Annotated in this window: 337 protein-coding genes, 10 tRNA genes, 12 pseudogenes and 1 riboswitch; of the genes and pseudogenes, 151 read left to right on the top strand and 208 right to left on the bottom strand. The window is 59.7% G+C overall.

Annotation, left to right across the window (positions count from 1 at the left end):
- A partial coding sequence (locus M2397_RS17015) for a helix-turn-helix domain-containing protein (RefSeq protein WP_259244120.1) occupies positions 1-410 on the bottom strand: 410 nt, incomplete at its 3' end.
- A gap of 568 nt (positions 411-978) precedes the next feature.
- Between M2397_RS17015 and M2397_RS17020 the strand changes: the two genes are divergently transcribed.
- Together M2397_RS17020 and M2397_RS17025 are read left to right on the top strand one after the other, a co-directional pair.
- The gene (locus M2397_RS17020; RefSeq protein WP_259244121.1) at positions 979-1830 is read left to right on the top strand and encodes a GNAT family N-acetyltransferase; all 852 of its coding nucleotides are present in this window, start codon (positions 979-981) and stop codon (positions 1828-1830) included.
- A 22-nt stretch (positions 1831-1852) separates the two neighbouring features.
- Positions 1853-2566: a cupin domain-containing protein gene (locus M2397_RS17025; RefSeq protein ID WP_259244122.1), complete on the top strand. Its 714-nt coding sequence runs from the start codon at positions 1853-1855 to the stop codon at positions 2564-2566.
- A 1-nt stretch (position 2567) separates the two neighbouring features.
- On the opposite strand, the gene M2397_RS17030 is transcribed toward M2397_RS17025, so the two are convergent.
- Positions 2568-3452 (bottom strand): LysR family transcriptional regulator, encoded by an 885-nt coding sequence (locus tag M2397_RS17030; protein WP_167656334.1) that lies wholly within the window; start codon positions 3450-3452, stop codon positions 2568-2570.
- A gap of 95 nt (positions 3453-3547) precedes the next feature.
- Between M2397_RS17030 and M2397_RS17035 the strand changes: the two genes are divergently transcribed.
- The 4 genes from M2397_RS17035 to M2397_RS17050 all read left to right on the top strand — a co-directional run bounded on the left by M2397_RS17035 (position 3548) and on the right by M2397_RS17050 (position 7857).
- On the top strand, positions 3548-4684 hold the full coding sequence (locus tag M2397_RS17035) for a DSD1 family PLP-dependent enzyme (protein ID WP_184743017.1): 1137 nt from the start codon (positions 3548-3550) through the stop codon (positions 4682-4684).
- On the top strand, positions 4674-5081 hold the full coding sequence (locus M2397_RS17040; protein ID WP_184743020.1) for a RidA family protein: 408 nt from the start codon (positions 4674-4676) through the stop codon (positions 5079-5081). The genes M2397_RS17035 and M2397_RS17040 overlap by 11 nt, the downstream gene beginning before the upstream one ends.
- Positions 5078-6250 (top strand): FAD-binding oxidoreductase, encoded by a 1173-nt coding sequence (locus M2397_RS17045; protein WP_259244123.1) that lies wholly within the window; start codon positions 5078-5080, stop codon positions 6248-6250. The genes M2397_RS17040 and M2397_RS17045 overlap by 4 nt, the downstream gene beginning before the upstream one ends.
- A 143-nt stretch (positions 6251-6393) precedes the next feature.
- The gene (locus tag M2397_RS17050) at positions 6394-7857 is read left to right on the top strand and encodes an aldehyde dehydrogenase family protein (protein WP_259244124.1); all 1464 of its coding nucleotides are present in this window, start codon (positions 6394-6396) and stop codon (positions 7855-7857) included.
- Between the two features lie 288 nt (positions 7858-8145).
- On the opposite strand, the gene gspD is transcribed toward M2397_RS17050, so the two are convergent.
- From gspD to M2397_RS17110, 12 genes are all read right to left on the bottom strand, one after another.
- Positions 8146-10368 (bottom strand): type II secretion system secretin GspD, encoded by a 2223-nt coding sequence (gene gspD, locus M2397_RS17055; protein WP_259244125.1) that lies wholly within the window; start codon positions 10366-10368, stop codon positions 8146-8148.
- On the bottom strand, positions 10365-10889 hold the full coding sequence (locus M2397_RS17060) for a general secretion pathway protein GspN (protein WP_259244126.1): 525 nt from the start codon (positions 10887-10889) through the stop codon (positions 10365-10367). Before M2397_RS17060 ends, gspD begins: the two co-directional genes overlap by 4 nt.
- Positions 10886-11497: a type II secretion system protein GspM gene (gene gspM, locus M2397_RS17065; RefSeq protein ID WP_024076406.1), complete on the bottom strand. Its 612-nt coding sequence runs from the start codon at positions 11495-11497 to the stop codon at positions 10886-10888. The genes M2397_RS17060 and gspM overlap by 4 nt, the downstream gene beginning before the upstream one ends.
- Positions 11472-12515: a type II secretion system protein GspL gene (locus tag M2397_RS17070; RefSeq protein ID WP_259244127.1), complete on the bottom strand. Its 1044-nt coding sequence runs from the start codon at positions 12513-12515 to the stop codon at positions 11472-11474. The genes gspM and M2397_RS17070 overlap by 26 nt, the downstream gene beginning before the upstream one ends.
- On the bottom strand, positions 12512-13237 hold the full coding sequence (locus M2397_RS17075) for a general secretion pathway protein GspK (RefSeq protein ID WP_167656341.1): 726 nt from the start codon (positions 13235-13237) through the stop codon (positions 12512-12514). Before M2397_RS17075 ends, M2397_RS17070 begins: the two co-directional genes overlap by 4 nt.
- Positions 13234-13863, bottom strand: coding sequence for a prepilin-type N-terminal cleavage/methylation domain-containing protein (locus M2397_RS17080; RefSeq protein WP_259244128.1), 630 nt, complete (start codon positions 13861-13863; stop codon positions 13234-13236). The genes M2397_RS17075 and M2397_RS17080 overlap by 4 nt, the downstream gene beginning before the upstream one ends.
- Positions 13860-14228 carry a type II secretion system protein gene (locus tag M2397_RS17085; protein WP_131698251.1) on the bottom strand — a complete coding sequence of 123 codons (369 nt, stop codon included), beginning with the start codon at positions 14226-14228 and terminating at the stop codon, positions 13860-13862. Before M2397_RS17085 ends, M2397_RS17080 begins: the two co-directional genes overlap by 4 nt.
- Complete coding sequence (locus M2397_RS17090) at positions 14225-14656, bottom strand: type II secretion system protein (protein ID WP_259244129.1); 432 nt, start codon at positions 14654-14656, stop codon at positions 14225-14227. Before M2397_RS17090 ends, M2397_RS17085 begins: the two co-directional genes overlap by 4 nt.
- 9 nt (positions 14657-14665) lie before the next feature.
- Positions 14666-15097 carry a type II secretion system major pseudopilin GspG gene (gene gspG, locus M2397_RS17095; RefSeq protein WP_405046446.1) on the bottom strand — a complete coding sequence of 144 codons (432 nt, stop codon included), beginning with the start codon at positions 15095-15097 and terminating at the stop codon, positions 14666-14668.
- Positions 15098-15111: 14 nt separating this feature from the next.
- Positions 15112-16314, bottom strand: coding sequence for a type II secretion system inner membrane protein GspF (gene gspF, locus M2397_RS17100; protein WP_145336251.1), 1203 nt, complete (start codon positions 16312-16314; stop codon positions 15112-15114).
- Positions 16311-18041 carry a type II secretion system ATPase GspE gene (gene gspE / locus M2397_RS17105; RefSeq protein WP_184743040.1) on the bottom strand — a complete coding sequence of 577 codons (1731 nt, stop codon included), beginning with the start codon at positions 18039-18041 and terminating at the stop codon, positions 16311-16313. The genes gspF and gspE overlap by 4 nt, the downstream gene beginning before the upstream one ends.
- 93 nt (positions 18042-18134) lie before the next feature.
- Positions 18135-18359 (bottom strand): hypothetical protein, encoded by a 225-nt coding sequence (locus M2397_RS17110; protein ID WP_027607412.1) that lies wholly within the window; start codon positions 18357-18359, stop codon positions 18135-18137.
- Between the two features lie 507 nt (positions 18360-18866).
- Between M2397_RS17110 and M2397_RS17115 the strand changes: the two genes are divergently transcribed.
- A complete protein-coding gene (locus M2397_RS17115; RefSeq protein ID WP_259244130.1) occupies positions 18867-21617 on the top strand; it encodes a glycoside hydrolase family 3 protein in 2751 nt (916 codons plus the stop codon).
- A 49-nt stretch (positions 21618-21666) separates the two neighbouring features.
- On the opposite strand, the gene M2397_RS17120 is transcribed toward M2397_RS17115, so the two are convergent.
- From M2397_RS17120 to M2397_RS17185, 14 genes are all read right to left on the bottom strand, one after another.
- On the bottom strand, positions 21667-22281 hold the full coding sequence (locus M2397_RS17120) for a TetR/AcrR family transcriptional regulator (protein WP_131698256.1): 615 nt from the start codon (positions 22279-22281) through the stop codon (positions 21667-21669).
- A gap of 62 nt (positions 22282-22343) precedes the next feature.
- Positions 22344-23135, bottom strand: coding sequence for a Fe(3+) dicitrate ABC transporter ATP-binding protein FecE (gene fecE, locus M2397_RS17125; RefSeq protein WP_131698257.1), 792 nt, complete (start codon positions 23133-23135; stop codon positions 22344-22346).
- A gap of 4 nt (positions 23136-23139) precedes the next feature.
- On the bottom strand, positions 23140-24108 hold the full coding sequence (locus M2397_RS17130; RefSeq protein ID WP_145336257.1) for an iron chelate uptake ABC transporter family permease subunit: 969 nt from the start codon (positions 24106-24108) through the stop codon (positions 23140-23142).
- On the bottom strand, positions 24105-25094 hold the full coding sequence (gene fecC / locus M2397_RS17135) for an iron-dicitrate ABC transporter permease FecC (RefSeq protein WP_259244131.1): 990 nt from the start codon (positions 25092-25094) through the stop codon (positions 24105-24107). Before fecC ends, M2397_RS17130 begins: the two co-directional genes overlap by 4 nt.
- A gap of 2 nt (positions 25095-25096) precedes the next feature.
- Entirely contained in the window at positions 25097-26017 is a 921-nt protein-coding gene (locus M2397_RS17140) for a Fe(3+) dicitrate ABC transporter substrate-binding protein (protein ID WP_259244132.1), read from the bottom strand.
- Between the two features lie 140 nt (positions 26018-26157).
- Positions 26158-28563 (bottom strand): TonB-dependent receptor, encoded by a 2406-nt coding sequence (locus tag M2397_RS17145; protein WP_259244133.1) that lies wholly within the window; start codon positions 28561-28563, stop codon positions 26158-26160.
- Between the two features lie 122 nt (positions 28564-28685).
- Positions 28686-30296 (bottom strand): gamma-glutamyltransferase family protein, encoded by a 1611-nt coding sequence (locus tag M2397_RS17150; protein WP_131698262.1) that lies wholly within the window; start codon positions 30294-30296, stop codon positions 28686-28688.
- Positions 30297-30318: 22 nt separating this feature from the next.
- Positions 30319-31098 (bottom strand): amino acid ABC transporter ATP-binding protein, encoded by a 780-nt coding sequence (locus tag M2397_RS17155; RefSeq protein WP_092485926.1) that lies wholly within the window; start codon positions 31096-31098, stop codon positions 30319-30321.
- A gap of 2 nt (positions 31099-31100) precedes the next feature.
- Entirely contained in the window at positions 31101-31877 is a 777-nt protein-coding gene (locus M2397_RS17160) for an amino acid ABC transporter permease (protein WP_259244134.1), read from the bottom strand.
- Positions 31878-31889: 12 nt separating this feature from the next.
- Positions 31890-32696, bottom strand: a complete 807-nt coding sequence (locus tag M2397_RS17165) for an ABC transporter substrate-binding protein (RefSeq protein WP_167656348.1) — start codon at positions 32694-32696, stop codon at positions 31890-31892.
- 65 nt (positions 32697-32761) lie between these two features.
- Entirely contained in the window at positions 32762-33430 is a 669-nt protein-coding gene (locus M2397_RS17170) for a GntR family transcriptional regulator (protein ID WP_184743058.1), read from the bottom strand.
- 254 nt (positions 33431-33684) lie between these two features.
- Positions 33685-34122 (bottom strand): hypothetical protein, encoded by a 438-nt coding sequence (locus M2397_RS17175; protein WP_131698265.1) that lies wholly within the window; start codon positions 34120-34122, stop codon positions 33685-33687.
- A 57-nt stretch (positions 34123-34179) separates the two neighbouring features.
- Positions 34180-35463, bottom strand: coding sequence for an ATP-binding protein (locus tag M2397_RS17180; RefSeq protein WP_145336260.1), 1284 nt, complete (start codon positions 35461-35463; stop codon positions 34180-34182).
- Positions 35460-36143, bottom strand: coding sequence for a response regulator transcription factor (locus M2397_RS17185; protein WP_259244135.1), 684 nt, complete (start codon positions 36141-36143; stop codon positions 35460-35462). Before M2397_RS17185 ends, M2397_RS17180 begins: the two co-directional genes overlap by 4 nt.
- 196 nt (positions 36144-36339) lie before the next feature.
- Here M2397_RS17185 and bamA point away from each other — a divergent pair, with 196 nt between their 5' ends.
- Together bamA and M2397_RS17195 are read left to right on the top strand one after the other, a co-directional pair.
- Complete coding sequence (bamA, locus tag M2397_RS17190) at positions 36340-38706, top strand: outer membrane protein assembly factor BamA (RefSeq protein WP_259244136.1); 2367 nt, start codon at positions 36340-36342, stop codon at positions 38704-38706.
- A gap of 165 nt (positions 38707-38871) precedes the next feature.
- The gene (locus M2397_RS17195; protein ID WP_259244137.1) at positions 38872-39729 is read left to right on the top strand and encodes a lipopolysaccharide biosynthesis protein; all 858 of its coding nucleotides are present in this window, start codon (positions 38872-38874) and stop codon (positions 39727-39729) included.
- Between the two features lie 385 nt (positions 39730-40114).
- Here the strand turns inward: M2397_RS17195 and M2397_RS17200 are convergent.
- Positions 40115-40225, bottom strand: a pseudogene (locus M2397_RS17200) (hypothetical protein); the annotation flags it as partial.
- Between the two features lie 894 nt (positions 40226-41119).
- Here M2397_RS17200 and M2397_RS17205 point away from each other — a divergent pair.
- From M2397_RS17205 to tnpB, 6 genes are all read left to right on the top strand, one after another.
- Positions 41120-42676 carry a methyl-accepting chemotaxis protein gene (locus M2397_RS17205; protein ID WP_131698271.1) on the top strand — a complete coding sequence of 519 codons (1557 nt, stop codon included), beginning with the start codon at positions 41120-41122 and terminating at the stop codon, positions 42674-42676.
- A 420-nt stretch (positions 42677-43096) separates the two neighbouring features.
- Positions 43097-44551, top strand: coding sequence for a site-specific integrase (locus M2397_RS17210; protein WP_259244138.1), 1455 nt, complete (start codon positions 43097-43099; stop codon positions 44549-44551).
- Positions 44552-44916: 365 nt separating this feature from the next.
- Positions 44917-46227 carry a hypothetical protein gene (locus M2397_RS17215; protein WP_259244139.1) on the top strand — a complete coding sequence of 437 codons (1311 nt, stop codon included), beginning with the start codon at positions 44917-44919 and terminating at the stop codon, positions 46225-46227.
- A 4-nt stretch (positions 46228-46231) separates the two neighbouring features.
- A complete protein-coding gene (locus M2397_RS17220; RefSeq protein ID WP_259244140.1) occupies positions 46232-47488 on the top strand; it encodes an AAA family ATPase in 1257 nt (418 codons plus the stop codon).
- A 220-nt stretch (positions 47489-47708) separates the two neighbouring features.
- The gene (gene tnpA, locus M2397_RS17225; RefSeq protein ID WP_084317901.1) at positions 47709-48026 is read left to right on the top strand and encodes an IS66-like element accessory protein TnpA; all 318 of its coding nucleotides are present in this window, start codon (positions 47709-47711) and stop codon (positions 48024-48026) included.
- 77 nt (positions 48027-48103) lie between these two features.
- A complete protein-coding gene (gene tnpB, locus M2397_RS30550) occupies positions 48104-48325 on the top strand; it encodes an IS66 family insertion sequence element accessory protein TnpB (RefSeq protein WP_139273005.1) in 222 nt (73 codons plus the stop codon).
- A 43-nt stretch (positions 48326-48368) separates the two neighbouring features.
- On the opposite strand, the gene M2397_RS17230 is transcribed toward tnpB, so the two are convergent.
- The 6 genes from M2397_RS17230 to M2397_RS17255 form a co-directional block, all read right to left on the bottom strand.
- On the bottom strand, positions 48369-48932 hold the full coding sequence (locus M2397_RS17230) for a condensin complex protein MksE (RefSeq protein ID WP_024678242.1): 564 nt from the start codon (positions 48930-48932) through the stop codon (positions 48369-48371).
- Positions 48916-50322, bottom strand: a complete 1407-nt coding sequence (locus M2397_RS17235; protein WP_120733607.1) for a hypothetical protein — start codon at positions 50320-50322, stop codon at positions 48916-48918. Before M2397_RS17235 ends, M2397_RS17230 begins: the two co-directional genes overlap by 17 nt.
- Positions 50319-53267: a hypothetical protein gene (locus tag M2397_RS17240; RefSeq protein WP_162947743.1), complete on the bottom strand. Its 2949-nt coding sequence runs from the start codon at positions 53265-53267 to the stop codon at positions 50319-50321. The genes M2397_RS17235 and M2397_RS17240 overlap by 4 nt, the downstream gene beginning before the upstream one ends.
- 2 nt (positions 53268-53269) lie before the next feature.
- Positions 53270-54121 carry a hypothetical protein gene (locus M2397_RS17245; RefSeq protein WP_120733609.1) on the bottom strand — a complete coding sequence of 284 codons (852 nt, stop codon included), beginning with the start codon at positions 54119-54121 and terminating at the stop codon, positions 53270-53272.
- Between the two features lie 567 nt (positions 54122-54688).
- Positions 54689-55405 (bottom strand): toll/interleukin-1 receptor domain-containing protein, encoded by a 717-nt coding sequence (locus M2397_RS17250; protein ID WP_084317905.1) that lies wholly within the window; start codon positions 55403-55405, stop codon positions 54689-54691.
- A 75-nt stretch (positions 55406-55480) separates the two neighbouring features.
- Positions 55481-55627, bottom strand: coding sequence for a hypothetical protein (locus M2397_RS17255; protein WP_162947744.1), 147 nt, complete (start codon positions 55625-55627; stop codon positions 55481-55483).
- A 374-nt stretch (positions 55628-56001) separates the two neighbouring features.
- Here M2397_RS17255 and M2397_RS17260 point away from each other — a divergent pair, with 374 nt between their 5' ends.
- Positions 56002-56913: a YafY family protein gene (locus tag M2397_RS17260; protein WP_120733610.1), complete on the top strand. Its 912-nt coding sequence runs from the start codon at positions 56002-56004 to the stop codon at positions 56911-56913.
- Between the two features lie 120 nt (positions 56914-57033).
- Here M2397_RS17260 and M2397_RS17265 read toward each other — a convergent pair whose 3' ends face one another.
- Positions 57034-57282: a hypothetical protein gene (locus tag M2397_RS17265; protein ID WP_259244141.1), complete on the bottom strand. Its 249-nt coding sequence runs from the start codon at positions 57280-57282 to the stop codon at positions 57034-57036.
- Positions 57283-57675: 393 nt separating this feature from the next.
- Between M2397_RS17265 and M2397_RS17270 the strand changes: the two genes are divergently transcribed.
- Together M2397_RS17270 and M2397_RS17275 are read left to right on the top strand one after the other, a co-directional pair.
- Positions 57676-57909 (top strand): hypothetical protein, encoded by a 234-nt coding sequence (locus tag M2397_RS17270; RefSeq protein WP_120733612.1) that lies wholly within the window; start codon positions 57676-57678, stop codon positions 57907-57909.
- Positions 57910-57941: 32 nt separating this feature from the next.
- The gene (locus M2397_RS17275) at positions 57942-62144 is read left to right on the top strand and encodes a radical SAM protein (protein WP_120733613.1); all 4203 of its coding nucleotides are present in this window, start codon (positions 57942-57944) and stop codon (positions 62142-62144) included.
- 349 nt (positions 62145-62493) lie between these two features.
- Here the strand turns inward: M2397_RS17275 and M2397_RS17280 are convergent, their stop codons facing one another.
- The 3 genes from M2397_RS17280 to M2397_RS17290 form a co-directional block, all read right to left on the bottom strand.
- Positions 62494-62937 carry a hypothetical protein gene (locus M2397_RS17280; RefSeq protein WP_310521934.1) on the bottom strand — a complete coding sequence of 148 codons (444 nt, stop codon included), beginning with the start codon at positions 62935-62937 and terminating at the stop codon, positions 62494-62496.
- Positions 62918-63559 carry a DUF6036 family nucleotidyltransferase gene (locus M2397_RS17285; RefSeq protein WP_240435931.1) on the bottom strand — a complete coding sequence of 214 codons (642 nt, stop codon included), beginning with the start codon at positions 63557-63559 and terminating at the stop codon, positions 62918-62920. The genes M2397_RS17280 and M2397_RS17285 overlap by 20 nt, the downstream gene beginning before the upstream one ends.
- Positions 63560-63987: 428 nt before the next feature.
- Positions 63988-65040, bottom strand: coding sequence for a hypothetical protein (locus M2397_RS17290; protein WP_259244142.1), 1053 nt, complete (start codon positions 65038-65040; stop codon positions 63988-63990).
- Positions 65041-65234: 194 nt separating this feature from the next.
- Here M2397_RS17290 and M2397_RS17295 point away from each other — a divergent pair.
- A pseudogene (locus tag M2397_RS17295) lies at positions 65235-65435 on the top strand (hypothetical protein); the annotation flags it as partial.
- 25 nt (positions 65436-65460) lie between these two features.
- On the opposite strand, the gene M2397_RS17300 reads toward M2397_RS17295, so the two are convergent.
- A complete protein-coding gene (locus tag M2397_RS17300) occupies positions 65461-68853 on the bottom strand; it encodes a TM0106 family RecB-like putative nuclease (RefSeq protein ID WP_259244143.1) in 3393 nt (1130 codons plus the stop codon).
- 214 nt (positions 68854-69067) lie between these two features.
- Here M2397_RS17300 and M2397_RS17305 point away from each other — a divergent pair, with 214 nt between their 5' ends.
- Entirely contained in the window at positions 69068-69973 is a 906-nt protein-coding gene (locus M2397_RS17305; protein ID WP_198818271.1) for a hypothetical protein, read from the top strand.
- 256 nt (positions 69974-70229) lie between these two features.
- Here the strand turns inward: M2397_RS17305 and M2397_RS17310 are convergent.
- From M2397_RS17310 to thrS, 9 genes are all read right to left on the bottom strand, one after another.
- Positions 70230-70306: transfer RNA gene (locus M2397_RS17310), tRNA-Pro, on the bottom strand.
- A 90-nt stretch (positions 70307-70396) separates the two neighbouring features.
- Positions 70397-70753 (bottom strand): MerR family transcriptional regulator, encoded by a 357-nt coding sequence (locus M2397_RS17315; protein ID WP_003174972.1) that lies wholly within the window; start codon positions 70751-70753, stop codon positions 70397-70399.
- Complete coding sequence (ihfA, locus tag M2397_RS17320) at positions 70734-71036, bottom strand: integration host factor subunit alpha (protein ID WP_002553164.1); 303 nt, start codon at positions 71034-71036, stop codon at positions 70734-70736. The genes M2397_RS17315 and ihfA overlap by 20 nt, the downstream gene beginning before the upstream one ends.
- A 3-nt stretch (positions 71037-71039) precedes the next feature.
- Positions 71040-73418: a phenylalanine--tRNA ligase subunit beta gene (pheT, locus tag M2397_RS17325; RefSeq protein ID WP_131700546.1), complete on the bottom strand. Its 2379-nt coding sequence runs from the start codon at positions 73416-73418 to the stop codon at positions 71040-71042.
- A 26-nt stretch (positions 73419-73444) separates the two neighbouring features.
- A complete protein-coding gene (gene pheS, locus M2397_RS17330; RefSeq protein ID WP_131700545.1) occupies positions 73445-74461 on the bottom strand; it encodes a phenylalanine--tRNA ligase subunit alpha in 1017 nt (338 codons plus the stop codon).
- A gap of 109 nt (positions 74462-74570) precedes the next feature.
- Positions 74571-74927 carry a 50S ribosomal protein L20 gene (rplT, locus tag M2397_RS17335; protein ID WP_003174975.1) on the bottom strand — a complete coding sequence of 119 codons (357 nt, stop codon included), beginning with the start codon at positions 74925-74927 and terminating at the stop codon, positions 74571-74573.
- Between the two features lie 29 nt (positions 74928-74956).
- Positions 74957-75151, bottom strand: coding sequence for a 50S ribosomal protein L35 (gene rpmI / locus M2397_RS17340; protein ID WP_002553160.1), 195 nt, complete (start codon positions 75149-75151; stop codon positions 74957-74959).
- Between the two features lie 60 nt (positions 75152-75211).
- Positions 75212-75763, bottom strand: coding sequence for a translation initiation factor IF-3 (gene infC / locus M2397_RS17345; RefSeq protein WP_015884933.1), 552 nt, complete (start codon positions 75761-75763; stop codon positions 75212-75214).
- Complete coding sequence (gene thrS / locus M2397_RS17350) at positions 75763-77685, bottom strand: threonine--tRNA ligase (RefSeq protein WP_048719014.1); 1923 nt, start codon at positions 77683-77685, stop codon at positions 75763-75765. The genes infC and thrS overlap by 1 nt, the downstream gene beginning before the upstream one ends.
- Before the next feature lie 368 nt (positions 77686-78053).
- Between thrS and M2397_RS17355 the strand changes: the two genes are divergently transcribed.
- Together M2397_RS17355 and M2397_RS17360 are read left to right on the top strand one after the other, a co-directional pair.
- Complete coding sequence (locus M2397_RS17355; RefSeq protein ID WP_131700544.1) at positions 78054-78368, top strand: hypothetical protein; 315 nt, start codon at positions 78054-78056, stop codon at positions 78366-78368.
- A 289-nt stretch (positions 78369-78657) separates the two neighbouring features.
- Positions 78658-78870: a cold-shock protein gene (locus tag M2397_RS17360; RefSeq protein WP_003234260.1), complete on the top strand. Its 213-nt coding sequence runs from the start codon at positions 78658-78660 to the stop codon at positions 78868-78870.
- 73 nt (positions 78871-78943) lie between these two features.
- Here M2397_RS17360 and M2397_RS17365 read toward each other — a convergent pair whose 3' ends face one another.
- Positions 78944-79264: an I78 family peptidase inhibitor gene (locus M2397_RS17365; protein WP_131700543.1), complete on the bottom strand. Its 321-nt coding sequence runs from the start codon at positions 79262-79264 to the stop codon at positions 78944-78946.
- A gap of 142 nt (positions 79265-79406) precedes the next feature.
- On the bottom strand, positions 79407-79712 hold the full coding sequence (locus tag M2397_RS17370; protein WP_131700542.1) for a hypothetical protein: 306 nt from the start codon (positions 79710-79712) through the stop codon (positions 79407-79409).
- 154 nt (positions 79713-79866) lie between these two features.
- On the opposite strand from M2397_RS17370, the gene M2397_RS17375 reads away from it, so the two are divergent.
- Entirely contained in the window at positions 79867-80079 is a 213-nt protein-coding gene (locus M2397_RS17375) for a hypothetical protein (RefSeq protein WP_053128891.1), read from the top strand.
- Between the two features lie 26 nt (positions 80080-80105).
- Here M2397_RS17375 and M2397_RS17380 read toward each other — a convergent pair whose 3' ends face one another.
- From M2397_RS17380 to M2397_RS17410, 7 genes are read right to left on the bottom strand one after another with little or no spacing between them, the layout of a single operon-like run.
- On the bottom strand, positions 80106-81134 hold the full coding sequence (locus M2397_RS17380) for a nucleoside hydrolase (RefSeq protein ID WP_259244144.1): 1029 nt from the start codon (positions 81132-81134) through the stop codon (positions 80106-80108).
- A gap of 26 nt (positions 81135-81160) precedes the next feature.
- Positions 81161-81565: a D-ribose pyranase gene (gene rbsD / locus M2397_RS17385; protein WP_131700540.1), complete on the bottom strand. Its 405-nt coding sequence runs from the start codon at positions 81563-81565 to the stop codon at positions 81161-81163.
- Positions 81562-82479: a ribokinase gene (gene rbsK, locus M2397_RS17390; protein ID WP_131700539.1), complete on the bottom strand. Its 918-nt coding sequence runs from the start codon at positions 82477-82479 to the stop codon at positions 81562-81564. The genes rbsD and rbsK overlap by 4 nt, the downstream gene beginning before the upstream one ends.
- A gap of 23 nt (positions 82480-82502) precedes the next feature.
- Entirely contained in the window at positions 82503-83525 is a 1023-nt protein-coding gene (locus M2397_RS17395) for a LacI family DNA-binding transcriptional regulator (protein ID WP_131700538.1), read from the bottom strand.
- A gap of 3 nt (positions 83526-83528) precedes the next feature.
- The gene (locus M2397_RS17400) at positions 83529-84506 is read right to left on the bottom strand and encodes an ABC transporter permease (protein WP_131700537.1); all 978 of its coding nucleotides are present in this window, start codon (positions 84504-84506) and stop codon (positions 83529-83531) included.
- Positions 84503-86056, bottom strand: coding sequence for a sugar ABC transporter ATP-binding protein (locus M2397_RS17405; protein ID WP_131700536.1), 1554 nt, complete (start codon positions 86054-86056; stop codon positions 84503-84505). The genes M2397_RS17400 and M2397_RS17405 overlap by 4 nt, the downstream gene beginning before the upstream one ends.
- Positions 86057-86113: 57 nt before the next feature.
- Positions 86114-87073, bottom strand: a complete 960-nt coding sequence (locus M2397_RS17410; protein WP_131700535.1) for a sugar ABC transporter substrate-binding protein — start codon at positions 87071-87073, stop codon at positions 86114-86116.
- 553 nt (positions 87074-87626) lie between these two features.
- Here M2397_RS17410 and M2397_RS17415 point away from each other — a divergent pair.
- The 3 genes from M2397_RS17415 to M2397_RS17425 all read left to right on the top strand — a co-directional run bounded on the left by M2397_RS17415 (position 87627) and on the right by M2397_RS17425 (position 89852).
- The gene (locus M2397_RS17415; RefSeq protein WP_131700534.1) at positions 87627-88715 is read left to right on the top strand and encodes an asparaginase; all 1089 of its coding nucleotides are present in this window, start codon (positions 87627-87629) and stop codon (positions 88713-88715) included.
- A 191-nt stretch (positions 88716-88906) separates the two neighbouring features.
- Positions 88907-89158: a DUF1654 domain-containing protein gene (locus M2397_RS17420; protein WP_178116737.1), complete on the top strand. Its 252-nt coding sequence runs from the start codon at positions 88907-88909 to the stop codon at positions 89156-89158.
- A gap of 4 nt (positions 89159-89162) precedes the next feature.
- Positions 89163-89852 carry an endonuclease gene (locus tag M2397_RS17425; protein WP_131700532.1) on the top strand — a complete coding sequence of 230 codons (690 nt, stop codon included), beginning with the start codon at positions 89163-89165 and terminating at the stop codon, positions 89850-89852.
- A 30-nt stretch (positions 89853-89882) separates the two neighbouring features.
- Here M2397_RS17425 and M2397_RS17430 read toward each other — a convergent pair whose 3' ends face one another.
- Positions 89883-90248 (bottom strand): SPOR domain-containing protein, encoded by a 366-nt coding sequence (locus M2397_RS17430; RefSeq protein ID WP_167656391.1) that lies wholly within the window; start codon positions 90246-90248, stop codon positions 89883-89885.
- 263 nt (positions 90249-90511) lie between these two features.
- Between M2397_RS17430 and csrA (M2397_RS17435) the strand changes: the two genes are divergently transcribed.
- From csrA (M2397_RS17435) to M2397_RS17445, 3 genes are all read left to right on the top strand, one after another.
- The gene (gene csrA / locus M2397_RS17435) at positions 90512-90706 is read left to right on the top strand and encodes a carbon storage regulator CsrA (protein ID WP_003192511.1); all 195 of its coding nucleotides are present in this window, start codon (positions 90512-90514) and stop codon (positions 90704-90706) included.
- Positions 90707-90918: 212 nt separating this feature from the next.
- Positions 90919-91164 (top strand): hypothetical protein, encoded by a 246-nt coding sequence (locus tag M2397_RS17440; protein WP_259244145.1) that lies wholly within the window; start codon positions 90919-90921, stop codon positions 91162-91164.
- A gap of 99 nt (positions 91165-91263) precedes the next feature.
- Complete coding sequence (locus tag M2397_RS17445; protein WP_131700529.1) at positions 91264-91560, top strand: hypothetical protein; 297 nt, start codon at positions 91264-91266, stop codon at positions 91558-91560.
- Between the two features lie 19 nt (positions 91561-91579).
- Here the strand turns inward: M2397_RS17445 and M2397_RS17450 are convergent, their stop codons facing one another.
- The 5 genes from M2397_RS17450 to M2397_RS17470 all read right to left on the bottom strand — a co-directional run bounded on the left by M2397_RS17450 (position 91580) and on the right by M2397_RS17470 (position 95177).
- A complete protein-coding gene (locus M2397_RS17450; protein WP_131700528.1) occupies positions 91580-92257 on the bottom strand; it encodes an HAD-IA family hydrolase in 678 nt (225 codons plus the stop codon).
- 133 nt (positions 92258-92390) lie between these two features.
- Positions 92391-92837 carry an anti-virulence regulator CigR family protein gene (locus tag M2397_RS17455; protein ID WP_145336287.1) on the bottom strand — a complete coding sequence of 149 codons (447 nt, stop codon included), beginning with the start codon at positions 92835-92837 and terminating at the stop codon, positions 92391-92393.
- Between the two features lie 63 nt (positions 92838-92900).
- Complete coding sequence (gene pcp, locus M2397_RS17460; protein WP_259244146.1) at positions 92901-93506, bottom strand: pyroglutamyl-peptidase I; 606 nt, start codon at positions 93504-93506, stop codon at positions 92901-92903.
- A 7-nt stretch (positions 93507-93513) separates the two neighbouring features.
- On the bottom strand, positions 93514-94464 hold the full coding sequence (locus tag M2397_RS17465; protein WP_065927250.1) for a DUF979 domain-containing protein: 951 nt from the start codon (positions 94462-94464) through the stop codon (positions 93514-93516).
- Positions 94461-95177, bottom strand: coding sequence for a DUF969 domain-containing protein (locus M2397_RS17470; RefSeq protein ID WP_131700525.1), 717 nt, complete (start codon positions 95175-95177; stop codon positions 94461-94463). Before M2397_RS17470 ends, M2397_RS17465 begins: the two co-directional genes overlap by 4 nt.
- Positions 95178-95525: 348 nt before the next feature.
- On the opposite strand from M2397_RS17470, the gene M2397_RS17475 reads away from it, so the two are divergent.
- Positions 95526-96956: a DHA2 family efflux MFS transporter permease subunit gene (locus M2397_RS17475; protein ID WP_259244147.1), complete on the top strand. Its 1431-nt coding sequence runs from the start codon at positions 95526-95528 to the stop codon at positions 96954-96956.
- A gap of 30 nt (positions 96957-96986) precedes the next feature.
- On the opposite strand, the gene M2397_RS17480 is transcribed toward M2397_RS17475, so the two are convergent.
- On the bottom strand, positions 96987-97421 hold the full coding sequence (locus tag M2397_RS17480) for a hypothetical protein (protein ID WP_131700523.1): 435 nt from the start codon (positions 97419-97421) through the stop codon (positions 96987-96989).
- A gap of 163 nt (positions 97422-97584) precedes the next feature.
- A tRNA-Val gene (locus tag M2397_RS17485) sits at positions 97585-97661 on the bottom strand.
- 184 nt (positions 97662-97845) lie between these two features.
- Between M2397_RS17485 and M2397_RS17490 the strand changes: the two genes are divergently transcribed.
- Positions 97846-99129 carry an FAD-binding oxidoreductase gene (locus M2397_RS17490; RefSeq protein WP_184743081.1) on the top strand — a complete coding sequence of 428 codons (1284 nt, stop codon included), beginning with the start codon at positions 97846-97848 and terminating at the stop codon, positions 99127-99129.
- 157 nt (positions 99130-99286) lie between these two features.
- Here M2397_RS17490 and M2397_RS17495 read toward each other — a convergent pair.
- The 19 genes from M2397_RS17495 to leuC all read right to left on the bottom strand — a co-directional run bounded on the left by M2397_RS17495 (position 99287) and on the right by leuC (position 118136).
- A tRNA-Asp gene (locus M2397_RS17495) sits at positions 99287-99363 on the bottom strand.
- 105 nt (positions 99364-99468) lie between these two features.
- Positions 99469-99545: transfer RNA gene (locus tag M2397_RS17500), tRNA-Asp, on the bottom strand.
- Between the two features lie 55 nt (positions 99546-99600).
- Positions 99601-99676: transfer RNA gene (locus M2397_RS17505), tRNA-Val, on the bottom strand.
- A gap of 107 nt (positions 99677-99783) precedes the next feature.
- Entirely contained in the window at positions 99784-100548 is a 765-nt protein-coding gene (locus tag M2397_RS17510; RefSeq protein WP_259244148.1) for an SDR family oxidoreductase, read from the bottom strand.
- Positions 100549-100559: 11 nt separating this feature from the next.
- Complete coding sequence (locus M2397_RS17515) at positions 100560-101771, bottom strand: O-succinylhomoserine sulfhydrylase (RefSeq protein WP_131700520.1); 1212 nt, start codon at positions 101769-101771, stop codon at positions 100560-100562.
- A gap of 65 nt (positions 101772-101836) precedes the next feature.
- Positions 101837-103342 (bottom strand): amidophosphoribosyltransferase, encoded by a 1506-nt coding sequence (gene purF, locus M2397_RS17520; RefSeq protein WP_027604079.1) that lies wholly within the window; start codon positions 103340-103342, stop codon positions 101837-101839.
- A 41-nt stretch (positions 103343-103383) separates the two neighbouring features.
- Positions 103384-103941 carry a CvpA family protein gene (locus tag M2397_RS17525; RefSeq protein WP_003192538.1) on the bottom strand — a complete coding sequence of 186 codons (558 nt, stop codon included), beginning with the start codon at positions 103939-103941 and terminating at the stop codon, positions 103384-103386.
- Positions 103942-104102: 161 nt separating this feature from the next.
- Complete coding sequence (locus M2397_RS17530; RefSeq protein WP_131700519.1) at positions 104103-104756, bottom strand: SPOR domain-containing protein; 654 nt, start codon at positions 104754-104756, stop codon at positions 104103-104105.
- Entirely contained in the window at positions 104740-106047 is a 1308-nt protein-coding gene (gene folC / locus M2397_RS17535) for a bifunctional tetrahydrofolate synthase/dihydrofolate synthase (protein ID WP_259244149.1), read from the bottom strand. The genes M2397_RS17530 and folC overlap by 17 nt, the downstream gene beginning before the upstream one ends.
- Complete coding sequence (accD, locus tag M2397_RS17540) at positions 106044-106964, bottom strand: acetyl-CoA carboxylase, carboxyltransferase subunit beta (protein WP_027604076.1); 921 nt, start codon at positions 106962-106964, stop codon at positions 106044-106046. Before accD ends, folC begins: the two co-directional genes overlap by 4 nt.
- A 243-nt stretch (positions 106965-107207) precedes the next feature.
- Positions 107208-107840 carry a phosphoribosylanthranilate isomerase gene (locus tag M2397_RS17545; RefSeq protein ID WP_184743086.1) on the bottom strand — a complete coding sequence of 211 codons (633 nt, stop codon included), beginning with the start codon at positions 107838-107840 and terminating at the stop codon, positions 107208-107210.
- A gap of 64 nt (positions 107841-107904) precedes the next feature.
- Positions 107905-108729: a tRNA pseudouridine(38-40) synthase TruA gene (truA, locus tag M2397_RS17550; RefSeq protein WP_131700548.1), complete on the bottom strand. Its 825-nt coding sequence runs from the start codon at positions 108727-108729 to the stop codon at positions 107905-107907.
- Positions 108730-108870: 141 nt separating this feature from the next.
- On the bottom strand, positions 108871-111432 hold the full coding sequence (locus M2397_RS17555) for a FimV/HubP family polar landmark protein (protein ID WP_259244150.1): 2562 nt from the start codon (positions 111430-111432) through the stop codon (positions 108871-108873).
- A gap of 163 nt (positions 111433-111595) precedes the next feature.
- Complete coding sequence (locus tag M2397_RS17560) at positions 111596-112606, bottom strand: aspartate-semialdehyde dehydrogenase (RefSeq protein ID WP_259244151.1); 1011 nt, start codon at positions 112604-112606, stop codon at positions 111596-111598.
- 250 nt (positions 112607-112856) lie between these two features.
- Complete coding sequence (gene asd / locus M2397_RS17565; protein WP_027604071.1) at positions 112857-113969, bottom strand: aspartate-semialdehyde dehydrogenase; 1113 nt, start codon at positions 113967-113969, stop codon at positions 112857-112859.
- A 64-nt stretch (positions 113970-114033) separates the two neighbouring features.
- Entirely contained in the window at positions 114034-115116 is a 1083-nt protein-coding gene (leuB, locus tag M2397_RS17570) for a 3-isopropylmalate dehydrogenase (RefSeq protein ID WP_017530190.1), read from the bottom strand.
- A 53-nt stretch (positions 115117-115169) separates the two neighbouring features.
- Complete coding sequence (locus M2397_RS17575; RefSeq protein ID WP_259244152.1) at positions 115170-115934, bottom strand: class I SAM-dependent methyltransferase; 765 nt, start codon at positions 115932-115934, stop codon at positions 115170-115172.
- Between the two features lie 128 nt (positions 115935-116062).
- The gene (leuD, locus tag M2397_RS17580) at positions 116063-116707 is read right to left on the bottom strand and encodes a 3-isopropylmalate dehydratase small subunit (RefSeq protein ID WP_090406674.1); all 645 of its coding nucleotides are present in this window, start codon (positions 116705-116707) and stop codon (positions 116063-116065) included.
- Between the two features lie 10 nt (positions 116708-116717).
- Complete coding sequence (gene leuC, locus M2397_RS17585; protein WP_090406677.1) at positions 116718-118136, bottom strand: 3-isopropylmalate dehydratase large subunit; 1419 nt, start codon at positions 118134-118136, stop codon at positions 116718-116720.
- Between the two features lie 140 nt (positions 118137-118276).
- Here leuC and M2397_RS17590 point away from each other — a divergent pair, with 140 nt between their 5' ends.
- Together M2397_RS17590 and M2397_RS17595 are read left to right on the top strand one after the other, a co-directional pair.
- Complete coding sequence (locus M2397_RS17590) at positions 118277-119167, top strand: LysR family transcriptional regulator (protein WP_145336306.1); 891 nt, start codon at positions 118277-118279, stop codon at positions 119165-119167.
- A 66-nt stretch (positions 119168-119233) separates the two neighbouring features.
- Complete coding sequence (locus tag M2397_RS17595) at positions 119234-122512, top strand: EAL domain-containing protein (protein ID WP_259244153.1); 3279 nt, start codon at positions 119234-119236, stop codon at positions 122510-122512.
- Positions 122513-122515: 3 nt separating this feature from the next.
- Here the strand turns inward: M2397_RS17595 and M2397_RS17600 are convergent, their stop codons facing one another.
- The 13 genes from M2397_RS17600 to uvrB all read right to left on the bottom strand — a co-directional run bounded on the left by M2397_RS17600 (position 122516) and on the right by uvrB (position 134188).
- The gene (locus M2397_RS17600; RefSeq protein WP_259244154.1) at positions 122516-123772 is read right to left on the bottom strand and encodes a hypothetical protein; all 1257 of its coding nucleotides are present in this window, start codon (positions 123770-123772) and stop codon (positions 122516-122518) included.
- A gap of 87 nt (positions 123773-123859) precedes the next feature.
- Entirely contained in the window at positions 123860-124840 is a 981-nt protein-coding gene (locus M2397_RS17605; RefSeq protein WP_310521935.1) for a hypothetical protein, read from the bottom strand.
- Between the two features lie 90 nt (positions 124841-124930).
- The gene (locus M2397_RS17610; RefSeq protein ID WP_259244155.1) at positions 124931-126292 is read right to left on the bottom strand and encodes a hypothetical protein; all 1362 of its coding nucleotides are present in this window, start codon (positions 126290-126292) and stop codon (positions 124931-124933) included.
- Between the two features lie 481 nt (positions 126293-126773).
- Positions 126774-127733 (bottom strand): tRNA-dihydrouridine synthase, encoded by a 960-nt coding sequence (locus M2397_RS17615; protein WP_131699739.1) that lies wholly within the window; start codon positions 127731-127733, stop codon positions 126774-126776.
- 55 nt (positions 127734-127788) lie between these two features.
- A complete protein-coding gene (locus M2397_RS17620) occupies positions 127789-128223 on the bottom strand; it encodes a thioesterase family protein (protein ID WP_042571801.1) in 435 nt (144 codons plus the stop codon).
- A gap of 40 nt (positions 128224-128263) precedes the next feature.
- Entirely contained in the window at positions 128264-129097 is an 834-nt protein-coding gene (locus tag M2397_RS17625) for an alpha/beta hydrolase (protein ID WP_131699740.1), read from the bottom strand.
- 14 nt (positions 129098-129111) lie between these two features.
- The gene (locus M2397_RS17630) at positions 129112-129651 is read right to left on the bottom strand and encodes a TetR/AcrR family transcriptional regulator (protein ID WP_184743106.1); all 540 of its coding nucleotides are present in this window, start codon (positions 129649-129651) and stop codon (positions 129112-129114) included.
- Between the two features lie 181 nt (positions 129652-129832).
- A tRNA-Glu gene (locus M2397_RS17635) sits at positions 129833-129908 on the bottom strand.
- 80 nt (positions 129909-129988) lie between these two features.
- Positions 129989-130064, bottom strand: a tRNA-Ala gene (locus tag M2397_RS17640).
- A gap of 50 nt (positions 130065-130114) precedes the next feature.
- Positions 130115-130190: transfer RNA gene (locus M2397_RS17645), tRNA-Glu, on the bottom strand.
- A gap of 78 nt (positions 130191-130268) precedes the next feature.
- A tRNA-Ala gene (locus M2397_RS17650) sits at positions 130269-130344 on the bottom strand.
- 147 nt (positions 130345-130491) lie between these two features.
- On the bottom strand, positions 130492-131973 hold the full coding sequence (gene gltX, locus M2397_RS17655) for a glutamate--tRNA ligase (RefSeq protein ID WP_046068947.1): 1482 nt from the start codon (positions 131971-131973) through the stop codon (positions 130492-130494).
- Between the two features lie 199 nt (positions 131974-132172).
- Positions 132173-134188, bottom strand: a complete 2016-nt coding sequence (gene uvrB, locus M2397_RS17660; protein ID WP_131699742.1) for an excinuclease ABC subunit UvrB — start codon at positions 134186-134188, stop codon at positions 132173-132175.
- 342 nt (positions 134189-134530) lie between these two features.
- Between uvrB and M2397_RS17665 the strand changes: the two genes are divergently transcribed.
- A complete protein-coding gene (locus tag M2397_RS17665; protein WP_167656367.1) occupies positions 134531-135727 on the top strand; it encodes an amino acid aminotransferase in 1197 nt (398 codons plus the stop codon).
- Between the two features lie 111 nt (positions 135728-135838).
- Positions 135839-136048, top strand: a complete 210-nt coding sequence (locus tag M2397_RS17670; RefSeq protein ID WP_074847327.1) for a hypothetical protein — start codon at positions 135839-135841, stop codon at positions 136046-136048.
- A 6-nt stretch (positions 136049-136054) separates the two neighbouring features.
- Here M2397_RS17670 and M2397_RS17675 read toward each other — a convergent pair whose 3' ends face one another.
- Positions 136055-136942 carry a putrescine utilization regulator PtrR gene (locus M2397_RS17675; RefSeq protein WP_259244157.1) on the bottom strand — a complete coding sequence of 296 codons (888 nt, stop codon included), beginning with the start codon at positions 136940-136942 and terminating at the stop codon, positions 136055-136057.
- Between the two features lie 103 nt (positions 136943-137045).
- Here M2397_RS17675 and M2397_RS17680 point away from each other — a divergent pair, with 103 nt between their 5' ends.
- The 3 genes from M2397_RS17680 to M2397_RS17690 all read left to right on the top strand — a co-directional run bounded on the left by M2397_RS17680 (position 137046) and on the right by M2397_RS17690 (position 140333).
- Complete coding sequence (locus M2397_RS17680; RefSeq protein ID WP_259244158.1) at positions 137046-138437, top strand: aldehyde dehydrogenase family protein; 1392 nt, start codon at positions 137046-137048, stop codon at positions 138435-138437.
- Positions 138438-138510: 73 nt separating this feature from the next.
- On the top strand, positions 138511-139953 hold the full coding sequence (locus M2397_RS17685; protein WP_184743115.1) for an ATPase domain-containing protein: 1443 nt from the start codon (positions 138511-138513) through the stop codon (positions 139951-139953).
- Positions 139954-139976: 23 nt separating this feature from the next.
- On the top strand, positions 139977-140333 hold the full coding sequence (locus M2397_RS17690; protein ID WP_184743118.1) for a response regulator: 357 nt from the start codon (positions 139977-139979) through the stop codon (positions 140331-140333).
- A gap of 2 nt (positions 140334-140335) precedes the next feature.
- Here M2397_RS17690 and M2397_RS17695 read toward each other — a convergent pair whose 3' ends face one another.
- Positions 140336-140641 carry a protealysin inhibitor emfourin gene (locus M2397_RS17695; protein ID WP_131699748.1) on the bottom strand — a complete coding sequence of 102 codons (306 nt, stop codon included), beginning with the start codon at positions 140639-140641 and terminating at the stop codon, positions 140336-140338.
- Between the two features lie 14 nt (positions 140642-140655).
- The gene (locus M2397_RS17700) at positions 140656-141717 is read right to left on the bottom strand and encodes a M4 family metallopeptidase (protein WP_131699749.1); all 1062 of its coding nucleotides are present in this window, start codon (positions 141715-141717) and stop codon (positions 140656-140658) included.
- Positions 141718-141856: 139 nt separating this feature from the next.
- Here M2397_RS17700 and M2397_RS17705 point away from each other — a divergent pair, with 139 nt between their 5' ends.
- From M2397_RS17705 to M2397_RS17720, 4 genes are all read left to right on the top strand, one after another.
- On the top strand, positions 141857-142786 hold the full coding sequence (locus M2397_RS17705) for a DNA/RNA non-specific endonuclease (RefSeq protein WP_184743121.1): 930 nt from the start codon (positions 141857-141859) through the stop codon (positions 142784-142786).
- A gap of 36 nt (positions 142787-142822) precedes the next feature.
- Positions 142823-143017, top strand: a riboswitch (cobalamin riboswitch).
- A gap of 113 nt (positions 143018-143130) precedes the next feature.
- Positions 143131-144141 (top strand): ABC transporter substrate-binding protein, encoded by a 1011-nt coding sequence (locus M2397_RS17710; RefSeq protein ID WP_259244159.1) that lies wholly within the window; start codon positions 143131-143133, stop codon positions 144139-144141.
- The gene (locus tag M2397_RS17715) at positions 144138-145142 is read left to right on the top strand and encodes an iron ABC transporter permease (RefSeq protein WP_259244161.1); all 1005 of its coding nucleotides are present in this window, start codon (positions 144138-144140) and stop codon (positions 145140-145142) included. Before M2397_RS17710 ends, M2397_RS17715 begins: the two co-directional genes overlap by 4 nt.
- The gene (locus M2397_RS17720) at positions 145139-145903 is read left to right on the top strand and encodes an ABC transporter ATP-binding protein (protein ID WP_259244162.1); all 765 of its coding nucleotides are present in this window, start codon (positions 145139-145141) and stop codon (positions 145901-145903) included. Before M2397_RS17715 ends, M2397_RS17720 begins: the two co-directional genes overlap by 4 nt.
- Positions 145904-146239: 336 nt before the next feature.
- Here the strand turns inward: M2397_RS17720 and M2397_RS17725 are convergent, their stop codons facing one another.
- From M2397_RS17725 to M2397_RS17750, 6 genes are all read right to left on the bottom strand, one after another.
- Positions 146240-146446: a hypothetical protein gene (locus tag M2397_RS17725; RefSeq protein WP_237683162.1), complete on the bottom strand. Its 207-nt coding sequence runs from the start codon at positions 146444-146446 to the stop codon at positions 146240-146242.
- Between the two features lie 75 nt (positions 146447-146521).
- Positions 146522-146974, bottom strand: coding sequence for a GNAT family N-acetyltransferase (locus M2397_RS17730; protein ID WP_131699754.1), 453 nt, complete (start codon positions 146972-146974; stop codon positions 146522-146524).
- A complete protein-coding gene (locus tag M2397_RS17735; RefSeq protein WP_167656374.1) occupies positions 146971-147135 on the bottom strand; it encodes a hypothetical protein in 165 nt (54 codons plus the stop codon). Before M2397_RS17735 ends, M2397_RS17730 begins: the two co-directional genes overlap by 4 nt.
- 91 nt (positions 147136-147226) lie before the next feature.
- Positions 147227-148150 (bottom strand): alpha/beta hydrolase, encoded by a 924-nt coding sequence (locus M2397_RS17740; RefSeq protein WP_259244163.1) that lies wholly within the window; start codon positions 148148-148150, stop codon positions 147227-147229.
- A complete protein-coding gene (locus M2397_RS17745; protein WP_131699756.1) occupies positions 148150-148590 on the bottom strand; it encodes a tryptophan-rich sensory protein TspO in 441 nt (146 codons plus the stop codon). Before M2397_RS17745 ends, M2397_RS17740 begins: the two co-directional genes overlap by 1 nt.
- A 134-nt stretch (positions 148591-148724) precedes the next feature.
- Positions 148725-149294, bottom strand: a complete 570-nt coding sequence (locus M2397_RS17750; protein WP_259244164.1) for a nucleotidyltransferase family protein — start codon at positions 149292-149294, stop codon at positions 148725-148727.
- Between the two features lie 135 nt (positions 149295-149429).
- Here M2397_RS17750 and chrA point away from each other — a divergent pair, with 135 nt between their 5' ends.
- Together chrA and M2397_RS17760 are read left to right on the top strand one after the other, a co-directional pair.
- Entirely contained in the window at positions 149430-150638 is a 1209-nt protein-coding gene (gene chrA / locus M2397_RS17755; RefSeq protein WP_259244165.1) for a chromate efflux transporter, read from the top strand.
- 317 nt (positions 150639-150955) lie between these two features.
- Positions 150956-151186 (top strand): DUF6124 family protein, encoded by a 231-nt coding sequence (locus M2397_RS17760; protein WP_131699759.1) that lies wholly within the window; start codon positions 150956-150958, stop codon positions 151184-151186.
- A gap of 3 nt (positions 151187-151189) precedes the next feature.
- Here the strand turns inward: M2397_RS17760 and M2397_RS17765 are convergent, their stop codons facing one another.
- A complete protein-coding gene (locus M2397_RS17765; RefSeq protein WP_131699760.1) occupies positions 151190-151423 on the bottom strand; it encodes a hypothetical protein in 234 nt (77 codons plus the stop codon).
- A 187-nt stretch (positions 151424-151610) separates the two neighbouring features.
- A complete protein-coding gene (locus M2397_RS17770) occupies positions 151611-152003 on the bottom strand; it encodes a VOC family protein (protein WP_131699761.1) in 393 nt (130 codons plus the stop codon).
- A 388-nt stretch (positions 152004-152391) separates the two neighbouring features.
- Here M2397_RS17770 and M2397_RS17775 point away from each other — a divergent pair, with 388 nt between their 5' ends.
- Together M2397_RS17775 and M2397_RS17780 are read left to right on the top strand one after the other, a co-directional pair.
- Positions 152392-152661 carry a hypothetical protein gene (locus M2397_RS17775; protein ID WP_167656377.1) on the top strand — a complete coding sequence of 90 codons (270 nt, stop codon included), beginning with the start codon at positions 152392-152394 and terminating at the stop codon, positions 152659-152661.
- A gap of 269 nt (positions 152662-152930) precedes the next feature.
- Entirely contained in the window at positions 152931-154013 is a 1083-nt protein-coding gene (locus M2397_RS17780; protein ID WP_034069245.1) for a type I restriction endonuclease, read from the top strand.
- Between the two features lie 210 nt (positions 154014-154223).
- On the opposite strand, the gene M2397_RS17785 is transcribed toward M2397_RS17780, so the two are convergent.
- Complete coding sequence (locus M2397_RS17785) at positions 154224-154844, bottom strand: hypothetical protein (RefSeq protein WP_167656378.1); 621 nt, start codon at positions 154842-154844, stop codon at positions 154224-154226.
- 398 nt (positions 154845-155242) lie between these two features.
- Here M2397_RS17785 and M2397_RS17790 point away from each other — a divergent pair, with 398 nt between their 5' ends.
- Both M2397_RS17790 and M2397_RS17795 read left to right on the top strand, forming a co-directional pair.
- Positions 155243-155437, top strand: coding sequence for a hypothetical protein (locus tag M2397_RS17790; protein WP_237683163.1), 195 nt, complete (start codon positions 155243-155245; stop codon positions 155435-155437).
- The gene (locus M2397_RS17795) at positions 155434-155760 is read left to right on the top strand and encodes a low molecular weight protein tyrosine phosphatase family protein (protein WP_167656379.1); all 327 of its coding nucleotides are present in this window, start codon (positions 155434-155436) and stop codon (positions 155758-155760) included. The genes M2397_RS17790 and M2397_RS17795 overlap by 4 nt, the downstream gene beginning before the upstream one ends.
- A gap of 584 nt (positions 155761-156344) precedes the next feature.
- On the opposite strand, the gene M2397_RS17800 is transcribed toward M2397_RS17795, so the two are convergent.
- Positions 156345-156602, bottom strand: coding sequence for a bacteriocin immunity protein (locus tag M2397_RS17800; protein ID WP_167656380.1), 258 nt, complete (start codon positions 156600-156602; stop codon positions 156345-156347).
- 2 nt (positions 156603-156604) lie between these two features.
- Positions 156605-158497 (bottom strand): S-type pyocin domain-containing protein, encoded by a 1893-nt coding sequence (locus M2397_RS17805; RefSeq protein ID WP_237683164.1) that lies wholly within the window; start codon positions 158495-158497, stop codon positions 156605-156607.
- 445 nt (positions 158498-158942) lie between these two features.
- Between M2397_RS17805 and M2397_RS17810 the strand changes: the two genes are divergently transcribed.
- On the top strand, positions 158943-160112 hold the full coding sequence (locus M2397_RS17810) for a tetratricopeptide repeat protein (protein WP_237683165.1): 1170 nt from the start codon (positions 158943-158945) through the stop codon (positions 160110-160112).
- Between the two features lie 213 nt (positions 160113-160325).
- Here the strand turns inward: M2397_RS17810 and M2397_RS17815 are convergent, their stop codons facing one another.
- Positions 160326-160808 carry a GNAT family N-acetyltransferase gene (locus M2397_RS17815; RefSeq protein ID WP_167656381.1) on the bottom strand — a complete coding sequence of 161 codons (483 nt, stop codon included), beginning with the start codon at positions 160806-160808 and terminating at the stop codon, positions 160326-160328.
- Between the two features lie 178 nt (positions 160809-160986).
- On the opposite strand from M2397_RS17815, the gene M2397_RS17820 reads away from it, so the two are divergent.
- The 4 genes from M2397_RS17820 to M2397_RS17835 all read left to right on the top strand — a co-directional run bounded on the left by M2397_RS17820 (position 160987) and on the right by M2397_RS17835 (position 162632).
- A complete protein-coding gene (locus M2397_RS17820; RefSeq protein WP_167656382.1) occupies positions 160987-161286 on the top strand; it encodes a hypothetical protein in 300 nt (99 codons plus the stop codon).
- Between the two features lie 47 nt (positions 161287-161333).
- Positions 161334-161699, top strand: a complete 366-nt coding sequence (locus M2397_RS17825) for a hypothetical protein (protein WP_259244167.1) — start codon at positions 161334-161336, stop codon at positions 161697-161699.
- Between the two features lie 79 nt (positions 161700-161778).
- Complete coding sequence (locus M2397_RS17830) at positions 161779-162210, top strand: YeeE/YedE family protein (RefSeq protein ID WP_259244168.1); 432 nt, start codon at positions 161779-161781, stop codon at positions 162208-162210.
- A 2-nt stretch (positions 162211-162212) separates the two neighbouring features.
- Positions 162213-162632, top strand: coding sequence for a DUF6691 family protein (locus tag M2397_RS17835; protein WP_131699773.1), 420 nt, complete (start codon positions 162213-162215; stop codon positions 162630-162632).
- A 38-nt stretch (positions 162633-162670) separates the two neighbouring features.
- On the opposite strand, the gene M2397_RS17840 is transcribed toward M2397_RS17835, so the two are convergent.
- Entirely contained in the window at positions 162671-163393 is a 723-nt protein-coding gene (locus tag M2397_RS17840) for a hypothetical protein (RefSeq protein WP_131699774.1), read from the bottom strand.
- Between the two features lie 142 nt (positions 163394-163535).
- Here M2397_RS17840 and M2397_RS17845 point away from each other — a divergent pair, with 142 nt between their 5' ends.
- The 3 genes from M2397_RS17845 (at position 163536) to M2397_RS17855 (ending at position 166001) form a co-directional block, all read left to right on the top strand.
- Complete coding sequence (locus tag M2397_RS17845) at positions 163536-163916, top strand: cupin domain-containing protein (protein WP_259244169.1); 381 nt, start codon at positions 163536-163538, stop codon at positions 163914-163916.
- Positions 163917-164018: 102 nt separating this feature from the next.
- On the top strand, positions 164019-165275 hold the full coding sequence (locus M2397_RS17850; RefSeq protein ID WP_259244170.1) for a hypothetical protein: 1257 nt from the start codon (positions 164019-164021) through the stop codon (positions 165273-165275).
- A gap of 99 nt (positions 165276-165374) precedes the next feature.
- Positions 165375-166001: a glutathione S-transferase family protein gene (locus M2397_RS17855; protein ID WP_131699777.1), complete on the top strand. Its 627-nt coding sequence runs from the start codon at positions 165375-165377 to the stop codon at positions 165999-166001.
- 71 nt (positions 166002-166072) lie between these two features.
- On the opposite strand, the gene M2397_RS17860 is transcribed toward M2397_RS17855, so the two are convergent.
- On the bottom strand, positions 166073-167815 hold the full coding sequence (locus tag M2397_RS17860; protein WP_259244171.1) for an OPT family oligopeptide transporter: 1743 nt from the start codon (positions 167813-167815) through the stop codon (positions 166073-166075).
- Between the two features lie 244 nt (positions 167816-168059).
- On the opposite strand from M2397_RS17860, the pseudogene M2397_RS17865 reads away from it, so the two are divergent.
- Positions 168060-168224: pseudogene (locus tag M2397_RS17865) on the top strand (beta-propeller fold lactonase family protein); the annotation flags it as partial.
- Between the two features lie 51 nt (positions 168225-168275).
- Here M2397_RS17865 and M2397_RS17870 read toward each other — a convergent pair.
- The 3 genes from M2397_RS17870 to M2397_RS17880 all read right to left on the bottom strand — a co-directional run bounded on the left by M2397_RS17870 (position 168276) and on the right by M2397_RS17880 (position 172077).
- The gene (locus tag M2397_RS17870) at positions 168276-170333 is read right to left on the bottom strand and encodes a methyl-accepting chemotaxis protein (protein ID WP_145336351.1); all 2058 of its coding nucleotides are present in this window, start codon (positions 170331-170333) and stop codon (positions 168276-168278) included.
- Between the two features lie 321 nt (positions 170334-170654).
- Positions 170655-171353 carry a tRNA (adenine(22)-N(1))-methyltransferase TrmK gene (locus M2397_RS17875; RefSeq protein WP_167656388.1) on the bottom strand — a complete coding sequence of 233 codons (699 nt, stop codon included), beginning with the start codon at positions 171351-171353 and terminating at the stop codon, positions 170655-170657.
- A 13-nt stretch (positions 171354-171366) separates the two neighbouring features.
- Positions 171367-172077, bottom strand: coding sequence for a FadR/GntR family transcriptional regulator (locus tag M2397_RS17880; protein WP_131699781.1), 711 nt, complete (start codon positions 172075-172077; stop codon positions 171367-171369).
- A 427-nt stretch (positions 172078-172504) separates the two neighbouring features.
- Between M2397_RS17880 and M2397_RS17885 the strand changes: the two genes are divergently transcribed.
- Together M2397_RS17885 and gudD are read left to right on the top strand one after the other, a co-directional pair.
- Complete coding sequence (locus M2397_RS17885) at positions 172505-173866, top strand: MFS transporter (RefSeq protein ID WP_167656389.1); 1362 nt, start codon at positions 172505-172507, stop codon at positions 173864-173866.
- Positions 173867-173885: 19 nt separating this feature from the next.
- Positions 173886-175211 carry a glucarate dehydratase gene (gene gudD / locus M2397_RS17890; RefSeq protein ID WP_131699784.1) on the top strand — a complete coding sequence of 442 codons (1326 nt, stop codon included), beginning with the start codon at positions 173886-173888 and terminating at the stop codon, positions 175209-175211.
- Positions 175212-175398: 187 nt separating this feature from the next.
- Here gudD and M2397_RS17895 read toward each other — a convergent pair whose 3' ends face one another.
- Positions 175399-175758 (bottom strand): addiction module antidote protein, encoded by a 360-nt coding sequence (locus M2397_RS17895; protein WP_259244172.1) that lies wholly within the window; start codon positions 175756-175758, stop codon positions 175399-175401.
- Between the two features lie 289 nt (positions 175759-176047).
- Here M2397_RS17895 and M2397_RS17900 point away from each other — a divergent pair, with 289 nt between their 5' ends.
- A complete protein-coding gene (locus M2397_RS17900) occupies positions 176048-176554 on the top strand; it encodes a hypothetical protein (protein ID WP_184743182.1) in 507 nt (168 codons plus the stop codon).
- Between the two features lie 288 nt (positions 176555-176842).
- On the opposite strand, the gene msrA is transcribed toward M2397_RS17900, so the two are convergent.
- Positions 176843-177349 carry a peptide-methionine (S)-S-oxide reductase MsrA gene (gene msrA / locus M2397_RS17905; RefSeq protein ID WP_131699787.1) on the bottom strand — a complete coding sequence of 169 codons (507 nt, stop codon included), beginning with the start codon at positions 177347-177349 and terminating at the stop codon, positions 176843-176845.
- A 94-nt stretch (positions 177350-177443) separates the two neighbouring features.
- A complete protein-coding gene (locus M2397_RS17910; RefSeq protein WP_131699788.1) occupies positions 177444-178025 on the bottom strand; it encodes an ABATE domain-containing protein in 582 nt (193 codons plus the stop codon).
- Positions 178026-178121: 96 nt separating this feature from the next.
- Here M2397_RS17910 and M2397_RS17915 point away from each other — a divergent pair, with 96 nt between their 5' ends.
- The 3 genes from M2397_RS17915 to M2397_RS17925 all read left to right on the top strand — a co-directional run bounded on the left by M2397_RS17915 (position 178122) and on the right by M2397_RS17925 (position 180306).
- Entirely contained in the window at positions 178122-179057 is a 936-nt protein-coding gene (locus M2397_RS17915; protein ID WP_259244173.1) for an alpha/beta fold hydrolase, read from the top strand.
- Positions 179058-179499: 442 nt separating this feature from the next.
- Positions 179500-179838 carry a DUF6124 family protein gene (locus M2397_RS17920; RefSeq protein WP_259244174.1) on the top strand — a complete coding sequence of 113 codons (339 nt, stop codon included), beginning with the start codon at positions 179500-179502 and terminating at the stop codon, positions 179836-179838.
- A gap of 129 nt (positions 179839-179967) precedes the next feature.
- Positions 179968-180306, top strand: a complete 339-nt coding sequence (locus tag M2397_RS17925) for a hypothetical protein (RefSeq protein ID WP_145336367.1) — start codon at positions 179968-179970, stop codon at positions 180304-180306.
- 92 nt (positions 180307-180398) lie between these two features.
- Here the strand turns inward: M2397_RS17925 and M2397_RS17930 are convergent, their stop codons facing one another.
- On the bottom strand, positions 180399-180959 hold the full coding sequence (locus tag M2397_RS17930) for a hypothetical protein (RefSeq protein WP_145336369.1): 561 nt from the start codon (positions 180957-180959) through the stop codon (positions 180399-180401).
- Between the two features lie 383 nt (positions 180960-181342).
- Between M2397_RS17930 and M2397_RS17935 the strand changes: the two genes are divergently transcribed.
- Positions 181343-182389: a hypothetical protein gene (locus M2397_RS17935; RefSeq protein ID WP_145336371.1), complete on the top strand. Its 1047-nt coding sequence runs from the start codon at positions 181343-181345 to the stop codon at positions 182387-182389.
- A gap of 119 nt (positions 182390-182508) precedes the next feature.
- Here M2397_RS17935 and M2397_RS17940 read toward each other — a convergent pair whose 3' ends face one another.
- Complete coding sequence (locus M2397_RS17940; protein ID WP_145336373.1) at positions 182509-182922, bottom strand: hypothetical protein; 414 nt, start codon at positions 182920-182922, stop codon at positions 182509-182511.
- Between the two features lie 211 nt (positions 182923-183133).
- Entirely contained in the window at positions 183134-183667 is a 534-nt protein-coding gene (locus tag M2397_RS17945) for an AAA family ATPase (protein WP_145336375.1), read from the bottom strand.
- A 301-nt stretch (positions 183668-183968) separates the two neighbouring features.
- Between M2397_RS17945 and M2397_RS17950 the strand changes: the two genes are divergently transcribed.
- Positions 183969-185624: a methyl-accepting chemotaxis protein gene (locus tag M2397_RS17950; RefSeq protein ID WP_259244175.1), complete on the top strand. Its 1656-nt coding sequence runs from the start codon at positions 183969-183971 to the stop codon at positions 185622-185624.
- 70 nt (positions 185625-185694) lie between these two features.
- Here the strand turns inward: M2397_RS17950 and M2397_RS17955 are convergent.
- From M2397_RS17955 to M2397_RS17965, 3 genes and pseudogenes are all read right to left on the bottom strand, one after another.
- A pseudogene (locus M2397_RS17955) lies at positions 185695-185853 on the bottom strand (IS4 family transposase); the annotation flags it as partial.
- Positions 185854-185905: 52 nt separating this feature from the next.
- A complete protein-coding gene (locus tag M2397_RS17960) occupies positions 185906-186682 on the bottom strand; it encodes an SDR family oxidoreductase (protein ID WP_259244176.1) in 777 nt (258 codons plus the stop codon).
- Complete coding sequence (locus tag M2397_RS17965; protein WP_131699794.1) at positions 186676-187008, bottom strand: nuclear transport factor 2 family protein; 333 nt, start codon at positions 187006-187008, stop codon at positions 186676-186678. Before M2397_RS17965 ends, M2397_RS17960 begins: the two co-directional genes overlap by 7 nt.
- A gap of 107 nt (positions 187009-187115) precedes the next feature.
- Here M2397_RS17965 and M2397_RS17970 point away from each other — a divergent pair, with 107 nt between their 5' ends.
- The gene (locus M2397_RS17970) at positions 187116-188033 is read left to right on the top strand and encodes a LysR substrate-binding domain-containing protein (RefSeq protein ID WP_131699795.1); all 918 of its coding nucleotides are present in this window, start codon (positions 187116-187118) and stop codon (positions 188031-188033) included.
- 23 nt (positions 188034-188056) lie between these two features.
- Here M2397_RS17970 and M2397_RS17975 read toward each other — a convergent pair whose 3' ends face one another.
- Positions 188057-189496 carry an HD domain-containing phosphohydrolase gene (locus M2397_RS17975; RefSeq protein WP_167656994.1) on the bottom strand — a complete coding sequence of 480 codons (1440 nt, stop codon included), beginning with the start codon at positions 189494-189496 and terminating at the stop codon, positions 188057-188059.
- 88 nt (positions 189497-189584) lie between these two features.
- Here M2397_RS17975 and M2397_RS17980 point away from each other — a divergent pair, with 88 nt between their 5' ends.
- Both M2397_RS17980 and M2397_RS17985 read left to right on the top strand, forming a co-directional pair.
- Positions 189585-190358: an alpha/beta hydrolase gene (locus tag M2397_RS17980; RefSeq protein ID WP_259244177.1), complete on the top strand. Its 774-nt coding sequence runs from the start codon at positions 189585-189587 to the stop codon at positions 190356-190358.
- A 64-nt stretch (positions 190359-190422) separates the two neighbouring features.
- Positions 190423-192003, top strand: a complete 1581-nt coding sequence (locus M2397_RS17985; RefSeq protein WP_259244178.1) for a GMC family oxidoreductase — start codon at positions 190423-190425, stop codon at positions 192001-192003.
- A 90-nt stretch (positions 192004-192093) separates the two neighbouring features.
- Here M2397_RS17985 and M2397_RS17990 read toward each other — a convergent pair.
- Positions 192094-192342 (bottom strand): annotated as a pseudogene (locus M2397_RS17990) (pectate lyase); the annotation flags it as partial.
- 138 nt (positions 192343-192480) lie between these two features.
- On the opposite strand from M2397_RS17990, the gene M2397_RS17995 reads away from it, so the two are divergent.
- The 4 genes from M2397_RS17995 (at position 192481) to M2397_RS18010 (ending at position 196864) form a co-directional block, all read left to right on the top strand.
- Positions 192481-193743: a serine hydrolase gene (locus M2397_RS17995; RefSeq protein WP_167656991.1), complete on the top strand. Its 1263-nt coding sequence runs from the start codon at positions 192481-192483 to the stop codon at positions 193741-193743.
- Positions 193744-193860: 117 nt separating this feature from the next.
- Positions 193861-195198 carry an alginate export family protein gene (locus M2397_RS18000; protein WP_259244179.1) on the top strand — a complete coding sequence of 446 codons (1338 nt, stop codon included), beginning with the start codon at positions 193861-193863 and terminating at the stop codon, positions 195196-195198.
- Between the two features lie 40 nt (positions 195199-195238).
- Positions 195239-196342 (top strand): polyamine ABC transporter substrate-binding protein, encoded by a 1104-nt coding sequence (locus M2397_RS18005; RefSeq protein ID WP_259244180.1) that lies wholly within the window; start codon positions 195239-195241, stop codon positions 196340-196342.
- A gap of 42 nt (positions 196343-196384) precedes the next feature.
- Positions 196385-196864 (top strand): DUF3237 domain-containing protein, encoded by a 480-nt coding sequence (locus tag M2397_RS18010; protein WP_131699801.1) that lies wholly within the window; start codon positions 196385-196387, stop codon positions 196862-196864.
- Between the two features lie 19 nt (positions 196865-196883).
- Here the strand turns inward: M2397_RS18010 and M2397_RS18015 are convergent, their stop codons facing one another.
- Positions 196884-197495 carry a TetR/AcrR family transcriptional regulator gene (locus M2397_RS18015; RefSeq protein WP_131699802.1) on the bottom strand — a complete coding sequence of 204 codons (612 nt, stop codon included), beginning with the start codon at positions 197493-197495 and terminating at the stop codon, positions 196884-196886.
- A 172-nt stretch (positions 197496-197667) separates the two neighbouring features.
- Positions 197668-197838: pseudogene (locus M2397_RS18020) on the bottom strand (serine hydrolase); the annotation flags it as partial.
- A gap of 282 nt (positions 197839-198120) precedes the next feature.
- Here M2397_RS18020 and M2397_RS18025 point away from each other — a divergent pair.
- Positions 198121-198834, top strand: a complete 714-nt coding sequence (locus M2397_RS18025; protein ID WP_259244181.1) for a bifunctional 2-polyprenyl-6-hydroxyphenol methylase/3-demethylubiquinol 3-O-methyltransferase UbiG — start codon at positions 198121-198123, stop codon at positions 198832-198834.
- A 401-nt stretch (positions 198835-199235) separates the two neighbouring features.
- Here M2397_RS18025 and M2397_RS18030 read toward each other — a convergent pair whose 3' ends face one another.
- Positions 199236-200168: a LysR family transcriptional regulator gene (locus tag M2397_RS18030; protein WP_131699807.1), complete on the bottom strand. Its 933-nt coding sequence runs from the start codon at positions 200166-200168 to the stop codon at positions 199236-199238.
- 109 nt (positions 200169-200277) lie between these two features.
- On the opposite strand from M2397_RS18030, the gene M2397_RS18035 reads away from it, so the two are divergent.
- The 4 genes from M2397_RS18035 to M2397_RS18050 all read left to right on the top strand — a co-directional run bounded on the left by M2397_RS18035 (position 200278) and on the right by M2397_RS18050 (position 203159).
- Positions 200278-201363, top strand: coding sequence for a TauD/TfdA family dioxygenase (locus tag M2397_RS18035; protein ID WP_259244182.1), 1086 nt, complete (start codon positions 200278-200280; stop codon positions 201361-201363).
- 4 nt (positions 201364-201367) lie between these two features.
- Entirely contained in the window at positions 201368-202126 is a 759-nt protein-coding gene (locus M2397_RS18040; RefSeq protein WP_027603982.1) for a TSUP family transporter, read from the top strand.
- Between the two features lie 16 nt (positions 202127-202142).
- Entirely contained in the window at positions 202143-202622 is a 480-nt protein-coding gene (locus M2397_RS18045) for a YbaK/prolyl-tRNA synthetase associated domain-containing protein (protein WP_131699809.1), read from the top strand.
- A gap of 285 nt (positions 202623-202907) precedes the next feature.
- A complete protein-coding gene (locus tag M2397_RS18050) occupies positions 202908-203159 on the top strand; it encodes a DUF2790 domain-containing protein (protein ID WP_167657003.1) in 252 nt (83 codons plus the stop codon).
- A gap of 74 nt (positions 203160-203233) precedes the next feature.
- On the opposite strand, the gene M2397_RS18055 is transcribed toward M2397_RS18050, so the two are convergent.
- Positions 203234-204160 (bottom strand): LysR family transcriptional regulator, encoded by a 927-nt coding sequence (locus M2397_RS18055; protein ID WP_259244183.1) that lies wholly within the window; start codon positions 204158-204160, stop codon positions 203234-203236.
- A 220-nt stretch (positions 204161-204380) separates the two neighbouring features.
- Here M2397_RS18055 and M2397_RS18060 point away from each other — a divergent pair, with 220 nt between their 5' ends.
- The 3 genes from M2397_RS18060 to M2397_RS18070 are packed head-to-tail and all read left to right on the top strand — an operon-like array spanning position 204381 to position 206967.
- Positions 204381-205817, top strand: a complete 1437-nt coding sequence (locus M2397_RS18060) for an NAD-dependent succinate-semialdehyde dehydrogenase (RefSeq protein ID WP_259244184.1) — start codon at positions 204381-204383, stop codon at positions 205815-205817.
- A 10-nt stretch (positions 205818-205827) separates the two neighbouring features.
- Entirely contained in the window at positions 205828-205965 is a 138-nt protein-coding gene (locus tag M2397_RS18065) for a hypothetical protein (RefSeq protein ID WP_237683209.1), read from the top strand.
- On the top strand, positions 205966-206967 hold the full coding sequence (locus M2397_RS18070) for an NAD(P)H-quinone oxidoreductase (RefSeq protein ID WP_259244185.1): 1002 nt from the start codon (positions 205966-205968) through the stop codon (positions 206965-206967).
- Between the two features lie 227 nt (positions 206968-207194).
- Here the strand turns inward: M2397_RS18070 and M2397_RS18075 are convergent, their stop codons facing one another.
- The 5 genes from M2397_RS18075 to M2397_RS18095 form a co-directional block, all read right to left on the bottom strand.
- Positions 207195-208523: an OprD family porin gene (locus M2397_RS18075; protein WP_131699814.1), complete on the bottom strand. Its 1329-nt coding sequence runs from the start codon at positions 208521-208523 to the stop codon at positions 207195-207197.
- A gap of 689 nt (positions 208524-209212) precedes the next feature.
- The gene (gene glyA / locus M2397_RS18080; RefSeq protein ID WP_259244186.1) at positions 209213-210478 is read right to left on the bottom strand and encodes a serine hydroxymethyltransferase; all 1266 of its coding nucleotides are present in this window, start codon (positions 210476-210478) and stop codon (positions 209213-209215) included.
- Positions 210479-210634: 156 nt separating this feature from the next.
- A complete protein-coding gene (locus M2397_RS18085) occupies positions 210635-210943 on the bottom strand; it encodes an aminotransferase class III-fold pyridoxal phosphate-dependent enzyme (RefSeq protein ID WP_237683208.1) in 309 nt (102 codons plus the stop codon).
- Positions 210944-210972: 29 nt separating this feature from the next.
- The gene (locus M2397_RS18090) at positions 210973-211362 is read right to left on the bottom strand and encodes a hypothetical protein (protein WP_167656983.1); all 390 of its coding nucleotides are present in this window, start codon (positions 211360-211362) and stop codon (positions 210973-210975) included.
- Positions 211362-212594, bottom strand: a complete 1233-nt coding sequence (locus tag M2397_RS18095) for a benzoate/H(+) symporter BenE family transporter (protein ID WP_259244187.1) — start codon at positions 212592-212594, stop codon at positions 211362-211364. The genes M2397_RS18090 and M2397_RS18095 overlap by 1 nt, the downstream gene beginning before the upstream one ends.
- Positions 212595-213036: 442 nt before the next feature.
- Here M2397_RS18095 and M2397_RS18100 point away from each other — a divergent pair, with 442 nt between their 5' ends.
- Positions 213037-214533 (top strand): PLP-dependent aminotransferase family protein, encoded by a 1497-nt coding sequence (locus M2397_RS18100; protein ID WP_131699818.1) that lies wholly within the window; start codon positions 213037-213039, stop codon positions 214531-214533.
- Positions 214534-214543: 10 nt separating this feature from the next.
- Here the strand turns inward: M2397_RS18100 and M2397_RS18105 are convergent, their stop codons facing one another.
- From M2397_RS18105 to M2397_RS18120, 4 genes and pseudogenes are all read right to left on the bottom strand, one after another.
- Positions 214544-214945: a hypothetical protein gene (locus tag M2397_RS18105; RefSeq protein WP_405046449.1), complete on the bottom strand. Its 402-nt coding sequence runs from the start codon at positions 214943-214945 to the stop codon at positions 214544-214546.
- A gap of 37 nt (positions 214946-214982) precedes the next feature.
- Positions 214983-215225, bottom strand: coding sequence for a hypothetical protein (locus M2397_RS18110; RefSeq protein ID WP_145336399.1), 243 nt, complete (start codon positions 215223-215225; stop codon positions 214983-214985).
- A gap of 12 nt (positions 215226-215237) precedes the next feature.
- Positions 215238-215717, bottom strand: coding sequence for a hypothetical protein (locus M2397_RS18115; RefSeq protein WP_131699819.1), 480 nt, complete (start codon positions 215715-215717; stop codon positions 215238-215240).
- Between the two features lie 103 nt (positions 215718-215820).
- Positions 215821-216017 (bottom strand): annotated as a pseudogene (locus M2397_RS18120) (GNAT family N-acetyltransferase); the annotation flags it as partial.
- Positions 216018-216383: 366 nt separating this feature from the next.
- Between M2397_RS18120 and M2397_RS18125 the strand changes: the two are divergent.
- The 6 genes from M2397_RS18125 to M2397_RS18155 all read left to right on the top strand — a co-directional run bounded on the left by M2397_RS18125 (position 216384) and on the right by M2397_RS18155 (position 223841).
- Positions 216384-217133, top strand: a complete 750-nt coding sequence (locus M2397_RS18125) for an ABC transporter substrate-binding protein (RefSeq protein ID WP_145336401.1) — start codon at positions 216384-216386, stop codon at positions 217131-217133.
- 551 nt (positions 217134-217684) lie between these two features.
- The gene (locus M2397_RS30310) at positions 217685-219706 is read left to right on the top strand and encodes a methyl-accepting chemotaxis protein (RefSeq protein ID WP_145336405.1); all 2022 of its coding nucleotides are present in this window, start codon (positions 217685-217687) and stop codon (positions 219704-219706) included.
- A 93-nt stretch (positions 219707-219799) separates the two neighbouring features.
- Complete coding sequence (locus tag M2397_RS18140) at positions 219800-220840, top strand: alpha/beta fold hydrolase (protein ID WP_259244188.1); 1041 nt, start codon at positions 219800-219802, stop codon at positions 220838-220840.
- Positions 220841-220888: 48 nt separating this feature from the next.
- Complete coding sequence (locus M2397_RS18145) at positions 220889-221002, top strand: DUF2569 family protein (RefSeq protein WP_184743239.1); 114 nt, start codon at positions 220889-220891, stop codon at positions 221000-221002.
- A 212-nt stretch (positions 221003-221214) separates the two neighbouring features.
- Complete coding sequence (locus M2397_RS18150; RefSeq protein ID WP_259244191.1) at positions 221215-222441, top strand: MFS transporter; 1227 nt, start codon at positions 221215-221217, stop codon at positions 222439-222441.
- 11 nt (positions 222442-222452) lie between these two features.
- Complete coding sequence (locus M2397_RS18155) at positions 222453-223841, top strand: PLP-dependent aminotransferase family protein (protein ID WP_259244192.1); 1389 nt, start codon at positions 222453-222455, stop codon at positions 223839-223841.
- On the opposite strand, the gene panB is transcribed toward M2397_RS18155, so the two are convergent.
- Positions 223829-224644: a 3-methyl-2-oxobutanoate hydroxymethyltransferase gene (gene panB / locus M2397_RS18160; protein WP_259244193.1), complete on the bottom strand. Its 816-nt coding sequence runs from the start codon at positions 224642-224644 to the stop codon at positions 223829-223831. The two genes, M2397_RS18155 and panB, sit on opposite strands and share 13 nt — an antisense overlap.
- 164 nt (positions 224645-224808) lie before the next feature.
- Here panB and M2397_RS18165 point away from each other — a divergent pair, with 164 nt between their 5' ends.
- Positions 224809-224970 carry a DUF2986 domain-containing protein gene (locus M2397_RS18165; protein ID WP_082340928.1) on the top strand — a complete coding sequence of 54 codons (162 nt, stop codon included), beginning with the start codon at positions 224809-224811 and terminating at the stop codon, positions 224968-224970.
- Position 224971: 1 nt separating this feature from the next.
- Here the strand turns inward: M2397_RS18165 and M2397_RS18170 are convergent, their stop codons facing one another.
- Positions 224972-226183 carry a YeeE/YedE family protein gene (locus M2397_RS18170; RefSeq protein ID WP_145336413.1) on the bottom strand — a complete coding sequence of 404 codons (1212 nt, stop codon included), beginning with the start codon at positions 226181-226183 and terminating at the stop codon, positions 224972-224974.
- 304 nt (positions 226184-226487) lie between these two features.
- Here M2397_RS18170 and M2397_RS18175 point away from each other — a divergent pair, with 304 nt between their 5' ends.
- The gene (locus M2397_RS18175) at positions 226488-226667 is read left to right on the top strand and encodes a DUF1289 domain-containing protein (RefSeq protein WP_131699836.1); all 180 of its coding nucleotides are present in this window, start codon (positions 226488-226490) and stop codon (positions 226665-226667) included.
- A gap of 9 nt (positions 226668-226676) precedes the next feature.
- Here M2397_RS18175 and M2397_RS18180 read toward each other — a convergent pair whose 3' ends face one another.
- Entirely contained in the window at positions 226677-227474 is a 798-nt protein-coding gene (locus M2397_RS18180; RefSeq protein ID WP_131699837.1) for a DNA/RNA non-specific endonuclease, read from the bottom strand.
- A 156-nt stretch (positions 227475-227630) separates the two neighbouring features.
- Between M2397_RS18180 and M2397_RS18185 the strand changes: the two genes are divergently transcribed.
- Entirely contained in the window at positions 227631-228692 is a 1062-nt protein-coding gene (locus tag M2397_RS18185) for an SDR family oxidoreductase (RefSeq protein WP_259244194.1), read from the top strand.
- Here M2397_RS18185 and M2397_RS18190 read toward each other — a convergent pair.
- From M2397_RS18190 to M2397_RS18205, 4 genes are all read right to left on the bottom strand, one after another.
- Positions 228689-229708, bottom strand: coding sequence for a sensor histidine kinase KdpD (locus tag M2397_RS18190; protein ID WP_145336418.1), 1020 nt, complete (start codon positions 229706-229708; stop codon positions 228689-228691). The two genes, M2397_RS18185 and M2397_RS18190, sit on opposite strands and share 4 nt — an antisense overlap.
- Before the next feature lie 8 nt (positions 229709-229716).
- Complete coding sequence (locus M2397_RS18195; protein ID WP_259244195.1) at positions 229717-231192, bottom strand: ATPase domain-containing protein; 1476 nt, start codon at positions 231190-231192, stop codon at positions 229717-229719.
- On the bottom strand, positions 231189-231623 hold the full coding sequence (locus M2397_RS18200; protein ID WP_131699841.1) for a hypothetical protein: 435 nt from the start codon (positions 231621-231623) through the stop codon (positions 231189-231191). Before M2397_RS18200 ends, M2397_RS18195 begins: the two co-directional genes overlap by 4 nt.
- Positions 231624-231684: 61 nt before the next feature.
- Complete coding sequence (locus M2397_RS18205) at positions 231685-232896, bottom strand: MFS transporter (protein WP_145336422.1); 1212 nt, start codon at positions 232894-232896, stop codon at positions 231685-231687.
- 122 nt (positions 232897-233018) lie between these two features.
- On the opposite strand from M2397_RS18205, the gene M2397_RS18210 reads away from it, so the two are divergent.
- Positions 233019-233693 carry a TetR/AcrR family transcriptional regulator gene (locus M2397_RS18210; protein WP_131699843.1) on the top strand — a complete coding sequence of 225 codons (675 nt, stop codon included), beginning with the start codon at positions 233019-233021 and terminating at the stop codon, positions 233691-233693.
- Here M2397_RS18210 and M2397_RS18215 read toward each other — a convergent pair.
- Both M2397_RS18215 and M2397_RS18220 read right to left on the bottom strand, forming a co-directional pair.
- On the bottom strand, positions 233690-234745 hold the full coding sequence (locus tag M2397_RS18215; protein ID WP_259244197.1) for a D-isomer specific 2-hydroxyacid dehydrogenase family protein: 1056 nt from the start codon (positions 234743-234745) through the stop codon (positions 233690-233692). The two genes, M2397_RS18210 and M2397_RS18215, sit on opposite strands and share 4 nt — an antisense overlap.
- 64 nt (positions 234746-234809) lie before the next feature.
- Positions 234810-235706 (bottom strand): LysR family transcriptional regulator, encoded by an 897-nt coding sequence (locus tag M2397_RS18220; protein WP_184743259.1) that lies wholly within the window; start codon positions 235704-235706, stop codon positions 234810-234812.
- Between the two features lie 122 nt (positions 235707-235828).
- On the opposite strand from M2397_RS18220, the gene M2397_RS18225 reads away from it, so the two are divergent.
- From M2397_RS18225 to M2397_RS18235, 3 genes are all read left to right on the top strand, one after another.
- On the top strand, positions 235829-236491 hold the full coding sequence (locus tag M2397_RS18225) for an RraA family protein (protein ID WP_131699846.1): 663 nt from the start codon (positions 235829-235831) through the stop codon (positions 236489-236491).
- 11 nt (positions 236492-236502) lie between these two features.
- Positions 236503-237711: a pyridoxal phosphate-dependent aminotransferase gene (locus tag M2397_RS18230; protein ID WP_184743262.1), complete on the top strand. Its 1209-nt coding sequence runs from the start codon at positions 236503-236505 to the stop codon at positions 237709-237711.
- Between the two features lie 95 nt (positions 237712-237806).
- The gene (locus M2397_RS18235) at positions 237807-239084 is read left to right on the top strand and encodes a cation:dicarboxylate symporter family transporter (RefSeq protein ID WP_145336430.1); all 1278 of its coding nucleotides are present in this window, start codon (positions 237807-237809) and stop codon (positions 239082-239084) included.
- Between the two features lie 53 nt (positions 239085-239137).
- Here the strand turns inward: M2397_RS18235 and M2397_RS18240 are convergent, their stop codons facing one another.
- Complete coding sequence (locus M2397_RS18240) at positions 239138-239596, bottom strand: Hsp20 family protein (protein ID WP_053130927.1); 459 nt, start codon at positions 239594-239596, stop codon at positions 239138-239140.
- Between the two features lie 671 nt (positions 239597-240267).
- Between M2397_RS18240 and M2397_RS18245 the strand changes: the two genes are divergently transcribed.
- Positions 240268-240456 carry a hypothetical protein gene (locus M2397_RS18245; protein WP_131699849.1) on the top strand — a complete coding sequence of 63 codons (189 nt, stop codon included), beginning with the start codon at positions 240268-240270 and terminating at the stop codon, positions 240454-240456.
- 80 nt (positions 240457-240536) lie between these two features.
- Positions 240537-241211, top strand: coding sequence for an HAD family hydrolase (locus M2397_RS18250; RefSeq protein WP_259244199.1), 675 nt, complete (start codon positions 240537-240539; stop codon positions 241209-241211).
- Positions 241212-241434: 223 nt separating this feature from the next.
- On the opposite strand, the gene M2397_RS18255 is transcribed toward M2397_RS18250, so the two are convergent.
- Positions 241435-242700, bottom strand: coding sequence for an APC family permease (locus M2397_RS18255; protein WP_131699859.1), 1266 nt, complete (start codon positions 242698-242700; stop codon positions 241435-241437).
- Between the two features lie 704 nt (positions 242701-243404).
- Between M2397_RS18255 and M2397_RS18260 the strand changes: the two genes are divergently transcribed.
- The 4 genes from M2397_RS18260 to M2397_RS18275 all read left to right on the top strand — a co-directional run bounded on the left by M2397_RS18260 (position 243405) and on the right by M2397_RS18275 (position 247999).
- Positions 243405-244133, top strand: a complete 729-nt coding sequence (locus tag M2397_RS18260; RefSeq protein WP_371920974.1) for an OBAP family protein — start codon at positions 243405-243407, stop codon at positions 244131-244133.
- A gap of 461 nt (positions 244134-244594) precedes the next feature.
- Entirely contained in the window at positions 244595-245416 is an 822-nt protein-coding gene (locus M2397_RS18265) for an isocitrate lyase/phosphoenolpyruvate mutase family protein (RefSeq protein ID WP_259244200.1), read from the top strand.
- Positions 245417-245514: 98 nt separating this feature from the next.
- Positions 245515-246606, top strand: a complete 1092-nt coding sequence (locus M2397_RS18270; RefSeq protein ID WP_131699853.1) for a bifunctional transcriptional activator/DNA repair enzyme AdaA — start codon at positions 245515-245517, stop codon at positions 246604-246606.
- Between the two features lie 253 nt (positions 246607-246859).
- A complete protein-coding gene (locus M2397_RS18275) occupies positions 246860-247999 on the top strand; it encodes a hypothetical protein (protein WP_259244201.1) in 1140 nt (379 codons plus the stop codon).
- A 300-nt stretch (positions 248000-248299) separates the two neighbouring features.
- Here M2397_RS18275 and M2397_RS18280 read toward each other — a convergent pair whose 3' ends face one another.
- A complete protein-coding gene (locus M2397_RS18280; RefSeq protein WP_259244202.1) occupies positions 248300-249082 on the bottom strand; it encodes a DUF4253 domain-containing protein in 783 nt (260 codons plus the stop codon).
- Positions 249083-249257: 175 nt separating this feature from the next.
- Here M2397_RS18280 and M2397_RS18285 point away from each other — a divergent pair, with 175 nt between their 5' ends.
- Together M2397_RS18285 and M2397_RS18290 are read left to right on the top strand one after the other, a co-directional pair.
- Positions 249258-249575, top strand: a complete 318-nt coding sequence (locus tag M2397_RS18285; protein WP_259244203.1) for a hypothetical protein — start codon at positions 249258-249260, stop codon at positions 249573-249575.
- Between the two features lie 101 nt (positions 249576-249676).
- The gene (locus tag M2397_RS18290) at positions 249677-250303 is read left to right on the top strand and encodes a DUF1349 domain-containing protein (protein ID WP_167656446.1); all 627 of its coding nucleotides are present in this window, start codon (positions 249677-249679) and stop codon (positions 250301-250303) included.
- Between the two features lie 546 nt (positions 250304-250849).
- Here M2397_RS18290 and M2397_RS18295 read toward each other — a convergent pair.
- The 13 genes and pseudogenes from M2397_RS18295 to M2397_RS18360 form a co-directional block, all read right to left on the bottom strand.
- Positions 250850-251305, bottom strand: coding sequence for a hypothetical protein (locus M2397_RS18295; protein ID WP_131699855.1), 456 nt, complete (start codon positions 251303-251305; stop codon positions 250850-250852).
- Between the two features lie 112 nt (positions 251306-251417).
- Positions 251418-251600 (bottom strand): annotated as a pseudogene (locus tag M2397_RS18300) (DnaB-like helicase N-terminal domain-containing protein); the annotation flags it as partial.
- Positions 251545-251682: pseudogene (locus M2397_RS18305) on the bottom strand (ParA family protein); the annotation flags it as partial. The pseudogenes M2397_RS18300 and M2397_RS18305, both read right to left, overlap by 56 nt.
- Positions 251683-252348: 666 nt before the next feature.
- Positions 252349-252474, bottom strand: a complete 126-nt coding sequence (locus tag M2397_RS18310) for a hypothetical protein (RefSeq protein WP_259244204.1) — start codon at positions 252472-252474, stop codon at positions 252349-252351.
- A 130-nt stretch (positions 252475-252604) separates the two neighbouring features.
- Positions 252605-252769, bottom strand: a pseudogene (locus M2397_RS30555) (IS4 family transposase); the annotation flags it as partial.
- A gap of 439 nt (positions 252770-253208) precedes the next feature.
- Positions 253209-253625 (bottom strand): hypothetical protein, encoded by a 417-nt coding sequence (locus M2397_RS18320; RefSeq protein WP_184743281.1) that lies wholly within the window; start codon positions 253623-253625, stop codon positions 253209-253211.
- Positions 253626-253631: 6 nt separating this feature from the next.
- Complete coding sequence (locus M2397_RS18325; RefSeq protein ID WP_259244205.1) at positions 253632-253856, bottom strand: hypothetical protein; 225 nt, start codon at positions 253854-253856, stop codon at positions 253632-253634.
- A 97-nt stretch (positions 253857-253953) separates the two neighbouring features.
- Positions 253954-254192, bottom strand: a pseudogene (locus tag M2397_RS18330) (MBL fold metallo-hydrolase); the annotation flags it as partial.
- 136 nt (positions 254193-254328) lie between these two features.
- On the bottom strand, positions 254329-254517 hold the full coding sequence (locus tag M2397_RS18335; RefSeq protein ID WP_145336439.1) for a DUF2892 domain-containing protein: 189 nt from the start codon (positions 254515-254517) through the stop codon (positions 254329-254331).
- 99 nt (positions 254518-254616) lie between these two features.
- A complete protein-coding gene (locus M2397_RS18345; protein WP_178116744.1) occupies positions 254617-254772 on the bottom strand; it encodes a hypothetical protein in 156 nt (51 codons plus the stop codon).
- Between the two features lie 187 nt (positions 254773-254959).
- On the bottom strand, positions 254960-255763 hold the full coding sequence (locus M2397_RS18350) for a sulfite exporter TauE/SafE family protein (RefSeq protein ID WP_145336441.1): 804 nt from the start codon (positions 255761-255763) through the stop codon (positions 254960-254962).
- Positions 255764-255791: 28 nt separating this feature from the next.
- Positions 255792-257462: a bifunctional protein tyrosine phosphatase family protein/NAD(P)/FAD-dependent oxidoreductase gene (locus tag M2397_RS18355; protein ID WP_184743286.1), complete on the bottom strand. Its 1671-nt coding sequence runs from the start codon at positions 257460-257462 to the stop codon at positions 255792-255794.
- Positions 257463-257514: 52 nt separating this feature from the next.
- A complete protein-coding gene (locus M2397_RS18360; RefSeq protein ID WP_167656414.1) occupies positions 257515-258393 on the bottom strand; it encodes an MBL fold metallo-hydrolase in 879 nt (292 codons plus the stop codon).
- 235 nt (positions 258394-258628) lie between these two features.
- Here M2397_RS18360 and M2397_RS18365 point away from each other — a divergent pair, with 235 nt between their 5' ends.
- From M2397_RS18365 to M2397_RS18400, 9 genes are all read left to right on the top strand, one after another.
- Positions 258629-259954: a sigma-54-dependent Fis family transcriptional regulator gene (locus M2397_RS18365; protein WP_145336447.1), complete on the top strand. Its 1326-nt coding sequence runs from the start codon at positions 258629-258631 to the stop codon at positions 259952-259954.
- 171 nt (positions 259955-260125) lie between these two features.
- Positions 260126-260302, top strand: coding sequence for a cytochrome oxidase putative small subunit CydP (gene cydP / locus M2397_RS18370; RefSeq protein WP_167656415.1), 177 nt, complete (start codon positions 260126-260128; stop codon positions 260300-260302).
- Positions 260299-261870 (top strand): cytochrome ubiquinol oxidase subunit I, encoded by a 1572-nt coding sequence (locus tag M2397_RS18375; RefSeq protein ID WP_145336449.1) that lies wholly within the window; start codon positions 260299-260301, stop codon positions 261868-261870. Before cydP ends, M2397_RS18375 begins: the two co-directional genes overlap by 4 nt.
- Positions 261863-262999, top strand: coding sequence for a cytochrome d ubiquinol oxidase subunit II (cydB, locus tag M2397_RS18380; protein ID WP_145336451.1), 1137 nt, complete (start codon positions 261863-261865; stop codon positions 262997-262999). The genes M2397_RS18375 and cydB overlap by 8 nt, the downstream gene beginning before the upstream one ends.
- Before the next feature lie 22 nt (positions 263000-263021).
- Positions 263022-263144, top strand: coding sequence for a cytochrome bd-I oxidase subunit CydX (gene cydX, locus M2397_RS18385; protein WP_081044185.1), 123 nt, complete (start codon positions 263022-263024; stop codon positions 263142-263144).
- Positions 263141-263428: a cyd operon YbgE family protein gene (locus M2397_RS18390; protein ID WP_167656416.1), complete on the top strand. Its 288-nt coding sequence runs from the start codon at positions 263141-263143 to the stop codon at positions 263426-263428. Before cydX ends, M2397_RS18390 begins: the two co-directional genes overlap by 4 nt.
- A gap of 11 nt (positions 263429-263439) precedes the next feature.
- Positions 263440-263880, top strand: coding sequence for a group II truncated hemoglobin (locus M2397_RS18395; RefSeq protein ID WP_259244207.1), 441 nt, complete (start codon positions 263440-263442; stop codon positions 263878-263880).
- Positions 263881-263922: 42 nt separating this feature from the next.
- The gene (locus M2397_RS30560; RefSeq protein ID WP_405046451.1) at positions 263923-264072 is read left to right on the top strand and encodes a hypothetical protein; all 150 of its coding nucleotides are present in this window, start codon (positions 263923-263925) and stop codon (positions 264070-264072) included.
- Between the two features lie 137 nt (positions 264073-264209).
- Positions 264210-264590 carry a rhodanese-like domain-containing protein gene (locus tag M2397_RS18400; protein ID WP_259244234.1) on the top strand — a complete coding sequence of 127 codons (381 nt, stop codon included), beginning with the start codon at positions 264210-264212 and terminating at the stop codon, positions 264588-264590.
- A 243-nt stretch (positions 264591-264833) separates the two neighbouring features.
- Here the strand turns inward: M2397_RS18400 and M2397_RS18405 are convergent.
- The 3 genes and pseudogenes from M2397_RS18405 to M2397_RS18415 form a co-directional block, all read right to left on the bottom strand.
- Positions 264834-265004: pseudogene (locus tag M2397_RS18405) on the bottom strand (ParA family protein); the annotation flags it as partial.
- 123 nt (positions 265005-265127) lie between these two features.
- Positions 265128-265203, bottom strand: a tRNA-Asn gene (locus M2397_RS18410).
- 33 nt (positions 265204-265236) lie between these two features.
- The gene (locus tag M2397_RS18415) at positions 265237-266160 is read right to left on the bottom strand and encodes a LysR family transcriptional regulator (protein WP_131699856.1); all 924 of its coding nucleotides are present in this window, start codon (positions 266158-266160) and stop codon (positions 265237-265239) included.
- Positions 266161-266260: 100 nt separating this feature from the next.
- On the opposite strand from M2397_RS18415, the gene lldD reads away from it, so the two are divergent.
- Together lldD and M2397_RS18425 are read left to right on the top strand one after the other, a co-directional pair.
- Positions 266261-267403 (top strand): FMN-dependent L-lactate dehydrogenase LldD, encoded by a 1143-nt coding sequence (lldD, locus tag M2397_RS18420; protein ID WP_131699857.1) that lies wholly within the window; start codon positions 266261-266263, stop codon positions 267401-267403.
- 281 nt (positions 267404-267684) lie between these two features.
- Positions 267685-268611, top strand: coding sequence for a GGDEF domain-containing protein (locus M2397_RS18425; protein WP_131700404.1), 927 nt, complete (start codon positions 267685-267687; stop codon positions 268609-268611).
- A gap of 21 nt (positions 268612-268632) precedes the next feature.
- On the opposite strand, the gene M2397_RS18430 is transcribed toward M2397_RS18425, so the two are convergent.
- From M2397_RS18430 to M2397_RS18460, 7 genes are all read right to left on the bottom strand, one after another.
- On the bottom strand, positions 268633-269403 hold the full coding sequence (locus tag M2397_RS18430; protein WP_205885841.1) for a TenA family transcriptional regulator: 771 nt from the start codon (positions 269401-269403) through the stop codon (positions 268633-268635).
- 79 nt (positions 269404-269482) lie between these two features.
- Positions 269483-271942 carry an EAL domain-containing protein gene (locus tag M2397_RS18435; RefSeq protein WP_131700402.1) on the bottom strand — a complete coding sequence of 820 codons (2460 nt, stop codon included), beginning with the start codon at positions 271940-271942 and terminating at the stop codon, positions 269483-269485.
- 71 nt (positions 271943-272013) lie between these two features.
- Positions 272014-273816 carry an ABC transporter ATP-binding protein gene (locus M2397_RS18440; RefSeq protein ID WP_131700401.1) on the bottom strand — a complete coding sequence of 601 codons (1803 nt, stop codon included), beginning with the start codon at positions 273814-273816 and terminating at the stop codon, positions 272014-272016.
- Positions 273809-274411 (bottom strand): DsbA family protein, encoded by a 603-nt coding sequence (locus M2397_RS18445; RefSeq protein WP_178116745.1) that lies wholly within the window; start codon positions 274409-274411, stop codon positions 273809-273811. The genes M2397_RS18440 and M2397_RS18445 overlap by 8 nt, the downstream gene beginning before the upstream one ends.
- 36 nt (positions 274412-274447) lie before the next feature.
- Positions 274448-275389: a rhodanese-related sulfurtransferase gene (locus M2397_RS18450; protein ID WP_131700399.1), complete on the bottom strand. Its 942-nt coding sequence runs from the start codon at positions 275387-275389 to the stop codon at positions 274448-274450.
- Between the two features lie 118 nt (positions 275390-275507).
- On the bottom strand, positions 275508-275804 hold the full coding sequence (locus M2397_RS18455) for a BolA family transcriptional regulator (protein WP_131700398.1): 297 nt from the start codon (positions 275802-275804) through the stop codon (positions 275508-275510).
- A gap of 6 nt (positions 275805-275810) precedes the next feature.
- Positions 275811-276329, bottom strand: coding sequence for a DUF2059 domain-containing protein (locus M2397_RS18460; protein WP_003236690.1), 519 nt, complete (start codon positions 276327-276329; stop codon positions 275811-275813).
- A 191-nt stretch (positions 276330-276520) separates the two neighbouring features.
- On the opposite strand from M2397_RS18460, the gene M2397_RS18465 reads away from it, so the two are divergent.
- The gene (locus M2397_RS18465) at positions 276521-277903 is read left to right on the top strand and encodes a class II fumarate hydratase (protein WP_131700397.1); all 1383 of its coding nucleotides are present in this window, start codon (positions 276521-276523) and stop codon (positions 277901-277903) included.
- On the opposite strand, the gene M2397_RS18470 is transcribed toward M2397_RS18465, so the two are convergent.
- The 3 genes from M2397_RS18470 to pap form a co-directional block, all read right to left on the bottom strand.
- The gene (locus tag M2397_RS18470; protein WP_131700396.1) at positions 277900-278856 is read right to left on the bottom strand and encodes a DMT family transporter; all 957 of its coding nucleotides are present in this window, start codon (positions 278854-278856) and stop codon (positions 277900-277902) included. The genes M2397_RS18465 and M2397_RS18470 overlap by 4 nt on opposite strands.
- Positions 278857-278971: 115 nt before the next feature.
- Positions 278972-280156: a thiolase family protein gene (locus M2397_RS18475; RefSeq protein ID WP_259244209.1), complete on the bottom strand. Its 1185-nt coding sequence runs from the start codon at positions 280154-280156 to the stop codon at positions 278972-278974.
- A 282-nt stretch (positions 280157-280438) separates the two neighbouring features.
- Positions 280439-281953, bottom strand: a complete 1515-nt coding sequence (gene pap / locus M2397_RS18480) for a polyphosphate:AMP phosphotransferase (protein ID WP_131700394.1) — start codon at positions 281951-281953, stop codon at positions 280439-280441.
- Between the two features lie 141 nt (positions 281954-282094).
- Here pap and mnmC point away from each other — a divergent pair, with 141 nt between their 5' ends.
- Entirely contained in the window at positions 282095-284089 is a 1995-nt protein-coding gene (gene mnmC, locus M2397_RS18485) for a bifunctional tRNA (5-methylaminomethyl-2-thiouridine)(34)-methyltransferase MnmD/FAD-dependent 5-carboxymethylaminomethyl-2-thiouridine(34) oxidoreductase MnmC (RefSeq protein ID WP_259244210.1), read from the top strand.
- A gap of 8 nt (positions 284090-284097) precedes the next feature.
- Here mnmC and M2397_RS18490 read toward each other — a convergent pair whose 3' ends face one another.
- Positions 284098-288918 (bottom strand): NEL-type E3 ubiquitin ligase domain-containing protein, encoded by a 4821-nt coding sequence (locus M2397_RS18490; protein ID WP_259244211.1) that lies wholly within the window; start codon positions 288916-288918, stop codon positions 284098-284100.
- 309 nt (positions 288919-289227) lie between these two features.
- On the opposite strand from M2397_RS18490, the gene M2397_RS18495 reads away from it, so the two are divergent.
- From M2397_RS18495 to M2397_RS18510, 4 genes are all read left to right on the top strand, one after another.
- Positions 289228-291000: an N-acetylglutaminylglutamine amidotransferase gene (locus tag M2397_RS18495; RefSeq protein WP_131700391.1), complete on the top strand. Its 1773-nt coding sequence runs from the start codon at positions 289228-289230 to the stop codon at positions 290998-291000.
- A gap of 3 nt (positions 291001-291003) precedes the next feature.
- Positions 291004-292752 (top strand): N-acetylglutaminylglutamine synthetase, encoded by a 1749-nt coding sequence (gene ngg / locus M2397_RS18500; RefSeq protein ID WP_131700390.1) that lies wholly within the window; start codon positions 291004-291006, stop codon positions 292750-292752.
- Between the two features lie 186 nt (positions 292753-292938).
- A complete protein-coding gene (locus tag M2397_RS18505; RefSeq protein ID WP_131700389.1) occupies positions 292939-294123 on the top strand; it encodes an osmoprotectant NAGGN system M42 family peptidase in 1185 nt (394 codons plus the stop codon).
- A gap of 59 nt (positions 294124-294182) precedes the next feature.
- Positions 294183-294410, top strand: coding sequence for a YheU family protein (locus M2397_RS18510; protein WP_003236706.1), 228 nt, complete (start codon positions 294183-294185; stop codon positions 294408-294410).
- Position 294411: 1 nt separating this feature from the next.
- Here the strand turns inward: M2397_RS18510 and csrA (M2397_RS18515) are convergent, their stop codons facing one another.
- Together csrA (M2397_RS18515) and M2397_RS18520 are read right to left on the bottom strand one after the other, a co-directional pair.
- Positions 294412-294609 carry a carbon storage regulator CsrA gene (csrA, locus tag M2397_RS18515; protein WP_131700388.1) on the bottom strand — a complete coding sequence of 66 codons (198 nt, stop codon included), beginning with the start codon at positions 294607-294609 and terminating at the stop codon, positions 294412-294414.
- 127 nt (positions 294610-294736) lie between these two features.
- Positions 294737-295552: an SDR family oxidoreductase gene (locus M2397_RS18520; protein WP_090406965.1), complete on the bottom strand. Its 816-nt coding sequence runs from the start codon at positions 295550-295552 to the stop codon at positions 294737-294739.
- Positions 295553-295881: 329 nt separating this feature from the next.
- Between M2397_RS18520 and M2397_RS18525 the strand changes: the two genes are divergently transcribed.
- Positions 295882-296034 (top strand): DUF3309 family protein, encoded by a 153-nt coding sequence (locus M2397_RS18525; protein ID WP_015885095.1) that lies wholly within the window; start codon positions 295882-295884, stop codon positions 296032-296034.
- A 53-nt stretch (positions 296035-296087) separates the two neighbouring features.
- Here M2397_RS18525 and M2397_RS18530 read toward each other — a convergent pair whose 3' ends face one another.
- The 5 genes from M2397_RS18530 to M2397_RS18550 all read right to left on the bottom strand — a co-directional run bounded on the left by M2397_RS18530 (position 296088) and on the right by M2397_RS18550 (position 301758).
- Positions 296088-298175 (bottom strand): LTA synthase family protein, encoded by a 2088-nt coding sequence (locus tag M2397_RS18530; protein WP_131700386.1) that lies wholly within the window; start codon positions 298173-298175, stop codon positions 296088-296090.
- Positions 298176-298487: 312 nt separating this feature from the next.
- Entirely contained in the window at positions 298488-298679 is a 192-nt protein-coding gene (locus tag M2397_RS18535; protein WP_003172956.1) for a PLDc N-terminal domain-containing protein, read from the bottom strand.
- A gap of 67 nt (positions 298680-298746) precedes the next feature.
- Positions 298747-299277, bottom strand: a complete 531-nt coding sequence (locus M2397_RS18540) for a hypothetical protein (RefSeq protein WP_131700385.1) — start codon at positions 299275-299277, stop codon at positions 298747-298749.
- Between the two features lie 41 nt (positions 299278-299318).
- Positions 299319-299834: an ankyrin repeat domain-containing protein gene (locus tag M2397_RS18545; protein ID WP_131700384.1), complete on the bottom strand. Its 516-nt coding sequence runs from the start codon at positions 299832-299834 to the stop codon at positions 299319-299321.
- Positions 299835-299931: 97 nt separating this feature from the next.
- A complete protein-coding gene (locus M2397_RS18550; RefSeq protein WP_259244212.1) occupies positions 299932-301758 on the bottom strand; it encodes a long-chain-acyl-CoA synthetase in 1827 nt (608 codons plus the stop codon).
- Positions 301759-302152: 394 nt separating this feature from the next.
- Between M2397_RS18550 and M2397_RS18555 the strand changes: the two genes are divergently transcribed.
- Positions 302153-302431 carry a DUF3509 domain-containing protein gene (locus M2397_RS18555; RefSeq protein WP_131700382.1) on the top strand — a complete coding sequence of 93 codons (279 nt, stop codon included), beginning with the start codon at positions 302153-302155 and terminating at the stop codon, positions 302429-302431.
- 160 nt (positions 302432-302591) lie between these two features.
- Here M2397_RS18555 and M2397_RS18560 read toward each other — a convergent pair whose 3' ends face one another.
- Positions 302592-303500: a LysR family transcriptional regulator gene (locus tag M2397_RS18560; RefSeq protein ID WP_259244213.1), complete on the bottom strand. Its 909-nt coding sequence runs from the start codon at positions 303498-303500 to the stop codon at positions 302592-302594.
- 127 nt (positions 303501-303627) lie between these two features.
- Here M2397_RS18560 and M2397_RS18565 point away from each other — a divergent pair, with 127 nt between their 5' ends.
- On the top strand, positions 303628-304380 hold the full coding sequence (locus M2397_RS18565) for an SDR family oxidoreductase (RefSeq protein ID WP_259244214.1): 753 nt from the start codon (positions 303628-303630) through the stop codon (positions 304378-304380).
- A 178-nt stretch (positions 304381-304558) separates the two neighbouring features.
- Entirely contained in the window at positions 304559-305230 is a 672-nt protein-coding gene (locus tag M2397_RS18570; protein WP_167656427.1) for a glutathione S-transferase family protein, read from the top strand.
- Between the two features lie 328 nt (positions 305231-305558).
- On the opposite strand, the gene M2397_RS18575 is transcribed toward M2397_RS18570, so the two are convergent.
- The 4 genes from M2397_RS18575 to aroC form a co-directional block, all read right to left on the bottom strand.
- Positions 305559-305828 (bottom strand): response regulator transcription factor, encoded by a 270-nt coding sequence (locus tag M2397_RS18575; protein WP_131700378.1) that lies wholly within the window; start codon positions 305826-305828, stop codon positions 305559-305561.
- Between the two features lie 210 nt (positions 305829-306038).
- On the bottom strand, positions 306039-306569 hold the full coding sequence (locus M2397_RS18580) for an acireductone dioxygenase (RefSeq protein WP_259244215.1): 531 nt from the start codon (positions 306567-306569) through the stop codon (positions 306039-306041).
- Positions 306566-307726 (bottom strand): MFS transporter, encoded by a 1161-nt coding sequence (locus M2397_RS18585; RefSeq protein ID WP_259244216.1) that lies wholly within the window; start codon positions 307724-307726, stop codon positions 306566-306568. The genes M2397_RS18580 and M2397_RS18585 overlap by 4 nt, the downstream gene beginning before the upstream one ends.
- Positions 307727-307736: 10 nt before the next feature.
- A complete protein-coding gene (gene aroC / locus M2397_RS18590; protein ID WP_027603936.1) occupies positions 307737-308828 on the bottom strand; it encodes a chorismate synthase in 1092 nt (363 codons plus the stop codon).
- Between the two features lie 143 nt (positions 308829-308971).
- Here aroC and M2397_RS18595 point away from each other — a divergent pair, with 143 nt between their 5' ends.
- On the top strand, positions 308972-309934 hold the full coding sequence (locus M2397_RS18595) for an alpha/beta hydrolase (protein WP_131700375.1): 963 nt from the start codon (positions 308972-308974) through the stop codon (positions 309932-309934).
- 99 nt (positions 309935-310033) lie between these two features.
- Positions 310034-310843 carry a hypothetical protein gene (locus M2397_RS18600; protein ID WP_065940505.1) on the top strand — a complete coding sequence of 270 codons (810 nt, stop codon included), beginning with the start codon at positions 310034-310036 and terminating at the stop codon, positions 310841-310843.
- Between the two features lie 67 nt (positions 310844-310910).
- Here M2397_RS18600 and prmB read toward each other — a convergent pair whose 3' ends face one another.
- Positions 310911-311819, bottom strand: a complete 909-nt coding sequence (gene prmB / locus M2397_RS18605) for a 50S ribosomal protein L3 N(5)-glutamine methyltransferase (protein ID WP_145336485.1) — start codon at positions 311817-311819, stop codon at positions 310911-310913.
- Positions 311820-312058: 239 nt separating this feature from the next.
- Here prmB and M2397_RS18610 point away from each other — a divergent pair, with 239 nt between their 5' ends.
- From M2397_RS18610 to M2397_RS18630, 5 genes are all read left to right on the top strand, one after another.
- Complete coding sequence (locus M2397_RS18610) at positions 312059-312649, top strand: cysteine hydrolase family protein (protein WP_065926616.1); 591 nt, start codon at positions 312059-312061, stop codon at positions 312647-312649.
- A gap of 141 nt (positions 312650-312790) precedes the next feature.
- The gene (locus M2397_RS18615) at positions 312791-313111 is read left to right on the top strand and encodes a hypothetical protein (protein ID WP_131700373.1); all 321 of its coding nucleotides are present in this window, start codon (positions 312791-312793) and stop codon (positions 313109-313111) included.
- A gap of 75 nt (positions 313112-313186) precedes the next feature.
- A complete protein-coding gene (locus tag M2397_RS18620) occupies positions 313187-313744 on the top strand; it encodes a Smr/MutS family protein (protein ID WP_105162625.1) in 558 nt (185 codons plus the stop codon).
- 78 nt (positions 313745-313822) lie between these two features.
- Entirely contained in the window at positions 313823-314368 is a 546-nt protein-coding gene (folE, locus tag M2397_RS18625) for a GTP cyclohydrolase I FolE (protein ID WP_003442011.1), read from the top strand.
- Between the two features lie 101 nt (positions 314369-314469).
- Positions 314470-314841 (top strand): glutathione S-transferase N-terminal domain-containing protein, encoded by a 372-nt coding sequence (locus M2397_RS18630; RefSeq protein WP_065926614.1) that lies wholly within the window; start codon positions 314470-314472, stop codon positions 314839-314841.
- 48 nt (positions 314842-314889) lie between these two features.
- Here M2397_RS18630 and M2397_RS18635 read toward each other — a convergent pair whose 3' ends face one another.
- The 3 genes from M2397_RS18635 to M2397_RS18645 are packed head-to-tail and all read right to left on the bottom strand — an operon-like array spanning position 314890 to position 317832.
- On the bottom strand, positions 314890-315216 hold the full coding sequence (locus tag M2397_RS18635; protein ID WP_131700372.1) for a hypothetical protein: 327 nt from the start codon (positions 315214-315216) through the stop codon (positions 314890-314892).
- On the bottom strand, positions 315213-316538 hold the full coding sequence (locus tag M2397_RS18640) for an acyclic terpene utilization AtuA family protein (RefSeq protein WP_259244220.1): 1326 nt from the start codon (positions 316536-316538) through the stop codon (positions 315213-315215). The genes M2397_RS18635 and M2397_RS18640 overlap by 4 nt, the downstream gene beginning before the upstream one ends.
- A gap of 1 nt (position 316539) precedes the next feature.
- Positions 316540-317832 carry a CitMHS family transporter gene (locus tag M2397_RS18645; protein WP_065948608.1) on the bottom strand — a complete coding sequence of 431 codons (1293 nt, stop codon included), beginning with the start codon at positions 317830-317832 and terminating at the stop codon, positions 316540-316542.
- 130 nt (positions 317833-317962) lie between these two features.
- Here M2397_RS18645 and M2397_RS18650 point away from each other — a divergent pair, with 130 nt between their 5' ends.
- Positions 317963-318859, top strand: coding sequence for a LysR family transcriptional regulator (locus M2397_RS18650; protein WP_259244221.1), 897 nt, complete (start codon positions 317963-317965; stop codon positions 318857-318859).
- 60 nt (positions 318860-318919) lie between these two features.
- Here the strand turns inward: M2397_RS18650 and M2397_RS18655 are convergent, their stop codons facing one another.
- Both M2397_RS18655 and M2397_RS18660 read right to left on the bottom strand, forming a co-directional pair.
- Positions 318920-319522 (bottom strand): glutathione S-transferase family protein, encoded by a 603-nt coding sequence (locus M2397_RS18655; protein ID WP_131700368.1) that lies wholly within the window; start codon positions 319520-319522, stop codon positions 318920-318922.
- Positions 319523-319532: 10 nt separating this feature from the next.
- Positions 319533-320699 carry a PLP-dependent aminotransferase family protein gene (locus tag M2397_RS18660; protein ID WP_131700367.1) on the bottom strand — a complete coding sequence of 389 codons (1167 nt, stop codon included), beginning with the start codon at positions 320697-320699 and terminating at the stop codon, positions 319533-319535.
- An 81-nt stretch (positions 320700-320780) separates the two neighbouring features.
- Here M2397_RS18660 and M2397_RS18665 point away from each other — a divergent pair, with 81 nt between their 5' ends.
- The 3 genes from M2397_RS18665 (at position 320781) to M2397_RS18675 (ending at position 323408) form a co-directional block, all read left to right on the top strand.
- Complete coding sequence (locus M2397_RS18665) at positions 320781-321215, top strand: MarR family winged helix-turn-helix transcriptional regulator (protein ID WP_145336495.1); 435 nt, start codon at positions 320781-320783, stop codon at positions 321213-321215.
- A gap of 190 nt (positions 321216-321405) precedes the next feature.
- Entirely contained in the window at positions 321406-322752 is a 1347-nt protein-coding gene (locus tag M2397_RS18670) for an NCS2 family permease (protein WP_259244222.1), read from the top strand.
- Between the two features lie 14 nt (positions 322753-322766).
- Entirely contained in the window at positions 322767-323408 is a 642-nt protein-coding gene (locus tag M2397_RS18675) for a LysE family translocator (RefSeq protein WP_259244223.1), read from the top strand.
- Here M2397_RS18675 and M2397_RS18680 read toward each other — a convergent pair.
- Both M2397_RS18680 and uraH read right to left on the bottom strand, forming a co-directional pair.
- The gene (locus M2397_RS18680) at positions 323389-328605 is read right to left on the bottom strand and encodes a dermonecrotic toxin domain-containing protein (RefSeq protein ID WP_310521936.1); all 5217 of its coding nucleotides are present in this window, start codon (positions 328603-328605) and stop codon (positions 323389-323391) included. The two genes, M2397_RS18675 and M2397_RS18680, sit on opposite strands and share 20 nt — an antisense overlap.
- A 156-nt stretch (positions 328606-328761) precedes the next feature.
- Positions 328762-329115, bottom strand: a complete 354-nt coding sequence (uraH, locus tag M2397_RS18685) for a hydroxyisourate hydrolase (RefSeq protein WP_131700362.1) — start codon at positions 329113-329115, stop codon at positions 328762-328764.
- Positions 329116-329495: 380 nt separating this feature from the next.
- On the opposite strand from uraH, the gene puuE reads away from it, so the two are divergent.
- From puuE to M2397_RS18720, 7 genes are all read left to right on the top strand, one after another.
- Positions 329496-330422 carry an allantoinase PuuE gene (gene puuE / locus M2397_RS18690; RefSeq protein ID WP_259244224.1) on the top strand — a complete coding sequence of 309 codons (927 nt, stop codon included), beginning with the start codon at positions 329496-329498 and terminating at the stop codon, positions 330420-330422.
- A complete protein-coding gene (gene uraD, locus M2397_RS18695; RefSeq protein WP_145336499.1) occupies positions 330419-330934 on the top strand; it encodes a 2-oxo-4-hydroxy-4-carboxy-5-ureidoimidazoline decarboxylase in 516 nt (171 codons plus the stop codon). The genes puuE and uraD overlap by 4 nt, the downstream gene beginning before the upstream one ends.
- 41 nt (positions 330935-330975) lie before the next feature.
- Positions 330976-331971, top strand: coding sequence for an allantoicase (alc, locus tag M2397_RS18700; RefSeq protein ID WP_092486418.1), 996 nt, complete (start codon positions 330976-330978; stop codon positions 331969-331971).
- An 85-nt stretch (positions 331972-332056) separates the two neighbouring features.
- Positions 332057-332560 (top strand): ureidoglycolate lyase, encoded by a 504-nt coding sequence (locus M2397_RS18705; RefSeq protein WP_027603915.1) that lies wholly within the window; start codon positions 332057-332059, stop codon positions 332558-332560.
- 51 nt (positions 332561-332611) lie between these two features.
- Positions 332612-333901: a urate hydroxylase PuuD gene (locus tag M2397_RS18710; RefSeq protein WP_053129242.1), complete on the top strand. Its 1290-nt coding sequence runs from the start codon at positions 332612-332614 to the stop codon at positions 333899-333901.
- Positions 333902-334075: 174 nt separating this feature from the next.
- Positions 334076-335425, top strand: a complete 1350-nt coding sequence (locus tag M2397_RS18715) for a nucleobase:cation symporter-2 family protein (RefSeq protein WP_259244226.1) — start codon at positions 334076-334078, stop codon at positions 335423-335425.
- A 231-nt stretch (positions 335426-335656) separates the two neighbouring features.
- A complete protein-coding gene (locus M2397_RS18720) occupies positions 335657-336442 on the top strand; it encodes an outer membrane protein OmpK (protein WP_090407057.1) in 786 nt (261 codons plus the stop codon).
- Positions 336443-336550: 108 nt separating this feature from the next.
- On the opposite strand, the gene M2397_RS18725 is transcribed toward M2397_RS18720, so the two are convergent.
- Together M2397_RS18725 and M2397_RS18730 are read right to left on the bottom strand one after the other, a co-directional pair.
- Positions 336551-337699, bottom strand: coding sequence for a patatin-like phospholipase family protein (locus M2397_RS18725; RefSeq protein ID WP_259244227.1), 1149 nt, complete (start codon positions 337697-337699; stop codon positions 336551-336553).
- Positions 337700-337729: 30 nt separating this feature from the next.
- Entirely contained in the window at positions 337730-338665 is a 936-nt protein-coding gene (locus M2397_RS18730) for a lipid A biosynthesis lauroyl acyltransferase (RefSeq protein WP_131700356.1), read from the bottom strand.
- Between the two features lie 119 nt (positions 338666-338784).
- On the opposite strand from M2397_RS18730, the gene minC reads away from it, so the two are divergent.
- The 7 genes from minC (at position 338785) to M2397_RS18765 (ending at position 345423) form a co-directional block, all read left to right on the top strand.
- Positions 338785-339522 (top strand): septum site-determining protein MinC, encoded by a 738-nt coding sequence (gene minC / locus M2397_RS18735; RefSeq protein WP_131700405.1) that lies wholly within the window; start codon positions 338785-338787, stop codon positions 339520-339522.
- A gap of 201 nt (positions 339523-339723) precedes the next feature.
- Positions 339724-340536 carry a septum site-determining protein MinD gene (minD, locus tag M2397_RS18740; RefSeq protein ID WP_092486440.1) on the top strand — a complete coding sequence of 271 codons (813 nt, stop codon included), beginning with the start codon at positions 339724-339726 and terminating at the stop codon, positions 340534-340536.
- A gap of 3 nt (positions 340537-340539) precedes the next feature.
- Positions 340540-340794, top strand: a complete 255-nt coding sequence (gene minE, locus M2397_RS18745; protein ID WP_003175252.1) for a cell division topological specificity factor MinE — start codon at positions 340540-340542, stop codon at positions 340792-340794.
- A gap of 96 nt (positions 340795-340890) precedes the next feature.
- A complete protein-coding gene (locus M2397_RS18750) occupies positions 340891-341526 on the top strand; it encodes an RluA family pseudouridine synthase (RefSeq protein WP_027603908.1) in 636 nt (211 codons plus the stop codon).
- An 86-nt stretch (positions 341527-341612) separates the two neighbouring features.
- On the top strand, positions 341613-342902 hold the full coding sequence (locus tag M2397_RS18755) for a M18 family aminopeptidase (protein WP_131700355.1): 1290 nt from the start codon (positions 341613-341615) through the stop codon (positions 342900-342902).
- A gap of 135 nt (positions 342903-343037) precedes the next feature.
- A complete protein-coding gene (locus M2397_RS18760; RefSeq protein ID WP_162492707.1) occupies positions 343038-343205 on the top strand; it encodes a hypothetical protein in 168 nt (55 codons plus the stop codon).
- A 52-nt stretch (positions 343206-343257) separates the two neighbouring features.
- Positions 343258-345423 carry a mechanosensitive ion channel family protein gene (locus M2397_RS18765; protein WP_145336509.1) on the top strand — a complete coding sequence of 722 codons (2166 nt, stop codon included), beginning with the start codon at positions 343258-343260 and terminating at the stop codon, positions 345421-345423.
- Between the two features lie 93 nt (positions 345424-345516).
- Here M2397_RS18765 and M2397_RS18770 read toward each other — a convergent pair whose 3' ends face one another.
- The 5 genes from M2397_RS18770 to M2397_RS18790 all read right to left on the bottom strand — a co-directional run bounded on the left by M2397_RS18770 (position 345517) and on the right by M2397_RS18790 (position 350255).
- Entirely contained in the window at positions 345517-345738 is a 222-nt protein-coding gene (locus M2397_RS18770) for an MbtH family protein (RefSeq protein WP_017527671.1), read from the bottom strand.
- Positions 345739-345820: 82 nt separating this feature from the next.
- Positions 345821-347215: an aspartate aminotransferase family protein gene (locus tag M2397_RS18775; RefSeq protein ID WP_259244228.1), complete on the bottom strand. Its 1395-nt coding sequence runs from the start codon at positions 347213-347215 to the stop codon at positions 345821-345823.
- Positions 347216-347364: 149 nt separating this feature from the next.
- Positions 347365-348132: an N-acetylmuramoyl-L-alanine amidase gene (locus M2397_RS18780; protein ID WP_259244229.1), complete on the bottom strand. Its 768-nt coding sequence runs from the start codon at positions 348130-348132 to the stop codon at positions 347365-347367.
- 123 nt (positions 348133-348255) lie between these two features.
- Positions 348256-349578, bottom strand: a complete 1323-nt coding sequence (locus M2397_RS18785; protein WP_259244230.1) for an ATP-binding protein — start codon at positions 349576-349578, stop codon at positions 348256-348258.
- Entirely contained in the window at positions 349575-350255 is a 681-nt protein-coding gene (locus tag M2397_RS18790) for a response regulator (RefSeq protein WP_065927228.1), read from the bottom strand. The genes M2397_RS18785 and M2397_RS18790 overlap by 4 nt, the downstream gene beginning before the upstream one ends.
- Before the next feature lie 176 nt (positions 350256-350431).
- Between M2397_RS18790 and dsbD the strand changes: the two genes are divergently transcribed.
- From dsbD to dsbG, 3 genes are read left to right on the top strand one after another with little or no spacing between them, the layout of a single operon-like run.
- Positions 350432-352159, top strand: a complete 1728-nt coding sequence (dsbD, locus tag M2397_RS18795; protein WP_259244231.1) for a protein-disulfide reductase DsbD — start codon at positions 350432-350434, stop codon at positions 352157-352159.
- The gene (locus M2397_RS18800; RefSeq protein WP_167656444.1) at positions 352159-353010 is read left to right on the top strand and encodes a TlpA disulfide reductase family protein; all 852 of its coding nucleotides are present in this window, start codon (positions 352159-352161) and stop codon (positions 353008-353010) included. Before dsbD ends, M2397_RS18800 begins: the two co-directional genes overlap by 1 nt.
- Positions 352986-353747, top strand: coding sequence for a thiol:disulfide interchange protein DsbG (dsbG, locus tag M2397_RS18805; RefSeq protein ID WP_145336520.1), 762 nt, complete (start codon positions 352986-352988; stop codon positions 353745-353747). Before M2397_RS18800 ends, dsbG begins: the two co-directional genes overlap by 25 nt.
- Positions 353748-354005: the final 258 nt, after the last annotated feature.

The following is a 354005-nucleotide window of genomic DNA, read 5'->3' on the forward strand; positions in this document are numbered from 1 at the left end:
GGCTTGGGATAGACCGCGACACGCTGACGCGACGATCGAGGCGTGATCAAGTCAGCGGCCTTAAGGATGTTGTAAATCGTCGTTTTCGACGGTGGATCCTGCCCCGGAAAACGTTTCATCAGATCGTTCTGGATCTTTTTAGGACCTGGAGTCGTTTCGCCAATCGAACGAAGTTCAATAATTGCCTGCCTCACAACAAGCGGCACCACATAAGTTTGGTTGTGCCGTCGGCGACTACGTTCGTCGAGCCCACTGGGTCCCTCCAGTTCATAGCGCTCGACCCATTTGTAGCCAGTCTTTCGGCTGATCTGGTAGTCCTGGCACAGCCGGCTAAAGCTGTGCTTTTCAGATAGATACTCAGCGATGAACATCACTTTGAGGTCCATAGGTTTCAGCTCTCTCCAGGGCATGGTCAGATCCTCGCGAAATCGACCCTGCCAGTTAAAAACTGTTACCTATGTGTGTGAACTGATTTGTAACCCATGTGGGTGAGTCATACCGGCGAAGGCCTTTTGCTTACTTTTGGGCCTTTCCAAAAGTGAGCCGCCGTAAGGGCGGAACCATAAGTGGCCGTTACCGCAGGAACGGATATGTACTCACCCCCCCAAAAAAAGCGGTCGGCCCGAAGGCCGCCACGGAAGCAAGCTCCCTCGCCACAGACCGCTGAAAAAAATGTGTAGATACTTATGCCCCGATGGCAGTGGGTCAGCTACAGATGTATCCACTGACACGGCCTCATCGGGAGCAAGCCCCCTCCCACATTTGTACCGTGTACACCCGCCCTACTCCAGTTGGCTCCAACGCCAACCTCATGGCATTTGCTGCTGCCCCCCAACCCCAATTAAGTAGTAACTGTGGTGTCGCCCCACACACTACGAGGAATCTACCGAATATTCCCGCCCCCCTTGCCAGCCCCCGACCCAGGTGGGATACAAGCACCCTGACGCGACAAAAAACAACGTTCTACGGAGGCTCGCCATGTCCGCCCTGCCACACCCCGCTTACATCTACCGCCCCATGACCGTGGCCGACCTGCCGGCCGCCCACGCCTTGTCGGTGCAACTCAAATGGCCCCACCGCCTGGAAGACTGGGCCATGTTGCAACGGGTCAGCGACGGCTTCGTGGTCATGGATGGCGAGCGGCTGATCGGCAGCGCGTTCAGCTGCCCCCAAGGCGACTACGCCACCATCGGCCTGGTGATCGTCAGCAATGACTACCAGGGCCAGGGCATAGGCCGGCGCTTGATGGAAAAGGCCCTCGCCGCTTGCGGCACGCGCACGCCGGTCCTCAATGCCACCCTCGCCGGCGCGCCGCTGTACGCCAGCCAAGGGTTCGTCGAATTCGGGCGGGTGCAGCAACATCAGGGCCAGGCGTTGGTGCCTGCCCTGCCGGCGCTGGCCGCTGGCGAAACCTGCCGTGCGCTTAACGCCGATGATCACACCAGCCTGCTCGCGCTGGCCAAAGCCGCCAGCGGCCTGGACCGCCGTGAGGTCCTGTGTGACCTGCAGGTGGAGCACGCCGTGGGGATCGAGCGCGACGGCGGGCTACGCGGCTTCGCCCTGCTGCGGCCGTTTGGTCGTGGGCGCTGCATCGGCCCGGTGGTGGCGGAAAATATCGAGCAGGCCAAGCACCTGATCGCCACCTTGCTGGCCCAGGTGCCGGACACCTTTGTGCGCATCGATATTCCCGTCGCCTGCGGCCTCAGCGACTGGCTCGAACAGGCCGGCCTGAAGAACATCGACACCGTCGCGCAGATGGCCTTGGGCACTCCGCCCCAGGCCAGCCAAGGCGTCCACCCCTTTGCCCTGATCACCCAGGCGATCGGCTGACTTTCCTCCCGGAGCACTCCCCATGTCATCTCCCCGTATCCTGCTGTTGGCACGTGCCGACGGCAGCCGCGTTGCCACGTCTTTCAACACCGGCGCACTCAGCGCGCTGGACCCGTTCGGCGACAGCCGCCAACTCGCCTGGATGGGCGACGATGGGGTGTCCGCAGGGCTTGTACCGTTCAGCGGCGAAACCGTGATCGAAGACTTCCCCCACAGCGAAACGCTGGTGGTGCATGCAGGCCATGTAGTGCTCAGCAGCGCAGAACAGACACTGGAACTGGGTGTCGGCAGCAGCGCCGTGATCGGCCGTGGCACACGCCTCACGGTACAGGCGAGCGCAGGCAGCGCATGGGCGTTCTGCGCGGTCGACCAGGCCGATTCCCCCCTCTGCCCCGGCCTGACCCTGCTCGCCCCGCACACCCTGCTCAACCCCTCCGCCGCGCCGGAACCCCAGATACTGATCGGCCCCACCCCGCAGTGCCGCGCATTCAACCTGTTCGACGATGCCGTGACCGAGCTGCGCGTCGGCATCTGGGACTCGACGCCCTACGCCCGCCACGGCCGCCCGCACAAACTGCATGAGTTGATGCACCTGCTCGAAGGCAGCGTCACCCTGCAGGACAACGAGGGTGGCGAAGTCACGGTAAAAACCGGGGACACGGTGTTCGTGGCCAAGGGCGCGCCATGCGCCTGGACCAGCACGGTGTACGTGCGCAAGGTCTACGCGGTGAAATAACTCAGGCCTTCAACGCCTCTTCCAGAAACGTCACCAACGCCTGTACACGCGGGCTGCGCAGTTTGCGCGACGGCACCAGCAGGAGGATCGGCGCGCTGTCGAAGCTCCAGTCCGCCAGCACGCGCACCAGGCTGCCGCTGGCTACGGCGTCACTCACATCCCACTGCGAACGCAGCACCAACCCCAAGCCTTGCTCGGCCCAACGCCGGGCAACGCTGCCATCGTTGCTCAACAACGCAGGCTCCACGCGCAGCGTCTTGCGGCCCTGGCCTTTGCGCAGGTGCCACAGGGTGACGTCTTCATCATTTTCGCGAATGCAAATGCAGCGATGAGACGCCAGCTCGTCCGGCGAAGTCGGCACGCCGTGCGCGTGCAGATAGGCCGGGCTGGCGCACAACCAGCGCTCGTTTGGCGTCAGTGGCCGCGCGGTCCACAGGCTGTCATTGAGCTGGCCGATGTGAATCACCGCATCGCTGTCATGGCGATCGGGCCAGGGCGTCTCGCGTAAATCCAGGTGCAGGCGCAGCTGCGGGTGCAGTTTGGCAAACCGCGCCAACAACGGTGCGATGCGCTGGCGACCATAGCCAAACGGCGCCGCCAACCTCAAGGTGCCCACCAGGGTTTCGTCCTGTTGCCGGAACGACTCCGGCAGCGCTTCCAACTGTTCCAGCAACAGCGCGCTTTCCCGCGAGAACCGCTCGCCATCCGCCGTCAGGCTAAGGCGCCGGGCGTCGCGATTGGCCAGGGTCAGCCCCAGCAGCGTCTCCAACTTGCGCAGGCGCATGGACAGCGCCGGCGGCGAGACATTCAGTGTTCGGGCGGCGGCGCTCAGCGATTCGGAGCGGGCCAGGGTGACGGCCAGTCGCAGGTCTTCGATGGAAATCATTCAATTTTACTTAATGATTGATGAACGTTGATTGAACCACACGTTAACAACGGCTGAGTAGAGTGCAGCCTGTACCCAGCCACGCGAGCTCCGCCATGTCCACGCCGATTGCTTCCCTCGACACGCCCGCCGCGCTCGTCGACATCCCACAGATGCAGCGCAATATCCAGCGTATGCAACAACGCATGAGCAGCCTGGGCGTGCGTTTGCGCCCGCATATCAAAACCAGCAAGTGCCTGCCGGTGATCCACGCCCAGATCGCCGCAGGGGCCAGCGGCGTGACGGTTTCCACCCTCAAGGAAGCCGAGCATTGTTTCGCTGCCGGTATCCGCGATGTGTTCTACGCCGTGGCCATCGCCCCGGGCAAACTGCCCCAGGCCCTGGCCCTGCGGCGCAAAGGCTGCAACCTGAGCCTGCTCACCGACAGCGTCCAAGGCGCCGAGGCCATGGTCGCTTTCGCAAAGCAGCATGACGAACGCTTCGACGTGTGGATCGAAATCGATTGCGACGGCCATCGCTCCGGCCTGGCCGCACAGGACCCTGTACTGATCGACGTCGCACGCCTCCTCAACGAGGGCGGCCTGCACCTGTGTGGCGTGATGACCCACGCCGGCTCGAGCTACGAGCTGGACAGCCTTGAACCCCTGCAAGCGCTGGCCGAACAGGAGCGTGCGCTCTGCGTCAGTGCCGCAGACACCCTCCGCGCAGCCGGGCTGGCGTGCCCCGAGGTCAGTATCGGCTCCACCCCCACGGCCCTCTCGGCGCTGAACCTGGACGGCGTCACCGAAGTACGCGCAGGTGTGTATGTGTTCTTCGACCTGGTCATGCGCAACATCGGCGTGTGCCAGGCCGATGAGTTGGCGCTGAGCGTACTGACCACCGTGATCGGTCATCAGCCGGACAAAGGCTGGATCATCATCGACGCCGGTTGGATGGCCATGAGTCGTGACCGTGGCACCCAGCGCCAGCGTCAGGACTTCGGTTATGGCCAAGTGTGCAGCGAAGCGGGCGACTGGATCGACGGCGCGCTGGTCACCGCTGCCAACCAGGAACATGGCATCGTCAGCCTGGGCGCTGCCCACAGTGACGCGCTTGTCACGCGCTTCCCCATCGGCAGTCGGCTGCGCATCCTGCCCAACCATGCCTGTGCCACCGGCGCGCAGTTCCCGGATTATCACGCAGTGGATGCCGATGGCAGCGTGCACACCTGGAGTCGCCTGCATGGCTGGTAATCGCATCCACTCGATTCATAGCCCCCACACGGCACCGCCGGGCGGGCACTATTCCCAGGCGGTGGCGCACGGCGGCGTGCTGTATGTGTCGGGGCAACTGCCGGTACGCGCCAATGGCGAGCACAGCGCCGGGCAACCGTTCGCAGTGCAAGCGTCGATTGCCCTGGATAACCTGGTGGCGATCCTGGGTGAAGCGGGCCTGAGCCCCCGTGACCTGCTCAAAGTGACGGTGTACGTCGTCGGCATAGAACACTGGCCCGCCTTTGATCAGATTTACGCGCGCTACCTCGGTGAACATAAACCGGCCCGCGCGGTGGTGCCCGTGCCGGTGTTGCACCATGGCTACCTGATCGAAATCGACGCCGTGGCCCGTACCGCACAGGAGCAGCCCACATGACCTCGCAAAAAAGCGACGTGCTGATCATCGGCGGCGGCATCATGGGCGCATCGTCGGCGTTTTTCCTGCGCCGCCGCGGCTGTTCGGTCACGCTGCTGGAACGCGACCAGATCGGTCAGTACGCCAGCGGTGTGAACTTCGGCAATGTGCGCCGCCAGGGCCGCTACCTGGGGCAACTGGAGCTGGCCAATCGTTCGTGGGCGCTGTGGAAACGCCTGCCGGAGTTGATCGACGACGACCTGGAATTTATCCCCAGCGGTCACATGCGCGTGTGCTATCGCGAAGATGAAATCGCTGAACTGGAGGCCTACGCCGCCGCGCCGGAAGCTGCGCAACTGGACCTGAAAATCTATCGCGGTGCCGAGTTGCGCCAGCGTTTCGGTTTCCTCGGCCCCGAGGTGAAAGGCGGCTCCTACGCGCCCCACGACGGCCACGCCAACCCTCGCCTGGCCGCACCGGCCTTTGCCCGCGCAGCCCGGCGCCTCGGTGCGCGAATCGAAGAAAGCACCGAAGTCGCCGATGTGGAGAAGGTCAATGGCCTGTTCCACGTCACCACCCGCGATGGGCAGTTGTTCGTCGCCGAGCAGCTGTTGATTACCGCCGGCGCCTGGGCCGCGCGCTTGTCCGAGCGCTTCGGCGAACCGGTACCACTGGAGCCCAACGGCCCACAGATGTCGGTCACGGAACCGGTGCCCTACGCCCTGCCCACCGTGATCGGCGTGTTCACCAAGATCAAGGAAGAGGTGATTTACTTCCGCCAGATCCCGCGCGGCAACATCATCATCGGTGGCGGCGCCCGCTGCACGCCGGACATGCTCAACCGACGCGCGTTTTTCAAGCCCGAGAGCCTGCTCAACCAGATGCGCCAGATGAAACGGCTATTACCGGGCGCCGAGAAACTGAACATCATCCGCGTGTGGAGCGGCATCGAAAGCTACACATCCGACTCCCTGCCGGTGATGGGCCCGAGCGGCAGCGTGGACGGACTGTTTTATGCCTTCGGTTTCTGCGGCCACGGCTTCCAGCTCGGCCCTGGCGTGGGGGATGTGATGGCCGAACTGATCAGCACCGGCAGCACCAGCACCTTGATCAGCCCGTTCGATATCCGACGGTTTACCCAACCTTCGACGGTGCCGGCAAATGCCCCCACCACAGGAAAACTGATATGAGCCACGCCTGCCCGCCAGATTCAGCAGATTATCCCTTGCAGCGCTGAATAACGGCATCTTTGCGCGGGAGGCTTTTGCTAGCGTATCCAGACACCGGGCCGTGCCGTTCGCAGCGCCTATTACCGCTCCAGGGAGCCAGTTGGATGACCACCCACTCTTCAAATAGCTACAGCGTTGATCCGCAAACGGCTCACCAGTTTTACATCAACGGCGGTTGGACGTCCCCGGCGATCCCGGCAACGCTGCCGGTGGTCAACCCGGCCACTGAAGCCGTGGTTGCCCAGGTGGCGCGCGGGACTGCCGAGGATGTCGACCGGGCCGTCGCGGCAGCACGCGGGGCGTTTGCCGGTTGGTCTGCGACCCCGGCTGAAGCGCGAGCGCAGGTGCTGGGGAAAATCCACGAACTGATCCTTGAACGCAAGGAGCAACTGGCGCAGGCGCTGTCCCTGGAAATGGGCGCGGCCATCGGCTTCGCTCGCGCGATGCAGGTACCGCTCGCGGCCGAACACGTTCGGGTCGCGCGTGACCTGCTGTCCAGCTATCGCTTCCAGACCGTGGAAGGCGGTACCGCAATCGAGCGCGAGCCCATCGGCGTGTGCGGACTGATCACGCCGTGGAACTGGCCGCTGTATCAAATCACCGCGAAAGTCGCCCCGGCCATCGCTGCCGGCTGCACCGTGGTGTTGAAACCGAGCGAACTGTCGCCATTGAGCGCCCTGCTGTTTGCCCAACTGGTGCATGACGCCGGCCTGCCGCCTGGGGTGTTCAACCTGGTGAACGGCAGCGGTGCCGAAGTCGGCGCGGCCATGGCGGCCCATGCGGATATCGACATGATTTCCATCACCGGCTCCAACCGCGCAGGCGCGTTGGTTGCCCAGGCAGCCGCGCCGACGGTCAAGCGGGTCACCCAGGAACTGGGGGGCAAGTCGCCGAATGTGCTGCTGCCCGACGCGGACTTCGCCAAGGCTGTGCCGCTGGGCGTGATGTCGGCGTTTCGCAACGTCGGCCAGTCGTGCAGCGCGCCGACCCGTATGATCGTGCCAAGAAGCCGCCTGGCTGAAGTCGAAGCCCTGGCGGCGGCCACCGCGAATGCACTGATCGTCGGCGACCCGCAGTCGGAAGAAACGCAGTTGGGCCCCATTGCCAACGAAGCCCAGTTCCATCGCGTCCAGGCCATGATCCAGGCCGGCCTCGACGAGGGCGCCAAACTGCTGTGCGGCGGGCTGGGACGGGCGGCGGGTGTTGACAAGGGTTTCTATACACGACCGACGGTTTTCTCCGAAGTGGACAACGCCATGCGCATTGCCCAGGAGGAAATATTTGGGCCGGTGCTGTGCATCATTGCCTATGAGACGGTGGATGAAGCCGTCGCCATCGCCAACGATACGGTCTACGGACTGGGCGCCCACGTTCAGGGGCAGGACCTTGATCTTGCGCGGGCGGTGGCCTCGCGTATACGGGCGGGCCAGGTGCACCTGAACCATCCGGCGTGGAATCCGATGGCGCCGTTTGGGGGCTACAAGCGCTCAGGGAATGGCCGGGAGTATGGGGTGCAGGGGTTCGAGGAGTATCTGGAAACCAAGGCGATTATTGGGTTTGGTGAATGAGTGATGGGCCTGTGGCGAGCGGGCTTGTCGAATCGTCACACCGCCCGCGCGGGGCTGCGTAGCAGCCCCAAAACCAGGCACAGAGGAGTGCCTGATACACCGCATTCGTCTTCATCAGGGGCGCCCCGTTAAACCACGCTGGCCGGAATTCGATAGTGATTTTGGGGGGTAAACCGGCAGGGATGCCGGTTTAGCCGCCGTTACCGAAGCAACGGATATGTACTCGATCTGATCCAACATCCTGGTTAGCTGTCAGGCCGCCATCGGGGGCAAGCCCCCGCCCACATTTCAGTTAGCCGGCTTCAACAACTGCATCTGCTGGCGATAGTCATCCGTCACCTGCCGCGCCTGGCTGCTGCTGGTAATCACCCTCGGGGTAATCAGCACAATCAATTCCGTGCGGTCCTTGGACTTGCTGGTATTGCCAAACAACCAGCGCAACCCCGGAATTTTCCCAAGGTAAGGCACCGCACTGACACTCTCCGCGTTGTCCTGCTTGATCAACCCGCCCAGTAACACCGTCTGCCCACTCTGCACCGCGACCTGGGTGGATACCGAGCGCGTGGAGATACGCGGGTTGGCCTGGGTGTCGTTGCTGGACGCCTGCTGGTCCTGGGCATCGCTGACCTGCTGCTGAATGTCCATGTACACCAAGCCACCCGGATTGATGCGTGGCACGACGTCGAGGATCACCCCGGTCTGCACGTATTCAACACTGCTCAAGGTGGTGTCGGAGGTGCCCGTGTTAACCGTGGTCTGGCTGATCGGGATGTTGTCGCCCACCTGGATCTGCGCCGGTTGGTTGTTCATCACCACCAGCGACGGCGCCGACAGCACCTGGGTGCGGCCGTTGGTTTCGAGAGCGTGCAAGGCCACTTGCAGGTTGGAGCTGACGAAGGAGTAGAACAACGAATCCGTCGCGCCCAACCCTGCCCCGCCGCCGCCCAACGCGCCTTGGCTGCCGGCGGTGTTGCCCACGGTGGTGCTGGTGGAATTGCCCGCCAGGCGGCCCAGGTACCACTGCACGCCAAGGTCCAATTCGCCGGTGAGCTTGACCTCGAGGATGCGCGTTTCGATCTGCACTTGCAGCGGTGGGTTGTCGAGGCGTTTGATCGCCGATTCGATCTCTTTCCACTGCACCGGGCGGGTGCGGACCAGCAGTTGGTTACTGCTTTTTTGCGCGGTGATGCGGGTGCCGGCGTCGAGGCTTTTGGCCGGGGCGTCTTCGCTCGCACCCTGCTCAGCGGTGTCCTGCTCGGCGTCGGGCTCCTGCTCCTCGTCCTCAGCAGCGGGTGGGTTGCCATTGAGGTTGTTGCTCAGGCCACCCGGCGTGCTGCCGGAGGTGCTGTTGGTGCCCGGCGAGGACAGGGTCGCGGTGCGCAAACCGGGGGCGACCTTGGCCGGGGTGTCGTCCTTGATCGCGCCCGTGCCGTAGATCTGGCGCAGGTACTTGGCGAGGTCGGTGGCCTTCATGTTGCGCACGTCGTAGACGTACATCTGCGGCTCGTTGCCGCCGCCTTCGTCGATGGTGTGGATCCAGTCGCCGACTTCGCTGAGGTACTGCGGCTGCGACGAGATCGCCACCACCGAGTTGGTCCGCTCGATGGGCAAGAAACGCACCATGCCCGCCAGGGGCATGCCGCTGTCGGGGCCGAACATTTTTTGCAGTTCGGGCATCAGCTCGGCCACCGACGCGCGCTGCAGGCCGAACACGCCCACCGACATGCCCTTGAGCCAGTCCACGTCGAAGGTGTCGATGGTGTCCTGGTAATTGGCCAGTTCTTCGGGGGTGCCGGCCAGGCTCAGCACATTGCGCGCCGGGTCCACCAGCAGGAAGGCATTCTCGCGGGCGAACGGCTTGAGCAGTTTCTGCATCTCGGTGGCCGAGATATAACGCAACGGAAACAGGCGTGCCGACAAACCGCTGGACGGCTGCGACACGCGCATCTCCGGCACCAGCTTGCCCGCCACGGCCTGATTGGCCGGCAGGATCACATACCGGTTGCCCTGTTTGATCATCGCGTTACCGGTCCACGACAACAGGGTCTCCAGAATCGACAAGGCCTGTTGCTTGTTCACCGGCTTGGACGTGGAAAAGCTGACATTGCCCTTCACGCCCTGGGCGATGCTGTAGTTCTCGTGCAGCAGGTCGCCCATGACGCTGTTGATCACTGCTTCGATCGGTTGGTCGGCGAAGTTGAACACGATGTCGCCGCTGCCCTCCTCCTTGGCGGCCGAGACCGCTGCCGGTTGGCGCACGAACTGCTGATTGCCGCGTATCAACTGGCGCTGGGGCGGGGTCTTCGCCTGGGGTTGGCTGCTGTCGACCGGTGCCTGTTCGCTGGCCGGGTCCACGGGTGGGCGTTGCGAACCGGTGCCCTGCATCGCCTCATGCAGCAGGGCCTCGTCCGGGTCGAGATGCTCGGGAAATGTGCCGCAGCCACCGAGGGAAACGGCGGTGGCCAGGCACAACACGGTGGTGCGCAAGGCGCCAGGGAAGGTATCGATCAAGGGGTGGACTCGTGAGGAAGGGTAATCGGGGGTGTGGTGGACGGCGGCGGCAAACGCAGGGCCCGCAGGCTCAGGGTTTGCGTGCGGCCGTCGAGTACAAAGCGGGCATCGCGGGGCGTCAGGTGTTCCAGGCGCCAGCCGTTGGGCAGGGTCTGGCCCTGGTGGACTTTGAGCGGTGGGCCATCGGCACGCTTGAGCAGCGCCAAACGCAGGTCGCCGTCGAGGACGATCCCGGTCAGCACCAGGCTCGACAGGCTGGAGACGGCGGCTTGGCCCACCGCACGGTCGGGGCTGCGGTCGGGGCTGAACAGCGGCGCTTGCCAGGTGCCGGCCAGGCTTTCGAGGGTCGCGCTCGGCGCCACCAGCACCTTGGCGGCGGTGTTGGCGCGCGCATCGGGGTCCGGCGCCGGCAACCACTGCGGCGCATCGCCGATGCTGCTGAGGATGCCGACCATCAGCAGGCCCAACAGCCCGGCCACACCGAGCAACAGCCATTCCAGGGGACGCAATGCATTGATCATCGTTGCACCTGCCGGGCGGCCGCCGGTTGCAGGTAACCGCGCACCAACAAGTGCACCACCAGTTGCCCGGCGCCGCCGCTGGCGGGGGCGTTCGGTGGGCGGCGGATGCTCATCTCATCGACGAACAGAAACGGCCGCTGGTACTCCAGCTCATGCAGGATCGCGGTCAAGGGTTCGATGGCGCAATTGAGGGTCAGGCTGACCTTGACCTGGCGATAGGGCTCGGCGTCGTCCTGCTCAGGGGTGATGGGCATGCGCTGGGTCAGGCTGCAACCGCCACCGAGGCCCGCGCGGCTGTTGATCAGGTCGGCGATGCGTTGCATCAGGTCCGCCGCCACCGCACTCGGGTCGTCGCCGGGCAACAGGCTGGTGCTGCTGGCCGGATCCTGCCGCGCCTGTTCCAACTGCTGGCGCAGGCTGTCGCCCTGGCGCAACACACCGGCGTAGCGTTGCTGCTGTTCACGCAGCTGCTCGGCTTGCTCGCCCATGCTGCGCAAGGGGCCGGCGAACCAGCTGTCGATCAACAGCCAGTAACCGGCGCCGAGCACCAGGGCCAGGGCGATCAGGGCCGCGCCACGGCGTTCACGGGGTGTCAGTGGTCGGCGCATCAGCGGCCTCCTGGTGCAGGTGGGCGCGCAAGGAAAATTGATCCTTGCCGGTTTGCGCATCGGGTTGGATCACCCCTTCGAACTGGGCGTTTTCCAGGCTGTGGCAGCCCTTGATCCGGGTGATCAAGGCGCTGGCCTTGGCGCTCTGCCCAGAGAAGGACACGTCGGCGCCGTCATTGACTTCCAACTGGTCGAGCCAGGTGTCCGAGGGCAGGCACGCGGTCAGCTCGTTGAGCAGCGCCGCCAACGGCGGTTGGGCAGCCTTGCGGCGAATCAGGTACTGGGCGGCGCCACGGGTATTGAGCAGTTGCTGGCGCAGGGCCTGGATCTCGGCGACCTGGGCTTTCTGCTCGCGCACGCTGTGTTGCATGGCATCGAGTACGCGCTGGCGGTCGTTGAGCCACAGCAGCATCGCCGCAATCAGCAAGGCGCCGCACAACCACGGCAGGCTGCGTTGCAGGCCCTTGCCCTGGGGACGCTGGCGGGGACGCAACGGCGCCGGCAGCAAGTCGATGCCCATGGGTTTGCCTGCGCTATCGGCGACATCCACGGCATGGGGCTGCAAGCCGAGGGCCGCGCAGTCATTGAGGATCTGGTCGAGGCGCTCACGCAGGATCGCCACCAGCGTGACGTACAGGTGCGTGGGGGTGCGGCGCTCCTGGCGCGCGACAAAGTACAGCTGGGCGGCGTCGAACGGCGTGAAGCGGTCCAGTTCATAGCCGACCACCGTCGACAGGTTGCGCGCCGCCGCCGGGGGCAATTGCAGGGTTTGCACCAGCACTGTTTCAGGCGGCAGCACCAGCACCTGACGCGCTTCGCCAGGCAGCTTTTCGACCGGCGCGGTCAGCGGCCAGGCGTAGACATGCTCGGGAATATCGGCAAACGACAACCACGCCGGCAGGCAGCCACGCAGCTCCTTGAGCCACAGGCGCCAGCCCAGTTGCAGCAGGCTGCCGCGCCAGCGCTTGATGATGGGCTGCGCCAGCGCCTGAAACCGTGCGGTTAACTGTTCGTTCATTCTTGCCAACGTAGGACTCGATAAGGTTGTGCGCTGCCTTGCGCGGGGCTCAATAACACGGTGGCTTGCACCTGGGCGTGGTAACCGCCGGGGCGTTGGGCACGGCTGCTGACCACCAGCACGTCGCCGGGATCGGCACCCACCGCGCTCTGGTGCGGCAGGTTCAGTGCGCGGCGCATCAAGGCACTGGCGAATGCCGGATCGGGCCGGTCCAGGCCGCTCCACAGGCTGATCTCGGGCACCAGCTCGCTGTACAGCGCCTGGGTCATGCCCGGCAGTTGGCGCACCTCTTCCACCACCCGAAACGGCGCCAGGCCCTGGTTACGCCGCACCTCCAGGGCTCTGGCGAGTTGGTTGGCCTGGGCCTGGGTCGCACCGCAGGCCAGGGCCAGGCGGGCAAAATCACCCACCTCGGCGCTGTTCAAATACAACTTGCCGCGCTCGCTGTGCAGGCTGACGTGCAGCTGCGCATCGTCGAACACCAGCGGAATTTCACGCCCATCGGCAATCCACTGCTTGCGCTGCAACGGGTCCGCCACGGCCTGCATCACCAACGCCACCCCGGCCTCGGCCGCCAGCACCGCCTGGGTATGCTGGCGGTGCCAGGCGGCCTGGCGGGTTTCCAGTTGCACCCAGCCGGCCAAGCCGCCGAGCAACAGGCTGAGCAAGGCCAGCACCCACAGCACCAGCAGCAGAGCCACGCCGCGTTGATGCCGGATCATTCGGGCGCCCCGCCGGACAGGTTCAGGCGCAAGGCAACCACCTGGGTTACCCACGGCACCGGGCCATTCACCCGTGCGTCAATCCGCACCGTGTAAGGCAGGCGCTTGGTCCACGGCCACGTACTGATCCAGCCGGTGGCCTGGCCCTTGGGCGACACGCCGCGATAGCTGAATTGCAGGTCCTCGACATCCTTCAACAACACCTGCGGCTCACTGCGCGCCGCCGGAACACTCACCTGTGCCTCAGGCTCAAACCGCGCGAACGCCACCTGCAAGTCGCGCTGCGATTCGGGCCCCACCAACTGCAAGGTGAAGCGCTGGATACCGCCGCCGAGCACACCCGGCAAGGTCGCGACAAACTGCATACGCTGCGGCCCACCGGCAAAAAAGCCATCGGTCTGGCTGTCGTCCTCGGTCACATCCAGCGGTAACGCCTCGCTGATGGCCGTGCGCAAAAACTGCTGCGCGGCACGCATTTCGTCCAGGCTGACCGTGTAGCGCTGGGCCTTGAGCACGGCGCGATTGGCCCCCAGCAAGGCGCCGCCGACCAGGGTCAGCAACACCCCGAGCAGGCTCAGTACGATCATGATCTCAAGCAAGGTAAAGCCCTGCTGACGCGCCTTCACAAGCCGGCCCCGACGCCGGCAGCGCGCAGTTTCAAGGTGCTGAAACTGGCCTGGCGCGGGCCTTCGCTGACGGTCAGGTCCAGGCGAAACAGATGCGCCTGGCCGACGCGGCTGGGCTGCTGGGCGATGCGCAGTTGCCAGGCGATACCGTCCAACTCGCCCTGGCGTGTGCCGCTGGCCAACGGGCCCATGCCTTCCTGATCCATCACACTCAAGGCGGCATGGGTCAGGCGGTCGCTGTGGGACACCTGCAACAACGAGCGTGCGCTCTGGCCGAAGGCGACCAGCAGCACCGTGCTACAGATCGCCATCAGCGTCAGCGCGGCGAGCATTTCCAGCAGGGTAAAACCCGCCTGGCGCTTCATGGCAAGGCCTTGGACTGCACGCTGCCGGTCAGCCAGCCAATGTCGATACGCCAACGCCGACTGCCGTTGGCCAGTAACACGTGGCCGCCGGTGGAGCTGCCATCGGGGTAGAAATCCACCGCAGCGCCGGCTTGCTCGGCGGTGTGCAGGGTCACTTGCAGCCCGGCCGGCCAATACTTTTTCGGACGGCCCGGCGCCTGCACGCTGAGGTTGCGCAAATCGAACACGGTGCTTTCGGTGGTGCCGTTGACAATCGCCCGCGCCCGCGTGCTGCGCAATGCCTCGACCACCTGCCCGACGGCCTGGCGCTCTTTGGCGGCGCGCAGGCCTTGTTGCAGGCCAAACCCTACCAACCCGGCCGCGACGCTGATCAAGACGATCACCACCAGCATTTCCATCAAGGTAAAGCCGCGTTGGGCGTTGGCCATGGTCGTGGGTTATTCCCAGTTGCCCAGGTCGGCGCTGTAGCCTTCGCCGCCGGGCTGGCCGTCCTGGCCGTAGAAAATCAGGTCGAACGCACCGTGCTCACCGGGGAAGCGATAACCGAAGGCATGGCCGAACGGGTCCTTGAGGTCCGACGGTTTGGCATACGGCCCGGCCCAACCGGCGCTGTTGCCCGGCTTGTCGACCAGTTGCTGCAGGGTCTTGGGCGGCGAGCCGACGTCCAGGCCGTAGCTTTCAATCTTCATGCTCAGGCTGGCCAGCTGGGCCTTGCCCGCGCCGTATTTGCCCTTGTCCACATTGCCGCCGACCTGGCGTACCACGATGGTCGCGACGATGCCCAGCAGCACGATCACGGCGAGCATTTCCAGCAAGGTAAAACCGCCCTGGCGGCGGGCGGGCTTGAATCGGGTATGGCGCATCAGCATGTTTCCTTAAGGGTTCATATATTGCTGGTCAGGCTCATCAGCGGCAGCATGATCGCCAGCATGATCACCGCCACCAGCACCGCCATGACCACGGTCAGGGACGGCACCAGCGCGGCGAGCAGGCGGTCGATGCCGCGTTTGGCTTCGACGTCGAACACCTCGGCGACCTTGAGCAGCATGCTGTCGAGTTCGCCGGCCTGTTCGCCGACTTCAATCATTTGCAACGCCAGATCAGGCAGCAGCGGCTCGCTGCCGAAGGCGCTGGCCAGGGTGCCGCCGCCCTTGACCGACTCGGCGGCCTGGGCGACCTGGGCTTGCAGGGCGCGGTTGGTGCAGACCTGGCGGGCAATCACCAGCGCTTGCAGCAGCGCCACACCGTTGCTCAGCAGCGTGCCGAGGGTGCGGGCCAAACGGGCGGCTTCGACCCGTTGCAGCAACGGGCCGATGATGCGGATGCCCAGCACGCGGCGGTCATAGCGTTCGCGGCGCTGGGGATCGCGCAACCGCGCGGCCAGGGTCCATGCGCCGACAATCAACCCGGCCAGCACCGCCAGGCCGTAGGCCCCGAGGAATTGGCCGAGGCCCAGGATCACCTCGGTGATCAGCGGAATCGGCACGCCCAGGTCCTTGAAGATCGGCACGAACTGCGGCACCACGTAGGCCAGCAGCAAGGCCAGCGAACCGAGCACGCCGACCACCAGGAACGCCGGGTAGATCAGCGCGTTGATCACTTCGCCCCTGAGCAACTGGCTGCGCTCCAGGTAGTCGCTGAGCTGGCGCAGGGTGTCTTCGAGGGCGCCGCCCGCCTCGCCGGCGCGGACCATGCTCAAGTACAGCGGCGAGAACTGGCCGCCCTCCGCCTCCAGCGCCTTGGATAACGGCTGGCCGGCCTTGACCTGTTCGCGTATGCGCTCGATCAACGCACGGGTCTGCGGCTGGCCGGGCTGCTTGAGCAGGATGCCCAAGGAACGCTCCAGCGGCTGGCCAGCCCCCAATAGCGTGGCCAACTGTTGAGTGAAGCTGACCAGCGCCGCGCCGTTCAACTGGCCCCGGCCAAAGGCCTTGCGCAGGCCCTGGGCACCCGCCACTTCGATCTGCAACAGCAACAAGCCGCGCTTGTGCAGCGCGGCGACGGCGGCGTCCTGGTCCTTGGCTTCGAGGGTGCCGTTTTGCGCCTGGCCCTGGCTGTCGAGGGCGCGGTATTTGAACAGGCTCATGCGCCCTCTCCCCGGGTGACGCGCAGCACTTCTTCAAGTGACGTGACACCGGCCACGGCCTGGCGCAGGCCTTCTTCATGCAAAGTGCGCAGGCCGCCACGGCGGGCGGCCTGTTCGAGGGTGGCGGCGTCGGCCTGGCGCATCAACAGGCTGCGTAGTTCGTCGTTCATCACCAGCAGTTCGGTGATCGCACTGCGGCCGTGGTAGCCACCGCCCGGCGCATCGGCGCGGGGGCGATAAAGCATGATCGGGCGCTGCTCGGTAAACCGGTCGAGGCCGTGTTCGGCAATCAACTCCGCAGGGGCTTCGAAGGCTTCGCGGGTGGCCGGGTCCAGACGCCGCACCAGGCGCTGGGCGAGGATACCGTTGACGGTCGAGGCAATCAGGTAGCTTTCGACGCCCATGTCCAGCAAGCGCGTGATACTCGCCGCCGCGCTGTTGGTGTGCAGGGTGGAGAGCACCAGGTGGCCGGTGAGGGACGACTGGATCGCGATGCGGCAGGTTTCCAGGTCGCGGATTTCACCGATCATGATCACGTCCGGGTCCTGGCGCACGATGGAGCGCAGCGCGCCGGCGAAGTCCAGGCCGATGGCCGGTTTGACCTGGATCTGGTTGATGCCCTCAAGCTGGTATTCCACCGGGTCTTCGACGGTGATGATCTTGCGCTCGGCGGTATTGAGCCGCGACAGCGCGGTGTACAGGGTGGTGGTCTTGCCCGAGCCGGTGGGCCCGGTCACCAGCAGGATGCCGTGGGGCCGTTCGAGCACTTCGAGGAAGGTTTCCAGGCGCTGGCCATCAAAGCCCAGGCTCTGGAAATCGAACTGCACGGTCTGGCGGTCGAGCAAACGCATGACCACCGATTCGCCAAAACTGGTGGGCACGGTAGACACCCGCAAGTCCAGCTCCTTGCCCTGGATGCGCAGCATAATGCGCCCGTCCTGGGGCAGGCGCCGCTCGGCGATGTCCAGGCGCGCCATGATCTTCACCCGCGAAATCACTGCCGCCGAAGAACTGGACGGTGGGGCTTCGGCTTCGTGCAGCACGCCGTCGATGCGGTAGCGCACCTTGAGCTGGTTTTCGAAGGGTTCGATATGAATGTCCGAGGCGCGATTCTCGACTGCTCGCTGCAGGATCAGGTTGACCAGGCGAATCACCGGCGCTTCGGAGGCCATGTCCTTGAGGTGTTCGATGTCTTCGAGGGCGCCGCCCTGTTCGTCGAGGTTTTCGATCAGGGTGCCCATGGCCGAACGGCCCTGGCCGTAGTAACGCTCGATCAGGGTTTCGACTTCGTTGCGCGGCCCTACCGCCAGCCACACCGGCACGCCGCAGGCATAGGCCATGGCCTGGAACGGGTAGACCAGCGACGGGTTGGCCGCCAGCACCCGCAGGCCGCCCTGGCTCCAGCCCACGGGCACCACTTGATAGTGGCGCATGAAACGCTCGGTCAATACCGGCAATGGGTCCAGCAGCGGCGGCGCAGCATCGGCCAACAGCAGCGGTGCGCCGAGCAGGTCGGCCCAGGCACGGGCCAGTTCCACTTCGGAAACCAGCCCCAGGCGCGTGAGCAGACCCAGTAATTCGGTGTCACCGCCCTCCTGGGACAGGCGCCGGGCACGCTCCAGGTCAACGGTTTTCAACCCAGCGTGTTGCATCAGCCACGCGCAGACCTGTTCGGTGTGCGGGATGTGCAGTTGGCAGGCATCGATGGGCGTTGAAGGGCTGGGCATGGGTAAAAATCTGAGGGGCGATGCTCTAAAGGGCTATGGGAAACTCTTGTGGGAGGGGGCAAGCCCCGTCCCACAGGGGAGCGCATTTCCCCGTTAGTTCGAGGTCTTCGGCGCGGCCTGGCTGCTGCTCAGCGGCCGCCCACCCTTGGTGGTTTCAGCCTTCTGCTTTTTAACCGCCTTGGCATCGTGAGCCTGGGTCAACACCGTGGAATCGGCAGCCCCGGATTTCGCATCGGCGTCGGTGGACTCCGCCGCCATCGCCGCGCCACTTAGCGCAACACCCAGAACAACACCGGCACCCAACAGGGAAATCTTCATCAACTTTCTCCAGATCAAAAACAGCAGATAGCCCAAGTGGCGCCTTGAACTCGATCAAGACCCTACACCAAAGCGTTGTGTATGACAGCTTGTGTAAACATGGCACTTTAGAACTATCGAGCAATGCCACTAGTTGGCCATGACTCGACAAATTTCCTTAAACCAATCGACTGGTAGGTTTAGTCTTAGTTCCTGAACGTAAGAAATTATTTCTTATTTCACGCAAAAATTAGCTTTTGTTTGACTTCCAAGCGCAAGAATTGCCTTAATTATGCGGTTTTCGCGGTTCAAAATGCCATATCGTGATATCGCTTAGACACTACCCACAACAATAACTAATACAATTTTTACACTAATAGAACTGCGAAATTCGCCAAATAGTTGCAATTAGCCATCGGTTAAAAATTGCGATCACGGGCAACTATTGCCCAGAAAAAAGTGACGAGGTGCGGTGCAACTCGCACTTCTCGGCGCGCCATGTTTACTGAACTGTTGTCGGAGAGACCCATGAATAAACGCAAAATGATCGGTGCACAGTCGGCATTCGCCCTGCTGGCACTGGCCGTGTCCCAGGTGCATGCGGCCACCAGTCCTGCCCTGGATGAAGGTCGGGTAAGCCGCGCGGAAAAAGCTGCGGACAAGACCCTGGCGAAGATGACCATGGAAGAAAAACTCGCCTACATCGGCGGCACCGGGGGCTGGGACGTCAAGCCACTGACCCAGTACGGAATCCCGCAGATTCACGGCGCCGATGGCGGTGTGGGCGTGCGCTACACCAGTGAAGGCAACGCGCAGGGCGTGGTTTACCCGTCGGGGCCGAACCTGGCCGCCAGCTGGAACCCGCGTCGCGCCATCGACCTGGGCCGTGCCCTGGGCTACGACACCGCCAGCGGTGGTTATCAGTTCGTCACCGGGCCAGGGGTGAACCTGTACCGCATGCCATACAGCGGCCGGGCGTTCGAGTACCTGTCCGGTGAAGACCCGTTCCTCGGCGCCAGCCTGGGGCCGGCGGTGATCAACGGCATTCAGTCCCGTGGCGTGTGGGCCAACGCCAAGCATTTCGCCGCCAACGACCAGGAAAGCAACCGCTTCCACCTCGATGAAATCATCAGCGAGCGCGTGCTGCGCGAGATGACCCTGCCGCCGTTCGAGTCCGCCTCGAAGAACAGCAAGGTCGCGATGATGATGTGTGCGTTCCAGAAGGTGAACGGCGAGTTCGCGTGCCAGAACAAGCACCTGATGCGTGACATCCTCAAGACCGAATGGGGCTACCCAGGCTTCGTGCAGAGCGACTACAACGCGGTGGTCGACGGCTTGCCGGCGGCACAGGCGGGTACCGACCTGGACATGATGGGCTACCAGATGAACAGCACCATCCTCAAGCCGTACCTGGACAGCGGCGAGCTGAGCAGCGCGACCATCGATGACAAGGTGCGCCGCATCCTCAAGCAGATCTACCTGTACAAGTTCGACAGCAAGGCGCCGCTGACCAGCCACAACATGAACAGCGCCACCAGCAACCGCGTGGCTCTGAACGCCGCGCGCGAAGGCATCGTGCTGCTGAAAAACCAGAACAGCCTGCTGCCGCTGGACGCCAAGAAGGTCAAGCGCATCGCCGTGGTCGGCACCCTGGCCAAGTACGCGCCGCCTACCGGTTTTGGCAGCGCCAACGTCATGGCCGCCAACTACATCAGTGAGCTGAGCGGCTTGCAGCAACTGGCGCCGGGCGCCAAGGTCGATTTCATCGACGGGCTGTCCCTGGACCCGGCCACCTCGACCTGGACCCATGCCGACAGCAATGGCAACAGCGTCAAAGGCTTGAAGACCGAGTTCTTCAGCAACACCAACTGGTCCGGCGACCCGGCCGCCAGCCGCACCGACACCCATGTCGACCTGGACTGGTCCACCGACAGCCTGCCGGTGAACGGCGATACCGCCGCCACTTCGATCCGCTACAGCGGCCAGATCACCCCGACGGTCAGCGGCGAGCAGGTGTTCAAGGTGCGTGCCGACGGCGCCGTGCGCCTCTACGTCAACGGCAAGAAAGTCCTCGACAACGGCGACGGTAAGCCGCTGCCGAACAACAGCATTCCGCCGACCATCCCGGTGTTTGCCAAGGTCAACCTGGAAGCCGGCAAACCGGTCGACATCAAGCTGGAATATTCACGCCGCAACGGCTACCTCTCGACCATGGGCGGCCTGGTCGGCGTGCAGATGAGCTGGGCCTCGCTGGTGGCACCGCAGGACCTGGCCAAGTACGACGCGGTACTGGTCGCGGCCGGTAACAGCAATGAATACGAAGGTGAAGGCTTCGACCACAGCTTCGACCTGCCCGAGTACCAGAACCTGCTGATCCAGAGCATCGCCAAGGTCAACCCGAATACCGTGGTTACCCTGCACGGCGGCACCGGCCTGAAGATGAGCGACTGGATCGACCAGGTACCGGCCGCGCTGCATGCGTTCTACCCTGGGCAGAACGGCGGCCAGGCCTTGGCGGAGATCCTGCTGGGCAAGGTCAACCCGTCGGCCAAGCTGCCGATCAGCATCGAGCGCAACATCGAAGACAACCCGATCTACGCGACCTTCCCCAAGTTTGACAACCAGGAAACCCTGGCCGAGATGAGCTACAAGGACGACCTGTTCCTGGGCTATCGCGGTTATGAGAAAAAGGGCATCAAGCCGCTCTACCCGTTCGGCTACGGCTTGTCGTACACCACCTTCGGCTACAGCAACATCAGCGTGACCCCTGGGGTGGCGGTGGCCGGTGCGCCGATCAAGGTGTCGTTCGACCTGGCCAACACCGGCAAGGTCGCGGGCGCCGAAGTGGCCGAGTTGTACGTGGGCCAGAACAACCCGAAAGTCGAACGTGCGATCAAGGAACTCAAGGGCTACAAGAAGGTGTTCCTCAAGCCGGGCGAGAGCAAGCGCGTGACCATCGAGCTCAACGATCGCTCGCTGGCCTACTACGACGTGGCGAGCAAGCAATGGGTCGTGGATGCCGACAGTTTCAACCTGTCGGTGGGCGCGTCGTCCCAGGATATTCGCCTGAACGCCAAGCTGGTCAACCCGTTCCGCCAGGAACTGTCGACCACCACGAGCAACCCGCTGCCGCGCTCGGCGCTCAACTCGACGCTGCGTGAATCGACGGTGAAGACCGGCGGTGTGCTGCATCAAAATGAAGGGGATAGCGGCACCAGCGACGGTGATGGCTATGACATGAGCGATGACAGCAGCCAGGGCAGTGCCACCGGCAACTGATCCTTGTGGGAGGGGGTTTGCTCCCTCCCACATGTTGACTGTGTTCGACTCAGGTTCTGATGGCTGCCTCGACCCGTGCGATGTAGCTGTCAAACCGCGCCACCAGGTCCACCTGCTCCGGAAAGCGCAGCCACTGGATCTGCAGGCCGTCCATCATGGCCAGGATTTCTTCCACCAGCCCGGCGATGTCCACATCACTGCGCACCTCCCCCGCTGCGACCAGGTCGGCAAACTGCCCCTGCAAGCGCCGCTGGATCCCCGCATAACGCTCCTGGAACCACGCCCACGCCGGTTGGGTGTCGAGCAGACTTTCGGCATTCAAAATGGTAAACGCGCGCACCACCCCCGGTGCGGTGGCGTTCGAACGGTTGATCGCACGCAGGCTGCCGAGCAACCCGGTCAGGGACTTTTCGGCGCGCACTTCATCGGCGATTCGTTGATTGACCTCATCGCGACGTTGCAGCACGCCCATCAATAATGAAATTTTGCTGGGAAAGTGATGCAGCACACCGGCCACGGAAATACCGACGATGGCCGCCACCTTTGCCACTGAAGCGCCGCTGTAGCCCTCCAGGGAAAATACCTGCAAGGCCGCGTCCAGCAGCTCTTCGCGGCGTTTTTCACCTTTGGGGGCGCGGCGGGTCTTGGGGGTGGGCTCGGTCATGGGGACATCCTTGTGGGCAGGCTTGCACCGTATCCAAATTGCCCCTGGGCCGCAAATAAAGCTCAGGCTTGAGGTCGGGTACTTTTCTCGACCAGGCACATGGGGGTGCCGGCCACCGGCTCCCGCATGATCTGCACCTGCACCTCAAACACCTGGCGCATCAACTCCGCACTGATCACCTCCCCCGCCGCGCCATCGGCCACCAGCTTGCCAGCGTGCATCACCGCCAGGTGGTCGGCGTAGCGGCAGGCCTGGTTGATGTCGTGGAGCACGGTGATCACGGTCTTGCCTTCGGCGGCCAGTTCGCCCATCAGGTCGAGCAGTTCGACCTGGTGGCTGATGTCGAGGTAGGTGGTGGGTTCGTCGAGCAATACCACAGGTGCGTTTTGCGCCAGGACCATCGCCAGCCAGGCGCGTTGGCGTTGGCCGCCGGACAGGTCCGCCAGGGCGCGGTCGGCCAGGTTGTCGAGTTCAAGGCGTTGCATGGCTTGGGTCACATGGGCCTGGTCATTGCCGCTCAGGCGTCCCCACAGCGAGTTGTGCGGGCTGCGGCCATAGGCGACCAACTGGCGCACGCTGACGCCTTCGGGCACCGGCAGCACTTGGGGCAGGAATGCAATGTGTCGGGCCAGTTGGCGGGCGGACAGGCTGGCGTAGGGCTGGCCGTCCAGGCTCAGCTCGCCTTGCGTGGGCTTGAGGATGCGCGCAAACGCCTTGAGCAAGGTGGACTTGCCGCAGCCATTGGGGCCGATCAACGCGGTGACCTTGCCCGCCGGTGGCGTGAACGACAACCCCTGCACGATGGGGGTGGCGCCGTAGCCGATATCCAGCGCGCGTGCTTGAAGAATACTCATGTGATCAGCCCTTGAACCGTGCCAGTAACCAAAGAAAATAAGGTGCGCCAATCACCGCTGTAAGCACCCCGGCGGGGATTTCGCTGGGCGCGATCAGCGTGCGCCCGAGGGTGTCGGCCAGCACCAGCAACAGCGCGCCGATCAGCATCGCCGCCGGCAGCAGGTACTGGTGATGCCCACCGACCAGGCGCCGTGCCATATGCGGTGCGACTAAACCGATAAAGCCGATCGGCCCGATCACGCCCACGCCCAGGCTGGTGAGCAGCACCGCGCAGGCCATCGCCAGCCAGCGCGTGCGGTTCAGTGCGGTGCCCAGGCTGTGGGCCGCCTCATCACCGAGGGCGATCAGGTTCAACGGCTTGGCCAGGCACAGCCCCAGCGGGATCAACACCAGGAACGGCAGCACCAGCGCCACATGGTGCCAGTTGCGGCTCCACAGGCTGCCGGTGAGCGCGAGCAAGGCGGTGTTGATGTCCAGCGGGTGGGACAGGATCAGAAACTCGGTAACGCTGGACAAGGTCACCGCAATCGCGACCCCGGACAACGCAAAACGCACGCCGGAAAAACTCACGCCGGTGTTGTACAGCGCCAACAGCAACGCACCACCCGCGCCGCCCAGGCAGGCCACCAGGGGCAGCCAGGCAATCGGCAAATGCGGCCAGCTGATGATTGCCACCGTCAGCGCGAGCCCCGCACCTTGGGTGACACCGAGGATCTCCGGCGAGGCCAGCGGGTTGCGAATCACGCCCTGCACAATCGCCCCGGCCAGGCCGAATGCGCAGCCGGCGAGGATCGCGATCAGGCTGCGTGGCAGGCGGTGGTTCCAGACTTCAAAGTCGAGGGCGTCATGGGCCAGCAGGCGCTCCAGCACCGTTTCGGGCGTGAGCCACAAGGTGCCGGCACTGAGGCTGACGAACGTCGCCAGCAGCAACAAACCGAGCAGCAACCAGAGGCGCAATCGTGGCTGGGTCATAGGGCACGCCTGGCGAGAAAGAGGAAGAACGGGGCACCAATCAGTGCCGTGACCACCCCGGCCGGGGTTTCCACCGGGAACGCCACGGCGCGGCTGAGCAGGTCGGCGCCCAGCACGATCACTGCGCCCAAGGCGGCACTGAGTGGGATCAGCCAGCGGTAGTCATTACCGAGAAACTGGCGAAGGATATTCGGCGCGATCAACCCGACAAAACCGATCGGCCCGACCGCGCAGACACTCGCCCCCACCAACAACAGGCTGGCGACGAACACCTGCAAGCGCAGGCTGGCGATGCCCACGCCCAACGAGCGCGCGGCGTCTTCGCCGAGGTTGATCAGGTTCAGGCGTGGCGCGCACCACAACGCCCACACGCCGCCGATCAAGGTGCACGGCCAGAGCAATTGCACCTGCGCCGCACCGACGTTGGCCAGGGAACCGGCCAGCCAATTGAGCACGCTTTGCGCCTGGGCTTCGACCAGGATCACCGTGAGCCGGGTCAAGGCAGCACACAACGCGGCGACGGCCACCCCGGCCAACACCAGCCGACCTTGGGCCGTGGTCGGCGACCAGGCACCGCCGAGGCTGAACACCGTGACCCAGGCCAGCGCGCCGCCCAGGCAGGTCATCAGCAAGGCACCGCCGGCAAACGGCGGCGCGACCAACCCCGTGGAAAACAACGCAAGCCCCAACGCCGCGCCCGCCGTCACGCCGAACAGCGACGGCGATGCCAGACGGTTGCGGGTGATGCCCTGCATCAGCGCCCCGGCCAAGCCCAGGCAGGCGCCCACCAATGCCGCGCACACCGCACGCGGCACGCGCAACTGGGCGACGATATAGGCCATATTGCCGCCCACGCTGCCCTGATGCATCAGGCCATTCCAGGCGTCGGCCGCCGTGAGGGTGAACGGCGACCAGCTGTACAACGACAGCCAGAACAACACGGCGCCCAGCACTACGATGCCGACTGCGGCCAAACCACGGCCCATGCTTATTGGCTCAGTACGGCTTTGCCGCCCTTGAGGATCGCCAAGGCGTCCTCGGCGATCTGCTCCGAGGCCAACACGCCACGGTTGCGCGCCCAGCTGTCACCGTCCACTTCGGCCACCTGCTGGTGACGCACCGCGCCCAGCACTTGCCACAGCGGCTGCTTGCTCCAGCTGTCGACGATACTCGGGCGGCGATAATGGCCGACCAGCAGCCAACCCGGATCGAGGGCGAGCAGTTGTTCAAGGCTGACGAATTCGGTCGGGGCGGCATTGGCGCGCACCGATGGCACTTTCAGGCCGATGGCTTGCAGCACGCTGCCGGCGTAGGAGTCGGGGCCGTGCACGGAAAAGCTGTCTTCACGGGCGACACCGAACAACACGCTGGCACCGGCGGGGATCTGCTGGGCGACTTTCTTCAGGTTTTCACGGTTCTGCGCGATGCGGGCTTCCATCTGCGGGCTTTTGCCCAAGGCCTTGCCGATCAGCTCGGCGGACTTGAGGCTGCCCTCGTAGTCCTCACCACGCGAGGGCAACAACAGGGTCGGCGCGATGCTTGCCAAGTCGCTGTACAGCGCCTGGTGGCGGTTGAGGTCGGCCACGATCAGGTCCGGCTTGAGCCGCGCGATTTCTTCGATGCTCGGCTGCGAACGCAGGCCCACGGATTTCCATTGGCCGATGCCCTGGCGCACACGCGGCAGCACGCGGGTGGCGTCGCCATCATCGGCGGCGCCGACGGGGGTCACGTCAACGGCAGCGAGGCTGTCGAGAAAAGAGAACTCCAGTACCACCACACGCTTGGGCGCATCGGGTAGATGCACCGCGTGCTGGCCGTCATTGAGGTCGATGGGGGCAGCGCTTAGCAGGCTGGAAGAGAACGCCAGCAGGCAGGCAGCAAGGGTGGGGATGGAGCGCAGCAATCGCATGGAGGTACCTCGGCGTTAAAACACCCCAACTGGACGGGCTGGGGAAAACGGCGGCTACTATTCCATATCGGGGCGGCGTGATCAAAAAACATTCTCATTTGTGGGAGGGGGCTTGCCCCCTCCCACATTTTTAACCGCGTCTAGAAGTCGACGGTGGCAGACAGCAGGTAGGTACGTGGGGTCGACAAGGTCAGCCCCGGCTCGCTGTCATCCGACGCGCCGGCCGAACTCCAGTAGCGCTTGTCGGCGACGTTCTCCACGTTCGCCCGCAGGGTGATGTGCTTGTCATCGACCTTGAAGGCGTAGCGGGCGCCCACGTCGATGCGGTTCCAGGCGTCGATTTCCTTGACGTTGGACTGGTCCAGGTATTGGGAACTGGAGTGGATGCCTCGACTGGTCAGGGTCAGGCCTTCGAGGGTCGGTACATCCCACTCGGCCCCGAGATTGACGTTGTACTTGGGCGTGGCCGGCGCGCGGTTGCCGTCCCAGGCGCCATTGGTGGTGTCCTTCAATTTGCTGTCGATGTACATCACACCGCCGAGCAAGCGCACGCCCTTGAGGGGCTCGCCGAACACGCTCAGCTCCGCACCGGTGTTCTCGCGCTTGCCATTGGGGCCGAACAGCCGCGACGTGGCGTTGGTCTCGTAGGCCGGTTGCTTGATGCGGAACACGGCGGCGGTGACGGCGAAGGCACCGGCATCGTACTTGGCGCCCACTTCCACCTGGCGGCTGATAAACGGCGGGAAGATCTGGTCTTCGTTGCGCGACGTGGACGGTGCGATCTTGCCCTGGCTCAACCCTTCCATGTAGTTGGCGTACAGCGACAGTTTGTCGGTGGCCTTGAACAGCAGGCCACCCGAAGGCGAGATCTTTTCTTCGTCGTAGTTGGTCTTGCCTTTGATGCCGTCGCTCCAATCGTCCACGATCACTCGCTGCCAGCGCGCACCGAGGGTGAGCAACAGGCGGTCATCGAAGAAGCCCAGGGTGTCGGACAAGGCCACGCCGCTGAATGTGTTCTCGGTGTACACCTTCGCATCCTGGCGTGTGGCCACAGACGGCGTCGGGGTTTGCACGGGGTTATAGAGATTGCTCGATGCGTTGGCATAACGCGCACCGCCGTTGGTGAAGTCCATATAGAAGTAGCTGGCGGCCAGGTTGACCTCATGGCTCACCGGCCCGGTGTGGAACCAGTTACGCACGCCGGCCGTGGCGGTGCGGACGTTTTCATCGCGGGTGAAATCCCGTGGCGATACGGTGAACGCGCCCGCTGCGTTGCTGACCGACACCGCATGACGCAGGAACTCGTGGTTACTTTTACGCGCGCCGACACCGCCGTAGAGCATCACCGAATCGCTGAGGTCATATTCGGCGTTCACCGTACCGAAGGTGTCCTTGGTGCGGGCCTTGCTCCAGGACTGCGCGTAGTTGCGGCGTACATCGTTGGCGCTGGGCACCGGCGCGGCAGCGGCGACTTGCACACGTTCCTGCGGCGCATCGGTGTCGCGCTCGGTGCGGCCGATATCGGTGGAAAGGCGCAGGCGCTCGCCACGAAAATCCAGGCCCAGCACGGCCATCTCACGGTCGACGCTCTGGTGGTCCCATTCGGTATCGCCGGACTGCTTCACGCCGTTGAAGCGCAGGCCGAATTTGTTGTCCTCACCAAAGCGCCGCCCCACATCCACGGCGCCACCGGCCTGGCTGTCGGAGGCCCAGGTGCCGGTGAATGAGGTGATGTCCTTGTCGGTGGCACGCTTGGGCACCACGTTGATCCCGCCGCCCACGCTGCCGCGCGGCGAGATGCCGTTGATCAACTGGGTGGGGCCTTTGAAGATGTCGACGCGGTCGGCCATTTCCATGTCGATGGTGTAGGTCGGCAGCACGCCGTACAGGCCGTTGTAAGACACATCACTGTTGAACAGGCTGAAACCGCGAATGGTGAACTGTTCATAACGCCCGCCGGCCGGGTTGGTGGCGCGTACCGACGGGTCGCTGGCGATCAGGTCGCCGAGGGTGCGCGCCTGCTGGTTTTTCACCGCGTCCTGGGTGTAGGTGGTCATGCTGAACGGCGTTTCCATGAAGTCACGGGTGCCCAGCAGGCCTTGCGAACCACGTCGCGCCACCTGGCCACCGGCGTAGGTGTCGCCGTCGTACAGGCCAGTGGTGCCGAGGATGGACGTGGGCGCCAGCTCCAGGCTGCCGCCCTCCGGCACCGGCACCAGCATGTAAGCCTGCTCCCCCATGGGCTGCAACTGCAGGCCGGAGCCTTGCAACAGGCGGGCAAAGCCCTCTTCCACGCCGTATTCGCCGGATAAACCACTGCTGCTGCGCCCGCTGACCAGCGCCGGGTCCACCGACAGGTTGACCCCCGACAGCCCGGCAAAACGGGTCAACGCCGCACTCAGGCTGCCGGCAGGTACTTGGTAGCTGCGGCGCGCGGCGCTGTCTTCGGCATAGCTGACGGGGACGAACAACGGGCTGGCGCTGAGGCTCAGCATCAGGCTCAGTTTGAGCAACGGGCGCAAGCGCAAGGGTTGGACTGCGGGCATTGGAAGAAGCTCTCGATTTTGTTCACTTGCCTGTAATGACAGGCGAGGTGAAAAAAGGGGACAGGCTTCAACCAACTTTTTTCAAAATGGCAGGGCAATGGCGGCGCCATGCCCTGCTTTGGCTACCATACCGCGATATGGGAATCCGCACGCGGTTCGGTGCCGCCGCACAGCACGCCGCTGACCGGGTCGCGCAGGATGATCTGCCCACGGCCGTAGTCAGTGAGGTCGCTGGCGATCTGCACCTGGTGACCACGCCGGGCCAGGGCATTGGCCAGGTCGCGGGAGGCGCCCTGCTCGATGCCGACCTTCATGTCGCCCAGCCATTGCCAGCGCGGCGCATCCAGTGCGGCCTGGGGGTTGAGGCCGAAGTCCACCAGGTTCATCACCATCTGTACGTGGCCCTGGGGCTGCATATAGCCGCCCATCACGCCGAACGGGCCAAGGGCCTGGCCGTCCTTGGTGAGGAAACCGGGGATTATGGTGTGGAAGGTCTTCTTGCCTGCTGCCAGGCAGTTGGCGTGGGTCGGGTCGAGGCTGAATTCCTGTCCACGGTTCTGCAGCGCAATGCCGCTGTCGGGCAACACCACGCCGGAGCCGAAGCCGTGATAGTTGCTCTGGATGAACGAGACCATATTGCCTTCGGCGTCCGCCGTGGCCAGGTATACCGTGCCGCTGGCGTGCGGGTCACCGGGCTTGGGCGCCTGGGCCTGCTCGCCGATCTGGCTGCGACGGCGGGCGCTGTAGTCGTCGCTGAGCAGGTCGGCCACTGCCATGCGCATATGCAGCGGGTCGGTGATGTAGTGCAGGCCGTCGCTGTAGGCGAGCTTCATGGCCTCGAGCTGGCGGTGCCAGGTCTGTTGGCTGTCGCGGTGATCGAAGGTGAAGCCTTCCAGGATGTTCAGCGCCATCAGCGCCACCAGGCCCTGGCCGCTCGGAGGGATTTCCCAGACGTCGACACCGCGATAATTGATGTGGATCGGGTCCACCCACTGTGCGCGGTAGTCCTTGAGATCACTGGCGCGCAGGTATCCGCCGGTGGCCCGTGAGTGGGCGTCCAGGCGTGCGGCCAGGTCACCGCGATACAGGCTTTCGCAACGGCTGGCGGCCAGTTCTTCCAGGGTGCGCGCCTGGGCCGGGTTGCGGAAAATCTCGCCCGCTTGGGGTGCGCGCCCATCGATGAGGAACGTGTCGAACCAGGCTTGCAGCACTTCATCGCGGTGCGGGCTGAATTCGTTCAAGGATATCTGCCATTGGTGGGCAACCACCGGTGACAGCGGGAAACCCTCGCGGGCCAGGCGGATGGCGGGTTGCAGCAACTCGTCAAACGCCAGCTTGCCGAAGCGTTGCGACAGCTCCGCCCAGGCCGATGGGCAGCCGGGCACGGTCACCGGGGTCCAGCCGTACAGCGGCATCCGGTCGTGCCCGGCAGCCTTGACCGCCTCGACACTCAAGGCGCCCGGCGCATGGCCGTTGCCGTTCAGGCCATGCAACTGGCCCTTGCACCACACCAGGGCAAACGCATCGCCGCCCAGGCCGCAGCCGGTGGGCTCCACCACCGTGAGCGCGGCCGCCGTGGCGATGGCCGCGTCGATGGCGTTGCCGCCCTTTTGCATGATCTCGATACCGGCCTGGGCGGCCAGGGGCTGGGACGCCGCGACCATGCCACGGCGGGCAAATACGCTCTGGCGCTGCGACGGATAGGGGTACTCGTGAGCAGAAAATTTCAACATGGCAAAGGCTCTTCAAAAAAAGTCATAACACACGGCTGAGAAACGCCCGGGTACGGGGATGACTGGGGTGGCTGAAGATCTGTTCCGGCGGCCCTTGTTCGATGAGTTCGCCCTGGTCGAGTACCACCACGCGGTCCGCCACTTCCCGGGCAAAGCCCATTTCATGGGTGACCACCACCATGGTCATGCCCTCCTCGGCCAGCTCTTTCATCACCTGCAGCACCTCACCGACGGTTTCCGGGTCGAGGGCGCTGGTGGGTTCGTCGAACAGCATGGCCTGAGGTTTCATGGCCAGGGCGCGGGCGATGGCGACCCGTTGCTGCTGGCCGCCGGAGAGCATCGACGGGTAATGGCTGGCCTTGTCCGCCAGGCCGACCCGCGCCAACAGGCCACGGGCCTGTTCCAGTGCTTCGGCACGTGGCGTGCCGAGGACCTGGATCGGTGCTTCGATGATGTTTTCCAGCGCCGTCATGTGCGGGAACAGGTTGAAACGCTGGAACACCATGCCGATGTCGCGGCGCTGGCGGGCGATGTTGCGCTCCGAGTCGCGTACCAGGCTGCCGTCGCTGCGCTCGCGGTAGCCCATGGCGCGGCCGTTGACGCGGATGCGGCCGCCCTGGATGTCTTCCAGCAAATTGATGCAGCGGATGAAGGTGGTCTTGCCCGAGCCCGAGGCGCCGATCAGCACCACCACTTCTCCGCGTCGTACTTGCAACGAGATGCCCTTGAGAATCTGCAGCGCGCCGAACGACTTGTGGATGTCCAGCGCTTCGATGATCAGTTCGTCACTTTGGTGCGCCATGGTTATCGTCCCCTCAGCAGTTTCAGGGTGCTGCGCCCGAACATGCGACTGGCTGCCGGTGGTGGCGCGGAAGGCCGGTCTGACTGGCTGAAGCGGGCTTCGAGCCAGCGCTGGAAAAAGCCCCAGAGGGTGGTCAGCGTCAGGAAGTACAAGGCAACCACCAGGTACAGCTCGAACACCCGGAAGGTGGCCGAGGTGATCATCTGGGTGCTGAGCAGCAGTTCCTGCACACCGATCACGCTGACCAGGGTGGTGTTCTTGAGCATCACGTTGAACTCATTACCCAGCGGCGGCACGATCACCCGGAACGCCTGGGGCAGCACGATGCGTCGCATCAACTTGGCGAAGCCCATGCCCAGGGAGCGCCCGGCTTCATATTGGCCCTTGTCCACCGCACCGATACCGGCACGGATGATCTCGGCCATGTAGGCACCTTCGTTGAGGCCCAGGGCAATGATCGCCGCCTGGATATTGCCGGGGACGATCAAACCGAACAGCTCGATATCCTCAAAGCGGAAAATCCCGCCCGCCGCCAGTGCCGTGTACAGAAACACGATCTGCACCAGCAGCGGCGTACCGCGCATCAGCCACACATAAAAACGCACCGGCAGATGCAACAGCGGGTTCTTCGACAAGCGCAACAACGCCGCCGCCAGCCCCAGCGCGCAGCCCAACAGCATCGCCAGTACGCTGATCACGCACGTCAGCCACAGCCCCGTGAGGTAAACCCCACTAGGCTGCAGCAGGTACTGCCAGAACACATCCCAATTGAAATTCATTGTTGTAGAACCTCAGTCGAGTGTGTCGCTGCTGACATGCCATTTGTTCAGCAACTGCACATAGCTGCCATCACTGCGCATGTCGCTGATCACCTGCTGCACGGCGGCGGTCAGTTGCGGGTCGTCCTTGCGTATGCCCAGGCCGGTGAGGATGCGGCTGAACGCCGGCACGCCCTCCTGGAACAGGTCCGGGGCCATTGCTGCGTAGTAACCGGCGGTTTCCACGGTGGTGCCGTAGGCGTCGACCTGGCTGATACGCAGGGCCTGGAAGGCATCGGTGTCGGTGTTGTAGACCACCAGTTTCATCGGGGGCTTGCCGGCCTTGGCCAGGCTTTCATTGTGGGTATCGAGCAGGGTCTTGATGGTGGAGCCGTTGAGCACCGCAACCTTGTGCGCGGACAGGTCATCCAGCGCCTTGATGCCCTTGGGGTTGCCCTTGGGCACCACCACCGACTGGCTGGAATACATGTAGTTGACGATGTCGATCACCTGGCGCCGCTCGGGTTTGTCGAACAGCTGGTCGACGATCATGTCGCACTGCTGGGCGAGCAACGCCGGCACCAGCCCAGAGAACGGAATCACCCGCCATTGCACCTGCTTGTCGCCCAGGCGCCTGGCGATTTCCAGGCCCAGGTCGACGGTGAGCCCTCGGGGTTTCTGGGCTTCGTCGAAGGACACCAGGGGCGGGGAATCCATCCCCGAGCAATAGACAAGTTTGTCGACTTTTTGCAGACGATCCGGCACTTGAGGCGCAGCAAAGGCCCCTTGTGCGCAGAGACCGAAGGAGACAGCCACCAGCAAGGCGCGGCATTTATGCATGACCAGACACTCCAGTTCGTTGAATAACGGGGCAGGGCTCAACGTCAAAACACAGCGGGTGTTTCTTATTGTTCGGTTTGCAGGAACTGGATCAGTGCCGGCACGGTGCCTTCGATGTGTTCGCGTACCACTGCTTCGGCACGGGCGGCGTCACCGGCACGAATCGCGTCGAGGATCACCGCGTGTTCCTGGCGGGCGCTGAGGGGTTTTTCACCGTGCTGCAGCCACAGGCGCATGGGTGCCTCGACCAGGGAGTACAACGCCGAAATCTGTTTCATCAGGCGCGGGCGGCCGCTAAGGCTGCATAGGTATTCATGGAACGCGCGATGGCGGCTGACCCAGGCGGCGCTCTCATCGCGGTAGTCGTCCATCGCGTCGAGCATGCGCTCCAGGGCCGCGAGTTGACGCTCACCGATACGGCCGACGGCCACGCGCACCGCCAGGCCTTCGAGGGCGCTGCGCATCTCGAACACTTCGTGCAGCTCATCGATATCCAAACCGCTGACGATCGCGCCACGGTTGGGTCGCAGGGTCACCAGGCCCTGGGCGTCCAGGCGGCGGAAAGCTTCACGCACCGGCATGCGGCTCATGCCGATCTCGCTGGCGATGTCTTCGGCGATCAGCCGGTCACCCTTGCGGTAGCGACCGCTGCAAATGGCATCAAGCAGAAAGTTGTAGGCCTCCTCCTCGGCAGTGAGGGGCTGGCGGTCAACGTAAGCGGAAGCGAATTGCATCGGCAGCACCTTTTGAATTTTTGTATCCAATTATCCACGAATACAAAAAGCAGGATGCGTGCCAACGGCTTCGGAGAGGAGCCAAGTGATTGATTCAGATCGGATAGAAGGGAAAAAGCTGGCGCTGGCGTTGAAAAGTCGCGTGGGAATTTGCTACCCAATGACGCAGAAGACGCCCCATTGGTGGGCGGAAGTACCCAGCGGGACGTGGGCGAGATGCTTTTGCTTGAGGCGAATGCAGCCCACCGTTGGCGTTATGGCTCGGCCGAATAGATGACGGTTTGCGCGCTGTTTTCGGCAACCGCTCGGCGGGTGAAATAGGTGTCGCCTTCGTCGGTGAGGATCTCGTAGTCGGCCTTACGGGCCGGGCTGGCGTGTTTGATGATTTTCAGCACGCGCTGGAACTTCACGCTTTGCGTGCCGTTCTGGTTAGGCCCGGTGAGCACATTGACGCTTTGAAACCAGCCGGCGTGCTGCTTGTTACTCACCAACGTGTGGGTCATCGCCTCGAAACGTTCCAACCGCGTGAAGCCCCACAGGGTCTGTTCCTCGACCGTGGCGCCCGGCGTAGCGGCGCCGGTAAACACAAACAGATTGATCGCCGGGCTGTCTTCGCAAAAGAAGTCGTAAGGGACCAGGCCGTCGACCATTTTCCTGCCGGGCACAAAGCCCTTTTTATGCACCTGAAACATCGCCACCTCCACTCAATCAAGGGTGACAAGTCTAATGAGGCGCGACGTACAGGGCGGTCAAGCCAATGTAATGTCGTGTAAAGATCGCGCACTGTGCAGGGTGATCTCCACCGTCAGCCCACCGCCCGGCTCGTTGCGCGCGAGGATGTTGCCACCGTGCATTTGCACGGCCCTCGCAGCAATGGCCAGCCCCAGGCCAAACCCCACGCTGGCGTCGCCCACTCCACGCTCGAACGGCTGGAAAATGCTGCGCAGCCGGTCATTGTGGACGCCCGGTCCTTGGTCGGTGATCTGCACCGTGAGGCGGTTCGCGTCAGGGTTGACCTGCGCCGACACGCCCACGGTGGTGTCCGGCCGGGTGTAGCGCACGGCATTGCGGATCACGTTCTCGAAGCAGCGGTACAACAACTCACCGCTGACGCAGGCGATAAACGGCGGGCACGCCTGCAGGTGCACGCGACAGCCTTTGATGCCCGCTTCGAACTGGGCATCGTCGACGATCATCGCCAGCAATTCGACGATATCCACGGGCTCGCGCTCAATACTTTCCGGGCGGCCCTGCAGGCGCGCCAGGGTCAGCAACGCTTCGATCAGGGTGTCCATGCGCTCGGATTCACGCTCGATGCGTTCGAGCATTTCCAGGCGAGCGGCGTCCTGGCGCAACAGGCCGATGGCCGCCTGCATGCGCGTCAGCGGGGAACGCAGTTCATGGGAGATGTCGTGCAGCAGCTGTTGCTGGGCCTCCACCAGCACCTTCAACTGGTTGGCCATGCGGTCGCAGTCTTCCGCCAGGTCGACGATTTCGTCGCGACGCTTGCCCATGGCGGGCTTGACCCGGGTTTCGAAGCGTCCCTGGGCCGCATCGCCCATGGCGCGCTTCAGGTAAGCCAGGGGCCAGGCCAGGTAATAGGCCATGTAGCCGCTGAACAGCGCACTCATCAACGTGCCGATGATCAGCGGGATCTGGTGCCAGGGCCGGTCGGGCGGGTTACCGGGTGCGTGGGTCGACCTGATCGAAAGCGCCAGGCCTTCCTTGCTGACGACCGCTCGCTCATAGACCGGCTGCGCCACGGGCCCACCTATCAGCAATTGACCGGCACTGTTGTAGACGCCGATGGCCTCATCCGCCGGGCGCTCCCACACCGCCAGGAGCTGGCCGCCCGCCTCGACACCGAATTGTTGCAGCAGCTTGTCTTCGGCCGCCAACATGGCTTCAACATGCGGGTCATTCGGCTGGAAACGGCCCAGTTCAAGCACGCCGACGCCCACCAGGAAGGTCAAGGTGGTCGCCAGCCAGAAGGCCAGGAACAGTTTCCAGAACAGCAGGCTGGGCCGGGTCATTCGGCAATCAACAAGTAGCCGAGGCCACGTACGCTCTGGATCCAGGCCTTGGTGTCCGGGCGCGGCCCGAGTTTTTGCCGGATGCTGCTGATATGCACGTCAATGCGCCGGTCGTAGCGGGTCAGCGGGCAACCGAGGGCATTGAGTGAGAGTTCCTTTTTACTCACCACCTGGCCGGCGCTGCGGGCCAGCTCTTCCAGCAGGCTGAACTCGGTGCTGGTCACGCCCAGCTCGAGGCCGTTCCACAGCGCTTGGCGCTTGCCGGGCCACAACACCAGCGCGCCGGTCGTGATCACTTCGGTGGTCGGCTGGCCCATCGGCTGCACCCTGCGCATGATGGCGCGCAGGCGCGCGACCAGTTCACCGGGGGAGCTGGGCTTGGGCACATAATCATCGGCGCCGAGTTCCAGGCCGGTGATGCGGTCGATGTTGTCGCCACGGGCGGTGAGCAGCACTACCGGCACCTGGCTGACGACGCGGATGCGCCGGAGCACCTCGATGCCCGAGCGCTGGGGCAGCATGACATCCAGCACCACAATGTTGTAGCGCCCCGACAGCGCCTCCACCTCGCCCTCCTCCCCCGTGTGCACAGCCGTGGCCTCAAAGCCTTCGCGCGCGAGGTATTGGCTCAGCATGTCAGTCAATTCCTGGTCGTCGTCGACCAACAGTACGCGGATCATCTCGGGCTCGTCAGTGGGGGGGTGCGCATTATCGGCCCGGCATCGGTATCCCAGGCCAAACTTTACCTAACTTGACATTCGGTTAACCGCACCAAACGCCCCTCGCTCGTATGCTGGATGTTCACCAGTCTGGCCGCGCGGCGAGTTGTCCATGCGTGCCGGCGCTGCTTGTCGATGTGTTCTGGAAAAGATCTTGATGAATTTTTCGCGCCTGCTCTGCTCGGTTGCGCTGCTGCTCAATGCCTCACTGGCACTCGCCCAAGGCTTCAAAATCTCGGATATTCGAATCAACGGCCTGCAACGGGTCTCTGCGGGCAGCGTGTTCGGGGCGTTACCCCTGAACGTCGGCGACGAAGCGGATGACCGGCGCCTGGTGGACTCGACCCGCGCGCTGTTCAAGACCGGTTACTTCCAGGACATCCAACTGAGCCGCGAAGGCGATGTGTTGATCATCAATGTAGTCGAGCGTCCTTCGATTGCCAGTATCGAGTTCGAGGGCAACAAGGCGATTGCCACCGATGACCTGATGAAAGGCATGAAGCAATCGGGCCTTGCCGAGGGCGAAATTTTCCAGCGCGCCACCCTGGAAGGGATACGCAACGAGTTGCAGCGCCAGTACGTTGCCCAGGGCCGATACTCGGCGTCGGTCGACGCGCAGGTGGTGGCTCAGCCGCGTAACCGTGTGGGCTTGAAAATCAAGATCGATGAAGGTGAAGTGGCGTCGATCCAGCACATCAACGTGGTGGGCAACACGGTGTTCCCCGACGATGCCCTGATCGACCAGTTCACCCTCAAGACCAGCAACTGGCTGTCGTTTTTCAAGAACGACGACAAATACGCACGGGAGAAGCTGTCGGGGGACCTTGAACGCTTGCGTTCCTATTACCTGGACCGTGGCTATATCAACATGGATATCACCTCGACCCAGGTCTCGATGACGCCGGACAAAAAGCACGTCTACATCACCGTGAACATCCAGGAAGGCCAGAAATACACGGTGCGCGAGGTGAAGCTCAGTGGTGAGCTGAAAGTCCCGCAGGACCAGGTCCAGTCCTTGCTGCTGGTGCAGAAGGGCCAGGTGTTCTCACGCAAACTGATGACCACCACCTCGGAGCTGATTACCCGCCGCCTGGGCAATGAAGGCTACACGTTCGCCAACGTCAACGGCGTGCCGCAGGCCCACGATGAAGACCACACGGTTGACGTCACGTTCTCCGTCGACCCCGGCAAGCGGGCCTACGTCAATCGCATCAATTTCCGCGGCAATACCAAGACCGACGACAAGGTGCTGCGGCGGGAAATGCGCCAGATGGAAGGTGGCTGGGCGTCGACCTATCTGATCGACCAGTCCAAGGTGCGCCTGGAGCGCCTGGGGTTCTTCAAGGATGTGAACGTCGAGACACCTGCGGTGGCGGGCATCGACGACCAGCTGGATGTGAACTACGCCGTGGAAGAACAGGCGTCCGGTTCGATTACCGCCAGTGTCGGCTTTGCCCAGAGTTCGGGGCTGATCCTCGGCGGCTCGATCACCCAGAACAACTTCCTCGGCACCGGCAACTACGCCAGCCTGGGACTGACCCGCTCGTCCTACCAGAGCAAGTACAACATCGGTTTCACCGATCCCTACTTCACCACCGACGGGGTGAGCCTGGGTTACAACGCGTTCTACAGCAAGACCGACTACAACAAGTACTACGATGACGGGGTGTCCTATTACGCCATCAATAGTTTTGGCCTGGGCGCCACCCTCGGTTACCCGATCAATGAAACCTCGCGCTTAAACTTTGGCCTGACCGTACAACACGACAGCATCGAACCTGGCACCTACAGCGCCGACGAGATCTACGACTTTATCGAGCGCGAAGGCAAGGAGTTCACCAACTTCAAGGCCAACCTTGGCTGGTCGGAGTCGACCTTGAACAAAGGCGTGCTAGCGACTCGCGGGCATTCGCAAAACCTCAACCTGATGGTGACGGTGCCCGGCAGCGACCTGAGTTTCTACAAAATCGACTACACGGGGCAGACGTTCCTGCCTGTCAGCAACAACACATCACTGCGCTTTCACACCAAGCTCGGCTACGGCAGCGGCTATGGCTCCACAGACGGGCTGCCCTTCTATGAAACCTACACCGCCGGCGGCGAAGGCACGGTGCGCGGCTTTGAAAGCGGCACTCTCGGCCCGCGCAACACCCCGGCTACCGGTGCCTACGCCAGTGCCGGGCAGGCGTACTACTCGGATCGGGACACCGAGTCGCTGGGCGGCAATATCCTGATTACCGGCGGCGCGGAATACCTGTTCCCGGTGCCCTTCATCAAAGACAACAAATCCGTGCGCACCTCATTGTTCTGGGACGTGGGGACGGTGTATTCGGACAAGTGCTACCTCAGCACGACACAGGGCTGCGGCAGCGTGGACCTGGGCCAGATGGCCAGTTCGGTGGGGGTTGGAGTGACCTGGTACAGCCCGCTGGGACCTCTGAGTGTGAACTTGGCGTATCCGATTCGCACGCCGGAGAACGCGGACAAGCAGGTGTTTCAGTTCTCCATGGGGCAGACGTTTTAAAGGGGGTGGCGTGTTGATGCGTTTCCCCCTTCTGGGAAAGGCCCTACACAGATACCGGACGTCTGGTGAAGCCGCGGTTATGTATTCTTTTTTATAAAGGAACTCTGCTGTCGAGCCCTGGTCGGCTGATGTATGTATTTTCCTTTCACTACGCGGATAGATCGGATGAAACAGACGCCCTTCGTCGAGGCCAAGCCTGTTGCCGACAAAAAGCTGGCTGTGTTTGCACCCGTGTCAGCGCCGTGGCGTTCAAGCGTACCCTCACTGACCCTGCACGATTTTGCTGCCTGTCGGAATGCCGAGTCAGGTGCGGTTTTTATTATTGCTTCCGGCCCGTCAGCCAAATCATTTCCCCTCGAAAAATTTGCACACGTCCCCATGATTACCATGAATGGGGCGATTTCGATGTTTATGAATACCGGCATCAAACCGAGTTTTTACGCCTGCACGGACAGAAGCTTTTCCACACAACAGCCGGATTTATTCAACTACGCCATGGCGGTCAGCCAAAGGGTCGCGCTATGGGAAGACCATGCGCGATCATCCCGCGTTCCTCCAACCGGGGAGTTCTACCCGTTATCCAAGGCTACAAAACCGTCGTGGCTCGATGTGGCGCTCGGGAGACAAAAAGAGTTGGTAACCGATCACTCCTTGATCACCTTTCGGAAACGGCCGATCGGGTTCAGCAAGGACATGAGCCAGGGCTTTTTTGATGCTCGAACCGTGGCCTACCTGGCGATACAGCTGGCATTTCACGTCGGGTTCTCCAAGGTTTTTCTGGTTGGAGTCGACCTGAACGAAAACTCGGGAAGGTTTTACGAAACGAAAGACTCCATAAACTCTCCCTGCGGGCTCGACCAGCACTATGACACCCGCATACTTCCGTCGTTTGAGTTGATGTCCAAGAAAGTCATGGGGGATGACTTCATGGTTTACAACTTATCCGATATTTCGAAAATTCCGGACGGCGTCATTGCGCGTGTAACCGTTGCGCAAGTGGAAGCGATGCTCCAAAAGCCATGAAGCAAGGGAGGTTGATGATTAGGAGCTGCCTTGAGTGTCGCCGGAATCGAACTCGACATTGCCACAGTCAATTATCCACGGTTGACGCGAGCCCTTAGCGACTGGCGCCCTTTCACATACCTTTCACAGTCGAGCGTCTAGGGTTAACCCAGCTCCTGGTGAACATCCCTTTAAGCCCGCACTCCCCATCGCGGGCTTTTCTTTGCCTGGGATTTAATCGTGTAAAACCAGGTCAATGCCGGGCCTCCAAATGACGTTTGTATGACGGCGACGCCCTTGATGACGTACTGACGTTTCATCGGTCAAACAGGCTCCTTTCAAAGCGCCTCGGCCCAGCCGCGCAGCACGAACTTCTGGATCTTGCCCGTCGAGGTTTCCGGCAACGGGTGGCTTCGGGATTCTTCAGGTAGCCCTTCATTACTGTGTTGCCGCGCATGAGGATTTCACCAACGCTGACCCCGTCGCAAGGCACCGGTTCCGGGGTCTGCTGATCGGCGGCAGCCTGTGGTTTGATACTGCACTGGAAAAATGCCGCTGCCGTTGATCTAACTTATAGCTAAGACCGTACTAACGCAGCGGCACGTTATTGAATGCAGATTTAATTAAGACTCAACTTATCGGCTGAACCGAATCATCTATTTAATCCGTGAAATACACTACAACTCGTGAGCGACATTATAAGCAGGGTGAATACCCGCACAAAAAAGCTATGAACCTTACTGTTTCACCGCGTTAGCCATTAGTCGAATACTGCCTCCCGCGAGCAGGGCCTTATAGTGCGCAGCCTAATCCCCCCCTATTGAAATAGTTTTGAGTATTTTTAATGTCCCTCAAGCCCCCCACACCGAATGCACTTGCGATTAATGAGGAGCTATTGCATTTAATACAAGCAACCGCTAACGCCCAAACGGCCTGGATGACAACCGTCAACCATTTGGAAGCAGCCTGTGATGACGTCTGGCTCGCGCGCATGTGGGAAGTCGAGAACCTGGAAAACCAATACAGGGCCTGCCAGGACCATTTGTTTTCCTACCTAAAAAAAACCATAAACCTTTAAATACCTGGTGACGGCCTCCTGTCTTTCGATAGTTAGCCGCAAACATTCTGGCCAGCCAGAACTCGGTCCTTCTGGATATTCGACTAAAGCACAAGACAACATTGTGGGTCTCAGAGAACCAACTTAGTTTACTAACCACCATCCCCGCCAACGCCTGAAAAACATAAGGCTGTATCCTTTCAGTAACACTACAGCCCATGAACACCACCTGGCTATATTTTTTCACACAAGGTCCAAGTTGAGGTGTGGAACATGCTGAAAATTAAAGCACTGGAGGTCTTGGTCGACACTCAGGGGATCAATAATCAACCTGCGTTATTTTCGGGAGTCTGTATGTTTGGCTGGATCAGCAATATCCGAGTCAGTGCTAAATTAAGTTGGGGGTTCGGCCTGGTGCTGGGGCTTGCGCTCTTGCTGGCCGCGACCGGCTGGTACGCCGTTGTGACACTGACCGAGCGCGGGCTTAAGGTTGAAAAAATTGCGCAGATCAGCAACTACACCAAAGACTTGCGAATCATCCGTTTGCGCATCGGTACCAACGCTCCAGCGGATGCCTATCAACCCTTGCAACAAACCCTGGATCAACTTGCAGCCCATCTGCACAGTATCCGGGAACTGTTTATCGAGCCGATGGATGAAGACCTGATCCAGCAGCAGGAAGATGCGGTCAACGAGTACGGAAAACGCCTGCACGACCTGTCCACGCCTGACATTGACCAGGCGGCGCTATTTAAACGGATGGGGCAGTTGGGTGACCTGTTACTCGACACCACGCAAACCCTCATTCAATCGCAAAATACCAAACGCGATGCCGATGCCGCCTCTGCCAAGACGCTGCTGGGACTCGTCGCGGCCCTGGCACTGTTGCTGGGTACACTCGCCGCCTGGGTCATCACCCGCCAAATCGTGAACCCACTGCAACACACGCTCCAGGCAGTGAACCGCATTGCCCAGGGTGATTTGACCGAACCTGTAAAGGTCGACCGGCGTGACGAGTTGGGCCAACTGCAATCAGGCCTTGCGCAGATGATGCACAACCTTCATGAGCTGATTGACGGTATTCGCTCCGGTGTTATCCAGGTGGCCAGCGCGGCCGAGCAGTTGTCGGCAGTCACCGAGCACACGAATTCCGGCATCAGCAATCAAAAAGCCGAAACGGATCATGTGGCCACCGCGATGAACGAGATGACCACCACTGTTCACAACGTCGCACGCAATGCTGAAGAAGCCTCTGCGGCCGCGTCCAGCGCGGATCAACAAGCCTGCGAGGGGGAGCAAATCGTGGGTGAGGCGATTGCGCAGATCCAACGCCTGGCGGCAGAACTCAACCAGTCGGCCGAAGCGGTGCGCCATCTCCAGGAACAAAGCGACAAGATCGGCGGCGTACTGGATGTAATCAAAGCCGTCGCCCAGCAAACCAACCTGCTGGCGCTGAACGCGGCCATCGAAGCGGCCCGCGCCGGAGAGGCTGGCCGTGGCTTCGCAGTGGTGGCAGACGAAGTCCGCAGCCTCGCACTGCGTACCCAGCGCTCCACTGAAGAAATTGAAAGCCTGGTCGCCGGGGTACAGAGCGGCACCCACGCCGTCGCCTCAGGCATGGAAAGCAGCCGGGTACTGAGCGAAAGCAGCGTGGAATGCACCCATCGGGCGGTCAATGCGCTGGAGAACATCACGGGCAAGGTCTCAATCATTCAGTCAATGAATCAGCAGATTGCCACGGCAGCGGAACAGCAAAGCGCCGTCACCGAGGAGATCAATCGCAGCGTGATCAACGTTCGCAACATCTCCGACCAGACGGCCAACACCTGCGAAGAAACCGCAGCGTCGAGTAACGAGCTGGCGCGGTTGGGGCATGAATTGGAGCGGTTGGTGGAGCGGTTTAAGGTTTAAGGGGCGCAAGGGCGGCTGCCGGTTTACGGTAGCCGTTCGCCCATTAGCTTCAAGAATAGTCTCCAACGGGCAACCCCATGAATCCTTCTAACTGGTTAGCTCAGTCGGAACCTGCTAACAATTGCACTAAGATCTGTAGCTTTCGCGGGTTTTGCGCAGGCACAAAAAAGCCGATCTATCTGATCGGCTTAAGAGTCTGATTTACTCAGGAATAATGGTCGGGACGGAGTGATTCGAACACTCGACCCCTAGCACCCCATCTCCTTTTTCGTACTTCTTGAAAGCTTCCAAAATTTTACTCTGGATTTTTCTAAGCTAGTATTTACTTGAGCTCCAGCGGTGTTCTGCTCTAGGAGAGTCCAGTAACGTCCATCAAGAGCCGACGTTTTTGTGGGGGTAAAAGTAGGGGGAGTCCGTTTCATGGCCAAAATCACCATCAAAGAACTCGAGTCGCTGACCGCCAACGATGCAGGCCGAATCCTCCGGGAAGATGGCAATCTCGCGGGTCGAATTTCCCTGCGTAAGGACGGCGTGTCGGTCAGCTTTTTCTATCGCTATCGGTGGGGCGACCAGAACAAAGAATACGCCTGCGGGTCCTGGCCACGCAAATCCCTGACGGACATTCGCAAGGCCCGCAACCAGGCACGGGCACTCATTGATGAGCAAATCAATCCCAACGAGCACAAGAAAACTGCCAAGGCACAGGCATACGCCGCGGCTAACGTAGAGGACGAACAAGTAAAAACGACGAAGGTGCAAACGCTGACCGTCCAGGATCTGGCCAAGGCCTGGCTGTTGGATGGCGTCGCGCGTAAAGATGGCAACGCCGAGTTGCAACGACGCTTTAACAAGGACCTTTTGCCAGCACTCGGCAAGACCGCAGTGAGCAGCGTCTCCGAACACGATGTTCGGGCGCTGATCCGCACCGTGGTCAACCGCGGCGCTCACCGGCAAGCCATCAGTTTCTTCGCCGACCTTTCCCAGATGTTTAGCTGGGCTAGAAAGCGCCAACCTTGGCGGGTCTTATTGATCGAGGGTGATCCAACTGAGCTGGTCGACATCTCCCCTCTGATCCCAGCTCACTACGAGGCAGAAAGAAGCCGCATCCTTTCCCCGGCGGAGCTGTTGGAACTGCACAATCGTTTCCAGCAAATGACCGCCGATTACGACGCCCTCCCCGCGGGACAAAAATACGACGGCATTCGGCCGCTAAAGAAGGAAACGCAGCTCGCGCTCTGGATCAGCCTGGGCACCTTGTGCCGGATTGGCGAGTTGCTGCAGGCCGAATGGAAAAATGTCGATCTGGACCAGCAGACCTGGTTCCTCCCCAGTGAAAACGTCAAGGGCACCCGGGGCAAGAAGCAGGACCACCATGTCTTCCTCTCCCCCTTTGCCCTGCATTTCTTTCAGGAACTCAAAACCCTGACGGGAGATTCACAGTGGTGTTTTCCCAACAAGCAGGATGAAGGGCATGTGGACGTGAAAGTGGTGAGCAAGCAAGTCGGTGACCGCCAGGCTCGCTTCAAAAACCGCAAGGCCCTCTCTAGACGGCGTCATGACAATACCCTGGTCCTGGCCGACGGCCAGAACGGCGACTGGACGCCGCACGACCTGCGCCGTACGGGCGCAACCATGATGCAGGCTTTGGGGGTCAGCCTGGACGTCATCGATCGCTGCCAAAACCATGTGCTGGCCGGTTCTAGGGTGAGACGCCACTACCTGCATCACGACTATGCCGAAGAGAAGAAACGTGCCTGGAATCTGCTGGGCGATCGACTCAGTGCTGTGTTGTCCTCCGCCTACGAGCACCCTCCGGCCGAGTCGATGATTTCTTTCCCAGCCTATACCGAGAATGGATTGCTACCGACTTCATAAGTCGGCATCTTCAGTACTGAGTAATCATAGTTTCGTATGACATCGCCGAGCGCGCTATTTGGCTCGATTTCTGCCCATCATGACCGGCAAAAGTCGGCCAGCAGTTGCCAGTCGCACGGCTAAAAAAGTAGCGGCGATTCAGCCGCTGGCAACGAGCCAAAAGCAGGCACTCAACGCGTCTACTAAACCGGGGACGATTCACCTTGCGTGGTTAAACGAACTCCCACTTGTGCGGCAGCAACAGTGTAAGCCAGCCGCACATCATGGACGCAGCGCGAAGACTGCAATTTTAAAAGCGCGCGCTAAATTGCTAAGCTAATGGCACTCTGCTAGCGTCTCCTGACTTATAATCAGAAGGGAATCGTATGGACGCGCAGGGACAGGTACGCATCTGGCTACTTGAGCAGCCGGACTGGCTTCAGGAGGCTGCTGATCGGCTGCTTAAAAACGGTGATCTCACCCAGGATGACATTTCCCAGATTACCGCACTGTTAAAAACGCCGTCAGGGCAGGCCGTCTCGAAACATCGAACATTCGATGAGCTAACACACGCTCCAGCTGGCTCTGTGCTCCGATTGCGAAGTATTGCAGACGTCACAGGAATTGAGAGCCTTGGTCCCAGGGCGCCTTTAGACTTTGGTACCGGCAATTTAACGGTTATCTACGGGCATAATGGCTCCGGCAAGTCCTGTTACACGAGGATTCTGAAAAAAGCGACAGGCAAAGCTCGCGCCAGTGATCTCAAACCAAACGTTTTCCAAGCGGCTCCAGCTTCCAGCAAATGCACCCTCAGCTTTGAACTGGATCAGTCATCGGAAAGCGTTGAATGGCATATCACCCACCCCGCGATTGAACAATTGCGGGAGATAGACATCTTCGATAGTGAAGAGGCGCTCCATTACCTGAAAAGCGAAAGCGCGGCCACGTACAGCCCGCCCATCATGGGTTTGTTCGAGAAGCTGGCCAATGCGACTGATTCGGTTAGGGACACCTTGCAGGCTGAACAAGATCAGCTTGTGAGCCAGCTCCCGGCTATCCCCGCTACCCTCAAAGACACGAGCGCCGGCAAGAGCTATCAAGGCCTTAGCGCGCTGGCACCATCAGCTGTCGATAATCTTTTACGCTGGACTCCAGAGAACGCAGGTAGTTTAGAAGCGCTCAATGAACGACTGAAGACCAGTGATCCCTCATCGCTTGCGAAACAGAAACGCGACACCTGCGTCCAAGTAACCAATATCGTCAAAGGCATCAAGATAGCCGTGGCGGCGTTCGGCGCTGAGCAGATCCAAACTATCCGCACTCAGCGATCAAACGCCCGTGACAAACGACGTATTGCGATCGAAGGCGCGCAGGCCAAATCAGCGATTTTAGAAGGCGTCGGTACGCCGACATGGAAAGCAATGTGGGAGGCGGCTCGCGCATATTCCCAAACGCCGTATCCGGACCAGCATTATCCAGTTACCGTGGACGGGCGCTGCGTGCTCTGCCATCAAGAACTATCGGCTGAAGCCCAAGATCGACTCAACGATTTCGAGCTGTTTGTACAAAGCCGCCTGGAAACAGATGCAAAGTCTGCCGAGCAAACTTACAGCGAAACTCTCCGTATGCTTCCTAACAGCCCGACGGAGGCCGAGGTACAGACGCAGTGCACTGCGGCAGCTTTGAACCACGCCTGAGTGGATGGCAGCAGTGTGGGGCTTTTGGAGAGGTGTCGGAGAATCGAGGAAAGCCCTGCTGGATCACGAGCAGTCAGGCTTGGCGGGTACGGTCCCCGATGTAGCCGCGAATCTCCTTGTACTTGAACAATTCGCGCAGCAGCTGACTTTGGAAGCAGACCAATTCGATCAAGATGCGCTTCAGTTCGACAGGCCGAAAGCTGTCGCTGATAAAACCTCATTGGAGGCTGGCCAATGGGTTTCGCAGCAAAGTGAAGCAGTCAGGAAGGAACAACAGAGGCTCAAGGACCACAAGCTGCTCGACAAACTGAAGACTAGTGCAAGCTCTCGTCGTATCTCTAACAAGGCAACCGAAATCTCCGAAAGCGTGGTTACCGAGTTATACGTCAAGCGCTTCAATGATGAGCTGCGTGCTCTAGGTGCCACCCGAATTCAGGTTGAGTTGATAAAGACCAGAACCACTCGGGGTAGAGTGCTTCATCAGCTCAAACTCAAAGCTCTCAAAAATGGTGATTACTCGCCTGACAAAGTGTTGAGCGAAGGTGAGCGTAGGATCATATCCCTTGCAGCTTTCCTTGCGGACGTTACCGACAAACCAGGTGTCGCCCCTTTCATTTTCGATGACCCAATCTCGTCGCTAGATCATGATTTCGAATGGAAAGTCGCATGCCGCTTAGCTGAATTGGCTAAAGAACGGCAGGTCCTTATTTTTACGCACAGGCTTTCGCTTTACGGAGCGATGGATGACGTTGCCAAGAAAGTTGGTGATTCTTGGAAGAAGGATAACTTCCAGCAAATGTGCATCGAGTCCTTTGGTGGAGCATCAGGACACCCTGCTGATCAAGCAGTGTGGAATAGCTCGACGAAGACCGCAAACAACATCCTGCTGACTCGCGTCAGGGACGCCAAGAAAGCGGGCGAAGATTCAGGTGCAACTGCTTACTATGCCTTAGCTCAAGGTATCTGTAGCGATTTCAGGAAATTAATCGAAAGGTCGGTTGAAGATGACCTTCTGTTTAAAATCGTCGTACGCCATAGGCGCGGCATTTCCACAGATGGTCGTCTGCCTGCCCTTCTCGGGATCACCCGTGAGGATCTTCAAAAAATTGACGAGTTGATGACCAAATACAGCTGCTTTGAGCACAGCCAGTCTGATGAGATGCCGGTACAAGCTCCAGAAGAGCCCGAACTGAAAGCCGACATTGAATCGCTCAAGCAGTGGCGAGATGACTTGGAAGGCCGAAGGAAAAAGGCAGCTTAAACTCAGAAACCACGCAGAACAATCATCTGATTGCGCCGCTTGGCGAGCGGCGCAATCAAGACGATTAACGGATTAACCGTTCGCTGACGACGACTTGGGGTAACCATCCGGGCATCCCACCTTGCGCTGAGGTGTAAGCGAACGGTGAACACGCCTACCGATCTCCCAAATTAAGGGCGATGGTGTCCGCTTATTTTTAAGCGGACGCGATAGCCCTTAAATGCGCCAACGAAGCTCTTACTCCAAGTCGTTCAAAGCCCAGGTTGTCCAGGAATGCCTGCAGCCCGGCGCCTCCATTTCCAGCGTGGCCATCAGTCACGGCATCAATGCCAACGTGATCCGTAACTGGCTACCACTTTTCCGAGATCAACTACCCGCAACCCTGTCGGCGTTTGTTCCGGTAAAGGTCGCCCCGAAAAGGCAGGCCGAGTCATCGGTGATCATCGAGCTGCCATTTGGCGAGCACACCATCACGGTGAAATGGCCGTCTTCCGATCCCGAAGGATGTGTCAGTTTTGTCCGTGGACTTGCTTCGTGATCCGCATCGACGCAATTTGGCTGGCCACCGAACCGATGGATATTCGCTCCGGCACCGAGTAAGCGCTCGCCCGGGTCGTGGCTGTCTTCGGTGCGGCGCAGCCGCACTGTGCTTATCTCTTTGCCAACCGCCGAGGCAATCGCATGAAGGTGTTGGTGCACGACGGACTAGGCGTTTGGTTGGCGGCACGGTGTCTGCATCAGAGGAGGTTTTCCTGGCCGAGTAATCGGCATGGCGACCTAATGGAGCTGAATTCTGAGCAGCTCCAGGCATTGGTGGTATCTATGTCGAGGATGTGATGGAGGGTAAAGAAACCATCTACCAATTGATAAAGCCGGAAACTCAAGCCACCATAACTGCACCTGGTTCAGCATTACTGTACTTAAATACGTCGTCAAAGAACGCTAATCCAGCATGAGTCAATACCAGATTGCCTTTTGCATTCCTGTAGGCGATCCCACGCTGCTCGAGATTTTTCCTAACTGCAGATGCAAGAGCCTCCCCTTTCATGTTGCTGGCAGACATGACATCTTGTTTGTCTTCTCCCTTCCCGATCTCCTCCATGATCCCATCAGACACACCAGCTTCCCCGTCGCGCAGAATATCAAGCTGGTAGCCCTGTTCATGCAGTCCGCGAGCAAGGATCAACAGCAGAACCTGTATTTTCCTGACCACCTCGCTGTACTCCTCATCGCGCTCGACTGAACGGATGTAGATAAAGCCATTCCGCATCACCAACTCAAACCCGATGTTCAAGTACAAGGGCTTGTAGCTCTGATCGTAGTTATTGAGCATCTCTTCGAAGAGCGGGTTGGGTTTTATTTCACCATTCTCGTAGGTGTCTTTGTTGATCACCTTCCCCGACATCAACTCTTTGTAGATGGCTTGGCTAAGCTGTTGTCTCACTGCCCTGCTCCTCGATCCTCAATTTGTAATAGGTCAACTTCTGCCTGTCATCCTCAATCACCCCTAACTGGAATCGAGGGGTTAGCACAATGTCCTCTCGGTGCTTTAGCCAAGACACGCCTTCCACTAGGTCAGCAATTTCGTAGTCGCTGATCTGCTGGGCCAGATGTGCGTGAAGCGACGCATGGGCGTCAGGCCCAACCTGAACATGCCACTCATCTATCAGCCTTCCAATTAGTTTTCTGCGCACGTCTAAAGCACGCCTGGCTTTGAGCACGTCCTCTCCAACTGGCTCAACAGACGTTGTTGTTACTTGGGTATTTTTAAGTGAATCCAGGCTACTCCGCAGATGCTCCTGAATGTGAAGCCAATGGTCTACGTTGTGCCATTCAATCTTGCTATCGGCTCTCTGCCTCTTCATGCCTTTGAAGGTAGAGAAACGCTCCAGTACCTCATGATCTTTAGGGATGAGGTTGCCCCTTAGTTTCCCGTCATGGAGCTCCCGACAGGCAGCCAGTAGATCGTTGAAAACACTCTCAACCTGGTCGTACTCACGACGCTGACGTTCATTCTGATGCACGTAGCGCTGCAGAGACTTGCTGATGACCTCCACGTCGTAGCGATAGGAGCGAATGGATGCCACTGCATAGAGAACCTGCTGACCCAATTTTGGCAACTTGGCATCGCGGAACATCTCGGATATCCGCAGCAAGGCAGTGAGTGCCGGCAGGCCTTTCTTCAGAGGTTCCCTCTCGTTGAGGAACTGCAATGTGGGGAGAACATGCCTACCGTAGATTCGGGTGATCGCCTGCAAAGCACCGCGAGCCTGCTTCACCTCGTCGAGGTTCTCAAGGCTCATCACTTCGACGATCTCCGCCAGGCGAAGAGTCTGCCCCTGAAGACTGTCCACGTTCTCCTTGATCTTCCCTTGAGCGTAGCGGATGCGTTCCCGGAGTAGCTTAAGCTCATCCTCGAACGTGTCGCTCCCCTGCTCAATCACTGTCAAATCGCGAAGCTTTTCAAGACTATCATTGAAGCTGTCGCACAGCGCCTCAAGATCGGCGCTACTCAGCTGTCGAAGACGCGATCTATCAAAGTGGCGAAATAACTCGATCAAAAACGGGGCGAAGGCAATGACTCCTCGCTTGGTGTCATGGTGCAATATCAGGCTTGCTCGGACGAGGTTACGCACGTCGAAGGCCGCTTCAATTTTTTGCCGATCGGACTTACTGTCTCCCAGCGAATCAAGCAGCTTCATCACTTTGGACTCGTACAGACGAGTTGACACTTCTTCGCCAGCCGAGCCTTCATCCATGATGTCGATAAGATCAAGAAAAATGTGCTTATGCTCGATCATGAGCATGACCGTTTTGTCTGCTGCAACGATCATCCGGCAGTGATCTCCGCAACAGCATCGGCGGGATCTTTCTTTGTTCTCAGCGACTCGCTTTCACCTGTGTAGATCACTCGACGTAAGTGGCTGTATGCCCTGTCGGTGGCGAGAAAATGCGAAAGGTCGATGTAGTTTTCGATTACTTTCGCGATAGTAGACGTCGGCTCCGGCGTTGCCCCGAACAGCACGAACCCTTCTGACTCAGCGATGCCACGCGCAGCCTTCAGATTCAAGTGGCTCAGATTCGACAGCTCATCCATTACCAATGGCAAACAGATCTGTGTATTCGCAACCAGCAGCCTACGCAGAAGAATCGATAGCAGGCGGCAGTTAATCATTGCCGTAGTACCGTTGGATTGATCCTCTTCGGTGTACTTGTCATGCCCACGCTTGCGGTACCGATATCCAACCCGATCAATCAGTAGGCTCATATCCAGGGTGGTCCCCCGACGGCCACCGTTAACAAAGAACTCGGTACAGAAAGCTCGTAATCGTTCATACAAGCGCTTCTCGTGGAGCCCGGTTGTCATGAGGTTTATGGAGTCAATATCGACCAACAGCTCTTCGAAATGGGGATTCAATACGCAGTAAATCTCGATCGCCTCGAGGTCAGACACACTGAACTCCGAAAGCTGGTCATCTACCTCTTTCTCGAACTCCTTGATCATCCTTCTGGCGTGTTTGATTTCGTCGATTTGAATAGAGGTATTCGAGTTATGCGCGGTGACCTTGGCCTGGTAGGTCTGCTGCTCACCTTCCAAGGTGCCAAACACCGCCGCGAAAGCTCTCCGACAGCTACGCATCCGACTCAAGTCATGGAAAGCATGGTAGCCAAAGTCTCTGCCCTCTTCGCCCAGCAAGTTACGTTTCAGCAGTTCATCCAAGGCCACTTGCAGAGCTTCTCTGCTCTTGGCTACCTCAGAAGCGAACTGGGAAATCTCCTTGATCTGGCTAGGGTGAAAGAAAGTATCGCGAGCTTTCAGCTTCATTTCGCGGATCGAAAGGAATCCTAAAGTGATCTCAGCTACGTTCCGGATCTGCTCAAGGTAATTGCGCAGATCTTCGTTTTCCTTCCTGACCCTGGCGAGCACTTCTTTTGCGCGCTCAACCTGTACCGCTAGGTCCTCCAGCTCGCCGGCGGCATCCGCCACACTCTCATGTAGCTTGGCCAACTCTACCGTCTGTTCCCCCACCTCAAGTTCCAATGCTTTCTGCTGCTCGCGCATGTAGCCATGCCGACTGAGTAGTTGAACCTCTTCATCAATTTCAATCCGCTCGCGGGTCAGCTTCTTAGCTTTCTCCTTGGCCTGCTCAGCAGTCAACTTACTGTCATCGTTTAGGCGCTGAATGAGGTCATCACAGTCCTTGATATCGTCATCCAGTTTGATCAGGTCTTGCTCGTGCTGCTTCCTTGCTCTGGTCGGGTCGAAAGACATGAAACCAAATGAGGTCTCCTGGCTCAGGAAGCTGATGAAAGAACCTCGCTCCTGGAATAGGCAGCCAAACTCTTTGATGGCTTGCTTCTGGTCAGAGTTGAGTCGAGGAGTCAACTTGGTGAACAGCGTAGAGTTCAAGCTACTCAGAACCGACGCACTGTGACGATCGATCTGCTCGAGAACAGTTTCCACATGTTCATCAAGAATTTTTCGGAGTTGGTCGCGCTGATGGAAAAGACTGTTCTTATTCCTGATCGCCTGGGCTAGTTGTTCAGCGCTCTGAACCTTGTTTGTCAGGGTCTCGATCTCTGCGGTCAACTCTGCGGAGAGATCGGATAAAAGCTCGCGGACCTCATGCTCTGTTGTGCCAGGGTAACGCCGAAGAATCTCGCTGACCTTGAATAGCTGCTTTTGGACACCGTCCAGATCCTTATGCCGGAGACTCAGTGCTCCAGCCAGCTTCAGATACTCAGCCTTGACCAGACCGTGGTGCTGTCTCTTAGCTGAGTGAGCCACATCAAGAGCCTGATATCTCTCGGATGCTGCCTTAACATCATCAAGAATGCTGGACTGCCTTTCAGCCAAGGCATGCTCAACATCGACGATACTCTGAACGATCAGTTCGGATTTCGTCTCAAACAGTTGGAACTGGTTATCAAAGCTCTCCCAAGACCTCCGCGCGCTTTCTATGTCCGCCAGGCGATCGCCTTCTTTTTTCAGGTTCTCATAGTCATCGAGGATCTCGCTCAGGCTGACACTCAGCTCTGCATTCTTACGGTCCTTATCCCCCTCGATGATCGTAGCGATAGTATCCGGCAGAGTGCGGTTGTCCTTCGCCCCAATGTCGAAGGCCAGGTGGATTAGCATCTTCCACGCTTCGATCTCGCGTGCTGTACCGCCATTCCTAAGAGGCAGCAAGCAGAATCGGCCCTCCTCACGATTAAGAGCCTGTTGACCGAAGAGCCGCTGGCGAATGACAGCACCGTCGTTCATTGCCTCCCCGCCCCGAGCTCGGAGATCCGAAAGCACACCAGAAAGTGAGATGCCTTCTATCGGAGCCCCCATGCCTCCATTGATGGGCGACTCAAGGTCCCAAAACATGTGCTGGATATCGGCATACATGCAAGGTACTGCCATACGGCCGTATGAGAATGGTCGATTCCCTCGGTGCAGGACCAAACAGAACGGGCCGTGCATGTTCTCTGCTTCGAGGATGATGAAGGAGTGGTTTTCGGGGAAATAGTAGCTGTAGCTAGCATCAGTCGAGTAGTACGTCCCGGCCGGCCCCTTGAAGGCGAATTTCTTAGCGCAGCTCTTGAAGTTCTCGTGTGGCAGCAAAAAAAGCTTCAATGCATTCAACATCGAGGTCTTTCCGAGGTTGTTCTGGCCACACAAAGCGGTGTGCTTGTCCACGCGGATTACGGTGTAGGCATAGGCAGCACTGTTAACAAAAATCAGCCTGTGGAATTTGTATACATCCTGGAACGCAGAGGAATCGCTCAACATCATCAGTCCCTTGTCGTTGTCGACATCAAATAGGTTTCCTGCTCTAGCGCTTTTTGGCTGTCTCGCATAAGTCCGATCAGCTCATTGGTTTCCTTGGATAGACCAACGAACTCAAGGAGATCTTGTCTCGTTTGCTGATTTAGTGAGTATTTGGAAGCGCTTAACCGGTGTGCGATATCATCAGGGTACACAAACACGACCCGGTGCCCGTCTGGCAGCCCTTTGAGAAGGGTTCGATACATTGTCAGTCCACCTAAGTCGACATCAAAAAGGCAGTACAGCCTCTGGTATTGGCTGAGAAATGGCATATTCAGTCTGTTGGTGATCTGATTACCGGCGCTGAAAATGACATCGAAACTTTCACTTTGCTCAGCTACGCCACAGTCGGCCAGGATGTCGACGGTCTGTTTGAGAGCTAGGAAATTCTCGAGATTTTCCACCAGCAACGCCGCTGGCCGGAGAGTGTTAGGTGCTTCCCATCCATGCTTGCTCAGAAGAACTACGCTTGGATGAGGATGGACCATGCTTCGTGTTATCAAAAGCGAGCCGCTTACTGCTGCTGCGTGGCTACTTCCGTCCAAAGCAGCACCAATACGACCCGCAACTTCTGATGGAGCGTGTTCACGAATCAGCTCCGCAAAGCGATCCTCACGCAAGATAGCCACCTGATAGCTGCTCTTTCCAATTTTCGACGTTGAAAACGTATCGAACAGATAGCCAGCACCTTTGCCATGCTTCTTCAATTCCTTAGCAAAAGCCTCAAAGTTGATCGGCTGACCAGAGCTGATTGAGTTCAGATAGGTGTAGATCCTCGACATTGCATCCCTTGCGCTCTGCGAAACAAGTGAAACCATAAGGTTTCTTGGCTGAAGCATATACCGCTCGTCGCGGCTACCGAGCTAAACGGCCCACCCGATTGAGCTGCCGCATACATGATGCGCCAGTCACCGAGCAGCTCTATTTCTCTGAAAGCATTCCAACGCATCCTTTGGGTTATTCGCAGAACACACCTGATGCAATGTCCGTTGGACTTCATACTCAGCGTATTCCTTTACCATCAACCCACTCCTCCTTAGAAATTCCATTCGGACCATCACCATAAAGGCATATTGAAATCACTCCCCCTCCATGGAGAATCGCCTGCACTACTTTTCCACCATGGATAGCCGTCTCGTGTAACGCCTTCGCGGGTAAAAGTATCCAAACAATACCGTTGGGTGACTGCCTAAAAATTGCTGCTGCAACTCGACCGTTGACGGCATCCTCAGACTGCCTTCAGCTTTTGACAACAGGCAGCAATAGGCCCAAATCGGTCTCTTAGTCGGAGCTAACAGCCCTGCCGAAGGCAGGTCTGTTAAACCGTAGAGGATAAAATGTACGAGCATCCGCATCTGAATGCCGAAACTGTGTGAGCAAAAGAGCTAGAGCGCTACCAGCTCGGCGATTTTTGCCGCAACCACCGCCATTGAATCTTCTGCAGTGTCCAAGCCGCTTCGGGAGGCGAGCAAGGGACTTACATTGCGGAGAGCTTCATACGTCGTGTTGTGCACAATGGGAACGAGCTGGTTACCCGCCAGGAGTGCCGAAAGTTCTTTGTCAGCAACACTCTCTTTGGGAAGGCGCGTCAGCAACGCGGGAGTGACCAGCACAAGCCCAATTCGCGAATTCGCTAAGCCCTTGTCGATTGTGCGCATCATTGGAACACCGAGACCTAGGTCCCTCTCGCTAAACCAAACTTTGACACCAGCCGCCACGAGCAACTCGTGCAGCTCTTTGGCAGGTCCGTGCCGATCGTCCCATGCGTGGCACAGGAAGACGTCACGAAGGTCAGGTTGCTCCGCTGCTCGCGTCTCAACGGTTTCGCGAATTGGAGTGAGGGACTGCACCTGGGCCGGTGAGTACGATACGGATGAACCTGGTCTCGACCAGCGCGGCTTTGAACTGCTGCTGGACCCGCCACCACCACCGCCGCCACTGTTAGCATGGCTACCTCCATTGCCGACCGAGGAGGAGTAGGACGAGCCATAACCGTCATAGCGAGAACTACTGCGGGAACTGGTGCGATAGCGGCATGCAGGACAGGCAGCGGCAGCGGCCGCTGAGTTATGTCCACGTACTGGTGCTGTACATCTAGACATGTCGTAATCCTTTTATATGGGGAGCGACTAGCCCCAGGGCACAAAACGTGCCCTGAGCTCTGTTAAGCGACTAAATCAACTGCTCGTTTTTGGTCGAATGACAATGCGGAACGGTTGGCCGTTAGCACGTCGAATCACCTTCCCCGATTTGGTGGTGATCGTCATGCGATAAATGACCTCGCCTTCCGCCTCGGGCTTTTCGAACATCTCAAGCTGGGACATAAAATGTCTCCTATGAGGTGGCTCGAACACAGAACTCGCTCCCTTGCGGAGGGAGCCCATAGGGGCTACCATCCACAAGCTTTTTCCACAAAGCGCGAGAGACATCTGGAACCAATTCAGACGTCTTTTCCCAAAGGCCGGTCAAGTTCGTACCTTGACCGGCCTTTCTGTTTCTGGCGCTCTGACATCCCATCCAAGCCTCCTTTTTGAATCGCCTAAGGTGCTATGGATAGATATGTATCACAACCATAAACAAACCATATCATCATCATTTTGATGACGTCAAGCACTCGTGTGTTATCATTGTTGCTAGATGCGCCCGATCAGATATTGGATATCCAGCAGGACAGGTAAGAAGGCAAGACGGAGAGCAAATGATTGATTTGAGCGAATACAGCCAAGCGCAACGGGAGCGCCTGGTGTACATAGATTTTCGCCTGTACTTCACGGGGGCCGTTTCACGAACTGATCTCATGGATCGTTTCGGGGTGGGCGCGGCCGCTGCCACCCGCGACTTCGCGCAGTATCGGGAGATTGCTCCTGAGAACACTGAGCTGGACACTGTGACCAAGCATTATGCGATACGCGAGACGTTCTCGCCTCTAATCGTGCACTCGCCTGAGCGCGTGCTCACGGCGCTTTCCCAAGGGTACGGATACGGTCTAGATGGAGAGAAGCCACTCATTCTGAACGAATCCATTTCGCTGCTCAGCAAGCCAAAGGTAGAGGTTTTGGCGCCGATCTCGCGCGCGATCAGCCTCCACCAGGTGGTAAAAATCAGCTATACCTCGGGGTCGGGCGAGTCTGAGCGGGAAATCGTGCCGTTCGCGGTCAGCTGCGATGGCTTGCGCTGGCACGTCCGAGCGTACGATCGGAAACGCCAGAAATTTGTGGACTTCGTTTTGGCTCGAATCGGTACGGCTCAGACTCAGTGGGGGGGTAAACCCAAGAACGACGAAAACCAAAAGCACGATGATCAGTGGAATAGAATGCTGGATCTCCCGCTCGTGCCGCACCCTGATAAGAATTATGCGCAGATTGTGATGCTCGACTACGAGATGCCTGGCGGTGTGCTCAGACTTCGAGTGCGCGCAGCGATGGCTGGGTACGTCCTACAGCAATACCACGTGGACTGCTCACCCGACCACAGCATTGAAGACAATGCATACCGCCTATGGCTCAGTGATCCCTTGGCTCTCTATGGGGTAGAAAGCTCAATGTTCGCGCCGGGATACAGAAGCCCAAATGGAGACTTGGGCGGGAGCGATAAAGTTGGAGCCAGTTGAACGAGCTGCGCTTTGAATGCTTGAGCTAGAACACATTTGACCTAGATCTCAGTAACAGAGGGGTTCTTGGGGCTCATTGTGCTGGGGCGACCATAGATTTTATGGCTCCCCCTCAAGGCATCAGCTAAACCGACTCAGCAGCTCATACCCCACGTAGGCCATCATCGATCCGAAAAACACGGCCAAAGTGATCGTCAGCTGACGTAGCTTGGCTTGGCTCTGATCAAGGCGGGCGGTCAGGGCGCCAGTATGCTGATTCAACGCCCCGATGATTCTGGCCTGCCCGTCGGACAGTGTGTCAACCAGCACCTTACTGGCCTGCAGTTTTTGGTCTGACTGCGCTTGTGACTGTAGTGAGGCGTCTTTCATGCTATTGAACAGGACTTGATGCACAGCAAGAGTGGCCTTGTGTTGGTGCTCCAAGCGTTGGCTAATCTCTGCTACAGCTGCTTTCAAACCAGAGGCTATTCACGCAGACACCGAATTGCCCCACGTGCCGACGCAAGACTGCCCCACCTCCAAATTGGTACAAATCCAGCGTAGGCGAAGGTTCGAGAGGAGTCAGATTGGATCAGTGGCATTTCGGCAACTGGATCAAATCGGCGTCGCACGAACATGTAGTGCTCTAGAAAGTCGCCGTTCCGTCGTATCACTAGTCGTTTCATCAAGCGAAGTGTGCCTCGCCAGCACGCGAGCCTTCGGGCATGATCAGTTCGGAACTGCAATCGTGTTGTTCGAGCGTTGACGCCAGGATGAATACGCATGGAATGCTTCCACATCGACGAAAGTGGCTACACCGGATTCAACTTACTCAATCCTGAGCAACGCGTTCAGGGAGCGACTGCCGTAGCCATCACAGGTGATGAGGTGCCACGACTTAAAGAACATCCGTTCCGGACAATGATTCCGGAATCAGGCCTTGCGCCGATGAATAACCTAATTGAATCAACAGCAGCCCTACTCTATGGTCCCTTACGCGCTAAGCGCCGCGGTTAACCGCCAATACATCACAAATTCTAGGAGCCAAAATGGCGTACGTGGTGGCTATGCTTGCAACCCGCTGGGGAAGCGAGCTGGGTGGATTAAACGTCTTCAACAAAGGCTTAGCGGAAGGTATGACTCAGGCCCTGCCGAAAGGCAGCAAGACGATCTGCTTTGTAAATCAGCAGCCAATTGTGGGCAGCAGTTCAGTCGCCATCGAACTTATCGAACATACGACGTTCAACGCTTCCACGCTCATGGAGGACATTGCCAAACGCTGCAAAGAGTTCGAGCCAGAAACGTTACTGGGAGTACTAGTGGTTGGACACGATTCCATAACAGGTCGGGTGGCCATCGACTGCGCCAAGGAGCTTAGTGAGCACCTTGGAAGTGGATTTAACGTCAAATCCGCCGTGATTGGTCACATGGACTACTCGGCGTACGCCTTCATGAAAAGTCAGAGCATGCAGGATGTGGTCAATCGCTCCACAATACAGCGAGACATCATCGCGACCGCAGATTGTGCTTTTGCGGTGGGCCCACTATTACAGCGCAACTTCGCATCAGCACGAAGCGCTACGCACCGCCCAAGATCGCCAGTTAGGCCATTAATACCGGGCGTAGACAAAGTTGATTTTCAGACACACGACTCCCGCGTTGACCTGCACATTTTTATCTCGGGACGTCTTAACCGTGACGATGACCCAATAAAAAACTCGGTATTAGCTGTTCATGCGTTGGCAAAGGCATACGAGCGTGGACGTGCAATCAATGCTGAAGTGTGGCGCGCGCGTGGTCAATTATTCGCCTGGGGAGTTGACCCCGATTCTGATCAAACCGCGCTAGACGAGTTAAAGGAGATAGGCAGTAGGGGCGCAGCATTTGCGTTACACGCTGAACCGTTCTCTGACGATCAGGTAGCTCTGCGTCGTCGATTAGCCCGTTGCCATGTTGCACTGATGCCGTCGTGGCATGAGGGGTTCGGACTGAGCGGTTGGGAAGCCCTTTGTGCAGGCGTCCCGCTCGTGTGTTCGGCTCAGTCGGGGCTCGCTATGCTGCTCGAAGATCTGAAGCAGCAATTCCCAGAGATGACATTCAGCAGTGTCGAATTCGTCAATATCGGGGGCAGCACGACCTCAGGCACCCCCAATCCAGCGGACATCGAGAGTTTTGCCGACGTGTTGCTCGAGATCATGACTGACCTCGAAGAGCGTAAGAAGGCTGCTATTGAGCTGGCAAAACTAATCAAACGTGAATTCAGCTGGAAGCGCTGCGCTTCCGACTTACTTGAGGGCACTGGCTGGTACTTACCTGGATCCGTTCATTGGGCATCCCGACAGGCCGTAGGGCAAAAGCAGGAGGAGTCTCGTCTTGTGTTGGAGCGTATTCTCAGTGATCTACACCATCTGGATCTCGAAGAGGATTGGGGCGATTTAACGACTGCGTTCAACAACCTTAGTGATGCCGGCAAGAGCGTCAATGAAGAGAGTAAAGCCGAGCTGCTTATGAAGCTGCGCGCTATCGGCAGCACTATTGGCAATCGCATGGCCGCCACGAGTCCAACCGAAGAAGCTGCGAGAGAGTCTGGACGTATGGACGTGTGTTGGCGCTTCATGGCGGCATGCTCCAACATATGCTTAAGCTTTAGGGAGTTTTCGGAGTCCTTTCCAGAGGCCATGCTGCAGGTGATCTGGAAGGATGAATTTTTAATAAAGGAATTGTTTTACTACGCCTCAGACTTTGCCGAAGAGTTCTCGCACCAGGCGAGCGAGATTGCACCAAAGTTCTTCAAGCCTACACAGTTACCCGGTGCGGCGACCTCATTTCCCACTCGGCTTGCACGCCTTGCCAGCAAATATCCAGAACTCAAGCAGCTCTTTACAAACATTGAAAGTGACCCAGCATTCGCGCTCGAACACGCGCGCTGCGTGAAAGTAACACGAGAGGCGCATGACATTGCTCTAGCCATCGTAGGCGACCCTGGACTTGCGTCGACAGCACTAGCATTAATGGCGTTGGGCTTAGAACCGGCCCGACAGGTGGCCGATCAGACTGTCACTTTTTTCAAGAACTATTATCCGGATGCGGGCAAGGTCAAGGGTCATTGGCGTGGTGACAAGCGCGTCTTTGCAGCGCTTGCTACAGCAAGCCTCCCGACGCAGGTGCTTCTCAAGGTCCTGCATAGCATGGCCCTTGATGAAGATGAGAGTATTCGTTGGGCTGCATTGCATCTCGCGTTCTCACACACCTTGCGGCGACGGCTGGACGCTGCCATTGCTGCAGGGAGCCTCTGCATCGAAAGCTCCCTTAACGAGGAGCTAGGTAAAATTGTGGACATGGCTGTCGGAGCCGACAAGGGCCATCCATGGCTACATCGGGAATTCCTGACTCATTATTTGGAGGAGCGCGCATCGGCTTCAGAGGCCGGTAATCCAACTCTTTTGAGCGTCTTGGATTTTCCCGTGGCCAGATGGTTGATTGGTCCCGTCGTGGGTGGGACAGCGCCTCAACTCCGCGGCCGGACCCATCCGGAAGTGGCTGATACACGTACCGACACCCTACAGGTTGTGAAACGCATACTGCTCGTGTTGCCCCCCATCGACGATGATGAGTCGGGCGCATCACGAACTAGCACTCCTGCGCTAGGCCTGGGCCTGCTGGCGTCTCATCTCGCAGCGCAAGGCCACGACGTGCAGATCGCTGACTGCCACAGGTTCCCGAAGCTGCGCGCTGAAGTGTTGAGCCTGGCGCGAACTTTCGATCTGATTGGATTCAACACTGTGTTTTCCACCATAAGATCAACAATGAATATGCTCGTCGATATTCGCAACCGGACACATAGTACGACGCTGGTAATTGGTGGTCCGGCAGCCAAGCTCAATGCCTGGCAGTTCTCTATGGTGCACACGGAGGACGCCCAGGCAAGCTGGGACTTTGCCGTTGCGACCAATGCAGTAGAGAATCTGTCTACACTAGTGGCGAGTTTGAAAACTTCAGGACAGTGGCCTGCAGCGCAAGGCATTACTGCCAACCTCAAGAGCTGGAACGTCATAGGTCGCGGCATCCAACGATGCAACACGCCGCAGCAACCATCGCTGGAATCGCCGGGGACTGCATGGTCGGATGTTTTGCTTGATCGCCGGATCTATCGCGTCGGCGATAGCCAATATGAGCCGGCCCGAACAAGGTCGAAGTCGCAGACGTTCCATGAGGCTCATCTGGTCATGTCGCAGGGGTGCGACTGGAACTGCGCCTTCTGTACTGAACGCAGGGATAAGAGCGGAGGTGAGCAACGCCGCAAAGTCGGACATGTACTCGCCGAAATTCGCAATCTATCTCTGCAGCACCAAGATATTCGGATTCAGTTCATTGATGACAACTTGCTACCGCAGATAGCTTCGGATGCGAAAAAGGGCGACAACAATGCCAGATACTCTGGGCTCGCATGGGCTAGCGAGTTTCTAGATGGCCTAGAAAAAATCAAGGAAACGACTGGTGATTCTTTTGGCTGGCGTGGAATCTTCCGCCTTGAGGACTTTTTTTCCTACGATCTGGAACTCGACGACTTCATAGACCGATTGCAACGCTCAGGATGTCGCATGCTCGCATTTGGCGTTGAGCATGGGAGCGAGGATCAACGGAGAAAAAATAAGGCAGCGAGTGAACTCGTTACCAATGCCAAAATTTCAGAACTGTTCCTTCGACTTCACTCAAAGGACATTCTCACAAAAGCCTATTTCATGCTTGGCGGCCCATGGGAGACGCAGGAAACTGCACTGCAGACCATTGATTTTGCCGTTCAGAGCGGCGTGACACTGGCATATTTCGCGCTATATAAAGATTTCGCTAAGGCTACTAGTGTTCTGAGCAAAGAGCAGCAAGTAGGAGATCCAAAAGCTAAAGGCTATATTTATTACGATCGACTGGCGCTAGATTGGGACCAAGCATTCGCTCACGCACAAGCATTCCCTGACGAAATGAGTGGGCATTGCGCAATGACTAGCGGCCCTATAACTCCGGAGGAGCTGGAGTGCTACCGGCAGCTTTCAGCACTGGGTTTCCAATTTACGGACTTGGTCAAGTACAACGACTTTCACAATGAGGACTCCGATGGCGGCAATCTCCTACGCAGCATGACATGGGGCTCACCGTCGGAATACTTCAATACTGTACAACAAGCCTACCGGAAGTTTTACTTACGACAGAAATTTGTTGAAGACTACGGTATATTACTGGCGCACGGTTACTGACTTTAACCTTGAGTTTTGTATTTACGGCTCAATAAAATATTTTAGCAGACAGAATCCGACTACGCTTTCGGCACTTTGAAAGAAGCCGTCGACAATCAAATCTGAGAAGGTATCGTGACTTAAGTAGAACCGCCTCAAATCAACAGTTGGTGCTCAGGATAGATCACTCTCTCAAGTATTAGTTTGAAGAGAGTGATTTCGTATGCTCGGGGTACCCTACAGGCAGGCCTGAGCCGCTTAGCGGCTCAGGCCTGCCTGTAGGGTACCCCGATCTACGCTTTTGTCAATTCAACAAAATACACATATAAAAAAACCGGCAACAAACGGCCGGTTTTTTTACAGCACTCACTCAGCACGCCGCTTGCATTTGTCGCTGGGTAGCCTCGAAATGCCTTGTCTGAAAGGGCATCAGCGCTTGAACTTTCAAGCCCAACCCCTTATCTAGCCCCCAAGACAATGCTAATCGATCAACGCGGCCTTTTGTTGCAACGGCATGACTCTGCTTGTGAGATACGACAAGACTCAAAGCACGATTGGCCTCGGACACGCGAGAATCCGTAGCACATGTAAATTGAGTCAGTCGTTCAAACAGATAGCCAGCACGCCTAACCTCAACAGCGCTTCTGCCCTTACGCAAAAATGAGTTCAGTGCAGTTTCAAGGTTATCATTCGAGTACCAAAACGCACGAGCAGCTCTCACCAAGGCAGCGTCATCCGCTTGATCCAGAGGTTGCTTCGCCAGCCGTTCCAATTCAGTCGAGAGGACGGTGGCGCTATGGCGCTTCGTCATCATCGTGAGTCTCCAGATAATCCGCAATAATCCGCTTAAGGATCGAGTGTGGTGGTTCCTTGTTACCAACGTACACGTCAATCGCCTGTAAAGCCAGTCGATTCAGATCTGTGGTCAAGATTAACCCCATCCGTAAGAGCTTTTCAATATCTTCGATGTCTTGCTCAGTAGCACGTCCGAGCTTCGAGATAGCTAGATCCAATGGGGCCGCAATGAAAATATGAATTGGAGAAGCGTCACCAAATTCTTCAAGGCGAATCGCACGATCGAGATAGTCCTCATGAAGTGGCCCAAGCGTGGTATTGAACGTGAGATCGTAGTTCAGGGCAAGGGTTCGCCCTGCAGGATCGACGAACGACTCAGGCGTAGCCCCTAGGCTTTCAATGAGCTCATCCTTGCTCAAAGATCGATCACAGTGAAAAATTTCGCCGTCAATATCTACCGAAACACGGTGATTGGTATACAGGTGTACCGCGACTCCACCAAAAATGATGATTTTCACAGCCCCTGGAGGATATTCCTCAAGCTCCTCTTCAACGCCTTTAAACATCGCCACAACTGCTTGCCCCAGCGGCTTGCTGGTATCGACGATGGCAGGAAGCACATCTGGAGCCTCTACAGTCACAGAATTCCCTCCCTGAGGGTACCAGTTGAAATTTAGAACGAAAATTGACACTAAACCAGCAATTCAAGCAGCGATCCCAAAAGACATTAACTGATTTATTAAAAGCCAAGCACTTATTGCTGAGCAAAATCGTATCAGATATCGACACATAATGCGTTACTCGATGCTCTAAGTGAGGGAGCACACGAACCAGCAAATAATAAGCAGTTGAAAAAACTCCACTCACCAACCAAAGAAATGAAATTGTCACACGGAAATCTCGTGTCCATCCCCACCTCCACAACTCAGCACCTTGATGGCGCGGGTGCGGGAGTTGATCGAGTCGTGACTCTCTGATGAAGTCGTCGATGGCACTGCCGTGATATCGGCCGACGCGTAGTTCACCAAACTAATTCCGGTCCTGAGCAATCAGGACCGGCACTGGTAGTTCAGTCCAATCGGATATCCAACCCAAGCCCCGGCAGGCACCATTCCTGCCAACCTTCGTCTACGGCCGCACGCTCTTCAGCGTTGGCACAAAAATCCTTGGCCAACTCAAACAACGCTGCCACTCGCTGCCGGCGCTGCTCCGTGGTCATCTCGCCTCTGATCCCAACGGTCTGTACAGTCTGGAGAATTTTCGTGCATTGGGCCTCATCCAATCCCTCCGGAAAGATGGAAAAGCACGTTTTCTGACTGACATGCAGCAGCGGTGGCAGTACGCGCAGGATCAATCGGTGCAGTACTTTATCGCCCGTGACCACTGCAGGTGTGCCAATAAATGAATAACCCTGCTGGCGTAGCGTCGGCAGTATCAACCATAGGTTCAAACCCCCCGCCCGGTTGCGCAGGTACGGCACTGTGATGTGGCTGCCCTCAACCTTTTGTCCCGACTGGAAAGCCAGGAAGGAATCCAGATACGAGTAGGCAGGCTTCGTATCCTCGTCGAGTTTGAGCGCCTGCTGACTTTTCAGCACAACCCCTAAGGCAGTCAACATAAGGCTGGAAGTGAAGCGCGGAATATCAGCCTGGCCAATTCGATCAAGCTCAGCCAGCGCCGTATCAACCGGCATCTTCCTCGACAGCAATGATTTCATGATCACCACATAGGGAAAAATGAGGCTGAACTGCGTCTTCAGTGCCGCTTCATTCCTGCGTAAAAGGGCCACTTGTTGCTCGGCGAAATTCGCTCGAAAGTTAAAGCCCAAATCGCACAAGGTTTGAGTCATCGCGTCTATTCGGGTAATCGGGTCAGCGCGAAACTCTGGATTGGAAAACCACTGTTCCATCAGCGCCGGCAACGGATTCAGAATGGACTGGTGCCGGACGTGCTGTGGCAGCTGGCGCGCCCAATCCACTTTACTCAGGGCATTGGTGTCCAGAAATAGCTCATAGGGGCCATCGCCTTTCTTTGCATTCAGAAACGGCCACACCACTGCGCAACCACTTGGTGTGAGCACGCATCGTTCGCCATAAGGCACAGCGATATTAAGTTGCTGCATTGGAACACGAACCTCATCGCATTATAGTTTTTGAAGCCCTAAATCTTATAGGTGACAGGCTACCCTTGCATGGCATCGTTCAAACGCATCCGCTGATTGATGATTGCGTCTCACAACTGTATTCCGGCCGGCGTATTCATCCGCCCTGCACCTGCGGGGATACTGCCCCACTGGCGCCTTTCGGATAAACGCTCATGACGAAGTCTGATTTCGCCGCCTGGTCCTGGACCGCAGGGGGCAGGCATCGACGCAGAGATCTGGCTCTCTTCGATCTGGCCATTGATAGCAAGCTTCGAGCCTGCGACTTAATGAAGCCCAAGGTCCGTGCGCGCGATGTCGCTCCTGGCGAATACGTATCATCACGAGCCATGGTGATGCGGCAGAAAACGCAGCGGACGTCAGGATTACTAACTCCTTTTTCTATATTTTCGTCGCAAGTTCATCGTAACGGCAGAAAGCATTGGCAAGTTGCATCTGGCGGGGTGTTCGGCATTGAGCCTCAAACAAAGTAGGTGACGCAACGAGTACACAAACACATTTTGCACGTGATGTAGCGACATTCAGTCGGTTTAGGCTGTAGAGAAAATCCATTCCACGCGGTGCATCGACGTAGCTTGATGTTGTCATCGAGTAAATGACGATCGGCGCTTCCTGTCCTTGGAATTTGTCGACAGTTCCGATCCGAGCGCCCGAAATGCGGTCCTGCAACTCGAACACCTGCGCATTATAGGGAGCAATGATTAATATATCTTGAAGCAATATCAGTCGCTCAACACCATGCCTGTCGATCCAGGTAGTGCCTGACGCAAGGACTTCCTCCACGAGCGTTCGAACGCAATCAGCCTCTTCCGGCGATGAACTCTGATTGCCTTCAGAAACGACTGCCACATAGCGGAGGCCTGAACCATTGAGGCGTCCGGGTGAGCGAATTGCTTGAGCCTCCAATCCTGGGCGAGGATGAAGACGCCCCTCGTAGAATAGTTCGGACGTATAGGAGCAGATGTCCGGATGAAGACGCCATGTCTCCGCAAGAAAAAGTCCTCGGTCAGACGCAATCGTCTGCTCTTCACCAAGAATATGATGCAGAGCTGAAACATCAGTGCCTTCTGGATGACTACCCTGCATCGGCTGATCGAGTTGTTGCGGATCGCCTAGCAACACAACGCTATTCGCCGCTTGTGATACCGCAATTACATTCGCAAGCGCCATTTGCGCCGCTTCATCAATAAACAGCACATCTACGGAGTGCGCTGCATCAGGCAACGCCCACAGCCAAGCAGTCCCTCCTGCCACATTTGCTCTGCTGCCGATGGCGTTTAGCAAATCAGCATTACTTTTTACAAATCGCAATCGCTGCTGATCTGGTTCCATCTCCGAAGGTTTTTGAAAGCAGCAAACATCAATTCCCATTTCTTCAGAAGCCTTCACAACTCCATCGAGAAGGTTGCGGATGACCTTGTGGCTATTGGCAGTTACTCCAACAGTCTTCCCGGTTTGTACGAGAGAACAGATCATGCGTGAGCCTGTGTGCGTCTTGCCGGCACCTGGCGGCCCTTGGATTGGAAGCAGTCCACTTTCGATATGTGCCGCAACACGGAGTGCGGCATCTAGGGCAGGCTCACCATCATGCTGGATCGGTTGATTGCCTATCCGAGGGGGCAGACGCATCAGAAGATCACGAGCGGCCTGAAAGGGTCCGTCCCCCTCCATTCCATGAGCAACGACATGTTCGCCGATGCGAACAAGCGCATTCGCAAGGACAGTAGTATTAATAACTGTGTGGGAAAAAACTGCCTCAGGATGAATATTTGCACTGTCCCCTCGTTTCTTAATATCGACCCAACGTTCATCCAGAGAAATTGCGTCGACGCTGCCTAGTTTCCTGCCTCCTAAAGTGTGCAAATCTTCACTGCCGCGCATCTCCGTTTCTTGAGGAGGGAAGCTGTAGCGATGAATGGGTGCCTTAGCTGTTCCCCCATTCACGCCCACAAATGTTAGACCTGAAAGTCCAGCTCGCTCGTCGAGCAAATCTTCTGCCATAAGGTCGGAAAGGCGGAAATACTCCCACCAAAGCGCCTTCTGTTCTCGCCGGTGCCAGTCGAGCGAATGCGCGAGAATCCATCGAGCATGCTCCTCGGCCGTGCGCTCCGCCGCATCAGTAGGAACCCCGTCCGTCAACCGTTCGATAAGCCCATTGATCTTCTCTTGCCATTCACCAAGTGCCTCGCTTGGCACGCTCTCAGGTACTTCCGGTCGAGGAGTGATATTGCCAACATTGATCAAGTTGGTGCGCCGTATTTCTAACCAGTCCCGAAGGCGCCATGTAGATACGCAGTCATCTCGGTTGTATCCAGTCACAACATAACGATCAGCATCATTGATGAATGCTAAATCTCCCAGCTCAAGACATGCTTGAACCTTAGCAAGCGCCATGTTTGCTTCTGAAAGCTCTGTATCTCGGATGAAATCGTATAAGGGCTCAAGCTTTTTGATCGAGTAACTTTCCACGCTCGCTCGCAGACCATTTCGTATCACGCTGTAAAGGTCAACAAAGCGTTTGGAGCGCAGAAGAGCATCAATCTCCTCTTCACGACTTGCATGCCGCCCCATCAACCGTTTTAGAGCAGCCGGCTCATAGGGTGCGAAATGGTAAATGTGCAGATCCGGGTATTGCTCCTGTCGAGCGACGACGAAATCGATGAAACGCTCGAAATTCAGTTTTTCCTCCTCACGAGATAGCGCCCAGTCAGCTGTGTAAGCGATGCCATTGCTACCATCAATAAAAGTATAACCAAACAAGTACTCAAGGCCGCCTTCCCCAGCAAATGGATCGCCCTCCAGATCGAAGAAGATATCCCCGACTGAGGGTTCGGGTAGGCTCGCTAAACCGAATCCTTCCGTCACAGGTAAAAGTTCGTGAAGCACGCTCCCAGCTTCGCGTCCCTCGATCTGAATGCGCGCCTGCTCTCGTACCCGCTCGTACGAATGTACTGCCCCGCGCGAGGGTCTCCATGCAAGCGGAACCGGCATTGCTGCTAGATCCGTCATGGATTCTATGCCGTGCCGTCTTAACTCATCGATATGGACTTTGGTGATCCCGGCCACAAGCGAGAGATGGTCATCCTCTCGACGTTTCCGGTCGCAACGACTCTGCCAACGACAGATGTCGCAATGCTCCTTCGGTTCAGGATAGATCACCTCCCCCGCGTGCTCGATAGCAGCTACAAGGCTGCTTTTGACTCGTCGGAAGTACGCTGCGTAATCGTCCATTCGATACATCTGTGGCTCATACCCAGACCATGGGGCAACTACATAGCTATGCGTCGGGCAACCCCCTTGGATGGTGCCGACTAGATCCGCATACAAGCAAAGCTGCAAGACAGTTCCACCTTTGGTCTCACGAGCGAGCTTGGTATCGATCACCTCATAAGACCATGCTCCGAGATCGCTCTCGACCTCTATTCGCCTGAGGACATCCGTGCGACCCACCCAACCATTCGCGCGAAACGCGCCTTGTACTATGATCTCGTCCCCAGCGACCATGGCGCTCCTTGTGCGCTCGACCGATTCGTCATCAACTCCGACACCGTCAATGATTGTGACGGATAGACCTTGGGATCGTAGGTGCTCGACAAAGCCTTGTTCATGTCGCGCGCCACGCTCCCAAAGAATCTGCAGCAATGGGTCCCAGATAGCGGGGCGTTCTAGCTCGCCATTCGCCACCGCTAAGTCAAGGCTCGTTAAGTGCCGGCAGTTAAGATGTCCAACCAAGTCAGAAGCACTAAGAAAAATCGAATCGCCTAGCCTTTGCATTTGATTCCGACCTCATCAAAAGTCCATTCAGATGCTCTGTCGTCCAAATGCCAGCTCTAGTGACTTTTAGGATTAGCCAAAGCGAATGCCCGCTCGTCGAGTGTAGTCAATAGTGAAGGATCCACTGTGGATCGAAAAACAGGCACTCAAACATACCCCGTCGTGCGCTATCTTAGAGCTTCATCCTCATCACGACGCGACTAGGAACCATGGAATGAATCGCAAGCAGTTTCTCGAGCAACCGGACGTGCTCGGCCTCATCGAGTGGCTAATCGAAAACCTCCCCACTCTGCCAGTGCATCTGAAGGTCGCGCGCAGCAGGTTCGTGCGCAAAGCGATCGACTGCAAGGTTCAAGGTATCGAAGCGGTTCAGGCGGAATACCAGTGGGGCGGGAACTGGGAGACGGTCAAGGCGGAGCTGCGCCGGCTGCGCATTCGCTTGCGCCTTGCGGTTCGCGCCCGCGATGAGTTCGCCACGCATGGGGCCTGCGAAGCGATCCTAGCGTGGGGAAATGTCGATGGCGCCGTCGGATTCCTCAAGGAGCAAATGCACGACAAGAACTTGGTGAATTACCTAAAGCAGTGCCAGGCGCTTCTCGCGCTGGACCGCAAGCAGCAGCTCAACCACCTCACCAAGCAGAACATCCTAAGATTCGACTCGGGCATGACTAAGATCCATGCCCTGCTCGACACCACTGGCTCTCCCATCTATGACGGCCGGGTCGGTGCCGCCATCGCGCTGCTCTACCGCCTGTACCGCGAAGGCACCGGCACCACTGCGCCGCAGGCACTGGACTTCGCCTGGGGGCCAGGGATCGGCGACCAGATTCGAAACCCAAAACACTTAAAGCTTGGCTACAACGGTACACCGCAACTCTCCACCACCAGTCGCCACCTTTGGGCACGGCGCCAGCTCCAATTAGGTTGGATCATCCGCGCGGTACTAGAAGGGTCCGAACTATTCGCCAAGCAGCCTCAGCTGGTAGACCGCTGCCACGCCTTTGAAGCTGGATTGTTCATGATGGGCTATGACTTACGCAGTCTAGTCCCCGACGGCTATACGATCCCAGTGCCGCCCAAGCTTAACTACCGGGTACGCAGGATGACCCGAGCGACCTGAGATAAACAAGCTGATGGTTGACCTGTATGTAGTTCTCAATAAGCAGGAAAATAGTCTTAAACACTCAAAAACGTCAGGACCTGAAGAGAAAGACCAAACAACATTGGTAAAGAGACCACGCGTGAGCGCCAAAGCCTGCGTCCGCCCACGCGGAAGCCGTGAGGATTCCACCCAGAGCCGGTGGTTTTGTGGGGGTAAAAACGACCAAAAATAAAAAAGGGTCGCGAGATAAAATCTCGCAACCCTTTGAATTATATGGTCGGGACGGAGTGATTCGAACACTCGACCCCTAGCACCCCATGCTAGTGCGCTACCGGACTGCGCTACGCCCCGACTAGGCGTGTTACTGGATTCGCTTCGTAACGAAGCGATCAGGAATATACCGCAAGCTTTTGAAATGTGGAAGTATTTTAAAAGCCTGAATCATTTTTTCAAAACCACCAGCACATCTTCCAGTTCGGAGATCATCTGGCGGATCAGTTGCTTGTACTGGGTGGTGTCGTCTTTGGCCTCATCACCGGACATACGCTGGCGCGCGCCGCTGATGGTGAACCCCTGATCGTACAGCAATGCACGGATCTGTCGGATCATCAGCACATCCTGGCGCTGATAATACCGACGGTTCCCGGTGCGTTTGACGGGGTTGAGTTGAGGAAACTCCTGCTCCCAATAGCGCAATACGTGCGGTTTTACCGCACAAAGCTCGCTGACTTCACCTATGGTGAAGTAGCGTTTGCCTGGGATGACGGGTAGCTCGTCGTTATGACTTGGTTCCAGCATAAGCCTCAACTCGGGCCTTCAACTTCTGCCCTGGACGAAAGGTGACCACACGGCGAGCCGTGATCGGGATTTCTTCTCCCGTTTTTGGATTGCGGCCAGGCCGCTGGCGTTTGTCCCGCAGGTCAAAGTTGCCGAAACCGGACAATTTGACCTGTTCGTTGTCTTCCAGAGCGTGCCTGATCTCTTCAAAAAACAGCTCGACCAATTCCTTGGCCTCGCGCTTGTTCAGACCCAACTCTTCGTACAGACGTTCCGCCATCTCAGCTTTCGTCAAAGCCCCCATACGTCACTTCCTTAACGTGGCGTTCAACCTTTGTTCGAGCGAGGTGAGGATATTTTGTGTCGTGGTATTCACCTCATCGTCATTAAGAGTGCGCGATGGATGCTGCCAGGTCAAGCCAACTGCAAGGCTTTTTCTATGCGGATCAATGCCTTTACCCTGATAGACGTCAAATAGCCTGAGGTCTGTCAGCCATTCCCCTGCATTTTCACGGATTACATCCAGAACGGCAGTGGCGGCGACTTCACGATCGGCGATCAGGGCCAGGTCGCGACGCACTTCAGGGAAGCGCGACAACTCGCTGAATTTAGGCATCTTGCCCGAGGCCACTTCGGCCAGGACCAGCTCGAAGACGAAGACCGGGCGGTCGAGCCCAAGGGTTTTCGACAGCTCTGGGTGGATGGCGCCGACGAAGCCCACCAGGCGACCGTCACGTTCGATACGCGCAGTCTGGCCAGGGTGCAACGCCGGGTGGTTGCCTGGCACAAATTTGAAGTCGTCCAGCGCACCGGCAAAGCCCAGTACCGCTTCCACGTCAGCTTTAACGTCGAAGAAGTCCACGGCATCACGGCCTTGCGCCCAGCCTTCCGGCAAGCGGCTGCCGCAAACAACACCGGCCAGCATTGGCTCTTGCTTCAGGCCGTCGAGTTGACCGACAAACCGCAGGCCGCTTTCGAACATGCGCACGCGGTCTTGCTGACGGTTCAGGTTATGGGAAAGGGCTTTCACCAGGCCTGGCCACAGGGACGAACGCATGGCGGCCATGTCGTTGGAGATCGGGTTGGCCAGCAGCAGCGGTTCGACGCCCGGGTTGAACAGCTCGAACTGCTTGGGATCGATGAAGCTGTAGGTCACCGCTTCCTGATAGCCACGGGCAACCAGCAGACGGCGCAGCTCAGGCAAATGCGCACGCGCTTCTGCCTTGGGTTGCGGTGCCAGGCGCGCTTGCGGGTAACGAACCGGCAAGCGGTTGTAGCCGTACAGGCGAGCCAGTTCTTCGATCAGATCAACTTCCAGGCTGATATCGAAGCGATGGCTTGGCACTTCAACATGCCACTGCCCTTCCCCACCCGCAGAAATGTTCAACCCGAGGGCCGACAACAATTGCTCGATTTCAGCCGGAGCGATGACCAGGCCGAGCATTTGTTCGACGCTTTTGGCGCGCAGGGTGATCGGCGCAACAGACGGCAGATACTGCTCGCTGACGGTTTCAGTGATCGGGCCGGCTTCGCCACCGGTGATTTCCAGCAGCAGGCCAGTGGCACGCTCCATGGCTTCACGGGCGAGCTTCCAGTCCACACCACGCTCATAGCGGTGCGAAGCATCAGTGTGCAAGCCGTAGGAGCGGGCCTTGCCAGCGATGGCAATCTGGTCGAAGAAGGCGCTTTCAAGAAATACATCGCGCGTAGTCGCAGACACACCGCTGTGCTCGCCTCCCATCACACCGGCAATCGCCAGGGCGCGGGAGTGGTCAGCGATCACCAGGGTGTCGGCGCGCAGGCTGACTTCCTGGCCGTCGAGCAGAACCAGCTTCTCGCCTTCTTCGGCCATACGCACGCGGATGCCGCCATTGATTTCAGCGAGATCGAAAGCATGCAGCGGTTGGCCCAGTTCAAGCATCACGTAGTTGGTGATATCGACGGCAGCGTCGATGCTGCGCACGTCGGCACGACGCAGGCGCTCAACCATCCACAGCGGGGTTGGCTTGGACAGGTCAACGTTGCGGATCACGCGCCCCAGGTAACGTGGGCAGGCGTTTGGCGCCAGCACTTCGATCGGACGCACTTCATCGTGCACCGCAGCCACTGCAGCAACCACTGGACGAGTCACTGGAGCGTTGTACAGCGCACCTACTTCACGGGCCAGGCCAGCCAGGGACAAGCAATCGCCGCGGTTCGGAGTCAGGTCGACCTCGATGCTGGCGTCTTCCAGTTCCAGATAGACGCGAATGTCCTGCCCCACTGGCGCATCGCCCGGCAGCTCCATCAGGCCATCGTTGCCCTCGCCTACTTGCAACTCCGCCTGGGAGCACAGCATGCCGTTGGACTCGACCCCACGCAGCTTGGCCTTCTTGATCTTGAAGTCGCCCGGCAGTTCGGCGCCGATCATGGCGAACGGGATCTTCAGGCCCGGGCGCACGTTAGGCGCTCCGCACACGACCTGGAACGTTTGCGCGCCATTGCTGACCTGGCACACACGTAATTTGTCGGCATCGGGGTGTTGCTCGGTGCTCAACACCTCACCCACGACCACGCCACTGAAAACACCGGCGGCCGGCGTAACGCTATCGACCTCAAGACCGGCCATCGACAGACGCGCAACCAGCGCATCGCGGTCTACCTGCGGGCTTACCCAGCCACGCAGCCATTGTTCACTGAATTTCATCCTGCTCTCCTAAAGATTCGTTACGACTAGCGAAATTGCGCGAGGAACCGCAAGTCGTTGTCGAAGAACAGACGCAAGTCGTTCACGCCGTAACGCAGCATGGCCAGACGCTCAACGCCCATGCCGAAGGCAAAGCCCGAGAACTCTTCCGGATCGATCCCGGACATGCGCAGCACGTTGGGGTGAACCATGCCGCAGCCCATCACTTCCAGCCAGCCAGTCTGTTTGCAGACGCGGCAGCCTTTACCGCTGCACATCACGCATTCCATGTCGACTTCTGCGGACGGCTCGGTGAACGGGAAGAACGATGGACGGAAACGCACCGCCAACTCTTTCTCGAAGAACACCCGCAGGAACTCTTCGATGGTGCCCTTGAGGTCGGCGAAGTTGATGTCGCGATCAATCAGCAGGCCTTCGACCTGATGGAACATCGGCGAGTGGGTGATATCGGAGTCGCTGCGGTACACACGGCCTGGGCAGACAATGCGGATCGGCGGCTTGTTCGCTTCCATGGTGCGGACCTGTACCGGAGAGGTATGCGTGCGCAACAGCATGTTTGCGTTGAAATAGAAGGTGTCGTGCATCGACCGGGCCGGGTGATGGCCTGGGATGTTGAGCGCCTCGAAGTTGTGATAATCGTCTTCGACCTCAGGGCCTTCGGCAATGCCGTAGCCGATGTGGGTGAAGAACTGCTCGATACGTTCCAGAGTCCGGGTGATCGGATGCAGGCCGCCCGAGGCCTGGCCACGGCCAGGCAAGGTCACATCAATGGACTCGGCGGCGAGCTTGGCCGCAAGATCGGCCTCCTCGAGCGACGCCTTGCGCGCATTGAGCACCTCTGTGACACGCTCCTTGGCGACGTTGATCAGCGCACCGACTTGCGGGCGCTCTTCAGCCGGCAAATTCCCCAGGGTCTTCATCACCTGAGTCAATTCACCCTTTTTGCCAAGGTAGTGAACCCGGATTTGCTCCAGGGCATTGATATCTTCAGCGCTTTGCACAGCCTCAAGAGCTTGAGCGACGAGCGCGTCCAGGTTTTCCATGTACAGACTCCAGATACAAAATAGGGGAAGAGCTTGAAGGCTCTTCCCCTATTTATGACGTTTACCACCTTGGGCTACAGGAGCAGCCCAGGGTGACTGTCGGGGGTACTTAAGCCAAGGTGGCTTTAGCTTTCTCGACAATCGCAGCAAACACCGCTTTTTCGTTCACAGCCAGTTCAGCCAGAACCTTACGGTCGATTTCGATGGACGCTTTTTTCAGGCCAGCGATGAAACGGCTGTAGGACAGACCGTTAACACGTGCACCAGCGTTGATACGAGCGATCCACAGAGCGCGGAACTGACGTTTTTTCTGACGACGGTCGCGGTAGGCGTATTGGCCTGCCTTGATTACCGCTTGCTTGGCAACACGGAATACGCGTGAACGCGCGCCGTAGTAGCCTTTAGCGAGTTTCAGAATTTTTTTGTGACGTTTACGGGCAATGACGCCACGCTTTACACGAGCCATGAGTTACTTCCTCTATTCTTGATCCAAAATTAACGAAGGCGCAGCATGCGCTCGACTTTTGCCACGTCAGACGGATGCAGCAAGCTGCTACCGCGCAGTTGACGCTTACGCTTGGTCGACATTTTGGTCAGGATGTGGCTCTTGAAAGCGTGCTTGTGCTTGATACCGTTAGCAGTTTTCAGAAACCGCTTAGCAGCACCACTTTTAGTCTTCATCTTTGGCATGTTCGGATACTCCGCATTCAGTTGATAAACATAATCAGAAGGCCTGCCGTGCCCTGTTGATTACTTCTTCTTTTTCGGGGCGATGACCATGATCAGCTGGCGTCCTTCCATCTTAGGATGCTGTTCGACCGAACCGTACTCGAGCAGGTCAGCTTCAACCCGCTTGAGGAGTTCCATCCCCAGCTCCTGGTGGGCCATCTCACGGCCGCGGAATCGCAAGGATACCTTGGCCCTGTCCCCATCACTCAGGAAACGTACCAGGTTGCGCAGTTTTACCTGGTAATCCCCTTCCTCCGTCCCTGGACGAAACTTGATTTCTTTTACTTGAATCTGCTTCTGGTTCTTCTTCGCCGCGGCAACCTGCTTCTTCTTTTCGAAGATCGACTTGCCGTAGTCCATCACCCGGCAAACGGGTGGGATTGCATCGGCGGAAATTTCCACCAGGTCCAACTTGGACTCTTCTGCAATACGAAGCGCTTCATCAATCGAGACGATGCCAATCTGCTCGCCGTCAGCGCCAATTAACCGAACCTCGCGTGCCGAGATATTCTCGTTGATCGGGGCTTTCGGTGCAGCTCGTTTATCTTGTCTCATTTCACGCTTAATAATAATTACTCCGAATCTGGGCGACCACGCCGGGAAACCGCTTGCGCGAGGAACTCAGCGAACTGGGCGACGGGCATCGAGCCCAGGTCAGCACCTTCACGAGTACGCACAGCGACAGTCTGCATCTCGACTTCCCGATCTCCGATAACCAAAAGATAGGGAACCTTGAGCAAAGTATGCTCGCGGATTTTAAAGCCGATCTTTTCATTTCTCAAGTCGGACTTGGCACGAAATCCGCTTTCGTTGAGAGTTTTTTCAACTTCAGCAGCAAAATCTGCCTGTTTATCAGTGATATTCATGATCACTGCCTGAGTCGGAGCCAGCCACGCAGGGAACGCACCCTCGTAGTGCTCGATCAGGATCCCGACGAACCGTTCGAACGAACCGAGGATCGCCCGGTGCAGCATAACCGGGTGTTTACGGCTGTTGTCTTCGGAGACGTATTCGGCTCCCAAACGGATCGGCAGGTTAAAATCGAGCTGCAAGGTACCACATTGCCAGACACGGCCAAGGCAATCTTTCAACGAGAACTCGATCTTCGGACCGTAGAAGGCACCCTCGCCCGGCTGCAGGTCGTACGCAAGGCCCGCACTGTCTAGCGCTGCGGCCAGTGCCGCTTCAGCGCGGTCCCACAGTTCGTCGGAACCGACGCGTTTTTCCGGACGAGTGGACAGCTTCATCTCGACTTCGGTAAAGCCGAAATCGCGATAAACGTCCATGGTCAGCTTGATGAACGCGGCGGATTCGGCCTGCATCTGCTCTTCGGTACAGAAGATGTGGGCGTCGTCCTGGGTGAAGCCGCGCACACGCATGATGCCGTGCAGCGCACCCGATGGCTCGTTACGGTGGCAGGCGCCGAACTCGGCCAGGCGCATCGGCAACTCGCGGTAGCTCTTCAGGCCTTGATTGAACACCTGCACGTGGCAAGGGCAGTTCATCGGCTTGATGGCGTAGTCGCGGTTTTCCGATTGTGTAGTGAACATGTTGTCGGCGTAGTTGGCCCAGTGCCCGGACTTCTCCCACAGGCTGCGATCAACGACCTGCGGGGTCTTGATCTCCAGGTAACCGTTGTCGCGCTGAACCTTGCGCATGTACTGCTCAAGCACCTGGTACAGGGTCCAGCCGTTCGGGTGCCAGAACACCATGCCCGGCGCTTCTTCCTGGAGGTGGAACAGGTTAAGACGCTTGCCGATCTTGCGGTGATCGCGCTTTTCGGCTTCTTCAATGCGCTGGATATAGGCGGCCAGCTGCTTCTTGTCAGCCCAGGCGGTGCCGTAGATCCGTTGCAACTGCTCGTTCTTCGCATCGCCGCGCCAGTAGGCACCAGACAATTTGGTCAGCTTGAACGATTTGAGGAAGCGCGTGTTCGGCACGTGCGGACCACGGCACATGTCGACGTATTCTTCGTGGTAGTACAGGCCCATTGCCTGTTCGTCCGGCATGTCTTCCACCAGACGCAGCTTGTAGTCCTCGCCACGCGCGGTGAACACGTCGATCACCTCGGCACGCGGGGTGACTTTCTTGATGACGTCGTAATCTTTTTCGATCAGTGCGTGCATGCGCTGTTCGATGGCGGCCAGATCGTCCGGAGTGAAAGGACGCTCGTAGGCGATGTCGTAGTAAAAACCTTCGTCGATGACCGGGCCGATCACCATTTTCGCAGTTGGGTACAGCTGCTTGACCGCATGGCCAATCAGGTGCGCGCAAGAGTGGCGAATGATCTCCAGCCCCTCTTGATCCTTGGGCGTGATGATTTGCAGGCTGGCATCGGAGGTGATCAGGTCGCTGGCGTCAACCAGCTTGCCATCGACCTTGCCGGCCACGGTGGCCTTGGCCAGGCCGGCACCAATGGAGGCGGCGACCTCGGCTACGGAAACCGAATGATCGAATGAACGTTGACTGCCGTCGGGAAGAGTAATAGTTGGCATGGCGCCTCCTCTCCTAGTGGTGACCCCTACCAAAGGTCACGTGGGTTGGGATGAGCCAGTACAAGATCCAACACCAGGCCGTTCAGTGATGAACGCCTGCCTTACAGCGGCAGGAGCCTTTCGGCCAACCGATAATCGAACCACAGTGACTGGAGTGAGCTAAAAAGAAACATGGCAAGGCGGCAAATGGCGCACCCGGAATTAGCCAAGCGGAAGATGCTAGCACAGATGAACGGTCATCGCGCCGGGCACACCTGATGTTAAAGACAAATTCCAGCCTTTATAGCTGCAAAAGTGAACTTGGGCTGTACGCCATGCCTCAAACCCACTGAGAATCGCCGTTCGTCCTCGACCCAAAGGAGCATCCCATGATGCGTTTCACCTCTACCCTCGCTCTCGCCGCTACCCTGAGCCTCCTTTCCCTCGGCGCGCAGGCCGCCGCCCCGTCCAATTGGCCAGCGGGCGCCCGCGACAGCTTCGTCAGCGACTGCAGCGCAGCTGCCAGCCAGAACGTTGATGCCAAAACTGCCAAGGCCCATTGCGAATGTGGCGCTGACAAGATCAACGCCGAATTGAGCACAGCAGAAATCAAGGAACTCATGACCAACCAGAACGCCAGCCCGGAGCTTAAAAACAAAGCGGTCGCGGCTATTTCGTCCTGCAAAGTCGTGAAGAAAAAGTAAGATCGGGCCCTGATCAGACGTCCGTTTTGCCGGAAAAACAGCCCGAAAACTGCCATTTCTCACAAATTACGCAGCTTTTACGGCTTTTTTTACCAGCTTATATTTCGTGCCGAAGCCCCGTAAATCGGGGCTTTCAGCCGACACAAGCACCAAACGCAACGCTATTGATTAGCAAACAATGCCTTGGGGGGGCTCCCAAGCCGAACATTTCGACTATGATAGCCCAGTGTGCCCAGTTGGCCTGAGCAGCACAGCACTACTGAAAATATATGTTTCTTGGAGATACACCATGTCTAATCGCCAAACCGGCACCGTTAAATGGTTCAACGATGAAAAAGGCTTCGGCTTCATCACTCCTCAAGGTGGCGGTGACGACCTGTTCGTACACTTCAAAGCTATCGAAAGCGACGGTTTCAAAAGCCTGAAAGAAGGCCAAACCGTCTCCTTCGTGGCTGAGAAAGGCCAAAAGGGTATGCAAGCTGCACAGGTTCGCGGCGAGTAATTCTCCGCTGAGCTAAAAAAACCCCGTCCATGTGACGGGGTTTTTTATGGGCGTTGCAAAAGCCTGGAAACGATCAGCCGCAATTAACGCGCGTGACCACCAGATTGTCATCGGTATTCAGGTTCAAGCGGTCGGAGCGGTATTCCAGCGTGATCATATCGTTGGGCTTGAGAATCCGTGCGTTCTGCGCGCCAGCGCGGGTACGGGCCTGCTCCAGCAACTGCGGCGAGGCTTTCTGGCCAATGCTGAATTCGGCGGCCTTCGACTCACAGCGGCTATGACCGGCATCGGTCACGGCGGCGTCTTTGGCTGGCTCAGAGGCACCCGGGGTGCTGCAACCCGCCAACGCGAGTGCTGCCAACAAAGTACCGAATGATGCGAGCTTCCAAGGCATGAAGCCTCCTATTGAAAAATGAACAGAGATCTTGCGACAGCGGTCTGGATGATAGGTTTCAAAACGTAAACCGCCGATAGGCAAGTCTGCCCGACTATCAGCAAGCATTCGCCCGATCAATCGTGACCAAATATGAACGTAATCAGTAGATGTCGATGTAATCAAATGGCGGCTTCGGCCAGTTTTGCTTCAGCGCATTAAAAATCTGTGTGACCCAGACCTCGTCGCTGGCTGCGACGTTGCCGACATAACCGGAGCCCTTGGCCCAGGTCTCCAGGCGAAACAGCAGGCCGTCGATATCAGTGCCTCCCACCACCCCCGAAGATATGTAGGCAATCCCAGCCTTGGTCACACGCAACTGGGTATGTTCGTCATCACTGGCACTGGCGATCAGTTGGCGCACGGCGGCCAGGGTCAGGTTCTCGGGGTTACTCAAATCGATCTGCACGCGGGGTCCCCCGGCAATTAAACAGGGGGACAGTGTCGCACAGCGCCTGCTTCATGCCTAAGTAGCAGTGCCAAACCCCGCGCAAAATGATTAACTGCGCCCGTTAGAGCCGCGTTCCAGCGCACTGCCCAGTATTTCAACCCGTGAGACTTCCATGACCACCGTAACGCTCCAAGCCGACATCAAAGCCAAGTGGCCCCAAGGGCAAAGTTCCTACAGCCCAGGAAGCCCGGAGGAACTGGCAATCATCGGTATCGACCTGCTGGTCAAGGAACTCGGCACCCAGGCGGCGCAAGCATTCATCGGCCAGGTATTCGAAAAATACCCGGCCGACCACATGGGGGCACAAGACCCCGAGCGGGAATGAGAACCAGCTGACGAACGTCGACCGGGTTACTTCAAGCGTGCAAGGCGCTCGGTGAGCAGATCGAAGAAGCCCTGGGCGTCGCCGTTCTCAACCCAAAACACATTCTTTGTCTGCTTCAGGCCGTCGTACCAATCAACGATGGTCTGGCCGAAGGTCGGGCCTTCGCGACTGTCCACCACCATATTGGCCTGACGCCCCGTGAACAAAGACGGCTTGAGCAAGTAAGCGATAACAGTGGCGTCATGTACCGGTCCGCCCGGGATGCCGTAGTGCTCCATATCGCCCTTGACGTACTCATTCAGAATATCGCCGACAACCTTGCTCGCGTTGTTGTTGATGTCGGCGATCTTTTTCAAGCGCGCCTCACTGGTCAGCACCTTGTGGGTCACGTCCAGCGGCAGGTAAGTCAGCTTGACGCCACTCTTGAGCACAATCTCGGCTGCAATCGGATCGGCGAACAGGTTGAACTCGGCAACCGGGGTGATATTGCCGCCGTTGAAGTGCGCACCACCCATCACCACCACTTCCTTGATGCCTTGGGTGATTTCCGGGTCCTGAGTCAATGCCAGCGCCAGGTTGGTCTGCGGGCCGAGCATGGCAATGGTGATGCTGTGAGGCTTCGCCGCACGGAGGGTCGTGATCAGGTAATCAACGGCGCTGCCTTCAGCCAGGCCCTTTTTGGGCTCATGGACGGTGACGCCGGAAATACCTTCTTTGCCATGGATGTTCTCGGCATAGATCGGTGTGCGCAACAGCGGCTTGGGTGCGCCGGCGTACACCGGGATTTCCTCGCGCCCGGCCCACTCGCGGGCCAGGCGCGCGTTACGCGAGGTCTTGTCCAGGCGCACGTTGCCGGCGACGGTAGTCAGCGCACGAATGTTCAATTCGTCCGGGGAAGCCATGGCAAAGAGCAAGGCCACCACATCGTCGGCGCCTGGGTCGGTGTCGATGATCAAGTCGATTTTTTCCGCCGCTTGGGCGCTGGCAGCAGTGAGTGCGGACAAAAGCAGGACACTCCGAAACAGATTTCTCAGGGTTGGGAGACCACGTTGCATAAAACACTCCTTGTCGTTGGGACACTCTAGAAGGTTACGCCGGACACCAGCGCGATATTGCAGTAAGGCTGGCACTCGCCGGTACGCACGACAGCGCGCGCGTTACGGCTCAGTTGCTTGAATTGTTCATGGCTGAGCAGACGTCGCTCGCCGAGGGCGGCCTGTTCAGTCAACGCGTTCAGCTCAGTCAGCGCGGGAGGCTGCTTGAGCAGGATTTCTTCCGCCAGTACGTGGCTTTCCACCTGCATTTCACTGAGCACGATACGCAAGGTACTGATGAAGTCGGGAATGCCCTGGGTCAGCGCCAGGTCAATCAACTCAACCCCCGGCGGCACTGGCAGGCCGGCGTCACCGATCACCAGGATGTCGCCATGGCCCAGGGATGCGATCAACCGCGACAAGGCGATATTGAGCAGAGGGGTCTTTTTCATAAAGGTACAAAACCTTGAACGTCATGCAGCGTAGGAATGGAGGGTTGGGCACCGGCACGGGTGACTGACAATGCTGCCGCGACCTGGCCGAAACGGATGGCCTCGGCCTCACTTTTGCCACTGGCCAGTGCTGCGGCAAAACCACCGACAAAGGTATCGCCGGCAGCCGTGGTATCCACCGCCTTGACCTTGGGCGCCACCAAGTGCTCAAAGCCCTGGCCATCGGCAAACAACACACCTTGGGCACCCAGGGTAATAATGACCTTGCCAGCTCCCGCCTGGATCAACCGAGTCGCCGCGACCTTTGCACTGTCGAGGGAGTCGACTGTCACGCCGCTCAGTGCGCTGGCTTCACTTTCGTTGGGAATCAGGTAGTCGACCGAGGCGTACCAGTCAGCGGGCAACGGGCCGCTGGCCGGCGCGGGGTTGAGGATCACGGTCTTGCCCAGTTCACGACCGCGCTTGAGGGTGTAGCCCACGGTATCCATCGGCACTTCAAGCTGACAGATAATCACATCGGCGGCCTGCAACACCGCATCAGACGCCTGCAGTGAGACGGGGGTCAGCTCGCCGTTGCTGCCGGCAACAATCACAATCGCGTTCTGGCTGCTGTCGTCCACCACAATCAAGGCGACGCCACTGGAACCGTCCACGGTGCTCACCGCCTGGCAATCGATACCTTCCACCAGCAAGGCGCCACGCAGCTCAGTGCCATAGGCATCGCTACCGACACAACCGATCATTGCCACATCGGCCCCCAGTCGCGCCGATGCCACGGCCTGGTTGGCGCCCTTGCCGCCAGGCACCGTGGAAAACGTCTGGCCGATCAGGGTCTCACCGGCACGGGGCAGCCGACTCGCGCGGGTGACCAGGTCCATGTTCAAGCTGCCTATTACCACTACTTTTGCTGGCATACATCAGTACTCATCAATTCGATTCAGCGGTATTGGGCGAATACGCTGGCGACTGGCGCCGTGGACTCGCGCAATACGATGCTCGGCGTCACGATGCGTTGATCGATCAGCAGTTGGGGTGTTGCAATTCGTCGCAGTAAAAGCTCGGCCGCCGTCTCACCCAGTTGCAGGATCGACTGCCCGACCGTGGTCAGCGCCGGGTACACGTAGCGGCCCATTTGAATGTCATCGAAACCGATCACCGACAGTTCACCGGGCACGCGGATATTGCGCTCCGCCGCAGCACGCAACACGCCGAAACCGATCATGTCGTTGCTGGCAAAAATCGCGCTGGGCGGGTTTTCCGCCAGCAGTTGCACGGCAGCAGCATAACCGCCGGTGCTGGTGAAGTCGCTCTCCAGGGTGCGATTGGCCGCCACTTCCACTCCCGCTTCACGGAGCGCGCGGTGGTACCCCGCCAGGCGCATTTGCGCGACGCGAGTATGGGCCGGGCCACCGATGCAGGCGATATCCCGATGCCCCAGCTCAAGCAAGTGCCGGGTCGCCAGGTAGGCGCCGTGCTCATGGTCGATGCGCACCAAGTCGACATCTATACCGTCCAGCGCCCGGTCGACAATCACCATGGGCGTGCGCACCGCGCTCAAGCCTGCGGCGAGGCCGCTGTCATCACCGCCTACCGAGGTCACGATCAAGCCGTCGACACGCTTCTCCAGCAACACCCGCAAATAGCTGCGCTGTTTTTCTGCGTTGTCGTCGGAGTTGCAGAGAATCACGCAGTAGCCATTACGCTCACAGTAGTCCTCGATCCCCCGGGCCAGCTCGGCAAAATACGGGTTGAGGCTGTTGGGCACCAGCAATCCTATGGTGGCCGTGGTCTTAGCCTTGAGCGAACGCGCGACGGCGCTGGGCACGTAGTCGAGCTGCTTGATCGCCGCTTCAACCTTGATCCGTACCGGCTCGCTCACCGGGCGCGTCTTGTTCACCACATGGGACACGGTGGTGTAGGAAATACCAGCAATCGCGGCCACATCCTTGATCGTTGCCATGGTTCAGCCTCGCCGACTGGCGCGGCGGCTGCGGTAAGTATCCAGGACCACAGCGATCACGATCACGGCACCGGTGATGATGCGCTTGGTGGGCTCCGTGGCACCGATCTGCGCCAGGCCGGCGGCCAATACCGAAATAATCAGCACGCCGAAGAAGGTGCTGATCACCGAGCCACGTCCGCCCATGAGGCTGGTGCCGCCGATCACCACTGCGGCGATCACTTGCAGTTCCAGGCCCGAACCGGCATTCGGGTCTGCCGCTTCCAGGCGCGAAATCTGGAACAACGCCGCCACACCGGCCAGCAGGCCCATGAGACTGAACACCAGAATCTTGTACGGCTTGGGATTGATCCCGGCCAGGCGTACAGCTTCTTCGTTGGTGCCGATACCGATCAGGTAACGACCGAATACGGTGCGGGTCAATACCAGTTGGGCAGCAATGATCACCAGCAAAGCGATGATAAACGACGGCGAAATGCCGAAGGCGATCGGGTTGGAGAGCCAGGCAAACGAATCGCCGATGTAAGCCGTACGCGAACCGGTCATCTGGTACGCCACGCCACGGGCCATTTCCAACACACCGAGGGACACGATAAACGATGGTATGCGCCAGGCCACCGTGATCGAACCGGTGATAGTGCCGGCCAACGCGGCGCAACCCATGCCGAGCAAGGCAGCCGGTAAGACACTCCAGCCCCAACCGAGAATCGCCACGCTGACGGCCGATGCCGCCAACGCCAGCACCGAGCCCACCGACAGGTCGATACCGCCGATGATCAGGATGAAGGTCATGCCCACAGCCAGCACCATCAGGTCAGGAATCTGGTTAGCCAGAGTGCTGAACGTGTCATAGGACAGGAAGTGATCACTGAGCACCGAAAACAGCGCGATCATCGCCAGCAATGCACCGGCCAGCCCCAGGTAGGTGCCCAGGCCGTAGAAGTTGCCGCCGGTTTTACCGGGGGAAGTTGTTAGTTTCATGGGGTATCCCTAAGCACTGCGTCGTTGAGCAGCGCATCACGTTTCTGATAGCCGGCAAAGGCGGCAGCGAGCAATTCGTCCTGGGTCCAGCTGTCGCGCTCGAAGGTCTCGATCAAGCGCCCGGCGGACAGCACGCCGATGCGGTCACAGATCAGCATGAGCTCACGCAGGTCACTGGATACCACCACCAGCGCCTTGCCCTGGCGAGTCAATTCACCCAGCAAGGCATAAATGTCGAACTTGGCACCGACGTCGATGCCGCGAGTAGGCTCGTCGAACAGCATCACCGAGCAGTCGCGCTCCAGCCAGCGGCCGATCACCACTTTCTGTTGGTTACCACCGGACAGTTCGGACACCAATTGCGCCGGGCTGGAGCTGCGGATCCGCATGGCGTCGATCTGGCGCTTGGCCAATGCCGTCTCATCTCGCGTATTCACCACCCCGGCGCCGGAAATTTCCGGCATGTTGCCCAGCGCGATATTCGCACTGATCGACTGGGTCAGCAGCAGCCCTTCGCCCTTGCGATCCTCGGTAATCAGAGCAATACCATGACTGACTGCATCCACTGGCGAGCGGATACTCACCACCTGGGCCGGCGAACCCAGGGCCACAGTGCCGCTGTCGGCCAGGTCGGCACCGAAGATAAGGCGTAGTAACTCTGTACGACCGGCGCCGATCAGGCCGGAGATGCCATAGATCTCACCGGCACGCACTTCAAACGATACATCGCGGACCTTGTCCGAGCGCGTCAGGCCCTTTACGGTCAGGGCCGGGCCGCCGATGCTGCGCGGCCCCAGGTCGATGTGTTCACCCAGCTCCCGGCCGACCATCAAGGTGACCAGTTGTTCGCTGTTGTAATTGGCCATCGGCTCGACACAGACCAGCTTGCCGTCGCGCAATACCGCAATGCGCTGGGCGACACGGGCCAACTCTTCGAGCCGATGCGAAATATAAATGATCGCCACGCCCCGAGCCTGCAGGCGGGTGATTTGCTCAAACAGCATCTCGACTTCGCGGGCCGTGAGCATCGCGGTGGGCTCATCGAGGATCAGCACATGGCAGTCACCGATCAGGTTGCGGGCGATCTCGACCATCTGCTGATGGCCGATGCCGAGGCTGCCGACCAGGGTGTCCGGATCGATGGCGTCGAGACCGACCTGGGCCATGGCCTCGATCGCGGCTTTGCGCAATTGCTTGCGGCTGATCCAGCCACAATGGCTCGGCAGGTTATCCAGGAACAGGTTTTCGGCCACGGTCAGCGTCGGAAGCAGATTGAGTTCCTGCATGACCATGCGCACGCCCAACGATTCAGCCTGGGTGCGGCTGGCCGGACGGTAATCCTGCCCCTTGAATTGCATGTGCCCAGTAGTCGGCGTGACCAGCCCGCCGACAATCTTCGACAAGGTACTTTTGCCCGCGCCGTTTTCACCGGTCAACGCCAGCACTTCACCACGGTTAAGCGTGAGGGTGATGTCGGACAGAACCGGTTGGGCATAGGTCTTACCGATACCGCTGACCGAGAGGACAGCGTTCGGGGCGGAAGATGACATAGGAAAATCTCCAGGCGTCCGCCCAGGGCGGACGGACGCTGTTGGGTGCTGCCAGGATTACTTCTTGAGGACGAGTTCGACCGGGGTTTCGATCATGCCGTCCTTGGCATCGACTTTCTCACCCTTGACCAGCTTGAGGGCGTTCTGGATACCGAACACCGCTTGCTGCGCCGCCGCCTGGTCGGCGGTCGCCAGCACACGACCGTCCTGCAGCATCGGCTTGATGGCGTCGATGTTGTCATAACCCACCACCAGGACCTTACCGGCCTTGCCTGCTGCACGTACGGCGGAGACGGCGCCCAGGGCCATGTTGTCGTTACCGGCCAGCAACGCCTTGAGGTCCGGGTGTTCGCTCAGCATGGCCGAGGCCACTTTCTGGCCCTGGTCAATTTCCCAGTTGCCGGATTGGGTGGAAACGATCTTCATACCGGCAGCGTCCATCGCATCCTTGAAGCCCGCGGTGCGCTGCTGGGCGTTGGTGGTGGTCGGTACACCTTCGATGATGCCGACCTTGTCGCCGGCAGCCAGTTGCTTGGCCAGGTAGTCGCCCACCAGTTTGGCGCCTTTGCGGTTGTCGGGACCGACAAAGGGAATATCGAGGTTTTTGCTTTTCAGCACGCCCGGATCCAGGCGGTTATCGATGTTGACGATCTTGATCCCGGCTTTAGAGGCATCCTCCAGCACTTTTACCAGTGCCTTGGAATCAGCGGGCGCGATAACGATGGCATTGACCTTGGCCAGGATCATCTGCTTGACGATACCGATTTGCGCGCTGGTATCGGTTTCGTCCTTGATGCCGTTGGTGATCATGTCGAAATCGGCGGCATGGTCTTTCTGGTACGCCTTGGCACCGTCCTGCATGGTCACGAAAAATTCGTTGGCGAGGGATTTCATCACCAGGCCGACCTTGGGTTTGGCGGCAGCGTCATCAGCGAATGCAGAGGAGAAAGGTAAGGCGGCGGATGCGGCAGCAAGCACAGCGACAGCAAGAAGACGTCCAGCGAATGGCAGCTTCATGGGTTCACTCCGATCTTATGATTATTGTGGGCAACGCTTGCACCGAAGTGTGCTTCGGGCGCCCTCCCACCCGGGGGGCTGATACGAGCTGACAGGAGACTCAGTGAGAGCCCCATGAAACATCTCGCAAACGTTTGCGTTAACCAAACTATGAGAACCTTGTCGAGATTTGTCAACGCTAGAATATGGCCTTTCATGCAAGGCCTCTAGCCCCGGCTCTCGCGTCCTCCGAGAGCCGTTCTTAAACATCTGCCGCGTTCGGTCGTTCTCTGAAACGACAGGTTTTGGCGCAAGACACAGGATTCTTTCGTCATAACTTTCGGACAACCGAACGCCACACCCCAGGTTGTTCGGAAAGCCGGACATCCAGTGACCGAAAAACCATCACAAAACAGATAAAAACCAATACATATCAACAGTTTAATTTATATACGCAAACATATTCAGCATGGTACAGATCCTGCTCCTACACAGCGCCTGGCGGCATTCAGCACTGCCCAGGTGTTCTAGATGAACCTGCTACAGCACTCATCAAAAACCAGAGAGAAAAATAATGAAATCTGCATTGAAGAACTTTGTTCCGGGGGCGTTGGCCCTTCTGCTGCTGTTCCCCGTTGCCGCCCAGGCAAAGGACGTTGAATCCAAGACCAAATTGTCCAACGTGGTCATCCTCGCCACCGGCGGTACCATTGCCGGCGCGGGCGCCAGCGCCGCCAACAGTGCGACGTACCAGGCCGCCAAAGTCGGTATCGAGCAATTGATTGCCGGTGTTCCTGAGCTTAGCCAGATCGCCAATGTGCGTGGCGAGCAAGTGATGCAAATTGCGTCCGAAAGCATCAACAACGAAAACTTGCTGCAACTGGGTCGCCGCGTCGCCGAACTGGCCGACAGCAAGGACGTGGACGGCATCGTGATCACCCACGGTACCGACACCCTGGAAGAGACCGCCTACTTCCTGAACCTGGTGGAAAAAACCGACAAGCCTATCGTGGTGGTCGGCTCCATGCGCCCAGGCACCGCCATGTCGGCTGACGGCATGCTCAACCTGTACAACGCGGTAGCCGTGGCCGGCAGCAAGGACGCACGCGGCAAAGGCGTACTGGTGACTATGAATGACGAGATCCAATCGGGTCGCGACGTCAGCAAAATGATCAATATCAAGACCGAAGCCTTCAAGAGCCCATGGGGGCCGCTGGGGATGGTCGTTGAAGGCAAGTCCTACTGGTTCCGCCTGCCGGCCAAGCGTCACACCATGGACTCGGAATTCGACATCAAGAACATCAAGAGCTTGCCCGATGTTGAAATCGCCTACGGCTACGGCAACGTGAGCGACACCGCCTACAAGGCACTGGCCCAGGCTGGCGCCAAAGCCATCATCCACGCCGGCACCGGCAATGGTTCGGTGTCGTCCAAAGTGGTCCCTGCGCTGGTGGAGTTGCGCAAGCAAGGTGTGCAGATCATCCGTTCTTCCCACGTGAATGCCGGGGGCATGGTGCTGCGTAATGCCGAACAGCCGGACGACAAGTACGACTGGGTCGCCGCTCTTGACCTGAACCCGCAGAAAGCCCGGATTCTGGCGATGGTCGCACTGACCAAGACCCAGGACAGCAAAGAACTGCAGCGGATGTTCTGGGAATATTGATTCCTGATGACATCTCTGTAGAGGCGGGTTTACCCGCCTCTACTTCATGTGTAAATCCCGCAACCAACACCTCCCCGCCCTACACCAAATCACCTAAACCGCCGTAAGACGAACTTATTAGATTTTAAGCAGTTGCGAAATTGCCTACAGTTAAATACTGTATGCACGTACAGCTTACTAAGGAACACTCCGTGGCAAAGCCCTCCTCAGCAGCATTAACCCCACCTGATGCCTACGAACGCCTGGCCATTCGTGTGCAAAAGATCATCAACTCCACCAGCGCCCAAAAAGCCAAGGCAGCCTTGATCTTCCGCTTGCCGGACGAGCCAGAAGACGAGTGGCAGCGCTTGCTGGAGGAAATCGCGGAGAACGACAACGTTACCCTCGCCTATCGGGATGACGGCGGCGTGCAGATTTTCTGGGTTGTGCCGAAGGAAGATTGATTCAATGAGTGCCCGTTTTATTGCTCTGTGCTGCCTGCTTTTTGCTGTCACTGCCCATGCACAGGCACCCCGAACCTTCAGCGAAGCCAAAAAAATCGCCTGGAAGCTCTACTCGCCACAATCCACCGAGTTCTATTGCGGCTGCAAATACACCGGCAACCGCGTTGACTTGAAAGCCTGCGGCTACATCCCACGCAAAAACGCCAACCGTGCCGCGCGCATCGAGTGGGAGCACATTGTTCCGGCCTGGCAGATCGGACATCAGCGCCAGTGCTGGCAGAACGGTGGACGCAAGAACTGCACGCGCAATGACGACGTGTTCAAGCGCGCCGAAGCGGATTTGCACAACCTGGTGCCGAGCATCGGCGAGGTCAATGGAGATCGAAGTAACTTCAGTTTTGGCTGGCTGCCGGTGCAAAGCGGGCAGTACGGTTCATGCCTGACCCAGGTGGATTTCAAGGCCAAGAAGGTCATGCCGCGCCCGTCCATTCGCGGGATGATCGCACGCACTTATTTTTACATGAGCAAGCAGTACGGCTTGCGCCTGTCAAAACAGGATCGCCAGCTGTACGAAGCTTGGAACAAGACCTATCCGGTACAAGCCTGGGAGCGCCAGCGTAACCAGACGGTGGCGTGCGTGATGGGCCGCGGCAATGAGTTTGTCGGCCCGGTTAACCTGAAAGCCTGCGGTTGAACATGGGCGGCCCTGCCGCCCAACCAGCTGTTACTGCGCGGCCTTGTGCTCGATGATCTCGGACACCGTGTCGGTTTTCTTGGCCCGTGCCATCTTCTCGTTGAGCAGTGTCTGCTTGGCTTCGGCCTCGGCCCTGGTTGCAAATGGCCCCAGCAGCACTTCGTCCTTGCCGTCGACCTTCACGATATAAAAACTGAACCCGTGTTCGAGCAACCAGGCGGTCAGGTCCGTGATTGCCTGCAACTTATGGTCTGGCGGGCCAACGCGCAGGTCCCATTCCTGGGCGGCAATCGCGCCGGTTTGTGGCTGGCTTTCGGTCACGGCAGGCTTGGCATTGGGAGCATCGACGCTTTTGCCTTCACCGCAACCGGCCAAGGCCAACACCGCAATTGCCATCGTTACTTTACGCACTGCCCTGCTCCTTCAACGGATAAAGAAGCGACTTTATCATTCACTGTCTATTCTGGCCGTCATAAACGTTGGCTTAAACAATGCGAATGATGTATCCCAGACCTGTATGATGCCGCCATGGGAATTAATGTCGCCTCTATGCGTCCTAAAAGAGGCAGTCACAGGGACGCGCTTAGCAGTAAGCTACACACATACGACACCTGCCCTGTCTGAAACATGTGTCCTTAAAAGTAATCAAGGAGAAGTCCATGCTTATACTCACCCGCAAAGTCGGTGAAAGCATAAACATCGGTGATGACATTACGATCACCATCCTGGGCGTCAGCGGCCAGCAAGTACGAATCGGCATCAACGCCCCCAAGGATGTTGCCGTGCATCGCGAGGAGATTTACCAGCGCATCCAGGCCGGCCTGACCGCTCCGGACAAAAACCAGACGCCTTGAAGCGCCCTCAGTAGCCAGCCCTTTCGTTCACTGTAACGGCTGGCGAAAACCTCCTCGGACTGCTTTTGTCTTTGTTGCGCGAACCGTTTTTTGCCGCATGCTCATCCATGAATCAAGATGAAACTATCTTCACGCCTGGAACTTATTACACCCTCTGCAACCGAATCCCCTGACTGATATCTCGCCATCAGTGTGCAATTGGGAGCACGTCGATGCTGCCAGGCAATACCCAGCCATTTTTCTCCAGATCCTGGATGATCGCCCTGCTGACAGGGCTGGTCTTTGTCGGTTTGGAATATGGCCTGAAGCTTGAAATAGAAGGCGCCCAGGCCCCTCGTTCGCGGCTGGACCTGGTATTGCTGCTGTCTGGATACCTGTTCATGTTCTGTCTCAAGCCTATCCAGATGGCCGTGCAGCGCAAGTTGTGCCAGCGAATCGTGCGCAAAACCGCACACTGACGTCCCCGTAATTCACTATCAGATCGCTGGTATTTACAGCCTCGCAGCAGGACCTATTCTTGGGTGTGTTTGCACAGTCAGTAAAAGGTGCCGGTACAGATGGACACGCTCACTAAAACCCAAATCGAATCTGAATTGGCAGCCCGCCTGCCCAGCTACACGGTCACCTGTACGCTGCACGCCGACGGCACCCTCTCGGCCGTGCTCAGCGGTCCGGAAACCGATCACTTCGCAATCACCGGAATCGTGCGCGCGCATTATCGCGGTGCCGAAGCGATTGCCCGGCTCGCCAACGAGATTCTCAGGGAGATGGTGCTGTCACGCCAAGGCATGCGCAGTGATCGAATGCAGGCGCCGCCTGATCCAGCCACCCGCGAAGCAGACCGAGGCCGTTAGCCGTCTCGGCCTTGCTGCGTCAGCCCCTCGCGCGCGCCAAGTACAACAAGCCATCGGCGCTGCGTTGCACCTGCAGCTGTTCATACCCATCGATCGAAGGATGCTCCGTCGCCATGGGCTTGAGGTGCGTCGAGGTCACGACCATCACATCCGCTCCAGCCGCCTCCCCCGCACGAATACCCACCGTCGCATCCTCAAACACCAGGCAGTCCTGCACCGACACCCCCAGGCGCTGCGCACCGAGCGCATAACAGGCAGGGTCAGGCTTACCGATAGCCACGTCTTCAGCCGTGACCAGCACCGCTGGCGGTGCAATGCCCGCCGCTTGCAGTCGACGCAACGCCAGCTCCCTGGGTGCAGAGGTGACCAGCGCCCACTGATCACCGGGCAAGCGGTTCAGAAACTCGACAGCACCGGCAATCGCAACGACGCCTTCCACGTCATTGATTTCAGCCTCGGTAATCCACTGTGCTTCAACCTCTGGGTCGACGCCGGGCAAAGCCTGGCGCGTGATGGTGTCGATTGCCCGGGCGCCATGGATGGTGGTCAGAAACGTCGCCACCTCCAACCCATGGCGTTCAGCCCAGATACTCCATACCCGCTCGGCGGCGGCAATCGAATTGAGCAAAGTCCCATCCATATCGAACAGAAAGGCGCGGTAAGGGCGGGCAAATACGGCTGAACCTCGGATGGACACTGCGGGGTTTCCTAGTGGGCTGAAACGAATAATCGGCGCAATGCAATCTACGGATCACCTGGCGGCTTGTAAACGCCACCGACGCCGGCAAGAACACGGCGGCGTCGAGAACCATGCTGGTGACAACGTCAGCTCAATCGAGGGCGCCATTGAGGACTTCGTAGATGATGCCCGTCGCGATGGCCACCAGTATCAAGTCGGTACCCGCCTGCTGCCACTCGTACCCATCGTAATGGGGCAAACGGCCCAACAAACGCCCGTCCAGTTTCTTGGCAATGCCCGGCGGCAGCGGCTTGCCGCGTGCCAGGTTCTTCTGGATACCAGGCGGCAAGGCAGGCCCTGGGCTCCAGTAGTCGCGATAACCGCCCAACACATTCAGCACGCTGCCACGGTCGACGCTGGGGCCGTGACTGCCTGCTGCACCTTTGCCTTTGGGCTTGTCATGCCCCTGCCCGCCGTGGCCATTGCCTTTATCGTTGCCTTGCCCCTTGCCATTGCCTGGATCAGCCAAAGCCGTACCGCCAGCGGCAAACAACACAAGCGTAAGTGCAACAGACACGAATTTCGAGCACTTGATCATGACGATTATCCAACACAGGAATGTAGCTGAACTGTAGTCGAGCTTACCGCATCACGTAAGAAGTCAACTCACCTGACCGCCGACCTCAACCACGTCCACCGGGGTATTCCATGCCGTCGACACCGCGATGCGCAGCCCATCGACCAGGCCCGCTCCAAGCTGGCTCGGCACGTGGATAAAACCACTGCGTACACCCGAGCCCGCGAGTTCGTGTTGCAAGCGGTAGAACACCTGGTTGCACACAAAGGTGCCCGCCGTCTGCGATACCGAAACCGCAATCCCCGCCTCGAGCACCGCCCTGGCCATGGCCTTGATCGGCAGCGTCGAGAAGTAGGCCGCAGGGCCGCCGACCACGACCGCCGTGTCGATGGGCTGCTCCCCCCGATTATCGGGGATGCGCGCATCGTTGACGTTGATCGCCACCCGCTCGATGGATATTTCGCTGCGCCCGGGGGCCAACCCAGTGGCAATGACCATTGCCGGGCGCAGCTCACTGATCAGTTGGAGCAGGCACTCACCCGCCGTGGCAAACGAACAGGGCAATCGGCGCGCAACAATCCGCACATCATCGTCGAGTTGCACGCCATCCAACTGGCGCACCGCTTCCCAAGAAGGATTCACCAGGTCTTGATCAAAGGGCTCGAACCCCGTCAGCAATACAGTTCGCATCTTGGCCTCACATCAACACATAAAGCAGGACAATATTGACCACCAGCATCATCAACGCGGTCGGCAGTTGCGCCTTGATCACCGCGTTCTTGTCCGGCAACTCCAGCAACGCCGCCGGCACGATATTGAAGTTGGCCGCCATCGGCGTCATCAGCGTACCGCAGTAGCCAGAGAACATACCGATGGCGGCCATCACCGCCGGGTTACCGCCGTAGATACCCACCAGCACCGGCACGCCGACGCCCCCGGTCATCACCGGGAATGCCGCGAAGCCATTGCCCATGATCACCGTAAACAGCGCCATGCCCAACACGTACACCATGACCGCCACCAACTTGAAATCCAGGTTGATGTAGGTGGTGGTGACATGGGCGACAGCCGTGCCGACACCTGCTTCATTGAAGAGCAGGCCAAGCATCGCCAGCATCTGCGGCAGCACCATGGCCCAGCCCAAGGCCTCGGTGAGTCGTCGGGATTCGCGCAAGGCTTGCACCGGGGTATCACGGGTCAGCCAGCAGGCCAGCCCGAGGGCGATCAGGCAGCCGATACCGAGGGAGACGAAGGTGGTGTTTTTCGGATCCAGCAGCGGTACCCCGCCAATCTCGGTGTGCTTGAGCAAGACCGAACCAATCACCGTGGTCAGGGGGATCGCCAGCGCCGGGATAAACAGTTTATGCCCGAGGCGACCGGCACTGGCGCGCGAAGCCTTGTCATGCAACTCAGCATGGGTGCCACGGCCGACGCCGCCCAGACCGGCAATCAGTGCCATCACCACCACCCCCGCACCGACAACCACCGAGGGCAGGCGCTCCCCCACCAGGAACGGGATGGCGAACAGCAGCCAGAACAGTGCGCTGGACCAGCGCTTGGGATGGGTCCGATCCAACAGAATCATGCCGGCGGTGATCAGCAGCAGGACCCCGGCGAGCCAGTACAGGTATTGGATGGAGATGATCATTGCGCGGCCTCCACTGGGGTCACGGCGGTCGTCATCTCGCGGGTAAGTCTTCGGTCAAACCGATGAAGTCGGATCGCGTGAATGATAAAGGCGCAGATCGCCGTAGGAATGCCCCACACCGCAATGTGCAGCGGCTCTACGTCGATCCCCGAACCCAGCAGGAAGGTATGCATCAACGCAATCGCACCAAAGGCGACGAAGATGTCCTCACCAAAAAACAGGCCGACGTTATCGGTGGCAGCGCACATGGCCAACACCTTGTGACGCAGTTTGTCAGGCAGTTTGCCGTAGCGCTTTTCCGCCGCGCCTTCGGCCATCGGTGCCAGCAGCGGGCGCACCATCTGCGGGTGCCCGCCGAGGCTGGTCAAGCCCATGGCTGCGGTGGATTCGCGCACAAACAGATAGATGATCAGCAGGCGTCCGACCGTGGCGCGCTCAAACCGCGCAATCCAGTTCTGCGCGTGCACGCGCAAGCCGTGGCGCTCCAGCAAACCGATGACTGCGAGAGGCAACAACAGGATCAATTGCAGGGCGCGAGTCTGTAGGAAACCATCACCCATAGTGGCGAGGATTTTCTCCAGGGGGAAGTGGGCAGCGAGCCCGGTGGCGATAGCCGCGGCGGTGACCACCAACAGCGGATTGAAACGCAAAACAAAGCCAACCACGATCACAAGTACGCCGATCAACGGCCATAAGTTCACAACAGTTTGCATGGCGGAGAGGTCCTTAAGTGCGCGCTGCGGCGCCATTACAGCAGGATGTGAACAAAGGGTTCACAGCAGGAAGTGGCGTGCAGTCGGCTCGGTTTTTTATTGTTGACCCGTCAGGGCGAGCGTCAGTGGCGGCAACTGTGCTGCCTGGGAGCGGGAGGTGTCCAACAAGAAAAATTGTTGCTGCAAACCAATAAATTTTGTGGGCAATCGAGGGGCGCACGAGTAACAAGATGTGGACAGACCACGAAGGATTCGCTCATCTTAACGCCGCCCGTTTATCGGGCGCGGCGCATCTGGCAGTTGATCGGCCTTCTTCGTCAAACCGTTCACTGAAAAAGGGCAGCACCGGTGAGCTCACCCACTCCAGATTCCGCCGCGCAAAACCGCCTCAGTCTACAAACCCGCCTGATTGCCCTGGTGGTCGCCGTGACCTTCTTCATGGAGAACCTCGACGCCACGGTCATCGCCACCGCGCTACCGACCATGGCGACCGCCTTCGGGGTGACGCCGGTCGACATGAACATCGGCATCACCGCCTATATCCTCGCCGTGGCGATCTTCATACCGCTGTCCAGCTGGGTCGCCGACCGCTTTGGTGCGCGCCGGGTATTCGCTGGCGCAATCATCCTGTTCACCCTCGCCTCGTTGCTCTGCGGGCTGAGCCACAGTATTGAGATGTTCGTGTTCGCCCGAGTCCTGCAAGGCATCGGCGGCGCATTGATGGTGCCCGTGGGGCGCTTAGCGGTGTTGCGCAATACGGATAAGAAAGACTTGGTGAAAATGATCGCGATCATTACCTGGCCCGGCCTGGTCGCGCCGATTCTGGGACCGCTGGTCGGCGGCTTGATCGTGACTCATGCATCATGGCCATGGATCTTCTACGTGAATCTGCCGCTGGGTGCGTTGGCACTGGCCGCCGCACTGTGGCTGGTACCGGAAGGCCGCGAAGCCAGGGTTCGCCAGTTCGATGCCAAGGGCTTTTTGCTGCTGGCAGGCGCCTGCGTGGCCCTGCTGGGCGGGCTGGAATGGCTGGGTAACCCGAACGGTGCGCGGCTTATTCCAGGCGCCGTGCTGGTCGCGGCAGGCATCGCGCTGGCAGTGTGGGCTCTGCGCCATTGCCGCCATTCCAGCGCCCCCTTATTGCCGCTCGAGACCCTGTCCATCGATACATTTCGTGTGAGTATCTACGGCGGCTCGCTGTTTCGCCTGGCCATCAGCGCCCTGCCGTTCCTGCTGCCGCTGCTGTTTCAAGTCGCCTTTGGCTTGCCCCCGGTGGACGCAGGCTTGCTGGTGCTGGCGGTATTCGCTGGCAATCTGGCGATGAAACCGTTCACCACGGCCATCATGCGCCGCTATGGGTTTCGCCAGGTCTTGCTGGTGAACGGGGTGATCGGCGTGGTGTCGATAGCCGCTTGCACGCTTTTCACGGCGCAGACCCCATTTGTACTGATCGCGGCCGTGTTGTTTGTGGGAGGTCTGTCACGCTCGATGCAGTTCACCTGCTACAACTCGATCGGCTTCGCGGATGTGCCCAAGCCGCGCATGAGTGAGGCGTCGGCGCTGTTCAGCATGTCATTCCAGCTGGCCATGGGGATGGGCGTAACGGTGGCGGCGCTGCTGCTACGGGCATCCATGAGTGTGCAAGGGCATGAGATGCACGCGCAGGTCGGGGATTTTCGCGTGGCGTTCGTCGGAGTGGCGCTGCTGGGAGTGTGGGCGCTGGTGGATGTATATCGCTTGCCGGTGGGAGCGGGAGAAAGTGTGTTGAATCGACAGTGAAGGCTGAGATTCAACACACTTTTGCAACTATCAGGCGGTGGTACTGACCATCGAACCCGACGTGCTGTTGCCCTCATCAATGACCGCCTGCAACAGCGCGGAAGTCACTGTCTGCAACGCCGCCGCAGTGCCAGCGATCTGCATCTGCGCCGCCGCCACTGCCGCCGCTTTGGCTTCTGCACTCTGATTGCTGGACTGAGCTTTCTGCAAGGCTTGCTGCTGCGCTTGAAGCTGCTTTTGCAACTGCTCGATCTGCTTCTTCAACTCTTTGACGGTATCGGACTCCTTCGAGAGCGAGGAGGCTTGACCACCACCACCTACACCTGCCGCACCATTGGAATCAGCGTGCATGTTGACGGTCATGCCGCCTGCGCTGCTTGTGCTTTCCTTGGTTTCGGTAGCCGTCGAGCTGACAGTGCTTGGAGTGCTTGCTACGGAGGCGGTAGTGCTGATGTTGATAAGCATGCCAGATGTCCGAGAGTAAGAGGTTTGCGAGCACTATCGGCCTGGGTGTCGATTACTTTAGGTGGGGGTGGGAAGATTTTCGGGTAGTAATAAATCGCACGAACAAAAAAGGGCTCACCTTTCGGTGAGCCCTTCTAGACCGCCCAGCAGAGCGGATTTTGTTTGGTAGGCGCGATTGGACTCGAACCAACGACCCCCACCATGTCAAGGTGGTGCTCTAACCAACTGAGCTACGTGCCTGCTGTGAGGCGGCATTCTACGGAATTCCGAAGGGGTGTCAACATCTTTTTTGCAGCTAAGCCTATGAATATGCGAATTATTTATTTGCAGCCGGGGCACCGCGCTTTTTTGGGTGGCTGGCAGGCAATTTTCAACTCAGGTAGGATCGGGGCACTCGTAAAAAATATAAAACAGAGGTTCCAGGATGGCGAACACCCCCTACCCCCAGTCGTATTACGCCGCTTCAGCAAATGCCGTTCCGCCGCGCCCAAGGCTGCAAGGCGACGCCGAAACCGATGTGTGCGTGATTGGCGCCGGCTATACCGGCCTGTCCAGCGCGCTGTTTCTGCTGGAGAACGGTTTTCGCGTCACGGTACTGGAAGCCGCAAAGGTGGGTTTTGGCGCGTCGGGCCGCAATGGCGGGCAGATCGTCAATAGCTACAGCCGTGACATTGATGTGATCGAGCGCAGTGTCGGCCCCCAGCAGGCGCAGCTGCTGGGGCAGATGGCGTTCGAAGGCGGCAGGATCATTCGCGAGCGGGTCGCCAAATACCAGATCCAGTGCGACCTGAAGGACGGCGGCGTGTTCGCGGCACTCAACAGCAAGCACATGGGCCATCTGGAGTCGCAAAAACGCTTGTGGGAGCGCTACGGCCATACACAGTTGGAGTTGCTGGACGAGCGTCGCATTCGCGAGGTAGTGGCCTGTGACAACTATGTCGGCGGCCTGCTGGACATGAGTGGCGGCCACATCCACCCACTCAACCTGGCACTGGGTGAAGCCGCAGCCGTGGAGTCACTGGGCGGTACGATCTACGAACAATCGGCGGCGGTGCGCATCGAGCGGGGTGCCAACCCGGTGGTCCACACGGCCGAAGGCAAGGTCAGGGCCAAGTTCATCATCGTCGCGGGCAATGCCTACCTGGGCAACCTGGTGCCGGAGTTGGCGGCCAAGTCGATGCCCTGTGGCACTCAGGTGATCACGACGGCGCCACTCGGGGATGAACTGGCCAAGACCCTCCTGCCGCAGGACTACTGCGTAGAGGACTGCAACTACCTGCTCGACTACTATCGCCTCACCCGTGACAAGCGCCTGATCTTCGGCGGTGGCGTGGTGTATGGCGCGCGCGACCCGGCGAACATCGAAGCAATCATCCGCCCGAAGATGCTCAAGGCCTTCCCGCAACTCAAGGATGTAAAGATCGACTACGCCTGGACCGGCAACTTCCTGCTGACCCTGTCGCGCTTGCCGCAGGTCGGCCGCCTGGGCGACAACATCTACTACTCACAGGGCTGCAGCGGCCATGGCGTGACGTACACCCACCTGGCGGGCAAGGTACTGGCGGAAGCGCTGAGAGGCCAGGCAGAGCGCTTTGATGCGTTTGCCGACCTGCCGCACTACCCATTTCCGGGCGGGCAACTGTTGCGCACACCGTTTGCGGCACTGGGGGCCTGGTATTACGGGCTGCGAGATAAGCTGGGCTTCTGACAAATCAATGGGAGCCGGTTCGCCGGCTCCCGCAAAAAATTGCCGAATCGCAGACACAAAAAACCCCGGTCTTTCGACCAGGGTCTTTGCTATCGGATCAAAGTAGCCAGTGGCTTTCTTTGTGCTTCAAGGCGTTCAGTGGGCCTTGAAGCAGATATGGCGCAGCGGACGGGACTCGAACCCGCGACCCCCGGCGTGACAGGCCGGTATTCTAACCGACTGAACTACCGCTGCGTATCGCTTGACCGGCCGAGCAAACCGCCTCAACCGTCTTTGAACATCTGATCGACCAGCCTTGGCTGTTCAACCTCAAGCCCGATAAATCGAACCTTGAAAATATGGCGCAGCGGACGGGACTCGAACCCGCGACCCCCGGCGTGACAGGCCGGTATTCTAACCGACTGAACTACCGCTGCGCGTCGGTGCAACCTTTAACGTTGCGTCTCACCCGAAGGTAAAACTCTCAAGAAGTGGTGGGTGATGACGGGATCGAACCGCCGACCCTCTGCTTGTAAGGCAGATGCTCTCCCAGCTGAGCTAATCACCCTTTGCTTCGTTGAGGCCGCGAAATTTACGCAGGTAGCGGACCTAAGTCAATAGCCTGCTTGAAGTTTTTCTGAAAAAGACAAAATTGCTTCAAGACGGCTACCTGCCCTACTCGCTGTAAATCATCTTCTTGCTCATGCCACCGTCCACCACAAACTCTTGCCCCGTGACAAACCCGGCCTGGCGCGACAGCAGCCACGCCACCATCGCCGCCACGTCCTCCACCGTACCCACCCTGCCCGCCGGGTGCTGGGCATGATCGGCATCGGTCAAAGGCTCGGCACGCCGCGCGGCAGGATCACGGGCATCGATCCAGCCAGGGCTGACCGCATTCACCCGCACTTCCGGCCCGAGGCTCATCGCCAAGGCGTGAGTAAGGGCCAATAAGCCACCCTTGCTCGCCGCATAGGCCTCGGTATCCGGCTCCGACTGGCGGGCCCGGGTCGATGCCAGGTTGACGATGGCGCCGCCATGGGCACGCAGGTATGGCGCACAATGCTTGGCCAGCAACATCGGCCCACTGAGGTTAACGGCCAGCACGCGGTTCCAGTAAGCCAGGTCAAGGCTTTCCAGGGTGATATTGTGCGGGTGGGCCACCGCAGCGTTACAGACCAATGCGTCCAGGCGCCCGAATTGCCCCAGGACTTCGGCGACCCCTTGGGCCACCTGTTTCTCGTCAGCCACGTCCATGGTGATAAACCAGGCGTTGTCGCCCAGCACCTTGGACACCTTGGAACCGCGCTCGCGGTCCAGGTCGGTCAAGACCACCTGCCAGCCTTCGCTGATCAACCACGCGGCAATCCCGAGGCCAATGCCCCGCGCCGCGCCCGTCACCAGGGCAACGCGCCCATTACTGGCCGCTGCGGCCTCCATGGACCACTCGATCACAAGGCAGCCAGCCCGCGGGCCAGGTCAGCCTGCAGATCAGCGACGTCTTCCAGGCCTACCGCAACGCGGATCAGGCTGTCCCGGATACCGGCCGCTTCACGCTCCTGCGGCGCCAGGCGTCCGTGGGACGTAGTGCTCGGATGGGTAATGGTGGTCTTGCTGTCACCCAGGTTGGCCGTGATGGAGATCAGGCGCGTCGCATCGATAAAGCGCCAGGCGCCCTCTTTGCCGCCCTTCACTTCGAAGCTCACCACGGCGCCAAATCCACGCTGCTGGCGCTGGGCCAACGCGTGTTGCGGATGGCTCTTGAGGCCGGCGTAATGCACTTTCTCGATGCCGTCCTGCTTCTCCAGCCACTCGGCCAGGGCCTGAGCGTTGGCGCAATGGGCCTTCATACGCAGGCTGAGGGTTTCCAGGCCCTTGAGGAAGATCCAGGCGTTGAACGGGCTCAGGGTCGGGCCGGCGGTGCGCAGGAAGCCCACCACTTCCTTCATCTGCTCGCAGCGACCGGCAACCACGCCGCCCATGCAACGGCCCTGGCCATCGATAAACTTGGTGGCCGAATGCACCACAATGTCCGCGCCCAGCTTCAGGGGCTGCTGCAAGGCAGGCGTGCAGAAGCAGTTATCGACCACCAGCATTGCGCCCTTGGCGTGGGCCACTTCGGACAATGCGGCGATATCCACCAGCTCGGCCAGCGGATTGGACGGCGACTCGACGAACAGCAATTTGGTGTTGGACTTGATCGCCGCATCCCAACCGGACAGATCCGCCAGGGGCACGTAGTCCACTTCGATCCCGAAGCGCTTGAAGTATTTCTCAAACAGGCTGATGGTCGAACCGAACACACTGCGCGACACCAGCACGTGGTCGCCGGCACTGCACAGGCTCATTACCACCGCCAGGATCGCCGCCATGCCGGTGGCCGTCGCCACCGCCTGCTCTGCGCCTTCCAGGGCCGCAATACGCTCTTCGAACGCGCGTACAGTCGGGTTGGTGTAGCGGGAATAAACGTTACCCGGCACTTCGCCAGCAAAGCGCGCAGCGGCGTCAGCAGCAGTGCGGAATACGTAGCTGGAAGTGAAGAACATCGGGTCACCGTGTTCACCTTCCGGGGTGCGGTGCTGGCCGGCGCGCACAGCCAGGGTATCGAAAGCTACGCCATCGAGGTCGCTGTCCAAGCGACCGGCATCCCATTCCTGACTCATGCTGCGACTCCTTACTCAATTCTTTATTTAAGATACAAAACCGGCCCCTCAGGGCCGGTGTCTACTCAGTTGTTGTACAGATCGATGATCGCGCTGACCGCCTGGGTCTTGATCTTCGACGAGTCGTTACGCGCCTGCTCGATCTTGTTCAGGTAGGCCTCGTCGACATCGCCGGTCACATACTTGCCGTCGAACACGGCGCAGTCGAACTGCTCGATCTTGATCTTGCCACCGCCGACCGCTTCGATCAGGTCCGGCAGGTCCTGGTAGATCAGCCAATCCGCGCCGATCAGGTCGGCCACGTCCTGGGTCGTGCGGTTGTGGGCGATCAGTTCGTGGGCGCTCGGCATGTCGATACCGTACACGTTCGGGTAACGCACGGCAGGCGCTGCGGAACAGAAGTACACGTTCTTCGCACCGGCTTCGCGGGCCATCTGGATAATTTGCTTGCAGGTGGTGCCGCGTACGATGGAGTCGTCCACCAGCATCACGTTCTTGCCGCGGAACTCCAGCTCGATGGCGTTGAGTTTCTGGCGCACCGACTTCTTGCGCGCAGCCTGGCCCGGCATGATGAAGGTGCGACCGATGTAACGGTTCTTCACGAAGCCTTCGCGGAACTTGACGCCCAAGTGGTTGGCCAACTCCAGCGCAGCGGTACGGCTGGTGTCCGGGATCGGGATCACCACGTCGATATCGTGCTCGGGACGCTCGCGCAGGATCTTGTCGGCCAGCTTCTCACCCATGCGCAGGCGCGCCTTGTATACCGAAACGCCGTCGATGATCGAATCCGGACGCGCCAGATAGACGTGTTCGAAGATGCACGGGGTGAGTTTCGGCGCGACGGCGCACTGCCGGGTGTGCAGCTTGCCGTCTTCGGTGATGTACACCGCTTCGCCCGGCGCGAGGTCGCGAATCAGGGTGAAGCCCAGCACGTCCAGGGATACGCTTTCGGACGCGATCATGTACTCGACGCCTTCGTCGGTGTGACGCTGGCCGAACACGATTGGACGAATACCGTGCGGGTCACGGAAGCCGACGATGCCGTAGCCGGTGATCATCGCAACGACGGCATAACCGCCGACACAACGGTTGTGCACGTCGATCACGGCGGCGAACACGTCTTCTTCGGTCGGCTGCAGCTTGCCGCGCTGGGCCAGCTCGTGGGCGAACACGTTGAGCAGCACTTCCGAGTCGGAACTGGTGTTGACGTGGCGCAGGTCAGATTCGTAAATTTCCTTGGCCAGTTGCTCAACGTTGGTCAGGTTACCGTTATGCGCCAGGGTAATGCCGTAAGGCGAGTTGACGTAGAACGGCTGAGCTTCGGCCGAAGTCGAGCTACCGGCGGTCGGGTAACGCACATGGCCAATGCCCATGTGCCCGACGAGGCGCTGCATGTGACGTTGATGGAACACGTCACGTACTAGGCCATTGTCCTTGCGCAGGAATAACCGGCCGTCGTGGCTGGTCACAATACCGGCAGCGTCCTGGCCGCGGTGCTGGAGGACGGTTAGCGCGTCATACAGCGCCTGATTGACGTTCGACTTACCGACGATACCGACGATGCCACACATGCGACGCAACCCCTACTTAATGAATCTTGACTGAACACAGCTTACTGCGGCGTTTTGGCCGGCAAGAGGTGTTCCTTGAACGGAAGATCAGCGGGTACGCTGATTCCGCTGGCCAGCCACTGACTGCTCCACCCCAATATGAGGTTCTTGGACCAATCTGCAACCAATAGAAACTTTGGCACGAGTACCGACTCCTGCCACCACGAATCCTGCTGTACCGGCCCCAGGCTCAATAGCCCGACCGCCACGACCACCAGCAACGCGCCACGCGCAGCACCGAAGGCCATGCCGAGAAATCGATCGGTCCCGGAGAGGCCGGTGACACGTATCAACTCGCCAATAAGATAATTGACCATTGCCCCCACCAGCAGCGTGGCGATGAACATGATGGCGCAGCCCGCGATGACACGAGCCGAAGGTGTCTCGATGTATCCGGCCAGGTAGACCGACAATGAACCGCCGAACATCCAGGCTACGACTCCTGCGATGATCCAGGTCAGCAACGACAGTGCTTCTTTTACGAAGCCGCGGCTTAGACTGATCAAAGCGGAGATGGCGACGATTGCAACGATCGCCCAGTCAACCCAGGTAAATGGCACGTTTGAGCCTACGGACGGATAAGGCGGCGCATTTTAGCAGAGCGTCGGGCTGTCGGTAAGCTGTGATTGCGGCTGCTTTGCAAATCAATAGTTTGTGGCGGGCCGGCCCGATTTCAACCCCGCCACATTTGATTGCATTCCAGGCTGGAATCGATGCGGGCTCAGCCGCGCTCAGGCTGGAAACGGGTCACGAAGCCTTTCAGGTTCTGCTGACGGTCCAGCAAATCCCGCAGCCGGTCGGCCTCTGCGCGCTCGATCAGCGGCCCGATAAACACCCGGTTCTTGCCGTCGGCGCTACGGATGTAGGCGTTGTAACCCTGGGCACGCAGCTTTTTCTGCAAGGCGTCAGCGCCTTCGCGATTGCCCAGGCTGGCCACCTGGATCGACCAACTGATCGGCAAACCATTCGGATCGATACGGCTCTGACCCACATCCGGCTTGCCCGGCGCAGCAGGCTGCGGCGCTACAGGCTTGGGCGCAGGCGTCGCAGGCTTGGCGGCGACCGCCGGAGCAGGTGTCGGCTTGACCACCGGGACGCTTGGCTGAACCGGCATCGACGGCGCCTGTTGCGCGGCCACCTCATCATCAGTCGGCACCGGCTCTTCTTCCGGCAATGCCTGCGGCTCCGGTACTACCACCGGTTCAACCTGCACTTGCGGTACCGCCGGGGCCTGGGGCGCAGCCGGGGCCTCGACGACCACCTGGCGCTGCTCGTCCTGACGGGAAAACAGCATCGGCAGGAAAATCACCGCCAATGCCACCAGCACCAGGGCTCCAACCATTCGCTGCTTGTATGCGCTATCCAGTAATGCCATGTGCAGCTTCCTCCGTGGAGCGCCGGGCCAACCACTCAAGCGCCTCGGCAACACAATAAAATGATCCGAACAACAGAATCTCGTCCTCGGCCGTCGCCACCGCGCACTGAGCCTCCAGGGCAGCAGTCACGCCTGCATACGACGCCACGGGCGCACCAAGGTTCTGTAACGCGATCTCAAGCTCATGGGCCGGACGACTACGGGGCGTGTCCAGCGGCGCGACCGCCCATGCCTGGACGCTGTCCAGCAACGGCGCAACCACGCCCTCCAAGTCCTTATCGGCGAGCAAACCGAATACAGCAAGGCGACGCCCCACCGGCGGCGTGCGCGCCAGGCGTTTTGCCAGGTACTGCGCTGCATGGGGATTATGCCCCACATCCAGCAGCAGGTTCAGGTGCTTACCGTGCCAGTCGAACCCGCGACGGTCCAGACGCCCCACCACGCGAGTCGCCAGCAACGTCGCAGCAATCTGCTCAGCATGCCAAGGCAGGTCCAGCAACAGATAGGCTTGCAGCGCGAGCGCGGCGTTTTCCATCGGCAGATTCAGCAAGGGCAGATCGCGCAGCTCTACAGCCAGCCCACGCGCATCCCGCCCGCGCCACTGCCAGTGCCGGTCACCGATATCAAGATTGAATTCGCGGCCACGCAGGAAGAATGGGCAATCCAGCTCACGCACCTTGTCCAGCAAGGGCTGCGGCGGATCCAGATCACCGCACAGCGCAGGCTTACCCTGGCGAAAAATCCCGGCCTTTTCATAAGCCACGGACTCGCGGGTATCCCCCAGGTAGTCGGCATGGTCCACGCCAATACTGGTGACCAGCGCCAGGTCGGCATCCACCACGTTGACGGTGTCCAGGCGTCCGCCCAGGCCCACTTCCAATACAACCACATCCAGTTGCGCACGCTCGAACAGCCAGAACGCCGCCAGGGTGCCCATTTCGAAGTAAGTCAGGGAAATCTCGCCTCGCCCGGCATCGAGTGCAGCGAAGGCTTCGCAGAGTTGCTCATCAGTGGCTTCGATGCCATTGAGTTGCACCCGCTCGTTGTAACGCAGCAGGTGCGGCGAGCTGTACACGCCAACTTTCAGCCCTTGGGCTTGCAGCAGCGCGGCAACAAAGGCGCAGGTAGAGCCTTTGCCATTGGTGCCGGTCACCGTGATCACTCGCGGTGCCGGCCGGCCCAACCCAAGGCGGGCCGCTACCTGTTGCGAGCGCTCCAGGCCCATGTCGATGGCGGACGGATGCAACTGCTCAAGGTAGGCGAGCCATTCGCCCAGGGTACGTTGGGTCATAGGTTCGCAGGCACCGGGGGTACAACGATCGGCTCGACTTTAGGCGCGACGTAAACAGGTGTCGGCAGGCCCATCATCTGTGCCAGCAGGCTACCCAGGCGTGGACGCAGTTCACCGCGCGGGATGATCAGGTCGATTGCGCCGTGCTCCAGCAGGAACTCGCTGCGCTGGAAGCCTTCCGGCAGCTTCTCGCGCACGGTCTGCTCGATCACGCGCGGGCCGGCAAAGCCGATCAGGGCTTTTGGCTCACCGACGATCACGTCGCCGAGCATCGCGAGGCTGGCGGAAACGCCGCCGTAGACTGGGTCGGTCAGCACGGAGATGAACGGAATGCCTTCTTCGCGCAGACGCGCCAGCACCGCGGAGGTCTTGGCCATTTGCATCAGGGAGATCAACGCTTCCTGCATCCGCGCACCACCGGAGGCGGCGAAGCAGATCATCGGGCAACGGTTTTCCAGGGCGTAGTTGGCGGCGCGCACGAAGCGTTCGCCGACGATGGCCCCCATGGAGCCGCCCATGAAGGAGAACTCGAACGCCGACACCACCACCGGCATCCCCAGCAGCTTGCCACTGACGGAAATCAGCGCGTCCTTCTCACCGGTCTGCTTTTGCGCAGCGGTCAGGCGGTCCTTGTACTTCTTGCCGTCGCGGAACTTGAGACGGTCAACTGGCTCCAGGTCGGCGCCCAGCTCGTTACGGCCGTCGGCGTCGAGGAAGATGTCGATGCGGGCGCGGGCGCCGATACGCATGTGGTGGTTGCACTTGGGGCAAACATCCAGGGTCTTTTCCAGCTCGGGGCGGTACAGCACCGCGTCGCAGGATGGGCACTTGTGCCACAGACCTTCAGGAACCGAGCTTTTTTTCACCTCGGAACGCATGATCGAAGGGATCAGCTTGTCTACTAACCAGTTGCTCATGCTTTCTTTCTCCAGTACCGGTGGCTTGAACACAGCCCCGCGTATGCCCTTGAGCTAAATTCATATGTGGCGATGACACAGGCTGGACGGGGTCAGACGTTCGACCTGCCATTTCCAGCCTGCATCCTCAGCCTTCCAGACAGCCTGCCAGTGCAGGTTGCCACTTCATTTCCGGGCCTCCCTCAGGCGGCACCGGACTGTTTTACACAGTGGTAGTTATGGACGGCGGCAGACTGCCAGCCGTCACATCCCGCCACTGCTGTTGCGCACGGCCTGCATGAATGCGCGAATCCTGCTGTGATCCTTGATGCCCTTACATTGCTCTACCCCACCGCTGACATCCACGGCATACGGCCGAACCTGCTCGATAGCCGCCGCGACATTCGCGGGATTGAGCCCACCGGCGAGGATGATCGGCTTGCTCAGCCCCTCGGGGATCAGCGACCAATCAAACGCTTCGCCGGTCCCACCCGGTACGCCTTCGACATACGTGTCCAGCAGAATGCCACGCGCGCCGGAATAGGCAGCGCAGGCACGCGCGATGTCGTCACCCGCCTTGACTCGCAACGCCTTGATATACGGGCGCTGGTAGCTTTCACATTCATCCGGGGTTTCGTCGCCGTGAAATTGCAGCATATCCAACTGTACGGCATCCAGGGTTTCATTGAGCTCGCAGCGGCTGGCGTTGACGAACAAGCCCACGGTGGTCACGAACGGCGGCAACGCAGCGATGATTGCCCGCGCCTGCAACACATTCACCGCCCGTGGGCTCCTGGCATAAAACACCAGACCAATGGCATCCGCCCCCGCCTCGACTGCCGCCAGCGCGTCTTCTATGCGGGTAATCCCGCAAATCTTGCTGCGAACGGCAGACATATCGTAGAAACCTCAGGGGTTGGACCGAGAAAGTCCCGGATGGTAACAAAAGCTTTTCCGGGCGTCAGCCGTCAAGTTCGCTGAACCCTGTGAGGAAGTGTGGCCCGATGAAGCGTTGCGGCAGCTCGAACTCGTCGCGGTACTCCACATCCACCAGGTACAAGCCAAACGGATGCGCCGTGACGCCGCCCGTGCGGCGGATGCGGCTTTCCAGCACTTCCCTGGCCCATTCCACCGGGCGTTCTCCGGTACCGATGGTCATCAATACGCCAGCAATGTTGCGCACCATGTGGTGCAGGAAGGCGCCGGCGCGGATGTCCAGCACGATCATCTTGCCGTGGCGGGTCACCCGCAGGTGATGGACTTCCTTGATCGGCGACTTGGCCTGGCACTGGCCGGCACGGAATGCGCTGAAATCATGCACACCCACCAGGTGCTGCGCAGCCTCGGCCATGCGTTCGGCATCCAGCGGACGGTGGTTCCAGGTGATTTCTTCGTTGAGGTGCGCGGGACGGATCTGGTCGTTATAGATCACATAGCGATAACGCCGGGCAATGGCCTTGAAGCGCGCATGAAAGTGCGCAGGCATGACCTTGGCCCAACTGACGCTGACGTCATGGGGCAAATTGATATTGGCGCCCATCACCCATGCCTTCATCGTGCGTTCAGCCTGAGTGTCGAAGTGCACCACCTGGCCGCAGGCGTGCACGCCGGCATCGGTACGTCCGGCGCACATCAGCGATACGGGCGAATCGGCGACCTTGGACAAGGCCTTCTCCAGGGTTTCCTGCACCGTCAGCACGCCTGACGCCTGGCGCTGCCAGCCGCGATAGCGCGAGCCTTTGTATTCCACGCCGAGAGCGATGCGGTAAAAGCCAGCGGCCGCCATTTCGGCGGCCGGGTTATCTATATTTGCCAAGAACTGAGAGCCTGATGAGTTGCGCGAAGGCGGCCATTATAAATGCGGCAGCTGCGTGGCGTGCGCTTTTGTTAGGGATTGATCCCTCCCACACTGGACCTGCATCGCCCCTCAGATTTTGCCGAGCATTTCCTTGGCCTCGCCGCGCTGCGCCTCATCACCTTCAGTGAGCACTTCGGAGAGAATGTCCCGCGCGCCGTCGGCATCCCCCATGTCGATATAGGCTTGGGCGAGGTCGAGCTTGGTGGCGACTTCATTCGTGCCGGACAGGAAGTCGAACTCCGGTTCATCATCGCCCAACGCTGCGTCTTCAGCGGTAAAAGAAGGTTCGATGGGCGGATTTTCCAGACTCTGGGACAGGCGATCGAGTTCGGCGTTGACATCGTCCAGTTCCGAAGCGAAGGCATCAGGCTTGGCGACTGCGTCTGGTTCGTCCGCCAGGGACAGGTCGAAATCCTCCGGCAAATCGAAGTCATCCGGCGCCGACGGGGTCAGCGTCGGCGGCTCGACTGCCGGCGCATCCTTCATCTGATCCTCAAGACCGGAAAGGAAGTCGTCGTCGGATTGCTCGGACGCCGGGGCATTCAGTTGCAGGTCGAGGTCAAAGTCCGACAGGTTTTCCTCGCCGGCCTTGGGCGCCGATTGCTGCTCCAGGAGCGCGGCAAACGTCTGCTCGTCGTCCAGGTTGGCCGGGGAAGCCGCTTCCAGGTCATCCAGGCTCAAATCGAAATCGGTGTCGAGTGCGCCGGGCTCGATGGCCGGGGCCGCCGGCTTGTCTTCCAGCAACTCCTTGACGTACTGAGCATCAAGCGCGGCCGCGGCAACTGCGGCACTGACGCCCGCGGCCAATACGGCCATAGCAGGAAAGCGCGACTTGAGCTGCTCGACCTGGGCATGGTTCTCACCATTGGCCACCAGTTGACGCTCCTGGGTGACGAAACCGTCCTTGTCGCTTTGCAGGCCGTAGACTTCCATCAGCTTCAACCGCAGGTCGCTGCGCTTGGGCTCGTGCTTGATCGCTTGTTCCAGCACATCGGCGGCCTGGTTCAAATGACCACGGTCGATATGGGACTGGGCTTGCGCCAGGGCATCGTTGGCGTTTTGCGGGGCCACGGCAGCGGCCAGCGGTGCGAGCACGGAGGCAACCGTCGGAACCGCCACCGCTGGCGCAACCACTTGAGCAGGGGCCGGAGCGGCTGCCAGCTTGACGTTCGGCGGCGGCACTTCGAGGCCTTCGAAACTGTCCGACGGCAGGTCCTGTTCGATGTTCGAGGTAAATTCCGGCTCTTCAGCCAGCGCCCGCGCCATGCGCAAGTGCTTTTCCTCTTCACGGCGGGCGTTGCGATGGCGCGCCCACAGCAGCAGGAGCAGCAACACTACCAGGCCAGCCGCGCCACCGATCACACTGAGGACAACCGGGTTGGTCAGCAGATCGTTGAACTTGCCTTCGGCGGTATCAGGTGCGGCGGCTGGTTTAGCCGCCTCAGGTGCCGACGCAGCCGGGGTTGGCGTTGGCGCGGCGGCCTGTGCAGCGGGTGCTGTCGGCGTGGCGGCCGGGTCGCTTGTGAGCTGTGCGGGCATCGCTGCCGTCGCCGGTACCGCCGGGTCGCCTTTGTCTGCCTGCAAACGGGCCAGTTGATCGTTTTTCAGTTGAATCAACTTTTGCAGTTTATCCAACTGACTTTGCAAATCTGCCGCACGGCTCTTGAGTTCTTCGTTATCGCGGCGAGTGGTGTCCAGTTGCTCCTGGGTCATCGCCAGCTTGTCGCTCAGGACCTGGCTGTCACCGGCCTTGCCTTTGCCGCCCTTCTTGGCCGCTTCAGCCGAGACCAGGCTCAGGTTGTCCTTGGCATTGGTGGTCGACGGCGCATTGCCGGCCTGGGCGCGCTTGGTGGCGTCCAGTTGCTGCTTGCCGGCTACCTGATTGGCAGCCGCGCGCCGCCCCTGGCGCCAGGCGGCATTTTGCGCCGTCACTTCGGCGATTGCTTGAGGTTGCGGTAACGCAGTGCTTTGTACGGTGTCCGGCAGGCGCAGCACCTGGCCGGTTTTCAGGCGGTTGATATTGCCATCGATAAAGGCGCCGGGGTTGAGTGCCTGAATGGCCAGCATGGTCTGCTGCACCGAGCCGCCATTGCGGTGCTTCTGCGCAATTTCCCACAGGGTGTCGCGGGAGGTGGTGGTGTGCTGAACCGGCTTGCTCACAGCGGGCGCAGCATTGGCAGGCGCTCCCAAGCGCGGAGCAGGTGCTGCGGCACTCGAAGCAGGCTGGTCAAACTTGCTCGGGTCGAGCAACACGCTGTAGTCGCGCATCAGGCGGCCATTGGGCCATTGCACCTGCAGCAGGAAACGTACGTAGGAATCCGGCAGCGGCTTGCTGGAGGTGACGCGCACCACGCTGCGACCACTGGGATTGATGACCGGGGTAAACGTCAGGTCATCGAGAAACGCCCGGCGATCGACGCCCGCGTCCACGAACGCTTGGGATGAGGCCAGGCTCGGGGTGATCTCGGACGCCGTGAGGCCACCGACATCGAGCAATTCGATTTCCACCGACAACGGCTGGTTCAACGTCGACTTTAGGGTCATCTCCCCCAGCTGCAGCGCCTGCGCCATACCGGAGGACAGCGCCGAGGCGGCCGCTATTGCTAACACCAGTTTGCGAACTTGAACCATAGCCTCATCCTTTGTTTGAACACTCCCCGGCCTGCGAGAAGGTTGGTAACCGCTTGCCATAAGGCATGGCGAGCCGATAGGTCACCGACGCGCAATTGTTCCTGCTTGGGGCCAAGCATAGCGCCTGGTTAGAATCAATCTACAAATTGCCGCCAAGTATCTTTTACGCAAGGCGTTTTATCAACAACTGCGCCAGTTGCACGGCGTTAAGGGCTGCGCCCTTGCGTACGTTATCTGACGTCAGCCACAGATTTAGTTCAGCCGGGTCATCCACCCCCGCGCGCACCCGGCCTACATAAACCACATCCTGGCCCACTGCGTCGCCCACGGCTGTAGGGTAATCACCTTCTTCTACCAGTTCGATACCCGGCGCGGCCTCCAATGCCCGGTTGACGGCGGCGAGATCGACCGCCGCGCCCGACTGCAGTGACACAGTCAGGCTATCGCCAAAAAACACCGGGGCTTGAACGCACGTTGCGGAAATCTTTAGCAAAGGTAATTCCAGGACTGCGCGCAGTTCGTGAACCAGGCGTTTTTCCAAGGCGGTATGACCTTGGGCGTCTGGCGTGCCGACTTGTGCCAACAGGTTGAAGGCCATTTGCCGGTCAAAGAACTTCGGTTCCAGAGGGCGCACGTTCAGGAGCTCGGCGGTCTGACGTGCCAATTCGCTGACGGCTTCTCGGCCTTGGGCAGACACCGCCAGGCTGGCAGTGACGGCGACACGCCGGATGTCCAGCAAGCCGCGCAACGGCGCCAGCACCACCGCCAGGTTAGTGGCGGACGGGCTCGGACTGCCTAGCTGGAACGGCTTTTTCAACCCCTCAAGGACGTGGGCATTGGCTTCCGGCACCACCTGAGGCGCCTGCTCGGCGGGCAAGGCTCCCGACAAGTCGATCACCGCGCAACCCGCCGCCGTGGCACGCGGCGCGAAGCTCAGGGTGACCGCAGGGCCTGCAGCGAAGAAGGCCAATTGCGCCTTGCTGAAATCGAATTCGTCGACCTCCTTGACCCGTATGTTCTTGCCGCGAAACGGCACCGAGGCGCCAGCAGAGTTACTGCCCGCCAGCAGGTACAGGGTGCCCACCGGGAATTCCAGCTCTTCGAGAATCTGCACCAGGGTTTCGCCGACCGTACCAGTGGCACCGATCACGGCAATTTCAAAGGTCTGGGTCATGGGGGGCTACCTCGGGCATGGCGGGGGGAGCGGCACTTTACCGGGTGGCTGGGGGGGAGGCAATTAGCCTGGGGCTGATCGAGTGGCTGATGGCGCTATCGGGGGCAAGCTCCCTCCCGCAGTGAACAGCATTTCAACGTTGAAATTCGGTCGAATGTGGGAGGGGGCTTGCCCCCGATAGCGCCCGAAAGAACAATAAAAAACCCGCGCCTGTCACCAGAACGCGGGTTTCTCTTATCGCCTTACGCGATCAACGCTCCAGCAGAATCCGCAGCATGCGACGCAGCGGCTCGGCCGCGCCCCACAGCAGTTGGTCGCCGACAGTGAACGCGCCCAGGTATTGAGTGCCCATGTTCAGCTTGCGCAGACGGCCCACCGGTACATTCAGGGTGCCGGTGACCTTGGTCGGGCTCAGCTCCTGCATGCTGATGTCGCGGTTGTTCGGCACCAGCTTGACCCAGGGGTTGTGCTGGCTGATCAGCCCTTCGATATCGGCGATCGGCACGTCTTTGTTCAGCTTGATGGTCAGCGCCTGGCTGTGGCAGCGCATGGCGCCGATGCGCACGCAGATGCCATCCACCGGGATCGGGCTCTTGAACCGGCCGAGGATTTTGTTGGTCTCGGCCTGGGCCTTCCACTCTTCGCGGCTCTGGCCGTTCGGCAGCTCTTTGTCGATCCACGGAATCAGGCTGCCGGCCAATGGCACACCGAAGTTCTCGGTCGGGTAGGCATCGCTGCGCATGGCTTCGGCCACACGGCGGTCGATGTCGAGGATCGCGCTGGCCGGATCGGCCAGTTGATCGGCGACAGCGGCGTGGGTCGCGCCCATCTGCTTGATCAGCTCACGCATGTTCTGCGCGCCGGCACCGGACGCCGCCTGGTAGGTCATGGCGCTCATCCACTCGACCAGGCCGGCTTCGAACAGGCCACCCAGGCCCATCAGCATCAGGCTGACGGTGCAGTTGCCGCCCACATAATTCTTGGTGCCGGCATCCAGTTGCTGGTCGATGACCTTGCGGTTGACCGGATCGAGGATGATGACGGCGTCGTCCTGCATGCGCAGGCTCGAGGCGGCGTCGATCCAGTAACCCTGCCAGCCGGCTTCACGCAGCTTGGGGAAGACTTCGCTGGTGTAGTCGCCACCCTGGCAGGTCAGGATCACGTCGAGGGTTTTCAGCTCTTCAATGCTGTAGGCGTCCTTGAGCGGCGCAATATCCTTGCCCACGGACGGCCCTTGGCCACCTACATTCGAAGTGGTGAAAAACACCGGCTCAATAAGATCGAAATCCTGCTCTTCCAGCATCCGCTGCATGAGCACGGAACCGACCATACCGCGCCAACCGATCAGACCTACACGTTTCATCGCAACTACACCTTGTTAAAAAGTGGGCCGCCTTGCAGCAACAACTGCAAGCGGGCCCGAGAGATTACAGATTCCGCAGCGCGGCGACTACTGCGTCGCCCATTTCTTGCGTACCCACCTTGGTGCAACCCTGCGACCAGATGTCGCCGGTGCGCAAGCCCTGGTCCAGCACCAGGCTCACGGCTTTCTCGATCGCGTCCGCAGCGTCGCTCAGGTTAAAGCTGTAACGCAGCATCATCGAGACCGACAGGATGGTCGCCAGCGGGTTGGCAATGCCCTGGCCCGCGATGTCCGGCGCCGAGCCGTGGCAAGGCTCGTACATGCCCTTGTTATTGGTATCCAGGGACGCCGACGGCAGCATGCCGATGGAACCGGTGAGCATCGAGGCCTGGTCGGACAGGATGTCGCCGAACAGGTTGTCGGTGACGATCACGTCGAACTGCTTCGGCGCACGTACCAGTTGCATGGCGGCGTTGTCGACGTACATGTGGCTCAGTTCGACGTCCGGGTAGTCCTTGGCCACCTCTTCGACGATTTCGCGCCACAGTTGGCTGGAGGCCAGGACGTTGGCCTTGTCCACCGAGCAGACCTTCTTGCCACGCACACGGGCCATGTCGAAACCGACGCGGGCGATACGGCGGATTTCACTCTCGCTGTACGGCAGGGTGTCGTAGGCCTGGCGCTCACCATTCTCCAGCTCACGCACGCCGCGTGGCGAGCCGAAGTAGATACCGCCGGTCAGTTCACGCACGATCAGGATGTCCAGGCCCGCTACCACTTCCGGCTTGAGGCTCGACGCGTCGGCCAGTTGCGGGTAGAGGATCGCCGGGCGCAGGTTGCCGAACAGGCCCAGTTGCGCGCGGATTTTCAGCAGGCCGCGCTCAGGGCGGATGTCACGTTCGATCTTGTCCCATTTCGGGCCACCCACGGCGCCGAGCAGCACGGCATCGGCCGCACGGGCGCGGTCCAGGGTTTCATCGGCCAGGGGCACGCCGTGCTTGTCGATGGCCGCGCCGCCGATCACGTCGTGGCTCAGCTCGAAGCCCAGGCTGTACTTGGAGTTGGCCAGTTCCAGCACCTTGACCGCTTCGGCCATGATTTCCGGACCAATACCGTCGCCAGGGAGAATCAGAATCTGCTTGCTCATGCGTTCCTCATTTCATCAAGCGACCCGCCCGTGGGCAGGTCGGGAAAAATCGATCAGCGTTCGGCGAAGACCACCAGTACGTCGGTGCTGAAAGTGCCGTCGGCCTGAATTTCGTAATAATCGCGCACTTCCTGGCCCATGGCCTTCTGCAGCTCAAGGATTGCAGCGCGCAATACCTCTGGCGTGCGCATGCGCTCGACCCAGGAGGTGTATTCCAGGCGCAAGCGTTGGCGGCTGCTAGTGCGCACGTGCAGACCGGACTCGCTGAGCTGTTGCATCCACTCCCCGGCGGAATAATCGCGCACGTGGCTGGTATCGCGCAGCACTTCGACGGTTTGCAGGTAAGTGTCCAACAGCGGGCTGCCCGGTGACAAGACATCCACAAACGCCGCCACGCCGCCCGGCTTGAGCACCCGGCGCACTTCGCGCAGGGCCAGGCCGAGGTCGCTCCAATGGTGCGCCGAATAACGGCTGAACACGAAGTCGAATTCGCCATCGGCGAACGGCAGGCGCTCGGCGGCGCCGTGCACGGTGGTGATGTTGCCCAAGCCACGATCCTTGGCGGCGGCAGCAACCACGTCGAGCATCTGCTCGGACAGGTCGTAGGCCACCACTTCCTTGACCAGCGGCGCCACATTGAAACTCACATGGCCGGCACCGCAGCCCAGGTCCAGCAGTCGCGCAGAGCCCTGCCCGGCCAGTTCAGCCTGAAGCAGCGCGAATTCGGTGCCTTGGGCGTGCACGGCACTGCTCAGGTAGGCAGACGCCTGTTCGCCGAATTGTTTTTGCACGACTTGGGTGTGGGCGGTGCTGGTCATGGTGTTTCCCCTGGGTGTGTGTTTTTAACACTGGCCTCATCGGGGGCAAGCCCCCTCCCACATTTGGAATGCGTTCCCCCTGTGAGAGGGGGCTTGCCCCCGATAGCGGCGGTCCTGCCTACATCAATTTAGGCGTCACGAAACAACCAGGGCTGGCTCGCCCGGTGCCTGGCTTCAAACGCGGCAATCGCATCGCCGTCCTGCAAGGTCAGGCCGATATCGTCCAGGCCGTTGATCAGGCAGTGCTTGCGGAAGGCGTCCACTTCAAAGTGGTACACCTTGCCGTCCGGACGGGTCACGGTTTGCGCGGCCAGGTCGATGGTCAGTTGGTAACCCACATCGGCTTCCACCGCCTTGAACAGCTCATCCACTTCCGCATCGCTCAAGATGATCGGCAACAGGCCGTTCTTGAAGCTGTTGTTAAAGAAGATGTCGGCATAGCTCGGCGCGATGATGCTGCGAAAGCCATATTCTTCCAGGGCCCACGGCGCGTGCTCGCGGCTGGAACCGCAACCGAAGTTTTCCCGGGCCAGCAACACGCTGGCGCCTTGGTAGCGCTCGGCGTTGAGCACAAAGTCCTTGTTCAGCGGGCGCTTGGAGTTGTCCTGGTAGGCGTAGCCCACGTCCAGGTAGCGCCACTCGTCGAACAGGTTGGGGCCGAAACCGGTGCGCTTGATCGACTTCAGGAACTGCTTGGGGATGATCTGGTCGGTGTCGACGTTGGCACGGTCCAACGGCGCGACCAAACCGGTGTGTTGGGTAAAAGCTCTCATCGGGTTTTCCTCAGATCAATTCGCGAACGTCGATGAAACGACCGTTGACGGCAGCGGCGGCGGCCATGGCCGGGCTCACCAGGTGGGTACGGCCACCGGCGCCCTGACGCCCTTCGAAGTTACGGTTGGAGGTCGACGCGCAATGCTCGCCCGACTCCAGGCGGTCCGGGTTCATCGCCAGGCACATTGAGCAGCCCGGCTCACGCCATTCAAAACCGGCTTCGAGGAAGATCTTGTCCAGGCCTTCGGCTTCAGCCTGGGCTTTAACCAGGCCTGAGCCCGGGACCACGATGGCCTGCTTGATGGTCGAGGCAACTTTGCGGCCTTTGGCGATCACCGCCGCAGCGCGCAGGTCTTCGATCCGCGAGTTGGTGCAGGAACCGATAAACACGCGATCCAACTGGATGTCGGTGATCGCCTGGTTGGCTTTCAAGCCCATGTACTTCAAGGCGCGCTCGATGGAACCGCGCTTGACCAGGTCGGCTTCCTGCGCCGGGTCCGGCACGTTCTGGTCGACGGCCAGAACCATTTCCGGCGAAGTGCCCCAGCTGACTTGCGGCTTGATCTGGGCAGCGTCGAGTTCAACCACGGTGTCAAACACCGCATCGGCGTCGGACACCAGGTCTTTCCAGGCTTCAACCGCGGCGTCCCAATCGGCGCCCGCCGGGGCGAAAGGACGGCCTTTGACGTATTCAACGGTTTTCTCGTCCGCCGCCACCATGCCCACGCGGGCACCGGCCTCGATGGACATGTTGCAGATGGTCATGCGGCCTTCGATGGACAGGTCGCGAATGGCACTGCCGGCAAACTCGATGGCATGGCCGTTACCGCCGGCGGTGCCGATCTTGCCGATCACGGCGAGCACGATGTCCTTGGCGGTCACGCCAAACGGCAATTGGCCTTCGACGCGCACCAGCATGTTCTTCATTTTCTTGGCGACCAGGCACTGGGTGGCGAACACATGCTCCACCTCCGAGGTGCCGATGCCGTGGGCCAGGGCGCCGAACGCGCCGTGGGTGGAGGTGTGGGAGTCGCCGCAGACGACGGTCATGCCCGGCAAGGTGGCGCCCTGCTCCGGGCCGATGACATGCACGATGCCTTGACGCACGTCATTCATCTTGAACTCAGTGATGCCATATTCGTCGCAGTAGTCGTCGAGAGTCTGGACCTGCAAACGCGACACGGTGTCTACAATGGCGTCGATCCCGCCCTTGCGCTCCGGGGTGGTCGGCACGTTGTGGTCCGGGGTGGCGATGATCGAGTCGACGCGCCAAGGCTTGCGCCCGGCCAGCCGCAGGCCTTCGAACGCTTGTGGCGAGGTCACTTCATGGATGATGTGACGGTCGATATAGATCAGCGACGAGCCATCGTCGCGCCGTTTCACTTCATGGGAATCCCAAAGCTTGTCGTAAAGCGTTTTGCCGGCCATCAGTCGGTCCTCATCAGCGGTATTTCTATGCGCCGGGCTTTTCAATAACCCTTTGGCTTGTGAGGCTGATGGTATGGCGCTACATTAAATAACTCAAATTCATATTTTTTATGCTTTGGATTACCAACTGGAATACCACCATGGACCTGGCCAACCTCAATGCCTTTATTGCCATCGCCGAGACCGGCAGTTTCTCCGGCGCCGGTGAACGCCTGTACCTGACCCAACCGGCCATCAGCAAGCGCATCGCCGGCCTGGAACAGCAATTGAAGGTGCGACTGTTTGATCGCCTGGGCCGTGAAGTCGGCTTGACCGAAGCCGGTCGGGCCCTGCTGCCGCGCGCTTATCAGATCCTTAACGTGCTGGACGACACCCGCCGCGCCCTCACCAATCTCACCGGAGAAGTCAGCGGCCGCCTCACTTTAGCCACCAGCCACCATATCGGCCTGCATCGTTTGCCACCGATCCTGCGTACCTTCACCCGGGAATACCCGAACGTGGCCCTGGATATTCAGTTTCTCGATTCGGAAGTGGCCTACGAAGAAATCCTCCACGGCCGCGCCGAAGTGGCGGTGATCACCCTGGCGCCCGCCCCCCATCACCTGGTACGCGCCACCCCGGTGTGGGACGACCCACTGGATTTCGTGGTGGCGCCGGAGCACAGCCTCACCGGCAACCGCGACGTCAGCCTGACCGATATTGCCGGCCACCCGGCGGTTTTCCCTGGCGGTAATACCTTTACCCATCATATTGTCAGCCGACTGTTCGAGGCCCAGGGCCTTACGCCGAACATCGCGATGAGCACTAACTATCTGGAAACCATCAAGATGATGGTTTCGATCGGCCTGGCCTGGAGCGTCTTGCCGCGCACCATGCTGGACGATCAGGTGGCGAGTATCGCTTTGCCGGGCATACAACTCAGTCGCCAGCTAGGCTATATCGTGCACACCGAAAGGACGCTGTCGAACGCTGCGCGGGCGTTCATGAGCCTGTTGGATGCACAGGTGGATCTGCCAGTGATACCGGTATGACGCTGTGCGGCCCCAGGTTGTGAATAAAACCGCGCTGTTTGCCCATTGAGCCAAGGCCCTTTGATAATGCGCAACCCTGTCGACCCTCTACCTCCCCTGCCCCGCATTTACGCCCTGGACCCTCAACAGGCGGAACAAAGCTGGGACAGTGCCCCGCAACTGCTGGCAGCCCTGAATGCTGCCCGGCTGGGCGCGTGGTGCTGGGAAATCGACACGGGCCGTATCAGCTGGTCACGGGGCACCCAGGCGCTGTTCGGCTTCGACCCACGCCAACCGCTGCCCAAGGACCTGGATTACCTCGACCTGCTGGCGCCGTCGGATCGCTCCCGGGTGGTACGCGCCTTTCATGCAGTGCTGGCCGGCGAGCCGTTCGAGCAGGCCATGCACCATCGAATTCAATGGCCGGACGGTACGCATCACTGGCTGGAAATCAATGGCAGCCTGGCACCGGACAAGGCCGGCCGGCGCCGCATGATCGGCGTGATCCGCGAGACCACTCGCCAACGCGAGCGGGAGCACGCCCTCAGCCATTCGGAAAAACGCTTCGCCACGCTGTTTCACCTGTGCCCGAATATGGTGTTGTTGACCCGTCAGCGCGACGGCCTGATCAGCGAAGCCAACCAGTATTTCGAGATGCTCTTCGGCTGGCCGGTGGCTGATGCCATTGGCCGCACCACCCTGGACCTAGGCCTGTGGTGCCACCCCGAACAACGCGCGCAGCTGGTCCAGGCCACCCAGCGCAAAGGCGAACCCATCACCATGGAAGTGCAGTTCTGCGCCAGCAACGGCCAGATCCACGATGGCACCCTCAGTGCACAAAAGGTCGAGCTGGAGGGAGAGGCCTACTTGATCAGCACCTTTCTCGACACCACCGAGCGCAAAAACGCCGAAAGCGCTCTCAAGGACAGCCAGGAGCGCCTGGACCTGGCCCTGGACTCGGCGCAACTGGGCACCTGGGACTGGCATATTCCCACCGGTATGCTCTACGGTTCGGCCCGCGCCGCGCAACTGCACGGCCTGCCGCCCGAATCCTTCCATGAATCGTTCGAAGCTTTTTTCGAGGGCATGCCCAAGCAAGAGCGCGAGAACATGCGCAACGCTTATCGCACCCTGCGCGAAGGCCCGGCCGGCAATTATCAACTGACTTACCGCGTACAACTGGAAGACGGCAGCTCGCGCTACCTGGAAAGCCGCGCCCGCCTCTACCGCGGCGAACAAGGGGCGCCGTTGCGCATGGCCGGCACCCTGCTGGACATCACCGACCAAGTGGAGCGCGAACAACGCCTGACCGCCTCGGAAGAAAAATTCGCCAGCCTGTTCCAGGCCAGCCCTGATCCCATCTGCGTCACCGGCCTGGACAGCGGCGCGTTCATCGAGATCAACCCCGCCTTTACCCAGACCTTTGGCTGGACAGCGGCCGAGGTGATCGACAAGAGCGCCGAGCAGATTGGCCTGTGGGACGAATCAAGCAAACGCCTGCAACGTATCGAACAGGTCATTCGCGATCAGACACTGAGCAATGTAGCCGTCGTGGTGCATCACAAGAACGGCCAACCCCTGACCTGCATGATTTCCAGCCGCTTGATCAAGGTGGGCGACCAGCCGTGCATCGTCACCACGTTGCGCGACATCACCCAGCAACAACGCTCTGAGGCCGCGCTGAAGGCCAGCGAAGAGAAGTTCGCCAAGGCCTTCCATTCCAGCCCCGACGCCATCTCCATCACAGAACGCGATACCGGCCGTTATGTCGAGGTCAACGACGGCTTCTGCCGCCTCACCGGCTATCGCGCCGAAGAAGCCATCGGCCTGACGCTGTACCAGATCGGCATCTGGGCCGATGAAAACCAGCGTGCGGCCTTATTGGCCGAATTGCAGATCAAGGGGCGTATCCCTCACCTGGAAATGCTCTGGCACAACAAGCGCGGCGACGTATTGGCGGTTGAAGTGTCGGTCGAGCCGATCACCCTCAATGAAACCCCGTGCCTGCTGCTGACCGCACGGGACGTGAGCCTGCTGAAAAACGCCCAGGCGCAGATCCGTCACCTGGCGTATCACGACCCGCTGACCAACCTGCCTAACCGTGCACTGCTGATGGATCGACTGAGCCAGCAGATTGCCTTGCTCAAGCGCCATAACCTGCGCGGCGCATTGCTGTTTCTTGACCTCGACCATTTCAAGCACATCAACGACTCCCTCGGCCACCCGGTGGGCGACACTGTTTTGAAAATCGTCACCGCGCGCCTGGAGGCCAGTGTGCGCCTGGAGGACACGGTGGCACGCCTGGGCGGCGATGAGTTCGTGGTACTGCTCAGCGGCCTGGACGGCACGCGCACGCAAGTCAGCGCCCAGGTGCAGGAACTGGCCGATACCCTGCGCGAACTGCTTTCGGAGCCGATGTTCCTCGACGGCCATCGCCTGCAGGTCACCCCGAGCATCGGCGTGGCGTTGATTCCTGACCATGGCACGACCCCGGCGGACCTGCTCAAGCGCGCGGACATCGCCCTGTACCGGGCCAAGGATTCGGGGCGCAATACCACGCAGATGTTCCACAACAGCATGCAAAAAGCCGCCAGCGAGCGCCTGCGCATGGAAACCGACCTGCGACTGGCCCTGTCACGCGGCGAGTTCAGCGTGCATTACCAACCCCAGGTGGATGCGCGAGGCAACAAGATCGTCGGCGCCGAGGCCCTGGTGCGTTGGCAACATCCGCAGCTGGGCGCGCAGTCGCCGTCGGAATTTATCAAGGTCCTGGAAGACAGCGGCCTGATCCTCGAAGTGGGTACCTGGATCCTCGACGAGGCCTGCGCCGCCTTTGCACAACTTATTGCTGACGGTTTGGTGGACCCGCTGAATTTCAGCTTGTGCGTGAACATCAGCCCCCGGCAGTTTCGCCAGAACGACTTTGTGGAACGGGTGGAGCGCAGCCTCAAGCGGCATCAACTGCCCTGCAACCTGCTGAAACTGGAAATCACCGAAGGCATCGTGATTCAAAACCTGGACGACACCGTGGCCAAGATGCGCCGCCTGAAAAAGCTCGGCGTCAGTTTTGCCATGGATGACTTCGGTACCGGCTACTCATCGCTGACATACCTCAAGCGCCTGCCGGTGGATGCGCTGAAGATCGACCAGTCCTTTGTACGCGACGCGACCCATGACCCCAACGACGCCGAAATCATCCGCGCCATCGTGGCCATGGCCCGCAGCCTGAACCTGGCGGTGATCGCCGAAGGCGTGGAAACCCCGGAACAACTCGCGTTCCTGCAAAAACTGGGGTGCCATTTGTTCCAGGGGTATTTGCACAGTCGACCGCTGCCGATCGAGGGGTTTCGGCGGTTGTTGGGCTAGTCCTTACACCAGCTTTAACGCGGTGAGCGCTCTGCTCTTCCAGGACGACGCGTTCAAGTTGTACTTTTGCCCATACAGGTCCAGCGTCCCACCGATAACCGCCACAGAATGCCAACCGTCTGCAATCGTACCGATTGCACCGTTGACCAACTCCTCGATAGTGCTGTTACGGATGTAACCGAATAGGCCCAGGCGCTGGAGCGCCTCGCCTGGGTATTCGCCATCGTTGAGGGTTTCCAGTGCCACCGCAAAGCTTCTCCCCGCCCGGAAATCGTTGTTCTCCAACTGCGCCCGCTTGGCGCTGCAGGCGTAGAGGAAATTGGCATAGTCCAGCAGTACCGGGTCGCTGCCATAGAAGTTCGACGCAGCGGTTGCCTGCCTCAGCTCCTCATGGGTCAAGCGCAGCCGGAAGCCATCGCGCATGCTCACTTCGCAGCCGGTCGGCGTTCTGTGGATGGCTGTGTAGATGCCTTCGGGGAAACGGGTGATGGCCGCCTTGATCGCCGACACCGTCACACAATTGCCCTCCACGCCTTGATAAAAACCGCCCCAGATATCGGCATGCCGGATGCTTTCCGACACTTGAGCCAGCACCCCGTCACGCTGCGGTGGCGTCTGACGATCATCAAACAGCACATACCCGTAGCCTTCGCCGTGGTTGTGATTGGCCCCGCCCACCACGAGCTCAGCGCCAAAGTCATGGGTTTGACGCACCCAGGCCGAATTCCTGTCAGCCAAGTCGCGGGCGGCCACCCACCGCGACAGCCCGTACACGCCCATTCCCTCCAGACAACGCTTGCTTGTCTCGCCCTCAAGGCTCTTTGCAAGGGCCGCCTCAAACGTCGAGTAACCACCCGACTTTTGCTTGCGCTTTATAAAGGCCGCCAACATGAAGTTGGCATGCCTGACCACGTCAGGGTCCGGCCCCGTGACCCCTGAAGCCTGTGTGACCCGCTCAAGCTCTGCCTGGGACACATACACCCTGTGTTGATCCTTCATGGTGACGGCATATCCTTCACCCACAGGGGTTACTTCGTTGAAAACATCGGTGGGACGCGAGCCGAGGGTCATCATCATCATTTTGATAACGGCCACATGAGTACTGCAGTCAACGTTTTCGCCGAATCGACGCTCGGCGCCACGAAGTGCACTCATAGGGTCTTCCCCTTTCGCGCCGGGCTTCATGCTGGACATATTTGAAAGGTGCTCAGGCAAGCGAATCGCCATGCCGGTGCCACGGCCATCAACAGAAGCGTTCATGGATCTGCTCCTAAAGCAGGACTGCTGGAAAATATGCAGCCAGAAACCCTGGCTGCATCCCTTGACCAGGAAACAAGTACGCGCCGCTCAAACCAGTGCGATGGCCTGCCCGTGTGTCGGCGCGCCACCTGGTCGCCCGTATAACTCCTCGCGACCATTGATCACAGCCACTGAATGAAGGGATCGGTTACACATGCCCAACTGACCGTTGGCGAGGTCTCGCACGCTGACCGTCCTCATGTATTTTCTCAAACCCAAGCGCTCGAAGCCTTCACCGGGGCCACGCTCATCCTCACCATCGTTCAAGCTGCTCACGCCAGCCTGAAAACTGCGGCGAGCCCGGCCGTCGTTATTTTCCAGTTGTGCGCGCTTGGCACTCACGGCGAACAGGAATTGCGCATCCTTGAGCATGCCTTTATCAGGGCCGATGAATTTCGAACCGGCCGCGCCTATTCGCAACTCCTGGTCGCTCAGGGTAAGGACATAGTCATCGCGCATCGTTATCCGATAGCCATCGCCGACTCTAAGTACCTCCTTATAAATATCCGTGGGGCTTTGGCCGAACTTGTACATCGCCGCCTTGATGGCCGATACCGTGACACAGTTACCATCCGGCCCTTGGCGGAAGCCACTCCAGATATTGTCGGGCTTGGCGCCATTACGCTTATCGGACAAGTTCGGAATATGGGCCGGGACATTTCGTCTCGGTTCCGGTTCCGGTGCAGGTATTGGTGCAGGTATCGGTGCAGGTACAAATGGAGGGGTGACTTCCGGTTTCGGCGCAACATCGCGATCACTCTTATCCGGTTTAACCGAGACCAGGTTAATCAATTGAGTGACTAATGAGTTGAACAACGTGATCAAGTTTTCAATCGGAGCTAAGTGATCTCCTATCGCAACGCTATTTGGCCGAACACTTACAGGCGTAGATACGGAGCCTGCTCTAAAGCCAGCACTTTCCGGCTTGGAAGGCAGCACAGTTTCATTGATAGCGGTCGGTAACTCCCTATGCAACACCTGACGCACATCCACTGTGCGAGCAATATTATTAATTGGGTAGCATGACATGATTGTCTCTCTACATTCTTAGCGATTCTCCGAAGATTACGTCCGGAGAACGCTGTTTTTATCGAAGAGGTCGAAATACGACGCCAGGCATCAGGTCCTTGCGCGGCGACGATTGATAAAGCTCCAACCTTTGATATCTGCGTGAGATTCGGCTGGGCCCGGGCTAGTCACATCAGGTGCAGGCTTTGGCACGACTGGGTTAACCGGCGGCTGCGGTGTGTCCTCGAGCTTGGGCTGCGGTGTCACCGTGGTTTGCGGCGTAGCGTCGGGCTTGGGCTGCGGTTTCACCGTGGTTTGCGGCGTAGCCTCGGGCTTGGGTTGCGGCGTTACCGTGGTTTGCGGCGTAGCGTCGGGCTTGGGCTGCGGTTTCACCGTGGTTTGCGGTGTAGCGTCGGGCTTGGGTTGCGGCGTTACCGTGGTTTGCGGCGTAGCGTCGGGCTTGGGCTGCGGTTTCACCGTGGTTTGCGGCGTAGCGTCGGGCTTGGGCTGCGGTTTCACGGTGGTTTGCGGCGTAGCGTCGGGCTTGGGCTGCGGCGTCACCGTGGTTTGCGGCGTAGCGTCGGGCTTGGGCTGCGGCGTTACCGTGGTTTGCGGCGTAGCGTCAGGCTTGGGCTGCGGTGTCACCGTGGTTTGCCTGCCTTTGTCGTGCTCGGCCCTGGTATCTGGACAGTGGCAATGGCCGACATTGACTTCCACCTTCACCTGCGCATTCGCATCGTTGGTGACGTGGATGCCAGGTTGGGGAACTGGAGGCAGATAACGAGGGGTCGGTTTAGGCGGTATCACCTGAAACACGCCATCATCCGTTTTGATCTTGACCTTCATCTGATCGTCCCCATTTGGCGCGGTCTTGGGTAACGGGTTTACGCCTGGCTGAACTTTCGGCTGATCCGCGGCGTTCGGCGCCACCTTCGGCAACGGGTTGGCGTCTGGCTGGACTTTCGGCTGATCCGCGGCGTTCGGCACCACTTTCGGCAACAGGCTGGCGTCTGGCTGAACTTTCGGCTGATCCGCGGCGTTCGGCACCACTTTCGGCAACGGGCTGGCGTCTGGCTGCACTTTCGCCTGATCCGCGGCGTTCGGCGCCACCTTCGGCAACGGGCTTGAGTCCGTGCTGTTTTTTTTCTGAGGGTCTGTACCCGAGTTAACCTTGGCCGACGTATCAGAATTGGTCTTCAGGTCAGGAGTTATATTTTTCCCCGTTACCATTTCCCGCATGGCCCTGAAAACTTGTTCAAGCATGTCAAACAACTTAGACAGCGCCCCTGCGCTAATCATCATCTCGCCCTGCGAACCTCGGGAGAGGTCTTGCTGAATAGTAGGCGGAATAACTTTTGAATCATTAGTGGCGGTACCGGGTGAGCCCCCCGTTTTAGAAAGTACTGGTACCTGCGAATCATTGGGTGTTGCATCAAACTTCACAAAAGGCGAATTATTAATCGAGAAAGACATTATCAATATTCCTTAGTCAGCGCCGCCATGAGCATGAGCACATAGGACAGCGACAGGATTTATGGAGGCCGAAAACAACAGTGTTGCATCTCAGTCCCTTCATTCGTGGAATCTGACGCCATCAAGTTCCAGAAATCGCGGTTCACATAAGGAAAGGAAACCAAACTTTCGGACTTTGCCTCATCGCTATCCCCAGAAAGCCGCGATTCAACCCGCATGCGCGCATTGCCGGTAGACACAAGCACTAATAAACCGCCGCGCATGTCATTAAGCGAAATCATTAGCCGCCCCATTAAATCAATGTTTGTGCTAGTTCACGCGCACAGGAATACCATCAGCACGACCAGCCCGCCCCGCTAAAAAAATGACAGGAACTTACAGAGTGATTCAGTAGTAACGTTTAAATACCTTAAAATGCAAAATGCTCCGTATCTTTCGATAAGGAGCATTCGCTTGAAATACAGGCAGACAGTTTCCAGTGTCAGGCCGCGCCCAAAGGACTCATCCCTAATAAACGACTGACGTGGTCCAATTCGGTTTCCCGGCGCAGAGCGGTAAACAGTTCCACCGCTTCCGGGTAATTGCGCGTTAGCATCGCCAGCCACTGCTTCAAGCGACCAGGCGCCTGACGATCAGTCAACTGCGCCACGCACTGGGTCCAGAAGCCCTGAAGCATAGGCTGCAGTTGAGCCCAGGTCATTTCCACCACCTCTCCACCTGCACGTGCGGCGGCGATTTGCCGGGCCAGGTCTGGGCGCGCCACCAAGCCACGACCGAGCATGATGTCTTCGACACCACTGATCTCCCGACAGCGCCGCCAGTCTTCTACGCTCCAGATATCGCCGTTGGCGAACACCGGCACCTTGACCACATCCTGTACACGCGGAATCCACTCCCAGTGGGCTGGCGGTTTGTAGCCATCGGTCTTGGTACGCGCATGCACCACGATATGCGCCGCACCACCTTCGGCCAGTGCCGTGGCACACACCAGCGCGCCATCCGGGCTGTCGAAGCCCAGGCGCATCTTGGCGGTGACCGGGATATGGGCAGGCACGGCACGACGCACGTGTTCGACGATCCGATTGAGCAGCTCCGGCTCCTTGAGCAGCACCGCACCGCCACGGGATTTATTGACGGTCTTGGCCGGGCAGCCGAAGTTCAGGTCGATGACTTCGGAGCCCAGCTCGCAGGCCAACGCGGCGTTTTCCGCCAGGCACACCGGGTCGGAACCGAGCAATTGCACGCGCAACGGCACACCGGCTGCGGTATGGGCGCCGTGCAGCAGTTCCGGGGCGAGCTTGTGGAAATACGCCGGGGTGAGCAGGCGGTCGTTGACGCGGATGAACTCGGTCACGCACCAGTCGATACCGCCCACGCGGGTCAACACGTCCCGCAGGATGTTGTCGACCAACCCCTCCATGGGCGCCAAAGCAATTTGCATGGAAAACACTCAACAAAAATCGTGGCGCAGTTTACTGGGTTTCCCGCGGCAACCGTTAACCCCCTGTCAGGGCGGGGCCATAACCGTCGAGAAACTCGGCCGGCATGCGCTTGGGCTTGCCGGTGGACAATTCGATGCAGACAAAGGTGGTGTGCGCCCGCAGCAAGGTCGCACCATCACGCGGGCGTACCAACTGGAAACGGCGGGTCATCTTCAGGCGCTGATCCCAATCGACGATCCACGTGGCCAACTGCAGCTCGTCGCCTTCGTAGCCTGCCGCCAGGTAATCGATTTCATGGCGCACCACCGCCATGGCACGGTCCAGGCGGCGGTATTCGGTGAGGTCCAGCCCCAGGCGCTGGGAGTGGCGCCAGGCGCAGCGCTCCAGCCAGGACACGTACACCGCGTTATTGGCGTGCCCCAGGCCGTCGATGTCTTCAGGCGCGACCTGCAGATCGATGATAAACGGCGTTGCCAAATCCCAGCCCATGCCTTGCTCCAGTCGATTGATGTCGGCGGGGGGCAGTGTATCAGGCGGTTTGCCGGTCCTGTAGACGGCGCCCCGCCAACAACGCCAGCACGCCCTCGATCACCCGGGGATCGGCCAGCACTTTCTGGTGCCCGCCCTGCTCCAGGCGCAGCAGGCGGCTGTCGAACCAGGCTTCGTGGATGGCTTGAGACGCCTTGACCGGAACGAAGGTATCGTCTTCGGCGTGCACGATCAGGCCAGGGATATTCATCTGGTAATGGGCCACATCCAGGTGTTTGAGCGGCATTCCGAAGGTCAACTCCACCCCCTGGATAAATGCCGAGCGTGCACGCGCCGGTAAACCGACCATATGGGTAAAGCCGCGCAGCACATCCAGGAAGCGTGACGGGGCGGCGATGCTCACCAACGCCTCGGTACGCAGCCCCAACTGCACTGCCAGCATCGCACTGGCACCGCCCATGGAATGGCCGATCACAGCGTGCAGCGGCGGCAGTTCGGCAGCCGCCTCCAGCATGGCCCGGGCGAACAGCAGCACGTGAGCCTCCCGTCCCGGCGAACGACCATGGGCGGGGCCGTCCAGGGCAATCACGGAGTATCCGTTGTCTATCAACGCGGTGATCAAGCTGGCGAACTGGGTTGGACGACCTTCCCAGCCGTGCATCAACAACACCGCAGGGCCTTGACCCCAGCGCAGGGCGGACAGGCCGAAACGCAAGGTAATGCGTTCCGATTGCGCCAGCAGCGGCAGTTCCCAGTCACGCGGCGGCAGGTCGCGTGGCGTCATGAAGACACGCCGCATCTTATTGGCCACGGTTTGCGGTGCCAGGTGTCCCACGGTGCCGTTGAAGCGACGAAGCCAGGTTAACGCGCCCATCCTCGCACCCTCTTTTAGCGCACAGCCGACTTGGCCGCACGTAACACTCGGTCCGACAGCTCGCCCGGACCCAGGGCACGCGCCAAGGCCAGTCCACCGATCATCAACGCCATATCAGCCAAGGCTTTGTCGGTGTCTTCAGGACTGGCGGCGAGCTGGGCAACCATCAGTTCCACATGCTCGTTCAGCACTTCGCGAAAGGCGTCCGGCAGCCGCGCCATCTCGCCCACGGTAGCTGGGATCGGGCATGCTTGAACCGTTGAATCGCGATGCTTGCGCGACAGATAAAATGCCGCCACCAGGCCTCTGCGCTCTTCTCCCGTCAGTTGTGCGTCGATATCGTCGATAGCGGCACGACGGCGCGCCAACAGCTGGGTGAAGGCCTCCAGCATCAAGGCGTCCTTGCTTTCAAAGTGCGCGTAAAAACCACCGACGGTCAGCCCCGCCGCGCCCATGACTTCACCCACGCTAGGCTCGGCTGGACCACGCTGGATCAACGCGGCGCTGGCGGCTTGCAGAATACGTTCGCGGGTTTGCGCTTTTTTATCGCTCATCGTTGCCTCCGACTTTCCTGAGTTAAATATTATTACCATAATAATATTTAGCAAGCGACAGACATGACCACTGGTCAGCACAAAAAAGGGAATGGAAGAGAGAATTGGCCAAACGCCAGACAAACAAAAGGGCCATTCAATAATTGAATGACCCTTAAAAATCCCGCAAAGCGGGTAATCGTGGCGTCCCCTAGGGGACTCGAACCCCTGTTACCGCCGTGAAAGGGCGGTGTCCTAGGCCACTAGACGAAGGGGACACAAACCTTCTATACACCTGATCAGTGCTGAGAACTGATCTGATTCAAGGACGGTGTGGCCGGACCTTGAACCTGTAAATTGGTGGAGCTAAACGGGATCGAACCGTTGACCTCTTGCATGCCATGCAAGCGCTCTCCCAGCTGAGCTATAGCCCCGGATTTTTCGCCTCGCGGCGCAGCAGACCTTTCGAACTGCTTGTTGAAACTGGCGTCCCCTAGGGGACTCGAACCCCTGTTACCGCCGTGAAAGGGCGGTGTCCTAGGCCACTAGACGAAGGGGACAAAACCTTCTGTACACCTGATCAGCGCTGAGAGCTGATCGACTCAAGGACGGTGTGGCCAGACCTTGAACCTGTAAATTGGTGGAGCTAAACGGGATCGAACCGTTGACCTCTTGCATGCCATGCAAGCGCTCTCCCAGCTGAGCTATAGCCCCTCATCGGTGAGGACGGGGCGAATCTTAATGGCGGTTTGGAAACGTGTCAAATTTATTTTCAACATTTTCCAAAGTTTTTTGCCGGGATAACAATCACTTACCGACGAAACCCCGGAAAACCTGGGTTTCGTCGCTGCAGCGGACTGTTTAAGCGATAGCGCCCAACAGCTTTTCCCACTCTTTGTTTTCTTTCTTCGATACACCACCAAGCAAATCAAGGGCTTGGCGCAGGCGGAAACGCGTCAGGTCCGGGCCAAGAATTTCCATCGCATCCAGCACAGAGACCGAACTGGCCTGCCCGGTGATCGCAGCAAACATCAGCGGCATGGCATCGCGCAATTTCAGCTCCAGGGATTCAACTACCGCCTGGATCGTCGCGGTGATCGCATCCTTCTCCCACTGGCGCAGGCTTTCCAGCTTCCACAGGATCAACTGCATCAGTTGGCGAACCTGGTCAGCCGAGAGCTTCTTGGATTCGAACAACTTGGCATCCGGGTTCACGCCACCGGCAAAGAAGAAGCTGGCCAACGGTGCGACCTGGCTGAACGTCTCCACCCTGCCCTGCACCAACGGCGCGATCTTCATCATGTATTCAGGGTTCAGCGCCCATTGCTGCACGCGGCTGGCGAATTCTTCCACCGGCAGATCACGCAGCCACTGGCCATTGAGCCACGACAGTTTCTCGATATCGAAGATAGGCCCGCCCAGCGATACGCGGGACAGGTCGAAGTTGTCGACCATTTCCTGCAGCGAGAACTTCTCGCGCTCGTCCGGCATCGACCAGCCCATGCGGCCCAGGTAGTTGAGCATCGCTTCCGGCATGAAGCCCATGCGCTCGTAGAACGTCACCGATGTGGGGTTCTTGCGCTTGGACAGCTTGCTCTTGTCCGGGTTGCGCAGCAGCGGCATGTAGCACAGCTGCGGCTGTTCCCAACCGAAGTACTCGTAAAGCAGGATCAGTTTCGGCGCCGACGGCAGCCACTCTTCGCCGCGCAGCACGTGGGTGATGCCCATCAGGTGGTCGTCGACCACGTTGGCCAGGAAGTACGTCGGCAGGCCATCGGTCTTCATCAACACCTGCATGTCCATGCGGTCCCACGGGATCTCGACATCACCGCGCAGCATGTCCGGCACCACGCACACGCCTTCGCTCGGCACTTTCATGCGGATAACGTGAGGTTCACCGGCGGCCAGGCGGGCAGCCACTTCCTCTTTCGACAGCAGCAACGCGCGGCCATCGTAGCGCGGGGTTTCGCCACGGGCCTGTTGCTCGGCGCGCATCTGGTCGAGTTCTTCAGCGGTGCAGAAGCATGGGAACGCATGGCCCATGTCGACCAGTTGCTGGGTGTACTGCTTGTAGATGTCGCTGCGCTCGCTCTGGCGATACGGGCCGTGCGGGCCGCCGACGTCCGGGCCTTCGGCCCAGGTGATGCCCAACCAGCGCAAAGCATCGAAAATCTGCTGTTCCGACTCGCGGGTGGAGCGCAGTTGATCGGTGTCTTCGATCCGCAGGATGAATTCACCGCCGTGCTGCTTGGCAAAGCAGTAGTTGAACAAGGCGATGTAGGCAGTGCCGACGTGGGGATCCCCAGTAGGCGATGGCGCGATGCGCGTGCGGACGGTGGTCATGGCAGGTCTCGAATGGGCGATGTAACTGAAATTGAAACAAGGGGCGAATGGTAACAGCCTGGGTGATTTCTGGAAAACCGAGGGCAGCCATCGGGGGCAAGTCGAATCGTCGCACCGCCCCTCCCACATTTGACGGTGTTCGCCACTCAAAGTGTGGGAGGGGGCCTGCCCCCGATGAGGCTGGTCAAGTCACCGCCAATCAAACCGCCAGCAGGCGCTCACGCAACTTGCCAATTTCATCGCGGGTCTGCGCCGCCGCCTCAAACTCCAGATCCCGCGCCAGCTGATACATCTTCTCTTCCAACTGGCGAATCCGCTTGGTGATCTCACTCGGCGAGCGCAGTTCGTTCTCGTACTTGGCGCTTTCCTCGGCAGCCTTGGCCATGCCCTTGCGCTTCTTGCTGCGCGAGCCCGGCACGGTGGCGCCTTCCATGATGTCGGCAACGTCCTTGAACACGCCTTTAGGCGTAATGCCGTTTTCCAGGTTGAAGGCAATTTGCTTGTCGCGACGGCGTTGCGTCTCGCCAATAGCCCGTTCCATGGAGCCGGTGATGCGATCCGCGTAGAGAATCGCCCGGCCATTGAGGTTTCGGGCTGCGCGGCCGATGGTCTGGATCAGCGAGCGTTCGGAGCGCAGGAACCCCTCCTTGTCCGCATCGAGGATCGCTACCAGCGACACTTCCGGCATGTCCAGGCCTTCGCGCAGCAGGTTGATGCCCACCAGCACATCAAAGGTGCCCAGGCGCAGGTCGCGGATGATTTCCACGCGCTCCACGGTGTCGATGTCCGAGTGCAGGTAGCGCACCCGCACGCCGTGGTCGGCGAGGTAGTCGGTCAAGTCTTCGGACATGCGCTTGGTCAGTGTGGTGACCAGCACCCGCTCCTCCAGGGCCACACGCTTATGGATCTCCGACAACAGGTCATCAACCTGGGTCAGCGCCGGGCGAATTTCGATTTCCGGATCGACCAGACCGGTCGGCCGCACCAGTTGCTCGATCACACGGCCGGCATGCTCGGCCTCGTAGTTGCCCGGCGTGGCCGACACAAAGATGGTCTGCGGGCTGATGGCTTCCCACTCGTCGAAGCGCATCGGCCGGTTGTCCAGCGCCGAAGGCAGACGGAAGCCGTACTCCACCAGGGTTTCCTTACGCGAGCGGTCGCCCTTATACATGGCGCCCACTTGCGGCACGCTGACGTGGGATTCGTCGATCACCAGCAGTGCGTCGTCGGGCAGGTAGTCGTAGAGGGTCGGCGGCGGCGCGCCGGAGTCACGGCCCGAGAGGTAGCGCGAGTAGTTTTCGATGCCGTTGCAGTAGCCCAGCTCGAGAATCATCTCCAGGTCAAAGCGCGTGCGCTGCTCCAGGCGCTGGGCCTCCACCAGCTTGTTGTTGGCGCGCAGGTACTCCAGGCGCTCGGCCAGCTCGACCTTGATGCCCTCGATGGCGCCCATCAGGGTTTCGCGCGGGGTCACATAGTGGCTTTTCGGATAGAAGGTGAAACGCGGCAGCTTGCGGATCACCTCGCCGGTCAACGGGTCGAAGGCCGACAGGCTCTCGACTTCATCGTCAAACAGCTCGATGCGGATCGCCTCCAGGTCGGATTCGGCCGGGTAGATGTCGATCACATCGCCACGCACGCGGAAGGTCGCGCGGGCAAAATCCATGTCGTTGCGCGTGTACTGCAGGCTGGTCAGGCGGCGCAGCAGCTCGCGCTGGTCGAGTTTGTCGCCGCGGTCGACGTGCAGCACCATCTTCAAATAGGTTTCCGGGCTGCCCAGGCCATAGATGCACGACACCGTGGTGACGATGATCGCGTCCTTGCGCTCCAGCAATGCCTTAGTCGCCGACAGCCGCATCTGCTCGATATGGTCGTTGATCGACGCATCCTTCTCGATAAAGGTATCGGAGGACGGCACATACGCTTCGGGCTGGTAGTAGTCGTAGTAAGAAACGAAGTACTCCACCGCGTTGTTCGGGAAGAACGCCTTGAACTCGCCATACAACTGCGCGGCCAGGGTCTTGTTAGGGGCCAACACCAGCGTGGGGCGGTTGATCTGCGCAATCACGTTGGCGATGCTGAACGTCTTGCCCGAACCGGTCACCCCGAGCAGCGTCTGGTGCGCCAGGCCGGCCTCGATGCCTTCGACCATCTGGCGAATGGCCTCGGGCTGGTCGCCGGCAGGTTCAAAGCGGGTGACTAGTTGGAAATCCGACATAACGTACCTCTTGAAGTCACCCCAGACTGTAAACCCGTCGGGGACGAAAAAGACCACAACCCGCGAAGTTTCAGAGCGGGTCGTAGGAAAAAACCATGATAGCTGTAGAAGTGGTGGCGAATGTGACGGGTTTCAAGGCAATCGTCCCGCCTGCCGTCATTGACCAATGTTGCAATAAGACTAACGGTCGGCAAATAAACCGAAAAACTTGGCCGAAAAGCCGTTTCGGTTGTCGCCCTCAGCCGTGATGGCCTCTATACTAGCTCCCCGTTTGTGCACCGCTCTAGTGCATTCGGCTGGAGCGCGACACGTCCCTCCCTTCCCCCATAGAGCCGCCGCAAAATGAGCCTGTTCTCCGCTGTCGAAATGGCACCACGCGATCCAATCCTGGGCCTCAACGAAGCATTCAACGCCGACACACGAACCACCAAGGTCAACCTTGGCGTGGGCGTTTATTGCAACGAGGAGGGGAAGATTCCACTCTTGCGTGCCGTTGCCGAAGCGGAAGCCATTCGCGTGGCGCAACACGCCGCCCGTGGCTACTTGCCGATCGACGGCATCGCGGCCTACGACAAGGCCGTGCAAACCCTGCTGTTCGGCACCGAATCGCCCCTGCTCGAAGCTGGCCGCGTCGTGACCGTGCAGGCCGTTGGCGGCACCGGCGCCCTAAAGATCGGTGCTGACTTCCTCAAGCAGCTGCTGCCCGACGCCGTCGTCGCCATCAGCGACCCAAGCTGGGAAAACCACCGCGCCCTGTTCGAAACCGCGGGCTTCCCGGTGCAGAACTACCGCTACTACGACGCCGCCACCCACGACGTGAACCGCGCCGGCCTGCTCGAAGACCTCAACGCCCTGCCGCCCCAGTCCATCGTGGTGCTGCACGCCTGCTGCCATAACCCGACCGGCGTCGACCTGAGCCCGGCCGACTGGCAACAAGTACTGGACGTGGTCAAGGCCAGGAACCTGGTGCCGTTCCTCGACATGGCCTACCAGGGCTTTGGCGACGGTATCCACGAAGACGCCGCAGCCGTGCGCCTGTTCGCCGAATCGGGCCTGACCTTCTTTGTCTCCAGCTCGTTCTCCAAGTCGTTCTCCCTGTACGGCGAGCGTGTGGGCGCACTGTCCATCGTCGGCGACTCCAAGGAAGAAAGTGCGCGCATCCTGTCCCAGGTCAAGCGCGTGATCCGCACCAACTACTCCAACCCGCCAACCCATGGCGCAGCGATTGTTGCCGCAGTGCTGAACAGCCCTGAGCTGCGCGCCCAGTGGGAAGCCGAGCTGGCCGAGATGCGCCTGCGCATCCGTGGCATGCGTGAGCAGATGGTTGCCGAGCTGGCCAAGGCTGCTCCTGGCCACGACTTCAGCTTCGTCGGTCGCCAGCGCGGGATGTTCTCCTACTCCGGCCTGACCGTTGAGCAAGTCACCCGCCTGCGCAGCGAGTTTGGTATCTACGCGCTGGATACCGGGCGTATCTGTGTGGCGGCCTTGAACCAGTCGAACATTGCTGCGGTAACAAAGGCGATTGTTCAGGTTCTATAAGCCTGACGGCGTTATACGAAGGGAAGCCGTGGCTTCCCTTTTTAATGCCTGTCGGAAAAGCCCCTGCTCCCCTAGACTGAGCAGCGATTGCCCTTTTGTTATGAGAGCCCTATGAAAAACGACGACCTGAACCTGCACGCCGACCCCGACGACCAGGAGCATTTCACCCCGCGCGCGCCACAAGCCAAGCGCCAGAAAAGCCTGGTGCTGCAAGTGGCGTTGGGTGTGTTCCTGGGCGGCCTGGCGTTGTGGCTGGTGCAGTTGGGCGCGACCGCGATCATGGCCAAATTGGCCATGGGCACCTTCCAGTTCGGCGGCTGATAGCGATCAAAATGTGGGAGGCGCGGAGTTTTGAAGAGCGCACTCCTCCAGTAGCTTGACGAAGCTGTTCAAACTCTGCGACACCGTGCCACGGCGCCAGATCAGCCAGGTATGCAAGGTGCGAAAACTGTCCGTCAGCGGCCACACGCTCACCGTGGTAAACCCCGGCATGCTTTCGAGCATGCTGCGTGGCATCAGCGCCAGGCCGGCCCCGGCGCTGACGCAGGCGAGCATGCCGTGGTAGGACTCCATCTCGAAGATCCTCCCCGGCACCGCGCCGTCCTGTGCGAACCAGCGCTCGAAATGGTGCCGGTAGGAACAGTTGGAGCGAAAGGTGTAGATGCTCTCCCCGTTCACATCCTGCCCTCGCGTGATCGGCCCGTGGTGCAGCGGCGCAATCACCACCATCTCCTCTTCAAACACCGCCACGCCTTCCAGGGTGGCATGCAATACCGGCCCATCGACAAACGCCGCCGCCAGCCGCCCCGACAGCACGCCCTCGATCATCGTGCCCGATGGCCCGGTGCTCAGGTCCAGTTCGACCTTGGTGTGCTTCTGGTTGTATGCCGCGAGCAACGCCGGGATACGCACCGCCGCCGTGCTTTCCAGGGAACCGAGGGCAAACGCGCCCTGGGGCTCCTCCCCCGCCACCGTCGCGCGGGCCTCCTGGACCAGGTCGAGAATACGCCGCGCATAGCCGAGAAAATTCCACCCGGCGGGCGACAGCCGCAGGCGACTCTTCTCGCGGATAAACAACTCCACGCCCAAATCCTGCTCCAGTTGCTTGATGCGCGTGGTCAGGTTCGACGGCACCCGATGAATCAACTGCGCGGCGGCGCTGATGCTGCCTTGCTCGGCAACGGCCTTGAAGATTTCCAGCTGCACCAGATCCAAATCATTCTCCAATCGTGAATGTATTGCTTAATATTATTCAGTTTCCAGAAAACATGCATCCCCGTAGGCTGAACCCATTCCACTCATTCAGCCGGACGGTGCCATGAACGCTATTTCTCCCCAGACCCACGCCCTGTCGATCAACCCCGCCACCGGCGAAACCGTCGGCAGCTACCCCTACGAAACCGCCGCGCAGCTGGATGCCGCCCTCGACCGTGCTACCGCAGCCTTCCGCACCTGGCGCCGCCAGCCGGTCAGCCAGCGTGCCGAATTGCTGCTGGCCCTGGCCGGCGCCCTGCGCGATCAAGCCGAAGAGATGGCGCAGATGATCACCCTGGAAATGGGCAAGCCCATCACCCAGGCCCGTGCCGAAATCGAAAAATGCGCCCAGCTCAGCGAGTGGTACGCCGCCCAGGGCCCGGCCATGCTGGCCCCGGAACCCACTCAGGTGGACAACGGCAGCGCCCAGATCGAATACCGCCCGCTGGGCCCGATCCTCGCCGTGATGCCGTGGAACTTCCCGGTGTGGCAAGTGCTGCGCGGCGCCGTGCCGACCCTGCTCGCCGGCAACACCTACGTGCTCAAACACGCCCCGAACGTGATGGGCAGCGCCTACCTGATGAAAGCGGCGTTCCAGAAAGCCGGTTTCCCCGCAGGCCTGTTCGAAGTCATCAACGTGACCCAGGACGGCGTATCCAAGGCCATCGCCGACCCGCGCATCGCCGCCGTCACCCTCACCGGCAGCGTACGTGCCGGCATGGCCATCGGTTCCCAGGCCGGCGCCGCGCTGAAAAAATGCGTGCTGGAACTGGGTGGCTCCGACCCGTTTATCGTGCTCAACGACGCCGACCTCGACGCCGCCGTGCAGGCCGCCGTGATCGGTCGTTTCCAGAACAGTGGCCAGGTCTGCGCCGCCGCCAAGCGCCTGATCATCGAAGCCGGTGTGGTGGACGCCTTCACCGTCAAGTTCGTCGAAGCCAGCCGCGCGCTGGTGATGGGCGACCCGACCTCGGCCAGCACCTACGTCGGTCCGATGGCGCGCTTCGACCTGCGCGACGAGCTGCACGGCCAGGTCCAGGCCACCCTGGAAGAAGGCGCCACCCTGCTGCTGGGTGGCCACAAAGTCGCCGGCGCCGCCAACTACTATGAGCCGACCGTACTGGCCGACGTCACCGACCAGATGACCTCATTCAAACAGGAACTGTTTGGCCCCGTGGCCTCGATCATCACCGCCCGCGACGCCGACCACGCCGTGGCCCTGGCCAATGACAGCGAGTTCGGCCTCACCGCCAGCATCTTCACCGCCGACCCGGCCAAGGCCCACGACATCGCCAACCAGTTGGAAACCGGCGGGATCTTCGTCAACGCGTTCAGCGTATCCGACCCTCGGGTGGCGTTTGGCGGCGTGAAGAAGAGCGGGTTTGGGCGCGAGTTGTCGCATTTTGGCGTACGCGAATTCTGCAATGCACAGACCGTGTGGCTGGATCGCAAGTAGCAGCAGTGAACAAATGACGTTAGCATTCTGTCCACTCGGCTTAACAGCATGTTTTTAGGGTCAGGATCGCACTGTGGAAAAGCTAAATCGCCTTCAAAGCGGAATCGAAGGGCTGGACGCTCTGCTCAAGGGCGGGCTGGTGTCTGGGGCGTCCTATATCATTCAGGGCCGCCCCGGCTCAGGTAAAACCATCCTTGCCAACCAGCTGGGGTTTCATCACGCGCGTAATGGCGGCCGAGTCCTGGTTGCCACGCTGTTGGCGGAATCCCACGACCGCCTTTTCCAGTTCCTCTCTACACTGAGCTTTTTTGACGCCTCCCGTGTCGGCGCCGAAATCCAGTTTGTCAGCGCCTTCGACACCCTGGAAAACGAAGGCCTCGACGAAGTGGTCAAGCTGCTCAGGCGTGAGATCAGCAGGCAGAGGGCCACCGTCATGGTGGTGGACGGCTTGTTGAACGCGCGTTCCAAGGCCGACTCACCGATCGACACGAAAAAATTCATTTCCGAACTCCAAGGGCATGCCGCCTTCGCCGGTTGCACGGTGTTGTTCCTCACCAGCTCACGCCTGGATGACGGCAGCCCGGAACACACCATGGTCGATGGCGTGATCGAAATGGGTGAGGAACTGTTCGGCACCCGATCCGTGCGCCGTATCCAGTTGCGCAAGACCCGCGGCAGCGGCGCGCTCACCGGCCTGCACGAGTGTGAAATCAACGACGACGGCCTGGTGGTGTACCCACGCCTGGAAAGCCTCTATGGCCGGCCGTCCGCGCCCGACAGCGCCGACCTGACGCGCATCGCCAGCGGTATCGGCTCGTTGGACGGCATCCTCGGCGGTGGGCTGCACAGTTCCAGCGTGACCCTGGTCATGGGGCCGTCGGGCATTGGCAAGACCACCCTGGGCCTCAAGTTCCTCTCGGAATCGACGGTAGACGCTCCCGGCCTGCACTTCGGCTTCTACGAAAGCCCTCAGCGCCTGCGGCTCAAAGGCCAATCCCTGGGCATCGATATCCAGGAGATGGAAGACAGTGGCGCACTGACCATCGCCTGGCAGCCCACCACCGAAGGCCTGCTGGACGGGCTGGGTGCGCGATTGCTGCGCCTGGTCGAGGAAAAGGGCATCAAGCGCCTGTTCATCGACAGCTTGAGCGGCATGACCCGCGTCTCCAACAACCCGGCGCGGATCACCGATTTCTACAGCGCACTGATGAACGAACTGCGCGCCAGGGGCGTCACGGTGTTTGCCACGTGGGAGATGCATGATCTGTTCGGCGCGGAGGTCACTTCACCCGCATCTGAACTGTCGAGCATTGCCGACAACCTCATGCTTATGCGTTTCTTCGAGATTCAGTCTGAACTTAGAAGGACGCTTTCCATTCTTAAGGTCAGAGACAGCTTTTATGACCCCTCATTATTGGAGGTGGTGATCCGTGACCAAGCCGTTGACTTAAGAAAGGTCTCAACAAATGCCCCCTCAGTTGCATCCAATTCAGCGCTGCCTGGTTCAGCTTTTTAAGTCTTTGGGTAGGTTGAATTGACATGGCCACCATCCTGGTCGTCGATGACGAGTACTTGATCGCCGATATCCTTGCCTATGCACTGGAAGATGAGGGGTTCATGGTCGTCACAGCTGGCAATGGGAAAAAGGCGCTGGAGGTGCTGGAGCGAGAACGGCCGTCGCTGATCATCACCGATTTCATGATGCCGGTGATGGACGGTGAGGAGTTCGCCGAAGCGGTGCGCGCGCTGCCGACCGTCAAGCACCTGCCGATTATCCTGATCAGCGGCGCGCAGGCCCATATCGGCATGCAGCGCTCGGACCTGTTCGATGCGGTGCTGGACAAGCCGTTCAACATCGACAAGATCATTACCAAGGTGAAGGAACTGCTGGGGTGACCTCAACTGCGGATATGCCGGCGCACACACTGCACCAGCCCATCCAGCGCCTGCGACTTCACCGGCGCGAGCACGCACACCGTATGTTCCTGCTGGCCTTCCTTCACGGTCAGGGTGTAGTGCACCTGGCCTGGATCTCCGGGCTCTGGCGTGGTGCTCTGCGGCAACTGAAAGAAGTTTGAAGCCTCGATCAGCTGCCGCAACTCTTGCTGGTCCGGCTCGGGCAACGTGTTCAACTCCACCGTACGAGGCTTGGCCAAACCCGGAAAAAACGCCGGCCCGCCGTTTTCCTTGATCGAAATTTGCATGGTTGTTCCTCACGTCAGACGTTAATGCCAACCGCTTTCCAGCCCTCCTTGACCGCCTTGTGCTCCTCCTTGTTCGCGCCGTAGAGACGGCCGGCGATATCGTAGGTTATACGCGCGAAACGCAAAAAACCCGAGTTCGGCCGCAACCGCGCATCGCGCAGCGCGTCATACCAGATGCGCCCAGCGCGCTCCCAGGCAAACCCACCTATCTTCGTCGCCACTTGATAGAACGCATGGTTGGGAATGCCGGAATTGATATGCACCCCGCCATTGTCCTCGTAGGTCTGGACAAAATCATCCATATGCCCTGGCTGGGGGTCCTTGCCCAGCAGCTTGTCATCGAACGCCGTACCCGGGGCCTTCATCGAACGCAGAGCGGTGCCTTTGATCTTCTTGGTGAACAGCCCTTTGCCGATCAACCAGTCGGCGTCCTGGGCCGTTTGCTTCAACGCATACTGTTTGATCAGTGAGCCGAACACGTCCGACAGCGACTCGTTCAAGGCACCGGACTGATTGAAATACATCAGCTTGGCTTCGTCCTCGGTGACGCCATGGGCCAATTCATGGCCAATCACATCGAGGGCCACCGTGAAGCGATTGAATAACTGGTCATCGCCATCACCAAACACCATCTGGGTCGAGTTCCAGAACGCATTGTTATAGTTCTGGCCAAAGTGCACGGTGGCATCCAGCGCCATGCCGGCGTCGTCGATGGAGTTGCGGTCGAACACCTCTTCGAAAAAATCGAACGTGGCGCCCAAGCCGTCATAGGCTTCGTCCACGGCGGCGTCGCCACTGGCGGGCTGGCCTTCACCGCGGATCAGCTTGCCCGGCAGGCTGTCGGTGCCTTCGGCGCTGTAGATCGAGCGCCGTTTGCCGGCGCCCATCACCAGGGCCATGTGGGCCGGCCCCTTGGCGGGCACTGCGACCATGCGCAGCGAACGGAACGTGCTGTCCTTGGCGCGGGTGCGCAGCGCGATGTCGCGCTGGGCCTTATCACCGTGACGCGCGATCTGGTCGAGCATATACGGCGGAATCAGGCAGAAAATCGGGTTGCGGTGGTGGCGATCACACATTGGCTGGCTCCCTGTTGGCATATGGTGTAGCTCCGGTAACCGTTTGAGGATAGCCCCCCAGCGTTACCCCGTGTCATCAATTGTCATCAATTGTCATCAATCCATGTTGCAGTCGTGTTTATCCAAGGAGGACTTACCCATGCCAGCCCGCAAAGCCAAAATCGACCTTTCGCACCGCCCACGACTCGCCGATCTGCGCCCGTTGATCGCGACCACCCCCACGCTGATGGAGGCCCGGGCGGCGACGCCCCGTGTCACCGCCGCCAAGGATCTAAAGGACCGGCGCGGCTATGCAGCAGACTTTCTCAGCAGCTTCGTGGTGCCCTGGCCCACCGCCGATGAGGCATTGGCAGATGACGTAGAACCGCTGCGGCTGGACTACACGCATTTCTCGGTGACGATGTCCCGTTCCCGACGACTGGCGCTCTACGTGGGGGTCAATATCGACGGCGGGCAGCATGTGGAGATAATCCGCAGCAACGACACCTGGGCCTACGATGGTCGCCTGCCGATCAGCGCGCAGGTAGGCGAAGCGCTCTACACCAACAATGGCCTGGATCGCGGCCACCTGGTACGGCGCCAGGACCCCAACTGGGGCGACGAGGCGAAAACGGCCAACCTCGACACCTTCCACTTCACCAACTGCTCGCCGCAGATGAGCGGGTTCAACCAGAAGACCTGGCTGGAACTGGAAGACTACATCCTCAATAACACGCAACGTTGGAAAGCCCGGGCAACGGTGTTCAGCGGCCCGGTGTTCGCCGACGATGACCGCGTCTACCGAGGTATCAAAATCCCCAAGGCGTTCTGGAAAGTGGTGGCCTACCTCAGCGATGACGGCAAACCCTCTGCCAGTGCCTATATGATCGACCAAAGCCGCGAACTGGGTCAGCTCGACCTGATGTTCGGCCAGGTCAGGACCTACCAGCGGAGCGTGATCCAGATCGAACAATTGACCGGCATCCGCTTCGCCAACCTGGCGGACTACGACGGCTTCAGCAACGAAGAGCGCGCCACAGGCACGCGAATTGAAGCGCTGATCCGGGGCCCCGAGGATATTCGTCTCTGACTGGGCGCCCCTCGGGCTGTATCGTCTCGCCCTAATCAACTACCATACCGCGCCGGTTCCCGAACGGGACTAATAGGGAATCCGAAGCGCGGTATGCCGCGTCAATCGGAACTGCCCCCGCAACTGTAGATGCCGAGCCTGCTCCCCACTGCCACTGGACCGCGTCCGGGAAGGCCGGAGCGTGGCGATGACGCATCAGTCAGGAGACCTGCCGGCCCAGTAATCACTAACCGGCGGGGTGTCCGGGAAGGACATCCTTGCCTGCCCGTTCGGCAGCGTTCGAGGGCGTATTTCCGAACCGTACCTCCCCTGTTTCCACGTACGGTTCTCACGGAGATTGCCTCATGCTGCCACGCGTTACCGCCCTGATCAGCGGCCTGGGTTTCTGCGCCCTGGCCCAAGCCGCCCCCACGCATTACCCGCTGACCCTGGAAAACTGCGGCAGCACCCTCACCTTCCAGCAGGCGCCCGCGCGCAGCGTGACCATCGGCCAGGCCGCCACCGAAATGCTCTATGCCCTCGGTGTGGCTGACCGCGTGGTCGGCACCTCGCTGTGGTTCAACAGCGTGTTGCCGCAGTTCAAGGCACAGAACGACAGCATCGAGCGCCTGGCCAACAACGAGCCCAGCTTTGAAGCGGTGATCGCCAAGCGCCCGCAACTGGTGGCCGCCGAGCTGGAATGGGTCGTGGGCCCGCAAGGCGTGGTCGGTACCCGCGAGCAGTTTCACGAACTGAAGATCCCCACCTACCTGCTGCCCTCCGACTGCGAAGGCAAGGACAACCTGGTGGGCGCCGACGGCACGCGATTGGAGCCGTTCCGTATCGAGACGATCTACAAGAGCATCAGCCAACTGGCGCAGATTTTCGACGTACAGGATCGCGGCCAACACCTGAACGACGCGCTCAAGGCGCGCCTGGCCAAATCCGTGGCCACCGTGCAGAGCAAAGGCCTCAAGCAGGCGAGCGCGCTGGTGTGGTTTTCCAGCGCCGAAATGGCCAGCGACCCGTACGTGGCCGGCCACAAGGGCATTCCCGAATTCATGCTCGAAACCCTCGGCCTGCACAACGTGGTGCAGTCCGATGAAGAGTGGCCCGCCGTCGGCTGGGAAACCCTCGCCAAGGCCAACCCGACCTTCCTGGTGATCGCCCGCATGGACCGACGCCGCTACCCCGCCGACGACCATGAAAAGAAACTCGCCTTCCTGCGCAGCGACCCGGTCACGCGCAACATGGACGCGGTAAAAAACAACCGCATCATCATCCTCGACGCCCTGGCGCTGCAGGCCAGCATCCGCACGTTCGATGGCCTGGAACAACTGGCCACGGCCATCGACGGCTACGACCTGCCGAAATGATCCGGACCTTACTCGCCCTGGCGCTATTGCTGATCGCCGTGCTCGCCGGCGTGGCCATCGGCGAAACCGCCATCTCGCCCCAGGTGGTGCTGCAGGTGCTCGCCAACAAACTGTGGGCGGCCGGTTACGTGCTGGCCCCGATCGATGAAGGCGTGGTGTGGAACTACCGCCTTACCCGTGCCCTGGTTGCCGCCGCCTGCGGGGCCGGGCTGGCGACCTGTGGGGTGATTTTGCAGTCGTTGCTGCGCAACCCATTGGCTGATCCGTACCTGCTGGGCATCAGCGCCGGGGCTTCGACCGGCGCGGTGTTGGTGGCGTTGATGGGCGTGGGCGGCGGGCTGGTTTCACTCTCGGCCGGCGCCTTTGTCGGCGCGATGGCGGCGTTTGCGCTGGTGATCCTGCTCGCACGGGCCAGTGGCTCATCCAGCGGCACCGGGCAGATCATCCTCGCGGGCATCGCCGGGTCGCAGCTGTTCAATGCGCTCACCGCATTCCTGATCACCAAGTCGGCCAGCTCCGAACAGGCCCGCGGCATCATGTTCTGGCTGCTGGGCAACCTCAGCGGCGTGCGCTGGCCGTCGGTGTGGCTGGCGGTGCCGGTGGCGGTCACCGGCCTGGTGGTGTGCCTGTGGCATCGTCGTGCGTTGGATGCATTTACCTTCGGCAGCGACTCGGCGGCGTCCCTGGGCATCCCCGTGCGCCGCGTGCAGTTTGTGCTGGTGGGGTGCGCGGCACTGGTGACGGCGGTGATGGTGTCGATTGTGGGCTCCATCGGCTTTGTCGGCCTGGTGATCCCCCACGCGGTGCGCCTGCTGCTCGGCACCGGGCATTCGCGCCTGCTGCCCGCCAGTGCGCTGGGCGGGGCGTTATTTTTGATTGCGGCCGATGTGTTGTCGCGCACCTTGATCAAGGGCCAGGTGATTCCGGTCGGCGTGGTGACAGCACTGGTCGGCGCGCCGGTGTTTGCACTGATCCTGATTGGCCGGAGGAATGCGCGATGAGCGTACTGAGTTGCACCGGCCTGGGCTTCAAGGTGCGTGAGGCGGAGTTGCTGCGCGATATCCACCTGGAGGTTCAGTTGGGTGAAACCCTGGGGATCGTCGGGCCGAACGGCTCCGGCAAATCCACCCTGCTCAAACTGCTCGCCGGCTTGCGCACACCGGCCAGCGGCGACGTGCGCCTGGGCGGCCACCGCCTGGGCGACCTGTCCCGCCGCGCCATCGCACAACAGTTGGCGGTGGTGGAACAACAGGCCGACACCGACGACGCCATCCGCGTGTTCGACGCCGTCGCGCTGGGCCGTACACCCTGGCTGTCGGCGCTGAGCCCGTGGTCCGGCGAAGACGACGCCATCGTGCGCCAGGCCCTGCATGATGTGGACGCCACCCACCTGAGCCACCGCGCCTGGCGCAGCCTCTCCGGCGGCGAGCGCCAACGCGTACACATCGCCCGCGCCCTGGCGCAACGGCCGCAGATCCTGTTACTGGATGAGCCGACCAATCACCTGGACATCCAGCATCAACTGGCGATTTTGAAAGGCGTGCAAGGATTGCCGGTGACCACCCTCATCGCCCTGCATGATCTGAATCAAGCGCTGACCTGTGATCGCCTGGCCGTGCTGGATCGTGGGCGCCTGGTAGCGCTGGGCACGCCACTGGACGTGCTGACGCCGGAGCGCTTGCAGGAGACATTCGGGGTGCAGGCGCATTACCTGACGGACCCGTTTGATGGGGCGCAGATACTGCGGTTGCGGTCTAACTGAACACGCCGAGCTCCTAATGTGGGAGGGGCGGTGCGACGATTCGACTTGCCCCCGATGGCGGTGTGCCAGTCGACATTTGCATCAACTGACAGACTGCTATCGGGCATAGGTATCTAGACACCGTTGGCTCAACGCTGAACGCCCGGCAGGTAGGGCTGTTGTGGCGAGCGGGCTTGTCCCGCGTTGGGCTGCGTAGCAGCCCCAAAACCAGTCTATACAGAGTGTCTGATACACCGAGTTCTTCTTGACTGGGGCTGCTACGCAGCCCAACGCGGGACAAGCCCGCTCGCCACAGGGAGATTTGTCAGTGTCTGAAAGTTGTGGAGATACCTATGGCTATCGGCCCCCCTCCCACATTGGATCTAAATTGAGCAACAGCACGCTCTGCCCAACCTGCGCATCTTTCATCTCTATGCGGTCAGGAAAACCTGGGTGACGGTCGACTCGGTAACGCTTGATCCCACGCGCGGCAAGCTCATCGTCGGGCAAACCAAACACACTGAGAAATGGATCGGGAGCAAGGCCCGTAATGCGAAAGTTCATGGAGGGCGCCTCTTAGGAGAGCCCTATGAGACGAGCACCTGGACAGCGGTGGCTATCCGATTCTTGCGGGGATATTCACGGGCGGCTGGCTCGCTCGTAGCAAAGGTAGTCGTTGGAACCTGTGCCCACACAGACAAACCCGGCGCGCTCATACATCAGCCGGGCAGGGTTATCGGAACGTACGCTCAACCGCAACTTCAGGAAGTCATTCTGCCCAGCCGCCGCCGCGTAAGCGTTCAGCAACGTTCGACCGATCCCCTGGCGTCGGTAAGCTTCACTGACGTTGATCGTACAAAGCTCGGCAAACCCCTCCTCTGCCGTCCACAGCGAATAACCGGCGAACTGCCCGTCCAGCATCGCAATCGTCAACCGTTCGAAGTTATCGACCCAGCGCGTGAGGTGGCGCTCCAACTGGAGCCGCCAGGCTGCTTCGTGGTCAGGCTCCCAGCGCCGGATGTAATCCTGCTCTCCCCGATAGATCGACGGCAGATCGGTCACCGTCGCCGGCCTCAACGTCAGCGCGTTCATTCCCGCAACTCACACACAGCACTGCCCTTCATACCGGAGGCATGCACGCTCACATGGCGCACGGAAAAACCGGGCTTTTCGACGAGTTTCCTCTCTTCCCACGCCCCACCACTGGCAACCTGATAACCAATGGCGCCGTCCGCTTGCCAGGTCAGGCGCAAGGTGTATACGCCGCGTTGGTCGGGTGTCCGATGGAAGATCGTGGGGATGGCACTCGATTTGGAAAATAAGCGCCGCCTGCCTGGGGAGAACTCACTTTTCTCCCTCGACGTGCTTCGTTATCCACTTGCGGCTGCAAGCAAGCACGCCATCGGCCATCGCCACCGGAAAATGAATAAACCCATGGGCCGACTCCGGTAACAGGTGTACTTCCGCACTGGGCCACCGCTCTGCAATCAACAGCGTGTCATCCTTGAGCGGGTCCAACGCCCCCACAAACATCAACGCCGGGGGCAGCCCTTCAAAGTCACCATACAACGGCGACAACGGCGGCTGCCGGCGCTCATCATCACTCAGCCCCGGCGTGAGCATGCGCAACGCCTCCACCATCCCCGGCCCATCCAAAAGCAACGTCTCCGGCCCGGCAGCGCGTACGCTCGGTGTACCGGCCAGATCATAAACGCCGTAGTACAACACCGCGCCGCTTATACGTTTGAGCAGTTCAGGCCATTGCTTGAGGGCCAGCAACGTCGCCGCCGCCAGATGCCCACCGGCCGACTCACCGACGACCATGACCGGCAGGCCGGCAAACTCATCGGCACTGAGCAACCAACGCGCAGCGGCCAAACAATCCGCCATCAGCCCCTCGACCGGCGTGTCGACCGCCAACCGATAATCCACCGACACCACCACCACGTCGCATGCGCGCACCATGCCCAGGTTGAGGTCGTCATCCATCTGCGCATTGCCGATCACCCAGCCGCCGCCGTGGATATCCAGCACCACGCCCTTGGGCTTGCCGCTTGGCCGCAGGATGCGCACGGGGACGTTGTCGACAACCCTGCTTTCAGCCGGTGTGGAGCGCTTGAGCGTTTGACTGACGCGCAGCAGCGCCTGGATCAACCGCGGCGTGATCCGGTTGCGGATCTTGAAGCGCGGCAGCCAGGCGAGCTTCTGATTGAAGCGGCGCATCTGGGCCAGTTCCGCCTCGCTGGCGGGCCAAGGTTGGTGGGCCATCAGCGGTTATTGCGCAGGATCGAGAAATTCAACGCCGCCGCCACACACAGCCACGCCAGGTACGGGAACAGGATCAGGCCGGTGATCAGGTCCAGGCGCACGGCCAATACCACCATGGCGGCGACGGTGATCCACAGCAGCACGATGATCACCATCCCGGCGAGCACACGATGCGCGCCGAAAAACACCGGTGTCCACAAGGTATTCAGTGCAATTTGCGCGGCCCACAGCGCCAGCACCATTTGGCTGCCGGGGATCAGGCTCAAGCGATAACCGGCCCAGGCCAGCAGCAGGTAAATGATCGTCCACGCGACCGGAAACAGCCAATTGGGCGGAGTGAAGCTGGGTTTAACCAGGGATTCGTACCAGGCGCCGGGCTTGAAAATAATGCCGGTACTGGCAGCGGCGGCGCAGGCTAGCAGGAAGATAAAGAAAGTCATCGTCTGTCCTTGGCGGAAGTGGTTTGAATCTTGGACGTGCAGCACCCACGTAAAAGTTCAGCGTAAATCAACGGTAGGGGCGAGCTTGTTCGCGAAAATCACCAACGATAACGCAGCGCCCCCAGCCAAAGCATTCAGGCGTCCCCACCCCCAACAATCCTCAGCCAAGGCCACCGAGCCTGATAACTGCGCGCCTTCTGCTCAAACAACGCCTGCTCCGGCTGGAGTGGATTAATCCGCAAAATCCCCTGCTCCACATCGTCCAACCCATACGGCGCATACACCTCGCCCGTGGCAATCTCCAAGCCGATGCACGTACCGGCCACCAGATAACGATCGACCCCGTCGCGGGCCGAACGCAACTGCGGATAAGGCCGCCCAAAGCGCTGACCGTACCAAAGGTGCACCCGCGCCTGGTTCTTGACCTCGACATTGACACCCAGGTCTTTGAACAGCTCGTCCGCCGCACGAATCACCGCGTCTTCCGCCTCGTAGGACACGTCAGTATCGAAGTAAAAAACGTCGTAGTCCTTCACGCCCTGATCGGCAGGCAGACTCGCCTGATGGTTCCATACCGCCTGGAACAGGCAACCCGCCGTGAGCATGCACTGGTCCACCCCGAGGTCAGGCAGGCGCGCAGTGATTTCGGCGTTAATGGGGTTGGCCATGGCCAGTTCGAGCAGGGTTTCGACAGTCAATGTCATGCTGGCTCCTTCGTCATCGGTACGGTCCTGGGGAGCAACGGTACAACATTGAGCGCTGTCGCTGGCGCCTCTTCTTCACGTCATCAAAATTCGCTAAGGTGCCTCGATGCCCTGCCCTCATCGAGACCGACCACCTTGGCCCACTCCCCCGCTGATCGCCGCGAAAATCCCTGGTCGGTGTTCCTGATTTTCCTGCGCCTGGGCCTTACCTCCTTTGGCGGTCCGATTGCGCACCTGGGTTATTTCCGCGAGGAATTCGTGACACGGCGGCGCTGGCTGAGCGAACGCAGTTACGCGGATCTGGTCGCGCTGTGCCAATTTCTGCCCGGCCCGGCCAGTAGCCAGGTGGGCATCGCGCTCGGCCTGTCACGCGCCGGCTATGGCGGCGCGTTGGCGGCGTGGCTCGGGTTTACCTTGCCGTCCGCCGTGGTGCTGATTTTGTTGGCGCTGGGCATCGCCCGGCACAGCACCGCCATCCCGTCCGGCGCGCTGCATGGCCTTAAAGTCGTGGCCGTCGCCGTGGTCGCCCAGGCCGTGTGGGGCATGGCGCGCAACCTGTGCACCGACGCCCCACGCGTGGCCGTGATGCTCCTCGCCGCCTGCATGGCCCTGCTGCAAACGTCGGCGTGGGGCCAGGTCGGCGTGATCCTGGTCGCGGGCGTAGCCGGTCTGCTGCTATTCAAACCCACATCGCCTGCAGCGCACGACGCCCTGCCCGTGACCATCAGCCGTCGCGCCGGGACGATATGGCTGTCGCTGTTTGTGCTGTTGCTCGCGGGCCTGCCGATCCTCGCCCAGTTGATGCCCAACCCAGTCCTGACCGTGACCGACGCCTTCTACCGCACCGGCTCGCTGGTATTCGGCGGCGGCCACGTGGTGCTGCCCTTGCTGCAAGCCGAAGTCGTGCCCCGCCAATGGGTGAGCAATGACGTGTTCCTCGCCGGTTACGGCGCCGCCCAAGCCATGCCCGGCCCGTTGTTCACCTTCGCCGCCTTCCTCGGTGCCTCGATGGCCCAAGCCCCAAGCGGCTGGCTGGGCGGCCTGCTCTGCCTGCTGGCGATCTTCGTGCCATCGTTTTTATTGGTGATGGGCGCACTGCCTTTCTGGGAAGGCCTGCGCCGCAGCCCGCGCACCCAAGCCGCCCTGGCGGGCGTGAATGCAGCGGTCGTCGGCCTGTTGCTGGCGGCGCTGTACCAACCGGTGTGGACCAGCGCCATCTTCACCGCCCAGGACTTCGCCCTGGCACTGATTGGCCTGGTGGCGCTGATGGTGTGGAAACTGCCACCGTGGCTGGTGGTTGTAGGAAGCGGCGCGGCGGGATGGTTATTAAGTCTTACGGTGTGAGCCGCGCAGCCACCGTGCCTTGCTCCCTTGCCTACGCTTGCGTCAGAATCCGCCGGCTTGTGCGCTGAGGTGGCCGTCTCTAAGGTGGCTCGGTCGCCGAATCTCTCGGTGATCGGGTTTAGTAGCCCACGGTTTAACCTAACAAGTGCACAAGCTTCATCTGTCAGACGTGCCTGTCTGTGCTCGATGGTGGCTGTGCGTAGGGCGCCCTCGGGCGCGCCGGTTTTGTTAGGTTCCACCGGTCTACTAACCTGCGTACAGCTACCGCCTTATCGTTTAGTAGCGATCAGGTAGTGGCCCAAGCAAGGAACTTAACAATGCCTACAGATTCAAGCGCTCTCTTCAGCGTCGCTCCCGACGCCAGCAACGAAACCCTCATCACCAACAGCTACGAAACCTTCGCCTCAGTCAGCACGCTGCTGCTCGACTTGTCCGAAGACCTGTCCGGCAAACACCGCGACATCGCCCTCGCTATCCACCAACTGAGCGAGCTGGGCGTACTCCTCACTGCCAAATTGCTCGACCGCGAAGCGCCCTGCTCCGGTTAATGCCTAGCCCTTCAATTCACTGGAACGATTACTCGCCGCGTCGTCATAGGCCACATACAACGACTCGGCGATTTGGCTCTTGATGGCTTTGGTGGATTCCAGACCGAGCACAAAACCTTCAGCCTTGCCGCCAGCACGGTTGAGTTCTTCATGGGTGGCGGCGCCGGTGATGGCGTCGAGGAGCTTGGCGGCGTGAGGGCCCACGCCTTTGGGGAGGGAGATTTGGTCGATGGTCATTGGGATGCCTTAAAAACTGAGGAACGGCAGCGCATAGAACCGCTCCCGGGGAGGTATGGTAGACCGGTACGGACGCAAAAGGGCCGATTTCATCCCTAATTCACTTTCCGTCTGCATTAGTGGGTAACCGTGCGCCGCCACAAAGTTGCAAATAAATCCATCCCTTTTTGCAGATCCTACACGTGACCTACTCCGGATCGTGGCAACAGACGCAAAGCTTATTTCCTTCAGGGTCTCGAAAGTACGCGCCATAAAAATTCGGGTGGTATTCGGGTCGCAGGCCGGGAGCGCCTTCGCATGTTCCACCCAATGCCAACGCCAAGGCATGGGCGTTGTCTACGGTCTGCCGATTAGGTGCCAGCAGAGCAATCATTTGCCCATGTCCTGGCGTCGCAGATTCGCCGCCGAACGGTTTGCCCACCACGAAAAGAGGGCGTTCAGTCTCCGGGTGTTTCCAGCCAGCCCATGGGCGTTCAAGTTCAGTGAACTTGAGATCAAGTCCGAGGATCTGCATGAGCCCTTGGTAAAACACAAGCGCTCGACTGAAGTCATTCACTCCGATGAATACATGCGAAATCATTTTTTTGTCCTAAGTAGAGACAGTCTTCTCGCACCATACCAAGAATTTTCAGGTTGTTTTCAACTCCGAGCCTGAAACAGACCCCGTCGGTTGTGGAAGCTGTGTTTTACACGCCTATTCTTCTCACTTATTGCTTGAGCTGCTGTCATCGGTAGAGTTTGAAAAGCGTTACACATCGAGCTTGGAGACTGGCTAGAAAACCCAGGCCGATTCAGATTTCACGTAGCAACGTGCAAAAGAGGTGTTTTCACCCATCAGTATTCGAGCGCTTCGGGCAAACCGACTTTTTCAACACAATCGGCCAGAAGCGGGCATTCGATTTCGCTATTCATCAATCTCCCGAGCGTGCGAAATTACCAGCCCTTCAATTTCTCTCAAAGGCAGGCTCATGATCTCCACCCTGGCAGTCTCGGATATTTTAGGTCCATGGAGTGGGGATGCCTCTACAGGACTAATTCAGCGTTGCAGGGAGGCATGGGACACACCTCTAGAGAGTTTGAATGATCTTATGGTCGCTACTTTTTTGAATCAGAACATCGCGACCAAACACCTGCTCATCGAGGCGAAGCGCCGCATGAAAGACCAGGAACGAGATGAAACCGAGTACTTCGACGGCCAGCTTCTCGAAGCTATCGAGCGCTTGCAATCCGGGGAGTAATTCATCCCGACGGTTTGTTGCGTTCGACACGGACTATCTATATTGGGTCGCATTCTGTCTCACGCGACTGGCAGAGAACGGCCAAAAGGAGTCGTTCGAATATGTTAGGGAATCAGAGGCGTTTCCGAGCGCCATAGCAGTTGCCCAAATGTCATCACCCTGTCCAAGCATCCAGCGTGGATGGAATGCCAGTAGCAGAAGTGGATTTAGGCATAGTAGCGTTGCGCCTCTACGACCCCGATCGGGTGAACGTGCAACGGAGCAGGGAAATGGATTTTGTAGAACGCTTAAATGCAATGTCAGCGAAGGTTAATCAGTTAGCGTCGACGATACAAACGGAGGAAGCAACGAAAACTGCTTTCGTCATGCCATTCATTCATACCGTGTTGGGCTATGATGTGTTCGACCCCTCCGAAGTGGTTCCCGAATACGTGTGCGATGTGGGCACGAAGAAAGGGGAAAAGATTGATTACGCGATTTTGAAAGATGGTCAAATCCAGATATTGATCGAAACTAAAAAAGTCGGCGAGCCGCTCAATATCAACCATGCGAGCCAACTCTTCCGATACTTTCATGTCACCACTGCACGAATTTCCATCCTTACAAATGGCAGGTTTTATCGGTTCTACACTGATCTTGATGCACCAAACAAAATGGATGAAAAGCCGTTTCTAGAGATCGACTTGCTTAACATTGATGAGCACGTCATCCCTGAACTTCAAAAGCTTACGAAGTCCGCTTTCGACGTTGATTCGATCATCAATGCCGCAGGCGAACTGAAGTACGTGGGCAACATAAAAAAGGAAATGGCTAAGCAGTTCACCCAGCCTGATGATGATTTCGTTCGCTTCTTCGCATCGCGAGTCTACGAAGGAGTCATCACCCAAAAAGTTCGAGATCAGTTTACTCTGCTCACAAGGAAAGCCGCAGCCCAGTTTCTCAGTGACCAAATCAACGATAGGTTGAAGTCAGCAATGAGCAAAGCCACATTTCCCACGCTCGCTGAATCGGTCGTCGCTGAAAATCAGGCTGAAGCCCAAGAAGAGCCTGAAGATCGTATTCTGACTACGATGGAGGAGCTGGAAGGTTTTCATATTATCAAAGCGATTGTCCGGACCGTCATAGATGCAAAGCGCATAGCCAGCAGAGACACCCAGAGCTACTTCGGCATCCTTCTAGACGACAACAACCGCAAACCTATCGCGAGACTTCACTTCAATCGTAGCCAAAAATATCTTGGGATTTTCGACAAGGACAAAGTTGAAACGCGCCACCCTATCAACTCACTCGACGAGATCTATGAGTTTTCAGCCTCGCTGAAAGAGACGATATCTTTTTACCAAGAAGCCTGAGCAAGGACTTCCCAGTCCTTTGCCTACAGGCCCAGGGACTGGGATTACGCTAATCTTCGACCAATAGCTGCCATTGGTGACCGCCAGCTGTCGGCCAAAAGCGGTCTCGAGCCGAGCCGCCGGGGCGTCTCGGCCCTTCGGGCATTCATCCTTCACACCTACGGGCTTCGGCATGCGCGCACCGCTTGCGAGGGAGCGCACCACTCCTCGTTAATCTGTAACCTGCGGGCAAGGGTTAAAAACCTCGGTTACGTCGAGTGTTGTATGCCACGGGACGGCAGTGCCTGACACCATTCCGCCTACGGTTTGCTGTCGACCCGACTTGCGCACATATCCGCCATCCGTCCCAGTGAAGACGTGCTGCCCTGGCTTCGTCAGATAATCAAAGAAACTGACTTTCACAGGCACATTCATTTGCCCGCCCGGCGTAATGACGGCGAGCATGATCGCGCGGTCTTTGGTGAATACAACGAACGGTTCGACTCCAGTGCGACCACCAACTGTCTTCACGCACTGCACTTGTTCTGGGAGGATGCGTGCGGTTTCAGTGTAGGTGTGGTTGTTGTAGAGGCTAAGGATCAGGCCTTTGCTGGTCAACACCCCCAGGCCTTGAGTAACTCTGCAGCTGCCTTCGCTTCCATATGGGAACAAGCACCAGTTCGTTTCCGACACGGCTTGAATATCCGATGGTGCAATTTTCAGATCGCGCTGGATTTGGGCTTTTGATTCCGGCGTGTCGTAAGGGATCATCACGCATCCACCGACTGTCACTGCTGCGATGAGGCCTATGGCCGCAGCTACGCTTTGAACTGATGATTTGAAGGTGTTCATTGTTCGCTCTCCTTGCTGTATTACCACCACTGGAAGGCTGTGGCGATTTTGGTAGCGAACCTTACGGCATGGGCGGCAAGCAGTCATCCTCGTGCTGATAGCTGGATCGGTAGATGACTTGACTGGACGCTTACAGTCAGCATGCAGGTAGCCTGGAAAAACTGATTTTTTCAACACAATCGGCCGCTTTCAGCCGGTCGTGGATGGAAGAAACCGACCCAGAGCAGCCTTTCGGCACCGGCAGAAGTTGGCTGTTTGGCGCTGAGACCGCCTACAGTCATTAGCTGCTGCTAGTATCAAGCGCTCAACCTATCTAGCCCCTGCATCGATTCACGTTTACTATATTTCCAACTCGTATTACTGCGGCTTCTGAACCCGGTACTCACGCGGATATAACGATGAAAAGAACCCGCGCCTGGAGACGTATGCAGGCCCTTAAATGCAGAGGCGACAATACGGTTCGTCCGCTGGAGTTCAAGCCAGAAAAACTTTGGAAACTGATGTACACCCGCGCAGCCAAACTGTACAGAGCACACCAACTCGGGATGAGCTATCCCATCCGCACAACCCGCCAACTACTGGATCAAGAGTGACTAACCTCCTGTTCGTCTGTAGCCGTAATCAATGGCGTAGCCCTACTGCGGAAGCGATCTGGCGCCGTCGTCCCGGCTTTAATGCCCGTTCAGCAGGAACCAGTCCAAATGCACGTAAAACTATCAGCCCAGCGGATATTCGCTGGGCTGATGTGATCTTTGTCATGGAACACAAACACCTTAATCGTCTTCAGGCTGAATACGCCCGCCTTCTTGAACACAAACGGCTCCACTCTCTCGATATTCCAGATGATTACCGCTACATGGATCCTGAACTGGTGGGCATGCTTGAAGACATTGTGACGTCCTACCTCACCACATAGGCTTCATGCGGGAACGACTGTCGCAGGAATGGTCGCGGATAAGCCGGCGGGCCGATCTAGACCTTCTATTGCATTTAAGATCAAGTTCACACCCATTAGCCGTCATTTGTGACGGGCCACTTACTGCCAATAGCGCACAGCTATACAGGGTTAGCAGCCCTTCCTTGAAGCTTGAAGGCGTCTATGGAACTAAGGGCGATTCAGGCAGGTGTTAGAGGGCTTTCATTTTGAAACTGTCGATACTCAATGCACAACCTCTAACCAGCGGCAAGGTAAGGCCGAGGTGAGTGGTGAGTGGTGAGTGGTGAGTGGTGAGTTGATGATCATGAACGGGGAGGCCGCCTCGTTGGGAGGGCTATTCTAATGACCGTGGATATTTGATCCAACCGACTTGCTGTTCGTGCGTACTTAGGACACAGAAAGTGGGGGAGTGACGCTGCGATGTTCGGGAGGGAAACTCCTCCCCGGTTTTTCGGTAATACATTTTGTCGCAACCGGATTTGCAATAAAATATGCTGCACCTTCAAAAAACGGAAAGCCCGATCACCGAATAAAGATCGGTGATCGGGCTATGGTTGATTTAATTAAGCGGTTTTGAAACCTGGCTTGCCATTAGCAGCTCGCCACTCTTTAATCCTTTTAAGAATACCCACTGGCGTATCCTCGGCTCCTTCAGGAGGATAGAAAATAATATCTGTACCGTCCGGATGCTCTGCAGCACCAACAATAGCCTGAATTACCGCATCCCTATCTTTTTCAGTTTTTAGACTATGATCAACTAAAGAATTGATCAAGCTCAAAAACTCACTTTCCGAATATTCTGGAATTGTTTTAATAGCCATTTTCAAAGCCCTTTTGCCGAGTGAATGCTGATATGAAGTCTGGGAGTCGTAATGCGGAGGTTATCGATATCATAAACAGCTCCTTTTTGGCCAACACCAATGACGTGATGAATCTCATATTTCTCTCTACCACCTACCTGCTCTGTCTTAGGCGGAAATGGGGATAGACCATCTTGCATACCAGCTATGTTAAGATTATTAAAATTTCTAACAAGTACTGGGTCATTAGCAACAGCTTTCCAGAAGGCCTCTCGGAACTCCCTGAAATTCTTGAATTCCTTCCCGCGAAGCTGATCAGCAATCTGTGATGGAATGGGAGCCCCCTCACCTTGCGATGCAGCACCCAACCAGTTCCCCGACACAGGCTGACCAACACCTGTTACAACACCTGCACCCTCTCGCCGATCCCGGAACATCGTATAGATCGGTGGCAGACCTGAATCCGCCGGAAAGACCGTAATAAAATCATCAAAACTCGCTTCTGTAACTGCAGGAAAAGCGTCAATACGGCCTTCCACCGGAGTCACCGTAGCGCCAGTGTAAACTGTTGGCACAGGCTGTTCAGTAGGCGAAGTCGTTGAATTATTCCCTGGGTTGACAATAGGCGTCCAGGTTAGAGTCCGTGGAGGTACATCCGCTGTCGTAGCGCTATAGACTTTCTGTGCCGCATCATAACGAGCCGCCACCACCCTGACCTTTGACGGAACCGTCACGCCATCAGTCTTGACTACAAAGACCTCTGACCGCCCATCGGCAGCAGTTTTTGAGCTAATGCGGTAAGCCAAATCAACGGTGCCACCTGTGGCAGCAACGCTATTCAGATCTTGCTCAAAGTCAGGAATCAGGTCCGATACTGGGGTACTGAAAGCATAACGCTCCGACAGTTCGCCATTCGCCAGCTTTGACGAGTAAAAGAGCGCTGAAACCCCAACAACAAGGCCTGCCCCAACACTCGCAACAACTCCGCCCAAAGCGCTAATAGCTGCACGAATAGCCGCTTGTAGAGTGAGCGCTGCGGCTTCAACGACCGTCACGGTTCCGGCGGAAGTCATAAACAGCGAGCCGGCAGCAGATGCAGAGCCCGGTGCACGGAACGTATTGGCGTTCCGAACAGCTTCATTTGCGGCGGTTAGGCGTGCTTGTTCGGCCTGAATAATAGCCAATGCATCTGCTGCCGCTTTCAAACGCCTGGCTGTTTCTGCATAGACCTGAGCGAGCCGAAGGGCCTCATAGCCTAAAGCCCAATCAATAAGCCGTTGCTTTCGGACTGCTGCATCTTGGTATTTATTATCCGGAAACACATCAGAAACAGAGTAGTAAGCTTTAAGGTCCGGGCCGACTTTCAGCGACGCTGCTTTGTCTGCTTGGTTTTTTTCTTCTGCTTTAGAGTTGTAGTATAGCTTTACATGAATCACATGTTCTTTTGTTACAGTTGATTCTGGAGTTGTTGCATCCATTGACTCATTAGAACCTCCCTCACTCTCTACATCCTTTTTGATTTTACTGTCGATTTTCTGCATGTTTTCAGTATGCGCGGCATCAATTTCTTTTTGAAACTTGCTTGTGAACGCATTTATTACATCTCGCCTTTGGAGGTCCATGCGAGTAGCGGGAGGGAAGAAGTTCAGTGGCTGATTATCGCTTCTAAGATTGAAGTTAAACGCCCCTATCAAGGCCGGGGCTGTCACTCTGGATTCTCCGAGCTCTATTGTCATTACCATTTCCTTTTGGTTAAGTCGTCTGGTCCATTCATCGACAGTATTCCTATTTTTGAAGGCTTCCAGCCTTCGCTGCTTCGTGTACCTCGCCCGCCTGAGGTTATCGCGAAGCATGACGTCGGCGAGCAGAGATACTGTATACTCATCCATATTATGCATCAATGCATTTTTTTGCATAAATGCATTTTATGCATCTTTAGAATTGGCTGGAATGGCAATGTGATTTCGCCTAATGAAATCCCTGAGGTTTGAAGCAGAAAATTTGGAGTGCCGTCAGGGGGGCTCTGGGCATTCGAACCCATATTTCGCAAGCATCCACTTCTGGCCGATCTCTGCCTTCGCGAAGCTCAGCTTAAGGTCGTTTGCTACCCACAGCTACCGGCTAGCTCGCTCGAAAGCTGCCCTCCGGTAAGCGAGTAATCAAAACAGGTTCAAGTAACCCGAAAGCGATCCTGACCTTCACTGCATGCCTACCGTAATGATGCTCCCCGACCAACCCATCACGGCGCAATTTGCCCTGCTGGGCGCGATGTACCATCGCCATCAACGCCTACATGGGCCTACACATGCGCCGCTGGTTCGCAGCGCCGAACGCGGTTAAACCTGTTGTAGAAACACATCTATGTACCGGCGCGTGAGCATCGCTACACTGCTCACCTACACCTCACGAATGGATTCGAAATTGCGCCGGTTTGTCGTTCCTTTGGTTGCGTTGCTCCTGGGCTATCTGGCCTATCTTTTAATCACGTTCGCTATCACCGTATGGCGCAGTCCGCACAGCGTCACGCTGCTGATGGGTGCGTTCTACGACGAAGGCCTGGTGGTCGATAAAAACCCGGTCAAGGCGGCAGAGTGGTATTTGCGCGCTGCCGAAAACGGCGAACCTGTCGCGGAGTATAAAACCGGTATTTTCACCTACTACGGGCGCGGCGTAGCGGTGAATCATTCCAAGGGCCTGGAGTGGATCACTCGGTCGGCCGGGCATGGAAACCCGGATGCCCAGTATTTCCTGGGTATTTCCAATATTGCAGGCCAGGATCAACCCAGGAGTTTCGCCCAGGCAGCCATGTGGTTTCAAAAAGCCGCCGAACAAGGGCATGCCAAAGCGCAAGGAGACCTCGCGAGGCTTTACTACCGAGGTGATGGCGTTGAGGCGAGCGATCAGCAGGCGTTCGCATGGGCAAGCAAGGGCAGTGCTCAAGGGGATGCCGAGTCACTCATACAGTTGGCAACGCTTTACGCACTGGGCAGAGGCGCGCCGGTCGATCTTGAGCGATCGGTCAAGCTACTTGCTCAGGCAGCCGACAGCGGCAATGCCAAGGCTTACGAAATGATGGGCGTCGCGATGCTCAGTGGTCGCGGCACACCCAAGGATGTACCCGGCGCAGTGCAGTGGTATACCCGTGCTGCCGAGCAAGGCCGGGCCGATGCGCAGTTCATTCTCGGCTACCTCTACAGCAAGGGAGATGAAATACCGGTCGACTACCCGACAGCGAACCGATGGTTGCTCAAGGCTGCGGCGCAAGGACACGCGTTTGCAACCGCCCTCCTCGCTGTGCAGATGGACACCGGCCGAGGTTTCGAACGTAACAAGCTTAAGGCGTGCGGGCTTTTGCGCGTAGCATTGAAGCGCAAGCTGCCGAAAAATGAAGAAGAGATGCGCGCCCAGCTTGAGCACGAAGAAAAGACCCTTTCGCCAGGCCAACTGGCCGAGGTCGCGGCGCTGGAAAACCTCTATTCAACGCCTGAAGGGCTCGAACAACTGTTGGCAGATATAACGAGCGTGCAGTAAGCAGACCAACACCAAACCAAGCCTTCAAACCGCTGCCTGGCGCTACGGGCCAAGAAGCAAGCGACAGCAGCAGCGAACTGACCAAGGCAAACGCTCCCCCTTGTGCCGAGGGAGGTCCCACTACTGCTTCGACGTAGCGCTGTCGCGCAGCAAACGGGGCCTCTGTTTGAAGGCTGGCGTGAGCCTGGCTTCTCCACGCGCGGGTCCGGCCAACTAGCCCGCCGGCCCCGGCACCGCAATGTGCCGGCGAACATAATAATTGTCGAATTCACTGCTTTCGACAAATTGGAAGCCATGGCGGGTATAAAAGCGATTCGACGCGCTTTCTTTAAGAGCCCCCACTTTAATAGGGAGTGCAGCGTTATCCGCCTCTTTGAAAATCTGAATGAGCACTGCAGCGCCGATCCCCAATCCTTGCGCGCCAGGTCTTACATATAAGTGGTCGAGCAGAAATTCATTGGAGTGACGCTGAACCGCTACAAAACCAACCCTCTCTCCACAGACCTCGATATAACGTGTGTCGCGGGCATCAAAGCCGCTGGCAAACCGCTCGCGAGCGCGTACTGGGTCGAATCGCCCGACACGCTCCAGACTTTCACGCATGGCTTCAATTCGAATGGCGACAAGATCGTCCAAATCGCTTTGTTGAGTGGGAACCAGGACAACCGAGGGATTTTGATTGAGTGCGGCAAGCATATTTGCGCTCCAAACATCGCGTATCAAGCGTGACGCAGGGCCACAAACGGGTCAAACAAACAGCTCGGCAGTTTGAACCTTTTTCAATTTCCACAGAAGCATGCGTTTGACGCATCGATGCGCGAGACCTTGCTGTAATATTCGCCGGCCATTACCCCGCTTACTTGAGATCACGGATTTGAAAAAACTTCTCTTGCTCGGATGCATCACCGCAACCCTGACTGGCTGCACCTTCACCGGCGCCAACGAAGTGGCTCCCGGCGAATACATGATCACCAGCCATGGCAGCATCTTTAACTCCCGGGAAGGTCTGCTGGAAAACATCAATCAAAAAGCCGGGAAGGTCTGCAACGGCAGGCCCTACCACTTGGTCGGTGACACCGGCGCCAATATGGTCGTGAGCACAACCACTCACATCGGCCAGACCCCTACCACTATCCTGGGCCTGAAAGCCGTCTGCGAAGACAGCAAAGAATAAGCCCCGTGGATGTTCAAATCGCTCACCTTACGAATGGAATCGACAGCATGCGTAATGCTAAGCGCCCGCTTATTGAACGTCGCCTCATCGCCACCCTCACCGACGCCTGCGAAATCGCCAAAACTGAAATCCCTGGCTTCGACTGGCTGACCCACACCGTCGACTACAGCGCCTTCCCCCAAAGCCTGCGGGTGATCTGGGTGTTCGACAGCCGCGCCAACAAGGACAACGCCCTCTCGACAGGGGCAGACACACGCATGCGTGAGCTGACTGTTGCCGCACTCAACGACGCCGACGTGCACGGCGCGCCCGTGGAACGCTGCGTCCACTTCGACTCCGAAGAAGAATGCCACCTGCGCCATGACGGCGATTGGCGCCTGCGCCTGGCCATGGTGCATACGGCCAAGGTGTGAGTGCGCGTCTTCACCCGTTGGGGTTGGGGATAGAACTGTGGTATCGATGCACGTAGTCCTCACACACCCAGGCCCTGCCATGACTCTTTCCACCCACTTCACCCCTTGGACCGCCCTGCTCGGCGGCTCCCTGATCGGCTTGTCCGCAGGCCTGTTCGTCCTGCTCAACGGCCGCATCGCCGGTATCAGCGGCCTGCTTGGCAGCCTGCTCTCCAGGCGCGGCGAGGGGCGTGGGGAGAAACTGCTGTTTGTGATCGGGCTGCTGGTCTCGCCCTGGATCTGGTCGTTGTTTGCCAAGCTGCCTGAGTCATCGTTCCAGGCCGGTGGCTACGCGCTGGTGCTGGCAGGGCTGCTGGTGGGGATTGGCACGCGGTATGGCGCCGGTTGTACCAGTGGGCATGGCATCTGCGGACTTTCGCGGTGGTCGCTGCGTTCGTTGGTCGCGGTCGGTTGTTTCATGGGCAGCGGGTTCGCCGGTGTCTATTTCATCCGCCACCTGCTGGGAGCCTGAGCATGCGCAAACTCACTGCATTGATCGCCGGTCTGATCTTCGGCCTGGGGCTGCACCTCAGCGGCATGACCAACCCGGCGAAGGTGCTCGCGTTCCTCGACCTCGCCGGCGAGTGGGACCCTTCATTGGCCTTGGTCATGCTCGGCGCCCTGATGGTGAGCAGCGTGCCCTTTTACGTCGTAAGGCATCGTCAGGTCTCGCTGCTGGGCGCACCGATCCAGATGCCGACGCAAAGCACCATCGACCGCCGCCTCGTGCTGGGCAGCCTGGTGTTCGGCATGGGGTGGGCGATTGCGGGGCTATGTCCCGGGCCGGCAGTGGCATTGCTGTTGACGGGCCAATGGCAGGTGCTGGTGTTCACGTTGGCGATGGTGACGGGTATGCTGATTTTTGCAGGGATTGAATCGCGCAGGCGGGGTTGAACCGCCTGCACGGCTTCATTTTTACCCCACACAGTAGATCACGCCTGCGCACTGAACCGCTGTATTCCACGCCGCTCATACATCGCCGCTTCCGTCTGTTGCGTCGCCAGTTCGCCTTTGGAGGCCAGTTGATTAATAAAAATCCGGTCCCTGGCCCCTTTGAAGTCCGACGGGTCGAAGTCTCTTAAGAGCGGCGCCAGATCAATGGTCTTGGCGAAGTTTTCGTTGGTCAGGCTGTAATAGCCCAGGCCCGACCAGACGGAATCGGCGTCCACCGTGTCGATGGAGGCATTGCGGTAGGCAACAGCTGCGGTTTTCAGGCCAAGGGATTGATTGAGCAAATCCGTCAGCCGTTTGGTATCCGAGCTGCTGAGCTGGCTGGCCGAATCCAGCACTTTCAGGCGGCCATCGGCCTCGACGGTGAAGCCGTATTTTTTGCCGGCCAAGTCGGGAGCGATGGCCGACAGCGCTGACTCGAATGCCTTGAAGGATGCCTTCAGCGTATTGAGCGCGCCGGTGGAAATTTCGACGAGCCGAGGGTGGTCTGGCGACTGGGTCCGACCGACCCAGACGTCGACCACCTCCGGCGGTTCCACCGTGGTGCTTGCTGATCCACTGGGATGGTAGACGGCCGCCGGGGCGGCGTTTGCCAACGCTTCCTTCGCGGCCTCTGTCAGTGGCTGGGCCACGAGCTGCTGGTCGGAAGGTGTAAGGCTGGTGTTGACCGGCGGGAGATAGGCAGCGCTGACGGAAAGAGCCATTTTATCGATCCTTGATTGGCGGGTTCATACAGGTTATCGCCGGAAATCGGCCGAGCTTTAGACGGCCAACGTGCAGGATCGTACAAGCCAGGCGCCTCGTTGCCTCGATAGTCTGGCCCTCTTACCTACCAGAGGATGGATCATGGCTACGTCACAACACCCGGCACAACCGGTAAACATCGCGCAAAAGGCGTCGCTCATCAACGAGCAGTGGAGCCCCAGGGTCGTCGCCGAAATGAACGACTACCAGTTCAAGGTGGTGCGCATTGAAGGGGAGTTCATCTGGCATTCACACCCGGAAACCGACGAAGCGTTCCTGGTGTTAGAAGGGACGCTGCGTATCGATCTGCCGGAAGGTCCGGTGTATGTGGCGGCGGGCGAGTTGTATGTGGTCCCGCGTGGCGTTGAACATCGGACCGCCGCCGAGGGTGAGGCGAAGCTGATGATGATTGAGCCTCGGGGCATCCTGAATACGGGCCATGAAGGCGGTGAACGTACTGCAACAAACGATCTTTGGATCTGAAAAAATCGCGCGCCTCATGGGGCTCAGTCATTGAGCCGAGCCTTTAGCGGGTAATTTCTGGATAATGCCCAGCTCCCGCCCCCGATACGGACATCCCGCTCGATGAAGTTGCCCACCGCCGCCCTCCTCCTCGCCTCTGCGCTGCTGCCTTCCATCGCCCACGCCGACGATGCCGCGCTGACCGACACGCTCAAGGCCTTCACCCGCTGCGACGCGACGTTCTTCAGCAGCCTGAACAGCCACCGCGACGCCTGGCAGGCCTACGCGCCGCTCAAGCAGGACAAAGACTTCGCGTGGATCGCGGTAGTCAACCGCGCGGACCGCAAGGCCAACGCGGTGCCGATCAGCACGCCGCCCATCGCCGGTTTGAAGCTGTTGTCGTACGCCGACGAGGCCAGCGACCTCGGCAACCTGGGGCGTTACTATTACTGGGGCTTTGTTGTGCAAGGCAATATCGACGAGGTTGCCCAACGCCTTGCCCCGCTGCTCGACCAGCCTGCTCGCCTGCAAAAAGGCGATGACGCCTACATTCGCAGCGAGCTCAAGGTCGGCGACCGTTGGCAGGCCATCAAGCCACGGCCCGGCGTCGCGCCGGGCACCCGCGAAGTCGAGCGCGTGCTGCTGGTAGAGCCGGAAGGCACCGACGGCACGCAATCGCGCATCAGTTGTTCGTTGCAGGGCGGTGTCGATGCGGCGCTGCTGGCCTGGTCACGTCCGGACATCGAACCGGCTGACTACCCACGCACCGTCGTAGAACCGAGCATCAACGACGTCGCCGTACCCGCCAGCGTGCTCCAGCACCTCGACTCGGCCCTGCTGCAGCCGAAGTTCAAGACGTTGAGCTACACGTACCTGTCGAAAAAAAGCGATGGCAGCAACGACACCCCCACCTCGGTGACCTTCACGGCGGTGGGTGGCTTACTGAATAAGAACGAGATCTACAGCGACACCTTCCATGTCGAGCGCCTGGTGCAGGCGGACCTGATTCAGTTGAAGTCGAAGATGAATGGCGTGGGCGACGGCCAGGTGTTGCTGACCCGCGAAGCCGAACTGAGTATTCCGAGCAGTTGGACGCCTGGCCAGACGCTGAGCGCCAACCTGCACATGGCGAACGTGCCCGGCAAACCGACCGATACCCCGCTCGAGACCTCCGTGAGCTGCAAGGTCGGCCAGCGCTTCCCGGCCCGACAGGTGTTTGCCTCGTTGACCGGCGACGCCATCAAGCTTGAGTGCGAGCAAGGCGACTACAAGACCTCGCGCGCGTTTATCGAAGACCTGGGCATTGCCCTGACGTTGGAGACGATGTCGAGCAAAATGCGCTCGGCGTATGAATACACGGCGTTCGAGGTGGTGCGTTGATCGAAGGGGCGTTTGCCAAGCAAACATCCCGCTGATTCAGGGCACTCTACGTTGTCGCAGCAGTCTGTTCCTACACACCCCATGCCCCGCGGAGTTCCCATGATCATTGTCCATCACCTCAACAACTCACGTTCGCAGCGCATTCTGTGGCTGCTGGAAGAGCTTGGCCTGCCGTACGAGATCAAGCGCTACCAGCGCGACCCGAAGACCAACCTTGCGCCACCGGAGCTCAAGGCGATCAATGCGCTGGGCAAGTCCCCGGTGATCGAAGACGGCGCCAACGTGGTGATCGAGTCCGGCGCCATCGTCGACTACCTGATCCGCCGCCATGGCGACGGTCGCCTGCAACCGGACCCGGCCACGGCCGCCTACGACCAGTATGTGCAATGGCTGCACTTCGCCGAAGGCTCGGCCATGCTGCCGCTGATGCTCAATCTCTATGTGGGACGCCTGGGTGATGCCGGTGCGCCGTTGCATCCGCGTATCGAATCGGAAGTAGCCAATTACCTCGGTTACCTCAACGAGGCGCTGGCACACACGCCGTATCTGCTGGGCGATGAATTGAGCGGCGCGGACATCCAGATGAGCTTTATCGGCGAAATCGCCAAGGCCCAGGGCAAGCTGCCGGCGTACCCGCACCTGGCAGCGTGGGTGCAGCGTTTCCAGGCACGCCCGGCTTATCGCCAGGCGCTGGAACAGGGTGGGGAGTATGCGTTTGCCAAGTGAGTCGTGCGGCGAACGCTTAACCCATCAAGAACCGGACTGTTGTGGGGGAGATACCAGCCTTGGGGGACAGCTTACCCATTCCCCATCATCTGCCACAGCGACGCCCCCACGCCGGTGATGCTCTCCCCGGCAATCAACCCCGCCGCAGCGGTAATCGCAAACCGCTCGGTAATGCTCGGCCAGCGGCAGCTCACCAGCCAGGTGAGCACCGCACCCAGCGCCATCATCAGCGACACCGAAGCTGGCAGCACAAACGCCAACCCCAACGCAGCGGCACTGGGCAAGTAGCGGGCGCGATGGGCGGGCAACAGGCTGTCGAGTACCCCCAGCAACACCCCCGCCACACCGGCAATAGCAATCGCCCAGCGAATGCTCGCCGACAATGAATCCAGCCCATGGGTAAGGGTTTGTGCCACGGCTTTCCAGGTCGCGACCGCCGGCGCCGGCCATTCTTCGGTGAGCAGCATCGATTGGGGATCAGGAATCAGCGCCAGGTACGCGAACACCCCGACGATGCTGCCAATGAAAATCCCCAGGATCTGCGCGATCACTTGCTTGTGCGGCGTGGCGCCAATCGCCTTGCCGACCTTGAAGTCGTTCATCAAGTCGGTGCACTGCCCGGCCGAGCCGCCGGCGGTGTTGGCACTCATCAGGTTGATCGGCACTTGCCCCGGCGCGACGATGCCGAAGCTCAGCTGGGACAACTGCCCGATAGCGCCAATCGGCGGGATACCGGTGGCGCCCACCACGCGGGCGGCGACGGCCGCCAGGCAGATCGCCAGGGGAATGGTCAACAAGGCCATCCACAGGTTGATGCCGAACAACAGTGCCTGCAGGCTCACCACCAATACGATCGACAGGGCGAAACCGGCGGCCGGCCCAGGCTTGGGGACGCTCCAGGCTTGCCCGCCAGCTGACTTTGTAGAGGTGTACAACGCCCACAACCGAATGGTTAACGACGCCAAGGTCGAGCACACCATCAGGCTCACCCCCGGCCACAGCAACCATTCCACCAACGCGGCGAATTGCGGGCCGCTGCTGCCGGGCGGCAAAGTTACCAGGCCTTGGGCCAGCAGCCACGGGCCGAGACCGCCCCAGGCAAGCAAGGCACCGAGCAACAGGGTCAGGCCGACGCGAATGCCGATAATGCCGCCAAAACCCAGCAGCAACAGCGAAGGGTCGGCGGTGAAGGTCAGGCGTTCCAGTTGGGCACTCGGCGACCAACGCGGGAAGGCCCACACAAAGGTGTCCACCCACTTCACCAGCCCGGACAGCAACGCCGCACTGAGCAGCACCTTCAAGCGCGTCGCGGCTTCGCGCCCATGGTTGTAGATATGCAGCAGGGTTTCCAGGGTGGCCATGCCTTCGGGAAACTTCAGCGCCTTGTCATTGAGCAACGAAGGCCGCAGGTACCAGGCGATCCAGATGCCCAGGAAACTCACCGAGAACACCCAGGCGATCATCGGCCATGCGTCCAGCTGGTTGCCGGTCAGCAGGGTATAGGCCGGGATCGGCGCCACCAGCCCACCGGAAATAATCGACGCGGCGGCCGAGGCGACGGTCTGGTTGATGTTGCTCTCGTGCAACGTCCACGGCAGTTGCTCGGACGACCGCCTCGCCAGGCCCTGCCAGATCGCATACCCCACCAGCAGGGCAATGATCGACATGTTGAACGACCAACCGATCTTCAACCCGGCGTACACATTCGAAGGGGTCAGCAGGATACCGAGCACGGTGCCGGTGATGACCGCGCGCAGGCTCAGTTCGCGTTCGACGGGGGTGTGAAGGGGCACGGTTGATGGGGGGGCATGCATGCGGATTCCTTTCGGCAAGGGAACAGGGCGACTTAACAAGTGAGCCCTGTCGGGGCTGAAGGTTCCGGGTTTAATGCTTGCCACAGGTGCAGCGTTTTCCCTTAACCGGCTTGCGCCTTGTCCAGCAGCGGCTCGCCGTCGAAGCGATGCCCCGACCCAAGCAATTTCGCCTTGCCTACGCCGGCAACCTGGGCACGGACCATGTGCTGCACTACCGCTTCGACGCCGCCACCGGCGCACTCACCCCGATCAGCAGAGGCTTCGGCGTGCCGACCAATACCGGGTCGAAGAGAAGCAGTCGCGCAACATCGCATTTTCCCCCAACGGGCATTGGCTGCTGGTGGCCGGTGAGAAAAGCGACAAGGTCGGCACCTATGCGGTCAGTGCCACCGGTGCGTTGAAGCGTGTGGGAGCGCGCTCGCCCCCGCACACCGGGTTGAATCTTGAGGGTTTACAGACCTCAGCTCAGGCGAAACCGTGCGGTGTTATCACTCAACGCCTGGCTGCCTTTGCTCAAGGTGTCCGCTGCACGATTTACTGCGCGCGCGCCGTCGAGCAGGCGCCCGGCGGCCTGGTCGACTTGCTGGATATTGCCGCTCACTTCATCCGCCGTCGCCGCCTGCTCCTCCACCGCCGTGGCGATTTGCGCCAGGGTGTCGGTGACGTTCTGCACCGCGCCGGCAATCTCGCCCAGGCGCGTGCCCAGGCCGGTGACGGACTCGGCATCGGTCAACGCCTGCTCGCACGCGGCGCCCATCAGCGTCACCGCCTGGCTCACCGTGGCGCGCAGGCTGTCGACGGTGCCGGCGATCTGCGCCGTCGACGCCTGGGTGCGTTGCGACAGGCTGCGCACTTCATCGGCAACCACCGCAAAGCCACGGCCCTGCTCGCCTGCGCGGGCGGCTTCGATGGCTGCGTTGAGCGCCAGCAGGTTGGTCTGCTCGGCGATGCCGCGAATGGTGTCCACCACCGATTGAATCTGCTGGCCTTGCTGGCTGACCTGCTGCAAGGCGTCCGAGGTATCGGTCAGGCGCTGGTTGAGCTGCTGGATGCTGGCGGTGGTGCGCTGGCTGTCGCGGCTGCTGTCTTCGGCGATGCGCCGGGTGTGCTGGGCACTGCCCGAGGCCTGTTCGCAGCTGCGCGCGACGCCCATGGACGTGGCGGCCAACTGCGTGGCGGCGGCGGCGATCTGGCTGATCTGGTGCTGCTGGTCCTCGACTTCGCTGAGGGTGCTGCCCGATTGCGAATTAAGGGTGAGCACCGCCGAGCCAAGCTGCTGGGTTTCGTGATTGACGCCGAGCAGGCTGGTGCGCAATTGCACCACCGCGACGTTAAGCGCGGTACTGATGGCCGCGAGTTCGTCGCGCCCTTCCACCGTCACGGCCACGCACAGGTTGCCGTCGCGCAGGGACTCGGCCAACGTGGTGATACCGCTGGCGCTGCGGCGGATGGAGGCTTGCAGGCACATGAACAGGTACAGCGCCGCCAACGCCAACAGGCTGAACGTTGCCGCCATCGGTATGAACTGCGTGTTCGCGTGCTCGTGGTAGTAGTCCAGGCGCGCATCCATCGACGTCAGCGACCGAATGCGCAGCGCGCCGAGCGACTCGAGCGTGGCGTCGATACTGCGCTCGAAACCGGCGGTATCCAGCTTGATGCTGCCGCCGAACACGCCGTCGTCGAGCACTTTGAGTTCGTTATCCAACAACTGCAGGCTGGTGTCGTATTGCGCTGTCCACGGCTCCATGCCGGCGTACTGCTTGGCCTTGAGCGAAGCCGCAGCCTTGACCAGTTGATCCCGCGCATCGCCGATGCGGCTGCGCAGGTCGCGCATCTGCAAACGGCTCTGCAAGGTGAACTGCCCCGAAGAAATCGAGGACTGCCCGACACTGGCCATCCGCCCGATGCGCTCGATCAGGTCGGGCGTTTGCTGGGTGCCGATCTGCATGAGCATGTAGGTTTCCAACCAGGGGTCGAGGATCAGGCCGGCGTCGAGGGTGATCTGTTCGCGCAGGGCCTGCATCGCCGTCAGCGCAGCGGTGAAGCGGTCGTAGCCATCCGGCCACCAGCCAACGGTGCGCAGGGACGCCGAGTCCATGCCCTTGACCGTGGCCTGCAACGCCTCGAAGCGGGCCAGGACATCAGCGCCGGCGCTCTGGGTTTTCAAAGCATCACCGAGAGCTTGCAGGCTTTGCAGGATCACCGGGAAATTGGCATCGACCTTATCCATCGCCGCCTTCGCCGCTGGCGTCGGGGCATGCAGGATGTCCGCCGCCTTCCAGCGCGCAGCCAGGTTACGTTGGGCGCTCAGTTGGCCGTCCAGCGCATCCAGGGCCAATAGTTGACGAAGACCGGACTGCTCAGCGGAAATCACGCTTAATTTGTCGCGATAGTCCTGGCCGATCATCCACAGGCTTCCGGCCAAGGGGAGCATGAACAGGAAAAACAGAACCTGGAACTTGCGCGCGAAGCCGAAACGTCCGAGCAGGCGGATACCAGGTGATAAAAAGCTGTGCATGTCCGACCACTCCCGAAAACAACCCACCCGGCGCACCGCTGGGCGAAGCCTTGAAATAAATGAAAGCAAAATGCCATGTCATTGATTGGTAAGGCTCTAGCAAGATACGGGCCGCTCACACCCAGCCCCGAAACAGGGCGTTCGCTGCACGAACGCCCCACCTCGCGTGCGCGAAAATGGGGCAAAAGCACTCAGTAGCGACAAGGCCGCTGTCACCGCCGGAGACGACTGACCGAGGTACGTTCCAAAACGCCCTCAATCACAAGCATCCTATCGGCCGCGTACGGGGAGAACTTGAAGGGCCGTCATCGGGAAGAAGTGTTATCCAGCCAGTAACGCAGTAATCCATCTTGCCTGCCGTGCAATTTCCGCGACCTTATCTTCCGGCACGGCCTGCCGCGCATGCTCGAAACTGGCCAGGGTCTTCTGCTTCTGACGCAGCATGCGCTGCCACTTGGCCAGGAACACCGGGCTGCGCGCCTGCATCTGCAGGGGGCCGAAGTACAGTTGTTCGGCGCTGTAGATCACCGGCGTGGTGCGTTCGGCGACGATGATTTCGTAGTAGAAACGGTTTTCCCGCAGCAGCTCTTCATCGAGGAGGGTGTAACCGTTTTCCATCAACCAGTGACGCAACGGTTGTTCGCCGCCATTGGGTTGCAGGATCAGGCGTTCGTGACCGCTGAGGTGGGCCTTGCCGCCTTCGAGGATGTCGCGGATCGTTTCGCCGCCCATGCCGCAGACGCTGATCGCGGTGATCGCGTCTGCCGGCTTTATCGCCGCCAGACCATCGGCCAGGCGCACCGTAACGTGCTGCTCCAGGCCGTTCTCCCGCACGGTGCGCTCAGCCGCCTGGAACGGCGTGATCGCCACCTCGCCCGCCACCGCGGCCTCGATCACGCCACGGCGCATCAAGGCCACCGGCAGGTAGGCGTGGTCCGAGCCGATATCGGCCAGCCGCGCGCCCATCGGCACATGCGCCGCCACGCGCTCCAGGCGCATGGACAAGGTGTGTTCGTTCAACCTGCGTTCCTTTTTATTCGCCGGAAAATCGATCCCGGCTGTTGGTCAGATGCAACACCATCGCCGCCCGCGCCGCGTCCGGGTCCTGGCGCCTGATTGCGTTGAAGATCGCCTCATGTTCCAGGTTCGCCAATTGCCCGAGCTTGGCGAAGTCCGCCCCGCCACGTTCGGCGCCTTTCACTTGGGTACGCGGAATCATCGCATTGCCCAGGTGCAGCATGATCTCGGTGAAGAAGGTATTGCCGGTGGCTTCGGCGATCAACTGGTGGAAACGCTTGTCCTCTTCCACACAGCTGTCGTTGTTGGCCAGCGAGGCCTGGTAGTCGTCCAGCGCGGCGCGCATGTGGGCAAGCTGCTCGTCGGTCCTGCGCACGGCGGCCAGTGCCACTGCCTGCACCTCCAGGCCCAGGCGCAGCTCGAGCATGTTGCGCACGCTGGCGACGGTGTCCACATGCAGGCGCAAACCTTGCTGGGCCTGTTGCGCCAGCACGAAGGTGCCGATGCCATGGCGCGTCTCCACCAGCCCCGAGGCTTGCAGCTTGGACAGCGCCTCGCGCACCACGGTACGGCTCACCCCATGCTCAAGCACGATGGTGGATTCGGACGGCAGCTTTTCACCCGGCTTCAACTGCCCAAGCAGGATGCGCTGGGTCAGGGCGTCCAGCACGCCTTGGGCCAGGTTGTTGGAGCGTCTACGGACGGGGGGGCCGTTTTCAATGGGCATAGTTACGAATCCACGGGGTTGGGCAGGAGGGAGCTTAACATCCCGCCCCACGGCGTAACCCCACTGTAGGAGCGAGCTTGCTCGCGAAGAACCTGAGGGCGCCGCGTTTATCCAGGCTGCCCGCATTATCGTTGACGTTTTTCGCGAGCAAGCTCGCTCCTACAGGTTGGGATGCGAGTGAAAAAAAGCGCTCTACTTGTATGACAACTAACATTAATGGCCGCCAGCGCCACCCTTTCAAAAGCCCTCTCAACCATCTTTAAAACCCCACCCCAACCCGCAAAATAACCAAAACAGCACTAAATACTGGCTCTTATAAACACAAAAACATCATCACCGCATTGCTAACCCCAGAAACCAACTTGTATGATGTCTATCAACAAGACACGCAAACCCGCATAAAAATAATCAGGGGGAGTTTTGAATTGTGAACAATTCAAGCCATGCATCTGCCACACCAGACAGTGATTCGGTCCTCGCGCAAGCCGTGAGAAAAGTGAAGAGCCATGTGCTCCCACTGTTCGTGATCATGTTCATCCTCAACTACATCGACCGGGTCAATATCGGCTTTGTGCGCACGCACATGGAAACTGACCTGGGCATCGGCGCTGCCGCCTATGGGTTTGGCGCCGGGCTGTTCTTCATTGGCTACGCGCTCTTTGAAGTGCCCTCGAACATGCTGCTGCAAAAGGTCGGCGCGCGCATCTGGCTGACCCGCATCATGTTCACCTGGGGCATCGTCGCCACGCTGATGGCGTTCATCCAGAACGAAACCCACTTCTACATCCTGCGCTTTCTACTGGGCGTGGCCGAAGCCGGCTTCTTCCCTGGGGTGATCTACTACTTCACCCGCTGGCTGCCGGGGGTTGAGCGCGGCAAAGCCATCGCGATTTTCCTCAGTGGCTCGGCGGTGGCCTCGCTGATCTCCGGCCCGCTGTCAGGCGCACTGCTGCAGATCGAAGGATTTGGCTTCCACGGCTGGCAATGGATGTTCGCCATCGAAGGCCTGGCCTCGGTGGTGATCGGTTTCTTCGTGTGGTTCTGGCTCGATTCCAAGCCCCACGACGCCAAGTGGATGACCCGCGAAGAACAGGACGCCCTGGTCAACGCCATCGACCAGGAACAGCGCGAGCGGGAAGCCCTGACCAGCATCAAGCCGACCATCGGCAAGCTGCTCAAGGACCGTCAGATCTTGCTGTTCTGCGCCCTGTACTTCTGCATTCAACTGACCATCTACGCGGCGACGTTCTGGCTGCCGAGCATCATCAAGAAGATGGGCGACCTCAGCGATGTGCAGGTCGGCTTCTTCAACTCGATCCCGTGGCTGATCTCGATCATCGCCATGTACGCCTTCGCGACGCTGTCGGGCAAATTCAAGTTCCAGCAGGCCTGGGTCGCGGCGGCGCTGTTGATTGCGGCGGCGGGCATGTTCATGTCCACCACCGGCGGGCCGATCTTCGCGTTCGTGGCGATCTGCTTTGCGGCCATTGGGTTCAAGTCGGCGTCCTCGCTGTTCTGGCCGATCCCACAGGGTTACCTGGATGTGCGCATCGCCGCTGCCGTGATCGCCTTGATCAACTCCATCGGCAACCTGGGTGGCTTCGTCGCGCCGACCACCTTTGGCTTTCTGGAGCAGACCACCGGTTCGATCCAGGGTGGTCTCTACGGTTTGGCCGGCACGTCGGTGCTCGCCGCGATTCTGGTGTTCTTTGCCAAGACCGCCCCCTCCGCCGCTTTGACTTCGCCAAGCGTGACGCCAACGAGCGCCGCCGTCAGCAAACCTCTTTGAGCCTATCCAGGAACTTGCCATGAATACTCCCGTCGTCACCCATTTCCAGGTCATCCCCGTCGCCGGCCACGACAGCATGCTGCTCAACCTGAGCGGCGCCCACGGGCCATTTTTTACCCGCAACATCGTGATTCTCAAGGACAGCAGCGGCAACACCGGCGTCGGTGAAGTGCCCGGTGGCGAACGCATCCGCGAAACCCTGGAAGACGCCCGCAGCCTGGTGATCGGCCAACCCATCGGCCAGTACCAGCGCATCCTCAACCAGATGCGCAGCACCTTCGCCTCACGGGATTCGGCTGGCCGCGGCCTGCAAACCTTTGACCTGCGCATCACCATCCATGCCGTCACCGCCATGGAAGCCGCCCTGCTCGACCTGCTGGGCCAGTTCCTCGAAGTGCCGGTGGCCGCCCTGCTCGGCGAAGGCCAGCAGCGTGATGCGGTGAAAATGCTCGGCTACCTGTTCTACGTCGGCGACCGCAGCGCCACCGACCTGGCCTACCGCAACGAAGCCGACAACGAGGACGAGTGGTTTCGCCTGCGCCATGAAACAGCCCTGACCAGCGAGGCCGTGGTGCGCCTGGCCGAAGCCGCCAAAGCCAAATACGGCTTCAACGACTTCAAGCTCAAGGGCGGCGTATTGAGCGGCGACGCAGAGATCGAAGCCGTCACCGCCCTGGCCGAACGCTTCCCCGATGCGCGCATCACCCTCGACCCGAACGGCGCCTGGTCATTGAAAGAAGCCATCCGCCTGTGCCGCGATCAGCACCACGTGCTCGCCTACGCCGAAGACCCGTGCGGCGCCGAAAACGGTTACTCGGGCCGCGAAGTCATGGCCGAATTCCGCCGCGCCACGGGCCTGAAAACCGCCACCAACATGATAGCCACCGACTGGCGCGAAATGGGCCACGCGATCCAGCTGCAATCGGTAGACATCCCCCTGGCCGACCCGCACTTCTGGACGATGCAAGGCTCGGTGCGCGTGGCGCAGATGTGCAATGAGTGGGGCCTGACCTGGGGCTCGCACTCCAACAACCACTTCGATATTTCCCTGGCGATGTTCACCCAAGTAGCCGCCGCCGCCCCGGGCGACATCACCGCCATCGACACCCACTGGATCTGGCAGGACGGCCAGCGCCTGACCCGCGAACCGCTGAAAATCGAAGGCGGTTATGTGAAGGTACCCGCCAAGCCTGGCCTGGGCGTGGACATCGACATGGACGCCGTGGCCAAGGCCCACGAACTGTACAAAGGCATGGGCCTCGGCGCACGGGATGACAGCGTGGCGATGCAGTTCCTGATTCCGGGATGGCGTTATAACAACAAACAGCCTTGCCTGGTGCGCTGAAGCGCTGGGTTCTGGGGGCGGCTCGGTCTCCAGAACACAATCAATCCAATGTGGGAGGGGGCTTGCTCCCGATTGCGGTGTGTCAGCCAGACATATATCGACTGACACTCCGCTATCGGGAGCAAGCCCCCTCCCACAGGGGGCCTCAGTATTTTTCAAGGGTTGTGGTCGCTCGCTAAACCGCGCGTCAGGACTTCCCGGCCCCAGCCCGCCTTGCACTTGCCGTTTTCTTGACTGCCACCGCCGCAATCGGCTGCACAGTCATTTCCACGCCTAACGCCAGCATCAACTTCTGAATCGTCTCATAACGCGTTTTAGAACCGCCTTTCAGCGTCTTATATAGGCTATCGCGATTACCCCCCGCAGACTCCGCCACCTTGTTCACGCCCTGGGCCTTGGCGACCTCGGCAAGCGCTTTCATGAGCACCTGCGGGTCTTGAGATTTCATGCTCTGCGCCAGATAAGCGCTGATGGTTTCCGGGCTATCGAGGAAGCGCGACGCTTCATAGATGCTGGTACCGGAGGTATCAAGATCGAGGATCGGCATGTGAGTCCGGAACACTCCGGAAGAAAAATCCTAGTCCACCGCTCGCATAAGCAGCCGATCGATACTATTAGCGCCTGTGTCTAATAGCGCCTGTGTCTAACCTTCACCATTCCTCAGCACCTGCGCATTCGCCCGCTATCACGGTGGCTGACACTCCGCCATCGGGGGCAAGCTGAGGCGGCAAACGATAGAGATGAAGCCCAAAGAAAACGTCCTGCACAACCGCTTCACTTTGCGTAAAATGCGAGCCGTTCTCTATCAGGAAGACTCAACCCAGGAGGGGTAACGCTTGAAACCGCTTGACACCCACGCGCCAAAACACGCCGACACGGCCATCACACGACTTAAGCTCAAAGACCAACTGGCCGTAGACCCTTACAAGGCATTGGCACTGCTGGAAAGCGCCCTCCTCTGTTTTGTAACGACGGCTCTTATGCTGTTTGTTGCACAAAGCGTCGGCATAACCGACACATTCAAGAGCAACGTCCTCTATGGCGGCACCCTGGGTGGATGCATAGGGGCGATGTACAGGATGTACCACGACGCAGCACTTTCCGAGTCGAGCATTGCCAGGCATATCAGCCCCACTGCACTGCAAAACGCGATGCTCGCCTTGAAGTATTCCAAGACGCCGGAAGGCGTTTACTACCCGAACAAACGCATGTTCACCCCATTTCATCGGTGCGATTCAGAGCGGATCACGCTCACCCCACTGGATGGGGGCACGCGCTTCACAGGTCCCTATTTGAAGCTGAAAGCGCTGTCGGCCAGGCTGATGGAGCAGGAAGGGATTTGAGTCAACCGGACGTGGCCATTCATACCTGAAAGGCCATGGCATTTGCCTAACGACAAGGACGTAGGCAGTGATGATAAAACAGCGATGTTCCCGGGCCTTCAGCCTTCTATGGCGTACGCATATGGTGTATTTCATCTACTCAGGCGCGCTCCAGTGCAGATGACATGATCGCTGCACAAGCAGAAGACGCAGCGGCAACCAGCGCTGTGCCTAAATGGCCATAACCTGGGGGCTATAGGCGGATCTGGATTGCCGCCGTTGACCTTCCCTACCCGACGCTACTCACGTTCAAGCCCGCGTGGGCAACTTCCAATTCGGCCGGACGAAGTGGCAGGTATATCCGTTCGGTATCCGCTCCAGATAATCCTGATGCTCCGGCTCCGCCTCCCAAAACTCCCTGGCGGGCTCAATTTCCGTGGCCACAGGCCCAGGCCACAGCTTGGAGGCATCCACGTCAGCCGCGGTATCTTCGGCAATATCCCTTTGCTGCTCGCTCAGGTAGTAAATCGCCGAACGATAGCTTGGCCCAAGATCATTGCCCTGACGATTCGGTGTGCTCGGGTCATGGATCTGGAAAAAGAACTCAAGGATCTGCCGGTAGGAAATCACCGCCGGGTCAAACACGATCTCAATCGCTTCAGCATGGTTGCCATGGTTGCGGTAGGTAGCATTCGGCACATCGCCACCGGTGTAGCCGACGCGCGTGTGCAGCACGCCGGGGTAGCGTCGCAACAGGTCTTGCATGCCCCAGAAGCAGCCGCCGGCGAGGATGGCGGTTTCGGTTGGGTTGGTCATGGTCTGTCCTTGCGGTTAATGGAGACAGGGATAGTTATGGGGCAATGCTGAGCAATACCAAGTTCAATCAAAGAAAAACTGCCCCCCTAGCGACTCAAGGTTTATTCCTGGAACGAAACGCCGCCACCTTCATCCGGTTGCCGCAGGTCGCCATGCTGCACCAGCGGCGGCGGTGTGATTTGCTCAGGTCATGGAACAGCAGCACGCAATCATGGGCCTCGCACTGGCGGACGAATTCAAACTTATCGTTCGTGACCAAGCCCACCAGCGACTCGGCCACCGGCCCAAGCAGGCTGGCCGGGCTGCTGTCCCGAGGATGCGTGGCAAGCCGAAATGCCTTCTGCTCCTGCGCCCATTCCAGCCTGCTCACCGGGCGACCCGCTTCAAGCACCTGGTTGATCACCGCAAGATCGACGGGAACGCCTGTCATTGCCGCATTCACCACCGCCCTTGAACTCGCGCGAAGCGTGCGAGCGAGGGCCAGCAGCCCATTCGGCGCCTTCGGGTCAACCTGCTCGGGCAACAGCCCCGCTTGGGTCAGCCAGCTCATAACGCTGTGATCATCGACGAAGCAGTCATGGCGCTGATCACCCACCCCGTACTCGGAGTTGATGAAATCGAGGGCAAGGTTGTCAGCCAGAAAAAGTGCGCCTGAAGCAGTGCTGTTCGGATTCATGGGCAGCCTGTAACCAATAAAATATGTTTGACAGGTTACCAAATTCAGGCATAACCTTCAAACACAAACTTTAACGGTTACACAGGAAGCCACACCATGACCACGTCCAACGCCATTGCCGCTACCGGGCTCACCGCCTCCTTGCTGATCAGCGGCACGGCCCATGCAGACAACACAGTGCATTACCGCTACGAGCAGGTCGGTGACGTAAAGGTGTTCTACCGCGAGGCGGGCGACCCCAGCGCGCCGACCGTGTTGCTGCTGCACGGCTTCGCCGGCTCATCCTTCATGTTCCGCGAACTCATGCCCGAGCTTGCCGACCGCTACCACGTCATCGCGCCGGACCTGCCGGCATTTGGCTTCACCGAAGCCCCGCCGCGCGGCGAATACGCCTACACCTTCAGCCAGCTGGCGAAGACCATCGGCCAGTTCACCGAACAGCTCAAACTCGATAAATACGCGCTGATGGTCCACGACTACGGCGCCCCCGTAGGCTGGCGCATGGCCGTCGCCCATCCGGAGCGAGTGACCGCGATCATTTCCCAAAACGGCAACGCCTACGAAGAAGGCCTGGGCGCAGGCTGGGCCCCCATCCAACGCTACTGGCACGCCCCGACCCAACAAAACCGTGACGCCCTGCACGACTTCCCAACCCCTGCCTCGATCAAGTGGCAGTACCTGGAAGGCGTGGCCGACAAAAGCTCGGTTTCACCCGATGGCTACACGCTGGAAGGGCTGCAAATATCCCGGCCAGGCAATGCCGACATCCAGCTCGACCTGGTGCTGGACTATGCCTCGAACGTAGCGATGTACCCCGCCTTCCAGTCGTACTTCCGCCAGTACCAGCCACCGCTGCTCGCGGTGTGGGGCAAGAACGACCCGTTCTTCCTGCCGGCCGGCGCCGAGGCATGGAAGCGCGATATTCCCAAGGCGGATGTTCGTTTTTATGACACCGGGCACTTTGCGCTTGAAACCCATGGCAAGGAGATCATTCCGGTTATACGGGCGTTCCTGGACAAGAACCTCCAGTAATCAGCGCAACCCTATGTAGGAGCGAGCTTGCTCGCGAAAAACGTCAACGATAACGCCGACTCTGGTTTCACGCGGCGCTCCAAGATTCTTCGCAAACAAGCTCGCGCCTACCTTGTGGACATGTCCTACAGCAAGCTGCAGCGCCTTGCTCCGTTGCCTACAGTTGCGTCAGAATCCGCCGGCTTGTGCGCTTGAGTGGGCGTCTCTAAGGTGGCCCGGTCGCTGACAACTCAGTGATCGGGTTTAGTAGCCCGTGGTCGAATTTCGCTTAGTGCACAAGCTTCATCCACCAGACTTCCCGTCTGTGCTTGATGGCGGCTGTGCGCAGGGCACCTTCGGGTGCGCCGGCTTTGCGGAATTCCCCGGTCTACTAACCTGCGTACAGCTGCCACCCTTTCGTTTAGTAGCGAAACGGTGTGGGCTCTGACAGGGAAATTCCGTTATGTACAAAGTCACGCCTAACCCTCCGAACGGCCCCGACCTGAAACTGAATCAGGCGGCGCATCGTGCGATTGATCACTACCTCAACGCGGGCGCCGAACCGCCAGAGCCGCCTCCCCCACCCACGACGACGCTGTTCAGCGTTGCTGACGATGCCAGCACTGAAGTGCTGATTGCCAATAGCTATGAGACTTTTTCTTCGGTTACTGCGTTGTTGCTTGACCTGTCGGATGAGCTGACGGGGAAGCAGCGGGATGTGGCGTTGGCGATTCACCAACTGAGTGAGTTGGGGGTTTTGTTGGTGGATAAGTTGATGGAGCGGGAGGCGGCCGTTAACTAGACGCGTCACTCACAAAGGGTCGCCGAGTCGTCTCAGCCCATGCAAAGACTCGGCGACCTCTTGCATCTATGGCCGGCGCCCGATCTTCTCTATGCTGTTCAACTTCCTCCACAATGAAGGGCAGCCCCAATGAATTTGGGCCGTGCACGGCAATTGCTTCAAGAAGGAATCAATCGTGAGACCCCGATTGAAAGCCTCATCCACGTCCTCGAAGCCGCGATAGAACTGATCGGCCTTCCAGACAACGACTTCTGCTGGTCAAGCTGGGAAGACGAGGCACAAGCGAAGGGGGAATTGCTGGGCTTGATCAGCGTGCTCAAATCAGGTGGTTCGCCCAACAGGCTGGATGTGGCGGTTGTGTTCGCCGTCACCGGCCCCCTGCAAGAACTCAGCCTCAGCAGTGGCTGGGCGAACACCTTCCTCAAGTTGGCGGATAAGTACGACGAAGTTGAAGCGCTGCTGTGGTGAGCCCCCATTCGGCCTCCACCACGTTGCTCGGAATTGCCGATGAGGCCAGCAGGGAAATGCTGATCGGCAACAGTTCCGAAGTTTTTTAGGTTTTATGTATTTTCCTCAGCGGCGATGAACTTCTTGCGATTCACCATCCAGGGTAGCGCCGGCTGACTGCGTATTTTCTTGCAGCGGTTTTTTGTAAATTGGTAGGTCACAAGATCAACGAAGTGACGGTTGCCTTTAACCACATCGTAGGTAATAAGAAAATAAATCAAGGGGCTTTTAGCATCGATCCATTTGTTCAACGTTTGGTCCAAAGCCTTTTGAATGTCCTCTACACGGCTGTAGCCAATGAACGTCTGAAAGGCTGCCTGACCGGCCTTGCTATACAGTTTTTCGATTTCGTTGATGTCCGTGTGGGCACGCTTCCACTCCCATTCCACGAAGGTCAAAATATCCTTTTCGGAGTACTGCACCACCGCATCGGTACGCCCGCCCGATTCGAAAAGCGCCCGTGCGCCCAGCAGGTTGGCACATTGCCGAATTACGAGGCCCATATGAATCGTCCAGTTGGCCCGATTCGCCAGGCCGGCTGTTTCAGTAACGGGAAAATCCTTGTACCAGAGGTAGTTAAACAGCGTAACGAAGTCCCGCTCAATCCGTTTCATTATGGCGTCCATATGTCTAATGATTAGGTGTAATTAACTTTCCAGCCATGACTCCCAACGTCCTCAAGGTTCTCGTTAGAGATCCCTGAGTGCGTAGCGATAGTCGTCAATGTATCGGCACGACGCCGCTGAACTTTATCTTCACGCTCTGTTGTTGCCACGCCCTACCGGCTGAACGATGTTAGTGAATAGCCACTAGGCCTCCAGGCTTATTGGTCGGATTACTGACTTATTAAATGGGGGCGAACGCAAGGCGCTTGAGCTTAAGCGCAGCCCTGCTTGAAGTCTTAGCCGCACGTTTACCACACTGGATTACGCCCCCTACGCCGAGTAGCCTATCGCTATAACGGAAAACCTCTAATCCCCAGCATTTGGAATACCTAATGGCCCTGCACGACGCAATCGCCCTTGAAATCCACGCCGGCGCGCTACCGCTACACTTCCGCGCGGTAGACCTTAAAACCAGCGGCCGCAGGGTCTATTTAAGCCCCACCGATGCCAACGAACGCTATCGCGTGGGATTAGACTTTTTTGCCGCCAACACAATCAATACGCAGCTGGCAAACCTGTGTGAGCACACCGGTTACTGGGCGCGCAACGGCCAAGTGGCGCGTTACCGGCGTGTCGCCGACGGGTTGTATGAATTGCTTGGCCTGGACGAAACGCAGGAGCTGACCGCTGAAGTCGAGCCGGCTGCCGAGACGCCCCTGCGTTGCGATAACTTGAGCCCCTGGGAAGCGCGCTTTGCTTTCTACCTTGAACATGAACCCTTTCAAATCTACGATCGCCGCCGCCGGAAGGTATACCCAGCCCAGGCAGCCCAGGGACTGGATGCTCGATTGAGCAGCTACTTCTGGCCCTCCCCGGGAGTGAATTTTGTAGCTACTGAGCAAGTACTGCAGGGGTTTATTGCGCAGGCTCAGGGGCTAAGTCTTGACCTTGCCGGTAATGCCGACGCGGTGTTGGCGTTATTCGCGTCTATCTGCCAGTGGGGCGGGGTGCGCCTGCCCACACAGGATGCCGATTCCGTGGTCGCCAACCTGCAACGTGCGGCTAATCACAACGCTCAGAACCCAGCGGCGATGAACAGTGCATGGACGAAGCTGTACGCCATGTTTTACCCAGACGACTTTGTGATCTATGACTCGCGTGTAGCCACCGCATTGGTGGCTATTGCTGAGGCAGTGTTCGATGACGTCGAGCTCGATTCCTTCAAGACGCAGTATCCCAACCTAGGCCTGATTGCTGGACGTGGCGGTAGTCGGCCACGAGCGACTCGTACCGTGTGGCGCAATGCATATATGTCATGGCCAGCGCAGCTCGAGGCAAATCGTCTAGTCGCGTCCATTGTGCAGGCGCTTAACGCACGATCTGACGTGGCCTACAACGCCCGCCAATTGGAGGCTGTGCTGTTTATGGAAGGGTATTGAGCGGCCTTTACCCTCAAGGCGACGCCTATTTTGAAGAGCATTGCCACACCTCAGCGTGACGACCAGTAATGTTTGGCCGATTGCGGTCCTTGGCGAGAGGCATAAAACAAACCGGCTCGCTAACCCCGCTTTTTGACCCGCATCGGCCAATGCTTTAGACCTTCCTCAGCGTACTTGCTTAGGCCAGGGTCGAGCTGCTGTGTCATGAGTTCCAAAGCTACCTTTGAATCGCTAGGGCCAATACGCGCTAATGCATAAGCGCACTTGCGCTGGAACTCTTCCAGGTTGCCCCAACTGATCAGGTGATCGAAATTTTTCTGCGCGGCTTCCGTAATCGCAGACGTCGCGCAGTTTTCCCCGATTAACCCCAACTCGAAAACGATGTCTTCATGCTCTTCATGCCAGTCTTCCAGCAGCAGCTTCGCCAAAAGTGGCGCGGTAATTTGTGCGTCGACGCCGACGAGCGCAGCCCAGAAGGCCGCACCGTCTTTGGCCCGCAAAGCGGACTCGGTTTTCTCATACAGCCCGCTCATGGGAACGTTGCTGCTGGCTATAAACAGATATCTGGAACATGGCAGTGGTGCGGATTTATGTCGCCTACTCTAATTCCCATTTTCTGGCAGACGCCGTTGTTCACGAGGTGCAGTTTCCGGCCAGAAGCGGTATTACCAGCCTTTGGCTTCGACGGCCTGGAACCAGGGACGACGAAATCCGGCATCCGTCACCAGGATCGGTACGCACTGCTCAGGGAGTCTGGCCAGTAGAATGTCCAATGCTCGCGAGAAAAATCCTAGTATCCCGATTAGACCGCAGATAAACCACACGGCAAGCCGAGGGCGCAGTTGCGACGAGTTGCTGCATTTTTGCGCGCGCTGATTTTTTCGTCCGCCACATGAATCTAAAAAACTCCGGCAGGTTCGCCAGCAGTTCGGGGCAGTTATGCGGCAAGTCAGGCCGCGACTGACCGCGTTGGAGCAGCGTTCTGCGCAGTACGCGCAAGAATCGAAGCGTCGCCGAACGATCAATCCATATCAAGACATCTGCACGGGCCATCCGGTTGTCCCAAGTGGCTGAATGACCACCTTCGAATATCCAGCAATCACGGGCCTCGACCTCAAGACAAAGCTGCGTCTTCTCGTCCCGGCTTCGTTCTCTCCAACCTGGCTGCCAGTGGATAGTGTCGATATGAACGACCGGCAAGCCCGTGAGCTGACCAAGCTTACGCGCCAACGTGCTTTTGCCAGACCCAGGTTGACCAACAATCATCACCCGTTGCATCGAAGCACCTTCTCGCTATTCAAGCTGAATTTTTTGGGGTGGCGATTTTACGTCAATGCCGGAAACCGGAGGTTACTGACCGTTCATCGGGATTGCATGATGTCATGACGACATCATCCCAATATAGTTGTACAATACTTGTACAAACATAAAAACCTGTACAAGTTTCAACTGACCAGGAAATAACGCGGCTACCCGTGGCCGTCGAACAAAAGAATACCTGCGCAGGATGCGGACCAAGGGCGAATACATACCCTTGCAGGTGCCTCTAATTGCTCCTCCCATTACGCAGGTACATCATATGCCATCGCACACTCCCCGGCTCTCGACACGGACCAGTCTCTATGCCGGCTATGCCAGCCTGCTCGCGTTTATGTTGCTGATTGCCGCTATCTCGCTGTACGCCCTGGCTAACAGCAATAAGGAATTTTTCCTCTACGTTAATGGCGTTGATGCACGCACCCGCCTGGCCAACACACTGAACGACGCCGCCGCCCAGCGCGCGATTGCCCTGCGTAACATCGCCTTGAACAGCAATGTCACCGAGAGAGGACAGCAGCGGGGCGCGATTGCCGTCAACGAACAAATGGTGACCAGCAGCCTCGCCGCGCTACGCCAGGCAATTGATAGCCATGGTGATGTGTCGCCCAAGGCACGTGAACTGTTCTCAACCATCGAGCAGGTCGAGAGCCGCTACAAACCGGTAGCGCACACCATTGCCGAACACCTGTTCAAGGGTGAAAACGACGAGGCCCTGCGCATGGTCAGCGAGCAGTGCACCCCCTTACTGGCCGAGCTGACCCAGGCAATTGGCGAATACCTGCGCTACACCAACCAGAAAGCAGACCGGCAGGTCAGCGAAAATGACGCAAACTATCTGTCACAACGCAACCTGCTGCTCGCCATTACTGCGCTGGCCGTCTTACTCGCAGCGGTACTGGGCTACGTCATCAGCCGCAACCTGCTGCGCGCGCTGGGTGCCGAACCGAGTGAACTCAACCAGCTCGCCCAACGGGTTGCCCAGGGCGATTTGCGCGCCAGCGGGCGCACGCTTGAGCCACCACAAGCCAGCATCATGGCCGCCCTGCTGAGCATGCAGGAGAGCCTGCGGGACATGACCAGGGGCGTAAACCTGTCCTCACAGACCGTGGCCCAATCCAGCCAGGAGCTTAGCCAGTCGAGCCTGAGAAACGCCGAAAGCGTGGCCATGGCACAGTGTGAGGTCGAGCAGATTGTCACCGCCGTTCACCAAATGGCCGCCACCGTGCAGGATGTCGCGCGCAATGCCGAATCCGCCGCCAGTGCCGCCAGCGAGGCCGATAGCGCGGCCCTGTACAGCCAGCAGAAGGCCAAAGATGCCGTCAACATGATCGGCGAGCTGGCCGAGACAATCGAACAGTCCAACATGGCCATGGGCCGGCTGAAGAATGAAACCGGCAATATCGGCAGCATGCTTGAAGTGATCAAGTCGGTGGCCGACCAGACCAACCTGCTGGCCCTCAATGCAGCCATCGAAGCTGCCCGTGCTGGCGAGGCCGGACGCGGCTTCGCGGTGGTAGCCGACGAGGTGCGCAGCCTGGCACAGCGTACCCAGAAGGCCACCTCAGAGATTGAGGTGCTGATCGCCAGTCTGCAGAAAATTGCCGACGAGACCTCGCAGCATATGCAACGCTGCAAGCGCTCCAGCGCGCAGTCGGTGTCCGGCGTTTCCGAGGCCGGTGACGCGGTGAGCACGATCGTCACCATGATCGAGCGGATCAACGGCATGAACCACCAAATCGCCGCTGCCGCCGAGCAGCAGAGTACCGTTGCCGAGCAGATCAGCCGGGGCATCGTGACCGTCAGCGAAAGCGCCGAGCAATCCGCTGCAGCCTTCCGCAGCGCTCAGCAGGAAAGCGAAGGATTGGCACGCACCAGCGTGACATTGCGAGAGAACATCTCGCGCTTTCAGCTCTAGGGTCTGTTGCCGTTTCATCGCGAGCCGCGTTGCTGCGAGAAATGGCCCCCGGTTAGGCGCAGGACGCAGGTATCGTCGTGCCATCGGCCAGGCGAACCGGTCTTCCCATCCACAGTTGCGTATCAGCGCAGTGCGCGCTTATCAGATGGCTGCTGCGTCGAACCAAGCTGGAGACTATTTCAACCGGCAAGCGCTGGCGTGCTTTGTAGTAGCCGCCGGTATGCGTGCTGCCAAACGATGGCCGCTGTGGCAGTATTTTGCGCCTTCCTGCAAACAGACGGCTAAACCGTTGGTACCGTTCCGCCGTCGATCACAAACTCACTTCCCGTGATAGATGCTGCTCGCGACGAAGCCAGGAAACCGATCAGGTCAGCAACTTCGGAAGGCGTGGACGGGCGGCCGAGTGGGAGACCTCCAAGTGCTTTCATGATGATCTCTTTACCACCTTGATAGTCAGTACCTGCCTCCTGCGCGAGTCGCTCGGCTAATGCGACCGACGCTTCGGTTTCAACCCAGCCCGGCGAAACCCGAACCACGCGGATGCCTTTGGGCGAAACCTCTTTCGATAAACTTTTGCTGTACGTCGAAAGTGCGGCCTTGGCCGCCGCGTACGCTGTTGTAGCTTCCGGCAGTGGCAGCCGACTCTGGATGGAGGTGACGTGGATAACGACCCCCTCCTTGCGCTCCAGCATACCCGGGAGCAAGGCGCGGTCGAGGCGCACCGCAGGCAACAGATTCAGGCTGAGCTCTCGTTGCCACTGTTCCTCGTCCAGCGCAGCAAAACCGCCGCCGGGTGCCGACGAACCACCCAGGACATGGATCATTATGTCCACGCCCCCCAGCCGCTGTTGGATCGCGGCGATCAGCACGTCACAACCTTCCCGGGTCGAAAGATCAGCCGCAATCAGAAGAGCGCCCGGTATTTCAACGTCCACCTGCCTGGCCGAGGTAATGACCTTCGAGCCCTCGGCCAGTAACAACTCGACGACAGCCTTGCCGATGCCCTTGGTGCCACCGGTGACCAAGACCCGCTTGCCAGTCAAACCTAGATTCAGCATGGCGTGATCTCCAGGGAACGGATTCGACCGCCCTCCAGCGTGAAGACGTAACTCAGTTGTACCGGGCTACCGGGGAAATTCCCAACAAGGTGCGCAATGACCGTCAGTCTGCCCTGCCCTTGCAGGACCTGCAGTGGTTGGACCTGATAGATGAACGCACTGCGTGCCTCCCGTTGCCAGGCTTCGATGGCAGCTGTTCCTTCGTATGTTTTTCTCTCATCGCAAACCGTGGCGTCAGCGCAGAAGCAGCTCGCAAGTTGTGCTGCATCGCCACCATTACTTACTGCAAAGTACGTCTGCACGACGTCGGGAAGCTGAGGTGTCATGTGTTCGTTCTCCAGAATGTGGTTGTATGAAGCGATCTTGCTACCTGACGGATAGTTTGCTCAACTGGGACTAACTTTATGACCTATCCCGAAATTCAGGACAATAAATGTCACAAGATCGTATAGGCCTCAGTGAGCTGGACGCTGTTATCGCGGTCGCACGCAGGGGGTCGTTTCGGCAAGCCGCTATCGATCTCGGCGTCTCCACCACCGCGTTGAGCAACACCATTGCCCAACTGGAAGCCCGTCTCGAATCGCGGCTGTTCAATCGCACTACCCGTAGCGTGGCCATTACCGAAGCGGGCAGGATATTTCTGGAGCAGGTGGGACCAGCCTTGCAGGATTTGCGCACTGCACTCGATGCAGTGCGATCACATAACGCCGGGCCCTCGGGCACGCTGCGTATCAATGCGTTCGCCAGCGCTGCCCGATCGGCGCTCCTGCCACTGGTGATGGAATTCCTGAAGCATCATCCGAAAGTACACATCGATCTCGTGACCGAAGGCCGTCTGGTGGATATCGTTGCTGACGGCTTCGATTTCGGCGTGCGCTCAACAAGCCTCGTTCCCAATGACATGATTGTGATCCCTCTCGGCCAGCCGCAACGGTACGCTGTGGTCGGTTCGCCGGCGTACTTCGAAAAACACGGCAAACCGCGAACGCCATCCGAGCTGCTCCAGCATCAATGCATCCGCGTTCGACTACCGAATGGGGCGATTTTCCCGTGGTATTTCGAGCGGGACGCAGAAGTGATTCGTCTCGACGTGAGCGGGCCGCTTACGCTGGATGAATCCAGCGTGGTCAAGCTTGCGGTGCAGGAAGGCATGGGGCTCGGCTTTTTCATGGAGCAGGACGTTCGCGACGAAATCCGCGCGGGACTGTTCGCGCGGACTCTGGAAGACTGGACACCGCCCAGAGACAAGCTGTGCCTGTACTACCCGAACCGCCGCAACCCCTGCGCGGCAGCCAAGGCGTTCATCGACCTGGCACGCGCCAGTCAGGCCGTCGAGGACGGGCTCGCATGATCCAGGCATGACCGGGACCAGGCTCAGGCAATCAACCCCAGTGTCAGTCCCTTCAAGGTAGCGGCTGCCCGGGTCGAGCATTCCAGTTTGCGAAAGATGCTTTCCACGTGCGTGCGAACCGTACTCGGACTGATGTCCAGCAGCCGCGCCACCTGCTTGTTGCTGGCGCCACGACTGATCTCCAGCAGGATGCGGCACTCGCGAGTCGTGAGTACCGAAGCCTTCGGTTGACGCATGCGACGCTCACCCCCTGCGGCGGCAATTACTGCTTCGCAAATATCGTTGTCGAACAAGCCACTGCCAGCATCCTGTTTGAGTAACCTGGCTGCATCCGCTTCGCCGTGGGCCGATCGCCATGGCCTGGCTTCCGTTAGCGCGACCCAGGCTACCGATGTGGCGAACAGGCGATGCTCGGCACACAGCGCATCACCCGCCACGCCTCGAAAATAGCCACTGCCGTTGAGCCGTTCATAGGCATGGGATGCAATCTCTGCGGGTACGGCCAGTTCAGTGATAGGCCTGAGCGCCTGTTGCGTCCAGTAAGGGACAAGGCGCACCCGCTCCGCTGCGCCGTATGGCAGCGTCCCTGCGGTATTCCAAAGGTGGTTCGAAACGGCCGCCCGGCCGAGACCGTAGATGAGCGCGGACTTGCCAATTTCTGTCAAAGTGGACTCCCGCAGCCCCCACAGGCGTGCAGCTTCCACGGCGACATGCGCTACCTGCCGCGAATGCCCTGCCAACCACGGGAGCTTCAAGTCGATGATGTCGCCCACCAACGTCAATGAGACACAACGCTGCTCATGCGCGTGGTCAACCGTTTTCGAAAGCGTTTCCAAATCCGCCAGCCAGTCCTTTGCGTTCCCCAGAAGCAACGAGACTAGCGACGCCGGGTAGCGCCGATCCGACTGCTCTCTGATCCAGCGTAGCGCCGCGTCCAGGCCGTGCGCACGACTGAGAATGTCCAGATCACCTGCAAGTACTACCTGATAGGCGACCTCTGGAATGTGCTCATGGGTCAGGCCCAGTGGCCGGCCAGTGCCGTCGTAGGTTTCGAACACGCGACACACGCCTGCCTCGACGGCGGCACCGAGCTGGAGGGTTTTGGCGATTGCTCCAGACACCTCACAGTGCACGACGGCAAGCGGGGTTGCCTGATGCACCGCGTTCATTTGCTCATTGCCCAGCGTCAAATCGAGCATCGCGCGGCGGCCATCGACGTCGTCGCCCAGCAGATCCGCAAAGCCTTCGGCATTGGCGGTGCAACCGGACCAGCGCAGCAAGGCAACCTGTTCCGCTACCCTCAGGTGCTCTCCGTCGCCGTGCCGAGCCCGCGCCAGCATCCGCGCCAGTGCGGCAACACGCCGGGAATGACCGAGTGGTTGTCCCATGCTGAGGTCACCGATCTGGGCGATCGTCGCCAGCGCCCCGTCCAGGGAGATGTCCAGTTGCAACACACTATCCATGAAAAATGTCCCTGGGTCGGATAATTGACCGATGCCCACACTGCAGGCTAGTCAGCAGAATTTGAACTCCCGAACAGGAGCTCATCCAATGAAAACATTCAAATCGAAAATCGCTACCGTCGTCTTTGCCCTAGCCGGCACCTTCATCGCAAGCGCCAGTCATGCGCAGGATACAACGCCCTCCGTGGTGATCGTACACGGCGCGTTCGCCGACGGCTCCGATTGGGCAAAAGTGGTGCCACTGCTCCAAGCCCAAGGGGTGGCCGTTACGGTTGTGCAGAACCCGCTCACCTCACTTACCGACGACGTTGCCGCTACGCGCCGCGTCTTGAGTAACCAGCAGGGTAAGGTGGTTCTAGTCGGGCACTCTTGGGGCGGCACCGTGATTACCGAGGCCGGTGGCGACCCGAAGGTCAGCGCGCTGGTGTATGTCGCCGCCTTCGCGCCGGAGGCCGGGCAAACCAGCGGCGAACAAGGTAAAGGCGCCCCCACGCCCCCTGGCATCAGTCAGATCAAGGCAGACGCCAACGGTTTTCTCTATTTGACGCCGGAAGGCATGGCCAAGGACTTCGCCCAGGATCTCCCGGCAGCCCAGACCGCCGTCATGACCGCCACGCAAGGTCCCATCAAGGCATCTGCCTTCGACGATAAAACGACCGTCGCGTCCTGGAAGGCCAAACCGTCCTGGTATCTGCTAGCCACCGAAGACCGGATGATCCACCCCGACGTCCAGCGCTCTGCCGCCAAGCGTATCGGTGCCACCCTGGCAGAGGTGCACACCAGCCATGTTCCCCAGCAGTCACAGCCGGCCGAGGTCGCCGCAGTGATTCTTAAGGCAGTGCACAGCGTTGGCGAGAAATGATCGCAGGGAAATGACGCCACTGATAACCGCAAACTCAATCGCTGCATCGATACGGCGCGTGCGCATGAATCATCTGCGTGATCAACACTATGACTTCATTGTGTGCGGTGCAGGTACGTCGGGCTGCGTGGTCGCAGCCCGTCTCGCCGATCAGCAAAGCGCACGCGTCTTGCTGATTGAAGCTGGCGAGGGGTACTCGGGCCCTGAGGTTGTCGAACCGGCGCAATGGCCGATGAACCTAGGTTCAACGCGCGACTGGGCATTCGAGGCGCAACCCAATCGGCACCTCAATGGTCGACGGCTATCCCTGAGCATGGGTAAGGGACTCGGCGGTGGCTCCAGCATCAATGTGATGGTCTGGTCGCGCGGGCACCGCTCCGATTGGGACTATTTCGCAGCCGAGTCCGGCGACCCGGCCTGGGGCTACGATTCGGTACTCAATTACTACCGCAGGATCGAGAACTGGCAAGGCAGCCCTGATGCCACTCGGCGTGGTTCAGGTGGCCCCGTGCATGTCGAACAGCCCGCCACGCCTCAACCCCTCGCGTGGGCAACGTTGGAGGCGGCCAGCCGTCTGGGTATCCCCCGGTTCGACAGTCCCAATGGCGAGATGATGGAAGGTCCGGGCGGGATCGCTATTACCGACCTGCGCATTAACCAGGGCAAGCGCGAATCTGTTTACGACTCCTACATCCGGCCACGGTTGCACTATCCGAACTTGACGGTGCTGACAGGGGCATTGGTGAACCGCCTATTGCTTATCGGTACACGGGCTATCGGTGTCGAAGTGCTGATCGCCGGCGAACGGCAGTGCTTCTATGCCGCAGCCGAGGTCATCCTGTCCATGGGCGCGGTGCAGACACCCAAGGTGCTCATGCAATCGGGAATCGGCCCGGAAGATGAACTGCGAAACCACGGCATCGCACCCACCCATCACCTTCCCGGCGTGGGCCAGAATCTTCAGGACCATCTCGCCTTTGGCTGTACGTGGGAGTATCTACGCCCCCAGGCAGTCGGTAGCGGCGGGTGCGAAACCACTTTGTACTGGAAAAGCGACAGTCGCCTGGATGTCCCGGACCTGTTGCAGTGTCAACTGGCATTTGCAGTCCCCTCTCCGCCTGAGGTCGCGATTGAGCCGCCACACCAGGGCTGGACAATGTTCGCTGGGCTGGCCAGGCCTGCCAGTCGAGGGCGCGTGCGCCTGTCGGGTGCCGGGCCACTGGATGTCCCACTCATTGAGCCGAACTCGTTGAGCGCGCCCGAAGATATGATCGCGGCGTATGCGTCGATCGACCTGTGCAGGGCGCTCGGTAACAGCGAAGCCTTCAACGGGCTGGTCAAACGCGAAGTCGTGCCCGGTCCGAAAGAACATCGCGCTATGGAGCAGTTCATCCGCAACTCTGCCGTGACTTACTGGCACCAGTCCTGCACCGCAAAAATGGGCCGAGATACGATGTCGGTGGTCGACCATCAACTGCGCGTGTATGGCATCGATAAACTGCGCGTCGCTGATGCTTCGATCATGCCGCGAATTACCGTCGGCAACACGATGGCGCCGTGCGTCGTCATCGCCGAACGAGCAGCAGATCTTATCCTCGCTGCGCAGGGTGTAACAGCCGCGGCCACAGCGCTGCGTTATGAATGACATTCAGCTGAAAATCATGCTTGTCGGAGCTGCGAACGCTGATTGCCGAGAGGCCGTCGGGCTGCTCGTCATCGCTCAAGCTTGGTGTTCTCAGTTCGCGCCGGCCTTGGCCTTGACGTCGGCGGCGACCTTATCGGCGGCCAGCGGGGTGCAGCTGTACGGCAGGCTCCAGCCGATGCTTGAACTCCACAAGCAGCTTAATGCGCTGCCGTTGAGGATTGAGCCGGTGTCAAGGTGGACGCTGATCGTGTCGCAACGGCTGATACCGCTGATTGCGAAGGCATTGACCTCGGAAAAGATCTTCGCGTTCTTGCCCACGCCATGGGCGTTTCTCGAGGGACCTCCTTGCCACTGGTTTGCTGTCGTACAATTGATCGAATAGATATCGAGTAAAATGTTTTATTGACTAAAATAAAATATCGGATAATTATTCCTGTGCATCTGCTCACACGCAGAGTCATTTTCAGGGTTATCCCGATGAGTCTTAAAATCCCCTCTGTACTGGCGACTCTTTACGTCGAGGCCAACGAGTCGTCCTTTGCAACTCGCGTGGCACCTGCGCTGATGCAGGGCTTCCCGGCCGAGCCGAATCACCGAGTAACGTGGCACAACTGGATGCGTGCGCCCTTCAGCCAGTGGGGGTTCCGTCATCTGGCGCGGCTGCGTCCCACGATTGATGTGGCGGCGGGTTCAACGCCTGCCGGTCAGCTCAAGGAAGCGCCCAAGGCGCTGGACCGCCTGTATTTCGACAGCGAGTGTGGGCTGAGCATCAGCGTTATCGAACACCTTGTGGCCAGCCAGACCGACGCCTTTTTGGTGATGCAGGGCGATACGGTGTTGTTCGAGCGCTACTTCAACGGCCAGCGCGCGGATGACCGGCACATCATGTTCTCGGTGACCAAGTCGCTGATCGGCACCCTCGGCGAACAACTGGTTTCCAACGGCATGCTCAAGCCCGAGCTGCCCGCCGCGTACTACGTGCCTGAGCTGGTGGGCAGTGCGTTTGGTGATGCCACGGTGCGCCAGTTGTTCGATATGGCCGTGGGCATCGACTACAGCGAGGTGTATGACGATCCCGCCTCCGAGAGTTCGCAGTACGGTTATGCCTGCGGTTTCCAGCCGGCACCGGCGCAATACGCCCAGTTTGAATCGCTGTACCAATACCTGCCGTCACTGAAAAAACGTGGCGCACACGGCGGCTTTTTCCATTACGTGACCGCCACCACCGAAGTCTTGGCATGGGTCATGGAACGTGCCTCGGGCAAGGCCTGCAGTCAGATGCTGGAAGCAATCTGGGGGCGTTTGGGGTGCGACCGCGACGGTTATTTCATGGCTGATCCCTGGGGCCGTAACGTTGCCGGGGCGGGCTTCAGTGCCACCTTGAGAGACATGGCACGCTTCGGCCGCCTGCTCGCCAACGACGGTCGCCAGGACGGTGTTGAGCTGCTGTCGCCCGAGACCGTGGCCCGTATCGCCGCCGGTTCTGATCCGGCGATCTACGCGCAAAATGCCGAGTTCTCCAGCTGGACGCCTGGTGCGTCCTATCGCAGCCAGTGGTACGTGTTCAACGACCACAGCCAGGCCCTGATGGCCGGAGGGATCCACGGCCAATACCTGTTCATCGACAAGCCGTCCGGCGTGGTGATCGTCAAGCAATCGTCGCTCACCGATGCGGTCAGCCCGTTCGATAACGACAGCGTGCGCATGCTGCGCGCGATCACCGCGCACCTGAGTCACTGATCCACGCCCAAACAATAAGAGTCTTGCGTTCTATTCACCTGGCTTGCCCAGGTGTTGGCGGCGCCCTGCGTCGCCATTGACTGCCCTGTAACAACAATAATTCCACAGGAGCTTCTTATGGTTTTCACCAAGCGTTTTTCCCGAGCGCTGTTAGCGTTCGGCTTACCCTTGACCACCCACGTCGCGTTGGCGGGCTACACCTTTGAGGACGGCGATCTCAAGGGTGAAGTCAATCTCACGGCGGGTGGGGCGACGCTGTTTACCCGTGGCGTCAACTTCGGCAGCGGCCAGGTCGATGCACGCAACGGTAAAAACGGCGGCGCCAGGATCAACTGGCAAGAGGTCTACGTAAAGCCGGGGGTCAAGCTTGAGTATGCGTTGCAACCGGATTTCAGCCTGCTGGCGGGCGGTTCCCTGGTGGCGGCGAGCACCTTCGGCGATGGCGATGCGGGTGGCTTCAGTCGCAGCTCCGACGGCAAGGTCGCAGCCGAAGAACTCTACGGCGGTTTTCGCGCCGGCGAGTGGAAGTTCACCGCCGGCCGCCAGAACTACATGATCGGTACGGGGTTCATCGTCATGGACGGTAACCTCGACCAGTACAAGGATGGCGCCTACTGGCTCGGCCCGCGAACCGCGTTCAAGGATTCGGCGATCCTCGCCTGGGATCATGGCGCGCTGAAGTCTCAGGCCTTCACCTTGCGTACCGATGACGACTTGGGCGATTTCCGCATGACCGGCGTCAACCTCGATTACAACCTCGATGACCAGGTGACGCTCGGCGCCATGGCCATGAAGGTCAACGCCCTTGGCCCCAGAGGCAGCACGCTCCCGCGCCGTCGGGACGGGATGCAGGTGTACAACCTGCGGGCGCTCAACGCCAAGGTGCCCGGCGTACAGGCGCTGACGCTGAATGCCGAGTACGCGCTGGAGCGTGGCAGCGGCGAGGGTGTCGACTACGATGCCAACGCCTGGTACGCCCAGGCCAACTATGCCTTCAGCACCTTGCCGCTGACGCCGATCCTCGGCTACCGCTACGCGAGCTTTTCCGGCGACGACAACCTCACCGACAACCGCCAGAAAGCCTGGGACCCACTGAGCAAGGGCTTCGTCGACTGGAGCACCTGGCTGGTCGGGGACGTGGTCGGCAACTACCTGCTGTTCAACAGCAACGAAAACGTTCAGCAGTTCTCCCTCAAGACCCGCCTCAACGACACCCTGACCCTCGGCGCGATTCACTACCAGTTCTGGCTGGACGAGAAAAACTACATGGGCGCACCGGTCAGCGATCGGCGCTTTGCTGACGAAAGTGTGGTTTTCCTCGACTGGACACCCACGCCGTCGTTCTATACGTCGCTGTCCTACAACTGGGTCAAGCCACTGGCCGCCGCCAAACAGGTGTTCGGCAACGACCAGATGTTCAGTGCGCTGGAACTGTATTTCACCTACCGCTATTAAGTGCTGCGAGCCATCGCGGCCGCGCTGGAGTGTTTTGATCATGAACAGATTTTTGCGTAACACCGTGCTGGGCACTGTCGCCTCGTTGCTCATCAGTGGTTTTTGCCTGGCTGAAGAACGCACCGTACGGATCTACAACTGGATCGAATACCTGCCACCCGAGGTGCTCAAGAGCTTCCAGGAGGAAACCGGCATTCGCCCGGTTTACGATGTGTTCGACAGCGTCGAAACCATGGAGTCCAAGCTGCTGACGGGCAACTCCGGGTATGACGTGGTGTTTCCCGGCTCCGCCAACCTGGGACGCTTGATCACGGCCGGGGCCGTGCAGCCGCTGGATCGCAAGCAGTTGCCAAACTGGCAGCACTTGGACCCGCAATTCATGCAAACCCTGGAAACCGCAGGTGACTCCGGCAATCGCTACGCCGTGCCTTACCTGTGGGGCACCACGCTGATCGGCTACAACGTCGACAAGGTGCGCAAAGCCCTCGGCGCTGACGTGCAGATGAACAGCTGGGACATCATCTTCAAGGAAGAAAACCTCGCCAAGCTCGCCAGTTGTGGCGTGGGTTTTCTCGACGCCGCCAACGAGATCCTGCCGATTGCCTTGCACTACAAGGGCCTCGACCCCAATAGCCAGAAGCGCGAGGACTATGTACAAGCCCAGGCCCTGATGATGAAGATTCGCCCTTACGTCAGTTACTTCAACTCGTCACGCTACGGCATGGACCTGGCCAACGGTGATATCTGTGTGGGCGTGGGCTGGTCCGGCGGTGTCGCACTGGCCACACGACTGGCAGATGCAGCTGGCAAGGGCGTCAAGGTCGAGATGGCACTGCCCAAGGAAGGCGCGCCGATGTGGTCGGACGTGATGATGATCCCGGCCAAGGCACCCGATCTGGCGGAGGCCCATGCGTTCATCAATTACATCCTGCGCCCGGACGTGATTGCGCGCATCAGCAACAAGATCGGCTACCCCAACCCGAACAAGGACGCCACTGTGCTGGTGGACGCCAGCATCCGCAACGACCCGAACATGTATGTGCCGGACGAAGCGCGCAAGACCCTGTTCGCCCTGGAGCCGATCCCGGCTGCCGCGGAGCGCATCCGTACCCGCACCTGGACCGCCATCAAGAGCAACCGCTGATCAGTGTGGCCCGGTGCGTGCGCGCCGGGCTTGGAGCTTGCCATGACTGAACGGGCGGACATTGCCCCCAACTTGCAGCGAGTGCTGACCCTTCGCGTCGCGATAGGGCCAGGTGTGATGCTGGGCGCCAGCGTTGAAGGCCTGCGCTGCAATTACCCGATAGTGGGCGGGGATTTCGATGGGGTCGGCATCAGCGGCCAGGTCCTGGCGGGCGGAGAAGATTGCTTTCTTTTGCGCCCGGATGGCATTGGTCAACTGGATGCCCGCTACAGCGTGAGGACCGACGAAGGCGAGGTGATCAACATCCGTAACCGCGGCGTGCTGACCATGACTGAGTACGGACGCCAGCTGGAGCGCGACGGCCAATGGCCGATTCCTGAAACGGAGTACCGCTGCACCTGCACGCCGGTGTTCCAGGTGCCCAAGGGGCGGCTGGACTGGCTCACCCGTTCAAGTTTTATCGGCCTGGTGCATTACCCGGGCGCTGACCAGGTGGTGATTCGCTGCTATCGCTTTTACTGAGGCCCGACCCTGGAAGCTGTCAGGCCTGCATGCCGTAGAACAGCAGCTCGGTGATACGCCTGACCTGGGTAGAGTGCGCGTCGATATCCGGGTGTTCCTGGTTCACCAGCCTGAACAGTTGCAGGTGCGAATAGTCGTTCAACAGGAACGCGGCCAATTCCACATCGAGTTGCGGGCGTAGCTTGCCGGCCCGCTGCAATTCCCGCAGCAGCTCGCTGATCTCGGCCCTGAGCGCATCATTCATGGCCCGGTAGCCTGCGGGCAGTTCATTGCTGCCGCCGAACAGGATCAGTGGCAGCAGTTCACGCCACAGGCTGGGGTGCATGACTTCCAACGCATAGCCGGTAAGAAGGCGTTCCAGGTGGCATAGCGCCTCGACCGGGTCGTCTATTTCGTGGATCCGGCTGCGGGTGTCGGTGATTGCGCGTTGATCGGCGTGGTGCAGGATTTCCAGGATGATTTCCTGCTTGTTGCCGAAGTACTTGAATACCGTCGGCGGCGACACCCCGGCCTGGCTGGCGATCTGTTCGATGGTGGTGTTCTGGAAACCCTGGCGCTCAAACAGCTCGATCGCGGCCTTGCTGATAGCTTGCCGGCGTTCGGCTTTCTGACGTTCACGCAGTCCGCTCACAGGAGATCCTTGTCACGAGTAAAAAGAGGGGCGCTTATCGCCCCGGTATCGCTGCAAAATACTTAATTGAGTAAATTTTTTAAAGCACTAATTGCCAACCATTCCGTGTGCCACTGCCGTTTGCATGAAAGCGTGGCGGGCACACTATAACGGTGAGTGCCTGTATCGGGGTTAACGTGAAAGGCTGATCAAGAATTGGGGCGTCCAATCTGATCAGCCTGCCACGTACCAATGATAAGGCTGTCGCAGCCAAGACTGTTTTCGTAAAACCCCACCAGGAGGCCATCAGTTCTAATCGGTCAGGCGTTTGTGGCTGACCATTTGGTACGAGTGAACTGAGCATTGGCTCCCTTGGAATGTTGAGCGGATCCACAACTCGACAGGAGATCTCATTCACTCTTCTTCATCGTGAAAAGTCAGCCGTTTGTACTGCCCTGAATGACTGCTATTGGCCTGAGCCGATTGCTGCCTGCCACGACCGGTTGAAATCGACCCTAAGCTAACTGTCGCTTGGACGATACCTGAGCGCCTTAGTATTCCCAGTAGGAATGCAATTAATAAAATTAATTAATTTTTGTTATTACTCTTTATGACCTAAGTTGATTCAAGGACATGGAGAACCACCTTGAACTCACCAATTAACTCTGCTGAAAAGTTTGATAATGCTCGGGCTAGTGAATATGGACGACAAAGCCGTATCGCACTGGCAGGTTATGACGCTTGTCAGGACTTGGTGGCGTGCATGCTCGCGGCAAGTCTTGGAAATATTCGCTCGGCAAAAATACTGGTAGTCGGCGCTGGCGGTACGGCGCAGGAGATCATCGCGATGGCCAGGCTTGAGCCGGGCTGGCGCTTCACCGCCGTTGATCCATCTGAATCGATGCTGGAAACCGCGAAACAGCAGTTAGTCGTCAACAACATGCTTGAAAGAACGGACGTGCACCTTGGGCACGTTGAAGACTTGGCCGCAGATGAGTCCTACGACGCAGCCACTTTGATCGGTGTACTCCATCATCTCGATGGGGATGATGCCAAGGGAGAGATTCTGCGATCCATTCAGGCTCGTCTGAAACCGGGGGCTCCGCTGATTGTCGCCGGCAACCAATATGCCTATGCCAGCCAGCCGTTGCTCCTCGCCGCCTGGGGGCAACGTTGGCGGCAGCACGGAACCAGTCCGGATGAAGTGAAAGTCAAACTTGGGAAAATTCTTCAAGGCGCTGACCCTCCACATTCTGAGGCGGCTGTTCAGAAGCTTTTGCATGATGCGGGGTTTGGGGACGCTACCCGTTTTTTCAGCAGTCTGTTCTGGGGTGCCTGGTTAACGTGTAAAACGGTCTGAACGGCGAGCTGATTGGCAGCTCTGGGTCGATTGCTGCCGTTCATGACAGGCAACAATCAGCCAAGCGCTCAAGATATCGTCCGGTAAACATCAAAAAACCAGTGTGATCGCGAGGAGGCCAGCGCTTCCATTGATGTTGGTTGACGCTATGCCATCGCGAGCAGGCTCGCTCCCACAGGGGCATTGGTGTTTGGGGAATTGCGCCCGGTCAGGGACCGCGCCGATATGGGCGCGGCATTTTCCTGCTTTTCACCCATTGCCGGCGTCGATAATCACCATCGCGCCAATGAAGTTCTAATACAAAATCCTCGGCGTAGCATCTTGTCGATGCTCGTCTGCGGTAGCCGAGGGTGGGTTTCAGCGTGTTAGCGTCTGATCAACTGCATGAACGCCCCGTAACCTCATATGAGTGCTGAGCCGCGTGTACATTCGAGGTTTTCACCTAAGCCACGGATCATCTCCATCAATGCCTTCACCCGCAGCGGCAAATTTCCGGCCGGGTACACCGCGTGCATCTGTGGGCTCTCACCGCTGCTGGAGGTGAGCTTGTACTCAGGACAAACCCGGAGCAAGCGCCCCGCTTCCACTTCGGGCTCCGCCATCCAATCCGCCAAGCGGGCGATCCCGACGCCCGCCAAGGCTGCCTGGAATACCGCCAGACCGGAGCTGAAACGAAATTTTGGATGAACCCGAAAGCTGATGGCCTGCTCCTCACTGCGAAAATTCCATTCCTTGAGAATCCGCGGCGCCGTATGCAGGATCAGCGAATGCGACTCCAGTGCCTCGATGGAATCGGGCATGCCGTTGCGCTCCAGGTAGCCGGGGCTGGCATACAGGTAACGTGAGTAACTCCAGAGCGCAAAGCCGATCAAGTCGCTGGATTGTGGAAACGCGCCGCGAATCGAGAAGTCCAGCTTGCTCTTGGCCGGGTCGATGATCTCATCGGTGAAAATCACGTCGATGTTAACGTCTGGATAGCGCTCGCAGTATTGCGCGATCAACCGGGGCAATACCCCGTGTCCGAGAAGCTCGGGGGCGGAAAAACGGATCCAGCCGGAGGCCAGGCCGCTGAGACCGGCCAGGTCTTCATCCACCTCACGTTGCAGGTCGAGCATTTTGTACGCGTGGGGCAATAAGCATTCACCCGCTTCGGTCAAGCTCACGGCATTGGACGAGCGATTGAACAACTTAAGCCCCACACTTTCCTCCAGGGCTTGAACGGCGCGGGTCAGTGCGCTGGGGGAGCGTCCCAGCGTCCGTGCCGCGGCGACGAAGCTGCGCTTGCGAGCCACGGTCGCGAAGGCTTCAAGTTCCCCCAACATATTCAATGCCACTCTCCACCTCATTGCATTTTTCACAACGCGGCATTGCAACACAAAAAAGGCTCTTCCGTTAACCTTCCCGCTCAACCCAGAAGGATGGGGCAAACAGGAGCGCAAGGACGTGTCGAAGCTGGATGAAGTAATCGGGAAAGCCGCAGCTTGTGCTGATGAAGTAATGCATGAATGGCTGGAAAAAAAATCAGTGACTTCGACCCGACGGGAGATACCGCAAATTCATCTGTCGCTCGAAGAACAACGCACACTTCAGGCTGGTCCGGCATCGCTGGACGTGACCGATAGCGCCTCGGGTATCCGCCACATGCCGATCCTGGGGCGTTTGCTGGAAAGTGTCCTGTGCACCGAGAAAATCCAGCAGCTACGCAATTTTCCACAGGCCCGTGAAGTGGCGATGATCGTCAGGGGGCTGCCGCTGGACCCGCAACTGCCCGCCACGCCCTATGACCTGGAGCCGGGTATCGAGAACTTGTCGATTCTGGCCGGGGCTATTTTGTCCGTGCTGCAAACTCTGCAAACCCGTCCGCTGGCGTACGAGGGTGAAAGCAACGACACAGTGTTCCGTCACGTATCGCCCAAGCACAAGCGAGAGACCGAAAAGAGCTCCTATGGCTCGCGCGCGGATTTGGACATGCATGTCGACAACCCTCACCTGCCTTTGACCTGCGAACCGGTCTCGCAGTTGTCGGCCTGTCCGGAGTACCTGTCCCTGACCGGCCTGCGCTGCGAGCTCGACGTGCCGACGCGCATCGTCGCCATTGACGAGGTGCTGGCCATCCTGCCGGCCTACGTCGAAGAAGAATTGTCACGACCGAATTTCACCGTTCGCCGACCGGCCTCCTTCGGCAAACAGGGGAATGTGCTGGAAAATGTCCCCTTGCTGTACAGAAGCGCAACCGATGGCCTTTATTGCCGCTACAACAAAGCGAGTGTCGAAGCGACCTGCGCCAATGCGCAGTTTGCCCTCCAACTGTTCGCCGCCGCCGCCAATCATCCCGATGTCGTGCATCCCATAGTGCTGCAACCAGGGGACATGCTGATCTTCAAGAACCAGCAAACCCTGCATGCCCGGGATGGTTTTACACCCCGCTACGACGGCCGTGATCGCTGGATGTTGCGTGTCTTCGGGGTCAATGATCCGGCACGCGTGTTACCGCTGGACCCTCATCAACCCTACATAGTCAGAGCCTGATTTCATGGTCGACATTGTCATCCTTTGCGTGTTCGCCTTCGCCGCCGGCCTGATCGATGCGGCGGTGGGCGGCGGCGGACTGATCCAGATTCCCGCGCTGTTCAACGTGCTACCCACCGCTCAACCGGCGGCGCTGCTAGGTACCAATAAGGTCGCGGCCGCCTGCGGCACCGCATTCGCGGCCCGGTCCTTCGTGCGCAAGGTGGTGATCGACTGGGGTCTTGTGATCCCCGCCGCCTGCGCGGCCTTTGTCATGGCCTTCTTCGGAGCCGCCACGGTGTCGTTCGTACCCCAGTCGATGATCCGGCCGGCGGTGCTGGTGTTGATTGTACTGATGGCGATCTACACCTTCTGGAAAAAAGATTTCGGCGCCCTGCACAAACCCATGCGCATCGGCACCAAGGAAAAACTGCTGGCGATCGTCATCGGCGGCGCCATCGGTTTCTACGATGGTTTGTTCGGTCCCGGCACTGGCAGCTTCCTGATCTTCCTGTTTATCCGCTGCTTCGCCTTCGACTTTCTTCATGCCTCGGCATCGGCCAAGCTAGTGAACATCGCGACCAACGTAGCGGCACTGATATTCTTCATTCCCACGGGTAACGTGCTCTACCTGATCGCAATCCCCATGGCGGCATTCAACATCCTGGGCGCGCTCACGGGCACCTGGCTGGCGGTTCATAAAGGCGTGCCCTTTGTCCGGGCTCTATTCCTGGTGTTACTGGTGATTCTGATCAGCAAACTGTCCTACGACCTGTTCCTGTAAACCAGAGGAAAACTACATGCATCCCATGTTCGATCGCCTCGTGGCCCTACTCGATGCCCACTCAGCCTCCTACCGGGTGTTGATGCACGACGCCGAGGGCCAGTCTGCGCGCGTTGCCGAAATCCGTGGCACCGAGCCCGGCCAAGGCGCGAAGGCCATGCTTTGCGCCCTCAAGGGTCAGGCCGGACCCTATGCACTGGTGATACTGCCGGGCGACCAGAAGCTGGACATGAAGAAAGTCGGAGCGGCCCTGGGCGGGAAAAAGGCCGAGCTGGTGAAGGCCGAAACCGCCATGGAACTGACCGGGTGCCGGATCGGCGCCATCCCTCCTTTTGTTTTCGATGAGCGGATTCAATTGATCGTCGATCCGGCATTGACCACAGGCTACGCCGAAATAGCCTTCAACGCGGGGCGGCTGGATGCGTCGATGGTGCTCGATACGCAGGATTATCTGGCGATTGCCATGCCTCGATTGCTGGATATCAGCCAGGCCTGAGCAGACGTTTTCACTAGACAATGTCTACCGGGCTGACCGGTTACTACGGGTAGAAAGCGATAGACCTCGAGAGTCCGCTTTTGGCCGATTTCTGCCTGTCGCGAAGGGCCGCAATCGCCCAAAAGTGGACGGCCACAAATAAAAAAAGCGCTATCGTCAGACACCTCACGATTGTGTTCGGACTTGAGAAAAGTCTTTCCCCTGATCCGCGCCTGTTTGCGCAAAACCCCCAAGCCTAAAGTTCGTCCTGCCAGCAACATCACACTTACTTTAGGAAATCTCATTATGAAAACGGCAATGATCATCGTCGCACTCTTGGGCTTCAGCTCTGTGGTAGCGGCACAGGACGGTACTGCAAAGACTAAACCTGTTGAGCAATATGGATACGGCACTCACCTTGATGTCGCGAAGGTCATCTCTGAAGACCCGGTGCCGGATGTTTGCGCAGTCGTGCCGACGCACATGACCTACCAGGATTCACAAGGCAAACAGCACGTACTGGCCTATAGCGTCATGGGCCGTTGCAGCCAGGGATAAGCAACCTGTTCGCCAATCATTGCGCCTCGAAGCGTGTTCATCGAGGCGCAAATACCTTTTTGCCCTGCGGCATTTCAATCGATAAGTTCGTTGGCCGTGGCCGCCAGTTGACTGCCAACCCGATCTTTCAGCGCTTCAATAAACCGGGTGATTTTTGCATCGACAAACTGCCGGGAGGTATAGACGGCGTACACGTTGCGCTCATAGGTATGGTAGTCAGGCAAAATCCGCACGAGCTTGCCGGAACGCAAATCGTCGACGGCCGTGAACCCGGCCAGCAAGCCAATCCCCGCCCCCTCTCGAATGGCATGTGCCATCGCATCCATATCGTTGACGCTGAAACTTGGCCCTGTCGGGACAAATGTCGCGTCCCCTGCCTTGCTCTTCAGCTGCCACTCATCCCGCACATAGTCAACGGTACCCAATAGCAGACACTGGTGATCGCGCAGATCTTCAGGCGTCTCGGGGGCCGCATTCCGAGCCAGGTAGTCTGGCGACGCCACCAGCACACAATGGCTGACACCGATCTTTTGGCTGACATACGCCGAATCGGGTAACGCTCGGGCGATCAGAATCGAGACATCCAGTTGGTCTTCCAACAGGTTAGGCATGCGTTGCGAGAGCAATAAATCCACGGTCACTTCCGGGAATTGCTGGCGGTATTCCAGCACGGCCCCGGTGACCAGATGCCGGGCCAGTCCGGGGACGCAATGCACCCTCAGTGTTCCCCGAGGCTCCAGCGCGGCATTGCTGGCTTCGGCTTCGGCACTCTCCAGATCAGCCAGAATTTTCGTGCAGCGCTCATAGAACCGTCGCCCCGCATCGGTGACCGAGAGGCGTCGGGTCGAGCGTTGCAACAGGCGCGCATCGAGCACGTTTTCAAGCGCGGAGACAGCACGCGATACGTTACCGACCGTTGAGTCCAGATGATTGGCCACGGCCGTGAAACTGCCCATCTCGACAACCTTTATGTACACCGACATGTTCGAAAGCTTATCCATCGCGACCTTCCTGTAGATCTGATGCTCACCCGTGATAACGCGCATTTTTCCGGATGCTACACGTTCGGCCCGCGGCTCGATATTACCTCTGGCGACAACAATGATTCCCTTTGGCCCGTCTAAATCAATGGCCCCTCCTTCCATAGACTGGGTTGCACAGGCCGCCTGAACAGGCGCCGGGTTTCATCTGAATCTCCGACAACCAACTGAAGGGCACATCATGAAGACTTCTTACGACCCGCTTTATCTTTTCATCGGTGGTGAATGGATCAGTGCCGAAGGGCGCGATACTGCCGCCGTCGTTAACCCGGCAACCGGCCGGGAAATCGGACGCGTCCCACTCGCCACCGCGGGCGACCTTGATCATGCCCTTGAAGTGACTCGCCTGAGCTTCGAGCAGTGGCGCCAGACCGTGCCTGACCAACGCGCCAAGATCCTCAAGCGTGCCGCCGACCTGATCCTCGAACGTGCACCGCAGATTGCCGCGCAGATGACCCTGGAGGAAGGCAAACCGCTGAAAGAAAGCCTGGATGAAGTGACCCGTGCGGCGGAGTATTTCGAATGGTTCGCCGAAAGCGCACGGCGTATCGATGGCCGTGTGGCCCCGTCCAACCGGCTAGGCGTATTGCAACTGGTCAAACGCCAGGCCATCGGCCCAGTGGCCGCATTCACACCATGGAATTTCCCGGCCATCACCCCGGCACGCAAGCTCTCGGCAGCACTTGCCGCGGGTTGCAGCGTCATTCTCAAACCCGGTGAAGAAAGCCCTTCCACAGCACTGGCCCTGGCGCGTGCACTCGACAATGCAGGATTGCCCAAGGGTGTGCTGCAAGTGGTCTTCGGCGTACCGGACCAAGTGTCCAGCCATCTGATCGCCTCACCGATCATTCGCAAAGTGACCTTCACCGGTTCGGTGCCCATCGGTCGTCTGCTGTCTGCACGAGCTGCTGAAGGCGTGAAGCCAATCACCCTTGAACTGGGTGGGCATGGACCGGTGCTGGTATTCGAAGATGCCGACATTGAAAAAGCCGCCGTCGAAGGTGTCGCGAACCGGTTTCGCGGCACCGGGCAGGTGTGCATTTCATCCACTCGGTTTCTGATCCAGCGTCGCGCCTATCAAGCCTTTGTCGATCACTTTGTCGCTGCGACCCAAGCGCTGAGAATCGGCGACGGCCTGCATCCGGACACACAGGTCGGACCGTTGGCCAACCCAAGGCAGCTGGCAAAAATGGAAGAACTGGTCGCCGATGCCGTCGAGAAAGGTGCACGGGTATTGGTCGGTGGCGAAGCCTTGTCAGGCGAAGGCTACTTCTTCCAGCCCACCGTTCTCGCGGATGTGCCGATGAACGCCCGCGTCATGCACGAAGAACCCTTCGGCCCCATCGCCGTACTGATGCCGTTCGATGAGCTAGCCGATGGACTGCAAGAGGCCAACCGCCTGCCCTACGGACTCTCGGCCTACGCGTTCACCTCCAGCGCGCGCACGGCCATTGATGTCGCTGATGGATTAGAGGCCGGGATGATTGGGATCAACCAATACCGGATCGTCGCAACCGAGCTCCCGTTCGGCGGCATGAAAGAAAGCGGTCACGGCTCCGAAGGCGGCATTGAAGGCATCGAGCACTATCTCACCCACAAATTCATCAGCCAGGTTTAAGGAACTCGCCATGTCCAAGCTCAATTTCAAAAGTCCTCGGGAAGCCGCGCGCGCGTTCACGCACCTGTCTTTTTACGTGGGCTTCCCTGGCGCCATCACCGCATCGGCTATCGCCAATGCCACGTTTAGCGAAACGGAGGACAACTGAATGAAAGCCATCAACATCAAAGAGTTTGGTCTGCCAGACGTCCTGGAACTAGTAGAGGTCGCCAATCCTGAAGTCCGTCCTGACGACCTGCTGGTGCGTGTCTATGCCGCGGGGGTGAACCGTGCGGACCTGACTCACCGGACCGGTGGGTACGGCCATCCGAACTTCGGTGACTCGCTGATCATCGGCCTGGAAATCGCCGGCGAAGTGATCGGCAAAGGGAGCGCGGTGACAGGGTTCGAGGTGGGAGATCGAGTCATGGGCGTGGTCGGCGGCGGTGCCTACGCCGAGTTGGCCCGCATCGATTACCGCATGGCCATGCACATCCCCGCGCAGCTTGACTATGTACACGCGGCAGCCATTCCCGAGGTCTTCGTCACGGCCCATGAAGCAATGATGCATCTGGCTCGGCTCAAGGCTGGCGATTCAGTGTTGATTCACGCGGCCGCTGGCGGCGTCGGCTCTGCCGCTGTGCAGTTGGCTTACGCCACCGGCGCCACGGTGTATGCGACAGCCGAAGGAAGCAAGTTGGCGCGTGTCGAGCATCTGGGGGCTGACGTGGCGATCGACTACAAGACCCAGGATTTCGCTGAAGTGATCGCCGACAAAACCCAGGGTCGCGGCGTCGATGTGATCATCGACTTTATCGGACAGCCCTACTTCGCCCGCAATATTGCGTCCCTTGCACGGGGCGGTCGCTTGGTTCAGGTGGGGATTCTCGCCGGTGGCGGAAACGTCACGGTGGCGCTGGAGGACATTCTTTACCGCCACTTGCAAATCATCGGTACGGTCATGAAGTCGCGCACGCAGCCGGAGAAGCACGCGATGATCAAGCGTTTCCGCGAGCACTGGCTTGATCGCTTTGAGGGTGCCGGAAGCCTTGAGCCGGTTGTCGACAGCACGTTTGCGCTCTCAAGGGCTGCCGATGCTCACCGCCGGATGGAATCTTCCCAGAACGTCGGGAAAATCATTTTGACGATGCGACCTGAAGACTTGCTTTAAGTATGAACTCTCAGGACCGGCAACGCCGCCGCTTCAGCGAGCGAATGTATGACGGCAATTCAACAGCAGCTGTCGGTTAGCATTTGGCGAGCGGCCTCGGCGCGTTGTGTTCGTCGCCCGCTTACGGTTTACGCTCAATTGGCAGGACACCGCTTACCAACCAAAACCGCAGCGTTTTTAGAAGGTAGCCCGCCCGGTTGGTCCAGCAACCGGGCTGGCCTGTTTGTTTAGAGGATATTCAACGGATATTCGGTAATCAGGCGCGTCTGCACCAGGTGCCCCCCGGTGGATGCATCGCCATCGTGCAAAGCCTCGCGCAGCCGGAAGGACAGTTTTTTGGCCGGGCCGCTCTGTACTACGTATTTCACTTCGGCGTCGGTTTCGTGTTCCTGGTCGTTGGCACCATAGAACCCGGTGTAGGCCGAATTGCCGGGAGTGTGCGTTCCGTCGATGCCGGAACCGCGGATATGACGGGCCATGAAGCTCAGACCAGGGACGCCAAAGGTGCTCATGTCCAAGTCATAGCGCATCTGCCAGGACCTCTCGCCGGGGCCGTTGAAGTCGGAGTACTGCACCGAGTCAGCGAGGTTGATTGAGTTTCCGTAGCGGCCGGCACCGACGCCGGCGTTGGTCCCTCCAAAACCGACATAGTCGAATGGTTCGTCACCATTAACCTTCTGTCCGGCCAGGGTGAAGGTTTGCGCACCCACGGTGTAGGCCGCCGCCAGCGAGGCTGCAGTGGTGTCGATGGTCCCGGCCTTGGCGCTGCCGTCGTCCAGTGTGCGGTAGAGGTTGAAGTCCAGTGCGACGGATTGGTCAGTCGTCAGTGGGTGAACAAGGTTCAAGTTGACGTAGTACTGATTCCAGACGTCTTCCAGGTGCGCTCCGTACAGCGACGCGGTGAACTCCTTGCTGAACTGGTACTTGCCCCCCGCGAAGCTGGCCGACGGTGCCGCCACACCGGCATAGCTGGCAAGAATGTCGCCGCTGCGCGAGGTGGTGGTGTTTCCGGTACCTGAGGTGAAATGGCCGGCCTCCAGGTTCAGGCCGGTGATCTCATGGCTGTCGACCTGGAAGCCCGATGCAGTCTGCGGCATCAGGTAGTTATCGGCAGTGGCGAGCACTGGCGCCGTGGGCTGCAAGTCGCCGATCTTGAGCGTGGTGTTGGAAACACGGAACTTGATGTCACCACCGGCCTTCGCATAGCCTCGATCCGGATTGCCATTGGCGTCGGATGGAATGGTTGGGCCACCGGCACGGTCGGTGTTCCCGTCGATACGCAACGCCAGGTCGGCGAACGCATCGATGCCGATGCCAACAGTGCCTTGGGTGAAGCCCGAACTGTAGGTCGCCATCAGCGCCTGGCTCCAGTCACGGGTATGGTTGCCGCTGCCGTTCTGGTTCCAGAACACGTTGCGGTTGAGAATGCTTAAACTGCTGTCCGCGACAAAACCCTTGGAGTCGGACTGATCGCTTGCGTAGCTGATGGCCGGCAAGGCAAATGCCAGTGCCACGGCCAAGGTGTTGAGTTGAAGTAGCGGTTGGCGTTTTTTCATTATTAGCTCCAATGCACGAGTTCGTGTTGGAGCATTAGGGCAACAGCCCAGGCCATCAACAAATGAAACTGAATGAATATTTTGATATCAGACCTGGCTCCCAGACAGGCCGTAGTGTCACTCGAAAGCGGCTGCTTTTAGCCGCTTACTGCCCGTCATTCCTGACTATTTTTTTGGGTGAGTACCATCCCTCCCCCGTAATAAACCCATCCGCGAGCGAGACTTGGATATTCCTAATCCCATCTAAAGACAAACGCTCAGTGCACCAGGCCTCAGCCTCTCCTTTGAAAAGCCTAAGCTACAGCCCATGTGAAACGAGTGTGCTACCCAGCTCTGGGATGCGGATCAAATTCTCAATATCACCACCGAAGTGCTTTAAGAGCAGTCCGTTACGAACGTGCACGATGTAACCCTGACCACCCGCCATTACGATCACATGAAAAGTTGATTCCACTTCCAACACGCAGTTGAAGCGGCAGGACCCGGTGAGCCAGTAAATCGAGATCATTTTTTTGGGACGTACCCTGGGCTGTGACTTTCGGGCTCACCGGGATCAGTCTCCGGCAGATCATCACGACGCACCCACTCCCCCAGATCGAACGCCTGATAAAGCTGGAAGCAGGCTGCATGAGCGTCCTTATCGGCAAAGAAGTGAATCAGGGGCCGTCCACACGCCCCCCCAAACCCATTCAGCGATAAACCGGATAACGCTGGCACAGTGCGACAACCTGTTCGCGCACGTGGTGGCCGACCTTGTCACTGTCGCCATATTCCAGGGCGTCGAGTACGTCGCACAACCACCCTGCCACTTGCTCGCAGGCCTCGACATCGAAGCCCCGCGTCGTCACCGCCGGGCTGCCGATGCGCAAGCCGGAGGTCACGAAGGGTGAGCGTGGGTCATTCGGCACCGAGTTTTTATTCGCGGTGATGTAGGCGCTGTTCAATGCCGCATCGGCGTCCTTGCCGGTGTAGGGCTTGTCGGACAGATCGATCAGCATCATGTGGTTGTCGGTTCCGCCCGAGACGATCTTGTAGCCGCGCTTTTGCAGCACCGCCGCCATGGCGCGGGCGTTGATCACTACTTGGGTCTGGTAGACGCGGAACTCGGGCGTCAGCGCTTCCTTGAACGCCACGGCCTTGGCTGCAATCTGGTGCATAAGCGGGCCACCCTGCACCCCGGGAAACACTGCCGAATCGAGTTTCCTGTAGAAGGCTTCGTCCTGGCCCTTCGACAGAATCAAACCGCCCCTTGGGCCGCGCAGGGTTTTGTGCGTGGTGCTGGTGACCACATGCGCATGGGGCAGCGGGTCCGGGTATTCACCGGCGGCGACCAACCCGGCGACGTGGGCCATGTCGACCCAGAATATGGCGCCGACCTTGTCGGCGATGGTGCGCATGCGTGCCCAGTCCTTGTAACGCGAGTACGCCGAGAAGCCGCCGATCAACATTTTCGGGCGCGTCTGCTGGGCAATTCGTTCCATCTCGTCGTAGTCGAGAAAACCGGTTTTCGGGTCCAGCCCGTAGGGCACGATCTTGTAATGCCGGCCCGAAAAGTTCGCCGGGTTACCGTGGGTCAGGTGGCCGCCCTGGGCCAGGTTCATGCCCATCACCGTGTCACCGGGGTTGATCAACGCGAGGAACACCGCCGCGTTGGCCTGCGCACCCGCGTGAGGCTGCACGTTGGCGTAGTCGCAGTTGAACAGGGTCTTGACCCGCTCAATCGCCAGCCGCTCGGCCACATCGACGTATTCACAACCACTGTAGTAGCGCTTGCCGGGATAGCCCTCGGCGTACTTGTTGGTGAGTAGCGTGCTCTGGGTCTGCATGACCAGCGGGCTGGCGTAGTTCTCCGACGCGATCAGCTCAATGTGGTCTTCCTGGCGATGCGCTTCGTTATGAATCGCCTCACGCAGTTCAGGGTCGAAAGCATCCAGGGTGAGCGTTGAGTCGTACATGGTGGGGGCGTCCTCGGTTAACAAATTCAAACAGCGGGCGACAGCAGGCGAATGACACGTGCGGCGATCTCGTCGATCTGTGTGTCATCGCAGATCAGTGCGGGCAACAGGCGCACGGTGGTGCCACGGGTGACGGTGATCAGCAGGCGTTGTTCTTCACGCGCGCGCGTCGACCAGCTCGCCGCACGGGCGGTTGAGTTCGACGCCGACCATCAAGCCGATACCACGAATGGCCACCACCTCGGGATGGTTGCCCAGCGCCAGCTTGAGCGCGGCCAGCAGGCGTCGGCCGCTGGCGGCGGCAATTTCCGGGTTGGCGTGCCCCAGGCTCGTCACGGCCACGCCGGCGATGGCATCCAGGTATTCAACGCCATCGGTGTCCCACAGGCGGGCGCCCAGGCCTCGGCTGAACGAGACCGGCTGACGGGACGAGGTGTGCATCAGGTAAGCGGGTGCAGCGGACATTGCAGGCCTCCTATAGAGATCAATCAACATTAAGGGGCGAGCGCCGGCAACTCGTCGTCGTTTCGCGGTCTAGCGTCGGCCGTGGGCCAGTAATAGGCATCGGGCATGGCGCGGGCACCGAAGATGGCTTGGCCGACGCGTACCACGGTTGCACCCTCTTCAATGGCAATTTCAAAGTCGCCCGACATGCCCATCGACAACTCCTGCAGCGACAAGCCCTCGGGCACCTGCGCGAGCAAGCGGTCGCGCAATTCACGCAACCGCACGGTGGCCGGGTCACGCCCAACGCGGTGGCAAGCATCGATGATGCGTTGCTGCACAGCGGCGAGGTTGCGACGAAAGTCCTCGACGCTGACCGCCTGCGGATAGCGACCATGATCGGCGTGGAGCGTGGTGAGGTGTTCGGCTTGTCCAGTCATCAGTTGGTCGCTCCCTTAGTGGTCACCGCATCGGTTTTTTCACGACGTGGCAGTTGCCCATTGAGTACCGCATAAGCCGTGAGGCCGACGAGCAAGCCCCAGAACGCGCCGCCAATGCCAAGCAAGGTGATGTTGGCGGCGCACGCTAGAAAGGTGATCAGCGAGGCTTCACGGGATTTGACGTCCGCCATGGCATTGGCCAGGCTGCCGCCGATGGTGCCGAGCAGCGCCAGCCCGGCCAGGGTGGTAATGAACGTCGCCGGAAAGGCCATGAACACCGCCGCCAGGGTTACGCCAAAAATCCCCACCAGGATGTAGAACACCCCTGCCGCTACCCCGGCGATCCAGCGTTTGGAAGGGTCTTCGGACGCTTCCTTGCCGGTGCAGATCGCCGCCGTGATTGCCGCGATATTGAACGCATGGGAGCCGAACGGCGCCATCAGCAGCGAACCCAGCCCGGTCACGCTGAGAATCGGGTTGGCGCTGGTCTTGAAGCCGTCATTGCGCAGCACCAGCATGCCCGGCATGTACTGCCCCGTGAGGGTAATCAAAAAAAGCGGCAACGCCACGCTCAGCAACGCATTGAGCGAGAACTCGGGCCGCGTGAATACCGGTGTGGCGAACTCCAGCGCCAGTCCGGAAAAATCCACTCGCCCCTGCATCAGCAAAAAGCCCAGCCCCAGCACCAGAATGCCGACCACCGCGTAGCGTGCGCTCAAGCGTTTGAACACGATGTAGGCGCCGATCAGCAGCCCCACCAACAGCGGGTCGACCGTCATGCTCGCGAATGCACCGATGCCGAACTGCAAGAGAATGCCGCCCAGCAGGCCCGCCGCAACGCCAGGCGGGATCAGGCGCACAGCCCTTTCAAAATAGCCGGATACCCCCAGCAGCACGAACGCTGCCGCTGAAATCAAATACGCACCAATCGCCTCGGCGTAGGGCGTGGTCGCCAGGGCAACGATCAAGAACGCAGCCGCCGGGGTCGACCAGGCGGTGATGATCGGCTCGCGGCTCACCCAACTGAGGAACAACCCGGTCACACCGACGCCAATCGACACCGACCAGACCCACGACGCCGTCAGCTCAGGGCTGAAGCCGGCAACCTTGGCGGCCTGGAACACTAGAATGAAGGTGCCGCCGTAATTGACGATCACCGAAATCAGCCCGGCAACCACCGGGTGCAGCACATCCCGCAGACGCAGGGACGACTGGGATTGAGTAGAGGGCATAAGACTTGGCTCCTTGCTGGACAATGGATCAGGCCGTGGCCAGGCGGTCATTTATAGCCGTTGAATGGTGGGGGTTGCCCCTACGCTTGTGCGCAGCAGACCAGACCACTTTTTCGCGCAGGGGCGGTTACCCATGTGCGCGTGCGAAGTCAGCCATAAAGTCAGTCAGCGCCTCGACTGCGGTTAACGAGACGGCGTTGTAGAGGCTGGCGCGCATCACACACCAGCGGCGCGGCGCTGTCGGGCGGGCCACGTCCATGAACACGCGGGAGCGATGGCTGATCTCCATCACCGACATACCGGTGCCGGCAAAAAAATTCTTCGTGTGCCTGGGCGAGCACTTCCAGCGGAACCGCCGTGGGGGCCGGGCTGGCGAGGGCTGGATTCTACGGATAGACTGGCCTGCCATTACAGGCCAATTCCAAAGGACGGAGCAGACCGCATGGCAAAAACCTTCGAGCTCGAAACCCTGAAAATGCGCCTCAACGACGTGGAGTTTCAGCTGCTGGACTTGCACCAGCGCATCCAGCGGGCGTTGCGCGCACTGATCCTCGACGGCGCCCTCGGCCCCGGCCTGAAACTGCCTGCCACACGGGTATTGGCAAAGTCACTGGGGTGCGCCCGCGACACCGTCGAGAACGCCTACGTGCAGTTGCATCGGGACGGGTTTATCGTACGCCGCGAGGGTGCCGGCAGTTACGTCTGCGACACGGTCGGCGTCGAATTGCGCGGCGCCACACGCCGGCGCATCAAGGCCCAGGAAGTGCGCAGCAACGCCGCCGCACCCGGCGCCGCGCTGAGCCAGCGAGGGCGGATGATCTTCGAAACGGGCGGCGTCAGCGACCAGCAAGTCATCAAGGCCTTCGCCACCGGTTTGCCGGAAACCCGCAGTTTCCCCACGGATGTCTGGGAACGCCTGCAACGCCAGGTGATGAAGGACTATCGCGCCAACGTGCTCTTGCACGGCGACCCGCAAGGCGCCGAGCCGCTGCGCAAGGCGATTGCCACCTACCTGAACCTAGAGCGCGGGGCCAAGTGTTCGCCCGATCAGGTGCTGGTGCTGAGCAGCACGCGCCAGGCCTTGTACCTCTGCGCGCAGTTGCTGGTGGATGCCGGCAAGCCGATCCTGCTGGAAAACCCTGGCTATTACGGCGCACGCAAAGCCTTCGAGATCGCTGAAGCCAAGGTGCTGCCCATCGATGTCGATGAACGCGGCATCCGCACCGACCTGCTGTACGCCGACCGCAGCGGCGCCAACTGCGTGTACGTCACACCGTCGCACCAATACCCCACCGGCGTGACGCTGCCGCTGGAACGGCGCCTTGAGTTGATCAACTGGGCGGCGGAAAAAGGCAAGTGGCTGATCGAGGACGACTACGACAGCGAGTTCCATTACGACGGACAACCCACCGCCTGCGTGCAGGGTCTGGACAAGTATCAGCGCACGCTCTACATCGGCACGTTCAGCAAGACGCTCTACCCCGGCTTGCGCATGGGCTACATGGTGCTGCCCCACGAACTGGTCAAGCCCTTTGCCTACGCGCGCAGCATGATGGACGGGCATACGCCGCAAGTGCTGCAACTGACCCTGGCGCGGTTTATGGAAGACGGCCATTACAACGCCCACGTGCGGGCCATGCGCAAGCTCTATGCCGGGCGCCGCTCGATCATGCATGACGCCATTGGCAAGTACCTGGGCGAGGTCGTCACCGCCCAGTTGCCGCCGGGCGGGTTGCAGATTCCCTGTCTGCTGAAAGCGGGCTGGAGCGAAGAAAAAACCATCCGCCAGGCGGCCACCGCCGGCGTGCAATTGTCCGGACTCAGCAAGCTGTACGCAGGCGAACCGCAGCAATACGGCTGGCTGCTGGGCTACTCGTCGTTGACCGCGTATGAAATCGAAGCCGCCATGCTGCGCCTGGCCAATGCGCTGAAAATCTAGAGGCAACCGCTCAGTAAGGCAGCTTGAAACGCTTGGTCAGTTCGCCGATGCCTTCGCGAATCGAGCGCTCGGTGCGACTGTCGAGGGCGCCGCTGCGCACGCCGCCGAGCATGGCGAGGATCATGTCGCCGATCTCGCGAAATTCATCCACGCCCATGCCCCGCGACGTGCAGGCCGCGCTGCCGATGCGAATGCCGGAGGTGACACTGGGTTTGACCTCGTCGCCCGGCACGATATTTTTGTTCACGGTAATCCCGATCGCTTCCAGCGCCTGTTCGGCGACGTGGGCAATGTCGACCATCAGGAAGGCCCCGACTTCGTCGGCAATTGCGCGAAAGCGCGCGAAGTCCAGCGCCCGTGAATAGGCCGAAGCGCCGACGATGATCAATTGCGGACGTTCCTGGCGGGCCATCTGCTACCAGCAAGCAGCTTGAAGAGCCCTGCCACCTTCACCCCATCTGCGCGAACCGCCGCCGCTTTAGGAACAACCCCACCCCCAGTGCAACGGCAAAGATCGACAGCAACCCCAGGTCAAATCCAAGCAAGCGGATGTGGCTCGCCGCAACGCAGCCGACCGCCCCCATCGCCGCCAGCAGTACCCCTAACCACTTGCGAAGCGGGTACGACTTAAGAAACCGATCGAGCAGAAAGAACAGCACCAGAGCAGCGACCAGTTGGGTAATGTCAGACATGGGTTTCTCCCGTCAGGTCTTGATGATCAGTGTCGAGGCGGTACGTTGCGGGCCGATACCGCCGTTCACCTGCGCCTCGATGCTCACCAGTATGTCGCCTGCATGATAGGTGGGCAGGGTTTCATTCACGTACATGCGCACACCGGCGCCGACGGGGGCCCCCACGTAGGGGGAGGCAACGTAAGAGGTGACGCCCGCGAAGGCCGAGGCCGCCAAGTTGGCGATTCTGGTGCGCTGGGCGTTGAGCACATCGCCCTGCTGCCGAGTCAGCGGCTTGGAGATGCCGATCATCATCAGGCACGGCAGGTTCTTGGCCAGCATCTTGTCGTACACCTCGACGACCTTGCGGTTGACCTCGTAGTGCGCGCTCTTCGCCTCACCAAAATGCAGCTCGCGCAGCCGCCCGCGTTCGCTGTCGGTGAGGGTGATCTGCGAGACGTTGAACACGATCCCGTGATTGCCCATGTATTGGAAAGTCCCTTCGAACTTCATCGCACGCATCCTTTCGAGCCAAAGGCGGGGATTGTCTAGAAGGCGGGCGCTGGATTCAAATCATTTCACCTGGCTGGCAAGGTGCACACCGCGGCGTAAGGTGCTAACGGTCATAATAATTGTCGAATTCACTGCTTTCGACGAACACGAAGCCATGGCGGGTGTAAAACGGTTCGAGGCACTTTCTTTGAGGGCACCTACTGTGATCGGCAGTGCAGCTGCATCCGCTGCTTCGAAAACCTGTGCGAGTACAACCGCGCCGATCCCCAAACCCTGCGCGCTCGGCCTCACGTATAGGTGCTAGCCCCTAACAGCGCATTAATTTTCGTATTAGCTATCCCGCTTTTCATCGCGAAATTTACCCTGCTTAGCGCTTATTTAAGGGACGTCGACTGGCGGCTCTTGGCCGATTACCGCCTTTCATGAAGGGCTGCAATCGGCCAGAAGCGGACGGTCACTATGTGTCCCAACCGATACCGATAAGAGGCAATCCGCTAAACGCTCTTGAGAAACCTGCGCCATGCGTACTGGTTCGTATGTATCAATCGCCGTGGTGACGGTTTACGGGACTGCATCAGGCGTTTGACCTGTGTCAGGGTCTATACTAATTTCGCCATTTTAATCAGATCCACCCTTGATCACCGCACAGCCCACCAGGCAGAACACGTGAAACATTCGACACTTACTGCCGCGCTGCTCTGCCTATTACTTGGCACTCCCGTCAGGTCCGAGCAGTATCAGGTCGTTACTGAAGAGTGGGCGCCGTACAACTACCAGGAGAACAATCAGCTTACCGGCATGGCCACGGAGATCGTTCGAGGCATAATGGCGCTGACCGGGGATGACTTTGAGGTGGTGCTGCTGCCCAGTATGCGAAGCGCCCGTGCATTGAAGACCCGACCCAAGACCATCATGTATTCACTATTCCGCACGGCAGAGCGTGAACCGTTATACAAGTGGGTCGGACCGATCGTGGAAGAGTCCATTCACCCCTATCAGTTAGCCAATGCGCAGCAGCCGGTGAATTCCTTAGAGCAGCTACTGCACGCCCCAAAAATTACGACGAGACATGCCGGCCTGATACCCGAGACTCTGCAGTCGCGGGGCTTCAACAACCTCGAAAAAACTGCGACCGAGAGCCTGCAGCTCTATCGCATGCTGCTAGCCGGGCGCACCGATATCATCATAGGCGACACCGATGCGGGGGTGGCTTACTACAGCCGCCAGTTGAACATCGCCCCCGGCACGCTGCGGCAGATTCCCATCGAGCTCTATCGCTCATCGCTGTACATTGCCTTCAGCCGCGACTGTGACGACGAACTGGTAGCCTCCTGGGCCCACGCCCTGGAGCAACTGCGCCACTCGGGCGAGCTGGAGCGCATCCAGGATCGATACAACCAACCCATCGAGCAATGAAAGCGCGGAACCAGCGCAAGCCCGCTTCGCGCTTATCCAGCCTTGCTCTCACTCAACGCGGAGGATAAGCCATGAACATTTTTGCAACATACAGCCATCAGCCTTGGAACAAGGGAATGGCTTAACCCGGCCACGCCAAAGGAGCTTGCTGAGCAGATGATGCTTCACCAAAGTGAATCGGCCCTGATTTTGTAGACGCTCGGTGACAGCTTCTGGCCGATTCTGTTGAAAAAGTCGGTTCTTCCAGCCTGCCGGAATATTGACCGCTGAAAACGCCTTTCTTGCGCGCTGCTACGCGAAATCCGAGCCCGGAATCCTCTGCTCAAAGTAAAGATTTCAATCTCAAGCGCATACTTTTCTGCCGTGGAAACCATAGCCGACTTTTTCAACAGAATCGGCCGAAAGCAGCCTGTCAATAATAGGAAAACTCCCTACACCCGCGTCCATCCGTCGCATCCCCCACCCTCCCCCTCCAGTCCCCACCCAACCTGCCGATAACCCTACTAACCGTATGCCTACCCCCTGCATCACCACTCGATCGAGTCCACCACATGAACCCACTCTCCCTTCTAAAAAAAGCCCGGGCCGATCGTCAAGGCACCGCCACGCTCACCAGCACTGCCAACGACCTGGACGCCTCACTCACTGCCCTGCGTATCACTCCCACCCTGATCACCGGCTTTATCTCGCCGCATCTGGACATCGACGCCATCGCGGCCAAGCTCAAACGCCGTTTCCCCCAGTCCACCATCAGCCTATGCACCACCTCCGGCGAGCTGTGCAACGCGCCCGGTTCGCTGTATTGCGCCACTGGCGAGCGCTGGGACCGGGTCGTGTTGCAGTTGTTCGACGACAGTCTGATCGCCTCGGCCGAGGTGGTGATGGTGCCGTTGGAGTGTGAGGACATTCGCGGTGGCGGCAAGCGGTTAGGGATGCAGGAGCGGATTGCCAAGTTGGTGGCCAATATCAAGCGGGTGCAGGTGCGTACGTCGATCGATCATCGCGATACGTTGGCGTATGTGGTGTTCGATGGGTTGTCGGCGTCGGAGTCGTTTTTTATGGAGGCGCTGTATGAGTCGGGGCGGTTTCCGTGTTTGTTTGTAGGGGGATCGGCCGGGGGTAAGTCGGATTTCCAGAAGACGCTGATTCATGACGGCCAGCGCAGTTATCAGAACCATGCGCAGATCGTGTTTCTGAAGACGGCGGCCCATGTGCGATTTGGGGTGTTCAAGAGCCAGAACTTTAAACCGGCGGATTTGACCTTCAGTGTGCTGACGGCGTCGGTGGAGGACCGCACGATTGACCAGGTGATCGACAGCAGCGGCAATATCAAGAGCATGGTGCAGGCGCTGTGTGATGCGTTCAGTTGCGCGCCCCAGGCGCTGGAGTCGAAGCTGGCGGACTATTCGTTTGCGATTCGGGTGGGCAGTGAGTTGTTTGTGCGGTCCATCGCGCGTATCGACTTCGAACAGCAGATCGTGCAGTTGTTTTGCGACGTGGCGCCGGGCGAGGAGTTGGTGATGGTGCGGCGTACGCCGCTGCGGGAGGCGACGCGCCTGGACTATGAGCAGTTCCTGCGCGGCAAGGGAGGCCAGCCGGTGGCGGGGATTTTGAATGACTGCATCTTGCGCCGGCTGAACAACAGCGCCGAGCTGGGCAGCATGGCCGGCATTTTTGGGGATGTGCCGTTGGCGGGGTTTTCGACCTTCGGGGAGATTTTGGGCTTGAACCTGAACCAGACGCTGACGGCGATTTTCTTCTTCCGGGTGGCCAAGGGCGCGAGTTTCAGTGACGAATACGTGGACAATTTCATCGCCCATTACGGCGAGTTCAAGGCATTTTTCCTACGGCGCCAGGTGAAGAAGTTGGCAGGGTTGAACCATGTGGTGGTCAAGCAGATTACCGCATACAAGAACAATGACTTCAGCAATACCCTGAATACCCGCGGCCTGGACCGCAATATCCTGCCAGTCTTCGAAGGCCTGGCCGACTTGGGCCTGGTGTTGGCCCATGCCCAGCGTCAGCATGAGGACATCGCGTCGCAGCTCAAGCATTACTCCGGTGAGTTGCACGCCTCGATGGATGAACTGGTGGGCACGATTGGCCAGCAGAACACGGTGTCTGCCCAGGCCGGGGCCACGGTGGAGGGGCTGTCGAGCCAGGCGGATGTCGCGGTGGAGGGCGCGCGCACGCTGGCGGGGTCGAGTTTGCGTATCCAGTCGATTGTGCAGGTGATCCAGCAGATCGCCGGGCAGACCAACTTGCTGGCGCTCAACGCCGCGATTGAAGCCGCGCGCGCGGGCGACCTGGGCCGGGGCTTTGCGGTGGTGGCCGACGAGGTGCGCAAGCTGGCGGAAATCACACGCAAGAATGCGGCGGAAATTGGTGTGGATATCGACTTGTTGTCGAGTGAGATCCAGCGGGTGGCCCAGCAGATTGAAGACCAGTCCACCGGGGTGGGAGCGCTGCGGGAGATGTTGGATGTGCTGGAGGCGTCGAGCCGTGCAACGGAGGGTACGGCGCAACGGACCAAGACCATTGCGGATACGTTGACGGGGTTGACCCATGGGTAGGCGTTAACGGCAGGTAAAAATGGCGCGGGGCTCATGGCACTGAACGGGGATTCAGTGCATGATGCGTCGCTCATATCAAGGACGATAACAACAGTGAAAAACGCCCTCGCCTCCCTGCTATTGCTGTGCCTGACGGCTCCCGCCGTCGCCGCCGAAAACCCGGTCGGTTTCAAGACCGTCACCCTGCCCGATGCGCAAAACAACCGACCACTCGAACTGGTCGTCTGGTACCCCGCTACCACCACCGCCAAAGCCACGCTGATCGCCGACAGCGCGGTGTTCATCGGTGCCCTCGCCGTGCCCGGCGCGCCGCCGGCTGCCGGTGAGCATCCGCTGGTGGTGCTCTCCCACGGTTATGGTGGTAACTGGGGCAAGCAGGTGTGGCTGGCCAGTGCGTTGGCGCATCAGGGCTACATCGTCGCGGCGGTCAACCACCCCGGCACCACCACAAAAGACCGTAACCCACAAACCGCCGCGCGGTTATGGCAACGTCCGGCCGACCTGAGCCGCGCGATTGACGCGGTGTTGGCCCAGCCGAAGCCATTTGGCGCGGTCGCGAATGGCCAGATTGCCGCCGTGGGCCATTCCCTTGGCGGCTGGACCGTGCTGGAAATCGCCGGGGCGCGCTTCGACCCCGATCTATTCAGCCGCGACTGCAGCGCCCACCCCAAGCTTGGCGGTTGCATGGGTTACCAGGAGATGAACCCCGCCGGCACGCCAGCCGGCAAGGCCCGGTTGGCCGCCGATTTAAGCGACAAACGCGTCACCGCCATCGTGTCCTTGGACCTGGGCCTGTCGCGCGGCTTCACCGACGCCAGCCTGGCTGCATTGCCGGTACCGGCGCTGGTGATTGCGGGGGGCGTGCCGTCGGAGGATATGGACCCGCAGTTGGAGTCCGCCGACATGGTCAAGCGGCTGCCTGAAGCAACGACGAAGTACGTGGAGATCGCCGATGCCACGCACTTCAGCTTTATGTCGATCTGCAAGCCGGGGGGCATGGCGCTGATTGAGGAGAGTTCGCCAGGCGACGGCATGATTTGCCGCGATGGCGAGGGGGCTCGGCCGAGGGCGGTGATTCAGCAGCAGGTGGTGGGGCTGATCAGTGAGTTTTTACACCGATCGTTTCGACAGTAAAGCCGCCGTCGACCTTAGAGCCCGTGGCGCGACACGCGCTGACTATTTATGGTGTCCACCTCTATCTGGGTCCCCTACATACTGTTCTCTAAAAGGGTCAAGGCAACGTTTGTACAACACCGACCGGTTGAGGCAGAAACGCCTGACCCCGTCAGCCTTTGACGCGGTAAGCATCGAGCGCCTGCCGGATGACCGGCATGCTGCCCGAAGCGATGCCGCTGAAATACGCAGCCCAACCCCGTCACATCGATAGCACTGATGATTACTATCGAACCGCTCGCCTATGGGGTGGCCAAGCCCGATTCCTATAATCGCCTCCCAGTTCTTCCCCTTCGCCTGGCCTCAGGCGACATCCCCCCTTGGAATCCAGCATCATGCCAAGCGCCCTCCAGGCCCCCAGCGGCCGTCCTGAACATAATCAACAAAGCGTGAAACAGCAGTGGCTGGCGATTCTCTCGGTCGCGGTGGGCGCTTTCGCCCTGGTGACCAGTGAGTTTCTGCCGGTGGGTGTGCTCAACGACGTCGCCGCCGACCTCGGTATCAGTGCTGGTCACGCCGGGCTGATGGTGACGCTGCCGGGCATCATGGCTGCCCTCGCCGCGCCGTTCCTGTCGGTGAGCATTGGTGCCATGGACCGTCGCTACCTGCTGATCGGCCTGACGTTGATCATGATCATCGCCAACTCAGTCGTAGCCTTTGCCAGTGACTTCAACCTGCTGCTGTTCGGCCGCGTATTGCTGGGCATCAGCATCGGCGGGTTCTGGGCTACGGCGATTGCCCTCAGTGGGCGCCTGGCGCCCAAGGGTGTGGACGTCGCGAAGGCCACTTCGATCATCATGATGGGCGTGACCCTGGCCACCGTGCTCGGCGTGCCGGTCGGCACCTGGCTCAGCGGCCTGATGGGCTGGCGCATGACGTTCCTGGTCACCGCACTGCTGGGTGTGCCAGTGCTGCTGGCGCAGGTGTTCCTGCTGCCTCGTCTCACCCCGGAGAAGGCCATTCGCATCAGTGACCTGCCGGCGTTGTTTATCAACCCACAGGCGCGAGTCGGGTTGATCGCGGTGCTGTTGATCGGCCTGGCGCACTTTGCGGCCTACACCTATGTCGCGCCCTTCTTCAAATACAGTTCCGGCTTCGACGGGCCGACGATTGGCTCGCTGCTGCTGCTCTTCGGCGTAGCCGGGGTGTTCGGTAATATCTTTGCCGGTTTCGCCGCCAACCGCAGCGTGCGTCACACCCTGTTGCTGGTGGCGCTGATGATCGGCACCAGCACCGCGCTGTTCCCTCACTTCGCCACGGGGATGACCGGCGCAGCGATGCTGATCGGGCTGTGGGGCTTCGCCTTCGGCGCCTTCCCGGCCTGTGCCAGTATCTGGATGTTTGTGGTGGCGCCCAAGGATGTCGAACGCGGCATGCCGCTGTTCGTCGCCTTGTTCCAGGTGATCATTGCCTTGGGTTCGTTCTTCGGCGGGCAGATCGTCGACCAACTGGGCAGCTCGGTTCTGTTGAGCCTGGCCACGGCACTGGTGGGCTGCGGTTTTGTTACAGTGCTGGTACTGGGGCGCAACATCAGTAATAGCCTCGCGGCCCAGCCTGGCTAAACCGAGGGACCATGAATACCGCCAACGCCGCTTCTTTCGCCTATCAGGTGGTGTACCGCTACCTTGTCGAGTTGATCGAGGCGAGCCCTTCGGCAGGCGAACGCCAACTGCCGTCCCTGCGCCAGTTGGCCCGGCGCCTGGGCGTGTCGGTGTCGACCACCAAGTACGCCTATGCGCTGCTGGAGGATGAGGGGCGTGTCCAGGCCAGGCCCAAGCGTGGCTATTTCACCCGGGCCGTGCCGGCGCCGCTGTTGAGCGAAGGTTCGCCTGATTTGCTCGACCAGGTGTTCGCCAACGCCCGCCAGCCGGGCATGCTGGCCCTGAGCAGCGACGCCCCGGCGATGCTGCTGTCATTGGAAAACCCGCTGTTGATGATGGAGCGCGAACTGGCCCGCCAGTATCCGCGCTCCCCGACGCCGCTGTACCTGCCGTTCGGCGAGCCCGAGCTGCGTGCGGCGCTGGCCGCGCGCTACACCCAATCCACCCACCACTATTGGCAGGCCGAACAGGTGTATATCGGCTCGGACCTGCACAGCGTGCTGGACCTGTCGCTCAGCGCCCTGGCGTTGCGTGGCACGCTGGCGCTGGTGGAGTCGCCGTGTTCGTGGGCGGTGCTGCGTCAGTTGCAGGCGGCGAATATCCGCGTGATTGAAATGCCCCTCGGCGCGGACGGGCGCTTCGACCTGCCCGCCTTCCAGGCACTACTCGAGCGGGAGCCGATCCGCCTGGCGGTGCTGTCATCCAGTGTGAACGTGCCCCAGGGCGGCGTGATGCCGGCGCAGGATAAACAGCAGATCTGCCGCTGGCTGGCAGAGCGGGACATCTGGCTGTTCGAAAACGACACCTACGGCGAGCTGTGTTTCGAGCCGCCCGCCGCCCGCTATCGCGACGTTGCCGACCCGCAGAAACTGCTGGTGTTCTCGACCTTCGACAAGGTGATCGGCGCGGAGGCGCCCTACGCTTATGTGCTGTGTCGCGGGCAAGGGCCGCAGTTGCAGCGGGTGTTCCTGGAGCGTGGGTTTCGCCTGTCGCCGACCCGCCAGAAAGCGATCGCCAAGCTGTTCACCTCCGGGCGCATCGACCAGCACCTGCTGATGCTGCGCGCGGCCTTGCGGGAACGGATGACGCGCATGAAAGCCCTGCTGGAAACGCACGGCGAGTGGGACGTGGTCGAACCCCATGGCGGCGCGAGTTTCTGGCTGGAGGCCAGGCGCCCGGTCGACATGGGACAGATGTTCGAACGCCTGCTGGCCCAGCGCGTCGTGATCGCTCCGGGGCAGTTGTTCAGCCCGCACGGCAGCTGGGCGCAGCATGTGCGCCTGAGCTACACCCTCGACTGGAGCAAGGATATCGCCCAGGCCGTGCAACTGTTGGCCCAGGCGATCCGTCAAAGCCCGTAGCAGTGCCGCGCTTCGGGGAAGCGGCCGTGACGCACGTCGTCGGCAAACCGCTCGCACGCGTCGCGGATCACCGCGCCGACATCGGCGTACTGTTTGACGAAACGCGGCAGGTACTCGCCACCCAGGCCCAACAGGTCTTCGGTGACCAGCACCTGGCCGTCGCAGGCCGGTGAGGCGCCGATGCCGATGGTGGGCCTGTCCGAGTTCTGGGTAATCTGCCGCGCCACGCCTTCGGCCACCCCTTCCAGCAGCAGGCTGAAAGCGCCCGCCTCCAGGTTGGCGCGGGCGTCTTCGGTAATCACGGCGCCGGTTTCAGCCGTGAGGCCCTGGGCCTTGAACCCACCCATCACGTTGACGAACTGCGGCATCAGCCCCACGTGCGCCATTACCGGAATACCACGCGCCACCAGGAACGCCACGGTGCCCGCCAGCGCCTGGTTGACTTCCAGCTTGACCGCATCGCAGCCGGTGCGCGCCAACACCTGGGCGCAATTGCGGAACGCCTGTTCATGGGATTCCTGATAGCTGCCAAATGGCATGTCGGCAATCACACAGGCCAGGCGCGTGCTGTCGACCACGGCGCGGGTGTGGCCGATGATTTCTTCGAGCTGCATGCTCAAGGTCGACGGCCGGCCATAGCCGACCATGGCCGTGGAGTCACCGACCAGAATGAAGTCCACCAGCGGATCGATCAGCTTGGCGATGGAACTGGTGTACGCCGTGAGGGAGACGATTTTCTGCTGGCCTTTCATGGCGACCAGTTGAGGCACGGTCATGCGTTTGGTACGGGTGTGGAGGCTCATGGTGTCTTCCCTATAGCGTTCGATACTCGGGGGTTGCGGGGCCCGAGTATTGGCGAAAGACACGGCGATTCAATGCACAGATCGGCGCTAAAAAGCGACCCAGGCAGCAGTCGCGGTTTTTTAAGCTGGTATCATCCGCGCACGTACACGCCAGGTAACAACCCATGAATCGCCAGAAAAAACTGCAACAGCTGTTCAAGGCCAAAGCCAAAAAGGCCAGCGCCAAATTGGCACCGAAATCCAAGGATAAGTACATCAGCAAGGCCGAGCGGGAAAAGCTGGCGACTGAGGCCGCTCAGGCGCCAGACATTTCCCCTGAGGATTAACTCAGCAACCGCTCAGCGCTTCGGGCCGGCGCTCACCGGCGAAGAAGAACGGCCGCAGGCGCACACCCACGCCGTTGCCGATAAACGCCGCCACCAGCCACACCCAGCCATGCAGGCTGCCCGAGGCGATGCCGCTGAAGTACGCGCCGATGTTGCAGCCGTAGGCCAGGCGCGAGCCGTAGCCGAGCAGCAGGCCGCCGATCACTGCCGCCACCAGCGAACGCGCCGGGATCTTCAGGCTGGGGGCAAAACGCCCGGCCAGGCCGGCGGCCAACAGCGCACCGAGGACGATGCCGATGTCCATGACGCTGGTGATGTCTTCCCACACCGGCGCAGCCAGGGCCTTGGCGTTGCCCGGCATTTGCCAGAACGCCCAACTGGCCACGTCCACACCCAACCCGCTTGCCACCTTGGCGCCCCACAGCGCGAACGCCGAGGTAATCCCCCACGGCCGCCCGGCCAACGCCAGCGTGGCGTAGTTGAGCAGCGCCAGGCCAATCGCGCCCCACACCAAGGGCCATGGCCCGCGCAGGAAGCGGCGCAAGCCTTTATGTTCGCTGGTCACGCCTTCCTCAAGCTGGCCGTGGCGGCGCTTTTCCAGGCGCACGGTGACGGCCGCGATGAGCGCAAACATGGCCAGGCTGGCGAGCAACGCCGGCACCACGCCAAAGCTCTTGACGATGGACACCGCCGGGAATGCCGGCAACGCAAACCACCAGTCCACATGGTGGGTGGCGATCAGCGAACCGCAGATAAAGAACAACAAGGTCACCAGCATGCGCGCATTACCGCCGCCCACCGTGAACAACGTGCCCGAGGCACACCCGCCACCCAACTGCATGCCGATGCCGAAAATAAACGCACCGAACACCACCGACACCCCGGCCGGCGCCACCAGCCCGACCACCGGTTGCCCGAACAACGTGCCCGCCCCCAGCGCCGGGAAAAACAGCAGCACCGCCAGCGCGAGCATTACCATCTGCGCCCGCAAGCCAGCGCCCCGGCGATCATTGATGAACACGCGCCAGGCGGAGGTAAAGCCGAAGGCGGCGTGGTAAAGGGTCAAGCCCAGTGCAGCGCCGACCACCAGCAACAGCACCTGGCGCGAACCGACGCTGCTTTGCAGGAACAGGGCGCCCAGCACCAGGATGATAAAGGCCACCAACGGCGCGACAGGCTTGCGCGCGGGGGTGAAAGGGAGAGAGGTGCTCATGGGGTATCTCGGTTTGTTTGAAGGGGGGATTGCGAACGGGCGAGTATAGCCTGTGGGAGTTGTCGGGCTTAAGTGAGGCTGCGATAGCGGTGTGTCAGGCAACATATAGGTTGGCACTGCCGCCGTCATCGCAGCCTCGCCAGGGTTCGACAACGCCCACATTGGCCGTCACTGTGGCTGAGCACTGCGCCGGCCGCGCCATGTCAGTCATCGTCCCCCTGGCAACGACCACAACCTGGAATCAGCCTATGTGCATATACTCGCGGGCAGGGTGCGCCCCTTTACCCCATCTCCAGGTGACCTCTTGGCTAAAGACATCGAAAACCCATGCGTCTCCACTTGCCAGCTCAGCGGCGACCTGTGCGTCAGCTGTGGGCGCAGCAAGGACGAGATCCGCAAGTGGAAACGCATGAAACGCCCCGAGAAAATGGCCGCCGTGCAACGCGCGACCCAACGCTTGAAAGCGTTGAAAAAAACCAAGTAAGCCGCTTGATCAGGAGCGCCCAACCGACCCTGACACCGGAAGATTGCCCAGCAATTTGAGCCCGGTGCTTTTCACGAAGGTGGCGTAGTCCATCGGCTTCTGGATGCGCGTTTCGGCGTTGGGCAGCACGTAGGCCCAGGCGCGCTGGCTGGAGGCGTCGTACACCAGCTTGAACAGGCGCGTCGGCACCCAGACCTTGTTGTCGCCGATGGTGCTGTAGCCTGGGTCGAACAGCGGCCCGGTGAACACATACACGTCACCGCCCGCGCGCACCGCGAACTTGCGTACGTCGGCCTCGACCTTGCTCCAGATCTTGCGGTTGTTGGTGGGGTCTTGGGGCACCATGTTCGACAGCGCAAAGGACTGGGCCATGGCCCGGGCATTGGGTGCGTCGGCGGCCGGGGCCTGGTGGCCACGGTCCATGGCCGGGTGCTGGCTGCGGTAGTCGCTCAGCTCCGCGCGGCCGCTTTTGGGAATGCGTGGGTCGGCGTAGAACTGGTTGGTGCGCTCCTCGCCTTTGGCATTTTTCAACTGCGCGGTGTTCAGGCGTTCGACCACCACCAGCGGGGTCTTGCTGGTTTGTGAGTAAAGCACCGCAAACGTCTCGGAACACAGCGCCAGCGGCTTCATCGACGCCGGGACGGTGGCCGTCTTGATCGGGGCAGCGCCAGGGAAGAGATCGGCGCAGCCATCGAATGAGGCACGTTGCTCGGTGGGGGTGTAAGGGTTGGCCAGACTGCGGGCGTCTACAGCGCTGGAAAACAAAACAAGGGCCGACAGCCCGACTGCGATAGTGCGTAGGTACATGCTTTAAATCTTATGGTGAGGGTAACGGATGAGCGCGAATGTTCGTGCGGGGCTTATGGACCCTGATTCGTGTGTTTGGTGCCGCGTGCCTCACGGATAAGGTTGAACCTCTCCTACACCCAGGGGCTCAGAACACTACATCCTCGGGAGAAACCTATGACCCAGACCGCACTCGTCGTGGGCGCCAGCGGCATCGTTGGCAGCGCCATCACCCAGTTACTGCTCGAACACCAGTGGCACGTTGCAGCCCTGTCCCGTCAGCCCTCGCAGGTGCCAGGCGTGATTCCGGTCGCCGCCGACTTGCAGGACCCGGCATCGCTGCAACAGGCCCTGGCCGATTTGAAACCCACCCATGTGTTCATCACCACCTGGTCGCGCCAGGCCACCGAAGCCGAGAACATACGCGTCAACGCCGCCATGGTGCGCAACGTGCTGGACTCCGTGCGCCCCGCCGGGAGCGTGCAGCATGTGGCGCTGGTCACCGGCTTGAAGCACTACCTCGGGCCGTTCGAAAACTATGGCAAGGGCAGCCTGCCGCACACCCCGTTCCGCGAAGAGCAAGGCCGCCTGGATGTGGAAAACTTCTACTACGCCCAGGAAGACGAAGTGTTCGCCGCCGCAAAAAAGGACGGCTTCACCTGGAGCGTGCATCGCCCGCACACCGTCACCGGCGTGGCGGTGGGCAATGCGATGAACATGGCGACCACCCTCGCCGTCTACGCCAGTGTCTGCAAACACACAGGTCGCGCGTTTGTATTCCCAGGCTCCCGCGTGCAATGGGACAGCCTCACGGACATGACCGATGCGCGGCAGTTGGCCCAGCAACAGTTATGGGCGGCCACCACGCCCGCTGCCGCCAACCAGGCCTTCAACGTCACCAATGGCGATGTGTTCCGCTGGAAGTGGATGTGGGGCCGGATTGCCGATTACTTCGGCGTGGCAGCGGCCGACTTCCCGGCCTCGCCCTCGCCGCTTGAGACGCAAATGGCCAATGACCAGGCCGCCTGGCGCCAGATCGCTGCGAAACATGAACTGAAGGAGGCCGAGATGGATCGGCTGGTGTCGCCGTGGCACACCGACGCCGACCTGGGCCGGCCCATCGAGGTGGTCACGGACATGTCCAAGAGCCGGAAGATGGGCTTTACCGCTTACCAGGCCAGCGATCAGGCGTTCTTCGAGGTGTTCGACCAACTGCGCGCAGCGCGTTTGATCCCTTAATCCATCAGGGGCAGCGTCACCACAAATTCGCTGCCCTTGCCATGCCCCTCGCTCATACCCGTCACGCTGCCGCCGTGTGCCTCGACCAGTTCACGCACCACCGTCAAGCCGATGCCCAGGCCGGCGCCGTTGAAACCGACGGCGTGAACATCCTGCACATAAGGGTCGAAAATAAACGGCAGGGCCTGGGCGGTGACGCCGATGCCGTTGTCGCTGATGCTTATCCTCAGCATCCCGGCCTGCGCGGTACAGAACACCTTGATGCGCCCGCCGATGGGCGTGTACTTGGCCGCGTTGGCCAGCAGGTTATGCAGAATCTGCGCGAGCCGCCCAGGGTCGCCGTTGATGCTCAAACTGGCGTCGGGAAGCTCGACATCCAATTGCTGCTGACGCTTGACCATCACAGGGCTGCAGGCGTCGATCGCGGCGTTGAGGATGCGCAGCATATCCACCTGACGGCGGTTGATACGCAACTTGCCGGTGCTGGCGCGGGACACATCCAGCAGGTCATCGACCAGTTGGGAAATATGCTGGACCTGCCCCTCGATCAGCTCACGCATGCGCGGCAACTGGTCGCTCGGCAACCTGACCATACGCTCGGCGATCAGGCTGATCGGCGTCAGCGGGTTGCGCAGCTCATGGGCGACCATGGCGAGAATGTTTTTCTGCTGGCCCAACGCTCGCTCGGCTGTTGCCTGCAGGTCCTGGGCGCTGAGCGCCGCGATCACCAGTTGCGCGTTGGCCTCACGCAGTTCCTGGTAGAGGTGCTGCTCCTCCTGAGGAGGTCCCGCGACGGCGTCCGATTGCGCCAGCAGTATCGCCAGCACCAACTGCTGGTTGGCCTCGATCAGTTGCTCGACGTGCTGGGAGTCCACCAGGCGGCTGCTGGCGTCACTCAGTTGTTGCTGTAATGCCGCCAGTACCGCGCGGGCCTCAACCGTTTTCTGGCCGAGCAGGAAGAGTTCATGAGCGGCACTGGCCACTTCACGCTCGTCCTGTCCTTCGCCTTTACTCATGGCTCAGCTCAACCATTTTCGTCTCCCGCGCCCTGCGCGTGCGGATGCAATGCGGTTGGCCGCCCGCCGAGCAACCCTTCCTGGTCCGCAAGCCTTTCACCGATCTGCAGGCCATCGTCATTGATGTGGTATTGGCGCAGCTCATCGGAGTGCGCGCTGGCACGCACCTTGACCACGGCCATGATCCTCAGCAAGCGGCTGCGCACCTCAATGTAGCGCTGCACAATGATCGCATCGGTAAGGAACGCGGTGCCGTAAGGGCTGAAACGCAGGTCGGTGTAGCGGTCTTCAAGCTCCGAGGTCATCAATACGCTGACCCCGGCACTGGTCAGCGCCGTGACCATGCGCGACAGCGACTCACGGAAGTCCGCGCGAAAGGTCGGCGCCAGGGCCAGCTCGAAGCCCGACAGCGAATCGATGACCACGCGCGTGGCGTTCAGGCGGCGAACCTCGCTGAGCAGCAGGTGGACGATTTCATCAATGGACAAGTCAGGTGCGCGGCTGTCTACCAGACCGACTTGCCCACTGTGAATCAGGTTGGCCAGGGTGGCGTTCTGTGAGTGGTTAGGGCGCTGCTCGAACACTGCGATAACGCCGGTTTCACCCTGGCGCGCGCCTTCAGCGAGGAAGGTCGCCGCCAGGATGCTTTTGCCCGACCCCGAGGGCCCGGCCACCAGCAGCGAGTAGCCCCTGGGCAGCCCGCCACCGAGCATCTCGTCCAGGCGTGGCACGCCCATTTTCAGGCGTTGGATAGGCCGCGCCATCGGCGCCTCGACCGGGTTGAACGCGGCAGGCGCGAACACCTTGATGCCCGAGCTGGCGATACGAAAGGTGTGCAGCCCCGGCAATGTCGGCTGACCGCGCATCTTCATGATTTCCATCTTGCGCACCATCGAATTGCGCTCGACGCTCTGGCGCAGCCAGATCAAGCCATCGGCCACGGTGAAGATAGGGTTGGTGTCGGTTTCGGTGAAGTACTCACCGATCAGGAAGGTCGTCGCCTGCCACGTCGTCATCAACATGCCCAGTTGCTGGACGAACTGCGGCAAGTTGTTGTTGGGATTGTGCTGCGTCTGGCTGGCCAGCACCACCGAGCGGAAGGAGTCGACAAACACCAGCGACGGCGAATGCGCCTCCACCTCGCTGACAATGCGCCGCAGCACTTCGTCCAGGTTGCCGGCCAGTGTGTCGTCGGCCAGGTTGATATAGCGGATCGACTGGTTGATCATCTCGCTGTCGAAAAAATCGAACTGCTGCTGATAACGCAGCATCTTCAGCGGCGGCTCGCCCAGTACGGTGAAAAACAGCGCAGGCCGCTCCGGCGTCGCAAGGGCAAACATCATTTGATGCGCCAGCGTGGTCTTGCCGCAGCCAGGCGGGCCCGCGATCAGGTTGAACGAAAACTCCGGCAATCCTCCGCCCAGCACCTCGTCCAGTCCTGGCACGCCGGTGGCCAGGCGGTTGATAGTTACTTTGGTGCTCATGGCGATTGTTCCTGGGAAGGGGTGTCGCTCAAGGAGGGCTCCCACACGTCGCGCAGCAAACGGGCGGTCAGCGAAGGCCCGATCAGCGTGGTCAGCAACGTGTAGAAAGTGGTCAGCAGTACTTCACCGAAGAACAGCGCATCGGCTTCAGTCTGCTCGATCAATAGGGCTTTGAGATCGCTCAGGTCGGGCGCCGCCTGCACGCGGTCGTAGGTGGCGGACAGGCGCGAATGGGTCTGGACGCTCAAGCGCAGGCTGCGACGCAGCAGCGCCACAGCACCTTGCTGCCCGATAATGGGCGTGAGTACTGCGTCGATATCCTGCAGGATCGAAACAATCGCCTCAGCGATGCTTGCAGGGTCAGCGGTAGGGCCAACACGGTGCGCCAGAGAAGCTACGATCTGGCGGCTCTCTTCGCTTAGCGTGGACATGACGGGCTTATATCCGATGAGTTGACACTGATCGTACACCCTATCGTGCCAGCCCGACGTTTTAATGGCCCACTGCCGCCTGCGTCGTGCGCCGACCTGGTCGGAAACCATGGCCACGCGCCGCCCAGGCAATCACCAGCGCCACCGCGATCAACCCCAGCATTGCCCAGGGAAACGCCGCCACGCCCCAGCGGTCCAGCAACACGCCGCCTGCGACGCCGCTGCCGGCTATCGCGCTGTTCCATGCCACCACGTTCAGCGACAGCGCCACATCCGCGCCGTCCCCCGCCGCATCCGCCAGGGCGGTTTGCAGCAAGGTCGCGGCGCCGCCGAAGCTCAGGCCCCAGACCGCCACGCCGAGGTAGATCACCAGTGGCACATTCCCCAGCACGCCGAATAGCACGCTTACCGCCGCAAACGTCGCCAGGCTCACCAGCACGGTGTTGCGCAATAACGGTTCGACCAGTCTGGCCGTGAGCCAAATCCCCGCCAACGCAGCGATCCCGAAGACCAGCAACACCAGGTCCACACGCTCGGCCAAACCGGCCGGCGCCACGAACGGGGCAATGTAGGTGTACAGAATGTTGTGGGCCAGCATCCAACTGATCACCACCGCCAGCACAGGGCGCACGCCCGGCGTGGTCAGCACCTTGCGCAGCGACAGGCGTTGATGGGCGGGCTGCGGCGCATAGTCAGGGACTTTCACCAGCACCCAGGCGATCAGCACCAGGCTCACGGCGGACATCAGGCCGAACGTGGTACGCCAGCCCACCAGGCCACCGAGCCAGGTGCCCAACGGCACACCCAACGACAGCGCAATCGGCGTGCCGACCATCGCCAGCGCCAGTGCCTTGCCCTGTTGATGGGGCGCAACCATGCGCCGCGCGTAACCGGCCAGCAGGCTCCAGGCCAACCCCGCCGCCACCCCGGCAAAGAAGCGCGCCACCAGGGTCACGCCATAGTGGGACGACAACGCGGTGATGGAGTTGAACAGCAGGAAACCGACGATGGTCAGCAGCAGCACATTGCGCCGGCGCCAGCCACGGGTGGCGATGGTCATGGGGATCACCGCCAGCACCGAGCCCAGTGCGTAGGCAGTGACCATCTGCCCGGCCATCGACGGGGAAATCCTCAGGCCGTCGCTGATCAAGGGCAACAGGCCGGCGGGCAGGGTTTCGGTGACGATGCAGATGAAGCCGGTCATCGCCAGGGCGAGCAACGCGCCGATGGGCAGGCGCTCGGATGCGGCCGATAAAGTGAGTGAGGGGGTCACGGTAAACTCCTTGGGCGAGACTTAGGTACTGATCGATATAAATGTTGCGGGCGATCGGTGCGCGTTGTCAACGACTTATGTATCGACTAGTATTTATCTCGTTTTCCCACCGGAGACCTGACATGGCACAAATGGGCCGCCCCCGCACCTTCGACCGCGAACACGCCGTGGAACAGGCCATGCACCTGTTCTGGCAGCATGGCTACGACGCCACCTCCCTGGCCCAGCTCAAGGCGGGTTTGGGTGGCGGGATCTCCGCGCCGAGTTTCTACGCGGCGTTCGGTTCCAAGGAGGCGTTGTTCGACGAGTGCGTAAAGCGCTACCTGGCGACCTACGCCCAGGTCACCGAATGCCTGTGGGACGAAACCCTGCCCCCGCGCCAGGCCGTCGAAACTGCGCTGCGCCAATCGGCGCGCATGCAGTGCGAAGACGGCCACCCCAAGGGCTGCATGGTCGCGCTGGGCGTGATGAGTGCGCCCAGCCCGGAAAACGCGCGGGTGGCCGACGGGTTGACCCAGTCGCGCCTGCGCACGCGGGCGGGAATTGTGGCGTGCGTGGAGCGCGCGGTTCGGTTGGGCCAGTTGCCGCAGCAGACCCAGCCCGCCGTGATGGCGAGTGTATTTGACAGTTTTTTGCAGGGGGTGTCGATATTGGCGCGGGACAACGTGCCCCATGCCACCCTCGACGCCGCGATCAGCCAGCTCATGATGACTTGGGACATAGCTGCGTCCACCACGCCGCCTGTGGCGAGGGAGCTTGCTCTTATCAAAGGGGCCTGCTCGAATCCTGCGGGTTAACGTGCGTCCGCAGCCAGGCTGAGCGCGTGGATCTTGTCGACAATCTGCCGTGAAGCCTTACGGATCGCCGTCGTCGTGTTGCCTGCGATATGCGGTGTCAGTTGGGCATTGCCGATGCCTGCCAGTGGCGAGTCAAAACGGTCTTTTTCGTGGACAAAGGTATCGATGGCAACCGCTTTTATATGCCCGGGAAACGCGGTCATGAAGCTTGCCAACTGGGCTTCGTCGACGATGCCGCCGCGAGCGGTATTGATCAGTATCGAGCCTTGACGCATCTGCCTGAACTGGGCAAGGCCGAACAGGCCTTGGGTGAGCGGTGTCAGCGGTACGTGAATAGAAACCACGTCGGCCTCCCCCAGCAATTGCTCGAGGTTTTGCCGCCGCTCAAGCCCAAGGCTGTGCGCGACCTGCTGCGTAAAACGCTCTGAACCGCTGGCGATGACCTTGATACCGAGCGATCCCGCTTTGCGTGCGACGGCTTGGGCAATACTGCCGGTGCCCACCACCCCCAGCGTGAGTTCGCCGAATTCGGGGCCGGGCGCCAAGGTGCCCTTGGACCAGCGGCCGCGGTGCGTTTCGGCGTTGTAGTGGTCCAGGTCCCTGGATAAAAACAACGCCTGGGCGACGACGTATTCAGCGACCGCCGCCGCGTTGGAGCCCGGCGTGTTCAGTACGGTCACGCCACACCGCTCAGCCTCTTGCCGGTCGATATGGTTAACGCCTGTACCCGCTTGGGCGATGGCGCGCAGCGGCGTTGGCAGGGCCGATGATGCCGCGGCGCGAATCAGTTCGCTCTCAATGGGAATATTCAGGCGCGTCTTAAACACGCTATACCCCCCGGCCTGAGTCACGGCGTCGATAAAAGCTTGCCTGTCGTGGCCATTGATCTCGGTGTACCGGATGCGCTCGCCATAGTGCTCGCGGATACTGTGTTTATCGGTGAAATAGTAGAGATTCAGGGTGACGACCAGGCCCAACTCAAGGAATCGGTCGACTTCCTCGAATAGCAACGGCGGGCCGGGAGCATCCAGTATCAGGGTGGTGAATGCCATACCTGTGAGCCTCTTTAAAGGGTGTTCAACCGCACCGATACACTAGCATCGCGCCACACTTGCTCTAAAACAACAACCGCGAAAAATCACAGCAGGCCTGCGCCAGCCGCGCCACGTCCTGGTTCAAGCCGAACTGGCGGTCCACCCGGTGCAATGCCACGTACTGGATACTCGGCAACTCCGGCTGCGTGACCAGCGCGCGTAATGCGCCGTGCTCGATCAGGTGCGACAAACACGCCTTGGGCAGATAGCTCACGCCGATCCCCGACAGCGCCAACCCCACCTGCACCAGCAGGTTATGGCTGGTGAGCGTGCGCGGCATCTGCACGTTGTGCGCGGCTAGCCAACGCTCGTAGATCAAGCCGGTGCCCGACTGCGAACCCTGGGTCAGGACGGTGTAATCGGCCAGCACTTCCAGGCTTACGGGGTCGGGGTTGGGGATCAGGTCCGGCGCGCAGATCCAGGCGTTTTCCACGCTTTGCAGCGCAGTGCTGTGGAAGCGCGGGTCGCTGTAGACGTCCGGCACAATCACCAGGTCGAGCTGGTCGCTTTCCAGCTTGCGAAACAGTTCGCTGCTCAGTTCCACTGACGGTTCGATCTGCACCTTGGGGTAGGCCTGACGCAACGCTTCCACCAGCGCCGGCAGCCAGGTCAATGCGGTGAGTTCGGTGACGCCGAGGCGAAAACGGCGCACCAACACTTCGCGGGCGCTGACCCGTTCGAGCAGTTGGTCGCGACTGTTGAGCAGGTCGCGGGCGTAGTCGAGCAGCTCACCGCCCTTCTCCGTCAGCCGGGCGTTGCGCTTGCTGCGGTCGAAAATCTCGACGTCGAAGGTGTCTTCCAACTCCTGGATGCGCTTGGAGATGGCCGACTGAGACATGTTCAGCTTGTTCGCCGCCGCTTCAAAGCTGCCGAGTTCGGCAATCCAGTACAGCGCTTCGATTTGCTTGAAGGTGATCATGGCGGCCAATTCATGAGAAAAAGCGATGCTATCACATCATAAAATATCGCTAAAACTCTTCGATCATCACTCCTAAGATCCGGCCATAGCCCATCGCTATCTAACAATTCTGGAGATTTGCCATGTCCTTGCCCGGTTCACGCATCCTTCCCAACGCGCCCATGGCCCCCGCCGAACTGGTCGAGGCGTTTGCTCAGGTGGTCACGCCGCATATCAGCGACAACCTCGGCCGCCATATCGGCGCCCGTGGCCTGACGCGCTACAACCGCAGCGGCAAGCTGGTGGGCACGGCGATCACGGTCAAGACCCGCCCCGGCGACAACCTGCTGATCTACAAGGCCATGAGCATGCTGCAACCCGGCCATGTACTGGTGGTGGACGGCCAGGGCGACACCAATAACGCGGTGATCGGTGAGCTGGTCAAGCTCTACGCCCAACAGCGTGGTTGCGTGGGGTTTGTGATCGACGGCGCGATTCGCGATGTCGCCAGCTTTGAGGACACCCCTTGCTACGCCCGCGCCGTGGTGCACACCGGCCCGTACAAAACCGGCCCCGGCGAAGTGAACGTGCCGGTGTCCATCGGCGGCATGGTGATCAACCCCGGCGACCTGCTGGTGGGTGATGAAGACGGCCTGGTCGCGTTCTCCCAGGCCGACGCCACCGAAGTGCTGCGCCGCGCCGCGCAACATGCCGAGCATGAAGAAGCGGTCAAGGCAGAGATCGCCAGCGGTGCGGTGCGCCAGAGCTGGATCGACAAGGCCCTCAACAATGCCGGCCTGGTGTGAAGGAGTCCAAGATGAGCACTGCATTTTTGTCGGACCGTGTCCTGGGCATCGCGCCCTCCCCCAGCATCGCCGCCAACGCCTTGGTTACCGAGTTGCGCGCCCAGGGCCGCGACATCGTCAACTTCACCGTGGGCGAGCCGGACTTCGACACTCCGGCGCATATTCTTGAGGCCGCCAGCCTGGCGATGCACAGCGGTGATACCCATTACACCGCCACCACCGGCACCCTCGCGCTGCGCCAGGCCATCTGCCTGAAACTGCAGCGCGACAATGATCTGGTGTACGGCCTGGATGAGGTGGTTGCCGGTTGCGGTGGCAAGCACATCATTTATCACGCGTTGGCCGCCACCTTGAATCGCGGCGATGAAGTCATCGTGCACACGCCGTATTGGGTCTCGTACCCGGACATCGCGCGGCTTAACGATGCCACACCGGTGATCATTCCCGGCGATGAAACCCTGGGTTTCAAGCTGTCGCCCGCCGCGCTCGAAGAAGCGATCACCCCACGCACCAAATGGGTGATCCTCAACAGCCCGAACAACCCCAGCGGCGCGGTGTACAGCGAAGCCGAACTCTTGGCCCTGGCGCAGGTGCTGCGCCGCCATCCCCATGTGCTGGTCATGGCCGATGAGATCTACGAACACTTCGTCTACGGCGACGCCCGGCATGTGCCGTTGACACGCCTTGCGCCCGACCTCAAGCCGCGCACGCTGATCGTCAACGGCGCGTCCAAGGGCTATGCGATGACCGGTTGGCGCCTGGGCTTTGGTGCGGGGCCGGCGTGGTTGATCGCGGCCATCGCCAAGTTGCTGTCACAGACCACCACCTGCCCCAGCTCGTTGAGCCAGGCGGCAGCGGTGGCCGCGTTTGCGGGTGATCAGGCACCTATCGCCGCGATGCGCGGGGAATACCGGCAGCGCCGCGCACTGATGCTGGAGCGACTGGCGGGTATTCCCGGCCTGAGCATCATCCCGCCCGATGGCGCGTTTTATGTATTCGCCAACGTCAGCGGCCTGATGGGCAAGCTCACCCCCCAAGGTGATCGCCTCGACAGCGACACCCAATTGGTGGACTACCTGTTGCGCGACTACGGCCTGGCCACCGTCAGCGGTGCGGCCTACGGCATGTCGCCGTATGTGCGCCTGTCCTTCGCAAGCTCCCTGGACGTGATCGAAGAAGGGTGCCGTCGCCTCAAAGACGCTTGCCACGACCTGCGCTGACGGCCACCCGTAACACCCGGCGACCAGCGGACGGCCGCCTTTTGACTGCCTAGAACAACAACTTAAAAATCATTGATCTCAAATGAGGCACTCCCATGCACACGCCCCGTATCGCGCTGGTCTGGCAAATCATGATCGGCTTGCTCGCCGGTATCGCCATTGGTGCCCTGCTGCACCGCTTTCCCGAATCCCGGCCGTGGCTGGTGGACAATGTCCTGCAACCGGCGGGCGACATCTTTATCAAGCTGATGAAAATGATCGTAGTGCCCATCGTGTTTTCCTGCATGGTGGTGGGCATTGCCGGGCACGGTGACGGAAAATCCCTGGGCCGTATCGGGGTCAAATCCCTGAGCTATTTTTTCTGCATCACCACCCTGGCGATCATCATCGGCCTGGTCATGGGCAACCTGCTCAAGCCCGGCGCCGGCACTGAACTGTCCAGCCTGCACGCGGCGAATATCACCCTGCCCACCAGTACCGGCGCCGGTCATAGCCTGGGGCAGATCATCGTCGGCATCATCCCCGACAACGTGGTCAACGCCATGGCCCAGGGCAGCCTGTTGTCGGTGCTGTTTTTTGCGGTGATGTTCGGCCTGGGCGTGGCGCGCTTGCCCGCCGAGCGCAAAGACCCGGTCATCGCGCTGTTGCGTGGCGTCAGCGACGCGATGTTCAAGGTCACTTCGATGATCATGGCCTACTCGCCCATCGGCGTGTTCGGCATGATCGCCGTGACCGTGGCCAACTTCGGCTTCAGCTCGTTGCTGCCGCTGGCCAAACTGATCATGGTCAGCTATGTGGCCATCGCCTTCTTTGTGCTGGTGGTGCTCAACCTGGTGGCGCGTGTATGCGGGATCAACCTGTTCGCACTGATGCGCCATATCAAGGATGAACTGGTGCTGGCCTTCTCCACCGCCAGCTCGGCGGCGGTGATGCCGCAACTGATGAAAAAACTCGAGACCTACGGCGTACCCCCTTCGCTGGTGAGCTTTGTGGTGCCGGTGGGTTACTCGTTCAACCTCGACGGCGCCTCACTGTTCCTCGGCATCGGCACCCTGTTCGTCGCGCAGTTGTACGGCATTGATTTGAGCCTGGGCGATCAGGCCTTGCTGGTGGTGACCATGGTGCTCACCTCCAAGGGCGCGGCCGGGGTGCCGGGGTTCATGTTCGTGATTCTCTCGGCCACCCTGGCCAGCGCCGGTCTGCCGTTGGAAGGCATCGCGTTTATCGCCGGGGTGTACCGCTTGATGGAGATGCCGACCACGGCGCTGAATGTGCTGGGCAATGCGTTGGCGCCGTTGGTGATTGCCAAGTGGGAGGGGCGTGAGGTGCGGGCTGGGCATGAGTCGAGTGGGAGAAATGTTCCCTCGCTGTAATGTGAACGCTACGAATAAAGGCGCTCCGGAGAGCGCCTTTATTCATTCCAGCCTTACTGCTCGCTGATGGATTTCACCTCAGCCTTGGCAGCACCGCCAATCGCAATGCGCTTAGGCTTGGCTTCCTCCGGAACCACCCTGAGCAGGTCGATGCTCAGCAACCCGTTGGCGAGTTGCGCGCCCTGCACTTCAATGTGGTCGACCAGGCGGAACGACAAACGGAACGCGCGCTGGGCGATGCCTTGGTGCAGGTAGGTGATGCCCTCGTTGTGTTCGCGCTTGCCACCGGCGACGGTCAACACGCCTTTTTCCACCTGGATCTCCAGGTCATCCTCCACCAGGCCTGCGGCCGCGATGACGATCCGGTAGTGATCTTCACCGTGCTTTTCGACGTTGTGGGGTGGGTAGGTGGTACCGGCCTCGCTGCGAAGCGCCGATTCAAAAAGGTCGTTGAAACGGTCAAAACCGACGGAATGACGGAACAGTGGGGCCAACGAAAGAGTAGTAGCCATTGCAAAATCTCCTGAGTTTTCTCCAAGTGATTTGAGACGCGACCCGTATTCGGCATCGCGTAAAACCTAAGTAGGTTCAGGGGGGGAAATTTCAAGCACGGCCACAAAAAAAATTTTATCCGGCGCTGCGATCATTTCAAACAGGCTGACGCACCGGCGAGCAAGAAACGTGCTGGAGTCGCCGTAGATCGCCGCCATCATCCGCCAGCGCCGATCCGGTTGGAGAGGCGCTCATATTGCGCGATTGCCAATCAGAACGCGACGATGAGGACATTGTGGAGGAAGCTGAAGGGAGAGCGGGCACTTGCGCCCAACGTTTGATGCCTATGGTCAAATCCCAAGCAAAAACAGCCTGCATCGCTGCAGGCTTTTCCCTATCTGGCACTCTTAGACTAAATAACTGTTTTGAATTGAAATTAAGCCTAGTGCTTAAAATTCATACCCATACGATCATCCTAAGACTACAGCTGGGCCCTTTTTTGTACATAAACCAAAACCACTTGGTCAGGCCGGGGAACGCGCAAGGCCGCGATCATGGAGATGAGGCTGTGGGTTTCCCTGCGGCAGTTTGCGTCTCCACGTCCCAATGATTCGCGAAAGACTGAACGAGTCAGGGCACATGCTTTCGAAAAACTGAGCGCTTTAAATTTCGAAACGCAAGGAGAGACCTCATGCCTGAAAAAAGCTTCGTTCCATCAGTTAAACGTAAAGGCGCGAAGGACTCGGCCTTCGGCTCAGACCTGGCAGATACAGGTTTAACCGATGACGAACGAGTCGTTAGGGAAGATGAATTACTTGGCGATGAACCGCGTGTAGAACCCGGCCCATCCGACTTGGAAAGACTCAAGGATAAAAGCTAGTCCCTTTGATTTTCGGTGCGTCCAACATTCGAAATGTACGACACTTATTGCTTGAGTTTTAATTTAGAGAGGTGCCACGCATGCGCCAGCAAACCTCATTTATATTCGATCTGGATGGAACGTTGACTGATAGCGTTTACCAGAACGTCTTTGCGTGGAAAACCGCGCTCGACTCAGAAGGCATACCGTTGGCCATGTGGCGAATTCACAGAAAAATCGGTATGAGCGGTGGGCTGATGCTCAAGACGTTAGCGCGTGAAACAGGACTGGAAATCAAACCAGACCAAGCTAAAAGGCTGAGCAATAAACATGATAAAGCCTACAAAGATCTGCAGGGCCAGATAAGCGCGCTCCCTGGCGCTGTCGAGCTTCTCGATACTTTGAATCGCGATCAGTTCAAGTGGTGTATTGCTACCAGCGGTGGGATGGATACTGCAGCGATAAATCTGAAGGCATTAGGCTTGGATATAGCAGAGGTCAATCTCATCACCCGTGATGACGTTAAATATGGCAAGCCCGATCCAGACCTTTTTCTCGCCGCTGCATGCAAACTCGATGTACCCATCGAAGAATGCTTGGTGATAGGCGACGCCATCTGGGACATGCTTGCCGCACGCCGCTGTAAGGCCACCGGTATAGGGCTGCTTTCAGGTGGTTACGACACAGGAGAGCTTGAACGTGCAGGTGCACTCCGAGTCTACGAGGATCCTCTGGCACTGCTGCAGCACCTAGACGAGGTAGCTTCCCGTCCGTGAGCCATATGCAGGCACGCGGCTTGAATTGATGTGCTCCCCCGCTCGGCGGCGACGTTGAAGTTCCTGCGTGCAGGCATGCCAGACGATTGATCGGATGGTGCTCCAGTGTCGCTCACAATCAAGCATCCGGGGCATTGGATGCTCCCAATACAACCGCGCGCCCTGACACTCGTACAAATTCGACAAGTTAACGCTGCGATAGACAGGCGAAGCGCTTACAAGACTAACCAGGCTCCACTGGCGCGGGTAGCGCGACTCTTGAACACGCGAAAAGCAGCATGCCTACGAGGATCAAGGCCCCTCCCCGCATCCATGTTTCCAAACTTTGCTGACTGAGCAGTACCAAGCACGAGACGATAGCAATTACCGGAACCCACGTAGGCACCCGAAAGTGATCTTCCGCAACCTCGTCGCGGCGCAGGATTAACACGGACAAATTAGTGCAGAGAAATACGAACAGCAGGAGCAGGACGACGGTTTCAGCCAATGTAGCTAGAGTTCCCGTCAGCGTGAGTCCAATAGCTACGAGGGTGGTAGCGATGATTGCTATCCACGGGGTGCGTCTCTGAGGCAGCACTCTGCTCAGCGCCTTTGGCAAGATCCCAAGACAGGCCATGCCGTAAGTTAGACGGCTGGCCATGATCATCGTAAGGAGCGCACCATTGGCCACCGCGATCAATGCAATGAAGGCGAAGACGCGAGGCGGAATGTTTAAACCTGACGCCCGAACCACTTCAAGAAGGGGAGCCGAGGTTGCCACCAGCTTTTCCATTGGCAGTACGGAAGATGCGGCGACTCCGACAGCCATGTAGACGACTCCGGCGGTTACCAATGCGGCAAATAACGCGCGCGGGTAAACGTTTCTAACGTCTCGAATTTCTTCCGCTAGATTGGCGGATGTTTCGAATCCTACAAACGAATAGAAGGCGATCAATGCCGCCCCCAAAACGGCTAACATCGGGCTGACCCCTGGCTTGAACTCCAGGCTGCGACCCAAATCTGCCTCGCCTGTGCGGAAATACCACGCTGCGGCGACAACGACCAAGAGAAGGCCTGACAGCTCAATAACTGTCATCACTAGGTTGGCTCCAAGGGACTCTTTAATCCCCCTTGCATTCAGGAGCGCGATAACGACAAGGAACAGCAGCGCCGCAATGTGAGGTGGTACCTGGATGAACGCCGCTAGGTAATCGCCCGCAAACGCCAAGGACAAACCTGCCGCGCTTGTGACAGCAGCAGAAAGCATGCAAAAGCCCACGAGAAAAGAAATGAGTGGTGACCCGAACGCTTTCTCAGCGAAAACCGAAGCGGCGCCCGCGTGAGGGTATTTTGTCACCAGCTCTGCGTAGGAACCGGCAGTAAGCATCGCGAAAAACAGAGCGAGTAGCAGGGGCACCCATATTGCGCCACCTACCTCTCCCGCAATTGTCCCGGCAAGGGCATAAACGCCCGCCCCGAGAACATCGCCGAGAATAAATAGAAACAGCATCGGGCCGGTGACGGCGCGGCGAAGGGAGGTCTTGGGGGTCAAGGTCTTCACGTTAAACTTCCTGGCTTGAGGTTGAGACAGCCGATCACCGGGCTGATAGCTAGGTGGCTTCACTCTCAAGCAATGGAAATTCGCGTATGACTAAAGTTCACATATCTTGCCGAGGGGTCGGGTATCGTCCAAAGCCTCCACGCAGAGACCAACTACTACGTAGTCTCCAAAGTGGAACCATTCCGTCAGGCTAGATATGTCTGCATAGAGCCAAGGGGTGGTGGGAATTGCATGAACTCTGGGGGGAACAAACGTTACGGTGTTTGATTCGATCTCTATCACGACCTCCTCATCATTCCTTAGGGCCTATAACGATCAGTAGGACACTAATGGGCAACAGGCAATCGATACTCATTCGGCAACTCAACCAAGGCGACGCCCACGATTATCTGAAGGACTACTCGGCACGATCATTTGATTATGATTTTATCCGTCGCGACCGGCGGCATAAGGCGCACGGAAATGACTGAAATAGCACCTGTCGTCGGCAATTTCCCCGCAGATAAAAACTTTCTTTGCTTGGCAGATATCCATATCGCTGCCACTGCATGGGGTGCTGAAAAGCTATCTAAGCGACAAGGCACGCATTAAATTAAATCGACTGAAGGGACTCTCGAATGAGTGGATTGCGCAAAGCCTATAGGGTCAACACGATGAGCATGGCGTTGTTAGCGCCCATTCTCGTCGCATGTACGGGTAACAATTCGCCCTCTAACGTAATCGCGCCTGGAGATACCAAATCGCCCGCCACGCAGTCCCTTGATGCCGGTGCTGCACTACTTCAATCACGTCCGCCGATAGACGCGTTGAATGCGTATCTGGATGGCTTCCATTTTTACAACGGCCACATGAACGCCCAGATGGAGGCGCACCACTACTGCGCGATTCTCAACGAGGAAGTTATCCAGTGCGTGATCTACGATGGCAATCGTAAGGACGCCAAGCTGATGGGGGTCGAGTACATCATCAGCGAACAATTGTTCGCAGGTCTTCCCAAAGCCGAACAAGCGCTTTGGCACAGTCATGTTCACGAAGTGAAATCAGGTCAGCTCGTAGCGCCTGGGATCCCTGAGGTAGCCGAGCATGCATTGATGGAAAAACTCGTCCATACCTACGGCAAGACGTGGCACACCTGGCATACCGACCTCAATAAAGACCTGCCCCTTGGCGTTCCTCAGCTCATGATGGGCTTTACAGCAGACGGGCAAGCGGATCCACAGATGGTTGCAGATCGCGATCGTCGATTCGGGTTAGATAGCGCGCAGAAGAAGAAAGCTCGGGCGGACATACCAACGCCCGTCGTTGCGCCAGGCGCAGATGCATGGAACCAGGGCAAGATTTTTCAAATCGTTGATCCTACGGACACTCCCCATCAGCACTGATGTTCATCGCAAATATGACTGACCCCAAGGACTCTTACCCTCACCTGCCGCCTTCACTCAAGAAGTGAGAAGGCGGCATCCCGCTCATCGTTCGGGTGCGCGCCCCGAACGATCTAACGAGAGTCTGCTGTCCTGATTCGCATAGTTTCGACGATGTAGACGAGCCAACTGACCTGGTTGTGCAGAGGGTCGGCCCGTACGTGGATCATTGATCAAACACTTCGCGTAAGCAAAAGGACCGCAAGCGTCCGGGGAAGTCATCTACCCGATCCCTGCGATGACTGGATGTGTACGGCAACGTCTTTCAGCAGACTTTTGCGTAGGTATTCACCCCTCACTAGCCCGCAAAAACTATATTCGCTAGCTCTTAAATCACTGTCGATTTCTCGGTGGAGACGTCGGTGTAGTCCGCTTACGATAGTGCGATCTGCATCTGTCTTCTCTCACCGGGGTACCACTGAATGACGCCACTAAGTGCGGTTTTCCGCAACCTTCACCAAGATAATTTGTTGGTACTCGCCAACGTGAGCGATGCTGGCACCGCACGTATTGTCGAGAGCGTAGGGAGTAAGGCAGTCGCGACCAGCAGCGCCGCCGTTGCTTGGGCGCATGGATACCAAGATGGCAATCAACTTCCCCTAAAACTGCTGACTACTACAGTTGAGTCAATGGTTCGAGTGCTTACAGTCCCCCTCACGGTCGATGTCGAAGGGGGCTATTCCGACGACCTTGAGTCGGTTGCTAAAGTTATTGATTGCGTAGTTAGGGCTGGAGCCGTTGGAATCAACATTGAGGACGGAGCAGGCGGCACCGATCTGATTTTGCGAAAAATCGAAGTGGCAAAGAAGGTAGCAAGCAAGCATGGAATCGATCTGTTCGTGAACGTACGAACTGACGTTTATCTGAGGTGTTTGGTAGAGCCAGCGCGACAATTGGCAGAGACCCTCTTCCGTGCATCGCTGCTCGAGCAAGCAGGTGCAGACGGCATTTTTGCAGCCGGAATGGTTGAGCAAAACGACATTGCTACACTGTGCGAGGCAACGCGGCTACCCGTCAACCTGCTTTCCTGGAACGGCCTACCCGGCTTGGATGAATTGGCGAGTCTAGGCGTCAAACGGCTAAGCGCTGGTTCCAGCATCGCTGAATTCTTATGTGGCGCCAACAAGGCGCTCGCCAAGAGCTTCTTGCGAACGGGAAAGCTTTTTGAGTATCCATTGGACGCATATACCTACGGCGACCTGAATAGACTTATGGCAGCAAAAAAACACCTAGGCGAAAAGTAATCGTCGACCTATTAATCTGTGATTCGCATGAAAATCGCCGCTGTTTCCCGCACCTCGAAAGCGATTTTCACACCCATTCGAGGACGAGGCTACGGTCTATGAGATCTTACAATCACGCTCTTCCGCCCAGAAGCGAGATGGTGAATGCGATGCTATGCAGCGACACCGCCTACGAGGGCGTTTTTTTCACTGCTGTCAAAACTACAGGTATTTTTTGCCGCCCTACATGTGGTGCACGTAAGCCAAAGCCCGAGAATGTAGAGTTTTTTTCACAGGCCAACGAAGCGATGGCAGCAGGTTATCGGCCTTGCTTGCGATGCAAGCCATTGAATCTCGCGGCTTCCGCGCCAGGTTGGGTCAAGGGGCTACTGGCCTCTGTATCTGCATCACCTGACGCTCGCTGGAGTGATGCTGAACTAACTACGCATGGTATCGATCCGTTACGCTTACGCAGGTGGTTCAAACAAAATTTTGGCATGACTTTTCATGCATGGATGCGCTCTAGAAGGCTCGGTGTCGCCCTAGGCCGGATTTCTGCGGGCGAAACGCTGGATAACACAGCATTTGACTTAGGATACGAGTCATTGAGTGGTTTTAGAGATGCTTTCAAAAAAACATTTCAAATGCCACCCGGTAAGGCAGCTGAAACGTCGCTCCTGCTTTATCGTCATCTGACTACACCGTTGGGCCCAATGATTGCCATGGCAGAGGAACGAGGTTTGGTACTCCTCGAATTTCTTGACCGCCCGGCCCTAACCGCTGAATTAAACGAACTGCGTGGGCGTCATGGGTATTCAATTGCGCCTGGCGAGCACCTCTACATCAAGCAGATCGAAGTTCAACTAAAACTTTATTTTGATGGAAAGCTAAAAAGTTTTTCAGTACCGCTCCATATGCCAGGCAGCTCTTTTGACAGGCTTGTGTGGGCAGAGCTTCTAAAAATCGACTATGGAACCATTTCAACCTACGGTGCCATCGCTAGGGGCATCGGTAAGCCAGGTGCAAGCCAAGCAGTGGGCAATGCAAATGGACACAATCGCTTATCTATTGTCGTGCCCTGCCACCGTGTCATAGCGACAAACGGTGCACTCGCCGGATATGGCGGAGGACAGCCCCGGAAAGAGTTTTTACTGCGTTTGGAGAAGACTGCTTTGCAAATGACTCAACAGAACGAATTCCTGTTGGATTAGCTGCTAATCGGAATATACGCAGACACAACTTAAGAGTTCCGGAAACACACCCTCCGAACTCCAGAACTAATTGCGTAAGTCCCCACGTGTCAGCAGGTTGATTCCACATCACCTATTTCCCAACGATGCAGGATTGAGTGATACGCGATGAGACATCCCGGGCTAACCACAAGGCGTGTTGGGCAGAACCTTACGATCAGCTATTGTCGCACCAGTTTAAGCTTGGCTTCTAACGTATCAGCGAGTGTTCTAAATGCAATCAATACTACGCTTCAGGACTATCACGTTTGGTCTGATGCTTTTTGCAAGCCAAACTCATGCAGATGCGCTGGTAAGCGAAGAACGGCTCTTATTGCCGATCCAGATCGACTCCCATATTGAGAAAATCGAAGCATTAATCGTCCGTCCCGTAAAGGAGGGAAAGTTCCCCATCGCACTGATTGTTAACGGCTCGGCGGCAACATCTCCGTCCGCCGCACATGCCGATTGGCTTGCTCATATCGCCCACGACTTTGCGCACCGTGGCTGGCTTGCCGCATCTATTGTATGGCCCGGCTATGGCCGTTCGACCGGAAGCTTCATGAATGAAGGGGGAACTTGCACCAATCCCAACGTGGCACGATTTCTCGATGCGCATGGCAAAGAGCTTGGCGCCGCATTGGCGGCTGTGCGTGAGCGTCCAGATGTAGATCCATCCTTGGCAATAGGTGTTGGTATCTCTATCGGCGGAGCTTCAATGCTAGACCTCGCGGCTCAACCAAGTCACCCATTGACGGCGGTAATTAACATCTCTGGCGGCGTTTACCACTACACAAATGTGGGCTCCGCCGACTCTAATTGCTCGTTATATCAAACTGATCTTGTGCGAAACCTCACGAAATTCGGCAAAGACAACCCAACGCCAACGCTCTGGATTTACGCCGAGAATGATCCGTTTTTCAGCCCAGATCTTGTAGGTCGGATGATCGCGGGTTATCGCTCGGGGGGAGGTAACGCTGAGCTGGCGTCGCTACCCCCATTCGGTAAGGATGGGCACTCGCTCTACAAACAAGAGGCCAATACACTTTTAAAGCCTCATATCGAAGATTTTCTCAGGAGCAACCGGTTTCCTGCCATGGACGACAGCGCATTAATGCCGCTGCTTTCGAAGCTGGTCCCCGAAGACCGTGCGGGCGCTGAGGCTTATCTTCAAAGCGTTACCGAGAAAGCCATGGCAATGTCCAAGGAAAGTAGCAGCATTTATTGGTACTACGGCGCGCGCTCACTCAAGACAGCACGAAAGCAGGCACTTAGCAATTGTCGCAAGGCAACTGGCAAGCCCTGCCAGCTCGTTGCGCAAAATATGGAATTGATTGATGGCTGGCAAGATGTGGTTTCCCCATTGGGGAAATGACGAGCAGTTTGGCGTATCGACCATATCGCGCTGAGTAACCAACGCAAGCGGAGCGCGCAGGCTGGCACAGCCGAAGGCGTGAAGGATGGACGCCCGCAGGGCCGAGATCCGGCGGAACGCGGGAGCTCGGTTTACGACAGCCTGGCCGCGCACAGCGGCTCGCCAACAAAGGTAAGTCAGTCAGATCTTGCGGCTCGACTAAATAGCGCCACCGTAATGGGCCGAACAAAACTTGCAGAGCAACTGCCCTCCTACAAGGCTGCCCTATCTACTCAGCCGGGCTTTTGCTACGAACGAAGCTCATTCCACGTAACGCAGCCAAAGATGCGTCCGACCGGAGATCGCCTGCGCAACTTTGGCAACACGTGCCTGTAGGTTTTCATCGCTAGTGTTGTAGAGCGCACAGAAGTCTTTGGCTACGACGTTAGCAAGGGATGTATCAGGCGGTTCAGCACGAATGAAGCCGATGTAAGAAGCACCCACGCCCATCAACTCATAGCCATGCGCTTCTGAAAAATGACGCGCAACCGAAAAGTTTTTCGCAGGATCCAGATCCGAAGTGAAATAGCCATTCGGAAAAGCCGCAAGTGCCTGGCAAGACTGCTGAACGGGTACCAGGAGAGCTGAAAGGGGCTGCTCTAGAAGAGAGATAGGGTTGTTCTGGTAACCGATCCACTCCTGCAGGGCCTGCTCATCCAGCGTCAAACCATGAGCACAAGCATCTTCAAAAGACGTGCCTGCAACCAGCCGTGTGAAATTGCGAAGGCAGATCGCGAACTCCGCTTTCGTCGTCGGATAGCCTATGTATTCACCCTGCTCGAAGCACTCTGGAGGCAAGCCCGCGATGTCCTGCTCCGATGCATCGTCCATCCCTAGGTTATTGCGCACATGGCCCGAGGTGTAGCGGGCTTGGTGCAGATCATCGAGCGAGAACAGAGGTTTAAAGCCTGGGTGCGCCTCAGCAATCTTACGACGAGCTCCGGTCAGATCTTCAAAGCTGGTAATCCCGCTCACGCCGTACTCATCGCATGTACCTATAGACGGATTGTCACGCATGCCATTACCGCGAAATTCGATATCCATAAACTGTGGTCTGCTCCATGTCGCTATTGAATCGAATGGGTAATTCTGAGCGTTCTAAGATCATCATATGAAGATCTGCTTCCAAGCGACAATATGACTGGGTTTGACTCCCCTATCGTCAAACGGCAGCATGCGATACTCACTGTCACGTTCGCATCCTGAGGTAATGATGTTGATGTGTGGAGACCTTGATGGATTGTTGGAACGTGTTCACAACGAACAATCGTTTTTAGTCTTCATTGAAGCGCTTGGTGCTGACTTTGCCCAGGAGCGTACGTTGACTATTCCATCCTCCCCCACGGAGCTGGAGCAAGTGGCTGGGAAAACAGCACCATCGATTCGTTTCTTAAAGCAGCTTCCGCTTGGGCAATCGGCAGTAACAGGTGCCCCCCCAATTCTAGCCGGATCATTAGCAATGGAAGAAGAGCGCGGTTATCCAGACATCATAGCGGAGGACTGCTGGAATGAATGGCAACGTCTACGCTCCCTGTGATTGGAATCTGTACCAATGCTCGGTAGGTGACCTTCGAGCCAGTGCAGAGAAAGAATTGGTTTGCAACGCAGATCCATCCAATAAATTGTGGAGGTAACATGATGGATAGGAAGCAGACTGTAGAGGTCAGTCAGGACATTGAAGCGTCAGTTTGGCGAACTGCTAATTGGCTGAACAAACCGAGCCTTTACCAGACCTTTACTGACGGAAGCTTGGAGATGGTTACCGACTCCCACACCGACTTCTGGCGTGAAACGCACTACGGATTCATACGCGACAGCGGACATTTCTTAGGGTTTGCAACCTTGGGAAGCTTTACGGCTCAGGTCAGAATTAACGCCGATTTTCGCGAGCTTTATGATCAAGCGGGAATTATGGTCAGGCTCAATGAGGAGACCTGGCTCAAGGCAGGGATAGAATTTAACGATGGAATGCCAATGATCAGTAGCGTGCTGACACAAGGCACGTCGGATTGGGCGCCCAGCTGCTTTTCTGGCGACCCGACCGATTTCTGGCTTCGTGTCACCGTTTCCGATGGAGTGCTGCGCTTGCAATACTCCATGGACGGCATAACCTGGCCATTGCTCAGGCTTGCACCGTTTCCAAAGGCGGAACGCTATATGGTTGGCCCTATGTGCTGCACACCGGAACGGCAAGGGTTGAGGGTAAAGTTTTCTGAATGGTCTTTGAGTCAGCCTCTCGGGCGAGACCTGCATGATTTGAGCTAGTCAATATGTCGAGCAGACAGGTCAAGCAGATGACTTGCCCGGACGCATACGTTGCATCGGCCATGGGGTCAATTCGGCGTCAGCGCAAACACACGTTATCCCCATTTACTTGGACGACATCAAATTTGTGGGAGTCCCGGTGGACCTCATTGGCGTCCGTTTCAAATTCGATCCGCAAGACCCCGATTAGCGCGAGAAACCCGACAAAGAGATCGTTGAAAAATTGATTGATAAGCTGACCTGATAGTCCTGCGACGAGGCCGTGGATATCACTGATAGTCGATTGGAGCCCGAGCGCTAATATCAAGACGATGACTTGGCCGAACGCTTACCGTTCCTATGCTACTGCCTAGGAACGATTCATACGCGAGAAGGCCAACCACCGAGTCAGTCGGTGCGCGCAGTGAACGTCAGCTAAGTGTCGGCTTGAGCCCTTCGCGACAATCAGAAATCGGCCATTGCAAGTCCTTCACTGTGGAAAGACAAGGATGGCTAATCAAAGTAACGGTCGCTAACCGGCGCGAACCTGACGATTCAAGTCAAAATTTACCGGATCTGGTACAGCACAGCGGCCCCTGGCTTGGGTTCGAAAGCGGGCACAGTGTGCTGCTCAAGTGGCATACCCTTGGTATCCCAAACCAAGGTGTCCGATGGGAATTCGTCCTTGCGGGTCATGACGTCGATCTGCTTGACGATCACCTCCGAGCTTGCTTGCACATCGGGGTTCCATTCGAAGACCCCCACTCTACCGTAGAACACAGCCGGCGCGTCGGCGTCAAGGCGCCGGTCGGGGCACATGACCAAACCGCGGTCAAGCATGACCCGCAACGCGCCTACAGGCACCGCCTTTACCGTGGGCGTGGTCCGCTCGGTGCTGTGACCTGGGCAGATATTGGCCGAGCGAGTAACCATATCCTCGACCACTTCACGATCGGATTGGGCCTCCGCCGAAATGGCAACAGCAGACAGCGCAAGCACGACAAGGTTTGACTTCCAGGACATGCGAAACCTCCTATGAAAAAACCAACGCTGCGGACTACCCCATATAAGAACAGTCCGTTGGCATTGGGGCATACTTGAAGACTACCACGACATTTAGTCTGTTCCACTTATGGATTGCCTGGTAAATCAGACGGTGATCACGTCTGAAGAAATCGTCCGCAGAGAGGACGTCCGCGATGAGGTCCCATGTGGAATTGTCGAGCATCAGGCCAGCAATCACGCCTTGCTCGGTCTCATGTCGACGACAGAGACAGCTGATTATCCAGATCGATGAGCAGGGTACGGATCCCTGCATCGGCGCAGAACGCGCTCAGATTGACGCCAACCGTGGTTTTACCCGGCCCGCCTTTGGTTGAAACGACCGCAGTGACTTTCATGATATTGACCTCGGAATCGTAGGATTTGAGATGCTTTCATGCAGGTCACGCTGTGCGCTTTGATCCCCCCGGAAAAATCCAAGGCAAAAAAAAGCCTGCATCGCTGCAGGCTTTTCCCTATCTGGCTCCACGACCTGGACTCGAACCAGGGAACCAATGATTAACAGTCATTTGCTAGCTGTTAGTCGCAACGGTGCCACGGAAGAACGTGGTGGAGAGATAGGGTTGCTGCATAGCGTGAGCCGCATGAACGCAGCACGCCACGAAAGTTAGTCGTGGTTGGATTGGGTTGTCAAAGCGTGGCAAAGCAATGAGGTGTAGGAAAAGGAGGCGGCGGCAGTCAGCTCATAGACCGACGCCCCCTGTGTTTCGATGGCAGAACATTCAGGTAAACACCACTCGGCCCAGCGTTAATGACGCGACTTGCAGCTTACAACTGAAAATCCCCGAGCGAGCACTTCAAACCCTGTGCCTCCATAGGCTTTCAGACTGTATTTAACGCCCTCAAGCTGATCAGTTGAGACATCCTCCATTTCAAGTTCGCTTAAGTAAAAACTTCCACACACATCAGGAACGCTTAAGCGACGAACCCCCGTAAACTCTAAAACAACTTCAAACTCCGACTACTTAGACGCATAAAGCATCTCCAGACTAAACTTGTAAGTTTCAACCGCCTCCCGTATTTTCACGCTGCAAGCTGAGCCCCTTTATTAAATTTAGATTAAAAAAATCAAAATCGGAAATAATGAAAAGCTTTTCAACGCCCTCACAAACCCTTTCAACTGCCCGCATATTTTCTCCTAGTCATCAGGACGCATATCAGGCCTGATCCCTTAGCATTCTAATATCTCTCCAAACCTGAAGAGAAGAGGAAATATTCACTTGAAAAATTGAGGTCAGCCCCTGAGGAATCCCCACAAATCTACTCCAGTCTCTGAGCTTGCCGGTGCACTTCATCGCGCAGCGATAGCTCCATATCCGCCAATTTCGAGCAGGACAATCCGATGGTGGAGCATCTCAAGTATTCGAGGCCGAGACGCCAGAGTGAGAGCACCGGTTTCTGCCTGATGCTGTTGCTCTGGAAGTGAAGTGAGCATTTTCCAGTAGAACGGCGGACGTTCATGTTGCAGCTGAACGTGACCGAGCACGCGATCCAAACGTTTGATCGAATGCTTGGTGTAAGCTCTGCTGGGCATAAATCTGCCCAGATCAGTCAGCGTCAGACGGCGCCGGTACAGCAAAGCGCTGACGCAGCTCATCAGAGCGTTCAGGCGCTTGCGGTGCAGAGTGGGGAGTGCTTGGAAAAATGCCTTGTGTAAGAATCGTACGACCTGCATGAGTCTCGGGTATTGGTTTGCCTGGCGACTACCAAACTGCCCGACTCATGCAGGCCACTCAAGATATCTAACTGACCTGCAAGAAAGTTTTGTGGGGATTCCTCAGGATCTGTCCCATTTCCCGCAAAATCAAATAATCGTGCTCCCCCAACATTCTTTTATTATAGTGCAACTTTACGTCAACTACTGCTAACTCTTAAAATCAACATAAACTGACTTAATCAACGCATCAACCTCGTAATCACCAATATCTGGAACATAAAAACTCAATCCAAGTTCGCGTATCTTGAAGCCGGATGCACTAACATCAATTCGTACATTTTCTTTAATCAACAACTCACTCAAAAAAGAGTAACGCTCTCCTACAACCTTTATATTATTGAAATAAAACTCACTACCTCTCAAAAACTCGGCACCTTCCAAGCGGTCATCAGCATCATAATAGACATGAACTCGATGCACACTATAGTCTTCCGTTTCATTTCCATCATCCGCTGTTTTTTTAAAAGCAGAAAAATCACCTCCCAACACCTCGCGCACCTTTTCACGGCTCATCCCTGATTGAAGAGGACCAACACAGCCGACTGAAATAAACTTTAAGAGCATAATTTGTTACCTCTTAAAGTCGTTGGGATCCAGTTTTGATGCGTATTCAAGCATCTGCTTGATGCCCTCATCATACTTATTACCAAACTGACGCCTAATATCATCAATATCCATTTGCATAGCCTCTTTAAGCTTCCCCTGACTAAGCAGTTCTTCTTGCTTGGCTCGATAAGCTTCAGCTGGCTTTGAGCCACCGTAGCTTGAAGTTTTTTCGTGATCCGCTGGGTCCATTTTTATTGCAGGACCATCTTTTGTGCTGATGGGAGCTCCCTTGTAGCAGCTCTGAGCAGGACAATGAAGCATAGGCTGGAGATGTCTACGGTGCCGGAGGCAGTCCAGAAAGATGGTCGGCATATACATGGGTTTCTAATAACCACTCCACCGTAAGGGTTTGCTCACGCACGCAGGTAATTAAAAGTTCCGCGCTTTTGCAAGAGGTGTGACCTGATGTGGGATCGTAATCGAGCACAGAGTCGATAATGGCGCAGTGCCCTGTAGTCGGGTCACTGACAACATAGCCGTAGGTATACGTAGCGGAGTCAAAAAAGCTTCTACATGTGGTTTCATGATGGAATTCTCTTTTCGATATACGAAGTGGAGTGCTGATCTACCAACGGGCTCTGGTAAGGAACCGTGATCAGTGCTTCGTACCTAAACCACCACGGGCACCTTCAGGCGCCCGTTAGTGTGCAACGGTTGTCGCTCAGCAACGGTTACAGGTTTTGATGCCTAGCAACGTATAGACAGGGCAGAAACGGAAAATGCCAGTGGCCAGCGGCACTAAACCTATCCAACCCCACACGCCGATCACACCGGACAAACTCAGGCCAATGAGAATCAGACCGACGACAATGCGCAGGCTACGGTCAATGGTTCCAATGTTCGCTTTCATGGCGATCTCCCGATCAATGGCTGCGCTGGGTCTCCAGCGCAGTAAAGAACATGCTGGCCACCATGGCCAACATGAATACGATCACTTGCCAGCGTCCTGTCAGCAGAGTTGCCACTGCGGGGCTGGGGCAACAGCCTCCCCCAGTGGTGGTGGCTCATCCACGGTCAGAGTTGGCGCACCTTCTTCGAAGTGCAGCGTGCAGCGATAGTTTTGCTGTTGCTCCAAACGCAAATTCACACGAGTGCTGTCGTTCATGAGTCCTATCCTTCTTGACGGTAGGTTCAATCCAGTTCCGCAGTAGCGGCCCAGAAAATGGGTCAGTGCGGCGACCGAGATAAATACCATCAGAAGAACCATTGCCGCCGGATCTGGCAGTCATGGATTAGCTGAAGGCTTTTCAGGACAGCCCTTAACAGGCGGGCAAGTGCCCCGCCCACTTGATCTACTGAATAGCTTTTACCAGCAACGCCACTGCAACCCCCGCAGATACGAGGGCAAACCCTTTTTGTAAGTTTGGCCCCGACAGTTTGGCAGCGGCCAAGCGCCCGCAGATCATGCCAACTAATGCTCCAATGGAAAATGGAATGGCAACAGCCCACTGTAAGTGCCCAGCTGCCGAACTTGCAGCAACGCCGGAAATTGAAACCAGCGCAATAACGGCCAGAGACGTTGCAAGCACTGACTGAGCGGTCAAATTGGTGTAGCGCTGGAGGGCCGGCACCATCACAAAGCCACCGCCCACGCCGAGCAAGCCAGAAAGCCCGCCGGCGACAATTCCAGAGACGGCGAGTGCCCATGCACACGGACCAGTCCAGTTAAGCTTTCCTCGGTCGACGTCCAATAGACAAGGTGGTGGTTTGGAGGTGACGGGGGGCTTGGACTCCGTGGACGGCGCGAGCGATCGTTGATAGACCCGAAACGCAACGTACATCAGCACGAAGGCGAACATGATCGTCAATGGACGGTTAGGCGTGCGCTGCGCCAGCCAAAGACCAAGTGGAGAACAGACGATCCCCGCGCCTGCAACTAAGAGCGCGGCTTTATAACGGACGGTACCGTTTTTGAGTCCCATCACGGCACCCAGGGTCGCGGCTAAACCGACAGCCAGTAAACCGATTGGCCCAGCCTCGGCCATGCTCAACCCCGCCCCAAACACCAGCAATGGAACCGCCAGTATTCCTCCGCCAGCGCCGGTCAGCGCCAGAATGACTCCAACAGTAAGCCCGAGCAGTAAGACGATGATCATCTCAGTCTCCTTGCTTTCAGGTCTGGTTTCATACGTCAGCCATCTCAGGTTTGGCCATCCATTCACGCCCCTTGAGCATTCCCTTCCAGTACAGCGGTGGAAGAATTCGCTCCTTGAGCAGCCATGCCAGCCTCGATGGCCGGGTACCGTCAATCAGCCAGGATGGGAAACTGGGGGCGACCTTGCCGCCATAGGTGAACTCCGCCAGTACGATCTTGCCGCGTTCAACCGTCAGCGGGCAGGAGCCGTAACCGTCGTAATGGGCACTGCCTTTTGCTTTACCCATTGCAGCCAACACATTATGGGCAACAACGGGAGCCTGCTTGCGTGCAGCCGCTGCGGTTTTGGCATTGCTGGAGTTGGCGGCGTCTCCCAGCGCGTGAATATTTACCCAGGTTTTATGACGCAGAGTGGCAGGGTCGACATCGATCCAGCCGGTCGCATCAACAAGAGGGCTGACTCGGACAAAATCCGGCGCAATCTGCGGTGGCACAACATGAAGGAGATCGAAGTCGCGCGTAACAAGATGGGCGCTGCCATCCGGACTAACGCAGTTGAATGTTGCAGTCCGCGCGGGACCATCCACGCTGGTGAGCGTGTTGCCGAAATTCAGGTCGATACCATAAGCAGTGATGTATTCCATCAGTGCGGGCACATAGTCGGGAACTCCGAACAACACCGCGCCGGCGCTGCAAAACTCGATCTCGACGTTGTCCAATACACCGGTACGTTTCCAATGATCGGCAGAGAGGTACATTGCTTTTTGCGGCGCCCCGGCACATTTGATCGGCATGGGTGGTTGCGTGAAAATGGCTCGCCCGCCGTGAAGTTGCTGCACCAGCTCCCACGTATAAGGGGCAAGTTGATACAGGTAGTTTGACGTCACGCCATTGCGGCCCAGGGTGTCCGATAAACCCTCGATTGCATGCCAATTGAGCTTCAGGCCAGGGCACACGATCAGTTGCTCGTATTTGACGACTCTGCATCCATCAAGAATGACGGCATTTCTCTCGGGTTCGAAAGCGGCGACCGCCGACTTGATCCAGTGCACTCCTCGGGGGATGGTCGTACCCATCGTGTGGGCAGTTTGGGGCGCATCGAAGACACCACTGCCGACAAGTGTCCAGCCTGGCTGGTAGTAGTGCACATCTGCCGGGTCGATTATGGCAACGTCGAGTCGAGGATCTCGCGCCAGTAAACTGGATGCGGTCGCGATACCCGCCGCACCGCCCCCGATGATGACCACGGTATGCTGCGCCTCAGCCACTTCGACCGGTGTGCGCCCCTGATTCGCAATCCGGCGAATGACGCCTTTCATATCAAACCCGGCTTTTTTAGCTGTCTCGACGATGTGTGGCAGGGGGTGTTGGCCCGCTTGTGACAGTGCCCACATCGTTGTCGAGCGCATGCCGGAACGGCAATAGGCCAACACCGGTTTTGGAAGCGTTTCAAGCAGCTTGCCGAAGGCAATACCTTGCTCGTCGGTTACTTTTCCTGATTCAGCGGGAAGGTAGTGCGCCTCAATACCGATCGCTTGGGCCGTACGTTTTATTTCGGCAAATAAGGGCTGATCGCCGCCTTCGCCATCGGGACGGTTACACACTATGGCGCGAAAACCGGCTTCTTTTAGTTCAGCTAATTGGTTGGGAAAAATCTGTTCTGATACCGACAGTCCAGGCGCAAGGCAGCGAATGTCCATAAAGGTCTCCGTTATGGATATTTTTCTTATAGGTTTTTTAGGGGAGGCAACGTCAGGCGACGTTGAGTGGGATTTTCAGGTAGCGCGTCCCGTTCGCTTCAGGCTCAGGCAAGTGCCCGGCTCGCATGTTGACCTGCACCGATGGCAGGATCAGCGTTGGCATGTCCATCGATGCATCACGCTTTGTACGCATCGCCACAAACTCCTCCTCACTGATCCCATTACGCACATGAACGTTGTGCGCGCGTTGGTCTGCAACGGTACTGACGAACTGCACCTCGCGGCCCTCTGGCTGGTAGTCGTGGCACATGTACAGCAAGGTATTGGCTGGCAGACTCAGTACCTTGTTGATTGACTGGAACAACGTACGCGCATCGCCACCGGGAAAATCACAGCGTGCGGTACCGTAGTCCGGCATAAACAAGGTATCGCCGACGAATGCAGCCGTTTCGGCCCCATTGCTGATCACATAAGTCATACAGGCTGGTGTGTGGCCCGGTGTATGGAGCGCGTGGCATTGCAGCGTGCCAATGGCGAACAGTTCGTCATTAACGAACAGGTGATCGAACTGGCTTCCATCGCGGGCCATGTCACGACCTGTATTGAACAGAGTGCCGAACACCTCTTGCACCGTCGAAATCTGGCTGCCGATCCCTATTTTTCCACCGAGCTTTTCCTTCAGGTATGGCGCTGCCGTCAGGTGGTCTGCGTGGACGTGAGTCTCAAGAATCCAGTCGACCTTCGCATTGAGTTCGTTCACCCTCGCAATCAACTTGTCGGCAGACGTTGTGGCGGTGTGGCCGGATTTAGGGTCATAGTCAAGTACGCTGTCCACTAAGGCGCAGTGGTTGGTCGCTTCATCCAGCACGAGGTAGCTGACGGTATTGGTAGCAGAATCGAAGAATCCTTCGACGTGAAGTTTTACGCTCATGACCTGTCTCCTTAGGGGGCTTCTCTCGAGCCGCTCACACTAAGGACTGACATAGCAATAAACCTGCCAAGGCCGCGCCGTGCGAAAAACAGTGGTTATCTTATTGATTTTAATAGCTTTCATATTTTTACTAGGAAATTTGTTTTTTTAAAACTCTGAAATTCGCTGCCATTGGCAGTGCCTGTTGACAGAGCTGGCAGTGCCACAACAGGATGGTGGATTCTCAGGAGCCACCATGAAGACCATCCTGCCCGCCCCGGACAACTCACTCCCACACCCGGATCAAGTGCAGTCGCTTGTTTCGTTTCTTGAGCACGAACCCCAGCCGATGATCGTGCTCGATCCGGAGTACAACATCCTCGCTGCCAACACTGCCTATCAGCGCCAGTTTGGCAGCGCTGACAAATCCTTTATCGGTCATAAGTGCTATCAAATCTCACACCATTACGACGTCCCATGTGATCAGGCGGGTGAGAATTGTCCGATGAAAAAGGCGCAGGAATTGCGCGGGCCGGATCGTGTTTTGCACATTCACCACACGCCTCGGGGGCCTGAGCATGTCGACGTCGAATTGCGGCCGATCCTAGACGAGCACGGAGTAATTACTGCGTATGTGGAGCGTCTCACACTGGTCCGAAGCGCCTCAGCGCGCCCCAGCAACGAAGGGCTGGTGGGCTGTTCACCAGCGTTTAACCTCGCCCTGTCTGAGCTGCAGCGGGTCGCACCATCAATGCTGCCGGTACTGCTGTTAGGCGAGTCAGGTACGGGCAAAGAGTTGTTCGCTCGCGCGGTACATGAAACCAGCGAGCGGGCCACTGGACCCTTTGTAGTCGTAGATTGCTCAGGATTGACCGAAACGTTGTTTGAGAGCGAGCTGTTCGGCCATGAAAAAGGAGCATTCACCGGTGCGACCACGCGCAAACCTGGTTTGGTCGAAACGGCCCAGGGCGGCACGTTGTTCCTTGATGAGATTGGCGATGTTCCACTGGCAATGCAGGTGAAACTGTTGCGCCTGATCGAATCGGGCACCTATCGCCGTGTCGGCAGTGTCGAGACCCTTCACGCCAACTTCAGGTTAATTGCTGCGACCCACAAACCACTGGAAAAAATGATGGAGAGAGGTGAGTTCAGGCAGGACCTGTACTACCGCATCAGCGCTTTTCCAATTCTGTTACCCCCCTTGCGTAACCGAGTTGAAGACATTGGTTTGCTCGTGAATTCGTTTTTACAACGTGCCGGTATAGGCAAGCGCCGGCTGACGATAGATGCGGATGCTCTGACACAATTGCAGCGGCTTTCCTGGCCCGGCAATATCCGTGAGTTACGCAATGTTCTAGAAAGAGCCAGTCTGTTCGCTGACGATGGAGTGATCCGCTCCATACATTTACCCCAGCCCAGCGTCGTGATACCTCCTCAGCCTTCGACGTCCCCTCCTTTAGACGGCAGCACGCTGGTACACGCACTCGCGACGTTTAAAGGTTCCCGCCGCGAGCTGGCCAAGCAAATGGGGATTAGCGAGCGTACGTTGTACAGACGACTGAAAGAACAAGGGTTGGCCTAGTCGCTAGCGCTCACACCCCACGACTGCCAATGACTGCCACTCTGGCAGATTGGCAGCGTATTAACCTGCCATGGCATCCACTGCCTTGGCGGATTCACTAATAAGTTACTGTTATTAAACGATAAACATAACAAAGCCTCCCTTGGCACGCCGTGTGCTAACTGCATAGTCATGAACATTTCCGACAAACGACTGCGGCGCCATCTGCTCACAGCAGTACTGATCAAGCTACTGGTGCTGACAGTGCTGTGGTGGCTGTTCATCCGGGATTCGCACGTCAGCGTCGACTCGAACGCCATCGGCGACAGGTTCGGTGTACCCACCTCGACTCAAGGGGCAAACAAGTGATTTCAGAACAACTGGTGGATCTGTCTCGGCTGCAGTTTGCAGCCACTGCGCTTTACCACTTTCTTTTTGTACCGCTCACGGTTGGCATGGTGTGGCTGCTGGTCATCATGGAAAGCGTCTATGTGATGACCGGGAATGTCATCTGGAAAGACATGACGCGCTTCTGGGGCAAGCTGTTCGGCATCAACTTCGCCCTCGGGGTGACTACGGGTATCACCCTGGAATTTCAGTTCGGTACCAACTGGGCATATTACTCGCACTACGTCGGCGACATCTTCGGTGCCCCACTGGCCATCGAAGGCTTGATGGCGTTCTTCCTCGAATCGACCATGATCGGCCTGTTTTTCTTTGGTTGGGATCGTCTGAAGAGAGAGCATCACTTGCTGGTCACACTACTGATGGCGATCGGTACAAACCTTTCAGCATTGTGGATTTTGATCGCCAATGGATGGATGCAGAACCCGGTGGGTTCAGAGTTCAGTTACATCACCATGCGCATGGAGATGGTTGATTTTTGGGCGGTCGTTTTCAACCCGGTTGCGCAGGCCAAGTTTGTGCACACCGTCTCCGCAGGTTACGTCACCGGCTCGATGTTTGTGCTGTCGATTTCCAGTTGGTATTTACTCAAGAATCGTGATGTCGAGTTTGCCAAGCGCAGCTTCCGGGTGGCGGCCGCCTTCGGTCTGGCATCAGTGCTCAGCGTGATCGTGCTGGGTGATGAGTCGGGTTACACGGTGGGTGAAGCGCAGCAAACCAAGCTGGCAGCCATGGAGGCGATGTGGGAAACAAAGCCTGCGCCAGCGGGCCTGACACTGGTGGCCAGCATCAACGAAGCCGAGTCTAAAAATAACTGGGAAGTTGAAGTGCCATGGGTAATGGGCTTGATTGGCACCCGGTCAGTCAGCAAGCAAATTCCAGGCATACATGACATTAAGGAAAAAAACCGCGCTCGAATTCTCCGCGGCATTACCGCCGTCAATGCGCTTGAGGCCCTAAGGGCCAACCGCAGCGATTCGGTGGCCTTCCAGACATTCGAAGAATACAAAGCCGATCTGGGCTTTGGCCTGCTGCTTAAAAAGTATGTCGAAGACGTTAACCAGGCTACGCCGGCCATTATCGAAAAAGCTGTAAACGATACCGTACCGCGCGTGACACCTATGTTCTGGGCGTTCCGGATCATGGTCGGCCTTGGCTTTGCCATGCTTATGCTCTTCGGGCTTGCCTTCTGGAGCACCCTGAAGTCGACCTGCACGCGAAACCGCTGGTTACTGCGTTGGGCACTTTGCATGCTGCCTGCGCCATGGATTGCCTGCGAGTTGGGCTGGTTCGTCGCTGAATACGGCCGTCAGCCATGGACCATCTACGGCGTCCTACCGACCCACATGAGTGTTTCCACCCTCAGCGTCAACAACCTCTATGGCTCGCTGGCGGGATTCATCGTTTTCTACACCGTGCTGCTGGTGGTTGAAATGTTCCTGATGGTCAAGTTTGCCCGTCAAGGTCCTGGCAGCCTCGGTACCGGCCGTTATGTTCACGACGCCCATTTGAAGGAACTCCACCATGCTTGATTACTTCACCCTGAAAATTATCTGGTGGGCGCTGGTCGGCGTGCTGCTGATCGGCTTCGCCATCATGGACGGTCACGATATGGGGGTTGGCACGCTACTGCCCTTTGTTGGCCGCAACGACCTGGAGCGACGCGTTGTTATCAACACCGTTGGTCCGCACTGGGATGGCAATCAGGTTTGGTTCATCACTGCGGGCGGCGCATTGTTCGCGGCGTGGCCTGTGGTGTACGCCACCGCATTCAGCGGATTCTATTGGGCGATGATTCTGGTCCTATGGGCGCTGTTCTTTCGCCCGGTAGGTTTTGACTATCGCAGCAAGATTCACAATTCCACTTGGCGCAGCACCTGGGATTGGGGGCTTTTTGTGGGTGGGGCCGTGCCGCCCCTGGTGTTCGGGATCGCGTTCGGCAACTTGTTGCAAGGTGTGCCGTTCCACTTCAACGATCTTCTAGTGTCGACTTATACCGGCAGTTTCTGGCAACTGCTAAATCCCTTTGCGCTTCTGACCGGCGTGGTGAGTAGTGCAATGATCACCTTGCAGGGCGGCGCTTATCTGGCACATCGCACTGAAGGTGTTATCCAGGCCAGGGCAATCAAAGGTGCGGTGGGGGCGGCAATCGTATTGGCGTGCTCGTTTACAGCGGCCGGCATCTGGCTGCAATGGATCGACGGTTATCGCATTACATCGTTGGTTGATACCGCCGGACTGCCCGATATTCTTAACAAGTCCGTGGTGCGCGAAGCGGGCGCCTGGATGGCTAACTATGGTCATTATCCGTTGTTGTGGCTGTTGCCCGTACTGGGATTGGTTGGCGCAGCAGGTGCCGCCATGTTGCTGATGATGCGTCGCACCCTTTCGGCGTTTGTTGCCTCATCGCTTGCGGTGATCGCAGTCATCAGCACGGCGGGTGTGTCGATGTTTCCATTCATCATGCCGTCATCAACAGTACCTGCGGCAAGCCTTACCGTGTGGGACAGCGTCTCCAGTCATTTAAGCCTAGCCATCATGTTCTGGGCCACGTTGATCTTCATGCCACTTATCGTGATTTACACCTCGTGGGCGTATCGCGTTATGCGGGGCAAGGTCACCGTTGCACACATCAAAGCCAACGAACATTCAGCCTACTAGTGCCAGCAAAGGAGTAAAGACTATGTGGTATTTCGCCTGGATGCTGGGAGTCGGTTTTGCATTGCTACTGGCTATATTGAATGCGATGTGGGGCGAGAACGAAGGTGGCCGAGCCTTGAGCGACAATGAGGAGACGCGGACATGATGCCGCGTGTCGCTAACGCTCCACCCTCCTCACGGATCAATGTGCTGAGTCTGGTTATCGCTGTTGCGATCATGCTCGCCTGTACGCTCTATCCCCCCATGATGGCGGCCCCCGATGGGAAAGCTGACCATGTGCTGGCTACTGCGTTGTTTGCGGCCATGAGTGTGGCCTTCGTGAGAGGTGTGGGTTTTGTCCCGCGGATGCTCGTCTGGCGTTGGCTTTTTTCAGGCTGGACCTGCTTTGCGGCACTTGCGCTTGCTGGCTGGGTAAAGTTTCTACAATGAGGACCGACGACATGACTGAACTCTTGAGTGTCCAATATAAAGACAGCGCTAGTATTTATCTCCAGTTAGGGGGTGAATCAGGCGTCCGTAAACTCGTCAACCGCTTTTACAACCTGATGGATACGCTATCTGAAGCGCGAGTGGTGCGCCTGATGCATCCATCGAGTCTCGCCGACAGTGCTGACAGTTTATTTAAGTTCCTCAGTGGCTGGTTTGGCGGCCCACCATTGTTCCAACTGGAGCGAGGCCACCCGCGTCTGCGCATGCGGCATGCCCCCTTTGCAGTCGGTACTGTTGAACGCGACGAATGGATGCTGTGCATGCGTCAGGCAATTGATGAGCAGGTGAATGACATAGCGCTAAATAGCAAGCTGCAACGTATGTTTTCCGAGATGGCCGACCATATGATTAATACTGATGGGCAAAGTGCAGGTATTGCGACACGCGTCTGAGCGTCGCGCTTATTTTCAGTGTCCGTACGGTTGTTAACGGCCATGCAAACATCGGATGAGAATAGTATTGCTACGCCCGAAACCTGGTGCCCTGGCTTACCGGTCATCGTACCGCCACCGAAGACTGCCGAGGCCGCCGAAAATCGTGCCGCCGAAGGTTACGATACGAGCGATTGGTACTACTCGACCTAGTCGCTGTAACTTCTTCGGGGTTTTCTTGAAATAAACGGAGTAATCATCTGGCGCGTATCTATGCCCAGATGGTTTTCCAATGCTGTCTCACCCAGCAGAATAATCACCTCTCTTAATTGGATCTTTAAAATATCATGATAAAGAATGCCCATGACCTAGTAACTGAGGCGAAAGCACTGATCGAAGAGGTCGCCATCAAAGACGCAGACCAGGCTATCCAGGATGCAGATGTACTTATCGATGTGCGTGAAGCGGATGAGTATGCTGCTGGACATATTTCAGGTGCGATACATGCGTCGCGAGGCATGCTGGAATTTAAACTTACTAACGACAGCGCGCTAAATTATCGAGAACTTAAAGTTGTGCTCTATTGCAAGACAAGTGGCCGTGCCGCACTGGCGGCCGCATCAATGAAAAATATGGGCTACCTGCATGTGAGGTCGATCAGCGGCGGATTTGATGCCTGGGTTAGTGCAGGAAAGCCGATTGTAGGTCCGTATCTGCCCACCTTTGATTAATCCTATAGTTCCAAATAGATTTGGTGCTATTGAGGGCAAGAGGGGGTAGCGTGATAAGTCTGGTCTAGATAAGTAGTGTATCTCTCGAATATAGAGCCAGGCTTTATCTGTATTTTAATAAGTACAGAGGCTGAATTTGTACCCGCGCATCTACGTGATGCCACGTGCGTCATGATCAGTATTTTTCACAATTTCTGACAAATCAGCTTGCAAGGTGTCTAGGGAATCCGGGGCGATTCAGGTTCCACCGGGCGCCTCATGCGATAGCGCATAAAACGACGAAAGCGACGGCTGATTATCCAGATCAATGAGCAGGGTACGGATCCCTGCATCGGCGCAGAACGCGCCTAGATTAACGCCAACCGTGGTTTTACCCGGCCCGCCTTTGGTTGAAACGACCGCAGTGACTTTCATGATATTGACCTCGGAATCGTAGGATTTGAGATGCTTTCATGCAGGTCACGCTGTGCGCTTTGATCCCCCCGGAAAAATCCAAGGCAAAAAAAAAGCCTGCATCGCTGCAGGCTTTTCCCTATCTGGCTCCACGACCTGGACTCGAACCAGGGACCCAATGATTAACAGTCATTTGCTCTACCAACTGAGCTATCGCGGAATGCGCCGTATGTTACTGATTAAAAAGGAGAAGTCAAGCCTTCCCTGAGATCCTGGACGATGAATCCGGATGACCGGTTGAAAGCTGCTGCTCCTTGGCCAGTTCCAGCCAGGCGCGCACGGCGGGTGGCAAGTGGGCGCTGGCGCGCCAGGCCAGGGCGATGTGCCAGTCGGTGTGGGGTTCGTCGAGAGGGATCAGGGCGATGCCCGCGTGTTGGTGCTTGTGCGCCAACATGCGCGGCAGGAAAGCGACGCCGAGGCCGGCCGCGACCAGGTCGACGATGAAGTCGATCTGTCCGCTGCGCGCCGCCACGCGGGGTATCACGCCTTTGCGCTCGCAGGCGGCCAGGATCTTGGCGTTCAGGGCGAAGCCGGCTTCGAACAGGATGAACGGCGAATCCGCCAGGTCGGCGAAGTCAATGCGTTGACGTTGGGCCAAGGGGTGGCTCCTGGGCAGTACGGCCATCAGCGGTTCGTTGCGCACGGGCTGATAATCGAAGCCTGCATCGACCGGCAGCAGCAATGCAGCTAGGTCGACCTCCCCCACCTCCAGGCACTCGCGCAGTCTTTTGCTGCCGTATTCGGTGAGTTCGATGTCGATGTCCGGGTAACGACTGCGATAGGTGGCAAACATCGTAGCGAACAGCACCCCACACCCCACCGGTGGCAGGCCTATGCGCAACACACCGCGCTTGAGGCCGCGCAGGTCGTTGATCTCCGCGACCAGGTCATGGTGTTCGGCGAGCAGCACCAGGGCGCGGCGGTAGGCGATCTCACCGGCGGCGGTGAGTTCGTTGCGATGGCCCAGGCGGTCGAGCAGCGGCATGCCGAGTTCCTCTTCCAGAGTCTTGACCGCCTTGCTCACCGTGGATTGGGTCAAGGCCACTACCTCGGCGGCCTGGGAGAATCCGCCCTGGCGTACCACTTCGACGAACGTGCGCAACGTTCTCAAGTTCATGGGTATTCCTTCAGCGACTGACTACTAGCGATAAAAGTTGTTTTTATCATGACAGATATTTGCCTATCCTGACCCGCCCAGCCTTGTGGAGACACGCTTAATGATTATCTCGTCCGCCTCCGACTACCGCGCAGCGGCCAAACGCAAGCTGCCGCGCTTCCTGTTCGACTACATCGACGGCGGTGCCTACGCCGAGCACACGATGCGCGCGAACAGTTCGGACCTGGCCGAGATCAGCCTGCGCCAACGCGTGCTGCGCAATGTAGATAACCTCAGCCTCAAGACCAGGCTGTTCGGCCAGGCCCTGGACATGCCGGTCATCCTCAGCCCTGTCGGCCTGACCGGCATGTATGCGCGGCGCGGCGAAGTACAGGCGGCGAAGGCGGCGGCGAACAAGGGCATCCCCTTCTGTCTGTCGACGGTGTCGGTGTGTTCGATTGAAGAAGTGGCGGCGCAGAGCCCGCAGTCAATCTGGTTCCAGCTGTATGTGCTCAAGGACCGGGGCTTTATGCGCAATGCCCTAGAGCGGGCCCAGGCAGCTGGGGTCACCACCCTGGTGTTCACCGTGGACATGCCCACGCCCGGGGCGCGCTACCGCGATGCCCACTCGGGCATGTCCGGGCCGTTCGCGGCGCAGCGGCGCATGTTGCAGGCCGTCACCAAGCCACAATGGGCATTCGACGTAGGGCTCATGGGCCGCCCCCATGACCTGGGCAATATCTCCAAGTACCTCGGCAAACCCACCCACCTGGAAGATTACATCGGCTGGCTGGCCAATAACTTCGACCCCTCCATCAGTTGGAAAGACCTGGAGTGGATCCGCGAATTCTGGAAAGGCCCGATGATCATCAAGGGCATCCTCGACCCCCAGGACGCCAAGGACGCGGTGAGTTTCGGCGCCGATGGCATCGTGGTCTCCAACCATGGCGGCCGTCAGCTGGACGGTGTGCTGTCCACTGCCAAGGCCTTGCCACCGATTGCCGATGTCGTGGGCGATGACCTGACGGTGCTGGTGGACTCCGGCATTCGTTCCGGGCTGGACGTGGTGCGCATGCTCGCCCTGGGCGCCAAGGCGTGCCTGCTCGGACGCGCCACCGCCTATGCACTGGCCGCCGATGGTCAGCGCGGGGTAGAGAACCTGCTGGACATCTTCGCCAAGGAAATGCGCGTGGCCATGACGTTAACCGGCGTCACATCCATTGACCAGATTGACTCCAGCACGCTGGTGCAATCAGTCAAATAGCTGACGTCATTGCTTAACGACCGTTTTTTACTTTAAAAACGCTCTTTGATTTGTAAGGACTTTTATTTATTTAAACGAAATGGCACGAATCTCGCTCTAACACCTTCCAAGCAGGTCAAGCGATGACAAGACGTGTGGCAGTGCCCAGGGGTTATAACCCCTGGTAAAGCGGTCTAAACTGTTTCCAATGTTTTACGGAACTGAAGGAACAGTAAGACGCCTGGCATTCGCCACTCTCATCCAGCCTGTAAGACAGCTAAGTGCTTAGAGGCCGTTTGCTTATGAAAACACCAACCCAGACCAACGCAGTTGACTTCGACAGTGCCAAATTGCAACGCCTGGGCTTTGGTCAGCCATCACTCTTACCTCGCCGCCCGACAACCGTCGCACAACTTCGCCAGCAACTGGGGATGCAATTGCAGACCAGCCTGGAACCGCAGCGCCTCCTCGCGGTGTTTTTCCGTGAGATCCAGCGCCTGGTACCTCTGGATGCCCTGCAATATCGCCACGAAACCAGCGACCTGCGCCTGGAGTTCGGCCACCGCGGCCACCATTCGGTGAGCTACAGCCTGAGCCACGAAGGCGAGCACCTCGGCGAGCTGATCTTTCGCCGCAACCAGCGCCTGCTGGAAGAGGAACTCGGCCAGCTCGAATCACTGCTGTCGACCCTGCTCTACCCGATGCGCAACGCCCTGCTCTACCGCGCCGCCACCCGCAGCGCCCTGCGCGACCCGTTGACCGAAACGGGCAACCGCATTGCCATGGACCAGACCCTGCAACGGGAAATCGACATGGCGCGTCGGCACCTGAACCCGCTGTCCTTGCTGATGCTGGACATCGACCACTTCAAGATCATCAACGATACCCACGGCCATGCGGCCGGCGATAACGTATTGCGCACGGTCGCCGGGGCAATCAAGAGCCAGTTGCGTAACGTGGACATGGTGTTTCGGTTTGGCGGGGAAGAGTTTCTGATCCTGCTGTCCAACACCGGCCGGGATGCGGCGGCCATGGTCGGTGAACGCCTGCGCCAGGCGGCAAAGGCCCAGGATTATTGGGCGGATGGAACACGGATCGAATTGACGGTGAGCCTCGGTTGTTCGACCCTGCTGGCCGCTGAGTCGGCCGACAGCCTGTTGCGCCGCGCCGACAGCGCCTTGTACGTGGCCAAGCGCGAAGGCCGTAATCGCCTGGCAATGGCGGGGTAAAACCCCGCCATCCCCGTTACATCACGCTTCGCTGGCGACACGCAACGGGCGCTCACGCACAGCAGCGCTCGCAGGTTTTTCTTTCTCCAGGCGCATGCAACGTTCCAGGAACAGGTACATGTAGTCGTAGCTCTTGCACACGGCTTGGCGCAACTCTGCCTGCAGTTCCTTGGTCGGGTTCATCCCGGCCAGGGTGCAGATGATTTCCAGGGCTTCCCAAGGATGGGCGTCGTCGTACTGGGCGTGCATCTTCAGCCACTTCATCGCACGCTTGCGGTCTTCCTCGGGAAAGGCCGCCGCATACACGCCGGTGGAGCACACCACTGCCGACCACTCTCCCGTCGCGCCCTCGATCGCATAGTTGGTCGCGGCAACAGCCACAATCAACGAATCGGCCGAGCTGGTGTGCCAACACCAATGGCTCAGCGCATGCAGCTCCGGCGGCACGTTCTGGGCCTGCAACTCTTCGAGGCTGACGCCGTGGGCACGCGCCCAATGGACCCAATAGTCCGCGTGGTTCAGCTCCACACGGATATTGCGCATCAGCCAACGTCGCGCCATGTCTTCCCCTGGATGGCGGGCAAACTTGGTCTTGGTGAGGTTCTGTGCCATGTACAAGGCAAACTGTTCCACCACGGGCCAGCCACCGATCAGGTAGTGACGCATGGTTTTGGCGCTGAGCGTGTTGTCACGCATGCGTTGGTACAGTTCGTGTTCGACAACCCGGCGCTTGCTCTCGCTGCAGTCCTGGATCAATTGCTGAGCCCAGGCGGGGTAACTTGAGGCTTCCATAAGCGGACCGGTTCTGCTGAATGTGTCGATCACTATTTAAGGCTCCTTTTTAAGTGTGATTTACAGACCGGCAAATGTTTCAGCGGAATGTGCCGGGCGCCCTGAATAACAGAGGCTGCGGTCGCACAGGTCGACGCAAGCTATCAAAGGTAAACAATTGCGGTCGTTCAATCAGGTAGCCCTGAGCGTAATCCACACCGATGTCGAGCAAAGCCTGCTCGATCTGCAGTGTTTCAACAAATTCGGCAATTGTGCGCTTCCCCATGACGTGGCCGATGTGGTTGATCACTTCGACCATCGCGCGGTTAATCGGGTCGTCCAGCATATCCTTTACGAAACTTCCATCGATCTTCAGGAAGTCTACAGGTAAATGTTTCAGATACGCGAATGAGGACATTCCGGCGCAGAAGTCATCGAGGGAAAAGAAGCAACCTAAGGCTTTGAGTTCATTAATAAAGCGAATGGCACTGCCCAGATTCGCAATAGCGCTTGTTTCAGTTATTTCAAAACAAATCATTTCTGGCGGAATGCTGTAAGCCTCGAATTTCTCACGTAAAAAGCCGAGAAAATCATCGTCGCCAATCGTAATGCCTGACAGATTGATCGCACACATCGCCATAGGCCGGCCCGGGTGCTCGTGCATGCAGCGGGCAATGATCTTGAATACGTTCTCCACCACCCAACGGTCCAGGGAGGTCATCAAACCATAACGCTCGGCAGCCGGGATGAAGCTGTCGGGCAGAATGATCCGACCCGCCTCGTCGTGCAGGCGCAGCAGGATTTCAATGTGCCCATTGCCGCCGTCGGTCAACCCCAGGGGCGCAATTTCCTGGGCATACAGGCAAAACCGGTTCTCCTCCAATGCCATGTGCAGGCGTTGCACCCAGGCCATCTCGCCAAAGCGCAGGGACAGTTCGGAGTCATCGGCGTGGTACACCTGCACGCGATTGCGGCCTTTTTCCTTGGCCATGTAGCACGCCATATCGGCGGCACGCAGGGAGGTTTCCAGGGTGGTCGGCGTGCTCGATATGTGCACTAGGCCGATACTCACGGTGGTCATGAACGGCCGCCCCTTCCACACGAAATGCAGGTTTTGAACGGTATGGCGCAGGCTCTCGGCGACTTTTTCCGCCACCGCCGCCGGACAGTTCTCCAGCAGGATGCCGAACTCGTCGCCCCCCAGGCGCGCCAGGGTGTCGCCTTCGCGCAGGTCCGATTGCAGCAGCGCGCAGATATGCCGTAGCAACTCGTCGCCCGCCGCATGGCCGCAGGTGTCGTTGACCAGCTTGAACTGGTCGAGGTCGAGAAACATCAATGCATGTCGCCCGCCCTGGTGCTGCCCTGCCCTGTGCAGCACCTGTTCCAGGCGGTACTCGAACTCGCGACGGTTGGCCAGGCCGGTCAAAGCGTCGTGCGTGGCCTGCCACGACAGGTTGGCGATGTACTGACGCTCCTGGGTCATGTCATGCAGTACCAGCACTGCACCGCTGACCTTGCCGCCGCTGAGGATCGGCGCCCCCACCAGGGTGACGGAGACCGTGCTGCCGTCCAGGCGCTGGATGGTTTTCGAATGCTCGCTGCCGCCCCTGAACCGGCCCTTGACGATGTGTTCGATCAGGGTGAAGCCATCCGGCTGTGCATCGTCATCCAGCAGGTTGAACAGTGCCGCCAGGGGCAGGCCTTGGGCCTGGGCCGAATTCCAGTGGGTCATGGCCTCGGCTGCCGGGTTCATATAGGTAATGGTCCCGTCGACATCGGTGGTGATCACCCCATCGCCAATCGACTCCAGGGTGATCTGTGCGCGCTCCTTCTCGGCCTGCAACGCATTGGCGAACGCATGACGCTGGGTCAGCAGCTTATGGGTACGCAACAGCGCCAGCACAATCAGGCCCAGGGCCGTCGCCAGGTTGGTGATCAGCAGCAACCGCAGGATCATGCGCGAGCCTTCACCCAAGGCGTCGCTGAAGGCTTTGGCGGCTGGGGTCACACCCTCGTTGATGGCAGTGATACGGGCTTTCCACTGCCGAACATCGTTGGGATTGACATGGTCGGCATTGATCGCTTGGTGCATCTCGCGAGCCAGGTCGTCCAACTGAACCAGGTAGCCATCGCCCACGGTCCACAGTTCAATGGCTTTTTCCAGGTAGCTGAAATGCCGAAAATTCAGGTACAGCCAGATCACGCTGGAAACATCGTCCGGGTGGTTGCCGCCCTTGAGGATACCCAGGCGCGCGGCAGCCAGGTCAGGGCTGGGACTGTCCAGGGCGATGCGCAGTTCATGGCCGCCCTGGGGCACGGCAATGGCCTGCTGGTATTTGAGGTATGTGCCTGCGTCGCGATTATCGGCGTACAGCGTCAGGTAATAGATGGCGTCTTTCTGGCCCTTGGACCACAGGCTCTCGCCGGCCACATAGCCACGCACCGCTGAAAGCACGTAGAGGCTGACGCAACCCAACAATGCCTGGAACAGCACGACGGCAATAAAGGGCCAGACAATGCCCAGTAACCGAGGCGTTCCGAAAGTCCGCTTTTGCTTCATGAAGTCCCTTGCACATGCACTGCTGAATACGCACGCAAACACCCACTTCCGATAGCACAGCCTAGGCTAAATCAACGTACTTGCTGCAAGTGCCCATAGAGTTTGGCGTAGAGACCGCCATCGGCGATCAATTGCTGATGATCGCCATCCTCGGCAATATGACCGCCGTCAAACACTAACACTCGATCAGCTTGTTTTACCGCCGACAGACGGTGGGCGATGATCAGTGTAGTACGCCCACTGAGGAACCGTGCCAGCGCCTGGTGCAGGTTGTATTCGGTGGCGGCGTCCAGAGCGGACGTGGCCTCGTCGAGTATCACCACCTTGGGTTCGGCCAGGACCATGCGTGCAATCGCCAGGCGCTGACGCTGGCCGCCGGAAAAGCGCACGCCGGAACGCCCCACCACACTGTCCAAGCCCTGGGGCAATGCCTTGACTGTAGCCTCCAGCTGGGCGATTTCCAGCGCCTGCCAGCAAGCCTGGTCACTGCGCTCACGGCCCATGGTCAGGTTGGCGCGCACGGTGTCGTTGAACAGCGCCGGGTGTTGCAGCACCACCGCGACGTGCTCGCGAATGGTCTCCAGGCCAATCTCCTGCTGGGTGGCACCGCCAAAACGGATACTGCCCGCCTGCGGTGTGTAGAGCCCGAGCAACAGTTGCACCAGGGTGCTTTTGCCACCGCCGCTGGCGCCGACAATCGCCACCTTCTCACCGGGCGCGATGACCAGGTTCAACTGGTCGAGTACCAGGTCTTCGCCGTAGCCGAAGTCCAGGCCGCGCACTTCGATGCCCACGGTTTCGCGCCCGGTGAACGGGTCTGCACCGCCGGCGTATTGCGGTTCATCGGCGCGCGCCAGCAGCTCGTTGATCCGTGTCAGCGCCCCGCCCGCCGCGTAGTAGGCGTATTGCAGGTTCAGCAGTTGCTCCACCGGGCCGATCATGAACCACAGGTAACTGAACACCGCGAGCATCTGGCCGATGGACAGGTCGGAAAACAGCACGGTGAGCATCGCCGCCGCACGGAAGATGTCGATACCAAACTGGAACAACAGCCCGCTGGCGCGACTGGAAGCGTCGGTTTTCCATTGCGAATGAATGGCGTAATCACGCACTTCCTGGGCTCGCTGGCCGAGACGCCCGAGGAAAAAGCCCTGGCGGTTGCCGGCGCGCACTTCCTGGATGGCATCCAGGGTTTCGGTCAGGGCCTGGGTAAAGCGCGAGGTACTGTCGTTCTCCAGCTTCTTCAGATGCTTGACGCGCTTGCCCAACTGCACCGTGGCGTAGATCACCAACGGGTTGAACAGCAGGATCAGCAACGCGAGTTGCCAATGCATCCACACCAGGATCGCCGAGGTGCCCACCAGGGTCAGCATGGCCACCAGGAAGCGACTAAGGGTTTCGCCGACGAATTTGTCCAGCGTGTCCAGGTCGGTGACCAGGTGGGTGGTGACCGTACCGCTGCCCAGGCTTTCGTATTCGCCGAGGGAGATGCGCTTGAGTCGCTCGATCAGACGCACGCGGATGCGATACACAATGTCCTTGGCCAAACGCGCAAACAGTCGCGCCTGCACCACGTTAAACAGCAGCGCGCCACACCGCAGGGCCAGGGTGATCAGCAGCATCAGGCCGATATAACCGGCGGCTTTCTGCCAGACCAGGGGCAATGCGTGGTTCATCACCTTGAGCGCGGCATCGCCATGGCCCAGCAGCACTTCGTCCACCAGCAACGGCAACAACAAGGGGATCGGCACACTGCACAGCGTCGCCAGCACGGCAACGCCATTGGCGATCCACAGGGATTTCTTGTGACGCAGGGCCAGGCGGCGAATTTCCGCCCAGGTCAGTCGGTCGGTGCGTGGTGATTGGTCATGCACAGGTTGCTCGCTCCAGCCATCGACCCAACAACGGTGACAGCTCGGACAGCGGCTGGTAGCCGTTAGTCAGCAACGCCAACTGGCCGTTACGCTCGGCGAGCAAGGTCGGAAAGCCAGCGATACCCAGGTCCTGGACCCAGGTGAAGTCAGCGGCCGTCGCGGCATGCTGCTCGGCACGGTCGAATTCGCCGGCAAACTCGATGCGCGGGATGCCCGCCTCCTCCGCCAACTCCACCAGCACGCTGGCGAGGGTTACGTCGCGGCCCTCGACATAAAACGCGCGCTGGATCAGGCCCAGCAGTTTCCACGCACAATCCGGCGCCAGGCTGCGCGCGGTGACAATGGCACGGCACGCAGGCTCGGTGTCGTAGACAAAACCGTCGGGCAACGCGCCGTCGCGCTTGAACGGCTGGCCGGTGGCGTCGGTGACCGCCTGCCAGTGCTCGAGGATATAGCGCCGCGTGGTCGGTTCCAGTGCCGCGCCGCTGCCGGTGCGAAGGCCGCCCACCACCAGGTGCACGTCCACGCCGGCCGCCTGGGCCTGCTCAACCAGCGCCTGCGCCACCGGGGCAAACCCCCAGCACCAGGAACACATCGGATCCATTACATAGAGCAGGCGCGCGGACATGGGTCAGGCCTCGGAAGGGGTTTGCTTATAGTTGAAGCCAATCGGGTGCGGCATATTGCGGGCCTTGGCCAGCTCAATCTGCTTTTGCCGGTCGATCGCGCTGCGGCGGGTTTTCTCTGGCAGCTTATCCCAGCAATGGGGGCAGCTGATGCCAGCTACATAGTGTTCGGATGCGCGGTCTTCGACGCTCACCGGTGTGCGGCAGGCATGACATTGATCGTAGTCGCCTTCGCTCAGGTCGTGGCGCACAGTGACGCGATTGTCGAACACAAAGCAGTCGCCCTGCCATTTGGTTTCTGCCTGCGGCACCTCTTCGAGGTACTTCAGGATCCCGCCCTTGAGGTGGTAGACCTCATCGAAACCTTCGCTGAGCATGTAGCTCGACGCCTTCTCGCAACGAATGCCACCGGTGCAGAACATGGCGACCTTCTTGTGCTTGGCCGGGTCGAAGTTGGCTTTGATATAGTCGGGAAATTCGCGAAAACTGGTGGTTTTCGGGTCGATTGCGCCTTCAAAGGTGCCGATCGACACTTCGTAGTCGTTGCGGGTGTCGATCAACAGCACTTCGGGGTCGCTGATCAGCGCATTCCAGTCCTGCGGGTCGACATAGGTGCCGACTTTCTTGTTCGGGTCGACGCCTTCGACGCCCAGGGTCACGATCTCTTTCTTGAGCTTGACCTTGGTGCGGTAGAACGGCTGCTCATCGCAGTACGACTCTTTGTGGTCGATGTCGTCCATGCGCGGGTCATTCTTCAGCCAGGCCATCAGGCCATCAATGCCTTCGCGGCTGCCGGAAACGGTGCCGTTGATGCCTTCTTCGGCGATCAGCAAGGTGCCTTTGATGCCGTTGTCGACCATTGCCTGCAGCAATGGCTCGCGCAGGGCGACGTAATCTTCGAGGGTGACGAACTTATACAGTGCCGCCACGACAATCGGTTGAGTCATGGGTGTTCTCTCCAGGTGGCTACCCTCGTAAGGGGTGAACCGGATGCAAAAAAAACGCGCCGGCTAAGCGGCGCGTTGCGGATTCTAGCAAATGCAGGGTTTTAGAAACACCCGCGTATCAGCTATGCCCGCCGGCGCAGGTCGGCGAGGCCGGGGCTGCGTCGATTTTGGCCCATTCATCGGGCGTGTAGGTATGCAGCGCCAGCGCATGAAATTCGCTCATCAGGTCACCCAGGGTGGCGTAGACCTTCTGGTGGCGCTTGACGCGGTTAAGCCCCTCGAACTGCTGGCTGACCAGCACGGCCTTGAAGTGGGTCTGCAGCCCACGGCTGTGCATATGGCTTTCATCCAGCACGCTCAAGTGGTCCGGGTCCAGGGCGGCGAGCGCCGTTTCGATACGCTGTTGCATGGTCATTCCTGCTTACTTCTTCTTGGCCGGTGCAGCGGCTTTTGGCGTCAGCTCGTTGGTCATGTCTTCCAACAGTTTGTTCACCACCGGCACAGCACTTTCCAGCTTGGCCTGGGTCATCTGGGCCGATTGCTGGGTCAGCTGCGGCATTTTCTCCAGGACTTTCTTGCCCAGTGGCGACTGGTAGAAAGCAACCAGGTCCTTGAGCTCGGATTCACTGAAGTTGGTGGTGTAGAGCTTGACCATGTCCGGTTTCAGCTTCGGCCAGCCGATGGCCTGGTCCAGGGCGGCGTTGGCCTTGGCCTGGTAGCTGTCCAGTACGGACTGCTTGGCGGCAGGCGCCTTGGTCTGTTCGAAACGCTGGGCGAACATTTGCTGCACTTGCATGTACACCGGGGTACCCAGCTTGTCGGCATGGGCCAGGGTAAGGAAGGCTTCGGCACTGGCGTTGTGGCTGGCGGTATCGGCAAAAACCTGGCCGCTGGCGCAAACCAGAGCAACCGCGGTACAGATGGCACGAAGACGAGTCATCGAGTTTCCTTTCTAGCAGGCGAGGTAAGACCCCAAGGGCGCCCATTCTGCGCCTAAAAAACGCTGCGGCTCAACCCCGAGCCTTACGGGGCGCGGATTGCCGTGAATGAATCCGATGAAAAGTCTTTTAGGGAACCCCCCAGGCTGATCAGGGCCTAAACTGCGCAAACGAACCTGAAGGAGTGTGCCCGATGAGCCGTATCGAAACCGACAGCCTGGGAGAAGTGGAAGTCCCGGATGACGCTTACTGGGGCGCCCAGACCCAACGTTCGCTGGTGAATTTCGCCATCGGCGAGCAGCGCATGCCCCTGGCGGTACTGCACGCGCTGGCCCTGATCAAGAAGGCCGCCGCCCGGGTCAACGACCGCAACGGCGACCTGCCCGCCGACATCGCCCGCCTGATCGAACAGGCCGCCGACGAAGTGCTCGATGGCCAACATGATGACCAGTTCCCCCTGGTCGTCTGGCAAACCGGCAGCGGCACCCAGAGCAACATGAACGCCAACGAGGTCATTGCCGGCCGTGCCAACGAGCTTTCGGGCAAGCCCCGTGGCGGCAAAAGCCCGGTGCACCCCAACGATCATGTGAACCGATCCCAAAGCTCCAACGACTGCTTCCCTACGGCCATGAGCATTGCGGCAGTGCAAGCGGTGCACCAGCAGTTGTTGCCGGCGATCAATACGCTGTCCGGCGGACTCGCGGAATTGTCGGCACGCCATGCAAAGCTGGTGAAGACGGGCCGCACCCACATGATGGACGCCACGCCGATCACCTTCGGCCAGGAAATCTCGGCGTTTATCGCCCAACTCGATTACGCCGAACGCGCGATCCGCAGCGCCCTGCCCCAGGTGTACGAGCTGGCCCAGGGCGGTACGGCGGTGGGCACCGGGCTCAATGCGCCCCATGGCTTCAGCGAGGCGATTGCCTCGGAATTGGCAGCCTTATCGGGCCTGCCCTTCGTCACCGCGCCGAACAAATTCGCCGCGCTGGCCGGCCATGAACCGATAGTGACCTTGCACGGCGCCCTGAAAACCCTGGCCGTGGCCCTGATGAAAATCGCCAACGACCTGCGCCTGCTGGGCTCCGGCCCGCGGGCCGGCCTTGCGGAGGTGAAACTGCCAGCCAATGAGCCGGGCAGCTCGATCATGCCCGGCAAGGTCAACCCGACCCAGTGCGAAGCGCTGTCGATGCTGGCCTGCCAGGTACTGGGCAATGACGTGACCATCGGCATCGCGGCGAGCCAAGGGCATTTGCAGTTGAACGTGTACAAGCCGGTGATCATCCACAACCTGCTGGAATCGATCCGCCTGCTGGCCGATGGCTGCAATAACTTCCAGGAGCACTGCATCGCCGGCCTCGAACCCGACGCCGGGAAAATGGCCGAGCACCTGGAGCGCGGGCTGATGCTGGTCACGGCGCTCAACCCGCACATCGGCTATGACAAGTCGGCAGAGATCGCCAAGAAGGCCTACGCCGAAGGTTTGACCCTTCGGGAAGCAGCGCTGGACCTGGGCTACCTCACCGACGCAGAGTTCGACCAGTGGGTACGCCCGGAAAACATGCTGGGCGCCTAAGACGCCATTCGTAGACGCCGGGCCTTGAGCCCGGCGAGCAACGACGGCGCCAGCGCGACCGCCGCCGACCCCACGACCACCACCAACGCGCCGAAATAGCCCAAGGCATTGATCTCTTCGGCCTGTACATAGTGGGGCCACAACCACGCCGCCAACGCCACCGCGACAAAGGTCACCAACGGCGTCAGTGCCAGGGTTGCACTCACCCGCGAGGCTTCCCAGTGGGCCAGTGCTTCGGCAAATGCGCCGTAGGCCACCAGTGTGTTCATGCAGCACGCCAGCAATAGCCAGCCTTGCAGCGGACTCAGGTCCAAAGCCTCCAGCGGATGCGCCCATGGCGTCAGCAACACGGCGCAAGACAGATAGATCACCATCATCACTTGCAGCGAATTCCATACCGTCAGCAACTGCTTCTGGCCCAGGGCGTAGAACACCCAGATCGAAGTGGCGAGCAGGATCGTCAGCACACCGGCGGTATAAGCGCCGAGGGACGTCAGCAACTCCTCCAGGCGTTGGTTGAAGAACAGACCGAAGCCGACGATCAGCACCACCAGGCCCACGCTCTGCCCGACGCTGAAACGTTCCTTGAACACAAACACGCTGGCAATCATCAGGAAGATCGGCCCCATCTGCACCACCAGTTGCGCAGTACCGGGGCTGAGCACTTTCAGGCCCACCAGGTACAACACGTAGTTGCCCACCAAGCCGCACACCGCCATCGCCACCAGCCAGCCGCCCTTGGGGCCGAGCACTTTACGACTGGGCAGGCGCTTGGTCGCGGCGAGGTACACGAACAGGCAACTGCCGGCCACCACCATGCGAAACCAGGTGACGGTGATCGGGTCCATCACCTGCAAGACTTGCTTGAGTTTGATCGGCAGAATGCCCCAGAGCAGCGCGGTCAGCAGGGTCAGGAAAAAACCGTAGACCCAGCGGCCGGAAGAGATGTGCATGAGCGCCCCAGAAAATGCCAGAGGTGGAGGAGCGGCCATTCTAGGGGCAAGTGGACGAATTGGGATATGGCGCTGCTTACCTATGGGAGGGGGCACGTCCCCTCCCACATTTAACTTAGCGCACGGCTTCGAACAGCCCCGTGGCGCCCATGCCGCCGCCCACGCACATGGTGACGATGCCATAACGCAAATTACGCCGCTGCAGCTCACGCACCAGATGCCCTACCTGGCGCGAGCCGGTCATGCCAAACGGGTGGCCGATGGAAATCGAGCCGCCGTTGACGTTGTACCTGGCGTTGTCGATTTCCAGGCGATTGCGCGCATACAGGCACTGCGAAGCAAATGCCTCGTTGAGTTCCCACAGGTCGATGTCCGCCACCTGCAAGCCCCGCGCCTTGAGCAGCTTGGGCACCGAGAACACCGGGCCGATGCCCATCTCATCCGGCTCGCAACCGGCCACGGTGAAACCGCGGAAGAACGCCTTGGGCTTGAGCCCCAGCGCCAGGGCTTTCTCCAGGCTCATCACCAGCGTCATGGAGGCGCCGTCGGAGAGCTGCGACGAGTTACCCGCCGTCACCGAGCCGTCTTCGGCAAACACCGGCTTCAACCCAGACAGGCTGGCCAACGTGGTGTCCGGGCGATTGCAGTCATCGTGATCAACGACGCCGTCGAGGATTTGTACGGCGCCAGTGTGCTTGTCCTCGACCTTGTACTTGACCGCCATCGGCACGATTTCATCATCAAACAAGCCACCCGCCTGAGCCTGAGCCGTGCGCTGCTGGCTTTGCAGGGCATAAAGGTCCTGCTCTTCGCGGCTGACGTTATAGCGGCGGGCGACGATTTCGGCGGTCTGGCCCATGGGGAAGTAGATGCCCGGCACCTGTTCCTTGAGCAATGGGTTGATCAGGTTATCGGTGTTGACGCTTTTCATGGTCAGGCTGATGGACTCGACGCCGCCGGCAACGATGATCTCGCTGCAGCCCGACGCGATCTGGTTGGCCGCAATCGCAATCGCCTGCAAACCCGACGAGCAGAACCGGTTGAGGGTCATGCCCGCGGTGCCGGTACCCAATTGCGACAGCACTGCCACGTTGCGCCCGATGTTGTAGCCCTGGGCGCCTTCGTTGGAACCGGCACCGACGATGCAATCCTCGACACTGGCCGGGTCGATGCCGTTGCGGGTCAGCAGCGCGTTGACGCAATGGGCCGCCATGTCATCCGGGCGAGTCTGGTTGAACTTGCCGCGAAAGGATTTGGCCAGGCCGGTTCGCACGCTGTCGACGATCACTACTTCACGCATGGGCTACCTCGATCTTGTCGTTGTGGGGAGATGGATCGAGGATAGATCCAGGCCTGCCCCACCGCGACGATCATTCACCCGGCGTATACAAAAACATGGTGACGAACATAAACCTGTGGCGAGCAGGCTTGCCCTGCGTTGGGGCGCGAAGCGGCCCTGCCCCAGGCGCCGCGTTCTTTCAGGCAGACCTTATTGGCTGGTTTTGGGGCCGCTTCGCAGCCCAACGCGGGGCAAGCCCGCTCGCCACAGAGGCCTGCATCCTGGACAACACCAGGCAAGTGGTTATTTCTTTTTCTTCTTGTCGTGCTTGTCAGCCTTGGCGAACGCTTCCTCCAAGGCCAGGTTGATGGTGCGCAACACCTTGACCCGCGCCCAGCGCTTGTCATTGGCTTCCACCAGCGTCCACGGCGAGACCTCGGTGCTGGTGCGGTCGACCATATCGCCCACAGCGGCGCGGTAGTCGTCCCATTTGTCGCGGTTGCGCCAGTCGTCTTCGGTGATCTTGAAGCGCTTGAAGGGAATTTCCTCACGGGCCTGGAAACGTTCAAGTTGGGTCTGCTTGTCGATGGCCAGCCAGAACTTGACCACGATCACACCCGCGTCACGCAATTGCTCTTCAAAGTCATTGATCTCGCCATAGGCGCGCATCCAGTCGGCCGGCGTGCAGAAGCCCTCGATGCGCTCCACCAGTACGCGGCCGTACCACGAGCGGTCGAACACGGTGAACTTGCCCCGCGCCGGGATCTTCTGCCAGAACCGCCACAGGTACGGCTGGGCGCGCTCATCCTCGGTCGGTGCGGCGATCGGCACGATGTGGTACTGGCGCGGGTCGAGCGCCGCCGCCACCCGCCGGATCGCGCCGCCCTTGCCGGCCGCGTCGTTCCCTTCAAAGACCGTCACCAGCGCGTGCTTGCGCATGCGCTTGTCGCGCATCAGGCCAGAGAAGCGCGCCTGCTCGGTAATCAGTTGTTCTTCGTAGTCGTCCTTGTCCAGGCTCAGGGTCATGTCGAGGCTGTTGAGCAAGCTCATTTGGTCCACGGACGACGGCAACGGTGCCGGGTTCATGCCGCTGGCCTTGCCCTTGGGCAGCTTCAGGGCATTCTGCAGGCCTTCGAGCAGGATCTTGCCCACGGTGAGGCTGCGGTAGTTGGCGTCGACGCCTTCGATCACATGCCAAGGCGCGTAATCGCGACTGGTGCGGCGCAGGATGCGCTCGCCGAAATGCACGAACTTGTCGTAGGTCTCGGACTGCTGCCAGTCCAGCGGGCTGATGCGCCAGCTGTGCAGCGGGTCGTCGGCCAGGGCCTTGAGCCGGGCCTTCATTTGCTTCTTGGACAGGTGGAACCAGAACTTGAAGATCAGCGCGCCTTCATCGCAGAACATCTTCTCCAGGCGCTCGGCACCGGCGATGGCCTGGTCGAGCCGCGCGTCCTTGATCTCGCCGTGGACCCGGCCCTGCAGCATCTGGCTGTACCAGTTGCCGAAAAAGATACCCATGCGGCCTTTGGCAGGCAGTTGGCGCCAATAGCGCCAGGCCGGTGGGCGCGCTAGTTCTTCGTCGGTCTGCTGGTCGAAGGTACGCACCTCGATCAGGCGCGGGTCCATCCATTCATTCAGCAGTTTGACCGTCTCACCTTTACCGGCGCCTTCGATGCCATTGATCAGGATGATCACCGGGAAGCGCTTTTGCTGTTGCAGTTCGTACTGCACCTCCAGCAAGGCTTCGCGCAGGGCCGGCACTTCGGCGTCGTAGGTGTCTTTGTCGATGGCGTGACCGATTTCGGCAGATTCGAACATGGGCGGCTCCGTTCCAGAATTCAGCAAGACTAGCGGATTGGGCAGCGCGGCGTGCCAGGAAATTCCACTGCCGCTTGCCATGGATCAATGACGCGCCTGTTGATCGGCTAGAATGGCCGCCTTGCCTTTACCGAGCCGCCCATGAATCCCGTAACCCACGCCCAGCTCGACTGGGATGACCAAGGTCGCCCGCACTCGCGGGTGTTCGATGACGTGTACTTCTCTGACCAATCGGGCCTGGAAGAAACCCGCTACGTGTTCCTCCAACAGAACCGTTTGCAGGAGCGCTTCGCCGCACTGCCGGCGGGCGGGCGTCTGGTGATTGGCGAAACCGGCTTCGGCACCGGCCTGAATTTTCTCTGCGCCTGGCAGTTGTTCGAGCAACACGCAGTGGCCGGCGCGCGCCTGCATTTTGTCAGCGTGGAAAAGTACCCGCTGAGCCCCGTCGACCTGCAACGCGCCCTCGCCCTCTGGCCGGAGCTGGCGCCGTTCGCCGAGCAACTGCTAGCGCAATACATCGCCATCCACCAAGGCTTCCAGCGCCTGGTGCTGGATAACGGCCGCGTCACCCTCACGCTGCTGATCGGCGATGCCCTGGAGCAACTGCCGCAACTGGATGCGCAGATCGACGCGTGGTTTCTCGACGGTTTCGCCCCGGCGAAAAACCCCGAGATGTGGACCGCCGAACTGTTCGCTGAATTGGCACGCCTGGCCGCGCCGGGCTCGACCATCAGCACCTTCACCAGCACCGGCTGGGTACGGCGCCTGATCAACGCCGCCGGCTTCAAGATGAAACGCACGCCGGGCATCGGCCACAAGTGGGAAATCCTGCGCGGGGAGTTTCTCGGCTGGCCGGCCGAGACCCCGGCACCGGCCGCCGCCAAGCCCTGGTTCGCGCGCCCGCCCGCACACAACGGCAAGCGCCACGCCTTGGTGATCGGCGGCGGCCTGGCCGGCTGCGCCAGCGCGGCCAGCCTGGCGGCGCGGGGTTGGCAAGTCAGCCTGCTGGAGCGCCATGACGGCCTGGCCCAGGAAGCCTCGGGCAACCCACAGGGCGTTTTGTACCTCAAGCTGTCCGCCCATGGCACGGCCTTGTCGCAGATGATTGTGAGCGGGTTCGGGCATACCCGGCGCCTGCTCGAGCACCTGCAACGCGGCGTGGATTGGGACGGGTGTGGCGTGCTGCAACTGGGGTTCAATGCCAAGGAGGCCGAACGCCAGGCGAAACTGGCCGAGGCGTTCGCTCCAGCGTTGCTGCAGTTGCTGGACCGCGACCAGGCCCAGATTCGCGCCGGGGTGGGCCTGGAGCATGGTGGGTTGTTTTTCCCCGAGGGCGGCTGGGTGCATCCGCCCGCCCTGTGCCAGTGGCAGGCAAGCCAGCCAGGCATCGAGGTGCACGCCCACCATGATGTGCTGGAACTGCGCAAAGTCGGCGCTCAATGGCAGGCCTGGGACGGTGATCGCCTGCTGGCCAGCGCCCCCGTGGTGGTGCTGGCCGGCGCGGCCGAGGTCAAGCGCTTTGCCGCCAGCGCCGAGCTCCCCCTCAAGCGCATCCGCGGGCAGATCACCCGCTTGCCCCAGACCGCCGACAGCCAGGCCCTGGCCACCGTGGTGTGTGCCGAAGGCTATGTGGCGCCGGCTCGCCTGGGCGAGCACACACTGGGGGCCAGCTTTGATTTCAACAACGATGACCTCACCCCCACCGCCGCCGAACACGCTGGAAACCTTGAGCTACTGCAAGAGATTTCCCCGGACCTGGCACAGCGCCTGCACGCCGCCGACCTTGCCGCAGACACGCTGGAAGGCCGCGCGGCATTTCGCTGCACCAGCCCGGACTACTTGCCGATTGTCGGGCCGCTGGCCGACACCCTGGCGTTCGCCCAGGCCTACGACGCGCTACGCAAAGATGCCCGCCACACGCCACAGGCCACCTGCCCGTGGCTGGACGGCCTGTACGTCAACAGCGGCCACGGCTCGCGAGGCCTGATCACCGCCCCGCTGTCCGGCGAGTTGCTGGCAGCGTGGCTGGACAATGAACCGCTGCCTCTGCCCCGCAGCGTCGCCGAGGCCTGCCACCCGAATCGCTTTGCGGTGCGCGCGTTGGTTCGCAGCAACGTTGCAAAAACGGCCCCGTAGGCGGCGCTTCAACCCATCGGCGGCAGTTCGCAGGTGCCCTGCGCATCGAACCTCAACGCTTCCTGGGTCAGGCGTTTGAGCTCGACGAGCTCGGCACTTTGCCGCGCGCGCTGGATCACGCCCATCTGGGTGTGATAGTCAGCGTCACCCAAGGTTTCCCTCTGCGCCCAAACGGCTTCCATGCGCTCGCCAAAGGGCTGGGTCAAGGTGTCGAACGAACCGCCATGGGCGCGCCTCAGGTAACTGCTCCAGAATGGCAGCTTCACCAGATAGTTCACCAGTTGCGGGGAAAGCTCGGCCGCCTTCACCTGCGCTTCGGCAACTTCCAGCATGTGCTCGGTCACCCCAGCCAGGCTGGCGAAGCGCATATGCCGGGGCTGCCCGGGCAAATGAAAGCGCTCCACCAGCCCGGTGCGATAAGCCAGGCTGACCTCCAGCGGATCGAGCATCGGATGCTCGACGCTGTGCCGGCTGGCCATGGATTCCAGGCGGTCGAGACGAAACAGCCCCCTGGCCAACCTGAGTAGCGGCTTGGCCGTGACCCTGCCGCCCTCCACCCGCTGCGAGGCCTCGTGGATTTCAACCAGCACCTCCAGGTCACTGAAGCTCACGGCAGCGGCGTCATCACAGTTCAATGGCGTGGCCGCCCGCTCGAAGACCTCGGTACGCAGTCGGGTATCGGCGGCGGCCGCCTCCAGCACACGCCAGACGCGGCGGTTCATGTCCTCGCGCACGTGGGTGGTGTCGGCGGTACCGCCCAGGCCGGCCAGCAATGTGAACAGACCATCGGAGCCGGGCTCATCCTTGAGCCCCAGCCAGGTCTCGGCCTTTTCGGCGAAGTGTGTCGCGCGCTCATCGCCCAGCCACAGCTGACGCGCGGTCTGCTCGTTGAGTCGCGTAATGTCATCCTCCACGAAGCCCATGCCCACGCCGATGGTGTCCCGATAACGGTTCAAGGCCTGACGAGTGCTGGCGTCCAAAGGGTTATGCCGCAAGTTGATGACTTCGGTTTGCTCGCGCGGCGCATTGAACAACCATGCCGGCAAACTGGCGATGTCATTGTCGCGCAGGTCGAGTTGCTCCAGGTACGGAACGCGGGTAAAGCCAGTGGGCAGGCTGGTCAGCCGGCAGTTGCGCAACACCAGGTTGCGCAACTCGAACATCTTGTTGGCGATGGGCGGGTCTACCAGAGGATTGTTGCTCAGGTCGAGCACGGCCAGCCCTTTGAGGTCTGCGAGTTTGGTGCGGGTGTACTCGGTCAGTTGCAGTTGGTTATCGGCCATGTACAGTTGCCTGAGCAACGGCATGTGCTGGAGCACTTCCGGCAGCCGCGTCAGCCGATTACCGTTCAACTCCAGGCTGCGCAGTCCCTTGAAGTGCTTGAGGAAATACGCAACGTCATCGTTGAGTCCCATGCGTTTCAATGACAATTGCCGGACATGCTCGAACTGCACGTGCGCCGGCAAGGTCGGCAACGCCCCGATGGTCATGCCGTCCAGGGACAGGCTCGGCACTTTCTGATGGAGTTCATCCGGCGCCAGCGACACATATTGCCAGCAGCGCTCGATGGCCCGTGCGGCTTGGTGGCGAGCCAGGCGGTGGTCTCGCAGCGCGATGTCAGAGTATGGCGGCGCCGGTCTGTCCCTGGCCCACAGCCTCAGCGTCCGCTGCAGTGCGTCATATTGCTGTTCAAGGGCGCGTACGGCCCTGGCCCGGGACAGGTGGTCGCTACCCAAGTCCTGCAGGAAGGTCGACAGGCGCCGGTCATCGAATAACGGGAAGAGTTTGCGTGCCTTGCGTACCAGGCCTGCAGGCTGTGGAGGCTGCGCAGGCGGCGCACCTTGTACACACGACAAGGCGGGGTCCTCGGGCACTGCGCGCTCCGGCCACAAATAGCGACCGATGCGATTGCGTTCGTCCTGCGCCTTGCCAATCAGTGCATGCCGCAACTGGCTGGCCCTGCCGCTCGCGGTCAGGCGCAGCGCATCGAGTTGGGCGGCAGACAAACTGTTGAGCAACGCCTCATAGAAACCTTCCGGCCCGCCGGCCAGCGCGCCCAACGCCACACCTTGCCCATCGTGGGCGCGAAAGCCCTTGGCCGACTGCACCACGATGCGGCTCATATCAGCATCTGGGTTGCCCACTTGGCCCAGGACTGTGCCCTGCACGCTGTCGCGGCGTACCTGCAAAAACAGATCCTCGGGCCAGCCCGGAACCCGGTGCAGCAACCCGGTGGCCACGCGCCGTGTCGCATCGGTGGCCAGCTCCGGCAAGTAGAGGCCGGCCAGGGCGTCGTCTTCCTCCAGCGCTTCCAGGGCTTCCCGGGCCCATTGGCCGACCCGCAGCGGCACACGCCCGGTATGGCGCAAGTGCCAGCGCTCCGCCGTGGAGGCCTGGGTCAGGACCTCCCAGGCCACCCGGATTGGCAATTGCGGCAAGCGCTGCTTGAGCTGGCCGTGATCGGTCTGATCGAAGAAGTCGGCATCCATGCGCAGCCGCTCATAGACCGCCTGATGCGTGTCCTTGAGTGAAGCCGTGAGACGCCCCGTCAGTGCGGCTTGCGCCTCGTCGGCGTGGAAGGTGCCGCCGAGCAATTGCGCGGTTTCTTCGGAGTCGAGCGCGGCCAGCAAGGTGGGCAGGATCTGCCCGTTCCTGAGTTGTTGCGTGGTGAGGTGGATGCTCAAGTCCTCGTAGTCGAACGGCGCGGTGTCTGGATGGCGCTCAAGCAGGTAGCCCTCGTCGTCGAGCAGTTCGAAAAAACGCCCGCGGGGCCACCCGTCCATCAGTGGCAGGGCCAGCATCTGCACACGGGTGGTGGCCGCATCGAGCGGGGCTTGATGCTCCATTTGCCAGATCAGGTCGCGAACCCCCTGGTTCTGATTGAACCGCAGCGCACAATCGCGCAGCCGCTCCGGCAACGGCAGGTTCTGCATCGCCAGTTGCTGCAAGCGCGGCAAGGTCGAGCCGGTGATGGCGGCGATATCCTGCAGATGCCCGGCCGGGAGGGTGGTGAGACTGGGGTCCAACCGCCCCAGGATATAGTCAGGGCTGTGCCATTCATCCGGTCGCTCGAACGAGAACTGCCAGCCGCCCTGGTAGTTGTGGGTCAAGGGCGGTCGATAGGCCGAATCCCGCTGCGAATGCCGGGCCCGCCAGCGCCCGGTGCGGGAGTCAAAGACAATCGAATACAGCGCGCCGTCGACATTCACGTAGGACTGGCCATTGAGTTGGTAGACCCCACGGGGACTGGCCACAGCGCCTTCAAGCGAGACGGTATGACGATACGGCTCGGTACGACTGCGCCATAAGCGCGCGGACTTGTCGGGCAGCCGCACGGCTTTCATGCTGTCGTAGAATCCAGCGGCCGGAGGCGTGGTTCGCCACAGCCGGCCCACCACTTTCGTGCCCGCCGCGAACAACGCCATGGCGGCAAGGTTTTCCGCGATGTTCGTCAGGTGCCTGAGGGCGCCAAGCTTGTCATGGTGCAGCCAGTCATCCACCCCCTCGAACACCTCGCCAAGCAACTGCCCAACAGCCACGCCGGTCATCAGTTGGCCCACCACCGGCACCACGAACCCTGCGACGTTGAGCACCGTCAAGCCGACATCCAGGTAATCCTGGATACGCTTGCGACGCGCGTCGTCATCGGCTTGGGCATTGGGAACCGCCAATACCCGCGCATCCAGCTGGGTCTTGCCGACGCAGGCATTGAAAAAGAACGTCGACAGCTTGCCCGTTACCGGGAGCGGCGCCACCCGCACGACGATTGCCTCTTGGTCAAAACGCTCGAAAAAACCGAAACGCTCGGACTCGTCCAGGTAACCCTTGAAGAAGTCACGATAGGTACTGACGTGAAGCTTGAGGGTGAGGTAGAGCTTGAAATGCTCCAGTGATTCATAGCGGTACCACGGCCGCACGGGCTCGTTGGGCATATACACCACGATCGGGCCGCTGGAGAACCCTTCGGCCGATGCACTGGAAAACACCAATACACCCCACAGGCAGGCACCGTCGATGTTCAGGCCTTGCCAGGCCAGCGGCTGGTGGTTGAACCACAGTTGCCGGATGTCCCTGGCGGGCATATCCGCCTTGACCAGGCCCAGCAGCAACGCACGGGTCGGCGCATCGATATCGCCCTTGGCATGGGCCAGATGCAGGTCGATCTGCATGTCCACGCAACGGGATTGGCCGACCTGCGCCACCGAAGGGTTGAAGTCCTGGTCGGGCGCCACCAGGTTGAACACTTCGCGCACATGGGTCTGATAGGCCTCTCCCAGGTTCAGTTCGCGGCAGTAGCCGATAAAGGTCTGGGCGCTGAGGGTTTGCGCAATTCGGCGCCTGGGCCCGATGCGCACCACAGCAGTGGTCGGCGAGCCGCCAGGCTCGGCAGCCGCCTGGGAGAAATTCTGCATGGCCGCTTGCAGCAGGCTGTGCTTCTCCAGGTGGACGGTCTCGACCACCTGGCCGCCCAGGTCCCGGCTGACACCACTGAACGAGCGCCGGGGGATTTCCAGGGTGTCGTTTTCGATGTCCAGGCCCCCATGCCCCTTGCCGTCCAGAAATGCCTTGAGCCGTTCGGCACAGAATTTATCCAGCGGTTGCAGACGGTTCAGCAACCGGTGCAGGGTTTCACGCGGGCGCTCGCTGTCGGCATACGCCTGCTCGATGGCCTGCAGTACATGGGAATCGGCCTTGACCAACCAGGCCGGCAGCGTGTCATGCAAGACCTGCGCTTTATCCAGGTCGCCGGTGATATCCAGCAGCGCTGCCATCAATTGGTCCTGGGCCACGGGCTTAAGCGCCTGGGTCAAATCAGCTGTTTGCTTCATTCGCAATGCTCCTTTATCGCGTTGAACAATGACGCCAGACGATAAGCGCTGCGCTGCCGCAAAAGGGTTCAAATAGCTACAGATCAGTCCTCCTGACCGTCGATTTTTTGCATCTCACCTCGACTTAATTACCGCCCCTTTCACCCACGTCGCACAGGCCGCAGAGGGGTGCCGAATGGGGGGCGGCGGTTTGCCATATAACTTATTGATCTAAAACTCCGCGTATAGCCTCGGGTCAGTCCCTAGGTACCCGCCATTTTGGCGCGGGTCTTTCTATCCCTCCCCAACGGAAAAACCGGTAAGGAACCTATGTGCGGATTAGCTGGCGAGTTACGTTTCGATCTTCAACCTGCGGACCTCGCAGCCGTGGAGCGAATCACCCATCATTTGGCCCCACGCGGCCCTGACGCGTGGGGCTTCCATGCCCAAGGGCCGATTGCCCTGGGCCATCGACGCCTGAAAATCATGGACCTGTCGGACGGCTCCGCCCAACCGATGGTCGACGCCCAACTGGGCCTGTCCCTGGCATTCAACGGCGCGATCTACAACTTCCCGGAATTGCGCCAGGAGCTTGAAGCCCTGGGTTACGCCTTCTATTCCGGCGGCGACACCGAAGTGCTGCTCAAGGGTTACCACGCCTGGGGGGAAGCGCTGCTGCCCAAACTCAACGGCATGTTTGCCTTTGCCATCTGGGAGCGCGATGCCCAGCGCCTGTTCATCGCCCGTGACCGTCTCGGCGTGAAGCCGTTGTACCTGTCGCGCACCGGCCAGCGCCTGCGTTTTGCTTCGGCCCTGCCGGCGCTGCTCAAGGGCGGTGACATCAACCCGATCCTCGACCCGGTGGCACTGAATCACTATTTGAATTTCCATGCGGTGGTGCCTGCACCGCGCACCCTGCTGGCGGGTATTGAAAAACTGCCGCCGGCCACTTGGATGCGCATCGATGCCGAAGGCAACACCGAGCAGAAAACCTGGTGGACCCTGCCCTACGGCCCCCATGAGGACGAGCGCAATCTCACCCTCGAAGACTGGACCGACCGCGTGCTCGACAGCACCCGCGAAGCCGTGGCCATCCGTCAACGGGCTGCCGTGGATGTCGGTGTGCTGCTCTCCGGCGGCGTCGACTCGAGCATGCTCGTCGGCCTGCTGCGTGAAGTCGGCGTGCAGGACCTGTCGACCTTCTCCATCGGTTTTGAAGACGCCGGTGGCGAGCGCGGCGACGAGTTCCAGTATTCGGACCTGATCGCCAAGCACTACGGCACCCGTCACCACCAACTGCGCATTGCCGAAAGCGAGATCATCGAACAACTGCCGGCGGCGTTCCGCGCCATGAGCGAGCCGATGGTCAGCCATGACTGCATCGCCTTCTACCTGCTGTCGCGGGAAGTGGCCAAGCATTGCAAGGTGGTGCAGAGCGGCCAGGGCGCCGACGAGTTGTTCGCCGGTTACCACTGGTACCCGCAGGTCGACGGCGCCAGCGATCCGTATGCGGCCTACCGAGAAGCGTTCTTCGACCGCAGCTACGACGACTACGCCGCCACCGTCGCGCCCAAATGGCTGACCGCCAACGACGCGGCCGGTGACTTCGTGCGCGAGCATTTTGCGATGCCCGGCGCGGACGCCGCCGTGGACAAGGCCCTGCGCCTGGACAGCACGGTGATGTTGGTGGATGACCCGGTCAAACGTGTCGACAACATGACCATGGCCTGGGGCCTGGAAGCCCGCACACCGTTCCTCGACTACCGCCTGGTGGAATTGTCAGCCCGCGTGCCCGGCAAATTCAAATTGCCCGACGGTGGCAAACAAGTGTTGAAAGAGGCCGCACGCCGGGTCATCCCGAGCGAAGTCATCGACCGCAAGAAAGGCTACTTTCCGGTGCCGGGCCTCAAGCATTTACAAGGCGACACCCTGAACTGGGTGCGCGAATTGCTGCTGGACCCAAGCCAGGATCGCGGCCTGTTCAACCCGGCCATGCTCGACCGCCTGCTCACCGACCCGCAGGGCCAATTGACCCCGCTGCGCGGCTCGAAGCTGTGGCAACTGGCAGCGCTGAACCTGTGGCTCAGCGAACAAGGAATCTGATTGATGAAACCCCATGCAGCGGCTTACAGCCAACGCTTGTTGAAAGGCCAGGCGCCGACCTACGAGCGCCTGCAAGCGCGCCTGGCCGAAGATGGCAGCCCGCTGGCCGCCGAGCCGATCGCGGTGCATTGCGGTTGGGGCCGGCTGTTGATCGGCCACACCTTCCCCGACCCGGCCAGCCTGGCCCAGGAACTGCTCAACGAGCAGCCTGGCGAGCGCGACATCGCGCTTTACGTGGCCGCGCCCCAGCAGATCCTCGGGATCGATCCGCAGCAGTTGTTCCTCGACCCGTCCGACACCCTGCGCCTGTGGTTCAGCGACTATCGCCCGTCGACCCGGGTATTTCGCGGCTTCCGCATTCGCCGGGTGCAGACCGAGGCCGATTGGCGGGCGGTCAACCAGTTGTATCAGGGCCGCGGCATGTTGCCGGTCGATGCCGAGCGCCTCACGCCGCGCCATGAAGGTGGCCCGGTGTATTGGCTCGCAGAAGACGAAGACAGTGGCGCGGTGATCGGCAGCGTGATGGGCCTCAATCACCAGAAAGCCTTCCACGACCCGGAAAACGGGTGCAGCCTGTGGTGCCTGGCGGTCGACCCGCAGTGCACACGCCCCGGTGTGGGCGAAGTGTTGGTGCGCCATCTGGTGGAACACTTCATGAGCCGTGGCTTGAGTTATCTGGACCTGTCGGTGCTGCACGATAACCGACAGGCCAAGAACCTCTACGCCAAGCTCGGCTTCCGTGCGCTGACCACCTTTGCGATCAAGCGCAAGAACGGTATCAACCAGCCGCTGTTCCTCGGCCCCGGCCCGCAGGCGGGGTTCAACCCGTATGCGCGGATCATTGTCGAAGAAGCGCATCGACGCGGCATTGATGTGCAGGTGGACGACGCCGATGCCGGCCTGTTTACCCTCAGCCATGGTGGGCGCCGCGTGCGTTGCCGGGAGTCGCTGAGCGACCTGACCAGCGCCATCAGCATGACCCTGTGCCAGGACAAGAGCCTCACCCACAAGGTGTTGAAAGCGGCGGGTTTGAAACTGCCTGCGCAACAACTGGCAGGCAGCGCCGATGACAACCTGGAGTTCCTCGACGAACACCAGCGCATTGTGGTCAAGCCGCTGGATGGCGAGCAAGGCCAGGGCGTGGCGGTGGATCTGCAGAGCATTGAAGAGGTGCAGCAGGCAATCGAAGCCGCGCGCCAGTTCGACAGCCGCGTGTTGCTGGAAAGTTTCCACGAAGGCCTGGACCTGCGCATCCTGGTGATCGGTTTCGAGGTCGTCGCCGCTGCGATTCGCCGCCCCGCCGAAGTGACCGGTGACGGCCAGCATTCCATTGGTGCGCTGATCGAAGCCCAGAGCCGACGCCGTCAGGCGGCCACTGACGGCGAAAGCAAAATCCCCGTAGATGCCGAAACCGAACGCACCCTGCACGCCGCCGGCTACGACTACAGCAGCATCCTGCCCCGTGGCAAAACGCTCGCCGTGCGCCGTACCGCCAACCTGCACACCGGCGGTTGCCTGGAAGACGTCACGGCGATCCTCCACCCCACGCTGGTGGACGCCGCTGTGCGCGCCGCCCGCGCCCTGGACATCCCCATGGTCGGCCTGGACCTGATGGTGCCCGCTGCCGATCAGCCCGAGTACGTGTTTATCGAAGCCAACGAACGGGCCGGCCTGGCCAATCATGACCCGCAGCCGACGGCGGAGAAGTTTGTGGACCTGTTATTCCCCCATAGCCAGCCGACGGCTCAATAACCCTGTGGCGAGCGGGCTTGCCCCGCGTTGGGCTGCGAAGCAGCCCCAAAGGCTGCCAATGAGGGTTGACTGAAAGAGCGCGGCGCCCGGATTGAGGGCTGCTTCGCAGCCCAACACGGGGCAAGCCCGCTCGCCACAACAAGCCCCACTGGCCACAGAATTTCCCTTATTCCATCAGGAGTCTTTATGAGCCGAACCATTCCCGAACCGGATCTCAACTACCTGCAAAAAGTGCTGCTGGAAATGCTCGCCATTCCCAGCCCCACCGGGTTCACCGACACCATCGTGCGCTACGTCGCCGAGCGCCTGGAAGAGCTGGGCATCCCGTTTGAAATGACCCGGCGCGGGACCATTCGCGCCACCCTCAAGGGCCAGAAAAACAGCCCCGACCGCGCCGTGTCCGCGCACCTCGACACCATCGGCGCCGCCGTGCGCGCGATCAAGGACAATGGCCGCCTGACCCTTGCGCCGGTGGGCTGCTGGTCGAGCCGCTTTGCCGAAGGCAGTCGCGTCAGCCTGTTCACCGACAACGGCGTGATCCGTGGCAGCGTGTTGCCATTGATGGCCTCCGGGCACGCGTTCAACACCGCCGTGGATGAAATGCCGGTGAGCTGGGACCACGTGGAATTGCGCCTGGACGCCTATTGCGCCACCCGCGCCGATTGCGATTCCCTGGGGATCGGCATCGGCGACTACGTGGCGTTCGACCCGTTGCCCGAGTTCACCGAGAGCGGGCATATCAGTGCCCGCCACCTGGACGATAAAGCCGGTGTCGCCGCACTGTTGGCTGCGCTCAAGGCCATCGTCGACAGCGGCGAGCCCTTGCTGATCGACTGCCACCCGCTGTTCACCATCACCGAAGAAACCGGCAGCGGCGCTGCAGCGGCCCTGCCTTGGGATGTGAGTGAGTTTGTCGGCATCGATATCGCCCCCGTCGCCCCCGGCCAGCACTCCAGCGAGCACTCGGTCAGCGTGGCCATGCAGGATTCCGGCGGGCCGTATGACTATCACCTCTCCCGCCACTTGCTGCGCCTGGCCTCGGATAACGACTTGCCCGTGCGCCGCGACCTGTTCCGCTATTATTTCAGCGATGCCCACTCGGCGGTGACTGCAGGTCATGACATCCGCACCGCCTTACTGGCGTTCGGTTGCGATGCGACCCACGGTTATGAGCGCACCCATATCGACAGCCTGGCCGCCCTGAGCCGTCTGCTGGGCGCGTATATCCTCAGCCCGCCGGTGTTTGCCAGTGACGCACAACCGGCCCAGGGCTCACTGGATCGCTTCAGTCATCAGATCGAGCACGAAACGCAGATGGAGAGCGACACGCGTGTACCGTCGGTGGACAGCCTGGTCGGTCAGAAGTCCTGACGCTGGCAACTGCGGTCCCGGCGCAGTAGCATCGCCGGGATCCATCACCTGAGGCTTGTATGCTGATTCCCTACGACGCACTTGAAGTCGACACCCTGACCCGCCTTATCGAAGACTTCGTGACCCGCGACGGCACCGACAATGGCGACGACACGCCCCTGGAAACCCGCGTACTGCGCGTACGCCAGGCGCTGACCAAGGGCCAGGCGCTGATCGTGTTCGACCCGGACAGCGAGCAGTGCCAGTTGATGCTCAAGCACGATGTGCCCAAGCATCTGTTCGACTGACTCAGGGGGTGGTGGCGGGCTGGGGTTGCGGGGTTTGATGTTCACGGATCTTTTGGTAGACCTCGGCGCGATGCACATGCACCCCGACGGGTGCGGCAATACCGAATTTCACGTGGTTACCGTTCAACTCAAGAATATGCACGGTGATGTCATCGCCGATGGCGATGATTTCGCCCACGGCGCGGCTTAAGACCAGCATGGCGGTTGTCCTTATCCAATAACAGGACCCCGACCATGCGCGCCGGGTCTGGCCGCAGCAATGCCTCGCGACAAAATCAGGCAATACCTACTTAAGCAGGTAAATTGCCTGACAGACTACCGCCTGATTAACCCTTAACAGCCTGAGCCTTGGCCCTCATCTTGTCGGCCATGGTGGTCATTTCGTCATAGAGCAACTGCGGGTTCTTCTGCTTCAATGCCCACGCCATCCGCCCTTGCTCATGGGGCAGGATCATGAATTCGCCCTGCGCTACACGCTGGTAGATGTAGTCGGCAATGTCCGCCGCCGAGATCGGCGAACTCTCCAACAGCTTGCCTACCTGTGCCTTCATCGCGGGTGTGGGCCCACGAAACGAATCCAACAGGTTGGTCTGGAAGAACGACGGGCACACCACGTGCACGCCGACTTCCTGCTGCTTGAGCTCCACCAGCAAACTCTCCGACAGCGCCACCACACCCGCCTTGGCCACGTTGTAGTTGCTCATGGCCGGCCCCTGCATCAGGGCTGCCATCGAGGCGATGTTGATGATGCGGCCCTTGCTCTTTTCCAGCAGTGGCAGGAACGCCTTGCAGCCCTTGACCACGCCCATCAGGTTGATTGCGATCTGCCAGTCCCAGTCCTCCAGGGACAGCTCGGCAAAGAAACCACCCGAGGCCACGCCGGCGTTGTTGACGATCACATCGATGCCGCCCAACTTCACTTCGCAGGCCTGGGCAAACGCGGTGAGCTGGCTGTAGTCACGCACGTCGCAGCGCTGGATAAACCCATCACCACCGGCTTCGCGCACTAATTTCAGGGTTTCCTGCAGGCCTGGCTCGCTGACATCCGACAAGGCCAACTGCCAACCCTCACGGGCCCAGCGCAGAGCGATTTCACGACCCAGGCCGGACCCGGCGCCAGTGATCATCATGCGATTTTGCATAGGAAGTAGCCTTGTGGTTCACAGAAGAAGTGATCGGCAGTGTAGCGAAGGTTTTTCCTGCACCCACTCACCATCAGATTGATGAATGCCCCAGGCAAACCGCGGGCCGGGTCGGATGCCTGCCCTCAGCCTAAGTTCAATGTTTTTCAACTAATAAGCGGTGAATGCGCGTGAATTAAAAGAAATAAGCGACTGATCGAAATGCTTTAAAAAAACATGGAATTTTCTACGAAGCGCCAGAGTCGGAGTTTTTAAGGCGTCTGTAATTAACTCTGCAGGCCTATCGTTAAACAACCGGTCTTTGCAGAAAGACAACAAGGAAAAAAACCATGAGCCTCATTCTGATCATTATCTTGATCCTCCTGCTGGTCGGTGGCCTGCCGGTATTCCCGCACTCGCGTAACTGGGGTTATGGCCCGTCGGGTATCCTCGGTGTCGTGCTGGTTGTCCTGCTGGTGTTGTTGTTACTCGGCCGGATATAAAATCCGGATAAAAAAAAGAGGCCTGTTAAGGCCTCTTTTTTATTGCCGGTTAGTTAGTCCGGCTTGCCGTTAACCACGCCGGCAGTGTTATCCAGCAGGCTCTTGGTCGCCGTTTGCAGGAACGACTCAAGTTTCTGCTTCAAGGCAGCCTCGTCCGGCGACTCGGCAATCACTTTCCCGGTCGGGTTTGCGCCCAGTTCGTATTCCCACAGCTTCGGTGGCATTTCCTTGGGCAGTACCAGAATGCGGTTTGCGGTGACCAAGGCCACGGTCTGGTCGCTGCCCGATGGCTTGATCACGCCAAAGCCCTTGTCGCCTTCCGGCAGGTTCAGCAGGTCGCGGCCCCAGCATTGGTGCAGAGTGTCGCCACCCAGGCGGCCCATGATGGTCGGCACGATGTCGATCTGGGTGCCAACGGTGTGGTCACGCTCGCCGAACTTCTCCTGTATGCCCGGTGCAATCATCAGCATCGGTACGTTGAAGCGGCCCAGGTCCATCTCGGTGATCTGCTGTTCGTTGCCGAAGCCGTGGTCGCCCACGATCACGAACAGGGTTTCCTTGAAGTACGGCTCCTTGCGGGCCTTTTCAAAGAACTGGCCCAGGGCCCAGTCGGAGTAACGCATGGCCGTCAAATGCTCGTTGAGGCTGCCACGGTCAGTGACTTTCTCCACCGGCAATGGCGTTGGCAACGCGTACGGCGTGTGGTTGGACAGGGTTTGCAGGAGTGCGTAGAACGGCTTGCCGCCTTCACGGGCCTTCAACTCTTCCAGGCCACGGTTGAACATGTCCTGGTCGGACACGCCCCACGTCGGGTCGGAGAACACCGGGTCGACGAAGTCGTTGCGGCCGATGAAGTTGGTCATGCCCTGGTTGCTGAAGAAGCCCGACTGGTTGTCCCAGGCAAAGTCGCCGTTGTAGACATACACGTCGTTGAAATCACGGGCGCTGAGCAACTGCGGCAGGCCTGACAGCTTGTGGCTGCCTTCCGGGGTCTGCATCAGGTATTCAAAGCCCGGCAGGTTCGGGAAACAGGCCATGGTGGCGAACATACCCTGGTGGGTGTGGGTGCCGTTGGAGAAGAAACGATCGAACAGCAGGCCTTCTTTGGACAGTTTGTCGAAGGATGGCGTGATGTTGCCCGGACGACCCAGGGCGCCTACCGAGTGACCGGCGAAGCTTTCCATCAGGATCACGACCACGTTCTTGATCGGCAGGGTCTTCTCGGCCGGTGGCGTGTAGTCACGGCGCACGGCGGCGATGTCGGTATCGACCAGTTTCTCTTGCGGCAGCACCAGCATGTCACGCACGGTCTGGGTCGCCAGCGGTTGGTCGAGGGTCGCCTTCCAGATATTGGAGCGGTCTTCACCGAACCGGGCCTTGGCCGCCGCGATCAGCGACAAGGTGCCATTAAGGCCCAACTGGTTGGCGAAGTTCGAATCGGTGGTGTAGACATCACCCCAACGCAGCGGCGGGCCCTGGCGCAGGGTGCCACGGGCGGCAACCACGGCAATCAGCAGGCACACCACGAACACCGCGATGCGGCTGTACCACGGCGCCACTTGCCGCGTACCAATGCTGCCGCCACTGAACGGGCCACGTGGGCGCGTGGCGCGATCAGCGCCCTTGAACGCCATGCTCAGGATCAACGTGCCCACGGCCCAGGCCAGCAGGTAGCGCACCACCGGGAAACCGTACCAGAGCATGCTCATCACGGTTTTCGGGTCTTCCTTCACGTACTGGAAGACCAGGCCGTTGAGGCGCTGGTGGAACTCGCGATAGAAGTCCATCTCCATCAAGCCCAGGAACAGGGCGATGCTGGACGCAATGGTCAGCCAGAAGCGGAAAAACCCCCGCGCGGCCATGGCCCGTACGCTGAACAGGGCCAGCAGCAGCGGGATCAGCAGGTAGACCACCAGGCGGATGTCAAAACGCAGGCCGTTGGCGAACGCTTCAAGGAAAGTCGAGGCCGGCGTGTCGAGGATCATCTCGCGGTTGTAGACCAGCAGCGCCAGGCGCAGCAGGGAGAGCATCACCATCATGACCAGTGCGCAGAGCAGCGTGTACGCCAGATGGGATTTGACGGTCGGTTGCAGCAGGCGATTAGAAGCTCGCTGCTGACTCAGGGCGTCCGGGTTTGCCATGTCGTTTCAGGACCCATTGGAAGTTTAAGTGACGAAGTTTTACGGTGGCGCGAATGGTGCCCGATCAATGGCATCAAGGCTATTAATTACTGAGCGAGCACTGCTACGCCGCCTTTAAAAGCACCTGAGGCAGGGCCTTGGCAGGGAGATACAGCCGGCGGATTGTCTTGGATAAGATGTGAAAATTTTGTGCAGCGAATATATCGATACACAAATCTCTGGAGGGCGCTGAAGACCAATGTGGGAGGGGCGGTGCGACGATTCGACTGCTCCCTCCCACACTTACTGCTCACTCTCCAAGTGAGTGAGAGGTCAGATCCGCACGTTACCGCGCGGCCCTGCAATGGCCCAGATGATCAGGCCCAGTACCGGCAAGAGCAGGATCAACAGGATCCACAAGACCTTGGCGCCGGTACTCGCGCCGCTTTTGAACACGTTGATGATCGCCCAGATATCCAGCGCCAGGATGATCAGCCCGATCAAGCCATTAAAAGTGGAACCCATGGTGTCGCTCCTAAGTGAGGGCATGCCCTTGTAGGATAGCCAGCCCTGGTCGGGGTTCCGTTTTATTTCAGACGTGCACGGCGACTTTCAGCGCTTCCAGGGACGGCTCGGCCTTGATGCCGACTTCGGCGCACAACGCCAGCACGCGCTGCAGGTCATTGCCGAACACCAGGACGGCCTGGATCTCGTCATCCAGTGGCTGGCTGAAATTGAGCAGCACATAACCGCCGTCTTCCGGGCTCAGGGCACTCATCTGGATCTGGATACGGTTCAACGCGGTGAGGTCTTCAGTCTTGGCCAGTTGCTTGGGCTTGAGGTTGAACGCCACACCCGGGCCGAACGATGCGACGATCTGCGCAAACAGGTCGCCATAGGTATCGGCCTGGAACAGCACGGTGTCCGGCAGGCTGCCGACCACCACCCACTCCCCCAACGGGATCGGAAAGCTGTCGTCGTAGTTGATATCCGGGTTGGCCGCCAGGAAAGCCGCCGGGTCGGCGTAGGCCTGGGCGGCCTCTTCGGCGATGCGTGCCACCTCGTCCTCGCCCATGACCCCGGCGCTGATTTTGCTGATAAGTTCGACGAGGGTGGTTTTCATGGGGTGATCCTGTAGCGGGCTGGTTTTTGAGGGCGCACAGCCTACACCAGTTTCTCCAGCTGCGCCGCCGTGTCCTTCGCCCCCATGGTCTGCGCCGCCGCCAGCGCAGTCGCGCCTTGGGCATCGGTGGCCTTGGGGTTGGCGCCCTGGCTGAGCAGGTAGTCGACCATCTCGACGCGGTTGAACATGGCGGCCATCATCAGCGCGGTACGACCGTCGGACGAGGCGGCCTCGATCGGCGTGCCCCCTTCAATCAGCGCCTTGACCACCGGCAAATTACCCTTGAATGCCGCGCCGGCGATGGGCAGCTGGTTCTTGTCATTGGCGATCAGCGGGTCGGCCTTGAATTCCAGCAGCACTTTTACCGCTTCGGCATGGCCGTGGTAGGCCGAGAGCATCAACAAGGTGTCGCCGTTGTGGTTGCGAAAGTTGGCCGGCAAGCCTTTGGCCAGCAGCGCGGCGAGCATAGCGGCGTCGCCTTTGCGGGCCACGTCGAAGACCTGCTCGGCAAATTCGGCGGCTTCGTCTTCGGTCATCTGTTTGGCTTGGTCTGACATGTGGGGGGCTCCTTGTCTGGTGCTTTATAGGCCGCCAGTGTCGCGAGGGAGTTCCCCACTGTCATGCCCTTTTTAGCAAAAGCGGCCATAGACAGAATCAATAGCGGAACTGGCCGCCCTGGATCTGCGCCAACAGTTGCCCGGTAACCGGCACATAACAGTCCGAACCCGGCAGCCAGGCATACACCGGGTCGTTGCCGGCCTTGTCCGGATCAAAGGCTTCTTCCTTGAGCTTCACCTTCTGGTACTTAAAGGTACCAGTGGTTTCCATCTTGACCTTGATCCGCAGGAAGAGCGGCACCGCATAGTGCGGCAACTGGCCGTGGGCGAATTGCAGCAGCTCGCGCATGTCCAGTGAGGCCAGGGACTCACTCGGGGTGATGGCGACCATGCCCGCGCGGCCATTGGTGTTTTCGATCTCAACGCCATAGGCCACTGCTTCGGCGATCTGCGGGTGTTGCAGCAGGACGTTCTCTACCTCCGTGGTGGACACGTTTTCACCTTTCCAGCGATAGGTATCCCCCAGGCGATCAACGAACTGCGCATGACCGAAGCCGATGCTGCGCAACACATCGCCGGTATTGAAGTAGCGGTCACCTTTTTCAAACACGTCGGTGAGTACCACCCTGCGATTCTTTTCCGGGTCGGTGTAGCCGTCGAAGGGCGATTTTTCATCGATCCTGGCCAGTAACAGGCCTTGCCCGCCCGTGGGGACTTTACGCATAAAACCATCGCTGCCACGCAACGGCTCGCCGTTGTCGTGGGCGTAGTCCACCAGCGCCCAGTGCTGGAGGCAGAAACCGATGGTGTTGTCGAAATTCAGTACGTTGGTAAAACCGATATTGCCGTCACTGGCCGCGTACAGCTCACAGATATGCTCCACGCCATAGCGTGCCTTGAACTGCGCCCACACGCCGGGGCGCAAGCCATTGCCGACCATCTTGGTCACGCGGTTATCACGGTCGTTTTCGCCGGGTGGCTGGTCGAGCAGGTAACGACACAACTCACCGACGTAGCCGAGGGTGGTCGCCTTGAATCTGCGCGCATCGTCCCAGAACTGGCTGGCGCTGAACTTGCGGCGAATGGCGAAGCCCGATGCCCCGACAATCGCCGAGCCCCAGCACACACAGAGCCCGGTGGCGTGGTACAGCGGCAACGTGCAATACAGGACGTCGTCAGGGCCCATGTCCAAGGCGATGCTGCCGAAGCTGACGGCGGTTTTGGTCCAGCGACCATGTTTCATGATGCCGGCCTTGGGCAGGCCGGTGGTGCCGGAGGTGTAGATATAGAAGCAAGGGTCGTTGAAGAAGATCTGCGCGGTGCTGGCCGGGTTGTCCACCGGGCACTCGCCGCTCGCAGCCAACAGGTCGATATACCCCTGCGGCACCAGGCTGGACGGCTGATCGGCGACGAACCAGGTTCGATCAGCCGCGATGGCCACCTGATCGCGCACCGCGTCATAGGGGGCGACCAATTCCGCGCCGACAATAATGGCTGCCGGACTCACCAGGTTCAGGCTGTGCACCAGCGCCGCCTGGGTTTGTGCGGTATTGAGCATCGCGCAGATGCCCCCCAGCTTGGCCACGGCCAGCACGTTCAAGAGCAATTCGGGGCGGTTTTCGATAAACAGCGCCACCACGTCCCCCTTGCCGATGCCCTGGGCTTGCAGGTGATGGGCAATACGGTTGGCACACTGGTTGGCGTCGGTGTAGCTGAGCACACGGTCGCCGTACAGCAACGCGTTGCCGTCGGGGTTGCGCAGGGTGGCTTGCTCAAAGTGCCAGCCCAACCCGCAAGGCTGCGCGGGGTCGGTGACATTGGCGGCACGCATGCCGCGCACTACGCGCGGCAGGGCGCGAACGATGGCCGGCACCTTACTCAGCAGCTTGCCCCAGGTGATCATGTCGTTGTGCGGGTGGCTCATGGAGGAACGTCCTTTTTCTTATTCTTCGTCTGATCCCGAAACACCGACACTTCCGTAAGAGGAAGGCCGAATGCATTGCAGGAAAATACGTCAGCCGTTCTTCGGCTGTACACGCGGGATTTGAAAAGTTTTGTATCCCGTCGGATGCGCGCTCAAAAAAGGAATTTAGCTGCCCGCGGGTAGTCTTTATCCATACAGGCGCGTCCATCCCACCCCATTGAGTAACGCAAAATGCAGGATGCATGATGGCCATTCATGCAATTTGCACGAAACCGAAAATCTTACACTTTTTCAACCAATTGATTTATAACGATATTTTATAAATCATAAGATGGCACAATCACTGCACCTATCACTCCATGCTTGCCAACTTGAGCCAACGGAGCTGATAGACATGAGCCTGATCCAAGATAAATTCGCTTCAGTATTCTCCAACTACGACGTCACCACCCAGCCACGTCCCGACGGCGGCATCCTGTTGACCCTGCGCAACAGTGACGGCAAACAGGTCAAGCGTTCGATCTCTTACCAGCAGTTGCATACTGCCGATCAATTGACTTGGGTGATCAGCGCGATTCGCCGCGACCTGGCCGAACAGGCCAGTGAATTGCCGCACATTTCGATGCTGCAAAGTCAGAATCGCTTTGCCCTGCCGACCTACCATTCGGCATAAATACCGCAGTCATAACAAGGCCGCGACGCTCTTGAGCGTCGCGGCCTTTTTTGTTTGACGATGATTCCAGCCCGGCACTTCGCCGGACTGCGCCTAACCCCGATACAGCGGGTTTATCAAACACTTAGGCGAGTTCAACATAGGCCGGTGCCGTCTCGTCCTATAGCGTCGGCACAGGGGTGCCGCCGTTCAAGGCTGGAATCTTTGAAAACACCTCAGCCATAAAATCCATGAACACGATAGCCCGCGTGGGGAGCAATCTATTGGCGACATAAACCATCTGCACGGGGACAGGGGGAGCCCCATGGTTGGCGAGAATGAACTGTAATCTCCCGCTGTTCAGCCCGCCCTCAAACAGCCACGCAGGTCCATGCGCCACACCCAGGCCCGCCACGACCGCCGCACTCACAGCGTCGGGAGAGTTGAGCCTGAGCCTACCGGTAATCGGAATGTCCGCGTCTCGGAATCGCCAGGTCGCCCCGGACGACAGTAAGGTGTAGATGATGCAATCGTGGTCGCGTAGATCCTCCGGGGTCTGCGGAACGCCGCGTTTAGCCAAGTAGTCCTTGCTGGCGACGAAGACCCGGTCGTACCATCCAAGAGGCCGGGCGCGCAAGGTGCTGTCCTCCATCTGTCCTATGCGAATGGCGAGTTCGGTGCCTTCATTGACCAGGTCTACGTATCGATCGTTGAGCTGGAGATCCAAGATCAATTGAGGGTAGCGTTCCAAAAAGGCCGGCACATGCGGCAGCACAAACGCGTGTGCGAGAGCTGTCGGACAGGCTACGCGCAAGAGTCCCGATGGATCGACGTTGTTTCTGAAGGACGATTCGGATTCATCCACCGCATCCAGGATGCGCCGGATGTCCGCATAGTAGCGTTCGCCCTCCGGTGTCAACGACAGCTTGCGCGTAGACCGGTGGAGCAAACGCGTCTGCAAATGATCCTCCAGAGCCGCTACATAACGGCTTACATTGGGTTGCCCCAGCCCTAGATCCCGCCCTGCCGCCGAAAAGCTCCCGGTTTCTACCGCACGCGCGAAGCATGTCATCAAAAGAAATCGGTCCACTTCTCCACCTCAATTCATGCTCAAATTGCATGAATTATATGCGAATAAGCAGTCTTATATGCTACGAGGCATGAGCGCATAGTTCTCCATGTCGACCGCGGTGGTCGTCATTCACCGGAGAATTCAAATGTCGCGCTTGCAAGGTAAACGTACGCTCATCACTGGCGGCACCAGTGGCATCGGGCTGGAAACGGCAAAGCAGTTCCTGGCGGAGGGTGCTCGCGTGATAGTAACGGGTGTCAACCCCGATTCGATTGCAAAGGCCAAGGCCGAATTAGGCCCGGAAGTGCCGGTGCTGCGCGCCGACTCGGCCAGCGTTGCAGCACAAAAGGAGCTGGCACAAGTCATCAAGGAACACTACGGCCAACTCGACGTTGCCTTCCTCAATGCCGGCGTATCCGTCTGGCTGCCCATTGAGGAATGGACGGAAGATATGTTCGACCGCTCTTTCGACATCAACGTCAAAGGGCCGTACTTCCTGATGCAGGCGCTGTTGCCGGTCTTCGCCAATCCTGCTTCCGTAGTGTTGACGACTTCCGTAAGCGCGCATGCAGGCGCAGATCGCTCGTCCGTGTATGCCGCAACGAAGGCCGCACTGCTGAACATGTCGAAGACGCTCTCGACCGAATTGCTGGGCCGTGGCATCCGTGTCAACGCAGTGAGCCCTGGCCCCGTCGAGACTCCGCTTTACGACAAGCTGGGTATTCCGGAAGCTTATCGCGCGCAGCTTAACAAAGAGATCGCGGCAACCATTCCGCTTGGGCGCTTCGGTACCTCCGAGGAGGTGGCCAAAGCAGTGCTGTATCTGGCATCCGACGAGTCACGCTGGACGGTCGGCTCTGAAATCGTCCTTGACGGCGGCCGCCTGCTGAATGGCTAAGCGCGCAGCTCAAGAATTATGCGAATGCCACATCGGCCGGGCTAAGTTAATCAGGTACTGAACGCCCGCCCCAGCACTTAGCGACGAACCAGTCCAATCCAGACTGCGCACACAGCGGCACGCGGGAAACCTCTGCCGCTGTTTCCGCTTGATAAACCATCCAGGGCCACTAAAAGCAATGAACGCTCTTACGCTAATAAGCCACCCACTATGCCCATTCGTACAGCGCGCCGCGATTGTGCTTCTTGAAAAGGGTATCCAATTCGATCGGATAGATGTCGATTTATCAGCCAAGCCAGACTGGTTCCTGGCCGTTTCGCCAACCGGCAAGGTCCCCGTGCTCAAGGTGCGCCAGGACAATGCGCAAGATGCGATCCTATTCGAAAGCATGGTCATCTGCGAGTACCTCGACGAAACCCAAGGTGGCACGCCGATGTACCCCATTGATGCGTTAGCTCGCGCACGGAATCGCGCATGGATCGAGTTCGCGTCGCAGACTCAAGCTGAAGCCTGGCAGTTTCTCCACGCTCGTGACTCTGCGACCGCAGATGCCAAGCGCACCGCATTTCGCGAACGGCTCGGCAAACTGGAATCAGAAATAGGCGCGGGGCCGTTCTTCGATGGCTCGGCCTTTGGAATGGTTGATGCGGTTTATGCCCCGCTTTTCCGTTACTTCGAGAGTATCGACGCAACTGTCGCACACCAGATTTTCGACGGTCTTCCGCGCATTTCGGCTTGGCGTGAGGCGCTTGAGGCGCGCTCCAGCGTAAGGGATGCCGTTGTCGAAGACTATGCCGATCGTTTCCAGACGCATCTGCGCCAACAAGGAGCGCTGATCGCTGCCGCTTAGCCGACGCGATCAATCAAAAGACTGACGTCGAGCCTAGCGCCACCAATGCGACGTTAGACATCGAGCCCCCCGAATGTGAATGGGCGACACGATGATGAGGTCAATTAGGTGCAAGGTCGAGGTCATGGCATTACCGTTATTGCGCATGTTCATTCGAGAGTTCGACCGAGCATGGGATGCCCTTTTGCGCGTCAAGATCGACCAGGCGTTGCCGGAGCGCCGCACGAATGCCTTGATAGGCCGAAGCACTGCTTCGTTGTGGCTGGACTATGACGCTTCAAACCGATTGCTTCGGTGGCCGAAAGTCCTCCTCCAAGGCTCGCTTGGGTCAGCATAAACCTTGGCGTGCCGCCTCATTCATCGCCTGCACGCGGTTGGTCACTCCAAGTTTGCCGTAGATATTGCGCAGGTGGAATTTCACTGTCGCTTCGGACGTGGCGCGAATCTGGCTGATTTCCCAGACGGTCTTGCCTTCGGAGGCCCAACGCAGGATTTCCAGTTCCGTAGGCGTCAGTGGCTTTCCGGACAAACTCAAACGCCTTCTGACAGCGCTGGGCACGGAGTTTGGCGTTGGAAACAATTCCCTGGGGCCTCTCATTAGTTTCACTCCCTTTTGTTGGCTATCGCTCTATCACCTTCGGATTCCTCCTATTGACAGGTGATATAAACGTTGATGCCGCAAAGAGTTACATAACCAATGGCACTAAGGCGCAGGCCCCGCGATAAACAGCCGGGCCTTACAAGAGTAAGAGTTTATTCCCACAACAACTTCCAACATGCGGGGGTTGAAGTTTTCGATACACCGTAATTAGTCATCCAGACCCGGAAAGCGTCGGGCGATATCGTCGCCCGTCAACTCCGGCACTGGGTTTTGCGCCTTATTGAAGAGTCGCAGCGTTATACAGTGCGGGTTCTCCCCCATATCAAACCAGTGCGCCATACCGGCCGGCACCCCCAGCAGGTCGTTTTTCTCACAACGCACGGCATACACGTAGTCGCCAACATGCAGGTTGAACAAACCCTGGCCGGCGATGAAAAAACGCACTTCGTCTTCGTTGTAGCGGCGCTCATCCAGGAACCGGGCCCGCCATTCGGCTTTCTGCGGGTGGTCGCTCGTGACACGGAGCACCGCCACCGCACCATAGCCGAGTGCATCGATCTGCGGCTGATAGGCGGCAATCATTTCAGCGTCGCTGGCGTCCCTCTCGATCAGGCCTGGCTGCCAGCGCTCGAACCGCACACCGTGCTCGGCCAGGGTGGCAGCGATGTCGTCGACATGGGTCAGGACCTTGTTCGGGGTATCCGGTGAAGCAACGGGGTAGACGGCGACATAACTCATTGAAGGGTTCCTTGGTTCTGCTCTTGCAATCGAAAACCGATGATAACGGCCGCGGCCAGGGCTGCGACGCTGGCAATACTAAAGGTGACGGTCGGCCCCAGCAGGTTCCAGCTGTAGCCGGAATACAGCGCACCCAGCGCACCGCCGGTGCCGGCCAGGGCGGCGTACAGTGCCTGGCCCTGGCCTTGTTGCTTATCGCCAAAGCTGCGCTGCACAAAGGCAATCGCCGACGCGTGAAAACTGCCGAACGTGGCAGCGTGCATGACTTGCGCCAGCAACAGCACCCACAGGAGTTCGGCAAACGAGCCCAGCAGCAACCAGCGCAGCGCCGCCAGCAGGAAACTGGCCAGCAGCACCCGGCGTACCGAAAAACGCGCAAGGATGCGGCTCATGCCCAGGAACATCAGCACTTCCGCCACCACCCCCAGGGCCCACAGCGTGCCGATCACGCCACGGCTGTAGCCGAGGTGTTCGAGGTGCAGGGTCAGGAAGGTGTAATACGGGCCATGGCTCATTTGCATCAGCGCCACACAGGCGTAAAACGCCAGTACGCCGGGGCTGCGCAATTGCTTGAGGAATCCATCAGCCGCCAGGCGATTGCCGTGGCTGGCGGGCTGCGCATTCGGCACCCACAGGCTGGCGCCGATGATGCCAGCCATGATCACCACGACCACCACCGGGTAGATGTCCAGGCTCAGCCAGTCGAACAGGCGACCCATGATCACCACGGTGAGGATAAAACCGATGGAGCCCCACAGGCGTACCTGGCTATAGCGCGAGGTCTGTTTTTGCAGGTGGGCCAGGGTGATCACTTCGAACTGCGGCAGCACCGCGTGCCAGAAGAACGCATGCAGGGCCATCACCAGGGCCAGCCAGGCGTAGGTGTGGCTGATGAAGATCAGGGAAAAACTCAGCAGGGTGCACACCGCGCCGAAGCGCACGATGGCCAGACGTCGGCCGGTGTAGTCGCCCAGCCAGCCCCACAGGTTGGGGGCCACGCAGCGCATCAGCATGGGGATGGCCACCAGCTCGCCGATACGCGCGCTGGAGAACCCCAGGTGGTCGAAGTACAGCGCCAGGAACGGCGCCGTCGCCCCGAGCAGGGCGAAGTAGAACAGGTAGAAGCTGGAGAGACGCCAGTATGGGAGGGCTGTCACCGCCGCGCCGTCACAGTTGGCCCAGCACCGGGGTACTCACGCGCACATCGGCGTTTTGCCCGCGATTGCGCAACAGGTGGTCCATCAACACAATGGCCATCATCGCTTCGGCAATCGGCGTGGCACGGATGCCTACGCACGGGTCGTGACGGCCCTTGGTGATCACGTCCACCGGGTTGCCGTGCACATCGATGGAACGGCCGGGGGTGGTGATGCTCGAGGTGGCCTTGAGTGCCAGGTGCGCAACAATCGGCTGGCCGGAGGAAATACCACCGAGGATGCCGCCCGCGTTGTTGCTGAGGAAGCCTTCCGGGGTCAGTTCATCGCGGTGCTCGGTACCGCGTTGGGAGACGCAGGCGAAACCGGCGCCGATTTCCACACCTTTCACCGCATTGATGCTCATCAGCGCATGGGCCAGTTCGGCGTCGAGGCGGTCGAAGATCGGCTCGCCCAGGCCCGGCTTGACGCCTTCGGCGACCACGGTGATCTTGGCGCCGACCGAATCCTGGTCGCGGCGCAGCTGGTCCATGTAGGCTTCCAGTTCCGGCACTTTGTCCGGGTCAGGGCAGAAAAAGGCGTTGTCTTCCACGCTGTCCCAGGTCTTGAACGGGATTTCAATCGGGCCCAACTGGCTCATGTAGCCACGGATGACGATGCCCTGGGTCGCCAGGTATTTCTTGGCGATGGCGCCAGCAGCCACACGCATCGCGGTTTCGCGCGCCGAGCTGCGGCCGCCGCCACGGTAGTCACGTTCGCCGTATTTATGGTGGTAGGTGTAGTCGGCGTGAGCCGGGCGGAACAGATCCTTGATCGCCGAGTAGTCCTTGGACTTCTGGTCGGTGTTGCGAATCAGCAGGCCGATGGCGCACCCGGTGGTGCGGCCTTCGAACACCCCGGAGAGGATCTCGACTTCGTCGGGCTCCTGGCGCTGGGTGGTGTGGCGGCTGGTGCCGGGCTTGCGGCGGTCGAGGTCACGCTGCAGGTCTTCCAGGGACAGCTCGAGGCCGGGCGGGCAGCCGTCGACAATGGCGACCAACGCCGGGCCATGGCTTTCGCCCGCGGTGGTGACAGTGAACAGCTTGCCGAAGGTATTGCCGGACATGCAGGGCGCTCCGTGAAATCAGTTGAATCAAGTCAACCGTAATAACTTAAGGCGGCCAGTATACGCAGGCTAACCGACTAGTTCATCCTCGAAACCTTACCGGTAGACCTTGGTCCAACCGGCACCTTCCTCATGATGGCGCGATGATGCTGCGAGTTCTTCTGTTTACCCTGACCCTGTTTACCGCCGTGGCCCACGCCGCCTCCCCTGTCGTACTGCAACGCCCGATCAGCCTGGACACCGGCAGCGGCGAACTGTTTGGCTCGCTGCTGCTGCCCCAGTCCGACAAGCCGGTGCCGGTGGTGTTGATCATCGCCGGCTCCGGCCCCACCGACCGCAACGGCAACAGCGCGGACGGCGCACGCAACGACAGCCTCAAGCGCCTGGCCTGGGTGCTGGCCCGGCACAACATCGCCAGCGTGCGCTACGACAAGCGCGGTGTGGCCGCCAGCCTGGCCGCCACGCCCGACGAACGCAACCTGACCCTCGACGCCTATGTGGCCGACGCGGTGGCCTGGGGTAAATTGCTCAAAGCCGACAAACGCATGGGCCCGCTGATTGTGCTGGGCCACAGCGAAGGCGCGCTGGTGGCCGCACTGGCTGCACCGCAACTCGACCCGGCCGGGGTGATATCCCTGTCCGGCAGCGCCCGCCCGGTGGATCAGGTCATCCGCCAGCAACTGGCCGATCACCTGCCCCCTGCCCTGCTGCTGCGCAGCAATGAAATCCTTGATCACCTCAAGGCCGGTCAGGTGGATGCCGATGTGCCTGGCCCGTTGGAGGGCATTTTCCGACCCAGCGTGCAGCCGTATCTGATCAGCCTGTTTCGCGCCGACCCTTCGGCGGCCTTTGCGAAACTGCGCATGCCGGCGTTGATCATCCAGGGCACCAACGATATTCAGGTAGGTGTCGGCGACGCCCAGCAACTCAAAAGGGCGAAGCCCGATGCCGAACTGACGGTGATCGAAGGCATGAACCACGTGATGCGCATCGTGCCCAACGACGTAAAGCAACAATTGGCCTCCTACAATGACCCGCAATTACCCCTCGCCGCCGAGCTGGGCAACCGTGTGGTGCGCTTTATCGACGGACTTCAACCCCGTTAAGCGACAATTTGCCTCCAGTCCTGCAGAAATCGGCCGATAAGCCCAGGGTCGACGGCAAAAAGACGGTCGACTTGCAGGGCTTGGACAGGATCGCACCGCATGACAACCACTGAAGCAACACCGGAACCGACCGCCGACACCCCGGCTGAAAAAACCGAGGCCATCGACACGGCGGCTCCCCTGCCGTGGGCGGATGTTCAGGCCGAGCATTTCAAGATGCTGCGCCTGGCCCCACTGGCCACCGACCGCGCCACCGGCCTGCGGCCGCTACGTTTCGTACAGTTCGGCTATGCCGAGCGCCATGACAAACACCACAGCCTGTTGCGCATGGTCATCCAATTGCCGGGGCAGCGGGTGCGCCGTGAGCAGAACCATCTGGATATCTGGGTGGATCACGATAAACACCGCGTGCACTTCGGCCCGGGCAACAGCCTGGAAATCGAACCGGCCAACCGCGGCATCGGTCGCTTCCTGGTGGCCCAGGGCGCCGCGTGGGCGAAGAAGAAATGGTCGCACTACCGCGTCGATGGCGTGGACCTGGCCAACAAGGATGCACTCAACGAAGCCACACGCCTGCGCCGCGATCACTTCCTGCGCGTCCAGGGTTTCGATGTGGCCTACGCCGATGTGCAGCACCTCAAAGGCAACGTGCAGCCGGGCAAGGTCAGCGACGTGCTCGACAGTTGGAACACCGAGAAGGTGCAGTTCGTGGAGATCCTTGAAGCCGCGCAGATGCTGCAACAGGCCGAGCACAACCTGTTGGAGCAGGAAGTGAAGCTGCGCAAGGAAGAAGAAAAGGTCACCAAGTTCAAGCGTGAGGACAGCGGGTTGCGGTTTACCATCACCTGCCTGGTGGCGTTCACCGTGTTTCAGGCGGGGCTGTTGATCTGGATTGCCACGCACCGCTAGCCGGCTGGAAAGCAATCAAAATGTGGGGGGGCTTGCCCCCTCCCACATTTTCTACAGATAAGGTTGGTTAAACCCGAGCGGCGAAGATTGCCTGATGTTCCCGGCACTGTTCGGCCGTGAGCATGAACACCCCATGCCCACCCCGCTGGAAGTCCAGCCAGGCGAAGTCCACTTCCGGGTACAGCGCGTCAACATGCACCTGGCTGTTACCCACCTCGACAATCAGCAAACCCTTCTCGTTCAGGTGGTCCGCCGCCTCGGCCAGCATGCGCCGCACCAGGTTCAAGCCATCGTCGCCACAGGCCAGGCCCAGCTCCGGTTCGTGCTGGTATTCGTCCGGCATGTCGGCAAAGTCTTCGGCATCCACATACGGTGGGTTGGACACAATCAGGTCAAAGCGCTGGCCCGGCAGGCCGTCGAAGCCATCGCCCTGCACGGTGTACACGCGCTCGTCGACACCATGGCGCTCGATATTCTGGTTGGCTACTTCCAGGGCTTCGAAGGACAAGTCACCGAGTACCACTTCGGCGTCCTGGAACTCGTAGGCGCAGGCAATGCCGATGCAACCGGAGCCGGTGCACAGGTCGAGGATGCGCGCCGGCGGTTGGGCCAGCCAAGGCTCGAAGCGGTTTTCGATCAACTCGCCGATGGGTGAACGCGGGATCAGCACGCGCTCGTCAACGATAAACGACATGCCGCAGAACCACGCCTCTTTCAACAGATACGCGGTAGGCACGCGCTCGTGGATACGGCGATGCAGCAAGCGTTGTACGTGGGAGATTTCCTCTTCTTCCAGGTTGCAATCCAGGTAGCTGTCGGCAATTTCCCATGGCAGGTGCAAAGCGCCGAGCACCAACTGCCGGGCTTCGTCCCAGGCATTGTCGGTACCGTGGCCAAAAAACAGGTCTTCCCCATGGAAACGGCTGACAGCCCAACGGATGTGGTCGCGCAAGGTGCGCAGGCGGGATGTGATCACGGGGGCAGACTCCTGGAAAAAACGACTGGCGATTCTAACAGCCTTCGCCTGTGCCGACGATGTACGAAAACCTGTCGCCGTACGTCGGATTTCATCCAAATCGCCATCATTCGGTTAAACATCACCGCCACTTGACATGGCTGCACGCCAGCAACGGCGTACCTTACGATAGTAGCGATTCACAGAACCGCTCAGCCAGTGGACAATGACGCAAAAGCCCCCCTCACAGGAGCCCCAGAATGTCCGTTCCAAAGACGATGTTTCAACTCAGCGGTCGTGGTTACGCAGCTGCCAACCTTGGCCATGCGACCCTCGTGATCATCGACGCCCAAAAGGAATACCTCAGTGGCCCGCTCGCCCTCTCCGGCATGGACGCGGCGGTCGGCAATATCAAGCAACTGGTCGCCGCTGCGCGCAACGCCGGACGCCCGATCGTGCATGTGCGTCACCTCGGTACCGTGGGCGGCCTGTTTGACCCGCAGGGCGAGCGTGGTGAGTTCATCCCCGGCCTCGAACCTCAAGGTGACGAAACCATCATCGGCAAGCTGCTGCCCAGCGCCTTCCACGGCACCGGCCTGGAAAAACACCTGCAGGACCTCGGCTCCCTGGACCTGATCGTCTGCGGCTTCATGAGCCATTCCAGCGTCAGCACCACCGTACGCGCTGCCAAGAACCTGGGCTTTCGCTGCACCCTGGTGGAAGACGCCTGCGCCACCCGCGACCTGCCCTACAAGGGCGGCATCCTGAGCGCCGAGCATGTGCAGCAGACCGAGATGGCCATCATGGCTGACAACTTCGCCACCCTCGCCCTGACTAAAGATCTGATCTGATCGTGCTTCTGATGAGCGGTGCGGCCTGTTGATGGCCCCGCTCATCTGCAAATGCCTGTCATTTGCTGCAATTACCTCTGGCACAGGAACAACCTGTGTAACTTCCGGTCGAAGGGCCGATACCCTGGAGGAAAGGTCGGAATGAAGATATCCGATGGTTTTGACGCTCGTCGCTTGCGCCCCAAGGGCCCGAGCAACTGGCGTCTGCGCTTGGTGGCCGGCATTGCCGCGCTGCTGGCGGTAGTAGGTTTGCTGTTGACCGGCGCTGGTGGCGCCGGTTTGTTTGGCCACTCGCCGGCCCTTGGTGAACTGAATGCCAGCCCCGGCGGTTCGGCGCTTCTGGCGGTGATCGGGTTGCTGGTGCTGTGGCTGGGCGTCTGGTTGTGGCGACGCAGCCGTCGGAAGATGCGCCAGCCTTTGTCACTGAACATCGCTTCGCACCTGATGAAAAAGCACGACTGATGGCGCTTGGATAGCGTTTCCTGCGCCCCGGCCGCCGCGATTTAGGTAAACTGCCCGCCCTTCGCGGAGGCTGACATGCAAGACGACGATTTTTCCCTGTTCAAAAACGAGCTGCGCGGCGTCAAGCCGATCAAGCACGACCGCGCCGACACCGGCAAACCCAAGGCCGACCGCGCGCAGATCGCCAAATTGCGCCAGGCCGCGACCGTGCGCACCGACGCCACTACCGTCGATGGCCTGTCGGACCAGTTCGTGATTGACGTCGGCCCTGAAGACGAACTGATGTGGGCCCGCGACGGCGTGCAGGAAAGCCAGATGCGCAAGCTCAAGGTTGGTCAGATCCCGTTCGAAGGCAGCCTCGACTTGCACGGCATGAACGTGGAAAAAGCCCGGGAAACCCTGTGGGCCTTCCTCGCCGAAGCCACCAAGTTCGAAATCCGCTGCGTGCGCGTCACCCATGGCAAGGCCGTGCGGTTGGACGGCAAGCGGCCGATGATCAAGAGCCACGTCAACACCTGGCTGCGCCAGCATGCCCAGGTGCTCGGCTTTACCTCGTGCCAGGCACGCCACGGTGGGGCGGGGGCGGTGTATGTGATGCTCAAGCGCACGATGATGGAAGGGCGCGACGAGTAACAAGTGCCATCGTCAGGCTTGCAGCGATGTGTCGGCCACCGTAACCTTGCGCTTTGCGAAAATCCCACAGGTAGTTTCATGTCCCTGGAACAGAATTACACCGCGATCCTCGGCCAACTCGGCGAGGACGTTTCCCGCGAGGGCCTGCTCGACACGCCTAAGCGTGCCGCCAAGGCGATGCAGTACCTTTGCCGCGGCTATGAACAGACACTCGAAGAAGTCACCAACGGTGCCTTGTTCAGCTCCGACAACAGCGAAATGGTGCTGGTCAAGGACATCGAGTTGTACTCGTTGTGCGAACACCACCTGCTGCCGTTTATCGGCAAGGCGCATGTGGCGTATATCCCGAGCGGCAAAGTGCTGGGCCTGTCGAAGGTCGCGCGGATTGTCGACATGTATGCGCGCCGCCTGCAGATCCAGGAAAACCTCAGCCGCCAGATCGCCGACGCGGTGATGCAAGTGACCGGCGCCCTGGGCGTGGCCGTGGTGATCGAAGCCAAGCACATGTGCATGATGATGCGCGGTGTGGAGAAACAGAATTCGTCGATGATCACGTCGGTGATGCTGGGTGAGTTCCGCGAAAATGCGGCCACCCGCAGCGAATTCCTAAGCCTGATCAAGTAATAGGCTGCGTAGAAAAACACCGGCGTTCATCGCCGGTTTTTTTTCGCCTGCAGAATTAAGGTAAGCTGCGGCCCCTTCTTCATGGGCAAGAGGTTTCAGCCATGTTCGTCAAAGCACTTCGAGTGGGCCTCGGCCACGTCATCATCGCCGGCGACTTACTTACCCGTCCGCGCAAAAAGCAGCGCCCTGCCGAACAACAGGCGCAGGTGAACGCAGCGGCCAAGGACCTGACCCTGTATCAATTCCACGCCTGCCCGTTCTGCGTGAAGACCCGCCGCACCCTGCACCGCCTGAATGTGCCGGTGGCGCTGAAGGATGCGAAGAACAACGAGCAGGACCGCCAGACCCTGCTGGAGCAAGGCGGCAAGATCAAGGTGCCGTGCCTGCGCATCGAAGAGAATGGCCAGACCACCTGGATGTATGACTCCAAAGTGATCATCGATTACCTGGACAAGCGTTTCGCTGCGGTCTGACAGACCTGCTGAGATCCAATGTGGGAGGGAGCTTGCTCCCTCCCACATTCAGTTCGGTGTTGGCAAATCCAGGTCCAACTCAAGCAGCGCCGAGCCGAGGCACTTGCCATGGGCATCCAGCGCCAGCGAACGGGTTACGCCGCCGCGCAATATCCCCGGCAGTACGAAGTTCAGCGCTTGCACGTTGGGCAGTTCATAACGCCGTACCGGCGCAGCGCCAGGCTCCAGCAAGCCTGCAAAAAACTCGGCCACGCGCTCGGCCGTGAGCTGCTCACGCAGCAACGGATAATCCTCGACGCGATAGGCAATAATCGAGATGTTCGAGGTGTCGCCCTTATCGCCGGTACGGGAATGGGCCAGCGTGTGCAGTTTCATGCTTCGATCCTCGGGTTGACCGCGTCACGGGGCAGCAGCAACGACACCACCGCCACCACCTGCCGTACGCTTTTACTCGCACCGCCGCCACCGGACGGGCCGTTGGTGTAAAGGGTTTCCACTTCATTGCCGACCCGCACCGCTTCGCTGCGGTCTTCACAGCGGGCAGCCACGCGCACGCGTACTTCCCAGGGCTCTATGCTGCTGCGTGGACCGTGCAGCGAGTCCATGCCGATCAGTTCGGCGCGTACGTCCTGCATCTTCACGCCCATCAGTTCCAAACGCTTGAGTACGACATCCCGCGCCAGCTGCGCCCGTGCGACCGCGCCGGGGCCGCCGTAGGACATCTGCCCTTCGCCAATCCAGCCATCCAGGTAACCGACGCTGACCTTCAACTGCTCCGGCCGTGCGCGACCACTCGCCCCCTGGGCGCGCACGCGATCAACAGCTTCTTCGACAAACCCCACCTGGGAGAAGTCGGCCGTCACGTCAGGCGTCAAATACGCCGCAGGGTCATGCACTTCGTAGATCAGTTGTTCTGTGCAAGTGGCACGGCTGACCCGCCCACCGGAGCCTGCAACCTTGGTAATCACGGCCTCACCGGCAGCATCGATCTCGGCCAACGGGAAACCCAGGCGCGCAAGATCGTCCACGTCCTTGAAACCGGGATCGGCAAAATAACCACCGCTGACCTGCCCGGCACACTCCAGCAAATGCCCGACCAACGTGCCGCGCCCCAGGCGCTGCCAGTCGTCCGCCGCCCAGCCGAACTCAAACACCTGCGGGGCGAGGAACAGCGACGGGTCGGCCACTCGCCCGGTGATCACCACATCAGCGTCGGCGCGCAAGGCCTCAAGAATGCCGTCAACGCCCAGGTAGGCATTCGCGGAAATCAGGCGCTTGCCAAGTGACCCCACGGTCTGGCCGTTATCCAGCAATTGCTCGGGCCGCAAGACCTCCAACACATCATCGCCCACCACGGCCACAACCTTGAGGGGCAGGCCCAGCTCCGTGGCGATACGGCGCACCTCAACGGCGGCCGACACCGGGTTGGCCGCGCCCATATTGGTGATCACCCGCAGGCGGCGGCGCCCTTCATGGCGGCCGACGTAAGGCAACACACGCTGCATACGCTCACTGAGCAGCGGGTCATAACCACACTGTGGGTCGCTGATTCGCGCCTGCTGCGCCAGGGCGATGGTACGTTCGGCCAGGCACTCGAACACCAGGTAATCCAGGTCGCCCCGCTCGGCCAATTCCACGGCAGGTTCGATCCGGTCGCCGGAATAGCCGGCGCCGGAACCGATGCGCAAGGTTTTCATATCAAATCACTCCCAGGAGCAACGCGGTCAGGGTCATCAACACCGACGCGGCAAACAGAAAAGGGATGGTAAAGCGCTGGTGATCGGCCAATTCGATCTTGCACAGGCCCACCAACAGGAAGGTCGCCGGGGTCAGCGGGCTGACCGGGAAACCGGTGGTGTGTACACCCAGCAACGAGGCCTGGGCCACTTGCAGTGGGTCGACGCCCAGCGCTTTGCCGACTTCGGCGATCACCGGCATCACGCCGAAATAGTAGGAGTCGGGGTCGAACAGCATGCTCAGCGGCATGGACAGGAAGCCCACCACCGCTGGGATCAGCTTGCCGTGGCCGGCCGGAATCTGCGCTACCGCCACTTCAGCGATGGCCTTGAGCATGCCCGTGCCTTGCATGATGCCGGTGAACACCCCGGCGGCGAGCAGGATACTGGCCATGGTCAGGGCGGTTTTCGCATGGGCATCGATGCGGGCGCGCTGGGCGTCCACGTTCGGATAGTTGATGCACAGCGCTACCACGGTGCCAAGCATGAACATCACCACCGGGTCGACCCAGCCGGCGATCATCACCACCATGACCAGCACGGTCAGGATCAGGTTGACCCAGAACAGGCGTGGGCGGCGCAGCTTGATGTCGTCGTCGCTGAGCACCCGTTGCGGCACGGCATCCACGCTGGAGCCGGCGCCCAGGCCCAGGCGTTTTTCTTCACGCCGGCCGAGCCACCACGCGCAGGCAAAGACGAAGATCAGGCCGACGATCTGCACCGGGATCAGCGGCTGGAACAGGTCCGCCACCGGTACGTGCAAGGCCGCCGAAGAGCGCAGCACCGGGCCGGTCCACGGCAGGAAGTTGACCCCGGCCGCCATCGCGCAGACACAGGCGAGGATGCGTTTGTCGATGCCCAGCCGCGTATACAACGGCAGCATCGCCGGCACCGTCACCAGAAAGGTCACCGCGCCAGAACCGTCCAGGTGCACCAGCAGGGCGAGGGTCGCGGTACCGACGACAATCCGTGTAGGACGCGTCCCTACCGTGCGCAGGATGCGATCAATGATGGGATCGAGCATGCCGGCGTCGGTCATGATCCCGAAAAACAGGATCGCGAACACAAACATGCCCACCACAGGGGCCACGTTCTTGATGCCGGTAATGATGAAGGCACTGGTTTGCAGGCCGAACCCACCGAGCAGCGCGGCGATAATCGGCAAGGCGATCAGGGCCACCAGTGGCGAGAGGCGTTTGCTCATGACGGCAGCAAGCAGGCACAGGATGGTAATGACACCCAGGGTAGCGAGCATGGGTTACTCCAGAGCGGCCTTGGTGGCCGGTTATTGTTTTCCCTGGAGTATTGGAAGCGCGTTAGTCTTTGTAAATTGGAATGTTCAGCCAGTCATATTCGTAAAAACAAAACGCTCGAGAAAAACAACAATGAAAAATTCGATCCAGCATATTCAAGCGTTCCTTGCGGTGGCCCGTACCGGCAGCTTTACCAAGGCCGCCCATGAGCTGCATCTTTCGCCTTCGGCACTCACCGTGCAGGTGCAACAACTCGAAGACTGGCTCGGCGTCGCCCTGCTCGACCGCAGCCCCCGGCATGTGAGCATCACCGCTGCCGGCCAGGACGCGCGCGGACCGATGGAAAAGCTGCTGCTGGACCTGGACAACATCGTCACCGGCTCCCGCGACCTCGCGGCCTTGCGCCGTGGCGTGGTCACCCTCGCGGCCCTGCCTTCGGTCTGCGCCGGCGCCCTGCCCCCGGCCCTGCGCCGGTTTCGCGAGCGTTTTTCCGGGATCGAGGTGCGTTTGCAGGACCTGGTGGCCCACCGTATTCATGCCCAGGTGCGCGCAGGCGAAGTGGATTTTGGTATTGGCGTACGGGCGCGGCTAAGCCATGGCCTGGAGTTCGCGCCGGTGCTGAACGATCGATTGTGTGCATTTGTGCCGCTGGATCACCCCCTCGCCCACCATCGCCAATTGACCCTGGAGCAACTGGCGGACCAACCGATCATCCTCACCGGCCGCGACAGCAGCGTGCGCGAGCAGGTGGACGCGTTGTTTGATGAAACGCGGCTGACGATGAATGCCGGGATGGAGGCCAACTACATGTCGACGGTGCTGGCGTTGGTGCGCCAGGGCCTGGGGATCAGTGTGCTGCCGGAGTCGGCGGCGGACAGCCTGGCGGGGTTGAAGCGCATCGACATTGACCATCCTGGGGTGAACCGGGAGATCGGGTTGATCAGTCGCAGCGGCATGGGCCTGAGCCCGGCTGCGCAGCGCTGTTTTGACCTGCTGAATGATGAATTATCTGACACGACATCGAGCTGAATGTGGGAGGGGGCAAGTCGAATCGTCGCACCGCCCTCCCACATTTTTTGACCGCGGTGATCAGTCGAGCATCGCCACATGCTTGGGATGGCTGGCCACTCGCTTCAACCACGCCTGCACCGCGGGGTAAGGCGCCAGGTCAAAACCCCCTTCATGGGCCACATGGGTGTAGGCATACAGCGCAATATCGGCAATCGAATACTGGTCGCCCACCAGGTAAGGCGTGGCCTGCAACTGACGCTCCATCACCCGCAAGGCCTTGTAACCGCCCTTGTGGGTGGTCTTGTATTCCTCCAGGCGATCTTCCGGCATGTTCAGGTAAAACTGGATAAACCGCGCCACTGCAATGTACGGCTCGTGGCTGTACTGCTCGAAGAACTGCCATTGCAGCACTTGGGTGCGCAGGCGAGGCTCGGTAGGCAGGAACTCGCTGCCATCGGCAAGGAAGTTGAGGATCGCGTTGGACTCCCACAGGCAGGTACCGTCTTCCAGTTCCAGCACCGGGATCTTACCGTTGGGGTTCTTGGCCAGGAACTCAGGGGTCTCGGTATCGCCGTTGAGGATGTCGATATCCACCCATTGATACGGGATGCCCAGCAGGTTGAGCATCAATTTGACCTTGTAGCAGTTGCCCGACTTGTAATCGCCATAAACCTTGTACATGGGGCTCCCCTTATGCCGCTTGCGCGTGCTGTGCTTGACGGACCACCGCGGCCAGGCGTTTGAGCCCTTCGTCCAGGCGGGCCGGGTCGATGTGGCTGAAGTTGAGTCGCAGTGAGCCTAAATGCTGGTCCGGCTCGGAAAAGAACGGTTCACCGGGCATGAACGCGACGTCCTGATCGAGCGCAGGAGCCAACAAGGTGCGGGTATCGAGCGGCTGTTTCAAGGTCAGCCAGAAGAATAATCCGCCCTGGGGCACTTGCCAGTCGGCCAGATCGGCGAAGTGACGCGCCAATGCAACCTGGAATGCATCGCGGCGCTCGCGGTAGAAACTGCGCAGTTCCACCAAGTGCTGCTGGTATTTCTGCGTGCCGATCCACTGCATGGCCTGCCACTGGCCGACGCGATTGGTGTGCAGGTCCGCCGACTGCTTGAGCTTGAGCAAGTGCGGGAACAGGTCGGGGCTGGCGATCAGGTAGCCCACGCGCAGGCCGGGCAGCAGGGTCTTGGAGACCGTGCCGGTGTAGATCCAGCTGGCTTTTTTCAAGCGGCCGACGATGGGCTGCGCACTGCCGCCGTCGAAGGTCAGCTCGCGATAGGGTTCGTCTTCGATCAGGGTCACGCCGAACTCGTCGAGCAAGGCGGCGACGGCCTCGCGCTTGGCTTCGCTGTAGCGCACGGCCGAAGGGTTCTGGAAGGTCGGGATCAGGTAGATGAACGCCGGGCGATGGCGCTCGAGGTTGGCGCGCAGGCTGGGCAGGTTGGGGCCATCGGCTTCCAGTTGCACGGTGAGACAGTCGGCGCCGAACAGCTGGAAGATCTGCAACGCAGCGAGGTAAGTCGGGCCTTCCAGCAGGATCTGGGTGCCTTTGTCGATATACAGCTTGGCCGCCAGGTCCAGGGTTTGCTGGGAACCGCTGACCACCAGCACCTGGCTGGCCTGGCACGGCACACCCAACGCACGCGCCTCGGCGGCGAGCAGTTCGCGCAACTGCGGCTCACCTTCGCTCATGCCGTATTGGCCGATATTCAGCGGCATATCATCCCAGTCCAGCGCGGGCAGCATGGCTTCGGCCGGCAGGCCACCGGCAAACGACATCACTTCCGGGCGCTGGGCGGCCGCGAGGATTTCACGGATCAAGGAGCTTTTGAGGCGCGTAACACGTTCAGAGAAGGCCATAAGGTCACCGCTAGCGAAGCCTGTGGGAAATACGTCAAACTGGTTGACCGAAATTACGTCAGCTTGAGTGGATACGTCAACATGCTTGACCTTAAAAACCAAAACAGCCAGCAACAAGCCATGGAAGCGTTCTTCTTCGGTTACCAGGCGTTCACTGCCAAGGCCGATGAAATGCTCGAGCGCCGTGGGCTGAGCCGGGTGCACCAGCGCATCGTGTTTTTTATCGCGCGCTACCCGGCGTTGAGCGTCAAGGAACTGCTGGAATTGCTCGGTGTGAGCAAGCAGGCGCTGAACATGCCGCTACGCCAATTGCAGGAAATGCACCTGGTGGACAGCGTTGCGTCGGAGACCGACAAGCGCAAACGCCTGCTGGAATTGACCGAGGAAGGCCTGCGTTTCGAGCAGTCGCTGCGCCGTGAACAGGTGAAGTTGTTGCGGCGCGCCTTCGCCGAAGCTGGGGAAGAAGCGGTGACGGGCTGGCTGGCGGTGAATCAGGCACTTGCAGGCCAGCCTTGATCCCGGTGGCGAGTGAGCGTTGCCTTTCATCCTTTTCACACAGAAAATAGAAAACATTATTTGCTTTCTTTGTATACAAAAGCATAATTCGCTTCGTGCGAGTTCCTGACCTATCAGTCAACAAAACCCGCCGGTACCTCACAGCGCACCGCGCTGGACATAACAATAAAATGCTTGAGGAGTACTCGCTGTGGATAGCCGCAAATCCGAAGCCCCGACGCTGGACCTTGCCCCCTCACAGAACGGCTTGCTGGAACGCCTGTTCAAACTGCGCTTGCATGGCACCACAGTGAAGACCGAGCTGATCGCCGGCCTCACCACCTTCATCACCATGGCCTACATCATCTTCGTCAACCCCAATATCATGGCCGACGCCGGCATCGATCACGGCGCTGCGTTCGTCGCCACCTGCATCGCCGCCGCGCTGGGGTGCCTTTTGATGGGCCTGTACGCCAACTGGCCGGTGGGCCTGGCGCCGGGCATGGGGCTGAATGCGTTTTTCACCTACACCGTGGTCGGCACCATGGGCTACCACTGGGAAACCGCGCTGGGTGCGGTGTTTATTTCCGGGGTGCTGTTCATGGGCCTGACGCTCTCCCGGGTGCGCGAATGGCTGCTCAACAGCATTCCGGTGAGCCTGCGCCACGCCATGGGCGCCGGCGTCGGGTTGTTCCTCGGGGTGATCGGCCTGAAAACCGCTGGCATTATCGTCGACAGCCCGGCCACGCTGATCAAGCTCGGTTCGCTGCACGAGCCGGCGCCGCTGCTGGCGGCGGTGTGTTTCCTGCTGATCGCGATCCTCAGCTACCACCGGGTGTTCGGCGCGATCCTCATCAGCATCATCGCCGTGACCCTGGCCGGCTGGGGTCTCGACCTGGTGCACTACAACGGCATTCTCTCCACGCCACCGAGCCTGGCGCCGACCTGGATGGCCATGGACATAAAAGGTGTATTCAATGTCAGCATGATCAGCGTTGTATTTGCCTTCCTGTTTGTGCACATGTTTGACACTGCGGGTACACTGATGGGCGTTGCGCAACGCGCCGGGTTGGTCAACGCCGACGGCAAGATCGATAACCTGTCCCGCGCCCTGAAGGCCGACAGCGCTTCGAGTGTGTTCGGCGCCATGGTGGGTGTGCCGCCGGTGACCAGCTACGTGGAAAGCGCTGCCGGAGTTGCCGCCGGGGGCCGTACCGGGTTGACGGCGGTAACGGTCGGCGTGTTGTTTGTAGCGGCGATGTTTTTCGCGCCGCTGGCGGGGATGATTCCGGCCTATGCCACCGCAGGCGCGCTGATCTACGTGGCGATGCTGATGATGGCGAGCATGGCCCACATCAATTGGGATGAGGCCACCGACAGCATCCCGGCCATCGTGACCGCGATCATGATGCCCCTGACCTTCTCGGTCGCTGACGGTATCGCCCTGGGCTTTATCACCTATGTGGCGCTCAAGGCCGGTACCGGCAAGTACCGCGAGATTTCCGTAAGCCTGTGGGTGTTGGGCGCGATCTTTATCGCCAAGTTCGTCTTTCTATAGAAAAGGAGCATGCAATGAGTCTGGAAACCTGGCTGCTGTTCAGCGGCGCTGCGCTGGTGGTGATCCTGATCCCGGGGCCGCTGTCGTTGCTGATGATCAGCAACAGCCTGAACTACGGCCTGCGCCGCTCCTACCCGGCGTTTCTCGGCGGAGTGATCGCCTCGATCTGCCTGCTGAGCGCGTCGGCCCTGGGCCTGGGCGCATTGCTGCTCGCTTCGGAACAACTCTTCAGCGCGTTGAAGATTGTCGGTGCGCTGTACCTGTTCTACCTCGCCTGGCAGAGCTGGCAGCAATCGCGCCTGCCGTCCCAGGGCGCGAAGGTTCCGGAAGCGGCCACGGTGCCGCGTTTTCGCGCGCTGTTCGGTCGCGCCTTTGTACTGGGGGCCAGCAATCCCAAGGACATCCTGTTTTTCGCCGCCTTCCTGCCGCAATTCCTCAGTAGCCAGCAACCCTTCCTGCCGCAATTGCTGATCATGATCGCCACCTGGACCCTGCTCGACCTGCTGTGCAAGCTGGCCTATGGCCTGGGCGCCCATGGGGCTGCGCGGTACCTGCGCAGCGGTTCGGGCCAGAGCTGGTTCAACCGTGTCAGTGCCGCCCTGTTCGGCTGTGCCGGCGTTGTCTCGCTGATCAAAGTCAGAGCGGGTTCACTTTGACAAAGTAAACCGTGGGCGGCACGTTCCCCAGGCTGGGCCATTGAACGCCGGTGACGATCCGGACCAGGCGTTGTTCATCCAGAGCCCCCTGGACCGTCGCGGCCAGCACGGAATCCTTATGGGATTGGATTGCCGTGTTGAGCCACTTATCCGAGAGTTTCGTTTTCAACTGAATGGCCCCTCGCTCAAGCCATTGGTAAGTCATGTAGTACAGATGGTTCGAACGGGGATGAGTCGCTATCAATTCATTAGGGCGTATCGTTCCGCGCCGCACCTGCCATTCGTGAAGACTGAAGCCCTGCCCTTCCAGCACGGCCTTGACTGCCGCCTGCTGCGCGGTACTGCGCTGCGGCGCGAGTTGCTTGCTCTCGGTTCTGAGCCTCGGCTCCAACGTTACATCCGGCCTGAAATCGACACGGGTAAAGCCGGGCGCCTTGCCTTCGTAACCGATAAGTAAATTGGCGCCCCTCCTTTCAGTGGGCCGCAACAACTTCAGTAAATCATCCGTCTGACCAAGCCTCACGGGGTTTGGGGTCAACCAGTCGTCCAGCGTTGCACGCAGGTTAAGCAAATGACTGGCCGTTACCGAGCGAGAAGCGTCTGCCAACTCAATGACCCTTGCGAGCGCAAACTCCCGGCTCTTGCTGGTCATGGTCGGAAAAGCCCTGCCGATCAGTGGCTCGAGCGGCCCATCGAAGAGCGGCGCATGCAACTGCCATTGACCCGATGAAGTGCGCGAGACCGGAATCGGCTGCTCTCCAAGCGCTGTACCTGTCCAACGCTCGATGTCTACGTGAGCCTTTGAAACCAGCGGTTCGTTCCTGGCGATAAACGCGATGTTGTCCAACGGCGCATGCTCGCCTTGGTGCAGCAACCGGTAATAGCCGATCCCCGAGTGCGTTGGCGTGTCATACCTCGGCCCCACGTAGATGGCATCGTAGGGAAACCCTGGAGCTTCCTGATGAAGATGAAACACACCGTAAGCCGAGCTACCCAACGATTGATTCTCGGGCACCTGGATTCGCCAGTCGGACCAATAATTGGCGGGCGCGGATGACTGGCGAATGCGATTTTCCGTCGCATTGCGCGCAATGGGGGGGTGCCAGTCCGCCGGCTGGGCGAGCGCTCGCAACGGGCTCAGTACCCCCGAACTCGGTCCAGCCACGGGTGCATCTGCCCCAAGCAGCCATTCACCGGGGGAATAAATCGTCAGAATCAGCTCATCCGCCCCCGGTGTCGTCTTGTTCTTCAGGCGAAAGAACCCCTCATCGCCACGGCGGTATACCGGAAAGTGATGCGTACCTTCGACAATGAAATGCTCGCCGCGCGCAACGTAAAGGCCCTGCTCGCCCAGCCCGTTCAACGCGACGGCGTCCGCTGGCACACCCTGGCCCCTGAAGCCCTCCACGGGCTTGAGCCGGGTGACCATCGATGGCGACTTGGGCAGGCGGGAAACCCGGCCGGGCTGGATGGCCGCCGAGCGGTGGATACGATTCAAGCCGACATCGAGCGAACGCCGCCATGGACGAACCACAGCGCCCGGCTTCGGTTTGGGGCCGGGAACGAAGGTCAGCAAAAGCTCTATGCTCAAGAACAGCGTGCCGAAAGCCACATCTACCGCGTCGCGACCCTCACCACTGTGGTGATAACGCCGCGAGGTCAGTAGCAACTCATACAACTGGTTAACCAACCCGAACAGGGGGGAAAAAACAGATACCAATGCGCGCCGGCGGGTATCCTTTTCCTCTTCCAGCCGCAGCTCTCGGTACTTTTCCAGGGTCTTGCCGGAATTGCTGTTGGCCTGGGCCTGATGGTGCTGGTCCAGTACCCGTGCGTGATACAACAAGGCCCTGGCATCGCAGTGTGAGGTAGGCACCAGGGCCAGCCAGTTCAGGGAATCGCTGGCAATCTGCTCATGGATCTGTTTTTCGATCTCCTCGACAAGCGCAGTGGGCAACCGGTGTTTAATGGTGAATGAGCGCACGAACTCGGCGCCGCGCCAGACGCCGTGCGACATCGCATATTCAGGGCTTAGAAAGGCCAGGCCGAACGATACCGGCGCCCCGCCCAGTGGGCCGGGATGATGAGTAATGGCTTCAAACGCCCAGCCGGGCGCGACATGACGGGCCAGTGCCGCGACATTATCAGGCCGCGCGCCCATGCTGTTCAGGTACTCTCTGGCGTGCTGCAGGCTGACATGCTCCGTGAGGTTGACGGTATCCGGCGCAGTCGGCCAGTAGACCACGCAGAGCAGGGAAGACAGGTCGTGGATCACCAGGATTCCGCCGATGTAGCGATCGTGCTGCAGGGTGTGGCCCACCAGATGAACCACGTAGAGTTGCAATTGATGGCCGTTTTTACGCAGGTGTTCGGGAGTTTCCGCTGCCATCGCGGTATTGAAAAGGCTCTGCGCACTCGCTGTCAGCCCCTGTTGAATCGCCGAATACAGATGAACATCGGTGCCGGTCAGCAAAGCGCGCTGGAGCAATTGTGGGACACGCGCGTCACCGTCACTGGACTCACCAGCAGGCGGCGGATAAAAGACCTTGTTGATCAACGCCTCGTAGCGGCCTCCTACATCCAGCGACGACACCATGTTGACCAGATAATGTGTGCCCAGCAGCTGTTTCCAGGCCGCCTGCAGATAGCGCCCGTAGCGGAAACGCCACCAGGTGGGCATCATTTGTGGGTCCAGGTTATGCAGCACCAATTGCAGCAGGCTGAAGGATCTGCGCTGCGTGCTGGGGGTCAGGATCTCGTTGCGGTCCCCCACCGGACAGGCGCTATCCCATCCGCAGAACCGTCCATCGACCTGGTCCGGCAGCTCGATAAAGGGGGTGTCGATGTCCAGTTTCGGATACAGGCCATCCTCGCGCAGGCGGGCGACCAAGGCACTGCGGGCAAAGGTTTGCAGATCAGGCAAACGCCGCCTAAGGCCCTCTTCAAAAGCCCACGTATTGCCCAGGTAGCGGCTCTGCAAATGTTTGAAGCGGTTACGTTGGGCCACTGCCGCCTTGGCCAGCCACAGCGGCAACTTTTTTCTCGCACCTGCGGCTTTACGTACCAGGTCGAAATGCGCCCGTGCTTGAATCAGCGCAGCGTTGACGGGTGCGCTGAGGCCCTCCTCCAACTCGACCGCCAACAACAGGCGGCTCAGTTGGGCATCCTGGGTTTCGCTGAAAATACTCGCGCGGTCATCAATACTGCGTTGCAGGCTGACATACCCCTTGACCAGCCTTTTGAGCGCAAGCAGTACGGGATTGCCCTCGATGGGTTCGTACCCCACCACCAAGGTTTGACGGCCGACATACTCACGCACCGCGTTGCGATCCGGCCGATCGACATAGCGCCATAATATCGACTCATCCCGACTGCCGAGACTGGCCTTGATGCTGCGGGATAACGCCGCCAAGCGGCTAAAGGTGGCCACGCCGCCCTCCCGTCCGAAAGCGCAGAGCACCACAGGAGCCCGCTGCCCGTGATCACGGACCGCCGCTGCCCGGGTGACCGCAAACACGCTGTGCAGCGGGTACGTGGCGTCAGTCCCATTGCCCAGTCGCACGCCGAGCACGCGGCAGTCACTGCCCTGGCGCCTGCTGGCCAGCGGCTTGTCCAGCACCTCGACGAGCAGATTCAGAGCGTCGATGCCAATCAACCCGAGTCGGTGCTGTAACTGGATCGCGCAACGCAGCGTGTCAGTCCACGCGCGGATAACCGTGCCCAGGCGTCTCTGTTTTCCGTCGGGACGCGCTTTCCAGAAGGCCGCCTGGAACAGTTGCAACTGCGCATTTTTCAACAGCGCGCGCAGTGAGTCCGCCGGCCCCTTGCACTGCGCCTCAAGCGCCACGAAGTCTCGAAAGGCCTGCGGGTCGTCCAAAGGATCCTGCGGGTCGAGCAGCGACATCAGGCCTTGTTCATAACGCTTGAGCTGTTGCACTACGGTGTTCACCGCCAACGTGGGTGCGGTACTGGCGAAAATGATTTCCTCACGCCGCCGATGCGCATCCCAGCCCTGCAACTCACGGCGAATATTTCCCAGGCGAGCCTTGCCCACCCAGTGTTGCCTGCCGCGTTCTATGTAGGTGAGGAAAGGGGCTGCGTTGATCGTCGGTGGCAGGTGCCCGCTGGAAAACACCTGCGCGAGGTTGACCGACACCGCACAGGCCAACTCATTTTCCCATTGCCCCTCCAGCACCGCCTGCGCGCTGAACGTCAACGCATCGCCGCGCAACGCCAAGCCGCGAGCAGCCGCGAGGACAGCGGCGGGCCCGCACACCTCGTGCCGACGCCGCAGTGGCAGGCACTGCCAGAGGTCGTCGAACAGCGCGCCATTGATCAGCGCCACCAGGCCACACTGCATGCGAGCAAAGGATGGGTACTCGTAGAACGTGCGATTTGCGCCCGGGAGATACATCACATGGGGTGCCTCCGTCGGGTCGCCCTCACGATAGATATGCAGCGCTCCGGGAATCGGCATCAGCCGTGGCCCCATGCCGGGCCACATCAGCTCACACGCCTGGACGCTGGCTAACGGCCCGCCCGCGCGCTGACGGGCCTCGACCGTCGACGCGTCCACCACCGCCTGGACCATTAGCGCCCCGGCGCTCGAGAGCTCGTTCAATTGCCGCGCCACAAAGGCCTGGTCGGCGAACAGCTGCTTGTGCAGTTCAACCCAGCGCTCTTTGCGGGTCAGCCAGGAGCCCGGCTCCAATGCCTGCCAATACGCGCCCTGCACGTGGGTAAGCCGAGCCAGCAGATTCAGCGCAATGACCCGCCGCAACGCCTCCAGGGGGGTAAATGGCAAACGGCGGGACGGGTCGGCCTTGAGGCTGACGACCGTAAACTGATTGAGGTTGATCGGCACCGACGGCAAGACCAGCAGCCGTAACGCCCGGTCGGTCAAACTGTCGATCTTTTGTGCCGCGGCCGGCGGCTTGGGTTCGGTAAACAGCAGGGTATCGGGGTCCAGATCAAAGGCCTGGCGCAACTCGGCGCGGATTACTCGCAGCACCCTGGGAGCTCTAAGGATCAGTCGCGCCTGGCATTTCGCCGATTCGGCACAACGCAGGTCGACGGCGACAAGCCGATTGATCAAGAGGCTGGGATGAGGACTGGCGTTGATCCGCCGTGTCAGTTCGGTACGCATGGCCTGCAACGCATCGTTGTCAGGTACATCGGAATCGTCAGGTGAGGTCACGGCGGTATCTTCATCGAGGAAAACACCTAGCCTATGCAGCCCATCCCCTCAGGAGGCGCTAGATAATTGAACGCTCTGACATGCAAAAAAAAGCCCGCAGTGTGGGCGGGCGAAAAACCAACGAAGAGCTTTGGGGGTGTGAAGCGAGGTGACGGCTCAGCTACCGCGATAGGTGGAGTAGCTGTAAGGCGAAATCAGCAGGGGCACGTGGTAGTGATCCTGCTCGGCGCTGATGCCAAAGCGCAGCACCACGACGTCGAGGAAGGCCGGCTCCGGCAATTGCACGCCACGGGCGCGATAGTAGTCACCGGCGCTGAATTGCAATTGGTACACGCCACTGCGGTACGCTTCGCCTTGCAACAGCGGCGCGTCACAGCGCCCGTCGCTGTTGGTCACGGCGGTACTCACAAGCTCCAACTGCGCGCCTTCGACGCGGTACAGCTCAACCTGGATGGCGCTGCCGGGGCAGCCGTGGGCGGCGTCCAGCACGTGTGTGGTCAGTCGTCCCATGGGGCGGGGCTCCCTTGCATGAAGTGAAATAGGCTGCACCTATACGGGGCATGAAAAAGCCGTTGACGCATCGATTAAGACACTTTTAACAAAAATTGTACACAATAAAAATCACAAAGTTTTGCACACCCTGCGGCGGCTCAATCCTCTACGCGATTTCCCAGCAAGCCTTGCTTTTTAAAGACCTTTTGTCCGTTTGCTGACCAACTGGGCAAGTTTCTTGCAGTACTAAATTGAGCCAAGCACCTGGAAAAAATGCGGAAATGCAGACTTACAAAGTGAGCATTAAGTTGTATACAATCAGCCCATCGCTGTGACGCCACCCAGTCTTTCCGCTGGCCGCCACACACTTGCTACCACGAACAAGAAGGAAGACTGCAGTGAGCGCTGACTACCCACGCGACCTGATCGGTTACGGCAGTAACCCTCCTCACCCCCACTGGCCGGGCAACGCACGCATTGCGCTGTCTTTCGTACTCAACTACGAAGAAGGCGGCGAACGCAACATTTTGCATGGCGACAAAGAGTCCGAAGCCTTCCTCTCGGAAATGGTCTCGGCCCAGCCGCTGCAAGGCGAGCGCAACATGAGCATGGAGTCGCTGTACGAATACGGCAGCCGTGCCGGCGTGTGGCGCATCCTCAAGTTGTTCAAGGAATTCGACATTCCGCTGACCATCTTCGCCGTGGCCATGGCGGCCCAGCGCCATCCGGATGTGATCCGCGCCATGGTTGAAGCCGGCCACGAGATCTGCAGCCACGGCTACCGTTGGATCGACTACCAATACATGGACGAGGCCCAGGAGCGCGAGCATATGCTCGAAGCCATCCGCATCCTCACCGAACTGACCGGCGAACGCCCGTTGGGCTGGTACACCGGGCGCACCGGCCCCAACACGCGGCGGCTGGTAATGGAGGAAGGCGGCTTCCTCTACGACTGCGATACCTACGACGACGACCTGCCCTACTGGGAACCCAACACCCCCAACGGCAAGCCGCACCTGGTGATCCCCTACACCCTCGACACCAACGACATGCGCTTCACCCAGGTGCAGGGCTTCAACAAGGGCGATGACTTTTTCGAGTACCTCAAGGACGCTTTCGACGTGCTGTATGCCGAAGGCAGCGAGGCACCGAAAATGTTGTCCATCGGCCTGCACTGCCGCCTGATCGGCCGTCCGGCGCGCCTGGCCGCGTTGAAGCGCTTTATTGAATACGCCAGAGGCCACGAACAGGTGTGGTTCACCCGCCGCGTCGACATCGCCCGCCACTGGCATGACGTACACCCTTTTCAGGGAGCGGCCAAATGAGCACCTTCCAGACCCTGAAACCCTCGACCTTGAGCCGCGACGCCTTCGTCAACGCCTTCGCCGACATCTACGAACATTCGCCGTGGGTGGCCGAAAAGGCCTTCGACCTGGGCCAGGACGCCTCGATCGACCAGATCGAAACCCTGCACCAGCGCATGAGCGACATCTTGTTGAGCGCGGATCACACCAGTCAGTTGGCGTTGATCAACGCTCACCCGGACCTGGCCGGCAAAGCTGCCGTCCAGGGCCAACTCACCCAAGCCAGCACCGATGAGCAAGCTGGCGCGGGGATTCACCACTGCACGGCCGAAGAGTTCTCACGCTTCACCGAGCTGAACGATGCCTACAAGGCCAAGTTCAAGTTTCCCTTCATCATGGCGGTAAAAGGCAGCAACCGGCATCAGATCCTGGCCGCATTCGAAACGCGCATTCACAACTCGGTAGACGCTGAGTTCAACTGCGCACTGGCCGAGATCAACAAGATCGCGTTGTTCCGTTTACTGACCCTCTAAACGACCATCCCCAGCCACTCTATTTAAGGCAGACAAGAAGAATGAAAGCTTACGCCGTACCTTTCGAGAAGTTCGTCAACCTGGCCGACGCCCGCCTGGGCACCAAGATCATCTCCGTGACGGATGACTGGTTCGCCGACGCCAACCGCCTGTTCCAGCCGACCCCGGCCGTGTGGAAGGAGGGCGTTTTCGATGACAACGGCAAGTGGATGGACGGCTGGGAGTCACGCCGCAAGCGCTTCGAAGGCTACGACAGCGCAGTGATCCGACTGGGCGTACCGGGCTCGATCAAGGGCGTGGACATCGACACTTCATTCTTCACCGGCAACTACCCGCCGTCGGCCTCCCTGGAAGCCTGCTTCCTGGCCTCGGGCGAGCCTGACGACAATACCCAGTGGGTAGAAGTCCTGTCGGCCGTCGAGTTGCAAGGCAACAGCCACCACTACCACGAGATCAGCAACGACCAGGCGTTCAGCCACCTGCGTTTCAACATCTACCCGGATGGCGGCGTGGCCCGTCTGCGTGTGTACGGCGTGCCGTTCCGCGACTGGTCGGCAGTGGGCGACAACGAACAGATCGACCTGGCGGCAGCACTGAACGGTGGCCGCGCACTGGCGTGTTCCGACGAGCACTTCGGGCGCATGAGCAACATTCTCAACCCCGGCCGTGGCGTCAACATGGGTGATGGCTGGGAAACCGCCCGCCGTCGCACGCCAGGCAATGACTGGGTGATCGTCGCCCTGGGCCACCCCGGCGAAATCGAGAAAATCATCGTCGACACCCTGCACTTCAAGGGCAACTACCCGGACACCTGCTCGATCCAGGGCGCCTTCGTGAAGGGCGGCACCGACAGCCAGATCGAAACCCAATCGCTGTTCTGGCGCGAACTGCTGCCGGCACAGAAACTCGAGATGCACGCCGAACACACCTTCGCCGAGCAGATCAAGGCACTGGGCCCGATTACCCACATCCGCTTGAACGTGTTCCCGGATGGCGGTGTGAGCCGCCTGCGTGTACTGGGTAAAGTTTCGAAGTAAGCAGTGAATCCCTGTGGCGAGCGGGCTTGCCCCGCTCGCCACAGGAACTGAATGACACAACACAGAATTCGGATAAGAGACAGCCATGCGCACACTGATGATCGAACCCTTGACCAAAGAAGCCTTCGCCCCTTTCGGAGACGTTATCGAAACCGACGGCAGCGATCACTTCATGATCAACAACGGGTCGACCATGCGCTTTCACAAGCTGGCAACGGTAGAAACCGCACAGCCTGAAGACAACGCGATCATCAGCATCTTCCGCGCCGACGCGCTGGATATGCCGCTGACCGTGTGCATGCTGGAGAGACACCCGCTGGGCAGCCAGGCCTTCATTCCGCTGCTCGGCAACCCCTTTCTGATCGTGGTCGCGCCACTTGGCGATGCACCTGTATCAGGCTTGGTCCGCGCCTTCGTAACCAACGGCAGGCAGGGCATTAATTACCATCGCGGCGTCTGGCACCACCCGGTGCTGACGATCGAAAAGCGGGATGACTTCCTGGTGGTTGATCGCAGTGGCACAGGCAACAACTGCGATGAGCATTTTTTCAAAGAGGATGAGCGGTTGATCCTCGCCCCCCACCAATAAGAGAAGGCCGGATCACCCGACAACAAGGGTGACAGGCGAGAGGTAAAGACTGTGGAAGCACATCTGTTGGAATGGCTGAACCTCAGCGTGCGCTGGGTTCACATGATCACTGGCGTCGCCTGGATCGGCGCTTCGTTCTACTTCGTCTGGCTGGAAAACAACCTCAACCGTGTCAACCCCAAGGACGGCCTGTCCGGTGACTTGTGGGCGATCCACGGTGGCGGTATCTACCACCTGGAAAAATACAAACTGGCCCCGCCGACCATGCCGGACAACCTGCACTGGTTCAAATGGGAGGCCTATTTCACCTGGATGTCGGGCGTCGCGCTGCTGTGCGTGGTGTTCTACCTCAACCCGACGCTGTACCTGCTCGCCCCCGGCAGCAGCCTCAGTGGCAGCGAAGGCGTATTGCTGGGCATCGGCTCACTGTTCGCCGGTTGGTTCATCTACTCCTTCCTCTGCGACTCGGCCCTGGGCAAACGCCCTGCCCTTCTCGGCTTGATCCTGTTCGTACTGTTGATTGCCGCCGCGTACGGTTTCAGCAAAGTGTTCAGCGGTCGTGGTGCGTACCTGCACGTGGGTGCGGTGATCGGCACCATCATGGTCGGTAACGTGTTCCGCATCATCATGCCGGCGCAGCGCGCATTGGTGGCGGCGATCGCCGAGAACCGCACGCCCGATCCGGCCCTGCCGGCCAAGGGTCTGCTGCGTTCACGGCACAACAATTACTTCACCCTGCCGGTGCTGTTCATCATGATCAGCAACCACTTCCCGAGCACCTACGGCAGCCAATACAACTGGCTGATCCTGGCGGGTATCGCGGTGGCGGCGGTGTTGGTGCGGCACTACTTCAACACTCGGCATAACAGCCAGAAGTATGCGTGGACCTTGCCGGTGGGTGCGTTGGCCATGATTTGCCTGGCGTATGTGACCGGGCCCAAGCCGGCCGAACCGATTGCCAAGGCACCTGCGGCCATCGAGTACCAACCGTTGCCGGAAACCGCATTGGGCGGCGGCTTGAAACCTGCCGCGCCTGCGGCGACCGAACCTGCTGCCGCACCTGCGCCCGCCCAGGCGACGATTGATTTCGACAAGGTCCACGGGGTGATCCAGGAACGCTGCGCCGTGTGCCATTCGGCCAAGCCCACCAGCCCGCTGTTCAGCACCGCGCCGGCCGGGGTGATGTTCGACACTCCGGCGCAGATCCAGCAACAGGCGGCGCGTATCCAGGCGCAGGCGGTGGCCAGCCAGATCATGCCGTTGGGCAACATCACCCAGATGACCCAGCAGGAGCGGGATTTGATTGGCACCTGGATCAACCAGGGGGCGCGTACCAACTAACAGATTCACATAGTTCCAATGTGGGAGGGGGCTTGCCCCCGATAGCGGTGTGTCATTTAAAACATCAGTGACTGAACCACGGCAATCGGGAGCAAGCCCCCTCCCACAGGGGACTGCAGTGATTTAGAGATTGCGTTCCACACAACACAACAATAAAAAGATCCGAGGTGTTGCATGACCGAGTTAGTCGACCCGCAGATTCCTGCCGCGCCCGCCATGGTGCGGCTGCCCCTCTTGCAACTGATTCTGGTAGGCCTGCAACACGTCTTGCTGATGTACGGCGGCGCCGTCGCCGTACCCCTGATCATTGGCCAGGCCGCCGGCCTGAGCCGTGAAGAAATCGCCTTTCTGATCAACGCCGACCTGCTGGTAGCCGGCATCGCCACCCTGGTGCAGTCGTTCGGCATCGGCCCGGTGGGCATCCGCATGCCGGTGATGATGGGCGCCAGTTTCGCCGCCGTCGGCAGCATGGTCGCCATGGCCGGTATGCCCGGTATCGGCTTGCAGGGCATCTTCGGCGCCACCATCGCCGCCGGGTTCTTCGGCATGCTGATCGCGCCGTTCATGTCCAGGATCGTGCGCTTTTTTCCGCCGCTGGTGACCGGCACCGTGATCACCGCCATCGGCCTGTCGCTGTTCCCTGTGGCCGTGAACTGGGCCGGTGGCGGCAGCGCAGCCGCCACCTTCGGCTCACCGATTTACCTGGCGATTGCCGCCCTGGTACTGGCCACCATTCTGCTGATCAACCGCTTCATGCGCGGCTTCTGGGTGAATATCTCGGTGCTGATCGGCATGGGCCTGGGTTACGCCTTGTGCGGGGCCATCGGCATGGTCGACCTCAGCGGCCTGGCCCATGCGCCGTGGGTGCAAGTGGTGACGCCGCTGCACTTCGGCATGCCGAAGTTCGAGTTGGCGCCGATCCTGTCGATGTGCCTGGTGGTGGTGATCATCTTTGTCGAATCCACCGGGATGTTCCTGGCGCTGGGCAAGATCACCGGCCAGGACGTCACGCCGAAAATGCTGCGCCGTGGCTTGCTGTGTGATGCCGGTGCGTCGTTCTTCGCCGGTTTCTTCAACACCTTCACTCACTCCTCCTTCGCGCAGAACATCGGCCTGGTGCAAATGACCGGCGTGCGCTGCCGCTCGGTGACGATCATGGCCGGTGCCTTCCTGATCGTGCTCAGCCTGCTGCCCAAGGCCGCGTACCTGGTGGCGTCGATTCCACCTGCGGTGCTCGGCGGTGCGGCGATTGCCATGTTCGGCATGGTGGCGGCCACCGGTATCAAGATTCTCCAGGAGGCCGACATCGCCGACCGTCGCAACCAGTTGCTGGTGGCGGTGAGCATCGGCATGGGCCTGATCCCGGTGGTGCGCCCGGAGTTCTTCGCACAGTTGCCACTGTGGATGAGCCCGATTACCCACAGCGGGATTGCCATGGCCACCCTCAGCGCGCTATCGCTGAATATCCTGTTCAACATTCTCGGCGGCGCTGAGCGCCCCGTAGTCGACCCCGCCCACACCTGAGGCATGCCCCATTGTCGCCCTGTGCGCGCTGTAACGGCGCACTTGAGCCCTGACGTGGGAGCCAGTATTCTCCGCGCCCGCTTGAATTGACGGTTGTTTGCCGCCTTGGCGCGGGTCTTGCTGTAGCAATAAAGCTGACCATTCAGACCACTTTTATAACCACCCAAAGGCGCCACACCAGAGCGCCTGTGCAGAAGAAAAACCATAAAACTTTAACTCGGGAGCAACCGAATGAAACCTATGTTCAAAGGCCTGATGCTGGCGGGATCCCTGCTGGCCGGCGGCCAGGCCGTGGCCGGTGACTTGTTGCAGTGGCAGAACAACAGCCTGACGTATCTGTGGGGCAAGAGCTTTACCGTCAACCCACAGATCCAGCAAACCGTCACGTTCGAACATGCCGATGCCTGGAAGTACGGCGACAACTTCGTCTTCGTCGACCGCATCTTTTACAACGGCAAGGAAGACGGCAACGTCGGCCCAAGCACGTATTACGGTGAGATCAGCCCGCGACTGTCGTTCGGTAAGATTTTCGACCAGGACCTGTCCTTCGGCCCGATCAAGGATGTGTTGCTGGCCTTCACGTATGAGTTCGGCGAAGGCGACAACGAGTCGTACCTGCTCGGCCCTGGCTTTGACCTGAACGTCCCTGGCTTCGACTACTTCCAGTTAAACTTCTACCAGCGCCAGACCGAAGGCAATCGCCCGGGTGACGGTGTGTGGCAGATCACCCCGGTATGGGCGTACACCCTCCCCGTGGGCAACTCCGACATCCTGATCGACGGCTTTATGGATTGGGTGGTGGACAACGACAAGAACGCCCGTGGCACTTACCACGCCAACCTGCACTTCAACCCACAGGTCAAATACGACTTGGGCAAGGCGCTGCATTGGGGCGACAAGCAGTTGTATGTAGGTTTTGAATACGACTACTGGAAGAACAAGTACGGGATCGAGGATTCGGGCGCGTTCAAGACGAACCAGGACACGGCGAGCTTCCTGGTCAAGTACCACTTCTAAAAGCCAATGCAAGACAAACGTGGGAGGGGGCTTGCTCCCGATAGCGAAGTGTCAGTCACTATATTTGTTAACTGACACACTGCTATCGGGAGCAAGCCCCTCCCACATTCAGATAGGCGGCAGGCGCAGAAACCGCATGATCTCTTCGCGCTTGGCCAGCGCATCTTTCCTGCCCAACTCGATCAATTCGCTGCAATACCCCGCCTCGAACAGCAAGTAACTCAGCACCCCCGCCCCGCTCGTCTTGGTCGCCCCCGGCCCACGCAAGAACAACCGCAACGCCGCCGGCAATTCCTGCCGATGCCTTGCCGCGATTTCATCGATCGGCTGGCTTGGCGCAATCACCAGCACTTCCACCGGTGCCAGGCCACGGGCCGCGCTGTCGGAGGGCTGGTGATGACTGAACTGGTTCAGACGCTCCAGCAGTTCGATATCGCTTTCCAGGCTGTCGATGAACGTGCTGTTGAGCATATGCCCACCGATTTGTGCCAGGGTCGGCTCCTGGCCGGTGTAGGTACGTTGCACCGCCGGCTCATTGCCCCGTGGGTTGCCGCTGACGCCCACCACCAGCACACGGGTCGCCCCCAGGTGCAGCGCCGGACTGATGGGGGCGGATTGGCGCACCGCGCCGTCGCCGAAATATTCCTGGTCGAGTTTCACCGGGGCAAACAGCAAGGGGATCGCCGAACTGGCCAGCAGGTGATCAACCGTCAGTTGCGTCGGCACGCCGATACGTCGATGGCGCAGCCAGGCATCGATGGTGCCGCCACCCTGATAGAAGGTCACCGCCTGCCCGGACTCATAGCCGAAGGCCGTCACCGCCACGGCGTGCAAATGCTTGTGGCGGATAGCCTCGTCGATGCCATCCAGGTTCAACCGCTCGTGCAGCAGGTCGCGCAACGGTGAGCTGTTGAGCAACGCCACCGGTACCTGGGCGCCGATGCCCAGCAGGCTGTGGATGAGGAAGCGACTCGCCTGGCGGATCACCCCAGGCCAGTCACTGCGCAGCACCAGGTGGCTGCGAAAGCCCTGCCAGAAGGCCGTAAGGCGCCCGATAGCGGCGGTGAAGTCCATGGCGCCGCTGGCCAGGGTCACCGCATTGATCGCGCCGGCCGAGGTGCCGACGATCACCGGAAAGGGATTGGCTGCTCCCGGCGGCAACAGCTCGGCAATCGCCGCCAACACCCCCACCTGATACGCCGCTCGCGCCCCGCCGCCGGAGAGAATCAAGCCTGTAACCGGTTCAGCTGGGCGCATTGCGTCACTCCGTATGGGAAAAAGTCGCTATCAGCGACGGCGTTTTTCGTACAGCTTGGGCTCGCCCGGTGGACGGCTCTTGAAGCGGCGGTGGGTCCACAGGTATTGCTCGGGGCACTCGCGCACCGAGGCTTCGACCCATTGGTTGATGCGCAGGCAGTCCACCTCATCACTTTCCCCCGGGAAGTCGGTCAACGGTGGGTGGATCACCAGGCGGTAACCGCTGCCGTCCGCCAGGCGCTCCTGGGTGAACGGCACCACCAGCGCCTTGCCCAGTTTGGCGAACTTGCTGGTAGCAGGCACGGTAGCGGCCTGGATGCCGAACAGCGGCACAAAGATACTTTGCTTGGCGCCGTAGTCCTGGTCCGGTGCATACCAGATGGCGCGACCGGCACGCAGCAGCTTGAGCATGCCGCGCACGTCTTCGCGCTCGACCGCCAGGGAATCGAAGTTATGCCGCTCACGGCCACGGCGCTGGATATAGTCGAACAGCGGGTTACCGTGCTCGCGGTACATGCCATCGATGGTGTGCTTCTGCCCCAGCAAGGCGGCGCCGATTTCCAGGGTGGTGAAGTGCAGGGCCATGAGGATCACGCCCTTACCGTCCAGTTGGGCCTGCTTGAGGTGTTCGAGGCCTTCGACGTGGGCCAGGCGCGCCAGGCGCTGGCGCGACCACCACCAGCTCATGGCCATTTCAAAGAAGGCGATGCCGGTGGAGGCAAAGTTCTCCTTGAGCAGGCGCTTGCGCTCTTTGGCGGATTTTTCCGGGAAACACAGTTCCAGGTTTCGCGCGGCGATGCGGCGGCGTTCGCCGGCCACACGGTACATGCCCGCACCCAGCAGGCGACCAATGGTCAGCAGCACGCGGTATGGCAGTTGGGTAACCAGCCACAGCAGGCCGAGTCCCAGCCATAACAGCCAAAAACGCGGGTGAAAAAATGCAGCTCGAAAACGCGGGCGATCCATTACAGATTCCGGGAAAGACAGGGCCGCGCATTCTACAACGGTTCGACTCGGCTTGCGGCCAGTGAGTGTTCTCGTTATAAGTCTCGACACTTTTCGTGACAAGCCGCTTTTTGCCGACCATGAGCCAAACCGAACCGCTAGACCAAGATCCCGTGTTCCAGCTGAAAGGCAGCATGCTCGCCATCACCGTGCTGGAACTGGCCCGCAACGACCTTGACGCCCTGGACCGCCAACTCGCCGCCAAGGTTGCCCTGGCGCCGAATTTCTTCAACAACGCCCCGCTGGTACTGGCCCTGGACAAACTGCCGGCCGGCCAAGGCGCTATCGATCTGCCCGGCCTGATGCGCGTGTGCCGCTCCCATGGCCTGCGGACCCTGGCGATTCGCGCCAGCCGTATCGAAGACATTGCCGCAGCCATCGCAATTGAACTGCCAGTACTGCCGCCCTCCGGCGCCCGTGAGCGTCCGCTTGAACCTTTGGTCGGAGAGGTGACGAAAAAACCGGAAAAACCACCGGAACCGACGATCAAGCCTACAAAGATAATCACTGCGCCCGTACGCGGTGGGCAGCAGATTTACGCCCAGGGCGGCGACCTGGTGGTGATCGCCTCGGTCAGTCCCGGCGCGGAACTTCTCGCCGATGGCAATATCCATGTATACGGCCCGATGCGCGGCCGAGCCCTCGCCGGCATCAAGGGTGATACCAAGGCCCGCATTTTTTGCCAGCAATTGACCGCCGAGCTGGTGTCCATCGCGGGCCAGTACAAGGTTTCAGAAGATTTGCGCCGTGATCCGCTGTGGGGCGCCGCAGTGCAAGTCAGCCTGTCGGGCGATGTGTTGAACATCATCCGTCTTTAACGGATACTGCCGCATTTTCCAAGCATCTCTAGACTCTGATAGCACAGCGAAACTGGCAATACTTGTGTAGGAATGATTGAAAGCTGGCGTTTCCCCTACGGAAACCACATCTTTTTCCTACAAGGGCTGTCCGCCTGCAGCGAGTTCCAAGAGATGTTTTTCAGGGACTGAAAGGTCCTTTTTCCTTAGGGGTGAAACACCTTGGCCAAGATTCTCGTGGTTACATCCGGCAAGGGTGGTGTGGGTAAGACCACCACCAGCGCCGCTATCGGTACCGGCCTCGCACTGCGCGGCCACAAAACAGTCATCGTCGACTTCGACGTCGGTTTGCGTAACCTCGACCTGATCATGGGCTGCGAACGCCGCGTGGTGTACGACTTCGTCAACGTGGTGAACGGTGAAGCCAACCTGCAACAGGCCCTGATCAAGGACAAGCGCCTTGAAAACCTGTATGTACTGGCCGCCAGCCAGACCCGCGACAAAGATGCGCTGACCAAGGAAGGCGTAGGCAAAGTTCTCGCCGAACTGAAGGAAACCTTCGAGTACGTAGTGTGCGACTCGCCGGCCGGTATCGAAACCGGTGCTCACCTGGCGATGTACTTCGCCGATGAAGCCATCGTCGTGACCAACCCGGAAGTGTCTTCGGTACGTGACTCGGACCGCATGCTCGGCCTGTTGGCCAGCAAGTCCCAGCGCGCCGAGAAAGGTGAAGACCCGATCAAGGAGCACCTGTTGCTCACCCGCTACAACCCTGAGCGCGTCAGCAATGGCGAAATGCTCGGTGTTGAAGACGTCAAGGACATCCTCGCCGTGACCCTGCTGGGTGTGATCCCGGAATCCCAGGCAGTCCTGAAGGCTTCCAACCAGGGCGTGCCGGTGATTCTCGACGACCAGAGCGACGCCGGCCAGGCGTACAGCGATGCTGTCGATCGTTTGCTGGGCAAGTCCGTGGAACATCGCTTCCTCGATGTAAAGAAGAAGGGATTCTTCGAGCGTATCTTTGGAGGCAACTAAACAATGAAATTTCTCGACTTCTTTCGCGCCAACAAAAAGCCAAGCACCGCGTCGGTCGCGAAAGAGCGTCTACAGATCATCGTGGCGCACGAACGCGGCCAACGCAGCACCCCGGATTACCTGCCAGCCTTGCAGAAGGAACTGGTCGAGGTGATCCGCAAGTACGTCAATATCGGCAACGATGACGTGCATGTCGCCCTTGAAAACGACGGCAGCTGCTCGATTCTGGAACTCAATATCACCCTGCCTGATCGTTGATCGAACAGGCGGCCGCCACGGCGGCTCGGTCACCTTGATCCCTTTGCGGGAACCGGGTGGTTGAGCCGCCGTTGGCGTTTGTTACGAGGCTGTTTAATGCCGCTGTCCACTATTCATATCCTGCATCAGGACGACGCTGTCCTGGTGGTGAACAAACCGACCCTGCTGCTCTCGGTGCCTGGCCGCGCCGATGACAACAAGGACTGCCTGATCACCCGCCTGCAGGAAAACGGCTACCCCGAAGCCCGCATCGTCCATCGCCTGGACTGGGAAACCTCGGGGATCATCCTGCTGGCCCGGGACGCCGATACCCATCGCGAACTGTCCCGCCAGTTTCACGACCGCGAAACCGAAAAGGCCTACACCGCTTTGGCCTGGGGCCAGCCGGAACTGGACAGCGGCAGCATCGACCTGCCCTTGCGCTATGACCCGCCGACCAAACCGCGTCATGTGGTGGACCACGAGTTCGGCAAGCACGCGCTGACCTTCTGGAAAGTGCTGGAACGCTGTGGCGACTGGTGCCGCGTCGAGCTGACGCCGATCACCGGGCGCTCGCACCAGTTGCGTGTGCACATGCTATCCATCGGCCATCCGTTGCTGGGTGATGGTTTGTATGCCCACGAACAGGCCCTGGCTGCGTGGCCGCGCCTGTGCCTGCATGCGAGCATGCTGAGCTTCACTCACCCGCAAAGCGGCGAGCGCTTGCGCTTTGAGTGCCCTGCACCGTTCTAAAGCTGTAAATACAGTAAATGTGGGAGGGGCGGTGCACTTCTCGCCCTCGAACGGTAAACTCCGCGCATTGCTGTCTGGAGCTATTTATGCGCGAAGCGTTGAATCAAGGCCTGATCGATTTCCTCAAGGCCTCCCCTACTCCTTTTCATGCCACAGCCGCCCTGGCCCAGCGCCTGGAAGCGGCCGGTTTCCAGCGCCTCGACGAGCGCGAGACCTGGGCCACCGAAGCCAACGGTCGCTACTACGTGACCCGCAACGACTCCTCGATCATCGCCTTCAAGCTCGGCCGCCACTCGCCGCTGCAAGGCGGGATTCGCCTGGTCGGCGCCCATACCGACAGCCCGTGCCTGCGGGTCAAGCCCCAGCCTGAGCTGCAGCGCCAGGGTTTCTGGCAACTGGGCGTGGAAGTCTACGGCGGCGCGCTGCTGGCGCCGTGGTTCGACCGCGACCTGTCCCTGGCCGGCCGCGTCACCTTCCGCCGTGACGGCAAGGTCGAAAGCCAGCTGATCGACTTCAAGCTGCCCATCGCCATCATCCCCAACCTGGCCATTCACCTGAACCGTGAAGCCAACCAGGGCTGGGCGATCAATGCCCAGACCGAGTTGCCGCCGATCCTCGCGCAATTTGCCGGTGATGAGCGCGTGGACTTCCGTGCCGTGCTCACCGAGCAGCTTGCACGGGAGCATGGGCTCAACGCCGATGTGGTGCTCGACTACGAGTTGAGCTTCTACGACACCCAGGGCGCCGCCGTGATCGGCCTCAATGGCGACTTCATCGCCGGCGCACGCCTCGACAACCTGCTGTCGTGCTACGCCGGTCTGCAAGCCCTGCTCACCAGCGAGAGCGACGAAACCTGCGTGCTGGTGTGCAACGACCACGAGGAAGTCGGTTCCTGCTCGGCCTGCGGTGCCGATGGCCCGATGCTGGAACAGACCCTGCGTCGCCTGTTGCCCGAAGGTGATGAATTCGTACGCACCATCCAGAAATCCCTGCTGGTGTCGGCCGACAATGCCCACGGCGTACACCCGAACTACGCCGACAAGCACGACGCCAACCACGGCCCCAAGCTCAATGCCGGCCCGGTGATCAAGGTCAACAGCAACCAGCGCTACGCCACCAACAGCGAAACCGCCGGGTTCTTCCGCCACCTGTGCATGGCCGAAGAAGTGCCGGTGCAGAGCTTTGTGGTGCGCAGCGACATGGGCTGCGGCTCGACCATCGGCCCGATCACTGCCAGCCACCTGGGTGTACGTACGGTGGACATCGGTTTGCCGACGTTTGCCATGCACTCCATTCGTGAACTGTGCGGCAGCCATGACCTGGCGCATTTGGTGAAGGTGTTGGGCGCGTTCTACGCCAGCCACGACCTGCCCTGATCAAACCTCCTGTAGGCGCTGGCTTGCCAGCGCCTACAGGAAATCCAACCTGACACATATCAACGCCACCTTCTGCAATCCGACCTAGACTTGTCAGTATTCCCACTCCGACAAGGCCGTCGTCCCATGATCTCCATGTCTTCTTTCCACGCCATGCTTATCCCTATTCTGATCGGCATGATCATGCTCGCCGTCGGCTTCAACTTCCGCGACAAGCCCCTGGGCGTATTCGGCATGTGGATCGGTATGCTGCTGATCCTGGGCACCGTGGTGTACAAGATCCTCGCCAAACTGGCCGAATGACGATTGCACTCGTACACTCGCTCAACCCGTCGTTTTCAAGGTTGACCGCCTCGTGCTTTCCCGTCTGTTTGCCCTGCCCTGCTGTTTCCTGATCGCCCTGCTCACGCTGCTGCCGCTCTCGCCCGCCCAAGCGGTGGGCTTGCCCGGGCTGCTCAGCACCAACAAGACCCAACCCCACGCCGAAGTGCCGCTGGGGCAGTCGCTGGACGAGGTGATCAAGACCCTGGAAAACGACCAGCAGCGCACCCAGTTGCTGAGCGACTTGAAGAAGCTGCGGGCCGCCACCCAGAAAGCCCAGCCCGCCGCCGAACAAGGCGTTCTCGGGCTGATCGGCAGCACGCTGTCGGGCCTGGAGCAGCAGTTCTCCGGCGCCGACAGCCCGCTGGGGCGCTGGTCGAATGAAATCGACCTGGCCAAGGATGAACTCAGCGCGTTGATGCTGCCGGCCAGCGAATGGCTGCCGATCATTTTCGGCTTTGCCATGATCCTCGCCGTGTGGAGCCTGCTGGCCGCCATGTTGATCTGGCTGAGCCACCGGGTACGCGAGCGCTTCGGCCTGCCCGAGGAGTTGCCGCAGCATCCGCGCACCTGGGACATGCTGCGCTTCGCCCTGCGTAAGCTGGGGCCCTGGCTGATCGCGCTGGTGATCACGGTCTACCTGAGCTACGCCCTGCCCTCGTCCCTGGGCAAATCCCTGGCAATGGTGCTGGCTTACGCCTTGGTGGTCGGTACCTGTTTCTCGGCAATCTGTGTGATTGCCTTCTCCGTGCTTGACGGCCCGCACCGCCATCGCGCCCTGTATATCCTGCGCCGTCAGGCGTTCCGCCCGCTGTGGTGGATCGGCAGCTTTGCCGCCTTTGGTGAAGCCTTGAGTGATCCACGCTTGGTAACCGCGCTCGGCCAGCACCTGGCCCACACGGCGGCCACGGTCGCCAATGTGATGGCCGCACTGTCCACCGGCGTGTTTATCCTGCGTTTCCGGCGGCCGATCGCCCACCTGATCCGCAACCAGCCACTGTCGCGCCGCCTGACCCGCCGCGCCCTCAGCGACACGATCGAGATCATCGGCACCTTCTGGTACATCCCGGCCCTGCTGTTGGTGGGTATCTCGCTGTTCGCCACCTTCGTCTCCGCCGGCGACACCAGCACCGCCCTGCGCCAGTCGCTGTTGTGCACCGTGTTGCTGGTGTTGTGCATGGTGATCAACGGCCTGGTGCGTCGCCATGCGCTCAAGCCGCAACGTGGGCACAAGCGCCATGCGCTGTACTCCGAGCGCCTGAAAAGCTTCGTCTACACCCTCGCCCACCTGGTGGTGTGGCTGGTGTTTATCGAACTGGGGCTGCGGGTGTGGGGCCTATCGCTGATTCGCTTTACCGAAGGCGATGGCCATGAAATCAGCGTCAAGCTGTTTGGCCTGGGCGGCACGCTGCTATTTGCCTGGCTGATCTGGATCCTCAGCGACACCGCGATCCATCACGCCCTGACCCGCTCGCGCAAAGGCCTGGCCAATGCACGTGCGCAGACGATGATGCCGTTGATCCGCAACGTGCTGTTCGTCACCATCTTTATCATCGCCGCCATCGTCGCCCTGGCGAACATGGGCATGAACGTCACGCCACTGCTGGCCGGTGCCGGTGTGATCGGCCTGGCTATCGGTTTTGGCGCACAGTCGCTGGTGGCCGACTTGATCACCGGCCTGTTCATCATCATCGAAGACTCCCTGGCGATTGATGACTACGTGGACGTCGGCGGCCACCTCGGCACCGTCGAAGGCCTGACCATCCGCACCGTGCGCCTGCGCGACATTGACGGCATCGTGCACACCATCCCGTTCAGCGAGATCAAGAGCATCAAGAACTACTCGCGGGAGTTCGGCTACGCGATCTTCCGGGTGGCAATCCCCTACAACATGGAAATCGACGACGCGATCAAGCTGATGCGCGATGTCGGTCAGAAGATGCGCAACGACCCGCTGCAACGCCGCAATATCTGGTCGCCGCTGGAGATCCAGGGCGTGGAAAGCTTCGAATCCGGCAGCGCGATCCTGCGCGCGCGGTTCAAGACGGCGCCGATCAAGCAGTGGGAAGTGTCGCGGGCGTTCAACTTGTCACTGAAACGGCATCTGGATGAAGCCGGGCTGGACCTGGCCACGCCGCGCTTGAGTGTGCAGGTGGTGACGGGGGCTGCGGGGGGATTGGAGAAGGGCAAGAACGCGTAAGGTCATGACGAATGTGATGAGCTTGTTGTGGCGAGCGGGCTTGCCACAACAGGCCCGCCCACCACAACAGGCCGGCCTACTGCAGGTTTTGCGTCACGCCAGTGCAGCGCCGTCCATCTTCTGGCGCAGGCTCAACGGGCGCATATCGGTCCAGGTTTCTTCGATGTAGGCCAGGCACTCTTTCTTCAAGCCGCTCTTGCCCACGGTGCGCCAGCCTTCCGGCACGGCCTTGTAGTCGGGCCAAATGGAATACTGTTCTTCATGGTTGACCACTACCTGAAACAGGATGTCGTCGCGGTCGAATACTGAGGTCATTGCTGTTCTCCATCGTTCAAAGGCGGGCTGCGCACCACGCGCAGCGCTGATATCTGTAGAAACGTACCAACACGCGAAAAAATTAGAGGCCGGCGACGGCTGCCGCCAGCGCGCGCCCGAAGATCTCGGCCACGCGGTCGATTTCTGCGGCGGTGATCACCAGCGGCGGCAGGAAGCGCACCACGCTGCCATGCCGCCCTCCCAGCTCGAGGATCAAGCCGCGCTTGAGGCATTCGCGCTGTACCAGCGGCGCCAGCTGGCGATGCACCGGCGGGTGGCCCTGAATATCCAGGGCGCCGTCCGGGTCCACCAGTTCCACGCCGAGCATCAGCCCGCGCCCGCGAATATCCCCCAGGTGCGGGTAGTCACGCTGCAGGATGCGCAGGTGTTCGCCCAGGCGCTCGCCCATGGCTGTCGCATGACCGGCCAGGTTGTGCTCCTTGAGGTAGCGCATCACCGCCGAACCGGCCGCCATCGCCATCTGATTGCCACGGAACGTCCCGGCATGGGCGCCCGGCAGCCAGGTGTCGAGCCAGTCGCGATACACCACCACCGCCAACGGCAGGCTGCCGCCGATGGCCTTGGACATCACCACCACATCCGGAATGATGCCGGCGTGCTCGAAGGCAAACATCTTGCCGGTACGGCCGAAACCGCTCTGGATCTCATCGACGATCAAGGCCACACCCGCCCGCTCGGTGATGCGTCGCAGGCCGCGCAGCCAGTCGAGATCGGCGGGGATCACCCCGCCCTCGCCCTGCACCACTTCGACAATCACCGCCGCCGGCAGCAACACCCCGGCTTCCGGGTCGTTGAGCAGGTTTTCCAGGTAATGCAGGTTGACCCTCACACCTTCTGCGCCGCCCAGACCGAACGGGCACCGGTAGTCGTAAGGAAATGGCAAAAACTGCACGCCATTGCCGAGCAAGGCGCCCAAGGGTTTTTTCGGCCCCAGGCTGCCCATCAGGCTCAACGCGCCCTGGCTCATGCCGTGATAACCGCCCTGGAACGACAGCACCGTGCTGCGGCCCGTGGCGGTGCGCACCAGTTTCAATGCCGCTTCCACCGCGTCGGTACCGGTGGGGCCGCAGAACTGGATCCTGGCTTCACGCGCCAGCTCCGCCGGCAGCAGGCCGAACAAGTCCTGCACGAACTGGTCCTTGACCGGCGTGGTCAGGTCCAGGGTGTGCAACGGCAATTCATCGCTCAGCACTTGTTGGATCGCTTGGATCACGACCGGGTGGTTGTGTCCCAACGCCAAGGTGCCGGCGCCGGCCAGGCAGTCGATGAAACTGCGGCCTTCCACATCTTCCACGTAGATCCCCTTGGCGCGCTTGAGCGCCAGGGGGATGCGCCGCGGGTAACTGCGGGCGTTGGATTCCTGCTGGCGCTGGCGAGCCAGCAGCGGGCTTTCGTCGAACTGATAAAGCGTTTCATGCACCTGGGTATCTTCGATACGGCTGGTAGCGACTGACATCTCTCGATCCCTCAATACGCGGATAATGGTGACCAAACTGCCGATCCGTTGGCGTCTGGCCCAAGGGCATGCGCACGGATTTCCTGTTCTGGAAACGCACCAGCGATAAGAGGATTTAGGGGGCAGTGATTGTTGACTGATGGATGAGATCAAAGTCCGCGGTATTTTTCATTCAAGGCATACAGGATCGCGCAGGTCTCTGCATCCAGCACGCCAGAATAATCCCGCGCCCGAAAGTGCATCTGAAACGCCCGGGTACGCTGCTCGAACGCCTGGCGATTCTGCGCCGGCTTATAGCCATAGCGCTGAAATGCCCGTTCCACCTCCACTTCAGGCGGCAACCCGACACAGAACCGGCGCTGGTACATGGCCCGCGTCGACTCATCGAACCACGCTCCCACTCCCGCCTCGAACAAACCGCGCCACGGCAGGCGCGGCCCCGGATCGCTCTTGCGCCAGTACGCCACGTCGGAATGCCCGAGAATATCGGCCGGGCCGATCTGCGGGTAACGCCCAAGGATGTCGCGAAGCAACGCAATCAACACCGCCACCTGCTCCTGACCGTACGCTGGAAAGGTGAATACGCCCCCGTCATCCCGGGCCAGGTTGACGATTTCGATGCCGATCGCCCGACTGTTGAGGTTATCGCGCCCGGCCCAATAACTCGCTCCGGCATGCCAGGCGCGCTGGTTTTCGTGCACCAGGCGAAACACGCGCAACTCGTCATACCCGGCGGCACGGTAGCCGGACTCATCGGGATCAGGCAGCAGGTAATGCGCGCTGACCCCGTTCCGGGTCAGGGTGCGCAAAGAGGAGGCGAAAGGCGCCGCGGTGTAATGCAGGATCACCTGCCGCACGGGTTCGCCGTGACGTTCGTTGAAATCCCTGGCTGGGAAACTGGTATCGATGACCAACATAAGAACCGTCCTTTTCAATACAGGCCGAGTCTTTCGGCCCGTTCAAGCGCAAAAAAATTACCGCCATCCTGAAGAGTTGAACGTCAAGCGGGCGGTAACTATTTGGCACATGAAAAAACGCGGTCAGTGTCGCAACGGCATACCCAGCTCGACGCGCAGGCCATCCACCTGGCTGTCGAACGTCAACGAGCAGGAGCAGCGCTGCACGATCGCCTGCACGATCGCCAGGCCCAGGCCACAGCCCTCGCTGTTGCCATTGCGCCAGAAACGTTGGGTGAGGTATTGCAGGTCTTCGGGGGAAATCTGCTTGCCGTGGTCGCGCACGCGAAAGATCACTTGATCAGCGGCGGTGAACACACTGAGTTCCACCCGGGTGTCTGCGGGTGTGTGGCGCAGGGCGTTGTCCAGCAGGTTGCGCAGGGCCGCGATCGCCAGGCCCACCGGCATGTCCACCGGGGTTTCGCTGAGGTTGTCCGCCAGGTTCAGGTCGATACGCGCATTGTCGCCGGCATTCGCGTCCTGGATCGCCAGCCGCGCCACTTCCTCGGCGCTGGACTGCAAGCCATCGTCGAACGACAGGCTGCCTTCCACCCGCGCCAGCAGCAGCAATTGCTCCAGGGTCCGATGCAAGCGGTCGGCGCCCTCCTCGGCATGGGCCAGGGACTGGTCGCGGGCCGCGCCTTCGGTCATACGCGCCACTTGCAGGTGGGTCTTGATCGCCGTCAGCGGGCTGCGCAACTCGTGGGCAGCGTCACCGGTGAGGCGGCGTTCGCGTTCGATAGTCTTGGCGATGCGCTGCAACAGTTGGTTCTGGGTGTCGAGCAGCGGCTTGAGTTCACTGGGCAGCGGGTGGATCTGTAACGGTTCGAGGGAGTCGGCACTGCGGCGCATCAGCGCGTCACGCATGCGGTTGAGCGGCAGCAGGCTCTGGCCGATGCCCAGCCACAACAGGCACAGGCAACCAAGCATTGCCACGCCCACCGGCACCGAGGCGGCGAGCAGGATCGACAGGTTCAGGGCCTCGCGCTCCACCTGACGGTCGGCGGTGGTGATCAACAGGTCGCCACGGGACAGGGTAAAACTGCGCCAGCCCACACCGTCGATGACCTGGTCACGAAAGCCGCTCTTGCGCGACTCCAGGCCCTCATCCGGCGTGGTATGGCTGCGGGCGAGGATTTCCCCGCGCAAGGAGCTGACCTGGCACGCCATACCCCCCGGTACATTGAGTTGCTCGGCACTGAAATGCGCGCCGCCGCTCACACTGGCCAGGCCCGGCATCTGCTCGGTCAGGCCCGCCACCATGCGCGCCGATGCCACCAAACGCTGGTCGAGGGAGAACATCATCTGGTTGCGCAGGTCGTTGAGCATCCAGGCCGCCGCCAGGGCCCAGATCAGCACAAACGCGGCGCCGAGCTTGAACGTCAGGCGCAGGCGCAGGCTTTTCACGAAGCATTCTCTCCATCATCTGCCGGGCCGAGGCGATAACCCAGGCCGCGCACGGTCTCGACGATGCCGTTGCCCAATTTGCGCCGCAGGTGATGGATATGCACGTTGAGGGCGTTGCTTTCCAATTCATCGTTGAAGCCGTAGACGCTGTCCTTGAGTTGCTCGCTGGACAGCACCCGACCTTTGTTGTGCAGCAAGGCCTGCAACAGCGCCTGTTCACGCCGGGACAGGTCCACCGGCTGGCCGCCCAGCAGGGTTTCGCGGCTGCTCGGGTCGTAGGTCAACCGGCCGTGCTCGATCAGGTTGACGCTGCGCCCCGCCATCCGGCGCAACAGGGTTTGCAGGCGTGCGGCCAGTTCGCGCAGGTCGAAGGGTTTGAGCAGGTAGTCATCGGCACCGGCTTGCAGGCCGTCGACGCGGTTGGTCACCGAATCCCGCGCGGTGAGGATCAGCACCGGAATCTCCAGGCCCTGGCTGCGCAGCTGTTGCAGCAGCTTGAGGCCGTCTTCGTCGGGCAGGCCGAGGTCGAGCACCATGATGTCGAAGGTCGCCGCCTTGAGCATCGCCCGTGCAGCCGCCGCCGTGGCCACGCGCTCGACTGTAAAGCCCTGGGCACCGAGGCCGGCCACGATGCCGCTGGCGATCAGTTCGTCGTCTTCACAGACCAGTACGTGCATGGTGAACCCTTCATGAAAGATGGGGTGATTAAAAGTGCAGCGGATTAAGCGCAGATTATGCCGTGAAAAGATGCAAGCTCAGATATTCCCTACACTTTAGAATAGCGCCCGGTTAATCATCGGTTAATCAACGCCACACATTGTGTGCCTCACTTGCATCGAACTAAGGCTTGACCATGCGGCATCTGTTTACCTTTCTGCTGGTGTTATTCGCAGGGTTCGCCCAGGCCGCGCCGGGCAATCCGTTTGAGACCAAACCCGATTTCCTCCCGGTGGGCAAGGCTTTCACCTTTACCTCCGAACGTCTTGAAAGTGGCGAAACCCAGCTGTATTGGCAGATTGCCGACGGTTATTACCTGTACAAGCAGCGCATGAAGTTCGATGGCCTGGCCGAAAAACCCGCGCTGCCCCAGGGCGAAGCCCATAGCGATGAGTTCTTTGGCGAGCAGGAAGTGTATCGCCAGGGCCTGGAAGTGAAGATTCCCGCCGGTACCACCGGCCAGGTCAAGCTGGGCTGGCAGGGCTGCGCCGATGCGGGCCTGTGCTATCCGCCGCAGTCGATCACCGTGGACCTGGGCGGCAACCCGGCCGTCGCCGCGACCGGCCAAGCCCAGGACCAGAGCCTGGCCAGCGGCTTGCAGCAGCGCAGCCTGGGCTGGAGCCTGCTGGTGTTCTTTGGCCTGGGCCTGCTGTTGGCATTTGCACCGTGTTCGTTGCCGATGCTGCCGATTCTCGCCGGCCTGGTGGTGGGCAGTGGCGCCAGCCCACGTCGCGGCTTTGCCCTGGCCAGCAGCTATGTGGTGTGCATGGCGCTGGTGTATGCCGCACTGGGCGTATTGGCCGCGTTGCTTGGCAGCAACCTCGCCGCGCTGCTGCAAACCCCATGGATCCTCGGCAGTTTCGCCGCGTTGTTTGTGATCCTCGCCCTGCCGATGTTCGGCTTTTTTGAACTGCAACTGCCCGTGGCCTTGCGTGACCGCCTGGATAACGTCAGCCGCAACCAAAGCGGCGGCAGCCTGGTCGGCGCCGGGGTGCTCGGCGCCCTCTCCGGCCTGCTGGTGGGGCCTTGCATGACGGCCCCCCTGGCCGGTGCACTGCTCTATATCGCCCAGAGCGGCAATGCCCTGCATGGCGGCCTGATCCTGTTCGCCATGGGCATCGGCATTGGCGTGCCGCTGCTGTTGCTGGTCACCGTGGGCAACCGTTTCCTGCCCAAGCCGGGCACCTGGATGAATGTGCTCAAGGGCATCTTCGGCTTCCTGTTCCTGGCCACCGCCGTGCTGATGATTCGCCCGGTGATCGACGAAAGCCTGTGGCTCGGCTTGTGGGGCGCGCTGGCCATCTCCGTGGCCTATTGCGGCTGGCGCCTGGCCCAGGATTTCGGGCGGGTTGCCATGCTGTTCGGCGCCGGTTCCGTGGTCGTGGGGTTGTGGGGCGGCCTGCTGCTGGTGGGTGCCGCGGGTGGCAGCGATGACCTGTGGCAACCGTTGAAGGTCTACAGCGGCTCGCGGACCACTGCCGCCCCCACCGCCCACGAAGCCTTCATGACCCTCAATGACCCCGCCGTGCTGCAAAGCCAGCTCGACAGCGCCAAGGCCCAGGGCCAATGGGTGCTGGTGGATTACTACGCCGACTGGTGCGTGTCGTGCAAGATCATGGAGAAACAGGTGTTCGGCAAGCCCGAAGTGCTCGACGCGCTGAAGGATGTACGCCTGCTGCGCCTCGACGTCACCGCCGACAATGCCGCCAGCCGCGCACTGCTGGGCCGCTACCAAGTGCCGGGGCCGCCCAGCTTCGTGTGGATCGGCCCCGACGGTGAGGAACGCCGCGCCCAGCGCATCACCGGCGAGGTGGATGCCGCCGCCTTCCTGCAACGCTGGACTCAAGCCCGGGACGCCCTCTGATGCTGACCCTGACCATCGGCACCTTCGCCATCGCCCTGAATCACATCCTGCTGATCAGCGCGTTGATTCTCGCCACCCTGGTGGGTTGGCGCGTGGCCAAGCGTGGCGGTGAGAATCCGGAATCGGTGCTGTTCAGCCTGTTCCTGCTGGGCATGCTGGCGGCGCGCGTCAGCTTTGTGCTGATGTACTGGAGCTACTACAGCAACGACTGGCTGCAGATGGTCGACCTGCGCGACGGCGGTTTTCTCGCCTGGCCCGGTGTCGTCGCGCTGATCCTCGGTGCACTGCTCTATGGCTGGCGTCGCCCGGCGCTGCGCAAGCCGCTGAGCGCCGGGGTCATCACCGGGCTGGTGTTCTGGGGCATGACCAGCCTGTCCTTGAGCGTGTATGAAAAAGGCACACGCCTGCCGGACATCACCTTGCGCAACGCCAATGGCGAGGTCGTGCAACTGGCGGATTACCAGGGCGGTCCGCTGGTGATCAACCTGTGGGCCACCTGGTGCCCGCCGTGCCGCCGTGAAATGCCGGTGCTGGAAAGTGCCCAGCGCATGCGCCCGGATGTGACCTTCCTGTTCGTCAACCAGGCCGAGAGCATGCAAAGCGTCAGCACCTACCTGGCCACCCAGGGCCTGAACCTGGACAACGTATTGTTCGACGCCAGCGGCCGCCTCGGCCAGGCCGTGGGCTCCATGGCCCTGCCCACCACGCTGTTCTACCAAGCCGACGGACGCCTGATCAACAGCCACCTGGGCGAGTTGTCCCAGGCCAGCCTGGCCCGCGCCATGGAACCCTTCGATACCGCCCCTGCCGCCACAAGGAAACCGACATGCCTCGCCTCCGCCACCTGCTGACCCTGCTGCCGCTGACACTGGCGGCCACCCTGGCCCAGGCCGAAGACTGGCCGGCACCGATCAAACAGATCGAAGCCAAAGGCGCCAAAATCCTCGGCAAGTTCGACGCCCCCAGCGGCCTCACCGGCTACGCCGCGCAATACCAGAACCGCGGCATGGCCCTGTACCTGACCGCCGACGGCAAGAGCGTAATCGCCGGCAACCTGTACGACGCCCAAGGCAATGACCTGAGCAGCGCGCCCCTGGAAAAACTGGTGTACGCGCCGATGGCCAAGGAAGTCTGGGCCAAGATGGAAAAAAGCAGCTGGATCCAGGACGGCGACGTTAAGGCACCGCGCATCGTCTACCTGTTCAGCGACCCCAACTGCCCGTACTGCAACATGTTCTGGGAACAGGCGCGGCCATGGGTAAAAGCCGGCAAGGTCCAACTGCGCCACATCATGGTCGGCATCATCCGCGAAGACAGTGCCGCCAAGTCGGCCGCCCTGTTCGCCGCCAAAGACCCGCAAAAAGCCCTGGAAGAACACGAAGCCGCCGGCAAGGGCAGCAAATTGCAGGCGCTGGCCAAGATCCCGGCGGATATCGAAGCCAAGCTCGATGCCAATATGAAGTTGATGGATGAGCTGGAACTGTCAGCCACGCCGGCGATTTTCTACCTGGATGACAAGGGTGGCTTGCAGCAACAGCAAGGAGCGCCGTCGCCGGATAAGTTGGTGAAGATTATGGGACCGAAGTAAGCGGCGCCTGGTCTGACGCCATCGGGGCATGGGTATCTACACAACTTTCAGGCTGAAAAATCTCTTTGTGGTGAGGGAGCTTGTTTCCGTGGCGGCCTTCGGACCGACCGCTTTTTGGGGTTTGGGTGAGTACATATCCGTTGCTGCGGTAACGGCGGCTATGGGTTCCGCCCTTACGGCGGGTCACTTTGGAAAAGCCCCAAAGTAACCAAAGGGCTCTTGCCCCACCACTCGGTACCTCGCCTAGGCTCGGTATGC

This window comes from Pseudomonas sp. BIGb0381 (genome assembly GCF_024809815.1).
Lineage (GTDB): Bacteria > Pseudomonadota > Gammaproteobacteria > Pseudomonadales > Pseudomonadaceae > Aquipseudomonas.

Excerpts from the sequence above, each read along its gene's own strand:
- M2397_RS17940 (WP_145336373.1), bottom strand. The coding sequence starts at position 182,922 with ATGAGCGGGCTGTATGAGAAAACCGAGTCCGCTTTGCGGGCCAAAGAC.
- M2397_RS17930 (WP_145336369.1), bottom strand. The coding sequence starts at position 180,959 with ATGAAACGGATTGAGCGGGACTTCGTTACGCTGTTTAACTACCTCTGG.
- folE (WP_003442011.1), top strand. The coding sequence starts at position 313,823 with ATGTCCCTGGAACAGAATTACACCGCGATCCTCGGCCAACTCGGCGAG.
- M2397_RS17215 (WP_259244139.1), top strand. The coding sequence starts at position 44,917 with ATGGACGCGCAGGGACAGGTACGCATCTGGCTACTTGAGCAGCCGGAC.
- lldD (WP_131699857.1), top strand. The coding sequence starts at position 266,261 with ATGATTATCTCGTCCGCCTCCGACTACCGCGCAGCGGCCAAACGCAAG.
- M2397_RS17945 (WP_145336375.1), bottom strand. The coding sequence starts at position 183,667 with ATGCAACGGGTGATGATTGTTGGTCAACCTGGGTCTGGCAAAAGCACG.
- M2397_RS17465 (WP_065927250.1), bottom strand. The coding sequence starts at position 94,464 with ATGATCATCTCCATCCAATACCTGTACTGGCTCGCCGGGGTCCTGCTG.
- M2397_RS18360 (WP_167656414.1), bottom strand. The coding sequence starts at position 258,393 with ATGAGCGTAAAACTTCACGTCGAAGGATTCTTCGATTCTGCTACCAAT.
- M2397_RS18255 (WP_131699859.1), bottom strand. The coding sequence starts at position 242,700 with ATGCTGTTTCTATTTATTCTCGGCGATGTTCTCGGGGCGGGCGTTTAT.
- M2397_RS17860 (WP_259244171.1), bottom strand. The coding sequence starts at position 167,815 with ATGCATGCCCCCCCATCAACCGTGCCCCTTCACACCCCCGTCGAACGC.
- asd (WP_027604071.1), bottom strand. The coding sequence starts at position 113,969 with ATGAAACGTGTAGGTCTGATCGGTTGGCGCGGTATGGTCGGTTCCGTG.
- gudD (WP_131699784.1), top strand. The coding sequence starts at position 173,886 with ATGAATACTCCCGTCGTCACCCATTTCCAGGTCATCCCCGTCGCCGGC.
- fecE (WP_131698257.1), bottom strand. The coding sequence starts at position 23,135 with ATGAGTATTCTTCAAGCACGCGCGCTGGATATCGGCTACGGCGCCACC.
- M2397_RS18505 (WP_131700389.1), top strand. The coding sequence starts at position 292,939 with ATGAGCCGAACCATTCCCGAACCGGATCTCAACTACCTGCAAAAAGTG.
- M2397_RS17600 (WP_259244154.1), bottom strand. The coding sequence starts at position 123,772 with ATGAACGCTTCTGTTGATGGCCGTGGCACCGGCATGGCGATTCGCTTG.
- M2397_RS17440 (WP_259244145.1), top strand. The coding sequence starts at position 90,919 with ATGCTGCCAGGCAATACCCAGCCATTTTTCTCCAGATCCTGGATGATC.
- M2397_RS18000 (WP_259244179.1), top strand. The coding sequence starts at position 193,861 with ATGGTTTTCACCAAGCGTTTTTCCCGAGCGCTGTTAGCGTTCGGCTTA.
- M2397_RS18450 (WP_131700399.1), bottom strand. The coding sequence starts at position 275,389 with ATGACTCAACCGATTGTCGTGGCGGCACTGTATAAGTTCGTCACCCTC.
- M2397_RS17840 (WP_131699774.1), bottom strand. The coding sequence starts at position 163,393 with ATGGCTCTTTCCGTCAGCGCTGCCTATCTCCCGCCGGTCAACACCAGC.
- M2397_RS18060 (WP_259244184.1), top strand. The coding sequence starts at position 204,381 with ATGAAGACTTCTTACGACCCGCTTTATCTTTTCATCGGTGGTGAATGG.
- M2397_RS18750 (WP_027603908.1), top strand. The coding sequence starts at position 340,891 with ATGCCGCTGTCCACTATTCATATCCTGCATCAGGACGACGCTGTCCTG.
- M2397_RS17950 (WP_259244175.1), top strand. The coding sequence starts at position 183,969 with ATGCCATCGCACACTCCCCGGCTCTCGACACGGACCAGTCTCTATGCC.
- M2397_RS17185 (WP_259244135.1), bottom strand. The coding sequence starts at position 36,143 with ATGATCCGCGTACTGTTGGTCGACGACGACCAGGAATTGACTGACATG.
- M2397_RS18550 (WP_259244212.1), bottom strand. The coding sequence starts at position 301,758 with ATGAGCCACCCGCACAACGACATGATCACCTGGGGCAAGCTGCTGAGT.
- alc (WP_092486418.1), top strand. The coding sequence starts at position 330,976 with ATGAAAGCTTACGCCGTACCTTTCGAGAAGTTCGTCAACCTGGCCGAC.
- M2397_RS17430 (WP_167656391.1), bottom strand. The coding sequence starts at position 90,248 with ATGGCAATTGCGGTGTTGGCCTTGGCCGGTTGCGGTGAAGGCAAAAGC.
- leuB (WP_017530190.1), bottom strand. The coding sequence starts at position 115,116 with ATGAGCAAGCAGATTCTGATTCTCCCTGGCGACGGTATTGGTCCGGAA.
- M2397_RS18210 (WP_131699843.1), top strand. The coding sequence starts at position 233,019 with ATGGCACAAATGGGCCGCCCCCGCACCTTCGACCGCGAACACGCCGTG.
- truA (WP_131700548.1), bottom strand. The coding sequence starts at position 108,729 with ATGGCGGCCGCTGGCTTTTACCGCATCGCTCTCGGCGTGGAATACAAA.
- M2397_RS17765 (WP_131699760.1), bottom strand. The coding sequence starts at position 151,423 with ATGACCATCGACCAAATCTCCCTCCCCAAAGGCGTGGGCCCTCACGCC.
- M2397_RS18730 (WP_131700356.1), bottom strand. The coding sequence starts at position 338,665 with ATGGATCGCCCGCGTTTTCGAGCTGCATTTTTTCACCCGCGTTTTTGG.
- M2397_RS18005 (WP_259244180.1), top strand. The coding sequence starts at position 195,239 with ATGAACAGATTTTTGCGTAACACCGTGCTGGGCACTGTCGCCTCGTTG.
- pheT (WP_131700546.1), bottom strand. The coding sequence starts at position 73,418 with ATGAAATTCAGTGAACAATGGCTGCGTGGCTGGGTAAGCCCGCAGGTA.
- M2397_RS18285 (WP_259244203.1), top strand. The coding sequence starts at position 249,258 with ATGTGTGGAGACCTTGATGGATTGTTGGAACGTGTTCACAACGAACAA.
- M2397_RS17595 (WP_259244153.1), top strand. The coding sequence starts at position 119,234 with ATGCGCAACCCTGTCGACCCTCTACCTCCCCTGCCCCGCATTTACGCC.
- M2397_RS18195 (WP_259244195.1), bottom strand. The coding sequence starts at position 231,192 with ATGAGCACCAAAGTAACTATCAACCGCCTGGCCACCGGCGTGCCAGGA.
- M2397_RS17035 (WP_184743017.1), top strand. The coding sequence starts at position 3,548 with ATGTCCACGCCGATTGCTTCCCTCGACACGCCCGCCGCGCTCGTCGAC.
- M2397_RS18065 (WP_237683209.1), top strand. The coding sequence starts at position 205,828 with ATGTCCAAGCTCAATTTCAAAAGTCCTCGGGAAGCCGCGCGCGCGTTC.
- M2397_RS18010 (WP_131699801.1), top strand. The coding sequence starts at position 196,385 with ATGACTGAACGGGCGGACATTGCCCCCAACTTGCAGCGAGTGCTGACC.
- M2397_RS18070 (WP_259244185.1), top strand. The coding sequence starts at position 205,966 with ATGAAAGCCATCAACATCAAAGAGTTTGGTCTGCCAGACGTCCTGGAA.
- folC (WP_259244149.1), bottom strand. The coding sequence starts at position 106,047 with ATGACCCAACGTACCCTGGGCGAATGGCTCGCCTACCTTGAGCAGTTG.
- M2397_RS18630 (WP_065926614.1), top strand. The coding sequence starts at position 314,470 with ATGTTCGTCAAAGCACTTCGAGTGGGCCTCGGCCACGTCATCATCGCC.
- csrA (WP_003192511.1), top strand. The coding sequence starts at position 90,512 with ATGCTTATACTCACCCGCAAAGTCGGTGAAAGCATAAACATCGGTGAT.
- M2397_RS18290 (WP_167656446.1), top strand. The coding sequence starts at position 249,677 with ATGGATAGGAAGCAGACTGTAGAGGTCAGTCAGGACATTGAAGCGTCA.
- M2397_RS18545 (WP_131700384.1), bottom strand. The coding sequence starts at position 299,834 with ATGTCAGACCAAGCCAAACAGATGACCGAAGACGAAGCCGCCGAATTT.
- M2397_RS17270 (WP_120733612.1), top strand. The coding sequence starts at position 57,676 with ATGGAATGCTTCCACATCGACGAAAGTGGCTACACCGGATTCAACTTA.
- pcp (WP_259244146.1), bottom strand. The coding sequence starts at position 93,506 with ATGCGAACTGTATTGCTGACGGGGTTCGAGCCCTTTGATCAAGACCTG.
- rplT (WP_003174975.1), bottom strand. The coding sequence starts at position 74,927 with ATGGCTCGTGTAAAGCGTGGCGTCATTGCCCGTAAACGTCACAAAAAA.
- M2397_RS17220 (WP_259244140.1), top strand. The coding sequence starts at position 46,232 with ATGGCAGCAGTGTGGGGCTTTTGGAGAGGTGTCGGAGAATCGAGGAAA.
- M2397_RS18150 (WP_259244191.1), top strand. The coding sequence starts at position 221,215 with ATGCCAAGCGCCCTCCAGGCCCCCAGCGGCCGTCCTGAACATAATCAA.
- M2397_RS17790 (WP_237683163.1), top strand. The coding sequence starts at position 155,243 with ATGAAAAGAACCCGCGCCTGGAGACGTATGCAGGCCCTTAAATGCAGA.
- M2397_RS17365 (WP_131700543.1), bottom strand. The coding sequence starts at position 79,264 with ATGCCTTGGAAGCTCGCATCATTCGGTACTTTGTTGGCAGCACTCGCG.
- M2397_RS18335 (WP_145336439.1), bottom strand. The coding sequence starts at position 254,517 with ATGAAAGCGAACATTGGAACCATTGACCGTAGCCTGCGCATTGTCGTC.
- M2397_RS18445 (WP_178116745.1), bottom strand. The coding sequence starts at position 274,411 with ATGTGTTCCTGGTGCTGGGGGTTTGCCCCGGTGGCGCAGGCGCTGGTT.
- M2397_RS18455 (WP_131700398.1), bottom strand. The coding sequence starts at position 275,804 with ATGACCATGCAACAGCGTATCGAAACGGCGCTCGCCGCCCTGGACCCG.
- M2397_RS17965 (WP_131699794.1), bottom strand. The coding sequence starts at position 187,008 with ATGACACCTCAGCTTCCCGACGTCGTGCAGACGTACTTTGCAGTAAGT.
- M2397_RS17155 (WP_092485926.1), bottom strand. The coding sequence starts at position 31,098 with ATGGCGCACCAAAGTGACGAACTGATCATCGAAGCGCTGGACATCCAC.
- leuC (WP_090406677.1), bottom strand. The coding sequence starts at position 118,136 with ATGGCCGGCAAAACGCTTTACGACAAGCTTTGGGATTCCCATGAAGTG.
- M2397_RS17205 (WP_131698271.1), top strand. The coding sequence starts at position 41,120 with ATGTTTGGCTGGATCAGCAATATCCGAGTCAGTGCTAAATTAAGTTGG.
- M2397_RS17410 (WP_131700535.1), bottom strand. The coding sequence starts at position 87,073 with ATGAAGCTGCCATTCGCTGGACGTCTTCTTGCTGTCGCTGTGCTTGCT.
- M2397_RS18200 (WP_131699841.1), bottom strand. The coding sequence starts at position 231,623 with ATGTCCACGCTAAGCGAAGAGAGCCGCCAGATCGTAGCTTCTCTGGCG.
- M2397_RS18350 (WP_145336441.1), bottom strand. The coding sequence starts at position 255,763 with ATGATCATCGTCTTACTGCTCGGGCTTACTGTTGGAGTCATTCTGGCG.
- M2397_RS17575 (WP_259244152.1), bottom strand. The coding sequence starts at position 115,934 with ATGACCAGCACCGCCCACACCCAAGTCGTGCAAAAACAATTCGGCGAA.
- M2397_RS17305 (WP_198818271.1), top strand. The coding sequence starts at position 69,068 with ATGAATCGCAAGCAGTTTCTCGAGCAACCGGACGTGCTCGGCCTCATC.
- M2397_RS17425 (WP_131700532.1), top strand. The coding sequence starts at position 89,163 with ATGAGTGCCCGTTTTATTGCTCTGTGCTGCCTGCTTTTTGCTGTCACT.
- glyA (WP_259244186.1), bottom strand. The coding sequence starts at position 210,478 with ATGTACGACTCAACGCTCACCCTGGATGCTTTCGACCCTGAACTGCGT.
- M2397_RS18220 (WP_184743259.1), bottom strand. The coding sequence starts at position 235,706 with ATGATCACCTTCAAGCAAATCGAAGCGCTGTACTGGATTGCCGAACTC.
- M2397_RS17745 (WP_131699756.1), bottom strand. The coding sequence starts at position 148,590 with ATGACTTTCTTTATCTTCCTGCTAGCCTGCGCCGCCGCTGCCAGTACC.
- M2397_RS17490 (WP_184743081.1), top strand. The coding sequence starts at position 97,846 with ATGGCGAACACCCCCTACCCCCAGTCGTATTACGCCGCTTCAGCAAAT.
- M2397_RS17780 (WP_034069245.1), top strand. The coding sequence starts at position 152,931 with ATGGATTTTGTAGAACGCTTAAATGCAATGTCAGCGAAGGTTAATCAG.
- M2397_RS18655 (WP_131700368.1), bottom strand. The coding sequence starts at position 319,522 with ATGTACAAGGTTTATGGCGATTACAAGTCGGGCAACTGCTACAAGGTC.
- M2397_RS17555 (WP_259244150.1), bottom strand. The coding sequence starts at position 111,432 with ATGGTTCAAGTTCGCAAACTGGTGTTAGCAATAGCGGCCGCCTCGGCG.
- M2397_RS17925 (WP_145336367.1), top strand. The coding sequence starts at position 179,968 with ATGAATTTGGGCCGTGCACGGCAATTGCTTCAAGAAGGAATCAATCGT.
- gltX (WP_046068947.1), bottom strand. The coding sequence starts at position 131,973 with ATGACCACCGTCCGCACGCGCATCGCGCCATCGCCTACTGGGGATCCC.
- M2397_RS18530 (WP_131700386.1), bottom strand. The coding sequence starts at position 298,175 with ATGGCAAACCCGGACGCCCTGAGTCAGCAGCGAGCTTCTAATCGCCTG.
- M2397_RS17110 (WP_027607412.1), bottom strand. The coding sequence starts at position 18,359 with ATGAAGATTTCCCTGTTGGGTGCCGGTGTTGTTCTGGGTGTTGCGCTA.
- M2397_RS18775 (WP_259244228.1), bottom strand. The coding sequence starts at position 347,215 with ATGTCAGTCGCTACCAGCCGTATCGAAGATACCCAGGTGCATGAAACG.
- rbsD (WP_131700540.1), bottom strand. The coding sequence starts at position 81,565 with ATGAAAAAGACCCCTCTGCTCAATATCGCCTTGTCGCGGTTGATCGCA.
- msrA (WP_131699787.1), bottom strand. The coding sequence starts at position 177,349 with ATGACCAACCCAACCGAAACCGCCATCCTCGCCGGCGGCTGCTTCTGG.
- M2397_RS17290 (WP_259244142.1), bottom strand. The coding sequence starts at position 65,040 with ATGCAGCAACTTAATATCGCTGTGCCTTATGGCGAACGATGCGTGCTC.
- M2397_RS17395 (WP_131700538.1), bottom strand. The coding sequence starts at position 83,525 with ATGGCAACGATCAAGGATGTGGCCGCGATTGCTGGTATTTCCTACACC.
- M2397_RS17825 (WP_259244167.1), top strand. The coding sequence starts at position 161,334 with ATGCGTAATGCTAAGCGCCCGCTTATTGAACGTCGCCTCATCGCCACC.
- bamA (WP_259244136.1), top strand. The coding sequence starts at position 36,340 with ATGAATTTTTCGCGCCTGCTCTGCTCGGTTGCGCTGCTGCTCAATGCC.
- M2397_RS18095 (WP_259244187.1), bottom strand. The coding sequence starts at position 212,594 with ATGCCCTCTACTCAATCCCAGTCGTCCCTGCGTCTGCGGGATGTGCTG.
- M2397_RS17620 (WP_042571801.1), bottom strand. The coding sequence starts at position 128,223 with ATGGGCTGGGATTTGGCAACGCCGTTTATCATCGATCTGCAGGTCGCG.
- M2397_RS17165 (WP_167656348.1), bottom strand. The coding sequence starts at position 32,696 with ATGCATAAATGCCGCGCCTTGCTGGTGGCTGTCTCCTTCGGTCTCTGC.
- aroC (WP_027603936.1), bottom strand. The coding sequence starts at position 308,828 with ATGTCCGGCAATACCTTCGGCAAGCTGTTCACTGTCACCACCGCGGGC.
- M2397_RS18100 (WP_131699818.1), top strand. The coding sequence starts at position 213,037 with ATGGCAAAAACCTTCGAGCTCGAAACCCTGAAAATGCGCCTCAACGAC.
- ngg (WP_131700390.1), top strand. The coding sequence starts at position 291,004 with ATGAAACCCCATGCAGCGGCTTACAGCCAACGCTTGTTGAAAGGCCAG.
- M2397_RS18145 (WP_184743239.1), top strand. The coding sequence starts at position 220,889 with ATGGTGTCCACCTCTATCTGGGTCCCCTACATACTGTTCTCTAAAAGG.
- M2397_RS18525 (WP_015885095.1), top strand. The coding sequence starts at position 295,882 with ATGAGCCTCATTCTGATCATTATCTTGATCCTCCTGCTGGTCGGTGGC.
- minC (WP_131700405.1), top strand. The coding sequence starts at position 338,785 with ATGAGCCAAACCGAACCGCTAGACCAAGATCCCGTGTTCCAGCTGAAA.
- M2397_RS18105 (WP_405046449.1), bottom strand. The coding sequence starts at position 214,945 with ATGGCCCGCCAGGAACGTCCGCAATTGATCATCGTCGGCGCTTCGGCC.
- M2397_RS18790 (WP_065927228.1), bottom strand. The coding sequence starts at position 350,255 with ATGCACGTACTGGTCTGTGAAGACGACGAACTGATCGCCAGCGGCATC.
- M2397_RS18085 (WP_237683208.1), bottom strand. The coding sequence starts at position 210,943 with ATGTCCGCTGCACCCGCTTACCTGATGCACACCTCGTCCCGTCAGCCG.
- M2397_RS18540 (WP_131700385.1), bottom strand. The coding sequence starts at position 299,277 with ATGAAAACCACCCTCGTCGAACTTATCAGCAAAATCAGCGCCGGGGTC.
- M2397_RS17830 (WP_259244168.1), top strand. The coding sequence starts at position 161,779 with ATGACTCTTTCCACCCACTTCACCCCTTGGACCGCCCTGCTCGGCGGC.
- M2397_RS17145 (WP_259244133.1), bottom strand. The coding sequence starts at position 28,563 with ATGCCCGCAGTCCAACCCTTGCGCTTGCGCCCGTTGCTCAAACTGAGC.
- M2397_RS30310 (WP_145336405.1), top strand. The coding sequence starts at position 217,685 with ATGAACCCACTCTCCCTTCTAAAAAAAGCCCGGGCCGATCGTCAAGGC.
- fecC (WP_259244131.1), bottom strand. The coding sequence starts at position 25,094 with ATGGGCCGTGGTTTGGCCGCAGTCGGCATCGTAGTGCTGGGCGCCGTG.
- M2397_RS17060 (WP_259244126.1), bottom strand. The coding sequence starts at position 10,889 with ATGATCAATGCATTGCGTCCCCTGGAATGGCTGTTGCTCGGTGTGGCC.
- thrS (WP_048719014.1), bottom strand. The coding sequence starts at position 77,685 with ATGCCAACTATTACTCTTCCCGACGGCAGTCAACGTTCATTCGATCAT.
- csrA (WP_131700388.1), bottom strand. The coding sequence starts at position 294,609 with ATGCTGGTCTTAAGCCGCGCCGTGGGCGAAATCATCGCCATCGGCGAT.
- M2397_RS18115 (WP_131699819.1), bottom strand. The coding sequence starts at position 215,717 with ATGAAGTTCGAAGGGACTTTCCAATACATGGGCAATCACGGGATCGTG.
- M2397_RS17415 (WP_131700534.1), top strand. The coding sequence starts at position 87,627 with ATGAAATCTGCATTGAAGAACTTTGTTCCGGGGGCGTTGGCCCTTCTG.
- M2397_RS18650 (WP_259244221.1), top strand. The coding sequence starts at position 317,963 with ATGAAAAATTCGATCCAGCATATTCAAGCGTTCCTTGCGGTGGCCCGT.
- M2397_RS17785 (WP_167656378.1), bottom strand. The coding sequence starts at position 154,844 with ATGAACACCTTCAAATCATCAGTTCAAAGCGTAGCTGCGGCCATAGGC.
- uraD (WP_145336499.1), top strand. The coding sequence starts at position 330,419 with ATGAGCACCTTCCAGACCCTGAAACCCTCGACCTTGAGCCGCGACGCC.
- M2397_RS18640 (WP_259244220.1), bottom strand. The coding sequence starts at position 316,538 with ATGAAAACCTTGCGCATCGGTTCCGGCGCCGGCTATTCCGGCGACCGG.
- M2397_RS18615 (WP_131700373.1), top strand. The coding sequence starts at position 312,791 with ATGAAGATATCCGATGGTTTTGACGCTCGTCGCTTGCGCCCCAAGGGC.
- M2397_RS18565 (WP_259244214.1), top strand. The coding sequence starts at position 303,628 with ATGTCGCGCTTGCAAGGTAAACGTACGCTCATCACTGGCGGCACCAGT.
- M2397_RS18635 (WP_131700372.1), bottom strand. The coding sequence starts at position 315,216 with ATGAAACTGCACACGCTGGCCCATTCCCGTACCGGCGATAAGGGCGAC.
- M2397_RS17240 (WP_162947743.1), bottom strand. The coding sequence starts at position 53,267 with ATGTTGAGCGATTCCTCTGCGTTCCAGGATGTATACAAATTCCACAGG.
- M2397_RS17960 (WP_259244176.1), bottom strand. The coding sequence starts at position 186,682 with ATGCTGAATCTAGGTTTGACTGGCAAGCGGGTCTTGGTCACCGGTGGC.
- M2397_RS17630 (WP_184743106.1), bottom strand. The coding sequence starts at position 129,651 with ATGAGCGATAAAAAAGCGCAAACCCGCGAACGTATTCTGCAAGCCGCC.
- M2397_RS18310 (WP_259244204.1), bottom strand. The coding sequence starts at position 252,474 with ATGCGGGCAGTTGAAAGGGTTTGTGAGGGCGTTGAAAAGCTTTTCATT.
- M2397_RS18180 (WP_131699837.1), bottom strand. The coding sequence starts at position 227,474 with ATGTACCTACGCACTATCGCAGTCGGGCTGTCGGCCCTTGTTTTGTTT.
- M2397_RS18320 (WP_184743281.1), bottom strand. The coding sequence starts at position 253,625 with ATGCTCTTAAAGTTTATTTCAGTCGGCTGTGTTGGTCCTCTTCAATCA.
- M2397_RS17245 (WP_120733609.1), bottom strand. The coding sequence starts at position 54,121 with ATGGTTTCACTTGTTTCGCAGAGCGCAAGGGATGCAATGTCGAGGATC.
- M2397_RS17720 (WP_259244162.1), top strand. The coding sequence starts at position 145,139 with ATGAGCGTACTGAGTTGCACCGGCCTGGGCTTCAAGGTGCGTGAGGCG.
- M2397_RS18660 (WP_131700367.1), bottom strand. The coding sequence starts at position 320,699 with ATGGCCTTCTCTGAACGTGTTACGCGCCTCAAAAGCTCCTTGATCCGT.
- M2397_RS17300 (WP_259244143.1), bottom strand. The coding sequence starts at position 68,853 with ATGCAAAGGCTAGGCGATTCGATTTTTCTTAGTGCTTCTGACTTGGTT.
- M2397_RS18240 (WP_053130927.1), bottom strand. The coding sequence starts at position 239,596 with ATGGCTACTACTCTTTCGTTGGCCCCACTGTTCCGTCATTCCGTCGGT.
- M2397_RS17605 (WP_310521935.1), bottom strand. The coding sequence starts at position 124,840 with ATGTCATGCTACCCAATTAATAATATTGCTCGCACAGTGGATGTGCGT.
- M2397_RS17470 (WP_131700525.1), bottom strand. The coding sequence starts at position 95,177 with ATGCAAACTGTTGTGAACTTATGGCCGTTGATCGGCGTACTTGTGATC.
- M2397_RS17855 (WP_131699777.1), top strand. The coding sequence starts at position 165,375 with ATGATCATTGTCCATCACCTCAACAACTCACGTTCGCAGCGCATTCTG.
- dsbG (WP_145336520.1), top strand. The coding sequence starts at position 352,986 with ATGCCTCGCCTCCGCCACCTGCTGACCCTGCTGCCGCTGACACTGGCG.
- M2397_RS17985 (WP_259244178.1), top strand. The coding sequence starts at position 190,423 with ATGAATCATCTGCGTGATCAACACTATGACTTCATTGTGTGCGGTGCA.
- M2397_RS17405 (WP_131700536.1), bottom strand. The coding sequence starts at position 86,056 with ATGTCATCTTCCGCCCCGAACGCTGTCCTCTCGGTCAGCGGTATCGGT.
- M2397_RS18665 (WP_145336495.1), top strand. The coding sequence starts at position 320,781 with ATGCTTGACCTTAAAAACCAAAACAGCCAGCAACAAGCCATGGAAGCG.
- M2397_RS17805 (WP_237683164.1), bottom strand. The coding sequence starts at position 158,497 with ATGCAAAAAAATGCATTGATGCATAATATGGATGAGTATACAGTATCT.
- M2397_RS18720 (WP_090407057.1), top strand. The coding sequence starts at position 335,657 with ATGAAACCTATGTTCAAAGGCCTGATGCTGGCGGGATCCCTGCTGGCC.
- M2397_RS17775 (WP_167656377.1), top strand. The coding sequence starts at position 152,392 with ATGATCTCCACCCTGGCAGTCTCGGATATTTTAGGTCCATGGAGTGGG.
- uraH (WP_131700362.1), bottom strand. The coding sequence starts at position 329,115 with ATGGGACGACTGACCACACACGTGCTGGACGCCGCCCACGGCTGCCCC.
- M2397_RS18470 (WP_131700396.1), bottom strand. The coding sequence starts at position 278,856 with ATGCACATCTCTTCCGGCCGCTGGGTCTACGGTTTTTTCCTGACCCTG.
- M2397_RS17700 (WP_131699749.1), bottom strand. The coding sequence starts at position 141,717 with ATGTGTGATCGCCACCACCGCAACCCGATTTTCTGCCTGATTCCGCCG.
- M2397_RS18675 (WP_259244223.1), top strand. The coding sequence starts at position 322,767 with ATGAGTCTGGAAACCTGGCTGCTGTTCAGCGGCGCTGCGCTGGTGGTG.
- M2397_RS18600 (WP_065940505.1), top strand. The coding sequence starts at position 310,034 with ATGACAACCACTGAAGCAACACCGGAACCGACCGCCGACACCCCGGCT.
- M2397_RS17870 (WP_145336351.1), bottom strand. The coding sequence starts at position 170,333 with ATGCACAGCTTTTTATCACCTGGTATCCGCCTGCTCGGACGTTTCGGC.
- M2397_RS18045 (WP_131699809.1), top strand. The coding sequence starts at position 202,143 with ATGCATCCCATGTTCGATCGCCTCGTGGCCCTACTCGATGCCCACTCA.
- M2397_RS17615 (WP_131699739.1), bottom strand. The coding sequence starts at position 127,733 with ATGCAAATTGCTTTGGCGCCCATGGAGGGGTTGGTCGACAACATCCTG.
- M2397_RS17140 (WP_259244132.1), bottom strand. The coding sequence starts at position 26,017 with ATGCGATTGCTGCGCTCCATCCCCACCCTTGCTGCCTGCCTGCTGGCG.
- M2397_RS18270 (WP_131699853.1), top strand. The coding sequence starts at position 245,515 with ATGAGATCTTACAATCACGCTCTTCCGCCCAGAAGCGAGATGGTGAAT.
- M2397_RS17740 (WP_259244163.1), bottom strand. The coding sequence starts at position 148,150 with ATGGCCCACCAACCTTGGCCCGCCAGCGAGGCGGAACTGGCCCAGATG.
- accD (WP_027604076.1), bottom strand. The coding sequence starts at position 106,964 with ATGAGCAACTGGTTAGTAGACAAGCTGATCCCTTCGATCATGCGTTCC.
- M2397_RS18800 (WP_167656444.1), top strand. The coding sequence starts at position 352,159 with ATGCTGACCCTGACCATCGGCACCTTCGCCATCGCCCTGAATCACATC.
- M2397_RS18090 (WP_167656983.1), bottom strand. The coding sequence starts at position 211,362 with ATGACTGGACAAGCCGAACACCTCACCACGCTCCACGCCGATCATGGT.
- M2397_RS17770 (WP_131699761.1), bottom strand. The coding sequence starts at position 152,003 with ATGATTTCGCATGTATTCATCGGAGTGAATGACTTCAGTCGAGCGCTT.
- M2397_RS17195 (WP_259244137.1), top strand. The coding sequence starts at position 38,872 with ATGAAACAGACGCCCTTCGTCGAGGCCAAGCCTGTTGCCGACAAAAAG.
- M2397_RS18755 (WP_131700355.1), top strand. The coding sequence starts at position 341,613 with ATGCGCGAAGCGTTGAATCAAGGCCTGATCGATTTCCTCAAGGCCTCC.
- M2397_RS17480 (WP_131700523.1), bottom strand. The coding sequence starts at position 97,421 with ATGCTTATCAACATCAGCACTACCGCCTCCGTAGCAAGCACTCCAAGC.
- M2397_RS17665 (WP_167656367.1), top strand. The coding sequence starts at position 134,531 with ATGAGCCTGTTCTCCGCTGTCGAAATGGCACCACGCGATCCAATCCTG.
- M2397_RS17445 (WP_131700529.1), top strand. The coding sequence starts at position 91,264 with ATGGACACGCTCACTAAAACCCAAATCGAATCTGAATTGGCAGCCCGC.
- uvrB (WP_131699742.1), bottom strand. The coding sequence starts at position 134,188 with ATGTCGGATTTCCAACTAGTCACCCGCTTTGAACCTGCCGGCGACCAG.
- gspE (WP_184743040.1), bottom strand. The coding sequence starts at position 18,041 with ATGCCCAGCCCTTCAACGCCCATCGATGCCTGCCAACTGCACATCCCG.
- M2397_RS17280 (WP_310521934.1), bottom strand. The coding sequence starts at position 62,937 with ATGATGACGAAGCGCCATAGCGCCACCGTCCTCTCGACTGAATTGGAA.
- M2397_RS18325 (WP_259244205.1), bottom strand. The coding sequence starts at position 253,856 with ATGGACCCAGCGGATCACGAAAAAACTTCAAGCTACGGTGGCTCAAAG.
- M2397_RS17210 (WP_259244138.1), top strand. The coding sequence starts at position 43,097 with ATGGCCAAAATCACCATCAAAGAACTCGAGTCGCTGACCGCCAACGAT.
- M2397_RS18575 (WP_131700378.1), bottom strand. The coding sequence starts at position 305,828 with ATGAGAGGCCCCAGGGAATTGTTTCCAACGCCAAACTCCGTGCCCAGC.
- M2397_RS18250 (WP_259244199.1), top strand. The coding sequence starts at position 240,537 with ATGCGCCAGCAAACCTCATTTATATTCGATCTGGATGGAACGTTGACT.
- cydB (WP_145336451.1), top strand. The coding sequence starts at position 261,863 with ATGCTTGATTACTTCACCCTGAAAATTATCTGGTGGGCGCTGGTCGGC.
- M2397_RS17090 (WP_259244129.1), bottom strand. The coding sequence starts at position 14,656 with ATGGCCAACGCCCAACGCGGCTTTACCTTGATGGAAATGCTGGTGGTG.
- M2397_RS18365 (WP_145336447.1), top strand. The coding sequence starts at position 258,629 with ATGAAGACCATCCTGCCCGCCCCGGACAACTCACTCCCACACCCGGAT.
- M2397_RS18230 (WP_184743262.1), top strand. The coding sequence starts at position 236,503 with ATGAGCACTGCATTTTTGTCGGACCGTGTCCTGGGCATCGCGCCCTCC.
- M2397_RS17715 (WP_259244161.1), top strand. The coding sequence starts at position 144,138 with ATGATCCGGACCTTACTCGCCCTGGCGCTATTGCTGATCGCCGTGCTC.
- M2397_RS17040 (WP_184743020.1), top strand. The coding sequence starts at position 4,674 with ATGGCTGGTAATCGCATCCACTCGATTCATAGCCCCCACACGGCACCG.
- M2397_RS17050 (WP_259244124.1), top strand. The coding sequence starts at position 6,394 with ATGACCACCCACTCTTCAAATAGCTACAGCGTTGATCCGCAAACGGCT.
- gspG (WP_405046446.1), bottom strand. The coding sequence starts at position 15,097 with ATGCTGATGCGCCATACCCGATTCAAGCCCGCCCGCCGCCAGGGCGGT.
- M2397_RS18595 (WP_131700375.1), top strand. The coding sequence starts at position 308,972 with ATGATGCTGCGAGTTCTTCTGTTTACCCTGACCCTGTTTACCGCCGTG.
- M2397_RS17975 (WP_167656994.1), bottom strand. The coding sequence starts at position 189,496 with ATGGATAGTGTGTTGCAACTGGACATCTCCCTGGACGGGGCGCTGGCG.
- M2397_RS18260 (WP_371920974.1), top strand. The coding sequence starts at position 243,405 with ATGAGCATGGCGTTGTTAGCGCCCATTCTCGTCGCATGTACGGGTAAC.
- M2397_RS17175 (WP_131698265.1), bottom strand. The coding sequence starts at position 34,122 with ATGTTTCAGGTGCATAAAAAGGGCTTTGTGCCCGGCAGGAAAATGGTC.
- M2397_RS17260 (WP_120733610.1), top strand. The coding sequence starts at position 56,002 with ATGATTGATTTGAGCGAATACAGCCAAGCGCAACGGGAGCGCCTGGTG.
- M2397_RS30560 (WP_405046451.1), top strand. The coding sequence starts at position 263,923 with ATGCAAACATCGGATGAGAATAGTATTGCTACGCCCGAAACCTGGTGC.
- M2397_RS18235 (WP_145336430.1), top strand. The coding sequence starts at position 237,807 with ATGCACACGCCCCGTATCGCGCTGGTCTGGCAAATCATGATCGGCTTG.
- M2397_RS18040 (WP_027603982.1), top strand. The coding sequence starts at position 201,368 with ATGGTCGACATTGTCATCCTTTGCGTGTTCGCCTTCGCCGCCGGCCTG.
- M2397_RS17545 (WP_184743086.1), bottom strand. The coding sequence starts at position 107,840 with ATGTCTGCCGTTCGCAGCAAGATTTGCGGGATTACCCGCATAGAAGAC.
- M2397_RS17250 (WP_084317905.1), bottom strand. The coding sequence starts at position 55,405 with ATGTCTAGATGTACAGCACCAGTACGTGGACATAACTCAGCGGCCGCT.
- M2397_RS17560 (WP_259244151.1), bottom strand. The coding sequence starts at position 112,606 with ATGACCCAGACCTTTGAAATTGCCGTGATCGGTGCCACTGGTACGGTC.
- M2397_RS18055 (WP_259244183.1), bottom strand. The coding sequence starts at position 204,160 with ATGGATAAGCTTTCGAACATGTCGGTGTACATAAAGGTTGTCGAGATG.
- M2397_RS18705 (WP_027603915.1), top strand. The coding sequence starts at position 332,057 with ATGCGCACACTGATGATCGAACCCTTGACCAAAGAAGCCTTCGCCCCT.
- rbsK (WP_131700539.1), bottom strand. The coding sequence starts at position 82,479 with ATGCCAGCAAAAGTAGTGGTAATAGGCAGCTTGAACATGGACCTGGTC.
- M2397_RS17810 (WP_237683165.1), top strand. The coding sequence starts at position 158,943 with ATGTACCGGCGCGTGAGCATCGCTACACTGCTCACCTACACCTCACGA.
- M2397_RS17020 (WP_259244121.1), top strand. The coding sequence starts at position 979 with ATGTCCGCCCTGCCACACCCCGCTTACATCTACCGCCCCATGACCGTG.
- mnmC (WP_259244210.1), top strand. The coding sequence starts at position 282,095 with ATGAATCCCGTAACCCACGCCCAGCTCGACTGGGATGACCAAGGTCGC.
- M2397_RS18760 (WP_162492707.1), top strand. The coding sequence starts at position 343,038 with ATGTCTTCTTTCCACGCCATGCTTATCCCTATTCTGATCGGCATGATC.
- M2397_RS17120 (WP_131698256.1), bottom strand. The coding sequence starts at position 22,281 with ATGACCGAGCCCACCCCCAAGACCCGCCGCGCCCCCAAAGGTGAAAAA.
- M2397_RS17160 (WP_259244134.1), bottom strand. The coding sequence starts at position 31,877 with ATGAATTTCAATTGGGATGTGTTCTGGCAGTACCTGCTGCAGCCTAGT.
- M2397_RS18185 (WP_259244194.1), top strand. The coding sequence starts at position 227,631 with ATGACCCAGACCGCACTCGTCGTGGGCGCCAGCGGCATCGTTGGCAGC.
- pap (WP_131700394.1), bottom strand. The coding sequence starts at position 281,953 with ATGTTCGAATCTGCCGAAATCGGTCACGCCATCGACAAAGACACCTAC.
- M2397_RS17695 (WP_131699748.1), bottom strand. The coding sequence starts at position 140,641 with ATGCAAATTTCGATCAAGGAAAACGGCGGGCCGGCGTTTTTTCCGGGT.
- cydX (WP_081044185.1), top strand. The coding sequence starts at position 263,022 with ATGTGGTATTTCGCCTGGATGCTGGGAGTCGGTTTTGCATTGCTACTG.
- M2397_RS17265 (WP_259244141.1), bottom strand. The coding sequence starts at position 57,282 with ATGAAAGACGCCTCACTACAGTCACAAGCGCAGTCAGACCAAAAACTG.
- M2397_RS18355 (WP_184743286.1), bottom strand. The coding sequence starts at position 257,462 with ATGGACATTCGCTGCCTTGCGCCTGGACTGTCGGTATCAGAACAGATT.
- M2397_RS17235 (WP_120733607.1), bottom strand. The coding sequence starts at position 50,322 with ATGATCGTTGCAGCAGACAAAACGGTCATGCTCATGATCGAGCATAAG.
- M2397_RS17935 (WP_145336371.1), top strand. The coding sequence starts at position 181,343 with ATGGCCCTGCACGACGCAATCGCCCTTGAAATCCACGCCGGCGCGCTA.
- M2397_RS17880 (WP_131699781.1), bottom strand. The coding sequence starts at position 172,077 with ATGCCCATTGAAAACGGCCCCCCCGTCCGTAGACGCTCCAACAACCTG.
- M2397_RS17710 (WP_259244159.1), top strand. The coding sequence starts at position 143,131 with ATGCTGCCACGCGTTACCGCCCTGATCAGCGGCCTGGGTTTCTGCGCC.
- M2397_RS17360 (WP_003234260.1), top strand. The coding sequence starts at position 78,658 with ATGTCTAATCGCCAAACCGGCACCGTTAAATGGTTCAACGATGAAAAA.
- M2397_RS17115 (WP_259244130.1), top strand. The coding sequence starts at position 18,867 with ATGAATAAACGCAAAATGATCGGTGCACAGTCGGCATTCGCCCTGCTG.
- M2397_RS18780 (WP_259244229.1), bottom strand. The coding sequence starts at position 348,132 with ATGTTGGTCATCGATACCAGTTTCCCAGCCAGGGATTTCAACGAACGT.
- rpmI (WP_002553160.1), bottom strand. The coding sequence starts at position 75,151 with ATGCCAAAGATGAAGACTAAAAGTGGTGCTGCTAAGCGGTTTCTGAAA.
- M2397_RS18170 (WP_145336413.1), bottom strand. The coding sequence starts at position 226,183 with ATGAGCACCTCTCTCCCTTTCACCCCCGCGCGCAAGCCTGTCGCGCCG.
- M2397_RS17150 (WP_131698262.1), bottom strand. The coding sequence starts at position 30,296 with ATGTTGAAATTTTCTGCTCACGAGTACCCCTATCCGTCGCAGCGCCAG.
- M2397_RS18645 (WP_065948608.1), bottom strand. The coding sequence starts at position 317,832 with ATGCTCGCTACCCTGGGTGTCATTACCATCCTGTGCCTGCTTGCTGCC.
- M2397_RS18295 (WP_131699855.1), bottom strand. The coding sequence starts at position 251,305 with ATGTCCTGGAAGTCAAACCTTGTCGTGCTTGCGCTGTCTGCTGTTGCC.
- M2397_RS18610 (WP_065926616.1), top strand. The coding sequence starts at position 312,059 with ATGTCCGTTCCAAAGACGATGTTTCAACTCAGCGGTCGTGGTTACGCA.
- M2397_RS18535 (WP_003172956.1), bottom strand. The coding sequence starts at position 298,679 with ATGGGTTCCACTTTTAATGGCTTGATCGGGCTGATCATCCTGGCGCTG.
- M2397_RS17515 (WP_131700520.1), bottom strand. The coding sequence starts at position 101,771 with ATGAGTCAGGAATGGGATGCCGGTCGCTTGGACAGCGACCTCGATGGC.
- M2397_RS17980 (WP_259244177.1), top strand. The coding sequence starts at position 189,585 with ATGAAAACATTCAAATCGAAAATCGCTACCGTCGTCTTTGCCCTAGCC.
- M2397_RS17625 (WP_131699740.1), bottom strand. The coding sequence starts at position 129,097 with ATGGGCGCGTTAACCTGGCTTCGTCGCTTCAACGGCACCGTGGGACAC.
- M2397_RS17025 (WP_259244122.1), top strand. The coding sequence starts at position 1,853 with ATGTCATCTCCCCGTATCCTGCTGTTGGCACGTGCCGACGGCAGCCGC.
- M2397_RS18460 (WP_003236690.1), bottom strand. The coding sequence starts at position 276,329 with ATGACTCGTCTTCGTGCCATCTGTACCGCGGTTGCTCTGGTTTGCGCC.
- M2397_RS17085 (WP_131698251.1), bottom strand. The coding sequence starts at position 14,228 with ATGAAGCGCCAGGCGGGTTTTACCCTGCTGGAAATGCTCGCCGCGCTG.
- pheS (WP_131700545.1), bottom strand. The coding sequence starts at position 74,461 with ATGGAAAACCTGGACGCGCTCGTCGCTCAAGCTCTTGAGGCTGTGCAA.
- M2397_RS17680 (WP_259244158.1), top strand. The coding sequence starts at position 137,046 with ATGAACGCTATTTCTCCCCAGACCCACGCCCTGTCGATCAACCCCGCC.
- M2397_RS18580 (WP_259244215.1), bottom strand. The coding sequence starts at position 306,569 with ATGAGTTATGTCGCCGTCTACCCCGTTGCTTCACCGGATACCCCGAAC.
- M2397_RS18390 (WP_167656416.1), top strand. The coding sequence starts at position 263,141 with ATGATGCCGCGTGTCGCTAACGCTCCACCCTCCTCACGGATCAATGTG.
- M2397_RS18280 (WP_259244202.1), bottom strand. The coding sequence starts at position 249,082 with ATGGATATCGAATTTCGCGGTAATGGCATGCGTGACAATCCGTCTATA.
- M2397_RS18345 (WP_178116744.1), bottom strand. The coding sequence starts at position 254,772 with ATGAACGACAGCACTCGTGTGAATTTGCGTTTGGAGCAACAGCAAAAC.
- M2397_RS18275 (WP_259244201.1), top strand. The coding sequence starts at position 246,860 with ATGCAATCAATACTACGCTTCAGGACTATCACGTTTGGTCTGATGCTT.
- M2397_RS17850 (WP_259244170.1), top strand. The coding sequence starts at position 164,019 with ATGAAGTTGCCCACCGCCGCCCTCCTCCTCGCCTCTGCGCTGCTGCCT.
- M2397_RS18415 (WP_131699856.1), bottom strand. The coding sequence starts at position 266,160 with ATGAACTTGAGAACGTTGCGCACGTTCGTCGAAGTGGTACGCCAGGGC.
- M2397_RS18770 (WP_017527671.1), bottom strand. The coding sequence starts at position 345,738 with ATGACCTCAGTATTCGACCGCGACGACATCCTGTTTCAGGTAGTGGTC.
- M2397_RS17610 (WP_259244155.1), bottom strand. The coding sequence starts at position 126,292 with ATGTCTTTCTCGATTAATAATTCGCCTTTTGTGAAGTTTGATGCAACA.
- M2397_RS18715 (WP_259244226.1), top strand. The coding sequence starts at position 334,076 with ATGACCGAGTTAGTCGACCCGCAGATTCCTGCCGCGCCCGCCATGGTG.
- M2397_RS17375 (WP_053128891.1), top strand. The coding sequence starts at position 79,867 with ATGACCACCGTAACGCTCCAAGCCGACATCAAAGCCAAGTGGCCCCAA.
- M2397_RS17510 (WP_259244148.1), bottom strand. The coding sequence starts at position 100,548 with ATGGAGGCCGCAGCGGCCAGTAATGGGCGCGTTGCCCTGGTGACGGGC.
- M2397_RS18265 (WP_259244200.1), top strand. The coding sequence starts at position 244,595 with ATGACGCCACTAAGTGCGGTTTTCCGCAACCTTCACCAAGATAATTTG.
- M2397_RS17910 (WP_131699788.1), bottom strand. The coding sequence starts at position 178,025 with ATGAATCCGAACAGCACTGCTTCAGGCGCACTTTTTCTGGCTGACAAC.
- M2397_RS17590 (WP_145336306.1), top strand. The coding sequence starts at position 118,277 with ATGGACCTGGCCAACCTCAATGCCTTTATTGCCATCGCCGAGACCGGC.
- tnpA (WP_084317901.1), top strand. The coding sequence starts at position 47,709 with ATGCGCCAACGAAGCTCTTACTCCAAGTCGTTCAAAGCCCAGGTTGTC.
- M2397_RS17800 (WP_167656380.1), bottom strand. The coding sequence starts at position 156,602 with ATGGCTATTAAAACAATTCCAGAATATTCGGAAAGTGAGTTTTTGAGC.
- M2397_RS17315 (WP_003174972.1), bottom strand. The coding sequence starts at position 70,753 with ATGCTGGAACCAAGTCATAACGACGAGCTACCCGTCATCCCAGGCAAA.
- M2397_RS17725 (WP_237683162.1), bottom strand. The coding sequence starts at position 146,446 with ATGAACTTTCGCATTACGGGCCTTGCTCCCGATCCATTTCTCAGTGTG.
- M2397_RS17170 (WP_184743058.1), bottom strand. The coding sequence starts at position 33,430 with ATGCAATTCGCTTCCGCTTACGTTGACCGCCAGCCCCTCACTGCCGAG.
- M2397_RS17730 (WP_131699754.1), bottom strand. The coding sequence starts at position 146,974 with ATGAACGCGCTGACGTTGAGGCCGGCGACGGTGACCGATCTGCCGTCG.
- dsbD (WP_259244231.1), top strand. The coding sequence starts at position 350,432 with ATGCGGCATCTGTTTACCTTTCTGCTGGTGTTATTCGCAGGGTTCGCC.
- M2397_RS17130 (WP_145336257.1), bottom strand. The coding sequence starts at position 24,108 with ATGACCCAGCCACGATTGCGCCTCTGGTTGCTGCTCGGTTTGTTGCTG.
- M2397_RS18555 (WP_131700382.1), top strand. The coding sequence starts at position 302,153 with ATGAGCCTGATCCAAGATAAATTCGCTTCAGTATTCTCCAACTACGAC.
- M2397_RS17070 (WP_259244127.1), bottom strand. The coding sequence starts at position 12,515 with ATGAACGAACAGTTAACCGCACGGTTTCAGGCGCTGGCGCAGCCCATC.
- M2397_RS17690 (WP_184743118.1), top strand. The coding sequence starts at position 139,977 with ATGGCCACCATCCTGGTCGTCGATGACGAGTACTTGATCGCCGATATC.
- panB (WP_259244193.1), bottom strand. The coding sequence starts at position 224,644 with ATGAGCCTCCACACCCGTACCAAACGCATGACCGTGCCTCAACTGGTC.
- M2397_RS18425 (WP_131700404.1), top strand. The coding sequence starts at position 267,685 with ATGAAAACACCAACCCAGACCAACGCAGTTGACTTCGACAGTGCCAAA.
- M2397_RS17275 (WP_120733613.1), top strand. The coding sequence starts at position 57,942 with ATGGCGTACGTGGTGGCTATGCTTGCAACCCGCTGGGGAAGCGAGCTG.
- M2397_RS17180 (WP_145336260.1), bottom strand. The coding sequence starts at position 35,463 with ATGACCCGGCCCAGCCTGCTGTTCTGGAAACTGTTCCTGGCCTTCTGG.
- M2397_RS17455 (WP_145336287.1), bottom strand. The coding sequence starts at position 92,837 with ATGATCAAGTGCTCGAAATTCGTGTCTGTTGCACTTACGCTTGTGTTG.
- ihfA (WP_002553164.1), bottom strand. The coding sequence starts at position 71,036 with ATGGGGGCTTTGACGAAAGCTGAGATGGCGGAACGTCTGTACGAAGAG.
- M2397_RS17530 (WP_131700519.1), bottom strand. The coding sequence starts at position 104,756 with ATGGCATTACTGGATAGCGCATACAAGCAGCGAATGGTTGGAGCCCTG.
- M2397_RS17670 (WP_074847327.1), top strand. The coding sequence starts at position 135,839 with ATGAAAAACGACGACCTGAACCTGCACGCCGACCCCGACGACCAGGAG.
- cydP (WP_167656415.1), top strand. The coding sequence starts at position 260,126 with ATGAACATTTCCGACAAACGACTGCGGCGCCATCTGCTCACAGCAGTA.
- M2397_RS17075 (WP_167656341.1), bottom strand. The coding sequence starts at position 13,237 with ATGATCCGGCATCAACGCGGCGTGGCTCTGCTGCTGGTGCTGTGGGTG.
- M2397_RS18075 (WP_131699814.1), bottom strand. The coding sequence starts at position 208,523 with ATGAAAAAACGCCAACCGCTACTTCAACTCAACACCTTGGCCGTGGCA.
- M2397_RS17030 (WP_167656334.1), bottom strand. The coding sequence starts at position 3,452 with ATGATTTCCATCGAAGACCTGCGACTGGCCGTCACCCTGGCCCGCTCC.
- M2397_RS18165 (WP_082340928.1), top strand. The coding sequence starts at position 224,809 with ATGAATCGCCAGAAAAAACTGCAACAGCTGTTCAAGGCCAAAGCCAAA.
- M2397_RS17045 (WP_259244123.1), top strand. The coding sequence starts at position 5,078 with ATGACCTCGCAAAAAAGCGACGTGCTGATCATCGGCGGCGGCATCATG.
- M2397_RS18620 (WP_105162625.1), top strand. The coding sequence starts at position 313,187 with ATGCAAGACGACGATTTTTCCCTGTTCAAAAACGAGCTGCGCGGCGTC.
- M2397_RS17815 (WP_167656381.1), bottom strand. The coding sequence starts at position 160,808 with ATGCTTGCCGCACTCAATCAAAATCCCTCGGTTGTCCTGGTTCCCACT.
- M2397_RS18190 (WP_145336418.1), bottom strand. The coding sequence starts at position 229,708 with ATGAGTAAAGGCGAAGGACAGGACGAGCGTGAAGTGGCCAGTGCCGCT.
- M2397_RS17355 (WP_131700544.1), top strand. The coding sequence starts at position 78,054 with ATGATGCGTTTCACCTCTACCCTCGCTCTCGCCGCTACCCTGAGCCTC.
- M2397_RS17835 (WP_131699773.1), top strand. The coding sequence starts at position 162,213 with ATGCGCAAACTCACTGCATTGATCGCCGGTCTGATCTTCGGCCTGGGG.
- M2397_RS17845 (WP_259244169.1), top strand. The coding sequence starts at position 163,536 with ATGGCTACGTCACAACACCCGGCACAACCGGTAAACATCGCGCAAAAG.
- minE (WP_003175252.1), top strand. The coding sequence starts at position 340,540 with ATGAAATTTCTCGACTTCTTTCGCGCCAACAAAAAGCCAAGCACCGCG.
- M2397_RS18475 (WP_259244209.1), bottom strand. The coding sequence starts at position 280,156 with ATGCGTGAAGTAGTGATCGTCGACAGCGTGCGAACCGGCCTGGCCAAA.
- M2397_RS17920 (WP_259244174.1), top strand. The coding sequence starts at position 179,500 with ATGTACAAAGTCACGCCTAACCCTCCGAACGGCCCCGACCTGAAACTG.
- M2397_RS18110 (WP_145336399.1), bottom strand. The coding sequence starts at position 215,225 with ATGTCTGACATTACCCAACTGGTCGCTGCTCTGGTGCTGTTCTTTCTG.
- leuD (WP_090406674.1), bottom strand. The coding sequence starts at position 116,707 with ATGAGAGCTTTTACCCAACACACCGGTTTGGTCGCGCCGTTGGACCGT.
- M2397_RS17400 (WP_131700537.1), bottom strand. The coding sequence starts at position 84,506 with ATGAAACTAACAACTTCCCCCGGTAAAACCGGCGGCAACTTCTACGGC.
- M2397_RS18155 (WP_259244192.1), top strand. The coding sequence starts at position 222,453 with ATGAATACCGCCAACGCCGCTTCTTTCGCCTATCAGGTGGTGTACCGC.
- M2397_RS18495 (WP_131700391.1), top strand. The coding sequence starts at position 289,228 with ATGTGCGGATTAGCTGGCGAGTTACGTTTCGATCTTCAACCTGCGGAC.
- M2397_RS17915 (WP_259244173.1), top strand. The coding sequence starts at position 178,122 with ATGACCACGTCCAACGCCATTGCCGCTACCGGGCTCACCGCCTCCTTG.
- M2397_RS18435 (WP_131700402.1), bottom strand. The coding sequence starts at position 271,942 with ATGAAGCAAAAGCGGACTTTCGGAACGCCTCGGTTACTGGGCATTGTC.
- gspF (WP_145336251.1), bottom strand. The coding sequence starts at position 16,314 with ATGAGCCTGTTCAAATACCGCGCCCTCGACAGCCAGGGCCAGGCGCAA.
- M2397_RS18490 (WP_259244211.1), bottom strand. The coding sequence starts at position 288,918 with ATGAAGCAAACAGCTGATTTGACCCAGGCGCTTAAGCCCGTGGCCCAG.
- M2397_RS17970 (WP_131699795.1), top strand. The coding sequence starts at position 187,116 with ATGTCACAAGATCGTATAGGCCTCAGTGAGCTGGACGCTGTTATCGCG.
- M2397_RS17380 (WP_259244144.1), bottom strand. The coding sequence starts at position 81,134 with ATGCAACGTGGTCTCCCAACCCTGAGAAATCTGTTTCGGAGTGTCCTG.
- M2397_RS17750 (WP_259244164.1), bottom strand. The coding sequence starts at position 149,294 with ATGACATTGACTGTCGAAACCCTGCTCGAACTGGCCATGGCCAACCCC.
- M2397_RS18465 (WP_131700397.1), top strand. The coding sequence starts at position 276,521 with ATGAGCCGTATCGAAACCGACAGCCTGGGAGAAGTGGAAGTCCCGGAT.
- M2397_RS17255 (WP_162947744.1), bottom strand. The coding sequence starts at position 55,627 with ATGTCCCAGCTTGAGATGTTCGAAAAGCCCGAGGCGGAAGGCGAGGTC.
- M2397_RS18215 (WP_259244197.1), bottom strand. The coding sequence starts at position 234,745 with ATGGCATTCACCACCCTGATACTGGATGCTCCCGGCCCGCCGTTGCTA.
- purF (WP_027604079.1), bottom strand. The coding sequence starts at position 103,342 with ATGTGTGGCATCGTCGGTATCGTCGGTAAGTCGAACGTCAATCAGGCG.
- M2397_RS17995 (WP_167656991.1), top strand. The coding sequence starts at position 192,481 with ATGAGTCTTAAAATCCCCTCTGTACTGGCGACTCTTTACGTCGAGGCC.
- M2397_RS18225 (WP_131699846.1), top strand. The coding sequence starts at position 235,829 with ATGTCCTTGCCCGGTTCACGCATCCTTCCCAACGCGCCCATGGCCCCC.
- M2397_RS18050 (WP_167657003.1), top strand. The coding sequence starts at position 202,908 with ATGAAAACGGCAATGATCATCGTCGCACTCTTGGGCTTCAGCTCTGTG.
- M2397_RS18395 (WP_259244207.1), top strand. The coding sequence starts at position 263,440 with ATGACTGAACTCTTGAGTGTCCAATATAAAGACAGCGCTAGTATTTAT.
- M2397_RS17705 (WP_184743121.1), top strand. The coding sequence starts at position 141,857 with ATGCCAGCCCGCAAAGCCAAAATCGACCTTTCGCACCGCCCACGACTC.
- M2397_RS17760 (WP_131699759.1), top strand. The coding sequence starts at position 150,956 with ATGCCTACAGATTCAAGCGCTCTCTTCAGCGTCGCTCCCGACGCCAGC.
- M2397_RS18510 (WP_003236706.1), top strand. The coding sequence starts at position 294,183 with ATGCTGATTCCCTACGACGCACTTGAAGTCGACACCCTGACCCGCCTT.
- M2397_RS18520 (WP_090406965.1), bottom strand. The coding sequence starts at position 295,552 with ATGCAAAATCGCATGATGATCACTGGCGCCGGGTCCGGCCTGGGTCGT.
- M2397_RS18430 (WP_205885841.1), bottom strand. The coding sequence starts at position 269,403 with ATGGAAGCCTCAAGTTACCCCGCCTGGGCTCAGCAATTGATCCAGGAC.
- gspM (WP_024076406.1), bottom strand. The coding sequence starts at position 11,497 with ATGCGCCGACCACTGACACCCCGTGAACGCCGTGGCGCGGCCCTGATC.
- M2397_RS18570 (WP_167656427.1), top strand. The coding sequence starts at position 304,559 with ATGAACGCTCTTACGCTAATAAGCCACCCACTATGCCCATTCGTACAG.
- M2397_RS18725 (WP_259244227.1), bottom strand. The coding sequence starts at position 337,699 with ATGCGCCCAGCTGAACCGGTTACAGGCTTGATTCTCTCCGGCGGCGGG.
- M2397_RS17895 (WP_259244172.1), bottom strand. The coding sequence starts at position 175,758 with ATGCCGATCCTCGATCTTGATACCTCCGGTACCAGCATCTATGAAGCG.
- M2397_RS18245 (WP_131699849.1), top strand. The coding sequence starts at position 240,268 with ATGCCTGAAAAAAGCTTCGTTCCATCAGTTAAACGTAAAGGCGCGAAG.